The following is a 455,874-nucleotide window of genomic DNA, read 5'->3' on the forward strand; positions in this document are numbered from 1 at the left end:
GGCCACGGAGACCTGACGCCGGGCGAGCTCGTCGCCTTCATCACCCTGATGCTCTCGCTCGTGTGGCCCGTCTCGTCCCTCGGCGTCATCCTCGCCATGGCCCAGGAGGCCATGACCGCGGCCGCACGCGTCCTCGAGATCTTCGACACCGAGCCCGACATCGTCTCCGGCCCGCACGAGGTCCGCGCGCGCCGCGGTCACCTGCGCTTCGAGCACGTCGACTTCGCCTTCCCCGACGCACCCGACCAGCCGGTGCTGCGCGACGTCAACCTCGACGTCCCTCCCGGCGAGACCCTCGCGCTCGTCGGTGCCACCGGGTCGGGCAAGACCGCCCTCACCGCCCTCGTCCCGCGCCTCTTCGACGTCACCGGCGGACGCATCACCATCGACGGCGTCGACGTGCGCGACCTCGAGCTCGCCGCCCTGCGCAGCCTCGTCGCGACCGCCTTCGAGGAGCCGACCCTCTCCTCGATGAGCGCCCGCGAGAACGTCACCCTCGGCCGCGCCGACGCTCCCGACGACGACGTGCTCGCGGCTCTCGAGATCGCCCAGGCCGGCTTCGTCCACGACCTGCCGTGGGGCCTCGACACCCGCATCGGCGAGCAGGGGCTGTCCCTGTCCGGCGGCCAGCGCCAGCGCCTCGCCCTGGCCCGCGCCGTGCTCTCGCGGCCGGCGGTCCTCGTCCTCGACGACACCCTGTCCGCGCTCGACGTGCACACCGAGAAGCTCGTCGAGGAGGCGCTCTCGAGCGTGCTCTCCGAGACCACCGGCCTCGTCGTGGCCCACCGCGCCTCGACCGTCATGCTCGCCGACCGGGTCGCCCTGCTCGAGCACGGGACCATCACCCACGTCGGCACCCACCGCGAGCTGCTCGACGGCGTCCCGGCCTACCGCGAGCTGCTCGCCGCCGACGCCGCCGACGCCGTCGACGACGTGGGGGCCGGCTCCGGTGACTCCACGAGCGACACGATCGAGGAGGTGCGGGCATGACCGCCCCGACCCAGCAGTGGCGCGGCGTCGCCGCCGACGACATCCTGGGTGAGCTGACGGCCGAGACCTCGGCCCGGCTCGCCGGCCGCTCCCGGCGGCTGCTGCGCGACGTGCTCCGGCCGTGGCGCGGCGCCCTCTGGTGGCTCATGGTCGTCGTCGTCATCGAGAACGCCGCCCGCCTGTCGATCCCGTACCTCGTCAAGGAGGGCATCGACACCGGCATCCCGCCGATCCGCGAGTCCGGTGACCTCGGCCCGCTGCTGCTCGTCGTCGGACTCGTCCTCGTCGCGACCGTCACCCAGGCGATCTCCCGCAACCTCTTCCTCGTCCGGTCCGGCGTCATCGGCCAGGACATCCTCCTGTCGATCCGTCGGCGGGTCTTCCGGCACTTCCAGCACCTGAGCCCGGCGTTCCACGACCGCTACACGTCCGGACGCGTCATCTCCCGGCAGACCTCCGACGTCGACGCCATCTACGAGATGCTCGAGACCGGGTTCGACGGCCTCGTCACGGCCGCGCTGACCCTCGTGGGCACGTCGGTGCTGCTGCTCGTCCTCGACGTCAAGCTCGGCCTCGTGGCGCTGCTCTGCGGACCCGCCCTCGCGCTGCTGACCAACTGGTTCCGCAAGGAGTCGGCCAAGAGCTACCGCGCGACCCGCGAGAACGTCGCGCTCGTCATCGTCCACTTCGTCGAGTCGATGAACGGCATCCGGGCCGTCCAGGCCTTCCGCCGCGAGCCGCGCAACCAGGCGATCTTCGAGGACGTCAACGACCAGTACCGCCGGGCCAACCTCGTCGCGTTCCGGCTCGTCGCGTGGTTCATGCCGGGCATCCGGCTCATCGGCAACGTGACGATCGCCGTCGTCCTGCTCTACGGCGGCTACCTCGCCTACCACGGTGAGGTCACCGTCGGGGTCCTCGCGGCGTTCCTGCTCTACCTGCGCCAGTTCTTCGAGCCGATGATGGAGATCTCGCAGTTCTACAACACCTTCCAGTCGGCGTCGGCCGCTCTCGAGAAGCTCTCCGGGGTGCTCGAGGAGGTGCCCGACGTCCCCGTGCCCACCGACCCCCTGCCGCTCACTGCGGCCCGCGGCGAGGTCCGCTTCGACGACGTCCGCTTCGAGTACGTCCCCGGCACCGCGGTGCTCCCCGGCCTCGACCTCACCGTGCCGGCCGGCCAGACGCTCGCGCTCGTCGGCACGACCGGGGCGGGCAAGACCACCGTCGCCAAGCTGGCGACCCGCTTCTACGACCCGACCGCCGGGACGGTGACCCTCGACGGGATCGACCTGACGCGGCTCGCGGCCGACGACCTGCACCGCGCCGTCATCATGGTGACCCAGGAGAACTACCTCTTCAGCGGCACCGTCGCCGACAACATCCGCTTCGGCCGTCCCGACGCCACCGACGACGAGGTCGAGGCTGCGGCCCGCTCGATCGGCGCCCACGACTTCATCACGGCCCTGCCGGAGGGGTATGCCACGCCGGTCTCCAACCGGGGTGGGCTGCTCAGCGCCGGCCAGCGCCAGCTCGTCGCCTTCGCGCGGGCCTTCCTCGCCGACCCGGCGGTGCTCATCCTCGACGAGGCGACCTCGTCGCTCGACGTCCCCTCGGAGCGGCTCGTGCAGCAGGCGCTCGGCACGATCCTCGCCGGGCGCACCGCCATCGTCATCGCGCACCGGCTCTCGACGGTCGAGATCGCCGACCGGGTGCTCGTGCTCGAGCACGGCCGCATCGTCGAGGACGGCGCGCCGAGCGAGCTCTTCGCGGCCGGTGACGGCCGCTACTCGGACCTGCACCGCGCCTGGGTCGACTCCCTCGCCTGACCCGAGCCAAGACCCGAGTCGGGCGGCAGGAGTCGGTCCGCCCGAGCCCGACCCTCTCGCGCCGATCCACCGCGTCGAACGCGGCGTTCGGTCGCGAACCCACTGCTCTACCACCGCTTTCGCCACCGAACGCAGCGTTCGCTGGCGAAAGCGGTGGTCCGGGGACCTGAGTCGGCCGTGGTCGGCCGTGGTCGGCCGTGGCTGCGCGTCGGTCAGCGGCCGGCCGGGGTGAGGCCGAGCGAGCGGCCGGCGAGGCCGCGGGCGCGCGAACCGAGGTTGCGGGCGATGCCACGCAGCGCGACGGCCGCAGCGCTGTCGGGCTCGCCGAGGACGACCGGCGTGCCGTTGTCGCCGCCCTCGCGCAGGCGCGTGTCGAGGGGGATCTGGCCGAGCAGCTCGACGGGGGCGCCGATGCTCTTCGTCAGCGAGTCGGCGACCGCCTGACCGCCGCCGGAGCCGAAGATCTCCTGGCGGGTGCCGTCCGGCAGCTCGAGCCAGCTCATGTTCTCGATGACGCCGACGACACGCTGGTGGGTCTGCAGGGCGATCGAGCCGGCCCGCTCGGCCACCTCGGCGGCGGCCTGCTGCGGGGTCGTCACGACGAGGATCTCGGCCGTCGGGATGAGCTGGGCGACCGAGATCGCGATGTCACCGGTGCCGGGCGGCAGGTCGAGCAGGAGGACGTCGAGGTCGCCCCAGAAGACGTCGCCGAGGAACTGCTGGAGCGCCCGGTGCAGCATCGGGCCACGCCACACGACGGGCTGGTTGCCGGGCACGAACATGCCGATCGAGATGACCTTCACGTCGTGGCTGATGGGCGGCAGGATCATGTCGTCGACCTGCGTGGGCCGCTGCTCGACACCGAGCATGCGCGGCACCGAGAAGCCGTAGACGTCGGCGTCGACGACGCCCACGCGCAGGCCCTGCTCGGCCATCGCGGCGGCGAGGTTGACGGTCACGGACGACTTGCCGACGCCGCCCTTGCCGGAGGCGACGGCATACACCCGCGTCAGGCTGTTGGGCTTGGCGAAGGGGATCTCCTTCTCCGGGGCACCACCGCGCAGCTGCGAGCGCAGCTCGGCGCGCTGCTCGTCGCTCATGACGTCGAGCTCGACCTCGACCGAGGTCACGCCGTCGAGGGCGAGGAGGGCGTTGCTGGAGTCCTTGGTCAGGGTCTCCTTCATGGGGCAGCCCGACACGGTGAGGAAGATCGCGAGGTCGACCTTGCCGGCGTCGTCGATCTCGACCGACTTGACCATGCCGAGCTCGGTGATCGGCTTGCGGATCTCGGGGTCGTTGACCTTCGACAGCGCCGTGAGCATGGCGTCACGGCTGGGCAGTGCGGCGACAGACATGTGTTCCATCGTATGCCGCCGTGCGGGGCGCCCCGACCACGGCCGGGGTGCGCTCGCTCACGGTCAGTGCCGGTTGTCCCTGGGCTCGTCGTCGGCGCTGCGGACGATCCCGCGGTCCTCCATCTCCTCGAGCAGCGAACGCAGCTCGGAGCGCACGAAGTCACGGGTGGCCTGCTCCCGCAGGGCGAGGCGCAGCGAGGCCACCTCGCGCGTCAGGAACTCGGTGTCGGCGAGGTTGCGCTCGTCACGGGCCCGGTCCTGCTCCAGGGCCACGCGGTCGCGGTCGGCCTGGCGGTTCTGCGCGAGGAGGATGAGCGGGGCGGCATACGACGCCTGGAGGCTCAGCATGAGCGTCAGGAAGATGAACGGGAACTCGTCGAAGACGAGCGACGGTGGCGCGAGGACGTTCCAGGCGATCCACGCGGCGACGAAGACCGTCATGCCGATGAGGAACTGGGCCGTGCCCATGAAGCGCGCGAACTGCTCCGACAGGACGCCGAACGCCTCCTGGGTCAGGGTGATCCGCGGCAGCACCCGGGCGCGCTTCTCCTGGGGCTGGTCGAGCTTGTCGCCGCGGACCGCCCGCGCGCCCGTGCGACGCTCGGCGCGCTCGCTCACGGCTTCACCCCCAGCTCGTGCCGCTCCTCACGCCAGTCCTCCGGGAGGATGTGGTCGAGCACGTCGTCGACGGTGACCGCTCCGATGAGGCGTCCGTCGTCGTCGACGACGGGCAGCGAGACGAGGTTGTAGGTGGCGAGCGTCCGCGTCACCGTCTCGAGCGTGGCCGTCGCGACGACCGGCTCGATCTCCTTGTCGATGATCGACCCGACGGCGCCGTGCGGCGGCTCGCGCAGCAGGCGCTGGATGTGCACGAGGCCGAGGTAGCGGCCGGTCGGAGCCTCGAGGGGCGGGCGGCAGACGTAGACCATCGAGGCGAGCGCGGGGGCGAGCTCCTCACGGCGCACCGTCGCGAGGGCCTCGGCGATGGTCGCCTCGGGACCGAGGATGACCGGCTCGGTCGTCATCATGCCGCCGGCGGTCTTCTCGTCGTAGGCGAGGAGACGACGCAGGGGAGCGGCCTCGTCGGGCTCCATGAGCTGGAGCAGCTCCTCGGCCTGCTCGGGTGGCAGGTCGGCGAGCAGGTCGGCGGCGTCGTCGGGCTCCATCGCCTCGAGGACGTCGGCCGCGCGCTCGTTGGCGAGGCCGGCCAGGATCTCGACCTGGTCGTCCTCCGGCAGCTCCTCGAGGACGTCGGCGAGCCGCTCGTCGTCGAGGGCGGCGGCCACCTCGGCGCGGCGCTTGGGGTTGAGGTCGTGGATGACCTCGGCGAGGTCGGCGACCTTGAGGTCGTCGTAGGTCTCGAGGAGGCGCTCGGCGCTCTGGGCGCCCGCCTGCTCGTGCAGGCCCACGACGTCGCGGATGTCGACGAGCATCGTCTTGCCCGACCGGCGACGCGTCAGCCGGGACATCGCCTTCGACGCCGACGAGACCCCGGCCGGCGCCTGCCGGACGAAGACGCGCGTGCCGATCCAGTCACGGCGCGGACCCTGCTCGATGGCGAGGTCCTCGACGAGCGCGTCGGCGAAGCCGGCCTCGACGGCCTCGGGCGTCGTGACGCGGACGGTGCGGTCGAAGAGCTCGGCGGCGACGAGCACCTCGTTGGTGCGCTGCTCGAAGCGGCGCATGTTGACCAGGCCCGTCGTGATGACGGCGCCGGCGTCGATCGAGGTCACCCGGGTCATCGGCACGAACACGCGGCGGCGACCCGGCACCTCGACGACGAGTCCGATGACGCGCGGCTCGGGCCGGTTGACCGAGAACATCACGACGACGTCGCGGACGCGCCCGACCTGGTCACCGAGCGGGTCGAAGACGCTCAGTCCGGTCAGGCGCGCGACGAAGACGCGGGTGCTCGCACTCATGGGGCAAGGCTATGGGGTCAGCGACCGCGGCGACGGGTGCCACGTCGCTGGCGCTTCTTGCGCAGCTTCGCCCGCTCCTTCGCGGCGCGACGACCGGCCTTGGCCTCGTCCCGCGCGCGCTTGCGCTCGGCCTTCTCCTCACCGCGCCCGCCCCAGTGCCACGGGCGCCACGACGTCGTCGTCGCGGCGGTGCGGGCCGGGGGCTCGCGGTGGTCGTGGGCGGCATACGCGCCGGGCGACTCGAGCGGGCTGTCGAAGGGCACGAGCGCGGTGACGGTGCACTCCGCTGCCCAGCGGGTCAGCGAGTCGTCGACCGAGTTGAGCCGCGACGCGCGGAGCAGCTCGGCAGCGCGCTGCCACTCGGGGGTGCCGGGCTCGAGGACGTGGACGTGCGCGCGCACGGTGAGCAGGCGGCCCCCGGTGTCCTTGCTGCGCAGGATGACCCTGACCTCCTTGGGCAGCCAGGGGAGCGGCTGCTCGCCCGGTCCGCTCACGACGAGGGCGGCGCCGTCGTCCCACACGTGCCAGGCCGGCCACGTGCGGTCGTCGGCGACCTCGATCCAGAGCAGGCCGGACTTGGCCATCGCCTCGCCGAGCAGGGCCGTGGCAGAGGCAGCGGCCGTCGCGGACTGCGGGTCGGTCTGCCCGGTGGCCGCAGAGGTCACCTGCTCGGCCCCTCGGTCGGTCCCCGTCTCGCCCGCCTTCTCGGCCACGGGCTCGGTCGCACGCTCGGTCACACCGCCACCTTAGTGATCCCGCCCTCATCGGCGACGTGCGTGACTGTCGTCATAACGCGGGCCGTCCGGCCGTTGCTACGTTGGCGCCCATGCGCAGCGCCAAGGACTTCTTCCGGCCGCTCGCGGTGGGGGCGCCGACGCCCCTGACGCAGGTGCCGGCCCGCCCGTCACGGGTCATCCACTTCTTCGACCCGAGCAACCCGAAGATGGCGGCCAAGGTGCCCGACCTCGTCGGCACCGTCGACGTGCTCCTCGGCAACCTCGAGGACGCCGTCAAGGCCGACCGCAAGGAGGCGGCCCGCGCCGGGCTCGTCGACATCGCGAAGGCCACCGACTTCGGCGAGAACACCCAGCTCTGGACGCGCATCAACGCGCTCGACAGCCCGTGGGCCCTCGACGACCTGACGACGCTCGTCACCGAGATCGGCGGCAAGCTCGACGTCGTCATGGTCCCGAAGGTCCAGGGCGCCGAGGACATCCACTACGTCGACCGGCTCCTGGCCCAGCTCGAGGCCAAGGCCGGGCTGACCCGTCCGATCCTCGTCCACGCCATCCTCGAGACGGCGCGCGGCATGGTCAACGTCGAGGAGATCTGCGGGGCCTCGCCGCGCATGCAAGGGCTCTCGCTGGGGCCGGCCGACCTCGCTGCCGACCGCCGGATGAAGACGACACGCGTCGGTGGCGGCCACCCCGGCTACCTCGTGCGCACCGACCCCGTCGACGGGGACGTCACCGGCCCGCGAGCGACGGCGCAGCAGGATCTCTGGCACTACACGATCGCCCGCATGGTCGACGCGTGCGCGATGCACGGGATCTACCCCTACTACGGCCCCTTCGGCGACATCCAGGACGTCGTCGCCTGCGAGGACCAGTTCCGCAACGCCTTCCTCCTCGGCTGCGTCGGCACGTGGTCGCTGCACCCCGTGCAGATCGAGATCGCCAAGCGCGTCTTCAGCCCGTCGGCCGACGACGTCGCCCACGCGCGCCGCGTCGTCGCCGCGATGGGTGACGGCACGGGCGCCGTGATGCTCGACGGCAAGATGGAGGACGACGCCAGCCTCAAGCAGTGCCTCGTCATCGTCGAGCTCGCCGAGCGGCTCGCGCGCACCGACCCCGCGCTCGCCGAGCTGTATGCCGCCGAGCCCGCCTCGCAGGAAGACTGACTCCCGTGACCGCCTCGTCCACGGCATACCGTCCCCGCCGCTCGGTGCTCTACATGCCGAGCTCCAACGAGCGTGCGCTGGAGAAGGCGAAGACCCTTCCCGTCGACGCGCTCATCCTCGACCTCGAGGACGCCGTCGCCCCTGACGCGAAGGAGGCGGCGCGCGAGAAGGCTTGTGCCGCAGCCCAGTCCGGAGAGTACGGCCGTCGCGAGCTGACGATCAGGGTCAACGGCCTGGGGTCGCAGTGGCACGACGCCGACCTCGCGGCTGCCGCAGCGGCCGGCCCGGACGCGATCGTCGTGCCCAAGGTCGGCTCGGCCGACGAGGTGCGCGCCCTGGTCGCCGCGATGGAGGCCGCGGGCGCCCCGCAGCACACGCGGCTCTGGGCCATGGTCGAGACGCCGGTGGCCGTGCTGCACGCCGAGGAGATCACGCGCGCGTCCGACCGCCTCGCCTGTCTCGTGCTCGGCACCAACGACCTCTACAAGGAGCTCGGGGCGAGCTTCGCCCCCGGCCGCGCCGCGATCCAGACCTCGCTCCAGCTCGCGGTCCTCGCGGCCCGCGCCGCCGGGGTGGCCGTCCTCGACGGGGTCTACAACGACGTCTCGGACGCCGAGGGCTTCCTCGCCGAGGCGCACCAGGGCCGGGAGATGGGCTTCGACGGCAAGACCCTCATCCACCCGGGGCAGGTCGGGCCGTGCAACGACGTCTTCGCGCCGAGCGCCGCGCAGGTCGAGCAGGCGCGGGCGGTCATCGCCGCCTTCGAGACCGCGCAGGCCGAGGGCAAGGGCGTCGTCATCCTCGACGGGAGGCTCATCGAGAGTCTCCACGTCGACACGGCGCAGAAGGTGCTCGCGACCGCCGACGCCATCGCCGCGCTGACCTGATCTGACCGGCCGGGGGAGACGCCGACGTCGAAAACGGGGTGTGGTCTCGCTCGGTGACCGTGTTGGATCGGGGCATGGCGGTCGAGCTGGTCACACCGGGAGTCGAGGGCCTCGTCGAGGCGGTGCGCGTGCTGCGCGGGTGGCAGCAGGACGGGATGCCGGTCCAGCTGCACCCCGGCGACCTCGGCTGGAACTGGAGCCTCGGCGCCGCGACGACCGCCGCGGCGGTCCGCACGTGGAGCCGCGACGGGAGCCTCGTCGCACTCGGGTTCCTCGACGAGCCGCGCGTGCTGCGGATGGCGGTCGCGCCCGAGGCGGGTGACGACGACGAGCTCGCGCGGCAGCTGGTCGCCGACGTGGCGCGTCCCGAGCGTGGAGTGCTCCCGGCCGGTGAGGCGTCGGTCGAGGCGCGGTACGGCGACGCCTTCCGCGCGAGCCTGGCCGCCGACGGGTGGACCGACAGCGAGCCGTGGACGCCGCTTGTCCGTGACCTCACCGAGCCCGTGGAGGACTGCGGACTGCGGATCGAGGTCGTCGGACCGGACCCGGCGCCGGAGCGGCTCCGGGACCGTGTGGCCGTGCAGCGTGCGTCGTTCGAGACCTCGACGTTCACCGAGGAGCGCTGGCGGACCATGGCGTCCGGGCCTGCCTATCGCGACGCGCGGTGCCTCGTCGGTTACGACCAGTCCGGGGCGGCGGTCGCGACGGCCACGGTGTGGTCGGCCGGCCGGGGCCGTCCCGGTCTCATCGAGCCGCTGGGAGCGCACCGCGACCACCGCGGCCGCGGCCACGGACGGGCGATCACGCTCGCGTGCGCGGCGGCGCTCCGGGACCTCGGCTCGTCGAGCGCCCTCGTCTGCACGCCGAGCGCCAACGTCGGCGGTGTCGCGGCGTACCTCTCGGCCGGCTTCCACCGCCACCCGGACGCGCACGACCTGCACCGCGCCGATTGAGGCCCTCCGCGCGCACCCGCACCTCGACCCGGGGAGCTGTCGAGGGGAGGCGCTAGAGAGGGTCTCAGGTCCGGGCGGCAGCCCAGGTCATCTCGGCCCTGACGTTGCTGCTCCAGAAGTCGTCGTCGTGGCCACCTGGGATGAAGTGGCCCTCCGCGCCCGGAAGTCGCTGGGCCAGAACGCGGTTCGCGGCGATGAACGGGTCGGACGTGCCGCAGTCGAGCCGGACCGGGATGCCCCGCAGCCGGTCGAGACGGTTGAAGATCGAGTGCCGGTCGAAGTCGGCGCGCCCGTCGTAGGCCCGGGCGGGCGTCTCGCTGCCCCTCTGCCACAGCGCGGCACTCGCGGCGACGACGCCGCTGACGCGCGAACGCCCGAGCTCGCTCGCGATGAGGAGCGCACCGAAGCCACCCATCGACCAGCCGAGCAGGGCCACGGGTGAGGTCGCCGGCAGCCCGGAGGCCTCGAGCGCCATCGGCACGAGCTCGTCACGGACCATCGCCCCGGTGTCGCTGCCGTCGCGGCGCGGGTGCCAGTAGCCGTTGCCGCCGTCGACGGAGACGAGCGCCATCCCCGAGGGCTCCACGGCATCGCCGAAACCGAGGTCGAACGCGTCGTCGGCGCCCCCTCCGAAGCCGTGCAGCGCGACGACGAGACCCGTGGCACGGCCCGACCGCGGCACGGCCAGACGCCAGCGTGGCGCCTCGACACCGAAGCGGTCCGAGAGCACGCCGTCGCTGAGGGTCGGCCCGTCGGCGGCGGAGCACCCGGCCAGCCCGGTCGTCACGGTCGCGAGGCCGAGGGCGCCGAGCAGCACGGCGCGTCGTGACGGGCCGGTGTCGGAGGACATGCGGGGAGCGTAGGACCCCAACGGCCCGGTGGCGGGGCGACGCGCGCCGCGAGCACACGGCATACGCACGCCGCCCCGACCGGGTGTGGTCGGGGCGGCGGCGCGGTCCTGGGACGGTGGCGTGGGGCGGGGTGCTGCGTCAGCTCAGGTGGTGCGGCTTGACCTCGCTGCGCTTCTCGGAGTCGTCGCCGGCCTCGAGGTCGTCGCTCGCCGAGTGGGGTGGCGCCTGACCTGCCGGGACGAGGCGCACGATGACCGCCTTGGACACCGGGCAGTTGCTGCCGACGGCCGTGGACTCGAGGGCCACGAGCGGGTTGACCTCGGGGTAGTAGGCGGCGACGCAGCCACGCACCGTGGGGTAGGAGACGACCCGGAAGTCGCGGACGACCCGCTGGGTGCCGTCGGGCCAGGGCGCGATGACGTCGACGTGGTCACCGTCGGAGAACCCGAGGGTGGCGAGGTCGTCGGGGTGCACCATGACGATCTCGCGCCCGCCGGAGATGCCCCGGTAGCGGTCGTCGTGGCCGTAGATCGTCGTGTTGAACTGGTCGTGGCTGCGCAGCGACTGGAGCACGAGGTGGCCCTCGGGCGCCGACACCATCTGCAGCGGGCTGACCGTGAGCACGGCTCGCTGCGACGGCGTCTCGAACGTCCGCGAGTCCCGCGGCGGGTGCGGCAGCACGAAGCCGCCGGGGCGGTGCACCTTCTCGTCGTAGGCCTCGCACCCGGGCACGACGCGCTCGATGTGGCGCCGGATGACGGAGTAGTCGTCGGCCATGGCGGCCCAGTCGATCTCGCCGGCGGCCCCCTGCCCCGCCAGCGTGGCCGCAGCGATCCCGCTGATGATCGAGACCTCCGAGCGCAGCTCCGGGCCCGCCGGCTCGAGGCGGCCGTGCGAGAGGTGCACGCTCGACATGCTGTCCTCGACGGTGACGCCCTGCAGGCCGCTGCGCTGCTCGTCGCGCTCGGTGCGACCGAGCGTCGGCAGGATGAGCGAGGTGTGCCCGACGACGACGTGCGAGCGGTTGAGCTTCGTCGAGATGTTGACGACGAGGTCGACCGACCGGAGGGCGTCGTGCGTCACCTCGGTGTCGGGCGTCGCCGCGGCGAAGTTGCCGCCGAGCCCGACGAGGACCTTCGCCTCGCCGTCGCGCATGGCGCGGATCGAGTTCACGACGTCGAGGCCGCGCTCGCGCGGGACGTCGATGCCGAACTCGGCCTCCAGGGCGTCGCCGAAGTGGGGCGGGAGCTTCTCCCAGATGCCCATGGTGCGGTCGCCCTGGACGTTCGAGTGCCCGCGCACGGGGCACAGGCCGGCGCCGGGCTTGCCGATGTTGCCCTGGACGAGGGCGACGTTGGCCATCTCCTTGATCGTCGCGACGGCGTGCCGGTGCTGCGTGACGCCCATGGCCCAGCAGAGCACCGTCTTGCGCGAGGTGGCGAAGAGCTCGGCGACCCGCTCGATCTGCGCGCGGTCGAGCGAGGTGGCCTCGTCGACGAGGTCCCAGTCGAGCTCGCGCATGTGGGCTGCCCACTCCTCGAAGCCGGCGGTGTGGCGCTCGATGAAGTCGGTGTCGAAGACGTCCTCGCCGGCGTCGTGGCGGGCCACGAGGAGCGAGCCGATCGCCTGGAAGAGCGCGAGGTCGCCGCCGAGGCGGATCGGCAGGAACTCGTCGGCGAGCTCGGTCCCGAGACCGACGAGACCCTTGACCTTCTGCGGGTTGTCGAAGCCGCGCAGTCCGGTCTCGGGCAGCGGGTTGACGGCGATGATCGTGGCGCCGCCCCGCTTGGCGATCTCGAGCGCGGTGAGCATGCGCGGGTGGTTGGTGCCGGGGTTCTGTCCGGCGATGAGGATGAGCTCGGCCTCGTGGATGTCGTCGAGGCTCACCGAGCCCTTGCCGATGCCGATGACCTCGGCGAGGGCGACGGAGGTCGACTCGTGGCACATGTTGGAGCAGTCCGGCAGGTTGTTCGTGCCGAAGGCCCGGGCGAAGAGCTGGTAGGCGAACGCCGCCTCGTTCGACGCGCGCCCGCTCGTGTAGAAGACCGCCTCGTCGGGGGACGCGAGCCCGCGCAGCCGCTCGGCGACGAGGGCGTACGCGTCGTCCCACGAGATCGGCTCGTAGTGGGTGCCGCCGTCGCGCAGCACCATCGGGTGCGTGATGCGCCCCTGCTGCCCGAGGAGGTAGTCGGTCCAGCCGGACAGCTCGGCGACGGGGTGCTCGGCGAAGAACGAGGGGCCGACCCGGCGCAGCGTCGCCTCCTCGGCGACGGCCTTGGCGCCGTTCTCGCAGAACTCGGCGAAGCTGCGCTCCTCCGGGTGCGGGTCGGGCCACGCGCAGCCCATGCAGTCGAAGCCGTCGGCCTGGTTGATGCGCCGCAGCGTCGCGAAGGACCGGCGGGCGCCCATCTGCTCCATGCCGCGCTGCGCCGTCACCGCGATGGCGGTGAGGCCGGCAGCCTTCGACTTGATCTTGCCGCGGTCGACCTGGGTCGGGTCGACGTCGTGGGTGGGAGCCGCTGTCGGCCGCACGGGCACGATCGGGATCATGGCGCGGCGCCGGTGCTCGGACATTGGTCTAACCCCTCGTCGGATCGGTTGTCACAAGACTCGTTCCCCGTTCGTCCCCGCACGTCACCACGTGGGACTGGCAGTTTCCTGTGAGTCTGCCCCATCCGCTTCGTCCCCTGCGGGATACCTCCGGCCGCCTCGAGCGTTGGAGCAGGCATGAGCCAGGACACGCGGACGGGGGAGCCGTCGCCGCCCGTGCCCGACCCCGCCGACCCCGCCGCGCCGGACGCGTCGGCAGGGGCGCCGCGCGGCGGCCTGACCCGCCGTCGCCTGATCACGCTCGGCGCGGTGGGTGCCGTCGCCGCCGGAGGCGCGTATGCCGTGTCGCGCGGTCCCGGCCTCCCGTCCCTCCCGCAGCTGTCGCGTCTCGGGGAGCCGGCACCGCCGGAGCTGCGCATCGACCCGCAGCCGGTGGGCTTCTCCGACCTGCAGGCGAGGCGGCGCATCGGCAACGCCACCTACGTCTACGAGGTGAACGCGCGCCCCGCGACCTACTACGTCACCGAGCCGTTCGGCGACCGCCTCGACCGGTGGCTCGCGCTGCACCGGCGCCACGTCGGACAGGTGCCCGACGAGGTCCGCTCCTACGGCGCGTGGGTCCGCGGCTCGTCGACGTCGTGGCACAGCTCGGGCGAGGCCATCGACATCGCCCGGCTGCGCGCCGACGGCCGCGACCTGACGAGCCTGCGCTACGACCGGTGGCGCGACGCCCCGGCGCCCGAGCTGCGCCGTCGCCTCGCGCTCTACTGGCGCACGGCCGCCGGACTGCACCACGAGTTCGCCGACGTGCTGACCTACCTCTTCGACGCCGCGCACAGCAACCACATCCACGTCGACCTCGGCCGGTTCGGGCCGGAGCGGCCGCGGCTCATCCGCCGGTCCGACGCGCAGGTCCAGGCCGTCCAGGCGATGTGCCGACACGTCTGGGGCCGCACCGACGTGGAGGTCACCGGCGACTTCGACGACGTGACGCGGGAGGCGACCACGCGCATCCTCGAGCAGGCCGGCGGGCCGGGGGAGCTCGGCGACAGCCGCGAGGCCTGGCAGGCGTTCATGGTCGCGACGATGGAGCGCGCCTAGGTCAGACGACGTGACGGCGCCCCCGCGCCCGATCGTAGGATCGGGCCCATGGCCAAGACCGTGCTCACTCCTCAGTCACAGGACTTCCCCCGTTGGTACCAGGACGTCGTCGCGAAGGCGGAGCTCGCCGACAACGGACCAGTGAGGGGCACGATGGTCATCCGACCGTACGGCTACGCGATCTGGGAGCGGATGCAGGCCGACATGGACCGGCGCATCAAGGAGGCCGGCGCGCGCAACGCGTACTTCCCCCTCTTCATCCCGGAGTCCTACCTCAGCCGTGAGGCCGAGCACGTCGAGGGCTTCAGCCCCGAGCTCGCGGTCGTGACCCACGCCGGCGGCAAGGAGCTCGAGGAGAAGGTCGTCGTGCGCCCGACCTCCGAGACGGTCATCGGTGAGTACATGGCCAAGTGGACGCAGAGCTACCGCGACCTGCCGCTGCTGCTCAACCAGTGGGCCAACGTCGTGCGGTGGGAGCTGCGCCCGCGGATCTTCCTGCGCACGAGCGAGTTCCTCTGGCAGGAGGGCCACACGGCGCACGCCACCGAGGAGGACGCTCGCCTCTACGCCAAGCGCATCCACGAGGAGGTCTACGCGCCGTTCATGCGCGAGATGCTCGCGATGCCCGTCGTCCTCGGTCGCAAGACGAAGCGCGAGCGCTTTGCCGGTGCGACGAACACCCTTGCGCTGGAAGGGATGATGCGCGACGGCAAGGCCCTCCAGATGGGCACGAGCCACGAGCTCGGCCAGAACTTCGCGAAGGCGTTCGACATCACCTACCTGTCCGAGCAGGGTCGGCAGGAGACGTGCTGGACGACGTCGTGGGGCAGCTCCACCCGCATGCTCGGCGGCCTCATCATGGGACACGGCGACGACCACGGCCTGCGCGTGCCGCCGAGGCTCGCTCCCGTCCAGGCCCTCGTCATGGTCGTCAAGGAGGGCGAGGGTGTCGTCGAGGCGGCACGTCAGGTCGTCGCCGACCTCGTCGCGCGCGGCGTGCGGGCCGAGCTCGACGCGCGCGTCGACACGCCCTTCGGACGCCGCGCCGTCGATGCCGAGCTCAAGGGCATCCCGGTCCGGGTCGAGGTCGGCCCCCGTGACCTCGCCGACGGCTCGGTCACCGTGGCCCGGCGCATCGCCGGAGGCAAGTCGTCGGTGCCGCTCGGCGCCGTCGTCGACACGGTGACCGGCGCGCTCGACGAGGACCACGACACGCTGTATGCCGCCGCGCTCGCCCATCGCGACGCGAACACCGCCGCCGTGACCACCCTCGAGGAGGCCGCCGAGGCGGCCCGCACCGGGTGGGCCACCATCCCGTGGGCGACGCTCGGGGACGAGGGGGAGGCCGTGCTCGCGGAGTCGGCCGTCACCGTGCGGTGCCTGACGATGCCCGACGGCACCGTGCCGACGTCGGAGTCCGACGACGGGGTGCTCGCGGTCGTCGGCCGCGCCTACTGACCGGGACGTGGTCCCGCCCACACCCTCGGGCGGGAAGACCACGGACTGCGGCATGGTTGACGAGTGCGTGAGGACGGCGAGCGAGACGTGAGCGACGAGACCGTGGACAGCGGACGGCATACGCCCGCGGTGCCGGCGGCGCAGCCGGAGACGCTGACGCCCCTGCTGCGCGACCGCGAGAGCGTCATGGTCTACGACCGCTCGCACGTGCTCGGCGCCGAGGCCCTGCGCGCGATCCTCGAGGCCGCGAGGTGGTCACCGTCGGCCGGCAACTCGCAGCCGTGGGGCTTCATCGTCGGCCTGCGCGGCGACGACACGCACGCCGCCATGGTCGAGGTCCTGTCGTCGGCCAACCAGGTGTGGGCGCCGTCGGCCTCGGCCATCATCCTGACGCTGCACCAGGTCGCGACCGACGAGGACCACGAGCTCGCCTACAGCGACTACGCGATGTTCGACCTCGGGCAGGCCGTCGCGCACATCACCGTGCAGGCGCGTTCGATGGGCCTGCAGGTGCGCCAGTTCGGCGGCTTCGACCACCGGGCGGCGACCGAGCGGTTCGCCGTCCCGCCGCACTGGGCGGTGACGACGGGGATCGCGCTCGGGCTGCCCGCCGGCCCCGACAGCGACGGTGAGATGCCGGAGTGGGTGCGCGCCCGGGCGCGGCTCCCGCGGTCTCGCCTGCCGCTCGCGGCGTTCGTCCACTCGGGGAAGTTCGGCCACCCGGCGGACTTCCTCACCGACTGACCACGTCGAAAGGCCACGAACCGGGGGACCAGAGTGCCCGCGGGGTCGCGGAACGGCCCGGTTCGTGGCCTTTCGACGGTTGGAGGGACGATGGAGGCCACCCCACGAACGGGTGGCCTCCATCTGGTCCGTGGCCCCTCGGCGTGACGACGAGCGTCCTCACCAGCGCGACGTCGCCGCCGCGATGAGGTCACCGAAGAGCAGGCCCTCGTCGACCGCATACCCACGACGGGTGAACCAGTCACACATGTTGTGGGTGTCGCGCTCGAGGAACTCCGGGCCGTGCGGGTTGCCGATGACGTCGACGACCTGCGGCCAGTCGATGAGGACGAGCCGTGCGTCGTCCCCCTCGCCCTCGAGGAGCACGTTGTAGGGGGAGAGGTCGCCGTGCGCCCAGCCGAGCTCGGCGAGCCGGAGCATCGCCTCGCGCAGCTGCTCGAAGAGCACCGGCAGCAGGTCCGGGTCAGGACGCACCTGCGCCAGACGCGGCGCCGCCTGCCCGTCGGGGGTGCCGATGAACTCCATCAGCATCTCGTCGTCGGACATCTGCACCGGGTAGGGCACGGGCAGCCCCTCGTGCCAGAGGCGGACCAGCGTCTCGAACTCGGCGAAGGCCCAGAGGCCGCTGATCAGCTCCTTGCCGAACGAGGTGCGGGTCCGCATGGCCCGCGTCTCGCGCGACTTCCGCACGCGCCGCCCCTCGAGGTAGCCCGAGTCGCGGTGGAACATGCGGTGCTTGCTCGACCGGTAGCGCTTGCCGGCCATGAGCACGTCGCGGTCGGGGGAGCCGGGCACCCACCGGCGCACGAGGTGGACGTCGGCCTCCTTGCCGGTCTTGAGGACCCCGAGGTCGGCCTCGACCGCGCCGAGGTCGGTGATGACCCACTCCGGACGGGGCTTCGGGCCGTGGGTGGCTCCGTCCCAGCTCGACCACCGGTCGCCCTCGGGAGGGCCGTCGGGGTCGGTGTCGACCGCGTACTGCTCGTCCTCGAGGCCGAGGCCGCGTCGTGCGGTCAGTCGGTTGCCGACGACTGTGAGGTCGTCGTCGTGAAATGCGTTGAAAGACAAGAGAACTCCAAGGAAGAAGAGATGTGGGCAGGCATGCCCGGGGCCGTGATGGTCATGTCACCCTCCTTGGGTCCTGGCGTGCGGCCGTGTGCCGCTGCGCTCGCGAAGAGACTGGCGCATCCACCGGGTCCCGCGCAACGGAATTGATGTTGCGCCGTCGGTCGAGGCGTTTGCGGATCTGTATCACCGAGCCCTCCGTTCACCTCTACCGTGGCAAGGAGCAGGGGAGACGTCTCGGAGGGAGCCCAGGTATGCCGTCCGCGTCCTTCGGCGGGGGAGCGGTGCGCGTGCGCGCGCCCCGCGGCTACGACACGTCCGCCGCGACGGACCGCACCGACCGCGACCTGCCCTCGGGTGACCGACGTGTGGCCGAGCGAGCCGCCCTCGTCGAGGCCCTGCGCGCCGACGACTTCGTCGTCGTCGACCGGATCGACCTGACACCACGGCGTTCTCGCGACCTGGGCGGTCCGGCACCGGCGAACCGTCCCGGCACCGTGAAGCTCGACGTCGACGTGCCGGCCGGCAACGACGCCGTCGTCCTGCTCGAGCGCGACGGGGTCTACTCGTGGCACCTGCCGGTCGATGCAGCCGAGCGCACGCGCTCGATCGACCCCGGCCCGCGCACCGTCTCGTTCGCCCTGTCGGTGCAGCCCGAGAGGCCGCGGCGTCCGAGGCCGCGGTCGCGCGGCATCGACTCGCCGAGCGCAGGACCGGCCACGGCCGACCGTGGGCTGCTGGGCGACCTCGCCCACGGCGTCCTCCAGGCGATCGTGCTGCGCTTCGCCGCCCCCGTCATCGTCGACAAGGTCGTCGAGCGACTCGAGTCGGGCGTGCGCACCGGTCTCGTCCACGTCACCGGGGGAGCGCTCGAGGCATGGAAGCCCGTCGGCTCCCTCTCGGAGGTGGGCCTCCCCACCGACCGCGCGGCACGGGTCCTGCTTCTCGTCCACGGCACGTTCTCGTCGACGACCGGTGCCTTCGGGGCGCTCGCCGTCACTCCCGGTGCGGAGGGCTTCGTCGACACCCTCGTGTCCGCGTACGACGCCGTCATCGGCTTCGACCACCGCACCCTCAGCGTCGACCCGGAGCGCAACGCCCGCGACCTGCTCGCCCTGCTCGCTCCCCACGACGGCGAGCTCGTCCTCGACGTCATCACCCACAGTCGCGGAGGGCTCGTCACCCGGTCGTTCGTCGAGTCCGTGCTTCCGGGCGCGGGGCTGCGGATCGCCGTCGACTCGATCGTCTTCGTCGCCTCGACCAACGGCGGCACCCACCTCGCCGACCCGGAGCGCTGGCACGATCTCGTCGACCTCTACACGAACCTGGTCATGGTCACCGCGACCGGACTCTCGCTCGTGCCCGGCGGTGCCCCGTTCGCGGCGGTCGTCGGCGGGGTCGTCCGTGGAATGGGTGCGCTCGTGAAGTACCTCGTGTCGTATGCCGCCGGCGACGACGGCGTGCCCGGCCTGGCCGCGATGATGCCCGAGGGGCCGTTCGTGACGAGCCTCAACGAGGACCAGCCGGGCCAGCCCCGGCCGGGGACGAGCTGGTACGTCGTCTCGTCCGACTTCCACGTGTCGCTCTTCGACGACCACCACAACCCGCCGGAGTTCCCGCGCGAGCTCGCCGTCCGCCTCGCCGAGGGCTTCGTCGACGGGATCTTCGAGGGCCGCAACGACCTCGTCGTCGACACCGACTCGATGTCGGCGATCGGGCTGCCGGCGGGAGGCTTCGTCCGGGACACGTTCGCGCTCGGCACCAACGACGTCGTGCACCACGTCAACTACTTCTCGCAGCTCTCGGTCATCGGCGCGATCTCGCAGTGGCTGCCGCTCGGGCTCGGCGCGTCCGACGAGGAGGCGCACCTGCCCGAGTGGATGACGGCCGGGCCGGTCCTCGGCGCTGACGGAGGAGGCGACGAGCGGGGTCTCGAGATGGTCGAGCTGGAGGAGCCGGCCACGTCCGCCCGTCCCCCGACAGCCACCCGCCCGCCGACCGCGGCTCGTCCGCCCGGCACCCACGCCCGGCCGCCGGCGAGACCGTCGACGGGCCCCCGGGCCGAGGCGCCCGCGAAGAAGGCGACGGCGAAGAAGGCGACGGCGAAGAAGGCGACGGCGAAGAAGGCGACGGCGAAGAAGGCGGTCCGCCGTGATCGCCAGAAGCCTGCGGGTCACGGACCGACGAGCCCTCTCGAGGGCACGACGGAGGCCGAGCTGGCTGCGGAGATGCCGTCGACGGTGACACCGGGCGCCGACGCCACCGTGCGCGTCCGACTGGCCCGGCAGGCGCTCGCGCCGACGGAGGGCACCGTCCACGTGTCGAGGACCGTCCACGTCGACGCGGAGCGCCCGCTCAGCGTCCAGGTCTACGCGAAGGACAACGTCCAGGTCCTCGAGACCGAGGCCAAGGTCTTCGGGCTCCCGAGCGGCGACTGGGCCAGCGAGCTGACCTTCCGGGTGCGTGCCCTCGCGCCCGGGCCCGTCCGCGTGTCCATCGTCCTGCGACAGGGCTGGGTGCCCGTCGCGACCGTCACCCTCGAGTCGACGGCTGCCGCGGCCGGCATGGTCGCTCCGGCGCCGGTCACCGCCACCGTCCACACCGGCATCGACGCTCCAGAGCTCGACGGCCTGCCCTGCCTCGACATCGTCGAGTGCCGCCGGGTCACGGGCGAGCGCGTCTACAGCTACGCGCTCCGGCTCGTGCCGGGGGAGGCCGAGCGGGTGTTCGAGTCGGCGCCGATCGTCGGGCGTGACGAGTTCGTCCGCGACCGGATCGCCGAGGTCGAGCAGGTCATCAAGGACCCCGACCTCACGCCCCGCCAGCGGATGTCACAGCTGCAGAACACCGGCACGATGCTCTTCGACCAGTTCTTCCCCGAGGACATGCAGGCCTACCTCTGGGAGCGCCGCGACCTCGTGCACGACCTCATCGTCTACACCGACGAGCCGTTCGTGCCCTGGGAGCTCGTCCACCTCAAGCCCGCGCGAGGCAAGCGCGGCACCACGCCGCGCTTCCTCGCCTCCGGCGGGCTCGTGCGCTGGCAGCTCGGCAGCTTCCCGCCCCGGGCCGTACGCGTGCGCCGGGGGCACGCCCGGTCGATCTGCCCCGTCTACGCCAACCCGATGTTCAAGAACGACGTCGGCGTGGCCGAGGCCGGCTACCTCAAGGACCGGTTCGGGGCCAAGGCCGTGACCGCCACCCCGAGCGGCGTCGAGCGGCTCCTGCGCGGCGGGGGCTTCGACCTGCTGCACTTCTCGGGCCACGGCGCGGCGCGCTCCGACGACATCGCCGAGGCGAAGGTGCTGCTCAAGGGGCAGCGGCGTGGCACGACCGTGCGCGAGCAGTACCTCACGTCGACCGACGTCTCCGCGAACCTCGACTGGACCGGACCGGACAGCGTCGGGCCGCTCGTCGTCCTCAACGCCTGCCAGACCGGTCGGTCCGGCGAGCTCTTCACGACCGTCGGTGGCTTCGCCAAGGCCTTCCTCGACGCCGGGGCCTCGGCCTTCGTGTCGTGCCTGTGGTCGGTCCAGGAGGAGCCGGCGCGAGTCTTCGTCGAGACGCTCTACGAGGAGCTCCTCAAGGGCACCCCGATGTCTCGGGCGAGCGCGCTCGCCCGGGAGGCGGCACGGGACGCGGACGACCCGACCTGGCTCGCCTACGTCGTGTACGCGAGACCCGACGCGGTGCTCGAGACAGTCTGAAACGGCATACACCCCAGTCGAACCCGCTCACCCGAGTGGGTTCCGAGAAGGAAGGAACGGCCATGGCAAACAGGGCTCTGTGCGTGGGGATCAACGAGTTCGAGTCACTGCCGCAGACGAGCTGGCTGAACGGCTGCGTCAACGATGCCGACGACATCGCCAAGGCGCTGCGGCCGCTCGGCTTCACGGCACGCGCGACGACGGTGCTCACCGACGCCGACGCGACGAAGAAGGCCGTCATGGCGGCCCTGACGAAGCTCGTCGACTCCGCGAAGGCGGGTGACCACCTGGTCTTCACCTTCTCCAGCCACGGCACGCAGGTGCCCAACGAGCCCGGTGGCGACGTCGAGCCGGACGACCTCGACGAGGCCTTCGCCTGCCACGACATCCGGCAGAAGGGTGACCAGTGGGACCGCGACACCGTCATCGTCGACGACGAGCTGCGCGACCTGTTCGCCCGCGTACCCGCCGGCGTCCTGCTCGAGGTGCTGCTCGACACGTGCCACAGCGGCACCGGCCTCAAGGACCTCGACGAGATCCTCCAGGCCCAGCTCCTCGGTCGGAAGCCGCGCTACCTCCCGCCGCCGACGCGTCGGGGCATCGACCAGTCCCGGGCCATCCGTGCCGTCACCCCGGTCCGCACCGTCGACCGCAAGGCCCTCGTCGAGCTGACGAAGAGCCGGTCCACGGCGTCGAAGCCCGTCCTCTTCGCGGCCTGCAAGCCGAACCAGACGGCGTCCGACGCGACGTTCGACGGCCGCTCCAACGGGGCCTTCACCTACCTCTTCCTCAAGGCGATGAAGGCGAGCCCGACGGCGACCCGGACCGAGCTCCTCCGCACCGTGACGGCAGGCCTCAAGGACGGCGACTTCAGCCAGCGCTCGACGCTCGAGGGCCCGGTCAAGGCCAAGAAGGTCGCCTTCGGCCAGCTCTGGTAGGCCGCTGCCGACGCCGCTGCCGACGCCGCTGCCGACGCCGATCCGGTGACCGAGGACACAGGTGTCGACACTCACACGCGAGCGCGCTGACCGCGTGGCCGGCGCGACGGCATACTCGGTCGCAGTTGTCCGAGAGCCCAGACGCAAGGTGGCGATCCGAGCATGTCCCGACTGCAGCAGACCGACGGCCTCACCGAGGAGCAGACCGAGCTGATCAAGCTCGTCCGTGAGTTCGTCGACGAGCAGATCATCCCCGTCGCCATGGAGCTCGAGCACAAGGACGAGTACCCCCAGGCGATCGTCGACGGCATGAAGGAGATGGGGATCTTCGGGCTGATGATCCCCGAGGAGTACGGCGGTCTCGGCGAGTCCCTGCTGACCTACGCGCTCTGCGTCGAGGAGATCGCCCGCGGCTGGATGAGCGTCAGCGGCATCATCAACACCCACTTCATCGTCGCCTACATGGTGCTCCAGCACGGCACCGAGGAGCAGAAGCAGCACTACCTGCCGAAGATGGCGACGGGCGAGATCCGCGGTGCGTTCTCGATGAGCGAGCCGGGCTGCGGCTCGGACGTGGCGGCCATCAAGACCAAGGCGGTCAAGGGCGACGACGGTGAGTGGTCGATCACCGGACAGAAGATGTGGCTCACCAACGGTGGCTCGGCCAACCTCGTGGCCGTCCTCGTCAAGACCGACACCGGCGCCGACTCGGTCTACAAGAACATGACGACCTTCCTCATCGACAAGGAGTCTGGCTTCGGGGAGACCGCCCAGGGCGTCACCGTGCCCGGCAAGATCGACAAGATGGGCTACAAGGGCGTCGACACGACCGAGCTCATCTTCGACGGGCACCGCACCACCGACGCGCAGATCCTCGGCGGCGAGCCGGGCAAGGGCTTCTACCAGATGATGGACGGCGTCGAGGTCGGTCGCGTCAACGTCGCTGCGCGCGGATGTGGTGTCGCGAGAAGGGCTTTCGAGCTCGGCGTCTCCTACGCGCAGCAGCGCGAGACGTTCGGCAAGAAGATCGTGGACCACCAGGCTGTGCTCTTCCGGCTCGCCGACATGGCCGTCAAGGTCGAGGCCGCGCACGAGATGATGGTCAAGGCCGCCCGCAAGAAGGACTCAGGCCAGCGCAACGACCTCGAGGCCGGCATGGCGAAGTACCTTGCGTCCGAGTACTGCTCGCAGGTCGTCGAGGACAGCTTCCGCATCCACGGTGGCTACGGCTACTCCAAGGAGTACGAGATCGAGCGCCTCTACCGCGAGGCGCCGATGCTGCTCATCGGCGAGGGCACGGCCGACATCCAGCGGATGATCATCGGCCGTCGCCTCGTCGAGGACTACAAGCTCAAGGCCTGAGGGTCCCTCGCCACGCGGGCGGGGATGCGAGGATGGGCGCATGAGCCTGCAACCGAAGGGTCCGGGGGGACGCCAGGGATTCGCGACACTCTCCCTGGAGTACCCCATGTCGCTGGGTGTGTTCGAGCAGTACGTCGACGCGCAGAAGGCCGTCGACACGCTGTCCGACAACCAGTTCCCGGTCGAGAACTGCCTCATCGTCGGCACCGACCTCAAGCAGATGGAGCGGGTGACCGCCCGCCTCACGTGGGGTCGTGTCGCCCTCGGCGGTCTGCTGTCCGGAGTGTGGCTCGGGCTCTTCGTGGGCCTGATCCTCTCGCTCTTCTCCCGCCCCTCGAACCCGATGACGCTGCTGCTCTACACCGCCCTCTACGGCGCCGTGTTCGGCCTCATCTGGTCGCTCGTCGGCTACGCCTTCACGCGCGGTGCGCGCGACTTCTCGTCCGTGAGCCAGGTCGTGGCGACGCGCTACGAGGTCTTCTGCGAGCACAAGTTCGCCCAGCAGGGTCGCCAGATCCTCGCCGACGCAGGCCTCGACGTCGGCGCCAGGGCCGGCATCGGTCACGCCCCCGTCACGCCGACGCAGCCCCCGACCCAGCCCCCGACCCAGCCCCCGACCCAACCCCCGACGCAACCCCCGACGCAACCCCCGACCCAGCCGCCGAGCCCCGACCAGCCGGGCCCGCCGCCGGCCGCCGGCTGACTCTCTGCAACGAAAGCGGGCGCCCACGTGTCCTTCCCGGTGACGGATCCCCGACGAAGGAGCGCCTGATGCAGCCCAGCAGGTCGAGAAGGTATGCCGCCGGCCGTGCTCTCGTGGTCGCCGTGGCCGCCGCGCTCGCCCTCGCCGCGTGCGGGACCGCCACCGCGCCCGAGCCGGGCCAGACCTCGCTCGCGGCCGGCCCCGTCCGGCCCGTGACCGACCAGCCCGTCGAGGCTGACGGGGCCCTGCAGTGCCCCGCGTCGGTCGACTCCGCGGACCTGTCCGACCCGGCACCCGTGCCCCAGAAGCCCCAGGGCGTCGACGGCGCCGCTCGGCTGCTCCCCGACCGCGACCCGACCTCGCTCGTCGTGTGCAGCTACCCCGTCGCGGACGTCATGGCGACCAAGCCGCTCTCGGCCCCCTTCCGCCTGGCGAAGCGCAGCGTCGCGAGCGCGTCGCAGCGGGCGGCGCTCGTCGAGGCCATGACGTGGTCGCCGCGGGTCTCGGGCGGGCCGCGGGTGTGCACGATGATGGCCGGCAACGAGACGGCATACGTCGTCGGTGCCGCCTACGGCGACGCCATCGTGTGGGTGAGCTCGCTCGCCGACGCGAACGCGTGCTCGACCTCGACGAACGGCGACTTCCGGTCGGGTCCGGGGCCGGCGGTCCTGCTCGACCAGATGTTCGGCACACGCACGCCGCCTGCCGAGCTCCCCGCCCCCTGCTCGCGGCTGTCCTGGGGGCGGCTCGGCGACGACCGGACCCTGGCCCCCGAGGGCGACCCGACGGTGACGGTGTGCCGTGACGCCGTCGACGGCACGGTCAAGGCGACCCGGCTGGACGCAGCGCGCTCGGCGCAGGTCGCCGCAGCGCTCCGTGCCCTGCCGACGAAGCCGACGGACCAGACCTGTCAGGGCTCGGGCAAGACGAGCGACGCGCGGTTCGGGCTCGTGCTCGCGTATGCCGTCGGGCCGGCCGTGCGCGTCAACGTCGACCCCGCGTGCGCGCCCGCCGTCATGGGCTCGAACCTCCAGTCGGACGACGCGGGGTCGCTCGTCGACCTCGTCGAGCAGTGGAGCCCTCCGATCCCGGCCCCCGACCCGAACGGCTCGGTGTCGTCCGACGGATCAGTCGGGTCGCCTGCCACCGGTCCTGCCGCCCCGCCCGACGCGACGGCCCCGAGCGAGGTGCCCGGCTCGACCGGTGGTGGCGCGCCCGGCAGCACGGGCATCGAGCCGGCTCCGGCGCCCCCGCTGACCGAGCTCCCGATGACGAGGTGACCCCTCCCGACGCATCGTCCTGACACGCCGGACGCGGCGCCCGGTCTCGACAGCGGTGCGACGCCGCTGGGCTCGAGACCGGACGCCGCGTCCGGTCAGGTGGGGGGTCGGTCAGGCCTCGGCGCCCGCCCAGATGCGGGCGATCCACTCCTCGATCTCGGCGGAGCTGCGCGGCATCGCGGCCGAGAGGTTCTCGCAGCCGTCCTCGGTGATGAGGATGTCGTCCTCGATGCGCACGCCGTTGCCGCGGAACTCGTCCGGGACGAGCTCGTCGTCGGCCTTGAAGTAGAGCCCCGGCTCGACCGTGAGGACCATGCCCGGCTTCAGCTCGGCGTCGGAGTACTCCTCGCGGGTCGCGAGCGCGCAGTCGTGGACGTCGATGCCGAGGTGGTGGCTCGTGCCGTGCACCATCCAGCGCCGGTGGTACTGCCCGTGGTCGGCGTCGAGCGTGCCCTCGACGTCGACGCCCTCGGGCAGCAGGCCCCACGCGTGCAGGTGCTCGGCGATGACGCGGATGGCCGCGGCGTGGACGTCGCTGAACGTGTTGCCCGGCCTGCAGGCCGCGATCCCGGCCTCCTGGGCGGCGTACACGGCGTCGTAGATCTTGCGCTGCGCGTCGCTGAACGTGCCGCTCACCGGCAGGGTGCGGGTGATGTCGGCGGTGAAGAGCGAGTCGACCTCGACCCCGGCGTCGAGGAGCAGCAGGTCACCGTCCCTGATGTCGCCGGTGTTCTTGATCCAGTGCAGCGTGTTGGCGTGGTCGCCGCTGGCGCAGATCGAGTCGTAGCCGACGCCGTTGCCGTGGTGGCGGGCGTGGAGGCCGAAGACGCCCTCCACCCAGCGCTCGCCGCGGCCGCGGCGGACGGCCTCGGGCAGGTCGGCGATGACGGCGTCGAAGCCCTTGTGGGTGCCGTCGACGGCGTCGCGCATCTGCTCGACCTCCCACTCGTCCTTGACGAAGCGGAGCGTCGAGAGGAAGGCCGCGAGCTGCTCGTCGGCCTCGCGCTGGCGGTCGACGCGGGTCTCGGCCTGCGTGGTCTCCTGCGTCCCGGCCGCGGCGTCGCGGGCCTTGTCGATGCGGGTCGCGACCTCGGCGTCGGCGTCGCGCACGACCCGGATCGTCACCTCGCCGGCGTCCTTGCCGACGGCCTCACCGAACTCGTCGATGTGGCGGGCGGTGACGCCGAGCTCGGACTCGATGTCGGCGAGGGTGGGGCGGGCTCCGACCCAGAACTCGCCGTAGCGCGAGTCGCCGAAGAACTCCTCGGTGTCGCGGTCGGCGAGCGGACGGAAGTAGAGGACCGCCTCGTGCCCGCCGCTGCCCTCGCCCTCGGCGGACGGGCGCGGCTCGAGCACGAGCACGGCGTCGGGCTCGCGGTCGCTGCCCAGGCCCGTCAGGTGCGCGAAGGCGCTGTGCGGGCGGAAGACGTAGTCGCAGTCGTTGCTGCGCACCTTGAGGCCGCCGGCCGGGACGACGAGGCGCTCACCGGGGAAGGCGGCACTGACGGCGTCACGACGACGGGCTGCGTGGTCGGCGACCTCGGCCCGAGGGGTCACCTCGGTGCCGCGCGGTGCCCAACCGCTCGCGACGAAGGCCCGGAACTCGTCGGTCGTCGGGCGCTTGCGGCTCGGAGAGGTCTTCTGCTCTTCACTCATCACCCCGCCATGGTGCCACGCGGCACGAGGACCGCCGAACCCGGTTTCCGCGCCTGCCGGGCACCCCGGTGGGGTACCCCGGGGACCGGGGCGGTGGCATACGGTCTGGGAGTGGCCCGCACCGACCGACCCGCCCGGCCGACCACCGCCCACCGGAGCCTTCCCTCGCTGAGGGCGAGCACCCGGCGGGCCATGAGACCGAGCGGGCCGCCGACCGACGAGATCCCCATCTGGACGACGCCGGACGGGGTCGACTCGGTGACCGCCCAGGCCGTCATCGACCTCGCCATGCGCGCCGGCGTCGCGATGATCGCCACGGGTGCCGCAGCGGCGGACGTCACGGCCACCGTGCTCACCCTGACCAAGGCGTACGGCCTCAGCTCGGTCCACGTCGACGTCACGTACACGTCGGTCACCGTCTCCTACCACCGTGGCCCGAACGCCGACCCGATCACGGTGATGCGCATCGTGCGCTTCCGCGTCCAGGACTACACGCGTCTCGAGCGCCTCCGGGGGCTCATCGTCGACCTGTCGCAGGACCCCGTCCCGGTCGACGAGGCGCGGGTGCGCTTCGACTCGGTCATCACGGCGCCCCACCCGTACCGCCGCTGGCTCGTCACCGTCGCCGGTGGGGCGCTCGCGGCCGGCGCCGCCGGGCTCGTCGGCGGGGGGCCGTTCATCATCCTGCTCAGCTTCCTCACCGCGACGGTCGTCGGCCGCGTCCTCAGCTGGCTCACCGGCGCGGGCGTCGCGGCCTTCTTCGCGCAGTGCGTCGGCGCGGCCATCCCGACCGCGGTCGCGACCCTCGTCGTCGCGGCCCAGTCGGCCGGCATGACCTTCGTCGGCGACGTGTCGCCCTCGCTCGTCGTCGCGTCCGGCATCGTGCTGCTGCTCTCGGGGCTGTCGGTCGTCGGCGCCGCCGAGGACGCGCTCGAGGGCTACTACGTGACCGCCGGCGCGCGGGGGTTCGAGGTCATCGTGCTCTCGCTCGGCATCGCCGTCGGGATCTCCGTCGTGCTCTCCCTCGGCAAGCGGCTCGACTACCCGATCGCGATCAGCTCGCAGACCCTGCTCAGCGACGACGTCGTCGTCCAGGTCGTCTGCGCCGTCATCATCTCGGTCGCCTTCGCCGTGATGTCCTACGCGAGCGGCACGGCGGTCGTCGTCGCGGGCTTCGCCGGCGGCGTCGGGTGGGTCATGCTCGCGCTCGCCGAGCGGGCGCTCCAGCTCGGCGCCGTCACCGCGTCCGCGACCGCAGCGCTCGTCATCGGCTTCGCCGCCCGGCTCGTCGCCCGACGGCTCAGCATCTCGGCGCTCGCCGTGACGACGGCCGCGATCGTCCCGCTGCTCCCGGGGCGGATGGCCTACGAGGGCATCTCGCAGCTCGTGACGAACCCCGACGGCAACGGTTTCGCGGTCGGCGTCCCGACGCTGCTCCAGGCGTTCGGTCTCGGCCTCGGCCTCGCGGCCGGGGTGTCGCTCGGCACCTACTTCGCGAGCCTGCTCGTCGCCAAGAGCCAGGGCGTGCGGCCACGTCCCGCCGCCGGCGCGACCCTGCCCGCGGACCCCGACCCCGAGGCGACCGGCAGCACCGCGCCGGTCCTCTCAGAGACGAGCGACCTCGCTGCCACGAGCGACGCAGACGCGCAGGCGTGAGCAAGCACACGGCATACGAGCATGGGCGTATGCCGCCCGCTCCGGCAGGCTGGGAGCCGCTCGTCCCAGCGGGGCCGGGTGACCACCTTCGACGAGGAGCGGGCATGCAGTTCGGACGCAGCTACGAGGAGTTCGAGGTCGGTGCGGTCTACCGGCACTGGCCCGGCAAGACGGTCACGGAGTACGACGACCACCTCTTCTGCCTGCTGACGATGAACCACCACCCGCTCCACCTCGACACCCACTACGCCGCGGGGTCGACGCAGTTCGGGCAGAACGTCGTCGTCGGCAACTACGTCTACTCGCTGCTGCTCGGCATGTCGGTGCCGGACGTGTCGGGCAAGGCCATCGCCAACCTCGAGATCGAGTCGCTGCGCCACGTCGCTCCGACCTTCCACGGCGACACGATCTACGGCGAGACGACGGTGCTCGACAAGTGGGAGTCGACCTCGAAGGACGACCGCGGCGTCGTCCACGTCGAGACGATCGGCTACAAGCAGGACGGCACGGTCGTGTGCATCTTCCGCCGCAAGGTCATGGTGCCGAAGGAGAACTACCTCGAGGTCCGTGGCGGCGAGCAGCCCGGCAGACCGGTCCCCGTCCCCGACAGGAACTGGCCCGGCCGCGACGCCACGCCCGAGGCGCCCGCCCAGGCCTGACCCTCGTGGCCTCGTGGAGATCCTCCGGCACCTGGTGCCGGAGGATCTCCACAAGCCGGCGCCCGTTCAGCCCTTCCCCGCCCGGGCGAAGCCGACGGTGGTCGAGGTACCGCCACCCTTGATCGTCAGCTCACCTTTGACGTGCTGGGTCGAGGTGGGCGCGACGACGAAAGCCGTTCGGCCGTCGACCTGCTGGGTCGACACCACGACGTCGTCCGTGGGGTCCGACGACGTCACCCTGACCTCCTTCGTGCCGTCGGCCCACCCGAAGACGAGGTCGGGCGTCGGCTCGACGCCGGTCCGGGCCGGGACGGGCAGGATGCGCAGCGGGGCCGCCCCGCTCGGACCCTCGATCGCGCCCGGAACCCAGAGGAGGCCGCTCTGCTCGTCGTCCGTCCACAGGACCCGCATGGTGCCGTCCGGGGTCGTGAGGACCGCCCGGTGCAGGTCCGTCCGGGCATTGGTCGTCAGCGCTGCCCGGTATCCGACCTTGGTCGGGTCGGCGTCGTCCAACGCATCGGTCCACACGACCCCGACCAGCTGGGCAGCATCGAACCCCGCGACCTGCCTGACGAAGAGGTAGCGCGTCGGGGCAGGGCCGCCTCCGGCCGGGACGAGCCGGGTGGTGGCCCCCGAGCCGCCGGACATCGTGACGTCCGGCGCGAAGACGGGGCCGGCATTGATGGTGCGCGGCGTCCCGGTCTCGACCCACCCGGCGACGACGCCCGGCAGGCCGCTCTCGGCCGGGAGCAGCAGGCTGGACCCGCCCACCTGCGGGCGGGGCACCTCCCGCCGCACGGTCTTGACGCGCGCGGCGCCGTCGAGGACGAACCATGTCTCCCGCACCTTGCCACCCGCGGCGCTCGCGATCTCGACCCGGATGCCGGACGCTTTGGTCGACTGGGAGGAGCCGTCTGGGTAGAGCTGGGCGGACTCGTCCAGAGCCGCGGCGACGGCCGTCTGGCTCGAGCTCGGGTCGCCGGCGGGCAGGGCACGGGGCCGGCCGGCGCCGAGCTGGACGGCGACGACCGCGACGACGGCGGTGGCGGCCGCGACGGCGGCGGCCGCCGCGATCCGCCGACGACGCACGACGCGGTGACCCTCGGCGAGCACGGCGTCGGGGCTGAAGGTCAGCCCGGCGACATGGGTGGCGTCGTCGAGGGCCGCCCTGATGTCGGTGTCCGGTGCGGCGTTCATCGGGCGCTCCTTCCAGCGTCGGTGGGGGTCTGCGTCGGTGGGGTGGTCGGTCGGGTCGTCGGTGGGGTGCGGTCAGCGAGCGTCTCGGACCCCCCGGCAGCCCCATCGAGGGCCTCCGCGGTGGCGAGCGCCGACCGCAGCGCCGCGAGGCCGCGCGAGCCGGCGCTCTTGACGGCGCCGACGGAGATCCCGAGCACCTCGGCCGTCGCCTGCTCGGAGAGGTCGGTGTAGTAGCGAAGCACGACGACGGTGCGTTGCTGCTCGGGCAGGGTGCGGAGCAGGCGGACGACGAGGTCGCGGTCGTCGCTCGTCCGCACGGCGTCGCGCCGGGACGTGTCGGGCCTCGTGTCGGGCGTCGTGTCGGGCGGGATGTCGGTGACCAGCTCGCGGCGCGTCGCGCGCCACACGTCGGTGCGGTGGTTGACGAGGACCCGACGGGCGTACGCCAGCGCCTCACCCTCCCGCACGCGCGGCCAGGCGACGTACGTCTTGACGAGCGCGGCCTGCGTCAGCTCCTGCGCCCTGTGGTGGTCGCCCGTCAGCAGCCACGCCGTGCGCAGCAGTGCCGGGCCGGCCTGCTCCATGAAGGCCGTGAAGTCGGCATCGCGCGCAGCGCTGCGGCGGCTCACGTCGTTCCCCTGTCCCTGCTCGTCATGCCCTACCTACGGGCGGTGCCCCGCAAAGGTTGCCAGCAACGGTCACCTGCTGCTCACCCGCACGGACGGGCCGTGGCCGAAGGGGACCGCGGACGCCCCTACGCTTGGGGGCGTGACTCCGACCGGGACCGACAGTGCAGGGCACCCGCGCCCGGTCATCGACCTGCACACCCACTCGGCGGTCAGCGACGGCACGGAGACACCGGCCGAGCTCGTCGCCGCCGCGGCCACGGCGGGGGTCGACGTCCTCGCCATCACCGACCACGACACGGTCACCGGCTGGGCCGAGGCCGCCGAGGCCGCCCGCGTCCACGGCGTGACCCTCGTGCGCGGCATCGAGATCTCGTGCGCGTGGCGCCACTCCTCGATCCACCTGCTCGGCTACCTGCCCGACGCCGGTGACCGGCCCCTCATGGAGGAGCTGGCCCGCGCCCGCGACTCCCGGTCCACGCGGCTCGAGCGGATGGTCGCGCTCATGGCGGCGGACGGCATACCTCTGGGCTACGACGAGGTGCTCGCCCAGGTGGGCCCCGACGCCACGCCCGGTCGACCGCACATCGCGGACGCCCTCATCGCCAACGGCACGATCCGTCACCGCGACGAGGCGTTCCGGTCGTGGCTCGGCGACGACTCGCCCTACTACGTCGGCCACTACGCCCCGGACCCCGTGCGCGCCGTCGAGCTCGTCCGGGCGGCGGGCGGCGTACCGGTCATCGCGCACCCCTTCACGCGCACCCGGTCCGGCGACCTCGACGACGCGCTCGTCGAGCGGATGCGCGACGCCGGGCTCGCCGGGCTCGAGGCGTTCCACCGCGACCACGGTCCGGAGGAGGTCGCGCGCGCGACGGCGCTCGCCGACCGGCTCGGGCTGCTGCTCACGGGGTCGAGCGACTACCACGGCGAGGGCAAGCGCAACCGGCTCGCCGAGAACACGACGGCCCCGGAGGTGCTCGACGCGATCGAGGCGGCCTCGAGCGGGGCCACGGAGGTCCTGAGGCCGTGAGCGTCTTCGACACGACCGTCTTCCTCAGCACCTTCATCACCCTGGTCGTCATCCTCGACCCGCCGGGCGCGGTGCCGATCTTCCTCGCCCTGACCGGGTCGCTGACGAAGGTCCAGCGCCACGTCGCGGCCCGGCGTGCCTCGCTCGTCGCGGTCTTCGTCATCGGGATGTTCGCGCTCTTCGGCAAGAGCATCCTCGACTACCTCCACATCTCGATCGCCGCGCTCCAGGGCGCCGGCGGACTGCTCCTGCTCCTCGTCGCGCTCGAGCTGCTGACGGGCAAGGAGTCCGACTCGCTGGCCGACGCCGGCGTCAACGTCGCCCTCGTGCCGCTCGGCACGCCGCTGCTCGCCGGCCCGGGCGCGATCGTCGCGACGATGCTCGCCGTGCAGGGCTCCGACACGACGGGGGCGTACACCGCGGTCGGCGCCGCCCTCGTCGGCGCGATGCTCGTCGTCTACCTCGTGCTCCGCTTCGCCGGGCAGGTGCGCGGGCTGCTGCGCGAGAGCGGCACGATGCTGCTCACCCGCATCGCGGGTCTGCTGCTGTCGGCGATCGCCGTGCAGATGGTCGCCGACTCGGTGCGGGCCTTCGTCAACGGCGAGGGCTGAGGGCCGACGGGCGCATGTCCATCAGCCGTCGACGCGCTCGACGAGGACGGCCGTGCCGAGCCCGGCGGCTCCGCTGACGGCCGCGACGCCCCAGCGCCCGCCGCGACGCTCGAGCGCCTCGATGCACTGGCCGACGAGGATGGCGCCGGTCGCCCCGAAGGCGTGACCCATCGCCATGGTGCCGCCGTCGGGGTTCATCCGGTCCGGCCCGGCGTCGAGGTCGCGGCGGAAGCGCAGGCACAGCGCCGAGAAGGCCTCGGCGAACTCGAAGACGTCGACGTCCCTCGCAGACAAGCCGGCCCGCGCGAGCACCCGCTCGACGGCCGACTGTCCGGCGGTGAGCATGACGACGGGGTCGACAGCGGTCGACGCGGCGGCGACGATGCGCGCCCGCGGCACGAGGCCTGAGGCCCGGGCGGCCCGGGCCGACCCGACGAGCAGCAGCGCCGCCGCGTCCGCGACGGCCGGGGAGGTGCCCACGGTGTGCAGGTGGTCGATCCGGTCGAGAGGGCGTATGCCGTCCGCCGCCGCGAGCGCGACGGCGTCCTGGCCGTCCGCCCCCAGCTGCGCGAAGGCGGGCGTCAGGGCCGCGAGCGACTCGGCGGTCGTGCCGGGTCGGACGAGCTCGTCGTGGTCGAGGCCGGGACCGCGCATGTCGGCCGGCACCGGCACGAGGGACCGTGCGAAGGCACCTTCCGCCCGCGCCCGGGTCGCCTTGGTCTGCGTCTCGAGGCCGTAGGCGTCGAGCTGCTCGCGGGTGAAGCCCTCGAGGGTCGCGTTGAGGTCGGCGGCGATCCCCATGTGGACCGAGCCGAGGCGGCGCACGAGGGCAGGGTCGGCATACAGCGCCCCACGGTCGGCGAACATCGGCACGCGCGACACGCTCTCGACGCCCCCGGCGACGGCGAGCGCGAGGTCGCCCGCGCGCACCCGGGCCGCGGTCTGGCCGACGGCGTCGATGCCGGACGCGCAGAAGCGGTTGAGGGTGACGCCCGGCACGGAGAGGCCCCAGCCGGCGACGAGCGAGGCGGTGCGGGCGAGGTCGGCCCCCTGCTCGTCGACCTGGGTCGCGCAGCCCAGCGTCACGTCGTCGACGCGTCCCGGGTCGATCCCGGTGCGCTCGACGAGGGCCCGTTGGAGGTGCACGACGAGGTCGATGGCCGTGAAGCCGTGCAGCGAACCGCGTGCGGACGCACGCCCGCGGGGGGTGCGCACGACGTCGAGGACGTACGCGTCGTCACCGTCGCCCATACGTCCTCCCGATCGGTCCGGCCTGAGCCCGCGAGGGCCGCCGCGCCCGGTCTCGCGCCCGGCCCGGATCCACCTCGTCGCACCCGGCGAGTCACTCTGCTAGTTGTAGTACCGTGCCCGGAGAAGGGCAAGGCTGGGCACCGACGGCGGCGTCGGGAGCGGAGGCGGACATGACGGCCGGCAGCGCGAGCACCTCCCGCACGGGAGTCTGGGTGCTCGGTGGCTCGCAGACGGACTTCGCGCGCCACCTGACCCGTGAGGGCCGCGACGTCTCCGACCTCGTGGGCGAGATCGTCGACCGCACCCTCGAGGCGAGTCGTGCCGACGCGGCCGACGTCGACGTGATCCACGTCGGCAACGCCTTCGGCCAGCTCTTCACCGGCCAGGGCCATCTCGGCGCCATGCCGGCGACGGTCCGTCCCGACCTCTGGGGCCTGCCCGCGGCGCGGCACGAGGCCGCGTGCGCGTCGGGCGGCGTGGCGCTGCTCGCCGCCATGGCCGACCTGCGCGCGGGCCACTACGACTGCGCCCTCGTGCTCGGCGTCGAGCTCGAGAAGACCGTGCCCGGCGACGAGGCCGCCACGCACCTCGGCGCAGCCGCCTGGGTCGGGCACGACGGCGAGGGCGCCCGCTTCATGTGGCCCCACGTCTTTAGCGCCATCGCCGACGAGTACGACCGTCGGCACGGGCTCGACGACACCCACCTGCGCGCCATCGCCGCGCTCAACCTCGCGAACGCCCGGCGCAACCCCAACGCCCAGACCCGCGGCTGGGACGTCCCGGACCTCACCGGACCCGACGCGACCGACGACGTGCGCAACCCCGTCGTCGAAGGCCGGATCCGCCGCTACGACTGCAGCCAGGTCACCGACGGCGCCGCCGGCGTGGTCCTCGTCTCCGACGCCTGGCTGCGCGACCACCCGGGACGCCGACCCGTCGCGCGCATCGAGGGCTGGGGCCACCGCACCGTCGGCCTCGGTCTGCGGCAGAAGCTCGACCGTGACCGCGACGAGCTCTACGTCCTGCCCCACGTGCGCCGGGCCGTGACCGACGCGTTCGACCGGGCCGGCGTCACCCTCGAGGACCTCGACGGCTTCGAGGTGCACGACTGCTTCACCCCGACCGAGTACCTCGCCATCGACCACATCGGCCTCACCGGACCGGGGGAGTCGTGGAAGGCCGTCGAGGACGGCTCCATCGCTCCCGGCGGACGGCTGCCCATCAACCCGAGCGGCGGGCTCATCGGCGGCGGCCACCCGGTGGGGGCCAGCGGCATACGCATGCTCGTCGACGCGGCCAAGCAGGTCAGCGGCACCGCAGGCGACTACCAGGTGGAGGGTGCCCGTACCTTCGGCACCCTCAACTTCGGCGGCAGCACCGCCACCACCGTCAGCCTCGTCGTCGGCGCCGTCGCCGACTGACCGCTGACTCCCAGCCACTGACCGAACCACGCAAACCACTGCGAGCCAAGGAGACCCGGATGGATGTCGACATCGTCGGTCGGATGCTCTCGACCCTGCCCGCGGACGACGACCACCCCTACCGCACCGGCCCGTGGCAGCCGCAGACGACCGAGTGGAGGGCGGACGACCTCGACGTCGTCGAGGGTGAGGTGCCCACCGACCTCGACGGCGTCTACCTGCGCAACACGGAGAACCCCGTCCATCCGTCGCTCAAGCACTACCACCCGTTCGACGGCGACGGCATGGTCCACGTCGTCGGCTTCCGTGACGGAAAGGCCTTCTACCGCAACCGGTTCGTGCGCACCGACGGCTTCCTCGCCGAGCAGGAGGCCGGGCAGTCGCTGTGGGCCGGTCTCGCCGAGCCGCCCCACCTCTCCCTGCGCGAGGACGGCTGGGGCGCTCGCCGCCAGATGAAGGACGCGTCGTCGACCGACGTCATCGTCCACCGCGGCACGGCCCTCACGAGCTTCTACCAGTGCGGCGACCTCTACCGCGTCGACCCGATGTCGGCCGAGACCCTCGGCAAGGCGACGTGGAACGGCCGCTTCCCCTTCGACTGGGGCGTCTCGGCGCACCCGAAGGTCGACGACCGCACCGGCGAGCTGCTCTTCTTCAACTACAGCAAGGAGGCGCCGTACATGCACTACGGCGTCGTCGACGAGGCGGACGACCTCGTCCACTACGTCGACGTCCCGCTGCCGGGGCCGCGGCTGCCGCACGACATGGCCTTCACCGAGAACTACGTCGTCCTGGGCGACTTCCCCCTCTTCTGGGAGCCGGAGGCCCTCGCCAAGGGCGCGCACGTCGCGCGCTTCCACCGCGACATGCCGAGCCGATTCGCCGTCATCCCGCGGCGGGGGCAGACGAGCGACATCCGCTGGTTCGAGGCCGACCCGACGTACGTCCTCCACTTCGTCAACGCGTACGAGGAGGGCGACGAGATCGTCCTCGACGGCTTCTTCCAGGGCGACCCCGAGCCGAAGGACAACGGCATGGGCGACCGGTGGGAGCGGGCCTTCCGCTTCCTCGCGCTCGACCGCATGCAGGCGCGCCTGCACCGCTGGCGGCTCAACCTCCGCACCGGTCTCGTCACCGAGTCGCCGCTCTCCGACAGCATCACCGAGTTCGGCATGATGAACGGCTCGTATGCCGGTGGGGCCTACCGCTACGCGTACGCCGCGACGGGCAAGCCCGCGTGGTTCCTCTTCGACGGCCTCGTCAAGCACGACCTGCACTCGGGCACGGAGGAGCGGTTCTCCTTCGGGGACAACGTCTTCGGCAGCGAGACGGCGATGGCACCCAGGGTCGGGAGCACCGCCGAGGACGACGGCTACCTCGTGACGCTGACGACCGACATGAACGACGACGCCTCGTACTGCGTCGTCCTCGACGCCGCACGGGTCTCCGACGGGCCGGTGTGCAAGCTCCGGCTGCCCGAGCGGATCTCGAGCGGCACCCACTCGACATGGGCCCCGGGGGCAGAGCTGCGACGGTGGAGCACGGCGGACACGGCAGCGGATGCGATCGGTCTCTGAGTCGGTGGTCGACGACGTCGACCCCGGCACCGTGGCGACCCGGCTCGACACCGGGTCGACGAACGCCATCGGGCGGATGCTCGGGCTGCTCGGCGACGAGTGGACCCTCCTCATCCTCCAGCGGGCGCTGCGCGGCACGACGCGCTACGGCCAGTTCCTCGACGAGGTCGCCATCTCCAACGCCGTCCTCACCTCCCGGCTCGCGACGATGGAGCGCGAGGGCCTGCTCCACCGTGTCGTCTACCAGCAGCGGCCGGTCCGGGCCGAGTACGTCCTGACGCAGCGCGGCCGCGGGCTGTGGCCGGTCACGATCGCGATCTGGGACTGGGAGCGGCGCTGGGTGCCGCGGCACGCCGCCACCCTGCCGGCGATGCGCCACGCCCTGTGCGGCCAGAACTTCGCACCCGTCCTGACGTGCACGGGCTGCCGCGAGGTCGTGCGCTCCTCCGACGTCCACGCCGAGTGGGGGCCGAGCGGCTCGTGGGAGCGGTCCGTCCCGGAGTCGACGACACGGCGGCGGTCCGACCCCCGCACCGAACGGACCTCCGCCGGCCTCTTCCCCGAGACGATGGCGATCTTCGGCAACCGCTGGTCCTCCGCCCTCATCGGCGCCTCCCTGCGGGGGCTGACGCGCTTCGGCGACTTCGAGGAGGCCCTCGGGGCACCGCCGAGCCTCGTCGCCGAGCGGCTCCGCGCGTTCTGCGACATCGGCGTGCTCGAGCCCAGGGGGCGCCGCACGGGCGGCGGGGACGGCCGCGCCGAGTACCACCTCACCGAGAAGGGCCACGCCTTCTACCCCGTCGTCGCCGTGGCCATCGACTGGGCACACCACTGGTATGCCGCCGAGGAGGGTCCCGCGCTCGTCCAGCAGCACGTGCCGTGCGGGTCTCCGCTCGCCGTCGCGCTCGCCTGCGACCAGTGCTCGGCCGACCTCCACGGCAGCGACATCGAGGTCGTCCCGCGCGCGCACCGTCGGTCCGCCCGCTAGTCCCAGTCAGCCATTACCGAGCCGAAAGACCCACAGCAGCAACGCAGCTCACACCGAAGCACGTCCCGCACAGACCACCTCACGCCGAACCACGAAGGAGCGCCGAGCCATGGCGAACGCACGCGGACTGCACCCGCCGGAGAAGGTCGCCGACTACCGGGCCAGGGGCTGGTGGGGCGAGGACACGCTGGACGGGCTCTTCACCGACCGGGTGCAGGCCCGCGGCGACGCGCTCGCCGTCGTCGACCCGGCCAACCGCGAGGCGCTGCTCGGCTCGGCGCCGCGACGGCTGACGTGGCGCGAGCTCGACGACGAGGTCGCGTCCCTCGCCGCCCGCCTGCTGTCCCTCGGCCTCGGTCGAGGCGACGTGCTCGGGGTCCAGCTCGCCAACTCCGTCGAGCTCGTCGAGGTGTACCTCGCGGCCTGGCGCCTCGGGGTCGTCGTGTCGCCGTTGCCCGTGCAGCTGCGCGGGCGCGAGGTGGCCGCCATGTGCGCGAGTGCCGGCGTCACGGCATACCTCAGCAGTGCCCACTTCGGTGACCGCGCCCTGTCGGCGGACGCGGCCACGGCGCTCGGCGACGTCGAGTCGGTGCGTGCCGTCATCGCGTACGGCCCCGAGGAGGAGACGGCCGACGTGCCCATCGGCGTCCGCGTGTGGCACCCCGGTCCCGCCACGGACGCCGATCGAGAGGCCGTCGAGGCGTATGCCGCCGCCGACCCCAACGAGGCCAACGACGCCGTGACGATCTGCTGGACCTCGGGCACCGAGAGCGCACCCAAGGGGGTGCCGCGCTGCCACATGGACTGGCTCGCCGTCGGCGTCGCGACCACCGAGGCGCCGCAGGTCACGGTCGGCGACGTGCTGCTCAACCCCTTCCCGATGATCAACATGGCCGGCATCAGCGGGATGTTCCTGCCGTGGCTGCTCACCGGCTGCGTCCTCGTGCAGCACCACCCCTTCGACCTGCCGACGTTCCTCGGGCAGGTCGCCGTCGAGCGGGCCACCTACACGTGCGCGCCGCCGGCCCTGCTCTGGATGCTGCTCGGCAACGAGGAGCTCATGGCGACGGTCGACGTCAGCAGCCTGACCCGGATCGGCTCCGGCTCTGCGCCCCTGCAGCCGGCGATGGTGCGCGGCTGGCAGGAGCGGCACGGCATCAGCGTCATCAACTTCTTCGGCTCCAACGAGGGGATCGGGCTGCTGTCGAGCCCCGTCGACTTCCCCGACCCCGACGACCGTGCGCAGTACTTCCCACGGTTCGGGGCGCCGGGCGTCACGTGGTCGACCCGCGCCGGCGAGTGGACCGACACGCGCCTCGTCGACATCGTGACCGGCGAGGACGTCACCGAGCCCGGACACCCCGGCGAGCTGCACATCAGCGGACCGAGCGTCTTCGCCGGCTACCTCCACGGCGAGGACCTGCCGAGCCCGTTCGACGACCGTGGCTACCTCCGCACCGGCGACCTCTTCGAGATCGCGGGCGAGCAGGGCCAGTACCTGCGCTACCTCGACCGGGCCCGCGACCAGGTGATCCGCGGGGGCATGAACATCGCCCCGGCCGAGCTCGAGGGTCTCATCGCCGACCACCCGGCCGTCGCCGACGTCGCCGTCGTCGGCGACCCCGACGAGCGGCTGGGGGAGCGCGTCGCGGCCGTGGTCGTGCTGCGCCCCGGGGCGTCGCTGACCCTCGACGAGCTCGTCGGCTGGCTCCGGGAGCGCAGCATCGCCTCGTTCAAGCTGCCCGAGCGGCTCGAGGTGCGTGACGAGCTGCCTCGCAACCCCGTCGGCAAGGTGCTCAAGCGCCTGCTGCGGCAACCGGACGCGCCCGCGGTCCGCGAGGCGCCCGACGGCGGCGGAGCCGGGACGCCCGGGGCGAGCGGGTGACGCCGCAGGAGCTGCTCGCGGCGCTGCGGCTCCCCGTCGTGGCGGCGCCGATGTTCCTCGTGTCGGGCCCCGAGCTCGTCGTCGCCGCGGCGCGGGCCGGCATCCTCGGAGCGTTCCCGACGCAGAACTGTCGCACGCCCGAGCAGCTCGACGAGTGGCTCGGGGCGATCGCCTCGGGCTCCGGCGCTGCGCCGTGGGCGGTCAACCTCGTGACGCACCGGAGCAACACGCGTCTGGCCGACGACCTCGCGCTCGTCGCGGCGCACCGGCCGCCCGTCGTCATCACGGCCCTCGGCTCGCCCCGGCCCGTCATCGAGACCGTCAAGGGCTACGGCGGGCTCGTCGTGGCCGACGTCATCGACCTCGTCCTCGCCCGCAAGGCGATCGACGCGGGCGTCGACGGACTCGCGTGCATCAGCGCGGGCGCCGGCGGGCACACCGGTCATCTCTCTCCCTTCGCCTTCGTGTCGGCCGTGCGCGACCTCTTCGACGGTCTGGTCACCGTCGGGGGAGGCATCGCCGACGGCGCCGGGGTCGCCGGCGCCGTGGCTGTCGGCGCCGACCTCGTCTACATGGGCACCCGCTTCCTCGCGACGACGGAGAGCCGGGCCGTCGACGACTACAAGCAGATGGTCGTCGCGCACGGCCCCGACGACCTCGTCGTCAGCGACGGCATCACGGGGGCGGACGCGTCCTGGCTGCGACCGAGCCTGCGGGCGCACGGGCTCGACCCCGACCACCTCGTGCACGACGGGGTCCGGAGCTACGACACGGCCGAGCCGCCGGCCAGGAAGTGGTCGCAGCTGTGGGCGGCCGGGCAGGGGCTCCAGAGCATCCGCTCGGTGCTGCCGGTCGCCGACGTCGTCGACGCGCTCGAGCGTGAGTTCCGGGCCGCTGCAGCACGCCTCGAGCGCGTCGCCGCCGGCCCAGCTGACCAGGGCTGGGGAAGTCGCCGGTCAGGTGTCCCTCGTGGGTCGTAGGGTGTCGGCGTGACGACGGGACCCGCGCAGCAGACGACCTTCGCGGGCATGCCCACGCCGCTCTACTCCGGCTCGCCGTCGCGGCTGCTCGCGTGGCTCGACTGCCCGCGGCGCTACCGCATGCAGTACCTCGACCGCCCGCGCCCGCAGGCCCGCCCGCAGCGTGCCCACACGTCGGTCGGCATCGCGACCCACAACGCGCTGCGCGACTTCTGGGACCTCCCCGCCGACCGCCGCACGCCGGCAGGGGTCGCCGAGCTCGTCCGCTCGTCGTGGATCGACGTCGGCTTCCGCGACCCCGAGCAGTCCGCGGCCTGGCGGCTGCGCGTCCGCGACGCCGTCACCGAGTACCTCCGGGCCAGCGACCGGGACAACCAGCCCGTCGGCATCGAGCGCAGCGTCTCGCTCAAGACCGACGAGGTCGCCATCACCGGCCGCATCGACCGCCTCGATGACCGTGAGGGCGAGCTCGTCGTCGTCGACTACAAGACGGGCCGACAGGTGCCGACCGACGACGACGCGCGCACGTCGCTGCCGCTCGCGCTGTATGCCGTCGCGGCCTCCCGGATGTTCCGCCGCCCGTGCCACCGGGTCGAGCTCCACCATGTGCCCTCCGGCACGGTCGCCGCGCACGAGCACACCGACGAGTCGCTCGCACGCAAGATCGCCGAGGCCGAGTCGATCGCCTCCGACCTGCGTCGCGCCGACGCCGAGTTCAAGGAGGTCGGCGTCGAGTCGACCCGCTTCGCGCCCCGCACCTCGGCGATCTGCTCGTGGTGCGACTTCCGGGCGCACTGTCCCGAGGGCCAGCAGATGGGCCCCGAGAAGTCCGACTGGGCCGGCCTGGAGCCTGCCGGCTACGAGACCACCCCACCGGAGCGCGACGATGCCTGAGCCCAGCAGCCGACCCACCACCCAGCCCACACCCGAGCGCGACCTGCGGCCGGCGTTCCTCGCGGCTGCCGACCACGTCATCGCCATCGTCGCCCGCGAGGACGTCGCCGCCGCTTGGCACCGGCCGAGCGCGCTGCCCGAGTGGGGCGTCGGCGGGCTCGTCGCCCATCTCGCCAGCCAGCCCGTCACGGCCCTGACCCTGCTGCGCGCCGAGCCCGCGGTCGACGCCATCGCGCTCGACGAGCACTACGCCCGGTCGGCGTGGGTGTCCGGTGGCCTCGACGACGACGTCAACGTCTCCATCCGGTCCAGCAGCGACGAGCAGGCCGAGGCCGGCCGCGACGTCGTCCTCGCGCGGGTCGTCGCGGCGCGGGCCGAGCTGCCCGACGCGCTCGCCGACCAGCACGCCGACCGGGCCGTCCTCATCCCCTGGACCGGCTGGGCGCTGCGCCGCGACGACTTCCTCACGGGCCGGATGATGGAGGTCGTCGTCCACGGCGAGGACGTCGCCGCCAGCGTCGGCTTCACCGCGCCGAGGCTGCCCGACGACGTGCTCGCCCCCGTCGTGGCCCTGCTGACCCGACTCGCCGCGCGCCGGCACGGGCAGGGCGCCCTGGTGTCGGCTCTGTCACGCTCCGAGCGCGCCCCCCGGACGATCTCGGCCTTCTGACCGGCCGACCTGACACACTGGGCCGCATGGCGCCCCGCACCCGCACCTCCGGCCCGTCCACGGCGCGTCGGGGTGCCGGAGGCTCCTCCGCCGACAGCGGTCCCACGGTCATCGCCCTCGCGAACCAGAAGGGCGGCGTCGCCAAGACGACGTCGGTCGCGAGCATCGGTGCCGCGCTGGCCGAGCTCGGGCAGCGTGTCCTGCTCGTCGACCTCGACCCCCAGGCCTGCCTCACCTTCTCCCTCGGCGTCGACCCCGACACCGTCGAGCGGTCCGTCCACGACGTCCTGACGGGGTCCGCCGAGCTCGGCGACGTCGTCGTCTCGTGCGAGGAGGGCATCGACCTCGTGCCCTCGGCCATCGATCTCGCCGGTGCCGAGGCCATGCTCCTACCGCGACCCGGCCGCGAGTACGTCCTGCGCTCGGCCCTCGAAGGCGCCGACACGGCATACGACGTCGTGCTGCTCGACTGCTCGCCGAGCCTGGGGGTGCTGACGCTCAACGCGCTCACGGCCGCCGACGCCCTCATCATCCCCATGCCGTGCGAGATGCTGAGCCACCGCGGCGTCGGGCAGCTGCTCGACACCGTCGCCGACGTGCAGAAGATCCTCAACCGCGACCTCGAGGTCTGGGGCATCCTGCCGACCCTCTTCGACGGGCGCAGCAACCACGCCCGCGAGGTGCTCGCCGACGTGGGGGAGCGCTACGACCTGCCCGTCCTCGAGCCGCCGATCCCCAAGACGGTGCGCTTCGCCGAGGCACCGGCCGTGGGCCGCTCGATCCTCGCGACGGCCCGCACGTCCAAGGGCGCGCAGGCCTACCGCGACGTCGCCGCCTCCCTGCTGACGAGGCTGTGACGCAGGTCCCAGACGTTCGACCCGACCAGCAGACGGGGAATGAACCGTGGTGAGGGCGCGCTGCACCTGAGAGCGTCGCCACCCACCACGAAGGAGAATCCCCTTGATTTCCACCCCCGCACTGGTCGCACCGAGCGCCGGAGCCGCCTTCGAGGCCCGGACCGTCGAGCACCGCGACCTGCGAGACGACGACGTCCTCATCGACATCAAGTTCGCCGGCATCTGCCACAGCGACATCCACCAGGTCCGCGAGGAGTGGGGCAGCGCGATCTTCCCCATGGTCCCCGGACACGAGATCGCCGGTGTCGTGTCGGCCGTCGGTGACGGCGTCACGAAGTACAAGGTCGGCGACCGCGTCGGCGTCGGCTGCATGGTCGACTCGTGCGGTGAGTGCGAGTTCTGCAAGGACGGCGAGGAGCAGTTCTGCTCCAAGGGCGCCGTCATGACCTACAACGGCACGGGCTACGACGGCGAGCCGACCAAGGGCGGCTACGCCCAGCTGGTCGTCGTCTCCGAGCGCTTCGCCGTCGGCATCCCCGACGGCATCGAGCTCGACGTCGCCGCCCCGCTGCTCTGCGCCGGCATCACCGTGTGGTCCCCGCTCAAGCGCTGGGGCGCCGGTCCCGGCAAGAAGGTCGCCGTCATCGGCCTCGGCGGCCTCGGCCACATGGCCGTCAAGCTCGCCGCCGCCATGGGCGCCGAGGTCAGCGTGCTGAGCCGCACCGACGCCAAGAAGGGCGACGGCGAGGCCCTCGGCGCGACGCACTACTTCGCCACCGGCGACGAGGGCGTGCTGGGGAGCCTCAAGGGCAGCTTCGACATCATCATCAACACGGTGAGCGCCGACCTGCCCATGCAGACCTACATCGGCCTGCTGCGCCCGCTCGGTGTCATCGCCAACGTCGGGCTGCCCACGGGCAACTACGACTTCGCGCCCGGCGCCGTCGTCGGTGGCAGCCGCGTCGTGGCCGGCTCGAACATCGGCGGCATCCCCGCGACGGCCGAGATGCTGGCCTTCTGCGCCGAGCACGGCATCGGCGCGACGGTCGAGACGATCTCGGCCGACGAGGTCGACGCGGCCTACGACCGCGTCGTCGCCGGCGACGTGCGCTACCGCTTCGTCATCGACACCGCGACGATCAACGCCTGACGCCGAGCGGCTGTCCTCGCAACACACCGAGCAGGTCACGACACCCCGGGATCCGATCCCGGGGTGTCGTGACTGTCACGGGGTGTTGCCTCAGGAGGGGGTGGGGGTGGACGCCGGGTCGAGGGCGGGGAGGCCGTCGATGGAGGTCGCGTTCTTCGTGGCGCGGTAGGTCGCCAGGCCGTCGTCGCCCCGGTTGCCCGCCCACCGGGTCAGCAGGTCACGGTCACGGTCGTGGCTCATGAGGGGCACGGCGTACCCGCACGAGTCGGAGACGCGCTCGACGTCGACGACGACGACGCCCCTGGCTCCCGGGTGGTCGGCGAAGAGCCCGCGGTACGAGTCGAACTCGCTGTCACCGAGCGCGACGTAGCGACCGGTCCCGTGCAGCCGCACGATGTTGGGCGGGCCCTCGAACGCACAGAACATGACGGTCACGCGACCGTTCTCGCGCAGGTGCGCGACCGTCTCGGCGCCGCTGCCCGTGAGGTCGAGATAGGCGACGGCGTGCTCACCGAGCACGGCGAAGGTGCCGTCGAGACCCTTGGGGGAGAGGTTGACGTGGCCGTCTGCGGCGAGCGGGGCCGTCGCGACGAAGAAGAGGTGCTGCGCCTCGATGAAGGCGCGCAGCCGCGCGTCGATGCCGTCGTGGAGCTTCATGGGTGGGCCTCCTCGGTGCTGGCGTCTCCCACCAGCGTAGGAGCGCGCCGTCCGGCCGCCTCCACCTGACCGCAGCGTGGACCTCCGGTCGCGTGGCGTGCGCGCACGGGACAGCGAAGGCCCGGGCTGACACCGCGTGGTGTCGGCCCGGGCCTCTCACGTGCTGGGTGCGACGTCAGCCGTCGTGGCCCGACGTCGCGGCGTCACTCCGCGGCGGCCGTCGCCGGCGCGGACTCGCCCCGACCGGCACCGCCACGACCGGCACCGCCACGACGGCGACGGCGCGGCGGACGCGAGCCACCCTCGGCGGCGTCGGACCCACCCTCGGGGCCGTTGCCGGCGGGAGCCGACGACTCGGCGGCACCGGACTCGCCCGCGGCACCGGCGGCCGCAGCCCCCGCACCACGCGTACGACGGCGGTTGCGGCTGCGACGGGGGCGGCTCTCGCCACCCTCGGCGGCCGGCGTCTCGCCGGAGTCGGACGAGTCGGACGACCCGCTCGCTGCGGCGTCGCCGCGGCCACGGTCGGAGCGCGAGCGCCCACGGTCGCCGCCACGGTCACCACGGTCGCGGTCACCACGGTCGCGGTCACCACGGTCGCGGTCGCCGCGACCGGCGCCCGCACCGGACTTGCCGTGGCGCTTGCCGGTCTCGCCGAGGTCCTCGATCTCCTCGGCGCCGAGGCCCGCGAGCTTCTGCTGCGAGCGGCGCAGGCGGCCCTTGGCATCGGTGGGGATGTCGAGGTCGCTGTAGAGGTGGTCCGAGCTGGAGTAGGTCTCCTGCGGCTCGGGGATGCCGAGGTCGAGCGTCTTGTTGATGAGCGCCCAGCGGTGCAGGTCGTCCCAGTCGACGAAGGTCACCGCCACACCGGTGTTGCCGGCGCGGGCCGTGCGGCCGATGCGGTGCAGGTAGGTCTTCTCGTCCTCGGGGCACTGGTAGTTGATGACGTGCGTGACGTTCTCGACGTCGATGCCACGGGCCGCGACGTCGGTCGCGACGAGGATGTCGACCTTGCCGTTGCGGAACGCGCGCAGCGCCTGCTCACGGGCGCCCTGGCCGAGGTCGCCGTGGATCGCGGCAGCCGCGAAACCGCGCTCGACGAGCTCGTCGGAGACCTTGGCGGCGGTGCGCTTGGTGCGGCTGAAGATGATCGTCAGGCCGCGGCCGTTGGCCTGGAGCATGCGCGAGAGCATCTCGACCTTGTCCATGGCGTGGGCGCGGTAGACGAACTGCTCGACGGCCTTGACCGTGTGGGCGTTCTCGTTCTCGTCGCCCATGGCACGGATGTGCGTCGGCTGGGACATGTAGCGACGGGCGAGGGCCACGATGGCGCCCGGCATGGTCGCGGAGAAGAGCATCGTCTGGCGCGAGGCCGGCGTCAGCGACATGAGCGTCTCGACGTCCGGCAGGAAGCCGAGGTCGAGCATCTCGTCGGCCTCGTCGAGCACGACGGTGCGCGCCTGCGACAGGTCGAGGTGGCCCTGCTTGGCCAGGTCGATGAGGCGGCCGGGCGTGCCGACGACGACCTCGACGCCCTTCTTCAGGGCCTCGATCTGCGGCTCGTAGGCGCGGCCGCCGTAGACGGTGAGCACGCGGACGCCGCGCTTGCGGCCGGCCCGCTCGAGGTCGCTCGCGACCTGGACGGCGAGCTCGCGCGTCGGGGCGACCGCGAGGGCCTGCGGCTTGCCCGGGCGGGCCTGCTCGTCGAAGCCGGCGTCGCCGGGGGCGAGGACGCGGTTGAGGATCGGCACGCCGAACCCGAGGGTCTTGCCGGTGCCGGTCTTGGCCTGGCCGATGATGTCGTGGCCGCCGAGGGCGACGGGTAGCGTCATGGCCTGGATGGGGAACGGGTGGACGATCCCGTGCTCGGCGAGCGAGGCGACGATGTCGGGGTGGACGTCGAAGTCGGCGAAGGTCAGCTCGGGGGCGACCGGCTCCTCGGCCGCGGGGGTGAGCGGCTCCGCCGTCTCGGTGGGGGCCTCGGGAGCCGTGTCCGCGACCGACTCGGCGACGGTGGGCTCGGGCGCGTCCGTGGCGACCCCCGCGTCGGCGGGGGTCTCGTGGGGCTGGGTCATGGGCATCTCTCGATCGGCACGAGCACCCCGACGGTGCGGGAGCTCAGTGGCGCGTGACGGGCCGATCGGAGACTGTCAGGGACGGTGGGTGGCTCTCGCACGTGCGGGCTCCACCGGTGCGCGGGGAGTCCGCGAGCACCATCTGGGCAAACCTTCGGGCCGACCGGGCACCGAGTTGTCAAGCCCAGTCTACCGGCATGCGGGCAGAACGCCCGAACTCGTTCACTAGATTGGGCGCATGAGCGACGACGCGACGCCCGGACCCCGCCTCGACACGGACGGTGGGAGCCCCGAGCAGAGCCCCGAGGAAAGCAGCGAGCAGAGCCCCGTTGAGAGCACCGTTGAGAGCTCCGAGGAGAGCACCGTCGAGCCCGGCTACCTCGCCGCCGTCACCGACCTGCTCGGTGCGCTCGCGTACGGCGAGCTGCGGGCCTTCAGCCAGCTCGCCAAGGACGCCGAGCTCGCGCCCACGCTGCGTCACAAGTCGGCGCTCGCCGTCCTCGCCGCGCACGAGCTGAAGAACTACTCCGTGCTCACCGAGCGCCTCACGTCCCTCGGCGTCGAGCCGGAGTCGGCCATGGAGCCGTTCGTGCCGGCCGTCGACGCCTTCCACGAGCGCACGGCCGCCTCCGACTTCCTCGAGGGGCTCGTCAAGGCCTACGTCGGCGAGGGCATCGCCCAGGACTTCTACCGGGAGATCTCCCGCTACGTCGACGAGGACACGCGTTCGCTCGTCGTCAGCGTTCTCGAGGACACCGGGCAGGCCGACTTCGCCGTCACCGTCGTCCGCGAGGCGATCACCACCGACCCGCGCCTCGCGGGTCGGCTCGCGCTGTGGGGCCGTCGACTCGTCGGTGAGGCCATCACCCAGGCCCAGCGCGTCGGGGTCGAGCGCGACGCGCTCGCGAGCATCCTCGTCGGGGCGCCCGGGCGCGCCGGGGCCGACCTCGCCGAGCTCGGCCGCATGTTCGCCCGCCTCACCGACGAGCACTCCCGCCGGATGGAGCGTCTCGGCCTGTCGGCCTGAGGGCGTATGCCGCCCTGCCGCCCCGGGCGCGGAGGGGCGCGGAGGGCGTGGTCACGCGGGGCCACGACACGGCATACGCCATGGCGCGACGCGCGACGTCCGGGAGGGTGCCGGACATGCCGAGGGGCCCGACCGCGGACGGTCGGGCCCCTCGGTCAGTGCGTCGGTCAGACCGACTTGCTGGTCATGCGGCCGTAGAGAACGATGATGATCGCCGCCACGATGGCGCCGAGGATCAGCGGGATCCAGGCGATACCCGAGTTGTTCGAGTAGCCGAGCTGGCGCACGACGAACGTCACGATGACGTTGGCGACGATGCCGATGAGGATCGTCACGACGAGCGAGATGTTCTGCTTGCCGGGGAGGATGAGCCGGCCGAGGGCACCGATGATGGCACCGACGATGATGGCTCCGATGATGGTTGAGACCATGTGACGCTCCTTCTGGCCGTCACGTGGACGGCCGCTTGGTCCGCGAGGGGTGCGGACAACTCCTGCGACGAGATCAATGTCCCACCGCGTGGGGCTGGTGTGGTGGATGTGGCGCATGCCAATTCACCGGGATTCGCCCGTGAGGGGACGAAGGGGACGAGCGACCCGGGTCGGGGAGCCCGTCCGAAGCGTCAGCGCGTCTGGCGGTTGCCGGTGATCATGCCGTAGCCGACGATGAGCGCGGCCGCGACGACGACGCCGATGAGGCCGGAGATCCAGTCGATCCCCTTGGTGTCGCTGACACCCGTGGCCTTGTAGTAGATGAAGGCGCCGATCAGGGAGCCGAGGGCACCGAGGATCACGGTGAGCAGGACACTCATGTTCTGCTTGCCGGGCAGCACCAACCGGGCGAGCGGTCCCACGATCGCACCCGCAACGAGGGCGGCAAGGATGGTTCCGATCATGTCTACGCTTCCTCCTTCGAGCCCGCTGCGCGGGCGGCGACGACCCGGCGATCCCGGCTCGTTCCTCCACCTTGTACCCGCATGGTCGCTCCGGGCCACACCCCGGAGCAGGGCGAGTCATGAGGCCGGCCCCTCGGGCATGACGAAGGCCGCCGACCACGGGGGTCGGCGGCCTTCGTCATGCCCGGGCAGACCGTCCTGGGACGGTGGTCCTTCGGTGGGTCACTCGGCGCTCGCCGTGGCCGGCACCGGGACTGCCAGGGGGTCGTGCTCCTCGGACGCGTTCAATGAGCGCCGAAACCGACGCCTGACTTGCGCTCGGCACCCGTCGTCACGTAGCCGATCGAAGCGGACGGGACCATGATGCGACCGCCCTTGTCGTCGGTCAGCTCGAGGGCCTCGGAGCCGAGGGACGCCTTGACGGCGGCGAAGATCTCGTCGCTGCTCTGGGTCGTCTCGAAGGTGATCTCGCGTGCCACGTTCTGCACGCCGATGCGGACCTCCACGTCAAACCTGCTTTCTCAGTCTTGGTGGACGCGGTCGACCGCGTCCTGTCGTCACCTTAACGAGCCGGCGTGCCGACCGATTCCCTGGCCGCGCCGCCGGGCCTGTCGCCCTCGTCGCTGCGGCCCTCGCCCCGGCCGACGACCGGGAACGCGCCGAAGCCGCGCCGGATGAGCGCGGCGGTGAGGCGCACGGCCGTCTCCTTGGAGAGCGTCGCCTCGTGGGTCAGCCAGTGGCGGGCCGACGTCTGGGCCAGGCCGACGAAGGCCACGCCGACGAGGACGGCCTCCTCCTGGTCCATCGAGGTCTCGCTGCGGATGATCTCGGCCATCGCCTCGGCGCAGGTGAGGTCGATCTGGTCGAGGCGCTTGCGGACCTCGGGCTCGTTGGCGAGGTCGGACTCGAAGATGAGGCGGAAGGCGGCGCCCTCCTGGCCTACGAAGTCGAAGTAGGCGCGCGTCATCGTGTTGATGCGGGCCTTGTTGTCGGACAGCGCCAGGGCGTCGCGCACGAGCTGCTCGAGCTCGCCGGTGTGCTGGTCGATGAGCGCGAGGTAGAGCTCGAGCTTGCCGGGGAAGTGCTGGTAGAGCACGGGCTTGGAGACCCCGGCCCGCGCGGCGATGTCGTCCATCGCGGCGGCGTGGTAGCCGTTCTCGACAAAGACGCCGAGGGCGGCGTCGAGCAGCTGGGCGCGCCGCTCGGAGCGGGGCAGCCGCTGGCCGCGGCCCGGAGGGGTGGTCTCGTCTGCCATGCGGATCCTCTTCGCCGGTGGGCGCGTTGCTCGTCGGTGCTCGTCGGTGCTCGTCGTCCGCCCCCGCAGACGACGGTGTCGTGCTCACCATACCCAGCAGTACGGTGAGGGCATGTCGACGGATCCGCTGGTCAAGACGGGTCGGCCGCTCAGCAAGGCCGAGACGACGAGGTACGCGCGGCACGTGCTGCTGCCCGACGTCGGCCGTGACGGCCAGGAGCGGCTGGCCGCCTCCCGGGTGCTCGTCGTCGGGGCCGGCGGGCTCGGGTCGCCCGCGCTGCTCTACCTCGCGGCCGCCGGGGTCGGCACCATCGGGGTCGTCGACGCCGACGTCGTCGACCTCACCAACCTGCACCGCCAGGTCATCCACTCCGACGCCGACATCGGCCGACCCAAGACCGAGTCCGCCGAGGCCGCGGTCCACCGCGTCAACCCGCACGTCGAGGTGGTCCGGCACGAGGTCGCGCTCGACTCCGCCAACGCGCTGGCGATCATCGGCGACTACGACCTCGTCGTCGACGGCACCGACAACTTCCCGACCCGCTACCTCGTCAACGACGCGTGCGTCATGCTCGGCAAGCCGCACGTGTGGGGCTCGATCCTCCGCTTCGACGGCCAGGTCTCGGTGTGGTGGGCCGGCCGGGGGCCCTGCTACCGATGCGTGTTCCCCGACCCGCCGCCGCCAGGCTCGGTGCCGAGCTGTGCGGAGGGCGGCGTGCTCGGCGTGCTCTGCGCCGCCATCGGGTCGATCCAGTCGACCGAGGCGATCAAGCTCCTGCTCGGCATCGGCGAGCCGCTCGTCGGGCGGCTCATGGTCCACGACGCGCTGCGCCAGACGTGGGACACCCTGACCGTGCGGGCCGATCCCGGGTGCCCGGTCTGCGGCGACGAGCCGACCGTCACCGAGCTCATCGACTACGTCGAGTTCTGCGGAGTGCCCGGTGCCGCCGCGCACGACGAGGGCGACCTGCCGACCGTCACCGTCCACGAGATGGTGGGCGAGCTCGCGACCGACGAGCCGCCCCTGCTCGTCGACGTCCGCGGCGACGAGGAGCGAGCCATCGCCTCGATCCCCGGCGCCGTCGCCATCCACCTCGACCGCTTCCGCTCGGGTGAGGCGTTCGACGAGCTGCCTGAGGACAGAAGGGTGCTCATCCACTGCAAGGTGGGTGGGCGCTCGGCCGAGGCGACGCGACTGGCGCTGCGCGCGGGGCTCACGGACGTCGCGAACGTCGAGGGCGGCATACTCGCCTACCTCCGGGAGATCGACCCGAGCCAGCCCGAGTACTGAGAGGACGCCCGTGCCGCTGGAGGACCACGCCGAGCGCGTGCTCGACCTCGTCGCGACCATCCCCGAGGGGCGGGTGCTCGCCTACGGCGACATCGCCAAGCGGCTCGGCGGCATGGGGCCGCGCACGGTCGGCACGGTGATGAGCCGCTACGGCTCGGACGTGCCGTGGTGGCGGGTCATCCGCTCCGACGGTCGTCCGCCGCAGGGCCTCGAGGACGAGGCCCTCGAGCACTGGCGGGCCGAGGGGACGCCCATGGTGGGCGGGCTCGTCGACGGTGGCCGCGCCGACATGGGCCGGGCTCGCTGGGACTTCGGTGGGGCGCCGGCCGCGTCCGGTGCCGCCGGGGGAGCGGGACCGCGCGGTGGCCTGCACCACGTCGAGATCTGGGTCGACGACATCGCCGCGGCCAAGCGCGAGTGGGGGTGGCTGCTCGGACGCCTCGGCTACCACCTCGGTGACGACTGGGGGCACGGCCAGGCGTGGGAGCTCGGCTCGCTCTACGTCGTCGTCGAGGCCGGACCCGACGTCGTCGCCGGACGCCACGAGCGCACGCGCGCGGGCCTGAACCACCTTGCCTTCCATGGCGGTTCGCGCGCCGAGGTCGACTCGCTCGTCGACGCCTGCGGCGAGGGCGGGTGGACGCTGATGTTCGCCGACACGCACCCGTATGCCGGTGGTCCGCAGCACTACGCCGCCTACCTCGAGAGCGGCGAGGGCTTCGAGGTCGAGGTCGTCGCGGCCGACGCCTGACGCCAGCCTCCCTGACGCCTGCCTCCCGGCGCCCGCCGCCGCGCCACCCGGAAGGTCGGGACCCTGGCCGGGACCTTCGACCCTGCCGCTCCCGGGCGCGGTCGGTGATGGTGGAGAGCGGCCGTGGGTGCGGGTTGCCCACGAGGTCCACGTCCACCACGTCCACCACGTCCACCACGTCCACCACGTCAGCCAGGTCACCGAGGAGACGGTCCGATGGTCACGTCCACGTACGCCTCGGCGTCGGACAGCGCGGCTCCGGCGACGACCGTGCCGGACCCGTCGTGGGCCCGCCTCTACCGGATCGGCGGGGCCTGTGCCGGGGTGTTCGTCGTCATGGTCGTCGCCGGCATCGTCCTGACCGTGGCGGCACCGGCAGCACCGACCGAGGGCGGCACCGCGACGCTCGCCCACATCGCCGCGCACCGGTCGCTCTACGTCCTCCAGCAGCAGCTCTGGATCGTCCCCGGAGTCTTCGCCGCCGTCGTCTACCTGTCACTCTTCCCCGCGCTGCGGCATCTCGACCGGAGCCTGGCCGCTCTGGGCACGGCGATCGGCGGCGGCGCGTGGGCCCTCACCCTGACGATCCCCACCACGACGACGGGGGCGCCGGCCCTCGTCCACCTCAGCGACCAGTTCGCCGTGGCCGACCCCGCGCGCCGGATGACCCTCGCGACGGCGGCCGAGACGCTCATCGCGCAGAACCGCACGAGCTCCGTCGTCGGGCCCCTGACGACCGTGGGCCTGCTCCTCGTCTCGGTCGTCATGCTGCGTGGGGTGTTCCCGCGCTGGGTCGCCTGGCTGGGAGTGGTCACCGGGGTGCTCGGGATCGCGGCCGAGGCGCTGCGCATGGTCGTCGAGGGGTTCTACGTCGTCTACGGGATCCTGCTCCCGGTGTGGATGGCGGCGGTGGGCTGGCAGCTCTACCGGCTCGGCCGTCCGAGGGCGGACAAGACTTGATTTGTTCCAGACAAGCCGGGAGACTCGGGGCATGACCGGAGCCGACGTCGAGGTGCAGCTGCGCGAGTCCGGCCTGCGTGTGACGCGCCAGCGTGTCGCCGTCCTCTCGGTCCTGCACGACCACCCGCACACCGACACCGACACCGTCATCCGGCGCGTCCGCGAGGTCGCCGGCGACGTGTCCCACCAGGCCGTCTACGACGTCCTGCGGGCCCTCACCGACGCCGGACTCGTGCGCCGCATCCAGCCGACGGGCTCGGTCGCCCGCTACGAGGTGCGCGTCGGCGACAACCACCACCACGTCGTGTGCCGCTCGTGCGGCTCCATCGCCGACGTCGACTGCGCCGTCGGCCACGCCCCGTGCCTCACGGCATCCGACCCCCACGGATTCGTGATCGACGAGGCCGAGGTGACGTACTGGGGCATCTGCCCCGAGTGCGCCGCCGAGGCCGCCTCCTGAAGTTGCCCACCCCAGAAAGAGAAGGACGTCCTCGTGTCTGAGCTCCACCAGCCCAACGCCGAAGTCGGCGAGATGAACGAGCCGGAGGCCAGCAAGTGCCCCGTGGCCCACGACCGGTCGACCCGCCCCGCGGGCACGAGCAACGAGGACTGGTGGCCCAACCGCCTCAACCTCAAGATCCTCGCCAAGAACCCCGCGGTCGCCAACCCGCTCGGTGAGGACTTCGACTACGCCGCGGCCTTCAACAGCCTCGACCTCGCCGCCGTCAAGGCCGACATCGCGGCCGTGCTCACCGACTCGCAGGACTGGTGGCCCGCCGACTTCGGCCACTACGGCCCGTTCATGATCCGCATGGCCTGGCACAGCGCCGGCACCTACCGCGTGCAGGACGGTCGCGGCGGCGCGGGTGCCGGGCAGCAGCGCTTCGCCCCGCTCAACTCCTGGCCCGACAACGGCAACCTGGACAAGGCCCGCCGCCTGCTGTGGCCGGTCAAGAAGAAGTACGGCCAGAAGCTCTCGTGGGCCGACCTCATCGTCCTCACCGGCAACGTCGCCCTCGAGTCGATGGGCTTTACGACCTTCGGCTTCGGCGGCGGACGCGAGGACGTCTGGGAGCCGGACGCCGACGTCTACTGGGGCTCGGAGGCCGAGTGGCTCGGCGACGAGCGCTACACCGGCGACCGCGACCTCGAGAACCCGCTCGCCGCGGTCCAGATGGGCCTCATCTACGTCAACCCCGAGGGTCCCAACGGCAACCCGGACCCCCTGCAGTCCGCCCGCGACATCCGCGAGACGTTCGGCCGCATGGCGATGAACGACGAGGAGACCGTCGCCCTCATCGCCGGCGGTCACACCTTCGGCAAGACGCACGGCGCCGCCGACCCGCTGAAGTACGTCGGCACCGAGCCCGAGGGTGCCCCGCTCGAGGAGCAGGGCCTCGGCTGGAAGCAGTCCTACGGCACCGGCAAGCTCCAGGACGCCATCACGTCCGGCCTCGAGGTCACGTGGACTCCCACGCCGACGCAGTGGGACAACACCTTCTTCGACGTGCTCTTCGGTCACGAGTGGGAGCTGTCGCAGAGCCCCGCGGGCGCGGCCCAGTGGGTCGCCAAGGACGCCGAGGCGATCATCCCGGCTCCGAACGAGGGCGGCGCCAAGCGCCTGCCCACGATGCTGACGACCGACCTGGCCCTGCGCGTCGACCCGGCGTACGAGAAGATCTCGCGCCGCTTCCACGAGAACCCGGCCGAGTTCGCCGACGCCTTCGCGCGTGCCTGGTTCAAGCTGACCCACCGCGACATGGGCCCGGTCGAGCGCTACCTCGGCCCCGAGGTGCCGCAGGAGGAGCTGCTGTGGCAGGACCCGCTCCCCACCGCCGCCGGTGAGCCGATCGGTGCCGACGACATCGCGACGCTCAAGCGGGCCATCGCCGACTCCGACCTCACCGTCACCCAGCTCGTCAAGGCCGCGTGGGCGTCCGCGTCGACGTTCCGCAGCAGCGACAAGCGCGGTGGCGCCAACGGTGCGCGCGTGCGTCTCGAGCCGCAGAGCGGCTGGGACGTCAACGACCCCGCCGAGCTGGCGACCGTCCTGCGTGTCCTCGAGGGCATCCAGGCCGACTTCAACGGCCGTGGCGGTGCCACCGTCTCGCTCGCCGACCTCATCGTCCTCGGCGGCAACGTCGCGGTCGAGCAGGCCGCTGCCGCAGGCGGCGTCACCGTCGAGGTGCCCTTCCGCGCCGGTCGCGTCGACGCCACGCAGGAGCAGACCGACGTCGAGTCGTTCGGCTACCTCGAGCCGAAGCACGACGGCTTCCGCAACTACGTCGGCAAGCCGGGTCGCGTGCCCGCCGAGTACCTCCTCCTCGACCGCGCCAACCTGCTCGGCCTCTCGGCCCCGCAGATGACGGTCCTCGTCGGCGGCCTGCGCGTCCTCGGTGCCAACACCGGTGGCTCGACGACGGGTGTCCTCACCGACCGCGTCGGCACGCTGACGAACGACTTCTTCGTCAACCTGCTCGAGCTCGGCACGACGTGGACGGCTGCGAACGAGGGCGCCGACACGTTCACCGCGACGAACGCCGCGGGCGAGCAGACGTGGACCGGCAGCCGCGTCGACCTGCTCTTCGGCTCCAACTCCGAGCTGCGCGCCCTCGCCGAGGTCTACGCCAGCGACGACGCCGCCGAGAAGTTCGTCCACGACTTCGTCGCCGCGTGGTCGCAGGTCATGGAGGCCGACCGCTTCGACGTCAGGTGACGGCCTGACGCACCGCACGGGGCCCGGGATGGCGTATGCCGTCCCGGGCCCTTCGCGCGTCCGCCCGGCCCGGGGGTCCGCTCGCGCCACCGAGGGCCCGAGCCCCCGCCGGGGGGAGAGCGGGCGCGCCGGCGGGTGGGGGGCACACGGCATACGCCGTCGGGTCGTGCGCGGGTGTCGGTCGGGCGTGATGGAATCCTCCGGTGGTCATCCTCCGTCGAGCTCCCGCCCTCGCCCCGGCGCAGGTGCGGCTCGACGAGCGGCAGCAGGCCGCGCTCGGCTCCTCCGCCCGGGTGCTGCGGGTCCTCGGCGGGCCGGGCACCGGCAAGTCGACGCTCGCGGTCGAGCTCGTCGTCGACGCCGTGCGGCAGCAGGGGCTGCGGGCCGACGCGTGCCTCGTGCTCACCTCGAGCCGCAGCGCGGCGGGCGAGCTGCGCCAGCAGGTCACGGCGCGACTCGGCGGCACGTCCACCGAGTCGCTCGCGCGCACGTGGCAGGCCTTCGGCTTCGGGGTGCTCCGGGCCGAGGCGGCCCTGCGCGGCGACCCACCCCCGCGGCTGCTCAACGGTCCCGAGCAGGACGTCATCCTGCGCGACCTGCTCGCCGGGCACGCCTCGGGTGAGGTGCGCGGGCCGTCGTGGCCCGAGCAGCTGCGCGAGGCGCTGACGACCCGCGGCTTCCGCAACGAGCTGCGCGACCTGCTCATGCGCTCGGTCGAGCTGGGCCAGGGCCCCGACGACCTCGCCCGGCTCGCCGCCGAGCACGACCGACCCGAGTGGGCGGCGGCCGCGCACGTGCTGCGCGAGTACGACCAGGTCACCTCGTTCAGCCGGCACGGCTCCTACGACCCCGCGTGGGTGCTCACCGCGGTCGCCGAGCTGCTCGACGACGACCCGTCGGCCCTCGACCGGCTCCACGAGCGCATCCGCCTCGTCGTCGTCGACGAGGCCCAGGAGCTGACGTCGGCGGCGGCTCGGCTGCTGCGCGTCGTCGCCCGCCCCGGGGGTCCACGGGTGGTCCTCCTCGGTGACCCCGACGTCGCGGTCCAGACCTTCCGCGGCGCCGACCCGCGCTTCCTCGCCGACGGCTGGACCGACCTCGCGGGGGCCGGCCGCGACCCGCGCTTCGTCGGCGGCCTCTTCGACCTCATCGACGACGCCGGCGACGGCGTGAGCGAGACCGTCGTGCTCGACCGGACCCACCGGCTCGGCGCGGCCATGGTGGGTGTGGCCGACCGCGTCTCGCGGCGCATCGGTGCGCTCGGCGGCGGCGAGCAGCGGCGGATGGCGTCCGCGGCCGCAGACCCGTCGCGCGGCACCGTCGAGGTCGCCCTGCTGCGCTCCGCGGCCCAGGAGACGGCGCACGTCGCGGCGCTGCTGCGCCGGGCGCACCTCGTCGAGGGCGTGCCCTGGACCGACATGGCCGTCATCGTGCGCGGCTCGGGACGCGCCGACGCGATGCGTCGCCTCCTCGGGCAGGCCGGGGTGCCCGTCCAGGCGGGCAGCGCCGAGACGCCGGTGCGCGACGAGAGCGCGGTCCGCCCGCTGCTGCACCTGCTCGAGGAGAGCATCGCCATCGCCCGCGCCGAGCACCGCGGCGAGAGCCACGTCATCGACCCCGTGCGGGCCGCAGACCTCGTGCTGTCGCCGGTCGGGGGGAGCGACACCGTCGGCCTGCGCCGGCTGCGGCGACTGCTCCGGCAGGACGAGCTCGCCTCCGGGGGTGGGCGATCGAGCGACGAGCTGCTCGCCGAGCTGCTCCAGTCACAGCCCCGCGCCCGGATGCTCGGGTCGACCGCGCGCCCCGCCGAGCGCATCGCGACGGCGCTCGCGGCGGGTGCCGCGGCAGCGCGCGTCGCCGACGACGGCCGGTGGGCGCGGGGAGTCACGGCCGAGTCGGTGCTCTGGGCCATCTGGCAGGGCGCGGGCGTGGCCGACGGATGGCGACGACAGGCGCTCTCCGGAGGCACCTCGGGCGAGCGGGCCGACCGCGACCTCGATGCCGTGCTCGCGCTCTTCGACGCCGCGGGTGCGTTCGTCGACCGCCTGCCGACCGCCGGGCCCGACAAGTTCCTCGAGCACATCCAGGGCCAGGACGTCCCCGGCGACACCCTGCTCGTCGGCGGTCAGTCCGGCGGCCGTGTCGCCCTCCTGACGCCGCAGACGGCCGCCGGTCGCGAGTGGCGGATCGTCGTCGTCGCGGGCGTCCAGGAGGGCGTGTGGCCCGACCTGCGCCTCCGTGGCTCGGTGCTCGGGTCCGAGGACCTCGTCGACGTCGTGGCCCAGCGGCCGCTCGGCTTCCGCGCCGCGCAGGCCGCCGTGCGCTACGACGAGACGCGCCTCTTCCTCGTCGCCGTCACCCGCGCCACCGAGCGCCTCCTCGTCACCGCCGTCGGCAACGAGGACGAGCAGCCGTCGGTCTACCTCGACCTCGTCGACCCGCCCGCCACCACGAGGCTCGCCGACGAGGTGCGCCCGCACTCGGAGGTGGCGCGCACCATGACCCTCCCCGGGCTCGTCGGAGAGCTGCGGCGCGAGGCCGTCAGCCCCGACCCCGGTGTCGCCGAGCCCGCCCTCAACCTGCTCGCGGCTGCCGCGCGCGAGGGCGTGCGCGGGGCCGACCCGACGTCGTGGTGGGCGTTGCGCTCGGTGACGAGCGCGCGCCCCGTGCGCCGACCCGACGAGCCGGTCCCCGTGTCGCCGTCGAAGGTCACCTACTTCGCCGACTGCGGGCTGCGCTGGTTCCTCACCTCGGTCGGCGGGGAGGGCGTCTCCCTCGGCGCTGCCTCCGTCGGCACCTTCGTCCACGACATCGTCGCCGAGCTGCCCGACGCCCCGCTCGAGGAGCTGAAGCACGAGGTCGACGCGCGGTGGGGGCGCCTCGGGCTCAAGCCCGGGTGGGTCACCGACCGCACCCACCAGGAGGCCCACGACATGGTGGCCCGGTTCGTCGCCTACCGGACCGGCGCCGAGCGCGACTGGGAGCGCGTCGGGATCGAGGCCGACTTCCGGGTCGAGGTCGGGCGTGCCGTCGTCGCCGGGCGCGTCGACCGCATCGAGCGCGACGCCGAGAGCCGCCTGCGCATCGTCGACCTCAAGACCGGCAAGTCCAAGCCGACCAAGGCCGAGCTCGCCCAGCACGGCCAGCTCGGGGCCTACCAGGTGGCCGTCGAGGAGGGCGGGTTCCCCGCGCTCGGCGACCGCAGCGCCGGCGCGGCGCTCGCCTTCATCGGCAAGGGAGGGCTCTCCGGTCTCAAGCCGAGCGTGCTGCCGCAGCCACCGCTGACGAGCAGCGGCGACCCGACGTGGGCACGGATGCTCGTCGAGGAGACCGCCGAGGGGATGGGTGCTGCCGAGTTCCGGGCCGCGCAGGGCAAGGCCTGCGAGACGTGCCCGGTCCGGTCGTCGTGCCCCGTCCAGCCCGAGGGGGACGCCCTGTGACGACGACCGAGGCACGCCCCGCCCCGACGGCGTCGCACAGCGCCTTCGACATCGCGACGGCTCTCGAGATGCCGCCGCCCACGGCCGAGCAGGCCGCCGTCATCGAGGCGGGCGCCCGCCCGCTCCTCGTCGTCGCCGGCGCCGGCTCGGGCAAGACCGAGACGATGGCGGCACGCGTCGTGTGGCTCGTCGCCAACGGCCTCGTCGACCCCGACCAGGTGCTGGGCCTGACGTTCACCCGCAAGGCCGCCGCGGAGCTCTCCCAGCGCATCGCCAAGCGTCTGCGCGGCCTCGAACGGGCCGGCATCTGGACGCCGCCCGCCGACGACGGCACGGGCGCCGAGGTGCTCGGCGGCACCCCGACCGTCTCCACCTACCACGCGTATGCCGGCCGGCTCGTCCGCGAGCACGCCCTCCGGGTGGGCATCGAGCCGGAGTTCCGCATCCTCACCGAGGCCGGCGCGTGGCAGCTGGCCGCCGAGGCGGTGTCGCGCTGGGACGGTCCGATGGACGACGTCGTCAAGAGCGAGGCGACCGTGATCCAGGCCGTCATGGCGCTCGCCGGCGAGATGGCCGAGCACGTGCGCACGCCCGTCGAGGTCATGGACCACCTCGACGCCGTGCTCGCGCGCCTCGACGCACTGCCCGACGGCGAGGGACGCGGGTCGCTCACCGCCGCCCGCGACGCGGTCGCCGTCCTGCGCGAGCGCCGCACGGTCCTGCCGATCGTCGAGGCCTTCCTCGCCCTCAAGCGCGAGCGCGAGTCGCTCGACTTCGCCGACCAGATGGCCATCGCCGCCCGGCTGACCCGGTCGGTGCCGGCCGTCGGCGAGATCGAGCGCGAGCGGTTCCGCGCCGTGCTGCTCGACGAGTTCCAGGACACCTCCGAGGCCCAGCTCGAGCTGCTCCGGTCGCTCTTCCACCACCCCGGCGTCGCCCTGACCGCCGTCGGCGACCCCAACCAGTCGATCTACGGCTGGCGAGGGGCGAGCGCGACCACGCTCCTGCGGTTCCCGTCCGAGTTCGGTGGCGACGACGGCCCCGCCGACGTCCTGCCGCTGTCGACGAGCTGGCGCAACGACTCGCTCATCCTCGACGCAGCCAACGCCGTCGCCGCGCCGCTCGCGACCGAGCACGTGCAGCCGCTGCGACCACGGCCGGGTGCCGGGGTGGGGACGATCGAGGTGGCCCGGCTCGGGACCGCCGAGGAGGAGGCCGACCACCTGGCCGCCTGGATCGCCTCGCACTGGTTCAGCCCGAGCGGCCGACGCACCGGTCGCAGCGCGGCCGTGCTGTGCCGGCGACGCTCGACCTTCCCCATGGTGCTCGAGGCCTTGCGCCGCCGCCAGCTGCCCGTCGAGGTCGTCGGACTCGGGGGCCTGCTCGTCACTCCCGAGGTCAGCGACCTCGTGGCCGCCCTGTGGGTCGTGCAGGACCCCAGCCGCGGCGACCAGCTGATGCGCCTGCTCACCGGGCCCGTCGTGCGTCTCGGCGCGGCCGACCTGGCCGGGCTGTGGGCGTGGGCGCGTGAGCTGCACGCGCGGACCCCCCGGGTCGGGAGCGCCGTCGCGGAGGCGACGGCGCCAACCGGCCGGCCCGACCGGCCCGGGGCGGGCAGCGCCGGGGGCCCGGTCGCGCAGGACCCGGGGTCCGTGGCCGCGACCGACGCTCCTGCGGCCACGGGCGCTCCGGCGCCGTCCGCCGGCCCGGCGGCGGAGCCGGCGGGTGACCAGGCCGGCGACGCGACACCCGATGACCGCCGCGGCTCCGACCTCGCCGCCGACAGTGCCGACACCGCCACGCTCGTCGAGGCGCTCGACGACCTGCCCCGGGCCGGCTGGACCGCACGCGACGGCGCGCGCATCGGCGACGAGGCCCTGGCCCGGCTGCACGACCTCGGCGACGTCGTCCGCCGGCTCCGCCGACTCACGGCGCTGCCCCTCGTCGACCTCGTCGCCGAGGCCGAGGTCGCCATCGGGCTCGACATCGAGGTGCTCTCACGCCCCGAGCACACGGCGTCGACCGCCCGCGTGCACCTCGACGCCTTCGCCGATGTCGCGGCGCGCTACGCCACCACCGCCGACCGGCCCACGCTCTCCGGCTTCCTCAGCTGGCTCGACGCGGCCCGCGACCAGGAGCGCGGCCTCGACGCCGGGCACACCGAGTCCGACGCCGACGCCGTGCAGGTGCTCACCGTGCACGCGGCCAAGGGTCTCGAGTGGGACGTCGTCGCCGTCCCGACCCTCGTCGAGGGCGTCTTCCCGGCACACGGCGCGACCGCGGTGGCGCCCGTCGCCGACAGCGAGCCCACGGCGTACGCCTGCTCGGGCGACGTCAAGGACAAGGGCTGGCTCATCGGGCTCGACTCGCTGCCCTACGACCTGCGTGGCGACCGGGCCGGCCTGCCGCACCTCGACTGGCGCGGCGTGCCCGACCGCAAGGCGCTGAGCGCCGCCATCGACGCGTTCGTCCTCGACGGCGGGCGCCATGCCGTGGCCGAGGAGCGGCGTCTCGCCTACGTCGCCTTGACGCGTGCGCGGGCCTCGATGCTCCTGACGACCCACCTGTGGGGTGCGACGAAGAAGACCCTCTCCGTGCCCTCGCGCTTCCTCGCCGAGGTGGAGGAGACGCTGCCCGGCTCCGTCGTGCGCACCACCTGGGTGCCGGACCCCGAGCCCGTCGTCGACGACAAGGGCAAGGCGTCCGCGCCCACCAACCCTCACCTCGCCGTGCCGATCTCGCAGCTGTGGCCCCACGACCCGATGGGGGCGCGGCGCGTCGGCCTGCTCGACGCGCACCGCCGGATCGCTGCGCTCGTCGACGCGGGCCCCACTGTGCCCCAGGGGGATCCGCGCGTCGACGACCTGCGCATCCTGCTCGCCGAGCAGGAGGCACGACGGTCCCGCGGTGAGCCCGTCGTCGACGTCCCACGTCACCTCTCGGCGTCCGCCGTCGTCTCGCTGGCCCGCGACGCGGAGGCGTTCGCGATGTCGCTGAGGCGCCCGATGCCGAGCCCGCCGGCCGTCGCCGCCCGGCAGGGCACGGCCTTCCACGCGTGGATCGAGGAGCACTACTCACGCGCCGCCTTCGTCGACCTGCTCGACCTGCCCGGCAGCGCCGACGAGGGGGCGGCCGACGACGGCGACCTCGACGTGATGAAGGAGCGCTTCCTCGCCAGCGAGTGGGCCGACCGCATCCCGGAGGAGATCGAGATGTCGATCGAGACGGTCATCGACGGCATCGCCGTCCGCGGCCGGGTCGACGCCGTCTTCCCGCGCGACGACGGCGGGTGGACGGTCGTCGACTGGAAGACGGGTGCCCGGCCGACCGGGCGCGACGCCACCGTCCGCGCGCTCCAGCTCGGGGCGTATGCCGTCGCCTTCGCCCGGCTGCGCGGCGTCGACGCGTCGCTCGTCGAAGCGGCGTTCTACTACGCGGGGGAGGGCGTCACCGTGCGCCCCGACCTCCCGGGCGAAGACTCCCTCGTCGACCTGCTCCGCACCCTCCCCGACGCGTAGCCCCCCTCGAGCGAGCCCCCAGTCCCACTCGAGTGGCCCCGTCGTCACACCCGTCCGGTCCGTCCGCTCGTCGAGTGGCCTCGTCGTCACACCCGTCCGGTCCGTCCGCTCGTCGAGTGGCCTCGTCGTCACACCCGTCCGGTCCGTCCGCTCGTCGAGTGGCCCCGTCGTCACACCCGTCCGGTCCGTCCGCTCGTCGAGTGGCCTCGTCGTCACACCGGAGTGGACCCCTCGGACGTGGGCGGGCCGTGACGGGTGTGGTCACGCGGCCACTCGAGGTGACCGAAGTGTCCGCCCGGGTGGGGCGGGTGGGTCGGGGCGGGTGGGGCCGGGCGCTCACTCGAGTGGGGTTGAGCACTCACTCGAGGGGGAGTCAGGCTCGGGCGTCCCGGGGCGGGTGCTCGCGACGGTGCTCGACGGGGACGAAGTCGGAGGCGCCCTCGTGGAGGTCGAGCACCCCGTCGGCGTCCTCGGGAAGGGCCTCGACCTCGTCGATCTCGAACGTCGACGCGTCGGCGTCCGCGGCCATGACCGGCACGGGCTGCGACTCCTCGACCGTCTCGTCGTGCCACGGCGACCGGTCCGGCTCGGACGTGCCGTCGGTGGCCGGTGGGCCGTCGTCGTCGTGGTCGGCGTGGCCGGGGATCGCCTCGTCCGCCTCCTGCTGCGTCGTGGACGGCTCGGGCTCCTGCGCGTCCGTCGGGTGCGAGGGCCCGGACGGCAGGGAGGGCCCGGACGGCGGTGACGGCGCGGGGGGCTCGGACGTTCCGGCGGTCCAGGCGACGGGCGCCTGCGGGTCGTCGAGGAGGGAGGTCATCGAGATGGCCTGGGTCTCGCCGAGCATGGGGAAGGGCACGTGGGGCTGGGTCGCGTCCCACTCGGGCTCGGGGCGCTCGGGGTCGTCGGGGTCGAGCACCGCCGCAGCGCGCTCACGGGCCAGTCGCGTGCGCTCGCTGCGCTCGGCGTCCTCCTCCGCATGACGGCGGTCGTCGTCCTCGACCCGGCCGTCCAGGGCACGCAGCTCGTCGGCGGTGCGCTCGACGACGTCGAGCTGTCCCGAGGCGAGGGCGTGGAGCAGAGTTCGCAGCGGCGCCATCTCGGCTGCGAGCCGGGCACGGCGCACGAGGTGGACGTCGGGCCGCTCGATGCGCGACTCGGCGTAGGCCTCGAGCACGGCATCGAGCGTCTCGGCCGGCGCGAGGCTGGCGAGCTCGGCGAAGTCGTCCGCCGGGTCGCCGACGCGGCTCGCCTCCCATGCGAGGACGCCACGCACGTGACCGCTCGATGAGTCGTCGTCGTCGTCGAACGATGCGAGGACGTTCTCGCCCGTGAAGGTGCCGTGGACCGTGCTCGGCGCGAAGCGCCACAGCGAGACGTCCTCGAGCGCGTGCTCCCAGCGCGTGAGCAGACCTGTGGGGACGTGCCCCGTCGCGGCGGCCCGGTCGAGCTCGGAGAGCTGGCGCCGGCGGTGTGCCTCGGCGTCATAGCTGGGCCGGCCGGCCTCGTCGTAGAGGAGGTGCTCGACGTTGTGGATGTGGGCGAGCGTCCGCCCGACCTCGGCGGTCAGGGGGCCCGGCCGGAGCCCGGCGAAGTCGAGGGGTCGACCGGGGACGCGCAGGTAGACGGCCGCTCGGCCCTCCGGCACCTGGGCGAAGCCGCGGACCATGGGCATGGCGACGTCGAGCCGCCGACCGAGCAGGCCGGACAGTGTCGAGATGTCGTCGAGCATCGCGCCGGCCGCCGACGTGCACGGCGCCTTGACGACCCAGCGGCGGTCCTGGCTGTCCTGCACGTACGCGATCTCGAACAGGTCGCCGGGACGGCTCGGGACGCCCTCCACCGTGACCGGGTCGAGGCCCGGCACGGCCGAGCTCGCCAGGGCGGCGAGGAAGAGCGGGCTGCGCGTCACGTGTCCACCGTAGGTCGAGCAACGCGCCGAGCGTGGGAGGCGACACCCGCGCCGCCCTGTTCGGTGCAGGCTCGACACCGGTGCGACGGTGCCGGGCCGCCGTCCTAGGGTGGGTCGCGTGGCAGTGACCGACGAGACCCTGGCCGACCTCGCGCTCTCGCGCAGCTCACTGGACCGGGTGGCGCTCGAGCGCCGTCGGCCCGAGATCCTCACCGAGCTGCTCGACGACCCGCGCACCCGCGTCGCCGAGGTCCGCGGTGACCGGATGCGGGTCTCCCCGGTCGACGCCCACGGGGCTGTCTCCGGTGACGCCGCCGTCTCGGGCGACGCCGCCGTCTCGGGCGACGCCGACGCGCTGACGCTCGTCCTGCGCGCCCCCGAGCCCGAGGACCGTGCCCGGCTCGGACTGCACCTCGGCCGCGACGGCGACGGGACGGCATACGTGGGCGTCGTCTCGGGGGACGACAGCGCGGCTGCCGGCCCGGGGCCCGAGACGGACGGCTGGCTCACCCTGCGGCAGGCGGGCGAGGCGCTCGCGCCGCGTGACGCCGGCGTCTTCACGACCGCGCTGGCGCTCGCCAACTGGCACGCGACGCACCGCTTCTGCCCGCGCTGCGGCGCGCCGACCGAGCCCCGGCAGGGCGGCTGGGTGCGGCGGTGCGAGCGCGAGGGCAGCGAGCACTACCCACGCACCGACCCGGCGGTCATCATGTCGGTCGTCGACCCCGACGAGCGGCTGCTGCTCGGGCGCGGGGCGCACTGGCCCGAGGGGCGCTTCTCGGTGCTCGCCGGCTTCGTCGAGCCGGGGGAGTCCTTCGAGTCCGCGGTCGCCCGCGAGGTCGCAGAGGAGGTCGGCGTCACCGTCGAGGCGGTGCGCTACCTCGGCAACCAGCCGTGGCCGTTCCCCTCGTCGGTCATGATCGGCTTCGAGGCGACCACGCGCGAGACGGAGCTGACCATCGACCCCGTCGAGATGGCCGAGGCGCGCTGGGTGAGCCGCGAGGAGTACCGCGACCTGCTCCGCGGCGGGTCGATCCGCACGCCGAGCGGCATCTCGATCGCCAAGCGGATCATCGAGCACTGGCTGGGCCAGACGGTCGAGTCGGTCGTCGAGCCGGGCACCCGCACCGGCTTCTGAACGGCGACGCGCGGCGGCTCAGCCGGCGAGGCGCTCGCGGACCTCGGCGAGCGAGGGGTTCGTCGCCGCCGAGCCGTCGGGGAAGACGACCGTCGGGACCGTGCGGTTGCCGCCGTTGACGTGCTCGACGAAGTCGACGTGCTCGGGGTTGGCCTCGAGGTCGATCTCGGTGAACGGCACGCCCTCGCGGGTGAGCTGGCCCTTGAGGCGCGTGCAGTAGCCGCACCACGTGGTCGTGAACATCGTGATCGAGCCCTCGTCGGGCGTGACCTGCGTGGACTCGGGCATCGGTTCCTACTCGTCGTGGCTGCGTCGTGTGCGGAGGTGGGGACGGACCCCACGGGCGTCGTCCCTCGGTGCAAGGATGACCCCATGGCCAAGCGCGGCGCAAAACGATCCCCGAGGATGGACCTCGACGTCTACGAGACCGAGGTCCGTCGTCTGCAGGCCGAGCTCGTGGCGTTCCAGGAGTGGGTGCGCGCGACGGGCCAGCGGGTCGTCGTCGTCTTCGAGGGGCGTGACGCCGCAGGCAAGGGCTCGGCGATCAAGCGGATCACCGAGTACCTCAGCCCCCGCGTCGCCCGCATCGCGGCCCTCCCGGCTCCGACCGACCGCGAGAAGACGGAGTGGTACTTCCAGCGCTACATCGCCCACCTTCCCGCGGCCGGCGAGATGGTGCTGTTCGACCGGTCCTGGTACAACCGCGCCGGGGTAGAGCGGGTCATGGGCTTCTGCACCGACGAGCAGTACGCCCGCTTCCTCGAACAGGCGCCGCTCTTCGAGAAGATGCTCGTCGACGACGGCGTCATCCTGCGCAAGTACTGGTTCAGCGTGTCCGACGTCGAGCAGGAGCGCCGCTTCCGCAGCCGGGCCAAGGACCCCATGCGCCAGTGGAAGCTCTCGCCGATGGACCTCGAGTCGATCACCCGCTGGGAGGACTACTCCGAGGCTAAGGACATCATGATGGCCGCGACGAGCACCGACTGGGCGCCGTGGCACGTCGTCGAGTCCGAGGACAAGCGGCGGTCGCGGGTCAACGTCATGCACCACCTGCTCAGCTCGATCCCGCACGCCGCCGTGACGCCCGACGTGCCGCCCGTGCCCAAGCGCCCGGCCCCGCGCGGCTACGAGCGCCCGCCGCAGCACGAGCAGAACTACGTGCCCGACCACGCCGCGAGCGTCCTGGCCACCTCGAAGGGTGATCGCTCCTGAGCGCAGTACCGTCCGCCGACCAGATCCTCGAAGGGCTCGACCCGGAGCAGCGCGAGGTCGCCATGGCCCCGCCGGGGCCGCTGTGCATCCTCGCCGGCGCGGGCACGGGCAAGACGCGGGCCATCACCCACCGCATCGCGTATGCCGTCCACTCGGGTGCGCAGCAGCCGCAACGAGTGCTCGCGCTGACCTTCACGGCCCGCGCCGCCGGCGAGATGCGCACCCGCCTGCGCGGGCTCGGGGTGCAGGGGGTCCAGGCGCGCACCTTCCACGCCGCCGCGCTCCGGCAGCTGCACTTCTTCTGGCCCCAGGCCATCGGGGGCGCGGCCCCCGAGGTGATGAGCCACAAGGCGCCCGCCGTCGCCGAGGCGGCGAGCCGGCTGCGCATGCAGTTCGACCGCACCACCGTCCGCGACCTCGCCGCCGAGATCGAGTGGGCCAAGGTCAACCTGCTGACACCGCAGTCGTATGCCGCCCGCGCCCGTGAGCAGCGCCGGGAGCCCCCGGGTCTCGACCTCACGGCCATGGCACGCCTCTTCGAGGCGTACGAGGACGTCAAGCAGCGGCGTGGCGTCATCGACTTCGAGGACGTCCTGCTGCTGACCGTCGGGATCCTCGACGAGCGCGAGGACATCGCGCGTACGGTCCGCGGCCAGTACCGCCAGTTCGTCGTCGACGAGTACCAGGACGTCAACGACCTCCAGCAGCGGCTCCTCGACCAGTGGCTGGGGGAGCGCAAGGACATCTGCGTCGTCGGCGACCCGGCCCAGACGATCTACTCCTTCACCGGGGCGAGCCCGCGGCACCTCGTCGGCTTCCCCAAGCGCTTCCCGGGCGCACAGGTCGTGCGCCTCGTGCGCAACTACCGCTCCACCCCCCAGATCGTCGGGCTCGCCAACACCATCGTCGCGTCCGGCACGCAGGCGGCCCGCGACGGCGCCGTGCGCCTGCTGGCCCAGTCCGAGCCGGGCCCCGCGCCCGAGCTGACGAGCTACCCGGACGACCCGGCGGAGGCCGCCGCGGTCGCCGACCGCATCCGCACGCTCGTCGCCGGCGGGCACCAGGCTGCCGAGATCGCGATCCTCTTCCGCACCAACGCCCAGTCCGAGGCCTTCGAGGCGGCGCTCACGGACGCCGGGGTGGCCTACCTCGTGCGTGGCGGCGACCGCTTCTTCGCCCGCAAGGAGGTGCGCGACGCCGTCCTGCTGCTCCGCGGTGCCGCCCGCAGCGACGACGGCGAGAAGCCCCTCGGCGAGATCACGCGCGACGTCATCACGGGCGCGGGCTGGTCGCACGAGCCGCCGTCGGGCAGCGGGGCCACCCGCGAGCGGTGGGAGTCGCTGACCGCGCTCGCGACGCTCGCCGACGACATCGCCGCCGCGGCACCCGAGGCCCGGCTGCCCGAGCTGGTGGCCGAGCTCGAGCGGCGGGCGGCCGAGCAGCACGCCCCGGCGGTGCAGGGCGTGACGCTCGCGAGCCTGCACGCCGCCAAGGGCCTCGAGTGGGACACCGTCTTCCTCGTCGGAGCCTCAGACGGCCTCATGCCGATCTCCATGGCCGAGGGGCCCGACGCGGTCGAGGAGGAGCGGCGCCTGCTCTACGTCGGCCTCACCCGCGCGCGCAAGCAGCTCTTCCTGTCGTGGTCCGGTGCCCGCACGCCCGGAGCCCGGGCCACCCGCCGCGTCTCGAGGTTCCTCGCGCCGGCGGCCGACATCCTCGGCCAGGGCGCCCGCAGCGAGGCGAAGTCGGGCGCGTCCAAGCGGGCCGCGCCCAAGGTCGCGCGCCCGGCCCACTGCCGTGGCTGCGGGGCCGAGCTCGTCTCCGCGGCGCAGCGCAAGACCGGCCGTTGCGACGACTGCCCGCCCACCTACGACGAGGCGACGTTCGAGCGCCTGCGCACGTGGCGGCTCGCCGTCGCGCGCGACGCGAGCGTGCCGCCGTTCGTCGTCTTCACCGACGCCACGCTCATCGCGATCGCCGAGGACGCGCCCTCCGACGAGGGTGGTCTGTCGGTCATCAGCGGGGTCGGCGCGCGCAAGCTCGAGCAGTACGGCAGCGACGTCCTCGCCATCCTGGCGGGCGCCGACCCGGAAGATCTCATCGAAAGCCGTTCTGCGGCAACGGAATCCGCCGGTTGAGGGCGGCTGCCCAAAATAAGTTCGGAAAACTTCGTTAAATCAGTTGTTCGCCCGCGAGGCGCACGCGTACCCTTGACGAAGTCAAGCCCAGTGGTCTCGGTGGCCAGCTGGGGCCCGTGAGCAGAAGTGAGGAGGTCGGCCTGATGGACAACACCACGATGACGATGAACGCAGTCTCCTGCGTCCTTTCCGTGCGTCTGCGGCCGACCACCGGCGATGTCCGCCTGGCGGCCACCCGCGCTCCGGAGCAGGGGACCACTGTGTCCGTCGCCGCCGTCATGGGCGGCCGTGTCGCCGACTTCCGTGCCCCGATCCAGGGAGACGTCTCGGTCACCGGCCTCACGTTCGCCCCCGCCTACAAGACCCTCGATGTCGTTCGCTCCCGTTCTGGGAGGCCCCCGGTCTGACCAGACCCGAAGCCTCACCTCCAGGCCGCGAACCCGACATCACCGGGTCCGCGGCCTTCGTGTTTCCCGGGGGAGTTCCCCGGCCGAATGCCGCTCCCACACCGCACCACCGACACCGCCAGATGAGCACCCGACCGGGTGCCTGACAGATCAGGGACACAGATGACTCCCCGGATGCCGAGCAGCAGGACCGAGACCCGCACCACCGGTGCAGGCCTGCGGACCAAGCCAGACACGAGTGAGCAGGGGCACCCCACCACGGGCGCCCAGGAGACGGAGGTGAGAACGATGCAGCTGAGCGAACTGATCGACATGAGAACCGAGGCGGAGCAGGTCGGCGAGACCATTCCGTGCCGCGACTACGACGCGGAGCTCTGGTTCGCCGAGCGACCCGAGGACGTCGAGTTCGCCAAGACGCTCTGCGGGCTCTGCCCGGCGCGCGTCCAGTGCCTCGCCGGCGCCCTCGAGCGCCAGGAGCCGTGGGGAGTCTGGGGCGGGCAGCTGCTCGTCCAGGGCGCCATCGTGGCTCGCAAGCGGCCCCGCGGCCGTCCGCGCAAGCACCCCGTGGCTGCCTGAGCCTGCGTGACCACGCATGACCCAGACACCACCGGCCACCACCAGCAACCCATTCCACAGACCAGGAGATCGTCATGAACCAGCTCGAGATGCTGGCTCGCGAGCGGATCAACCAGCGCAGTCAGCGCCAGGAACGCAGCGGCATCCGTCGCAGCGCCCGGCTGATCGCCCAGGAGATCCGCGCCAGTCGACGCCACAGCCAGAAGTGAACGACCGCGCCATGGGGCGCGTTGCAGGACAACTGAATCGAGTGAGCGAGCCGCGGGTGACGCGCACGTCACCCGCGGTTCCTCACGTCCGGGGCCGTTCGCCCCGGCCCTGAGACCCGTGCGCAGCGCCCTCCTTGCCCGGCCCGAGATCCCGCGTGGCGCCACGCACGGCCCGCACGTCGGCGGATACTCGAGGAAGGAGAAGGGAGAACCCCGTGAACACCTCTACCGAACCGGCCGGCGCACCCGCCACCGACGCCGCAGCGCGTGACGAGACCCTCGTCTGCTCCGCGTGCGGCACGACCCCCCGGCCCGAGGACCAGGCCGCGGCACGGCTCACGTGGAGCCGAGGCACCGACGCCGGTCGCACGACCTGGACGTGCGAGCGCTGCAGCCGCGAGAACCTCCGCTCGATCGAGAGCAAGCTCGACCCCGTCTGGTGGTGACGAGCAGGCGGCGTGACCGCCGGCGCCGATGCGCGCCGTCCGTCCCCGAGGGCGTCCGTCAGTCCGCGTCGCCCACGGGTGGTAGGTCCGCACCCGGGAGCAGCTCGTCGACGATGGCGCGCCCGTGCACGGTGCCGCCGAGCTGGCTGAGCACGCCGATGCCCCCACCCCAGACGCGGTGGATGAGGAGGTACTCCGGCGGCAGGTTGAGCTTGTAGGCCACCGCGTAGTTGGGCTGACGCGGGTCGTTGATGTGCGCGAAGACGCCCCGGAGCCAGTCCCGGCTGAAGGTGAACGTGTCGGTGCGGAACGGCGCCATGAACGGCTCGAGGTAGTCGAGGAGCCGCTGCGGGTCGAGGTCGATGCTGTCCTTGACGAAGCCGATCCCGCGCAGGCCCTCGAGGACGTCCTCGGCGCTGCCCTCGAGCCCGGTGGTGAGCAACGGTCCGATCTCGGGCGGCATCCCGTCCGGGAGCCGGTTGACGGCCCCGAAGTCGATGACGCCGAGGCGGCCGTCGGGGGTCATGCGGAAGTTGCCGGGGTGCGGGTCGGCATGCAACAGCCCGGCCCGGGCGGGTCCGGCGAGCAGGAAGCGCAGGTAGAGCTGTGAGGCGGTGTCGCGCTGCTCCTGCGTGCCCTCGGCGATGATCCGTGACAGGGGGAGCCCGTCGAGCCACTCGGACACGATGACGTGCTCACGGCCGTCGACGACGTGGGGCACGGCGAAGTCGGGGTCGCCGTCGAAGGCGGCCGCGAAGGTCTCCTGGGACTCGGCCTCGAGGCGGTAGTCGAGCTCCTCGGCCATCCGGTCGCGCAGCTCGTCGAGGATCGGCCCGAGCTCGATGCCGGGCACCCAGCTCGCCGCGACCTTGGCGACCCGGCTGATCTGGCGGATGTCGCTCATCAGCGCGGCGCCGGCGCCGGGGTACTGGATCTTCACCGCGACGTCGCGGCCGTCCTTCCAGACGGCCCGGTGCACCTGCCCGATCGAGGCGGAGGCCACGGGGTGGTCGTCGAACGACTCGAACCGGCTGCGCCAGCGCGTGCCCATCTGGCTCCGCAGCACGCCGTGGACCGAGGTCGTCGGCATGGGCGGGGCGCTGTCCTGCAGCTTGGTCAGCGTCGTCCGGTAGTGCACGGCGAGGTCCTCGGGCAGGGCCGCCTCGAAGATCGAGAGAGCCTGCCCGAACTTCATGGCGCCGCCCTTGAGCTCGCCGAGAACCTGGAAGAGCTGCTGGGCAGTGCGTGCCTGCAGCTCGGCGGCCACGATCTCCGCGGGGCGACCGCCGAGGCGTTTGCCGAGGCCGAGAGCCGTCCGACCGGCGAAGCCGAGCGGCACCGAGGCGAGCTTGGCCGATCGCACGACAGCCTTGCGTGGCAGGTCGGTCATGGCGCACCTCCTCGGGCGGTTCGGCAGTCTCGTGCGGGCGCGAGTGGTCGGTCCGGCGCCGGCGACCACACTCGATCGCGCGGCGGCGGGTCGACGCCCCACCCTCGACTCTATGTGTACCCGCCCGGGCGGGTACGCCTGACCATCTGTCCAGCCTTGGCGGGACCGGTGACGGGTCACGCACCCCGGCGGAGCGGCCCGGTCCCGGCTACCGCCGGGGCGCTGACGGGACCGGCGGTGGCGCCGGCGGCAGGGTGTGCCGGACAGAGCGGGTGCGTCGGCCACCGACGGTGGTCCATCCGCGGCCAGGGGAGGCTGACCTCGACCGAGACCCCGGGTGGGGGAGGGTGGCCCTCGAGGACCCCCGTGACGAGCAGGGTCACGCTGCCGACGACGAGCTGCGACAGACCGGGAGCGAGGCCGTCGTGCCGACCCTCCGGTGGTCCGGCGAGCGCGAGTGACCGCGTCGGTGTCGCCTGGCTCATCAGCGTGGGCCATGCGGCGTCGCGGTCGGCGCGGTGACGGTCGAGACACCAGAGGCAGGGCCCCCCGGGCGAGCCGTCGACGAGCGGGCCGACGACCGTGCGCGGGCCGGCCGGCGCCACGGGCAGGTGCGGGACACCGTGGCGCAGCCAGAGGTCACCGCGGCGGGGGTCGACGACGGGCGACCCCACGAGGACGACGAGGTCCGGGCGTGGGTGGAGCGGTGCGGCGACCGCGCGGTCGACCGCGGCGCGGCCGTGCACGACGGTCGTGCCGGCCTGCGTCAGGGCTTCGGCGATGTCGGTGGCGACGGCCCCACAGCCGTCGACGACGACCCGTGTGGGTGCGGGATCCGGCGAGGGCCCCGAGGGGCAGCCGGGCGACGTCGCGGGCGGCTGCCGGTCGGTGAGCACGCCGAGCTCGGCGACGAGCTCGAGCAGCGCGCGCCACCGTGCGGGCCCGATGCCCGCCTCGGCCGCCACCCGGTCGGTCGACGCGAGGGGCAGGGCGCCGTCGAGGCGGCCGAGCAGCTCGGCCTCCGTGTCGCTGACGCCCGTGACGACCGGGCCACCGGGCAGCACGCCGAACTGGACCTCACCGCGTCGTCTCGTCAGCGGCCGGAGCCAGACGGGCACGCGGGGGTGGGGCGGGACGGCAGCAGCGGACATCGGACCTCCAGACCCGGTGGCGCCACCAGCGGGCGCCACCCTCGGTCGTCAGGCTCGCAGCCGCCCCGGCATCCCCGTGGGCGTCGTCCACAGCCCCGAGGTCCGCTCCGGGGACCGGAGGGAGGCGGGGACGCGCGAGGGGGCGGGACCGTGTGGTCCCGCCCCCTCGATCTGCGGCGTCAGCGACGCCGCCGCGACCTGGTCAGGCCTTGCCCAGAATGCGGTTCAGGTTCGTGCCACAGACGGGGCACTGTCCCTTGGCCATGCGGCGACCGTTGTCGGAAACGACAACCTTGCCCTCGGCCTCGCGCTTCTCCTTGCACTTCACGCAGTAGAACTCGCCCTTGTAGGTCTCGTCAGCCATTGATGTCTCCTTGTAGATGGCACCCATCCGACGGGTGCCTCGACTCGTTCAACCCTAGAGCACGCTGAGCACGAAATCATGCTCATCCCCGCTTGGCGCGCCCGTGCGGGATGAGGTATGACGCGCGAGCGCGGCCGTGTCGCGCCCGTGCTCCGGGGCGTTGTCCCCACGCTGGCCTACCCTGCCCACATGGCGACGGTGCGACGTGAGGTGGTGCACACGGTGGTCGACGGGGTGACCGTCGAGGTCCGTCGCAGCGCCAAGCGTCGCCGCACCGTGTCGGCCTACCGCCAGGAGGGGCGCCTCGTCGTCCTCGTCCCGGCACGGATGAGCCGCGCCGAGGAGGGGGAGTGGGTGCGCACCATGGTGGCCCGGGTCGCCGCGTCCGAGCAGCGCCGCCAGCGCAGCGACGGCGACCTCGAGCAGCGCGCCCTCGCCCTGTCGCGCGAGCACCTCGGCGGACGCGCCGTCCCGGCGAGCGTGCGGTGGGTCTCCAACCAGAACTCCCGCTGGGGTTCGTGCACACCGGCCGAGGGCTCGATTCGCTTGTCCGACAAGCTCCGTGGCATGCCGGGCTGGGTCGTCGACTACGTCCTGCTGCACGAGCTGGCCCACCTGCTGCAGCCCGGGCACGGCCCGGAGTTCTGGGCGCTGCTGCAGGGCTACCCCCGTCTCGAGCGGGCCCGCGGCTACCTCCAGGGCGTCTCGGCCGCCGCCGGCCTCGACCTCAGCGACGAGTGAGCCCGACCACGCGCCCCGCCTGACGGCATACGACCGCGTATGCCGTGACGCCGGCCCGCGTCACGGGCGTCGGGTCAGCGGTGGCGCAGCCTCAGGCCGGCGTCCACGAGGGGGCGCAGGTCCTCCCGCGTGCCCTCCGGGAGGGCGTCCACCGGCCACCACCGGACGTCGATCGACTCGGTGCTGACCGCCGCCTCGGCGGACCTCGTCGTGCGCGCCGCGAAGCGGATGTCGAGGTGCTCGCGGCACGTGCCGAAATCTCCCGAAAGAATGTGCCGATCGAGCTGGGCGATCTCCGGAAAAGCCGAGATGTCCACGATGCCCGACTCCTCACGCGCCTCACGAGTGGCCGCGTGCCACACCGACGCGTCGCCCGGCTCGAAGTGGCCGCCGAACTGGAACCAGGCCCGTGCCCGTCGGTGCAGGGTCAGCAGCGCGGAGCCGCCGTCGTCGTCGAGGACGATGACGCTGCCCGTCAGATGGGCCGGCGGGCCGGCCTTGCTCATGGCGTCGGGGTGGGCGTGGAGGTGGTCGAGGAAGTCGCGCCGGAGGCCCTCCTGCTGCTCGTCGGGCGCCTCCCACGACTCCAGCCGTGCGACGGCGTCGGCGTGCAGCAGGCGCCACGCGGCGGCGTCGGGCCCGTCCAGGGGTCCGCGCGGGTCGGGGGGCAGGGACGGAGCGGCGTGCGCCCCGGTCACCGCTGGGGGCCCGCGTCGCCGTCGGTGTCGGTGTCGTCCTTGGAGCGCGTGCCGGAGTCGGTGCCGGAGTCGGAGTCGGAGTCGGTGGCGGACGGGTCGCTCCCGGTGCCTGCCCCGCGCTCGCGGTCGGCCTCCTCGAGGATGCCCTGGAGCACGGAGTCGAGGTCGGCGCCGAGCCCGTCACCGAGCCCATCACCTCCCTCGGGCAGCGCGCCCGTGGAGGACGCGCCGGTCGCGCGCTCGACGTAGCCGATCGGGTCGTCGAGGTCGGCCGACGTGGGTGCGAGGTCCGGGTGGGCCCAGCGGCCGTCGCGGAGGGTCGCGCCGCCGGCGCTCTCGAGCGCGGCCCAGAGGTTCGCGGCGTCGCGCAGCCGGCGCGGGCGCAGCTCGAGGCCGACGAGGCCCGCGAACGTCTTCTGCGCCGCCCCGCCCACGCGGCGGCGGCGGATCGTCTCGGCCAGCGCCGCCGACAGCGGCAGGTGCCGTGCCGTCGTGCGGTCCGTGACGTGGTCGACCCAGCCCTCGGCGAGGGCGAGGAGGGTCTCGAGACGGTCGAGCGCGGCGCGCTGGGCCGGGGTGGGCTGCGGGCGGAAGAGGTTGCCCTGCAGGGCCGTTCGCAGCGCCTCGGGGTCCGACGGGTCGATCGTCGACAGGGCCGACTCGATGGCGTCGGTGTCGATCGTGATGTTGCGGGCGTAGTCGGAGACGGCCGAGAGCAGCTGCGGCCCGAGCCACGGCACCTCGGAGAAGAGTCGGACGCGGGCCGCCTCGCGGACCGCGAGATAGAGACGCACCTGGGCGATGTCGATCTCGAGCGACTCGGCGAGCTCGGCGACGTTGCCGGGCAGGAGGGCGACGACGCCCGGCTCGGTGAGCGGGAGGCCGACCTCGGTGCCGGTCACGACCTCGGTGGCGAGCGTCCCGACGGCCTGGCCGAGCTGGGCCGAGAACATCTGGCGGCTGAGGTTGCCGAGCATCGGCGCCCACTGCTCGACCATCTGCCGCGGGTCGAAGCCCTCCGGCAGCCCCTCGGGCAGCGCCTCGCCGAACGCCTCGGGGCCGAGCTCGCCGACCTGCTTGCGCATGGCGTCGGACGTCGCGGCCGTGACGCCGTCGGAGACCGGCTCGATGAGCTCGAACCAGCGCGGCATCGTGGCCTCGACCCACTCGGCGCGGCTCAGGCCGGTCGCACGCCAGGCCGGGGAGGCGAGGGTGGTCTGCTCGTCGAGCCACAGGGTCGCGACGGCGACGGCGTCGGCGACAGCCCGAGCGGCGGCCTCGTCGTGCACGTCGTTGCCCTGCGCGGCCATGACGTGCCGTCGGGCGACCTCGGTGGCCATGTCGCGCGACCCCGTGGGCGACTCCTGGGCAGCCATGAAGGTGCCGAGCTGGGCCCGCATCGCCGCCTGCGTCGCGGGGTCGGTGGGGTCGACCCCCATGCTCTTCATGACCTCGGCCAGCTCGGGGTTGTCGGCAGCCTCGCCGAGCACCTTCTCGAGCATGGCGCCGAGGTCGGACGGATCCATCCCGCCGAGGTCCGGCAGGCCGGGGAAGCCCTCACCGAAGCCGCCCCCGAAGCCGCCCCCGAAACCGCTGCCGAAGCCGGACGGGCCGGAACCGGCTCCGGGTGAGCCGCCACCGGGGCGGTTGAGCGGCAGGCCGAAGGGGGAGTCACCGGGCGCCCGACCCACGTCGGAAGGACCCACCTGGTCGTCGGCAGCGCCCTGCTCGCCGGTGTCGCCGGTCTGGTCGGCGGCGTCGCCGTGCTGGCCCGCGTCGCCCGGCTCCTCGCCGGACACGTCGTCCTTGTCGCTGTGGTTGTCGTCACCGCGTCCACGGTCGTCGGCCATGCCTGCTCATCCCCACTCGAACGGATCTCGTGCCGGCCGTCTGGCCGTACACCAAGACAACCACGGATCGACCTCGTTGGTTCCCCACCCTCGCGCAGGGGCGCGGGCGCGGGACGCGGGGGCCCGCGCGGCGGCATACGATTGCGGGCGTGACGGTCACCCTTGCCGAGATCCGTGAGACACCTCTGTCGGTCGACGAGGTGCTCACGAGCGTCTCCTCGCCCCGGGCCGGCGGCGTCTGCCTCTTCGTCGGCACGGTGCGCGACCACGACGGTCCGGCCGGCGCAGCCGTCGAGGACACGGACGACGGGTCGGACGACAAGACGGTCGCCGCTCTCGACTACTCCGCCCACCCACAGGCCGCGGAGGCGGCCCGGGCGCTCGCCGAGCGTCTGGCGGCCGACGGTCGCTCCGTCCGGCTGGCCGTCGTCCACCGGGTGGGCCACCTCGAGGTCGGTGACGTCGCGGTCGTCGTCGGCGTCAGCGCCGAGCACCGCGGCGAGGCGTTCGACGTCTGCCGCGAGCTCATCGACGAGTTCAAGGCGACGATCCCGATCTGGAAGCACCAGCGCTTCGCCGACGGCGCCGACGAGTGGGTCGGGCTGCCGTGAGGACGATCAAGCGCGTGCCGGAGCAGCCCGGTGCCACCGACCTCCCGACGCGCGCCGAGGTGCTCGAGAGCGAGGACACCGGCAGGCTGACCCGCGGCAACAAGGCGGTCCTGGCGGCGTTCTTCGTCTTCCTCGTCGTCATGGTCCTGGGGTCCGTCGTCCACCTGCCGTATGCCGTCATGAGCCCCGGGCCGACGCAGGACACCCTCGGCACCTCGGGCGCCCAGAACAAGCCGATCATCGCGATCTCGGGGCTGGCGACCTACCCGACCGACGGCGCGCTGCGCTTCACCACGGTGCGCGTCGAGGGTGGGCCGGGCTACCCGGTCGACGCGTGGGACATCCTGCAGGCCTGGGTCGACCCGGCCCGTGACGTCTTCCCCGTCGACGACGTCTTCGACCCGCAGGTCACCCAGGAGCAGGTGGCCGAGGAGAACGCCATCCAGATGGAGGGCTCGCAGGAGGAGGCCACGGCCGTCGCGCTGCGCGCGATCGGCGAGGAGGTGCCGACCCACGTCGCCATCGCCGGCATCACCGACTCCTCGAAGGCCAAGGGTCTGCTCAAGGTCGGCGACCGTCTCGACCGCATCGACGACGAGCCGGTGACGACGACGCAGATGCTGCGCGACGCGCTCCAGGAGAAGAAGCCCGGCGAGAGCGTGTCCCTCACGGTCACGCGCGCCGGCAAGGAGCAGACGGTCGACGTCCCGACCGTGGAGGGCCAGGGCGGCCGCACGGCCCTCGGCGTGCTCCTCGGGCTCGACCACGACTTCCCGGCCAAGGTCACCATCGACGCCGGCGCCATCGGCGGTCCGTCCGCGGGGCTCATGTTCTCGCTCGGTATCTACGACAAGCTGACGCCCGGCCCGCTCGCCGGCGGTCGCCAGATCGCGGGCACCGGCACGATCGACGACGAGGGCAAGGTCGGCCCGATCGGCGGCATCCGCCAGAAGCTCGCCGGTGCGCGCTCGGACGGCGCGGCGTACTTCCTGGCCCCGGCCGACAACTGCAACGAGGTCGTCGGACACGTGCCCGACGGGCTCGACGTCTTCAAGGTGGGGACGTTCGACCAGGCCCGCACGGCCGTCGAGGCGATCGCCAAGGGCCAGACCGGCTCGCTGCCCCGCTGCTGACTCCCGCCGACGGCGGCTGACGCCCCGGCGAGGGGTGACGCCCCGACGAGGGGAGGCGAGGGCGCCTCCGGCGCTCAGTCCTCGAAGGTGGCCTTGAGGGCCTCGACGAGCCCGGGTGCGATGTCCTTGCCGGTCGCGACGGCGTCGTCCGAGTCGTGGTCGCGCTGGCGCAGCAGGCAGATCGAGGTGCCGTCGCGCAGGACGGCCACGACGAGCCGCACGTCCTTGCGGTCGGGGTGGGCCGCGAGGTGGTCGACGGCGTCGTCGCCGCGCGAGGGCAGCTCACGCTCGGCCTCCGGTGGGACGACCATGCGCTCGATGGCGAAGGCGCAGCCGTCCACCTCCTCGGGCCAGGCGAGCCGACCGAGCAGCGTCTCGAGCGAGCTCGTCGTCGGCAGGCCCTCCTGCTCGATGGCGGTCAGAGCGCCCTCGGCGAGGTCGGAGGGACCCATCTGGTCGCGCAGCTGCGGCTCGCGCTCGAGCAGGTCGGCCGTGCGCACGAGCGCGAAGAGCCGGGCGGGCTGGTCCCAGCCGGAGGCCGCGACGTGGCGCTCGGTGTCGAGGGCGGCGATGGCGAGGGGGTCGATGACGGGCTGCGCGTTCACGCCCCCATGCTGCCGTATGCCGTGGGGTGGCCGGCGCGCACCCGGCGCGGACCCACAAAGGGCCTCGACGCGTACGCACCCTCGACGCTCGCGGTCTCGTGCCGGTCACGTTGCGGTCTCTCGCGGCAGGTGCTGCGGGAGCGCGGGTTATGGTTGCCGCAGGCGGCCTCAGGAGGCTGCCCACGGGTCCGCCCGACCACCTGCCCGCCCCAGCACCCAAGGCACTCCACGTGAGCGACAGCAACTTCGGCCCCCCGCCGGGCAACTTCAACGACGACGACTCGGGCGCGCCCCGACGACCCGACGCGGCCACGCTGCCGCCGACCCGACGCCCGCTCGTGACCTCGCTCGTCGTGGCGGCCGCGCTGCTCGTGGTCATCGCGATCGTGGCGCAGTTCTGGACCGAGGTGCTGTGGTACCAGTCGGTCGGCTTCGCAGGCGTCTTCAGCACCCAGATCGTCACCAAGCTCCTCCTGGGTCTCGTCGGTGGCCTGCTGACGGCGGCGATGGTGTGGTCGAGCATCCACTTCGCCTTCCGCAACCGCCCGATCTACGCGCCCTCGCCCGACACGCAGGCCATGGAGCACTACCGCCAGCTCGTCGAGCCGATGCGGCGCACGGCGACGATCGCCGCACCGCTCGCGGTCGGCCTCTTCGCCGGCCTGTCGGCGGCGACGCAGTGGGACACCTTCCTGCTGTGGCGCAACGGCAGCCCGTTCGGCACCACCGACCCCGAGTTCGGTCTGGACATCGGCTTCTTCGTCTTCGACCTGCCGTGGATCAACTTCGTCGTCGCGTTCCTGACGATGATCCTCGTCATCGGCTTCATCACGGCCGCCTTCACGCACTACCTCTACGGCGGCATCGTCGCCGGCAACAAGATGCGCTCGACGCAGGCCGCCCGCGTGCACCTGTCGGTCATCGCGGCCGTCCTCGTGCTCGTGCGGGCCGTCGCCTTCTGGATCGACCGCTACAACCTCGCGACTGCCCAGTCGTCGAAGATCACCGGCATCCAGTACACCGAGTCGCACGCGATCATCCCGACGAAGGGCATCCTCGCGCTCGCCGCCGTCATGTGCGCGATCATGTTCCTCACGACGATCTGGACGCGCTCGTGGCGCCTGCCGCTCGTCGGCGTCGCGGTCCTCGCGGTGATCGTCGTCGCGGTCGGCGGCATCTACCCGGCCCTCGTCCAGTCGCTCAAGGTGCGCCCGTCGGAGAAGTCCCTCGAGGTGCCCTACATCCAGCGCAACATCGACGCGACGCGTGCCGCCTACGGCTTCGACCAGATCACGGTCGACTCCTACGACACGAAGACCGTCGCGACCCAGAACGCCCTGCGTGACGACGCGGCCACGGTGCCCGGCATCCGCCTCATCGACCCGAACGTCGTCAGCCCCACCTTCAAGCAGCTCGAGGCGAGCAAGGGCTACTACCAGTTCGCCGACGTGCTCGACGTCGACCGCTACCAGCTCGACGGGAAGTCGCAGGACACCGTCATCGCCGCGCGCGAGCTCGACCTCAACGGCGTGCCCGACGGGCAGCGCAACTGGCTCAACGACCACACCGTCTACACCCACGGCTACGGCGTCGTCGCGGCCAAGGGCAACACGCGTGAGTCCGACGGTCGTCCGACCTTCATCGAGTCGCAGATCGGCACCGAGGGCGCGCTCGGGAAGTACGAGCCGCGCATCTACTTCGGCGAGAACTCGCCGGAGTACTCCGTCGTCGGCGGCAACAAGCAGGAGTTCGACTACCCGGACCCGCAGGGGACGGGGCAGATCAACTACACCTACGCCGGCATCGGCGGCGTGCAGCTCGACGCCGTCAAGCGGCTCGCGTATGCCGTGAAGTACCGCGAGATCAACTTCCTCCTCTCCGACGCGGTGACCAACGACTCGCGCGTCCTCGACCACCGCACCCCGCGCGAGCGCGTCCAGCGGGTCGCGCCGTGGCTGACGCTCGACGGCAACGCCTATCCCGCGGTCGTCGACGGTCGGGTCCAGTGGATCCTCGACGGCTACACGACCTCGGCGAACTACCCGTACTCGCAGACGACGACGCTCGACACGGTGACCGAGGACGCCGTGACGAGCACCCGCAACTCGGTGCGGGCCGTGCAGGCCGGCCAGGTCAACTACGTCCGCAACTCCGTCAAGGCGACGGTGGACGCCTACGACGGCACGGTCTCGCTCTACCAGTGGGACGAGAAGGACCCCGTGCTCAAGGCGTGGATGTCGATCTTCCCGGGCACGGTCAAGCCGCTCAGCGACATCAAGGGCTCGCTCATGGAGCACCTGCGCTACCCGGAGGACCTCTTCAAGGTCCAGCGCACGCTCCTGTCGAAGTACCACGACCAGGACGCGGCGTCCTTCTACGGCGGCCAGAACTTCTGGCGCGTGCCCGAGGACCCGACGCAGCCGGCCGAGAACCTGCCCCAGCCGCCCTACTACCTCTCGCTCGCCATGCCCGACCAGTCGACCCCGGCGTTCTCGTTGACGTCGACGTTCATGCCGACCGGTGACCGCAACGTCCTCTCGGGCTTCCTCGCGGTCGACGGCGACGCCGGGAGCGAGGACGGCAAGAAGTCGCCCAACTACGGCAAGCTGCGGCTGCTCGAGACGACGGGCGGCTCGGTCAACGGGCCGGGTCTCGTCTACAACGACATGCGGACCTCGTCCGTCACCTCGAACGACGCCTCCCTCGGTCGACAGCTGACCCTGGCGCAGTTCATCTCGACGACCTCGTCGACGGGCGCCAGCGTCATCTTCGGCAACCAGCTGACCCTCCCGGTCGGCGGAGGCCTGCTCTACGTCCAGCCGATCTACGTCCAGGCCCGTTCGACCGGTTCGGGCACCTACCCGCGCCTCTCGGCCGTCGCGGTCGCCTTCGGCGACAAGATCGCCTGGGCCGGGTCGCTCGACGCCGCCCTCAACGACCTCTTCGGCGGCTCGTCGGGTGCGCAGGCCGGCGACAACGGCACGACTCCCACGCCGACCCCGACGCCCACGCCGGGCAGCACCGCCACGCCCACCCCGACGCCGTCGTCGACCGGGACGCCGGGCAGCCCCGACGCGGCGGCGCTGTCCAAGGCGCTCAAGGACGCACAGGCGGCCTACGTCGAGGGAGAGGCCGCCCTCAAGCGCGGTGACTTCGCCGCGTACGGCCAGGCGCAGGCGAAGCTCAAGGAGGCGCTGACGCGCGCGGTGGAGGCCTCACCGCGGTCGACGCCGACGGCGACGCCCTGACGGACGGGCTCGAGCACGACCTGTGGCAGCACGCGAATCGCGTGCTGCCACAGGTCGTTCCGAGCCCGAGCCCGTCGGATCCGAGCACGACGAGGCCTCGATTTGGTCCTGCGGGAGGTTTCGCGTAACGTTGCTCTTGCCGACGCGGGGTGGAGCAGCTCGGTAGCTCGCCGGGCTCATAACCCGGAGGTCGCAGGTTCAAATCCTGCCCCCGCTACTGATCGCGTCAGCGAAGCACGAAGGGCCCCGGAGAGATCCGGGGCCCTTCGTCGTTCCCGGGCCCACACCACTGGCGCAATGACGGGTGGTCGCGGCAGGCTGGCCCCGAGGCGCCGCGACCGGTGGCGCACGGTGAGGGGGGCGACCGTGTCGGAGGAGACGGCGACGGAGCGGGCCACGCGGCTCATCGCGCGGGGCAACCCGGCGGGCCTGCTCTACGGCGCCATCATCACCGGCGCCGTCATGAGCGCGACCGCGAACCACGTACCCTCGACGGCTCGCGTCGTCCTCGCGGCGGTCTTCGTCCTCGCCGTCTACTGGCTCGCCGACGTCTACGTGCGGGCCTTCTCCGACCAGTTCACCCACGCCGGGTCGCCGTTGCCGCGACGGATGGCCGCGGCCGTGCGGCACGAGTCCCGGGTGCTCCTCGGGGGCGTGCCCGCTCTCGTCGTCGTGGTCGTCGCCGCCCTGCTCGGCGCCGACACCGCTCTCGCCGTCAACCTCGCCCTGTGGCTCACCGTCGCCGAGCTGGGCGCGGTGGGCTACCTCGGGGCGCGCTCCGCCGGCTCGAGCCGGCGCACCGCCTTCTGGGAATCGCTCGCGGCAGCACTCCTGGGTGTCGTCATGGTCGTGGCCAAGACCTTCCTGCACTGACCCCCCATCGCCGACCCCACGACCGACCCGGCCACGGACGCGATGCAGCCCCACGCCGCCTCAGCGGACGCGGACGAGCGACTCGAGCGACCTCAGGTAGCGGTCGGCGACGAGACGCTGGGCCCTGCGGCCGACCGCTCCGCCGACCCGTGCCAGCGTGCTGCCCGGCCGTGAGAACGCCCGCACGGTGAAGGTGACGTCCCCGTCCTCTCCGAGCGACACGACGAAGGACTCCTCGCCCGCCTCGGGGTGGCCGGGGAGCGTGCCGTAGGCGAAGCCGCGCCTACGCGGTCCGTCGACGACGTCGACGACGCGTACCGGGGCCCTGAGGGACAGCACCCCCGGGCCGACGCGCAGGTCGGCGACCACGGCGGGGAGCACGACCGGGCTGGACGGGACCACACGCGTCCCGGCGCCGCGCTGGACCGCCCACGCGAGCAGCGCATCCGTCGCCCGGTCGAGGTCGTCGGCGCCCCGGCCGACGACAGCGCGCCGACGCAGGTGCCCGTAGCCGGCCGGGAGCGGTCCCTTGCGCAGGGTCGCACCGACCTCGGTGTAGGTCAGGGGCGCGAGGGCGAGCTCGGCGAGGCGGTCGCCGGCGAGAAGGGGCCCGTTCATGCGCCCAGCATGCCCGATCGTCTCGACCGGGTCGCCGTGCTCGCCCCGAGTCGGAGCGGTCGAGCCCGTCTCTGACGCATTCACGTCACGGATCGGGCCCACGTCTGGGACATTCGCTCTCTCGGGGCCCGGCACGCAGGAGGTGCGTCATGACAACGAGCCCGCGACCGACAGCCACGCGTCGGCGGTCCCACGCCCGCCGCGGACGGAGCCGCCCCGGGGTGCGGGCCCGGCTCGTCGCCGCGGCTGCGATGCTCGTGCTCATGGTCGGATCGGTGGTGCTGTCGGCCCAGGCGTCGGCGGCCGCCACGACGCCGGGCCGGGCGATGTGGGTGTGGTCGTGGACCGACGCGGGCGCCGTGGTCCAGCTCGCGCAGTCCCGTGGCGTGGGCACGCTCTTCGTCGGGGTGCCACCCGACCTCGCGACGAGCGCCAGCCTGCCGACGGTGCGTGACCTCGTGACCCGAGCCAGGGCGGCCGGGCTGCGCGTCGACGCGCTCGGCGGCGACCCCGGCTGGGTCGACGACCCGACGTGGGCGGTCGACCACTGGGTCAGGCCCACCATCGCGACGGGCCTGTTCACCGGACTGCACGTCGACGTCGAGCCGTGGACCACGTCGGCCTGGACGACCCGCCAGTCGACGACGGTGTCGAAGTACCTCACCCTGCTCGACCGGCTCGTGACCGCCAGTGGTGGCCGCCCCGTCGAGGCCGACATCCCCTTCTGGTTCGGGCAGGTCAAGGCCGGGAAGAAGTCGACCCTCGACCGGGAGACGATGCGTCGCGTCTCGGCCGTGACGATCATGGCCTACCGCAACACGGCCGCCGGCCCGGACGGCACGCTCGCCATCGCGGCCGCCGAGCTCGCGTCCGCCGCGGCGCTCGGCAAGCCGGTCCGCATCGGCCAGGAGACGAACTACCTCGGGCCCGACCCCACGGAGGTCAAGCAGACCTTCTACGGCCAGACCCTGACGCGGATGAGCGACCAGCTCGCACAGGTGGACTCGGGCGCCTCGGCCTACGTGACGTACGCCGGCATCGCCGTCCACGACTCGACGGGGTACGCCGCCATGGCCCCGTGAGCGGCTGGGAGGTCGCGGTGACCACGGAGCGGACGCGACGGCATACGCCCGCGGTGCGCGCCGTTGTCCTGGTGACGCCGCCCACCGGGCGGCCCCGGCGGCAGGAGAGACCATGAAGGCCATCGTCATCGACCGTTTCGGCGGACCCGAGGAGCTGCACGAGGCGCAGCTGCCCGACCCGCGGCCGGGGCCCGGCGAGGTGCGGGTCCGGGTCGAGGCCGTCGGGGTCAACCCCGCCGACGGCAAGGTCCGCAGCGGCCTCATGGCCTCACCCGACACGGCGTTCCCGCTCGTGCCCGGTCTCGAGGCGGCTGGCGTCGTCGACGCGCTGGGGGAGGGCGTCACCGACGTCGCCGTCGGTGACCGGGTCGTCGGCTTCGCGGAGGGCGGTGCCTACGCCGAGCTCGCCGTGCTGAGCACGTATGCCGCCCTGCCCGACCCGCTCGACGCCACCGTCGCCGTGTCGCTGCCCGTCGCGGGCGAGACCGCCCGGCGCGTCCTGCGCCTGCTCGACGTGCGGGCCGGCGAGACGCTGCTCGTGCACGGGGCCAGCGGCGCGGTCGGCGAGGTCGCGACGCAGCTCGCCGTCGCCGGCGGTGCCACCGTCATCGGCACGGCGTCGGCCGCCAACCAGGACCGTGTCGCGACCCTCGGAGCCACGCCGACGACGTACGGCGACGGTTGGCTCGACCGCGTGCGCGCACTGGCGCCGGACGGGGTGGACGCCGTGCTCGACGCGAGCGGCGCCGGTGTCCTCGACGAGTCCGTCGAGCTGCTCGGTGGCCCCGACCGGCTCGTCACGATCGCCGACCCGGCCGCCTTCACCACGGGCATCACCTTCAGCGGTGCGTCCGAGCGCTCGGCGCCGGAGCTCGCCGAGCTCGTGGCCCAGCGGGCGTCCGGGGCCGTCACGACGACGATCTCGCGGGTCCTGCCGCTCGCCGAGGCGTCCGCGGCGCAGGAGCTGAGCGACACCGGGCGCGCCGGCGGCAAGATCGTGCTCGTCCCCTGACTTCCGTTGGCCGACCTCAGCGGGAGAGGCTGCGGACGGGCAGCTCGAACCACCTGAGGTGGTCGAAGTCGACGTTGACGTGCGCCTCGTCGCTCGGCTCCGGAGTGGCGGCGGCGAGGATCGCGCGTGCGTCGGCGAGATGCCCGGCCAGGGCGTCCTCCCCGGCCCGCTCCAGCTGCGCGGGATAGGTCAGGCGGCCCTGCTCGAAGGTCACCTGGTGCAGCCGCAGCGGGGGCTCGACGGGGCCGTCCTGGTGGCGCCACAGGCCCGTCGCGGGCTCGAAGTCGTAGTCGCCGAGGAGGCGCCATCCGTCGCGGGCCACGAGGCGGACGGCCTCGATGACGTAGTCGGCGACGACGTCGGAGATGAAGTAGTTGAAGTTGACCCGCACCCAGCCCGGCTTGATGCCCTCACAGCCGCGCCCGATCTCGCGCTCGAACTCGTGCGAGCGCTCGAGGTCGATGCCGAGCAGGTAGTGGCCGTAGGGCCCCGCGCACGAGCAGCCCCCACGGGCCTGGATGCCGAAGAGGTCGTTGAGCACGGCGACGACGAAGTTGTGGTGGAGGTAGCGCTCGCCCTGGGCGTGGACGACGAACGAGACGATCGACAGGCGTTCGGCGTCGAGGTTGCCGAGGATCTCGATCGCGGGCTCGTCGCGCCAGGCCGCGACCGCGCGCGCGAGGAAGCGGTCCTCGCGGGCGCGGATGGTCTCCACGCCGACCGCCTCCTTGAGCTTGAAGACGAGCCCGGCGCGGATGGCCTCGATGATGGCGGGCGTGCCGCCCTCCTCGCGGTGCGCCGGGTCGGTGACGTAGTCGTGGTCGTCGGGGTTGACGTAGGTGACGGTCCCGCCGCCCGGGACGTCGGGCACCCGGTTGGTCATGAGCTCGCGCCGCACGACGAGGACGCCGGGCGTGCTCGGGCCGCCGATGAACTTGTGCGGGCTGAGGAAGACGGCGTCCTTGTATGCCGTGGGGTCGGCCACGCCGCGCCCGCCCCGGCCGTACATCTCGATGTCGACGTAGGGCGCGGCTGCCGCGTAGTCCCAGAACGCGAGCGCACCGTGCTCGTGCAGGAGGGAGGAGATCGCGTCGGTGTCGGTGACGATGCCGGTGACGTTGCTCGCGGCCGAGAAGGAGCCGATGAGCAGCGGGCGGTCGGCGTGCTCGACGAGGCGCTCGCGCAGCACCTCGATGTCGACGTGCCCGTCGAGGTCCTGTGGGATGACGATGACGTCGGCGACGCACTCGCGCCACATCACCTCGTTGGAGTGGTGCTCGTAGGGCCCGATGAAGATGACGGGCCGCTGGTCGGCTGGGACGAGCTCGCTGGCGTGCCAACGGTCCTCGAAGTTCGAGGGGATGCGCAGGCCGAGGATGCCGACGAGCTTGTCGATGGCCCCGGTGCAGCCCGAGCCGGCGAAGACGACGACCGTCTCGTCGTCACCGCCGACGGCGTCGCGGATGGTGCGACGGGCGTCCTCACGCAGCCGGGTCGTCTGCAGGCCGGTGCCCGAGCTCTCGGTGTGGGTGTTGGCGTAGCGGGGGAGCACCTCGTCGCGGATGAAGTCCTCGATGAACGTGAGGCCTCGGCCCGAGGCGGTGTAGTCGGCGTAGGTCACGCGGCGCGGGCCGTAGGGCCCGTGCATCACCTGGTCGTCACCGATGACGCTCGCGCGGATCGTGGTCAGCAGGTCGTCCGGAGCTCCAGCCATGGCACAAGCATACCTCGTGGTGATGCTAGTCCGAAAGAGCATAACCATTTGTTACCTGACATCGAACGCGACGACAGGCAGCTACTTGATCGGCACCACGCACACGACCGTTCCGGTTCCGCCCTGCGATACGGCACTCGTGAACGCGCGCGTCGAGCCGTGGTCGGCGCAGGTACGGCGGACCGAGGAGTCGTCGGTGAAGGACTCTCGCTGCACGAACACGACCCTGCCGAGAGCGGACGGGTCCGAACAGTCGACGGTCCGCACGTCGCGGGTCGGGTCGGCCGTGACGCACTGGCCCGTGGTGATGTCCTCTGCGGCGTCGTCGGCGGTCACGGCACGGAAGACCAAGAACGCCAGGACTGCGAGGAGCAGGGGGCCGAAGCGCCGCAGGCTCGAGATCCCGGCGGGCTTCGGCATGGAGCCGTCCGGTGGCGGGTCGGTCACGGTGAGGACTCCAGTCGAGGCAGGGTGGTTGCGGGAGGCGCCCCCCGCATTCTGCCCGTACTCGGTGCCGTCGTGTGCCGTCGTGCGCCGTCGTGTGCCGTCGCGACCCCGCACCTCCCGCGCTCCGTCACATAGGGTCGATCCGTGACAGCGATCTCCTACCCGCTCGCGGAGCGCACGCTCGCCAACGGCCTGCGCGTCATCGTCAGCGAGGACCACACGGTGCCCAACGTCGCGGTGAACCTCTGGGTCGGCGTCGGCTCCCGGCACGAGACCCCCGGACGCACCGGCTTCGCCCACCTCTTCGAGCACCTGATGTTCCAGGGCAGCCGCAACGTCGCCTCGGGCGAGCACTTCTCGGCGCTCATGGACGAGGGCGCGCGCCTCAACGCGACGACGTGGTTCGACCGCACGAACTACTTCGAGACGGTGCCCACGGGTGCGCTCGAGCTCGCGCTGTGGCTCGAGGCCGACCGGCACGGCCACCTGCTCGACGCCGTGACCCAGGAGAACCTCGACAACCAGCGCGACGTCGTCAAGGAGGAGAAGCGCCAGCGCTACGACAACGTGCCCTACGGCTCGGCGCTCATCGACATCTACGCGACCGCCTTCCCCGAGGACCACCCCTACCACCACCCCACGATCGGGTCGATGGAGGACCTCGACGCCGCGACGCTCGAGGACGTCCATGACTTCTTCCGCGCGCACTACGGGCCGAACAACACGGTCCTCACCCTCGTCGGCGACGTGACCCCCGAGGAGGGGTTCGCCGCCGCCGAGACGTACTTCGGCGGTCTCCCGGCCATCGAGCTGCACACCCGCGAGCGGCACCCGCAGCTGCCCCCGCTCTCGGAGCCGGTCCGGCTCGACCGTGTCGGTGACGTCCCGAACGACCGGATCTACGTCTCCTTCCGGCTCCCGGTCGACACGACGCCCGACTACCTCGGCTGCCAGGTCGCGGTCGACGTCATCGGCGGCCTCGCGAGCTCCCGACTCGTGCGCCGTCTCGTGCGCACCGACGAGACCGCCGTGGCTGTGGGCGGCTGGACCATGGGACTCGTCGACGGCGTGGGGCTCGGCACCATCACCGTCGACGTGTCCGCCGGCGCCGACGTCGAGCAGGTCGAGGCCGCGGTGTGCGAGGAGATCCGCCGCTTCATCGAGGAGGGGCCGGATGCGGCGGAGCTGGAGTCGGTCATCGCCGACACCGAACGCTCGTGGCTGAGCGCGCTCGCGAGCATCGAGGAGCGCGCCGACCACATCAGCCACCACGCGCTGCTGACGGGCGACCCGGCCTACGTCAACACGTTCGTCGACCGCATCCGCGCGGTGACCGCGGAGCAGGCCCGCGCGGCTGCCGCGACGTGGCTCGACCCCGAGTCGCGCGCAGTCGTGCGCTACCTCGCCGACACGAGCAAGGACGTCGACCAGCCCGACGACACGGACGACGCCGACCGCACCGACAAGGACTCGGAGGAGGCCGCATGACCGCCGTCGCCCGCCCCGCCGTCGCGCCGCCCGAGCCGTGGGACTTCCCCGAGGGCAGCACGCACGACCTGCCCAACGGCCTGCGCCTGCTCACCTACGACGTGCCCGGCCAGTACGTCGTCTCGGTGCGCCTCGGCCTGCCCGTGTCCCTCCGTGACGAGCCGCGCGAGCGCGAGGGCGTGGCCTCGATCATGTCCCGCACCCTCGACGAGGGGACGGCACGGCACACGGCCGAGGAGTTCGCCCGGCTCCTCGAGCGCAAGGGGGTCAGCTTCGGCGCGGGGATGGCCGATGCCGGTCTCTCCCTCGACCTCGACGTCGTCAAGGGCAACCTCGAGCCCGCGCTCGACCTGCTCCGGCAGATCCTCACCGAGCCGGCCTTCCCGCAGACCGAGGTCGCCCGCCAGGTGCGCACGCGCCTGGCCGAGATCGAGCAGGAGCGGTCGGTCGCTGCGCACCGCGCGGGGCTCGAGTTCGTCCGCACGTTCTACGCACCCGACGACCGCTCGTCCCGGCCCACGGGCGGCACGCGCGAGACCGTCTCGTCGATCACGCGCGACGACGTCGCGGCCTTCCACGCCGAGCACGTCGTCGCGGCGGGCGGCACCGTCGTCGTCGCCGGAGACCTCGAGGGACTCGACGTGCCGAGTCTCGTCGAGGCCGCCCTCGGGGACTGGGTCCCCGGCCCCCGCGACCGCGAGCGCTACCTCCAGCACGCCGCCGCCCTCGCCCCCGACCGCGGCCGCATCGTGCTCGTGTCCCGCCCGGGTTCGGTGCAGACCGAGTTCGTCATCGGCGCGCCGGGCCCCGACCGATCCGTCGAGGGTGGGTGGGCGCCCTACCCGGTGCTCGGCTTCGTCCTCGGTGGGTCTCCGAACGCCCGCATCGACGCGGTGCTGCGCGAGGAGAAGGGCTACACCTACGGCATCCGGTCCAGCTTCCGCCCGCGCCGTCGCGGCGGCGTGTTCCTCACGTCCGGCTCGGTGCGTGCCGACTCGACCGCAGAGTCGCTGAGGCTTCTCGTCGAGATCCTCGAGAGCGGCCGGGACGGGTTCAGCGACAAGGAGATCCGCTCCGGCGTCGACTTCATCTCCAAGACCGCGCCAGGACGCTACGCCACCGCCGACTCGATCGCCGACGAGGCGGTGGGCATGGCGCTCGACGGGCGCACCACGGCCTTCACCACCGACAACCTCCGCGACCTCGCCACCGTCGACCGCAGCCGGGTCGAGGCGGCCTACGCGCGGTTCGTCGACGGCGCGGGCATCGGCTCGGGCGCCCCCGGTGCGGGGTGGACGATCGTCATGGTCGGTGACGCGGCCGCCCACCTCCCTGCCATCGAGGCCCTCGGGCTCGGCGACGTCACCGTCGTCACCGACGCCTGACCCTCCACCGCTGCGTCTCGCTCCCGCTTCCCCACCGAACGCGGCGTCCGGTCGCCAACTCACTGTCACAACAACGAGTTCGGCGCCGAACGCGGCGTTCGGGCAAGGGGGTGAGGCCGGCGAGTCGGCTGGCTAGAGCGGGCGCTCCATGACGTAGTCGTCCTCGTAGACCCCACCGACGAGGAAGCGCTTGGTGCCGACCCGCTCGAAGCCGCTCTTGCCGTAGAACCGCTGGGCACGCTCGTTCTGCTGGTTGACGCCCAGCCACACGCCGGCGGCGCCGGAGTCGCGCGCCCAGTCCAAGGCCCGGGTCATGAGCAGGGCCGCAGCGCCCGTGCCGTGGGCCTGCGGCAGGACGTAGATCTTGGACAGCTCGACGGTGGGGCGGAGCCGGATCGCGGCACGGACGTCCCCGTCCTGCGGGTCGCCGGCCACGAGCATGGCGTAGCCGTTCGCGGTCCCGTCGCGCTCGGCCAGGAGGACGTGCCGGCGCGGGTCCGCGACGTAGTCCGTGAAGCGCGCGGGGGAGAGGACCTCATCGACGAACGCGTCGACCCGCTCCCGGGTCATCGACGGCGGACACGCGAGCTCGAAGGTCGCCGCAGCGACCGCAGCCAGGGCAGGGACGTCCGCGCTGCCGGCGGGCCGCACCGTGGCGGCGTGGACGGCAGCGTCGGGGGCCGAGGTGCCGGCCGGGCCGGTGGGATCGGTGCTCATGCCGAAAGGCTATGCCGGACAGCGCAGCCCGCCCAGCAGCGTCTCAGGCCGGCGGCGTGCCGATGCGGGAGAGCACCTCGTCGTGCAGCAGGCCGTTCGTCGCGAGCGCGTTGCCGCTCCAGCAACCGTCCTTGCCGTCGAGGCCGGTGAACCGGCCACCCGCCTCCTGCACGATCGCGACGAGCGCGGCCATGTCGTGGACCGCCAGCTCGGGCTCGGCCGCGATGTCGGCCGCCCCTTCGGCGACGAGCATGTAGGACCAGAAGTCTCCGTAGGCGCGGGTGCGCCAGCAGTCGTCCATGAGGTCGAGGAAGTCGTCGCGTCGCCCACGGACCCGCCACCCCGAGAGGGACGAGTACGACAGCGACGCGTCCCCGAGCCGTCCGACCTGGGACACGGAGATGCGCCGCGCCGACGACAGGGAGCGGCCGCTCCACGCGCCGGAGCCGGTCGCAGCCCACCAGCGGCGCTGCAGGGCCGGTGCGGCGACGAGCCCGAGCACCGGCACGTTGTCGACGACGAGACCGATGAGCGTGGCCCAGACCGGCACGCCGCGGACGAAGTTCTTCGTGCCGTCGATGGGGTCGATGATCCATCGACGCGGACCGTGCCCGGTCGTGTCGAACTCCTCGCCCTCGACGGCGTCACGGGGTCGGGTGCGCTTCAGCTGGTGCCGGACGAGCTCCTCTGCGGCCCGGTCGGCGTCGGTGACGGGCGTGAGGTCCGGCTTGCTCTCGACGACGAGGTCGGCGGCGCGGAAGCGTGCCATCGTCACCCGCTCGACGGCATCCGCGAGGACATGGGCCAGACGAAGGTCGTCGTCGTAGGAGGTCACCGGCTCAACCTAGCGGCATCGGTCCGAGCAGGGGTGGCGAGACCGGCGACGGATGCCGCTGCGGCTCAGTGCTCCTCAGTGCTCCTCGGTGGTGCTCCGGCTGCTGAGCAGGCGACGCAGCGACTCGAGGCGTGACGCGCCGGCGGGCCCGGCGTGTCCGTCGGCAACCCAGGCGTCGAGGGCGCACTCCTCCTCGTCGTGCGTGCAGCCACGGGGGCAGTTGTCGGTGCCCTCGGCGAGGTCGGGGAAGTGGTCGATGATGTGGTCGACGTCGATGTGGGCGAGCCCGAACGACCGGATGCCGGGCGTGTCGATGACCCAGCCGTCGTCGGAGCCGTCGGTACCGTGCAGCCGCAGGGCCACGGCGTTCGTCGACGTGTGGCGCCCGCGGCCGGTCGTGTCGTTGACGACGCCGGTCGCGCGCAGGGCGCCGGGGACGAGCCCGTTGACGAGGGTGCTCTTGCCGACGCCGGAGTGCCCGACGAGGACCGAGACCTTGCCGGAGAGCCTGGCGCGCAGGTCGTCGAGGCCGGAGAAGTCGCCGTCCTTCCACGACGTGACGACGTGCTCGACCTCGAGCGGGGTGTAGTTGGCGAGGAAGTCGCTCGGGTCGACGAGGTCCGCCTTCGTCAGCGCGAGCAGCGGCTCGAGGTCCGCGTCGTAGGCGGCGACGAGGCAGCGGTCGACCATGCGCGGTCGGGGCTCCGGGTCGGCGAGCGCCGTGACGATGACGAGCTGGTCGGCGTTGGCGACGATGATCCGCTCGTAGGGGTCGGTGTCGTCGGCCGTGCGCCGCAGCACCGACCGACGCTCCTCGATGCGCACGATGCGGGCGAGCGCGTCGGGCCCGCCGGCGAGGTCGCCGACGAGGGCGACGTCGTCACCGACGACGACCCGGGTGCGACCGATCTCGCGGGCCTTCATGGCCGTGACGACGCGCTCGGGCTCCTTCTTGCCCAGCGAGCCCTTGGGGATGAGGCACGTGTAGCGGCCCCGGTCGACGCCGATGACCATGGCGACGACGGCGTCCGCGTGGGCCGGGCGCTCCTTGGTGCGAGGCCGGGATCCCTTGCGACTGGGGCGGACCCGGATGTCTCCCTCGTCGAGGTCCCGCCAGCTCATCGCGAGAGCACCACCGGGCGGGAGCCGTCGAGCATGCCCTGCCACAGCCCGACGAAGTCGGGGAGGGTCTTGCGCGTCGTGCCGATGTCCTCGACGTGCACGCCGGGCACGCGCAGCCCGATGATCGCGCCCGCGGTGGCCATGCGATGGTCGTGGTAGGTGCGGAACCGCCCACCGTGCAAGGGTGCCGGTGAGATGCGCAGGCCGTCCTCGGTCTCGGTGACGTGCGACCCGACCCGCCCGAGCTCTGCCGTGAGCGCCGCGAGACGGTCGGTCTCGTGGCCGCGGATGTGGGCCACGCCGCGGATCCACGTCGGGGTCGACGCGAGTGCCGCGAGAGCGGCGACGGTCGGGGTCAGCTCGGCCGCGTCGTGCAGGTCGATGTCGATGCCGACGAGCTCACCGCTGCCGACGACGGTGAGCCCCGAGCGGTCGAGGCGCACGTCGGCGCCCATCGTGTCGAGGATCTCGCGGAGGAGGTCGCCCGCCTGGGGGGTGTGCTGGGGCCACCCGGGCACCCGCACCGTGCCGCCGACGACCAGAGCCGCCGCGACGAAGGGCCCGGCGTTGGACAGGTCCGGCTCGACCGACACGTCGAGGGCGTTGATCTCGGACGGCTCCACGCGCCACGTGTTGGGCTCGCTGTCGTCGACGATCGCGCCCGCGTCGCGCAGGGTCTCGACCGTCATGAGGATGTGTGGCTCGCTGGGCACCGGCTTGCCGTCGTGGTGCACCGTGACGCCCTCGTCGTAGCGCGCCCCGGCGAGGAGCAGCGCCGAGATGAACTGCGACGAGGCCGAGGCGTCCATCGTCACGGACCCGCCCGGCACCCGTCCGCGCCCGCCGACGGTGACCGGCAGGTGCCCGTCGTGGTCGTCGACGTCGACCCCGAGCGCCCGCAGCGCGTCGGTGACCGGCCCCATGGGGCGCACGCGCGCCTGGGGGTCTCCGTCGAGCCGGACCGGCCCGTCGGCGAGCGCGGCCACGGCGGGCAGGAAGCGCATCACCGTGCCGGCCAGGCCACAGTCGACGGTCACGTCACCGCTCAGCGTCTCGGGTGGTGTCACCACCCAGTCGGGCACGGCGCCGACCCCGCCGACCCCGGACTCGCCCTCCGGCGCGACGTCGTCGATGCGCACGCCCAGGGCGCGCAGCGCGTCGGCCATGAGCAGCGTGTCACGCGATCGCAGGGGCGCCCGCAGCCGCGAACGGTCGCTCGCGAGCGCGGCGAGCACGAGGTAGCGGTTGGTCAGGGACTTGCTCCCCGGCAGGACGACCGTGGCATCGAGGGGGCCGTGCGCGAGCGGCGCGGCCCAGTCGGGCTCCGCGGTCAGGGGGCCACGGTCGGTGGCACCGTCCGTCACGGACGTCGGGTGGGGCGATGGGTCAGCGGGACTCAACTCAGCTCACGACGTCCTGGGCTCGATGGGCGAGCAGGCGCGCCTCACGCTTGGCGGCCCGCTGGGCGTGACGGGCCTCGCGGCGCGTCGTCTTCGTGGCGTGCTGGGCGCGCCAGGCCAGTCCCGGCCTGCCCTCGGTGTCGACGGCCGCGAGGAGCAGTCCGCCGAGCAGGCCCACGTTCTTGAGGAAGAGGCTGCGGCTCTGCGCCTTGCGCGTCGGGTCGGGCTCCTCCCAGAAGGCGTGCTCGATCGCCGTCGTCGGGACGATCGAGGCGGCGAGCACCGTCGAGGCGAGGCGCGGCATCCGACCGGTCGCGAGCAGGAGCCCTCCGCCGAGCAGGGCGGCGCCGTTGACCCGGACGAAGAGGTCGGGGTCCTTCGCGGCGACCTCGGCCCCCGGCACCTGGTCCGGCACCTTCTGGAGCAGGTGGGCGGCCTGGTCGGTGCGCGCAGCCGGGTGGCGCAGAGCCTCCACGCCTGCGGCGACGAAGACGGATGCGAGCAGCGGGCGGGCGAGACGACGGACGATCATGCGTTTTCCTCCTCTGGCCGCGACCCGTCGGAACGCGTCGTGGCCATCGTGGACCTGTGGACACCTACGGTATCGACATACCCGAGCCACGGGACGTGCCGCCCACGCCTGCCTTCGGGGTCGAGGTCGGGGTCGGGGTGGGCGCGACGTACGCGTGTGCCAGCACGGTCCCCGTCGTCGGCCACCCGGCATACGCTGTGGCGCATGTGCGGGAGGTATGCCGCGAGCGCGCGGCCCGACGAGCTCATCGAGGCCTTCGACGTCGACGAGGACCACACCGACGAGCCCGCGCGCAGCGTGCTCAAGAACCCCCAGAGCCCCCCGGCGGGCGAGCCCGACTGGAACATGGCCCCCTCCAAGCGGGCCCCCGTCGTGCTGACCCGCCGGCCACGCGGCGACGGCGACCCCGACGAGCCGGCCGTCCCCGCACGACAGCTCCGGATGCTCACGTGGGGTCTCGTGCCGACGTGGTCCAAGGACGTCTCGACGGGCCTGCGCATGACGAACGCCCGGGCCGAGTCGGTGCTCGGCAAGGGCGCCTTCGCCAAGGCTGCGCTCTCGCGCCGCTGCCTCGTGCCGGCCGACGGCTGGTACGAGTGGCAGGTCTCGCCGACCGCGGTCGACGCCAAGGGCAAGCCGCGCAAGCAGCCGTTCTTCATCCACCGTGCCGACGGCGCGCCCGTCGCCTTCGCCGGGCTCTACGAGTTCTGGCGCGACCGCGAGCTGCCCGAGGGCGACCCGGCGGCCTGGCTGACGACCTTCACGATCATCACGACCGCCGCCGACCCCGGCATGGACCGCATCCACGACCGCCAGCCCCTCGTGCTCGAGCCCGCGCAGTGGGAGCACTGGCTCGACCCCGACGAGAAGGACCCGGCCTACGTCCAGGGCATCCTCGAGTTCGCCGAGCCCGGGCGCTTCGAGGCGTACCCGGTGAGCCGGGCGGTGGGGGCGACGCGCAACAACGGCCCCGCCCTCGTCGAGCCCGTGCCCGAGTCCGAGCTCGAGGGCGTCGTCGACCCGATGACGGGTGAGGTGGTGGGCGCGTGAGCGCCCCGGCCCGTGAGACGGTCCGCGAGATCGAGACGCCAGGCGGCCCGGGACGGGCCCACGTCCAGCGGCCCACCCGACCGCGCGGGACCGTCGTCCTCGGGCACGGCGCCGGCGGAGGGCTCGGCGCGATCGACCTCGCGATCGCCCGCGAGGTCCTCGTCGGCGCGGGGTGGGCCGTCGTGCTCGTCGAGCAGCCCTGGCTCGTCGCCGGCCGCAAGGTGGCCGGCCGCCCGCCGACGCTCGACGCCGCGTGGGTCCCGATCGTCGAGGCGCTCGTGACGGGACGAGGCCGCCTGCCGCGGCCACTCGTCGTCGGCGGCCGAAGTGCGGGGGCGCGCGTGGCGTGCCGCACCGCGGGTCCGCTCGAGGCCGACGCGGGGCTCCTGCTGAGCTTCCCGCTCCACCTGCCTGGCCAGCCCGAGAAGCTGCGGGCGCACGAGCTCGCGCTCGCGCCCGACCCCTCGTGGGTCGTGCAGGGCACCCACGACACGTTCGGCACCCCGGACGAGGTGCGCCCGCACCTGCCGGCCGGCACGACGCTCATCGAGGTCCCCGGCGCGCACAGCTTCCCGAAGGGCTCGCGCAGCGCCCTCACCGAGGCTCTCGGCACGATCGCGGGAATGCTCCCCGGCTAGGTGTCGTTGCACGGTGCATGGTCACCTGTCCCACCCGTGAGCCCGAGAGCGTCGCGACCGTGCCGACCGAGCACGGTCTGCTGGCGCAGCCCACCGGTCTAGGCTGGGAGGCGATGGCAAAGGACAAGAAGACCGATCCGAGCGCCGCCCTGCGGCTGCCGGACCCGAGCACCGACACGAGCGCGACGACGGGGGCCACGGCGCCTGCGCCGGTGCTGCCCGCCGACCCGGACGACGTCGCCCGCGCCGACGCGACCGTCGACGTCGCGAGCGAGAGCGAGCACGACCGGCGCGCGCGCTTCGAGCGAGAGGCGATGCCGCTGCTCGACCAGCTCTACAGCGCCGCGCTGCGCACGACGCGCAACCCGAGCGACGCCGAGGACCTCGTGCAGGAGACGTTCGCCAAGGCGTACGCCGCGTTCCACCAGTACAAGCCGGGCACGAACCTCAAGGCGTGGATGTACCGCATCCTCACCAACACCTACATCAACAGCTACCGCAAGAAGCAGCGCCAGCCCCTCGAGTCCGACTCGGCCGAGATCGAGGACTACCAGCTGGCGCGGGCCGAGTCGCACACGTCGGTCGGGCTGCGCTCCGCCGAGGCGGAGGCGCTCGACCACCTCCCCGACAGCGACGTCAAGCGCGCCCTGCAGGCGATCCCCGAGGAGTTCCGCCTGGCGGTCTACTTCGCCGACGTCGAGGGATACGCCTACAAGGAGATCGCCGAGATCATGGACACCCCCATCGGCACCGTCATGAGCCGTCTGCACCGCGGTCGCCGCCAGCTGCGCGAGCTCCTCTCGGAGTATGCCGCCGACCGCGGTTTCGCAGCGGCCGGCACGTCCGAGGGCGCCGGTCTGGGTGCGGGGATGGCTGCGGGCACGGAAGGAAGCCGGTCATGAACGACCACACGACGGGTGGACAGGGTGCGTCGGACGCCGCGATGACGCGTACCGACTGCTCCGAGGCGCTGCTACGGGTCTACGAGTACCTCGACGGCGAGCTGGGACCCGACGAGTGCGCGAAGATCCAGGCGCACCTCGACGAGTGCGGGCCGTGCCTCAAGGAGTACGACCTCGACACGACCCTCAAGTCGCTCATCAAGCGTTCGTGCGAGTGCGAGCAGGCGCCCGAGGCGCTGCGCCTGACGATCATGTCGCGCATCTCGATGACCGTGATCCAGGTGGACCGCGGCTGAGGAGCCACCTGTCGCCGTCACGTCGGTCCTGCGGGAACTCCTGCGGGAACGACGAAGGCCCGCCCCGAGCTGCTCGGGTGCGGGCCTCTGACGTCTGCGGCTCAGGCGTTGGGCTTGCGGCCGTGGTTGGCGGCGTTGCCCTTGCGGGAGCGGCGCTTGCGGGCGCGCTTGCTCATCGTCGGCTCCTAATGGGTCGTACAGTGGTCTCGGGCCCCGGTGCGGGACACGAAGACACGATTCTTCCACATCGCGCGCGAGCCGCCCAATCTGGTCGCAGGGTTCCTCTGCAAACCTTAAAATCTTCGTATAGATCCGGCATGGATACGCCGGATCTGCTTCCGTGCGCCCGCGCGCGCACGGCATCCTGAGCATCGAGGGAAACCTCTGTTGTTCTGTGCTGCCGCAGCAACGCCCCTCCATGGCGCACGCATCCGGAACATCCATCTATGAAGGAGCCCCCACATGTTCGCTGCCCTCCTGTCGGCACTCGCGTCCAACGACTTCGCCACCCGCGCCATCCTGTCCCTGAGTGGCGTCTGGGGCTGGGGCGGCTGAGCCGCTCCAGAGCCGCTGGACGGCACCGGGGACCCGTGAAGGCCCCGGTGCCGTCGCGCTACCGTGACTGACGTGAGTCAGGCAGCCACTGCAACCGTCCGGTCCAGGTGGCTGCCGGCCTACCTCGCGCTCGTCGTCGCGACCTCGATCGCCACCGGTGTGGTGTCGTGGCTCGTACTGCCCCGACCCGAGCTCGGACCGCTCCTGCTGCTGTGCCTCATGGGCATCGTCAGCTTCCAGATCCGCGAACCCGACGTGGGCCTTCGGATCAGCTTCTCGTTCCTGTCGATCATCCTCGTCGCCTCGGCGGCCATCGTCGGCGTCTTCGGCGCCTGGGTGGTCGGCTCGGTCTCGATGCTCATCGACCGACGCCAGCCCCGGTGGTCGGCGACGATGTTCAACGCCGCCATGTGCGGTCTGCTCGGCGCGGCTGCCGCCCTGACGTACCGCCTGCTCGGCGGCGTCGAGGGAGCCGGCATGAGCCACATGAGCACCGCCGAGCTCGGACTGCGCGTCGGACTGCCCCTGCTCGCGGCGGACGTCGTCGGCTGCCTCGTCAACGCCAGCCTCATCTCCGGCGTCCTGCACCTGGACCAGGGCATCCCCTTCGGCGTCCAGCTGCGGCGCGTCCTCAGCGGATCCGGCGTGGCCTACGTCGGCTACGGGATCATCGGCCTGCTCTTCGTCATCCTCTGGTTCCCCGCCGGCCTCGACGCGTTCAGCGCCCTCCTCGTCCTCGCGCCGCTGCTCGCGGCCCGGTGGGCCTTCATCCAGTACGGCGAGGAGCTGCGTTCGCACGAGCGGACGATCGACACGCTCGTCACCGCCCTCGGCACCAAGGAGCCGGCTGCCGTGGACCGGAGTCGGCGCGCCGCCGTCCTCGCCGAGTGGATCGCCGAGGAGCTCGGCCTGCCACCCGGCCAGATCGGCACCGTGCGGTACGCCGCTACGCTCCACGAGATCGGACACCTGGGCGTGGCCACCCGGCTGCTGCGCCGGTCACCGTCCTCGCTCAGCCCCACCGAACGCCGGGTCATCGACGGCCACTGCGTCGTGGGCGCGAGGATGATCGAGGGCATCGACTTCCTCGAGGACGCCCGTTCCGGCATCCGGCACCAGCACGAGCGCTTCGACGGGACCGGCCGCCCCGACGGCCGGGCCGGCCAAGACATCCCCATCGCCGCACGCATCGTCGCCGTCACGGCCGCGATCGACGACGCCGTGCGCGATCCCGACGCCGCGCCCGTCGTGTCGGTCGCCGACGTGGCGCGCCGGCTGCGTGCCGACCCCGGTCGCTTCGACCCCGACGTCGTGACGGCCGCCGTCGTCGCCCTGGACAAGCACGGGTGGCCCGCGTCCTCACCGGCGGAGGTGGCCTCGTGAACGGTGCCCTACGTCGTGAACCGGTCGCCGGGGTCTTCGGCGTCCTGTGCCTGCTCGCCTCGGCCGTCGTCGCGGTCGAGAGCGGTGACTTCCCCTCGCTGCACGACTCGACCACGGTCTGGGTCGTCGTCGCCTTCGGCGTCACGATCGTGCTGGGTGAGTGGTTCCACATCTCGGCTCCCGGCTTCCGGGGGGCGGCGCCGATCGCGATGGCAGCCGCCTTCGGGCTGGCGCTCACGACGGAGCTCCCGGGCGGGGTGCACGTGCCCTACGGCGCACCGTTCGCGCTCACCGTGACGGCGGCGGCGATGGCGCTCGGGACGACCGTGCGCGTCGCGGCCCGCCGCGACACCAGCCTCGTCGACACGGCCGGCCGGTTCGTGGCCATCGTCGTGGCCACGCTCGTCTACCGCGTCGTGGTGCTGGGGCAGGAGCCCGGCCAGCCGGCCCGCGAGACGCTCGCCGCACCGTGGCAGCAGGCCGCCCTGCTCCTCGGGATCTGCCTGCTGGCCCTCGTCACCGACGCCCTCTTCACCTCCCTGCTGCGCGGGCTCTCGTCGGGTGCGAACGTGCGCCGGACGTTCGTCGAGGAGTTCCGCTCGTCGTTCGCGCTGTCGATCGCCGTCGCCGTCACGGGTGTCCTCATCGCGCTCGCCGCCCCGCCCCTCGGCATCGCGGCCCTGCCGCTCTTCCTCATCCCGCTCGTCCTGACGCTCTTCGCGTTCCGCCGCTACGTGAGCATCCGCGCCACCTACCTCCAGAGCATCCGGACGCTCTCGCGCCTCACCGACGCCGCCGGCTACACCCCGTCCGGGCACTCCGAGCGCGTGGCAGCGTTGTCGGTGCAGGTCGGTCGCGAGCTGGGGCTGTCGGAGCGCGAGCTGCTCGACCTCGAGTACGCCGCGTTGCTGCACGACATCGGACAGGTGGCCCTCGTCGAGCCGATCCCCGGTGGCGCCACGGTCCTCGCGGCGCCGGCCGACCAGCGCCGCATCGAGGCCGACACCGTGGCCATCGTCCGCGAGACCGGCGTCTTCGAGGGAGTCGCGCGGATCCTCGAGCACCAGACGACGCCCTACCGCCAGGTGCGCGAGCTCGGCGAGGAGATCCCCCTGACGAGCCGCATCGTCAAGGTCGTCAACGCCTACGAGGACCTGACGGCCGGAGCCCGCAGCGCTCGGGCGCGCGAGGCCGCCGTCGAGCGCATCTACCTCGGTCTCGGCTACGAGTACGACCCCCGGGTCGTCGACGCCCTCCTCAAGTCGCTGGGCTCCTCGGCCAACGCCTGAGAGAGCCGTCACACCCCGCCGCGGCCCCTTGGGCCGGTGTGTGCCGGCGTGCCATGATGGCGACTTCGGGCAACCCCCGTCGCGAGAACGAAACCTGCAGGCCAGACCCCGGCACTGTCCACCAGTGAGGGCGCCTGCCCTCTTCGTCTCCATGCGAACGAGGTGTTCCAGCATGAGTGCGTTGCCCACCAGCCAGCTCTTCGACCCCAGTGACCCGGTCTTCCGGGTCCACGTGGGCGGAAAGCTCGGGGTACACGCCACGTCGGAGCTGCGCGACGCTGCCGACCTCTCCCTCCTCTACACGCCGGGGGTCGCGCAGGTCTCCCGCGCGATCGCGGCCGACCCGACCCTGGCGGCGGTCTACACGAGCCGCCGCAACACCGTCGCCGTCGTCAGCGACGGCACGGCGGTCCTCGGGCTCGGCGACGTCGGGCCCCTCGCCGCCATGCCCGTCATGGAGGGCAAGGCGGTGCTCTTCAAGCACTTCGCCGACGTCGACGCCGTCCCGGTGTGCATGGAGACCGGGAGCGTCGACGAGATCGTCGACGCGGTGGCGAGGATCGCCCCGACGTACGGCGGCATCAACCTCGAGGACATCTCGGCGCCCCGGTGCTTCGAGATCGAGCGCCGGCTCCAGGACCGTCTCGACATCCCGGTCTTCCACGACGACCAGCACGGCACGGCGATCGTCGCCCTAGCCGCCCTGCTCAACGCGGTCAGGGTCGTCGACAAGGACCTCGCCGACCTCACGGTCGTCGTCTCGGGAGCCGGTGCGGCCGGGGTCGCCGTGAGCCGCATCCTCGTGTCGGCCGGGGTGGGCGACGTCGTCGTCGTCGACTCCCGGGGTGTGCTCGGGCCCGACCGCGACGACCTCGTCGCCCACAAGCGCGAGCTCCGGGAGGTGACGAACCGACGCGGGCTGACCGGCACCATCGGCGACGCGCTCTCCGGGGCCGACGTCCTCATCGGCGTCTCCGGGGGCACGGTCGCCGAGCGGGACCTCATGCGGATGGCGCCGCGGGCGATCATCTTCGCGCTCGCCAACCCCGACCCCGAGGTGCACCCGATCGTCGCAGCCCGCTTCGCCGAGGTGGTGGCGACCGGCCGCTCCGACTTCCCGAACCAGATCAACAACGTCCTCGCCTTCCCCGGCATCTTCCGCGGTGCCCTCGACTCCGGGGCGCGCCGGGTCACGGAGGAGATGAAGCTCGCGGCGGCCCACGCCATCGCCGGGCTCGTCGACGCACCCACGGCCGACCGGATCGTGCCGAGCGTCTTCGACGAGCGCGTGGCGCCCGCCGTGGCCGACGCCGTGTCGGCCCGGGTCCTCGGGGGAGTGCGCTAGCCGGCCCACCCGGACGACGCTCCCGGTCCCTCGGGGCCGGGAGCGTCGTCGACGGTGGGGTCGTCGTCGGAGGGGTCGGTGAGACCCCGGGCGGCGAGCGCCTCACCCGTCGAGCGCGCGAAGGCGACGACGTGCACGACGGTCGGCACCACGACGGCCCGCGGGTCACGGTCGAGACCACGGGCGCGGGCCGACTCGCGCACGCTCGAGAACGACCCGGCCACCCACGGAACCGAGCGCACGACGACGCCGAGGGTGAGCGCCACGACCTCGGGGTCGACGACGCGGCGCAGCGGGCGGGCCGCCCGCACCACCCCGTCGAGCAGGTCGGTGACCGGAGTCGTGGCCGTGAGGATGCCGGCCGCGACGAACGCGTTGACGATGCCGAGGACGACGCGGACGGCATACGCAAGGTCTCGGGACCACCACTGGAAGGCCAGCAGCACGACGAGGACGGGGAGGAGCCCGCGCATCGACCGCACGAGGCGGCGGGCCGGCAGACGGGCCGCGAGCACGACGCCGACGAGCGCCAGGGTCGTGAGGCCCAGCGGCCACAGGGACTGCGTGAGCCACGGCGTCATGCCGACGGCGAGGACGCCGACCAGCTTGAGCCACAAGGGCATCCGGTGCACGACCGACGTGCCGGGAACGTGCGCCGTGAACAGGCCCGGAGCGTTCACTGCGCGTCGGTCAGTGCGAGGTAGTGCTCCACCGCCCTCGCCGGTTCGCCGTCGAAGACGACGCGTCCGTCGTCGACGACGAGGGACCGGTCGGCGGCGAGGGCCAGGTCGAGGTCGTGCGTGGCGAGGACCACGGACTGGGGGAGCGAGTCGAGCAGCGAGCGCAGCCGCAGGGTGTTGCGTCGGTCGAGGAGCGTCGTCGGCTCGTCGAGGACGAGCAGGCCGGGCTCCGTCGCGAGGACGACCGCGAGGGCCATGAGCTGACGCTCGCCGCCGGACAGGTCGTAGACGCTCTGGTCGGCCAGACGGGTCAGCCCGAAGCGGTCGAGCACCTGGTCCGCGGCGGCCCGGCGGTCGGCGCGCGACCGGTGCAGCCGTCGCAGGGAGAGCTCGACGTCCTCGCGCCCGGTCGGCATGACGAGCTGGGAGATCGGGTCGGTGAAGGCGAACGCGACGCGGCGTCGCACCCGCGCGCCGTGGCGCACCGTGTCGAGCCCGTCGACGGTGACCGTGCCCGACGTCGGGGTGACGAGGCCGTTGAGCAGTCGGAGCAGCGTCGACTTGCCCGACCCGTTGGCGCCGATGACCGTCACCCGCGGCTGGGCCAGGACGAGGTCGACGGGGCCGAGGATGGTGCGCGTCCGCTGCCCGGGGGTGCCGTCGACGGGCACGACCACCGTCGCCCCGTCGACGCGGACCTCCGTCACGGTCGGGTCACGCGCGGGGGCGGCGCAGGCGGACGAGGACGTCGGGGAAGGCGCGGTGCACGGCGACGGCGGCGACGACCGCGACGACGTCCTTGACGAGGTCGCCCGGGAGGAAGGGCAGGTCGGCGCTGATCGCGGCCGACAACGGCAGCCGGAGGTTGACCATGAGCCCGACGACGCCGAGCACGTGGACGACCGCGACGGTCGTGGCGAAGGAGGCGACGAGCAGCAGCGGCACCCAGAGGGACCGGTTGGTGCGTCGCACGACGACCAGGGCGGCGAGACCGACGACGACGGCCGCGACGAGGAACGACACGAGGTAGCCGGCGGTCGGTCCGCTCAGCACCTGCAGGCCCGACTGCCCCCGGCTGAAGACCGGTAGCCCGACGAAGCCGAGCAGGAGGTAGAGGAGCACCGCGAGGCCCCCGCGCAGCGGTCCGAGCACGAGCCCGGTGAGCATGACGGCGAGGGTCTGGAGGGTGATCGGCACCCCGAACCCGCCGACGGGGATGCCGGGCACGACCGCGGCCGCGACGAGGAGGGCCGTGAAGACGGCGACGAGGGCGACCGACTGGGCGTCCACCCCGCGGGCTCGCGTGCCGCGGTCGGCTGCTGTCGCGCCGGTCGCGCCCATCGCGCCCATCGCGCCCGTCGCGCCCGTCGCGCTCGTCGCGACAGTCGCGGTGGCCTCCCTGCTGGCGGTGGTGGCGGTCGCCGTGGAGCCCTGTCGGGTCGCCGTGGTCGCGTCCGGGGACGCCTGGCACACGGGGGTGTTGTCGGTCACGGGCAGGACCCTACCGGGGCGCCGTTCGGCCTCCGGTCACTATGGTGCTGGAATGCTCGCTGCCTACGCCGCCGGTCAGTCCGCCTCCGACCCGCTCTCCGGTCTCGTCGTCGGGGACCGTCCCGACCCGGAGGCCCGCCCCGGCTGGACCGTGGTCGACCTGCGGGCCGCCGCGCTCAACCACCACGACGTGTGGTCCCTGCGCGGTGTGGGCCTCGCGCCGGACCGGCTGCCGATGGTCCTGGGCTGTGACGGCGCCGGCGTCGACGCCGACGGCAACGAGATCATCGTCCACGCCGTCGTCCCCTCGGAGGGCTGGCGCGGCGACGAGACCCTCGACCCCCGACGGACGCTCCTGTCCGAGCTGCACGACGGGACCCTCGCCGAGAAGGTCCTCGTGCCCGCGGGCAACGTCGTGCCCAAGCCGGCGTCGATGTCGTGGGAGACGGCCGCGTGCCTCTCGACCGCGTGGCTCACGGCATACCGCATGCTCTTCACCAACTCCGGTGTCCAGCCGGGCGGCACGGTGCTCGTCCAGGGCGCCGGCGGTGGCGTCGCCACCGCGCTGATCCAGCTCGGGTCGGCCGCCGGCTACCGGATGTGGGCCACCTCGCGCGACGAGGCCCGGGGGCGGCGGGCCCTCGAGATCGGCGCCGACCGCGTCTTCGCCTCGGGGGAGCGGCTGCCCGACCGCGTCGACGCCGTCATGGAGACCGTCGGCGCCGCCACGTGGTCGCACTCGGTCAACTCCCTGCGACCCGGGGGGACGATCGTCATCTCGGGAGCGACGTCGGGCGACGCGCCGGCCAAGGCCGAGCTGACGAAGATCTTCTTCAAGCAGCTGCGCGTCGTGGGCTCGACGATGGGCACGCGCGAGGAGCTCGCGCAGCTGGCCCGCCTCGTCGAGCAGGCACGCATCGAGCCCGTGGTCGACTCGGTCCTGCCGCTGGCGCAGGCTCGCGACGGGTTCGCGCGCATGGTCGACGGCGACGTCTTCGGCAAGGTCGTCTTCACCGTCGGCTGATCTCGGCCGAGCCCGCTGAGACCGCCGAGCTCGGCTGGGCACCACGGGGTTGGGCCGGGCTCGTCCCGCCCGACCCTGCCGGTCAGGACGCGTGCGCGCCCGAGACGTGCACGACCGCCGACAGGCCGTCGGCCGACGGCGGACCGGCCACACCGACCAGCCACTCGCACCACAGGGCGGCCTCCAGCCGGGCGACGAGCTGTCCGAGCTCGTAGGGGCTGTCGGCGCCGAGGGTGACCGAGAGCCGGCCGACGTCGGCCGTGCCGGACTCGACGCCGTGCAGCGCTGCGCGGACCGCCCGCGACACCGCGTCGAGCCGGGTGTCGCTGCCGGTGGGGGCGATGCCCACGGCGACGGCTTCAGCGCTGCCCGGCTCGATGCCCAGGGCGGCGCGCACGGCCTCGACGCGGCCGTAGCCGAACCAGTCGCCGGGCCCGGTGCGCACGAGGTCGCGACCGCGGGGGTGGGACTCGAGGGGCTCGTCGACGAGGATCCCCGGCACCCCGCGCAGCACCGCTGCCGGCACGGCCGACACCTTGCCCTTCGCGAGGTCGGCGGCGGCCGCGATCTCGTCGGCGACCGCGCGGCTCGTCACCTCGAGCGGCTTGCCGTCGGCGTCGGTCCCGCCGCGCAGGTCGTCGAGGACCCGCAGTCCGTGGGCTCCGAGCGCGAAGTCGACCTGCCCCACGCGCCAGGCACGCCCGGCGGTGTCGCTGAGGACGACGCCGACCCGGACGCCGTGCCGCGCGACGAGGGCGTCGTGCACCTGCTCGCAGATGCCGTCGGGGTCGTGGGGGAGGAGCAGCCAGCCGCCCCGCGCTCCCGTGTTGGAGCCGTCGACACCGGCCGCAGCCATGATCGGGCCGGCCTTGGCGCGGACGATCCGTGTGACGCGGTCGCCGACCGAGCGCTCGGCGACGACGTACTCGGTCTCGCCGTGCACGACGCGGTCCTTGTCGGGGTCGTGCGTCACGAGGCCGAGGGCCTTGCTCGCGATCTTGCTCGACACGACGACGACGTCGCCGTCGGCGAGCCGGACGCCCGCGTGGTCGAGACCGACCTGCAGCACGTCGGCGAGGTCATCCCCCTCGCGCACCTCGGGTATGCCGGTGAGCGGGGTGATCGTGATCGGTGCGGTCACGCCGGGGCCCGTTCGGTGCGCAGCCGCAGACCGAGGTCGAGGGCCGCGCCGGCCATCTCGGCGGCGGCCTCGACCGAGCTCATGAGCAACGGGCGGCGCAGCACCTCGAGGCCGCGGCGGGCGGGCATCGGGTCGTCCTCGTCGACGAGCCAGCCGTCGAGGAAGTCGGCGTAGAGGCCGGCGACTCCGGCGCTCGACTCCTCGATCCCGATCGTGCGCAGGCACACGTCGGCGTGACCTCGCACCGGTCGGCCCCCGACGAGCGGGGAGACCCCGACGACGGGGGCGCGGGTGCCGCGCAGCGCGTCACGCACGCCCGGGACGCCGAGGATGATGCCGATCGAGACGACGGGGTTGCTCGGCGGCAGGATGACGACGTCGGCCTCACGGATCGCGTCGAGCACGCCCGGGGCCGGTGTCGCCCGGTCGAGGCCGGCCACGACGAAACGTTCGGCGGCGAGCTCGGCGCGGTGGCGCACCCACCACTCCTGGAAGTGGATGGCGCGAGACTCGCCGTCCTGCTCGACGACGACGTGGGTCTCGACCGGGGTGTCGGTCATCGGGAGGAGCCGGACCCCGAGATCACCGAGCCCCCAGCGGGCGGAGAGGCGGTCGACGACCCCGCTCAGCGGCATACCCTGGCCGAGCAGCTGCGAGCGGTAGACGTGGGTCCCGAAGTCCTTGTCGCCCAAGGTGAACCACTGCGGCTCGGCGCCGAGCGCGGCGAGCTCCTCGGCGAGGTGGTGCGACTCGTCGGCGCGGCCCCAGCCCTGTCCTTCGTGGATGCCACCGCCCAGCGTGTAGAGCAGCGTGTCGATGTCGGGGCAGACCCGGAGGCCGAAGAGCGTGATGTCGTCGCCGGTGTTGCCGATGACGGTGAGCTCGAGCGGATCGGCGCGGTCGGGATCGGGGACCAGTGGGTAGGTCTGTCGGGCGTGGTGGAGCAGGCCCCGGAGGAACCGGGCGCCGCCGACTCCTCCGGCCAGGGCGGTGATGCGCATGCGCCGATCCTCTCAGCAGGCCGTTCCCGGCACGTCGTGCGGGGTGGGCCCGCACATTTCGAACCTGCGAATATCACCAACGGGCTTGACGTGGGGCGTATGACACGCATGTAATTTCATTGTTGTATTCGGTCGGGGTTGGATCGCTGGGACTCTTGGACGTATTTGTCCGGAACCTCCGGAGAACGGTGCCGCTCGGTGCGACAGTGCTGACACAAAGTGCAGTCAGGGTCGAGGAGGGGTCATGCACGAGTTGATGGTGGTTTGGTCGGACACGGGCGAGCAGGAGGGTGAGCTCTCCTGGCAGGAGCGTTCGCTCTGCGCCCAGACCGACCCGGAGGCGTTCTTCCCGGAGAAGGGCGGCTCCACGCGCGAGGCCAAGAAGGTCTGCGTGGGTTGCGAGGTGCGATCCGAGTGCCTCGAGTACGCCCTGTCCAATGACGAGAGATTCGGCATCTGGGGCGGACTGTCCGAGCGAGAGCGCCGCAAGCTGAAGAAGCGCGCGGTCTGATCGTGAGGTTCCAGCCCGGCACCTCGCTGGTGTCCGGGTGCAGGTAGCCGCTGTGCCCGACGAGCTCGCCGAAGACCTGAGCACCCCCGCTGGCGCGGGGAGTGCGTCGTCCGTGTCGTTGTCCGCCCCTCCCTCCACCGGGCAGCGACCGAACGGAACGGTCGACGCGATCGTCGTCGTGCACAACGGAGCTGCGTGGCTGGCGCAGTGTCTCGACGGCCTGGCCGCCCAGACACTGCCGCCAGCGCGGCTCGTCATCGTCGACGTCGCGAGCAGCGACACGTCGAACGCCATCGCGCGCGCCCACTCCGGCGTGCGCCGGGCGATCCCGTCCGTCGAGATCGTGCGTCTCGACGGCCGCGTGCCGATCGGGCGCGCCATCGAGTCCGGCATCGCCGCACTCCCCGTCGGCGCCGACGCCTCGTCGAGCTGGGTGTGGGTGCTGCACGACGACACCGTGCCGCGCGCCAACGCGCTGGCGCAGCTGCTCCAGGCAGGGCTCCGCTCGAAGTCCGTCGGGGTCGCCGGTCCCAAGATCGTCGCCTGGGACGACCCGCGACGGCTCGTCGAGATGGGCATCCAGATCACCCGCACGGGCCGCCGGCTCGCCTCGCCCGCCCGCGGGGAGGCCGACCAGGGCCAGTACGACCACCGCGCGGACGTCCTCGCGGTGAGCACGAGCGGCATGCTCGTGCGACGCTCCGCCTACGACGACATCGGGGGTTTCGACCCCGCGTTCGTCGAGCACGGGGCCGATCTCGACTTCGGCTGGCGGGCCCAGCTCGCCGGTCACCGCGTCATCGTCGTGCCGGGAGCGGTCGTGCGCGACGCGTCCGCCGGCATCGACGGGGAGCGGCCCGGCGTCCCCCGGCCGCGCGAGCTCGAGCGCCGCGGCCGCCGAGCCGCCAGACAGGTCACGCTGGCGCGGTGCTCACCGCTGGCCGCGCCGTTCCTGGCCGTCTGGATGGCCCTGTCCGCCTTCGTCTCGTCGCTGACGCTGCTCGTGGCCAAACGGCCGAGGCAGGCCTGGCGCGAGCTGACCGACGTCAGCGCGTTGCTGCACCCGTTCGCGACCCTCGGAGCCCGCTGGCGCGGACGCCGGACCAAGCGGCTGCGCCGCGACCACCTCGGCACGCTCTTCGTCGCGCCGGCGGTGGCTGCGCGCACCACGATCGACCACATCCAGGACGCCATCACCCCCGAGCGCACCCGCGCGCGGCGCGAGGCGGCCCTCACGACCGAGACCGGTCCCGTCGCCGACGACTCCGAGTCGCTCGACCACCTGCCCGCCTCCCTGCCCCGTCGCATCGTCACGCACCCCGGCTTCCTCGCCGTCTTCGCCGTGTTCGTCGCGACGACGGCCGCGTGGCGTGACGCCGTCCGGGCCGGGGCCCTCTCGCCCACGAACGCCGGCGTCGCCGGCGGCGAGCTGCGGCCCGTCACGACCGACGCCTCCGGCCTGTGGCACGCGTTCCGCGACGCCTGGCACGGCGCGGGACTCGGCACCGGAGCCGAGTCCGGCCCGCATCTCGCGGTGCTCTCCGCCCTGACGTGGCTCGCCGAGCGGGTCCCCGGCGTCGCCGAGAGCCGCTCGAGCGCCGGCGTGACCATCGCCTGGCTGCTCTTCCTCACCCCGTTGCTCGCGACGTGGTCGGCCTACCTCGCGGGTCGTGTCGTCACCTCCTCGCGCGTGGCCAGGGCGCTGGTCGCCCTCGCCTGGGGCACGGCAGGTGTCGCCGCGACCGGCATCTCGCAGGGCCGGGTCGGCGTGGCCGTCGTGCACGTGCTGCTGCCCTTCGTCCTCGCCGGCTTCTGCCTCGCGGCCCGCCGCGACGGCACCTTCACCGCGACCTTCGCGACGGCGCTCGCGAGCGCCGTGCTCGGGGCCTTCGCGCCGCCGCTCCTGGCGCTGTCGCTCGTGGCGGCCCTGCTGCTGCTCGTCCTCGGCCCCGGCCTGCGCCGGGCCCGCGCACTCGTGCTGCTCGTCGTGCCCACCGCGCTCCTCGGACCGTGGGTGGCGCGCTTCGTCGAGGACCCGCGTCTGCTCCTGTCGGGACCCGGCCTGGTCGCGACCTCCGACGACCGCGGCCCGTGGGGGGTGCTCGCGCACGTCCTCGGCGAGCCGGGTGCGACCAGCTGGGCCGTGTGGCTCGGTGCGCCGCTCGTCGTCCTCGGGATCCTCGGCCTCGCCACGCGCGGGCGCACCCGCGCCGAGTCCGTCGGGCTGCTCGTCGGCGGGGTGCTTGCGCTGCTCGGACTCTCCGTGGCCCTCGTCTCCGAGCGGGTCGTCCTCGGCTCTGCCGAGACGGGCGTCGGGCAGTCCGCCGCCGCCCACCTCTGGGCCGGCGTGGGCGTGCAGCTCTGGCTCGCCGGCCTCCTCGTCGGCGTGCTGGCGGGCAGCAGGCCCGTGCTCGCCTCGCTGGTCCGTCCCGGTCGTCGCTGGGGGTTTGCCGCTGCCGTCGCAGCCGCGACGCTGGCGGTCGTCCCGGTCCTGGCCGGCGCCGCTGCGTGGGGGATCCAGGGCATCGGCCGCACGCTCTCGGTCGGGCAGGCAACCCTGCCCGCCGTCGCCATCGAGCAGGGCAGTGGACCCCTGGGCAACCGCCTGCTGCTCCTGCGCCCGTCCGACGACGTCGTCGACTTCGTCCTGGCCGGCCAGGAGCCGGGCGAGCTGCTGCGCGACCTCGACCGCACGCCTGACGCCGACGACGCACCGCTCGTCGACGCCGTGGCCAACCTCGTCGGTGGCCGCGGTGCCGACTCCCTCGACTCCACCGCCCTCGCGCGCCTCGGCGTCGGGTTCGTGCAGGTGCGGGCGACGGCCGACTCCGCCCTCGCCCGCCGCCTCGACTCCTCCGAGGGGCTGAGCAGGCTCGGCACGAGCGAGCGCGGCATCCTCTGGAAGGTCCAGCCGCTGCCGGCCGCCGACGGCGGGGTCGCCGCGACCGCACCGTCACGGGCCCGGCTCGTCGACGCCGACGGCGCCCTGCTGCAGGTCGTGCCCACGTCCGGACCGCACGCCGCGGTCGACACGACGCTGCCCGCCGGCACCGCGGCCCGTCTCGTCGTCCTGGCCGAGCCCGCCGAGTGGTCCCAGCAGGCGCTCGTGACCTTCGACGGGCGAGAGCTCAGCCCCGTGGCCGGTGCCGCCCAGCCGACGTATGCCGTGCCGCCCACGGCGGGCGACCTCGAGATCGACCTCAACGCGGCCCAGCCGTGGTGGCGCCTCGCTCAGGGTCTGCTGCTCGGCTTCGTCGTCTTCATGGCCGTGCCCTTCGGCAACCGACGCTCGAGGAGGCGCACATGACGAACGTGTCCGGCATGGTCCGGGTGGGTGCCGTGGCGCTCGTCGCGGCGGGCCTCGCGGTCGGCGCGACCCGGGTGAGCGGCTCCGTCCAGCTCGCGACCCCGGGCGAGCAGGCCGGCCTGCCCGAGTCCTCCAACGTCCTGCTCGACGAGGCCTCCCTCGTGTGCCCGGGCCAGCAGCGACTCGGTGCCACCGGGCTGCGTGACGTCGAGGGCACCGTCACCGTCGCTGCGGCGACCCCCGACCAGGGCGTCGTCGCCGGTGCCCCGGCTGACGGCTCCGGCACCGTCGCGCTGCTCGGAGGCCCGTCGTCCACCGGCCTCGCCCAGAGCTCCGACCGCGGAGAGGCGGTCTCGGCCGGCACCACGGCGCCCGACGTCGTCATCGCGAGGGCGCGGGGCGCCTTCGCGCCCGGCCTCGTCGCCACCCAGGTGTGGCGTCACACCGGCGACGACGACCGTGGCCTCGCCGTGACCCCGTGCCAGCTGCCGTCGTCCGACGTCTGGCTCGTCGGCGGCGGCGCAGGCCCCTCGCGCACCGAGCGCGTCATCGTCAGCAACCCCGGCGCCAACGCCGTCTCCGTCTCCCTCGAGGTCCTCGGCCGTGGGGGACCCGTCGATGCCGCGGGCGACCGCAGCATCTCGATCCCCCCGCTCTCGCGGGAGGTGGTCTCGCTCGACGCCGTCGCGCCCGACGAGGCCGGCCCGGTCGTCCACGTCACCGCCACCGGTGGCGTCGTGTCGGCCGTGCTCGACGAGCAGTGGATCCTCGGGGCCACCGGGCGCGGCATCGACGACTCGACGCGCGCCGCCTCGCCGAGCACCGACCTCGTCGTGCCCGGGGTCGAGACGGGTGGCGGGATCTGGCTGCGCCTGGCCAACCCGGGCACCACCGAGGCCCTGGCGCAGGTGCGCCTGCTCACCGACAAGGGGGCGGTCCAGCCCGAGGCCCTCCGGGCCGTGCGCGTGCCCGCAGGCTCCACCCTCGACGTGGCCATCCCGTCCAACGCGGCTCCCATGGGTCTGGGCGTCCGGTCCGACCAGCCGCTCGTGGCGGCGGCCTGGACCGAGCGTCGCGCGACCACCGGTGACCAGATGGGCGACTTCGCCTGGACTCCCGCGACCCCGGCGCTGCGTGGCGTCGCCGGAGTCCTGCTTCCGGGACTCGACGGCACGACGAAACGCCTTCTCCTGACGGCAGGTTCGGCTCCCGCCACGGCGCAGGTGCGCCTCGGCTCCGGTGACGGTGCCCAGGTGTCCACGGTCGACGTGCCCGCCGACTCGACCGTCGCCGTCGATGCGAAGGACGCGAAGGGCGTGTGGGTGGTGCCGACGAAGGGGACGCTGCGAGGCGCTGTCTCCGTGGCCGGGGTCGACGGGGGAGTCCCGTTCTTCTCGGTGGCCTCGCTCGGCGACGCACCCGTGCGGGCCCTGTCGGTGCCGGTGCGTCAGGTGCGCAACTAGCGACCTGGGTCACCGGCGTCGGCGCCTCAGGCGCCGACGCTCACCGGCCCCGTTGGCAGCGGTCGGGAGTGGTCGGGAGCGGCCGGGAGCCGGTGGGCGGAGGGTCACTCCCCGAAGCCGGGGTCGAGCTCCTCGGGCGAGACCCCGAGCAGGCCGGCGACCTGCTCGGTGACGATGTCGGCCACGAGGGCAGCGACGTCCCGGCGGTCGGTGACGCGGGTCTCGACCGGGCGGCGGTAGACGACGATCCGCGCCGGACGGGCGCTCGTCGCCGGGTAGAGGCGCCCGAGCGGCACCTCACGGTGGTCCCACGGGGCGGGCCCACGAGGCACGTCCTCGACCGCGAACTCCACTGCGGGAAAAGCGCGCCCGCACGTCGCCTCGAGACGGGCTGCGGCGTCCAGCACGAAGTCGTCGAACTCGTCGCGGCGCGAGGTCATGGCGGGGACCGGTGGCCAGGCGAGGGGCCCCCGCCGGCCACGACCGTGCCGGTCGCGCCGACGACGACGCCCGGGCGTGCGGGGCGAGGCGGTGTCCACGTCCCCACTCTAGATCGACCCGCGCGGGGAGCGCGGACGCCACCCGGCGGCATACGTCCTCGGTCATCTCGTGCTCGGACGGCGTGGTGATTCGTCCTCTTCGGGAGGGCGGACTAGAGTCCCGGATCGTGGGTCTGACACGTGGTTGCTCGAAGACGGGATGCGCCCGTCCTGCCGTCGCGACCCTGACCTATGCCTACGCCGACCGTGCGGTCGTCGTGGGTCCGCTCGCGACGTACGCCGAGCCGCACACGTACGACCTGTGCCTCGAGCACGCCGAGCGCATGACCGCGCCTCGTGGCTGGGAGGTCGTGCGCGTGGGTGGCGACTTCCCCGAGCCGGCCCTGGCCGCCGACGACCTCCTCGCCCTGGCCGACGCCGTGCGCGAGGCCGGGCGTCCCCGCACGAGCCGCCCGGGCGAGGCCCGCACGACCTCGCGGGGCCAGGCCAACGCCGAGGCCGAGTCCGGGGCCGTCGAGTCCGGCCGCCGCGGACACCTGCGCATCCTCAAGGACTCCTGACCACTAGGGTGTTCGGCGTGCCCCACCTCGCAGACTTCGTCAAGGCCTACGACGTACGTGGAATCGTGCCCGACCAGCTCTCGCCCGACGTGGCCCACGCCATCGGCGCCGCGTTCGCCGAGGTCGTCGCCGTCCCCGACGGAGCGAGCGGGGTCGTCATCGGCCACGACATGCGCCCGAGCTCGCCCGAGCTCTCCGCGGCCTTCGCCGCCGGTGTGACCTCGCGCGGTGTCGACGTGACCGTCATCGGGCTCTGCTCGACCGACGGCCTCTACTACGCCAGCGGGGCCCTCGACCTCCCCGGCGCCATGTTCACCGCGAGCCACAACCCGGCCCAGTACAACGGCATCAAGCTGTGCCGTTCGGCGGCCCGCCCGGTCGGCCAGGACTCCGGCCTCGCCGAGATCCGCGACCTCGCCCAGTGGCTGCTCGACGGCGGCACGGGCCTCGCGCACCCGGCCGGCGGTCCCGGCTCGGTGACGACCCGCGACCTGCTCGGCGACTACGCCGCCTTCCTGCGCGGCCTCGTCGACCTGTCGGGCTCGCGCCCGCTCAAGGTCGTCGTCGACGCCGGCAACGGCATGGGCGGCCACACGGTCCCGGCCGTGCTCGGCACGGGCGGGGGCCTGCCCGAGCTGCCGCTCGAGATCGTCCCGCTCTACTTCGAGCTCGACGGCACCTTCCCGAACCACGAGGCCAACCCTCTCGACCCGGCCAACCTCGTCGATCTGCAGGCGGCCGTGCGCGAGCACGGCGCCGACATCGGCCTCGCCTTCGACGGCGACGCCGACCGCTGCTTCGTCGTCGACGCCGACGGCGAGCCCGTCTCGCCGAGCGCCGTCACCGGGCTCGTCGCGGTCCGCGAGATCCTCCGGGCCCGTGAGGGCGGCGACACCGAGGTGTCGATCGTGCACAACGTCATCTCCAGCGCCGCCGTGCGGGAGATCGTCGCCGAGCACGACGCGACCCCGGTGCGCACGCGCGTCGGACACTCCTTCATCAAGGCCGAGATGGCCCGCGCCGGAGCCGTCTTCGGCGGCGAGCACTCGGCCCACTACTACTTCCGCGACTTCTGGTACGCCGACACCGGCATGCTCGCGGCGATGCACGTGCTCGCGGCCCTCGGCGAGCAGGGCGGCCCGCTGTCCGACCTCTGCGACGAGTACGAGCGCTACGTCGCGTCCGGCGAGATCAACTCGACGGTGACCGACCAGGCCGCCGTCGTCGAGCAGGTGCGCGCCTGGGCGCAGGTGCGCGGAGCCGGCACGGACGAGCTCGACGGGCTCACCGTCACGAGCCCCGAGGGCGAGGCCCCGATGTGGTGGTTCAACGTGCGCGCCTCCAACACCGAGCCGCTCCTGCGGCTCAACGTCGAGGCCGCCGACCGTGAGACGATGCAGGACGTGCGCGACGAGCTGCTCGCCCTCATCCGGTCGGGCGCCGCCGCGAGCGACGAGACCGGGTCCACCACCGCCCAGGACGCAGGAGACGCTTCGTGAGCCACAGCCAGCAGACCATCGAGCCGTGGCTGCGCGGCATCCTCCGGTGCCCGCAGTGCAAGGGCGAGCTCGTCGACGCGGTGCACGCCGCGAGTGAGCACGCCGGGACCGAGACCGCCGAGACCGAGACCGCCGAGCTGCGCTGCGACACCTGCCACCTCGCCTACCCCGTCGAGGGCGGCGTCCCCGTCCTCCTCGTCGACCTCGCCCGCCGCACCGACGGCTGAGACCCGTGGGCGCCGTGTTCGACGAAGCCCGCCTCGACGACGAGGGCGCCCTGAGCTCCCTCGACTCCAGCGACACGCTGCGCGCCCTCGCCGGCGCCGGCGCCCAGGTCCGACGCACCGTCGCGGCCTCGGCCGAGGCCGGTCTCGACCGCCTGCGTGACGTCGAGCCCCGTGGGGTCGTCGTCGCGGCGGCCGGCGGGTCCGTCGCCGTGGCCGACCTCTTCGAGGCCGTGTCCCGCGGTGCCTCGGCGCTGCCGGTCCAGAGCTGCTCGTCGGGGTCGCTGCCCGGCTGGGTCGGGGCCCTCGACGTCGTCATCGCCGTGTCCCAGTCCGGTCGTGCAGCCGGCACGCTCGCCCTCGCCGCCGAGGCGGCGCGGCGTGGCGCCTTCCTCGTGACCGTCGGGGCGGCCGAGTCGCCGCTGTCCGAGGTGTGCGCGCGGGCCCACGGCGTGCACGTCCCGATCGCGGTCGACGGGGCGTCGTCGCGCACGTCCGTGTGGGCCCAGGCCACGCCGGCGCTGCTCGCCGCCGACGCCATGGGGATCGCGTCCGTCAGCCGCGAGACGCTCGCCGAGCTCGCCGACGTGCTCGACCGCGCGGCCACCGATGCGCGGCCGTCGTCCGAGTCGTTCGTCAACCCCGCCAAGGTGCTCGCGACCGAGCTCGCCGAGTCGACGCCCATCGTGCTCGGCGAGGGCCCCTTCGGCGACGTCACCGCGCGCCGGGCGGCCGCGATGTTCGGCCGCACGGGCCGGGTGCCAGTCGCCCACGGCGCGCTCCCCGACGCGGCGAGCCAGATCGTCGCGTGCTTCGACGGTCCCCTCGCCCCCGGCCAGTCCGGTGGCGGCGGGAGCGACGACATCTTCGCCGACCCGTTCCTCGACGGCCCGAGCCGGCCACCGCTGCGGCTCATCATGCTGCGCGACACCTCGCCGGGCGACCGGCACGGTCTCGCCGACACCGTCGTGTCCGTCGCCGAGGACGCCGGAGTCCGGGTCTCGCTCGTCGACGCCCCCGCCGCCGACCCCCTGCTGCGCCTCGCGCACCACGTGGCCCTCACCGACTTCGCCGCGACCTACCTCGCCCTCGGCTTCGGCTTCGACCCCGCGAACTCGCCCCACGTGCGCCTGCTGCGGGGCGCGCGGGGCGCCTGAGCCCCCCGCCACCACCGAGGGCGTATGCCGTGTGCCGGCCCGTCGGAGCGGACGCCGTCCCGGGTCGGTCGGGTCTCCCACGTAGGCTGCCACGGTGACGGAGCACTACGACCTGGCCATCATCGGCAGCGGCTCGGGCAACTCGCTCGTGACCCCCGACTTCGACGACAAGCGCGTCGCGATCATCGAGGGCGGGACGTTCGGCGGCACCTGCCTCAACGTCGGCTGCATCCCGACGAAGATGTTCGTCTACGCCGCGGACCTCGCGCGGGACGTGCGCGAGGCCGGCCGCTACGGCGTCGACGCCACGCTCGACGGCGTGCGCTGGGCCGACGTCCGCGACCGCGTCTTCGGGCGCATCGACCCCATCTCGGAGGGTGGGCGGCGCTACCGCGTCGAGGGCCCCAACACGACGGCCTACCTCGGGCACGCGCGCTTCACCGGTGAGCGGACGCTCACGGTCGACCTCGGCGACGGCCGCGAGGAGACCCTGACGGCCGACCAGGTGGTCGTGGCCGCGGGCGCCCACCCGGTCGTGCCCGACGTCGTCACCGAGTCGGGCGTGCCGTTCCACACCTCCGACACGATCATGCGCATCGACGCGCTGCCCGAGCGGCTCGCCATCATCGGGGGCGGCTTCATCGCGGCCGAGATGGCCCACGTCTTCGCCTCGTTCGGGGTGCACGTGACGGTCGTCGCACGGTCGTCGCTGCTGCTGCGTCACCTCGACACCGACATCGCGCGGCGCTTCACCGACGTGGCCCGCGAGCAGTGGGACGTGCGCACCGAGACGACGGTCACCGCCGTCGAGGTCGGCGCCGGGGGAGCGGGAGTGCGGCTGTGCCTCGACGACGACACCGCGGTCGACGCCGACCTGCTGCTCGTCGCCACCGGTCGCGTGCCCAACAGCGCCGGGCTCGGTGTCGATGCCGGCGGTCTGACCCTGCTCGACGACGGGCGCGTCGAGGTGGACGCCTACGGCCGCACGAGAGCCCCGGGCGTGTGGGCCCTCGGCGACATCAGCGCTCCCCACCAGCTCAAGCACCTGGCCAACGCCGAGGCGCGGACCATCGCGCACAACCTCGTGCACCTCGACGACCTGCGCCGACTGCCGCACGACAACGTGCCGTCCGGCGTCTTCAGCCACCCCCAGGTCGCCACCGTGGGGCTCACCGAGCAGGAGTGCGTCGAGCAGGGACGCGCGCACACGGCCTACGTCCAGGCCTACGGCGACACGGCATACGGCTGGGCCATGGAGGACACGACGGGCGTCTGCAAGCTCGTGGCCGACCCCACGACGGGCCTGCTCCTGGGAGCCCACCTCATGGGTCCTCAGGCGACCTCCCTCATCCAGCCGCTCGTGCAGGGGATGGCGTTCGGCACGAGGGTCCACGACCTCGCCCGCGGGCAGTACTGGATCCACCCGGCGCTCGCGGAGGTCGTCGAGAACGCGTTGCTCGGGCTGAAGCTCGACGACCCGGCCTGAGCACGTTCCCAGCCGACTCCCAGACCACCTTAGGATGACGCCATGGCAGGCGGACTCGTAGCGCTACTCGACGACATCGCGGCACTCGTGAAGCTCGCGGCGGCGTCCGTCGACGACGTGGGCGCGGCCGCCGCGAAGGCCAGCGTCAAGGCGACCGGTGTCGTCGTCGACGACACGGCCGTGACCCCGCGCTACGTGCAGGGCCTGGCGCCCGAGCGCGAGCTGCCGATCATCAAGCGGATCGCCCTCGGCTCGCTGCGCAACAAGCTGCTCATCATCCTCCCCGTGATCATGCTGCTCAGCCAGTTCGTGCCGTGGCTGCTGACGCCGATCCTCATGGTCGGTGGCGCCTACCTCGCCTACGAGGGCGCCGAGAAGGTCTGGGAGATCGTCTCGGGCCACAAGGAGGAGGAGCCCGAGCCCGGAGAGGTCGACGAGAAGGCCGTCGTCTCCGGCGCGATCCGGACCGACTTCATCCTCTCGGCCGAGATCATGGTCATCGCCCTCAACGAGGTCGACACCGAGCCGTTCGTCTCCCGCCTCATCATCCTCGTCATCGTCGCCCTGCTCATCACGGCGCTCGTCTACGGCGTCGTCGGCCTCATCGTCAAGATGGACGACGTCGGCCTGCACCTCGCCCAGCGCGAGTCGGGCGCCTCGCAGCGCATCGGCCGCGGCCTCGTCAAGGGCATGCCGAAGCTGCTCTCGGTCCTGTCGACGGTCGGCATCGCCGCGATGCTCTGGGTCGGTGGCCACATCCTGCTCGTCGGCGTCGACGAGCTGGGCTGGCACGCGCTCTACGACCTCGTCCACCACCTCGAGGAGGGCGTGGCCGGGGTGGCCGGCATCGGTGGCTTCCTCGCGTGGGTCGTCAACACCCTCGCGTCGGCCCTCATCGGTCTCGTCGTCGGCGCCGTCGTCGTCGCGGTCCTTCACGTCATCCCGCGCCGCAAGAAGCACGACGAGGCCGCGACCACGCACTGACGCGCCTGCGTGGAGCCGGCCGCTGGGCGTATCCCGTGTACTGGCCTCTCCCGGAGTCGCTGGGGAGGCCGCGGGGTCGGGTCTCCACCGCCACGCCCGTCACCTGTCCGCCGGGGCGGAGTAGGTGTGGCGGTTTCGGGTCTGGCGACTGCACCAGCTCCGCCGGGCCGGGGTAGGTGGCGCCGAGACGAGGTGTGCGCTCAGACCCCGGCGAGCTCTGGGGCGTGGCAGCGCAGGGCTCGACAGGTGATTCGAGGCCGGCACGGCGCGCGGCTAGACTGGGCGACTGCCGGCGTGGGTGATGACCCGCCAGATGAGCCCAGAGGGGCGCGCCGGGTCTGCAGACCGACGATCAAAGGAAACGATCACTCATGTCCTTCGACTACAAGGTTGCCGACCTGAGCCTCGCCGAGGCCGGCCGACACCAGCTCCGACTCGCCGAGCACGAGATGCCCGGCCTCATGGCGATCCGCGAGGAGTACGCCGAGGCCCAGCCCCTCAAGGGCGCGCGCATCGCCGGGTCGCTCCACATGACCGTCCAGACGGCCGTGCTCATCGAGACGCTCACCGCTCTCGGCGCCGAGGTCCGCTGGGCCTCCTGCAACATCTACTCGACGCAGGACGAGGCCGCTGCGGCCGTCGTCGTGGGCCCCAAGGGCAGCGCCGACGACCTCCAGGGCGTCCCCGTCTTCGCCTGGAAGGGCGAGACGCTCCCCGAGTACTGGTGGTGCACCGACCAGATCCTCACGTGGCCCGGCGGTGAGGGTCCGAACATGATCCTCGACGACGGCGGCGACGCGACGATGCTCGTGCACAAGGGCCGCGAGTGGGAGAAGGCCGGCCAGGTGCCGCCGACGACCGAGGATGACTCCGAGGAGTTCGGCGTCTTCAAGGAGCTCGTGCGCCAGACGCTGGCCACCGACCCCCAGAAGTGGACGACGGTCGCCGCCGGCATCAAGGGCGTCACCGAGGAGACCACCACCGGTGTCCACCGCCTCTACCAGCTGGCCGAGGCCGGCGAGCTGCTCTTCCCGGCCATCAACGTCAACGACGCGGTGACCAAGAGCAAGTTCGACAACACCTACGGCTGCCGCCACTCGCTCATCGACGGCCTCAACCGCGCCACCGACGTCCTCATCGGTGGCAAGGTCGCCGTCGTCGCCGGCTACGGCGACGTGGGCAAGGGCTGTGCCGAGTCCCTCCGTGGCCAGGGCGCCCGCGTCATCGTCACCGAGATCGACCCGATCTGTGCGCTGCAGGCCGCGATGGAGGGCTTCCAGGTCGCCCGCCTCGAGGACGTCGTCGAGACCGCCGACATCTTCATCACGACGACCGGCTGCTACGACGTCATCACGGCCGAGCACATGACGAAGATGAAGAACAAGGCGATCGTGGCCAACATCGGCCACTTCGACAACGAGATCGACATGGCCGGCCTCGCGCGTGTCCCCGGCATCCAGAAGACCGAGATCAAGCCGCAGGTCCACGAGTGGACGTTCACGTCGGGCAGCTCGATCATCGTGCTCTCCGAGGGGCGCCTCATGAACCTCGGCAACGCGACCGGCCACCCGAGCTTCGTCATGAGCAACTCGTTCTCCAACCAGACGATCGCCCAGATCGAGCTCTTCACGAAGACCGGCGACTACGCCAAGCAGGTCTACACCCTGCCGAAGCACCTCGACGAGAAGGTCGCCCGCCTGCACCTCGACGCCCTCGGCGTCCGGCTCACCGAGCTGACCAAGGGCCAGGCCGAGTACCTCGGCGTCGACGTCGCGGGCCCGTACAAGCCGGAGCACTACCGCTACTGAGCCCACCCGCGCCCGCCCCGCACCGGGGCGCCCGGCAACGGCGTACGGATGCCGCCCACCTCACGAGGTGGGCGGCATCCGTACGTCCGGGGGCGGGGAGGGTGCCGGGTCAGAGCGGTGCGCGGAGCAGGACGTACTCGGAGCCGCGCTGCACGACCGTCCACCGGGCCTGCTGCGTCAGCGCCTCGACGACCGGCTGGCCCTTGGTGAGCAGGGCGTAGGTGCAGCCCGTCCGGCGCACGTAGGCCTGCCAGCCGGGGGCGGCACGCTCGAAGGCGATGTGCTCCTTGACGTGTCCCGTCGCGTAGACCTCGACGCGTCCGTCGATGGTGGGTCGCACGTTCGGGTGCCGCCAGATGAGCCAGCCCCCGACGCCGTAGTCGTTGCACACGACGGTGCCCTGCGGCAGGGCCGACAGGGGCGCGTCGAGGTCGTTCGCCCCCCACGTCGGGACGGCCGCCCGGGTCGGCAGGACGAGGGCCGCGACGAGCAGTCCGAGCGCCGTGAGCCCGACGGTGAGACCGACCTCGCGCCGCGTCACGGGCTCGCGGTCCGGTGGGAGCAGGCCCTGGATGGTCGCCGCGGCGACCGGGGCGATGACGGCGGCGCCGACGGCGACGGTCCGGCTGTAGAGCAGGGCCAGCCCGATCGCCAGCCCGACGAGGAGGATGTCGGTCCAGCGGGCGCGGTGCCGCGAGCGGGCCCAGACGAGCACGACGGTGCCGGCCAGGGCGAGGAAGGCGAGGAAGCCGGGCTGCCGGAGCGACGGCGGCATCCACTCCTCGATGAACTGCGTCGTCTCGTTGACGGCGAAGGGCGACAGGAGCAGCTCGGGTCCGGTCGGTGTCACGGCGGCTGCGGCGAGGGAGGCCAGGGGCACGAGCGCGAGGCGCAGCCACTGCCGGCGGGTCACCGCACGGTCGAGCGCGATCCCGAGGAGCGCGACGACGCCGATGACGACGCCGAAGAACCACATCCCGTGGGTGCAGGCCCACACCCACGTGACGGGCACGAGCCACCACCGGGGGCGGGCGTCCGTCGCCGAGCGCAGCCACGCAGCCGTGAACGCGACGGCGAAGGCGAACGAGAGCAGGTGCGGGCGCAGCGACAGGCTCTGGCTCATCGCCACGAGCGCGACGGACGTGACGGCGGCCGAGGCGAGGAGCGAGGCCCGCGGACGGGTGGCGCGCCACAGGGTGAGGCCGATGACGGCTCCGCCGAGCGGGAGCAGCCACGCGACACCCGGCAGCCCGAGGAGCTGCTGGACGACGCTCATGAGCAGCTCGGGCAGCCACTCGTGCAGACGCCACGGCTGCGTCGACATCGTGCTCCACGGGTCGGGCCCGTTGAAGGTCCACGTCTCGCGGAGCCGGTCACCGGCAGCGAGGTGCCAGAACGTGTCGGGGTCGCTCACCGGGCGGGCGATCTGGACGACGGCGACGAGGACGACGAGGCCAGGCAGGGCCTGGCGCACGCCGAGGGGCAGCGGGCCGCGCCGTCCGCGCGGAGCAGCCTCCCGGCCTCCGTCGACAGCGCCGTCGACAGCGCCGTCGCCGCCGCCGTCGACCGAGCCGTTCCCGGGGTCGGTGTCCCGGTCGTCGTTCGGTGCCAGCTCGGCGGCCGGGGTGGTTCCCCTCGTGTCGCTCGTCACCGGGCGATCATCCCCGCTCGCCGGACGGAGCGGGGGCTTTTGGGCGGATTGGAGCGCGGCGTGGCGGGTCCCGGGAACACGTCCCGCCGTGCTCTCCCGGTGCTCGCCCGGCGCTCTCCCGGTGCTCCCCGGCGCTCCTCAAGCGCCCTCCCGTGGGAGGATCGGGGGACTCACCGACCACCCGTCTGGCAGGGACCCTCCATGAAGAAGCTCCTGACCGGTGCACTCGCACTGGCCCTCTCCGTCTCGCTCGCCGCCTGCTCGAAGTCCGTCGACCCGGCAGCCACCCCGTCCACCGCGGCCGGTTCGTCCTCGAGCGCGACCACGCCGTCCGACACGATGTCGTCCGGCACCACCGACGACACGGGCGCCACCGCCTCCGGCACGACGAGCGCGACCGCCGGGCCCGTCGACCAGTCGACGCCCGAGGCCGCGATGACCTCGTGGCTCGGCGCCATGGTCGCCGGCGACGGCAACACCGTGTGCGAGCTCATGGCCACCGGCGGCAAGGCCATCTCGAGCATCCCCGGTGCCGCCGCCGCGTGCGGCAAGACGATCACGCCGATGCTCGACCAGATCAAGGAGCTCGGGGCGGCCTTCCAGGGCCTCAAGATCAGCGGCGCCACCGTCAGCGGCAACAACGCCACGTTCGAGAGCGTCACGACCGAGCCGGCCCTCGCCGCCGACGTCGTCTCGAGCTTCAAGGCCGTCAAGATCGGCGGCAAGTGGTACGTCACGCAGAGCTGAGCGCCTGACGCCGCACCTGTCGACGAGGGGTCCCGACCACGGTCGGGGCCCCTCGTCGCGACCCGAGGGCGTATGCCGTGTGGCGCGCTCCCGGCACGCGGTCGCGGGGGCGCGCGGACGGCATACGACCCCCGGCGGGGACTCGGGAGCGTCAGCAGGTCGTCAGGCGTGTGTGATGATTTGGTCAGGACGTACGGGGCGCGTGGTCCGCGGTCCCGGGAAGGAGTGTGTCGTGAAGGGTCGGGTACTGGTCGTCGACGACGACCTCGCACTCGCCGAGATGCTCGGGATCGTGCTGCGCAACGAGGGGCTCGAGGTCACGCACGTGGCCGACGGCTCCGAGGCGGTCGGCGCCTTCCGTGAGTCGCGGCCCGACCTCGTGCTGCTCGACGTGATGCTCCCGGGGCTCGACGGCATGGAGGTCTGCCGCCGCATCCGTGCCGAGAGCGGGGTGCCCATCGTCATGCTCACCGCACGCACCGACACCGTCGACGTCGTCGTGGGGCTCGAGTCCGGCGCCGACGACTACGTCGTCAAGCCCTTCAAGCCGCAGGAGCTCATCGCCCGCGTCCGCGCCCGGCTGCGCCGCGGCGACGAGCCGGCGCCCGAGAAGCTGTCGATCGGCGACCTCGAGATCGACGTGGCCGGCCACTCCGTCAAGCGTGGCGGCGAGTCGCTGTCCCTGACTCCGCTCGAGTTCGACCTGCTCGTCGCGCTGGCGCGCAAGCCGTGGCAGGTCTTCACCCGCGAGGTGCTCCTCGAGCAGGTGTGGGGCTACCGCCACGCCGGTGACACGCGGCTCGTCAACGTCCACGTGCAGCGCCTGCGCTCCAAGATCGAGCACGACCCCGAGCGGCCCGAGATCGTCGTGACCGTGCGTGGTGTCGGTTACAAGGCCGGCCCGACCTGACATGAGTCAGCCCGCGGCCCGCACCGGACCCGCGAGCCTGGCCTCGCGGGTCGGTTCGGTGCTGCGCGGCGCGTGGCGCCGGCTGCTCCACCTGTGGCGGGCCTCCCTCGGCTTCCGCGTCGTCGTCGTGACGATGCTCCTCGGCATCCTCGTGCTCACCGCGGTCGGGACCTACCTCTACGGCTCGATCGCCCAGGGCCTCGTCGACGGGCGGCAGCGCATCGCCGCCGAGGACAGCCTGCGTGACGCGACCGACGCGCAGGGCCAGTTCGACTCGACCGACCAGACCGACACCCAGGCCAAGCTGACGCAGTTCGCGACGACGCTCATCAACACCTACCGGCGCGACGCCGGCAACGAGACGCGCTACGTCGTGCTCACGCGGTTCGACGACAACGGCTCGCCGTTCATCGTCGGACCGATCGAGAGCGGCAGCGTCGGGGTCCGGTTCATCCCGGACGAGCTGCGCCAGCAGGTCGCGGCCCAGCCCGAGCGCCAGCACCTCCAGGTCGCGACCGTCGAGCAGGGCAACGACAGCATCTCCGCCGTCATCGTCGGCCAGAAGGTCGTGCTCCCGGTGGCCGGCAACTACGGCCTCTACTTCATCTACCCGATGGACCGCGAGCGCGAGATCATCAGCTTCATCGGGCAGACGTTCCTCTTCGGCGGCGCCGCCCTCATCCTGCTCATCGGCGCCATCGCCTTCGTCGTGACGCGGCTCGTGGCCGACCCGGTGCGCCGCGCGGCCGCCGTCGCGGAGCGGTTCGCCGAGGGCAACCTCAACGAGCGGATGCAGGCCAAGGGGGAGGACGACCTCGCGCGGCTCGGCACGTCCTTCAACGGCATGGCCGCCTCCATCCAGCAGCAGATCGCCCAGCTCGAGAACCTCTCGCGCGTGCAGCAGCGCTTCGTCTCGGACGTGTCGCACGAGCTGCGCACGCCGCTCACGACCATCCGCATGGCCGGAGACCTCATCCACGACTCGCGTGGCGACTTCGAGCCCACCGTGGCCCGCTCGGCCGAGCTGCTCCGCGGAGAGCTCGACCGCTTCGAGTCCCTGCTCAGCGACCTGCTCGAGATCTCGCGGTTCGACGCCGGCGCTGCGGTGCTCGAGGTCGAGGCGAGCGACCTGCGCGCCTGCGTCGAGCGGGCCGTCGACGCGCACCGCACCCTGGCTGCCCGAAAGGGCACCCAGCTCGTGGTCAACGCACCGTCGAGCCCCGTCGTCGCCGACATGGACTCGCGGCGGATCGAGCGGATCCTGCGCAACCTCGTGTCCAACGCCGTCGAGCACGGTGAGGGCAAGCCCGTCGAGGTGACGATCGGGTCCAACGACTCCGCCGTGGCCGTGACGGTGCGCGACCACGGTGTCGGGCTCCGTCCGGGTGAGGCGGCGCTCGTCTTCACGCGCTTCTGGCGCGCCGACCCCGCGCGTGCCCGCACGACCGGAGGCACCGGACTCGGCCTCGCCATCGCTCTCGAGGACGCCCGCCTGCACGCCGGCCGCCTCGAGGCGTGGGGCGCCCGCGGCGAGGGGTCGTGCTTCCGCCTCACGCTGCCCCGCCAGGCCGACGCGACGATCACGAGCTCGCCGCTTCCGCTCAGCCCGCTCGCGGCCGAGGCCGCCCGGGCTCGCGCCGTCGGGGGAGGCGACCCGGCGGGTGGCGTGGGTGGCGCAGGTGGCGCGGGCAGCGACGGTGCGTCGGGACCGGGTCGGCCCGCCGACGACGACACGCTGCGCCTGCGCCGCATCGTCGTGGAGCGCGCGCCGTGAGAGCCCGCCGGCTGGCCGGCGTCCTGCTCGTCGCCTCGACCGCGCTCGCGGCCTGCGGCGGGCTGCCGAGCACCGGCCCGGTCGTCGAGGGGCGTGCCCTCGGCGAGGTGCTCAACGAACCGGTCCGAGTCGTCGCCGTCGGCCCGGTCGACGGTGCGAGCCAGGAGGCCGTCGTCCGCGGCTTTCTCCGGGCGGGCGAGGACACCGACGAGACCCACGCCACCGGGCGCTTGTTCCTCGCGCCCGCGTCGGTCGACCTCTGGCGGTGGTCGAGCGAGGACGTCGTCGTCTACGACGGCGACCTGACCGTGCGCCGACTGGCCGACGACACCGTCGAGGTCAGCGCGGACGCGCTCGCGCGACTGACGCCGGACGGGCGCTACGTCGAGCAGCCACCGGGCGTCCGGGAGAAGGTCACCTTCGGCCTGACGAAGGTCGGCGGTGAGTGGCGCGTCGAGCTGCCCAGCACCGGGTTCGGTCTGTGGCTCGACAACGACCAGTTCAACCGCGTCTACGTCAACCGGGTCGTGCACTACGTCACGCGTACCGGCCGGGACCTCGTGCCCGACTCGCGGTGGTTCCCGATCGGGACACGGCTCGCCACGACCCTGGCCCGCGCCCAGCTGAGCGCGGTCCCCGGCCACCTGGCGGGCGCCGTCACCACGGGTGTGCCGGCGGGCACCCGTCTGGCCGTCAACGCCGTCCCCGTCACCGGCGGGAAGGCCCAGGTCAACCTCAGCAGCGAGGCCCTCTCGGCCGACCCTGCCGCTCGCGCCGCGATGTGGGCCCAGCTGACCAAGACCCTGAGCCAGATCTCGTCCGTGAGCTCGGTGTCGCTCGCCGTCGACAGCACCCAGCTCGAGCTGCCCGGCGGCGTGACGTCGGTGTCCTCGGCCGCGGAGCTCGGCTACGACGTCGTCCCCAAGACCTTCCTCGACACCGCGCAGCTGCGCACGGGCGACGCCCTCCGGCGCTTCGACCCGCGCTACGTGCCCGACACGCAGGACGCGAAGCGACCCGACCTCAAGCCCAAGGACGGGGACATCTCGCGCATCCCCGACACGTGGCGCAGCCTCGCCCTGTCCGTCGACGGCAAGCAGGTCGCCGCCGTGTCGGCGAACCGGCGCGACCTGTCGATCTGGCGGTCCACCGAGCAGCCGAGGTCGGTCGCGCCCTTCGCGACCTCGCTCATCCGACCGGTCTACGACGCCGACGGCTACCTCTGGATCGCCGGCAGCGACGAGCAGGGTGACGACCGGATCTTCGTCCTCGACTCCGTCTCCAGCGACCCCGACTCCGCCCCGAAGCCGATCAGCACGCCGTGGCTCGGTGATCGTCGGGTCAAGGCCATCGCCGTCGCCGCGGACGCGGCGCGCGTGCTCGTCGTCACCACCGACCGGTCTGGGGGCGACGAGCAGCTCGGTCTCAGCGGCATCGTCAGGGCGACGAACGGCGAGCCGGAGGCGCTGTCGCAGCCCCTGCGCCAGGCGCAGTCCCTGACCCGTATCCAGGACGTCACGTGGCTCGACCCGATCGGCTACGCCGTGCTGGGCCAGGTGCGCAAGGGCGACGCGATGCGCGCGTGGCTCGCGACGATCGGTGCGGGCGTCGACGGCACGCGGTCGGGAGCGGCGCGTCTCAGCGCCGTGCCCGGGGCGGTGACGATCACGACGGTCGGCGGCCCTCGCGGCCTCATCATCGTCACGAGCGACAACCGGGTCCTCGCCCGGGCCGGCTCCAACTGGCCCCTCATCGAGCGCGGCAGCGACGTCCTCGTCCCCGGCGGCTGACGCCTGTTCGTCGGGCCGTCCACATCCCCCGGGACCGGCCGGTCGCCGTCCCCAGTCACGGTCGGACGCCTCGACCCGCGCGCCGTCGTGCGCTGGGCTGGACCCGTGCGAGGGCGTCGCGGGTCGGGGCAGGGGAGCCCGGCGCGCGAGGTCGGGGTCGCGGCGCTCGGGCGTTCGGTCGCGGCAGCCGTGTCGGGCGGCGTGGCCCGGGTGCGTGACAGCGACCTCGTCGACCTCGTCCTGCCGCGCGAGTGCGGCGGGTGTCTTCGTCCGGGCGCCGTCTGGTGCGCTCGCTGTCAGTCCGCCCTCGTCCGTCTGGCCTTCGGGGCGCCTGGGTCGCGGGACACGGACGGACGCTCCACCCACACGCCCGTGGCGCCGGGCGGCGCGCGCGTGCACGGCGGTGGGCCCTGGGTCGTGCCGCACCCGGTCCCGGACGGCATGCCGCCCGTGCACGCCTGGGGTGTCTACGCCGACCCGCTCCGCGCCGCCGTGTCGGCGTGGAAGGACGTGGGCCGACGCGACCTGGAGGCCGTCCTCGTGCCCCTGCTCGCCGCGTCCCTCGACGCGGCGCTGACCGGTGTCGGCTGGGACGACGGGGTCGTGGTCGTCGTCCCGGCGCCCTCCTCGCGACGCGCCGTGCGCGAGCGCGGCGACACGCCGATGACGGGACTGTGTGAGGCAGCGGTCACGCGGCTGGCCGGGCGACCCGGCCCGACGCTCCGGGTCGCGCCCGCGCTGCGCCACGTGCGCAGGGTCGAGGACCAGTCCGGGTTGGGCACGATCGAGCGCCGCGGGAACCTTGCTGGGGCACTCTCCGTGATTCCCTTGTGGCACAGCGTGATCCGGGGACGACGATGCCTGCTCGTGGACGACGTCGTGACCACGGGTGCCACCTTCGCCGAGGCGGCCAGGGCGCTGCGCACGGTCGGCGCCGGGTCCGTCGTGGGCGCCTCCCTGGCCGCCACCCAGCGCACGCGCGGGTGACCTGCGGGGTCCCGCGACGCGCTGACCTGTCCGTTGCATGTGATGTTGCAGGGGGATGCCCGGCACGCCTTCCAGTGGGCGCGTGGCCCAAGTAGTGTCGAGTCATGGACCCCCGTCCCACGGGGAACGGCCTGCCGGCCGCCTCCCCGGGACGTGATCGACAGGAAGGGGTGGTGCCGCGTCGACCGCGGGCCCGTCCTAGGTGACCAGAGGCCCGGAAACACTCTCACTGCCCGCACGAAGAAGACGTGCGCGATCAAGGAGGAACCGTGGAGATCGTCGTCACTGGACGCCACGTCCAGATCCCCGACCGATTCCGTGAGCAGCTCGACGAGCGACTGGCCAAGGTGCCGGCGCTCGCACCCAAGGTGCACCGCATCGACGTCGTCGTCACCCACGAGCGGGTCGCCCGTGGGTCCGAGAAGGTCGAGATCACGTGCCACGCCAAGGGTCCCGTGATCCGGGCGGAGGCTTGTCTCGACGACAAGTACGCCGCCCTCGACGCGGCCGTGGACAAGCTCATGGACCGCCTGAGGCGGGTGCACGACAAGCGCAAGGTCAGCCGCGGACGACGCATCCCCGAGTCGGTCGCGCAGGCGACCGCCCGCATCGACGCCTCTGCGAACGGTGCGGCCACCGACGACACCTCGGCCGGCGACTCCGGTGACGGCCGGGTCGACGACCTCGAGCGCTTCGGTGCGCTCGGCAACTCGCCCATCGAGGTCCGCGAGAAGATCCACACGGCGGCGCCCATGTCCCTCGAGGACGCCGTGAACCAGATGGAGCTCGTCGGACACGACTTCTTCCTCTTCCACGACGCAGACACCGACCGCCCGAGCGTGGTCTACCGGCGCCGCGGCTGGAGCTACGGGGTGCTGCACCTCGAGACCGACGCGGACGCCGCCGTCGCCGCCACGGGCTGAACCCCTGCTCCCCGGGCATCGACGGCGTCGGGGCGTCCCCTTCGAGGGGGCGCCCCGACGGGCGTCCGGGCCCCGCCGCGCCGACGCGGGCCGTCCAGAGGGCGGCGTGTCCGTGGTCTGGGCCAAGATGGAGCCGTGAACCCGCCCCCCGACGTCATCCGTGTCCTCATCGTCGACGACCACGCCCTCTACCGCCGGGGTCTGCAGACCGTCCTGTCGACGGAGGACGGCATCGAGGTCGTCGGTGAGGCCGCCGACGGGATCGAGGCGGTCGACCAGGCCGAGGAGATCCTGCCCGACGTCATCGTCATGGACGTCGGCATGCCCAAGCGCGGCGGCATCGACGCGTGCCGGGTCATCAAGCAGCGAGTCCCCTCGGCGCGGATCCTCATGCTGACGAGCTCCGACGACGAGGCCAACCTCTTCGAGGCCGTCCGTGCCGGTGCCAACGGCTACCTCCTCAAGGACGTGCCGCCGGAGGAGGTGGCAGCCGGCATCCGGGGCGTCTTCCAGGGGCAGTCGCTGCTCTCGCCCCTCATGGCCTCCAAGCTGCTCGAGGAGTTCAAGGCGATCAGCCAGAAGGACGTGCCGCCCGCGCCCACGCCGGGGCTGGAGCTGCCGCGGCTGACCCACCGCGAGCTCGAGATCCTTCGCAGCGTCGCCAAGGGCAAGCTCAACCGCGAGATCGGCGCCGAGCTGTTCATCTCCGAGAACACCGTGCGCAACCACATCCGCAACATCCTCGACAAGCTGCAGATGCACTCGCGCATGGAGGCGGCGATGTATGCCGTGCGCCAGCGGCTCATCGACCCCGACTGACCCGACCGACCCAACCGACCCCCGACCGAGCCCCGACCGAGCCCCGACCGAGCCCCGACCGAGCCCCGACCGACCCGGCCGAGACGCCAGGAGCGCCGACCATGACCGTTGCCACGCGCGGGATGACCCGGGCGCAGGCGCGCCGCACCGCCATCGCCGCCCAGGGTTTCCTCGACCCGCGTCCCGAGCCCTTCGCCGCGACCATGCGCCACGTGCAGCGGGTCGTCGACCGCGTCGGGGTCGTCCAGATCGACAGCGTCAACGTGCTCGCCCGCAGCCAGTACCTCCCGTTCTTCTCGCGGCTCGGGCCCTACGACCCGGCACTGCTCGACCGGGCCCGCGACCGGGCCCCGAGGCGGCTCGTCGAGTACTGGGCCCACGAGGCGAGCCTCGTCCCGCCGTCGACGTGGCCGCTGCTCGACTTCCGCATGCGCGCCGCCGCCGAGAAGGCGTGGGGCGGTATGCGGCGCATCCTCGAGGAGCGCCCCGACTACGTCGACCTCGTGCGGGCCGAGGTCGAGGCGCGCGGCCCGATGACCGCGCGCGAGGTGGAAGCGGCCCTCCAGCACGACCAGCCCCGGCGCACCGACCACTGGGGCTGGAACTGGTCCGACGTCAAGCAGGCCCTCGAGTACCTCTTCTGGGCCGGGCAGATCAGCTCCGCGGGGCGCACGTCGCAGTTCGAGCGACGCTATGCCGCGCTCGCCGCCACCGCGCCGCCGCCGCTGCGGGCCGCCTGGACCGACCGACCCGGACCCGAGGCCGATCCCGACCGCTTCCTCGAGCTCGTCCGCATCGCCGCCCGGGCCCACGGCGTCGGCACCGAGCTGTGCCTGGCCGACTACTTCCGGATCAAGCGCGAGGACGCCCGCCCCGCCATCGCCCGCCTCGTCGCGGACGGTGAGCTCATCCCGGTAACGGTGCCGGGCTGGAAGCCGGCCTGGCTCCACGCCGAGGCGCGGCTGCCCCGACGCGTCCACGCCGAGGCCCTGCTCAGCCCCTTCGACTCGCTCGTCTGGCAGCGTGAGCGCATCCACGCCCTCTGGGACTTCCACTACCGCATCGAGATCTACACGCCCGCCGAGAAGCGCGTGCACGGCTACTACGTCCTGCCCTTCCTCCACGGCGAGGCGCTCGTCGCGCGCTGCGACCTCAAGGCGGACCGCGTCGCCGGCGTGCTGCGCTGCCACCGCGTCACCTGGGAGCCCGGGGCACCCGCCGAGGCGCGCCCGGCCCTGCTCGCCAACCTCGAGTCGATGGCCGCCTGGCTCGGGCTCGGTCGCGTCGACCTCCCCGTCGACCGGGACGTCGACCCGGCCACCACCGCCCCGAGCCGCTGAGCGCGCCCGCGGCCACACGGCATACGCCCTCGGTGAGGGGCGGGGCCGGGCCGCTCACGCTCCCGGAACCGGGCCGGGGGCCGATGCGTTGGTCGTTGTGTCCGGAAGGCGGCTAGCCTAGGCGGGTCCCGTGACCCATCACGGGCGATGGAGCCCGCCCACCGGGCGAGTCCACACGTTCAGTCGGGAGTGAGATCACCAGATGGCCGTCATCGAGAAGCTGCTTCGCGCCGGCGAAGGCCGGACCCTGAAGAAGCTCCAGGGCATCGCCAAGCAGGTCAACGCCCTCGAGGCCGACTTCGAGAAGCTCACCGACGAGGAGCTGCGCGACGAGACCAAGGGTTTTCGCGAGCGCCTCGACCGGGGTGAGACCCTCGACATGCTGCTGCCGGAGGCCTTCGCGGCCGTCCGCGAGGCGAGCAAGCGCACCCTCGGCAAGCGTCACTTCGACGTGCAGCTCATGGGTGGCGCCGCCCTCCACCTCGGCAACGTCGCCGAGATGAAGACCGGTGAGGGCAAGACCCTCGTCGCGACCCTGCCGAGCTACCTCAACGCGCTGTCGGGCAAGGGCGTCCACGTCATCACCGTCAACGACTTCCTCGCCGAGTACCAGTCCGAGCTCATGGGCCGCGTCCACCGCGCCCTCGGCATGGAGACCGGCTGCATCCTGAGCCAGATGACGCCCGAGCAGCGGCGCGCCGAGTACGCCAAGGACATCACCTACGGCACGAACAACGAGTTCGGCTTCGACTACCTCCGCGACAACATGGCGTGGGACCCCGCCGAGCTCGTCCAGCGCGGCCACAACTTCTGCATCGTCGACGAGGTCGACTCGATCCTCATCGACGAGGCGCGCACGCCGCTCATCATCTCCGGACCGGCCGACCTCGCGACGAAGTGGTACGTCGAGTTCGCCCGCATCGCGGCCCGGCTCAACCGCGGCGAGGACGGTCGCGGCGACTACGAGGTCGACGAGAAGAAGCGCACCGTGGGCGTCCTCGAGTCCGGCATCGCGCGCGTCGAGGACCTCCTCGGCATCGACAACCTCTACGACACGGTCAACACGCCGCTCATCGGCTACCTCAACAACTCCATCAAGGCCAAGGAGCTGTTCAAGAAGGACAAGGACTACGTCGTCATGAACGGCGAGATCCTCATCGTCGACGAGCACACCGGCCGCATGCTCCCCGGCCGTCGCTACAACGAGGGCATGCACCAGGCCATCGAGGCGAAGGAGGGCGTCGAGATCAAGAACGAGAACCAGACGCTCGCCACGATCACGCTGCAGAACTACTTCCGCATGTACGACAAGCTCTCGGGCATGACGGGCACCGCCCAGACCGAGGCGGCCGAGCTCAACTCGATCTACAAGCTCGGCGTCATCCCGATCCCGACGAACCGCCCGATGATCCGCAAGGACCAGGCCGACCTCGTCTACCGCACCGAGGTGGCCAAGTACGACGCCGTCGTCGACGACATCGCCGAGAAGTACGCCGTCGGCCAGCCCGTCCTCGTCGGCACCGTGTCGGTCGAGAAGAGCGAGTACCTCTCCCAGCAGCTGAAGAAGCGCGGCATCAAGCACGAGGTCCTCAACGCCAAGCAGCACGAGCGCGAGGCAGCCATCGTCGCCGACGCCGGCCGCAAGGGTGCTGTCACCGTCGCGACGAACATGGCCGGTCGAGGCACCGACATCATGCTGGGCGGCAACTCCGAGTTCCGGGCCGTCGCCGAGCTCAAGCGTCGCGGGCTCGACCCGCACGAGACGCCGGAGGAGTACGAAGCCGCCTGGGACGAGGCCCTCGCCAAGGCCGAGCGCGACGTCGCGGCGGAGCACGAGGAGGTCACCGAGCTCGGCGGCCTCTACGTCCTCGGCACCGAGCGTCACGAGTCGCGCCGCATCGACAACCAGCTGCGTGGTCGTTCCGGCCGCCAGGGTGACCCGGGCGAGTCGCGCTTCTACCTCTCGCTCAACGACGACCTCATGCGCCTGTTCAACGCCGGCCTCGTCGACCGCTTCATGCAGACCGCCGGCATGGAGGACGACGTGCCGATCGAGTCCAAGATGGTCACGAACTCGATCCAGAAGGCCCAGGGGTCGGTCGAGGCGCAGAACTACGAGATCCGCAAGAACGTCCTCAAGTACGACGACGTCATGAACCGCCAGCGCCAGGTCATCTACGACGAGCGCCGCGCCGTGCTCATGGGCGAGGACCTCCACGAGCAGCTGCGGCTCTTCGTCAACGACGTCGTCGGCTCCTACGTGGACGCCGCCACGGCCGAGGGCTTCGCGGCCGACTGGGACCTCGAGAAGCTCTGGGAGGCGATGCGCCAGGTCTACCCCGTCTCGCTCAGCATCGAGGCGGTCGAGGACATGGCCGGCGGCCGGCAGGCCATCACGGCCGACCTGCTGCGTGAGCAGCTCATGTCGGACGCGCACCACGCGTACGACCAGCGTGAGGAGACGCTCGGCTCGGAGACGATGCGCGAGGTCGAGCGCCGGGTCGTCCTGTCGGTCCTGGACCGCAAGTGGCGCGAGCACCTCTACGAGATGGACTACCTCCAGGAGGGCATCGGCCTGCGGGCGATGGCCCAGCGCGACCCGCTCATCGAGTACCAGCGCGAGGGCTTCCAGCTCTTCGAGGCGATGATGGAGGCCATCAAGGAGGAGTCGGTCAGCCACCTCTTCTCCGTCGAGGTGCAGCTGCCCGAGGCCGCTGCCGCTCCCGTCGGCGCCGCGCCGATGTCGGTCGGGGACCTCGTCAGCGGTCTCGCCGCCGCGGGGCACGTGGCCGACGACGCGACCGGTGCCGCCGCCCGCAACGGCGAGAGCGACGAGGAGGCGGAGGCCGCCGCCGCAGGACGTCGCCCCTTCGGCTCCGGTGTCCGTGTCTCCGGCGTCGACCTCGACCCGGAGGCCCAGCGCCCGGCGACCCTGCACTACACCGCCCCCGGTGAGGACGGCCGTGCCGTCGAGACCGGCGGCCAGCAGACGGTCGAGCGCAAGGCCGACCGTCGCGGCAAGAAGGTCAAGCGCAAGCGCCGCTGACTCACCACGCGAGACGGCCCGGGCCCCCGAGGGTGCCCGGGCCGTCTGCATGCCGGAGCGGACGTATGCCGGGGGCGCGCCCGTCGCTGACGCGTGCCGTCAGCCGATGGTGAGCGCGGTGACGAGCCAGCGTCCGTCGAGGCCCTCGAGCCGCAGGGCCAGGGCGCGGACGCGTCCGTGGGACACGACGACGGCGCACGCCTCGACGATGCCGTCGGCGGGCTCGCACACCCGGACCCGACGTACGACGGCCGCGCGACGCGGGCCTGGTGCGCGACGTCGGCCGGCGACCATGGCCTGCCGCGCGATGACGGAGTAGATGGTCGGCGCCGTGTGCCGGATGAGCTGCGGCGCGGGTCGCTGACCCGACACGACCTCGACGATGGCCTGCGCGAGACGGGCCACGAGCGGGGCCGGCTGCGGGAGCAGGCTCGTGCGGGTCGGCTGCCGGCCGAAGTCCTCGTCGTCACGTGCGCCGAAGAAGTCGAGGGCGAGCGCGTCCTGCGCGTAGGGCGGCTCCCCGTGCCAGGCCTCGTCGGCGCTGATGATCCGGGGCGCCGTCTGGGGGATGCGCCGGACGGTGAAGCCGTCGCGGGCGGGGGTCGGCGTCTGGCCGGACGCGGTCGTCGCTCTGGTCATCACCGGGCTCCCTGCTCTGCCGGGGCGCCGCTGCCGGCACCGACGTGGGTGGTGGACGGGTGGGGCGTGGTGGCGCGGGACCCGCGCGTTGCCGGGTGCGACGTGCTCGAGGGTGGACGCAGCTGCTGGCCCGGCACGAGCAGGTCGGGGTCGTCGCCCACGACGTCGCGGTTGGCGGCATACCACCTCGGCCACTCCCGGCAGATCTGAGCGTCGGAGGTGCCCGGACCGAGGTGTCGGGCGGCGATCGTCCAGAGGGAGTCGCCGCGTCGGACGGTGACGAGGTCGTGCGCCGACGTCGCGAGGCGCGGGGCCGGAGCCAGGAGCCGCGACCGGTCGGCGTCGAGCACGGGGACCGGTGGCGTAGGGACGTAGCCGGGCCCGTCGAGCAGCCTCGGAGGTGCCGGTGCGACGAGGTCCTGCGGGGTGTGCCGTGGGGTGGGGGAGTAGCCGGGACCGACGACGGCGACCTCCGGGATGTCGGGGAGGTCAGCACCCGAGGCCTGGCCCGAGGGCCCCGAGGGGTCGGCGGACCCGGCGGTCGGCGCATAGCCCGGCGTCAGGTCGGTGGGCGCGTAGCCGGGCGCCAGGTCGGGTGCGGACGCCTGCTCGGCCGGGGATGCGTGGCCCTCGGCGCCGCGTGCGCTCGGACCGGAGCCGGCACTCGAGACGGGCGCCGCAGGCAGGGCCATCGAGCCGACCGTGGCGCCCAGCACGAGTGTCAGCACCTTGCGCACCGCGACCGGGGTGACCCGCTCGGCGACCTCGCCCGCCACCCGTCCAGCCGCGCCCGGCAGGAGCGAGGCCACGGCGAGGAGGCTCCCGAGCGCCAGCCAGGCCGCCAGCAGGACGCCGACCCAGACCATCAGGAGGAGGAGCACGTCGTCCGGGCGAGCAGCGGCCTCGGCCGTGCCGAGACCTCGCCGTGCGACCGTCAGGAGGTACAGCAGCGTCAGCACGGCGACCGCCAGGCCCGCTGCTCCGGCCGCGGCCTCGCGCCCGACCGAGCGGTCCCGACCTGCGGCGGGCCGGCGAGGTCGGTCGTCCCGGACCGTGTGGCCGGCGTCGCCGCCGCCGGCTCGGCCCGTGGCCTGGGCTCGGTGCATGCCGGTCGTCGCTGACGCTGTTCCCCTGTTCATGCCTTCATTCAATGCAGTTTGCATGCGTTTGGTCAAGTATGGTGTTGGTCAAGAATCGTCGGCTGGCCGAGGACGCCGGCGCAGGGGAGGGTGTGCGCATGCGCTGGGACCGGCTCTTCGACGACCTCGAGGCGCAGCTCGCGCTGGACGACGTCCGCGAGCTCGAGGCCGAGGTCGCCGACCGCACCCGGCGTGAGCGGGCCCTGCTCGACGTCCACACGCGGCTGCTCGCCAACATCGGCCCGACGCAGGTCGGCCTGCGGCTGCGCGGGCGCGTCGTCTCAGGGAGGCTCGTCGACGTCGGGCCCGACTGGGCGCTCGTCGAGACGGCCCCGGGGCGACCGGTCCTCGTCGCGCTCGCGGCGGTCCGTGCGGTGTCAGGACTGCTGCCAGGGGCTCGGACGCCCTCCGTCGTCGCGCGGCGCTTCGCCCTGGGTGCGGCGCTCCGGGCGGTCAGTCGGGACCGTGCCGTCGTCGAGGTGGTCGACGTGGACGGGCACCCGGCCACGGGGACGATCGACGTCGTCGGGGCCGACCACCTCGAGCTGGCCGAGCACGCGTCCGACGAGGCGCGTCGTGCAGCCAACGTCACCGGGCGGCTGCTCGTGCCCTTCTGGTCACTCGGCTCGGTGCGGCGGCTCTGACGACCCGGGTGCCGGCTGCCTCACTCCTCGGCGGAGCCGCCGAACGGGTGTGCCTGCACGAACGACTTCGTCTCGGCGTACATCCGCTGGATGTAGCCCTCGAGCTCGGTGGCCTCGACGCGCCACTGGCCCCGCCCGCCGATCTTGATGGCCGGCAGCTCCCCGGACCGCACGAGGGCGTACGCCTGGGCGGAGGAGATGTTGAGGATCTCCGACACCTCGGCGAGCTGCAGGAACCGCTGGGCCACGTTGTCTCCTCCTCAGGGCACCGTCTCGTCGACGGCCTCGAACACACCCGTACCCGCCTCGGTGCGTCCGACCACGGCCGGGGCCGCCCGACTCCGGCAGGGCCGCAGGTGGACGGCAGGGAACACCCCCATCCTAGGGATCGGTGCCGCGTGTATCGGCCGTCGTCCCCAGCTGTGCACGCTGACGGGCGGTTTGCCCCCGGTTGATGCAAGATGTTGCCGCGTCCGTCCGCTGCCGTGCGGCGGGCGCGCCCAGTCATCGACCGGCGGACCACAGGGGGCCCACATGACCGAGCTGGCCAGTCCCAGCGCCAAGCGCCTGCAGCGACCGTCCTGGCGCGACAGCCGCCTCGTCGTCGGCGTGCTGCTCGTGGTCGTCGCGGCGACGCTGGGTGCCAAGGCCGTCGCCAGCGCCGACGACCGGGTCCCGGTGTGGGTCGCGGCGAGCAACCTCGTCGCCGGCGACGAGGTCGAGGAGGCCTCGTTCGTGCGCGCGGACGTCCGTCTCGCCGACGGGATGAACGCCTACCTCGCCGCCGACGCCCCGGCCCCGACCGGCTCGTTCATGGTGCGCGACGTGCGCGCCGGTGAGCTCGTGCCTGCGTCCGCCGTCGGCGCCGCCGACGCCGTCGCCGTGCAGCGGGTCACCGTCCGTGCCGACGCGATGTCTACGACCGGGCTGGCCCGGGGCAGCCGGGTGGACGTCTTCGTCACCCCCAAGGCCTCGACGACGGGCGACGAGGCGACGACGCCGACGAAGAAGGTCCTCGAGTCCGCAGCGGTCGCCGCGGTGATGACGAGCAGCGGTGGCTTCGGGTCGGGCTCGATGACGTCGGTGCAGATCTACGTGCCGACCGACAAGGTCCAGCCGCTCGTCGAGGCGGTGGACGGCGAGGCCAAGCTGACCCTCGTCCCGTCCGTCGGGGCGGTCACCGGCGGCGGCGCATGACCGAGGTCCTGACCGCCCTGAGCCACCAGTGGGAGTCGGCGGTCGCCACGACCCTCGAGGGCCTGCGCGACGTGACGGTGACCCGCCGGTGCGCCGACGTGTCCGAGCTGCTGTCGGTGGCCGACGCCGGGCTCGGTGACACCGCCGTCGTCTCCTCCGACCTGCGCGGCCTCGACCTGACGGTCGTGAACCGTCTGCGCGCCAACCGGATCCGCGTGATCGGGGTGCATCCCACCGATGACGAGGGGGCCGAGCGCCGACTGCGACAGCTGACGATCACCGTCACGGTTCCGGTCGAGGCGGGCGCCGACCGGTGGGAGCAGTCGCTGGACGAGGCCGTGGGTGACGTCGACGGCCTCGAGGCATCCCTGCACGGAGACGCGGCCGACGATGCCGCCGGAACGGGACCCGGCGGCCTCCCCGGTGCGGCCCGTCGTCCGGGCGACCAGTGCGACCCGTCCGACCCGTCCGACCCTGCGGAGGCCGCCACCGCCGGTGACGCCGCCTGGCGTCCTGCGGGCGCCGCCACCACCGACGGCCGTGAGGCCTCCGGGTCGCGCGGCGCGGGGCGCTCGCCGGACGACGGCGTGGACGCCGGCCGTGCGACCGGTTCGCGGCTCGGCGGCCCGGAGCGTGCGCCCGTCATCGCGGTGTGGGGACCTACCGGTGCACCCGGGCGCACGACCGTCGCGACGACGCTCGCCGCCGAGGTCGCGAGCCGGGGCGTCGAGGTGCTGCTCGTCGACGCCGACACCTACGGGGGCTGCGTCGCGCAGACCCTCGGGCTCCTCGACGAGGCGCCGGGGGTCGCGGCGGCGTGCCGTGCGGCCGACCAGGGTCTGCTCGACCTTCCTGCGCTCTCGCGGATCGCCCCCGTGGTCGTCCCCGGGCTGCGCGTGCTGACCGGGCTGCCCAAGGCCGAGCGGTGGCCAGAGGTGCGGGCTGCCGCGCTCGAGCGGGTGCTCGAGCTCAGCCGCTCGCTCGTGCAGGTCGTCGTCGTCGACTGCGGCTTCTGCCTCGAGGACGACGAGGAGCTGAGCTATGACACCGTGGCCCCGCGACGCAACGAGGCCACGCTGACCTCCTTGGCGGCTTCCGACCTCGTCGTGGCCGTGGGTGGGGCCGACCCGGTCGCGCTCCAGCGCTTCGTCCGGGGACTCCAGGAGCTCGGCACGGTGCCCTCCGGTGACCCCGTGCCCGTCGTCAACCGCGTCCGCAGCGGCGCCGTCGGGTCCCGTCCCGAGTCCCGCATCGCCGACTCGCTCCTGCGGTTCGCGGGACTCGCGTCCGTGCGGTTCGTGCCCGACGACGCCGCCGGCGTCGACGCGGCGCTGCTCGCCGGGCGCTCGGTCGTCGAGCACGCACCGGACTCCCCGGTGCGTCACGCCGTGGCCGACCTCGCCACCGGCCTGCTGCCCTGGACGGCGCCGACGGCGGAGCGCAGGGAGCGCCGTGAGCGCAGGGAGCGAGGCCGCCGACGGGGGCGCCGGGGCCCGGGCCGCCGGGCGTCGAGTGCGGTCGGCGGCTGAGCTGAGGGCGTCCGGTCAGGGCGCGAAGAGGATCGTCAGACCGCCGAGCGTGTAGAAGACCATGACGACCATGAGCGGCACCTGGCCGATGACCGCCGCGCGACGGTCGAGGACCGTGATCGCCCGCTCGTGGGCGGCGAGGACACCGAGCAGGTGCCCGACGACGATGCTCACGGCCTGGATCGTCGCGACGAGCGTCGGCCGGATGAGCAGGTCGTTCGGGGTGAGGCCGGCGGTGCCGAGCAGGTCGGCGCCGGTGCCGAGGGGGTCGGTCAGCAGGCGCCACGCGTACTGCCCCTGGTAGACCCACAGCGACCAGTAGTGCGCGATGACGTAGCCACCGGCGATCGGGATCAGCGACGGCGCGATGTCGCTGACGAAGGAGAAGGAGCGGGCGAAGGGCTCGCCCGCGAGCCGCACCGACACGGCCGAGGCCAGCCAGATCGTCCCCGCCACGAGGCCGAAGAAGCCGAGCAGGGTCGCGGTCCGGAGCAGGCCCGACGGCACGCTCGAGGTCTGCACGAACGTCGCCCACGAGAGGTTGGCCGAGAAGCCGTCGTATGCCGTCCCGCCGAGCATGACGGCGACGGTGGGCACGAGCCCCCGCTGGCCGCGCAGGCCGTTGACGCCGTGGAGCGGGGTCCGCAGCACCCACCGGCCGTCGTGACGCCGCCCGAGCGGTGAGAGCACACCGAGCAGCCGCGACCACGCCTCGAAGGGGTCTGCGTGGTCGAACCACGTGCGGCCGAAGACGGCCGCGCCGAGCAGCGACACGGCGAAGAAGCCGGCCACGAGGACGCGGAGGAAGCCGAGCGAGGTGTTGTCCTCGGCGACGAGCTCGACCCACGTGAAGGTCCCGAGTCCCAGAGCGGCGGGCCACAGGCCCCAGCGGTAGCGCAGGACCGCGAGGTCGGGTGAGACGCGGGCGAGCCGGAGGAGGCCGGCGTGCAGCGCGCGGAGCGGGTTGATGACCCGCCACACCGGCCCGAGGAGCATCGAGGCGAAGGCGAGGCCCACCCACAGCCACACGTAGACGACGTGGGGCACCGGGTTGCGGGCCGAGTCGGGGCCGAACACGAGGGCCGCCAGGGTCCACACCGTGACGATCCCGGCGAGGACGCGGGCCACGACGCGCACCCAGCGCGAGTCGAGCACGGCGGCAACCGGTCCGGGCAGCAGCACCCCGTCGGTGTCGCGCAGACGCGGCTCGCGCCACAGCGTGCCGATGGCCACGAACGAGATGACGAGCGCCGCGACGGCCGCGATGACGAGGGCGCTGAACGGCAGGGGGAGGTCGCCACGGCTCCCGACGCCGTGGGCCGGGACGATGGCGGGCGCGAAGGCCGGGGCGAGGGCGGCCGGGAGCGGCGCCACGGTCAGCGGACGGCGACCGTGAGCAGGGTCAGGGCCGGCTCGTGCGTCTCGACCTCGTAGACGCCCGCCTCGGCCCCGGTGAGGCGCAGCGTGGTCGGGGTGCCGGCCTTGAGCGTCGCCTCGACGTCGAAGCCGTGCGCGTGCAGCTCGTCGTCGTGGTCGCTCGTGACGACGAGCTCGAGGGTCGAGCCGATCGGCAGGTCGATCTGCGCCGGCGCGGGCGTCACGGTCGTCCCCGTGACGGTCACCTCGAGGCGCTTGACACTGCCCGTCGAGACGACGCCGGTGCCACCGGACGGCCCGGGGTCGGGGGTGCCGGACGAGCAGGCGGCGGCGCCGGCGAGCGCGAGGACGCACACGGCATACGGGAGGGCGCGAAACGTACGCATGGCCACGATCCTAAGCAGGGGCGTCTGGCAGAGTGTGAGCATGTCTGACCGCCTGACCTCGCTCGACGCGTCGTTCCTCTACCTCGAGGAGTCCACCACGTCGATGCACGTCGGGTCGGTCATGGTCTTCCAGCCTCCTCGCGAGGGCTTCGACTACGACCAGCTCGTCCGCATCATCGAGAGCCGGATCGGCGCGATCCCACGCTTCCGGCAGAAGGTCCGCGACGTCCCGGGCCGCATCGGCAACCCCGTGTGGGTCGACGACGAGGCCTTCGACATGGGCTACCACGTGCGCCGCGCGGGCCTTCCTCGACCGGGAAGCGACCGGCAGCTGCAGGACTTCGTCGCCCGGGTCCAGCCGCGCAAGCTCGACCGCACCCGTCCCCTGTGGGAGGTCTACCTCGTCGAGGGGCTGCACGACGGCCGGTTCGCGATCGTCACGAAGACCCACCACGCGCTCATCGACGGGGTCAACGCCCTCGACATCGCCCACGTCATCGTCGACGCCGTCAAGGGCGAGGACCAGGACGACGTCGTCGTGCCGTGGGAGCCCAGCCGGTCGCCGTCATCGGTCGAGCTCGTCACCGGTGCCGTCATCGACGCGGTGCGGCGCCCGACGCAGGTCGTCGACCTCGTGCGCGGCGGCCTCAACGACGCCCTCAACGTCGGCCTGCGTGCGGTCGAGTCGGCCGGTCAGGTGCTCTCGACGGTCGCGCGCACCGCGGCGCGCCCTGCGCCGGACTCACCCCTCAACGCCGAGATCGGCTCGGCCCGTCGATGGGTCATGATCGCGACCGATCTCGAGGACTACCGCCTCGTGCGCAAGCGGCTGGCCCGCGGTGCCTACGCCGAGGACGTGACGATCAACGACGTCGTGCTGGCGACGATCGCCGGCGGCTTCCGGGCGTGGCTGCTCGGGCGCGGCGAGGCGGTGAGCCCCCACACGTCGGTGCGCGCCATGGTGCCGGTGAGCATCTACGGCGACGACCCGGCCGGGATGTACGCCAACCAGGTCATGGCCTGCGTCGTCAACCTGCCGGTCGGCGAGCCCGGGGCCTCGATGCGTCTGCACCAGATCGCCTTCGCCATGCGCCAGCAGATGGAGGGTGGCCAGGCCGTCGGCGCGACGTCGCTCGCCAACCTCGCGGGCTTCGCCCCTCCGACGCTCCACGCGCTCGGTGCGCGGCTCGGCTCGGCGATGTCGCGCCGGCTCTACAACGTCATGATCACCAACGTGCCGGGCCCCCAGACGCCGCTCTATGCCGGTGACGCCGAGATGCTCTCGACCTACCCGGTGACGCCGCTCGCCAAGGGCCAGGCCCTCTCGATCGGGATCACGTCGTACAACGGCGGCGTCTACTTCGGTCTCAACGCCGACCGCGACGCGATGCCCGACGTCGACGTGCTCGGCCAGTCCATCGTCGAGTCGCTCGCCGAGCTGACGAGCGGGAGGGAGTCCTGATGCCGGTCGTGCGCGTCTACGTGCCGCTGGGACGGGCCGGCCTCGAGGAGCTCGCCACCGCAGGCGCGCTCGCCGCCGGCCCGGGTGCCCCACGGACGGCGTATGCCGTCACGTCGGGTCTCGAGCAGGCCGCGCCGGGTCTCGACGTCGAGGACCTCGAGTACGCCGCCTTCAGCGACGCCGTCGAGGCGGCGGCCGGGCTCCGGTCGGCGCGCTCGGACCGGAGGGTCGTCGCGTCCGCCGACGCGGACGCGGCGTGGGTCTCACCGCGCGACGGCGCCCCCGTGTCGAAGGTCGTGCTCACGTCTCCGGTGCCGCTCTCGCGGGTCGCGTCCTTCCACGTCGACGACGAGGTCACCGGCGCGGTCGACGAGGAGGCCGACGAGCTGCTCTGGTACGACGTCACCGAGCTCGACGACGTGCGCTCCTTCTTCGGCTGACCCCGTCATGGCCGACGACGAGGTGGTCGCGCTCTACGACGAGGCCGGCCAGGTGTCCGGGTCGGCGCCGCGCTCGGTCATGCGGGGGCGCAACCTGCGCCACGCGGCGTCGTCGGTCGTCGTGCGCGACCCTCTCGGCCGGGTCTACCTGCACCGCCGCACGACGACGAAGGACGTCTACCCGGGTCTGCTCGACCTCGCCGCCGGTGGCGTCGTCCTGGCGGGGGAGGACCCGGCCCTCGGCGCGGTGCGCGAGGTCGAGGAGGAGCTCGGGGTCTCGGGCGTCCGGCTCGAGCCCCTCGGCGTCGCGGACTACGCCGACGCGCACACGCGCTACCGCGCCTTCCGCTTCGTCGTGACGTGGGACGGCCCGATCCGGTGGCAGCCGGAGGAGGTGTCGTGGGGAGAGTGGGTCACCGTCGAGGAGCTCGTGCGCCGCTTCGACGACGAGGCCGACAGCATCGTGCCCGACAGCGTGGCGGTGTGGTCGCAGATCGTGCGCGGGTGGCACGCCGACCGGGTCCCGCTGCGGCAGGGTTGGGACAGCGTGACGACGCTCGTGGAGCAGCGCTGGGTCGACCGCACGGCACGCCGGCCGGAGGTCGGGACGGCACTGCTCGCCGAGGCGGTCCTGCTCCCCGCGATCGCGGACGGGTTGCCGCTGGAGGTGCCCCGCCCGGTCGTGCTCGACCGTGAGCCGCTGCGGGTGCGGCACGTCGTCGTGCCCGGCGAGGCGGTCGACCCGGCACGCCTCACCTCCGCCGACGGAGAGGTCTTCGCCGCCTTCCTCGCGGCGCTCCACGCCACGCCCCTGCCCCTGGCAGCCGACGCGGGCTGCCCGTCGGCCGTCGACGACCACGCCGGACGGGCCGCTCAGGTCGAGCGCTTCCGGCACGTCGTGCTGCCGCTGCTGCCGCCCGAGCACCGGGCCACGGGGGAGGCGCTGCTCGAGCGGGTCGGCGCCGTGGGTGAGCAGGCACTGTGCCACGGCGACCTCGTGACCGAGCACGTCCTCGCCCACGAGGGTCGGCTGTCCGGTGTCATCGACTGGGGCGACGCCCGGGTCACCGACCCGGCCCTCGACCTCGCGTGGGCGCTCAACGCGACGTCACCCGCGTTTGCCGAGACCGTCGCGTCCACCGTGGACGACGACACGGGGGCCAGGGCCCGGGCCTGGTGGGCGCTCGCACCGTGGTTCGACGCCCACCGGGGCGCGACGTACCCCGAGGCGGTGGACGGGGGCGACCCGTCGGGTGTGCTCGCGCACGACCTGGAGGTCGTGGCGGCGCGGCTGCTCTCGTGGCGCGAGCGTGACGACGGTGCGTGACGTCGGTGCGTGACGTAGGCGTCGACCTCTTGTCACGACCGAACGATCGTGCTTTTATGGTCACATGAGCAAGGGTGACGACACGAGGACGGCCATCCTCGACGAGGCGACGGGGCTCGCGTCGCTCGTCGGGCTCGGAGGCCTGACCATCGGCACGCTCGCCGCGGCGACGAAGCTGAGCAAGAGCGGGCTCTATGCGCACTTCGCGTCCAAGGAGGCGCTGCAGGTCGAGGTGCTCCAGCACGCCCGCGACCGGTTCACCGACGTCGTCATGCGCCCGACCGTGGCCGCTCCCCGGGGTGAGCCGCGCGTGCGCGAGTTCTTCGACCGCTGGATCACGTGGCAGTCCACGGCCTTCGACGGCGGCTGCATCTTCGTCGATGCAGCAAGCGAGTTCGACGACCAGGAGGGCCCGGTCCGTGACGAGCTCGTGCGTGCCGAGCGCGACAAGCTCGAGTCGCTGACCCTCATCGTCGGCACCGCCGTCAGTGAGGGGCACTTCCGCGACGACGTCGACGCCGAGCAGTTCGCCTACGAGCTCGAGGGCATCGTGCTCGCGCACCACCACGCGCGCCGGCTGATGCGCGACGGTCGGGCCGAGGAGCGCGCGCGCCGCGCCTTCGACCGGCTCGTCGACGACTGCCGCCCCGCCGCCCGGTCGGCCTGACCACTCACACGCCTGGTCCGTCCGGACCGCCAGTCCCGCCCGCCAACCCGAGGAGGAGTCATGGTCATCCCATCTCCACAGAAAAGCACGAACGATCGGTTGTTTCTACGTCGCGCCTGTCAGGCGGTCTTCCGCGCGGCCGAGGCGCTCGCACCCCCTGTCGGAGCGCGAGTCGCCGAACGCCTCTGGTTCCGGCTGCCGACGGCCCGCCCCTCGGCTGACGCGGCCGCCGGGGCCACGCCGATCGGTGAGCTGCTCGGCTCGGCCTTCGAGGTCGGCCTGCGCGGGCACGCCGTGCGGGGCTGGGTGTGGGGCGAGGGACCGGTCGTCTACCTCGTGCACGGCTGGGGCGGGACGCTCGAGCAGCTGACGCCGCTCGTCACACCCCTGCTCGACCGGGGCCTGCAGGTCGTCGCCTTCGACGGCCTCAGCCACGGTCGCTCGGACCCCGGTGTCCACGGCGCCGACTCCTCCGACGCCGTCGAGCTCGGTCGCTCCCTCGACGCCGTCGCCGCACGTTTCGGGCCCGCCCGGGCCGTCGTCGCGCACTCGATGGGCGCGCTGTCCACGCTCCTGGCGATCCGTGACGGCTGGGTCGCCGCAGAGCGGCTCGTGCTCGTCGCCCCGCCGAGCGGCATACCCGATCTCCTCGTCCACCTCCGGAGCGAGCTGGGGCTGGGCGAACGGACGACGCAGCGGCTCGTCGAGCGTGTCCGACGCCGCACCGGCTACGCGCCCGACGAGCTCGACCTCGTGACGATCGCGACCGCCCTCGAGCTGCACGAGCGGCCCGAGCTGCTCGTCGTCCACGACCTGCTCGACCGGGAGGTGCCGCACGCGCCGTCGGTCCGCCTCGTGCAGGCGTGGCCGGGCGCGGAGCTGCTCTCCACCGCCGGGCTCGGGCACCGCCGGGTGCTCGCGGACGCCGCGGTCGGGGGAGCCGTCGCCCGCTTCGTCGACCGCCTGCCGGTGGAGGCCAGCCTGCACGGTGACGACCGACCCCAGCCATGGCCGGGCGAGGCCGCCGACGCCGGCTCGGCCGCCGCCGCCGAGGCCCGCGCCGGGGCGGCCTGACCGTCCCACGTGCTGGTCCGGGGGAGTCGCGGGCGCGTCATCCCTTGTTACGTTGCGCGGATGGACTTCACCGCTGACGAGTACGCCCGCCGCGATGCCGACCGCCTCCGCGAGATCCTCTCGGGACCACCCGTGACGTGGGTCTTCCTCGGCGACAGCATCACGCAGGGTGTCGTGCACACGCACGGCCACCGCGGCTACGTCGAGCACTTCGCCGAGCGCGTCCGCGGCGAGCTCGGTCGGCGTGGTGACGCCGTCATCAACTCCGGAGTGTCGGGCGCCACGACGGAGGACCTTCTGCCCGAGTTCCACTGGCGTGCAGGGCGTTTCGCGCCCGACGTGGTCTTCGTGATGTTCGGCACCAACGACATCCTGGCGGGCGACGACGGGGTGCGCGCCTTCCGCTACCGCCTCGACCAGATCGTCCAGCGCTCCCGAGACGTCGGCGCCACCGTCGTGCTCCAGACGCCGCCGCCGGTGCTCGAGGACGGTGGTCGCGGCCCTCGCCTCATCGCGCTCTACGCCGAGGCGGTGCGCGAGGTCGCACGCGACCTCGGGGTCCTCGTCGTCGACCACGCCGCCGCGTGGGAGTCGGCCGCGTCCGCCGCCGGTGAGGACGTGGCCCCCGCCGGCTGGCTCGACGACACCTTCCACCCCGGCGCGCGAGGGCACCACGAGCTCGCCCTGACCCTCCTGTCGACCATCGACATCGCCGACTCGACGAGCGAGGTCTGCTCCCTCGTCGTCGACGACACCGTGGGCGCCCACGCCTGACCCTCCGGCCGACGGTGCCGCCGCCCCCGCACGACCTTCGGCGCCGCCGTCACCCCCTGACCCCCCCCGTCAGGACCCCTGACCCCCACCCCGATGCCGGTCATCGCGGGTCAGGGGTGGGTCAGGGTCCGGTCAGGGCGCTCCCCAGCAGCGGAACGGGCCACGGTCACGACACCATGGGGTCATGACACAACCGATCCCCAACCCGTCCGGCCAGTCCCTGACCCCGACGAGCGACGAGCGCACGTGGGCCGTCCTCGGCCACCTCGCCGCCATCGTCGCCGCCGTCATCTCGGTCGGCTGGCTCAGTTTCGTCGGCCCGCTGCTCATCTGGGCCGTCTACAAGGACCGCAGCGCCTTCGTCCGCAAGGCCGCGGCCGACTCCTTCAACTTCAACCTCGCCGTCTGGGCCGCCATCATCGTCGGCTGGGTCATGCTCTTCACGGTGATCCTCATCCCGGTCGCCATCATCGTGTGGATCGTCGCCGTCGTGGCCGCGCTGTGGTTCCACATCCGGGCGGCGATGGCGGCGAGCCGCGGCGAGTCCTTCCGCTACCCGTGGAGCATCCCCGTCCTGCACTGAGCACGGCGGCGGCACTGACGGGCACCGCGGGAGGCATGGAACGATGGGGTGGCCCCGCCCACGAGGCGGGCCACCCCGCTCGCCTGCACCGGGCGAGACCCCGTGCCAACCGCAGGAGAACTTGATGGACGCCGTGACCCACGTGCCCGCACCGGCCAACGAGCCGGTGCTCGACTACGCGCCGGGCTCGCCCGAGCGAGCCGCGCTCGAGGTCGCCCTCGCCGAGCTCGGGTCGGCCCAGACCGAGCTGCCCCACACGATCAACGGCGAGCGCGTCACCGGCACCGGTCGCAAGATCGCCGTCCGCCAGCCGCACGCGCACCGCAAGGTCCTCGGTACCCTGCGCAACGCCACCGTCAAGGAGGGCCAGGCCGCCGTCGACGCCGCCAAGGCCGCTGCCCCGATGTGGCGCGAGCTCTCCTTCGACGACCGTGCCGCCATCCTCCTCAAGGCCGCCGAGCTGCTCTCCGGTCCGTGGCGCGCCCGGCTCAACGCGGCGACGATGCTCGGGCAGAGCAAGACCGCCTACCAGGCCGAGATCGACGCCGCGTGCGAGCTCATCGACTTCTGGCGCATCAACGTGCACTTCGCCCGCCAGATCCTCGAGCAGCAGCCGCCGCTCAACGCCAAAGGCATCTGGAACCGCTCCGACTACCGCTCGCTCGAGGGCTTCGTCTACGCCATCACGCCGTTCAACTTCACCGCGATCGCCGGCAACCTGCCGACCGCCCCAGCGCTCATGGGCAACACCGTCGTGTGGAAGCCGAGCCCCACCCAGCAGCTCGCCGCGCAGCTGACGATGGAGCTGCTCGAGGAGGCCGGCATGCCCCCGGGCGTCATCAACATGGTGACCGGCGACGGCATCAACGTCAGCAAGGCCGCGCTGCGCGACGAGGACCTCGCCGGCATCCACTTCACCGGCTCGACGCCGACGTTCAAGCACCTCTGGCAGGAGGTCGGCACCAACCTCGACCGCTACCGCACCTACCCGCGCCTCGTCGGCGAGACCGGCGGCAAGGACTTCATCCTGGCCCACCCGAGCGCCGACCCTGCCGTCCTGCGCACCGCGATGATCCGGGGCGCCTTCGAGTTCCAGGGCCAGAAGTGCTCGGCCGCCTCGCGCGCCTACGTCCCGGCCTCGGTGTGGAAGCAGATCAAGGGCGACCTCGTCGACATCACGAACGGCCTGACGCAGGGCGACGTCACCGACCTGTCCAACTTCATGGGTGCAGTCATCGACGACCGCGCGTTCGCGAAGCACAAGGACGCCATCGACCGGGCCCATGCGACCAAGGGCATCGACGTCGTGGCCGGCGGCACCTACGACGACTCGGTCGGCTACTTCGTGCGGCCGACGGTCCTCGAGATCAAGGACGCCACCGACGAGTCGTTCCGCACCGAGTACTTCGGCCCGATCCTGTCGGTCCACGTCTACCCCGACGCGCAGTACGACACGGTGCTCGACCAGATGGAGCGCTTCGCGCCGTTCGGCCTCACCGGCTCGATCATCGCCCAGGACCGTCGCGTCATCGCCGACGCCACGAAGCGCCTGCGCTTCGCCGCCGGCAACTTCTACGTCAACGACAAGCCGACCGGCGCCGTCGTCGGCCAGCAGCCGTTCGGTGGCGGCCGGGCGTCCGGCACGAACGACAAGGCGGGCGCCGCACAGAACCTGCTGCGCTGGACGAGCGTCCGCTCGATCAAGGAGACCTTCGTCCCGCCGACCGACCACACCTACCCGCACATGGGCTGACCGTCCCGAGCACGTATGCCGCTGGGCCCGTCTCCGTCAGGAGGCGGGCCCAGCGGCATGTCGTGTCCGGGTGCCCGGTGTCGGGATCAGGCGCGCTCTGAGAGCCACGCGTTGCCGGTGCGCTGCTCGCTGCGGATCGCGTCGATGACGGCCGGCGCGGCCGCCTTCTCGACCTTGCCGCCGAAGAGCGGGATCGACGCCTTGAGGTCGCCGTCGATGGTGATCTGCGTGCCGCCACCGGCCGGGGCGAGCCGGATCGTCGACCGCATCGCGACCGGGGCGCCCGCCACCTCGACCGTGAGGGTGCCGGTGCGCGTGCCGTCAGCGGCAGCGGCACCCCACTCGTAGGTCTCCGTCACCGAGAGGGTCGAGCCCACGATCGACTTCGCGAAGTCGGGGAGGTCGTCGGCCGGCAGGTCGCGCTTGGTGACGACGCGGGCGCCGTCACCCGCCGGGCTGACCGCGGCCTCGTGCCGGCGGGCGTGGGCCTCGACGCACTTGCGCTCCTGGAAGGCCACGTCGGTGACCATGGCGTAGACCGTCTCGGGCGGGGCGGCATACGTGATCGTCTCGGAGATCTTCATGGCCGACACGGTATTGCACCACCCACCGGACCCCGAGGACGCGTGCCGTCCGCGGGCCGTCCCACCGGTTCAGCCGTCCGGACACCGGGGTGCAGGTCAGGGACCCGACCGGGCGCGGTCGGACAGGGCCGCGAGTGTCGTGCCGGACGCCTCGAGCTCCCGGCGGAGGCGGGCCAGCTCGCGCGAGCGCACCGCGCTCACGCGGTTGAGCAGCTCCTGGAGCCGGTCGCGCTCGGCGAGGCGCTCGCCCGGTTCGACGCGGCTCGGTCCCGAGCGCTCGACGACGAGCCGGCCGTCGATGACGAGGTCGCAGCGCCTCAGGGCCGGCTCGAGGGCACGGACGCGCGCTGCCGACTCGACGGCGGTCGTGGTCCACGACTGGAGGAGGCCGCCGACGCGGTCGAGCTCGGTGGCGGCTCGGGTCACGAGGTCTCGCTCGTGCCCGGTGGGGTCGGGCGCCCCGGTGCGACCCGCCCGACGCGCGGCCGCGCCGAGGTCGACGACGAGGTCGGCGAGCTGGTGCGCCTGGGTGCGCAGTGCCCCGCCGAGCGCCGACGTCGACCCGGGGTCTCCGGGGGAGAGGCTCACCGGGCGTCACCCGCCTGCGTGGGCGGTCCGGCGGCTCCCGAGGTGCGGTCGTCGGCGCCCTCGTGCGGCCGCCCCGGGGCGCCGAGGTCGAGCAGCCGCTCCTCCAGCGCCTCCGAGAGGGCCCTGAGGGTGTCGGCGGCCTGCTCGACCCACGTGTCGAGCGCGCGCTGCGTCGGGAGGTCGCCGAGGTCGGGCAGGTGCGTCAGCAGGTCGTCGGAGAGCGCGCGCGTCGTCGACCTGCCGGCCGCGAGGGCCCGGAGCGTCGCAGGGTCCGCAGCGCCCGCCACCCGGCTCCCCTCGGTCATGGCACCACTCTAGGGACTGCCCGGACCGGCGCCCGGAGTTCTCCACCGGCTGTCCCGTCCGTCACTCGCGTCCCAGCGGCGAAGTGTCCGGCGGGGGTGGTTCAGGCTCGGACGCCGACGGGGATAGGCTCACATGGTGAGATGGGCGGCACAACGACGTGTCGCCGTACGGGCCACACGGTGAGGAATCCGACGACCGCATGTCAGCGTCACTCGAACAGACTCGAATCGACGTCATGAAGGCCGCTGCCGCGGCCGTGGCGCCTCCCCCTCGACGGGGTCGAGGCCGATCCGGCCAGGCGGCCTCCCGCGATCTCGAGGAGTTCCTCCTCGCCTACTACCGCCTCGTCGCGACCGAGGACCTCCTGGCCCGCCCGGCGCGCGAGCTCGCGACGATCGCCACCGAGCACCGCGCCTTCGCCGAGGAGCGCCAGGACGGCACGTTCAACGTGCGCGTCTTCAACCCGACGGCCGACGACGAGGGCTGGTCCACCGGGCACTCGGTCGTCCAGATCGTCGTCGACGACATGCCGTTCCTCGTCGACTCCGTCGTCGCTGCGCTCGGCGGCTTCGACCGTGGCGTGCACCTCATCGTGCACCCGCAGATGACGGTGTCGCGCACCATCACCGGCGAGCTCAAGTCGGTCATCACCGACGGCTCGACGACCGTCCGGTCGAGCTCGCTCGGTCTCGTCCGCGAGTCGTGGATGCACCTCGAGATCGACCGCCTGCCGGCCGACGCCCTGCCCGACGTCGAGGCCCGCCTGCGCCACGTCCTCGAGAACGTCCGCGACTCCGTCGAGGACTGGCCCAAGATGCGCGCGCACGCGCTGACCATCGCCAGCGAGCTCCGCTCGGCGACGCCGCCCGGCACCGACCCGCACCAGGCGCGTGAGGCCAGCCGCTTCCTCGAGTGGCTCGCGCACAACAACTTCACCTTCCTCGGCTACCGCGAGTACTCCCTCTCGAACGAGAACGGCAAGGACGTCTCGCGCCAGGTGCCCGGCACCGGTCTCGGCCTCCTGCGCTACGACCGGCCTTCTGCCGGAAAGGGACTCGTGCTCACGCCGGCAGCCAGCCGAGCCGCTCGCGACTCCACGATCCTCATCATCACCAAGGCCAACTCGCGCGCGACGGTCCACCGCGACGTCTACCTCGACTACATCTCGGTCAAGCGCTTCGACGCCCGCGGTGAGTGCGTCGGCGAGCAGCGCTTCCTCGGCCTCTACGCCTCGGCCGCCTACAACGACACGATCCACGACATCCCGCTGCTCGACGTGCGCGCCCAGGAGGTGCTGCGCCTCACCGGGCTCAGCGCCGACAGCCACTCGGGCAAGGACATCCTCCAGATCCTCGAGACCTACCCGCGGGACGAGCTCTTCCAGACGAGCTCCGCGCAGCTGGCCGAGATCGCGACGAGCGTGCTGCACCTGCAGGAGCGCCGCAAGACCAAGCTCTTCCTGCGCCGCGACGAGTTCGGCCGCTTCGTCTCGTGCCTCGTCTACCTCCCGCGCGACCGCTACAACACGACGGTCCGCCTGCGCATCGAGGCGATCCTGCTCGAGGCCTTCGGCGGCGAGAACATCGACAACACGACCCGCGTCAGCGAGTCGACGCTCGCGCGCCTCCACTTCGTGGTGCGCATGCCAACGGGCACCGACATCCCCGACATCGACGAGGCCGACCTCGAGAAGCGCGTCATCGACGCGACCCGCACGTGGGACGAGGACCTCTCCGAGGCGCTCGGCCAGGCGCGTGGCCTCGAAGGGGCGGCACGGACGATGGCGGCGTACGCCAAGGCCCTGCCCGAGGCGTACAAGGAGGACTTCGGCGTCGAGACGGCGGTCGAGGACCTCGACCGGATCGACGCGCTCGGCGACGGCGACCGCACGACCGGCCTGCACCTCTACGACGACCCGGCCTCCGACGACCCGCGCGAGCGGCGCTTCAAGCTCTACCGCCGCGCCGACCTGTCCCTGACGCAGGTGCTGCCGCTCTTCACCCACCTCGGTGTCGAGGTGACCGACGAGCGCCCCTACGAGGTGCCGGGTCCCGACGGCCGCACGCTGCACATCTTCGACTTCGGCCTGTGCGCCGACGCCCGCACGTGGGGGTCCGGCGACGCTGCCCTCTCGGCCGACGTCCGCGAGCGCTTCGAGGAGGCCTTCCGGGCCGTCTGGGACGGCCGGGCCGAGTCCGACGGCTTCAATGCGCTCGTGCTCGCCGCCGGCCTCACGTGGCGCCAGGTGGTCATCCTGCGCACCGTGGCGAAGTACCTCCGCCAGACCGGCTCGACGTTCTCGCAGGACTACGTCGAGTCGGCGCTCGCCGCCAACACCGGCATCGCCCGCAGCCTCGTCGAGCTCTTCGAGGCGCGCTTCGACCCCGACGCCTTCCCCGAGACCGAGGCCGGCCACGACAAGCGCGCGTCGCGCCAGAAGCAGGTCGTCACGCGCATCAAGGAGGCGCTCGACGACGTCGCGAGCCTCGACCACGACCGCATCGTTCGAGCCCTGCTCGGGGTCATCCAGGCGAGCCTGCGCACGAACTTCTACCAGCCCGACGACAACGGCCGCGACAAGTCGTACGTCTCGCTCAAGCTCAACCCCAAGAAGGTCCCCGACCTGCCGGCGCCGCGACCGATGTTCGAGATGTGGGTCTACAGCCCCCGGGTCGAGGGCGTCCACCTGCGCTTCGGCAAGGTCGCCCGCGGTGGCCTGCGCTGGTCCGACCGACGGGAGGACTTCCGCACCGAGGTCCTCGGTCTCGTCAAGGCGCAGATGGTCAAGAACGCCGTCATCGTGCCGACCGGCAGCAAGGGTGGCTTCTACGCCAAGCAGCTGCCCGACCCCTCTGTCGACCGCGCGGCCTGGATGGACGAGGGCATCGCGTCCTACAAGCTCTTCATCTCCGGGCTGCTCGACCTCACCGACAACCTCGTCTCGGGCGCGGCCGTGCCGCCCCACCGGGTCGTGCGCCACGACGAGGACGACACCTACCTCGTCGTCGCCGCCGACAAGGGCACCGCGAAGTTCTCCGACATCGCCAACGGCCTCTCGGCCGACTACGGCTTCTGGCTCGACGACGCCTTTGCGTCGGGCGGCTCGGCCGGCTACGACCACAAGGGCATGGGCATCACGGCGCGGGGCGCCTGGGAGTCGGTCAAGCGCCACTTCCGCGAGATCGGCGTCGACACCCAGACCCAGGAGTTCACCGTCGTCGGCGTCGGCGACATGAGCGGCGACGTCTTCGGCAACGGCATGCTCCTGTCCGAGCACATCCGCCTGCTCGCGGCCTTCGACCACCGGCACATCTTCGTCGACCCTTCCCCGGACGCCGCCACCTCGTATGCCGAGCGCCGGCGGATGTTCGACCTGCCGGGCTCGTCGTGGGCCGACTACGACGAGACGCTCATCAGCAAGGGCGGCGGCATCTTCCCGCGCTCGGCCAAGTCGGTGCCGGTGAGCCCCGAGATGGTCGCGGCCCTCGGGCTGCGCTCGGGCACGAAGTCGATGACGCCGGCCGAGCTCATGAAGGCGATCCTGCTCGCGCCGGTCGACCTGCTGTGGAACGGCGGCATCGGCACCTACGTCAAGGCCGCCGCCGAGACCAACTCGGAGATCGGCGACCGAGCCAACGACGCCATCCGCGTCAACGGCAGTGACCTGCGCTGCAAGGTCGTCGGCGAGGGAGGCAACCTCGGGGCGAGCCAGCTCGGTCGCATCGAGGCCGCGCTGGCGGGCGTCCGGATCAACACCGACGCCATCGACAACAGCGCCGGCGTCGACACCTCCGACCACGAGGTCAACATCAAGATCCTGCTCACCGAGCTGACCCGCTCCGGCGAGCTGACGACGAAGCGCCGCAACACGCTCCTCGCCTCGATGACCGACGAGGTCGCCGAGCAGGTGCTGCGCGACAACTACGAGCAGAACGTCCTCCTCGGCAACGCCCGCGCGCAGCAGCACGCGATGCTCGGCGTGCACGAGCGCCTCATCCAGTTCCTCGAGGCCAACGGCGACCTCGACCGCTCGCTCGAGTTCCTCCCGAGCGACGCCGAGATCGCGCGCCGCCAGAAGGACGGGCTGGGCCTCGTGTCCCCGGAGTTCTCGGTGCTCGTCGCCTACGCGAAGCTCTACCTCAAGAACCAGCTCATCACGACGGCCCTGCCCGACGACCCGTGGTTCGAGTCGACCCTCGCCGAGTACTTCCCGAAGCCGTTGCGGGGCAAGTACGCCGACGAGATCGCCGCCCACCCGCTGCGCCGCGAGATCATCACGAACTCGGTGGCCAACTCCATGGTCAACCGTGGCGGCATCACCTTCGCCTACCGGGCGGGGGAGGAGACCGGCGCCACCCCCGAGCAGGTCGCCCGCGCGTACGTCGTCTGCCGTGAGGTGTTCGACCTCGCCGGATTCGTGCGGGGCGTGGAGGCCACCGACAACGTCGTGAGCACCGGGGCGCAGACGGCGCTCTACCTCGAGTTCCGCCGCCTCATCGACCGCTCGGTGCGCTGGTTCCTCACCTCGCGTCCCGCGACGCTCGACATCGCGGCCGAGGTGGCGCGCTTCCGCCCCGGCATCGAGGCCTTCTCCGGCCGCATCGCCGAGCTGCTCCAGGGCAGCGAGCGCACCCGCCTGCAGCGGCGGGCCCGCGAGCTCGAGGGCAAGGGCGTGCCGGAAGAGCTCGCGCTGTCCGCGGCCTCGCTGCTCGACCTCTACTCGCTGCTCGACTGCATCGAGATCGCCGAGGACGCCGGTGAGAAGCTCGACGACGTCGTCGGGGTCTACTTCCTGACCTCCGAGACGTTCTCGATCGACGCGATGCTGACGCGGGTCACGATGCTGCCGCGCGACGACCGCTGGGACGCCATGGCCCGCGGTGCGCTGCGCGACGACCTCTACGCCGTCCTCGAGAGCCTGACCCGGTCGGTGCTCGAGGTGAGCAACCCGCGGCACGACGCCGTCGCCCGGCTCGCCGAGTGGTCCGAGCTCAACGCTGACGCGCTCGGTCGGGCGCGGGCCGCGCTGGGCGGGATCGAGCGGATGAGCCACGCCGGCATCGCGGCACTCTCGGTCGCCCTGCGCACCCTGCGCACCGTGACGAAGCCGGCCTCCTCGGGTGCTCCCGCTCCCGCCCCGACGGCCTCCTCGGACCAGCCCGCCCCGACGAAGCAGGCCGCCACCAGCAAGGCCGCGGCGAAGGCGACGACGAAGAACGCTGCGACGAAGAAGGCGACGACGAAGAAGGCGGCGACGAAGAAGGCGGCGACGAAGAAGGCGGCGACGAAGACCGCTACGAAGACCCCTACGAAGAATGCGGCGCCGAAGCTCGAGGCCAAGCAGCCCGCGACCAAGACGGCGGCCAGCAAGAAGGCGCCGGCGACGAAGCAGGCGGCGCGCGCCGGGGCAGCCCGAGTAGCCGCAGAGACCCGCAGCTGACCCACCACCTCGTCGAGTGAGCGCCTGACCCCACACGAGTGAGGCGCGTCGTCCCACCTGTCACGCGGCAGGTGGGACGGGGCGCTCACTGGTGCGGGGCGCTCACTCGACTGGGACGAGGGCACTCGACGGACGAGCAGGCAGGCTCACTAGGCTCGGGACGTGGCAACCCTGAGCGAGCTCCTGCGCGGCCGGACGAACCTGCCCGACCACGACGTCGAGTGGCTGCAGCTGCTCGTCGGTGACTGGCAGCTCGTCGCCGACCTCTCGTTCGCCGACCTCGTGCTCTGGGTCCGGTCGATCAGCGACCGCTGGGAGGCCGTCGCGCACGTGCGTCCGACGACGGGCCAGCTCGTCTTCGTCGAGGACCAGGTGGGCCGCATCGCCGATCCCGGCCGCACCCGGGACCTGCTCGACGAGGCCGCCGCCGAGCAGCGCATCCTGCGGGTCCGCCAGGTCGTCGTCCCCCACGAGCACGGAGCCGACCAGTCGGTGCGCGAGGAGTACATCCCCGTCGTCCGCGGCGGTCACGTCGTCGCCGTCCTGACCCGCCACACGAACCTCTGGACGACCCGCACGCCCAGCCGCCTCGAGCTGACCTACCTCGCCACGGCCGACGCCCTGTGCCGCATGGTCACCGGGGGCGAGTTCCCGCACAGCGGCGCCCCGACGGGCCTGCGGCGTGGTGCGCCGCGCGTCGGCGACGGCGTCATCCGGCTCGACGTCGACGGCATCGTCACCTATGCGAGCCCGAACGCCGTCTCCGCCCTGCACCGCCTCGGGCACCTCGGCGAGGTGGTCGGGGCGAGCCTGGCCCAGATCGTCACCGACAACGTCCGTGAGTCCTACCCCGTCGACGAGGGGCTGCCGCTCGTCGTCACCGGCCGACAGCCCTGGCGCACCGAGGTCGTGGCGGGCGGCACGACCGTCTCCATGCGCGCCATCCCGCTCACCGAGGCCGGGCAGCGGTTCGGCGCGATCGTGCTCATGCGCGACGTCGGTGAGCTGCGCCGGCGCGAGCGTGAGCTGATGACGAAGGACGCGACGATCCGCGAGATCCACCACCGGGTCAAGAACAACCTCCAGTCCGTCGCCGCCCTGCTGCGTCTCCAGTCGCGCCGGCTCCCCGACGGCGAGGCCAAGATCGCGCTCGCCGAGGCCGAGCGTCGGGTCGGGACCATCGCCATGGTGCACGACCAGCTGAGCCAGGGCTTCGACGAGACCGTCGAGTTCGACACGATCGCCCAGCGCGGCCTCAACGCCGTCGTCGAGGTCTCGGCGAACGGCGCGCCCGTCCACACCGTCACGCAGGGCTCGTTCGGGCGCCTGCGGGCCGAGGACGCGACGTCCCTCGCGATGATCATGAGCGAGCTCGTCCAGAACGCCATCGAGCACGGTCTCGGCGACGCCGGGGGAGAGGTCCGCATCTTCATCGAGCGGCAGTCGGACGAGCGCGGTCAGCAGATGGTCGTCGTCTCGGTCGAGGACGACGGCAAGGGGATCGACTCCGCGCGCCGGCCGGGCTCGGGCCTCGGGACCCAGATCGTCCAGTCGCTCGTCAGCGACCTCCAGGGCCGCATCTCCTGGGAGGCCGTCGTGCCGCACGGCACCCGGGCCCGGTTCACCGCGAGCCTGCGCCCGATCTCCTGAGCGTGGCCGCGGCCGTCAGGGGACGGCATACGCGGGCAGCCAAAAGCCCGGCGACCTGAGAGGGTCACCGGGCTCGACGACGATGGTCGTGCGGGGGCTCAGCCTGCGCGGCGGGCCCGCGCGTTGCGGCGCTTCAGGGCTCGGCGCTCGTCCTCGGAGAGGCCGCCCCACACGCCGGCATCCTGGCCGGTCTCGAGGGCCCACTTGAGGCAGGTGTCCATGACCGGACAGGTCCGGCACACAGCCTTCGCCTCCTCGATCTGCAGGATGGCCGGGCCGGTGTTCCCGATGGGGAAGAACAGCTCCGGATCGGCCTCCAGGCAGGCAGCGCGGTCGCGCCAATCCATGTGGATCGTGCTCCTTCATGTATCTCGGTTGGCACCGACGCCGGGTGTCGGGCGGTGCATGTGCTCGGGGCGCCAGCGTCGTTGTCGGAGCCAAGTCATGGTGTCGTCGTGCGGGGGGATGACCCCCTGACCAACGGAAACGCGCACGAAGTTGTTCCGTACGCGTTGAGGGCCATGATCCAGTGTGACCAGCAACCATGTCCGTGTTCAACGCCTTGGGCGCGGATCACACCAAGGATTGAGTCTATCGGCAGACGGCTCCCAGTTCCATACCTCCGGGCGGTCGGTGGGGCCCGCGACCCGCCCCGACGGCCCGGGACGGCCGGATCGCTAGGCTGACGAGGTGACCGAATCGACCTCCCCGAGCCGCCAGGTGCACGGATCCCACCGTGCCGCAGGGCTGCTCACGCTCCTCGAGGCCCTTGCAGTCCTCGGCTTCGCCGGCTTCTACGTCTACGAGATGGTGACGGGCGCCACAGACGACGTCACGCGGGCGGCGACCTCCGGCGCGCTGATCCTCGTCTTCGGGCTCGGCCTGCTCGCGCTCGCCCGGGGCTGGGCCCGCGCCGCCGACTGGCCGCGCACGCCCACCGTGCTCTGGAACGCGCTCCTGCTGCCCGTCGCGTGGTCGCTGCACGAGTCGGACCGCACGCCCGTGGCCCTGGCCGTCGGGCTCGTCGCGGTGGCGAGCATCGTCGCCGCCGTGTCGGCACCGGGGCGCCGGGCCGACGAGGGCCCCGAGGGTCCCGACGGCGAGCGCGACACCGACGTCGTCAGCTGAGCGAGAGCCAGTCGTTCCAGCCGTTGTGGAGCACGAGCCAGGCGATGAGGCCGTAGCCCGCCTGCCCGGGGTGCGCGCGGTCCGGGCTCGCGGCGAGGTCGGCCATCCACTGGTCGTGGGTGGCGAGCGGGCGGTAGCAGTCCACGTAGGTGATGCCGCGTCGTGAGCACACGTCGGCCTGGGCCTCGGCGAGCGCCTCGATCTTGCGGTTCATCTCGTCGTCGAGCGTCGGCGTCAGGCCGACGACGAAGACGCCGATCCCCGCGTTGGTCGCCTCGTCGAGGACGTTGGCGAGGTTGAGCCGCGAGCGGGCCATCGTCATGCCCGACAGGAGGTCGCCGGTGCCCACGCTGAGCACGAGACGGCGCTCGGCGCGGCCCTTCCAGCGCGGGTGGCACTCGGCGCTCCAGCGGGCCACGACGTCGCCGGAGGTGTTGCCGCGCACGCCGAGGTTGTAGGCCGTGAGGTCGAGGTCGGGGTGCTGCGTGCGGGCCACGACGCGCCCGACCCAACCCAGGCCCTTGGGGTCGCCGTAGCCGGCCGTCATCGAGGCGCCGACGAAGACCATGCCGACGTCACGGATCCCCTCCGCGACGGTGAACTCGGCGCTCGGGGCGTAGTACGGGTCGTCCGTGGGGGCGTCGGCAGGGGCGTCCTGGGAGGCCGCAGGCGCGGCGGCGGCAGGTGCGGTGGGCGCGGCGGGCTCGGGAGCGGGCGCGGCGGCATACCGCCCCGGGGCGTCGGTGGTGAACTGGGTGTGGGACGAGGGGTAGGCCGGGCCCACGCCGTAGGGCTCCCTCGGCGCGTCGGCGTGCGTCTCGGCCCTGTCGCTGCGGTCGCTCACTGCTCAGTCCTCGTCGTCGTCCAGCCGGGCGAGCCACGTCGCGAGTCGCTCGACCGGCACCTCGAACTCGGGGTTGAGGTCGACGAACGTGCGCAGCTGCTCGGCGAGCCACTCGATGGTGACCTCGTCCTCGCCGCGGCGCGCCGCGAGCTCCTCGATGCCCCTGTCGGTGAAGTACACGTGGGGAGGTTATCGCGTGCCGGGGTGGGGCTTGCGGAGGCGGGCCGAGGACCGGGCACATCGGCGCCTCCCGAGGCGACGACGACAGCGTGCGTATGCCGTCTCACCGGGGATGCGGCGAGGGACCCCGCCGCCGTGGCGGGGTCCCTCGGGTGCTCGGTCTGCGGTCGAGCGCGGGCAGGTGGGCTCAGCGCCCGAACGCGCGCTCCATGAGCTCGGCCTGCTCGGCCGCGTGCTTCTTCGAGGAGCCGGTGGCCGGGGAGGCCGCAGCCTTGCGGGCCACGACGCGCCACGGCCGGGTCTCGCCCAGGTCGCAGAGGTCCTCGTGGAGCCACTGGGCCATGAGCGGCCACGCGCCCTGGTTGCGCGGCTCGTCCTGGACCCACACGAGCTCGGCGCCGGGGTACTTCGCGGCGACGTCGACGATCTCCTGCTCGGGGATGGGGTAGAGCTGCTCGACCCTGATGACGGCCGTCGAGGTGTCGCCGCGCTTCTCGCGCTCGGCGTCGAGCTCGTGGACGATCTTGCCGCTGGCGAAGAGCACCCGCGTGACGTCCTTGGTGACGCCCTCGTGGTCGGCCAGGACCGGCTGGAAGCCACCCTGCGTGAAGGCCTCGACGGGGCTGGCCGCCGCCTTGCTGCGCAGCATCGACTTCGGCGTGAAGACGACGAGCGGGGTGCGAGGACGGGCGTAGGCCTGTCGACGCAGCAGGTGGAAGTAGCTCGCGGCCGTCGACGGGTAGGCGACCGTCATGTTGTTCTCGGCGCAGAGCTGCAGGTATCGCTCGATGCGCGCCGAGCTGTGGTCGGGACCCTGGCCCTCGTAGCCGTGCGGGAGCAGCAGCACGACTGAGCTGCGCTGGCCCCACTTCTGCTCGGAGCTCGAGATGAACTCGTCGACGATCGTCTGCGCGCCGTTGCCGAAGTCGCCGAACTGCGCCTCCCACAGCACGAGCGCGTCGGGACGCTCGACGGAGTAGCCGTACTCGAAGCCCATCGCGGCGTACTCGGACAGGAGCGAGTCGTAGACCCAGAAGCGGGCCTGCCCCTCGCCGAGGTAGAGCAGCGGCGTCCACTCCTCCGCGGTGTTCTTGTCGATGAGCACCGCGTGGCGCTGCACGAACGTGCCGCGGCGGCTGTCCTGCCCGGCGAGCCGGATCGGCGTGCCCTCCTTGAGGAGGGTGCCGAAGGCGAGCAGCTCGGCCATCGGCCAGTCGATGCCGCCCTCGTGGACCATCTGGGCCCGCTTGTCCATCAGCTGCTTGAGCTTCGGGTGGATCGTGAAGCCCTCGGGCGGGCTCGCAAAGGTCTCGCCGATGTGGACGATCTCGCTGGCCGGGACGCCCGTCTCGGTGGCCGAACGCACCGGTGCCTCGTCGTCCTGGACCTGCGCCGTCGGGCGCTCGAGGCCGGCGTTGTCGGGGGCGTCGGAGTCGCGGTCTCGGTCACGGGCCGGCGCCGGCGTGTCGGCCTGCGCCTTCTTGGCCTCACGGGTCTCGACGAAGACGCGCTCGAGCTGCTGCTGGTAGTCGCGCAGCGCGGCCTCCGCGTCCTCGACGCTGATGTCGCCGCGGCCGATGAGCGACTCGGTGTAGAGCTTGCGGACCGAGCGCTTGGCCTCGATGAGGTTGTACATGAGCGGCTGCGTCATCGACGGGTCGTCGCCCTCGTTGTGACCGCGTCGGCGGTAGCACACCAGGTCGATGACGACGTCCTTGTTGAACTCCTGGCGGAACTCGTAGGCCAGCTCGGCCACGCGCACGCAGGCCTCGGGGTCGTCACCGTTCACGTGGAAGATCGGCGCCTGGATCATCCGGGCGACGTCGGTCGAGTAGACCGACGAGCGCGAGCTGCTCGGCGAGGTCGTGAAGCCGACCTGGTTGTTGATGACGACGTGGATCGTGCCGCCCGTGCGGTAGCCGCGCAGCTGCGAGAGGTTGAGCGTCTCGGCGACGACGCCCTGGCCGGCGAAGGCCGCGTCGCCGTGCATGAGCACGGGCAGGACGGTGAAGGACTCGCCGGCGAGGTTGAGCCGGTCCTGCTTGGCGCGGACGATGCCCTCGAGCACCGGGTTGACGGCCTCGAGGTGGCTCGGGTTGGCGGCGAGGTAGACCTTGGTCTTGCTGCCGTCCTCGGAGACGAACTCGCCCTCGGTGCCGAGGTGGTACTTCACGTCGCCCGAGCCCTGGACCGACTTGGGGTCCTGGGTGCCCTCGAACTCGCGGAAGATCTGGCCGTAGGACTTGCCGGCGATGTTGGCCAGCACGTTGAGGCGGCCACGGTGCGGCATGCCGATGCAGACCTCGTCGAGGTTCTCGCTCGCGGCGCGGCACAGGATGCGGTCGAGCAGGGCGATGACGGACTCGCCGCCCTCGAGCGAGAAGCGCTTCTGCCCGACGAACTTCGTCTGGAGGAACGTCTCGAAGGCCTCGGCGGCGTTGAGGCGGCGCATGATCCGCATCTGCTCGTCGCGGTTGGCCTTCTCGTAGGGCCGCTCGACCTTGTTCTGGATCCACTTGCGCTGCTCGGGGTCCTGGATGTGCATGTACTCGATGCCGACGGTGCGGCAGTACGAGTCACGCAGGATGCCGAGGATCTTGCGGAGCTTGAGGAACGGGTAGCCGCCGAAGCCGCCGGTCGCGAAGGTGCGGTCGAGGTCCCAGAGGCTCAGGCCGTGCGTCGTGACGTCGAGGTCGTGGTGGCGACGCTGCTTGTACTCGAGCGGGTCGGTGTCGGCCATGAGGTGACCGCGCACGCGGTAGGCGTGGATGAGCTCCTGGACGCGGGCGACCTTGTTGATGTCGTCGTCGTGCGAGGAGTCGACGTCCTGGACCCAGCGGATCGGCTCGTAGGGGATGCGGAGCGACTCGAAGATCTCGTCGTAGAAGCGGTTGTCGCCGAGGAGCAGCTGGTGGATGACCCGCAGGAAGTCGCCGCTCTGGGCGCCCTGGATGATCCGGTGGTCGTACGTCGAGGTGAGCGTGAGGATCTTGCTCACGGCGTTCTTGTTGAGCGTCTCGTTGCTCGCGCCCTGCCACTCGGCGGGGTAGTCGAGGGCACCGACGCCGATGATGGCGCCCTGGCCCTTCATGAGGCGCGGGACCGAGTGCACGGTGCCGATGCCGCCCGGGTTGGTCAGCGAGATCGTCGTGCCCTGGAAGTCCTCGACGGTCAGCTTGTTGCCGCGGGCCTTGCGGACGACGTCCTCGTAGGCGGTCCAGAAGTGGACGAAGTCCATCTCCTCGGCCGACTTGATGGAGGGCACGACGAGCGTGCGGCTGCCGTCGTCCTTCTGCAGGTCGATGGCGAGGCCGAAGTTGACGTGGGCCGGCACGACGAGGGCGGGCTTGCCGTCCTTCTCGGTGAAGCCGTTGTTCATCTCGGGCATGAGCGCCAGGGCCTTGACCATGGCGTAGCCGATGAGGTGCGTGAAGCTCACCTTGCCCCCGCGCGAACGGGCGAGGTGGTTGTTGATGACGACGCGGTTGTCGATGAGCAGCTTGGCCGGGACGGCGCGCACGCTCGTCGCGGTCGGGACGGTCAGCGAGACCTCCATGTTGGCCACGACGCGCGAGGACGCGCCGCGCAGCGGGGTCACCTGGTCGTCGTTGACCGGCCCGGTGCCCTTGACGGCCGGGATGTCGCGCGGCTTCGGGGGCTCGGCCGCCGGCTCGTCCTTGGGTGCCGCCTTGGCCTCCGTCGTGGGCTCCGCCTTGGGCTCGGCCTTCGCAGCCGGTGCAGCAGGCGCGGCGGGGGTCTTCATGGGGGGCGCGGGCGCCACCTTCGGCGCGCTCTTCGCAGCCGGTGCGGGGCTCTGCGCCGGGGCCTGGGCGGAGGTGCCGTTGGGCGAGCCGTTGGACGAGGACCCGTTGGCCGGCGCGCTGGTCGTCTGCGGCTTGGTCGCGGTCGCCGTGCGGCCCGGGGCCGCGCTCGTGTCGGCCTCACCCGGCCGGTAGTCCTCGAAGAACCCCCACCAGGCCTTGTCGACCGAGGTCTTGTCGGTCAGGAACTGCTGGTAGAGCTCGTCGACGAGCCATTCGTTCGGCCCGAATGCTGCAATCGGGTCACCGGACGTGGACTGATCGGACACGGCGAATGCGCCTCTTTCGTTTGGCTCGGGTGCGTCGTTGCCTATACAGGGGTCAAGCCTAGACCTGAATGCTCTGATACCGGACGGCGGCTCGGATGTCGAGCCCGAGGTTCCGCGAGGCGTTCGTCACGTCTGCCGGGGCCACGCCGGGGGGAGCGTCAGCTGATGTCGGCGCGCAGCGTGCGCCACGTGCCGAGACCGGCCATCACGGCGGCATACGCCATGAGCACGAGCGCGCCCGCCCACCAGGAGAGCTGGTCGACGGGCTGACCGTCGAAGCCGCCGCTCGTCGACTCGAGCATGGCGCTCGTGGCCCGGCTCGGCAGGTACGGGGAGATGCTCTTGCCCCAGTCGGTCAGGGCGAGCACGAGCCCGAGCACGGGCTCGACGATCCACGCGACGGCGACGGAGATGAGCAGCGCGGCGACCTGGTTGGGGATGAGGATGCCGGCGCCGAGACCGATGAGGGCCCAGAGGCCGAGCACGAGCAGGGAGAGCGCGAGGGTGCGCCAGATGGCCGGGTCGGCGAAGGGGGCGATGCCCTTGGACGTGAGCACGAGGGTGCCCGCGCCGACGGCGCCCGCGAGCGAGAGAAGGCCGTAGAGCACGCCGATCGCGAGCAGCGAGATGACCTTGGCGGCCATGACGCGGCCGCGGCGCGGGATCGCCAGGAAGGTCGCCGTGATCGTCTGGTGGCGGTACTCCGAGCCGATCGTGAGCACGCCGATCGACAGCGTCAGGAGGTAGCCGACCTGCAGGCCGCCGGTGAAGACGGCCTTGGCGATGGCGACGTCGGTCGTGGGCGCCGCCGCGGCCTGGGGGCCCTGCAGGGCGTCGCTCGTGAAGACGAACGCGAAGAGCACGGCGAACGCCGCGCCGCTGAGGAACACGGCGATGGCCATGCCCCACCACAGGCGGGTCGTGAAGAGCTTGCGGAGCTCGGCCCGCACCGCCGCGGTCATCGCGGGTCTCCTTCGTGGTCGGCAGGGCTCGGCGGCGTGGGCTCGGCGAGCAGGGCGGGATCGACGGGGGGCCCGCTCGGCGGCGGGAGGTCGGCGGGCACGCCTCCTCCTGCCGGGGCGTCGAGCCCCAGGTTGCGGTTGCGGTGCGCCTCGCTCTCGGTGAGGTTGAAGAAGAGCTCCTCGAGGTGGGTCTGCTCGCTGCGCAGCTCGTGGATGGCGACGTCGCTGGCGTGGGCCACGTCCCCGACGACGGCGAGGTCCTCGGTCGTGACGCGCAGACCGCGCCCGCTGGGCGTGACCGTGAGCCCGCGACCGCGCAGCGCCTCGGAGAGGCGGTCCGGGTCGGACGTGCGGACGTATGCCGTGGGCTCGCCCCGCAGCTCGGCGACGGTGCCCTGGGCGACCCGCTGGCCGTTGGCGATGATGACGACGTCGTCGACCGTCTGCTCGACCTCGGAGAGCATGTGGCTCGAGATGAGCAGCGTGCGGCCCTCGTCGGCGAGGTGGCGCAGGAAGCCGCGCAGCCAGCGGATGCCCTCGGGGTCCAGGCCGTTGGCCGGCTCGTCGAGGATGATGACGCGGGGGTCGCCGAGCAGGGCGCCGGCGAGGCCGAGCCGCTGGCGCATGCCCATGGAGTAGCCGCCGGCCCGCTTGCGCGCAGCGGCGGGGATGCCCACGAGCTCGAGCAGCTCGTCGACGCGCGAGTCGGGCACGCCGGCGACGGCGGCCTGGACGCGCAGGTGGTTGCGCCCGGTGCGGCCGGGGTGGAAGTTCGTCGCCTCGAGCGCGGACCCGACGACCGTGAGCGGGTTGGGGATCTCGGCGTAGCGGTGGCCGTCGATCGTCGCCGTGCCGTCGGTGGCGCGCACGAGACCGAGCAGCATGCGCAGGGTCGTCGTCTTGCCGCTGCCGTTGGGGCCGAGGAATCCGGTCACGCGGCCGGGCTCGACGTCGAAGTCGAGGTGGTCGACGGCCGTGAAGGAGCCGAACCGCTTCGTCAGCCCGCGCACCTCGATGCGTCCGGTGAACTCCGGTCGTCCGTGCACCACCGTGCTCCCTCCGTCGGCCCGCGCGGGCGCCACGGCCCCCGCCGTGGTGGGCCCAACTCAACCACACCGCACACCCCCTCCACACGGAGGTCGGTGCAGGTGGCCCGGGCCGCCGTGGCCGCCGTGTCTCCCTATAGTTGGGCGCACCATGACCTCCCTCCGCGACCAGGGTCCGGCCACCCCCGCCACCAGCCAGGTCACCACTGCCGTCGCCACAGGCACGCCCGGACGGGCGGCCCGGCCGTGACCGAGTGGCTCCTCGTCCTGGGCGCCGTGCTGCTCACGGCGGGCACCGCGCTCTTCGTCGCGGCCGAGTTCTCCCTCGTGGCCCTCGACCGGCCCACGGTGCAGCGGGCCATCGACGAGGGTGACTCGCGGGCCCGCGTCGTGCTCCAGTCGCTCAAGCAGCTCTCGACGCAGCTGTCGGCGGCCCAGGTCGGCATCACCATCACGACTCTCGTCGTCGGCTACCTCGCGCAGCCCTCGATCGGGGTCCTCGTCGCCGGTCCGCTCGAGGCGCTCGGTCTGAGCGCGGGCATGGTCGAGGCGGTCTCGAGCGCGCTCGCCCTCCTGCTGGCGACGATCTTCTCGATGGTCTTCGGCGAGCTGCTGCCGCAGTTCCTCGGCATCTCCGCACCGCTCGCGACGGCCAAGGTCGTGGCGCTGCCCGTGCGCGTCTTCGCCGTCGTCGCCAAGCCGCTCATCATCGTGCTCAACGGCTCGGCCAACGCCTTCCTGCGCGCGCTCGGCATCGAGCCGCAGGAGGAGCTGTCGGGCGCCCGGACGCCGCAGGAGCTCGCGAGCCTCGTCCAGCGCTCGGCCGAGGCCGGCACCCTCGACGTCACGACCGCACGGATGCTGACGCGGTCGCTCGGCTTCGGTGAGCGCACGGCCGACGACGTCATGACGCCGCGCGTACGGTGCACCGGCATCCACCGCGAGGAGTCCGCCGACGACGTGCTGCGCCTGTCGCGGCGCACCGGCCACTCGCGCTTCCCGGTCCTCGGTGAGGACTGGGACGACATCGACGGGGTCGTCCACGTCAAGAAGGCGATGGCCGTGCCCCACGAGCGCCGCAAGGACGTCCCCGTGTCGGCGCTGATGTCCGACCGCCTCGTCGTCCCCGAGACGATCCGCCTCGACCCGCTCCTGCGCGAGCTGCGTGAAGGCGGCTTCCAGATGGCCGTCGTCGTCGACGAGTACGGCGGCACCTCGGGCATCGTCACGCTCGAGGACGTCGTCGAGGAGATCGTCGGCGAGGTCTCCGACGAGCACGACCGCAGCCGGCAGGGTGGGCGCGAGCTCATCGACGGGTCGTGGACCGTGCCGGGGCTGTGGCGCCCCGACGAGGTGCGCGACGCCTTCGACGCCGACGTCCCGGACGGGTCGACCTACGAGACGATGGGCGGCTTCGTCATGACGAGCCTCGGCCGGGTCCCCGTCGTCGGTGACGTCGTCCGGCTGCCCGGCTGGCGCATCAACGTCGTCGGCATGGAGGGGCGCCGGGTCGACCGGCTGCGCTTCGTGCCCGACCCGGAGTCGCTGCCGCCGGGCGGACCGGACGCGTCCGACAAGTCGTCGGACCGAACCGGTCGTATGCCGTCCGCCCCGGATGCGGGGGAGCGGTCGTGAGCGGCGCCTGGGTCTACCTCGTCTCGGTCCTCCTGCTGCTCGGCAACGCCTTCTTCGTCGGCGCCGAGTTCGCCGCCATGGCCGTGCGACGCTCGACGCTCGAGCCCCTGGCCGACGCGGGCAGCAAGCGCGCGCAGTCCTGCCTGCTCGCCCTGGAGCGGCTCGGGTCGATGCTCGCGACCGCCCAGCTCGGCATCACCGTGTGCTCGGTCGGCCTGGGTGCCCTCGCCGAGGCGGCGCTGCACCACCTGCTCGAGCCGATCTTCCACGGCTGGGGCCTCTCCGACGCGTGGGCGAGCGGCGTGGCCCTCGCGCTCGCGCTGCTCATCGTGTCCTACCTGCACGTCGTCGTCGGCGAGATGATCCCGAAGAACCTCGCGATCGCCGGCCCCGACCGCGCGGCAATCGTCCTCGTGCCGGCGCTGTTCGTCATCGCGAGCGCCCTGCGCCCGATCATCCACGCCATGGAGGTGATCGCCAAGGCCCTGGTGCGTCTCTTCGGGGTCGAGCCCAAGGACGAGATCACGTCGGCGTTCACCGTCGAGGAGGTGGCCCACATCGTCGGGGAGTCCCGTCGCGAGGGCCTCATCGAGGAGGAGCGGCACGGCCTCGTGGCCAAGACGCTCGAGTTCTCCGACAAGCGGGCCCGCGAGGTGGCGGTCGACGTGCGCTCGCTGACGACCGTCGAGCTGGGCGCGACGCCTGCCGACATCGAGCGCCTCGTCGCCAAGCAGGGCTTCTCGCGCTACCCGGTCCGCGACGCGGCGGGCGAGATCGCCGGCTACCTGCACCTCAAGGACATCCTCTACGCCGACGACGAGCGGCACGAGCAGCCGATCCCGCCCAAGCGGGTCCGTCGGCTCGCCACCGTGCGCGAGGACGACGACATCGAGGACGTGCTCGCCACGATGCAGCTGACGGGCGCCCACCTCGCGCGCGTCATCGACGACGACGCCGTGGTGACAGGGGTCGTCTTCCTCGAGGACGTCCTCGAGGAGCTCGTCGGCGAGGTCACCGACACGACCCAGCGCTGACGGGTCGTCACCGTCGTGGTGGTCGCCTCAGCCGGGCTGCCGGTCGAGCCACTCGAGGTATGCCGTCCCGCGCGGTGAGAGCTCGTAGCCGACGTCGTGGCTGATGGTCAGCCCGAGGGCCTTGAGCTTGCGGATGTCGACCTTCATCGGGAGCAGCTCGACACCGCGCAGGGCCGCCAGCTCCTTGGAGACGACGTGCGGGTTGTCGCGGATCCACTCGAGGACGTCGCGGGTCCACGCACCCGTCGGGCGGGCGTCGAGCCGACGGAGACGGGTCGCGATGTCACTCAGCGCCTCGTCGTCGGGCAGGCTCTCGCGCAACGCGACGCGGGGGTCCTCGCCGGCCCAGCTGAGGCGGATGCGATAGACCGTGTCCCCGCCGCGGCCCCCGCGGGGTGAGGGCTTGCGCTCCCTCGGGGCGAGGAAGCGCTGGAGGGTGGCGAGGTCCTTGACCCCGGCCCTGCGCGCGTCGCGATCGGTGAGCTTCTCGGGGTCGCGCACCCGGCTCACGCCGTCGAACCGGACGAGCCCGGCCGCCGTCAGCTGCAGCCCGCCGACCTTGACCCGCGGGGCGTCCCACCGGCGGAAGGCCTGCGTCACCGTGCCGGCGCGGATGGCCTCGGCGACCGGCTTGGAGATGAGCACGACCTCATCGTGGCACGCGCGCCGCCCCTCGGGCAGGACGAAGGAGCCGGGCGGGGGCTGGAGACGGACGGCCGTCACGCACGCCATCGGGACCGTGAGCTCGAGCGCCCCCTGCGCGGCCGCGACGGCGTCGAGCCGGTCCGCGACGAGCGCTAGGACGCGGTCTGCATCCGGCGCGGGGACGACGGAGCGCCGGCCCGGCACGAAGCCGAGCCGGACGGACCCGTGGCCGAGCAGTGCCGCCCGTCGGCCCCGGGCGGAGCACGCGTGCACACTCGTGGAGCCGGCCGGCGGGTCGTCGAAGGTGTTGATCCCGCTCCCCGAACCGGGGTGCATTCCGCGTCGGCGTCCGTCTGCTGCTAATCTCACCGGGCGCACGAAAGTGCGTGCCGCCCCCGTAGCTCAGGGGATAGAGCACCGCCCTCCGGAGGCGGGAGCGCAGGTTCGAATCCTGCCGGGGGCACCAACCGACACGAGGCCTTGAGACGCGCGAAGCGCCGTCTCGAGGCCTCGTGTCGTCCGTGCCCCCGTGCCCCCTGTCGGCCTCGGGGAGGCGTTCTCCGAGGAACGAAGATGCCGTGGGGAGGACGCCGGGGTCCCGCCGGGGGCGTCCCGGAAGTCGCCCGTCGGGCTCGTAGACTCGGCCGCATGACGCCGGACCAGCTGCGCGCCCTCCTCGAGGAGGTCGCCGCGCAGGCGGCCCGCACCGGGGAGCTTCCCGACGAGGCGCAGGCAGGGCCGCCGGCCGGGCCACTCTTCCGCCCCACCGACACCCGGGTCTCCGGCGTCGTCGCCGACTGGGTGACGCCGGTGGCCCAGCGCTGGGCCCCGCAGATCGACCTCGAGCCGCGCGACCTGGCACGCGTGCTCGCGCAGGGCCTGACCCTCCAGAAGCCGGTCGCGGCCGTGGAGGTGGCGCCCAGCGGCCTCATCGCCCTCACCCTCGAGGACTCGGCGCGGTCGGCGATCGTCCCGCTCGTCATCGAGGAGCAGGACCACTACGCGCTCGCTGCCGGCGAGCGTCGACCCGACCTCGTCGATGAGCCAGGCGCCCGCGCCGCCGACGACCTCGTCCGCTCCGCCCAGCTCGCGCACGCCCGGCTGTGCCGCATCATCCGCAACGCCGAGGCCGCGGGGGTCGAGCGGCGTCCGTCGACCCGGCTCGGCGAGCTGACCCACGTGGCCGAGCGCCACCTCCTCGTGGCGCTCGCCGACCTCCCGCAGCGCCTCGCGACCCACGCCGGCGACGAGGTCCAGCAGCGTCGAGCGGTGACCGACCTCGCGGCGCTCGCCGACGCCTGGGACCACCCCGTGCGGCCGACGGTCGTGGGGGTGCACCCGCAGTCGGTCCACGGGGCCCGGCTGCTCCTCGCCGACGCCGTTCGCATCGTCTTGCGCAATGGACTCTCGCGCCTCGGTGCGGCAGCCCCCGAGATGATGTAGGCATGCGCGCACACGAAGCAGGAGCGCTGCACGCGGAGGGCTATCGCGGCCCCGCGTGGCTCCAGACCCCCGTCGACGTCAACGCCCTCGTCCCGTCGCTGTGGGCGACCTCCGTCGGCCGGGGCGGTGACGGCGTCCTCACGGTCGGCGGCGTGAGCGTCACCGAGCTGGCGCGCGAGTTCGGCACACCGGCATACATCATCGACGAAGACGACTTCCGTTCGCGCGCAAGGGATTTCAAGCGGACGTATGCCGAGGTGTTCGACGGGCTGTCGGGCGGTGCCGACGTGTTCTACGCCGGCAAGGCCTTCCTCTGCACCGAGGTGGCCCGATGGGTCCACGACGAGGGCCTGCACCTCGACGTCTGCACGGGCGGCGAGCTCGCGGTGGCCAAGCGCGCCGGTGTCCCCGGTGACCGCATCGGCCTGCACGGCAACAACAAGAGCGTCGCCGAGATCCGCGACGCCCTCGACTACGGCGTGAGCCGCATCGTCATCGACTCCTTCGACGAGATCGAGCGCGTCGCCGCGGTCGCCGCAGAGCTCGGCGTCGTCGCGCCGGTCCTCATCCGCGTCACCGTCGGCGTCGAGGCGCACACGCACGAGTTCATCGCGACGGCGCACGAGGACCAGAAGTTCGGGCTGTCGCTCTCCGGCGGGCACGCGTTCGAGGCCGCGCGCCGCATCCTCGACCGGCCCGAGTCGCTGCGCCTGCTCGGCCTGCACAGCCACATCGGCTCGCAGATCTTCGACACCGCCGGCTTCGAGGTGTCGGCGCGCCGCATCCTCGGGCTGCACACGAGGATCGCGCGCGAGCTCGGCGTCGAGCTGCCCGAGCTCGACCTCGGGGGCGGCTTCGGCATCGCCTACACGACCGAGCACGACCCCCTGCCGCCGAAGAACCTCGCCGCCGGCATGGCCGAGATCATCGAGCGCGAGTGCCGCGCCGACGAGGTCGCCGTGCCGCGCATCTCGGTCGAGCCGGGCCGCGCCATCGCCGGGCCCACGACCTTCACGCTCTACGAGGTCGGCACGGTCAAGCCGGTCGACCTCGACGGCGGTGCGCAGCGCGTCTACGTCTCCGTCGACGGGGGCATGAGCGACAACGTCCGCACCGCGCTCTACGACGCCAACTACTCGTGCACGCTGGCCAACCGGGCCTCGACGGCGCCTCCGGTGCTCGCCCGGGTCGTCGGCAGGCACTGCGAGAGCGGCGACGTCGTCGTCAAGGACGAGTTCCTCCCGTCCGACGTCGGCGCGGGCGACCTCATCGCCGTCCCGGGCACCGGGGCCTACTGCCGCTCGCTGTCGAGCCAGTACAACCACACCCCGCGGCCGCCCGTCGTCGCGGTCCGCGACGGGGTCGCCCGGGTCATCGTGCGGCGCGAGACCATCGACGACCTGCTCGCCCTCGACGTCTGATGGATCTGCAGATCCTGCGCCACGGATGTCCGGATCGCGAAACAATGACCGTCCAGCACCCGGACAGACGGCAGGATTCGCACCGTGGACAGCGCCGTGAGTGACACCCAGCCGTTGCGCGTCGCCCTGCTCGGGGCCGGCGTCGTGGGCGGAGCCGTCGCGCGCCTGCTCACCGAGCACGCGGACGACATGGCAGCCCGCGTCGGCGCGCCGCTCGAGATCGTCGGCGTCGCGGTCCGTCGCGCCGGCCGCGACCGTGGCGCCCTCGGGGTCGACCCCGCCCTCTTCACGACCGACGCCGAGGAGCTCGTGACCCGGGCCGACGTCGTCGTCGAGGTCATCGGCGGCATCGAGCCGGCCCGGTCGCTCATCCTGCGCGCCATGGAGCACGGCGCCTCGGTCGTCACGGCCAACAAGGCACTCCTCGCCGAGGACGGCCCCGCCCTCTACGACGCCGCCGCCCGACACGGCGTGGACCTCTACTACGAGGCCGCCGTCGCCGGGGCGATCCCGCTGCTGCGCCCGCTGCGCGAGTCCCTCGCCGGCGACGAGGTGCGCAAGGTGCTCGGCATCGTCAACGGCACGACCAACTACGTCCTCGACAAGATGGACACGACCGGTGCCGGCTTCGCCGACGCCGTCGAGCAGGCCCAGGCCCTCGGCTACGCCGAGGCCGACCCGACCGCCGACGTCGAGGGCTTCGACGCCGCGGCCAAGGCCGCCATCCTCGCCTCGCTCGCGTTCCACACCCGGGTCTCGGGCACCGACGTCTACCGCGAGGGCATCACCGAGGTGTCGGCGGCCGACGTCGCGGCGGCGCGCGAGATGGACTCCGTCGTCAAGCTCCTCGCGATCTGCGAGCACACCGACAAGGGCGTCAGCGTCCGCGTGCACCCGGCGATGATCCCGCGGTCGCACCCGCTGGCCGGGGTCCGCGAGGCCTTCAACGCCGTCTTCGTCGAGGCCGACGCGGCCGGTGAGCTGATGTTCTACGGCAAGGGCGCCGGCGGCGACCCGACGGCCTCGGCGGTCCTCGGTGACCTCGTCGCCGTCGCCCGCCACCGGGTCGGGGGTGGCCTCGGGCCGGGGGAGTCGAGCTATGCCGACCTCCCCGTCCTGACGATGGGCGATGCCCAGACGAGGTACCACATCAGCCTCGACGTCGAGGACCGCTCGGGTGTCCTCGCGCAGGTCGCGGCCGCCTTCGCCGACCACGACGTGTCCATCGAGACGGTGCGCCAGCAGCTCGTCCCCGCCGGTGACGGCGAGGCGGCCCGGGCCAACCTCATCATCGTCACCCACACCGCGAGCGACGCGGCCCTCTCGTCCACGGTCGAGCGCCTGCGCACGCTCGACGTCGTCCGTGGTGTCAACTCCGTGATGCGCGTGGAAGGTTCGTGATGGCCCACCAGTGGCGCGGAGTGATCCGCGAGTACGCCGACCGCCTCCCCATGCTCGAGGGCGCGCCCGTCGTCACGCTCCACGAGGGTGGCACGCCGCTCATCCACGCCGAGAAGCTCTCCGAGCGCGTCGGCGCCGAGGTCCACCTCAAGTACGAAGGCCTCAACCCCACCGGCTCGTTCAAGGACCGCGGCATGACGACCGCGATCAGCGTCGCCGCGCGCAAGGGAGCCAGGGCCGTCATCTGCGCGAGCACGGGCAACACGAGCGCGTCGGCCGCCGCCTACGCCACCAAGGCCGGCATGACGTGCGGCGTCCTCGTGCCCGACGGCAAGATCGCCATGGGCAAGCTGAGCCAGGCGATCGCCCACGGGGCGACCCTGCTGCAGGTCGACGGCAACTTCGACGACTGCCTGACCCTCGCGCGCAAGCTCGCCGAGGCCTACCCCGTCGAGCTCGTCAACTCGGTCAACCCGGCGCGCATCGAGGGCCAGAAGACCGCGAGCTTCGAGGTCGTCGACGCGCTCGGCGACGCCCCCGACATCCACTGCCTCCCGGTCGGCAACGCCGGCAACATCACGGCGTACTGGAGGGGCTACCGCGAGTACCTCGCCCACCCCGTCACCGACGCGCCCGCAGGTCCTGCCACGCACCTGCCGATGATGTGGGGCTTCCAGGCCGCGGGAGCGGCCCCGATCGTCCTCGGTCACCCGGTCGACCACCCGGAGACCATCGCGACCGCGATCCGCATCGGCAACCCCGCGTCGTGGGAGCAGGCCGTCGCCGCGCGCGACGAGTCCGGTGGGCGCATCGAGGCCGTCACCGACGAGCAGATCCTCGACGCGCACCGCTACCTCTCGTCGCAGGAGGGTGTCTTCGTCGAGCCCGGTTCGGCCGCGTCCGTGGCGGGCCTGCTGGCGAGCCACGCCGCGGGTCTCGTGCCCTCGGGGGCGCGGATCGTGTGCACCGTGACCGGCCACGGGCTCAAGGACCCCCAGTGGGCGCTGCGCACCGCCGACGGGAGCGACGTCGTGCCGACCCGCGTCTCGGTCGACGCCTTCTCGGCGGCCCAGGCCCTCGGTCTCGAGGGCTGACCGCGTGAACCGGGTGCCCGCGGGCCGTTCCGTCAGCGTGCGGGTGCCGGCGAGCAGCGCCAACCTCGGCCCCGGCTTCGACTCCGTCGGACTGGCGCTCGGGCTCTGGGACGACTACGTCGTCACGACGTCCGAGCACGTCGGCCTCGTCATCGAGGTGACCGGGGAGGGCGCCGCCGACGTGCCCACGGACGAGCGACACCTCGTGCACGCGACGATGCAGCACACGTGGCGCGCGCTCGGCGTCGAGCCTCCGGCGGGCCTGCGGATCGAGGCCACCAACGGGGTCCCGCACAGTCGTGGGCTCGGCTCGTCGGCGACCGCGATCGTCGCGGGTGTCGTTGCCGCACAAGCACTTTCGTGGGGTCTGACTGAGAGCGCGTATGCCGCGTGGCCGTCTCCCGGTGCCACCGTGCCCGTCGACCTCGGGCTGGCGACGCACGTGTCGAGCGAGCTCGAAGGTCATCCCGACAACGCCTCGGCGAGCGTGCACGGCGGCCTCACGGTGAGCTGGATGCCGGACGGGACGGGGCTCGACCGCGGTGAGCGCACCGTCACGGCCCGCCTCGACCTGCATCCCGACGTCGAGGTCGTCGTCTTCGTCCCCGAGACCCAGCTCGCGACGCGCACGGCCCGTGCCGTGCTGCCCGAGACGGTGCCCCTCGCGGCGGCAGCGGCCGGGGCGGGGCGCGCGGCCCTGCTCGTGCACGCGCTGACGGCGGACCCGTCGCACCTGCACGCCGCCACCCGTGACTGGCTCCACCAGGAGGCGCGCCGACCCTCCTACCCGGCCACGATGGAGCTCGTCGACCTGCTCCGCTCCCAGGGGCACGCCGCCGTCGTCTCGGGGGCCGGCCCGAGCGTCCTCGTCCTCACGACGCGTCAGGTCGCGCAGGACGTGCGGGCGGGGCACCTGGCATCGCACTGGGAGCGGCTGACGCCGGTCGTGCCCGCGCACGGCGCGACGGCGCACGCGCGCTGAGCAGCGAGAACCGAGCCGTCCCTCACCCGTCCGAGGGCCTCTGGGTGGTATCCTGAGCCCGCACCACTCGCCGCGACACCGCAGGCCGGTGCATCACCCCCACACTGAGACGAAATCCTTTGTCTCTGGGCGCGTTCTGCGCCGAAGTGGATCTCAGACGGCCAGGTCACCTGGTCCAAGTCCGGCCCGCTGGAATGTCCCGGGCCGCAAACGAGGGGGAAGGATCCTTCGTGTCAGAAACAACCACCCGTCCGCTCTCTGGCCTGTCGGCCATGAAGCTGGACGAGCTCAAGGGCGTCGCGTCGTCGATGGGCATCACCGGCACGACGAAGATGCGCAAGAGCGACCTCGTCGAGGCCATCAAGGCGCGCCAGTCGGGCGGCTCGTCCGCTCCTGCCGCCCCGGCTGCAGCGACGGGCACCACGGGACCGTCGGGCTCGACGACCTCCGACGCCGCGACCGCCTCCGAGGCGGCTCCGGCCCGTGCCTCGCGCCGGGTCAGCCGCCCGGCGGGGTCCGCCATGACGTCCGAGGCGTCCACCGAGGCGTCCACCGAGTCGTCGACGGAGGCGCCGTCCGAGGACCGGGCGCCCCGTGCCGAGCGGGGTGCCCGCAGCTCCCGTGAGAGCCGGTCGGCTCGTGCCGACGCACAGGAGGCCACGGCGTCCGAGCGGACCGACGCGGGAGACCAGCAGGCCTCCGACGCCGACGACCGCGACGACCGCGACGACCGCGAGGGACGTCAGCGCGACCGGGGTCGCGGACAGCAGTCCGACCGTGGCCAGCAGGGTGACCGTCAGCAGGGCGCCCGGGGTGACCGTGCGGACCGTCAGCAGGGCGGCCAGCAGTCCGACCGCCAGCAGTCGCGCCAGCAGGACCGTCAGGAGCGCCAGGACCGCCAGCAGGGCGAGCGCCAGCACGACCGCGGCCAGCAGGGTGACCGTCAGCAGTCGCGCCAGCAGGACCGCCAGCAGGGCGAGCGCCAGCAGGACCGCCAGCAGGACCGTCAGGACCGCCAGCACGGCGAGCGCCAGCAGGACCGCCAGCAGGACCGTCAGGACCGCCAGCACGGCGACCGTCAGCAGGGCGACGCGAACGACCAGAACCGTGGTCAGCAGTCGCCCTACGACGACGAGGGTGGCAGCCGTCGCAGCCGCAACCGCCAGCGCAGCCGGGACCGCAAGCGCGGCCGCGGCCGTGAGGGCGGCCAGGACTGGAACGACGCCGACCTGCAGGTCGGCGACGACGACGTGCTCGTCCCCGTCGGCGGCATCCTCGACGTCCTCGACAACTACGCCTTCGTCCGGACGTCCGGCTACCTCGCCGGCTCGAACGACGTCTACGTGCCGCTCGGCATGGTCAAGAAGAACGGCCTGCGCAAGGGCGACGCGGTCACCGGTGCCGTCAAGGCGCTGCGCGACGGCGAGCAGCCCTCGGGCAACGTCGGCCGCCAGAAGTTCAACGCCCTCGTGCGCCTCGACACGGTCAACGGTCAGACGCCCGAGGAGGCCGCCAAGCGCGTCGAGTTCGGCAAGCTGACGCCGCTCTACCCGCAGCAGCGACTGCGGCTCGAGACCGAGCCCAACGTGCTCACGACGCGGATCATCGACCTCGTCGCGCCCATCGGCAAGGGCCAGCGTGGCCTCATCGTCGCCCCGGCCAAGGCCGGCAAGACGATGATCATGCAGACCCTCGCCAACGCGATCACGACGAACAACCCCGAGTGCCACCTCATGGTCGTCCTCGTCGACGAGCGCCCCGAGGAGGTCACCGACATGCAGCGCGCCGTCAAGGGCGAGGTCATCTCCTCGACCTTCGACCGGCCGGCCGAGGACCACACGACGGTCGCCGAGCTCGCCATCGAGCGGGCCAAGCGTCTCGTCGAGCTCGGCCACGACGTCGTCGTGCTGCTCGACTCCATCACCAAGCTCGGTCGCGCCTACAACCTCGCCGCACCGGCGAGCGGGCGCATCCTCTCCGGCGGTGTCGACTCGGCCGCGCTCTACCCGCCGAAGAAGTTCTTCGGTGCGGCGCGCAACATCGAGAACGGCGGCTCGCTCACCATCCTGGCGACGGCCCTCGTCGAGACCGGCTCGAAGATGGACGAGGTGATCTTCGAGGAGTTCAAGGGCACCGGCAACATGGAGCTCCGCCTCAACCGCGAGCTCGCCAACCGCCGGATCTTCCCGGCCGTCGACATCAACAGCTCCGGCACGCGCCGCGAGGAGATCCTCCTCGCGAGCGAGGAGCTGAAGATCATGTGGAAGCTGCGTCGGGTGCTCGCCGCCCTCGACCCGCAGCAGGCCATCGAGCTGCTCATCGACCGCCTCAAGAAGACGCGGACGAACTACGAGTTCCTCACCCAGGTCCAGCAGACGAGCGGCTCCAAGCTCGACGACGAGTCCTGACCGACCACCGACGGGGACGGCGCCACATCGGCGCCGTCCCCTTTCGGCGTTTCATGGGCTATTCGGGTCAAATGTTCCTAAAATGGACGCACCACCCCGAACCCACCATGGAGAACCATGTCTGCGCCTGCCGGCGACCCCGATGCCAGCCCCGTCCGTGTCCTCGTGGCCGACGACGACGCCGACATCCGAGACCTCGTCGAGTTCAAGCTGACCCAGGCGGGGTATGCCGTCGAGGCCGTTCCTGACGGCATCAGCGCCTGGGAGGCGTTCGCGGCCAACCCGCCGCAGCTGGCGGTGCTCGACGTCATGATGCCCGGCCTGTCCGGCATCGACGTCCTCCGCAAGATCCGCGAGAGCGAGTTCTCGTCGGTGCCGGTCCTGCTCCTCAGCGCCAAGTCGCGCGACTCGGACGTCGACACCGGCTTCGCGGTCGGCGCCGACGACTACGTCATCAAGCCGTTCAGCCCGCGCGAGCTGCTCCACCGCGTCAACGGCATGCTCGCCCGGGCCCGATGAAGGGCGGGGCGTCGTGATCGTCGGGGCGGCGCTGCTCGTCGGCGCCACGGTCGTCATCCTCGGCGCGTGCGTGCTGCTCATCCTCGCCGTCGTGGCGGTCCGCGCGCGACGGCACAGCCGCACCCAGCGCGACGAGATGCTGCTCTCCCCGCTCCGGCCGCCCCTCATCACCGTGGCCTCGGGTGAGGACGACGACGGCGCGGCCGCCGAGCAGCTGACCTGGGCGACCGGCGTCTCGCGCGCCGTGCTCGACCGCAACATCGTCGAGATGCTCACCAAGATCCGCGGCGTCCCCGCCGAGCAGCTCGTCCACGTGCTCGAGGTCCACGGCGCGGTCGACACGGCGGTGGCGGAGATGTCGAGCCGTTCCACCGTCAAGCGCGCCCGGGCCGCCCAGCTGCTCGGGCTCGCACGTGCCGGGCACACGGTCCCGCTCCTCATCGAGGCCCTGGGCGACGAGGCCGTCGAGGTGCGCAACAGCGCCGCCTACGCCCTCGGTCTCATCGGCGACCCCGTGGCCGCCGGCCCGGTGCTCGCCGCGATCGGCGCGCCGGAGCGTGGGCTGCCCGCGGCCACCGCGGCCGAGGCGCTGCAGTCGATGGGCGTCGGCATCTCGGAGGTGCTGCGCGACGGCATGGCCGACGCCAACGCCCGCACTCGCATGGTCGCCGCCCACCTCAGCGGCGAGCGCAGCTTCACCCGGGGGCTGCCCGAGCTGCGCCGACTGCTCGACGCCGACCCCGACCTCACGGTCCGCGAGACGAGCGCCACGGCCATCGGCCGCCTCGGCCGTGGTGAGGACGCCGGCATCCTCGTGCGTCACACGGCGGCGTCCGAGCCGCTGGCCCTGCGCCGGGCCTGCGTCATCGCCCTCGGCGACCTCGGCGAGGCGGAGGCCATCCCGGCGCTCGCCGCGCTGCTCGACGACTCGGACCCGCGTCTGGCCGAGCTCGCCGCGACGGCGCTGCTGTCGATGGGGCCCGACGGCCGGGACGCCCTCGCGGGGCACGAGGACGAGCCCGCCGTGCGCTCCGCGCGCCTGATGGCCAGCCTGCAGAAGGCGTCTGCATGAGCTGGGACGGTTTCGTCGAGGGGCTGCGGTCCTTCGTCCTGTGGAGCATGGACGTCACCGCGGTGCCGATCATCATCTACTTCATCCTCATCAACACCTCGCTGCTCGTGCTCATCGTGCTGGCCTACCTCGAGTTCCGGGCCCAGCAGCGTCGCCGGTCGACGGCCGTCGCGTGGCAGGGCGCTGGCCTCGCCCCCGGGGTGTCGCTGCTCGTCCCGGCCTACAACGAGGAGGCCGGCATCGTCATGGCGGTCAAGTCCTTCCTCACGCTGCGCTACCCGCGGCACGAGGTCGTCGTCGTCGACGACGGCAGCAGCGACCAGACCTTCGCCCGGCTCGAGGAGGCCTTCGACCTCGTCCAGGTCCCGCGTGAGCTGCCGCACGAGATCCCGATCCGGGCCACGGTGCTCGGCATCTTCGTCCCGCGCGACGGCCGCACCCGTCTCGTCGTCGTCCGCAAGGAGAACTCCGGGCGCTCGGAGGCGATCAACGTCGCCATCAACGCCGCGAGCGAGCCGCTCGTCGCCATGATCGACGGTGACTCCATCCTCGAGCCCGACGGGCTGCTCCACGTCACCCGTCCCTTCGCCGACGACCCCACCCGCATGGTCGCGACCGGCGGGGCCATCCGGCCGGTCAACGGCAGCCGCGTCGTGTCGGGCCGCATCGTCCGCGTCGAGATGCCGCAGACGTGGATCCCACGCATCCAGCTCGTCGAGTACCTCCGCGCCTTCCTGCTCGGTCGCACCGGGTGGTCGCGGCTCGGCGGGCTCATCCTCATCAGCGGCGCCTTCGGGCTCTTCCGGCGCGACGTCGTCGTCGAGGTCGGCGGCCTCGACCCGAACAGCATCGGCGAGGACTTCGAGCTCGTCATGCGCATCCACAAGAAGCTGCGCGACGAGGGCCGCGACTACTCCATCGAGTTCGTGCCCGAGCCGGTCTCGTGGACCGAGGTCCCCGTGACCGCCAAGGTCCTGCGCAACCAGCGCCGCCGGTGGCACCGAGGTCTCTGGGAGACGCTCTGGGCCTACCGCTCGATGCTCTTCCGCCCGAAGTACGGCCGCATCGGCTGGCTCGCGCTGCCCTACTACTGGCTCTTCGAGCTCTTCGCGCCGCTGCTCGAGCTGTTCGGCATCATCATCGTGCCGCTCGCGCTGGCGCTCGGGGTCGTCAACGTGCCCTTCGCGATCCTCTTCCTCGTGCTGGCCTACGGGTATGCCGTCCTCGTGACGCTCGCCGCGATGGTCGTCGACGAGTGGGCCTTCCACAAGCACGACCGCTGGCGTGCCATCTGGCAGACCATCGCGGCGTCCGTCCTCGAGAACATCGGCTACCGCCAGGCCACCGTGTGGTGGCGCCTCGAGGGGTGGTGGTCGAGCCTGCGCGGGAAGAAGCACGTCTGGGGAGTCATGACCCGCACGGGCTTCGACGAGGACCCGGCGTGACCGGCGGGCTGCCGGTCGTGTCGAGACGCTCGGTCGGCAGCCAGATCCGGCTGCTCATCGGCATCCTCGTCGTCCTCGTGCCGATCGGCGCCATCATCTCCGTGGCCACGATCCACTCCCAGGGAGCCTCGGTCCGGGCCCTCACGCTCGCGCTCGGTCCCGCCCGCGAGGCCAACAGCGCGGTGCTGCTCGACATGACCCGGGCCGAGGGAGCCTGGCGCCAGAGGGTCGTCGGTGCGCCGGCCCCGATCGACCCGCTCTCGCTGCGCAGCCGGGTCGAGAAGGAGCTGCGCGTCGTGGAGGCCGCCACGCAGAGCCAGGAGCTCTCGCCCGACGACCGCGCCGTCTTCGCCCCGCTCGTCGCGGCGCAGCGCACCGCCGTGGAGACCTGGTTCACGGCCGCGGCGGCCTCGCTCGAGAACGTCCCGACCGGCCCGTCGACGCAAGCGCCGCCGGGGAGCGCCGACGCGCCGACCACCCCCGAGACGCAGCAGCGGACCCGCGTCGAGACGGCATACGCCACCTTCCTGCGTGCCAACGGCACGCTCGAGGAGGCCATCCGCTCCCAGCGCGACGCCGCCCGGGTGGAGTCGCGCGAGGCGACCGGCATCACGTCGGGCGTCATCATCGCCGTGGCGGCCGTCGTCGTGCTCGTGCTCGTCGCGGCCGGCTTCGGGATGGACCGCGCCGTCGGCCGCCCGCTCGCGCGCCTGCGCGAGGTGGTGCGCCGGCAGGCCGAGGAGGACGTCATCGCGATGGCGAACCAGGAGGAGGGGGCGCTCGAGGTCCGGATGCTCGCGCGCGACTTCAACGACCTGACCCGGGCCAACGCGCGCCTCGTCGACCAGCAGGCCGCGGTGCTCGAGATGCAGGAGCTCGTGCTCGACGTCGGCCGGGGCGCCCGGTCGGCGCTCGACGTCCACGAGGCGCTGCAACGGGTCACGACCAAGCTCGGCGCGGGCCTGGGCGCCGACCGGGTGCTGCTCTACACCCTCGGCGACGACGGCCAGACGATCGAGGACCGCCTCCAGTGGCACACCGACGACCTGCCCGACCTGCCACCCCTCCCTCGCTCGCTCGCCCAGCAGGTGGGGGCCGTCAACGACGAGCTCCGCCGCGACGTGGGCTTCTTCGACCTCGGCGACCTCCTGGCCCACCAGGCGTACGACGACGAACGCGCCCGGGCCTTCCACCGGGCCACCGGTGCGAGGTCGCTCCTCATGCTCCCGGTCGGCACCGGCGGCCGGGGCCTCGGCATCCTGTCGGTGATGATGGTCGGTGCGCCGCGCCGCTGGCACCGCCACGAGATCCAGGCCGCGCAGCAGTGCGCGGCCATCGCAGCCCAGTCGATCGTGGCCCTGCGGCTGTCGCAGATGCAGGAGGAGCAGGTCCGGCGGCTCACCGAGCTCGACCGGCAGAAGACCGACTTCATGGCGACCGTCAGCCACGAGCTGCGCACCCCGCTGACCTCGATCAGCGGCTACCTCGAGCTGCTCGTCGACGGCGACTTCGGCGACGTCTCCGACGGCCAGCACGTGGCCCTCGACATCATCGGACGCAACGCGACCCGGCTGCGCGGGCTCATCGAGGACCTCCTCGTCCTCAACAAGATCGAGATCAGCGGTCTGCAGGCCGTGTCCGAGGAGGTCGCCGTCCGCGACCTGCTGCGCACGGTCACCGAGACGATGGAGCCGGTCGCCGCCGCCGGGGGAGTGCGGCTGCTCTGCACCGACGTGCCCGACGACCTCGTCGTCCGGGTCGACCGCGGCCAGGTCGAGCGGGCCCTGATCAACCTCGGCTCCAACGCCGTGAAGTTCACCCCCGAGGGCGGGCAGGTCCTCCTGTCGGCCGAGCGCGCGGGCGACTCCACGATCATCTCCGTGCACGACACCGGCATCGGCATCCCGGCGGGCGACCTCGCGCGCCTGTCCGAGCGCTTCTTCCGGGCCGGCAACGCCACGGCCGCAGCCATCCCCGGCACGGGTCTCGGCCTCGCGATCGTGCGCGCCATCGTCGAGGGCCACGGCGGGGAGCTCGTCATCGCCTCGGTCGAGGGGGAGGGGACCACGATGCAGGTGGTGCTCCCCGTCGCCCAGCCGGCGAACGTCCCAGCGCGCCGGTGACCTCCGGCGCGACGGCGTCGCGACCGTCAGAAGCAGCCACCCCGGGGCTGGTCCCGCAGTCGCTGCGTGACCGTCCAGCCGCTCACGGGGTCGCGCAGCACGTCGTCGGCCGGTGCCGACGACCGCGACCTCGTGCCGGTGCTCGTCACCCGGGGTGACCGGATCTCTCCGGTGCGGGCGTCGAGCGACCAGCGCTCGGTGACCCAGACGGCCTCGCCGGTGATCGCCGCCGCCGTCGTCCGCGGGTACCAGACCTCCACGGCCACGTCGCGGCCCTCGCGGCGCACGCTCACCCCCGCGGGGACGTCGGGTCGGGTCGGCAGCACCCGCCAGGTGACCGACCGGGTGGCGAGGTCGACCCCGAGCACGGAGCCGTCCGAGCCGGGGACGACGACGTGGGAGTCGTCGGTCGCCACGACGGTCTCCCTCGGCCAGGCTCCGACCGGCAGCGCGACCTCGAGCGACTCCCACGAGCGCGACGCCGGCGACCCTGTCGACGCCGGCGACGCCGGCGACCCCGCCGACCCCGCCGACCCCGCCGATCCCGGCGACCAGGCGACGAGCGCCTGCCGGCGCACGCCGACGACCCCGGCGGACGTGACGACCGCGGACGCCCGGTAGGCGCGGTCGGCCTTCGCGTCCACCGGCGACTCTCGCCACGACCAGCCGCCCCGGCCGCCGTCGAGCCGCTCGGCGACGAGGACCGCGTCGCCCTCGTCAGGCGACCCCACGGCATACCCCCGGACGACGCCGAGGACGTCGGCGAGGCCCGTGGGGGTCGAGACCGAGCCCGTCACCACGTCGACGACATGTGTGGCGTGGCAGCCGACGACGACGACGTGGCCGTTGCTGACGACCGGCGGCTCGGACAGCAGGTCGGCCACCGTCGTCGTCCAGCGGACGGTCCCCGACGGGTCGGTGCCGGTGATGCGTCCTGCCTCGGCGGCGGGCACGTCGGGGCAGTCGTCGAAGGAGCAGCCGGCGCCCGAGCACGCCGCGGTCGCGAGCAGCGCGGCGACCGCCCCGGCCACCGCCACGCGTCGCCCGTCCACCCGGTCCCCGATGCCCATGTGAGCCTCCCCGTCGTCCGCCTGAGCTGGGTCCGTCCCGTCGTGGAGGAAGACACCCCACTGAGCCCGAACGATGCATGTCAGGACCCACGTCGCGAGGCGTCGGTCGGGGGAATGCCGGGGCGCTCCCGCGCGTTTGGGAGGAGGTGCGCCTTTCTGGCACACTCTTCCTTTGGACCGGTTCACGGGAGAGCAGCTCCCCAGCGTGAGCAGCGATGACACCGACCCGGCCGACTACCTCTAGGAGACTACGTTGAAGAAGGACCTTCACCCCGAGTACGTCGAGACCACGGTGACCTGCACCTGTGGCAGCACGTTCGTCACGCGCAGCACCCAGACGTCCGGCAAGATCGCCGCCGACGTCTGCTCGCAGTGCCACCCGTTCTACACGGGCAAGCAGAAGATCCTCGACACCGGTGGCCGCGTGGCCCGGTTCGAGGCCCGTTACGGCAAGAAGGCCGCCAAGTAGGTCTCCCGCACGCCGGCTCCCACGACTTCGGTCGTCGGGAGCCGGCGTTCGCTTTACCCCGCCCCGTCCCCTGAGCCGAAGGGCCTGCCGTGCTCGATTCCGTCCAGTCGATCCTCGACGAGTACGCCGAGCTCGAGCTGCAGCTCGCCGACCCGGCCGTGCACGGTGACCAGGACCTCGTCCGCACGCTGAACAAGCGGTATGCCGCCCTGGCGCCGACCGTCGCGGCCGCCCGCGAGTGGACGGCGGCCGGTGACGACCTCGCCGCGGCGAGGGAGCTCGCGGCCGACGACGAGTCCTTCGCCGAGGAGGTGCCCTCGCTCGAGGCGCGTCTCGCCGTGGCGGAGGAGCACCTGCGACGGATGCTCGTCCCGCGTGACCCCGACGACGACCGCGACGTCATCCTCGAGGTCAAGGCGGGAGAGGGCGGCGACGAGTCGGCGCTCTTCGCGGGCGACCTGCTGCGGATGTACCTCCGCTACGCCGAGCAGCGCGGCTGGCGCACCGCCGTCGAGGACGCGACCGAGAGTGACCTCGGGGGCTACAAGGACGTCCGCGTGTCGGTGCGCTCCAAGGGCGCTCCCGGCCTGGGCGAGGGCCCGTGGGCCCGCCTCAAGTACGAAGGCGGCGTCCACCGCGTCCAGCGCGTGCCCGTCACCGAGAGCCAGGGGCGCATCCACACCTCTGCCGCCGGAGTGCTCGTCATGCCCGAGGCCGAGGAGGTCGAGGTGACGATCGACCCCAACGACCTGCGCATCGACGTCTACCGCAGCAGCGGGCCCGGCGGGCAGAGCGTCAACACGACCGACTCCGCGGTGCGCATCACGCACCTGCCGACCGGCCTCGTCGTGTCGTGCCAGAACGAGAAGTCGCAGCTGCAGAACAAGGAGGCCGCGATGCGCGTCCTCCGGGCGCGGCTGCACCAGCTCGCCAAGGACGAGGCCGACGCGGAGGCGAGCGCCGCCCGCCGCTCGCAGGTGCGCACCGTCGACCGCTCCGAGCGCATCCGCACCTACAACTTCCCCGAGAACCGCATCTCCGACCACCGCACGGGCTACAAGTCCTACAACCTCGACTCGGTGCTCGACGGCGACCTCGACCCCGTCGTGCAGTCCGCGCTCGACGCCGACGAGGCCGCCAAGCTCGCCGCGCTCGCCGACGACGGGTCGCGGGCGTGACGGACCTGCGCGACGACGTGCGGGCCGCCGCCGCTCGACTGCGCGACGCCGGGGTCGCCTCCGCCGACGTCGATGCCGTCGAGCTCGCGGCCCACGTGCTCGAGGTCGACGCCTCCGAGGTCCGTCGACTCATGGTGCTCGGCGGACGCACGCTCCCGGGGTCGTATGCCGTCCTCGTCGACGAGCGCGCCCGCCGGGTTCCCCTGCAGCACCTGACCGGCCGCGCCCACTTCCGCCGGCTGACGCTGTCGGTCGGGCCCGGGGTCTTCGTGCCGCGGCCCGAGACCGAGGTCCTCGTCGACCTCGCGCTGGGCGAGGTCGACCGGCTGGAGGCGGCCGGCGCCGTCGCCGTGCGGGTCGTCGACCTCTGCTCGGGCTCCGGAGCGATCGCCCTCTCCGTCAAGGCAGAGCGGCCGGACGCCGACGTGCGCGGACTCGAGCTGTCGCCCGACGCGTACGCCTGGGCCGTGGCCAACCGCGACCGCCTGGCCCTCGACGTCGGTCTCGAGCAGGGCGACGCGACGCGACCCTGCTTCGAGGACTGGTCGGGCGCCGTCGACGTCGTGACCGTCAACCCGCCCTACATCCCCGTCGGTGCCGTCCCCGTGGACCCCGAGGTCCGCGACCACGACCCCGACGTCGCGCTCTACGGGGGCAGCGAGGACGGGCTCGCGATCCCGCTGGCGGTGGCCCGGACGGCTGCCCGCCTGCTCCGGCCCGGCGGTCTCGTCCTCGTCGAGCACGCCGACTCGCAGGGCGAGAGCCTGCCCCGCCGGCTCGCGGCGACGGGGGAGTGGACCGGCGTCGCCGACCACGACGACCTGTCCGGACGCCCCCGGGTCACGACCGCGCGCCGCTCCCACTGACGCCGGCCCGGCCGACCGCGTCGGTCCGACGGGCCGGGACCGGCGCCCGGGGCCCGGGACCGGCGCCCGGCGCCGCCCGTGTCCCCATTAGGCTCTGCCCGTGAGTGAGCGCTACGACTGCACCGACCCCGAGGGGCGTGCCGAGGGCATCCCGGCCGCGGCCTCAGCCGTCCGACGCGGCGAGATCGTCGTCCTGCCGACCGACACGGTCTACGGCATCGGCTGCGACGCCTTCGACGCCACCGCCGTCGCCTCGGTCCTCGCGGCCAAGGGCCGCGGCCGCGACATGCCGCCGCCGGTCCTCATCCCGACCGCGCGCACGGCCCAGGGCCTCGCGACGCAGGTGCCCGACTACGCCCAGCGGCTCATGGAGAAGTTCTGGCCCGGACCGCTGACGCTCGTCCTCAAGGCGCAGACCTCGCTGCACTGGGACCTCGGCGAGACCAACGGGACCGTGGCGCTGCGCGTTCCGGCCCACGAGATCACCCTCGAGCTGCTCGGCGACATCGGTCCGATGGCGGTCACGAGCGCCAACACGACCGGCGACCCCGCGGCCCGCACGGTCGAGGAGGCCGTCGGGATGCTCGGTGAGTCCGTCGGGGTCTACCTCGACGGTGGCCCGGCCGGTGACGGCCTTGCCTCGACGATCGTCGACTGCACGGGCGAGACCCCCGTGACCCTGCGCCTCGGTGCCATCACCCAGGACGAGCTCGACGCGGCCCTCGTGCCCGAGCCCGTGCTCGAGGCGCCCGAGCCCGACGCCGAGCCCGCTGCAGAGGCCGACGCGACGCCCGCCGCCGACCCCGTGACCGAGCCGGACCCGGAGGCCGACGTCGAGCCGGGAGCCGAGGCGGCGGCCGGCGACGCCGTCCCCGAGGAGCAGCCTGCGCCCATCGAGGACGTGCCGGCCGAGGACGCGCCGGCCGAGGACGTGCCGGCCGAGGACGTGCCGGCCGAGGACGAGTCCGGCGAGACCGAGACCGAGTCCGGCGACGCCGACGAGACCGACGAGACCGACGAGACCGACGAGACCGACGAGACCGCCGAGACGCTCGGGGAGTGGCACGACGTGTCCACGACCGAGCGCCCGTCCGACGGTCCCGGCACGACGCAATAGAGTTGGCTCGCGCTCGCGCCCCACTCCCGACCCACCCGGAGAACTCCCATGGCTGACGACACGTTCTACGGCTCCGACTTCGGTGCCCTGCAGTCCTTCGACCCTGACATCGCGGGGGTGCTCCTGTCGGAGCTCGACCGCATCCGTGGTGGACTGCAGCTCATCGCGAGCGAGAACATCAGCTCGCCCGCCGTGCTGACGGCCCTCGGGTCGACGCTGTCGAACAAGTACGCCGAGGGCTACCCCGGGCGCCGCTACTACGGCGGCTGCTCCGAGGTCGACAAGGCCGAGACCATCGCGATCGAGCGCGCCAAGGCCCTCTTCGGCGCCGACCACGCCAACGTCCAGGCCCACTCCGGCGCGAGCGCCAACCAGGCCGTCTACGGCGCCTTCATGGCCCCGGGCGACACGATCCTCGCGATGGCGCTGCCGATGGGTGGCCACTTGACGCACGGCACCAAGGTCTCCTTCTCCGGCAAGTGGTTCAACGCCGTGCACTACGGCGTCGACAAGCAGAGCGAGGACATCGACTACGACCAGGTCGAGGCCCTGGCCCGTGAGCACCGGCCCAAGGTCATCTGCGCCGGCGGCTCCGCCATCCCGCGCCTCATCGACTTCGAGCGCTTCCGCGCCATCGCCGACGAGGTCGGCGCGATCCTCTGGGTCGACGCCGCCCACTTCATCGGCCTCGTCGCAGGCAAGGCCATCCCCTCGCCGGTGCCGTACGCCGACGTCGTGACCTTCACGACGCACAAGGTCCTGCGTGGCCCGCGCTCGGGTGCCCTCGTCTGCAAGGCGGAGCACGCCGCGGCCATGGACAAGGCGATCTTCCCGATGATGCAGGGCGGTCCGCAGATGCACACCATCGCGGCCAAGGCGGTCAACTTCAAGGAGGCCGCCACCCCCGAGTACGCCCAGTACGCCACCGACGTCATCGCCAACAGCCAGCAGCTCGCGGCGAGCCTGCTCGAGCTCGGCATCCGCCCGACGACGGGTGGCACCGACACCCACCTGTCGCTGCTCGACCTCCAGGGCGTCGGCGTCACGGGCAAGGAGGCCGAGGAACGGGCCGACGCGGCCGGCATCGTGCTCAACAAGAACGCCATCCCGTTCGACCCGCAGAAGGCCAACATCGCCTCGGGCATCCGCGTCGGGACGCCGTCGGTCACGACCCAGGGCATGGGCCTGGAGGAGATGAAGCAGATCGCCTCGCTCATCCACCGGGCCGTCACCCAGGGTGACGCCGACCCCGACCACGCGGTGAGCAAGGACGTGCGCGCGGAGGTCACCGACCTCGTGACCCGCTTCCCGGCATACCCTCGCTGAGTCAGTCCCCACGCCAGCGTCGGCGCCCGAGCGAAGGTCGGTAGGTGCACGAGTACGTCCTCGTCCTCATCGTGGCCGCTGCGGTCACGTATCTCGCCACACCCTTCGTGCGGAGCCTCGCCGTCGCGACGGGCGCCTTCACGGCCGTCCGCGAGCGTGACGTCCACAAGACGCCGATCCCGCGGCTCGGGGGAGTCGGGATCTACATCGGCTTCGTGGCGGCGGCGCTCGTGGCCCGGGCGCTGCCCTACCTGGGGACGCTCTTCTCGACGAAGCAGATCTTCGGCGTCGTCGCCGCGGCCGGCATCGTGTGCCTGCTCGGCGCCTTCGACGACATCCGTGAGCTCGACTGGCTGACGAAGCTGGCGGGACAGATGCTGGCCGCGGGCCTCATGGCCTACACCGGGGTGCAGCTGCTGTCGCTGCCGATCTTCGGCACGACCATCCTGCCGACGCCCGTCCTCGTGCTCTTCACCGTGCTCGTGGTCATCGCGTCGACGAACGCCGTCAACTTCATCGACGGTCTCGACGGGCTCGCCGCCGGGGTCGTCGGCATCGCGGCGTTCGCCTTCTTCGTCTACAGCTACATCGTGTCGCGCTCGTTCGTGCCGGCCAACGTGTTCTCGACCGCGACCTTCATCTCGGCCGCCCTCGTCGGGTGCTGTGTCGGCTTCCTGCCGCACAACTTCCACCCGGCCCGGCTCTTCATGGGCGACTCGGGAGCGCTGACGCTCGGTCTGCTGCTCTCGGCGGCGACGATCACCCTCACCGGCAACGTCGACCCCGGACAGGTCAGCGCCAACGACGTGTCGGCCGCGTTCCTGCCGATCCTCGTCCCGCTCGCGGTCCTGCTGCTGCCGCTGCTCGACATGCTGCTCGCGGTGGTCCGGCGCACGCGCGCCGGCCTGCGACCGTGGCACCCCGACGCGATGCACCTGCACCACCGCATGCTGCGCATCGGCCACGGCCACCGCCGGGCCGTGCTCATCCTCTACCTGTGGGCCGCCATCGTGGCCCTGGGCTCGGTGTCCTTCGTCATCTGGGACGGCCTCCGTCCGCTCGCGGTCGTGAGCGCGGCCGCCGCGATGGGTGTCGTGCTCACTGTCTGGCTCCCGCGGTGGAGGCCGTCCGAGCGCTTGTGATAGCATTCACAAGCACCTGAGGGGAGTCTGGGAAGACCACCACAGGAGCCCGGAAGTCCTTTTCGCAGAACCGATCCGAGCACCATCCGGATCAGCCCGAACCCCGCCCGCACTACGCCTCACGACGCACCCAGGCAGGTTTTCTTGAGCGCCACACCGGCACGCGACGCATCACAGTCAGATGCCTTCGCGCAGCTCCTCCGGGGCTCCCTGCTGCCGACGGCCGTGGCGGGCCTGGTCTGCGTCGTCGTCGGGCTCTTCTCGAGCCCCAAGGCCGCGTGGTCGGCCGCACTCGGCGCCGCCATCGTCCTCTTCTTCTTCAGCCTGACGCTGCTCGTCATGAAGCGCACGGCCGACCTGCCGCCCACGACGACGATGATGATCGTCATGGTCACCTACACCTTCAAGGTGCTGGTGCTCGGCGTCGTCATGTTCGCTCTGCGCGACGTCACGTGGGCCTCGGGCTTCGCGATCGGCCTGTCGATCACGGTGTGCGCCGTCGTCTGGCTCTTCTTCGAGATGCGCGCCTACAAGCGGCTGCGGATCTTCGCGTACGACCCCGACGGCGCGGCCTCGCTCGACGCGACGCCCGACGCGTCGGCGGACGTGACGCCCGAGGCGGCACCCCACCGGGAGCCGCGTGATGAGCCGTGACACCGGAGGTCGCCATGACCACGCCACCGACACCAGCGCCCGACGAGCCGACGGAGCCCACCGGTCCTACCGGTCCTACCGGGCCCACCGAGCTGTCGGCCGAGGACAAGGCCGAGGAGCTGCGCCGGTTCAACACCCGCGAGCAGGACTCCGCCTGGCGTGCCGTCGCGTACATGCTCACCGGCCCGCTGATCTACGGCGGACTCGGTGCGCTGGCCGACCACTGGCTGGGTACGACATGGCTCGTCGGGGTCGGGATCGTGGGTGGAATGGCCCTGTCGCTCTACCTGATCTGGTTCCGATACGGTACCCATTGAGCCCGACGGCCTCCGTGCCGCCCGTCAGCGCGTCGCCCGCCGGCCCGCCGACCTGGGGTCCGACCGGGAGCACGCTCCCGAGCACCGACCCTCCACCCCTGACGCAGGTCGTCAGCCGAAGTGCCCAGAACCTACAAAGGAGTAACCCGTGAGCATCGTGGCCGCCGCCCCGACGGACTACACCGCCCCCGGCGTCGAGGAGTTCTGGCAGCCCCTCTTCGGGACCGACGGCCCCTGGGCGGTCACGCGGCCCATCCTCCTCATGGTCGTCGCGACCGGCATCGTCGTCTGGTGGCTGCTCGCCACGACGAAGAAGAAGGCGCTCGTGCCGGGTCGTGGCCAGATGGGCACCGAGGCCGTCTACGGCCTGGTCCGCAACGGCATCGCCCGCGACCTCATCGGCAGCAAGGAGTTCATGCGGTTCGTGCCGCTGCTCTTCGCGCTCTTCACGACGATCCTCGTCAACAACTTCTTCGGCGTCATCCCGCCGTTCAGCTACCCGACCTTCAGCCGCATCGGCTTCCCGATCGCCCTGTCGCTCATCGTCTGGGTCGTCTTCCACGTCGTGGGCATGCGCAAGCACGGCTTCATCGGCTACTGGAAGTCGCTCGTGCCCGCGGGCCTGCCCAAGGCGATGATCCCCGCGATCTTCTTCCTCGAGCTCATCACCGACCTCTTCACGCGACCGGTCACGCTCGCCCTGCGACTCTTCGGCAACATGTTCGCCGGCCACATCCTCATCGTGCTGTTCATCACCGGTGGCTGGTACATGCTCAACTCGGGCGGCGTCCTCGTCGTCGCCGGTGGCGTCACGTGGATCTTCGCCTTCGTGATGACGCTCTTCGAGCTGCTGGTCGAGTTCCTCCAGGCCTACGTCTTCACCCTGCTGGCCGCCCTCTACATCGGCGGCGCGGTCGCCGACGAGCACTGAGGCCGCACCACCTCGCGCCTCCCCGCGCCTCCGGCGCACCACGAACTGCACCACCGCACGAGCACCACGAACCAGCTTCGCCCCCGCCCGTCTGGTAACCGCCAGCCGGACAAGACAAGAAGGAATGGAATAAACATGACTGGCAACATCGCCATCCTCGGTTACGGCCTCTCCGCCATCGGCCCCGGTATCGGTGTCGGTCTGATCTTCGCCGCCTACATCAACGGCGTCGCCCGTCAGCCCGAGGCTCGCGGCATGCTGCAGCCGATCGCCTTCCTGGGCATGGCCATCACCGAGGCGCTCGCCATCTTCGGTATCGCGCTCGCGTTCGTCTTCAAGGGCTGACGCCCCTCCCCGGGGCAGCCCGAAGCACCGATCGTCTTTCTCTCTAGGAGAACCTCATGCAAGCAGTGACCGTGACCGCCGAGGGCGGCGAGGGCGGCTTCTGGGCCACCGCGGCACCGATCATCCCGCACCCGCTCGAGTTCTTCTTCGGCCTGGCGTGCTTCGCGATCCTCTACGTCGTCGTGAAGCAGAAGGTCGTGCCGCGTCTCGAGCAGATCTACGCCGAGCGCACTGCTGCGATCGAGGGCGGGATGAACAAGGCCGAGGAGGCCCAGGCGCAGGCCCAGGCCGCGCTCGAGCAGTACCAGGCGCAGCTCGTCGAGGCTCGTTCCGAGGCCGCCCGCATCCGTGAGGACGCGAAGGCCCAGGGCGCGCAGATCATCGCCGAGATGCGCGAGCACGCGGCGTCCGAGGCCTCTCGGATCACCGAGACGGCGCACAAGCAGATCGAGGCCGAGCGCCAGCAGGCGGTCGTCTCGCTCCGCAGTGACGTCGGCCGCATCTCGACCGACCTCGCGAGCCGCATCGTCGGCGAGTCCCTCCACGAGGAGACCCGTCAGAAGGGCATCGTCGAGCGTTTCCTCGCCGAGCTCGAGTCGGGCGACGTCGTGCGTGAGAAGGTCGGCGGCGCCGCCGGCAGCCAGGGCGGGGACGCCTGATGCAGGGACCCTCACGCGCAGCAGCGGCGGCGAGCCGCGAGGCTCTCACCGGCGTCCTTGCTGCCGGTGCCGACCGTTCGCGGTTGGCCGAGGAGCTCTTCGCGGTCGTCGGGATCATCGACGGCAGCGCGACCCTGCGTCGCGCCGTGGCGGACCCGTCCCGCGAGGGCGTCGACAAGGCCCAGCTCGCCGAGCGGCTCTTCGGGGGCAAGGTCAGCGCCGGGACGCTCGTCGTGCTCAAGGGTGCCTTCGGGCAGCGCTGGAGCTCCGAGCGTGACCTGACCGACACGGTCGAGTCGTATGCGGTCGAGGCCGTCATCGCGCAGGCGGAGGCCGAAGGCCGCGCCGACCGCGTCGAGGACGAGCTGTTCCGCTTCGAGCGGATCGTGGCGGCCGACGCGCCGCTGCGTTCGGCGCTGGCCGACTCGCAGGCGCCTGCCGACAGGCGGGCCGACCTCGTGTCCTCGCTCCTGCTCGGCAAGGTCGCACCGGAGACCCTCGTGCTGGCCCGTCAGGCCGTGGTCGCCCCGCGCGGCCTGCGCTTCGACCGGGTCCTCGAGAAGTACCTCGAGACGGCCTCGAGCCGCCGCGAGCAGCAGACGGCCACCGTCACCTCGGCCGTCCCGCTCACCGACGACGACCGTGCCCGCCTCGCCGCGGGCCTGGCTGCCATCTACGGCGGCACGGTCCACGTCAACACCGTCGTGGACCCCCGGGTCATGGGCGGGGTCAAGGTCGAGATCGGTGACGAGCTCATCGACGGAACCGTCATCCGCAAGCTCGACGCGGCCCGCCGGGCCATGGGTGCCTGAGGCACCCACCACCAGCTGTGATCAACCACCGGCCCGTCACGCGGGTCGAAACCGAGGAGAAGATCTGACATGACGGAGCTTTCGATCCGTCCGGAGGAGATCCGGGACGCTCTGGACTCGTTCGTCCAGTCCTACGAGCCCGGCGCGGCCTCCCGCGAAGAGGTCGGCCGCGTCACCGACGCCGGTGACGGCATCGCTCACGTCGAGGGTCTGCCCTCGGCCATGACCAACGAGCTGCTCCAGTTCGAGGACGGCACGCTCGGCCTCGCGCTGAACCTCGACGTCCACGAGATCGGCGTCGTCGTCCTCGGTGACTTCGCCGGCATCGAGGAGGGCCAGACCGTCAAGCGCACGGGCGAGGTCCTCTCGGTCCCGGTCGGTGACGACTTCCTCGGCCGCGTCGTCGACCCGCTCGGCAACCCGATCGACGGTCTCGGCGACATCAAGTCCGAGGAGCGTCGCGCCCTCGAGCTGCAGGCACCCAACGTCGTCCAGCGCAAGTCGGTCCACGAGCCGCTCCAGACCGGCATCAAGTCGATCGACGCGATGACGCCGATCGGCCGCGGTCAGCGCCAGCTCATCATCGGCGACCGCCAGACCGGCAAGACCACGGTTGCGATCGACACGATCATCAACCAGAAGCGCAACTGGGAGTCGGGCGACCCCGACGCCCAGGTCCGCTGCATCTACGTCGCAATCGGCCAGAAGGGCTCGACCATCGCGTCGGTCCGCGGCACGCTCGAAGAGGCCGGCGCCCTGGAGTACACCACGATCGTCGCGGCCCCCGCGTCCGACTCGGCGGGCTTCAAGTACCTCGCGCCCTACACCGGCTCGGCCATCGGCCAGCACTGGATGTACCAGGGCAAGCACGTCCTCATCGTCTTCGACGACCTGAGCAAGCAGGCCGAGGCCTACCGCGCCGTGTCGCTGCTGCTGCGCCGCCCGCCGGGCCGCGAGGCCTACCCGGGTGACGTCTTCTACCTGCACTCGCGGCTCCTCGAGCGCTGCGCCAAGCTGTCCGACGACCTCGGCCACGGCTCGATGACGGGTCTGCCGATCATCGAGACCAAGGCCGGCGACGTCTCGGCGTACATCCCGACCAACGTCATCTCGATCACGGACGGCCAGATCTACCTGCAGGCCGACCTGTTCAACGCCAACGTGCGTCCGGCCATCGACGTGGGTGTCTCGGTCTCCCGAGTCGGTGGTGCCGCGCAGATCAAGGCGATGAAGTCGGTCGCTGGTCGACTCAAGCTCGACCTCGCGCAGTTCCGCGCCATGGAGGCGTTCGCGATGTTCGCCTCCGACCTCGACCCCGCGTCGCGAGCCCAGCTCGCCCGTGGTGCGCGTCTCGTCGAGCTGCTCAAGCAGCCGCAGAGCTCGCCGTACCCCGTCGAGGAGCAGGTCGTCTCGATCTGGACCGGCACGACCGGCAAGCTCGACGACGTCGCCGTCGAGGACGTGCGCACCTTCGAGACCGAGCTGCTCGAGACGCTGCGCCGTGACGGCAAGATCCTCCAGACGATCCGCGAGACCCTCAAGCTCGACGAGGACACCGAGACGGCCCTGTCCAAGGTCGTCGACGAGGTCAAGTTCACCTTCCGGGGCACCGGCAAGGACGGCCTCGAGGCCGGCAACGAGGAGTTCGACGAGATCGCCGACGACCAGATCACCCAGGCGAAGATCGTCAAGCAGAAGTGACCACCTTCCGTATGCCGCCCGGCCAGCCGGGCGGCATACGGAAGCGGGCGTGAGCCCACCCCGCAGGCAACCACAGACTTTAGAGACCAAGAGAGGCGGAGCACATGGGAGCGCAGATGCGGATCTACCGCCAGCGCATCAAGTCCGTCAACTCCATCAAGAAGATCACCAACGCGATGGAGCTGATCGCGGCCGCACGCGTCGTCAAGGCCCGCCAGCGGGCCACCGAGGCGATGCCGTACACGACCGCGCTGACGCGCGCCGTGTCCGCGGTGGCGACCAACACGAACGAGGACCACCCGTTGACGACGGCGAAGGAGACCGCGAAGCGGGCCGGCGTCGTCATCATCACGGCGGACCGCGGACTTGCCGGTGCCTACTCCGTCGCGGCGATCAAGGAGAGCGCGGAGCTCATCTCCAAGCTGACCGCGGAGGGCAAGGAGGTCGTGCCCTACCTCGTCGGTCGCAAGGCCGTGAGCTACTTCAAGTTCCGCAAGCGCGACTACGCCGCCGAGTGGACCGGCTTCTCCGACGCCCCGACGTTCGAGAACGCCAAGGAGATCGCCGACCGCATCACGGCCGACTTCCTCAAGCCCACGGAGGAGGGTGGCCACGACGAGATCCACGTCGTGTTCACCCGCTTCCGCTCGATGGTCCGCCAGGACCCGTTCGTGCTGCGCCTGCTGCCTCTCGAGGTCGTCGAGGCCGACGCGGCGGGCGACGACGAGAGCCTGGACCTCAGCGTGAACCGCTACGACGAGGGCCAGATCCCGCCGGAGTACTCCTTCGAGCCCAGCGCGTCCGAGGTCCTCGACCTGCTGCTGCCGAAGTACGTCCGCAACCGCATCTTCACCGCGCTGCTCAGCTCGGCGGCCTCCGAGCTCGCCGCCCGCCAGCGGGCGATGAAGTCGGCCACCGACAACGCGACGGAGCTGATCAAGACCTACCAGCGCCTCGCCAACCAGGCCCGTCAGGCCGGCATCACCCAAGAGATCAGCGAAATCGTGGGCGGCGCCAACGCCCTCGCCGACGCCAAGAAGTAACGCCCACAGGTAAGGAAGCAGACCACCATGACTGCAACTGTCAGCGACACCACGTGGACGGCCCCGCCCGCGGGCGGCGTCGGACGCATCTCCCGCATCATCGGCCCGGTCGTCGACGTGGAGTTCCCCGTCGACGCCATGCCCGAGCAGTACAACCTGCTCACGACCGAGGTCACCCTCGCCGGCGAGACGAAGAACCTCAACCTCGAGGTCGCCCAGCACATCGGCGACAACATGGTCCGTGCGATCTCGCTGCAGCCGACCGACGGTCTCGTGCGCGGCTCGGCCGTGCAGGACACCGGCGGCCCCATCACCGTCCCCGTCGGTGACGTGACCCTCGGCCACGTGTTCAACACGACCGGCGAGTGCATGAACCTCGCCGAGGGCGAGACGCTCGAGGTCAAGGAGCGGTGGGGCATCCACCGCAAGGCCCCGGCCTTCGACCAGCTCGAGTCCAAGACCACGATGTTCGAGACGGGCATCAAGGTCATCGACCTGATGACCCCGTACGTCCAGGGTGGCAAGATCGGCCTCTTCGGTGGTGCCGGTGTCGGCAAGACGGTGCTCATCCAGGAGATGATCGCCCGTGTCGCCCGTGACCACGGTGGTGTGTCGGTGTTCGCCGGTGTCGGTGAGCGCACCCGTGAGGGCAACGACCTCATGGTCGAGATGGAGGAGGCGGGCGTCCTCGGACAGACCGCCCTCGTCTTCGGCCAGATGGACGAGCCGCCGGGCACGCGACTGCGCGTCGCTCTGTCGGCGCTGACGATGGCGGAGTACTTCCGCGACGTCCAGAAGCAGGACGTGCTCCTCTTCATCGACAACATCTTCCGCTTCACGCAGGCCGGCTCCGAGGTCTCGACCCTCCTCGGCCGCATGCCGTCCGCCGTGGGCTACCAGCCCACCCTGGCCGACGAGATGGGCACCCTGCAGGAGCGCATCACGTCCACGCGCGGTCACTCGATCACCTCGATGCAGGCGATCTACGTGCCGGCCGACGACTACACCGACCCGGCGCCGGCCACGACCTTCGCGCACCTCGACGCGACGACCGAGCTCTCGCGTGACATCGCGTCGATGGGTATCTACCCGGCTGTCGACCCGCTGTCCTCGACCTCGCGGATCCTCGACCCGCGCTACGTGGCGGCCGATCACTACAACACGGCCGTGCGCATCAGGTCGATCCTCCAGCGCAACAAGGAGCTCCAGGACATCATCGCGATCCTCGGTATCGACGAGCTCTCCGAAGAGGACAAGATCCTCGTCAACCGCGCTCGTCGCATCCAGCGCTTCCTGTCGCAGAACACCTACGTCGCCAAGCAGTTCACCGGCATCGAGGGTTCGACCGTGCCGCTGTCCGACACGATCGAGGCGTTCACGAAGATCGCCGACGGCGAGTACGACCACGTCGCCGAGCAGGCCTTCTTCATGTGCGGTGGCCTCGACGACGTCGAGCGCCAGTGGGCGGAGATCCAGAAGAACCTCTGACCTGGATGGGTCGATTCACCCGAGGACGGGGAGGTGCCCTCTGGGCCCTCCCCGTCCGTCGTCCGTGGGTACCGGTCTTCGCGGCGGCCGTTGTGGCCGTGGCGGTCGTTCGCGCCCGCTACGGGGTCGACCTCAGCGACAGCTCCCACGCCGTGGAGCTGTCGCTGCGGCTCGCCCGGGGTGATGTCCCGTTCCGGGACGAGATGAACGTCCAGGTGCTCGGTGCCTGGCCCGCGGTCCCGTTCGTGTGGGCGTGGGAGCACCTCGTCGGGCTGGACGGGCTGGTGCTCGCGTCCCGGGTGTGGTTCGTCCTCGTGTGCGCCGGCGTCGGCGCCGTGTGCTGGCGGGCGATCGTGCCGGCGTTCGGCCGGGGGACGAGCGCGTGCGCGCTGGCCGTCGCTCTCGTGCCGGCGGCGTACAACCAGCAGGTCCTGTCGTACAACACGACGCCCGCCCTCATGTACCTCCTGGCGGTGTGCTGCGCGCTGGGCGCCACGGTCCGCTGCGTCCGCTGCGCGCGTCCGTATGCCGTGTCGGCGGGGGCGGCGACCGCGCTCGGGGCGGTGAGCCACCCGGTCACGGCACCGGCGGCGGCCGCGCTCCTCGTCGTGGTCGTCGTGCTGCTCTGGCGCCTCGACGTGGCGCCGTCGAGGTCAGGGCCGTCGAGGTCAGGGCCGTCGGGGTCGTTGCCGACCGGGCGTCGCGGCGGCCTCCTCGGGCTGGTGTCGGCGCGGCCCGGTGTGGTGGCGGTCGTCGCCGGGACGCTCGTCGTCGGGGTCGTCGTCGGGGTGCTGGTGGTCGCCGTCTGGGGCCTGGCCGACATCTCGGCCACGGTGGCGTTCACCGACGCCTACCAGGCCACGCGCCCGAGTCGCTGGGACCGGCTCGGCCGGTGGACCTCGCAGGTCGGGACCTCGCTCGCCGGTCCGTGGGTCCTGCTCGCCGTGCCGCTCGTCCTGCTCGCCGCGGCCCCGGCCGCACGGCGGCTGCGGCTGCCGCTCGTGCTCCTCGCGGTCGCCGCGGTCACGGTCCAGGCCCTCCAGAGCGGGGTGGTCTCGACGACCTACACGGTGCTGTCGTGGCTCACCCCGCTGCTCGGCACGGTCCTCGTCGTCGTCCTGCTGCCGGTGCTCGTCGTGGTCGCGGCGCGGGACCGGGGTCCCGTGGCACGCCTGGCCGTCCTCGGCCTGACGCCGACCCTCGTGGGCATGCCCTTCCTCGCCGCCTTCACGTCGTCCGGGCCGGTGTGGGGCGCGACGGGAGCGGTGCTGGCGCCGGGGCTGCTCGCCGTGACGGTCGCCGCGCTGGTGCACCTCGCCACGCGCCCGGCCAAGGTGGCGCTCGCCGGTCTGCTGCTCGCCTCCCTCGGCACGGTCCACGCCCTCAACAGCTTCCGCGACGGACCACCGTCGGCCCTCGTGGTGGACGCGCCGGACGGTGCGTTCGCCGGACTGCGGACCACGGAGCAGCACCGCGCCGAGCTCGAGGCCAACCAGCAGGCCGTGCAGGCGTGCGCGCGGCCCGGTGACGGTGCCCTCGACTACATCCACCCGGCGGCCTTCCTCTACGCCGACCTCCGTTTCGACACCCCGATCGTCTGGATGGACTTCTTCGGCCCGACGAGCCAGGGCGTGCTGGACTGGATGCACCGCTCGGGGCGGGTGCCGGAGTGCGTCGTGGCGGCTCGGGACTTCTGGCCGGGCTACGGCCACCACCGCTACGTCGACGACGCCGACCCGCTGCGCGACTGGGTCGTGGCCCACTACCGCGTCGTGTCGCAGACCTCGCAGCTCGTGGTTCTCAGGCGTGCGGGATGAGCGCCCCGACCCGCGGCGCGGCCACCGACGACCGTGAGCACCACGTCGAGCGCTGTGATCAGCACTGTGACGAGAACCGCAGCCTCGCGACGCCCGCGGCGTCGCCTGCGGGGCATGCGGGTACGACTCACGGTGTTGACTCAGATGCAGTCGTCAGCGCCGACGAGCCCAGCACCTCGCACCAAGACACAGCCCAAGGACACACGTCCAGGACAAGGAGAATCGTGAGCACGCCCACCCAGCAGGCCCCGCGCCACCGGGTCGTGGTCATCGGATCGGGTTTCGGCGGTCTGTTCAGCACACAGAAGCTGAAGCGCGCCGACGTCGACGTGACCCTCATCGCCCGCACGACGCACCACCTCTTCCAGCCGCTGCTCTACCAGGTGGCCACGGGCATCCTCTCCGAGGGCGAGATCGCCCCCTCGACGCGCGAGGTGCTGCACCGCCAGGACAACGCGAAGGTGCTGCTGGGCGAGGTCGAGACGATCGACCTCCAGGCGCGCACGGTGACCCACACCGCGGTCGGTCGTGAGACGGTCACGCCCTACGACTCCCTCATCGTCGCGGCCGGCGCCGGTCAGTCGTGGTTCGGCAACGACCAGTTCGCCCGGCACGCCCCGGGGATGAAGTCGATCGACGACGCCCTCGAGCTGCGGGGCCGGATCTTCGGCTCGTTCGAGCTCGCCGAGCTCGCCACGACGCAGGACGAGGTGGACCGCCTCATGACGTTCGTCGTCGTCGGTGCCGGCCCGACCGGTGTCGAGATGGCGGGTCAGATCTCCGAGCTCGCGCGGCGCACCCTCAAGCGCGACTTCCGCCGGATCGACCCGACGAAGGCGCGGGTCATCCTGCTCGACGCGGCTCCCGCCGTGCTCGGCTCCTTCGGCGAGAAGCTCGGCGACCGTGCCGTCAAGCGCCTGACCGAGATGGGCGTCGAGGTGCGCCTCGGCGCCAAGGTCGTCGACGTCGACTCGACGGGCATCGAGGTCGAGCACGGTGACGGCAGCCGCGAGCGCATCGAGTCGGTCTGCAAGGTCTGGGCCGCGGGCGTCAGCGCCTCGCCTCTCGGTCAGCAGCTCGCCGACCAGTCCGGAGCCCGGCTCGACCGTGCCGGCCGCATCGAGGTCCGCGACGACCTCACCCTCCCCGGGCACCCCGAGGTCTTCGTCGTCGGCGACATGATGGCGCTCAAGGGACTGCCCGGCGTCGCCCAGGTGGCCATCCAGGGCGGCCGGTACGCCGCCGAGCAGATCGTGCGGCGTCTCAAGGGCCAGGCGCCCAAGGGGCCGTTCGAGTACTTCGACAAGGGCTCGATGGCGACGATCTCGCGCTTCTCGGCGGTCGCGTCGGTCGGGAAGGCGCAGTTCAGCGGGTTCTTCGCCTGGATCCTGTGGCTGGCGGTCCACCTCGTCTACATCATCGGCTTCAAGCACCGGATCACGACGCTGCTCCACTGGGCCGTGACCTTCATCGGCCGCGGACGGTCCGAGCGGGTCGTGACCGAGCAGCAGGTCTTCGCCCGTCAGGCGATCGCCGACCTCGGTGAGGAGTTCAGCCCGGAGCTGCCGCGCGTCGCGACGGACCGCTCGCACGACGAGTCCTGACCGGCCCGGCCGCGACCCCCCCGGGCACACGACCGGGCCGGCTCCTGGGTGGGAGCCGGCCCGGCGGCATACGTGGACGTCATCGCGCTCGCGGTCCCGCGAGCGCGCGACGCGTCAGGGGACGAGGCGCTCCACGGCCGCTCCCAGGCGGGGGAGCGCGGCGACGACGTGGCCCTTGGCCTTGCCGCGCAGCGAGCCGTAGACCTTGGCGGCCGAGCCGTGCGAGGTGTTGGCGGCCTTCGCGTCGGTCACTGCGAGGAGGGCGTCGGCCGCGGCGTCGGGCTGGGCCGCGAGGTGCGCCCCGAACGACGAGTCGCCCTTGGTGGCCCAGAACGGGTCGAGGGCGCTCGCGAACTGGGGGAGGAGGCGGTCGGTGGCGCTCGTGACGAAGTTGCCGCCGAGCTTCTTGGCGGCGGCGTAGCCCGCCTTGACGGCGGCTCCGCCCAGTCCGGACTTGTCGGCCACCTCGGCGTCGATGACGTCGGTCAGGGTCTCGACGGCCACCGGGCGGCGGGTCGGCTCGAGGAGGGCGTCGGACACGGCTGTGCTCATGGATAGGACTCCTGTGGAGGGTGGGGAATCGGCGCGAGCGGCCTGCGCCACCTCGCGTACGGAGCATCCTCGCAGAGGCACTAAACTGCAGAGCACACCCCCACGATCCGGAGGAAACGTGAGTTCGCTCAAGGTTGAGATGGTTGCCGCCGACCGGAAGGTCTGGGAGGGCGAGGCAAAGTTCGTACGCGCCCGGTCCATCTCGGGCGAGCTGGGCATCCTGCCCGGCCACACCCCGTTGCTCGGTGTCCTCGTCGAGGGCGAGGTCTCCATCGAGTCCCTCGAGGGCGAGCGTCGCACCGTGACGGTCGACGGCGGGTTCCTCTCGGTCGACTCCGACGTGGTGACGATCGTCGCCGAGCACGTCGACGCCTCCTCGCTGCAGACGAGCTGAGGTCCCGCGTGCCGTCCGTTCTCGTCTCGACCGAGATCGTGATCGGCACGCTCCTGGTGGTCGCGGTGGTCGTCCTCGCGACGACCTACCTGCGCCGCCGCTACATCGCCAAGGGCCTGCCCCTGACCCTGTGCGGCATGCGTCGCTCCGAGTCCGACCGCTGGCGCCTGGGGCTCATCAGGTTCGGCGACAACGCCCTCGAGTGGTACGCCCTCGGGGGCGTCTCCGTGCGCCCCAAGCACCGCTGGCTGCGCCAGCGCCTGCTGCTCGACGCTCCTGAGCCGCTCAGGGGCAGCGACTCGATCCCGCTGCTGCCCGACGCGAGCCGGGTGCCGTGCACCGACGGCGACAGCGACTTCGAGCTGGCCCTGCAGGGTCCCGCCTACACCGCGCTGCGCTCGTGGCAGGAAGCCGCGCCCCCGGGCTACAACGTCAACGTCGCCTGACGGCCGGGCCAGGCCGCACGACGTCCCGCTCGTCCTGCGCGAGATCGCGCACCCGCTGCGCCCCGGCGACCTGAGCTGCGCGATCTCGCGCGCAACCGCGGTGCCGAGGGCGTGTGCCGTGTGGCGGGTCAGTGCTTCTTCGCGCGCTCGGGCTTCTCGACGCGGCCGCCACCGGGCTGCCACAGCACGTCCCCGCCGATCGGCTTGTTGGCGATGCGGGCGAGGATGAAGAGCAGGTCCGAGAGACGGTTGAGGTACTTCGCCGTCAGGACGTTGACGCCGCCGACGCCCCTCGCGTCCGTGCCCTCGGGGGCCGGCTCGGTGCCGTGCTGGTCGACCGCCGCCCACGCGGAGCGCTCGGCGCGGCGCACGATGGTCGTCGCGAGGTGCAGGTGCGCCGACCCGGCCGTGCCTCCGGGGAGGATGAACGACCGGAGCTTCTCGACCTGCTCGAGGTAGTGGTCGCAGTCCGCCTCGAGGTCGTCGACCCACGGCTGCTCGACGCGCAGGGGCGGGTAGTCGTAGGAGTGCCGGAGCGGCGTCGACAGGTCGGCGCCGACGTCGAAGAGCTCGTTCTGCACGCGCTGGAGGGTGGCCCTGACCTCGTCGGGCAGGTCGCCGCACGCGACGGCGATGCCGATGGCGGCGTTGGCCTCGTTGGAGTCGGCGTAGGCGTGCAGCCGGGCGTCGTTCTTGCTGACCCGCGAGAAGTCGCCGAGGCTCGTCGTGCCGTCGTCGCCGGTGCGCGTGTAGATTCGCGTCAGGTTGACCATGGGGCCACTCTCTCACCCGCCGTGGAGGCGCCGTCGCTCGGCCGGTGCCCCGATAGGGTTCCTCGGGTGAGAGAGCGATTCCGTGTCGTCGGTGGTGCCCACCTCGTGGGTGAGGTCGCCGTCGTGGGCGCCAAGAACAGCGCCCTGAAGCTGATGGCCGTGGCCCTGCTGGCCGTGGGCCGCACGACGCTGACGAACGTGCCGGCCATCGCCGACGTGACGATCATGGCCGAGCTGCTGCGCCGACTCGGGGTGGGTGTCGACTACGACCCGGCGGCCGGCGTCGTCGTCCTCGACGTGCCCGAGCGCATCGGTCACCGGGCCGACTACGAGCTCGTCCGGGCGTTGCGGGCCTCCATCTCAGTGCTCGGTCCGCTCGTGGCCCGCGTGGGGGAGGCCGACGTGGCCGTGCCGGGCGGCGACGCGATCGGCTCGCGCGGCCTCGACCTGCACGCGGCCGGCCTCGAGGCCCTCGGCGCCGAGGTGCACGTGACCCACGGCTACCTCGTGGCCACGGCACCGGGCGGCCTGCACGGTGCCGACATCCGGCTCGACTTCCCCAGCGTGGGGGCCACCGAGAACATCCTCACGGCGGCGGTCCTGGCCCGTGGCACGACGACGATCGACAACGTCGCCAAGGAGCCCGAAATCATCGACATCGCCGAGATGCTCGTCTCGATGGGCGCCCGGCTCGAGGGCGCCGGCACGTCCCGCATCACCGTCCACGGGGTCGAGGCCCTCACCCCCACCGAGCACGCCGTCGTCTCCGACCGCATCGCGGCCGGCACGTGGGCCTTCGCCGCCGCCACGACGCGCGGGGACATCGAGGTCGTCGGCGGGGTCGCCGAGCACCTGCGGGCCCCGCTCGGGGCCCTCGAGGAGGCGGGCTGCCACGTCGAGGTCACGGCGCGCGGCTTCCGGGTCTCCGCGGTCGACCGGCGCCCGCGTGCCTTCGACGTCGCGACGCTGCCCTACCCGGGCTTCCCGACCGACCTGCAGCCCTTCGCCCTGTCCTACAACGCCGTCGCGGACGGCTCGGCCATGGTGACCGAGAACCTCTTCGAGGCCCGCTTCCGCACGGTGCAGGAGCTCGCCCGGCTCGGCGCCGACGCCCAGATCGACGGACACCACGTCATGACCCACGGCGTCCCGATGCTCTCCGGCGCGCCCGTCGAGAGCAGCGACATCAGGTCCGGCGCGGCCCTCGTCATCGCCGGCCTCGTGGCCGAGGGCGACACCCTCGTCAGCGGCGTCCACCACATCGACCGGGGCTACCCGCGGTTCGAGCAGGCCCTGCGCGCCCTCGGCGCCGACGTGACACGCGAGCCGGACGACGAGCCCCCGTTCGAGTAGACGACCTCTCGCACCCTGGGGAGGACGGCCGGCCGCGGGGGCGGATCGTCCCCTTTGTCAGGAGCGCTCAGGGCCGGCGCGGAGCGTGGCCGACTTCTTCGCTCGATGTTCGTATTTTCTTGACCACTTCTTGACTCCTAGGGGCAACGTTTTGGCTGGCTGAGGCGTCATCATGGTGACGGCACAGCGTTGAGAGGGGTCTACATGACGCTGAACACCCACCGCAGGGGTCCGGTCAGAGTGCTCGACGCACCCGACGGCCACGATGTCATCATCGAGGGACGTCTCGACGTCCACACGGTGCCCGACATCCGCGACGCGATCCACGCGGTCATCATCCAGGGTCCCGGCGAGCTCCGCCTCCACCTCGGCGACGCCGAGATCGGCGACGCCACGGGCCTCGGGGTCATCGTCCACCTCCACCGCCGCGCCACGCGCGCCGAGCGACGGCTGCTGCTCGTCGACGCGAGCGACCGCACGACGCGCCTGCTGCGTGGCTGTCGCCTCGAGCGCATCCTCGCCCCGCGCCACCCGGCGCCGGTGAGCCTGACTGTGGCGCCTCTCACCGCCTGAGCGCCTCCCCACCGCTGCACCCCGCCGCTACCGTCGAGCCATGTCTTCGACGGAGAGCACGCCGCATCCGGCCGCCCGGGTGACGCCCGACCGACCCTGGGTCATGCGCACGTATGCCGGTCACTCGAGTGCCGCTGCGAGCAACGCGCTCTACCGCCGCAACCTCTCCAAGGGGCAGACGGGGCTCTCCGTCGCCTTCGACCTGCCGACCCAGACCGGCTACGACCCCGACCACGTCCTCGCCCGGGGCGAGGTGGGCAAGGTCGGCGTCCCGATCAGCCACATCGGCGACATGGCGGCCCTGTTCGACGCGATCCCGCTGCGCGAGATGAACACGTCGATGACGATCAACGCCACGGCGATGTGGATGCTCGCGCTCTACCAGGTGGCTGCCGAGCGCCAGGCCGAGGCGGCGGGCGAGGACCCTGCGGCGTGGGTCCACGACCTCGCCGGCACGACCCAGAACGACATCATCAAGGAGTACCTCTCGCGCGGGACCTACGTCTTCCCGCCCGCGCCGTCGCTCCGCCTCATCACCGACATGGTCACCTACACGGTGCGCGAGATCCCCAAGTGGAACCCCATCAACATCTGCAGCTACCACCTGCAGGAGGCCGGGGCGACCCCGGTGCAGGAGATCGCCTACGCCATGTCGACCGCGGTCGCCGTGCTCGACGCCGTCCGCGACTCCGGCCAGGTGCCGCCCGAGGAGCTCGCGAGCGTCGTGGCCCGGATCTCCTTCTTCGTCAACGCCGGCGTGCGGTTCGTCGAGGAGATGTGCAAGATGCGCGCCTTCGTGCAGCTGTGGGACGAGCTGACCCGGGAGCGTTACGGCGTCACCGACGCGAAGGCCCGGCGCTTCCGCTACGGCGTCCAGGTCAACAGCCTCGGCCTCACCGAGGCGCAGCCCGAGAACAACGTCCAGCGCATCGTCCTCGAGATGCTCGCCGTGACGCTCTCGAAGGACGCCCGCGCCCGCGCGATCCAGCTGCCGGCGTGGAACGAGGCGCTCGGCCTGCCGCGGCCGTGGGACCAGCAGTGGAGCCTGCGCATGCAGCAGGTGCTCGCCTACGAGTCCGACCTGCTGGAGCACGAGGACCTCTTCGAGGGTTCGGTCGTCGTCGAGGCCAAGGTCGCCGAGCTCGTCGCGGGGGCGAAGGCCGAGATGGCCCGGGTCGAGCAGATGGGCGGCGCCGTCGCGGCGGTCGAGTCCGGCTACATGAAGTCGGCGCTCGTCGCCTCGCACGCCGAGCGCCGCCGACGCATCGAGACGGGCGAGGCCGTCATCGTCGGGCTCAACCGCTTCGAGACGACCGAGCCCAACCCGCTCACGGCCGACCTCGACACGGCGATCCAGACCGTCGACGCCGACGTCGAGCGTCATGCCTCCGAGGCCGTGCGCGCGTGGCGCGAGACGCGTGACGCCGACCCCGAGCGCCGGGCGCGCGCCGCGGCCGCCATGGAGCGGCTGCGCGCCGATGCGGCGACGGACGTCAACCTCATGGCGGCCTCGCTCGAGTGCGCCCGCGCCGAGGTGACGACGGGGGAGTGGGCGGCTGCGCTGCGCGAGCAGTTCGGCGAGTACCGCGCTCCCACCGGGGTCACCGGCTCGGTCGGCGTCGGCTCGAGCGAGCCCGGCGACGCCTTGTCCCACGTGCGCGAGCTCGTCGCCCGCACGGGTGAGGAGCTCGGCGAGAAGCTGCGCATCCTCGTCGGCAAGCCCGGCCTCGACGGCCACAGCAACGGCGCCGAGCAGGTCGCCGTGCGCGCCCGAGACGCCGGGTTCGAGGTCGTCTACCAGGGCATCCGCCTGACCCCCGAGCAGATCGTCGCGGCCGCGGTGGCCGAGGACGTCCACCTCGTCGGGCTCTCGATCCTCAGCGGCTCGCACATGGAGCTCGTGCCCGAGGTGCTGCGGGGACTGCGCGAGGCGGGCGCCGGCGACGTGCCGGTCATCGTCGGCGGCATCATCCCCGAGTCCGACGCTGGCGCGCTCCGGGCCGCCGGCGTCGCCATGGTCTTCACCCCGAAGGACTTCGGACTCAACGACATCATGGCCGAGATGGTCGGTGTGATCCGCACCGCACGGGGTCTTGCGCCCCTTGAGTCCGCGCCGGCCTGAGCAGGCGTAGCGTCGCAGGTATGAGCGACCTGCAGTGCGCCGCACGCATCATCCTGGTCAACCCTCCGGGGCTCACGGACGTCCCGTGGCTCGCCTCCGCGATCCACCTCGAGAAGGTCCAGGCGGTGTATGCCGCCGACGACGTCCCCGACACCGGCCCGGTCGAGTCGCTCGCCGACGACCTCGGCGTCCCCTCGCACCTCGGCCACGGCGACCTCCGCGACGGGTCGTCCGGTCTCGAGGAGCTCGTCGACCGGCACCGCGGCGAGACCGTCGTCGTCGTGCGCGGCGGCGACGAGCCCGACCCCGTCCTGCTGCTCGTCGACGCGGACGGCGTCAGCACCCAGACGATCGAGGGCCTGTCCTGATGGCGGTGACGGCGACCGCCGACGTCGTCGTCGCCGAGCTCGAGGCCGAGGCCTCACCGGAGGCGCTCGCGTCGGTGCGCAAGCGCATCGCCCCCGACGAGGAGGCCTTCGGCGTGCGGATGGGCACGCTCTTCGCTGCCGCCAGGCGCCACACCTCGCTCCCGCTCGGCGAGGTGCAGCAGCTGCTCGCACACCCGGCCTACGAGCCACGCCTCGCGGCCCTCTGCATCCTCGACTTCAAGGCGCGGCGCAAGCGGATCGACGGGCACGGTCGGGGCACCCTGGCCCGGACCTACCTCGGCCACCACGACCGGATCACGACGTGGGACATGGTCGACCGGGCCGCGCCGCGCGTCATCGGGCTGTGGCTCGTGGGTCGTGACAAGCAGATCCTGCGCGACCTGGCCCTCTCGCCCCAGCCGCTGCGCCGGCGCACCGCGATGACGGCGCCGCTCGGCTTCCTCGACAGCGACGACGTCGAGGTCGGCTGGGAGCTCGCCGGCCGGCTCGCGGCCGACCGGGACCCGTTGGTGCACAAGCCCGTCGGGATCTTCGTCAAGCACGCCGGCGAGCGTGACCGCGACCGGCTGGTGGCCTTCCTCGAGGAGCACGTCGAAGGGATGCCGCGACCGGCTGTCCGGCTCGCCGTCGAGAAGCTGCCACCCGACCTGCGCTCGCGATGGGTGTGACCGCGCTGCGGCACGGCTCACCTGCCTCGCGTGGGCGACGACACGGCATACGCCCTCGGTGGGGTCAGAAGAGGCGGGACTCCGCGTCGTCGATGCCCTTGAGGGCGTCGTAGTCGAGCACGACGCACCGGATGCCGCGGTCCTCGGCGAGCGTGCGCGCCTGCGGCTTGATCTGCTGGGCGGCGAAGACGCCCGTCACGGGCGCGAGGTGCGGGTCACGGTTCATCAGCTCGAGGTAGCGGGTCAGCTGCTCGACGCCGTCGATCTCGCCGCGACGCTTGATCTCGACGGCGACGCTCGTGCCGGCCGAGTCCTTCGCGAGGATGTCGACGGGCCCGATGGCCGTCATGTACTCGCGGCGCACGAGCGACCAGCCGTGGCCGAGGGTGTGGATGTGCTCGGCGAGCAGCCGCTGCAGGTGCGCCTCGACGCCGTCCTTGACGAGGCCCGGGTCGACGCCGAGCTCGTGGTCGGAGTCGTGCAGGACCTCGTGGATGAGGACCGTGAGGCGGTCCTCGCTCTTGGCGTGCTGCACCCGCCAGACGGCGACGATCCCGTCGGCGGTCTGGACCTCGTCGGGCTCGACCTCGGCCATCGTGCACGGCGGCGACATCCAGTTGAGCGGCTTGTAGGAGCCGCCGTCGCTGTGCACGAGCACCGAGCCGTCGGCCTTGACGACGAGCAGCCGGGTCGCGAGCGGGAGGTGGGCGGTGAGCCGACCGTCGTAGTCGACGCTGCACCGGGCTATGACGAGACGCACCGGTCCACCCTAGAGGAGGGCGCGTGGGCAGCGTCACGCCCCGGGCGGGTGTGGCCGGCGCACACCCTCTGCGAGACTTTCGCCCATGGCTCGAGAGTTCACCAAGGTTGGCGTCATCGGACTCGGCACCATGGGTGCCGGCATCGTCGAGGTCTTCGCGCGCAACGGCATCGACGTCGTCGCGGTGGAGGTCACCGACGAGGCGGTCGAGAAGGGCAAGGGCGTCCTGCAGCACTCGACCGACCGGGCCGTCTCGCGCGGCAAGCTCGACGCCGAGGAGCAGGCCGCCCTCCACGCGCGCGTGCTCTTCACGAGCGACATGGCCGACCTCAAGGAGTGCCAGCTCGTCGTCGAAGCCGTGCCCGAGCACCTCGACCTCAAGAAGGACATCTTCGCCAAGCTCGACGCCATCGTCTCCGACGACGCGATCCTCGCGACGAACACCAGCTCGCTGCCGGTGACCGAGATCGCCGTCGCCACGATCAACCCCAAGCGCGTCGTCGGCATGCACTTCTTCAACCCGGCGCCCGTGCTCCAGTTCGTCGAGGTCATCAAGACCGTCATCACGAGCGACGAGATCTTCGAGGACGTCAAGGCGCTCGCCGAGCGGCTCGGCAAGAAGCCCGTCATCGTCGGGGACAAGGCCGGCTTCATCGCCAACGCCCTGCTCTTCGGCTACCTCAACCACGCCGTCGCGATGTACGAGAGCAAGTACGCCACGCGCGAGGACATCGACGCCGCCATGAAGCTCGGCTGCGGCTACCCCATGGGGCCGCTCGCGCTCATGGACCTCATCGGGCTCGACACCGCCTACGAGATCCTCGACACGATGTACAAGCAGGGCCGCGACCGCCTGCACGCCCCGAGCCCCATCATCAAGCAGATGGTCAGCGCCGGGCTCAAGGGCCGCAAGAGCGGCCGCGGCTTCTACACGTATGCCGCCCCGGGCAGCTCGGCGGTCGTCGACGACGCCCTGACGCCCACGGCCGCGCAGGACTCCACGACGGGCACGCGCCCGATCCGGACGGTCGGCGTCGTCGGCTCCGGCACGATGGCCACCGGCATGGTCGAGGTCTTCGCCAAGGCCGGCCTCGACGTGACGTTCGTGGCCCGCAGCGACGCCAAGGTCGAGGCGGTGCGCGCGGCGCTCGCCAAGAGCCTCGAGAAGGCCGTCCAGCGCGGCAAGGCCACCGAGGAGGACCGCGACGCGGCCCTGGCCCACGTGCGCGGCACGACCCGCCTCGAGGACCTCGCCCAGGTCGACCTCGTCGTCGAGGCCGTCGTCGAGGACCTCACCGTCAAGCGCGCGCTCTTCGAGAACCTCGACGAGATCTGCCGCCCGGGAGCCATCCTCGCGACGACGACGAGCTCGCTGCCCGTCGTCGAGTGCGCGGCCGCCACGAAGCGCCCGCAGGACGTCATCGGCATGCACTTCTTCAACCCGGCCCAGGTCATGAAGCTCGTCGAGGTCGTGCACACGGTGTCGACCGCCGACGACGTCATCGCGACCGTGCAGGCCCTCTGCGCGACGGTCGGCAAGCACGCCGTGACGTGCGGCGACCGCGCCGGCTTCATCGTCAACGCGCTGCTCTTCCCCTACCTCAACGACGCCGTGAAGATGCTCGAGGCCAACTACTCGACGGCCGACGACATCGACACCGCGATGAAGACCGGCTGTGGCCTGCCGATGGGGCCGTTCGAGCTGCTCGACGTCGTCGGCCTCGACGTGTCCCTCGCCATCGAGCGCGAGCTCTACCTCGAGTTCCGCGAGCGCGGCTACGCCCCCGCGCCGCTGCTCGAGCACCTCGTCACCGCCGGCTACCTCGGGCGCAAGACGGGGCGCGGCTTCCGCACCTACGCCTGACACCTACGCTGGAGACATGCCCTCGCGTCGTCGTCCCAGCAAGCACGCGCGTGAGCACGTGCCGCTCGACGTGACGCGGATCCAGGGCGGCTCCACGCGTGAGGAGTCGTATGCCGGCACGCGCTGGACCGTGCGCTCCGTCAGCGGCGCGTCCGCCACGCGTGACTACCTCTGCCCGGGGTGCCAACAGGACATCCCACCCGGGGTCCCGCACGTCGTCGTGTGGCCGGCCGAGGGCGTCGGCGGGCTCGGGGACCGTCGGCACTGGCACACCGGCTGCTGGCAGCGGCGCGACGCCCGGCCGAGCGGCAACTCCTACCGCTGACGCGCGTCAGGCGTCGAGGACGGGGGCGAGCTCGCGGCCCACGAGGTGCAGCGGAGCCGTGTCACGCTGCGCGCGGGCGAGCACGATGGCTCCCTCGAGGGCGCACAGCATGAGGGTCGAGAGTGCCTGCGCCCGCCGGGGCGTCCGGCCCATCGTGACGAGGGCCGCGGTGATCGGACGCCGCCACGTCTGCAGGGCGGAGGTGGCCGCCCGGCGCACGGCGTCGTTGGTGTCCGCACAGTCGACGACCGCGGCGGCGACGGGGCAGCCGCGGGCGAAGCCGCGCGACTCGAGGTCGGCCGCCCAGTCGTCGACGATCGCGGTGAAGAGGCGCGCGGGGGTCGGCCGCCTCATCCGGGCGAGGTGCTCGTCGACGCGTTCGGCGGCCCAGGTGCCGGCCCACTCGAGCGCCTCCCCGACGAGCTGGTCCTTGCCGCCGGGGAAGTAGTGCTGGAGGGAGCCGCGTGGTGCGTCCGCGGCGGCGACGACCTCCCGCAGTCCCGTGCCGGAGACCCCGGCGCGACGCAGGTGCTGGGCGGTCTCGTAGACGATGCGCTCGCGATGTCCACGGGTGCTGGCCGACATGTCGCCTCCGGTCCGGTCGGGTGACCTCGACCATGACACTCGTCATGATCCGAGCGCTACTATGACACTCGTCATACTAGTCACGGATGGAGGTCGCCATGGAGACGCGCGTCGGGTTCATCGGTCTCGGCATCATGGGACGGCCCATGGCGGCCAACCTGCAGCGTGCGGGCATCCCTCTCTCCGTGTGGAACCGCTCGCCGGGCGGAGCCGCGGCGCTGGCATCGCTGGGAGCCGTCGTGCACCCCTCGCCGACAGCCGTCTTCGAGGCCAGCGACGTCGTCCTGCTCATGCTGGCCCACGAGACTGCGGTCGACGAGGTGCTCCAGCGGGGGAGTGACGCGTTCTCGCGGATGGTGTCGGGGCGCACGGTCGTGCACCTCGGCACGACCTCGCCCGGCTTCTCCGCCGCCCTCGCTCGGGACGTCGAGGCGGCCGGCGGTGACTACGTCGAGGCGCCCGTCTCGGGCTCGCGCGTCCCGGCGGAGCGGGCGGAGCTCGTGGGCCTCGTCGCCGGCCGGCCCGAGGTCGTCGACCGCGTCGCACCGCTGCTCGCCCCGATGTGCCGCGAGGTCGTCCGGTGCGGCGAGGTGCCGGCGGGGACGGGCACCAAGCTCGCCGTCAACCTCTACCTCTGCACGATGGTCGCCGGGCTCGCCGAGGCCTTCCACCTCGCCGACCGCCTCGACCTCGACCTCGAGGTCTTCCGTCACGCCCTCGACTCCGGTCCGATGGCGAGCGCGGTCTCGACGGTCAAGCTCGCCAAGCTCGTCGCGCGCGACTTCGAGGCCCAGGCCGCGGTGCGCGACGTCCACACCAACACCCGGCTCATCGCCGACGCCGCGGGCGCCGTCGGGGCCCACAGCCCGGTGCTCGAGGCGACGCGCGAGCTCTTCAGGGAGACCGAGGCCGCCGGGCTCGGCGCGCTCGACATGGCGGCCGTCGTCACGGCCCTGGAGCAGCGGGATGCCCGCACCGACGGCACGTCACGGCGTCACGGCTCCCCGGGCACACGGCATACCCCCTCGCGGAGCGACCGCGGCTAGTGCCGGCGCTGGCGGGGGACGAGGACCTCCTCGTAGAGCAGCAGCGCCCCCGCCGCGAACGGGATCGCCAGCAGCGCGCCGAGGATGCCGAGCAGGGCCCCGCCGGCGAGCGCGGCGACGACCGTCACGGCGCCGGGAACGGCCACGGTCCGCTGCATGATGCGCGGCATGACGGCGTAGTTCTCGATCTGCTGGTAGACGATGAAGTAGATGATGACGATGAGCGCCTTCTTCGGCTCGTCGAAGAACGCGACGATCGCGACGACGGTCGCGCCGAGCGTCGCGCCGATCATCGGCACCAGCCCGAGGAAGCCCACGAGCACGGCCAGCACCGCGGCGAACTGCAGGTCGATGAGGCTCATCATGATCCAGGCGAAGAACGCGTTGATCGCGGCGACGGCGACCTGGCCGATGGCGTAGGACCCGACGCGGCGCATCACCTCCTCGGAGAGCGAGACGGTGCGCGGGCGCCGGGTGGCCGGCACGAGAGCGTAGGCCGCCTGCTTGACCGCCGGCAGGGACGCGAGGAAGTAGAGGGTGAGGACGAGCACCGTCAACCCGCTGAAGACGCCGGTCGCGATGACCTTGCCCGCGTCGAGGACGCCGCCGAAGACGCCGGCCCACAGGTTACCGTCGGCGACGCGCTTGTTGACCTCCTCCTGGATGCGCTGGACGAGCTGGTAGCGGTGGTCGACGTCCTGCACCCACGGGTTGGCCAGCAGGTTGTCGAAGAGCCTCGGCGCGTTCGTCGCGAGCTCACTGCCCTGCTCGGCCACCGGCGGGATGACGACCCAGCCGACCAGCGCGAAGACGGCGAGCACGCCGAGGAAGACGATGGTGACCGCCCAGCCGCGGCGCAGCCTGCGGCGGGTCAGCGCCTCGACGAGCGGGTTGAGCGCGAGCGTCAGGAAGAACGAGATGACGAGCAGGGTGATGACCGTGCCCAGGCGGCCGACCGCCTGCACGACGGCGTAGGCCGTGAGCACGCCGATCGCGCCGACGAAGCCGATGTAGAACGGTGACTGCCGGTTGAAGGGGGTGCCGCTCGGACCGAAGTCGCGCCGCCCGGCCTTGCCCCGCTTGCCACCACCGGCTCCCGGGGCAGCCGCGCCTGCGGCTTCTGAGCCGTCGGTCGCTGCGGTGGCGCCGGTGGGGCTGGTGGCGCCGCTGGGGCCGGAGGTCGTGGAGCCTGAGGGTGGCGCGTCGGTGGTGGCCGGCGCGTCGGTCGGCCCGGCCCCGAGCGGGAGGGTGCTGGCGAGGAGGTCGGGCCCACCCCGTCCGTCGGGCGAGTCCGCGGGATCCCCGTAGGCCGCTCGCGAGGCGCGCTCGTCGAAGCCGAGGTCGCGGGCCCGGAACTCGTCCATCCGGGCGCGCTGGGCGCGGCGGTACCGCGTCCACCGTCCCCAGATGCTCACGCCCGCGAGCCTACGTCAGGCACCCGCGACCGGCCCGAGTTGCCCGGGGCGTGTCAGGAGTGCCGGCACGAGGCCGCGCGCGGCCGCGGCCCGGGCGGGACGGCATACGGGTACGGGACGGGTGAACGAGAACGCGACGGCGCCCCCTGAGGGGCGTCGCCCGACACCAGACCAGCACGAGGAGCACCATGCCCAGCGTCACTCGCAGCTTCACCGTCCACCCCGCGCCGGCGGCCGTCATCGACTACCTCAAGGACTTCTCGAACGCCGAGGAGTGGGACCCGGGCACCGAGTCGTGCACCCGTGTCGGCGACGGACCCGTCGCCGTCGGTGCGAGGTGGCACAACGTCTCGAAGATCGCCGGCGTCACGACGGAGCTCGACTACGAGCTGACCGAGCTCACGGACACCCGGATCGTCCTCGTCGGGCGCAACGACAGCGCGACGTCCACCGACACGATCACCGTCCTGCCCTCGGGCGAGGGCAGCGAGATCACCTACCACGCCGACCTCGACATGCACGGGCTCGCCAACCTCGCCGCCCCCGCCATGAAGCTCGTCTTCGAGAAGCTCGCCGACGACACCGAGGAGCAGCTGACGCGGGTGCTCGAGTCCCGCTGACCCGCGCGACTGCGGCCGCTCGGGCCGCGCGCCCGGTCGCGACGAGGGCCGGTCCACCGTCATGGTGGGCCGGCCCTCTCGTGCGGTCGCGGTCGGGACTACTGGTCGGCGAAGCGGTTGATCGCCGACTCGAAGCCGGCCCGCTTCTCGGGGTCGGTGACGCCGAGGCCGGGCTCGGGGGAGAGCGTCAGCACGCCGACCTTGCCCTGGTGGGCGTTGCGGTGGACGTCGAGCGCCGCCTGCCCGACCTCGTCGAGCGTGTACGTCTTGCTCAGGGTCGGGTGGATGAGCCCGCGGTTGACGAGCTCGTTGGCTTCCCACGCCTCGCGGTAGTTGGCGAAGTGCGAGCTGACGATGCGCTTGAGGTTCATCCAGAGGTAGCGGTTGTCGTACTCGTGCATGTAGCCCGACGTCGAGGCGCACGTGACGATGGTGCCGCCCTTGCGCGCGACGTAGACGCTCGCGCCGAAGGTCTCGCGGCCAGGGTGCTCGAAGACGATGTCGACGTCGTAGCCACCGGTCAGCTCGCGGATCTTCTTGCCGAGCCGCTGCCACTCGCGCGGGTTCTGCTCGGTGCCCTCGTCGTTCCAGAAGCGGTAGTCCTCGGCGTTGCGGTCGATGATGAGCTCGGCGCCCATGGCCCGGCAGATCTCGGCCTTCTCGGGCGAGGAGACGACGCAGATCGGGGTCGCACCGCCGGCGAGGGCCATCTGCGTGGCGTAGGAGCCGAGACCGCCGGACGCGCCCCAGACGAGCACGCGGTCGCCGAGCTTCATGGCGGCGCCGTTCTTGGAGATGAGCTGGCGGTAGGCCGTGCTGTTGACGAGGCCGGGGGAGGCGGCCTCCTCCCACGTCAGGTGGCCGGGCTTGGGCATCAGCTGGTTGGCCTTGACGATCGCGAGCTCGGCCAGGCCGCCGAAGTTCGTCTCGAAGCCCCAGATCCGCTGCTGCGGGTCGAGCATCGTGTCGTTGTGGCCCTCGGCGTCCTCGAGCTCGACCGAGAGGCAGTGGGCGACGACCTCGGTGCCGGGCTTCCACTTCGTCACCCCCGGGCCGGTGCGCAGGATGACGCCGGCGAGGTCGGACCCGACGACGTGGTAGGGCAGGTCGTGGCGCTTGGAGAACTCCGACATGCGGCCGTAGCGCTCGAGGAAGCCGAAGGTCGAGACCGGCTCGAAGATCGAGGTCCACACGGTGTTGTAGTTGATCGCACTCGCCATGACGGCGACGAGCGCCTCGCCCGGTGCGAGCTCGGGGACGGGTACCTCGTCGATGTGCAGCGACTTGCGCGGGTCCTTGTCGCGCGTGGCGAGCCCCTCGAACATGCCGACCTCGTCCTTGTGGACGGTCGCCCCGCGGTACGTGGCGGGGATCTCGATGTTCGCGTAGGTCTCCTGGGTGCGGTCGCCGGAGAGGATGGCGTCGCGGATGGCCTGCATTGAAGGTCCTTACGTCGCAGCGTCATTGGTGGGTCGAGACAGTGTCGAACCCGTGCGGTGTGTCCCCGAACGTAGCGAGACGTGACCCACGGGTAGCCGCTTCTGAGACGGCCACCACAGGTGACCTGGGTCACGAGGGCGACGCGACGCGGGCGGCCGCTCCGACGCACCCCCGCGAGGTCGTATGCCGGGTCGCCGGCGAGCGTGGGCGGGCGCCTGGCGCGTACGTGGTGGCGGCCCGACGGTCCGGTCCACCTGCGCGCGGTGCCGGCGGGTGCCGGCGGGTGCGGGCGGTGGTCCGCCGGCCGCGGGGTACGGTCGGCGCGTGCGACGGACGGCGACGGGTCTCGGGTGCTGGCTCGTGCAGCCGGTCTACCTGCTCGTCGAGCTGCTCGTCGCGGCCGCCGCGTCGGCGTCCTACAGTCTGCGCGACGACACGATCAGCGCGCTCGGGATGCTGACGTGCGCACCCGGACACGCCGGGGCGGCCGTCGACGTGTGCTCGTCGGGGCACGTCGCGCTCAACGCCGCGTTCGTCGTCTTCGGCCTGCTGCGGGCGGCGGGTGCCGTGCTCCTGCGCCCGCGTCTCGGCGCGGGCGGCTGGGCGCTCGCGGCGGTCTGGCTGTGGGTCGTGTCCGCGTGCTTCGCCGCTGCCGTGGGGCTCGTGCCGGTCGACCAGCTCCCGGGCTGGCACGCGGTCGTGGCCGTGCCCGTCTTCGTGCTCCAGCCGCTCGCGGTCCTCGTCACGGCCGAGACGCTGCGGAGGTCACGCGCCGTGTCGCGGGGCGTCGCCCGTTCAGGAATCGTCCTCGGCGGGATCATGGTCGCCGCGGCCGCCGCGTTCGGGCTCCGGCTCGGGGACCCGACGTGGGTCGGCGCCCTCGAGCGCCTCGCGCTGTGGCCGACCTACCCGTGGCTCGCCGTCGTCGCCTGGGCGCTGCTCGTCGCCAGGAGGTCGGAGACCGTCGCGAAGGCGTAGCCGTCGTCGCGGAGCCTGCGGATGATCGCCACGAGCCGGTCGATGGTGATGAGCCGGTCGGCCGTGCCGGTGTCGTGGGCGAGGACGATCGAGCCCGGACGCACCTGCGACGCGATGTCGTCGACGATGCCGTCGGGACGGCTCGCCACGAGGTCCTCGCGGGCCTGGGCCGACCACAGCACCGTGGTGAGGCCCGCCTCGGCCGCCGCCAGCAGGGCGGCGCCGCCGACGTGTCCGTAGGGCGGCCGGAAGAGCGTAGGCGCCTCGCCGTACGTCTCCGTCATGAGCCTGGTCGTGCTCGTGATCTCCGTGCTGCACCGCGACCAGTCGAGGCGGCCGAGGTCGTGGTGCTCGAAGGTGTGGTTCGCGAGCTCGTGGCGGCCGACGCTGTCACGGTGCAGGTCGCCGTGGTCGCGGACGTTGCGGCCGAGGCAGAAGAACGTGGCCGGCACGTCCTCCGCCTCCAGAGCGGCCAGCACCCGTGGGGTCCAGTCGGGGTGGGGGCCGTCGTCGAAGGTCAGCGCCACGCGGCGCTGCTGGCCCGGACCTGCCCAGACGACCGAGGTGGCCGCAGCCGACGGCGCGGACCGGTCGGGCCGCACCGCGCTGACCGGGCTGCCGTAGAAGGGCAGCGGCGTGTTCTCGTCCAGTCGCTCAGCGAGCCGCACCGCGCCCACCGCGCCCGCTGCTCCGACGGCTGCGCCGGCCGCCGCGGTCAGGGCCTGTCGGCGTGTGACCTCCATGCCAGCCGATGCTACGGGCAGCCCTCCCCGATCCTCGGGCGAGCCGGCACCGCGCGTGCCACACTGGCGCCCGGTCGACGGGGACGTCCGGCCGTGGCCCGAGGGAGGTGGACGTGCGGCGTGCCGTGGTGGGCGCACTGGCGGCGGTCGTGATGGCCGGCGTCGGACTCGTCCCGCTCCTCGTCGAGGACGAGCCGCTCCCGGTCCTGCGCAACGGCGCGGGGTGGCGCACGACGTCCGTCCTGGCTCCGGTGGCGCTCGGCGACCGGCTCCTCGAGCCGCTCGCCGAGGGTCTGTGGCTCGCCGACGGCACGGTCCCGGCGGCCGGGGCCCGCACGCACGTCGCGGCGCAGGCGCTGCGGGACCTGCACGCCCTGACCCGACCGAACGGAGCCGTCGCAGCCGGGCCAGACGCCCCGTGGGCCTACGCGTGGCCGCGCGACTCCGCGTTCGTCGCGGTGGCCTACGCCGAGACCGGGCACGTGGCCGATGCCGGTCGCGTCCTGGGCTTCCTCGCGCACGTCCAGCGCGCCGACGGCGGTTTCGAGGCCCGCTACCGGCTGGACGGCTCCGGTCCTCCGGACGACCGTCCGCGCCAGAGCGACGGCGCCGGGTGGGTGCTCTGGTCCCTCGAGCGGGTGCGGCTGGCCAGCCCCGGCCGGGTCCTGGCGCCGGGGCTGCGCAGCCTGCGCGACCGGGCCTTCGCCTTCGTCGTGGCGCAGACGGCGACGGGCACCCGCCTGCCCGAGGTGTCTCCCGACTACTGGGAGGTGCCGGAGCGGCGGGTCACCCTCGGCACGGCGGCGCCGCTCGCGGCCGGGCTCGAGGCCGCAGCCGGGACGTTCGCGGCCGAGGGCGACGTCGGTCGGGCAGACGTGGCCAGGCGCGCGGCTCGCGGGCTACGGACCCTGATCCGTGCCGAGTTCGGGCCGGGCTACGAGCGGCACGGCCGGTCCGGCGGGCTCGATGCCGGCGTCACGATGCTCATGCCGCCCTTCGCCGCGGTGGGTGACGCAGCGGCCGAGCGTGCCTGGGAGCACTACCCGGTGCTCGCCCTGCGCGCGGCCGGTGGCCTCGCCCCGGGGGTCGAGTGGAAGAGCGACGGCGTCTCGTGGACGCCCGAGACCGCCATGGTCGCCTACACCGCGGCGGCCTCCGGACACCCCCTCGTCGCCGAGCGCTGGCTGACCTGGCTCGACGGCCACTGCACGTCGTGGGGGAGCCTGCCGGAGAAGGTCCTTCCCGACGGGAGCCCCGCGGGACCGGCGCCACTCGCCTGGACCGCCGCCCTCGTCGTCCTCACCGAGGACGAGCTGGCGACGCAGCGCTCGGGTGTCTCCGCGGCGTCAGTGGCCGGCGTGGGCTGACGGCTCGACGAGCTCGACAAGGACGCCACCGGCGTCCTTCGGGTGGATGAAGTTGACGCGGCTGTCGCTCGTGCCGCGCTTCGGGGTGTCGTAGAGCAGGCGCAGCCCGCGCTCGCGCAGCGTCGCGCACACGGCGTCGATGTCGGTGACGCGGTAGGCGAGCTGCTGGATGCCGGGACCGCTGCGGTCCAGGAACTTCGCGATCGTCGACTCGGGCGAGAGGGGCGCGAGCAGCTGGATGCACGAGCCGGACTCGCCGACGCCCATCATCGCCTCGCGCACGCCCTGCTCCTCGTTCGTCTCCTCGTGGAGCATCCGCATCCCGTACGTCCCCTCGTAGAACGCGATGGCCGCGTCGAGGTCGGGCACCGCGATGCCGACGTGGTCGATGTGGGTGAAGAGGGGGTCGGGAGTCGCGCTCATGGTCCCAACCTAGGGCGGCGTGACGGCATACGGCACGGGTATGCCGTGTGCGCTTGGTCATGCTCCGCGCGGGCCCCGGGAGGCCCCGTCTACAGTTGTCGGGACACCCCCAATGACGTCGGAAGAGGCTTCACCCATGACTGCTGACCGTCCCACCTCCGTGATCGTCGCCGGTGCCCGGACCCCCATGGGTCGGCTGCTCGGCTCGCTCAAGGACTTCTCCGGATCGGACCTCGGTGGCGTCGCCATCAAGGGCGCTCTCGAGAAGGCGGGCGTCGCCCCGGAGCAGGTCGAGTACGTCATCATGGGCCAGGTGCTGCAGGCCGGCGCCGGCCAGATCCCCGCCCGCCAGGCCGCCCACGCCGCCGGGATCCCGATGACCGTCCCGGCCCTGACGATCAACAAGGTGTGCCTCTCGGGCATCAACGCCATCGCCATGGCCGACCAGCTCATCCGTGCCGGCGAGGTCGACGTCGTCGTCGCCGGGGGCCAGGAGTCGATGACGAACGCTCCTCACCTCATGACGAAGTCACGCGAGGGCTACAAGTACGGCGACGTGACGATGCGCGACCACATGGCCTTCGACGGCCTCTGGGACGCCTTCACCGACCAGGCGATGGGTCTGCTCACCGAGCAGGCCAACACGGGCGAGCAGGCCTTCACGCGTGAGGAGCAGGACGAGTTCTCGGCGCGCAGCCACCAGCTCGCCGCCAAGGCGTGGAAGGACGGCCTCTTCGACGACGAGGTCGTCCCGGTGAGCATCCCGCAGCGCAAGGGCGACCCGGTCGTCTTCAAGAACGACGAGGGCATCCGCGCCGACACGACGACCGCCTCGCTCGGCGGCCTGCGCCCGGCCTTCAGCAAGGACGGCACGATCACGGCCGGGTCGGCCTCGCAGATCTCCGACGGCGCCGCCGCGGTCGTCGTCATGAGCAAGGCGAAGGCCGAGGAGCTCGGCCTCACGTGGCTCGCCGAGATCGGCGCGCACGGCATGGTCGCCGGGCCCGACTCGACGCTCCAGCAGCAGCCCGCTCGCGCCATCGCCCGCGCCTGCGAGAAGGAGGGCATCACGCCCGCCGACCTCGACCTCGTCGAGATCAACGAGGCCTTCGCCGCCGTCGGCCTCGCCTCGGCCAAGGAGCTCGGCATCGACGTCGACAAGGTCAACGTCAACGGTGGCGCCATCGCGCTCGGCCACCCGATCGGCATGTCCGGTGCCCGCATCGCGCTGCACCTCGCGCTCGAGCTGAAGCGTCGCGGTGGCGGTGTCGGCGCAGCCGCGCTGTGCGGCGGCGGCGGTCAGGGCGACGCCCTCATCGTCCGCGTCCCCGCGTCCGCCTGATCGTTCGGGCACCCGCCGCGTGGCACGCCGATCCGTCGACGTCCCCGCCCTGGTCGAGTCGGCCAGGGCGGGTTCGCCGCGCGCCGTCGCTCGTCTGATCTCCCTCGTCGAGGACGGCCACGAGTCGCTCCGCGACGTGATGGCGGCGCTCGCACCCCATGCCGGCAACGCCTGGGTCATCGGCCTCACGGGGTCGCCCGGCGTCGGCAAGTCGACGACGACCACCGCGCTCGTCGGTGCCTTCCGTGAGCGTGGTCTCCGGGTCGGCGTGCTCGCGGTCGACCCGAGCTCGCCCTTCTCGGGCGGGGCACTGCTCGGCGACCGCGTCCGCATGCAGGACCACGCGCTCGACCCAGAGGTCTACATCCGCTCGATGGCCTCACGAGGCCACCTCGGCGGACTGTCGTTCACAACGCCCCAGGCGATCCGCGTGCTCGACGCGGCCGGGTGCGACGTCGTGCTCGTCGAGACCGTCGGCGTGGGGCAGTCCGAGGTCGAGATCGCCGGTCTCGCCGACACGTCGGTCGTGCTGCTCGCACCGGGGATGGGCGACGGCATCCAGGCCGCCAAGGCCGGCATCCTCGAGATCGGCGACGTCTTCGTCGTCAACAAGGCCGACCGCGACGGTGCCGACGCCACGGTCCGCGACCTGCGCCACATGATCTCCCTCGGCGACCGCACCGAGCCGGGCCTCTGGCGTCCACCGGTCGTGAAAACCGTTGCGGCACAGAAGATCGGCATCGACGAGGTGATGGAGGCGCTCGACAAGCACCGGGCGTTCATCGAGGAGAACGGCGAGCTGGCGCGGCGTCGCGAGCGCCGTGTCGCCGACGAGATCGAGACGATCGCGCTGACGACCCTGCGCGCCCGTCTCGGGCACGTCGGTGGGCACGAGGGCGTCGCCGCACTCGCGCGTGACGTCATCGCCGGCCACACCGACCCGTATGCCGCCGCCGACCGTCTCGTGGAGCAGCTCGGATCCTGACCGGCGGTTGGGGCCGGTGGTCCAGGGCGACACATGAAGCCAGGTGTGGCGGCGGGGCTCGCGCTCAGCGCTGGAGAGCTGCGCGGACTTCCTGTGTCGCGCGGGCCTTCGCCTCGGCGCGGAGGAGCACCGAACGCACCCACGCCTGCCGCCGCATCACCTGCTCGTAGGTGAACCGGTAGACGTCCCAGCCGGCCAGGACCAGCTCGTCATAGCGCCAGCAGTCGACGACGAGCTGCTCTCTGCCGGTGTGGAACTCGTGGCTGTCCGCCTCGACGACGATCCCCAGCCACACGTCGACGAGGTCAGGGGTGACCCGCTCGCCGCCTGCCACGGCGATGCCGACCTGGGGACGGAGGTCGAGCCCCGGCACGTCGAGCGAGATCGCGCGGAGCACGGACTCGAAGGGGTTGGCCGCCTTGCTCGACGCGTGCGCGAGGACGCGAAGCACCCGCGGTCGTCCGGGGCCACGGACCTGCTGTGCCACGGTCGCGAGATCGCCGGCCGTCACCCGCCGGGACCGGAGCGCCGAGTCGGCGATGGCGAGAGCCTCGTCGAACGGGAGGTGGCGAGCGCAGTCGACCACGGTGCGAGCCGGTGACGTGATGCCCGCGGCCGCGTCCCGAGGGTCGATGAGGGAGGACCAGATCCGCGCCCGCGGCCGGGTCCCCGCCGCGATCTTGCGCCCACGGGGCACGGTGACCTCCGGCTTGGGCGGCACCGTCTTGACCTTCCACCCGTGCGCGAGGGCCGCCGAGCGGTGCGAGACGACGGCGCTCAGCTCGTGCGCCACACCCGTGGCGGCGTCGACGTCGCGAAGCAGGTACCGGCCGGGACGGGGGCGCAGGACGTGCCCCTCGACCACCGCTCGCCGGAGCCGCCGTTTCGAGACGAAGGGCTGCAGCTCGGCACGCGTCGCGACGCCGCCGAGTCGTCGCAGCGCGTCCACCACCGGATCCACGGCGCCAGCCTGCCGACCCGTCGAGGGGGCTCGAGCGCGCTGTCCACAGGACCCCGGAACACATGAAGTGGGCGTCGTCGGTCAGCGTCCTGCGTGGGGTCAGCCCGCGCCGGTGCTTGCTGTGTCGCGAGGGACCGGCTCGCGGACGCGCGTGGGCGCGGGGGGAGCGGGCGGCATACGCACGCGGGGTGGGAGCCATGCGCGGGGCGCGGGGGGAGCGGGCGGCATACGGACGCGGGGTGGGCGCGGGGTCGCGTACGCACGTGGGTGAGATGCGTAAATGGATGGCGCGACGGGCGGGCGTGGTGTCACCGTCGAGGGATGGACATCATCCCGCTCGACCATGACGACGACGTCATGCTCAAGGAGCTCTTCGGCGTGGCCACCCGCAGCGAGTCCGTCTCGCGCGTCCAGCCGATCCAGCGCACCGAGGACGAGTTCCTCAAGATGGTGCGCTTCTCGTTCCCCGGCGAGCGCGAGGTGGGCGCCGTGGCCGTCGTCGAGGGCTCTCCCGTCGGCTGGTCTCGCGTCTTCTTCCCCGAGCGCGACAACCTCGACAAGTGCTGGAACCACCTCGAGGTGGACCCGCAGCACCGTGGGGCGGGCATCGGCTCCGCCCTGCTTGAGTGGACCGAGGAACAGGCCCGGGCGGGCGACCGCTCGATGCTGCTGACCGAGGTCTTCGTCCCCGTCGGTGACCGCGAGTCGCATGCCGACCGCGAGTTCGCCCTCGGACGGGGGTATGCCGTGTCGAGCGTCGAGATCGTCCGCTCGCTGCCGCTCCCCGTCGATGCGGACGTCCTGGCCCGGCACGGTGACCACGCGGCCGAGGCCATGGGCGACGCGTACGACCTCACGGTCCACGTCGACGGCGTGCCGGACGAGCTGCGCCAGGGCGTGTGCGACGCCTCGAACCGGCTCATCCTCGACGCCCCCACGGGCGATGTCGAGTTCGAGCCGGAGTCGCAGACGGTCGAGGACTACGAGACGATGCTCCAGCACCTGCGTGACACGGGGCGCACGATCATCACGGCCGTGGCCGTACACCGCGAGTCCGGCGTCGTCGCGGCCTACACCGACCTCGCCATCCCCTCCGGCGACCCGCACGTCGTCTTCCAGTGGGGCACGCTCGTGCTGCCCGAGCACCGCGGCCACCGGCTCGGCATGGCCGTCAAGGCCGCGAACCTCAGGGAGCTGGCCCGCGTTGCACCAGAACGACGTTCGGTGCAGACCATGAACGACGAGCAGAACCCGTGGATGGTCCAGATCAACAAGGACCTGGGCTTCGCGATCATCGAGGAAGCACTGACGATGAAGAAGGCCTTCTAGGCCGACCGGCGCGCTGGGGGTGCTCGGGCGACGTCGACCGGGGCGGCATACGGTGAGGTCATGCTGATCGCCTTCTCCGTCGCCCCCACCGTCGCGGCCGACGACACCGGATCGGTGTCCGACGCCGTCGCCCGAGCCATCCGCGTCGTGCGCGACTCCGGTCTGCCGCACCGCACCGACGCGATGTTCACGACGATCGAAGGGGAGTGGGACGAGTGCATGGCTGTCGTGAAGCAGTGCTGCGACGTGCTGGCGGAGACCTCCCCGCGTGTCGGGCTCGTGCTCAAGGCCGACATCCGTCCCGGCTGGACCGGCGAGCTCGACGGCAAGCTCGAGCGGCTCGAGGATGCGCTCGACCGTCAGCGGGATGACTGAGCAGGACTGGCAGCTCAGGCCGCTCGCGCTCCAGGACTCTGACGAGCTCGGGCGCGTGCACATGGCGGTGTGGCGAGACGCGTACGCCGGGCTGATGCCCGCCGACTACCTCGCCGGCCTGAGCGACGAGCGCTGCGCGGACCGCTGGCGCGAGCTGGCGGGGCGCCCGACGGACGCGCCCGAGCGCACCCTCGTGGTCGTGGACCCGGACGGTCGGCTCGCCGGCTTCGGCAGCGCCGGACCCAGCCGTGACGAGGACGCCCCCACCGAGTGGGAGCTGTATGCCGTCAACCTCGCCCCGCACGCCCGTGGCACGGGCGTCGCGGACCGTCTCGTCGACGAGCTCCTCGGCGTCCGTGACGCGACCCTCTGGGTCGTCGAGGGCAACGCCCGGGCCAGGGCGTTCTACACGCGCCGGGGCTTCGTCGACGAGGGCGGACGGTCCGAGCACCCGGCGACGGGGACTCCGGAGATCCGGATGGTCCGACGCCTCGCCTGACCCGCGCAGGACAAAGTGCGCATAACGGTCATCAGGCACCAGCTGCCGAGCGTGACCGGTCTGACATCGGCTCCCGTCGCTGCACGAAGTGCGTCAGGAGTGTCCGGAAATGTCCTCGGCGAGCCGTTCCCGCGGATTGGGGATGCGGCGTGGTCCGTGCGTATCGTGGGTCGCGGCCGATCGTGCTCGGCCTGTCCCCCTGTGTCACCGAAAGGCTTTTCCATGCCCCGCACCGCGACTCGTCGACGTGCTCTTGCCGCCGCGCTCGCCTGCGCTGCCATGCTCTCCGCCTGCACCGGCAACTCCGACGACGGCACCGCCGGCACCGGCGTCTCCGCGAGCCCCGTGGTCGCGCCGGAGACGGCCGACACGACCGCGGCCTCGGCGGTCGGTGCGGCAGCCGCGTCCTCCCTCGACGCGTCGGCCGCCGGTGCGGCTGCCCGCGAGAAGGCCTTCGTCGGCGCCGCGCTCCAGTCGGCCAACGCCTACGCCAAGACGCTCCCGGGACGCACCGCCGCGGAGAAGGCCGACGCCGAGCTCGCCACGACCGGCGTCAAGGTGCTCGCGCTCTCCCGCGCCGGTGACACCCCGGCCCAGATCCTCGCGCAGACGACGCTGAAGAAGACCGGTGCCGCCGTGCTCGTGCTGCTCGTCGGTGGCCCGTCTGGTGCACCGTTCAAGGCGGCCGCGGTCACCCCGATGCTCCCCGACGCCAAGCTCGACGCCCTCGACCCGACGACCGACGGCTCCGCCGCCATCGCCGACGGCAAGGGCCTCTCCGCCAAGCCCGACGACGTCGTCTCGGCGTTCGCCGCCTCGGTGAAGTACCCCGACCCGACGGCGACCAAGGTGCTGGCCGACGACCCGCTCTCGGAGCAGCTGCGCCAGTCGGCCCGCGCCCAGTCGCAGGCCCTCAACAACCAGGGCGCCTTCACCCAGGAGCACGAGCCCAAGGGCATCCTCGGTGGGCTGCGCCTCAAGGACGGCAACGGCGCCATCGTCTTCGCCCACCTCGTGCGCAACGACGCCATCGCCATGCGCACACCCGTCAAGCTCACCCCGGCCAAGGACCTGACGCTCCTGACCGGTATCAAGCAGATCACGACCGAGGCCAACCTGACCTCCAACGAGATCGTCGCCATCGTCATCCCCGCGTCCGGACAGGCGCGCATCGTCGCCGCATCGGACCAGCTCGTCGCCGGCTCGGGTCGGTGAGGCAGGATTGATCTATGAGTCACCAGCCATTCACCGCAGCAGCACTTCGCGGTGCCGTCGACCTGTCATCGCTCAAGCGTCCGGCCCAGCCGGCTGGCCCCGCATCCGGCGCGGCCTCCACCTCCGCGGACGGTGCTGGCCTCGTCATCGAGGGCACTGACGCCTCGATCCGTGACGTCATCGCGGCGTCCGAGCGGCATCCCGTCGTCATGGTGCTCTGGTCACCGCGGCTGCAGGAGTCGGCTGACTTCGTCACGACGTTCGGCTCGGTGGCCCGCCGCTACGCGGGTCGCTTCCAGCTCGTCACCGTCGACGTCGACGCCAACCCCACGATCCTGCAGGCCTTCCAGGTCCAGGCCGTGCCCGTGAGCTTCGCCTTCGTGCAGAGCCAGCCGGTGCCGCTCTTCGAGGGCGCGCAGCCCGAGGCCCAGGTCACGGCCGTCATCGACCAGGTGCTGCAGCTCGCGGCGCAGCACGGTGTCACCGGTACCGTCGCGGTCGGAGAGGACGCTGCCGCACCGGCCGACGAGACCGAGCAGGAGCAGCCCCTGCCGCCGCTGCACCAGCAGGCCTTCGATGCCATCGAGGCGGGCGACCTCGAGGCAGCCGCCTCGGCCTACCGCGAGGCCCTCGCGCAGAGCCCGGCCGACACCGACGCCAAGATCGGTCTCGCCCAGGTGGGGCTCATGCAGCGCACCCAGGGTGCCGACCTCCAGGCTGCCCGGGCCGCGGCAGCCGCCGCGCCGACGGACGTCGACGCGCAGATCCTCGTCGCCGACCTCGACCTGCTCGGTGGTCACGTCGAGGACGCCTTCATGCGCCTCATCGACACCGTGCGCGTCACGGCCGACGCCGACCGCAACAAGGCGCGCGAGCACCTCGTCGAGCTCTTCGAGGTCATCGGCGTCACGGACGAGCGCGTCGCGAAGGCACGCAAGTCCCTCATGAGCGCCCTCTTCTAGGTCGAGCCGACCGACCGGAGCCACCCTGCAGGACAGCAGCCAGCGGTATGCCGGTGGCCGCTGTCCAGCCGGGTGGCTCGCGTGCGCCCGGGGTGCCGTCAGTCCCCGGTCGGCTCCCGCGGGTCCGCCGCCGACGTCATGACGAGGGCGTCGCCCAGCCGGGCGATGACGTCGTCGGCCGTCACGTCGGCCGGCTCCGCGCCGTCGACCCAGAGGCCCCAGCGCGGGGTGGCCGGGTCCGCGCCGTCGCGCACGACGACGACGTGGACCGGCTCGGGCTCGACGAGGTCGAGGAAGTCCTCGAGGCGGTCGCCGAGCGCGTCCTCCACGACGACCGCCTCGAAGCCCTCGAGCTGGTAGGTCTCGGCCACGGCCAGGGCCGCCGACCAGCGCAGCAGCCGCGCCCGCAGCTGCTCCGACGTCGGCGGCTCGTCCCAGCCCGCGGCGGCGCCCGTCGTGACGGCCTGCTCGAGCGCCGCCCCGTCGACGACGACGGCCCGGGCGAGCCGATCGGCGACTGCCGACGCGAGGGCGGCCCGGGTCGCTGCCCGGGCCGCCGTCACGAGGACCAGCCGGCCACGCGGACCCGACTCGTCGAGCTCGCTCATCCGCCGAGGGCCGCCGACACGACGTCCCTGGCCTCGGCCTGGACGCGGGCGAGGTGCTCTGGTCCCTGGAAGGACTCGGCGTAGATCTTGTAGACGTCCTCGGTGCCCGACGGCCGCGCGGCGAACCACGCGCTCTCGGTCGTCACCTTGAGCCCGCCGATCTTGGCGCCGTTGCCCGGCGCCTCGGTCAGCTTGCCCGTGATCGGCTCTCCCGCGAGGGTCTCGGCCGTCACGTCGTCGGGGGAGAGGGCGCCGAGCTTGGCCTTCTCCTCGCGCGACGCGGCGGCGTCGATGCGGGCGTATGCCGGGTCGCCGTGCCGGGCGGTCAGCTCGGCGTAGTGCTGGCTGGGTGTCCTGCCGGTCGCGGCGAGGATCTCGGACGCCAGCAGCGCGAGCAGGATGCCGTCCTTGTCGGTCGACCAGACGGTGCCGTCCTGGCGCAGGAAGCTGGCCCCGGCCGACTCCTCCCCGCCGAACCCCACGCTGCCGTCGAGCAGCCCGGGCACGAACCACTTGAAGCCCACGGGGACCTCGAGGAGGGTGCGACCGAGGTCGGAGGCGACGCGGTCGATCATCGAGGAGGACACGAGGGTCTTGCCGATGGCGGTCGTGGCGGGCCATCCCGGACGGGCACCGCCGTAGAGGTACTGGATGGCGACGGCGAGGTAGTGGTTGGGGTTCATCAGGCCGGCGTCGGGCGTGACGATGCCGTGCCGGTCGGCGTCGGCGTCGTTGCCGGTCGAGATGTCGTAGGCGTCCTTGGCGTGGATGAGCGAGGCCATCGCCGACGGCGAGCTGCAGTCCATCCGGATCTTGCCGTCCCAGTCGAGCGTCATGAAGGCCCACTGCGGGTCGACGCGCGGGTTGACGACGGTGAGGTCGAGCCCGTGCCGCTCACCGATCTCTCCCCAGTAGGCGACGGACGCTCCGCCGAGCGGGTCGGCGCCGATGCGCACGCCGGCCTCGCGGACGCGGGCGAGGTCGACGACGTTCGGGAGGTCGTCGACGTAGGTGCCCATGAAGTCGTACGAGCCGGCCTCGCCGCGGGCCTGCTCGAACGCGACGCGGCGGACCTCGCGCAGCCCGCCGCGGATGAGGTCGTTGGCGCGCTTCGCGATGACCGAGGTCGCGTCGGTGTCGGCCGGACCGCCGTGCGGGGGGTTGTACTTGAAACCGCCGTCGGCCGGTGGGTTGTGCGACGGCGTGACGACGATGCCGTCGGCGAGACCGCTCGCCCCCGAGCCCTTCCCACGGTTGGCGCGCAGGATGGCGTGCGACACGGCAGGCGTCGGCGTGAACCCGTCGCGGTCGTCGACGAGCACCTGCACGCCGTTGGCAACGAGCACCTCGAGCGCCGAGCGCCACGCGGGCTCGGACAGCGCATGCGTGTCGCGGCCGATGAAGAGCGGCCCGTCGAAACCCTGCGAGACGCGGTAGTCGACGATGGCCTGCGTCGTGGCGAGGATGTGGTCCTCGTTGAACGCCGTGCGCAGGCTCGACCCGCGGTGGCCCGACGTGCCGAACGCGACCTGCTCGTCGGGGTCGTCGACGTCCGGGTGCCGGTCGTAGTAGGCCCCGACGAGGGCGTCGACGTCGACGAGGTCCTCGGGCTGTGCGGGCTGACCGGCGCGCGGGTGGGTCATGAGGGGTCTCCGTTCGGGGTCGGGTCGGCGTCGCCGCTCGAGAGGGTCCCGGCGACGACGGCCGGGACGGTGGGCTCGTCCACGGGGACGAGCCAGACGGTCGACAGGCGCGGCACGGTGATGTCGGCGGCATACGGCTGCTGGTGCCAGGCCTCCTCGCGCGCCTCGACGACGATGCCGGTGCTGCTCGGTGCGTCGGGGTGGTAGCCGGCCGTGTCCAGGACGACCGTCCACCTCCCGCCGCGCGGGAGGCCGATGCGGTAGGACTGCTGGGTCTCGCCGCTGAAGTTCATGACGCAGGCGACGACGGGGGCGTCGGTCGCCCGGTCGCCCTTGCCGAAGCGCAGCCACGAGAACGTGTTGTGGGCTGCGTCGTCGGCCTCGAGCCACTCGAAGCCCGAGCGGTCGGCGTCGAGCTCCCACAGCGCCCGGTGGCCGCGGTAGATGCCGTTGAGGTCCTTGACGAGGTTGTGGACGCGGTAGTGCAGCGGCTGCTCGAGCAGCCACCAGTCGAGGCTGCGGCCCTCGGACCACTCGGACTCCTGGCCGAACTCGCAGCCCATGAAGAGCAGCTGCTTGCCGGGGTGGCACCAGAGGTAGGCGAGGAAGGCACGGAGCGTCGCGACCTGCTCCTCGCGCGGGCCGCGCGACTTGCGCAGCAGCGAGCCCTTGCCGTGGACGACCTCGTCGTGGCTGATCGGCAGCACGAAGTTCTCGTCGAAGGCGTACATGAGCGAGAAGGTCAGCTTGCCGTGGTGGTAGCTGCGGTAGATGGGCTCCTCGCCGAGGTACTTGAGCGAGTCGTTCATCCAGCCCATGTTCCACTTGAAGCCGAACCCGAGGCCGCCCTCGTTGGTCGGCTTCGTGACGCCGGGCCACGTCGTCGACTCCTCGGCGATCGTGACGATCCCGCCGACGCGCTTGTAGGCGGTGCCGTTGGTCTCCTTGAGCAGCTCGACGGCCTCGAGGTTCTCGCGCCCGCCGTCCTTGTTGGGCACCCAGGCCCCGGCGTCGCGGGCGTAGTCGAGGTAGAGCATCGAGGCCACGCCGTCGACGCGCAGGCCGTCGAGGTGGAACTCCTCGAGCCAGTAGATGGCGTTGGCGACGAGGAAGTTGCGCACCTCGGGCCGGCCGTAGTCGAAGATGTTGGAGCCCCACTCGGGGTGCCAGCCCTTGCGAGGGTCCGGGTGCTCGTAGAGCGGTAGACCGTCGAAGCGCGCGAGGGCCCACTCGTCGGTGGCGAAGTGCCCGGGCACCCAGTCGAGCAGCACCCCGATGCCGGCACGGTGCAGCTCGTCGACGAGGAAGCGGAAGTCGTCCGGGCGGCCCCAGCGGGAGCTCGGCGCGTAGTAGCCCGTCACGTGGTAGCCCCACGAGGGGACGTACGGGTGCTCCATGACGGGGAGGAACTCGACGTGGGTGAACCCGAGGTCGCGCACGTAGTTGACGAGGTGCTCGGCGAGGCCGCGGTAGCCGAGGTCCTGGCGCCACGAGCCGAGGTGGACCTCGTAGATGCTCATCGGTCCCTGGTGGGCGTCGCTCGTGCGGCGGCGCTCCATCCACTCGTCGTCGCGCCAGTCGTAGTGGGTCTCGGTGACGATGGCCGCCTGCTTCGGGGCGACCTCGGTCATGCGCGCCATCGGGTCGCTCTTGAGGCGGACGAGCTCGTCGGGCCCGCGGACGGCGAACTGGTAGTTCATCCCCTCCTGGGCGCCGGGGAGGAAGAGCTCCCAGATGCCGCTCTCGCCGAGCGCCCGCATCGGGTGCGAGCGGCGGTCCCAGTCGTTGAAGTCGCCGATGACGTGGACGGCCCGGGCCCGGGGCGCCCAGACCGCGAAGGAGACACCCCAGACGTCGCCGAGCGGGCCGGGGTAGTGGCGCACGTGTGCCCCGAGGACGGTCCACAGCTGCTCGTGGCGCCCCTCGTTGATGAGGTGGCGGTCGATCTCGCCGAGCGTCGGCGCGAAGCGGTACGGGTCGTCCTGCTCGTGCTCGACGCCGTCGCCGTACTCGACGAGGAGGCGGTAGTCGTGCGTCGTGCCGAAGTCGGGCGAGGTCATCGACCAGATGCCGTCGCGCACGTGCTGCAGCTCGACGCGCTCGCCCGAGTCGAGGCGGGCGCCGACGCGGGTCGCGAACGGGCGGTAGGCGGTGATCGTCAGCCCACCCGGGCCGACGTGGTGGCCGAGCAGGTCGTGCGGCTGGCCGTTGCGGCCCTGGAGGAAGGCCGTGATCGCGGCGTCGTCGAGGGAGGGACCGGGGGCGGTCTCGGGGGTCATGGCGTGCCTTCCTCGGTGGTGAGTCGCTCGACGGCGCCGAGCGGGATCGGCAGCCACGAGGGCCGGTTGCGGGCCTCGTAGACGACCTCGTAGAGCGCCTTGTCGAGCTCGAGCGCACGGGTCAGTGCCTGCGCGTCGGCGTCGGGCGCCCCTGCGACGGAGGCGTACCCGTCGAGGAAGGCGGCCCGGCAGGCCGCAGCCCAGCCGGTCGCGTCGACCGGTGACTCGGCCAGCGCCACGGAGCCCGCGGCGTAGTCGAAGGAACGGAGCATCCCGGCGACGTCACGCGCCGTGAGGTCGGGGAGCACGCGTTCGGCGAGCGGGCGCAGCGGCTCGCCCTCGAAGTCGAGGGCCACCCACCCGCGCTCGGGCACGTCGAGCACCTGGCCGAGGTGGTAGTCGCCGTGGATCCGCTGCAGCGGCGGCCAGTGCACGTCGCGCACGGACGCGACGACGCGGTCGACGGCGTCCGAGCGCGAGGCGAGGTCGGGCACGAGGGCCACGGCGGCGGCATACCGCTGGCGCATCGACGCGACGACCGCCTGGCGCGCCTCGGGCGTCACCTCGTGGGTGCCGAGCGCGTGCGCGAGGGCCGTGTGGATCTCGGCCGTGACGACACCGAGGTCGCGGGCGCGGGACGTGAAGTCCGTGCCCGACACGGCGGCGACGAGCGCGACCCGCCAGGCGTCCTCGACCCCGGGGATGAACTCCTGCGCGAAGGCGAGGTGGCCGTGCATCGTCGACCCGCCGGTCGGCGCGTCCCAGGCGCCCGAGAGGTGCCCGATGGCCATCGGGACGCGGTCCGAGCCCTGCTCCGTGAGGGCGGACTGCACCACGACGTCGGGGTTGTCGCCGTCCTGGAGCGTGCGGAAGACCTTGACGATGACCGGCTCGGCCGGGCCGCCGCCGGGGGCGTTCATGCGGCAGATGACCGAGGTGTTGGACTGCTCTCCGCTGAGCACGGTCGACGACGACACCGAGCCGTCGGCGTGGCCGGTCGACGAGCCCTCGGCGAGCGCGTTGCTGCCGACGGACGCCTGCGCCTCGTCGGACACGCCACGTCCGAGGATCGTCGCCATGAGCTGCGAGACGTAGACGGGGTCGTGCGGTGCGTCGTAGACCCAGCGCGTGCCGAGGACGCTGTGCTCCATCGTGCCGAGCAGCGCGTGCTCGGCGCCCTCGAGCGGGGCGGAGCGGTAGGTGAGGGGCACCTGGTAGACGACCGCGGGTGCCACGGCCTCGTCGGCGAGCAGCAGGGTCTCGCAGCCGACCTCGCCGTCGGGGTCCTCGAAGCGGAACCCACCGACGCGCCGCAGCTGCGGGACGTGGCCCTTGCCGTGGTACCACCGCTGGCGCGGCATCCACTCGGTGACCATCTCGGTCTTGGTCGGCACGATCGACGCGCCCTTGTGGACGATGGCCATCAGCCGCGGTCCTCCCCGCCGCGCAGGCGCAGCCAGAAGAAGTCGCGGGATCCGAGCGTCAGCGTGACCCGCCCGTCGCTCGCCACCCACGGGAAGCCGCTACCGCCGAAGAGGTCGATGAGCTCGCGGCCCGCGAGCTCCTCCGGCAGCTGGATCGTCGCGGCCTGGGGACGGCTCGAGAGGTTGTTGACGCAGAGGACGGCCTCACCGGGCTCGTTGCCGTCGGCCTCCATCGTGCGCGTGAACGCGAGGATCGACTCGTTGTCGGCCTCGACGACGGTGAAGTCGCCGAGCCCGAAGACCGGGTGGCGCCCGCGGATCTGGAGCATCCCGCGGATCCAGTGCAGGAGCGAGGCCGAGGAGGCCATCTGGGCCTCGACGTTGATGTTGTTGTAGTGGTAGACGAGGCTGCTGATGACGGGCAGGTAGAGCTTGCCCGGGTCGACGCTCGAGAACCCGGCGTTGCGGTCGGGCGTCCACTGCATCGGCGTGCGCACGGCGTCGCGGTCGGTGAGCCAGATGTTGTCGCCCATGCCGATCTCGTCGCCGTAGTAGAGGCACGGTGAGCCCGGCAGCGAGAGGATCAGCGCGTGGATGAGCTCGATCTCGGGCCGTGAGTTGTCGAGCAGGGGAGCGAGCCGTCGCCGGATGCCGACGTTGGCGCGCATGCGGGGGTCGGGGGCGTACCAGCCGTACATCGCGGCGCGCTCCTCCGGCGTCACCATCTCGAGCGTCAGCTCGTCGTGGTTGCGCAGGAACGTGCCCCACTGCGTGCCCGAGGGGATGGCCGGGGTGTCGGCCAGCACGTCGATGATCGGCGCGGCGGTCTCCTCGCGGAGCGAGTAGTAGAGCCGGGGCATGACCGGGAAGTGGAAGCACATCTGGCACTCCGGCGCCTCCTCGGTGCCGAAGTAGTCGACGACCTCGGCGGGCGGCTGGTTGGCCTCCGCGAGCAGGATCCGGCCGGGGTACTCGGCATCGACCATGGCGCGCAGCCTGGCGAGGAACTCGTGCGTCTTGGGGAGGTTCTCGCAGTTCGTGCCCTCCTCCTCGAAGAGGTAGGGGACCGCGTCGAGACGGAAGCCGTCGATGCCGAGGTCCATCCAGAAGCGCACGATGTCGAACATCGCCTCCTGCACGGCCTCGTTCTCGAAGTTGAGGTCGGGCTGGTGGCTGAAGAAGCGGTGCCAGAAGAACTGCCGGCGGACCGGGTCGAAGGTCCAGTTGGACACCTCGGTGTCGACGAAGATGATGCGCGCGTCGTCGTAGCCGTCGTCCGTGTCGGACCAGACGTAGAAGTCGCCGTAGGGTCCGTCGGGCTCCGCGCGGCTCGCCTGGAACCACGGGTGCTGGTCGCTCGTGTGGTTCATGACGAAGTCGGTGACGATGCGGATGCCGCGGGCGTGGGCCTGCGAGACGAGCTCGGTGAACTCCGGCAGCGTCCCGAACTCGGGCAGGACCGCCTTGTAGTCGGCGATGTCGTAGCCGCCGTCGCGCAGCGGCGACGCGTAGAAGGGCGGCAGCCAGAGGCAGTCGACGCCGAGCCACTGGAGGTAGTCGAGCCGGTTGATGAGACCGGTGAAGTCACCGGCGCCGGAACCCTTCGAGTCGGCGAAGGCGCGGACGAGCACCTCGTAGAAGACCGCCTTCTTGAACCACTGGGGGTCGTGCTTCAGGCCGGGCTGGGACAGGTTGAGGCCCTGCATGCGTCAGTGGCTCCTCACGTGGATGATGTGGACGGGTTCGGAGTCGGGACCGAGCCGCACGAAGTTGTCCTGGCGCCATTCCCACGTCTGGTTCGTGATGTGGTCGTGCGCGTCGAACGTCGACCACGTGGCCATACCCAGTGCCTCCATGTCGAGGTGCACCCACGTCTCACGCGTGGCGTGCGGGTCGAGGTTGGCGATGACGAGGACGGTGTCGCGCTCGCCCGTGGCCCGGTCGACGACACGGGACTTGCTGAAGACGATGACGTTCTCGTCGTCGGCCGCGTGGAAGCGCAGGTTGCGCAGCCAGTGCAGCGCGGGGTGCCAGCTGCGGATGTCGTTGAGCCGCTTGAGGTACCACGCGAGCGAGCGGCTCTCGAGGGGGCCGCCCGGCTCGTAGAGGTACCACTGACGGTCCTTGTACTCGTACTTCTCGTTGTCGAGCTGCTCCTCGGCGCCGGGGCGGGCGACGTGCTCCATGAGCTCGTAGCCGGCGTAGATGCCGTACGTCGGTGCCATCATCGCGGCGACCGCGGCGCGCAGCTTCCACGCGGTCGGACCGCCGTACTGCATGTACGGGGTGAGGATGTCGTGCGTCGTGGGCCAGAACGCCGGGCGCATGTAGGCCGACCCGGTGTCCTCGCCGGCCAGCTCGGTGCCGTACTCCTCGAGCTCCCACTTCGCGTTGCGCCACGCGTAGTAGGTGTAGCTCTGCTGGAAGCCGGCCTTGGCGAGCTGGTGCATCATCGCCGGCTTCGTGAAGGCCTCGGACAGCCAGACCGTGTCGGGGTGCTCCCGCGCGACATCGGCGATCAGCCACTGCCAGAAGGCAACCGGCTTGGTGTGGGGGTTGTCGACGCGGAAGATGCGCACCCCGTGGTCGAGCCACACCTGGATGACCCGGCGCACCTCGGCGTAGGACCCGGCCGGGTCGTTGTCGAAGTTGAGCGGGTAGATGTCCTGGTACTTCTTCGGCGGGTTCTCGGCGTAGGCGATGGTGCCGTCGGCCCGCGTCGTGAAGAGCTCGGGGTGGGTCTGCACCCACGGGTGGTCGGGGGAGGCCTGCAGCGCGATGTCGAGCGCGACCTCCATGCCCAGCCGCTGCGTCTCGGCGACGAAGTGGTCGAAGTCCTCGAACGTGCCGAGGTCGGGGTGGATCGCGTCGTGCCCGCCGTCGGGCGAGCCGATGGCGTACGGCGACCCGGGGTCGCCGGGCTGGGCGGTGAGGCTGTTGTTGCGCCCCTTGCGGGCCGTCGTGCCGATCGGGTGGATCGGCGTCAGGTAGACGACGTCGAAGCCCATGTCGGCGATGGCGGGCAGCCGCTGCGCCGCGGACCGGAACGTGCCGGAGACCCACTCGCCGGTCTCCTCGTCGCGGTGGGCGCCCTCGGACCGGGGGAAGATCTCGTACCAGGCGCCGTAGAGCGCGCGCTCGCGCTCGACGAGCAGGGAGTATGCCGGTGAGGCCGACACGAACTCGCGCAGCGGCACGAGCGCGGCGAGACCCGTGATCTCCGGTGACGTCGCCGCGCCGAAGCGGTGGGCGGCGGGGGCCCGGTTGTCGCCGAGGGCGACGACGCCCTTGTCGATCTCGGAGGCGTCGACGCCGAGACCGCGAACGGCGTCGGCGAAGCGCTCGAGCACCCGGACGCCCTCGGCGCACATGAGGTCCTCGTCGACCCCGGCGGCGATCTTGATGCCGGCGTCGTGCACCCACGTCGCGTAGGGGTCGGACCATCCCTCGACGCGGTAGGTCCACCAGCCCTCACGGTCGGCGACGACGGTGGCGGCCCACTCGGACAGGCCGGGGTTGACGCTGTGCATGGCGAAGTAGTGGTCGGTGCCGTCGGGGTCGGTGAGCACCGCGGTCGCGTTGACGGCGTCGTGGCCCTCGCGGAAGACCTTGGCCCGGACGGTGAACTCCTCGCCGACGACCGACTTCGCGGGGCGCGTGCCGCCGTCGACGAGCGGACGCACGTCGCTCACGGGGATGCGGCCCATCGGGAGCGCGCCGCCCGGCATGCCCTCGACGGTCGGCGGGGCGCTCACGGGGTGGTCGGGGGCGAGGTGGACGGCTCCGGCCTCGGTGTCGTCGACGAACGCGGTGTCTGCGGTCGGGGTGGCATCGTCGCGTCGTGGTGCTTGGGGGGCGGCGCTGCGCACGCGGTTCGGCTTGCTGGAACGGGGCTTCTTCGCTGAGCCAGTCACTGCTCGACCGTATCGAAGATGCGGCGTTTGGCCCATGACGCGCCGAGGCCCCGTCCGATGGGTGAAACCTCCCTGCAAGGGTTGCAAGAACCCGACATGGCGACCCCTATGCTGTCCCCTTGTGAAGGCCATCCGTCGCTTCAGCGTCCGTACCGTCCTGCCGAGCCGCATCGAGGGACTCGGCGTCCTCGCGAGCAACCTGCGCTGGTCCTGGCACCCGCCGACCCGCGACCTGTTCGAGAGCATCAGCGCCCGCAAGTGGGCCCAGGCCGGGGAGGACCCCGTCAAGCTCCTCTCCCGCCTGTCCTCCGACGAGCTGGCCGCGCTGGCTGCCGACGACGACTTCGTCAGCAGCGTCGTGGCCGCCAACGAGGACCTGCACAGCTACCTCTCCGACGAGCGCTGGTACCAGTCGTGGAGCCGCGAGCAGGAGGCCGCCGGCAAGGCCGCCCCCGCCGCGATCGCGTACTTCAGCCCGGAGTTCGGCATCACGTCCGTGCTGCCGCAGTACTCCGGTGGCCTCGGCATCCTCGCCGGTGACCACCTCAAGACCGCATCGGACCTCGGCGTGCCGATCGTCGGCGTCGGGCTCTTCTACAAGACCGGCTACTTCAAGCAGTCGCTCAACCGGGACGGCTGGCAGGTCGAGACCTACCCGGTCCTCGACCCCGACGGCCTCCCGCTGTCGCTGCTGCGCGAGGAGGACGGCACGCCCGCCGTCGTCACCGTCAGCCTGCCCGCCGGCCGTCAGCTGCACGCCCACGTCTGGAAGGCGCAGGTCGGCCGCGTGCCCCTGCTGCTGCTCGACTCGGACGTGCCCGGCAACGACGAGCAGACCCGCAAGGTCACCGAGTCGCTCTACGGCGGCGGTGGCGACACCCGCCTCGAGCAGGAGCTGCTCCTCGGCATCGGTGGCGTCCGCGCCCTGCGCCTCTGGTCGCGCCTGTCGGGCGACCCGACGCCGGAGGTCTACCACACGAACGAGGGCCACGCCGGCTTCCTCGGGGTCGAGCGCATCACCGAGCTCGTCCGCGACCACGGCCTGACCTTCGACGAGGCCCTCGAGGCCGTACGCGCCGCGACGGTCTTCACGACCCACACGCCCGTGCCCGCCGGCATCGACCGCTTCGACGCCGCGAAGATCAACCTCTTCTTCGGCGGCGCCAACGCCATTCCCGGTGTGCCGGTCGAGCGCCTGCTCGCCCTCGGCGCCGAGGACTACGAGGGTGGCCAGCCGGGCATCTTCAACATGGCCGTCATGGGCCTGCGTCTCGCGCAGCGCGCCAACGGCGTCTCCCAGCTCCACGGCGTCGTGAGCCGCGAGATGTTCGACGGCCTGTGGCCGGGCTTCGACGACGTCGAGGTCCCGATCTCCAGCATCACCAACGGTGTCCACGCCCCGACGTGGGTCGACCGCGCCGTCTACGACGTCGCCCGCAAGCACCTCGGCACGGCCGACATCGCCGGCGAGAACGCCTGGGAGCGCATCGACGAGGTGCCCGCCGACGCCGTGTGGTCGACGAAGCGCGAGATGCGCGAGAAGCTCGTCGCCGACGCCCGCCGTCGCGTCAAGGCCTCGTGGCAGAAGCGTGGCGCGAGCGACGCCGAGCTCGGCTGGGTCGAGGACATCCTCGACCCCGACGTGCTGACGATCGGCTTCGCCCGCCGCGTGCCGACCTACAAGCGCCTCACCCTGATGCTCCGCGACCCCGATCGGCTCAAGCGCCTGCTGCTGCACCCGGAGCGCCCGGTGCAGCTCGTCATCGCCGGCAAGTCGCACCCCGCCGACGAGACCGGCAAGCGCCTCATCCAGGAGATGGTCCGCTTCGCCGACGACCCCGAGGTGCGCCACCGCATCGTCTTCCTGCCCAACTACGACATCGCGATGGCCCAGCACCTCTACCCGGGCTGCGACGTCTGGCTCAACAACCCGCTGCGCCCGTTCGAGGCGTGCGGCACGTCCGGCATGAAGGCTGCACTCAACGGCGGTCTCAACCTCTCGATCCTCGACGGCTGGTGGGACGAGTGGTTCGACGGCCGCAACGGCTGGGCGATCCCGACCGCCGACGGCGTCGAGGACGCCGACCGGCGTGACGACATCGAGGCCTCCGCGCTCTACGACCTCATCGAGAACGACGTCGCCGCGAAGTTCTACGACCGCGACGCCGCGGGTCTGCCGCAGGGCTGGATCGACATGATGACCCACACCCTCAAGACGCTCGGCCCGAAGGTGCTCGCGAGCCGCATGGTGCAGGACTACACCGAGCAGCTCTACAGCCCCGCGGCCGGTGCGGGCCGCTCGGTCTCCGGGTCGGAGTTCGCCGGCGCCAAGGACCTGGCCGCGTACAAGTCGAGGATCCGCACGGCGTGGCCCAAGGTCAAGGTCGAGCACGTCGAGCCCTCGGGCCTGTCGGACTCGCCGCAGATCGGCGACGTCCTCGACCTGCGCGCCTACGTCGCTCTCGACGGGCTCACCCCCGACGACGTCGAGGTGCAGCTCGTCCACGGACACGTCAACGACGTCGACGAGCTGTGGGGCATGGAGGTCGCGCCGCTCGCCCTCGTCGAGTCCTACGAGGACGGTCGGCACCAGTTCGCCGGCTCGCAGCCGCTGCGCCGCACCGGGTCGTTCGGCTACAGCGTCCGCGTCGTCCCGAAGCACCCGGGACTCGCCGGCCCCGCCGAGCTGGGACTCGCGCGCAACGCCTGACACCTGCACGCGACGAGAGCCCGGACCCCGACGGGTCCGGGCTCTCGCCGTGCGAGGACGTGGCCGGTGGCGGGTCTGCGCCCCTCAGCCGGCGGTCGAGCGCCAGACGCGCATCGAGGCTGCGGCCATCGGGACCTCCGTGCCGGCGGCCACGGGCTCCGACGGGGGAGCGGGCCGCTCCTCGGCGCTGTCCCACAGCATCTCGTATGCCGTCGCGCCCGGTGCCGTCGGCAGCGTCACCTCGACCGCGTGGGCCGACCCGTTGACGACGACGAGCACCGACTGCTGCGAGAGCCGCGCGCCGTCGTAGAGGGCCTGGATGACGTGGGTCGCAGGGCCGTCCCAGCGATCGCCCATGGGGTGTCCGTCGGATGCGAACCATGCGAGGTCGGTCGAGCCGTCGGCGTGGATCTGCCTGCCGGAGAAGAAGGCCCGCTGCCGCAGCACAGGGTGCTCACGCCGCAGGCGGACGAGGTGCCGGGTCGTCTCGAGGAGGTCGTCCTGCCAGGGCTCGTGGTCCCACGACATCCAGCTGATCTCGTTGTCCTGGGAGTAGGGGTTGTTGTTGCCGCGCTGGCTGCGGCCCATCTCGTCGCCGGCGTTGAGCATCGGCACGCCGGTCGACAGCAGGAGCGTGCCGAGCAGGTTGCGGATCGAGCGCCGACGCGCCGCGGTGATGTCGGGGTCGTCGGTGCGGCCCTCCACGCCGTGGTTCCACGACCGGTTGTCGTTGGACCCGTCGGCGCCGCTGTGGCCGTTGGCCCCGTTGTGCTTCGTGTCGTAGGTCGTGAGGTCGGCGAGCGTGAAGCCGTCGTGGGCCGTGACGAAGTTGACGGAGGCGATGGTGCCCCGGTCGTGGCGGTCGAAGAGGTCCTGCGACCCCGCGAGGCGCGTCGCCAGCTCGCGGACGCCGTGGCCGACGCCGCCGGCCGCGGAGGCGGCGAGGTCGCGCAGCCAGAAGGTCCTGGTCGCGTCGCGGTAGCGGTCGTTCCACTCCGAGAAGGGCGGCGGGAACTGTCCGGTGCGCCAGCCGTGGATGCCGAGGTCCCAGGGCTCGGCGACGAGCTTCGCGCGGGACAGGACGGGGTCGGTGCGCAGGGCCACGAGGAAGGGGTGGTCGCGGTCGTAGCCGTCGTCCTTGCCGCGACCCAGGGCGACCGCGAGGTCGAAGCGGAAGCCGTCGACGTGGCACTCCTGCACCCAGTAGCGCAGCGAGTCGAGCACCATCCGGGCGACGACGGGGTGCGTGAGGTCGAGGGTGTTGCCGCACCCCGTGACGTCGATGTCGCGGCCGCGGCCGTCGACGCGGTAGTACGCCCGCTGGTCGAGCCCGCGCCACGAGAGCGTCATGCCCTCGCGGGCGTTCTCGGCCGTGTGGTTGTAGACGACGTCGAGGAGCACCTCGATGCCGGCCGCGTGGAGGTCCTTGACCATCGTCTTGAACTCGTCGAGGGCGCCCTGCGGGTCGGGGGTCGACGCGTACGCCGCGTGCGGTGCGAAGAACCCGAGCGTGTTGTAGCCCCAGTGGTTCGTCAGCCCCCGCAGGACGACGTCGGGCTCGTGCGTGAAGGTGTGGACCGGCAGGAGCTCGACCGCCGTGACTCCCAGCCCCAGCAGGTGGTCGACGAACGCGGGGTGGGCCAGGCCGGCATACGTCCCGCGGAGCTCGTCGGGGACGCCGGGGTGCAGTCGCGTGGCGTTCTTGACGTGGACCTCGTAGATGATCGACTCGGTGAGCGAGTGTCGCGGGAAGTCGTCTGCGCCCCAGTCGAACTCGTCCTCGACGATGACACAGCGCGGCATGTGCGGTGCCGAGTCCCGGTCGTCGCGCACCCAGAGGTCACCGCGCAGGTCGGGGCCCACGCGGTGGGCGTAGACGGCCGGGTCGAGGCGCACCCCGCCCTCGACGGCCCGGGCGTAGGGGTCGAGGAGCAGCTTGGCGGGGTTGTGCAGCAGGGACCGGTCCGGGTCCCAGTCCCCGTCGACGCGGAAGGCGTAGCGCTGCCCGACCCCGACTCCGGGCACGATGTCGAACCACGTGCCGTGCGCCCGGTGGCGCAGCGGCACCCGGCGCTCGGTCTCGCTGCCGTCGGCAGTCGTGTCGAAGAGGCAGACCTCGACGGCCCGGGCGTGGCCGGCGTAGACGGAGAACTGCGCTCCTTCGGCGGTGAGCCGGACCCCGTGCTCGGGAGGCAGGTCTGGCGTCGCGGGAGGGGGCCGGCACATGTGTCCGAGCGTAGGGGGTGGCCGATCGCAGCCCCGGGTCGGATCGACCTCGCCGCGCAGGCTCGTTACGGTTGGCGCATGACCGATCCGACTTCGCTGCCCAACTTCATGCCGAGCGCGCCCGACGCCGGCCCCAACGGCGCCCCTGTCAGTGACGCGCCCGTGCGCGACCGCATCCTCGACGTGCTGAAGGGCCTCGGCATCGAGGCGAGCATCGACGGGGACGGCGACCTCGAGTTCGCCATCGTCGACGACCAGGGCACGAGCACGACCCTCTTCGCCCGCGTCGCCGAGGGCGACCTCGCCCTCGTCCGCTTCTTCGGGCAGTGGCAGCTCGCCGAGCCCGTCTCGTCCGACCGCAACGAGCGCCTCGCCCGCTGCAACGACCTGACGATGCAGCTCAACATCGTCAAGCTCTCGCTCGTCCAGGAGAGCCTCGTCGTCTCGGCCGAGCACGTCGTCACCCCGAACGCCGACCTCGACATCCTCGTGCCGCTGTCGGTCAACCACATCCTCCAGAGCGTCGGCTTCTTCTTCCAGTCCTGGCTGCCGATGGACGACGCGCCCGCTCCCGGCGACGCCTGATGGGCGAGTTCGTCCGGCTCGAGGTCGAGGACGGCGTCGGCACGATCCGCCTCGACCGGCCGAAGATGAACGCCCTCAACGTCCAGGTCCAGGAGGAGATCCGCGAGGCCGCCGCCGAGGCGACCGCGCGCACCGACGTCAAGGCAGTCATCGTCTACGGCGGTGAGCGCGTCTTCGCCGCCGGCGCGGACATCAAGGAGATGCAGACGATGTCGTACACCGACATGGTCGAGCGCTCCGGCCCGCTCATGAGCTCGATCAGCGCCGTGGCGCGCATCCCCAAGCCGGTCATCGCCGCCATCACCGGGTACGCCCTCGGTGGCGGCTGCGAGCTCGCCCTCGCGTGCGACTTCCGGGTCGTCGCCGACGACGCGAAGCTCGGCCAGCCGGAGATCCTCCTCGGCATCATCCCGGGCGCCGGCGGCACGCAGCGGCTCTCGCGTCTCGTCGGTGCCTCGCGGGCCAAGGAGATCATCTTCAGCGGACGTTTCGTCGACGCCCAGGAGGCGCTCGCCATCGGCCTCGCCGACAAGGTCGTCCCGGCCGCCGACGTCTACTCCGCCTCGCGCGCGTGGGCGTCCACGTTCGTCGGGGCGGCGTCGTATGCCGTCCGCGCCGCCAAGGAGGCCATCGACCGCGGTCTCGAGGTGGACCTCGAGACGGGGCTCGAGATCGAGCGGCTGCTCTTCGCCTCGCTGTTCGCGACGAAGGACCGCGAGATCGGGATGTCCTCGTTCGTCGAGCACGGTCCGGGCAAGGCGCAGTTCGAGGGTCGATGACCCCCACCCGTACGCCGCTCGAGGCGGACCCGCCGCGCCACTGCCGGTGGGTCCGCCCCGGGCCCGGACGTCCCGGCGCGGTCCGGTCGTGACCGCCCGGTCGGGGCGCGGCCCTCTCGACGTCCTCGTCGTCTACGTCCCCGTCGGTGACACCGACGCCCTGCTCCGGGCGCTCTTCGCCGCCGGGGCCGGGACGGTCGGCGACTACCGCGAGTGCGCCTTCGTCACCCGCGGCACGGGGCAGTTCCGGCCCGTCGAGGGCGCGAACCCGACCATCGGCGTCGTCGGTGACCTCGAGAAGGTCGCCGAGAACCGCGTCGAGCTCGTCCTCGACCGGGCGCTGCGCGGCGCCGTCGTCGCCGCCCTCCGGGCCGCGCACCCCTACGAGGAGCCGGCCTTCCACGTCCTCGAGACCGCCGACCTCGACCCCGCCTGACATCGCGGGGCGACTCGGTATGCCGTCCGGGCCGGAGGTGCGCCGTGGCGCGGTTCTGGTCGCTGCCGGGGCCGGACCGGGGTCGGAACTGCCCCAGGGCGCGCTTCTCGTCAGGAGGTCTTGAAGCCGCCGTTGCTGAGGATCAGCTGGCCGTTGATCCAGCCGCCCTGCTCCGAGAGCAGGAAGCGCACGAGGTCGGCCGTGTCGCGCGGCGTGCCGAGCCGCCCGGCCGGGGTGTCGGCGGTGCCGAGCGCGCGGATCCGGTCGTCCATCCACCCCGTGTCGATCGGGCCGGGGTTGACGACATTGGCGCGCACCCCGCGGTCGGCCAGCTCGATCGCCGACGCGATGACGATGCGGTCGAGCGCGCCCTTGCTCGATCCGTAGGGCAGGTTGTGGGCCGTGTGGTCGCTCGTCAGGGCCACGACGTGCGCGGCCGCCGGCCCACCCGGCGCCTGCTCGGGCAGACGCTCGGCGAACGCCCGGATGAGCAGCCACGTGGCGCGGGCGTTGACGGCGTAGTGCCGCTCCCAGCTCTCGAGGGAGGTCGTGAGGATGCCGCTGTCGACCGACTCGCAGTGCGACATGACGAGCCCGGTCACCGGTCCGAGCCGGTCCGTCGCCGCGGCGACGAGGGCCTCGGGGACGGCCGGGTCGGACAGGTCGCCCGGCAGCAGCTCGACGCGGCTGCCCAGGGCGCGGCACTCGTCGGCCACCGCAGCGGGGTCGTCGGCGCCACGCTCGTAGCCGAGCCGCTCGTCGTAGGGCTGCCAGTGCCCGAGGGCGAGGTCCCAGCCGTCCGCGGCGAGTCCGAGAGCCAGCTCGGATCCGATGGAGCGGCGTCTGCCGACCCCGGTGACGAGGGCGACCCGGGAGCTCGTGGACGGGACGGTGGTGGTGAAGGACATGGCGCCATCCTCTGCAGCACGGACAACCCTCGACAACCGGTTTTGCCTCGTCCCAGCCCCGCCCGGGAGGGCCGCCCGTGCGGCGGACGGCAGCAGGCGGCATACGCCAGGGGTGCTGGTGGTGAGCGTCACGCCAGAGGCGTGCCGACTGAGCGGACGCTCGGTGAGAGGATGGACGGCAGTGCCGGAGCGACCTCCGGCAGTTCCATGAGCACCACCACCAGCAACGGAAGAGGACGTTCACCCATGAACATCGTCGTCTGTGTCAAGTACGTGCCGGACGCCCAGGCCGAGCGCACGTTCAACGCATCTGACAACACGACCGACCGCGAGAACGTCGACGGCCTGCTGTCGGAGCTCGACGAGTACGCGGTCGAGGAGGCCCTCAAGATCGTCGAGGCCGGCGAGGGTGAGGTCACCGTCCTGACGGTCGGCCCCGACGCCGCCGCCGACGCCATCAAGAAGGCCCTGCAGATGGGCGCCGACAAGGGTGTGCACGTCAACGACGCCGCCATCCACGGCTCCGACGCCATCGCGACCTCGCTCGTCCTCGCCGAGGCGATCAAGAAGATCGGCGACGTCGACCTCGTCGTCACCGGCATGGCCTCGACCGACGGCACGATGGGCGTCGTGCCCGCGATGCTCGCCGAGCGCCTCGGCCTGCCGGCCGTGACGTTCGCGTCCGAGCTGAGCGTCGAGGGCACCACCGCGACGATCCGCCGCGACGGCGACGCCTCGACCCAGACGATCACGGCCACGCTGCCGGCCCTCGTGTCGGTCACCGACCAGATCAACGAGCCGCGCTACCCGTCCTTCAAGGGCATCATGGCGGCGAAGAAGAAGCCGGTCGAGCAGTGGAGCCTCGCCGACCTCGGCGTGGACGCCGCGCAGGTCGGCCTCGACGCCGCGTGGACGAAGGTCGAGTCCTTCGCCGCCCGCCCGCCGCGCTCCCAGGGCGAGATCGTCGCCGACGAGGGCGACGGCGGCAGCAAGCTCGCCGCCTTCCTCACCGAGCGCAAGTTCGTCTGACCTGCCCCTGACCTTCCCAGCCAGCAAAGGAGATCCGCACCATGGCTGAAGTACTCGTGCTCGTCGACCACGTCGAGGGCAAGGTCCGCAAGACCACGTCCGAGCTGCTGACGATCGCCCGCCGCCTCGGCGAGCCCTCCGCCGTCTTCGTCGGCGCCGGCTTCGACGCCGCCAAGGAGACCCTCGCCCGCTTCGGCGCCGAGAAGATCTACCGCGTCGAGTCGCCCGAGGTGCTCGAGCACCTCGTCGTCCCCCAGGCCGAGCTGCTCGCCCAGCTCGTCTCCTCGACGTCCCCGGCCGCGGTCCTCGTGCCGTCCTCGCCGGAGGGCAAGGAGATCGCCGCCCGCCTCGCCGTCAAGACCGAGTCGGGCCTCATCACCGACGCCGTCGACGTCCAGGCGGCCGACGGTGGCGTCGCGACGACCCAGTCGGTCTTCGCCGGCTCCTACACGGTGTCGGCCACGGTCACGAAGGGCACGCCCATCGTCGCCGTCAAGCCCAACTCCGCCACCCCCGAGGAGGTCGCGGGTGCGGCCGCCGACGAGGTCGTCGACTTCACCCCGTCCGACGCCGCCAAGGGCGCGAAGATCACCGAGTCCAAGCCGAAGCAGGCCACCGGCCGCCCCGAGCTGACCGAGGCCGCCATCGTGGTCTCCGGTGGCCGTGGCACCGGCGGCGACTTCTCCAAGGTCGAGGACTTCGCCGACTCCCTCGGTGCCGCCGTGGGTGCCTCGCGCGCCGCGGTCGACGCCGGGTGGTACCCCCACACCTCGCAGGTCGGCCAGACCGGCAAGCAGGTGAGCCCGCAGCTCTACGTCGCGTGCGGCATCTCCGGTGCCATCCAGCACCGCGCCGGCATGCAGACGTCCAAGACGATCGTGGCCGTCAACAAGGACAACGAGGCCCCGATCTTCGAGCTCGTCGACTTCGGCGTCGTGGGGGACCTCTTCACCGTCCTCCCGCAGGCGACCGAGGCGATCGCGGCCGCCAAGGACTGACTCGCGCCCCAGTCACTCTCACCGTCGAAAGGCCACGAACCGGGTCCCGGTTCGTGGCCTTTCGACGGTCGGGGGCGGGAGTCAGGCTGCCTCGGAGTCGAGGTCGACCCGCGACGACAGCCGGGTCCAGCTCTCGAGCCGCTGCTGGTTGAAGGCGTATGCCGACCGCCCCGTCCCGAGGGTCCACCACGCCCCGCGCAGCGCCTCCGACGGCAGGCGCACCGGGCGGCCCTCGCCGTGACGCCACTCGAGCCGTCCGCTCGACGACACGCGCCGGACGTCGCGCCGGTCGATCGTCGTCGTCATGAGGGTGTTGTGCACGCGCAGGCGCTTCGTGCCGAGGTCGATGCGGGCCGACCACGCCCGCCAGCCGAGCGCGAGCGCGAGGGCCAGGCACACGGCATACGTCATCGTGGCGGGCAGCGACGGGACGAGCCGCACGAGCAGGCGGGCCACGAAGTAGCCGATGACCGGGCAGGCGAGCGCCGCGACGGCCCGGTGGGCGGCGGGCGCGCGCAGCCGGCTACCACCGGTGCCCTCGTGCCTGCCACCCATGGGGCCGATCATAGGCAGACCGGCCCCATCGGTGGGGTGGACGCGGGTGACGCGTGTGGTGCTGGTGGCGCCGGGTGCCGCCCGGCGTCAGGGACGGATCGCCGTGGCCGCCGCGACGACGTCGACGAGGCCGTGCCCCTTGTCGAACGAGGTGGTGCCGTTGCCGGCGGGGTCGATGACGTAGGCGGCTCCGTCGGTGTACTTCCAGGCCGTGGCCTTGATGGCGGCCTCGACCTGGGCGGGCGTGGCGGCCGGGTTGGCCTGGAAGAGCTGGGCGACGATGCCCGAGATGTGCGGCGTCGCCATCGAGGTGCCGCTGATCGTGTTGTAGTCCCCGTTGTCGCGCGGGTCGCCGCCCGTCGTGCAGATCGGCAGGTAGATGCGGCACGAGGAGGTGATGCCCTCACCCGGGGCCGAGATGTCGGGGTAGGTGGCGAGCTGTCCTGCGCGGCCGCGCGAGCTGAAGTCGCTGACCGTGCCGCTGCGGGTGCCGGTGTCCTGGTCGTTGTACGACGCGACGGAGATGATGCCGCCCGTCGGGTCCTGGCCGGGAGGGTTGGAGAGGTTGGCGGAGCCGTCTCCGCCGTCGTTGCCGTTGGCCCAGACCGAGACGACACCCTCGCTCACGAGGGCCCGCTGGAGCTTGACCGTCGCCGAGCTCGGGTCGAACTCGCCGCCGCCCGTCGGCCCGTACGAGTTGCTCGTGACCTTGATCGGCGGGCAGGTGCTGGCGGGGACGCCGGCACCGCAGGGGGCGGCGTGGTGCTCGAGGACCCAGTTGAGCGCCGAGTCGGCGCCGACGATGAGCAGCACGGCGCCGGTGCTCAGGCTGACGATGCTCGCGCCGGGGGCCGCTCCGTGCATCTTCGTGCCGTCGGACAGGGTGACGTCACGCCCGGCGACGATGCCGGAGACGTGCATGCCGTGGCCGCCCGCGGCCAGCAGGTCGGTGTCGAGGCTGCCGGCGTCGACGGGCTGGCAGGGGAGCAGCTCGAGCGGGTCGCACACCATCTTGAGGTTCTTCACGACGGCCGACGTGCCGTCGGCGTTCCGGAGGAACGGGTGCGTCGGGTCGACGCCGGAGTCGATGACCGCCACGCTGACGCCCGATCCGTCGAGGGCCTTGCCGTCGGCCCCGGTCAGCGTCGCGCGTGCCTCGGAGCCGCGGGTGGCGGTGTTGGAGGTCGACAGGAACATCTCGATGGGCTGGTTGCCCTCCACGTAGGTCACGCCGGGGACCGAGCGCACGGCGTCGATCTGCACGGGCAGGCCGGCGGCGACGACGACGCCGATCTTGTCGTAGGTGTCGCGGACCGTGAGCCCCGACGCGGTGGCGGCGCGGCGTGCGGTCCCGATGTCCGTTGCGTGGACGAGCACGGTCGTCGGTGTCACGGCCGACAGGCTCGACCAGTGCTGCGCGAGCCACGTCGACAGCGGGGCGCGAGCCTGGCCGGCACCCAGCAGGCCGGCAGCGGCTGCGGAAGGCGCCGACTGCGGGCCGGACGAGGCCGGCGCGGCGGCGGCCACGGTGGCCGAGGTCAGGGCGGTGGCTGCTGCCAGGGTCACCGCTCCGAGACGGAGGCGGCGTGAGGCGGTCAATCGCATGAGATCCCTCTCTGCTGGGCCACCCCACGTCAGCGGAGGGTGGCGACGTGACTGGCCAACGAGAGGGCGCGGTGTGAGGTTACGCACGGGTAGCCCGCGGGACGGCATACGCCATCGACCCCGCAGCGGGGGACGCCCGGCCCTGCGGCCGTCCGGCGGGTGCGTGGAGGCGTCCTAGAATCGGTGGGTGACTGCCTATCTCGACCACGCGGCGACCACGCCGATGCTCCCTGCCGCCCTCGCGGCGATGACGGAGCAGCTCGCGGTCGTGGGCAACGCCTCGTCCCTGCACCGCACGGGTCGCGCCGCCCGCCGCGCCGTCGAGGAGTCGCGCGAGAAGATCGCCCGCTGCCTCGGGGCCCGTCCCTCCGAGGTCGTCTTCACCTCCGGCGGCACGGAGTCGGACAACCTCGCCGTCAAGGGCACCTACTGGGCCCGCCGCGACCGCGACCCTGCGCGGGTGCGCCTCCTCGTCGGAGCCACCGAGCACCATGCCGTCCTCGACTGCGTCGACTTCCTCGTGGCCCACGAGGGCGCCAAGGTCACCTGGCTCGAGTGCACTCCCGAGGGGGTCGTCGAGCCCGCGACGGTGCGGACCGCCATCGAGTCCGACCCCGACTCCGTCGCCCTCGTCTCGGTGATGTGGGCCAACAACGAGGTCGGGGCCGTCCAGGACGTCCGGGCCATCGCCGACGTGGCGCACGAGTTCGGGGTGCCGTTCCACACCGACGCCGTGCAGGCCGCCGGACACCTGGCCGTCGACTTCGAGGCGAGCGGCGCCGACCTCATGTCGGTCACCGCCCACAAGCTCGGCGGCCCCATCGGCGTCGGTGCCCTCGTCGTGCGTCGGGACGCGAAGCTCGTCCCGCTGACCCACGGCGGCGGGCAGGAGCGCCAGGTGCGCTCCGGCACCCTCGACACCCCGGCCATCGTCGGCTTCGCCACCGCGCTCACCGAGGCCACGGCCTCGATCGAGGCCGAGTCGGCCCGGCTCGTCGCCCTGCGCGACGACCTCATCGAGCGCGCCATGGCGATCGCCCCCGACATCCGGCCGTCGGGGGTGTGGCGACGCGGCGACGGCAAAAGCAGGCTCCCCGGCAACGTGCACCTGCTCGTGCCCGGGTGCGACGGTGACTCCCTGCTCTACCTGCTCGACGCGGCCGGGGTGTCGTGCTCGACGGGGTCGGCCTGCCAGGCCGGAGTGCCACAGCCGAGCCACGTGCTGCTCGCCATGGGAGTCGCCGAGAGCGACGCCCGGGGCGCCCTGCGTCTGACGCTGGGGCACACCTCGACCCAGGCCGACGTCGACACCTTCGTCGACGCGCTGCCCGCCGCCATCGAGCGCGCCCGCCGTGCACGGGAGGCGACCGCGTCGTGAGGGTCGTGGCGGCGATGAGCGGTGGCGTCGACTCGGCGGTCGCCGCCGCCCGCATGCTCGACGCCGGGCACGAGGTCGTCGGCGTGCACCTCGCCCTGAGCCAGAGCGCCGCGACGCTGCGCGAGTCGGCGCGGGGCTGCTGCACCATCGAGGACGCCGGTGACGCCCGGCGGGTGGCCGACGTGCTCGGGATCCCCTTCTACGTGTGGGACATGGCGGCCCGCTTCAAGCGCGACGTCGTCGACGACTTCCGCGCCGAGTACGCCGCCGGCCGCACCCCCAACCCGTGCCTGCGCTGCAACGAGAAGATCAAGTTCGCCGCCCTGCTCGACAAGGCGCTCGCCCTCGGTTTCGACGCCGTGGCCACCGGCCACTACGCCCAGGTCGTCGAGGCCGACGACGGGCACGGGGGAGTGCGGCGCGAGCTGCACCGCGCCGTCGACGCGGCGAAGGACCAGAGCTACGTCCTCGGCGTCCTCGACGCCGAACAGCTGGCCCGGTCGTTCTTCCCGCTCGGGGACACGACGAAGCCGCACATCCGCGAGGAGGCGGCCGAGCGCGGCTTCTTCATCGCCAAGAAGCCCGACAGCCACGACATCTGCTTCATCGCCGACGGCGACACCCGAGGCTGGCTGACGCGCGAGCTCGGCGAGGCCCCCGGAGACATCGTCGACACGTCCGGTGAGGTCGTCGGGCACCACGCTGGAGCCTTCGCCTACACGGTCGGGCAGCGGCGTGGGCTCGGGCTCTCGCGTCCCGCCGCCGACGGCGAGCCGCGCTACGTCGTCGAGGTGCGTCCCGAGACCAACCAGGTGGTCGTCGGCGCCGCCGACCTGCTGGGCGTCAACGCGATCACCGGCGACCACGCCCGGTGGTGCGGCCCGGCGCCCGAGGGCGTCGTGCACGTCGGTGCGCAGGTGCGCGCGCACGGCGAGGAGTACGCGGCGACGGCCTGGGCCGACGGTGACCGCGTCGAGGTGCGGCTCGAGGGCCGGGTGCGGGGTGTGGCGCCGGGACAGTCGGTCGTGCTCTACGAGGGGACGCGCGTCGTCGGCTCGGCCACCATCGCCGCGTCCCGGCTCGAGCGTGCCTCCGTCGACTGACCCGAGCGAGTCCCCACGATGTCGATCGAGAGTGTCGCCGCGTCGACGGTGACCACCGATGTGCTCGTCGAGGCGTGGAACGCCGCGTATGCCGGATACCTCGTCGACGTGTCCCGTGACGCCACGGGACTGCGGGCGCACGTCGAGGCAGGGTCGATCGACCTCCTCCGGTCCGTCGTCCTGCTCGACGGCGGTCGACCGGTCGCCCTCTCGCTCTTGGGTGCTCGTCCTCCGGGCGCCGCCGAGGACGAGCCGGGGGAGCGTGGCTGGATCGGTGGCTTCGGTGTCGCCGCGACCCACCGCGGGCAGGGTGTCGCCGGCCGGCTCATCGACGAGCAGCTCGACGTCGCGCGGCGGTCCGGCGTGCGGTCCGTGGGCCTCGAGGTGCTGACGCAGAACTGGGCGAGGCGCGTCTACGAGCGCGCCGGCTTCACGGTGCGCCGCCGGCTGCTCGTGCTCTCGGGCCGGCTGGAGGCGACACCGACACCGACCCGGCCCGGCGATCCGGGTTGGGCTCGCACGTCTCGCGCCACGGACGACGAGGCGTGTGTCCGCGGGATGGCCGCGGTCACGGGCGGCTTGCGGGCACCGTGGGGCCGGGAACCGGCTCACCTGGTCCTCGATCCGGCGCTCGTCGTCCTGTCGACCGGGACGGGGAGCGGGACGGCGCCGCGGGCGCGCGACGAGGCGGACGGCATACTCCTGCTGCGACCGTCACCGGGGTGCGTCGCGGTGCTGGCCGCGGCCGCCCGCGACGACACGGCTGCACGTCGGCTGGCCGCGGCCCTGGCGCGGGAGTACGCCGGGGCGACGTGCCGGCTCGTCAACGAGCCCGAGGGCTCACCGCTCGTGGCCGCGCTCGAAGCGGTGGGCCTGGGAGAGGATCTCGCGCAGCACGAGATGCGGGTGGAGCTCAGTCCAGCGAACGGGTCCACGTGACGGTGCGGGCACGCGGGCGGAAGCCCATCGCACGGTACAGGCGCTTCGGACCCGGATAGCCGTCGTCACCGCGCGGGCTCACCTGTGCGACGACGCCGCCCACCTCGGCCAGCCGGTGCAGGGCGGCGAGCGTGACGGCGCGGGCGAGCCCGCGTCCGCGGTGCTCGGGCGCGCACCCGACCGGCTCGACGAGACCCGCACCCTGGGCCGGGTCGAGCCACACGAGCGCCGAGGCCACCATGGTGCCGTCGGCGTCGACGGCGACCCAGTCGAGGTCGTGGCGGTAGGGCCACGCGGCCATGACCTGCTCGTAGGCCCGCTCGTCGACCTTCGAGGGCCCGAAGTCGGACCACGAGGCAGCGTGGACCGCCGCGCGCGAGCGGGCCTCGTGCGGCTCGACGTGGCGGAAGCGGTAGCCCGGCACGGTCGGTGCCGGAGGGAGGTCGACGAGGTCGAGCAGGTGGTGCGTGAAGAAGGGCTCGTCCGGCTGCGGCTCGAATCCTGCTGCGGCGAGGGCCTGTTCGGCCACATCCCCCTCCATGACGAGTGCCGACTGCGTCTCGGCGTCGCTCACCTCCTCGAACCAGTCGATGACCTCCGCGGCGACGTCGGGCCGCGTGGGGTCGACCTGGAGCTCGAGCCAGTCCGGACCCTCGGCCCAGCCGAAGCCGACCACCTCGCCGCCGTCGGTCCAGAGGGCGATGGCCTCGCCGTCGTCCAGACCCATGGGGTCGACCGGCCGGTAGTAGCGGCTCCACGCCAGCTGACCGGGATGGAAGCGGCTCGACGGCGACCACAGCCGAGAGGCGAGGTGCTGCATCGCCCGCAGGTCAGCGGGTCCGGAGAAGTCGCGGCGCTGCACCCGCGCCACGGTACTGCCTCGACCGACGTTCCCGCCGGGGGCGCCTCGGCGCCGACCGACCTGTTGGGCCGGCAGAGCTGTGGTCGAGCCGTGGCCGAGCCGTGACCACATCGGTGTCGCGATGCGACCGCGGGCGGCGGGGTGGCCCGCACACTGTGTCGATGGGACGTGCACAGGGGAGGGTCGCGGCACTCGTCGCGTGTGTCGGCGTGGTGGTCGCCTCGTCCGGGTGCGGGAGTCCCGCCGACCCGGCGCTCGCGGCACCGACCGACGTCGCGGGCCAGGCCTCCTGCCTCCGGCTCGACGCCCACCTCACGCCGCGGTGGCAGGGTGGCTCCACGATGAGTGCCGAGGCGGCCGCCGTCGGTGAGGAGCTGCACGCCATCGCGGCGGCCCACCCTGACGAGGCGACCGGGACCGCGGTGTGCTCCGACGGGTCGGGCTCCGAGATCCACCTGTCCCCGGCCCGGGGCGACGCGCGCACGCAGGCCGAGGCCCTGGCGCTCCGACATCCCGGCCTCGTCCACGTCGCCGAGGTGCCGCACTCCCTCACCGAGCAGCTGGTCGCCATGGATGCGCTCGCCCACCTGCAGTCCACCGAGCCGCGCCTGCACGGTTGGGGTCCCCGTGAGTTCACCGGCGGCCTGCTGCTCATGGTCACGCCGACCCGGAGCACGGCCGAGGACATCTCGCTGCAGCGTGGCGACGACGTCGCCCAGGTGCGCGCGAAGGTCGCCGCCGCAGTGGGAGCCGACTACCCGTTGGTCTTCGAGCCTGCCGGGAGCAACGCGGTCGACCAGTAGGGCGAGGAGTGCGACCCGTCGCGCCGAGGGCCCCCGGCCCGTCGTGCCGAGGGCCCCGGCCCGCGCCGCCACCCGTCCGCCTAGGCTGGCGCGGTGACTCTCGCTACCGGCATCGGCTCCTGGCCCGGCACCTCGGTGCGCGACGCGGTGCGGCAGGTGCGCGAGATCCTCGACGGCCACGTGCCCTACCTGCCCGAGCTGCCGGCACGAGGCCCGGGCGCCGACATGGTCGGGCGCACGGCGGGCCTGCTCGTCGAGCTGCCCGTCGATCTCCAGCCCATCGGCTGGCGCCTCGTCGACCGCCCGGGACGTGACGCGTCGCGCACGGCGGCGATGCTCCGCGAGGACCTCGACGAGCTCGCCGAGGCCTTCGACGGGCACACCGGGCCGCTCAAGCTCCAGGTCGTCGGACCGTGGACCCTCGCCGCCAACGTGTGGCTCTCGCGCGGCGAGCGCGTCATCGTCGACGAGGGCGCCAGCCGTGACCTCGTCGAGTCGCTCGCGGAGGGCGTACGCCTCCACGTGGCCGCCGTGCGCAGCCTCGTCCCCGGTGCGCAGGTCGTTCTCCAGGTGGACGAGCCCAGCCTGCCCACCGTGCTCGCCGGCCGGCTGCCGACCTCGTCGGGATTCGGCCGTCTGCCGAGCCTCGACCCCCAGGTGGCCGCGGCCGGTCTGACGACGGTGCTCCGGGCACACGACGGCGAGACGGTCGTGCACTGCTGTGCGGCGAACCCGCCGCTGCCCCTGCTGCGCGCCACCCGTCCGAGCGCGCTGTCGCTCGACACCTCCCTGCTGCGCCCCCGCGAGTGGGAGGGGGTCGCGGTCGCGGTGGAGGACGGCATACGCCTCCATGCCGGCGTCGTGCCCACCGACGGGAGCCGGACGCGACCGCAGGACCTGGCTGCCGACGTCGTCGAGGCCTGGACACGGACCGGCCTGCCGCTCCGTGCGCTCGCGGACGTCGTCGTGACGCCGGCCTGCGGCCTGGCCACGGTCTCACCCGATGTCGCGAGGGCCGTGCAGCAGGCGGCCGTGGAGACCGCCCGCGAGCTCGAGGAGCGCAGCGCCGGCTGAGCGGCTCCCGAGCACGCCAGAGGCCGGCCACCCCGAAGGGTGACCGGCCTCGCGAGTCTCAGTGAGTCTTCGTGGATCAGGTCAGAGCGCGGAGCCCGACGTCCACTTGGCCCAGCTGAGGTTCCAGTCGGCGTAGCCGTTGCCCATCGTCATCGGACGGCTGGTGCCCGTCGTCTCGACGACGTCGCCGATCTGCATCTGGCTGTAGAGCCACTTGCCGTTGGCGTCGCTCATGCCGGTGCACCCGTGGCTGACGTTGCGGTGGCCCTGGTCGGCCACCGACCACGGAGCGGTGTGCAGGAACTCGCCGGAGTTCGTGACGCGCATGGCGTACTTGACCGGCGTGTCCTCGTAGTAGCCCGTGTCGCCCTTCTTGAGGCCGATGGTCTCGGCGCGCATCGTGATGTTGGTCTGCTTGTCCATGATGACCTTGACGCCCGAGCGGGTGATGAAGCCGGGCTGGCCACCGGTAACCGGGATGCGCCGGGCCCACTTGCCGTTGATGAAGACGTCCATCTGGTGGGTCTTGAGGTTGACCTTGGCGACGACGGCGCGGCCGACGGTGAAGTCGGAGGTCCGGCTCATCTGGCCGTAGCGGTTGCCGCCGGCGGGCACGCCGTTGAGGTCGGCCTCGACGTGCACCTTGGTGCCGGCCTTCCAGTACGTCTGGGGACGCCAGTGCGCCTCGCGCGAGCTCAGCCAGTACCAGGACCCGGCCTGGGCCGGGGTCGAGGTCACCTTCATGTGCTTCTCGAAGGCGGCCTTGTCGACGACTGGCAGGTCGAAGCGGACGACGACCGGCATGCCGATGCCGACGGTGCCGCCGTCACGCGGGGAGACGGCGACGTAGATCTGGTCGTCGAGCGTGAGGTTCGCGGTGCGGAAGGTCTGTGTCGACTCGGTCGTCTTGCCGTCGGCGTCCTCAGCCTCGAGGTCGAGGGTGTACTTGACGCCGGGCTCGAGCAGGTCGCCCGCGGTCCACGTGCCGCCCTCGAGGGTGCCGTCGACCGGGACGCGGTTGCCCTTCTTGCTCTTGTACGAGAGCGAGGCCTTCTTGAGGGTCCCCTTCTCGGCCGAGGCGGTCACCCGCGTGTCGACCGAGACGTCCTCGGAGTCGTCGTCCGGGTTCGTCTTGAAGACCACCGGGTCGGTGGTCGGCGTGGGAGCCGGCGACGACGTCTCGTCGGACGGGGCCGACGAGGAGCTCGCGGGCTTGCCGTTGTCGGCCGTGGCGGTTGCATTGCAGGCCGTGACGCCGAGCATGGCCAGGACGGCCATCCCCGAGACTGCGGCGGAACGGATGCTCAACTTCACGCGTGAATACCCTTCGCAGACGTGACGCCGGGCGGCCCAGGGCGGGACGGGGTGCGGCACGTCGATAGTGACCCTGCTCCAGTGTCACCGATTCGGGTCAATACTCCAAAACGTACGGCGAGTCCAAACCTCGCGTGTCGCAGCGGCGCACGGCGGCGTCAGGAGACGTTCTGGGGGCGCACCTCGCGACGCAGGATCTTGCCCGTCGGCCCCTTCGGCAGCTCGTCGAGCGACCAGATGCGGCGGGGGTACTTGTAGGCCGCCAGGCGCTCCTTGACGTAGGTCTGCACGTCCTCGAGGGTCGTCGTCGTGCCGGGACGCAGCACGACGGCGGCACCGACCTCCTCGCCCATGAGGTCGTCGGGCACGCCCACGACCGCGGCCTCGAGCACGTCCGGGTGGGTGTAGAGCACCTCCTCCACCTCGCGCGGGTAGACGTTCATGCCGCCGCGGATGATCATGTCCTTCTTGCGGTCGACGATCGTGTAGTAGCCCTCGTCGTCGACGGTGGCGAGGTCGCCGGAGCGGAACCACCCGTCGGGGATGGCCTCCTTCGTGGCCTCGGGCCGGTTCCAGTAGCCCTTCATGATGTTCTCGCCGCGGATCGCGATCTCGCCGATCTCGCCGGCGGGGGTGTCGTTGCCCTCGAGGTCGACGAGCTTCATCTCGCAGCCCGGGATGGCCCGGCCGATCGTGCCCGGCTTCGTCGGCTTGTCGGGCATGTTGAACGAGGCGACGGGCGAGGTCTCGGACAGGCCGTAGCCCTCGAGGATCTGACAGTGGAACTTCTCCTCGAAGGCCTTCATGACGGCCTCGGGCATCGCCGAGCCGCCCGAGGCGCACGTGCGCAGGCTGCTCGTGTCGGCCTGGTCGGCGTTCGGGTGGTTGAGGATCGCGGCATACATCGTCGGGACGCCCTGGAAGATCGTCACGTGGTCGCGCCCGAGGACCTCGATGGCCTTGGCCGGGTCGAAGCGGGGGATGAGCGTCAGGGTGCACCCGCGCTGGACCGAGGTGTTGAGGCCGCACGTGAGGCCGAAGACGTGGAAGAGGGGCAGGCAGCCCATGATCACGTCGTCCTCGGTGATCTGCATGATGTCGGTGGCGGAGCGCTCGGCGTTGCGGTGGAGGTTGAAGTGCGTCAGCTCGGCGCCCTTGGGCTTGCCGGTGGTCCCGCTCGTGTAGAGGATCACCGCGGTGTCGTCGTCGGCGCGCTCGACCGGCTCGAGCACCGGCGCGCCGGCCGTCTCGGACGCGTCGAACTGCCCCTCGGCCGGACCCATCGGGCCGCACACGACGAGGCGGGTCCCGGTCTCGGCGGCCGCCTTGCCGGCCTCGTCGGCGAAGTCGGGCCACACGAAGCTGAAGCGGGCGCCGCTGTCCTCGTAGAAGTACTGGATCTCGCCGGACTTGAGCAGCGGGTTCATCGGCACGACGACGCCGCCGGCGAGCAGCGTGCCGTAGAAGGCGACCGGGTATGCCGGCACGTTGGGGAGGATGAGCGACACCCGGTCGCCGGGCTCGAGTCCCGCCGCGCGCAGCTGCCCGGCGACGGCCGCGGCCGCACGGTGCAGCGCCGACCACGACAGCTCGATCTGGTCGAGCTTGATGCCCACCTTGTCGGGGACGCGGGCCGCGGTGGCGGTGAGGTTGGCGGCGAGGTTGGTCATCTCTGCTCCTTCGCAGGGGGCGGGCGCTCGGGCTCGCGCCCATTGTTACTGCTGGGTCGCCCCGTGAACAGTCCCGCTGCCACGTGAGGAGTGTCATCGGTCGGTGACCGTCGGAGCAGGCTGGCAGGATGAGCGCGTGAGCGAGAGCACCGGCCCCACGCCCGTCACCGACGACGTCCCGACCGAGGTCCACCAGGAGTGGGCCGAGCTCGCCGAGCAGGCCGCCGCGGCCCAGTTCGCCTACCACGTCAAGGACGCGCCGACCATCAGTGACGGCGAGTACGACGCCCTGATCCGGCGGCTCAACGCCATCGAGGACGAGCACCCGTCGCTGCGCACGCCCGAGAGCCCGACGCAGAACGTCGGCGGCGCGTCGTTCGCGACCGGCTTCGAGACGGTCGACCACGTCGAGCGGATGCTCAGCCTCGACAACGCCTTCTCCTTCGAGGAGCTGCAGACGTGGGCCGAGCGCGTCGAGCGCGAGGTCGGTGACGGCGCCCACTTCCTCACCGAGCTGAAGATCGACGGCCTGGCCATCAACCTGCTCTACGAGAAGGGGCGCCTCGTGCGTGCCCTGACCCGCGGTGACGGCCGCACCGGCGAGGACGTCACCAACAACGTGCGCACCATCGAGGGCATCCCCGAGCGTCTGGCGGGCGACGACGTGCCCGACCTCGTCGAGATCCGCGGCGAGGTGTTCTTCCCGACGGCGGCGTTCGCCGACCTCAACGCGGGCCTCGTCGAGGCGGGCAAGGCGCCGTTCGCCAACCCACGCAACGCCGCCGCGGGCTCCCTGCGCCAGAAGGACCCCAAGGTCACGGCCACCCGCCCGCTGCGCATGCTCGTGCACGGCATCGGCGCGCGCCGCGGCTTCGACATCGAGCGCCAGAGCGAGGGGTATGCCGCCCTCCGCGCCTGGGGGCTGCCGACGTCCGACGAGGTGCGCGTCCTGCCCGACATCGCCGCGGTTCAGGAGTTCGTGACCTACCACGGGGAGCACCGGCACGACCGCTCGCACGAGATCGACGGGATCGTCGTCAAGGTCGACGAGGTGCCCCTGCAGCGCCAGCTCGGGGCCACGTCGCGGGCGCCGCGCTGGGCCATCGCCTTCAAGTACCCGCCCGAGGAGGTCAACACCAGGCTCCTCGACATCCGCGTCAACGTCGGGCGCACCGGCCGGGTGACCCCGTACGGCGTCATGGAGCCCGTCGTCGTCGCCGGGTCCACGGTCGAGAACGCGACGCTCCACAACGCGTACGAGGTCGAGCGCAAGGGCGTGCTCATCGGCGACACCGTCGTGCTGCGCAAGGCGGGCGACGTCATCCCCGAGATCGTCGGTCCCGTCGTCGACCTGCGCGACGGCACCGAGCGCGCCTTCGTCATGCCGACCGAGTGCCCCGCCTGCGGCACGCCGCTCGCCCCCGAGAAGGAGGGCGACAAGGACATCCGCTGCCCCAACACCCGGTCGTGCCCGAGCCAGCTGCGCGAGCGGGTCTTCGCCCTCGCCGCCCGTGGCGGGCTCGACATCGAGGCGCTCGGCTGGGAGGGCTCCATCTCGCTGCTCGAGTCGGGGATCATCACCGACGAGGGCGACCTCTTCGCCCCGCCCGACGGCAGCCCCCACGCGGGGGAGTACGGCATCACCCGCGAGAGGCTCGCACGGGTCCCGCTGTACACGCGGGCCGCGAAGAAGAGCGACCCCGACGAGAGCGTCGTCGACGGGCGCGTGCTCTCAGCCGGTGGCGACAAGCTGCTCGCCGAGCTCGAGAAGGCCAAGAGCCAGCCGCTCTGGCGGGTCGTCGTGGCGCTCTCGATCCGGCACGTCGGACCCACCGCGGCGCGCGCGCTGGCCGCGCACTTCGGCTCGATGGACGCGATCCGCGCCGCGTCGACCGAGGAGCTCGCGCAGGCCGAGGGGGTCGGCGGCGTCATCGCCGAGGCCGTCACGGCCTGGTTCGAGGTCGACTGGCACCAGGAGATCGTGCGCAAGTGGGCCGACGCCGGGGTGCGGATGGCCGACGAGGTCGACGAGTCCGTCGAGCGGACGCTCGACGGCAAGACCGTCGTCGTCACCGGCTCGCTCGAGGGCTTCTCCCGCGACGAGACGAAGGAGGCCATCATCAGCCGCGGTGGCAAGGCCTCCGGCTCGGTCTCGAAGAAGACCGACTTCGTCGTCATCGGCGCCAACGCCGGGTCCAAGGCGGCCAAGGCCGAGGAGCTCGGCCTGACGATCCTCGACGAGGACGGATTCCGCCGGCTCCTCGAGACGGGCTCGCCCGAGTGACCGTGCCCGTCGAGGGCACGTGCGACGGGGCGATCCGGTAGTCCCGGCGCGGCGGTCGGTCTGGCACGACCGGACCACGCGCTCATGTGTCGCGAGCCCACAGAACCGTGTCAGGTGTGTGGGTCCCCACCGTCCTTTCGGCGAGCCGCCCTCCTAGGCTTTGGCGAAGTTTCCCAGACTTACTGGAGTCCACGCCCGCCGGTCACGCCCGACCGGCACGGTCGGACACCTCGCTCATACGAGCGCGACGCACGAGGAGGTGCAGGTCTTGACGGGTACCCCGTTGCTCGAGACCAGGGCCCTGACCAAGGAGTTCCGCGGTTTCCGGGCCGTCTCGGAGGTCGACCTGACCGTCACCCGCGGGACGGTCCACGCCCTCGTCGGACCCAACGGAGCGGGCAAGACCACGCTCTTCAACCTGCTCACCGGCCTCCTGTCCCCGACGTCCGGCACCGTGCTCTTCGACGGCCAGGACATCACCGGCCGGGCCCCCGAGCAGATCGCGCCGCTCGGCATCGCACGCTCCTTCCAGATCACGAGCCTCTTCGAGGCGATGACCCTGCGCGAGCACCTCGAGCTCGCGCTCGCCAGCCCGACCGGCATGGGCAAGCAGTGGTGGCGCTCGGTCACCCGCATGGCCACCTTCAAGGACCGCGCCATGGAGCTGCTCGACCAGGTCGGGCTCGCCGACCGCGCGGGAGCCCCGGCCTCGTCTCTGGCCTACGGCCAGAAGCGCGCGCTCGAGCTGGCGATCGCCATGGCCCTCGACCCCAAGCTGCTGCTCCTCGACGAGCCGACCGCCGGCATGGGCATCGAGGACGTCGACCGCACCATCGCCCTCGTCAAGCAGCTCGCCGAAGGCCGCACCGTCGTCTTCGTCGACCACAACATGCACGTCGTCGGATCGCTCGCCGACCGCGTCACCGTGCTCCAGTCGGGGCAGGTGCTCGCGGAGGGACCCTACGAGCAGGTGCGCGCCGACGAGCGGGTCATCACGGCATACCTCGGAGCAGCCCATGAGTGACGACACCACCGGCGCGACGACCACGGAGCACACGGCCCCCGACGGCGCGGTGACCCCGGTGACCCCGGTGACCCCGAGAACCCCGAGGACCCCGGGGTCCTCCGCGGCCGGACCCGCCGAGCGCGGCGCGGCACGCATGCTCGAGGTGGCCGGGCTCTCCGCCTGGTACGGCGAGGCCCGTGTCCTCACCGACGTCGGCATCGACGTGGCCCCCGGCGAGGTCGTGACCCTCGTGGGGCGCAACGGCGCCGGCAAGACCACCCTGCTGCGCTCGGTCATGGGTCTGCACCGGCAGATCGAGGGCACGATCACGCTCGACGGGGTCGACCTCGCCAAGCGGTCGGCCGACGCCCGCGCCCGGGCCGGGGTCGGCTGGGTGCCCGACGACCGCGGCATCTACGCGAGCCTCACCGTCGCCGAGAACCTCCTGCTGCCGCCGGTCGTCCACGCGGACGCGTGGCCCCTCGAGCGGGTCTACGAGTTCTTCCCCGTGCTCCACGAGCGCCGTGACTTCCCCGGCACCAAGCTGTCCGGCGGCGAGCAGCAGATGCTCGCCATGGCCCGCGTGCTGCGGATGGGCTCGCGGCTCCTGCTGCTCGACGAGCCGAGCGAGGGGCTGGCCCCGGTCATCGTCCAGCGCATCGGCGAGATCATCCGCGAGATCAAGGGCCAGGGCGTCGGCGTCCTCCTCGTCGAGCAGAACGTCACGTTCGCCTCGACGGTCGCGGACCGGCACTACCTGCTCGCACAGGGCAAGGTCGTCGAGCACCTCGGCAACGACGACTTCAGGGCCCGCGAGCGAGAGCTGCTCACCTACCTCGGGATGTAGCCCCAGCCACGGCCCGGCCACAGCACGCGCCGGGCGCACCACGCCACCATCACGACGCCCTCGCGTCATCCCGTCACACCGCCCCACCCCGTCACACACCCGTCACATCTCGTCACAACCCCAGGAGGGGACATGCGTAGCAGGACAGTCCAGGGCACCGTCGCCATCGCGGCGACCGCGTCGCTCGCTCTCGCCGCGTGCGGAGGGGCCGGCGGCCCCCAGTCCGGCGGCTCGAGCAAGCTCACCGACGACAAGGTCGTCATCGGCCTGCTCAACGACCAGTCGGGGGTCTACAAGGACCTGTCCGGTCCGAACAGCAAGGTCGCCATCGAGATGGCGATCGAGGACTACAAGGCCAAGTACGGCGAGAAGGCCGTCGCCAAGGACATCGAGGTCGTCACGGCCGACCACCAGAACAAGGCCGACATCGCCAACTCCAAGGCTCAGGAGATGTACGACCGCCAGAAGGCCGACATCATCCTCGACGTGCCGAACTCGGCTGCGGCGCTCGCCGTCGCCACGCAGGCCAAGAACAAGAAGAAGCTCTACATCAACATCGGCGCGGGCACGACGGCGCTGACCGGAGCGAGCTGCAACAAGTACACGTTCCACTGGGCGTACAACACCGGCGTCCTGGCGCGCGGCACGGCCGGCACGATCACCAAGGCCGGCGGCAAGAAGTGGAACATCGTCTACCCCGACTACGCCTTCGGCCAGGACATGAACAAGTCCTTCACCAAGGAGATCACCGCCGCGGGCGGCACCGTCGGCCAGTCGATCGCCTCGCCCTTCCCGAGCGACAACTTCGCCACCTTCATCACCAAGGCCGGCGAGGGCGACCCGGACGTCATCGGCTCGATGCACGCCGGCGGCGACCTCATCAACTTCGTCAAGCAGTTCAACCAGAGCTCGCTCAAGGGCAAGGTCCAGCTCGCGGTCGGCCTGATGTTCATCACCGACATCCACTCGCTCGGTGTCGACCAGTTCGCCGGCACGCAGTTCACGGACGCCTGGTACTGGAACTTCGACGCCGAGAACAAGAAGTGGGCCGACCGCTTCAAGGAGAAGACGAACACCCGTCCGTCCTTCGCCCACGCCGCGAACTACTCGGCCGCGATGAACTACCTCGAGGCCGTCCAGGAGGCCGGCACCGACGACGCCGACGCCATCGTCGGCAAGCTCGAGGGCAAGAAGATCGACGACGTCTTCCTGCGCAACGGCGAGGTCCGCAGGGCCGACCACGCCGTCATCCACGACGTCTACCTCGCCAAGGTCAAGTCCTCCGCCCCGGAGGAGTGGGACTACGAGGACATCGAGAAGACGATCCCGGCCGCCGAGGCGTACGGCGAGGCCAACGCCGCCTGCTCGATGAGCTGATCCACAGGGGAGTATGCCGTCCGGTGGCGTCCACGAGGACGCGCCGGACGGCATACGGCACAGCGCGACTGCCGAGGCAGCCGCACCCAGCCCGATCGACCGCGACCCGAGCGAGAGACATGAGCGAATTCATCCAGTACACCCTCCAGGGGCTCGCCGCCGGCGGCTTCTACGCCCTGTCCGCGCTGGGCCTCGCCGTCATCTTCGGCGTCCTCGGGGTCGTCAACTTCTCCCACGGCGCCTGCTACATGCTCGGCGCCGTCCTCTCAGCCGTGCTGCTCGCCGAGCTCAACGTCGGCTTCTGGGCGGCGCTCGTCATCGTGCCGATCCTCATGTTCGGCTTCGGCGTGCTCATGGAGCGACTGCTCGTGCGCTGGCTGCTCGAGCTCGACCCGCTCTACAACTTCCTGCTCACGTTCGGCCTGACCCTGGTGATCGTCGAGGCGGTCAAGCAGCGCTACGGCGTCTCGGGGCTTCCCTACCAGGTGCCGGCCGGACTCGGCGGCCAGGTCTCGGTCGGGTCGGTGAACCTCTCGGTCTATGCGATCTTCGCCTGTCTCTTCTCCGTCGTCGTGTGCGTCGCCGTCGGTCTGCTCCTGACGAAGACGCGGATCGGCATGATCGTGCGCGCCGCGACCGAGGCTCCCGACCGCACCCGGGCCCTCGGCATCAACGTCGGCCTCTGGGTCACGCCCGTCTTCGGCTTCGGGATCGCGCTCGCGGGTCTCGCCGGTGTGCTCGCCGCACCGACCCGCGCCATCACCGCCGAGATGGGGAGCAACTTCATCATCATCCTCTTCGCCGTCGTCGTCATCGGCGGACTCGGATCCATCCTCGGGGCGGTGGTCGCGGGCTTCCTCGTCGGACTCGTCGAGGCCTACGGCATCGCCTACGCCCCCACGTACGCCCAGATCGTCATCTTCGTGCTGATGGCGCTCGTCGTTCTCGTCCGGCCCTCGGGGCTCTTCGGACGGGAGGAGGTCGCATGAGCGAGCAGATGACCGCCAAGGTCGACGTCGACCTGGCCCAGCCCTCGATCCTGTCGCGGCGCAACCCGCTGCGCTACGTCATGCTCCTGGCCGGCCTCGCCGTGCTCGTGATGCTGCCGTACTGGATCTACCCGCCCGTCGCGATGGACATCCTGTGCTGGGGCCTCTTCGCGATCAGCGTCGACCTGCTCCTCGGCTTCACGGGCCTGCTCAGCTTCGGCCACGCCGCGTTCTGGGGCGGCTCGGCCTACTGCACGGGCCTCATCGCGACGCACTGGGGCGTGCCGTTCCCGGTCGCGGTCATCGGCGGTGCGGTCTTCGCGATGCTCATCGCGTGGCCGATCGGCTACCTCTCGGTCCGACGCACCGGCATCTACTTCGCGATGGTCACCCTGGCCTTCGCCCAGATGCTCTACTTCATCGCCAACCAGGCCCGTGACCTCACGGGCGGCGAGAACGGCCTGCAGGGCATCCCGAGGAACTTCTTCGGCATCGAGGCCGTCGAGACCGACCCGTTCTACTTCTACTACGTGGGCGCGGCGATGATCCTCGTCGGGATCCTGCTCGCCTGGCGGGTCGTCAACTCACCCTTCGGCCGGGTCCTGACGGCGGTGCGCGACAACCCCGCCCGCGCCCGTGCCCTCGGCTACGACGTCGAGCGCTACAAGATCACCGCGTTCATCATCTCGGCCGGGCTGGCCGGCCTCGCCGGCGGCGTCTTCGCGGTGAGCCACCAGTTCGCGTCGCTCCAGGAGCTGATGTGGACGACGTCGGGCAAGGTCGTGCTCATCACGGTCCTCGGTGGCATCGGCACGCTGTGGGGTGGCCTCGTCGGCGCCGGCGTCGTCGTGACGCTCGAGGACTACCTCGCGAGCTCGGGCTTCGAGGGCATCGGCCTCATCACGGGCACGATCTTCGTCGTCATCGTCCTGCTCTTCCGGCACGGCATCTGGGGGACCGCGCGCAACGTCCTGCGTCGCTACGTCCTCGAGCGGCGCGGCAGACGACGCGACTGAGCGTCAGTCCTCCAGCAGTCCCCGAAGGACGCGCCGGACCATGTCGCGGAAGACGTCGTCGGGCTCGCCGGCTGCCTCGGGCCGCAGGGCCGCGAGGTGTGGGAGGTGTCCCTCGCTGACGAGACGGGCGACGTATGCCGCCTGGCCCCGAGCGCGCGCCGGGTCCTGGTCGCCGTGGCGGGACCGGGCGTACGCCGTCGTGAGGGCGTTGAGCGTCGCGTAGGCGACGAGCTTGCGGCCGTCCGGGGACGGATGCTGGTCGAGCACGGTGAGCACATGCTCGGTCAGCGCGAGTCCGTGCGGGCCGACGACGGGTGTGGCTGTCACGTCGCCGAGCCAGTGGTGGCGCCGGTGGATGGCGAGGCCCTGCACGGCGATGTCGATGAGGTCGGTGAGCCAGTCTCCCGAGGGCGGGTCGAGGCGGTACTCGGCCGCGACGTGGTCGACCATGAGGTCGAGCAGCTCGTCGCGGCCCGTGACGTGACGGTAGAGCGCGCCCCCACCGGTGCCGAGCTCCGCGGCGACGGCGCGCATTGTCACCGCGGTCAGGCCGTGCGCGTCCCCGACCCGCACGGCGGCCGACGTCAGCGCCTCACGGGTCAGCCTGGCCGGTCGTCCCACGGGGGAGTGGTCGGGCCGCATCCAGATGACGTCGTCGCCGGCCGGGCGACTCTGGGGCGCCGTCGCGTCGATGGCGGCTTCCGACGGCGTCACGAGCCCATCCGCCGCAGCCAGTCCCTCAGTGGCGCGGGGCCGTCCTCGTGCGTGAGCGCGTTGCTGACCCTCGACGCGCCACCACGCAGACTCGCCGACGTTGCCGCCTCGGTCATGCGCGATGCCAGGGCGTCGGCAGTCACGCGCTTCATCGGGACCGGCTCGGTGCCCGCCGACAGGGCCACGAGGCGGCGCGCCCAGAAAGGCTGGTCGGTGTGCATGGGCAGCGTCACCGAGGGCACGCCGGCACGCAGGGCGGCCGCCGTGACACCCGCGCCGCCCTGGTGCACGACCGCGGCCGCCCGCGGGAACAGCCAGGCATGGGGCACGTCGCCGGTGTGGAGCACGTGGTCCGCTCCCACCTCGTCCGCCAGCCGCATGGCGACGGGCTCGAGGGCGTCGCCCTGGAGCAGGACGCGCAGGCCCGTCAGGCGCACGGCCCCGGCGACGGCCTCGGCGACGGCGCCTCCCGGAGGGAGGCTGCCGAGAGTGACGACGACGGGCGGTGGTCCCGATGCCAGCGCCCCGTCCAGCGCCTGATCCGGTGCCCAGTCGGCCGTGGTGGCGGGCGGCCACCAGAACCCGTCGAGGCTGAGCCGATCCGGCCAGTCGCTCGGGCGCGGCAGGACGACGCGGCTGATGCCGTGGTGCACCGGAAGCCCTGCCGTGCGCCGGCGCCGCTGGGCGTGAGCGCGGCTCTCCGGGGGCATGCCGAGCTCGGAGCGCACCCTGGCGCAGGCGGGGTCGTAGGGCGTCCGCACCCGCTCGGCGACCCGTCCTGCCCAGCGGTTCGCGGGGCCCAGGTCGCGCCAGCTGGCGATCATCGGCGGATAGGCCGCGCTCGGCTCGGCCGGTTGGAGGAGCGCGGCTGCGGAGGGCACCCCGAGGTGCTCGGCGATGTCGTGCCCGTACGGCGAGATGGCGTTCGTCAGCACCACGTCGGATCCGGGCGAGGCTGCCAGCGCGGCTGTGGCGGCGGCGTCCATGTAGGCCCGCAGCACCGTGAGGTAGGCGGTCACGCCTGACCCGCGGCGACTCTCGGCGCCGTCGGCTGACGGAGCGACGGGCGGCGACATCGGCGCGTCGAAGCCGACGTGGGCGCACCCTGCTTCCCGGACGAGCGGGGCGTACTCCGTGCCCGCGACGACGGTCACCTCATGGCCGTCGGCGATGAACGACCGGGCGAGTCCGGCCACCGGAGCGACGTCGCCGCGGGTGCCGGGGGCGAGCATGAGGACCTTCACGACGACTCCTTTGCGAACAGTGTTAGCAAACGGAGCGTAGCGCACCCCGGCCGCAGACCGGCGCGGTCGACGGTCGGGTCGGCGGCCGTCAGGGTGTGAGGATCCGGCGGGCGACGCGCCCCACGACGAGCCACGCCACGGCGCCGAGTCCCCAGTTGGTGATGGCGTTCTTCACCGTGGCGCCGTCGCCGGTGAACTGCTTGATGCCCGCGGTGCGGCTGAAGACGCCGAGGTCGGCCCAGTCGGCGGCGCGCAGGACGGCTGCCACGAGCGCGTTGCGCGTGTTGGCGTCCAGCACGACGAGGACGGCTCCGAGCAGGAGCGCCGTGGCCGCGAGGAGGCAGGCGAACCAGACGATCTCGCCGAGCAGGGTGCGCAGCCGCTTGATCCCGGCGCCGGTGAGCGTCACGGCCGTGCGGGCTCCGGCCCGCACGTCGGGGGAGCGACGTGCGGGGACGGGCGACTCCGCCTTGGCCGCCGCCCGGTCGGCGGGCGCCTCGGGGGTCGGGGCAGCGTCCGTGGGCTCGGGCCTCGTGGCGGGGCTCGTGGCGGGAGCCGGGGCGGCGTCGGTCGTCTCGGGCGTCGTGGTGGTCGGGCTGGCCGGGCTCGTCATCGAGGGCTCTCCTTGGGTGGTTCGTGGATCCGGTGTGGTCAACGAGCGACCCCGGCGGCAGGACACGCCCGCCACCCCACGACTTCGCGGTACGCAGCACGCGGTGACGGCCCGGGGCTCCGGGACGCGTGGTCCGGGCCCGAGGGGCTGCCCCATAGACTGGCCCGCATGTCATCCCTGTCCCGCGACGACGTAGCCCACCTGGCCGGCCTCGCCCGGATCGAGCTCTCGGACGCCGAGCTCGACCGCATGGTCGGTGAGCTCGGAGTCATCCTCGAGTCCGTGGCCAAGGTCCAGCAGGCACCGACCGACGGCGTCGAGCCGATGTCGCACCCGATGCCGCTGACCAACGTGACCCGACCCGACGTGGTGCGTCCGAGCCTCGGCGCCGAGGCCGTGCTCGCCGGCGCGCCCGAGGCAGAGCAGCAGCGCTTCTCGGTGCCGCGCATCCTCGACGAGGACTGAGCGACCCCGAAGCCCGCGTATGCCGCCCTGCCGGGCACCCGGCATACGCCCGCCCGTGACGGGCACCACGAAACCTCCTGTCGCAGCTACGAACCGAAGGCACTGACGTGACCGACCTGCCAACTGACCTGACGAGGGCCACCGCCGCCGGCCTGGCCGACGCGCTCGCGAGCGGGGCCATCAGCTCCGTCGAGGTGACCCAGGCGCACCTCGACCGGATCGCGGCCGTCGACGGCCAGGTGCACTCCTACCTCCACGTCGACACCGAGGGCGCCCTCGCGGCGGCCCGGGCCGTCGACGACCGACGTCGTGGCGGCGAGAGCCTCGGTGCACTCGCCGGCGTGCCGATCGCCGTCAAGGACGTCATGACGACCAAGGGCGTGCCGACGACGGCGGGCAGCAGGATCCTCGAGGGCTGGGTGCCGCCCTACGACGCGACGGTCGTCACGAAGCTGCGCGAGGCCGGCCTGCCGATCCTCGGCAAGACGAACATGGACGAGTTCGCGATGGGCTCCTCGACCGAGCACTCGGCCTACGGCCCGTCGCACAACCCCTGGGACCTCGAGCGGATCCCCGGCGGCTCGGGCGGCGGCTCGAGCTCGGTGCTCGCCTCGTTCCAGGCGCCGCTCGCGACCGGTACCGACACCGGCGGCTCGATCCGTCAGCCCGCGGCCGTGACGGCGACCGTCGGCACCAAGCCGACCTACGGCGGCGTCTCGCGCTACGGCCTCATCGCCCTCGCGAGCTCGCTCGACCAGGCCGGCCCCTGTGGTCGAACGGTGCTCGACACCGCCCTGCTCCACGCCGTCATGGGTGGTCACGACCCGATGGACTCGACCTCGATCGACGCGCCGGTCCCGCCGGTCGTCGAGGCGGCCCGCGCCGCCAGCGTCAAGGGCATGCGCATCGGCGTCGTCAAGGAGCTCGGCGGCGAGGGCTACCAGCCCGGCGTGCGCGCCCGCTTCGACGAGTCCGTCGCCCTGCTCGAGGAGCTCGGGGCCGAGGTCGTCGAGGTGAGCTGCCCGAACTTCGAGTACGCCCTCGCGGCCTACTACCTCATCCTCCCGAGCGAGGCGTCGAGCAACCTCGCCAAGTTCGACGCCATGCGCTACGGCATGCGGGTGCTGCCGGAGGGCGTCGACGCCCCGAGCGCCGAGCAGGTCATGGCCGCGACGCGTGACGCCGGCTTCGGGCCCGAGGTCAAGCGCCGCATCATCCTCGGCACGTACGCCCTCAGCTCCGGCTACTACGACGCGTACTACGGCTCGGCCCAGAAGGTCCGCGCGCTCATCGCGCAGGACTTCGACAACGCGTACGCCACGGTCGACGTGCTCGTCAGCCCGACGGCGCCGACGACGGCGTTCAAGCTCGGCGACAAGCTGGAGGACCCGATGGCCATGTACCTCAACGACATCGCCACCATCCCGGCCAACCTGGCGGGCGTCCCCGGCATGTCGATCCCGTCGGGTCTCGCCGACGAGGACGGCCTGCCCGCGGGCATCCAGATCCTCGCGCCGGCCACCAAGGACGAGCGCCTCTACTCCGTGGGCGCCGCCCTCGAGGCCGCGCTCGTCGACCGCTGGGGCGGTCCGATCCTCGACCGCGCGCCCGAGCTGGGCGGCGCCGCTGCTGCGAAGGGAGCCTGACATGACCACCGTCGCGACCGACGCCGTCATGGACTACGACGAGGCCATGACGAAGTTCGACCCGGTCATGGGCCTCGAGGTCCACGTCGAGCTGCACACGGCCACGAAGATGTTCTGCGGCTGCCCGACGGAGTTCGGCGCCGAGCCCAACTCGCAGGTCTGCCCGGTGTGCCTCGGTCTCCCGGGGGCGCTGCCCGTCGTCAACGAGAAGGCCGTCGAGTCGGCCATCCGCATCGGCCTCGCGCTCAACTGCGAGATCGCCGAGTGGTGCCGCTTCGCCCGGAAGAACTACTTCTACCCGGACATGCCGAAGAACTTCCAGACGTCGCAGTACGACGAGCCGATCGCCTTCGAGGGCCACCTCGACGTCGAGCTCGAGGACGGCAGCACCTACCGCGTCGAGATCGAGCGCGCGCACATGGAGGAGGACACCGGCAAGTCGCTGCACATCGGCGGCGCGACCGGTCGCATCCACGGCGCCGACCACTCGCTCGTCGACTACAACCGGGCCGGCATCCCGCTCATCGAGATCGTCACCAAGCCCATGGTCGGGGCGGGGGAGCGCGCTCCCGAGGTCGCCAAGGCATACGTCTCGGCGCTGCGCGACCTGCTGCGCGCCCTCGACGTCAGCGACGTCAAGATGGAGCAGGGCTCGATGCGCTGCGACGCCAACGTGTCGCTGCGCCCGCGCGTCGGTGACCCGCTCGACGAGGCGCAGCTCGCCGTGCCGCTCGGCACCCGCACCGAGACGAAGAACGTCAACTCGCTCCGCTCCGTCGAGCGGGCCGTGCGCTACGAGATCTCGCGCCACGCCGCGATCCTCGATGGCGGTGGCTCGATCCTCCAGGAGACCCGCCACTGGCACGAGGACACCGGCATCACGACGTCGGGTCGCGTCAAGTCTGACGCCGAGGACTACCGCTACTTCCCCGAGCCCGACCTCGTGCCCGTCGCTCCGACGCGCGAGACCGTCGCGGCGCTGCGCGGCACGCTGCCCGAGCCTCCCGGACTGCGCCGCAAGCGGCTCCAGTCCGACTGGGGCTACAGCGATCTCGAGATGCGCGACGTCGTCAACGCCGGCGCGGTCGAGCTCATCGAGGAGACCGTGGCCGCCGGCGCCAGCGCCGCCGCGGCGAAGAAGTGGTGGCTGGGTGAGCCGTCACGGCGCGCCAACGCCGAGGGCCAGGACATCGTCACGTATGCCGCCGGGCTGGGTCTGACGCCCGCGCACATCGCCGAGCTCGACGGGCTCGTCGCCGCGGGCCGCCTCAACGACTCGATGGCGCGCCAGGTGCTCGACGGCGTGCTCGCCGGCGAGGGCACGCCGACGGCCGTGGCCGACGCCCGTGGGCTCGAGCTCGTCCAGGACGACGGTGCGCTCGAGGCGGCCGTCGACAAGGTCATCGCGGCCAACCCCGACGTCGCGGCCAAGATCCGCGACGGCAAGGTCGCGGCTGCGGGCGCCCTCATCGGCCAGGTCATGAAGGAGATGAAGGGCCAGGCCGACGCCGGCAAGGCCCGCGAGCTCATCCTCGCCAAGCTCGTGTAACGCCCCGCTCCAACCGTCGAAAGGCCACATTCCGGTCGGTCCCAGAGGTCCGTGACCTCGGGAAGTCCCCGGAATGTGGCCTTTCGACGGTGCGCTGCGGCGAGGCAGCGGGAGTGCGGTCAGTGCGGTCAGCGCCTGCCGCCGCCGAGGAGACCGCCGAGCAGTCCGCCGAGGATGTCACCGGCGCCGCCGCTGCCTCCCGACGAGCCGGAGCCGCCGCCGAGCACCTGGCCGAGGATGTCCTGGAGCGGGTTCGAGCCGCCGGAGGCCGCGCCCGTCGACGTCGCGCTGCCCGGGGCCTGCACGGGCCCGCTGTCGGCACCGACCCCGCCGGGGAAGAGGGGGCCGCCGTCGGTCGACCCGGGGCCGGAGGTTCCGGTGGCGCCCGTGGAGTCCGAGCCGCCCCCGAGCATCCCGCCGAGACCGCCCTGGCCCATCTTGTTGGCGAGCCACGACATGACGATCGGGGCGAGGATCGGCAGGAGCTTCTGCACGAGACCGCCGGTCGAGCCTCCCAGGCCGCCGAGCTGGTTCACGACCTGGTCCGTGCTGCCGCCGAAGATGTTGCCGACGATGGCGCGCCCGTCCTGCTCGTCGACGTCGCCGAGGCCGTTGATCGTGCCCTGGTGGTCGGACAGCGCCGTCAGCAGGGAGTCGGCGCCGGCCGGGTCGGAGGCGTTGGCCTGGAGCCCGCCGAGGAGGGCGGGCAGCGCGTTCTCGGCGGCCTGGCGGACCTCGTCGCTCCCGACCCCGAGCTGGCCTGCCAGCTCGTCGATCGGTACCTGCTCGAGGATCTCGTCGTACGAACCCATGGGTGCCCCTCCTGCTCGTGGGTGGCGCCGGTGCCGACCCCTGCCCGTCAGGCTAGCCACGTCCGGCCGCCGGCGGCAGGCCCGCGCGCCACGAACGGGCGGCTCGGGACGTCAGGCGGCGCCCACGGCGGACAGGGGCAGCGAGATGAGCCGGTCGGCTCCGTCGTTGTTGCTCGTCGTGATCCACGCCCGGTTGCCGACGAAGCGGATGTCGCGGATGCGGCCGTAGGTGCCCTGGAGGTGTCGGGTCGGCGTGCCGGCCGTCCCGTCGGCGTTGACCGGCACGCGCCACACCGACTGCCCGCGCAGCGCCGCCATGTAGACGGCTCCGTCGGGACCGACGGCGATGCCGCTCGGTGACATCTCGGAGGTCGGCCACTCGGCGACCGGGTCGACGTAGTCGGGGTTGTCGGCACGACCCTCGACCTCTGGCCAACCGTAGTTCTTGCCGGGCTCGATGAGGTTGAGCTCGTCGAAGGTGTTCTGGCCGAACTCACTGGCCCACAGGCGTTTGCGGCTGTCCCAGGCCAGACCCTGGACGTTGCGGTGACCGTAGGACCAGATCGGCGAGCCGCCGAACGGGTTGCCGGGAGCCGGGTCGCCGTCCGGGGTGATGCGCAGGATCTTCCCGCCGAGCGAGCCGAGGTTCTGCGACAGCGACGTGTCACCGGCCTCGCCCGTGCCGACGTAGAGGTAGCCGTCGGGCCCGAAGGCGATGCGACCACCGTTGTGGTTCCGGCCCCGCGGGATGCCGGAGAAGATGACGACCGGCTCGCCGATCGTGCCGTCCCGCCACGGCACGGCGGCGATGCGGTTGTCGCTCTCGGTCGAGTAGTACGCGTAGAAGACGGGGTCGGCGTCGAAGTCGACGGGCACGGCGAGCCCGAGCAGTCCGCCCTCACCCTCGGTGCGGGTGATCGGGAGCTTCCCGGCGACGGTGACCTTCCGCCCGGAGCCGGGCTTGGGCACGTGGTAGATGCGACCGGTGTTGCGCTCGCTCACGAGGGCGCTGCCGTCGGGCAGCACGGCCACCGACCACGCGATGTCGACACCGCCGAGCAGCGTCACCGGGCCCACCGGCTGGGCCACGGGTGGGCGCGTGGTCGTCGTCGGGACGGCCGACGTCGAGGCGCTGCTCCCGGACGGGGTGCTCGTGCCCTGGGTCGTGGAGGTGGTCGTCTCCTCACCCGTCGTGGGGGCGGAGGGCTCGGCCGTCGAGCACGCGGCCGTGACCAGGGCGACGAGGACACCACCCACGAGGGCGCGGCCGATCGGTCGGGAGGTGTGCGGCATACCTCATTGTGTCCCACGTGGCGCCCGGGACGGCGGTGGCTCAGCCGCCGCGTCGCTCGAGGGTCTCGACGAGCCCGTCGCGGACCTCGGGGTGGACCACGTCGGCGTCGACGACCCGTCGCGCGGCGGCGAGGTCGCCGGTGAAGGCCCGGAAGAGCAGGAGCAGGTCGACGTCGTGGGCGGGTCGGTCCACGTCGATGGCCGCGCCGGTGTGCACGGTGCCGGGCGTCACGACGGAGAGGTAGGCGCCGGTGCGCCCGGCCTCGGTGAACCGCCGCACCCATCGGCGCTCACCCATGTGCGCGGCGAAGGTGCTGCACGGGATGCGCGGCACCTCGACCCGCAGCACGACGTCCCCGATGCGCCACAGCTCGCCGACGAGCGCGTGCGTCGTGTCGACGCCGAGGGTCGTGATGTTCTCGCCGAATCCCCCTGAGGGGATGGGGCGCCCGATCTGCTGCTCCCAGAACTCCTGGTCCTCGCGAGGGTAGGCGTAGACGGCCTGAAGCTCGCCGCCGTGGTGCTTCGGGTTGCCGATCTCGTCCCCGACGACGCCGCTGCCGAGCCCGCCGCGCTTGGGGCCGGGGTCGCGCACCTCGAACGACTCGACGGGCCGCTTGTCGATCGCGGTGGGTCGGCCGCCGCCCTCGGGGGCGGTGCGTCGGCCCGTGCCGAGGGTGAGGACGTGGGGGTGGTTCGTCACCCGCGCGAGCCTAGCGTCGGCGTGCCGGACGGGCGCCGGTCCCTCCGTCCGAGGTGGCTAGCGTGGACGTCATGGCTGACCTTCCTCTCGTCGTGTCCGTCCCCGACCCCGAGTTCGCCGAGGCGCTCGCCGACCTCGACGGCGTCGACGCGGTCGTCTGGGACATGGAGCGACCACACCCGCGCGGCCCCGAGATCCGCTACGCCGTCATGCCCTACATGACGAGCCTCGACCTCGCCGACGTCACCCGCGGGCTCGACGCCCTCGACGTCGTCCAGCTGCAGAGCGCCGGCTACGAGCAGTTCGTCGGTCGGCTCCCCGACGGCGTGACCCTCTGCAACGCCGCGGGGGTGCACGACGCCTCGACGGCAGAGCTGGCGCTGACCCTGACGCTGTCGTCGATCCGCGACATCCCTGAGTTCGTCGGGTCGCAGCAGCAGGGGCGCTGGGTGCCGCTGCGCCTGCGCTCGTCGCTCGCGGACCGGCGGGTGCTCGTCGTCGGCTACGGCCGGATCGGCCGGGCGATCGCGCGGCGCTTCGCCCCCTTCGAGGTGACGCTGACGGCGGTGGCGTCCCGAGCGCGCGCCGGCGACGAGCTCGTCCCGCGCGTGCACGGCATCGACGAGCTGCCCGACCTCCTGCCCGACCACGAGGTCGTCGTCGTCATCGTCCCGCTGACGGACGCCACGCGTGGCCTCTTCGACGCGTCGATGCTCGGTCGTATGCCGGACGGCGCGCTCCTCGTCAACGTGGCCCGGGGGCCCGTCGTCGACACCGACGCGCTCGTGGCCGAGTGCGCCTCCGGCCGGCTGCGGGCCGCGCTCGACGTGACGGACCCCGAGCCGCTGCCGCAGGACCACCCGTTGTGGACGGCCCCGGGGGTCCTCGTCACGCCGCACGTCGGGGGAGCGACCGACGCGATGCGTCCCCGGGCCGTCGCGCTCGTGCGTCGACAGGTCGAGGCGCTGCTCGCGGGCGAGCCGGTCGACAACGGCGTCGCCGGACCCTTGTCTGCCCCACAGTCATAGTGGACACTGTCAACATGACCGAGACCATCGTCGCCATCGGCACGCGCAAGGGGCTCTGGATCGCCCGCAGCACCGACCGGCAGGACTGGACCCTCGAGGGCCCGCACTTCCTCATGAGCGAGGTCGCCTCCGTCGCCGTCGACACCCGCGAGGGCCGGTCCACGGTGCTGGCGGGCGTCAAGTCGTGGCACTGGGGGCCCACCGTCCAGGCGTCCACGGACGGTGGTCGCACGTGGACCGAGAGCGCCGAGCGGGCCCTGGCCTTCCCGGCAGACACCGACACCGCCCTCGAGCGCGTCTGGCAGCTGACGCCCGACCCCAACGACACCGACGTCGTCTGGGCGGGGGTCGAGCCGCACGCCCTCTTCAAGAGCACCGACCGCGGCGAGCACTACGAGCTCGTCCGCGGCCTCTGGGACCACCCGCACCGTCCGGGCTGGGAGCCCGGCTTCGGCGGCGGGGCCGTGCACACGATCGTCCCCGAGCCCGGACACCCGGAGTCGGTCCTCGTCGCGATGAGCGCGGGCGGCGTCTACCGCTCGGGCGACGGCGGTGAGACATGGGCGCCGAGCAACCCCGGCATCCGGGCCGGCTTCATGCCCGACAACGAGTACCCGGAGTACGGCCAGTGCGTGCACAAGGTGGCCCGCGGACAGGGCGAGGGCGAGCTCTTCGCGCAGAACCACAACGGCGTCTACCGCTCGCACGACAACGGTGCGACGTGGGACTCCATCGCGGAGGGGCTGCCCACCGACTTCGGCTTCACGGTCCTCGCCCACCCGCGCCGTCCCGGCGTCGTCTGGGTCGTGCCGGTGGCCGATGCGGGCGAGCGCATCCCGCCGGACGCCCAGCTGCAGGTGCAGCGGTCCGACGACGCCGGCTCGACGTGGCGCCAGCAGGCGAGCGGCCTGCCCGACCACAGCTACACGTGCGTGCTGCGCGACGCCGCCGCACTCGACACGGCCGACCCTGTCGGCGTCTACCTCGGCACCCGCAACGGCGACGTCTTCGCATCTGCCGACGAGGGTGAGACCTTCCAGCGCATCGCGACCCAGCTGCCCGACGTGCTCGTCGTGCGCGCCGCCCAGATCGCCTGACACGCAAAGGGATTCCGTATGCCGTCCGCCCCCGTCCGCGTCATCCTCCCGGGCATGCTCCGCGACCTCGTGGGCGGTGTCGCCGAGATCGAGGTCGAGTCACCGGCCGAGTCGCAGACCGTGGCCGAGCTGCTCGACCGGGCGTTCTCGGGTCACCGCATCCTCGACGGGAAGGTGCGCGACGAGCGCGGCCAGATCCGCAGGCACGTCAAGGTGTTCGTCAACGGCGAGGACGCGACGCGCGGCGAGGGCATCGGTGCGCCGGTCCCGGCCGGCGCCCGGGTCCACATCATCAACGCCGTCTCCGGCGGCTGATCGCGCGGAGCCTCAGGCGTCGACGCCGAGGAGGATGGGCAGGACGGTGCGCTCGAGCTCGCCGACGGTGAGCGAGCGCGGTTCCACGAGCCGCTGGGTCATCGACCCCTGCGCGAGCGAGATGGCGGCGCGGACGAAGAGGTCGGTGGGGATCGGGAGCGTCAGCCCCTGGCGCGACACCGCCTCGTCGACGACGGAGACGAGCTCGTCGCGGACCCGGCGCTGCTGGGCGGCCCACGCGCGTCGCGCGGCGGCGTCGCGGATGGCGTGGAGGGTGAACTCCGTCGTCAGCACGAGCCAGCGCTCGCGGCTGTCGTCGGCCAGCGCCGCGAAGACGTCGCGGAGCACCTCGTCGGCGCTCGCGTGCTCGCGCTTGCTCGCGCGACGGATCCGGTCGACGAGCGCCTCCGAGTGGCGTCGGGAGAGCTCGACGACGAGGTCGTCCTTGGAGCTGAAGTTGGAGTAGAACGCGCCTCGGGTGAAGCCGGCGCGCTCGCAGATGTCCTCGACGGTGGCTCCGTGGAAGCCGCGTTCGGCGAAGACCTCGCTCGCGGCCTCCAGCACGCGGTCACGCGTGGCCTGACGGCGGGCCGTGATGCGAGGGGTGGTGGACGGGGCGGTGGCGGACGGCATACGCAAAGGATACAACCTCGAATTGAATACGACCTCGTATCGGAGCATACTCGTCGGGTGACCACTTCCAGCACCGGACGCCCGACGGCCTCCGACCGACGCGCCGTCGTCGTCGACGACGTCAGCGTCGCCGGCACGCACGAACCCTTCGTGGAGCACGTGAGCTTCACGGCCCCCGAGGCCGTCGTGACGCTCGTGCCGACCGACCCGGGCATCCCGCAGGTCGCCCTCGCCCTCGCCATCGGGGGGCGGGTCGCCCTGCTGCGCGGCCGGGTCAGCATCGGCGGGGTCTCGGAGCGAGCCGAGCTGCAGCTGCGCACGCGCCTCGTCGACGTCGCCGACGTCACGGCACCCGAGGACTCGCTGGCCGTGCGGGCCGTCGTGCAGGAGGAGCTCGCCCTCGCCGAGCGCCCCGCCTCCCGTTCGGCCGTCGCCGCCTTCCTGGCCCAGCACGACGTCGCCGACCGGGCCGGGGTGCCCTGGGAGCAGCTGCCCGCGGGGGTGCGCACGAGCCTGCTGCTCGAGCTCGGTGCGCTTCACCCGCAGGTGCGCGTCCTCGTCCTCGCTGGTGCCGAACGGCACGGCGGCGACCACGCGGTCTGGCTCGAGACCTGCCACCGGCTGGCCCGGGAGGGCTTCGCCGTCATCGTCCTGACGACGGCCGCCCTGGCGTCGACGCTGCCTCGCGTCGAGGCCTCGGCCGACCCAGAGCCCGCACCAGAGCCGGAGCAGGAGCCGGAGCCGGAGCTCGCGACGGAGTCGCAGCCCGACCCTGCACCTGAGCCCGACCCCGCACCCGGAACAGAGCCAGAGCCCGCGACCGAGTCCGAGCCGTCGACCGAACCCTCGACCGAACCCTCGACCGAACCCTCGAGCGAGCCGGAGCCCGGTCCGGAGCCGCAGGACACCACAGCCACCACCCCGAAGGAGCCCTCGGCATGAACCCCGTCCGCCTCGCGGTCGCCGAGCTGCGCCGTCTCACCAGCTCGCGCCTGGCCCGGCTCGCCCTGGCCGCCCTCGTCCTCATCCCCACCCTCTACGGCGGCCTCTACCTCTACGCCAACCACGACCCCTACGGCGGCTTCCCCCAGGTGCCGGCGGCTGTCGTGAGCGACGACGCCGGGACCACCCTGAGCACGGGCGAGAAGCTCCAGGTCGGGGGACAGGTGGCCGACCAGCTCGTCGACTCCGGGTCCTTCGACTGGCACCGGGTCTCGCACGACGAGGCGATGCGCGGCGTCGACGACGGGTCCTATGCCTTCGCCGTCATCCTGCCGCGGACCTTCTCGGCCGACCTCGCATCGACCGCCGAGTTCACACCGCGCCAGGCCACGATCGTGCTGGAGACGAACGACGCCAACAACTACATGACCTCGACCATCGGCAACCAGGTCATCAAGCAGGTGACGGCATCGGTCGCGAGCCAGGTGAGCCGGACCGCGGCCAGCAAGCTGCTCCTGGGCTTCAGCGAGGTCCACGACCAGCTCGTCAAGGCCGCCGACGGCTCCGAGCAGCTGCGTGCCGGGGCGGTCAAGGCCGACGACGGCGCGAAGAAGCTCGCGAGCGGCGCGCGAACCCTCGCGACCGGGCTGGACGACCTCGCCTCGGGGGCCAGGCGCCTCGACACCGGCATCGGCCAGGCGGCCTCGGGTGCCGACAGCCTCGAGGCGGGCGCCGGCCAGCTCGCCTCCGGGCTCGCCACCCTGCAGTCCCGCACCGCCAACCTGCCGGCGCAGACCGCTCGCCTCGCCGACGGCGCCGAGCAGGTGGCGGCGGGCAACCGGACCATCGCCTCGTACGGCACCAAGGCGGCGACCGCGTCGACCCAGCTCAAGAGCCGGATCGCCGCTGACCGGTCGAGCTTCCTGTCGGCCCTGCGCGCCCAGGGGCTCACCGACGCGCAGCTCGCCGTCGTCGAGTCCAGGCTCGACGTCGTCGACGGCTACGTCGACTCGGCCGACGCCACGATCCAGTCGGCGTCCGGCAGCCTCACCCGCCTGTCCAAGGGCGCCGACCAGGTCGCGACCGGCGCCCGCACGCTCGCCTCGGCCACGCCGGCCCTGACGAGCGGCATCGCGCAGGCGCACTCGGGAGCCGAGCAGGTCCGCGACGGAGCGAGCTCGCTCGCCACCGGGCTCGACCAGCTCAAGACGGGTTCGGCCGCGCTCGCGTCCGGCGCGACGAAGGCCGCCACCGGGGCCGACACGCTCTCGTCGGGCGCGACCTCCCTCGCCTCGGGGCTCGACTCCCTCGTCAAGGGCGCCACGGACCTGCACGCCGGCCTCGTCAAGGGCCGCGACGCCGTGCCGGACCCCTCCGACGCGCAGCGCAAGGCGATGGCCCAGACCATCGGCAACCCCGTCGGGGTCTCGTCCGACTCGCTCTCGTCGGCCGGCTCCTACGGGGCAGGGCTCGCGCCGTTCTTCATGAGCCTGGCCCTGTGGATCGGGGCCTACGTCCTCTTCCTCTTCGTCCGACCCCTGTCGACCCGCGCGCTCGCGACGAGCCAGCGCTCGCTCCGCACGGCCGTCGGCGGCTGGCTCGCGCCGGCGCTCGTCGGTGTCCTCCAGGCCGCGGCGCTCGTGCTCGTCGTCGGGCGGGGCGTCGACATCCGGATCGCGCACCCGGTGCTCGCCTTCCTCTTCCTCGTGTTCGTGTCCATGACGTTCGTCGCGATCCTGCACGCCCTCGCCGCACGTCTCGGCGCCGTCGGGAAGTTCCTCGGCCTCGTCCTCATGGTCGTCCAGCTCGTCAGCGCGGGTGGCACGTTCCCGTGGCAGACGCTGCCCGGACCGCTCCAGGCCATCCACCACGTCGTGCCGATGACGTACGCGATCGACGGGCTCCGCCGGCTCATGTACGGCGCCGACCTCGGTCCGGTGCCGGCCAGCGTGGCGGTGCTCGCGGCATACCTCGTCGGTGCCCTCGCGGTGTCGACGGTCGCGGCCCGACGCTCGCGGATGTGGACCCCGTCGCGGATCAAGCCCGAGCTGAGTCTCTGACCGGTCCGGGCTGACAACGCGGCCGGTCCGGAGCATGCTCGGAGTCATGAGCAGCGCCTCGAGAGAGAAGACCCTCATCCTCATGCGTCACGCCAAGGCCGAGGAGGGGCCGGGCAAGGTCGACCACGACCGCGAGCTCGCCGCACGTGGTCGACGGGACGCCAAGGCTGCGGGGAAGTGGCTCCATGCCGAGGGGCTCGTGCCCGACCTCGTCATCTGCTCGACCGCGCAGCGCACGCGGCAGACCTGGGAGGAGGCGTGCCGCGGTGGGGCGCACACGGAGTTCGTCGAGTTCCGACGCAGCGTCTACCTCGGCGGCTCGGAGCAGACGCTCGAGACGGTGCGCGAGGACGGTGGTGACACCGCGACCGTGCTCGTCGTCGGGCACAACCCCACCATGGCGCAGCTGACGAGCCTGCTCACCGACGGCGAGGGCTCGCGCGAGGCGCACGAGGCCCTCGGGGAGGGCTTCGTCACGAGCGGGCTCGCGGTCCTGCGCTACGCGGGCGACTGGGCCGACCTCGACCTCGGCACGTGCGAGCTGACGCGCTTCCACGTCAGCCGCGGGCACGACGACTGACCCCCGCGGGCACCCGGTCCGGGTCGGGCTCAGGCTGTGAGATGCGGTGTCCACCCAGCGGACACGGTTCTATGCTGCTCGCATGACGCAGACGCCTGACATCAAGCCCCGCAGCCGCGACGTCACCGACGGTCTCGAGAAGACCGCCGCGCGGGGGATGCTCCGGGCCGTAGGCCTCGGCGACGACGACTGGGTCAAGCCGCAGATCGGCGTCGCGAGCTCGTGGAACGAGATCACGCCGTGCAACCTGTCGCTCGACCGGCTCGCCAAGGCGGTCAAGGACGGCGTGCACGCCGGCGGCGGCTACCCGCTCGAGTTCGGCACGATCTCGGTCTCCGACGGCATCTCGATGGGTCACGAGGGGATGCACTTCAGCCTCGTCTCCCGCGAGATCATCGCCGACTCCGTCGAGACCGTCATGAACGCCGAGCGCCTCGACGGGTCGGTGCTGCTCGCGGGCTGCGACAAGTCGCTCCCGGGCATGCTCATGGCCGCGGCGCGCCTCGACCTCGCGTCCGTCTTCCTCTACGCCGGCACGATCCTGCCCGGCATCGCCAAGCTCTCCGACGGCACCGAGAAGGAGGTCACGATCATCGACGCCTTCGAGGCGGTCGGGGCGTGCGCCGCCGGGAAGATGTCGCTCGAGGACGTCGACGCCATCGAACGCGCCATCTGTCCGGGCGAGGGTGCCTGCGGCGGCTTCTACACCGCGAACACGATGGCCGCCGTCGCCGAGGCCATCGGCATGTCGATCCCCGGTTCGGCCGCACCGCCCGCGACCGACCGACGCCGCGACATGTACGCGCGCAAGTCGGGCGAGGCCGTCGTCGAGCTGCTCCGCAAGGGGATCACCGCCCGCGACATCATGACCAAGCCCGCCTTCGAGAACGCCATCGCCGTCGTCATGGCCTTCGGTGGCTCGACGAACGCCGTGCTCCACCTGCTCGCCATCGCCAACGAGGCCGAGGTCGACCTCACGATCGAGGACTTCCGCCGCATCGGCGCCAAGGTCCCGCACCTGGCCGACGTCAAGCCCTTCGGCAGCTTCGTCATGAAGGACATCGACCACATCGGTGGCATCCCCGTCGTCATGAAGACGCTCCTCGAGGCGGGCCTGCTCGACGGCGACTGCCTCACGGTGACGGGCAAGACGATGGCCGAGAACCTCGACGACATCAACCCGCCGCACATCGACGGCCGCGTCATCCGCGAGATGGCGACCCCGATCCACAAGACGGGTGGCCTGACGATCCTCACCGGCTCGCTCGCGCCGGAGGGGGCCGTCGTGAAGTCGGCCGGCTTCGACGAGTCCGTCTTCGAAGGCACCGCGCGGGTCTTCGACGGCGAGCGCGCTGCGATGGACGCCGTCGAGCAGGGCGCGCTGCAGAAGAACGACGTCGTCGTCATCCGCTACGAGGGACCCAAGGGTGGCCCCGGCATGCGCGAGATGCTCGCCGTCACCGGCGCCATCAAGGGCGCGGGCCTCGGCAAGGACGTCCTGCTCCTCACCGACGGTCGCTTCTCCGGCGGCACGACCGGCCTCTGCGTCGGCCACGTCGCCCCCGAGGCCGTCGACGACGGCCCGATCGCCTTCGTCCACGACGGCGACACCATCCGCCTCGACGTCGCGAACGGCACGCTCGACGTGCTCGTCGACGACGACGAGATGGAGCGTCGGCGTGCCGCCGGCGTCACGCACCCCGAGCCCAAGTACCAGCGCGGCGTCCTTGCGAAGTACCGCAAGCTCGTGGGCAGCGCGAGCCGCGGCGCCGTCTGCGGCTGACGCCCGCACAACACGCCGAGCAGGTCGCGACGCACCGGGATCCGATCCCGGTGCGTCCGCCCCTTCTCGGGGTGTCGTACGAAGGGCGCGTATGCCGTGTGGCCGGGTCAGCGCCCCGCGTCGCGGAAGGCGCGGGGCGTGATCCCCGTGTGCTCGCGGAAGCGGCGGATGAGGTGCCTCTCGTCGCTGAAGCCGGTCGCCGCGGCGATGTCCCGGACGCCGAGCCCGGTGTGGACGAGCAGGTCGGTCGCGGCCTCGAGCCGCCGTGCGGCCCGGTGGGCGTAGGGACTCGTGCCGGTCTCGGACCGGAACCGGCGCCGCCACGTCTCGTACGTCATGCCCACCTCCTCCGCGACGGACGGCAGGTCGAGCGGCTCGCCGAGGTCGCGGTCGAGCAGCTCGACGGAGAGGTCGAGCCAGTCGGGCCGCCCGGGTCTGCGCAGCGCCGCGCCCGCGGTCGCCGCCGCGCTCGACTCGAGCAGTGCCGCGAGCAGGTCGAGGGCCTCGGCGTCACGACCGTCGACGGTCGTCGGGCGGGTCCGCTCGCCGAAGGCCGCGAACCGGTGCTGCCACCGGGGGACCGGCAGGCCGTGCACGAGCGGCCGGTCGGCCGTGAGCGCGCCACGCCGGCGCGCCAGCTCGAACGCCACGCCGTCGAAGACGACGAAGACCTCGTCCCAGCCGCCGCGGTCGGCGCCGTACCAGTGCGGGTGGCCGGGGTGCACGACGACGAGCGAGCCCGCGCCCAGGGGCTCGTCGTGACCCGCGTCGCGGTAGCGACCCGTCCCCGCAGTGACGAAGGTGAGCCCCCACGTCGGGTGCCGTCGCGTCGTGCCCGCCGGCAGGCCGCTGCCGCCGGCGATGCGCCCGGCCACGAGCACCTCGCCGAGCCGCCCGGAGGGGACGCGGTGCACGCCGGCGCTCTGGGCCTCCCGTTCGTCCATGGGGCCATCGAACCAGATCGTTCCCCGGTGACCACGACGTTCCGGGTCGTCCCCGTGGCCGTCTGGTGGGCTGTTCCCTGCGACGACCACTCGGGTCGTTCACGATCCACGGAGGACGAGCCGCCACATGCCCACCGACCTGCTTCCCGCGCTCACCACGGCATACCCCATCCATGACGACGACAACGCGGCCTTCCGCTCGAACGGCCACGTACGCCTGGCCCAGGTGGCCACGCAGGAGGAGGCGGCGGCATACCGCGTGCCCGTGGCGGCGGCCGTCGAGCGCCTCAGCACCGAGACCCGGCCCCTCGCCGAGCGCGACAGCTACGGCATGGCGTTCCTGCAGGTGATGAACCTCTGGCGGCACGACGAGGGCGTCGCGCGTTTCGTCATGGCCTCCCGCTTCGCCGGCGTGGCCGCGCGCCTGCTCGGCGTCCCGCGGGTGCGGCTCTACCACGACCAGGCGCTCTTCAAGGAGCCCGGCGGCGGCTACACGCCGTGGCACCAGGACGCGATGTACTGGCCGCTCGACGGGTCGCGGTGCCTGACCATGTGGATGCCGCTCGTCGACATCACGCCTGCCCGCGGCGGGCTCGCCTTCGCCACCGGGAGCCACGTCGACGGCCCGTTGAGCGACATCGGCATCTCGGACGCGTCCGAGGAGCACTTCGACCGCGTGCTGTCAGAGCGTGGCGTCGTCGTCGACGAGCCGGTCGCGATGCGCGCCGGTGACGCGTCCTTCCACTCGGGCTGGACGGTGCACAAGGCACTCGGCAACTCCTCCGACCGGATGCGGGAGGTCATGACGGTGATCTGGTTCGCCGACGGTCTCACCGTGCTCGAGCCGGCCAACCCGGCGCAGGCCAACGACCTCGCCTCGTGGCTGCCGGGGCTCGCGCCGGGCGACGTCGCGGCGTCACCGGCCAACCCCCTGCTGACCCCCTGACTCGCGCAACACACCGAGCAGGTGACAACGCACGCGCATCCGACCCCGGTGCGTCGGGACGTTCTCGGTGTGTTGCGGGGGAGTGGCCGCCGGGCTCTCTTCAGACGCCCGACTCGGCCCGCTCCTTGAGGCCCGCGGCCTCCATCGCGAGGTAGCGGTCGGTCAGTGACCGGTAGCCGCGGCCGACGACCGAGCCGAGCCAGCCCGACTGGGTGATCGACAGCGTCGCCCGGCACGTGCCGGGGCCCGTCGCCTCGACCCCGTGACGACCCGTCGTCAGCGTGCCGGGACCGCTCGCCTCCCACGTGAAGTCGTGTCCCTCGGTGAGGCCCGTGACGGTCCAGACCGTGGTCGGGATCCGCGGCTGGTCGATGCGGGCGCGCGCCCCGACCCGCAGTCCGTCGTCGAGCAGCGTCACCGACCTCACCGACGCGGTCCACTCGGGCCAGTGCTCGACGTCGCGCATCACGGCCCACACCCGTGCGACCGGGGCGTCGATGTCGATGCTCGTGTGCTGCTCCACGGCGCCTCCTCAGGCGGGTGCGGCCCCCGGGTCCGGTGTCACGTCTGCCGCCCAGTGGCGCCACACCGACGTGACCTGCATGCCGACCTTCTCATAGAGACCGAGCGCTCCGGTGCGGGAGTCGGTCGACAGCTCGGACCGCTCGCCGCCGTGCGCCCGGGCGACCTCGAAGGCGTCGACGAGGAGAGCTCGGGCCAGGCCCTTGCCGCGCTCGTCGCGGCGCACCGCGAGCTTGTCGACGTAGGCGCAGCCGCTCGACACGACGACGAAGGCCATGCCGACCACCGTGTCGGACGCGTCGACCATGAGCCGCAGCTGCCAGGGCTCGTAGCCGGGGCGCCGCGAGACGTTGGCCGTCCACTCCTCGAAGGTCGTGCGCTCGCGCTCGGACCACTCGAGGAAGGCGTCCTCGTTGACGGTCCACGTCGCGCGGAGGTCGTCCTCGTCGCGAGGCTCGCGGACGGCATACCCCTCCGGGACGGGCTGCGGCTCGATCGCCTGCCCGGCAGGCAGCTCGAGGACCCACGACGTCCAGAGGGTGCGGTAGCCCAGGGCAGCGAGGAGGCGCTCGCCGGCGGAGTCGCCGGGCACGGGCTGGCCGACGACGGTGCCGCCGTCACGCGCGCCGACCGCTCGGGTCCAGTGCGAGAGCGCCGTGCCGATGCCCAGCCCGCGGTGCGTCGGCGCGACGGCCGCGTCGGCCCAGCGCCCCTTGTAGACCTCCGCGTATGCCACGAGGCGGTCGCCGTCGAGCACGCCGACCGACTGCGTGGCGAGGTCGAAGGCAGGGCGCTGCCAGTCGCCGACGATGTCGGCCTCCTCGATGAGGACCTCGCCGACGTCGTGCAGCTCGCAGGCCGCCATGAGGGCGGTGACGGCCGCCGCGTCGTCCCGCGTCAGCGGGCGGGTCGTCAGGGTGGCGGCGGTCTCGGGCAGGTGCAGCTGCACGGCCGGGTGCGGGCCGGTCCGTGGCGTCAGGTCACTCGACGTCTCGGTGCTCATGAGGTCTCCTCGTGGGATCGGTCGTGCGGTCGGTCGTGGGTTCGGTCGTCGGGTGGGTCGGGGGAGTCCTCGGCGTCGAGGCCGATCGAGCGGCGGAAGGCCAGCAGGCCCTCGACCGTGACGGGGTGGTTCCCACGCACCAGGTCCTCCGGCCGCAGCACGAGCTGCTGGTTGACGGCCAGCTCGCCCTCGCGGCGGCGCAGCCGCTTCTGGCCGCCGGGCCGGTAGCCGACCTTGCGGCTGACGGCGAGCGAGGCCGCATTGTCGGTGAAGGCGCCCGACGTGAGCTCCTCGGCATCGAGGTGGTCGAAGGCGAAGGCGCAGATCGCGCGGCGCATCATCGTGCCGATGCCCTTGCCCTGGTGGGCCAGGCCCAGCCAGGAGCCGGTCTCGCCGGTCCGGGTCACGAGGTAGTCGCGCGTCGAGATCCCCTGCGTCCCGACGAGCGTGCCCTCGTGCCAGACGCCGAGGTTCAGCTCCCAGCTCTCGGGGGAGAAGTCGGCGCGGCAGCGCCAGTGGAACTGGGCCATCCGGCGGCGGAGCGTCTCCGGGTCGGTGTCGGTCCAGGGGTGGTAGAAGGGCATCCGGTCGGCGGGGTGGATGCCCGCGGCCGCGAGGTCGGCGAGCGTGCCGAGGTCGTCGTCGCCCAGACCACGCAGCTCGACCGGTCCGGCGACGACCCGGAGGCCGAGGGCGGGCAGCAGGTCGGCCACGGTGCTCGTCATGACGGTCAGTGTCCCGAGCCGGTCGCGCCGGCGACAACCGACTTTCGCGCACGCGCCGTCCTGCGGGGTCCGAAACCTCGGAGTGACAGTGGGTGAGATCACGAGGTCACATGCTGAGACGCGTGAGATGGTCGATTGACACCGCTGGGGCTTGGTAGGACGGTTGTCACGTGGCCCGACTCCTCGTACTTCCCTAGCGCGCCGACCAGCTCGAACGGTCAGCGCGCTCCCTTCCGTCCCACCGCGGGACCGAAGGGTTTTTTTGTGGCTGGAGTCAGCCCGAACCGGCATCACCACGCAGTGCTCGAGACAAGGAAGAGATCGTGAGCGACACGACGAAGCAGGCGCCCTCGCCCGCCGACGTGGCCTCCCTGGCCCGTCCCCGACCCGCGGCGGAGGCCAAGGCCGTCGGGCCCGTCACGCCGGCCCGTGAGGTCACCGGGGCGCAGGCGCTCGTACTCTCCCTCGAGGCCATCGGCTGCGACACCGTCTTCGGCATCCCCGGCGGTGCGATCCTGCCCGCCTACGACCCCATGCTCGACTCGAAGAAGGTCCGCCACATCCTCGTGCGCCACGAGCAGGGCGCCGGCCACGCGGCCGAGGGGTATGCCTCGGCGACCGGCAAGGTCGGCGTCTGCATGGCGACCTCCGGCCCCGGCGCGACGAACCTCGTGACGCCGCTCGCCGACGCGCACATGGACTCCGTGCCCGTCGTGGCCATCACCGGTCAGGTCGCGAGCGCCGCCATCGGCACGGACGCCTTCCAGGAGGCCGACATCCGCGGCATCACGATGCCGATCACGAAGCACAACTACCTCGTCACCGACCCGGCGAAGATCCCGCAGGCCATCGCCGAGGCGTTCCACGTCGCGAGCACCGGTCGTCCGGGTCCCGTCCTCGTCGACATCAGCAAGGACGCGCTCCAGGCGACGACGACCTTCAGCTGGCCGCCGCAGATCGACCTGCCCGGCTACCGCCCCGTGCTGCGCCCGCACGGCAAGCAGATCCGCGAGGCGTCACGGCTCATGGCCGCCGCCAAGCGGCCCGTGCTCTACGTCGGCGGCGGCGTCGTGCGGGCCCGAGCGAGCGAGGCCCTGCGCCGACTCGTCGAGCTGACCGGGATCCCCGTCGTCACGACCCTCATGGCGCGGGGCACGGTGCCCGACAGCGAGCCGCTCAACCTCGGCATGCCGGGGATGCACGGCACGGTCGCCGCGGTGACGGGCCTGCAGAAGTCCGACCTGCTCATCGCGCTGGGCGCCCGCTTCGACGACCGCGTCACCGGCCAGCTCTCGACGTTCGCCCCGCACGCCAAGGTGATCCACGCCGACATCGACCCCGCCGAGATCTCCAAGAACCGCATCGCCGACGTGCCGATCGTCGGTGACGTGGGCGAGGTCATCAAGGACCTCATCGAGCAGGTCACCCTCGACCGGGCGGGCGCCGACGACGACACCGACGCCTGGGACTACACCGACTGGCGCGAGCGGGTCGCCGACTGGAAGCGGACCTTCCCGCTCGGCTGGACCGACAGCGACGACGGCACGCTCTCGCCGCAGTACGTCATCGAGCGGATCGGTGCGCTCACCGGACCCGAGGCGACGTACGTCGCGGGTGTCGGCCAGCACCAGATGTGGGCCGCGCAGTTCGTCAAGTACGAACGCCCGAACGCGTGGATCAACTCCGGCGGACTGGGCACCATGGGCTTCTCGGTCCCGGCGGCCATGGGTGCCAAGGTCGCCGAGCCGGAGCGCACGGTGTGGGCGATCGACGGCGACGGCTGCTTCCAGATGACCAACCAGGAGCTCGCGACCTGCGTCATCAACAACATCCCGATCAAGGTCGCGATCATCAACAACAGCTCGCTCGGCATGGTCCGGCAGTGGCAGACGCTCTTCTACAACGAGCGCTACTCCAACACCGACCTGCAGCCGATGAGCCAGCGCGTGCCCGACTTCGTCAAGCTCGCCGACGCGTACGGCTGCCTCGGCCTGCGCGCCGAGACGCCCGAGGAGGTCGACGCCGTCATCAAGCTGGCGCTCGAGACCAACGACCGACCCGTCGTCATCGACTTCATCGTGCACCGCGACGCCATGGTGTGGCCGATGGTGCCGGCGGGCGTCAGCAACGACATGATCCAGGCCGCCCGCCACGAGGCGCCGGTCTGGGAGCGGGAGGACTGAGCATGAGCAAGCACACCCTGTCGGTCCTCGTCGAGGACAAGCCCGGCGTCCTGACCCGCGTGGCGGCGCTCTTCTCCCGACGCGGCTTCAACATCAACTCCCTCGCGGTCGGCCCGACCGAGCTGCCCGACATCTCGCGCATCACCGTCGTCGTCGAGGTCGAGGGCGCGGCCCTCGAGCAGGTGACGAAGCAGCTGAACAAGCTCATCGAGGTGCTCAAGGTCGTCGAGCTCGACCCGCACGCCTCGGTGCAGCGCGAGATCCTGCTCGTCAAGGTGCGCGCGGACCCGGCGACCCGCAGCCAGGTCATCGACACGATCCAGCTGTTCAAGGCCAAGGTCGTCGACGTGACCACCGACGCGGTCGTCATCGAGGCCACCGGCACCTCCGACAAGCTCCGCGCCCTGCTCGACGTGCTCGAGCCGTTCGGCATCAAGGAGCTCGTCCAGTCCGGCATGGTCGCCGTCGGGCGCGGCTCGCGCTCGATCACCGACCGCAGCCTGCGCAGCGCCTGACCCGATCCCCACCGACCGCACCACCAGACCCACTGCACACCGCAACCGAAGGAGAAGGCCACCATGGCCGAGATGTTCTACGACGACGACGCCGACCTGTCGATCATCCAGGGCAAGAAGGTCGCCGTCATCGGCTACGGCAGCCAGGGCCACGCCCACGCGCTCAACCTGCGCGACTCCGGCGTCGACGTCCGCGTCGGCCTCGCCGAGGGCAGCAAGAGCAAGGCCAAGGCCGAGGCCGAGGGTCTGACCGTCACGTCGGTCGCCGACGCGGTCAAGGAGGCCGACCTCGTCGTCATCCTCACGCCCGACCAGGTGCAGCGCACGGTCTACGCCAACGACATCCAGCCCAACCTCAAGGACGGCGCGGCGCTGCTCTTCGGCCACGGCTTCAACATCCGCTTCGGCTACATCAAGCCCGAGGCCGACGCCGACGTGCTCATGGTCGCCCCGAAGGGTCCCGGCCACATCGTGCGCCGCGAGTTCGCTGACGGCCGTGGGGTGCCCGTGCTGCTCGCCGTCGAGCAGGACGCGTCCGGCACGGCGTGGGACCTCGCCAAGGCCTACGGCAAGGCCATCGGTGGCCTGCGTGCCGGCGGCATCAAGACGACGTTCACCGAGGAGACCGAGACCGACCTCTTCGGTGAGCAGGCCGTGCTCTGCGGTGGCGCGAGCCAGCTCGTCATGTACGGCTTCGAGACCCTCGTCGAGGCGGGCTACCAGCCCGAGGTCGCCTACTTCGAGTGCCTCCACGAGCTCAAGCTCATCGTCGATCTCATGATCGAGGGCGGCATCGCCAAGCAGCGCTGGTCGGTCTCCGACACCGCGGAGTACGGCGACTACGTGTCGGGGCCGCGCGTCATCGACCCGCACGTCAAGGAGAACATGAAGGCGGTGCTCGGCGACATCCAGAACGGCACCTTCGCCAAGCGCTTCATCGACGACCAGGACGCCGGTGCGCCGGAGTTCAAGCAGCTGCGCGAGCAGGGTGCCCAGCACCCCATCGAGGCCACGGGCCGCGAGCTGCGCAAGCTCATGGCGTGGGTCAAGCAGACCGACTCCGACTACGTCGAGGGCAGCGCCGCACGCTGACGCTCTCGTACGGCTTGACGGCCGGCGCCCCGTTCGTGGGGGCGTCGGCCGTCCCCGTGTCGCGACGGGTCAGCGGCCGCTGAGCCGCTGCGGCTGGAGAGCGAGCCAGTCGGCGAACGTCCGGCCGCCCGTCTGCGCGTCGCCGGGGAAGGGCACGGTCCGCCGCTCGGCGAACGCCTTCATGACCCCGCCGACCGCAGGCAGGCGCACGACCTTCGAGCGGGAGGCGCCCCGGTGCGCGCGCAGCAGGCCGGCGAGCTCGCCGACCGTGAGCACGTCGGGACCCGCGACGTCCGTCGCCCTGGCGTATGCCGTGGGGCGCGCTCCCAGCGCGAGGTCGACGAGGCGTCCGGCGACGAAGTCGGTGTCCACGGGTTGGAGGGCCATGTCGCCGATGGTCAGGGTGACCGGCCCGACGCTCAGCTTCCGGGCGAAGAACGCTGCCAGGGAATGGAACTGGGTGGCGCGCAGGACCGAGGCCGCGCCGCCTGCCGCCTCGATGCCCTGCTCCGCGCGCAGCTTGCGGCGGTAGTAGGCCAAGGGGTGCTCGTCGATGCCGACGATCGAGATGTGCACGAGGTGCACCCCGAGGTCGGCAGCCGCGTCGGCCAGTCGTCGCGTCCCGTAGACGGTGACGGTGTCGCCGCGCGAGGTGTCGTCGGCGCAGTGGACGACGGCGTCGGCGCCCGCCAGGACGGCTTCGAGCCCGTCGCCGGTCGCCAGGTCCACGCCGGTCCTCCGGCTCGCCGGCACCGCCTGGTGCCCGCGAGCCGTGACCTCCCGGACGACCCTCGACCCGAGGTCCCCGGCGCCTCCCGTCACGACGATGCGCATGACCCCACCCTGACGTGCTCGCCCCCGGCGGCGCAACGCTTCGCGTCGGATCATGCTGTGGTTCTGCGCACGTTGCCGCGGAAGGCTCCCCTCTCCCTCCAGCCAGCCCGAGGTGTCGGTCGCCGCGAGCACGACGCGCCGCAGGTCGATGGTCGGGTCACGTCCTGGTGCCACCCACCCGACGAAGCGTCCGGCATACGGAATCGGTGTTCCATCAGCTGATACGTGTGCCGCCCCTCCGGGCCGTGTTCACATGTTGGTTACATCTCGTGATTCCGCGCGAACGACGGCCTAGACTCGCCGACGGCACATCGCGGTGCCGCCGACGGCCCGCGCCCCCTGTCGTGCGTGAGGCCCCGCTCCGTCCGGAAGGGTTCCCCTGTGAGCAAGCCCGTTGTCCTCATCGCCGAAGAGCTGTCGCCCGCCACCATCGAGGCGCTGGGACCGGACTTCGAGGTCCGTTCGGTCGACGGGGCCAACCGCGACGCACTGCTCCCGGCGCTCGCCGACGTCGACGCGATCCTCATCCGATCGGCCACGAAGATGGACGCCGAGGCGATCGCCGCCGCGAGGCAGCTCAAGGTCATCGCCCGCGCGGGCGTCGGTCTCGACAACGTCGACGTCCAGTCGGCGACGCAGGCCGGGGTCATGGTCGTCAACGCACCGACCTCCAACATCACGTCTGCCGCCGAGCTCGCCGTGGCGCTGCTCCTCGCGACCGCCCGCAACATCGCCCCCGCCAACCAGGCCCTCAAGGCCGGCGCGTGGAAGCGCAGCAAGTACTCCGGCGTCGAGCTGCTCGACAAGACCGTCGGCGTGGTCGGCCTCGGTCGCATCGGCGCCCTCGTCGCCGAGCGCCTCAAGGGCTTCGGCATGAAGATCGTCGCCTACGACCCCTACGCCTCGCCCGCCAAGGCGGGACAGCTCGGCGCCCAGCTCGTCGGCCTCGACGAGCTGCTCGCCCAGTCCGACTTCATCACCATCCACCTGCCCAAGACGCCCGAGACGCTCGGCCTCATCGGTGAGGAGGCCCTCACGAAGGTCAAGCCGTCGGTGCGCATCGTCAACGCCGCCCGCGGCGGCATCGTCGACGAGGCCGCCCTCGCGCGCGCCATCGCCGAGGGCCGCGTCGCGGGCGCCGGCATCGACGTCTTCGCCACCGAGCCGACCACCGAGTCGCCGCTCTTCGAGCACGAGTCCGTCGTCGTCACCCCGCACCTCGGCGCCTCGACCGAGGAGGCCCAGGAGAAGGCCGGCATCGCCGTCGCGAGGTCGGTGCGTCTCGCGCTCGGAGGGGAGCTCGTCCCCGACGCCGTCAACGTCAGCAGCGGCTTCATCGCCGAGGAGGTCCGTCCGGGCATCCCGCTCGTCGAGAAGCTCGGCCGGATCTTCACCGCGGTGTCCGGCAGCGTGCCGGCGCAGCTCGACGTCGACGTCCGCGGCGAGATCACGGCCCACGACGTCAACGTGTGGAAGCTCGTCGCCCTCAAGGGCCTGTTCACCGACGTCGTCGAGGACACCGTGACCTATGTCAACGCCCCGGTCCTCGCCGAGCAGCGCGGCTGCGTCGTGCGGCTCGTCACCGACCCCGACGCCGGCGACTTCCGCAACGTCACGACCCTGCGCGGCACCCTCGCCGACGGCTCGGTCGTGTCGGTCTCCGGCACGCTGACCGGCCCGAAGATGGTCGAGAAGCTCGTCGGCGTCAACGGCTACGACCTCGAGGTCCCGCTCTCGGACCACATGCTCGTCTTCGAGTACTCCGACCGTCCGGGCGTCATCGGCGCGGTCGGCCGGATCCTCGGCGACGCCGGCATCAACATCGGCGGCATGCAGGTCTCACGCCAGGACGACCGGGCCATCGGCGTGCTCAACGTCGACAGCGCCGTCCCCGCCGCGATGGCGGCCGAGCTCTCCGAGGTCATCGAGGCCAAGACCTTCTCGGTCATCGGCCTGCAGGACTGACCCGGAGCCGGTCAGCTCCGGCGGGCAGTGTCGGTCCCGACGCGCTCGTCGGGCTCGCCACCCGCGTCGCCGCGCCCGTCGTCCGCGCGCTCACCCCCCTCGTCCACGTCCTCGTCCTCGTCGTCCTTGTCGTCGGCGGTCTCGAGGTCGGCGAGCTCGGGGACGAGCTCGTGCCGCTTGCTGAAGGTGTCGACGATGGCGAGGGCGACCGCCGCGATCGGGATGCCGATGAGGGCGCCGATCGGGCCGAAGAGTGCTGCGCCGGCGATGACCGACCCGAGCGCGACGGCCGGGTGGACGTCCATGGTGCGGCGGCTGATGCGCGGCGTGAAGACGTAGTTCTCGAGCTGCTGGTAGACGGTCGCGAAGGCGGCGATCCACACGGCGTTGATCGGCTTGTCGAGGATGGCGAAGAGGGCGGGCAGCGCGACGCCGATGTACGTGCCGATCGTGGGGATGAACTGGCCGACGATGCCGGCGAAGATGCCGAGGGGCAGCCAGAACGGCACGTCGATGAACCAGAAGAACGCGACGTGGAAGACGGCCGAGAGTGACGCGAGGACGAGCTTGGAGACGACGTAGCCGCCGGTCTTCTCGACCGAGATCGTCCACACCGTGATGAAGACGCGCTGGTAGCGCTGCGGCAGCCACGACCCGATGGTCTGGCGCAGCCGCGGGCTGTCGGCGGAGAAGTAGTACGCGAAGACGAGGATCGTCAGCGCGTCGAAGAGGAAGGTGATGACGGAGCCGAAGATCCCGATGATGCCGCCGCCGTACTTGCCGGCCAGCTCGCCGAGCTTGTCCGGGGTCAGGCTCAGGGCCGTCTGGATCTGCGCGATGTCGAACTGCGTGCCGAAGGCGGAGTTGACCCAGTCGATGGCCGACGTGATCGCCCCGGGCAGCTGCGACCCGAGCTGGGAGAGCTGCGAGACGAAGACCTGGCCGAAGAGCTCGGCGAGACCCGCGAAGAGCAGGAGCATCCCGAGCATCGTCAGGCCGGTGGCGAGACCGCGCTTCATCCAGCGCTTGCTCAGCCACAGCACCACCGGCTCCATCGCGATCGACAGCAGCCAGGCGAGCAGCAGCAGGAAGAGGAAGCTGCCCATCGCGTGGAAGGCCCACGTCGCCACGGAGAGCAGGACGACGGCGACGAACACCGTGACGATGATGCGTCTCGCGTTGCCGGGCGTGATGGCGATCCATCGCGCCTCGTTGTCGAAGGGCACCCCCGGGACGGCGTGGCTCGTGTGCCTCGCGCGCGGGGAGGTGGCCCGGTGGTCCGGGTGGTCGGCGTGGTGGCGAGCGGTGCCGGTGGAGGGGTCGGCAGGCGCGTCGGGGTGGTCGGCGCTCACGCGGCGAGCCTACGGCTCCCGGCGCGGGGAGCGGGGGATGCGCGACACGTGCCGCGGCCCGGGAGCGGACGAATGGCGGACATCGCGTCTCATCCAGTGGAAACCCCCTTTACCCATGGGTAGCCCGGCGTACCGTGAAATGCATGACGCGGCAGGTCGTACGTATTCCCAGCCGCGGCGAGTCCAGGTAGTCAGCACCTCGCCGCGGAGACCCCGCGCACCCCTCTGCTGACCGGTTCGCCCACCCGGGCTGGAGCCACCTGAGACCACCCACACCGCATGCACACCCGAAAGACGTGATCACCATGAGCGAAGACGCCAAGGCCGCCCGTCAGGCCCTGCAGGAGTCGATGGACCTGCGCGACCAGGGTCACACCGAGGACTGAGCGACACCCGACGACGACCCGAACCGCGGTCCCGTTGCGCGGTCGTGACGACGGCCCCTGCCCTCCCGGGCGGGGGCCGTCGTCGTCCGCTCACTAATTGAGACGCAGATTCCACATCACAAGACGGGTTCTAGGCTGACGACATGGCACAGACGCAGGTCAAGGACGCCTACTCCATCGCCGTGATCGGTGGTGACGGCATCGGCCCCGAGGTGGTCGCGGAGGGTCTCAAGGTCCTCGACGCGGTCACCGGAGACAGCGGTCCGAAGTTCGCGACGACCGAGTACGACCTCGGCGCCCGCCGCTGGCACGCCACCGGCGAGACGCTGCCCGACTCCGTCCTCGAGGAGCTGCGCGGCCACGACGCGATCCTCCTCGGCGCCATCGGCGACCCGAGCGTCCCGAGCGGCGTCCTCGAGCGAGGCGTGCTGCTGCCGCTGCGCTTCGCGCTGGACCACTACGTCAACCTGCGCCCGGCCAAGCTCTTCCCCGGAGTCGCGAGCCCGCTCGACGTCGCGCGCGTCGCCCCCGACGGCATCGACTTCGTCGTCGTCCGCGAGGGCACCGAGGGTCCCTACACCGGCAACGGCGGCGCCCTGCGCGTCGGCACCCCGGCCGAGATCGCGACCGAGGTCAGCGTCAACACCCGCTTCGGTGTCGAGCGCGTCGTCCGCGACGCCTTCGCCCGCGCCCAGGCCCGTCCGCGACGCCACCTGACGCTCGTGCACAAGCACAACGTCCTCACGTACGCCGGCCACCTCTGGCGCCGCACCGTCGAGGAGGTCGGTGCCGAGTTCCCCGACGTCGAGACCGCCTACCAGCACGTCGACGCGGCCACGATCTTCATGGCGACCGACCCCGGGCGCTTCGACGTCATCGTCACCGACAACCTCTTCGGCGACATCCTCACCGACATCGCCGCCGCCATCGCCGGCGGCATCGGGCTCGCGGCGTCGGGCAACATCAACCCGGCCCGCACGACGCCCAGCATGTTCGAGCCCGTCCACGGCTCCGCCCCCGACATCGCCGGCCAGTCCAAGGCCGACCCGACCGCGGCGATCCTCTCGGTCGGCATGCTCCTCGCCCACCTCGGCCTCGACGCCGAGGCCGCCCGCGTCGACGCCGCCGTCGCCGCCGACCTGGCCGAGCGCGGAGACGCCGTGCGCAGCACCACGGCCGTCGGTGACGCCGTCGTCGCGCGTCTCTGACCGGGGCGCCCACGCCGGCCGGACGGCATACGACCACCTCCCGTCGGGGAGGGGCTACTTCTGCGTCTCACGATGTGGGCGATAGCCTGACGTCGAATCACCGCTGATCGCTCTTGGAGGTTGCGCCATGTCCACGGATGCCGCGAAGGCTTCGACCCTGTCGTTCGAGGTGACGCGCCGCGACGACGCCACCACCCCGGAGCGCATCGCCGAGATCCTCGAGAACCCCGGCTTCGGCAAGACCTTCACCGACCACATGGTCGTCGCGACGTGGACCGCCGACGCCGGCTGGGGCGGCGCGCAGGTGAAGCCCTACGGTCCCTTCCAGCTCGACCCGGCGGCGGCGGTGCTCCACTACGCCCAGGAGATCTTCGAGGGCATGAAGGCCTACCGTCACGCCGACGGCTCGATCTGGACCTTCCGCCCCGAGGCCAACGCGGCTCGCTTCGCCCGCTCGGCCCGACGGCTCGCGCTGCCGGAGCTGCCCGAGGCCGACTTCATCGAGTCCCTGCGCCAGCTCGTCGGCGTCGACCAGGCGTGGGTCCCGGCCGGCGACGCGGGGGAGAAGAGCCTCTACCTGCGTCCCTTCATGTTCGCCTCCGAGGCCTTCCTCGGCGTGCGTCCGGCGCAGCAGGTCACCTACTCCGTCATCGCCTCCCCGGCCGGCGCCTACTTCTCCGGCGGTCTCAAGCCCGTCACCCTCTGGATCTCCACCGACTACGCGCGTGCGGGCGAGGGTGGCACGGGCGCGGCCAAGTGCGGCGGCAACTACGCCAGCTCCCTCGCCGGCCAGCTCGAGGGGATCGAGCACGGCTGCGACCAGGCCGTCTTCCTCGACTCCTCGACCCACACGTACATCGAGGAGCTCGGAGGCATGAACCTCTTCCTCGTCACCAAGGACGGGCGCATCATCACGCCCGAGCTGACCGGCACGATCCTCGAGGGCGTGACGCGCAGCTCGATCCTCGAGATCGCCAAGGAGCTCGATCTCGAGCCCGAGGAGCGGCGCATCCCGATCGAGGAGTGGAAGGAGGGCGCGGCCAGCGGCGACATCGTCGAGATCTTCGCCTGCGGCACGGCTGCCGTCGTCACGCCCGTCGGCGAGCTGCGCTGGGACGGCGGATCCGTGGACCACCGTCGTGAGGGCCACGAGGACCGCTACGCGGAGGCCATCCGCGCCAAGCTGCTCGACATCCAGTACGGCCGCGCCGAGGACTCGCACGGCTGGCTGACGCGCCTCGTCTGAGACGGGGAGTGGCGCCCATGGGCGACGCGCCGTTGGCACGGCCTCGTCTCGTCGCCACCGACCTCGACGGAACGCTGCTGCGCTCCGACGGGGTGATCTCGCCGCGGACCGGCGCCGCGCTGCGCGACGCCGAGTCCGCCGGCATCGGCGTCGTCTTCGTGACAGCCCGTCCACCCCGGTGGCTCGACCCGCTCGCCGACGCCGTCGGCGGTGACGGCACGGTCATCAGCGCCAACGGCGCCTTCGACTACGACGTGCGCACGCGGACCGTCACCGCGTCCTACCCGCTCGAACGCGCCCTGCTGCTCGAGATCGTCTCCGACCTGCGCGCCGCCGTGCCGGGGATCGGCTTCAGCGCCGAGCTGAGCGACGGCGTGCACACCGAGCCGAACTACCCCGAGCTGCACCCCCGGTGGGTGCCCGACGGCCTCGTCCCCGCACCCATCGACGACCTCCCGGCCGGGGCCGTCGTCGGCAAGCTGCTGGCCCGCACCGAGCACCTTCCCGAGGACGAGGTCATCCCGCGGGTCGCCGAGGTGCTCGGTGGCCGCGCCCTCGTGCAGCACTCGGGCACCGGGGGTCTCGCCGAGATATCGGCCCCCGGGGTCACGAAGGCGGCGGGACTCGTGCGCTGGTGCGCCCGGGCCGGCATCCGCGCCGAGGACGTGTGGGCCTTCGGGGACATGCCCAACGACGTCCCGATGCTCGAGTGGGCCGGGGTGGGGTGGGCGGTCGCCAACGCCCACCCGGACGCCCGTGCCGCCGCGACGCGCACGTGCGCGTCCAACGACGAGGACGGCGTCGCGCGCACCCTGGAGTGGGCGCTCGACCTCTGACCCCCGGTGTCGCCGGCGGCCCGCGAGGTGGTCCCGCTGTCCGAATGGTCTGTTGTGGCTCCTTTGGCCCGGTCACCGGGCAGCAACGCGCGGGAAACCTTCCTGTCCCAGCACGGAAGAGGTCTCTCGGAGGTCTGTTCGGCTGCGATGCGCGGCGCTAGCATCGGTCCAACTTCATACCGAAGATGGGAGTGCAGGGCATGGCTCAGGCAACTGATCTCTCCGACGACGAACGCCGACTGGCGGAACTCGGCTACAAGCAGGAGCTCGACCGGTCGTGGTCGGGTTTCTCGAACTTCGCGATCTCCTTCTCCATCATCTCGATCCTGGCCGGCTGCTTCACGACGTTCGGCCAGGGCTTCAACAACGGCGGCCCGATCGCGATCTCGTGGGGCTGGCCCATCGTGGCCGCCTTCATCCTCGTCATCGGTCTGACGATGTCCGAGCTCGTGTCGGCCTACCCCACCTCGGGGGGCATCTACTGGTGGGCCAACAAGATGGGCGGCGCGCGCGCCGGCTTCTTCACCGGCTGGCTCAACCTCATCGGGCTCGTCGCCGTCACGGCCTCGGTCGCCTACGGGTGCGCGACCTTCATCGACCTGGCCCTCAGCACGTGGTCCGAGGGATATGCCGCCGGCTACTCGTTGACCCGTGTCTTCTGGATCTTCCTCGTCGTGCTCGTCGCGGCCGCCGTGCTCAACATCTTCAGCGGCCACCTCATGGCGGTCATGAACAACGTCTCCGTGTGGTGGCACGTCGTCGGTGCCGCGGTCATCATCCTCATCCTCATCGTCGTGCCCGACAACCACCAGAGCTTCAGCTACGTCTTCACCGAGCGCTTCAACAACTCCGGCTACTCCGACGGCTCGACGAGCTCGCCGACGTACTGGCTGCTCGTCGTCCCGTTCGGCCTGCTGCTGACGCAGTACACCATCACCGGGTTCGACGCCTCCGCCCACCTGTCCGAGGAGACCTCGGCGGCGTCCAAGGCTGCCGCACAAGGGATCTGGCGCTCGATCTTCTACTCCGCCATCGGCGGCTGGATCCTCCTGCTCTGCTTCCTCTTCGCCGTGCCGGACGGCGCGGACGGCAAGCCCGACAACGTCGGCGTCGGCGGTGGGGGAGTGGCCTACATCTTCACGCACGCGATGGACTCGAAGTGGGCGGCCGCCATCCTGACCATCTCGTGCATCGGCCAGTTCTTCTGCACGACCTCGTGCATGACGAGCGCCTCGCGCATGACCTTCGCCTTCAGTCGCGACGGCGCCGTGCCCGGCTCGCGGCTGTGGTCGACGCTGACCGGGGCGAAGGTGCCGGCCAACGCCGTCATGCTCGTCGGTGTCGTCAGCGCGATCATCACGCTGCCCGCGCTCGTCGAGGTCAACATCGGCACTGAGGAGGCTCCGCTCATCGTGCCGACCGCCTTCTACGCCGTCGTCTCGGTGGCCGTCATCGGCCTCTACCTGGCCTTCCTCATCCCGATCTGGCTCCGGTGGAAGATGGGCGACGCGTTCGTGCCGGGCTCGTGGACCAACGGGCCGAAGTACAAGTGGATGAACCTCGTGGCCGTCATCGAGATCGCGATCATCTCGATCTACTTCATCCTGCCGTTCGTGCCCGGCGGGGTGCCCTTCACCGACGGCTTCGAGTGGAAGTTCGTCAACTACGCGCCCATCCTCACGCTGGGCTCCCTGCTCGTGCTCGGCGTGTGGTGGCGGGTCTCGGCGCGGCACTGGTTCAAGGGACCGAAGAGCAACATCGACCCCGAGGTCGTCGACGCGTTCAGCGAGTGACCACGGAACCGCGGGCCCGGCCGGACCCCGCTCCCGGTCCGGCCGACCAGCTCGCCACCGCCCTCGCTCGGCTGTCCCACGCCGGACAGCCGAGCGAGGTCACGGAGCTTCCCGGCGGGTTGACCAACCACAACTACCGCGTCCGCACGGGCGGCCTCGACGTCGTCGTGCGCGTCTCGTCGCCGACGAGTGCGCTCCTCGCCGTCGACCACGAGCACGAGTGGCTCAACTCGATCGCGGCGGCCGAGGCGGGCGTGGGTGCCCCGGTCCTCGACTACGTGCCCGGAGCGGGCATCCTCGTCGTCGAGTTCCTCCCCGGACGCACGTATGCCGCCGCCGACGTGGGTGCCAACCTCGGCCGTGTCGCGGCGTCCCTGCGCCGGCTGCACGAGGGCCCGGAGTTCGCCTCGCGCTTCGACATGTTCGACATCCAGAGGTCGTATGCCGCCATCGTCCGTGAGCGCGGCCTGCGGGTCCCCGAGGGCTACTGGCTGCTCGAGGAGGCATCGACCCGCGTCGAGCGCGCGCTGCGGGTCCACCCCGACCCGCTCGTGCCGTGCCACAACGACCTGCTCGCCGCGAACTTCCTCGACGACGGTGGGGACGTGCGGATCATCGACTACGAGTACTCCGGCACCAACGAGGCCGCGTTCGAGCTCGGCAACCTCGTGGGCGAGTCGCGGCTCGACCACGACCACCTCGTCGAGCTCGTCGAGGCCTACCACGGCCGCGTCAGCGACCGCCTGCTCGCGCGCGCCGAGCTCTGGGGGCTGGCCGGGCAGTACGCGTGGACGCTGTGGGGTGCGATCCAGCACGGCGTCTCCGACCTCGACGCCGACTTCTGGGCCTTCACGACCGAGCGCTTCGAGCCGGCTGCCGCCCTGCTGACCAGCCGGCGCCTCGGCCAGCTCGTCGACGCCGCCACCGGCGACGACCCCGGAGCGCCACGATGACCGAGATCCCCTCTCGCGCAGAGGTCGTCGTCATCGGCGGCGGGGTCATCGGCGCCAGCGTCGCCTACCACCTGGCTCATCTCGGGCGGACCGACGTGCTCCTCGTCGAGCAGGGCACCCTGTCCTGCGGCACGACGTGGCACGCCGCAGGACTCGTCGGGCAGCTGCGGGCGAGCGAGGCCGGCACCCGGCTCGTGCAGTACTCGACCGACCTCTACTCGCGCCTCGAGGCTGAGACGGGACTCGGCACCGGCTACCGGGTCTGCGGCGGCCTGACCGTGGCCCGCACCCCGGAACGCATGGTGGCGCTGCGGCGCACGGCAGCCAGCGCGGCGGCATACGACCTCGACTGCGAGCTGCTGACGCCGGAGCAGGCCCACGATCGCTACCCGCTCATTCGCATCGACGACGTCGTCGGCGCCATCTGGCTCCCCGGCGACGGCAAGGCCAACCCGACCGACCTCACGCAGGCCCTCGCCAAGGGCGCGCGGCAGCTCGGGGTGAGGGTCGCCGAGCGTGTCCGCGTCACCGACGTGCTGACGCGTGACGGGCGGGCCGCCGGGGTGCGCACCGACCACGGTGACGTCGAGGCCGACGTCGTCGTCAACTGCGCCGGGCAGTGGGCGCGAGCCGTCGGCGCGATGGCCGGGGTCAACGTCCCGCTCCACTCGGCCGAGCACTTCTACGTCGTCACCGAGGCGGTCGAGGGCGTGCACCGGGACCTCCCGGTGCTGCGCGACCCCGACGGCTGGACCTACGTCAAGGAGGAGGTGGGCGGCCTGCTCGTCGGTGGCTTCGAGCCCGAGGCCAAGCCGTGGGTGTCGCCCGACCGCATCCCGTACCCCTTCGAGTTCGCGCTCCTCGACGAGGACTGGAAGCACTTCGAGGTGCTCATGGAGAGCGCGATCCACCGTCTCCCGGTCCTGGCCGAGACGGGGATCCGCAAGTTCTACAACGGCCCCGAGAGCTTCACGCCCGACAACCAGTTCATCGTCGGCGAGGCGCCGGAGCTGCCGGGCTTCTTCGTCGGAGCAGGGTTCAACTCCGTGGGGATCGCGAGCGCGGGAGGGGCCGGCCGCGCCCTGGCCGAGTGGGTCGCCGAGGGGCGTCCGACGCTCGACCTCGTCAGCGCCGACATCCGTCGCTTCTCGCCGCTCGCCGGCAACAACGCCTGGCTGCGCGAGCGGGTCGTCGAGGTGCTGGGCCTGCACTACGCCGTGCCGTGGCCCAACCGCGAGCCCGGCACGGGACGGCTGCAGCGGCTCTCTCCGGTGCACGACCGGCTCGTCGCGCAGGGGGCGGTGCTCGGCACCCGCAACCACTGGGAGCGCGCCAACGTCTTCGCGCCGCAAGGGCAGTCGCCCCGACTCGACTACTCGTGGGAGCGGCCGACCTGGGTCGACTGGTGCGTCGAGGAGCAGCGGGCCACGCGCGAGGCGGTCGCCGTGTTCGACCAGACCTCGTTCTCGAAGTACCTCGTCGTCGGCGCGGACGCCGAGCGGGCGCTGCAGTGGATCTGCACGGCCGACGTCGCCGTACCCGTCGGGCGCACGGTCTACACCGGCATCCTCAACGACGGTGGCACCTACGAGTCCGACGTCACCGTGACCCGGACGGGCGAGCGCGAGTTCCTCGTCGTCAGCAGCGCGGCGACGACGGTGCGCGACCTCGACTGGCTGAGGCGGCACGTGCCCGTCGGCGCCGACGCGAGCGTCGTCGACGTCACGAGCGCGTACGCCGTCCTCGGCGTCATGGGGCCGCGCTCGGCCGACCTGCTGTCCGCCCTCTCGGACGACGCCTTCGACGACGCGTCGTTCCCGTTCGGCTCGAGCCGCGAGGTGCGTCTCGGCGCGGCCGTCGTGCGAGCCACGCGGATCACGTACGTCGGCGAGCTCGGCTGGGAGCTCTACGTGCCGACCGAGCTCGCGGCCGGGGTCCACGACGAGCTCTTCCGGGTCGGTGCCGGGCTCGGGGTCCGGCCGGCCGGCTACTACGCCATCGAGGCGATGCGGCTCGAGAAGGGCTACCGCGCGTTCGGACGCGAGCTGACGACCGAGACCGGACCCGTGGCGGCCGGCCTGACCTTCGCCTGCAAGCTCGGCACGGACGTCGACTTCCTCGGCCGGAGAGCGGTCGAGTCCGCGAGGGCCGTGACCCCGCCGCGACGGGTCGTGTCGTTCGTCGTGGGGGACCCGGCGGCATACCCGTGGGGCGGTGAGCTCGTCCTCCGGGACGGGCGGCCCGTCGGGCAGGTGACGAGCGCTGCATGGGGCGCGACCGTCGGGGCCGGCGTCGGGCTGGCGCTCGTGGGCGACCGCGAGACGGGCGAGGCCACGACGGAGTGGGTACGCACGGGGGAGTGGGAGATCGACGTCGCGGGTCACCGCCACCTCCTGGCGGTGGGGCTCCGTGCGCCGTTGGACCCGCAGGGGCTGCGACTCCGGAGAACCGGGTCCGACACGCCCTAATGGTTCCTTCTCAGACCATTGACGAGGTGGAGGTGACGGTATTGGATCGACACGTGAGCGCAGCCGTACGACAGCCGTCCCTCCCGGACGTCGTGCTGCGCCCCGCGACCGGCAACGTCTTCGAGGGCACCGTCGAGCAGCTGGCGACGGCGATCCGGCTGGGCGTCTTCACGCGCGGCGAGCAGCTGCCGCCCGAGCGGGAGCTCGCCGAGCGGCTCGGCGTCAGCCGCAACACGCTGCGCGAGGCGATCGCCGCCCTGCGCGACTCGGGCCTCGTGACGACCCGCCGCGGTCGCGGCGGCGGCACGTGGGTCACCGACGCCGCGGAGCTCCCCTCGAGCACGACCGGGGCGTTCGTGCGCAGCGGCGCGGCGATGCGTGACGCGCTGACCTTCCGCCGCGTCGTGGAGCCCGGCGCCGCCTGGCTCGCGGCGACCCAGCCCCTCGCTGGCGACCAGCGGGCCTGGCTCACCGACAGCCTCGCCGAGGTCGACGACGCGGTCGACGGGGCGGCGCACCGCGTCGCCGACTCGCGGCTGCACCTCGCCGTGGCCACGCTCTCCGGCTCGCCGATGCTCATCGACGCCGTGACTCGGTCGCAGGCGGCCCTGCACGACATGCTCATGGCGATCCCGGTGCTCCGGCGCAACATCGAGCACTCGAACGCCCAGCACCACCAGATCGTCGGGGCCATCCTCGGCGGGAACCCGGAACGAGCCAGGGCGGTCATGGAGGAGCACTGCGACGCGACCTCCGCACTGCTCCGTGGCCTCATCGGCTGAGACGACAGGAAGGCACGACATGGCGCCCACACCCACGCTCACGCTCGACCGGCTCCGCGAGGAGGTCGAGTCCGGCGACATCGACACCGTCGTCGTCGCCTTCACCGACATGCAGGGACGCCTGCAGGGCAAGCGCCTGCACGGCCACTACTTCCTCGACCACGTGCTCGAGGACGGCACGGAGGGCTGCAACTACCTCCTCGCCGTCGACGTCGACATGAACACGGTCGACGGCTACGCCATCTCCTCGTGGGAGCGCGGCTACGGCGACATGTTCTTCGACCTCGACCTCGACACGCTGCGGCGCACGCCGGGCAGCCGTCACTCGGCGACGGTCCAGTGCGACCTCACGTGGCTCGACGGCAGCGGGCCGGTCACGCAGTCGCCCCGCTCCGTGCTCAAGGCCCAGGTCGACCGGGCCGCCGCCCTCGGGATGGCGGCGCACTGCGGCACCGAGCTCGAGTTCATCGTCTTCCAGGAGTCCTACGAGCACGCCTGGGACGCGAACTACACGGGACTGACACCCGCGAACCGCTACAACGTCGACTACTCGATCCTCGGGGGCGACCGAGTCGAGCCGCTGCTGCGCGAGATCCGCAACGAGATGTATGCCGCCGGCGCCGTCGTCGAGAGCGCCAAGGGCGAGTGCAACTACGGCCAGCACGAGATCGGCTTCCTGTTCGACACGGCGGTGCGCACGTGCGACAACCACGTCGTCTACCGCAACGCCGCCAAGGAGATCGCGGCCCACCACGGGCAGTCGCTCACCTTCATGGCCAAGTTCGACCAGCGCGAGGGCAGCTCGTGCCACATCCACCTGTCGCTGCGCGGCCTCGACGGAGAGACCGTCTTCGTCGACGACGAGCGCGAGCACGGGCACAGCGCGATGTTCGAGCACTTCCTCGCCGGCATCCTCGCGACGCAGCGCGAGCTGACCTACTTCTACGCGCCGAACATCAACTCCTACAAGCGGTTCGCGTCGGCGAGCTTCGCCCCGACGACGGTGGCGTGGGGTCGTGACAACCGCACGTGCGCGCTGCGCGTCGTCGGCCACGGCGCCGGCCTGCGCGTCGAGAACCGCATCGGCGGCGGCGACCTCAACCCCTACCTCGCCGTCGCGGCCATGCTCGCCGGGGGGCTCCACGGCATCGAGCACGAGCTCGAGCTCGAGCCGGCCCTCGAGGGCAACGCCTACACGTCGGACAAGCCGCGCGTGCCCTCGACGCTGCAGGAGGCCCGCGACCTGCTCGCCGGGTCGACCATGGCCCGGGCGGCCTTCGGGGACGAGGTCGTCGACCACTACGTCAACGCCGCCGACGTCGAGATCACGGCCTTCAACGCCGCCGTCACCGACTGGGAGCGCAGGAGAGGATTCGAGCGACTGTGACCACCACGCACGACGTCATCAACCCGGCCACCGAGGAGGTGGTCCGCACCGTCGAGCTCGCCTCGCTCGAGCAGACCGACGCCGCGATCGCCAGGGCCTCGGCAGCGAGCCCCGCCTGGCGCGCCGTCGGCCCCGCCGACCGGGCGCTGCTCCTGCGTCGCTTCTCCGACCTCGTCGGCGAGCACCAGGAGGAGCTGGCCCTGCTCGAGGTCGAGAACGCCGGTCACACGATCGGCAACGCGCGGTGGGAGGCGGGCAACGTCCGCGACGTCCTCGCCTACTACGCCGGCGCGCCCGAACGGCACTTCGGCCGGCAGATCCCCGTCGCCGGAGGCATCGACGTCACGTTCCGCGAGCCGCTCGGCGTCGTCGGGATCATCGTCCCGTGGAACTTCCCCATGCCGATCGCCGGCTGGGGCTTCGCGCCGGCGCTCGCCGCCGGCAACACGGTCGTGCTCAAGCCGGCCGAGCTGACCCCGCTGACCGCAGTCCGGCTCGGTGAGCTGGCCCTCGAGGCCGGGATCCCTGACGGGGTCCTCACGGTCGTGCCCGGCAAGGGCGCGGTCGTGGGGGAGCGCTTCGTCACCCACCCCGACGTGCGCAAGGTGTGCTTCACCGGCTCGACCGCGGTCGGCCAGCGGATCATGCGCGGCGCCGCCGACCAGGTCAAGCGCGTCACGCTCGAGCTCGGCGGCAAGAGCGCCAACATCGTCTTCGCCGACTCCGACCTCGAGCTCGCCGCGGCGCGGGCGCCCTACGGCGTCTTCGACAACGCCGGCCAGGACTGCTGCGCCCGCAGCCGCATCCTCGTCGAGCGCAGCGCCTTCGACACCTTCATGGAGCACTTCGAGACCGCGGTGCGCGGCGTCGTCGTCACCGACCCCCGCGACGAGGCCGCCGAGATGGGGCCGCTCATCAGCGCCGGCCAGCGGGACACCGTGCGCTCCTACGTCGAGGACGCCACCGAGGACGTCGACGTGGCCTTCCGCGGGGACGCCCCTGAGGGCAGCGGCTACTGGTACCCCGCGACCGTCGTCCTGCCGCGCTCGACGACCGACCGGGTCTGGCAGGAGGAGGTCTTCGGGCCGGTCGTCGCGGTCATGCCGTTCGACGACGAGACCGACGCGGTCGCCAAGGCCAACGACACGGCATACGGCCTCTCGGGGTCGATCTGGACCCGCGACATCGGCCGTGGCCTGCGCGTCGCGCGCGGCGTCGAGGCCGGCAACCTGTCGGTCAACTCGCACAGCAGCGTCCGCTACTCGACGCCGTTCGGCGGCTTCAAGCAGAGCGGGATCGGGCGCGAGCTCGGCCCCGACGCGCTCGACGCCTTCTCCGAGGTCAAGAACGTCTTCATCTCGACCGACTGACGGTCGACACGACTCCATCACGCAGATCCACTGGGCTGGAAGGACATCCACATGGCAGGCAGGCTCGACGGCAAGGTCGCGGTCATCACGGGCGGGTGCTCGGGCATCGGGCTCGCGACCGTGCGGCGGTTCGCCGAGGAGGGCGCGAAGGTCGTCATCGGCGACCTCGACGAGGCGAACGGCACGCGCATCGCCGAGGAGGTCGGCGGCACCTTCGTGCGCGTCGACGTCGTGAGCAAGGAAGACGTCGACACGCTCTTCCGCACGGCCAAGGAGACGTATGGCTCGGTCGACATCGCGTTCAACAACGCCGGCATCAGCCCGCCCGAGGACGACTCCATCCTCGACACCGACCTCGACGCCTGGCGCAAGGTGCAGGAGGTCAACCTCACGTCGGTCTACCTCTGCTGCAAGGCCGCCCTGCCCTACATGCTCGAGCAGGGCAAGGGCTCGATCATCAACACGGCCTCGTTCGTGGCCGTCATGGGGGCGGCCACGTCGCAGATCTCCTACAGCGCCAGCAAGGGCGGTGTGCTCTCGATGTCCCGCGAGCTCGGCGTCCAGTTCGCCCGGGAGGGGGTCCGCGTCAACGCCCTGTGTCCCGGCCCGGTCAACACCCCGCTGCTCCAGGAGCTCTTCGCCAAGGACGAGGAGCGTGCCGCGCGGCGGCTCGTCCACGTGCCGATGGGTCGCTTCGGCGAGCCCGAGGAGATGGCCAACGCGGTGCTCTTCCTCGCCTCCGACGAGTCCAGCTTCATCACGGCGTCGACCTTCCTCGTCGACGGCGGCATCTCGGGCGCGTACGTGACGCCGCTCTGAGGCCGGTGGGAGGCTGGGACAGGAGGTCGTCATGGGTCGTCCGGTCATCGGGATCACCGCCTACGTCGAGCGGGCGTCGTGGGGTCGCTGGGTCGACGTGCCCGGCGCCCTCGTGCCGCACCGCTACGTGCGCCAGGTCGAGGACGCGGGCGGGATCGCGGTCGTCATCCCGCCGCGCCCCGATGCCGACGACGGCACCGCCCTCGCGATCGTCGAGCGCCTCGACGGCGTCATCCTCGCGGGTGGCGTCGACGTCGCGCCCGAGCTCTACGCGGACGAACGGCACGCCTCCGTCCAGGCCTCGCGTCCCGACCGGGACTCGACGGAGCTCGCCATCGCGCGGGCGACGGCGGGAGCCGACCTGCCGGTCCTCGGCATCTGCAGGGGGATGCAGGTCATGGCGGTCGCCGCCGGTGGCCTGCTCGAGCAGCACGTGCCCGACCGCGTCGGCCACGACGAGCACTCGCCGGCCCCCGCGACGTACGGCAACCACGCCGTGCGCACCGTCGCCGGGACCCGGCTCGCCGAGATCCTCGGCGAGGAGGCCGACGTGCCGAGCTACCACCACCAGTCCGTCCTGACCCATCCCGGCTACGAGGCCTCGGCGTGGGCCGACGACGGGACGCTGGAGGCGATGGAGGACCCGGGCGCCTTCTTCCGGCTCGCGGTCCAGTGGCACCCGGAGGTCGGCACCGACCCGCGCCTCTTCCGCGCCCTCGTGGAGGCCGCCGCCACGAGCCGATGACGTATGCCGTCCGGCCCGGTCGAGGTGGCGCCGCAGCCCACGTGGGTGGCGGGGTCACCCGGGCCGCGGAGTGGGACGGCGGTCCCACGATCCGGACGTGGTGTTTCGCGGACGTTTCGCGAGCCCTACCGTGAGCGTGTGATGAAGCGACCCGTGCCCACCGGCACCCTCATTATCGAATAGCGCGACGAGCACCCCTCGTCGCGCAGACCTCCCAACCCTGGGGGGTCTTTTTGTTTCCCGAACCACCCCGACGGAGACACCGCGAAGGCCACCACCCCGGCCGCCGCGACCACGAGAAGAGACCGGGCCGCCCGCCACACCCGCGTCGCCCGCCCCTGAACAGGCGGTCGGCCGAACCCCCGAGATCGAGGACAATGAAGGTCATGGAAGCGCTGCACGTCTACGACACCACCCTGCGCGACGGCGCCCAGCAGGAGGGGCTCAACCTCTCGGTGTCGGACAAGCTCGCCATCGCCGGGCTGCTCGACGATCTCGGGGTCGACTTCATCGAGGGCGGATGGCCCGGAGCCAACCCGAAGGACACCGAGTTCTTCGAGCGGGCCAGGACCGAGCTCGACCTGCGTCACGCGACCCTCGCCGCCTTCGGGGCCACCCGTCGCGCCGGCGGGGTCGCGGCGGAGGACCCCCTCGTGCGTGCCCTCGTCGACTCCGAGGCGTCGGTCGTGTGCCTCGTCGCGAAGTCCCACACCGGCCACGTCGAGAGGGCGCTGCGCACGACCCTCGGGGAGAACCTCGAGATGGTCCGTGACACCGTCAGCCACCTCGTCGGCCGGGGCCGCCGCGTCTTCCTCGACTGCGAGCACTTCTTCGACGGCTGGCACCTCGACCGCGACTACGCCCTGTCGGTCGTGCGCACCGCGCACGAGGCCGGCGCCGAGGTCGTCGTGCTCTGCGACACCAACGGGGGCATGCTCCCGCACCAGGTCGAGGAGGTCGTCGCCGACGTCATCGCCTCGACCGGGGCCCGAGTCGGCGCCCACTGCCACAACGACACCGGCTGCGCGGCCGCCAACTCCGTCGCGGCGGTCCGCGCCGGCGCGACCCACGTGCAGGGCACGGTCAACGGCTACGGCGAGCGCACCGGCAACGCCGACCTGCTCACCGTCGCCGCCAACCTCCAGTTCAAGCTCGGGCTCGACGTGATGGAGCCCGACGCGTTCCGGCGCGCCATGCACATCGCGCACGCCATCAGCGAGGTGACCAACGTCCCCGCCTACAGCCGCCAGCCCTACGTCGGTGCCAGCGCCTTCGCGCACAAGGCGGGCCTGCACGCGAGCGCGCTCAAGGTCGACCCCGACCTCTACCAGCACATGGACCCCTCGCTCGTCGGCAACGGCATGCGCACCCTCGTCTCCGACATGGCGGGGCGGGCGAGCATCGAGCTCAAGGCCCGCGAGGCCGGGCTCGACCTCTCCGACCGGCCTGACGTCGTCGCGGCGGTGCTCGCCGAGGTCAAGGACCTCGAGCTGCGGGGATGGACCTTCGACGCCGCCGACGCCACCGTCGAGCTGATGCTCCGCGAGGCGCTCGAGCCGGGCTGCACCGACTACTTCGAGGTCGAGTCGTGGCGCGTCATCACCGACTCCTCCGGGGAGGGTGACGCGACGTCCGAGGCGACGGTCAAGCTGCGCGCCGACGGTGCCCGCCTCATCGCGACCGGCGAGGGCAACGGCCCCGTCAACGCGCTCGACCACGCCCTGCGCGAGGCCCTCGCCCGCGCCTACCCCGAGATCGAGAAGATCGAGCTCATCGACTTCAAGGTGCGCATCCTGGACGCCTCGCACGGCACGGACGCCGTGACGCGCGTGCTCATCGAGACCTCCGACGGCGAGACGTCGTGGGACACCATCGGCGTCGCCGGCTCGATCCTCGCAGCGTCCTGGCGCGCCCTCACCGACGGCATCGTGCACGGCCTGCTGCGTCAGGGTGTGCCGAGGCGCTGAGCCAGGCGCTCGGCGAGCCCGGGCAGCCAGCCGGGGGCGGCGGCGGCGAAGGTCGACGCGTCGTGGTGCGGGGCCCCGAGGGGGATGGCACCGAGGAGCCCCTCGGGGAGGGCGGCGAGGTAGTCGCGGTTCGTCGTCTCGATGACGTCAGGGTCGTCGGGCCACGCGCCGATGACGATCCCGAGCGACCGGACTCCTCGGTGGGACAAGGCCTCTCGCGTCAGCATCGTGTGGTTGAGCGTGCCGAGCGCACTGCGCGCCACGACGACGACGCCGCTGTCGGGCAGTGCCGTCGCGAGGTCGGCCAGCGTCTCGCCGGCGTCGGTGAGCTCGACGAGCAGGCCGCCCGCACCCTCGACGACGACGAGGTCGTGGCGTACGCCCAGGTCCGCGACGCGGGCCACGTGGTCGGCCAGCGTGGGGAGGTCGGCGCCCTCGAGGGCGGCGGCCGGCCTCGGCGCCATGGGCGCCCTCAGGCGCACTCCCTCGACCGTCGCGACGCCGGTCAGTCGCTCCACCTCGGCCATGTCGCCGGGCTCGCCGGGTGCCACCCCCGTCTGCGTGGGCTTGTATGCCGTCACGTCCAGTCCCGCGGCCCGTGCCGTCGCGACGACCGCCGCCGTGACGACGGTCTTGCCGACGTCGGTGTCGGTGCCCGTGACGACGACGACCCGGGGCACGCGCGGCTCAGGCATCATCGCCGTGCGGTGGGATCGACCCGAGCGGGGAGGGTGGCGCCGGTGGCTGCACGCCCTCGACGGCCGCGACCGACGGGAGGCCACGGACGGGGGAGGGAGCGTCCCCTGCCCGTGGCCCCTCGACGGTACCGGGGCCGGGAGCCACACCGTGAATCGCGGCCGCGCGGGCCACGTGCCGGGCAGCCTCGTAGAGGTCGGCGCCGGTCAGGTCGGCGCGGGCCGTGACCCGGAGGCGCGACACGCCGTCGGGCACGCTCGGCGGCCGGAAGCAGCCGACGAGGACGCCCTGGGCGCGCAGGTCGAGGGCAGCGGCGACGGCGCTCTCGGGCGAGGGCATCGGCAGCGACTGGACCGCACCGGCCGCTCGCTCGATGCCACAGATCGCCGCGATGGTGGCGGCGTTGGCGCGGACCGCGGCCGCCAGGCTGGGGTCGTCGCCGACGAGGTCCGCGGCGGCACAGGCTGCCGCCGCCGACGCCGGCGCGAGCCCCGTGTCGAAGATGAAGCTGCGCGCGGTGTTGACGAGGTGGTGGCGCACGGTGGTCGAGCCGAGCACCGCTCCGCCCTGCGAGCCGAGCGCCTTCGACAGGGTCATCGTCACGACGACGTCCCGCGCCCCGACGAGGTCGAGCTCGTGGACGAGGCCGCGGCCGTGGCCGGCCACCCCGATGCCGTGCGCCTCGTCGACGACGAGCAGGGCGCCGTGACGGCGGCAGACGTCCACGAGCAACCTCAGGGGCGCGGCGTCGCCGAGGACCGAGTAGACGGACTCGACGGCGACGACGACCCTCCGGTCCGGTCTGTCGGCGAGCTCCCGGTCGAGGGCGTCGACGTCGTTGTGGGCGAACGTGGCGTAGGGCACCCGGGACATGCGGGCGGCGTCGTGGAGGGAGGCGTGCGCGTGGCCGTCGAGGAGGATCTCGGCCCCGCGCCCGCTGAGCGCCGTCAGCACCCCGAGGTTGGCGGCATACCCGGTCGAGAAGGCGAGCGCGCTCGGCTGGCCCGTCAGCCGGCACAGGGCGGCCTCGAGGTCGCGGTGGACGGGAAGGGTGCCGGTGACGAGCCGGCTCGCGGTCGCGGACGCCCCGTAGCGGTCGAGCGCCGCGTGCGCGGCGGCCACGACCCGGTCGTCGCGGGACAGGCCGAGGTAGTCGTTCGAGGCGAGGTCGAGCGGGTCACGAGACCCGGGCCGAGGGCCGCCCAGCCGCAGGACGGGGTCGAAGCGCTCGGTGCCGCGCTCGGCCCGGAGGTCGGAGCGCTCCGCCAGCCACGTGTCCCAGCCGCTCATCCGTGGACCTCCGCCACGGCGCCGACGACCGCCTCGGCGATGAGCCGGACGTCGTCGTCGGTGCAGACGTAGGGGGGCATCGTGTAGACGAGGTCGCGGAAGGGACGCACCCAGACGCCGCGGCGCAGCGCGGCGCGGGTGACGCGAGCGACGTCGACCGGAGACGTGAGCTGCACGACGCCGACGGCTCCGAGCGTGCGCACGTCGGCGACGTGGGGGAGTGCGGCAGCGGGAGAGAGACGCTCGGCGAGGAGACGCCCGACTCGGGGGACATGGTCCTTCCACGTGGTCTCGACGAGCTCGACGGACGCGTTGGCCACGGCACACGCGAGCGGGTTCGCCATGAAGGTCGGGCCGTGCAGGAGGGCTCGGAACTCCGATCTCGTGATCGCCTCGCCGACCTGACTGGTCATGAGCACCGCTGCGAGAGAGAGGTATCCACCGGTGAGCGCCTTGCCGACGCAGATGACGTCGGGGGCGACGTCGGCCCACTCCGAGGCGAAGAGCCGACCGGTGCGACCGAATCCGGTCGCGATCTCGTCGACGACGAGGAGCAGGCCGTGGTCGTCGGCGACCTCGCGCAGCACCCGCAGGCAGTCCGGGTGGTAGACGTGCATGCCACCGGCGCCCTGGAGGACCGGTTCGACGACGACCGCGGCGAGCTCGTCGGCGTGCGTCTGTGCGAGGACGCGCACCTCGGCGGCCCAGGCCTCGAGCGCAGCCCGGTCGGTCTCCCAGTGGTCCTCGCCGGTCGCCGTCGTGACGAGGCGTGCCGCAGGGGGTCTCGGGGCGAAGACCTGGCGGGCGAGGGCGCCCGGGAAGGCCGAGTGCATGCCGTCGACGGGGTCGCACACGCTCATCGCCGCGAAGGTGTCACCGTGGTAGCCGCCGCGTACGGTGAGGAACCGCTGGCGGTGGGGACGTCCTCGCGCGGCCTGGTACTGCAGGGCCAGCTTGAGGGCGACCTCGACCGAGACCGAGCCGGAGTCGGCGAAGAAGACGTGCGCCATCGGTCCGGGGGCCATCGCCGTGAGGCGCTCGGCGAGCCGGACCGCGGGCTCGTGGGTCAGCCCTCCGAACATGACGTGGCTGAAGCGGTCGACCTGCTCGTGGGCCGCGGCGTCGAGGACGGGGTTGCGGTAGCCGTGGACGGCGCACCACCACGACGCCATCGCGTCGACGGCCTGGAACTGCTCTCCGTCGGGTGACGTGAGGGTCAGGCGGACGCCCGAGGCGCCCTCGACGGCATACGGCTCGGGCCCGTCGAGGGGGGCGTAGGGGTGCCAGACGAGCCCGCGGTCACGGGCCGTGAGCGGGGCTCCCAGTGGCTCAGGCATTGGCGGGAAGGTCGGTGCCGGCCCCCCGACGCCGCTTGGCCGGGTCGTGCGTGGCCGCGGACGGGAGTGCCGGACCGGTGGTGGACTCGTCGGCACCGAGGACGACGAAACCGTGGTCACGGATCAGCTCGAGGTCGGCCTCCGCGGCCTGCCCCTCGGACGTCAGGTAGTCGCCGAGGAAGAGCGAGTTGGCGACGTGGAGTGCGAGGCCCTGGAGCGAGCGCAGGTGCATCTCGCGCCCCCCGGCGATGCGGATCTCCTTGTCGGGGCAGACGATCCGCGCCATGGCCAGGATGCGCAGGCAGCGTCCGGGCGTCAGCTCCCACGTGCCCTCGAGCGGGGTGCCGTCGAACGGCATGAGGAAGTTGACGGGGATCGAGTCGGACCCGAGGTCCCGGAGGGCGAAGAGCGCCTCGACGAGCTGTTCGTCGGTCTCGCCGAGGCCGGCGATGAGGCCGGAGCACGGCGAGAGGCCCGCCTCCTTCGCCTTCGTCACGGTGTCGACGCGGTCGGCGTACGTGTGGCTCGTGACGATGTCGTCGTGGTGCGACTCGGCGGTGTTGATGTTGTGGTTGTACGCGTCGACGCCGGCCTCGCGCAGCCGCTCCGCCTGGCCGTCCTTGAGGAGGCCGAGGCAGGCGCAGACCTCGACGTCGGGGTGCTCCTGCTTGAGGGCGCCGACCATCCCGGCCACGCGCTCGACGTCGCGGTCGGTCGGTCCGCGTCCGCTCGAGACCATGCAGATCCGGGTCGCGCCGCCGCGCAGTCCGGCGGCCGCCTGCTCGATCGCCTCGTCAGGCCTGAGCCAGGTGTATCTGAGGATGTCGGCCTGCGAGCCGAGGCGCTGCGAGCAGTAGTGGCAGTCCTCGGGGCAGAGACCGGACTTGAGGTTGACGAGGTAGTTGACCTTGACGGTGTTGCCGAAGTGCTTGCGGCGCAGGCGTGCTGCGGCCGCGACGACGGCGAGGAGCTCCTCGTCCGTGGCGCGCAGGACGTCGAGGGCGTCGTCGGGGGTCGCGGGGGTGCCGGCGAGGACGGCGTCGGCGAGGTCGTCGAATCGGCGGGTCATGCGGGCTCCTTGCGCGCTGCGTTGAACGGTGTTCAACTTGAACGGTGTTCAGTATGCCGAGTCGCTAGGCTCGGCTGTCAACGCGGGTCCGCCGGACCCGTCCGTCGAGGGCAGGGGAGCGCGTGGCACTCAGTCGGGACCAGGTCGTCGCGACCGCCGTCGACCTGCTGCGGCGCTACGGCCTCGGCGACCTGTCGATGCGCCGCCTCGCCCGCGAGCTCGGCGTCGCCCCGGGCGCCCTCTACTGGCACGTCGCGAACAAGCAGGAGCTGCTCGTCGAGGTGGCCGACGTCCTGCTCGCCGAGATCCCGGCCCCGTCGGGCGACCGCCCGCCGGCCGACGCGCTCGTCGGCCTGGCCGTCGCCGTGCGCGACGCGCTCGTGCAGGTTCCGGACGCCGCCGACGTCGTCGGGCTCGCGTATGCCGTCGAGCCGGGTGCCGCCCGCGCGCTCCGCGACATCGCCCGCCTCGTCCACGACGCCGGGGCGCCGGCCTCCGAGCGCGACGAGGTGGCGGCACTCGTCGTGCACCACATCTTGGGATCCGTTGCGGGGCAGCAGGATCGAGCACTTGCCGCGTCCGTCGACCCCGATCTCCCGGCGCCTGACGCGACGACCGAGGCCAAGGCCTTCGAGGTCGGGCTCTCCGTCATCGTGCGGGGGCTCGCGACCTCCCGCTGAGCGTCCCCGGACGTCGTCAGTGCTGGGCGGTCCAGGCCCCGCCCAGCACCACCCCCTGAAGGGTGGAGATCGTCGACGCGCGTGCCTGGACCTTCGCCGACACCCCTCAGAGCGAGTGGGGTCACGGCTGATACGTCGATCGGCACCTTTCTCCCCACCTCCGAGGCGTTCGCCCTTGGCATGCTGGGGTGATGCCGCTACGAACGACGAAGCACTGGTTCGGCGTCGTGCTCGACGCCCCTGACGCCTCCGTGCTCGCGCACTTCTACGAGCGACTGCTGGGCTGGACGCTCTACAAGGACACCCCCGACTGGGCGACGCTCGCGTCGTCGGAGACCGCGGGCTACAACCTGTCGTTCCAGACCGAGCCGAACTACGTGCGCCCGGTATGGCCCAGTGAGCCGGGCAAGCCGATCATGATGCTCCACCTCGACCTCGAGGTGGACGACCTCGAGGCCGCCGTGGCGTATGCCGTCGAGGTGGGTGCGGAGCTCGCCGACTTCCAGCCTCAGGAGGACGTCCGCGTGCTGCTCGACCCCGCGGGCCACCCGTTCTGTCTCTACGTCGACGACTCCGAGCCCGCCGAGCCCCCCGAGGCCGCAGAGCCCCCCGAGGCCGCCCGGGCACGCTGACGCCCGGGAGTCGGTGCCCTGCTCACGCGAGCCCGGATGTGGCATCCGTCCGGTTCGCCCCATTCCGCGTCCGGGCAGTGCGTCCGGTGACACGGTGGAGGGAGTCGAGCAGATCCAGGAGGGGTTTCCCATGACCACAGGTCGCACGAGGACGTCGAGAGAGGGACACGGTCCGTCGGGGTGGTGGCCGCCGGGTGCTGCCGAGCGCGGGCAGCGGGTGCACGAGGGTGGGCCCAGGACCGGCCAGGGCCGGCGACCCACGCCGGGCCACGGACACGGGCCGGGCCCGGCGACGGGCCACGGCCACGGCCACGGCCACGGTCACGGTCACGGCCACGGCGCCCCGACCGGGGAGATCCTCTTCTTCGCGTGGACCATCGACGGCACCGAGCCGACGTCGCAGGAGGACATCTTCGGGGTGGACGTGGCGACCGGTGCCGTGCGGCGCTTCACCGACCAGTCGTCCGGAAGCCCGTTCATCTCCGACCGTGACGCGTCCTGGTCGCCGGACCACAGCCGTCTGGTCTTCATGAGCAGCGACGCCGTCGTGCCGACGCACCTGCCCGTGCTGTCGTCCGCCGGCGCGCCGGTCGCGGACCTGCCCGTCGAGGGGACGACGCCGGTCTGGAAGAACGCGGGCACCGTCATCTGTGCGGTCTCGCGGTCGGAGTCCGACGACACGGGGTGGCGCGACGACCTCGTGGCCGTCGACGTGCCGGCCGGCACGGTGCATCCACTGACGGCGGTAGCCCCCGGCGACCACCTCGGTGAGCCGGCCTGGCATGCCACCGGTGGCCGCTGCCACGCTCTACCGGGAGGATCCGGGCACGGGAGACTGGTCGCTGAGCCAGCTCGTCGTCGCGCCCGCCTCTGCCGTCGAGGCGGTGTTGGCAGGCGGGCCGCCCCTGACTGCAGCCGCGTTCACCGACGTGGCCCCCGGGTGCGCGTGGCCCGCGAGCCCGGACTGGTCGCCCGACGGCACACGGATCGCCTTCAGCGCCACCCGTCCCTGCGCGTCGACGCACGAGGACGGGACCCCGTTGCTGCAGATGGACGTCGCCGTCGTCACGCTGCCGATCCCGGGGAGCGAGGGAGCCGGGACCGTCGCGTGGGTCACCGATGACACGGCTGCCGACTACGAGTCCGGGATCAACGACTCCTCCCCGGCCTTCTCTCCCGATGGTCGGTGGCTGGCCTGGGCCCGGGGGCACGAGGACGACTGGACGCACATCGTGCTCGAGGACGTGGGCGCTCCGGGCTCGCCCACCGTGCTGTTGGACGGCACGCACTGGTTCCGAGGCGGACTCGACTGGTGACCGGTGACCCCGGCACCATCCGGCTGGCCCCGCCGGGGCGGCGGATCACGCTCGTGGTGCCGCGGCGGCGGTAGGGATGCGGTCGATGGCGTCGACGAGGCGGGCGCGGAGCGCCTGACCGCGGGCCGAGAAGCCGCGCTGCGCGGCGGCATACTCCGCCTTGCCCTCGGCGGTCTCGATCCGCACCGGCTCGTAGCCGAGCTCGCGCAGGTCGTAGGGGGCCGCGCGCATGTCGAGGGCCCGGATGTCGCGGGCGAGCTCGAAGCAGTCCATGACGAGGTCGCTCGACACCGCGGGCACGAGCTTGTGCGCCCACTTGTAGAGGTCCATCCCGGCGTGGAGGCAGCCCGGCTGCTCCATCTCCGACTGGAGCTCGCGGGTCGGCGCCAGCGCGTTGAGCGGCGCCGCCTCGGGCGTGAAGAAGCGGTACGCGTCGAAGTGCGAGCAGGCCACCTGGTGGCTCTCGACCACGGCGTCGGTCCCGGCGGCACCGAGCCGCAGCGGCCACCCCGAGTGGCGCACGTCGGACGGGTCGAGTCGGTAGACCATGGCCCACTCGTGCAGCCCGAAGCAACCGAACCGCGCCGGCCGACCCGCCGTGCGCACGAGCAGCTCGCGGACGAAGCGCAACGTGTCGCCGCGCGCCGCGGTGAAGGCCTCGACGTCCACGCCGACGACGTCGCCCCGGACCGCGTAGAACCGCCACTCCGCGTGCGGCGCGTCAGCAGCCTCCGCGAGGCACGTCCCGGCCCCGGGGTGCCAACGACGCAGCTGCGCGGGCTTGAAGGAGTAGTACGTGAAGAGGAAGTCCTCGACCGGGTGCGTCCGGTGGTCACGACGACGGGCCAGGTGCGCCGACGTCGCGGCGTCGACCCGCGCCTCGTGCGCCGCCGTCCGCTCTCGCCACTCCGGCTCACCCAGGACCTGCACCCCACGAGGGTAGGCGACTCCCGGCGCCGAACCTCACCGCGCAGGGCCGCCGCGACGGCAGGATGGCCTCATGGCACCTGACGCCGAGCGGCCCACCCACCTGCTGCACCGCCTGACCTCCTACACCCCCGAGCGGGAGTGGACGGAGGTCCCCGACGACGACCGGCTCGTCCAGGACCTCGTCCCCAACGACGTGACGCGGCGACCGCAGTCCTACAAGCGCTACGACGACGACCTGCGGCGCGTCCTCCTGCCGCCGGACCTCCCCGCGTCGTCGGCTCCCGCCACCGCCGTGCTCGCGGGCACGGCGGACGTCGAGCCGAGCCGGCTCGACCTCCCCGGCCTGGCCCGTCTGCTCTACCTGTCGTCCGGGGTCACCCGGCGCACGACGCGGCCCGACGGCGGGGTCATGCTCTTCCGCGCCGCGGGCTCCGCGGGGGCCCGCTTCCCGCTCGAGCTCTACGTCGCCGTCCCGCGCGGGGCCGCGGTCGACGGGCTGGAGCCGGGACTGCACTGGTACGACCCGGAGGCCCATGCTCTCGTCGTGCTCGGCCCGCCGCCGTCGGGTGACGCCGTGACCGTCGTCGTCACGGGGGTGCCGTGGCGCACCGGCTGGCGCTACCGCGAGCGCGGCTTCCGCCACGTCTACTGGGACGCCGGCACCATGCTGGCCCAGACGCTCGCCCTCGCCGACTCGGCAGGCCTGACGGCGCGCCTCTTCACCGCCTTCCCCGACGCCGAGGTGGCAGCGCTCGTCGGCGCTGACCGCGTGCACGAGTTCCCGGTAGCCCTCGTGGCGCTCGGCCCCGGAGACCCGGCCGTGCACCTGACCGGCGACCCGATGTCGGGCCACCACGACGCCGACGGCCTCGAGTTCCCGCTCGTCACGGCCGCGCAGCGCGCGGGGGAGCAGCGCACGCTCGGCGCCGAGCTCGAGCGCGGGGCGCCGGTCGACCTCACCTCCGAGGGCGGCCCGACCACCGACGCCGTCGTCGTCAGCAAGGGGTCGATCCGCCGGCTCCACCCCGAGCGCTCCCTCCCGCGCCACGTGCTCGTCGACGCGATGAGCGCCTCGCTGCGCGGCATCGACGTGCCGCACTGGGTGGGGGTCAGCGGCGTCGACGACGTCCCGACCGGGATCCACCGCTGGCCCGACCTCGCGTCGCCCGTGCGCCCGCTCGACGAGCCGTCCGTCCGCGACGAGCTCTTCACGGCCGCCCTCGAGCAGGGACTCGCCCGCGACGCCTCCTTCGTCGCCATGAGCGGCATCCCCCTCGACGGGCTCGACGGGCTCGACGGGCTCGACGGGCTCGACGACCACGGCTACCGCGAGGCCCAGCTGCTCGCCGGGCTCGCCGAGGGCCGGCTCCACCTCATGGCGTACGCGTTGGGCGCGGCGGCGTCGGGCATGACCTTCCGCGACTCCGACCTCGTCCACCTCCTCGGGACGGACGTGGCGGGTCTGCTGTGGACGTGCGTCGGCGTGCCGGAGTACCGCACCCGACCCAGCGGGCAGCCCGGGTCGCCGGCCGACGTCACCATCGTCTGGCCGCGCTGACCGCCTCCGCGGCGAAGCCCCACCCGTCGTAGGGTGGGCGCGTGCGCATCGCGAGGTTCACGACCGGGGACGACCCGGCATACGGCATCGTCCAGGGCGACCCCGGCAGCGAGGTGATCACGCCGCTGGCCGGCGACCCGCTCTACATCGGTCTCCAGCCGAGCGGGCAGCCGCCCGTCATGCTCGACGACGTGCGCCTCCTCGCGCCGGTCATCCCGCGCTCCAAGATCGTCGCGATCGGCAAGAACTACGCCGACCACGCCAAGGAGATGGGCGGCGAGGCACCGGCCGAGCCGATGATGTTCTTCAAGCCCAACACCGCCGTCGTCGGTCCGTTCGACCCGGTCGTCCTGCCGGCCGGGAGCAGCGAGATCTCCTACGAGGGCGAGCTGGCGGTCGTCATCAAGACCATCACCAAGGGTGTCAAGGCCAAGGACGCGGCCGAGTGCATCTACGGCTACACCATCGCCAACGACGTCACGGCGCGCGACTGGCAGCGCAGCGACGGCCAGTGGGCCCGCGCCAAGGGCTTCGACACGAGCTGCCCGCTCGGCCCGTGGGTCGAGACCGAGCTCGACACGGCCGACCTCTCGATCGTCACGACGCTCGACGGCGACGTGAAGCAGGACGGCACGACCGCCGACATGATCCACGGCATCGCGACGATCATCGAGTACGCCTCGGCGGCCTTCACGCTGCTGCCCGGTGACGTCATCCTCACCGGCACCCCGGCGGGGGTCGGACTCGTCGAGGCCGGCCAGCAGGTCACCGTCGAGATCGCCGGTATCGGGTCGCTGACCAACACCTTCGTGCGTCGCTGACCCTTTCGGGCTCCCACTAGGCTGGGTCGCACCATGAGCGACAACACCACCAGCACAGGTATGCCGTCTTCCACCGCCAGCGATGCCGGCGAGCTCGTCGAGATCCGCACCGAGGAGGGCGCGCGCGTCTCGACCTCGGACGGCTCCGGCCCGGTGCGCACCCGCGTCGCGCCGTCGCCGACCGGTGACCCGCACGTCGGCACGGCGTACATGTCGCTCTTCAACCTCGCCTTCACCCGGCAGCAGGGCGGCCAGTTCGTCCTGCGGGTCGAGGACACCGACCGCGCGCGCTTCCGTGAGGACTCCGAGGCGCAGCTCTACGACACCCTCGCGTGGCTCGGGCTGCACTGGGACGAGGGCCCGGACATCGGTGGGCCCTTCGCGCCGTACCGCCAGTCCGAGCGTCTCGAGACCTACCGCCCCTACGTCGAGCGGCTCCTCGAGGACGGCCACGCGTACTACTGCTGGTGCTCCAAGGAGCGCCTCGACCAGATGCGCGAGATCCAGCAGAAGACGAAGCAGCCGACCGGCTACGACCGTCTCTGCGTCGGCAAGACCCGCGAGGAGCGCGCCGCGCTGCCCGGCTTCAGCGAGACCCCGGTCGTGCGCATGCTCGTCCCCGACGACGTGCCGCTCGTCTTCGACGACGTCATCCGCGGCAAGGTCTCGGCGCCGCGCCCCGACGACCAGGTGATCCTCAAGGCCGACGGGTTCCCCACGTACCACCTGGCCGTCGTCGTCGACGACCACCTCATGGGCATCACCCACGTCGTGCGCGGCGAGGAGTGGATCAGCTCGACGCCGAAGCACGTCCTGCTCTACCGCTGGCTCGGGCTCGAGCCGCCGACGTTCGCGCACATGCCGCTGCTGCGCAACACCGACAAGTCCAAGATCTCCAAGCGCAAGAACCCCGCCGCGCGCCTCACATGGTTCCGCGAGCAGGGCTACCTTCCCGAGGCCCTCGTCAACTTCCTTGCGCTGCTTGCCTATCCGCCGCAGCAGGACGCCGAGGGCACGGACGTCGAGGTCTTCACGTTCGACGACTTCAGCCGCACGTTCGACTGGGCCAAGGTCAACCCGATCGGTCCGATCTTCGACCTCAAGAAGCTCGACTGGCTCAACGGCGTCTACATCCGGTCGCTCGAGGTGGGCGAGTTCGCGAGCCGTCTGCTTCCCTACCTCGTCGCCGACGGTGTCCTCGGCGAGACGCAGTCGCTCGGTGAGCTCGCGCGCCTCAAGTCCGTCGCCGAGCTCATCCAGACCCGTATGGCCCTGCTCACCGAGGCGCCCGCGCTCGTCCGTCCCTTCTTCGTCGCCGACGACCAGCTCGTCATCGACGAGGACGCCCGCGCGCAGCTCAAGGAGGACGCCCCCGCCGTGCTCGATGCGGCCCTCGAGGTCCTCGGCGACATCGACGACCACGGCACCGGCGTCCTCGGCACGGGCAGCCCGTGGAACGCCGCCCGCATCGAGGAGGCGCTCCGCGCCGCCATCGTCGAGGGTCTCGGCATCAAGCCGCGCTTCGCCTTCGGCCCGCTGCGCACGGCCGTCTCGGGGGCGCGCATCTCGCCGCCGCTCTTCGAGTCGATGGAGATCCTCGGCAAGACCTCGACCCTGAGCCGCCTCCGGTCGCTGCGCGACTCGATCTGAGGACACGGGGTGGAGGGCGCCGAGGGCTGGTCCTGGCCGCTGCACGGCATCCGCCTGCGCACGGCCGACCTCGACCTGACGGTCATGACCGAGGCGGACCTGCCGACCCTGTGGGCCCTGCTGCCCGCCGACCTCGAGCTCAACCCGCACGCGACGACGTATGCCGGCCTCGACATCCCGGCGAACCGTCGGGCCGTCCTCGCGCAGGGGTACTGGCGCGCCCTCGGGATGTGGTCGCCCGACGACTGGGCGCTGCCCTTCGTCGTCCGGCTGGCGGGCCGCGTCGTGGGTGCCCAGTGGCTCGAGGGGCCCGACTGGCGCGCGGACCGCACCGTCGACTCCTCGTCGTGGCTCGTGGCCGAGGCGCGGGGGAGAGGGCTCGGCACGCAGATGCGGGCTGCGGTGCTCGCGCTCGCCTTCGGCCCGTTGCACGCCGAGGCGGCGATCAGCTCGGCCGTCGTCGGCAACGCGTCCTCCCTCGGCGTCTCGCGCTCCCTCGGCTACCACGACACCCACCGCTCGGTGCTCGAGCACTCGGGCGAGACGCTGCAGCACGTGCGCCTCGACCGGGCGACGTGGGACGCGTCCGGTCGGTCCCGGCACGTCGTCATCGAGGGCATGGACCCGGCACTGCCCCTCTTCGGCCTCGACCCGTGACAGGAGTCACCGCGTGAACGCACCCACCCTGGCCGCCGTCCTCGACGGCGTGCACGCCGTGCTGCTCGACGTCGACGACACCATCGTCGACACGCAGGAGGCGATGGTCGCCGCCGGCACCGAGGCGGCAGCCGCCCTCTGGCCGCACCGCTCGGACGACGACCACCGCGCCATGGCGCAGCGCTACTACGACGACCCGGAGCGCTGGTTCCCGCGCTACGCCTCCGGCGACGTCCCGTTCGACGCGATGCGGTCGGGCCGGCTCGCCGAGGTGGCGCTGGCCTTCGGCCTCGAGGTCCCCGACGGCGCCCACCGGTCGTTCGAGGACACGTACGCCCCGGCCTTCCGCAGCGCCCAGCGCCTCTTCCCCGACGTGCCGGGCCTGCTCGCCGCGGCCGAGCAGGAGGGGCTCCCGGTCGCCCTGCTGACCAACTCCGCCCACGCGCCGACCCGGGTCAAGCTCGAGGCCCTCGACCTCGCCGAGCGGTTCGACGTCGTCGTGACGACCGACACCCTCGGCTTCGGCAAGCCGGACCCGCGCGTCTACCTCGAGGCCTGCCGGCTCGTCGGTGCGCCGCCCCACCGGGTGGTCTGCATCGGCGACAGCATCGAGTGGGACGTCCTCGGGGCCCAGGCCGCCGGCCTGCGTGCCGTGTGGCTCGATCGTGGGGGTCTCGGGACGCGCCAACCGGTCGCCACCGTGCGTGGGCTGGACGAGGTCGCGGCGGTGCTCGACCGCCGATTTGGGCCACCGCTCACGGACCGGTAGTATTCCCATTCGGTTCACCCCGTACCGGCCGCGAGGCAGGCTCGGAGTGAAACCCCTTGGGGTATGGTGTAATTGGCAACACTACGGTTTCTGGTTCCGTCATTCTAGGTTCGAGTCCTGGTACCCCAGCTCTGGTTCACGGCAACGTGAGCCGATTCGGAGAAATCCAGCCTTCACGGTAAGGTTTCTTCTCGTGCCGAGTCCGCTCGGCACCGCTCACGGCCCCGTTGTGTAGCGGCCTAGCACGCCGCCCTCTCAAGGCGGTAGCGCGGGTTCGAATCCCGTCGGGGCTACGTGATGCTCGAGAGAGCACACGAAGACCCCGGTCCACACGGACCGGGGTCTTCGTGCATGTCAAGGGTCTCCCCGGCCGGCAAACCTTATGCTGACGCTCGTCATAGGCACGCCGAGCAAGGAGCCGCCGCATGACCGCAACGATCGCCGTCGCCCCTCCGGAGGTCGCCGCCCGTCGCCGCTCGTGGCGCCCGGCACTCGGCACTCCCCGCCGCGTCTTCGACCTGACGTTCTCCGGCGTCGGCCTCACCGTGGCGGCGTGGTTCTTCGCGCTGTCGCTGCTGCCCTCGCTCCTGCCTCGCGGCGCGATGGTGCAGGGCGTCGCCTCGGGCGTCACCGTGATGATCGGCTACGGCATCGGCGCCGGCGCCCAGGCGATCTGGCGCTACCTCGGGATCCCGAGCGTCACCGGTCGCGCGCGCCTTGCCCTCGTCGCGATCTTCGTGGGCCTCGGTCTCTGGGCGGCCGTCTTCACCGGGTGGCGCCAGGTCGGGTGGCAGAACGAGATCCGCACCCTCTACGGCATGGAGCCGGTGTCGCCGACCGACTGGCCGGTCATCATCGGGGTGACGGCGCTGCTCGCGGCCCTCATCCTCGTCGTCGCGCGCAGCCTGCGCCTGCTCTTCCGCACCGTCTTCCGCTGGCTCGGACGCCGGCTGCCCCGCCGCGTCGCCGTGGTCGTCGGCTCGGCGGTCCTGCTCGCGCTCATCTGGTCGCTGCTCACCGGCGTCCTCGTCAACGGCTTCTTCGCCGTGGCCAACAACATCTTCGCCCCGCGCGACACCCTCATCGCCGAGGACATGAACCGGCCCCAGGTGCCGGAGCGGTCCGGCAGCCCGCAGTCGCTGTCGAGCTGGGACCTACTCGGCCGCCAGGGCCGCTACTTCGTCGGCGGCGGCCCGACCGTCGCCGAGATCGACGCCGCGAGCGGCGGCGGCGCCAAGGAGCCGATCCGGGTCTACGCCGGTCTCCGGTCCGCCGACACCCTGCAGGGCCGGGCCGACCTCGTGCTCGCCGAGCTGAAGCGCACCGGAGCCTTCGACCGCAAGGTCCTCGTCGTCGCCACGACGACGGGCACCGGGTTCCTCGACCAGAACGGCACCGACCCCCTCGAGTTCCTCTGGAACGGTGACACGGCCATCGCCGGCGTGCAGTACTCCTACCTGCCGTCGTGGATCTCGCTGCTCGCCGACCAGGACGCCGTGCGCGAGACCTCACGCGTCGTCTTCGACACCATCCACCAGTACTGGTCGACCCTGCCGGAGGCGACCCGGCCCAAGCTCTACCTCTACGGCCTCTCGCTCGGCTCGTTCGGCGTCGAGAGCATCCTGTCGTCGATCAACGTCATCAACGAGCCGATCGACGGCGCGCTCATGTCGGGGCCGCCGTTCGTCAACGACCTGCACGCCCGGCTCACGGCGCAGCGCGAGCCGGGCAGCCCGGCATACCTCCCGATCTATGAGCAGGGACGCACGGTGCGCTTCACCGCCGAGCAGAACGGCCTCGACCGCGGGGGCTCGAGCTGGGGCCCGACGCGGCTCGTCTACCTCCAGCACGCGAGCGACCCCATCGTCTTCTTCTCGCCGTCGATGGCCTTCAGCCCGCCCGAGTGGCTCGCCAACGGCGACCGGGGACCCGACGTCTCGGCCAACATGGGCTGGTTCCCGCTCGTCACGATGTGGCAGGTCCTGCTCGACCTGCCGGGGGCGGGCAGCATCCCGATGGGCTACGGCCACCTCTACTCCGCGACGTCCAACCTCGAGTCCTGGGTCGCCGTCACGAACCCGCCCGGCTGGACCGCCGACCAGACGGCGACGCTGGCCTCCGTGCTCGAGAAGCGCCCCTACAAGGACACCTGAGCGTCGTCCCTGCGCGACTGGAGCCCGGCACGGGCCAGGTCGCGCAGGGAGGCCCCGGGAAGGTACGCCGACGTCAGGGCGAGGCCGATGCGCGGCAGGGCGGCCTCGTCGGAGAAGACGAGGTAGACCGGCTCGTGCCGGGGCCGGAACTTCTGCTTGAAGCTGTCGAGCGACCGGAAGCCGTAGAGGGGCTCCATCGCCTCACCGAGCTGGTCGAGGAGCCGCTCGAGCGCGGCCCGCTCGGCCGTGCCGTCGCCGGAGTGCGCGAGCGGCGCACCCGACAGCGAGACGAACGATGCGCCCTGCTCCCGGAAGGACAGGCAGGCGCTCGCGATGAGGAACTCGGTGACGGGCCGGAACCCGTCCGGCAGCCGGCGCATGACGTCGAGCGTCCACCCGCGGACCTCGCCCCCGGCGGAGTGGACGGGTAGCCACGACGTGACGCCGTGGACCGTCATGTCGGCGTCGACGGCCAGCCCGACCCGCGTGTCGGGGTCGAGGGCCTCGTCGACGCCCCCGAGGGTGAAGCCCATCTCGGGCAGCCCCTTGTCGGACACCCAGAGCTCGGAGATGGCGCGCACCTGGGTCAGCAGGCCGCGGGGCATCTCGGCGAGCCGCCCTTCGCGATAGGTGATCCCGTCCTTCGTCGCCCGGTTGAGGGCCGTGCGGACGCTCTGCCAGGACTTGCCCTTGAACTCGAGGTCGGGCAGGTCGATGATCGCCTCCTCGGCCACGAGCACGTCGCGCCGGCCGTGGGCCCGCCCCCAGTCGGCGACCTCCTGCGTGACGGAGAAGAAGCACACCATGAGCCCGTGCGTCTCCTGCTCGTCGACGAAGCCCTGCAGCACGGCGGCGCGCGTCGCCGCGTCCGCTGCGACGGGGTCGCCGAGGGCGATGGCCGTCCCGCGGTGCACCTGGAAGGCGACGTAGCCCAGGGGCGCACCCGACGGGTCGCGGTGGATGTACCAGTGGTTGTCGGGCCAGGTCCCCATCCAGGACATCGTCGACCCACCGTGCTCCTTGAGCAGGGCGACCGCGGTGTCACGCTCGCTCGCCCCGGTCGCGAGCTGCGCACGTCGCTTGCGGCTCGACCGGGCCTGGAAGGCCGACCTGCCGAGCACGAGGACGGCGAGCTGCAGCACCGTGATGACGACGCTGACGACGAGCTCCGGGACGGAGGTCGCGACCTGGCCGTCGGCGTTGAGCTGGTCGGGGGCGACGAGCTCGACGACGATGAGCAGGGACTGGGCCAGCAGGGAGAGGGTCGCGAGCGCGCCCGCGAGGAACCAGACCCGACGGGACCCGCGGCGGAGGCCGTCGGCGAGCAGGAGCGCGATGGCGGCGCTGACGAGGACGCTGAAGGCGTCCGTGTCGTCGGACGTCGCCCCGAGCGGGCCGTTCGAGGGCGTGAAGTAGAGCAGTATCTGGATCGCCGCGCTGACGAGGTAGAAGACCGACGACACGACGCGCCACTCGTGACGGCTGAAGCGGGGGAGCGCGAGCGACGGACGGCGGCCGAGCAGGACGGGGCCGAGGGCGAGCCCGACCGAGATGCCGATGGCGTGCTCGAGGTCCCACAGGCGTCCGACGTAGAGCAGCGCGACGACCGCGTAGAGGGAGAGGACGGCTCTCAGGCGTCCGCGCCACGGTGGGGTCAGGGTGGCGCTCGCCGCGGCGACGGCCCCGAGGGCGCCGGCGCTGAACCCCGCGTCCAGCTCGGTGACGAGCCGGGCGGCCCACTCCCAGCCGGTGCCTCCCACGACGAGGAGGAACAGCGAGGCCAGCAGGACGCCGGCGAGATGGGTCGAGGTCGCGGCGACGGCGACCGTGCGGGTGCCGAGGCGCCACTCCGACCACCCGACCATGAGCAGGGCGCCGCCGGCCACGGGGAGGTACTGCCCCGGCGTGAGGGCGAAGACGGCCCCGGTCACGGGTGTCCACCATCGGCCGTCCTGGAGGGCGGGAAGTCCGTAGGCGACGTGGTGGAGCAGGTCCCGGTCCTCGAGGGCGCTCCACAAGGTGCCCGTCGCCACCCCGACGACGAGCATGGTGCCCACGACCGCGAGCGTGAAGGGCAGCCGGCGGGCGAGGGCTACCGCCCGGACCGCCGGGCCGGGGTCCGGCCCGTCGTCAAGGTCGTTCGAAGGTGTCGTCACGCGCGCGGTCCCTTCCCGGGTTCCCGGTCCGCGGTGGACCTGTCTCCGATGCTAGTGCGCGGCTGTCGCCGACGGCCCGGGCTTCGGGCGAGTCACGGGCGGGGCGTGTCGCCGAGCCGCCGGGCGCTCACGGCCTCCTGGGCGACCCGGCGCAGGGCGAGCAGCACCGGGTCGGTCAGGACGGTGCCGACGATCGCGTAGCGCAGGGCCTCCTCGGGTGGGGCGGTGGCGAGAGCGGGGGCGACGTCGGTCTCGGCGACGGAGAGCATGGCCCGGTGCCACGTGGCCAAGGTGGCGTCGTCGATGCTCCACCCGCCGGCGGCAGCGGCGGTGAGCGCCTGGGCGAGCTGGAGCCCGGCCGGCGAGTGCTCGCACCCCGGCGGCCCGAGGGCGCGCACCCGGGCGAGCGACTCGGTCGTGGCGTCCGCCGAAGGGGCGGAGGGGGCCGAGGGGCGCAGGGCCTCGTGGGCGGCCCCGAGCAGCTCGTGGCGACTGGCGGGTGGGTCGTCGAGGGACCGCACGACCTCACGGACCCGGTCGATCGAGAGGCGTCCCACGTCGACGAGGGTGCGCACGAGGCGGACCCGGTCGACGTGGCTCTCGTCGTAGCTCGCGCGGGTGGCGCCCTGGGCCTCCCCGGCATGGAGCAGCCCCTCGCGCAGGTAGTACTTGAGCGTGGGGATGCTGACGTCGGTGCGGCCGGCCAGCTCCGAGATGCGCATGAGAGTCCTCCCTTGACTTTGGATAGTATGACTGTCCAAACTTGGATAGCACCACTATCCGAGAGGCGTGTCATGACCGGTTTCGTCCACAGCAGCCACACCCACGACGGCGAGCTCGCCGTCTTCCTCATCGGCATGCGGGTCAACCACCCCTGGCGCCCGGACCTCTGGGGCCCGGTGTTCGCCGCCATGCCGGGCATGGTCACCGAGCTGTATGCCGCCAAGGCCGCGGCCGCGCAGGGGGAGGGGCCCGACCTCGGCTTCCTCGAGGCCCGCACCCTCATCGGCGCCGGAGGGCCCACGCTCGTGCAGTACTGGCGTGACGTCGACTCGGTGTACGCCTACGCCAACGACCCCGAGCGTCGCCACCGTCCCGCGTGGACGGCGTTCTACCGCCGCAGCCGCAAGGCCACCGGAGCCGTCGGCATCTGGCACGAGACGTACGCCGTGCCGGCCGGCGCGCACGAGAGCCTCTACGTCGGGATGCCGCCCACCGGCCTCGGCAGGGCGTTCGGCCTCACCGAGGACCGCAGCCGTCGACGGCACGCCCGGATCGGCCGGCGTGAGGTCGCCACCGACAGCGCGACCCCCGAGGGCGTCGTCAGCTGAGCTCGCGCAGTCCGGGCAGCACGTCGGCCGAGAACTGCTCGAGGAACCGGCCCTGGTCGTGGCCGGGCGCGTGGAAGACGACGTGGTTGAAACCCCAGTCGACGTACTGGCGCACCGCGTCGACGGCCTCGGTCGGGTCGCTCGTGACGATCCAGCGCTTGGCGATCTCCTCGTCGGACAGCTCGTCGGCGAGGCGCTCCATCTCGACCGGGTCGTCGACGCCGTGCTTCTGCTCGGCGCTGAGCGACAGCGGCGCCCAGAAGCGCACGTTGTGCAGCGCCTGCTCGGGGTCGCGGTCGTAGGAGAGCTTGATCTCGATCATCCGGTCGATGTCGTCGCGGGTGCGCCCCGACTTGGCCAGGCCCTCGTCGACGGCGGGCAGCAGCTTGTCCTCGTAGAGCTCGCGGCCCTTCCCGGACGTGCAGATGAACCCGTCACCCGACCGGCCGGCATACCTCGCGACGAGCGGGCCGCCCGCCGCGACGTAGACGGGGATGGGCTGCTCGGGGCGGTCGTAGACCGTCGCCGCGTGCGTGCGGTAGTAGTCGCCCTCGAAGTCGACGCGCTCCTCGGTCCACAGCCTCCGCATCAGCGTCACGGCCTCGCGCAGCCGCGCGAAGCGCTCCTTGAACTCCGGCCACGGCGAGCCGGCGGCGCCGACGGCCACCTCGTTGAGGGCCTCGCCGGTGCCGATGCCGAGGACGATGCGTCCCGGGTTGAGGGCCCCGAGCGTGCCGAACGCCTGCGCCACGACGGCCGGGTTGTAGCGGAACGTCGGGGTCATGACCGACGTGCCGAGCTGGATCCGCTCGGTGCGCTCGCCGGCCGCGGCCAGCCAGCTCATCGCGAACGGTGCGTGCCCCTGCTGGTGGCGCCACGGCTGGAAGTGGTCGGAGATGAAGGCCGAGTCGAGGCCGACCTGCTCGGCCTGCGTGGCCAACGTGACGAGGTCGCGCGGACCGAACTGCTCCGCGGACGCCTTCCAACCAACCTTGAGCACACCGACTCCTTCGGGCCGTGGGGGAGTGACCCCGTCAGCCTACGTCCGGGTGCCTGGGCGCCGTCGGGCCGTCACCAGTGCACGACGACCTTGTCGCCGATCCGCACCTCGTTGTAGAGCTGGATGAGCAGCGGCTTGTTGCGGACGTTGACGCAACCGTGCGAGGCGCCCGAGTAGCCGAGGCGGGCGAAGTTCGAGGAGTAGTGCACGGCCTGGCCGCCGGAGAAGAACATCGAGTACGGCATGGGCGTGTGGTAGAGGTTCGAGATGACGTCGACCTTCTTGAGGTAGACGGAGAAGACGCCCTCGCGGGTCGGCAGCTCGTCGCTGCCGAAGCGCACGTCGAAGCCGTACTGCGGTATGCCGTCGACGACCCACGTGAGGCGCTTGGTCGACTTGCTGACGCACATGACGCGTCCGGTCATGCAGCGCTCGTCGACGTCCCACGACATCGACCCCGGCGCGGGCTCGGCCGGCTTGGGCTTGACGTTGGCGAGCTCGTCGGCCGTCGGGCGATGGGTCATCGAGACGAGCTTGTCCCACGTGCGCTCGTCGAGGGTGCCGGTCGCGTCGAAGCCGCGCTTGGCCTGGAAGCCACGGACCGCGGCGGTCGTCCTCGTGCCGTAGCGGTCGCTGACGTCGCCGTCGAACCAGTTCAGCTGGCGCAGCCGCGCCTGCAGGGAGCGCACCTTCGGACCGGTGTCGCCGGCGCGGAGGACGATGACGGGCACCGGCGTCGGCTCGGCCGTCGCGGTGGGCGCGGGCCGCGGCTTCGCCGGTGTGGTCGTCGGCGGGGCGACCGTGGTGGGGGTGGCCGACGGGGTGGTCGACGGGGTCTCGCTCAGGGTCTCGCTCGGGGTCTCGCTCGGGGTGCCGGCGGGGGTCTCGCCCGTGGGTGCCGGCGTGCCGGACGAGCTGGACCCAGCGGTCTGGCCGACGTGCGTCGCAGCCACCCCGGCCCCCTGGTCGGGGCTGCAGGCCGTCGTCGCGGCGACGAGGGCGACGGCGCCGGCGAGCACGAGGGCGCGGCGCAGGGCGCCCGTGGCCCGGAGCGGTGAGGTGGCTGTCTGCATCGTGACCCCTTGTCTGAACGCGACGTGCCGTGCGTCGTGCACTGCACTGAGGGTGACGCGACGACGTCGGGAATGGTTGTCCGAGTCGGGGTGTCGATGCGGATCGTGACCGATCCGTTGTGCACGACCGGCCGTCCCCGACGCCGTTGTCGGGAGGCGGCCGGGAGCCGGCGGGGTCAGGCGTTGTGCTGCTGCTGTTGCTGCTGCTGCATGGCGTGGTGGCGACGCAGCACCTCGGTCAGCTTGTTGGCCCCGGCGACGACCGTCGCCGCGTGGAGCCGACCGGGCTGGCGCGAGAGGCGCTCGATGGGTCCGGAGATGGAGACCGCGGCGACGACGCGACCCGACGGGCCGCGCACCGGCGCCGACACCGACGCGACGCCGGCCTCGCGCTCGGCGACGCTCTGGGCCCACCCGCGGCGGCGGACGCCGGACAGGGCGGTGGCCGTGAAGGCCGCACCCTGCAGACCGCGGTGGAGCCGGTCGGGCTCCTCCCACGCGAGCAGCACCTGGGCGGCGGAGCCCGCGAGCATCGAGAGCGTCGCGCCGACCGGGATCGAGTCGCGCAGGCCGACGGGCCGCTCGGCCGCGGCCACGCAGATGCGCTGGTCGCCCTGGCGGCGGAAGAGCTGCGCGCTCTCGTTCGTGTGGTCGCGCAGGGCGCCGAGCACCGGACCGGCCGCTGCGAGCAGCCGGTCCTCACCCGCGGCCGAGGCGAGCTCGCCGAGGCGCGGACCGAGCACGAAGCGTCCCTGCATGTCCCGGGAGACGAGGCGGTGGTGCTCGAGGGCGACGGCCAGACGGTGGGCCGTCGGACGCGCGAGTCCGGTGGCTCCGACGAGCTGGGCGAGGGTGGCCGGACCGGCCTCGAGGGCGCCGAGCACCGTGGCGGCCTTGTCGAGAACACCGACCCCTGAAGAGTTGTCCATGCACTGATACTGACGTCTCAGGCACTGAGACGTCAATCCACCTGGCCCACAAAAGGTTCACGCTTGCCGAAGAGCGATGTCGCGACCAGGTCCTCGATGGCGCACGCGCTCGAGCACCGGAACGCCGCCGCGGAGGGAAGTCAGAGGGAGTCATGGCAGGGACACTGGCCGAGAAGGTCTGGGACGCACACGTCGTACGTCGCGCCGAGGGGGAGCCCGACCTCCTCTACATCGACCTCCACCTCCTCCATGAGGTGACCAGTCCCCAGGCCTTCGACGGGCTCCGCCTCGCCGGCCGGCCCGTGCGCCGCCCCGACCTCACGCTCGCGACCGAGGACCACAACGTCCCCACGACGCCGGGCCCCATCACCGACCCCGTGTCGAAGATCCAGGTCGAGACCCTCCGCCGCAACTGCGACGAGTTCGGCGTCCGCCTCTACCCGATGGGTGACGCCGACCAGGGCATCGTCCACGTCGTCGGCCCGCAGCTCGGCCTGACGCAGCCGGGCATGACGGTGGTCTGCGGCGACAGCCACACCTCGACGCACGGCGCCTTCGGTGCGCTCGCGTTCGGCATCGGCACCTCCGAGGTCGAGCACGTGCTCGCCACGCAGACACTGCCCCTCAAGCCGTTCCGGACGCTCGCCGTCAACGTGCGCGGCGAGCTGCCCGACGGCGTCACGGCCAAGGACATCGTGCTGGCCGTCATCGCCAAGATCGGCACCGGCGGTGGCCAGGGCTACGTCATCGAGTACCGCGGCGAGGCCATCGAGGCCCTGTCGATGGAGGCCCGGATGACGGTCTGCAACATGTCGATCGAGGCCGGCGCGCGCGCCGGGATGATCGCGCCCGACCAGACGACGTTCGACTATCTCCGGGGTCGCCCGCACGCACCGACCGGCGCCGACTGGGACGCCGCGGTCGCCGAGTGGACCGCGCTGCGCACCGACGACGACGCCGTCTTCGACGCCGAGGTCGACCTCGACGCGGCCGAGCTGACCCCCTTCGTCACGTGGGGCACCAACCCCGGCCAGGGCCTCCCGCTCTCGGCCTCGGTGCCCGACCCCGAGGAGTTCGCCGACGAGAGCGACCGCCTCGCCGCCGCCAACGCCCTCGCCTACATGGGCCTCGAGCCCGGCACGCCGCTGCGCGACATCAAGGTCGACACGGTCTTCGTCGGCTCCTGCACGAACGGACGCATCGAGGACCTCCGGGCGGCGGCGGCCGTCGTCCAGGGCCACCGGGTCGCCGACGGCGTCCGCATGCTCGTCGTCCCCGGGTCGGCCAAGGTCCGCCTCCAGGCCGAGTCCGAGGGGCTCGACAAGGTCTTCACCGAGGCCGGCGCCGAGTGGCGCCTGCCCGGCTGCTCGATGTGCCTCGGCATGAACCCCGACACGCTCGCCCCGGGGGAGCGCAGCGCGTCGACGTCCAACCGCAACTTCGAGGGCCGGCAGGGCAAGGGTGGCCGCACCCACCTCGTCAGCCCGCTCGTGGCGGCCGCGACCGCCGTCCGGGGCACGCTGTCGAGCCCCTCCGACCTCGACAGTGCCAGCCGGACCCAAGGCCAGCTGGCGTCCGCGACGACCGGAGAGGCCTGAGCCATGGACGCGTTCACGACCCACACGGGCATCGGCGTGCCGCTGCGCCGCAGCAACGTCGACACCGACCAGATCATCCCCGCCGAGTACCTCAAGCGCGTCACGCGCACCGGCTTCGAGGACGGGCTCTTCGCTGCCTGGCGCAAGGACGAGTCGTTCGTCCTCAACAACCCGGTGTATGCCGACGGCTCGGTCCTCGTGGCCGGACCCGACTTCGGCACGGGGTCGAGCCGCGAGCACGCGGTGTGGGCCCTGATGAACTGGGGTTTCCGGGTCGTCATCAGCTCACGCTTCGCCGACATCTTCCGTGGGAACAGCGGCAAGCAGGGCCTGCTCACCGCGATCGTGGCGCAGGACGACGTCGAGCTGATCTGGAAGTACCTCGAGAACAACCCGGGCGCCGAGATCTCGGTCGACCTCGTGGGCCGCACCGTCCACGCCGGTGAGATCGTCGCCCCCTTCGAGATCGACGACTACACCCGCTGGCGGCTGCTCGAGGGCCTCGACGACATCGGACTGACCCTGCGACACGAGGATCTCGTCGCAGATTTCGAGTCGCACCGCGCGAGCCACAAGCCGGTCACCACCCCGGCCTGACGAGACGACCCTCGGGCGCCCTGGTGGTGCCTTAGACCGAACGGATCCCCTTGTGAGACAAGGGGATCCGTTTGCGTTTCCGGACGAATCGGACACGGCCGGGCTGCCCCTGCGGCGTCCCGGAATCCGCTCAGAACCCGTCAAACTCCTTGCGACACAACGAAAAACCCACCGACCGGTGATGGACGTGCCTGCCGCGGCGGCCTAACGTCAGGAGGTAGCCGGACCGGTTCCGGACGCACATCGTCGGGTCGCCTGACGCCGACAGTCCTCTGGAGGGGAAGACGTGAACAAGGCAGAACTGATCGACGCGCTCGAGGTCAAGCTCGGCAGCAAGAAGGTCGCATCCGACGCGCTGGAGGCGTTCCTGGACGTCGTCATCCGCGAGGTCGCCAAGGGTGGCAAGGTCGGCATCACCGGCTTCGGCACCTTCGAGCGGGCCGACCGGGCCGCGCGCACCGGCCGTAACCCCAAGACGGGGGCGACCGTGAGGATCAAGAAGACCCGCGTCCCCAAGTTCCGTTCGGGCACGAACTTCAAGGAGGTCGTGTCGGGCGCCAAGAAGCTCTCCAAGACCGAGTCGGCCGCCTCGCGCGCCTCCGCCGGCACCTCGGTGGCCGCAGCGCCGGCCAAGCGGACGGCGGCGAAGAAGACCGCGACCAAGGCCGCCCCGGCCAAGGCTGCTGCCAGGAAGACGACGACGAAGGCCGCTGCCACGAAGGCCGCCCCGGCCAAGCGCGCCACGGCCACCAAGGCCGCCCCGGCCAAGGCTGCCGCCAAGAAGACGACGGCGAAGGCCGCCCCGGCCAAGCGCGCCACCGCCACCAAGGCCGCCCCGGCCAAGGCTGCCGCCAGGAAGACGACCACGAAGGCCGCTGCGACCAAGGCCGCCCCGGCCAAGCGCGCCACCGCCACCAAGGCCGCCCCGGCCAAGGCTGCCGCCAGGAAGACGACGGCGAAGGCTGCCGCCACGAAGACCACGGCCGCCAAGAAGACGACGACGGCCCGCAAGACGACCGCGAAGAAGACCGCCTCGAGGTGAGGCCTCGCGGCGGCGCCCGGCAGGGGTGCCGCCGGACGTGACGTGGGCCCGACCGGCGACGGTCGGGCCCACGCGCGTGTCAGCGAATGGGCTGTCCCGGCCCGACGCCCACGATGTGCAGCGCGACGACGAGGTCGTCGACGACCTCGACCGTCAGGCGCTGCCCGAGGCGCAGCAGGCGCAGGCCGCTCGCCTCGAACGCCGGCGCCTCGAAGCGCAGCTCGACACCGTCGTCGCGCAGCACGCTCCCGGTGTGGGTCTCGGGGTCGAAGCGGTGCACGGTGGCCTGCATGCTCCTGATCCAACCAGATGCCCGGTGCTCGAGGACCGCGCGCGTCGCCGGCCCCAGCCCGAGACGGCGCGCCTGCGCCAGGCTCCGCGCGTCGTCGACGTCGGTGCGCAGGCGGGGAAGCGGCAGCTCGAGGCGCACCGCCCCGTCGGCCTCGTGACGCGCGGCGCTGTCGGTGCCGAAGCGCGGCGTGAAGCCGCGGCCACAGCGCAGGACCGTCCCCGTGCCGTCCGCGTCGGGCACGAACGACTCGTCGACGGACGCCGCGGCCGCGAGCGCCGAGCGCAGCGAGGCGGCGTCGAGCGACGGCACGTCGCCGAGCAGGGCTGCCACGCGGGCACCCGGCCCGGCGTGCCGCATACCCGCGGCGACGGCGTCGTTGAGCCCGGCGCCCGGGTCGGCCACGACGTGCACCCCACGCGTACGCCAGCGGCCCGCCAGGCCGGCGTCGCTCGTCACGAGCACGAGGCGGCCCGGACCGACCGCCTCGAGGGCGGCGGCCAGCGTGTCGGTGGCGATGGCAGCGCTGAGGTCGGCGCGGTCCGAGCCGACGGCGCGCGCCAGGCGGGACTTGCCGTGGCTCGTGTCCTTGACGGGGACGACGACGTGCCAGTCGGTGGTCGGCGCGTCCGGGGGGTGCGCGTGGGAGGAGGTCGTCATGCTGGCGATATCGTCCCACTCGCCGCCTCGCTGCTCGACACCGCGCCGTGAGGTGGACAAGATGAAGCCCTGCCACGTCGACCGGCGTGCGCACGACGAGGAGGACGTGACACCGTGACAGCCGGCGCACCCAAGAGGCGGCTGCCGTTGGCCTACCGGCTCGTGGCCCTCGTGCTCCGGCCGCTGCTGATGCGGGTGACCAAGCGCGACTGGCGCGGGCTCGAGAACATCCCGGCCGAGGGCGGCTTCGTCGTCTCGACGAACCACATCTCCTACGCCGACCCGCTCGTCTTCGCGCACTTCATGTTCGACAGCGGGCGCGAGGCCTACTTCCTCGGCAAGGACAGCCTCTTCGCGATCCCCGTCGTCGGCTGGCTCCTCAAGCAGTGCGGCCAGATCCCCGTCTACCGCAACTCGGCCGCGGCGGCCGACGCCTACCGGGCCGCCGTCGAGGGGGTCAGGGCCGGGAAGCCGCTCGGCATCTTCCCCGAGGGCACCATCACGCGTGACCCCGACCTGTGGCCGATGCGCGGCAAGACCGGCGCCGCCCGCGTCGCCCTCGAGACGCGCTGCCCGCTGATCCCGGTGGCACAGTGGGGCGCCCAGGAGATCCTCTCGCCCTACGGCCACCGGCCCTCGCTCTTCCCGCGCAAGACGATGCACATGTATGCCGGCCCGCCCGTCGACCTGTCCGACCTCTACGACCGGCCGATCGACACCAAGGTGCTGCGCGAGGCCACCGACCGCCTCATGGACCGCATCACCGGGCTGCTCGAGGAGATCCGCGGAGAGAAGCGGCCCGACGAGCGCTTCGACCCGCGCCAGCACGGCGTCCCCGAGATCGGTGACCCGCTGGGGCACCACGAGATCGGGCGCACCAAGCGCCACCGCGGCCGGGACGGGAGCCCGTCGTGACGACTCGCGTCGCCGTCATGGGCAGCGGCAACTGGGGGACGGCCTTCGGGATGATCCTCGCCGACGCCGGGTGCGACGTGACGATGTGGGCCCGACGCCCCGAGGTCGCCGAGGCCATCAACGCCGGTCGCAACGACGCCTACCTGCCCGAGCTCGAGCTGCCGTCGGCGGTCCGCGCCACCGTCGACCCGGCCGAGGCGCTGCACCGGGCCGACGTCGTCGTGCTCGCCGTGCCGTCGCAGACGCTGCGCGCCAACCTGACGCAATGGGGTGGCTCCATCCCCACCGATGCGCCGGTCGTGTCGCTCATGAAGGGTGTCGAGCTCGGCACGACGATGCGGATGAGCGAGGTCATCGCCGAGGCCGCCGGTGTCGGGCCGGACCGCGTCGTCGTCGTGTCCGGGCCCAACCTCGCCCCCGAGATCGCCCGCCGGCAGCCGGCGGCGGGCGTCGTCGCGTGCCGCGACATGGCGACCGCCGAGCGCGTCGCCAGCGCGTGCGCGACGCCGTGGTTCCGGCCCTACACCGACACCGACGTCATCGGCGCCGAGGTGTGCGGGGCGACGAAGAACGTCGTCGCGCTCGCCTCCGGCATGGCCGAGGGCATGGGCTTCGGCGACAACACCAAGGCCACGATCATCACGCGAGGTCTCGCCGAGACGACGCGCCTGGGCCTGGCCCTCGGCGCGCACCCGCAGACCTTCATGGGCCTCGCCGGCGTCGGCGACCTCATCGCGACGTGCATGTCGCCGCTGTCGCGCAACCACAGCTTCGGTGTGCGGCTCGGGCGCGGCCGGACCGTCGAGGAGGCCACCGCCGAGCTGCGCACGACGACCGAGGGCGTCAAGTCCTGCGAGTCGATCCTCACGCTTGCCGGTCAGCACGACGTCGACATGCCGATCTGCGAGCAGGTCGTCGCCGTCATCCGCGACGGACACTCGGCGAGCGAGGTCGGTCCGCGCCTCATGTCACGCGACCTCAAGGCCGAGAAGCACTGAGGGCGTATGCCGTCCGCGTCGTCGCGGGTCCCGTGACCTCTGCGTCCGCCTCGGCGCAGCCGACGGACGACCGTAGGTGCACGGCATACGCGTGTCGGCGGCGTGTCGGCGGCGTGTCGCGGCCTCGCGGCGACCAACGGTCGTCGGTCGGCGCCAGACCGCGACGCGACCCCGTGGGTCAGGTGTGGGTCAGGCGTGGGTCAGGCGCGGGGACGGGGGGTGGTCAGGCGTGGTCGAGGGCCTGGGACAGGTCGGCCCACAGGTCGTCGACGTGCTCGATGCCGACCGAGAGCCGCACGAGGTTGACCGGCACCTGCTCGGACTCCGAGGGGTGTCGGCGGCGGCGCTCGAGCTGTGACTCGACACCGCCGAGACTCGTCGCGTGCAGCCAGAGCCGCGTCGCGGCGCAGACCCGCTCGGCGGCCTCGTCGTCACCGGCCACGTCGACGGAGACCATCGCGCCGGAGCCGGGGTAGCGCACACGCTCCACGGCCGGATGGCCCTCGAGGCGCCGGGCCAGCTCGGCCGCGCTGGCACTCGCCCGCTCGAACCGCACCGACAGGGTCCGCAGCCCGCGCAGCGCGAGGAAGACCTCCATCGGCCCGGCGATCGCGCCGTGCAGGGTGCGGTGGCGACGCAGCCGCTCGCCGACCTCGCGCCCGCGCTGGGAGTCCGCGACGACGGTCGCGCCGAGCACGACGTCGCTGTGGCCCGAGAGGTACTTCGTCACCGAGTGCACGACGACGTCGGCACCGAGCGAGAGCGGCCGGCACAGGAGCGGCGTCGAGAGCGTGTTGTCGACGACGCTCGTGACGCCGAGGTCCCGTGACCGGGCCAGGACCACGTCGAGCTCGGTGACGTCCATGAGCGGGTTCGTCGGTGACTCGAGCCAGAGCAGGTCGGCCGACTCGAGGGCGGCGAGGAAACCGGCCGTGTCGGTGGCGTGGACGCGTACGACGGTGCCGCCGGCCTTCTCGTGGGCCACGAGCAGGTCGCCCGTGCCGTTGTACGTCGTGTCGGGCGCGACGACCGTGCCGCCGGCCGGGACGAGCGAGAGCGCCGCCGAGATGGCGCCCATGCCGGACGCGTGGACGAGCGCGTGGCCGCCCTCGAGTCCGCCGAGCGCCTCCTCGAAGGCGTTCCACGTCGGGTTGCCCGAGCGGGCGTAGTTGACGGGCCCGTCCGCGGCATACGTCGACGTCAGCTCGACGGCGACGTTCGCGGGCGAGCCGGGGGAGCGCTCGGGGCGCCCCGACGCCACGAGGAAGGTGTCGACGTGCAGGTGCTGCGAATCCGCTTCGGTGCCCACGCCCTCAGGGTACGAGCGGGTCCCACGGTCTTCGGTAGAGTCTCGCCTGATGACCACGGACCAGCCCCAGCCCGACCTGCCGAGCCGCCCCCGCGTCGCCATCGTCTTCGGAGGACGCTCCTCGGAGCACGCGGTCTCCTGCGCCACCGCCGCCGGGGTGCTGCGCGCCATCGACCGCAGCAAGTACGACATCATCCCGATCGGCATCTCCCGCGACGGGCAGTGGGTCCTCGCCGCCGACGAGCCGAGCCGTTTCGAGCTGACGGCCGGGCGCACGCCCGAGGTCGAGCCGAGCGCCGCCCACGTGGTCCTGCCGCTCTCGACGCGCGAGAGCTCGCTCACCTCCCTCGAGGCCGGCCGGCCGCCGCAGGAGCTCGGCCAGGTCGACGTCGTCTTCCCGCTGCTCCACGGGCCGTTCGGCGAGGACGGCACGCTGCAGGGCTTCCTCGAGCTCTCCGACGTCCGCTACGTCGGCTCCGGCGTCTTCGCCTCGGCCGCGGGCATGGACAAGCACTACATGAAGGTCGTCTTCGCCGGCCACGGTCTGCCCGTCGGCCCGTATGCCGTCATCACCGACCGCGCGTGGCGCACCGACCCCGCCGCCGCCATGGACGCCTGCGCCGGGCTGGCCTACCCGCTCTTCGTCAAGCCCGCCCGGGCCGGGTCGTCGATGGGGATCACCCGCGTCGACGACCCCGCCGAGCTCCGGGCCGCCATCGAGGTGGCGCGCGAGCACGACCCCAAGGTCCTCGTCGAGGCCGGGATCGCCGGCCGCGAGATCGAGTGCGCCGTGCTCGAGGGTCACGGCACGTCGGGCCCGCGGACGTCGGAGGTGGGCGAGGTCGCCGTCCACGACAACCACGGCTTCTACGACTTCGAGGCGAAGTACCTCGCCGAGGCCGACGTCGACCTCACCTGTCCCGCCGACGTGCCCGAGGAGATCTCCAAGGAGGTCCGGCGCCTCGCCGCGGAGGCCTTCGAGGCCCTCGGCTGCGAGGGGCTGGCTCGCGTCGACTGCTTCTACACCGACGACGGCCGGGTGCTCGTCAACGAGATCAACACGATGCCGGGCTTCACGCCGCACTCGATGTACCCGCGGATGTGGGCGGCCTCGGGCGTCGACTACCCCGACCTCATCGACGAGCTCATCGCGCTCGCGCTCGAGCGGCGCACCGGCCTGCGCTGACCCGCGCTGACCCGCGCTGACCCGCGCTGACCCGCGCTGACCCGCGCTGACCCGCGCTGACCCGCGCTGACCCGCGCTGACCCGCGCTGACCCGCGCTGACCCGCGCTGACCCGCGCTGACCCGCGCTGACCCGCGCTGACCCGCGCTGACCCGCGCTGACCCGCGCTGACCCGCGCTGACCCGCGCTGACCCGCGCTGACCCGCGCTGACCTGTGGTGACCCGGGCCCACCGCTCTCCTGCGGGCTCGTGCAGAGGCGGCCACACGGCATACGCCCTCAGGAACAGTGGCGGCCGTTGGCCGGCAGGGACTTCGCGACGTCGGTGAAGGCCGGCAGCAGCAGCGGCACGGCGCCGTAGACGACGGGCGCCAGCACCTCGATGGCCGGGTCGCGGCCGTAGGTCGTCGCGGCGGAGCCGTCGGTGAGCGGGCGCACGACCCAGTCGACGCCGTCGACGGTCACGCAGTCGTCGGTGGTCGGGCCGAGCGGGTCGAGGCCGCAGCGGGCGATGACCGCCGGGTCGCCCCACGCCGCCACCGACCCGTCGTCGGGCCGCGTCGTGACCCGCGCGTGGCCGCTGACGTCACCCGGCCACCGCGCCGACGCGCAGACCGGCGCCGACGCCTGGGGCGCGAGGGCCACCTCGGGCGCCCGGCTGCACGCGGACAGCACGACGGCGGCGCCGAAGAGCGCCGCCGTCGTGAGGTACGTGCGTCCGGTCAGGGGGCTGGCCTCAGACGTGGACGACCGTGCAGGTCAGGGTCCGGGTGATGCCCGGGACGTCCTGGAGCTTGGCGATGACGAGACGACCGAGGTCGTCGACGTTGGAGGCCTCCACGCGGGCGATGACGTCGTAGGGACCCGTGACGTCCTCGGCGAGGGTCACGCCCGAGATGCCCGCGATCGCCTCCGCCACGCTCGCGGCCTTGCCGACTTCGGTCTGGATCAGGATGTAGGCCTGGACCACGTGTCACCTCACTGTGTGTCGATCGTTGGACGGTCGGGCGCGGGCGCCGTGCGATGGCCCGACCGGTCGGAACGGCAGGTCCCAGTGTGACTGCGACCGTGCCCTGACGCTACCTTGCCATGGGGCCTCACGTCCCATGGAAACCGGGGGCCTGAGACGGCCGTCCACCGAAAGGGTGTGTGATCCGTGCCGAACGGGCAGCGGCTCCAGCGCGGGCCGATGATGACGGGCGGGACGCCGCTGCGCGACCTCGACGAGGACGAGCTGCTCGGACGCATCCTCCCGGCCTTCCCCGGCACCGACGAGCTGCTCGTGGCCCCGGGTGACGACGCCGCCGTGCTGCGCACGTCCGAGCGCACGATCGCGACCACCGACACCGTCGTCCTCGGCCGCGACTGGCTCGACGCGTGGTCCTCGGGCGCCGACATCGGGCACAAGGTCGTGGCGCAGAACCTCGCCGACGTCGCGGCCATGGGTGGCCGGCCCACGGGCGTCCTCGTCACCCTCGTCGCCGACCCCGACCTGTCGCTGGAGTGGGTGCTCGACCACGTGCGCGGCCTGGCCGAGGCGTGCGCCGCTGCGGGCGTCGCCGTGCTCGGCGGGGACCTCTCGTCCGCGCCGCCCGGGGTCGTCATGGTCTCGGTCACGGCGCTCGGTCGCCTCGACGGCGAGCCGGTGCTACGGTCGGGGGCGAGGCCCGGTGACATCCTCGCCGTCCGCGGCTCCCTCGGTCTCGCGGACGCCGGCCTGCGCCTGCTGCAGGCCGACGCCGTCGACCGGCACCCGGTCGCCGTCGCCCGTCAGCGACGTCCCGAGCCGCCGCTCGCCGCCGGCCCCGAGGCCGCGGTCGCCGGGGCGACCGCCATGCTCGACCTCAGCGACGGCCTGCTGCGCGACGGTGGGCGCATCGCCCGGGCGAGCCGCGTCGTCATCGACCTCGACCCGCGCGCGCTCGCCGCGGACGTCGACGCGCTCACCGAGGCGCTCGGGGCCGAGGCGGCGCTCGACTGCGTGCTGGCCGGCGGCGAGGAGCACTCGCTGCTCGCCACCTTCCCGGCGGGGGAGCTGCCGGGCGGCTGGCGGCCCATCGGGTCGGTGCGGGCTCCCGGGGACGGCGAGCCGGCGGGCATCCTCGTCGACGGCCACGTCGTCACCCACACCGGCTGGGACCACTTCCGCGGCGCCTGACCGGACGGCGGGCCTCTCGTCGGGCCAGGGGGGCGGGTACGACGAAGGCCGGCCCCCGAGGGGGCCGGCCTTCAGCGTTGGTGAGGGACGTTCAGCGAACGACCTTGCCCGCCTTGAGGCAGGAGGTGCAGACGTTGAGTCGCTTCGGCGTCACACCGTCCACCAGCGTCCGAACGCGCTGGATGTTGGGGTTCCAGCGGCGCTTGGTGCGGCGGTGCGAGTGCGAGATGTTGTGACCGAAGCTCGGTCCCTTGCCGCAGACGTCGCAGTTGGCAGCCACGGGTATCTCCTGAAATTCGATGTTGACGAAGTGCTGAGCTCCACCACTGGATCGGGGCAGACGCACGAGGGCGCGCGTCACCCCGCAGTCACGGGGGGAACCGGTAAAGCGTAGCCGACGAGATGCTCGGACGACAAAACGGCGTGAGCACGTCGGCGACCCCGCCTCACGCGAACGTCCGGGCCGTGTCGACGAGCTCGGCGGCATACGCAGGCCCGTGCGACGCCGCGTGCACGGCGAGGGGGTGGAGCTGGTGCAGCCCGACGAGCTCGCGCCACCCGCCGGCAAGGCCTGCGGCCTCCTCGTACGCGGCGCCGATGCGGCCCAGCCCCGGGCAGCCGAAGAGGGCGAGCATCGCGAGGTCGGTGAGACCGTGCCCGCCGTGCGCGGCGGGGTCGATGAGGACGGCGCCGTCCGCGGTGAAGACGACGTTGCCCGACCACAGGTCGCCGTGGATGCGCGCCGGGGGCCGGTCGTCGTCGAGGGCGCCGGACGCCAGCCGGTCGCAGACGCGGTCGACGGTGCGGGCCCCGGCGGCGTCGAGGTGCCCCCGGTCGACGGCCCGGCGCACGAAGGGCCGCACCCGCTGCTCGGCGTAGAAGAGGCCCCACGTCGATGTCGGCTCGTTGCTCTGCGTCTGGCGCCCGATCCAGGAGTCACCGGTCCAGCCGGCCGGGGGAGACCCGAAGGCCGGTGCACCCGCGGCGTGCGTCACGGCGAGCCCCCGCCCGAGGGCCTCGGCCGCCTCCTCGGTCGGACGAGCGGGGTGCAGCCGGGCGAGGTCGATGTGCCCGGCGCCGACGTCCCGGACCTCGACGACCCTGGCGCCGCCCCGCGGCTGCGCCTCCCCGAGCCAGCGCAGGCCGGCCGCCTCGACCTCGAAGAAACCGGAGGGGGCCGCGGGCCACGACTTCCGGTGGGCGGGGGAGGCGCTCGACACCGCGTCCACGGTAGTCGCCCGGGGTCTCGACGGTCCCGGTCGTCGGCGGTGCGCGTCCACGACGCCGGTCCGGAGCAAGGAGTGGTGCATGCGACCGTCCGGGCGAGGCGCTAGCCTGCCGAGCATCGGCGAGCCGATCCCCCCGGCCGATGGACACGCACGACGAGCAGGAGGTCCGATGCCCGGCGCAGCGCCGCCGCCCGACGGGCCGCTCAGCCTGCTCGATCTCGTCGCCGTCCGCCGGTGGGCCGTGCTGACCCGGTCGCTCTTCGCGGCCCGCCGCGCCGAGATCGACGCCCTCAACGTCTTCCCCGTCCCCGACGGCGACACGGGCACGAACCTCTACCTCACCTTCGACGGCGCGGTCGAGCGCACCCTCGCCACCGCCGACGTCACGAGCGCCGACGCCCTGCTCGCCGTCTTCGCGCGGCACCTGCTCTGGACCGCCCGTGGCAACTCCGGCGTCATCCTCAGCCAGCTGGCCCGGGGCCTCGCCGAGGGCTGCGCGGGTGCCGCCGAGATCGACGGCCGGGTCCTCGCCGAGGGCCTGCAGCACGCCGAGCAGCGCGCCCGCCAGGCCGTCACGGACCCCAAGGAGGGCACGATCCTCACCGTCGCCCGCGCCATGGCCGAGGCCGCCGCCCGGGCTGCCGGGTCCACCGCCCAGGGGTCGTATGCCGCCGCCGACGGCACCGGGGACCCCGGCCCGGGTGGCCCCGCGGCCGGCGATGGACCCGTCGGCGTCCACGCCGTCGCGCTCGCGGCCCTCGACGCCTCCCGGGTCGCGCTCGAGCACACCCCCGAGCAGCTCGAGGTGCTGGCCCGCGCCGGGGTCGTCGACGCCGGGGGTGCCGGGCTCGTCGTGCTCCTCGAGTGCCTCGAGCGCGTCTGCGCCGGTCAGCGCGCCCGGTCGGGGGCCGCCGCCTCGGACCGGCGCTCCCGGCGCCGACCCGACCCGCAGAGCGCCGCTCTCAGCGCCGCCCGCCCGGCTGACGGTGTCGAGGCACTCGGCATCCCGGAGTACGAGGTGATGTACCTCCTGCGCGACTCCGACGACGCCGCGGTGGACGCCCTGCGCGCCCGGCTCGTCGAGCTCGGTGACTCGGTGCTCGTCGTCGGCGGCGACGGCGAGTGGAACGTCCACGCCCACGTCGACGACGCGGGCGCCGCCGTCGAGGCCGGCATCGAGGCCGGGCGCCCGCACCGGGTGCGCATCACGCGCCTCACCGACGACCACGGTCACGGCACCCGGGCGCCCGGGCGTGACGGTCCCGGAGTCGCGGCGACCGGTGGTGCCGCGATCGTCGCGTGTGCGGCCGGCGTCGGCCTCGAGGCGCTCTTCGAGGACGCCGGTGCGGTGGTCGTCCGCTCCGGCCCCGGTCGCCGCGCCTCGACGGGCGGGCTCATCGACGCCATCCGCCAGCAGCACGTCCGCGGCGCCTCGGGCGTCGTCGTGCTGCCCAACGACGGCGACACCCTCCTCGCCGCGGCCGCGGCGGTGCGAGCGGTCGCCGACGACGGCATCGAGGCGCACCTCGTCCACGTCCGCACGGCCGTGCAGGGCATCGCCGCGCTCGCCGTCTTCGAGCCGACCGCCGCGGCGTCCGCCAACGTCCTCGCCATGCAGGCGGCGGCGTCGGCGACCCGGCACGGCGCGGTCACCGTCGCCAACCGCGCCGCGCTGACGAGCGGTGGCCCGTGCGAGGCGGGTGACGTGCTCGGCGTCGTCGACGGCGACGTCGTCATCGTCGGCTCCGACCAGCTCGACGTCTCCCGGCAGGTCGTCCAGCGGCTGCTCGCGAGCGGCGGGGAGCTCGTCACCGTCGTGGCCGGTGTCGACGCACCCGACGGCCTGCTCGACGCCGTCACCGCGGAGGCCCGCGGCGCGCACCATGGCATCGAGGTCTCGCTCATCGACGGCGGGCAGGCGGTCTACCCCGTGCTGCTGGGGGTGGAGTGAGGTGCCCCTGCTCACCGAGGACTCGCCGCTGAGCAAGCTCGTCAAGAAGAACGAGGCCGAGCAGCTGGCCCGCACCAAGGGGCTGCTCAGCGTCGCCGACCTCTTCGAGTTCGTGCCGCGTCGCTACGTCCGTCCGGGGCAGCTGACCGACCTCTCCTCGCTCCGCGTCGGGGACGACGTCCTCGTCGTCGCCGAGGTCAAGAAGGCCACGTCGCGGGCCATGCGCAACCGGCGCGGCAAGATGCTCACCGTCGTCATCGGCGACGATCTCGGCAACGAGCTCGACGTCACCTTCTTCAGCGCCTACGGCCACGAGGCCAAGCTCACGGTCGGCGTGCGCGGCTTCTTCGTCGGCCAGATCGGCGCCTACGGCCAGCGCCTCCAGCTGACCCATCCCGAGTACGAGCTCTTCGACGACGACGCCCAGGGCGAGGCAGCCGTCGAGTGGTACCGCACGCACCGCGTCCCGGTCTACTCCACGACCGGCAAGCTCAACTCCCTGCGCCTGCGCAAGCTCGTCCACACCGCGCTCGACAGCGTCGACCGCATCCGCGAGCCCGTCCCCGACGACGTACGCGCGAAGCGCGGTCTCGTCGACCGTGCCGTCGCGCTCGAGCTCGTCCACCGCCCCGCTGTCGACGACCAGCCCTCGCGTGGCCTCGACCGGCTCAAGTACGACGAGGCGTTCGTCCTCCAGACGATCCTCGCCCAGCGGCGCAAGGCCGCCGAGTCCGAGCTCGCGACGCCGCGGCCCCCGCGTCCCGGCGGCCTGCTGGCCGCCTTCGACGCGCGCCTGCCCTTCGAGCTCACGGCCGGTCAGCGCGAGATCGGCGAGGTGCTCACCACCGAGCTGGCGTCCGACCGGCCGATGCACCGGCTCCTGCAGGGCGAGGTCGGCTCGGGCAAGACGGTCGTCGCGCTGCGGGCCATGCTCGCCGCCATCGACGCGGGCGGTCAGGCCGCCCTGCTGGCCCCCACCGAGGTCCTGGCGGCGCAGCACCACCGCTCGATCACGGCGATGCTCGGAGACCTCGCACAGGGCGGGATGCTCGGCGGCTCCGAGTTCGGCACCACCGTGGCGCTGCTCACCGGTAGCCAGAACGCCGCGACCCGTCGTCGCTCCCTGCTCGACGCGGCGTCCGGCGAGGCCGGCATCGTCGTCGGCACCCACGCGCTCATCCAGAAGCACGTCCAGTTCGCCGACCTCGCCCTCGTCGTCGTCGACGAGCAGCACCGCTTCGGCGTCGAGCAGCGAGATGCTCTGCGCGAGAAGGGGATCCGCCCTCCCCACGTGCTCGTCATGACCGCGACCCCGATCCCGCGCACCGTCGCGATGACTGTCTTCGGCGACATGGAGACCTCGACGCTGCGCGAGCTGCCCCGCGGTCGCTCGCCCATCTCGACGCACGTCGTCGACGCCGACCGGCCCGGCTGGGTCGACCGCACGTGGCAGCGCGTGGCCGAGGAGGTCGCCAAGGGCCACCAGGCCTACGTCGTGTGCCCGCGCATCGGCGACGTCGACGACGAGGCCGCTCTCGCACCGGGCAGCAGCGCCCCGTCCCGCGACACCTCCGACGAGGACGCCGGCTGGGACGCCCACTGGGAGGGCGACGAGGGCGAGCTGGAGGCCGATGCTCCCGAACGGGAGCTGACCGGCGTCTACGCGATGCTCAGCACCCTGCGCTCCACCCCGGCTCTCGTCGGCACACGCATCGGCGTGCTCCACGGCCGGCTCGACCCCGACGCCAAGGACGCCACGATGCGTGCCTTCGGGGACGGCGAGATCGACGTCCTCGTCGCCACGACGGTCATCGAGGTCGGCGTCGACGTGCCGAACGCCTCGGTCATGGTCGTCGTCGACGCCGACCGGTTCGGCATCTCGCAGCTGCACCAGCTGCGCGGCCGCGTCGGTCGTGGCGCGGTCCCCGGCCTCTGCCTCCTCATGACCCAGGGCGCCGGAGAACGTGCGGCCGAGCGGCTCGACCAGGTCGCCGCGACGACCGACGGCTTCGAGCTGGCCCGCGCCGACCTGCTGCTGCGGCGCGAGGGAGACGTGCTCGGCGCGCGCCAGAGCGGCCGCGGCAACTCGGTGCGGCACCTGCGGCTCGGCCGGCTCGAGGACGAGCAGATCATCGCCGACGCGCGTGAGGACGCCTTCGCGATCGTCGACGCCGACCCCGGGCTGCGCGGGCACCCGGCGCTCGCGGCCGCCGTCGCGATGCGCCTCGACGAGGAGCAGGCCGTATGGCTCGAACGGGGCTGACATGACGCGCATCATCAGTGGCACGGCAGGCGGTCGCCGCCTCCAGACGCCACCCGGGTCCTCGACCCGGCCCACGTCCGACCGGGTCCGCGAGGCGCTCTTCAGTCGTCTGGAGCACCGCGGGCTGCTCGAGGGCGCCTGCGTCCTCGACCTCTACGCCGGCTCCGGCGCCCTCGGCCTCGAGGCCGCGAGCCGAGGCGCCGCGCAGGTCCTGCTCGTCGAGTCGCACAAGGCGGCTGCGAAGGTGATCCGCGCCAACGCCGGCGTCATCGGCCACCCGGCCGTCCGGGTGCTCGCCGACACGGTCGAGCGCGCCCTCGCTGCCGGGCCACCCGCCGGGGTCCGCATGGACCTCGTGCTCGTCGACCCGCCCTACGACGTGTCCGAGGAGGCGCTGGCGGCCGTCCTGGCCGCGCTCGTCGCGAACCAGTGGCTCGCGCCCGACGCGTTCGTCGTCGTCGAGCGCTCGAGCAGGTCACCGCAGCCGACGTGGCCCGAGGGGCTGGAGCTGTCCGGCGAGAAGCGCTACGGCGAGACGGCGATGTGGTTCGCCGAGCCGCCGCCGACGGAGGTCGTCGCTTGAGGGTCACGCATCCGCGACGGGCCGGACGGTAGGTTGGCCCGCGTGACGAGCGAAGCGCGCCGCTGTGTCTGTCCCGGCTCCTACGACCCGATCACCAACGGTCACGTCGACGTGGTGACCCGGGCCAGCAGGTTGTTCGACGAGGTCGTCGTGGCGATCCTGCACAACCCGAGCAAGCACGGCACGTTCAGCGTCGAGGAGCGCACCGCGCTCATCGAGCAGTCCGTCGGGCACCTGCCCAACGTCCGCATCGGGACCTGGGCCGGCACGCTCGTCGTCGACGTGTGCCGCGAGGTCGGCGCCGCGACGATGGTCAAGGGGCTGCGTGGCGGCACGGACTTCGCCTACGAGCTGCCCATGGCGCACATGAACCACCACCTCACGGGCGTCGAGACGCTCTTCATCGCCGCCGACCCCACGCTCCAGCACGTCTCGAGCTCGCTCATCAAGGAGGTCGCCCGCTACGGCGGCGACGTCAGCGGGCTCGTGCCGGACCCCGTCCTGACCGCGCTCACCCACCGGCTCACCGACCGGCTGACAGACCGGTCGGGGGAGCGCCCGGGCTGATTTGGGTGCACGGCGCGCCTCTAGTAGCCTTGGAGGTCGGTCCACGTCCGTCTTGGCGCGGGCCGAATCCTCAACTGTGCGCAGGAGTCATGGACCGTCCCGATCCCCGTTCTCCTCTGGTGCTCGACACCAGAGAGCTTGTTCGGCGACCGGGCACGATGCATGAGATCTCGCGCACGGTGACGTTGCCCGACGACCTCGGAACCGACGTCATCTCGATCCAGGCCGGTCAGCCGGTCCAGGTCGAGGTGCGCCTCGAGTCCGTCGTCGAAGGTGTCCTCGTCACGGGTTCGGCCAGTGGCACGGCGACCGGCGCCTGCGTGCGGTGCCTGGATCCTCTCGAGCTCGATGTCGAGGGGACCTTCCAGGAGCTGTTCGCCTACGCCGACCGGGCGGCGCACCACCACGAGGTGGGAGCCGACTCGGACGAGGACGAGGTGCACGAGCTGGTCGGTGACCTCATCGACCTCGAGCCCGTGCTCCGGGACGCTGTCGTGCCGACGCTGCCGTTCCAACCGGTGTGTCGGCCTGACTGCCCGGGGTTGTGTTCCGAGTGTGGGATGCACCTCGCGGAGGACCCCGACCATCATCATGAAGTGATCGACCCGAGGTGGTCGTCCCTCAGCGGACTGCTGGGGAACGACCCGCAAGAGAAGAGGAACTGACGTGGCTGTCCCGAAGCGGAAGATGTCGCGCTCCAACACCCGTTCGCGTCGCGCGAACTGGAAGGCAACGCCGACGACGCTCACCACGTGCCCCCAGTGCGGTGCGGCGACGCAGCCGCACATCGCGTGCCCCTCGTGCGGCACGTACAAGGGCCGTCACTACGCCGCTGCCGAGCGCACCGAGCACCAGGCCTGATCACCCCGTGAGCAGCCCCGTGAGCAGCCTTGGCGCTGGGGGTGTTCCGGCGGTGCCGCAGCGGCCCGTCGATGCTCTGATCGCCCACCTCCGTGAGGTGGTCGGCCAGGACATCGACGAGCCGCTGCTCCTGCGTGCCCTGACGCACCGGTCGTACGCCTACGAGAACGGTGGCCTGCCCAACAACGAGCGCCTCGAGTTCCTCGGCGACTCGGTGCTGGGTCTCGTGGTCACCGAGTCCCTCTACCGTGAGCACCCCGACCTCGCGGAGGGGCAGCTGGCCAAGCTGCGTGCCGCCGTCGTCAACATGCGGGCGCTCGCCGACGTCGCCCGGGTCTTCGACCTCGGGCAGTACGTCATGCTCGGCAAGGGCGAGGAGGCCACCGGTGGCCGTGACAAGGCCTCGATCCTGGCCGACACGCTCGAGGCCCTCATCGGCACCGTGTTCCTGTCGACCGACATCGACTTCGCCGCGCGCTTCGTGCACCACCACTTCGACCCCCTGATCGAGGAGGCGGCCACGCTCGGCGCCGGCCTCGACTGGAAGACGAGCCTGCAGGAGATGGCCGCCGGCTCGGCCCTCGGGTCGCCCGAGTACCGCGTCAGCGAGCAGGGGCCCGACCACGAGAAGGAGTTCCACGCCCGCGTCGTCGTCGGCGAGGAGGTCCTCGGCGAGGGTCGCGGCCGCTCGAAGAAGGAAGCCGAGCAGAAGGCCGCCAAGGAGGCGTGGCACACGCTCGACGGCCGACGCAGCGCTGTCGTGCCGACGGCGGTCCCGGGCTCGACGCAGGCCTGAGCCGCCCGTGCCGGAGCTGCCCGAGGTCGAGGTCGTGCGCCGCGGCCTCGAGGACCACGTGGTGGGTCGCCATGTCACGCGCGCCCGTATCACCGGCGTCCGCGTCGCGCGTCGTCACGACGCGGGTCCCGAGGACCTCGCCGCGCGCCTGCACGACGTCACCGTCACCGCCGCGTCACGCCGCGGCAAGTACCTCTGGCTCGCCCTCGACGGCGAGGACGCGCTCATCGTGCACCTCGGGATGAGCGGGCAGATGCTCGTCGAGCCGGCCGACGCGCCGCTCGAGAAGCACTGCCACGCCCGTTTCGACTTCTCCGACGGCGGGCCCCAGCTGCGGTTCGTCGACCAGCGGACCTTCGGTGGTCTCGCCCTCTCGCCGCTGCGCCCCGACGGCATCCCCGAGTCCGTCGCCCACATCGCGCCCGATCCCTTCGAGCCGGTCTACGACCAGGCGGCGGTCGTGCGGCGGATGAAGCAGCGCGACAGCGCGGTCAAGCGCGCCCTGCTCGACCAGTCCCTCGTGTCGGGGATCGGCAACATCTACGCCGACGAGGCGCTCTGGCGTGCCAGGCTCCACGGCGAGAGGCTGTGCTCGTCGCTGACCAAGCCCACGCTCTCCGGCCTCCTCGACCACGCGCGCGAGGTCATGGCCGAGGCGCTCGGCCAGGGCGGCACGAGCTTCGACTCCCTCTACGTCAACGTCAACGGGGCGAGCGGCTACTTCGACCGCTCGCTCCACGCATACGGCCGGGCGGGCACCCCGTGCGACCGGTGCGGCACGACCATGCGGCGCGAGCAGTTCATGAACCGCTCGTCCTTCTCGTGCCCCGTCTGCCAGCCCCGTCCGAGACGCCGCAGCCCGTCCTGACCGTCAGGGACGGCGGACGGGCTGCGCGTCGTCGTGGCGGTCGGTCTCTCGGCCGTGCCGCGGGTGGTGTCAGTGGTGTCAGGACCCGGTCGGGCGACGCTTCGGGGCCGGGCGCACCGGGTCGTCGTCGACGCGTTCGACGTGCTCGGGCACGACGATCGGCTTGATCCGCGCCCAGACGAAGAAGAAGGCGGCCATGACGAGCAGGACGATGCCCGCCCACAGGTTGGCGTTGACGCCGCCGGTCTTCTGCAGCGACTGGTCCCCGAAGATCCCCATGACGAGGAGGATCAGGCCGTAGAGGCCCAGCAGGGCACCGATGAAGTTGCGGATGTCGAAGGCGCCCGCGGTGTGCCTCGCGCCCCGCTTCTCGTCGGGGTCAGGGGCGTCGAGCCGGTGTTGGTCACTCATGTCGAGGCTCCTGTCAGAACAAGAAGTTGAGGATGATGACGAGACCGAGCGAGATGCCGGCGAGGGGCAGCGTGCGTCGGTACCACGGCAGCTTGCGCTCCTCGGGGTCGACGAGCTCCTCTCTCGGCGTCTCGGAGTAGACGAGTCCGCGCAGCTCGGAAGCCGGCTTGGGCTCGGTCACGAGCGACACGCCGACGCTGAGCACGATGTCGACGACGAACGCCGCGGACGCCGCGACGAACGCGGCGCCCTGGCCGCTCAGCGGGATGACCCCGAGGCTCGCCGACCCGAAGCCGTCCTCGCTGAGGAACGCGACGAGCACGGCCGAGAGCGTGCCGGCCGTCAGGCCGACCCACCCGGCGGTTGCCGTCATGCGCTTCCAGAACATGCCGAGGATGAACGTCGCGAAGAGCGGCGCGTTGAAGAAGCCGAACAGCGACTGGAGGTAGTCCATGACGTTGCTGAAGGAGCTGGCGATGGTGGCCGTGAAGATCGCGATGACCGTCGCTCCCACTGTGGCCAGACGGCCGATGCGCAGGTAGTAGTCGTCGCTGTGGTCCTTGCGGATGTAGCGCTGCCACAGGTCGTAGCTGAAGACGGTGTTGAACGCCGAGATGTTGGCGGCCATGCCGGCCATGAACGCGGCGAGCAGGCCGGCGATCGCGACGCCGAGCAGGCCGTTGGGCAGGATGTCGCGCATCAGCAGCAGGAGTGAGTCGTTGTACTTGACGCCCTCACCCGAGGCTCCGCCGGCCGGGGTGCCACCCGCCTTGAGCTCGGCGATCTCCTTGACGAGGACGGCAGCGACCATGCCCGGGATGATGACGATGAAGGGGACGAACATCTTGGCGAACGACCCGATGATCGGCGTCTTGCGCGCGGCCGACATCGAGTTGGAGGCCATGGCGCGCTGCACCTCGACGAAGTTCGTCGTCCAGTAGCCGAACGACAGGACGAACCCGAGACCGAAGACGATGCCGACGACCGACCAGAAGGGGGAGTCGAAGCCCGAGAGCGCCTGACCGGGCCACGACTGGAGCTGCTGCTCGGCCGACGGGACGCCAGCGGCTGCAGCGGCGGGCGTGGCCGCGAACTCGGTGATCCTGTCCTTGAGCCCCTGGTAGCCGCCGACCCGGTGCAGGCCGATGAGCGTCAGCGGCAGCAGCGCGGCGACGATGACGAAGAACTGCAGCACCTCGTTGTAGATCGCAGCCGACAGGCCACCGAGCGTGATGTACGACAGGACGATCGCGGCGGCGACGAGCAGCGCGACCCAGAGCGGCCAGCCGAGCAGCGCGTGCACGATCGAGCCGAGCAGGTAGAGGTTGACGCCGGCGATGAGCAGCTGGGCGACCGCGAAGCTGATCGAGTTGACGAGGTGGGCCCCGGTGCCGAACCGGCGGAACATGAACTCGGGGACCGAGCGCACCTTCGAGCCGTAGTAGAAGGGCATCATCACGACGCCGAGGAAGAGCATGGCGGGGATCGCACCGACCCAGAAGTAGTGCACGGTCGAGATGCCGAGCTCGGCACCGTTGGCCGACATGCCCATGATCTCGACGGCTCCGAGGTTCGCCGAGATGAAGGCGAGGCCGGTGACCCAGGCCGGCAGCGACCGGCCGGAGAGGAAGAAGTCGATCGAGTCGGACACCGCGCGCCTCGCCATGACCCCGATGCCGAGGACGAAGACGAAGTAGAGGGCGATGATGAGGTAGTCGACCGGTTCGGCGCTGATGAGGGCGTCCGCCGTGGGCAGACCCGCCAGTGCGTGCATGCGTTCAGTCCCTTCGTTGGGCGACGACTGACGCTAGCGCAGCCCCTGGGGCGGGGCGAGTCAGGATGCGCGAGTGCCGCGTGCCCTCGTGATGAGCCGTTTGAGCGGGACGGAGGTGTCCGCCGCCGAGTCGGCCTCGATCGTCATACCCTTCTCGAGCGCGCGTTTCACGGCGAGGTAGTCGGTCGGGACGCCGACCGACTCGACGGCGATGAGCAGGCCGTCGCGGTAGCTGAGCAGCGAGAAGCGTTCGGCTGCGACGTCGCCTCGCACGACGGTCCGGTCGGCCCCGTGCGGGAGTCCCGCCATCTGGAGCCGCAGGTCGCCCTGGTCGCTCCAGAACCACGGCACGCGGTCGTATGCCGTCGGGTGCCCGACGAGGGTCGCCGCGGCCGCCCGCGCCTGGTCGGTCGCGTGCGGCACGCTCTCCAGCCGCATCGCGCCCGGCTCGCCGCGGTCGAACGGGTTGGGGCCGACGGCGCAGTCGCCGGCCGCGACGGTGAGCCCGTCCGAGGTCAGGGCGTACTCGTCGACGACGATGCCTCGGGGTTCGACGAGCAGGCCGAGCTGCTCGGCGAGCGCCGTGGCGGGGACGGCCCCGATCCCGACGACCACGAGGTCGGCGGGCAGCACGGCGCCGTCACCGAGCTCGACACCCGTGGCACGTCCGCCCTCGCCGGTCACGCGGACCGCACTGGAGCGCAGCAGGATCCGCGTCCCGCGGCGCTCGTGGGCGTGCCGCACGGCGTCGGACAGGATCGGGGTGACGGCTCGGCCGAGGACGCGGTCGGTCGCCTCGACGACCGTGACACCGGCCCCGAGGGCGCGCGCACCGGCAGCGATCTCGAGCCCGATGAAGCCGCCTCCGACGACGACGACCTCGCGCGCGGCGCGGAGGCGGGGCGCCAGCCGGTCGGCGTCGGCGAGCGTGCGGACGTCGTGGACCCCGTCGAGGTCGGCGCCCTCGACCCCCAGGCCGCGGTTGACGGCGCCCGTGGTGAGGGCGAGGCGCTCGAAGGCGAGGGTCCGGCCGGCCTGCGTCGTGGCGGTCCCCCCGGAGGCGTCCCGGCCGATCGACACGACGGCGTCGCCGGTGACGAGCTCGACCCCGAGCTCGGCGAACCAGGCTGCGTCGTGGAAGACGAGGGAGGCGCGGTCGTGCTCGCCGCGCAGGTAGCTCTTCGACAGGGGCGGGCGCTCGTAGGGCGGCTCGGGCTCGGCGCCGACGAGCACGACGGTCCGCGTGTCACCGAGCTCGCGCAGGGCCGTGACGAGCGAGATGCCGGCCTGCCCGGCGCCGACGACGAGGGTGCTGACGGTCGCGGCGGTGGCCATGCGTCCACCCTAGGGTGGGCCCATGACGTGGTCTCCCGCGAACCCCGAGTCCGTCTTCACCTACGGCGCCCCGCAGCTGAAGTTCGGCACCGGCGCGGCCGACGAGATCGGGCACGACCTGCTGGGGCTCGGTGCCCGCCGGGTCCTCGTCGTCACGGACGCCGGCGTGCTCGCGACCGGCTGGCCCGACCGCGTCGCCGAGGGCATCCGCGGGTTCGGGGTCGAGGTGGTCGTCCACGACTCGGCGCACGTCGAGCCGACCGACGCGAGCCTCCTCGCCGCGGTCGAGCGGGCCCGGGCCGACGGACCCTTCGACGGCTACGTCGCCGTCGGCGGTGGCTCGGCCATCGACACCGCCAAGGCGGTCGACCTGCTCCTCAGCGACGGCGGCGAGCTCATGGACTACGTCAACGCCCCGGTCGGCGCCGGCCGCGCCCCGACCCGTGCGCTCGCACCGCTCGTGGCGGTGCCGACCACGACGGGGACCGGCGCCGAGAGCACGACGATCTGTGTCCTCGACGTGCTTGCGCTCAAGGTCAAGACGGGCATCAGCCACGTACGGCTCCGGCCGAGCCTCGCCGTCGTCGACCCCCGACTCACCGCCACCCAGCCCGCGGGAGTGACGGCGAGCGCGGGCATGGACATCCTGTGCCACGCGCTCGAGAGCTGGACGGCCCGACCGTTCACGAGCTACGAGCGCAAGCAGCCCGGCGAGCGCGTGCCCTACTGCGGCAGCAACCCGATCGCCGACATGTGGTCGGAGCGCTCGATGTCCTTGCTGGCCAAGGCTTTCCGGACGGCCGTTCGCGACGGGTCCGACGAGTCCGCCCGCGGCGAGATGGCGCTTGCGGCGACGTTCGCCGGCCTGGGGTTCGGCAATGCGGGCGTGCACGTGCCGCACGCCAACGCGTACCCCATCGCCGGTCGGGTGCGCGACTTCCACCCGGACGGCTACCCGAGCGACGAGCCGATGGTGCCGCACGGCATGGCGGTCGCGCTGACGGCACCCGAGGCGTTCCGCTGGACCTTCGAGTCGGACCCCGACCGGCACCTCGCCGCGGCCCGGCTCCTCGACCCGGCGCACGGCGCCCGCTGGGACTCCGAGCCCCGGGACGTGCTGCCCGGCGTCCTCGTGGACCTCATGCGCGACATCGGCATGCCGAACGGCCTGCGTGCCGTCGGCTACGACGAGGGCGACGTCGACGCCCTCGTCGAGGGTTCCCTCAAGCAGCAGCGACTGCTCGCGACGAGCCCGCGCGAGGTCGGCCCCGACGACCTCGCCGGCATCGTGACCCGCTCCCTGCAGCTCTGGGAATAGCGGTCGACGCGAGGGGAGGGTGGCGGCATACAGTGCCGTCTGTGACCACGGAGCCCACGCACCTGCCCCTGCCCCTCGAGAGCGACTGGCTCGACTGGGTCGGCGCCCGAGGCGAGCAGCAGCTCGCGCTGGCGCGGTCCCTCGTCGAGGGCCTGCGCAGCGACCCGCCCACGGAGCCGCTCGAGGTGCTCCGGGTCTGGAACGACGCGCAGACCGCCCTGTCCAACGCCGCGTCCGTCGGGTCGCTCTTCTCCGAGGTGCACCCCGACTCGGGCGTGCGCGAGCGGGCCGAGTCCGTGGCCCAGCAGGTGCAGAAGCTCGACACCGACCTCGGTCTCGACACACAGCTGTATGCCGTCCTCGCCGGGCTCGACGCGAGTGGCCTCGACCCCGACGCGACGCGAGTGCTCGAGCGGACGCTGCGGGACTTCCGTCGCTCGGGCGTCGACCGCGACGAGGAGACCCGCGACCGCCTCCGTGCGCTGAGCGAGCGGGCGATCCTGCTCAGCCAGGAGTTCAGCAAGAACATCCGCGAGAACGTCCGCAGCATCCGGGTCACGCCCGACCGGCTCGCGGGCCTGCCGCAGGACTGGGTCGAGGCGCACCCGGTCGAGGACGATGGTCTCGTCACCGTGACCACCGACTACCCCGACGTCGTGCCGTTCCGCACCTTCGCGCACGACGCGCAGGCGCGCCGAGACCTCGTCACCGAGTTCCTCACCATCGCGTGGCCGGCCAACGACCGCGTCCTGCAGGAGATCTTCGCCGTCCGGCGCGAGCACGCCTCGCTCCTCGGCTACGCCTCGTGGGCCGACTACGACGCCGAGGTCAAGATGATCGGCAGCGGAGACGCCATCGGCGAGTTCATCGACCGCATCACCGAGCTGTCGGCCGCGAGTGCCGAGCGCGACAAGGCGGTGCTGCTCGAGCGTCTGCGTCAGGACCGTCCCGACGCCACCGACATCGACGGCGCCGACGTCTCCTACTACGCCGAGCTCGTCCGCAAGGAGGACCTGGCCGTCGACGCGCAGCGCGTGCGCACCTACTTCCCCTTCGAGTCGGTCCGACAGGGACTGCTCGACGTCACCGGCCGGCTCTTCGGTCTCGAGTGGTCACCGGTGCCCCGGGAGGACGCCCGCACGTGGCACGAGGAGGTCGCGACCTACGACGTCTCCTTCGACGGCGAGCGCATCGGCCGCATCCACCTCGACCTGCACCCGCGCGACGGGAAGTACAAGCACGCGGCGCAGTTCGACCTCGCGCGTGGAGTCGCCGGCAGCCAGCTCGCCGAGGGCGTGCTCGTCTGCAACTTCAACCGTGGCCTGATGGAGCACGACGAGGTCGTGACGCTCTTCCACGAGTTCGGCCACCTCGTGCACCACGTGCTCGCCGGGCGCACCGAGTGGGTGCGCTTCTCGGGCGTCGCGACCGAGTGGGACTTCGTCGAGGCCCCGAGCCAGATGCTCGAGGAATGGGCCTGGGACGCCGACGTGCTCGCGACCTTCGCCCGCGACGCCGACGGCGAGACCATCCCCGCCGAGCTCGTCGAGGCGATGCGCCGGGCCGACGACTTCGGCAAGGGCTACGACGCCCGGACGCAGATGTTCTACGCCGCGCTCTCCTACGACTTCCACGTCAACGAGAGCGACGACCTCACGGCCCGCCTGCGCGACCTCATGGCGCGCTACTCCGTCTTCCCGTACCTCGAGAGCACGCACATGCAGTGCCACTTCGGTCACCTCGACGGCTACAGCTCGGCGTACTACACGTACATGTGGTCGCTCGTCATCGCCAAGGACATGTTCTCGGCCTTCGACAAGGGCGACCTCTTCGACCCGGAGGTCGCCGGTGCCTACCGCGACAAGGTCCTCGCGCAGGGTGGGCGGCGCGACGCCGCCGACCTCGTCGAGGACTTCCTCGGCCGTCCCTACACGTTCGACGCGTATGCCGCATGGCTGGCGGAGTGACCGCCTCGCGCCCTGAGGGCCTGCACGTCACGGCGCTGACGGCCTACCCGGTCAAGTCGCTCGCGGGCGTCCCGCTCGAGGAGGCCGTCGTCGAGCCGCAGGGCCTGCGTGGCGACCGACGGTGGGCGGTCGTCGACCCGCACGGCACGAAGGTCACGGCCCGCGAGGAGCACGCCCTCCTCGGGCTGTGCGCAGAGCCTCTCGACGGTGGGGGAGTGCGCCTCGGCGGGCCTGGGGCAGGGTCGCTCGACGTCGTCCCGCCGCGGGGCGCCGATCCCGTTCCCGTCCGCTTCTCCGGACAGGACCACGCGCTCCCCGCCGGAGCCGATGCCGACGCGTGGCTGACCGCGCGGGTCGGCCGCCCGCTCCGGCTCGTGTGGCAGGACGACGACCTGCACCGACCGATCCGACCGGACATGGGTGGCGCCGACGGAGACCGCAACTCGCTGTCGGACGCGGCACCGCTCCACGTCACGACGGAGTCGTCCCTCGCCCGGCTCAACGACTGGCTGCTCGAGACGGCGGCCGATCGCGGCGAGGAGCCGCGAGATCCTTTGGGGCACGACCGGTTCCGCCCCAACGTCGTCGTGTCCGGGTGCGAGCCGTTCGCCGAGGACGCGTGGTCGTCGGTCCGCATCGGGGAGGTGCCGTTCCGCACGACGATGGTGTGCGACCGCTGCGTCATGACGACGGTCGACCGGGTCGAGCTGCGCACCGGCAAGGAGCCGATCCGCACCCTCGCCCGGCACCGGAAGTGGGACGGCGCCACGTGGTTCGGGATCCGCCTCACCCCCGAGCTGCCGCTCGCCGAGGGAGCGGTGCTCCGCGTCGGCGACCCCGTCGTCGCCACCTGAGCCGACGAGCCGGGGACGGTCTCAGGTGAGGCGCGACAGGACGTCACGCAGGTCGGTGAGCGCGGCCGCCTCCTCGGGGCTCAGCGCAGCGAGCGGCGTCGACGCCAGCCGGCGGTAGACGGCCGCCATGCCCTCGAAGAGCTCGGGTGAGACGCCCGCCGAGTGCTGGGTGGCCGCGATGCTCTCCATCTCGTCGACGAAGCGGGCGCTCTTGGCCGTCGCGACGGCGATGCGGTGACCTGCCCCGGCGACCTGGTGCGGGAACTCCTCGGCGAGGTCGTCGAGCACGACGTCGAGCACGCCGAGCGCCTCGGCCGACTGGAGCGCCTGGGCCCAGATCGCCGTGGTGCCCTTGTAGACGGAGGCGGTGCACATCTTCACGGCCGACGCCTGACCAGGGCGGTCGCCGACGACGCGACGACGCAGACCGTCTGTTGGCAGTGCCGCGACCTCGGCTGCGCGCCGGCCAGAGAGGTAGAGCATCGTGTCGCCCCCGGGTGACGGGGGACCGCCGCTCACCGAACCGTCGACGAGGTCGAGACCGGCCGTCGCGGCTCGCGCGTCGAGCGACGCCACGAGGTCGGGGGCCACGGCGTTGCACTCGACGACCAGCGGCGTCGAGCCGGTGCGGGAGGCGGCGGCGACGATGTCGGCGAGCACCTGCTCGGCCGCGGCCGGCGGGCAGATGCTGACGACGAGGTCGCTGGCGGCGACGACGGCGTCGAGGCCATCGAGCAGCTCCAGGCCGGCAGCGAGACCAGCCGTGCGCTCGCTCCGCCCGACGACCGTCGCCACGACCCGCGTCCCGGCCGTCGCCCAGCTGCGCCCGAGGGCCGAGCCCATGGCTCCGGGCGAGACGATCCCGATCGTCCTCACAGCCCGTGCTCCGGGCCCCGAGGTCGCCGGTGGGAGCGGACCGTCCGTGCGTCCGGGGGTCACGGGATCGGGAGCTCCTTGAGCACGACCGGCTTGCCGGTGTTGCGCTGCGACAGGTCGGCCATCGCCTGGCGCACCGTCTTCGAGAAGAGGTGGGCACCCTTGATCGTCGGGTGGACCCGGTCGGACTGGACCTGCTCGGGGTGGGCCCGGATGGCGTCGGCCCAGTCGGCGACGATGACGTTGGGGCGCCCGCGGGCGATGAGGTCGAGCGTCGCGTTGTCGGTGTCGACGCGCGCGAACGGTCCCATGATGTTGACGAGGACGACCATGCGGTCGGGGCCCAGCACGTCGAGCACCTGCTTGACGCGGTCCTCGTCGACGCCGGCGTTGGTGCCGAAGGCGAGGATGATCGCGCGCCGGTTGCCGTCGCCACGCGCCGCGACCTCGGCGAGGCCGTCGGACCATCGCCGGTTGGACTTCGCGTCGATGCGGATGCCCGGGAAGTAGTAGCGCAGGGCCTGGAGGCTGCCGACCATGATCGAGTCGCCGTAGGCGTCGATCTCGGGCCCGGCGGGCATCGTGAAGGACGCCTTGCTACCCGTCGCGCCCGCGGACCCGGACGGGCCCGCGGTGGCCGTCGTGGCCGGTCTTCCCGCCGTCGAGCCCGCCGTAGAGCCCGGCGTAGAGCCCGGCGTCGCGCGCGAGGGGGACTGGCTCGACATGGCGTCGGCGGCCGCCTCGTTGGCGGCGAGCATGCGCGCGGTCTCGCTCTGGTCGGGGGCGGTCAGGACGATGACCGCCGTCACGACGGCCAGCGCGGCGACGCCGGCGCCGACGACCTGCTTGGTGCGTCGGGTCAGGCCGGAGACGCGGCCGCGCAGGCGCGAGGCCACGCCCCGGAAGCCGAGGGTGCGGAAGGGCGTCTCGACGAGACGGAAGGTGAGGTCGGCGAGGGCGAGCGTCACGAGCACGCACCACAGGCGGGTCAGCAGGTGCGACGTGGTGCCTTGGGCAGAGGGGTTGTCGAGCGCGACGAGCAGGATGACGGGCCAGTGCCAGAGGTAGATGGAGTAGGACCGCGCGCCGACCCATCCCGCGACCGGGTGGCGCATGACCCGCTGCACCGCGGTGACCCGGTCGGGACGCCGCTCGATGACGCCCATGACGAGGACCGCCGTCGCGAGCGACGCGAGCACGATGCCGCCGCGGAAGGTCAGGGTGGACTGCTCGTCGAGGAGGGCCATCTCGGCGAGCAGGACGACGAGGGCCAGCGGGACGGCATACGACCCGAGACGACCCCACCGCGAGGGCGCCACCCAGAGCGCGAGCTGCGGGCTCGCCCAGGCGAAGGCGAGGGCCGCGCCGGCCATGAGCCCCATGACATGGGTGTCGGTGCCGTAGTAGACGCGCGTCGCGTCGGTGCCCGGCGTGAAGAGCAGCGCCATGAGCAGGGACGAGCCCAGCCCGACGGCCGCCGCCAAGCCGACGCGCACCCGGCTCGACACGGCGAGCAGCGCGAGGGTCACGAGCGGCCAGAGCAGGTAGAACTGCTCCTCGACGGCGAGCGACCAGAAGTTCATGAACAGCTGCGGCGCGGTCTGGTCGAAGTAGCTCGTGCCGGCCGTGATCTCGGCCCAGTTCGTCGAGAACGTCAGTGCCCCGACGATCTGCCGGCCGATGTCGACGAGGAGGTCCTGGCTGACGGCCCGCGCGATGAGCACGCTCGTGACGACGCAGAGGACGAGGGCGGGCAGGAGCCGGCGCGCGCGTCGCACCCAGAACTGCGAGAGCGCGATGCGGCCGGTGCGGTGGTGCTCGCGGACGAGCAGGGTCGTGATGAGGAAGCCCGAGACGACGAAGAAGACGTCGACGCCGAGGAAGCCGCCCGGCAGCCACGAGGCGTTGAGGTGGTAGACGAGGACTCCGACGATTGCGAGGGCGCGGAGCCCGTCCAGCCCCTCGATGCGAGCCGGGCGTCCCGACGGCGCACGCCCCGATCGGGGGATGGCCCCCGTGGCCGTGTCGGCGGTCTGACCCGTGCCAGCCGCCCGTGAAATCGCCGACGTCGTCACGTCGCTCCTTCCGTGGGCCGCGGTGAGTGGAGTCACCGCCGTGCCTGTTGTGAGCATAGGTACGCGTGGGGCTCCCGTTGCGGCGCCACGCGGCATACCGTGTCCCGGTGGCTGTGGAGCAGGATGCCGAGGAGACCGGCGCGCCGGTACGCGTGACGATGTTCGTGCGCGGGGAGGTGCAGGGCGTCGGCTTCCGCTGGTGGACGCGGGCCCGCGCGCTCGAGCTCGGTCTGGCCGGGCACGCCCGCAACACCGCCGACGGCCGGGTCGAGGTCGTCGCCCAGGGCAGCGCAGAGGCGGTCGACGCGCTCGAGGCGCTGCTGCGGGAGACCCCGTCGACGACCCGTCGGCCGGGACACGTCGAGAGCGTCGTCGTGCAGCAGGGCGTTCCGAGGGACGGAATCTCCGGGTTCGTCGAGCGCTGACCCGCCTAGGCTGACCGGGTGAGCGACGTGCCCGAGGTCCCCGCCGAGCTCGCTCGGCTGCGCAGCAGCATCGACAACATCGACGCCGCGCTCGTCCACCTGCTCGCGGAGCGCTTCAAGTGCACCCAGCAGGTCGGCCGGCTCAAGGCGGAGGAGCACCTCCCCGCGGCCGACCCCCAGCGCGAGGAGCGCCAGATCGCACGGCTGAGGGCGCTCGCCGACAGCGCGGGCCTCGACCCGGTGTTCGCCGAGGCGTTCCTGGGCTTCATCATCGCCGAGGTCATCCACCACCACGAGCGCATCGCCAACGGCGACACGTAGGCGTCACGCCGGCGAGCCGGACCCCTCAGTAGAGGGTCGCGTCCTGCCGGGCGCCGAGGGCCGCGTCGTACGCCGCTGCCTCGGCGTCGGAGGCGAACCCGCCGGCCTCGCGCGTCATCGCGCCGGCCGTCGGGAGGGTCTTCGGGTCCACGCGGGACTCGCTGTCCCACAGGCGACTTCGCTTGATCGCACGAGCGCACTGGAAGTAGATGCGCTCGACGGTGACGACGAGCACGGACGCCGGCAGCACACCCCTGACCTCGTGGCGGGCCAGCTCGTCGGGGTCCGTCGAGACGACCGCGGTGCCGCGCACGCGCAGCTCCTCGCCGAGGCCCGGCACGAGGAAGACGAGACCCACCCGAGGGTCGGCGACGACGTTGCGCAGGGTGTCGAGGCGGTTGTTGCCACGGCGGTCGGGGATGACGAGCGTGCGCTCGTCCCGCACGACCACGAAGCCGGGTCGGTCCCCGCGCGGCGACTGGTCGAGGCCTCCGTCACCGACGGTGGCCACGACGACGAAGGGCGCCGCCTCGATGATCCGGGCCTGGCTCGGCGTGATGGTCGCGGACTCCTTGGCGAGGCTGTTGGCCGCCGGCGCCGTGGGGTAGACCTCGAGCAGGCGCTCGAGGGAGGTGACCGTGTGGTCGTCGTGACCGTCGTGACCGTCGTGCTCTGCGTGCTCGTCGGCATCCACCCGACCACGGTATGCCGTCCGCCCCCGCACGCGCAGGCGCTCACCTCCCCGGAGCACGGCCCCACGACTAGTACGCTGACCGGGATCGCTGGCTGGCTGGACAAAGGATTTCTCGGGTCGTGTACGTCAAGAGCCTCACTCTGAAGGGCTTCAAGTCCTTCGCCTCGGCGACCCACCTGCGTCTCGAGCCCGGCATCACCTGCATCGTCGGCCCCAACGGCTCCGGCAAGAGCAACGTCGTCGACGCGCTCGCCTGGGTCATGGGCGAGCAGGGCGCCAAGTCGCTGCGCGGCGGCAAGATGGAGGACGTCATCTTCGCCGGCACGTCCGGCCGCGCGCCGCTCGGCCGCGCCGAGGTGGCCCTCACCATCGACAACACCGACGGCGCGCTCCCGATCGACTACACCGAGGTGACGATCGCCCGCACGATGTTCCGCAACGGTGGCTCGGAGTACGCCATCAACGGCACCCCGTGCCGCCTGCTCGACGTGCAGGAGCTCCTCTCCGACAGCGGCATCGGCCGCGAGATGCACGTCATCGTCGGCCAGGGCCAGCTCGACACTGTCCTGCGCGCGACGCCCGAGGAGCGCCGCGGGTTCATCGAGGAGGCGGCCGGCGTCCTCAAGCACCGCAAGCGCAAGGAGCGCGCGCTCCGCAAGCTCGACACGATGGAGGCCAACCTCACCCGGGTCCAGGACCTGACGGGTGAGATCCGCCGCCAGCTCGGCCCCCTCGGTCGCCAGGCCGAGACGGCGCGCAAGGCGGCCGTCATCCAGACCGACGCCCGCGACGCGCGCCTGCGCCTCGTCGCCGACGACCTCGTCCAGCTGACGTCGACGCTCGAGCAGGAGGTCGCCGACGAGTCCGCCCTCATCGAGCGTCGCTCCGAGGTCGAGGCGTCCATCGGCGACCTCGGCCACCGGCTCTCCACGCTCGAGGAGGCCGCCGAGGCCGCCCGTCCGGCCCTGACCCGGGCCCAGGACGAGTACGTCGCGCTCGGCCGGCTCGTCGAGCGGATGGCGTCCACCCGGTCGCTCGCCGCCGAGCGCGTGCGCCTGCTCAGCGAGGACGACGAGCCCGAGGCCCCCGGACAGAGCCGTGACCCCGAGCAGCTGCGCGCCCAGGCCGCAGACGTCCGCGAGCAGGAGACGTTCCTCCTCGAGGAGATCGCCGAGGCCAAGGCCGCCCTCGAGAACGCCGTCCTGTCGCGCACCGAGGCCGAGCGGGGGCACGCCGAGGAGACCACCCGCCTGCAGCGCGAGGCCCGGGCCGCGGCCGACCGTCGCGAGGGCCTGGCCAAGCTCGGCGGCCAGGTCGGCGCCAAGGCCTCGCGCATCGAGGCCCGCGAGGCCGAGGTCGGACGTCTGCGCGGCACCATCGAGGCCGCCCAGGCCCGCGCCGCCGAGGCCGAGCACGAGTTCTCGCGGCTCGAGTCGAGCGTCGCCCAGGACGAGGAGGGCGAGGAGGGGCTCGACACCGCCTACGAGGAGGCCGCCGCGCGCCTCGACGCCGCCGAGGCCGAGCTCGCCCGCTGGAAGGAGGCCGAGGCGACCGCCGAGCGTGCCCGCACCACGGCCGCCGCTCGCGTCGAGGCCCTCGGCCTCAGCCTCAGTCGCAAGGACGGCGCCGCGGCGCTCCTCGCCGCCGCCGACGAAGGCCACCGCATCCTCGGCTCGGTCGCCTCCCTCGTCACCGTCGAGCCGGGCCTCGAGAACGCCGTCGCCGCCGCCCTCGGGACGGCCGCCGAGGCCTTGGCCGTCGGGTCGCTCGACGCCGCCGCCGCGGCCCTCGACGCGCTGCGCGACGGCGACAACGGCCGGGCCAGCCTCCTCGTCGCGGAGTCCGCGACCCGCGTCGACCCCGCGTCCTGGCCGGCGCTCACCGGCGACGCCCGCTGGGTCCGCGACGTCGTCGAGTGCCCCGACTCCGTGCGCCCGGCCGTGGAGCAGGTGCTCGAGCGCGTCGCGCTCGTGCCCGACGGCGCAGCCGCCCGCACCCTCGTCCGCAGCCACCCGGGCGTCACGGCCGTCACCCGCGGCGGCGACGTCTACGCACCCGGCACGGTCCGGGGTGGCAGCACGACCGCGCCCAGCCTGCTCGAGCTCCAGGCCGCCTTCGACGACGCCCAGGACGCCATGGCCCGCGCCACCCGCGAAGGGGAGGAGGCCCGCTTCCGCGTCGCGGGCGCCGACGCCACGCGTGCCGAGCTGGCCGACGCGGTCGAGGCCGCCCTCGAGCGCCTCAACGAGAGCGACGCCCGGATGGCCGCGATCGCCGAGAAGCTCGGCTCCCTCGGCCAGACCCTGCGTGCCGCCCGGTCCGAGGTGGAGCGCACCGAGAAGGCCATCGCCGATGCGACCTCGGCCCTCGAGGCCGACCAGACCGAGCACGCAGCCCTGCTCGAGCGGCTCGAGGCCGCGAGCGGGGAGGGCGACTTCGCCGACGAGCCGTCGACCGAGGAGCGCGACCGTCTCGAGGCCGTCGCCCGCGAGGCCCGCGCCGCCGAGACCGAGCTCCGTCTCGCGCTGCGCACCCGCGAGGAGCGTGCGCGTGCCCTCAAGGACCGCGCCGACGCGCTCGAGCGCGGCGCCCGCCACGAGGAGGAGGCGCGCCAGCGCCTGGCCGAGAAGCGGGCCCGCCGTCAGCGTGAGGCCGCCGTGGCCGGGGCCGTCCGCACCGCGGCGGCCTGGGCGCACGAGCTGCTCGCCGAGTCGGCCGAGCAGGCCGGTCGCGCCCGCGCCGCCGGGGAGGCCGAGCGCACCGAGCGGGACGCCGAGCTCGCCGTCGTGCGTCGTGACATCTCCACGCTCCAGGCCGAGCTGCGCGAGCTCACCGACACCGTCCACCGCGACGAGGTCGCCCGCACCCAGCAGCGCCTGCGCATCGAGCAGCTCGAGACGAAGGCCGTCGAGGAGCTCGGCATCTCGCCGTCCGACCTCGTCGAGGAGTACGGCCCGCACCAGCTCGTGCCGGCCGTGCCGGACCCCGACGCCGACCCCGACGCGGCGCAGCCCGAGCCGGTCCCGTTCGTGCGCGAGGCCCAGGAGAAGCGGCTGCGTCAGGCGGAGCGCAAGCTGAACGCCCTGGGTCGCATCAACCCGCTGGCGCTCGAGGAGTTCACGGCGCTCGAGGAGCGGCACAAGTTCCTCACCGAGCAGCTCGAGGACCTCAAGAACTCCAAGCGCGACCTGCTCGACATCGTCAAGGAGGTCGACGAGCGCGTCGAGCGCGTCTTCGCCGAGGCGTTCGAGGACACCGCGGTCCAGTTCGAGCGCGTCTTCCAGCGGCTCTTCCCGGGTGGCGAGGGACGGCTCGTCCTCACCGACCCGTCCAACATGCTGACGACGGGTCTCGAGGTCGAGGCGCGCCCGCCGGGGAAGAAGATCAAGCGGCTCTCGCTGCTCTCCGGTGGCGAGCGGTCGCTCGTCGCCGTGGCGCTGCTCGTCGCGATCTTCAAGGCGCGGCCCTCGCCCTTCTACATCATGGACGAGGTCGAGGCCGCCCTCGACGACGCCAACCTCGGCCGCCTCATCACCCTCTTCGAGGAGCTGCGCGACAGCTCGCAGCTCATCGTCATCACGCACCAGAAGAAGACGATGGAGATCGCCGACGCCCTCTACGGCGTCAGCATGCGCGGCGACGGCGTCACGACGGTCGTGTCCCAGCGACTGCGCGACGTCGCCGACCGACCCGCCTGACGACACGGCACACGCCCGACGTCCGCACGCCCCCGGGGCGGCGGCGCCGCGAGTGTGCGCCGAACGTCTTCGAGTTGCGAAATCGTCACTCCGTGCTATTTGCGTCACACGGGTCACATGCGTCACTCTTGTCACATGGTTTACCTGGTCATCTCGATGCTCGTCGTCACCGTGCTCGCTGTGGCGGTCGTCGGCGTCGTCGCGGTGCCTGCGCACCGTGGCGGCCGGGACCTGCTCACCGCCAAGGGGGAAGGGGTCGCACGCTCGGCACGTCGCCGGGCCGGCACCCTCGGTCGCCCGCGCGCCCGCACGCACTAGTCGCGCCCGACCGCCTGCCCACCCACCTCGGCCACCGGCCACCGCCGGTGGCCGAGCCGCGTCCGGCTGCACCAGCGGCCCTGCCCGAGTCGTGATCGCGGCGTCCGGGACGTCCCCGCCACCGTGGTTGGATGGCTGACGTGGACACTGTCTGGACATACGTCATCATCGGCGTCGCCATCCTCGTCGGCGCGGTCGCCTACGGCGTCAGCCTCGTGCGCGGCCGCGGCCGCACCGTCGAGCGCGAGGCCCCGCCGGCCCGCCCGGGGCTGCCCGCCGAGGACCTCGACCGCCGGCCACCCAGCGACACCACCGGCACGACCGACACGACCGACACGACCGCCCCACCTGCGGGCGAGGGTGCCACCACGACGCTCGAGCCCGAGGCTCCCACCGCGCCGGAGCCGACGCTCGAGCCGACCCTCGAGCGACCGGAGTCGGCGCGAGGGCGCCTGCAGCGCCTGCGCGCCCGCCTCGCCCGGTCCAACTCCTCCATCGGCCAGGGACTGCTCGCCCTCCTCTCGCGCGGCAAGCTCGACGAGGAGGCGTGGGAGGAGGTCGAGGACACCCTCATCTCCTCCGACCTCGGCGTCGAGGCCACGACCGAGCTCGTCGAGTCGCTGCGCACCCGCGTCAAGATCGACGGCGCCACCGACGAGGCCACGGTCCGCGGCTGGCTCCGCGACGACCTGCTCGCCCTCGTCCAGCCCGAGATGGACCGCCGCATCGCGAGCAGCCGCGTCGGCGACCGCCCTGCCGTCATCCTCGTCGTGGGTGTCAACGGCACCGGCAAGACGACGACCGTCGGCAAGCTCGCCCGCGTCCTCGTCGCCGAGGACCGCGAGGTCCTGCTCGGTGCTGCCGACACCTTCCGCGCCGCGGCCGCCGACCAGCTCGAGACGTGGGGCGCCCGCGTCGGCGTCGCGACCGTGCGCTCCGACAAGGACGGCGCCGACCCCGCCGCCGTCGCCTTCGACGCCGTCAAGGCCGGCATCGAGGAGGAGGTCGACGTCGTCATCATCGACACCGCCGGCCGCCTGCACAACAAGGTGGGCCTCATGGACGAGCTCGGCAAGGTCAAGCGCGTCATCGAGAAGCAGAGCCCCATCGACGAGGTGCTCCTCGTCCTCGACGCGACGACCGGGCAGAACGGCCTCCAGCAGGCCAAGGTCTTCTCCGAGGCGGTCGCGGTCACGGGCATCGTCCTGACCAAGCTCGACGGCACCGCCAAGGGCGGCATCGTCGTCGCGGTCCAGCGTCAGCTCGGCGTCCCGGTCAAGCTCGTCGGCCTCGGCGAGGGCCCTGACGACCTCGCCCCCTTCGACCCCGAGGCCTTCGTCGACGCTATCGTCATGTGACACCGGGGAAGTGCGTGCCCCCAGCCCCGACGCACGCCCCACGTATGCCGTCCGGCCCCGCCGGGCGGCATACGTGCGTCCTGGGCCGGCCGGGCGGGCACGGCTGGGCGGGTCGGCGTCCTCGACGGTCCACCGGCCGGGCGGCCGAGTCCACGATCCGGACGCCCACGGCGGGGGAAACCATCCGCTAACACCGTCCACCCGTTGTTGACACGGCTGTAACAAACGGCGCCGTCGGGCGAAACCGCGCGTCCACAGACTGCTGCGCATGACACCAGCACTGATGCCCTTCGCGGCAGAAACACCAGTGATCAACGAGGCCGCGACCGCATTCATGCTCATCGCGTCCTCGATGGTCCTCCTGATGACGCCCGGGCTCGCCCTCTTCTACGGCGGCATGACCCGGAGCAAGTCCGTCCTCAACATGATGATGATGTCGTTCGGCGCCATGGCCGTCGTCGGCATCGTCTACGTGCTGTGGGGCTACTCGATGTCGTTCGGCAACCTGCAGGACGGTGGCGACGACATCGCCGGCATCTTCGCCAACCCCTTCCACCTCTTCGGGCTCAGCCAGCTCGCCGGTGAGGACGGCGCCCGCCTCATCGACCCGTTCGGGGTCGGCGTCTTCATCCCGGAGTACATCTACGCCGGCTTCCAGCTGACCTTCGCGGTCATCACCGTCGCGCTCATCAGTGGTGCCATCGCCGACCGCGTCAAGTTCGGCACCTGGATCACCTTCGCCGTCATCTGGGTCACCATCGTCTACTTCCCGCTCGCCCACATGGTCTGGGGCGGCGGCCTCCTCTCGGGTGCCGAGGGCGGACTGTCGGCCAAGCTCTTCGGTGTCACGGAGGGTGTGGCCTCGGTCCTGCCCATCGACTTCGCCGGTGGCACGGTCGTGCACATCAACGCTGGTGCCGCGGGCCTCGCCCTCGCCATCGTCGTCGGCAAGCGCCTCGGCTTCGCGAAGGTCGCCATGCGTCCGCACAACCTGCCGCTCGTCATGATCGGCGCGGGCCTGCTGTGGTTCGGCTGGTTCGGCTTCAACGCCGGCTCCGAGCTCGCCGCCGACGGCGTCGCCTCGGCCGTGTGGCTCAACACGACGGTCGCCACGTGTGCGGCCGCGATCGGCTGGCTCGTCGTCGAGAAGATCCGTGACGGTCACGCCACCTCGCTCGGTGCCGCGTCCGGTGTCGTCGCCGGCCTCGTCGCCATCACCCCGGCCTGTGGCGCCCTGTCGCCCGTCGGCTCGATCATCCTCGGTGTCGTCGCCGGTGGCCTCTCGGCCCTCGCCGTCGGCCTCAAGTACAAGTTCGGCTACGACGACTCGCTCGACGTCGTCGGCGTGCACCTCGTCGCCGGCCTCTGGGGCACCATCGGCGCCGGCCTGCTCGCCACCTCCACCGGCCTGCTCTACGGCGGCGGCTGGCAGCAGACGGTCCTGCAGATCCTCATCGCGCTCATCTCGCTCGTGCTGTCCTTCGCCCTGACGTACGTCATCGCGGTGGCCCTCAAGGCCACCCTCGGCTGGAGGATCACCGAGGACGAGGAGTCCGAGGGCATCGACCAGGCCGTCCACGCCGAGTCCGGGTACGAGATCGGTGGCTTCCCCGCATCGGGCGGCCGCACCAGCACCCGTCCCGCCGTCACCTCATCGCAGGTCGAAGGAGCCAACGCATGAAGCTCATCACCGCCATCATCAAGCCCCACCAGCTCGACGAGGTGAAGGAGGCCCTGGAGGCCTTCGGGGTGGCCGGCATGACCATCAGCGAGGCCAGCGGCTACGGCCGCCAGCGCGGCCACAGCGAGGTCTACCGCGGCGCCGAGTACACCGTCGACTTCGTGCCGAAGGTGCGCCTGGAGGTCCTCGTCGACGACGTCGACTCCTCGGACGTCCTCGAGGTCATCCTCAAGGCGGCCCAGACCGGTCGCATCGGCGACGGCAAGATCTGGTCCGTCCCGGTCGAGGAGGTCGTGCGGGTCCGCACCGGCGAGCGGGGCGTCGAGGCTCTCTGAGCGTCGGCGGACCACTCGCAGCACGAAGCACGAAGCAGCACCACACACGCAACTCAAGGGGACGGCGAGACCTGACATGACGGATGTGACCTCACGACGTCTGGACCTCGCCGGCACCCGAACCTTCGCGACGCCCGGCGCGGGCCAGACCCGCCGCCGGGCGCTCGCGGAGTTCGGGTTCGGATGGCTCCAGGAGCTCTGGCGCGAGGCGTGCGCCGGGCGTCGGCACGAAGGTGTCGCCCTCGCAGCGGTCGGCTCGCTGGCCCGTGGCGACGGCGGACCGCTCAGCGACTACGACCTGGTGCTCGTCCACCACCCGCGAGGCCTGTCGGGCAAGGAGGTCGGCGCCTTCGCCGACAAGCTCTGGTACCCGATCTGGGACGCCGGCGTCCGGCTCGACCACAGCGTCCGCACCGTGGCCGACTGCCGGGCCGTCGCGTCCGACGACCTCTCCGCGGCCGTCGGCCTGCTCGACCTCACCCACGTGGCCGGTGACGCCGACGTCGTCAACGCGGCCCGGTCCACCGTGGCGCACGACTGGCGGGCCAACGCCCGCACCCGGCTCGGCGAGATGCACGAGTCGGTGCTCCAGCGCCACGCACGCCAGGGCGACCTGGCCCACCTCATCGAGCCGGACCTCAAGGAGGCCCACGGCGGCCTGCGCGACATGTCGGTCCTGCGGGCCCTCACGGCCGCCTGGCTGACCGACCGTCCGCACGGCGAGGTCGACGAGGCCTACGAGCGCATCCTCGACGTGCGCGACGCCATCCACGTCGTCACGGGCCGGGGGAGGGACCGGCTGACCCGCGACGACCAGGACGCGTGCGCCGCGCTGCTCGGCTACACCGACGCCGACGACCTCCTCACCGACCTCTCGACGTCGGCGCGGACCATCGCGTATGCCGTCGACGGCACCCTGCGCCGCGCCATGCAGTCCCAGCGCGCCCGCACCCTGCGCGTCGGCCCCCGCCGCCCGCAGCTGGCCCCGCTCGGCTACGGCCTCTACCGGCACGACGGCGAGGCCGTCCTCGGACCGTCCGCCGACCTGTCGTCCGACCCGATCATCCCGCTGCGCGCTGCCGTCGTGGCCGCGCGCGGCGGCATACCCCTCTCACCGACGACGCTGAAGAACCTCGCCGCCACCGCTCCGGTCCTGCCGGAGCCGTGGCCCGAGGTCGCCCGCAACCTCTTCGCCGACCTGCTCGCGTCGGGCCCCGGGCTCGTCACCGTGTGGGAGGGCCTCGACCTCGCGGGGGTCATCGAGCGGTGGATCCCCGAGTGGAAGGCCGTGCGGAGCCGCCCGCAGCGCAACGCCGTCCACCGGCACACGGTCGACCGCCACCTCATCGAGACCGTCGTGGCGGCGAGCGGAATGGTCCGCGACGTCGCCCGGCCCGACCTGCTCATGCTCGCCGCGGTGCTCCACGACATCGGCAAGGTGCCGGGGTCGCAGGACCACTCCGTGACCGGGGCCGAGCTCGCCGACACCGTGCTCCGGCGGATGGGTGTCACCGACGCCGACCGCCGCACCATCGTGCGCCTGGTGCGCGAGCACCTCACGCTCGTCGACCTCGCCACCCGCCGGGACCCCGAGGACCCGGCCACCATCGCCGCCCTCTCGGAGGCCGTCGACGGGTCGGCCATGACCCTCGACCTCCTGCGCGCCCTCACCGAGGCCGACGCCTCGGCTGCCGGCCCCAAGGCCTGGAGCGACTGGCGCGCCGGTCTCGTCCAGCGCCTCTACCAGGCCTGCCGGACCGCCCTGACCACCCAGACCCAAGGAGAGGGGCCTCTCGTCGTGGAACCGATCGAGACCCTGCCGCTCTCCGATGACGCGCTCGACCGCATCGCGTCCGGAGAGCCCTACGTCACCGTGTCATCCCTCGGTGGCGCCCACCGCATCGACATCATCGACCGCGACCGCGCGGGCCTCTTCGCCGACACCGCCGGCCTGCTCGCCGCGCACGGCTTCGTCGTGCGCTCGGCCATCGTCCGCACCATCGACGGCCTCGCCGTCAACGAGTGGTGGGTCGACTCGCCGGGCAGCGAGACCCCGCTGCCCGAGGTCATCTCGCGCGACCTCGTCCGCGTCGCGAAGGGCGACCGCTCGCCCCTCGGCAAGCTCCAGCGGCGCAAGTCGACGGGGGTGCGCAGCCCCGGCTCGGGCTCCGTCGACTCGACGCGGGCCATGGTCATCAGCAGCGCGTCGGACAGCGCGACCGTCGTCGAGGTCCGCGCGACGGACCGTCCCGGACTGCTCCAGGACATCGGCATCACGCTCGCCCGGGCGTCGCTGTCGGTGCGCTCGGCGCACATCGCGACGTATGCCGGCCAGACGCTCGACACGTTCTACGTGACCGAGTTCGGTGGCGGGCAGCTCGCGCCGGCCCGGGCCGCCCAGGCCGTCGCGATGATCATCGACACCTGCGACGCCGACTGACCCGACGGGTCACGCAACCGGAACGGTGGCGTCTCCGGCGACCGACCGAGCGTGGCCGCGCGCGAGTGTCCTGTTGGTCGACCTCGTCAGTCGAGCAGGCCCGCGTCGTGCAGGTGGGCGAGGACCAACCGGTCGACGGCGGACACCCGGTCGCCCTCCCGGGCCGTCAGCCAGGCGATCTCGTCGATCTCCCGCGACGGCACCAGCTCTCCGCTGTGCGTCGCCGTGTAGCAGGTGAGGCGCACGACGAGCCCGTCCGTGCGGGCGTCGGCCAGCGCCTCGAACGTCCCGACGTGGGCGGCGGTGGTCGGGTCGACGGACACGGTCAGCTCCTCGTCGAGCTCGCGGACCAGCGTCTCGAGGTCGCTCTCGCCCGGCTCGCGCTTGCCACCCGGCAGGTAGAAGCGGTCTCTGCCGGCGTTGCGGGCCGTGAGGAGGCGGCGCTGCTCGAGGTGGATCCACGCGATCTTGTCGATGAACGGGGGCCGGGCACTGGGGTCACTCACCCGCGCGACCCTACGCGGCGGCATACGCCGTCGGGCGCGTGGGAGGCGGTCGAGTCGGAAGTGGTCGGCGGAGCGGATAACCTTGCCGGGTGTTTGCATCCCTGTCTGACCGCCTGACCGCGACGTTCAAGAACCTCCGCGGCAAGGGCCGGCTCACGGAGTCCGACGTCAACGCGACGATCCGCGACATCCGCCTCGCCCTGCTCGACGCCGACGTCGCCCTACCCGTCGTCAAGCGGTTCACCGGGTCGGTGCGCGAGCGCGCCCTCGGGGCCGAGGTCAGCCAGGCGCTCAACCCGGCCCAGCAGGTCGTCAAGATCGTGCAGGAGGAACTCGTCGCCATCCTCGGCGGGCAGACACGCACGATCCGCTTCGCCAAGCAGCCGCCGACCGTCATCATGCTCGCGGGCCTGCAGGGCTCGGGCAAGACGACCTTCGCGGGCAAGCTCGGCAAGTGGCTCAAGGACCAGGGCCACACGCCCCTGCTCGTGGCCGCCGACCTGCAGCGCCCCAACGCCGTCACCCAGCTCGAGGTCGTCGGCGAGCGCGCCGGCGTCCCCGTCTTCGCACCGGAGCGCGGCAACATGGGCGGCCACGACGCCGTCCTCGACTCCGGCGAGGGCACCCGGTCGTTCGGCGACCCGGTCACCGTCTCGCGGATGGGCATCGAGCAGGCCCGCGCCAAGCAGTACGACGTCGTCATCGTCGACACCGCAGGCCGCCTCGCCGTCGACGCCGACCTCATGCAGCAGGCCTCCGACATCCGCGCGGCGATCTCGCCCGACGAGGTCCTCTTCGTCATCGACGCGATGATCGGCCAGGCGGCCGTCGAGACGGCCCAGGCCTTCCACGAGGGCGTCGCCTTCACCGGTGTCGTCCTGTCCAAGCTCGACGGCGACGCCCGTGGTGGCGCCGCCCTGTCGGTCGCCGAGATCACCGGCGAGCCGATCATGTTCGCCTCGACCGGCGAGAAGGTCAGCGACGTCGAGGTCTTTCACCCCGACCGCATGGCGAGCCGCATCCTCGACATGGGTGACGTGCTGACGCTCATCGAGCAGGCCGAGCGCGCGTTCGACAAGCGCGAGGCCGACGAGATGGCCCGCAAGTTCCTCGCGGAGGAGGACTTCACCTTCGAGGACTTCCTCTCGCAGATGAACGCCATCAAGAAGATGGGCTCGCTCAAGTCGATGCTCAAGATGATGCCGGGCATGCAGGGGATGCGTGACCAGCTCGACGCCTTCGACGACCGCGAGTTCGACCGCGTCGAGGCGATGGTCCGCTCGATGACGCCCTTCGAGCGCACCCACCCCAAGCAGATCAACGGTTCCCGTCGCGCCCGCATCGCCAAGGGCTCGGGTGTCACCGTCACCGAGGTCAACCAGCTGCTCGAGCGCTTCGGCCAGGCCCAGAAGATGATGAAGTCGATGGCGCGCGGCGGCGGGGGCGGCCTCCCGGGCATGCCCGGCATCCCGGGCACGGGCAAGCGCGGCAAGCAGCAGCAGCCGCAGCGCAAGAAGAGCAAGAGCGGCAACCCCGCCAAGCGCGCCGCCGAGGAGCGGGCCGCGGCGGAGAAGGCCGCCTCCGGGCGGGCCGCGTCGGCGGCCAGCGCCTTCGGGGCGCCGGGTGCAGGCGGTGCCAACGGCGCCGGCGCGTCCGACGAGGACCCGCTGGCCGGCTTCGACCCGTCGAACCTGCCCAAGGGCTTCGAAAAGTTCCTCGGCGGTCGCTGACCCCGTCACGACCGACCGGTAGGCGGGTCGCCGTCCACGGTGACCGCGACGGCGTGCTGGCCGACCCCGGAAGATTCTGCTCCGGCCGAGGGATCCGACCACGCCCGCGTGTCGTCGGAAGCGCGTCCTGACGAGACGTCACGACGACCCCGGAGCCCGAGGAGACGCGTACCCGCATGCCCATGACCCGCAAGTCCGCCGCCGTCACGGTCGGTGCCGTCGCGCTCGCGTCCCTCGGCATCTACGCCGCGGTCCAGGACGACGACCACGACTACGCCGGGGTCTGCGTCGACGAGGCGACCCGGACGCGCATCGCCGACGAGCAGTGCGACGACCACCACTCGTCGGGCTTCCACGGTGGTCACGGCTGGTACTTCGTGCCCCGCGGCGTCGCGGCTCCGGCCATCGGCGCGCGGGTGGCCGGCGGCTCGTACACCGCGCCGCCGTCGTCGAAGTCGTGGGGGACCGGCTTCAGGGCCGAGGGCGGCGTCGTGACGCGCGGCGGCTTCTCCGGCCACGGCTTCTCCGTCGGCGGCTGACCCGTGGACCGCGTCCCGAGCACGCCGCGTGACGGCTGGCTGCACACCGTCGAGCAGCAGGGGTTGTCGTATGCCGTCGACCGCGCCGCCGACGGCAGTGCCGTCCCGTACTGGGACGAGACGGCGTGCTACGAGCTGACCGAGTCCGACGTCGAGGTGCTCGAACGAGCCACGGGCGAGCTGCACCGGATGACCGTCGCGGCGGTGCACCGGATGGCCCACGACCCGGAGGTCGTCGCCCGTCACGGCCTGCCGGACGGCGCCGGGGCGTGGCTCGCGGCATCGCTGTCGGACCCCGACGCGACCTCGGTCTACGGCCGGTTCGACCTCGCGTGGGACGGCGACGGCCCGCCGAAGCTGCTCGAGTACAACGCCGACACCCCGGCCGGGCTCGTCGAGGCCGCCGTGACCCAGTGGTTCTGGCTCGAGGACCTGCACCCCGGCCACGACCAGTGGAACCTGCTCCACGAGCGCCTCGTCGAGGGCTGGCGCCGGATGCGGGCGCGCACCGGGGTCGAGGTCGTCCACTTCGCCGTCGGTCAGGACGAGCCGACCGAGGACTGGGCGACCGTCGCCTACCTGCGCGACACCGCCCAGGAGGCCGGGCTCGTCGCGCTCGGCATCACGATGGAGGACATCGGCTGGCACCACGGGCAGCGGCGTTTCGTCGACGTGCACGGCGAGCCGATCACGCACTGCTTCAAGATGTACCCCACCGAGTGGATGCTCGACTCGCCCTTCGGCGGCTACCTGCTCGGCGGTGCGTCGACGACGCAGTGGGTCGAGCCGCCGTGGAAGCTGCTCGCCGGCTCGAAGGCGCTGCTGCCGGTCCTGTGGGAGATGTTCCCCGGCCACCCCAACCTGCTGCCTGCCTACTTCGACCACGCCCACGGCATGGCCGCTCACGTGTCGAAGCCGCTCTTCGGCTGGGAGGGAGACGGTGTCGACGTGATCGGACCCGACGGTGTCGAGCGCTCGCCGCGGCTGCGCACCCAGGGCCAGCAGCGGGTCTACCAGCAGTACACCCCGCTGCCCGACATCGACGGCAACCGGCCGGTCTTCGGCACGTGGGTCGTCGACGGCAAGCCGGCGGGGCTCGGCATCCGCGAGTCGACGAACCTCGTGACCAACACCGGCGCCCGCTTCGTGCCGCACCGCATGCTGACGCCGCGCTCGACCCCGGAGCAGGTCGCCTCCTGGGTCGCCGAGCCCTGAGCGCCCACCTCGCCCCCGGACCTGACCCCGTCACCCGACACCCGAACACTGGAGCCTGCATGGACCTGCTCGTCCACACCGGATACGCCCTCGTCTACGCCGTCGTCGGCATCGCCGTCCTCGGCCTGGGCTACGCCGCGCTCGACCTCGTGACGCCGGGCCACCTCGGCTCGCACATCTGGACCGAGCGGTCCGTCAACGCCGCGATCGTCCTCGCGGCCGGCTTCCTCGGCCTCGGGCTCGTCGTCTTCGCCGCGATCTGGACCAACGGCACGGGCTCGCTCGGCGTGGCGCTCGGCTGGTCGGTCGTCTTCGGCCTGCTCGGCGTCGTGCTCCAGGCCCTCGCCTTCCGGCTGCTCGACCTCGTGACGCCGGGAGACATGGCCGAGCTCGTGACGCAGCGCGACTTCCACCCGGCCTCGATCGTGGCCGCGGCCGTGCAGCTCGCCGTGTCGCTCATCGTCGTGGCCTCGATCGCCTGAGCCGTCCGGCGCCCGGCCGGAGCGGGACGCGACGCCGGTGACGGTGCCCGCCGGGCGGCATACGCTCGATGCGTGGTCACCACCGACGGACGCTCGCGGGTGCGGCTGCCCGACGGGCGGCGCGTCGACGTGTGGCAGGGCGGCGACCCGCACGGCGCCCCACTGGTCTTCTTCCACGGCACGCCCGGCGGTCGCCTGCAGGCCGCGCTCGGCGACGGCGCGGCCTCCCGCGCGGGCGTCCGGCTGCTCGCGTTCTCGCGTCCGGGCTACGGCGGGTCGACGGACGCCCCGACGACCCTGACCTCCGTCGCGCTGGACACCGGCTCGGTCGCGGACGCGCTCGGGATCGACGCCTTCGCCGTGCTCGGCGTCTCCGGGGGAGGGCCGTATGCCGTCGCGGCGGCTGCCGTGCTGCCCGACCGCGTGCGCGTGGCCGGGGTCGTCGCCGGCGTCGGGCCGCTGCTCGAGCTCGACCCGGCGGCGGCCGACGACCCCGCTATCCGCGCAGCGCGCCACGGGGACCTCGACGCGGCCATCGCGCTCCAGGACCGTGCGACGACCGACGGCGCCCGGGGGCGCGGGACGGGCACGTCTGCGACGGTTCGCGTGGGCGGCTTCGTCTCGCCCGAGATCCTCGAGCCCTGGACCGGTCGCGGGCGCCCCGGCGTGCCGGCCTACCGCGGGGTGTCGCGCGACGCGCTCGCCTTCACGGCCGGCTGGGACGTCGAGCTCGCAGACGTCCGCGCACCCGTCCACCTCTGGTACGGCGACCGGGACCGCACGGTCGGGCTCGAGCACGGGCAGTGGCTGCACACCCACCTGCCGACGTCCCGGCTCGTCGTCCGGGAGGGTGCGGGCCACCTCGCGACCCTCATGGCGCACTGGGCCGACGTCCTCACGGATCTGGCGCACGACGGAGGTTAGGGTCGGTGCCATGAGTGCACCGGTGCTCCACGTCCGCGGTCGGGTGCTCGTCGGTCCCGACGACGTCGTCGACGAGCTGTGGGTCATCGGCGGGCGCGTGTCGTTCACGCCGCCGACCGACCGCAGCGACGTGCAGACGCTCGAGGGGTGGGTGCTGCCGGGTCTCGTCGACGCCCACTGCCACGTCGGCCTCGGGCCGCACGGGGGCGTGCCGCGCGAGGAGGCCGAGCAGCAGGCGATCACCGACCGCGACCGCGGCACGCTCCTCATCCGCGACGCGGGGCAGCCCGGCGACACGCACTGGGTCGACGAGCGCGACGACCTGCCCAAGATCATCCGCGCCGGCCGGCACATCGCCCGCACGCGGCGCTACATCCGCAACTACGCCCACGAGGTCGAGGAGGACGAGCTCGTCCGTCACGTGCGGCTCGAGGCGCACCGGGGCGACGGCTGGGTCAAGCTCGTCGGCGACTGGATCGACCGCGACGTCGGCGACCTCGCCCCGAGCTGGTCGCGACAGGTGGTCGCCGACGCGATCGCGGCCGCCCACGAGGAGGGGGTCCGCGTCACGGCGCACTGCTTCGGCGAGGAGTCCCTGCGCGACCTCGCCGCCGCCGGCATCGACTGCATCGAGCACGCGACCGGCCTGCGCGAGGACTCCATCGACACCTTCGCCGCCCAGGGCATCGCCATCGTGCCGACCCTCGTCAACATCGCGCAGTTCCCCGACCTCGCGGCCCCGGCGAAGGAGAAGTTCCCCGACTACCACCGCCACATGCTCGACCTGCACGAGCGGCGCTACGCCACGGTCGGGGCCGCGCACGAGGCCGGCGTGCCGATCTACGTCGGCACCGACGCCGGTGGCAGCCTCCCGCACGGCCTCGTCGCGCAGGAGATGGTCGAGCTGACCAAGGCCGGCCTGAGCAACGCCGAGGTGGTCGCCGCTGCGACGTGGGGCGCGCGCGAGTGGCTCGGCCGCCCCGGCATCGTCGAGGGCGAGGACGCCGACCTCGTCGTCTACGCCGCCGACCCGCTCGCCGACGTCACCGTCGTCGGTGACCCGCAGGGCGTCGTGCTGCGAGGTCGCGTTGTCGTCTGACCACCTGCACGAGCCCGCCTCCGACGAGCCGCCGCTCACGGCCGTGGGCGAGCGCGTCGAGGTCCGTCCCCCGTCGACCGCAGACATCGAGGCGTATGCCGCGGCCGTGACCCTCTCGGAACGGCGTCTCGCGGACTTCGCGATGCCCAACCCGCACAACCTGCCGGTCGTCCTCGACAACCAGTCGCCGACGTACCGCACCTTCATGGTGCACGCCCTCGACCCCGAGGGGTCGCACGGCCTCGTCGGCCGCATCAACGTCGCCAACGTCGTCGAGGGGGCCTTCCGCAGCGCGACCGTCGGCTACGACTCCTACGACCCGTATGCCGGCCGGGGCCTCTTCGTCGAAGGGCTGCGCCTCACGCTCGACCTCCTCTTCGCCGACCAGCCGCACGGCATGGGCCTGCACCGCGTCGAGGCGAACATCCAGCCCGCCAACCACCGCTCGGCCGGCCTCGTGCGCTCGCTCGGCTTCGTCCACGAGGGCTTCTCGCGCGACTTCCTCTACCTGCCCGGCATCGACGGGCGCCGGGACTGGCGCGACCACGACCGCTTCACGCTGCTCTCCACCGACTGGCCCGCCGTGCCCTACCGGCCCCACGGCCACCGGCGCCTCGCCTGCGTCGTGAGCGGTGCGGGGTCCACGGCCTTCGGCGCCTACGGCGGCACGAGCCTCGCCTCGGCCGTCGCGGCCGAGCTCGGCATCCCGCTCTACTCCGCGTCGACCGTCGAGAGCACGGCGACGCTCTTCGAGCTGCTCCGCGTCTCTCCCGTCGGCGGGGTCGTCGAGTGTCGGCTCACCGGGCCGGAGCTGCGGATGGGCCTGGCCCGCGCGGGTTTCGAGCCCGCCAGGGTGCCCGTCCTCGAGGGCGCCACCGACGTGTCCCGGCGCGAGGTCGTGCGCCACGCCCTCGCGGTCCGCGCCGCCCACGCCTGAGGGAGCGGACGGCATACGCGGTCGGTCTGCGGGGTGCGTGTCCGGAGCATCCCTTCGGGTCTGGCAGAATGGAGGGCTGTACCCGTCCGGCCCCTTCAGGCTGGACCGGACGCCTACACACCGAGCGTCGGCACCCCGGCTGAACCCAGTCGGTCTCGCCGCGCTCACTACTGGTTGAGGAGACCGCCACCATGGCAGTCAAGATCCGTCTGAAGCGCATGGGCAAGATCCGTGCACCGTACTACCGCGTCGTCGTCATGGACTCGCGCACCAAGCGCGACGGCCGTGCGATCGAGGAGATCGGCAAGTACCACCCCACCGAGCAGCCGTCGCTCATCGACATCGACATCGAGCGCGCGCACTACTGGCTCGGCCAGGGCGCGCAGCCGACCGAGGCCGTTGCGGCGCTCATCAAGATCGTCGACGAGGGCAAGCTCCAGACCAAGGAGCCGAAGACCCCGAAGAAGGACCTCTACGAGGCCGCGATCGCCGCTGCCGGTGGCAAGAACGACGCCGGCACCGACGGCCCGACGCCGCGCAAGAAGGCCGCCAAGAAGGCCGAGCCCAAGGCTGAGGCCAAGGCCGACGAGACCACCGAGCCCACCGAGCCCGCCGCGGCGACCGAGGCTCCGGCCGAGGCCGCCGGCGACGACGCCGCGAAGGCCGAGGCCTGAGCATGCTCGAGGAGGCGCTCGAGCACCTCGTCAAGGGCATCGTCGACCACGACGAGGACGTCGTCGTGGTCCGCAAGGAGCTGCGCCGTGGTGAGCTGCTCGAGGTCCGGGTCCACCCCGACGACCTCGGCCGCGTCATCGGCCGCTCCGGCCGCACGGCGAGCGCGCTGCGCACCGTCGTCGGCGCCCTCGCGGGCAACAACAACGTGCGCGTCGACATCGTCGACACCGACCGCGTGCGCTGAGCGCCGACGACTCCCACGCGAGTCACCGAGAGGGGCGTCCCGGAATGCCGGGGCGCCCCTCTCGCGTCCCCGCGCCCGACCTGCGTGCACCGGTCTCCGAGCGCCCCCAAACCTGAGAGGATTCGGCCCATGAACGTCGTCCTCGCCCGCATCGGCAAGCCCCACGGTCTGCGTGGAGAGGTGACCGTCCAGCTGCACACGGACGACCCCGAGACCCGCTTCGCCGTCGGCACCGTCATCGAGACCGAGGCCGAGCCGGGTTCTGGCGTGCCGACCGCGCTGACCGTCGCCTCGACCCGGGTGCACCGTGGCATCTGGCTCATTACGTTCGAGGAGATCCCCGACCGCGGCGGCGCCGAGAGCCTGCGCGGCACGCGCCTCGTGCTGCCGGAGTCCAACCCCCAGGTCGAGGACGAGGCCTTCTACGAGGAGGACCTCGTCGGGCTCGAGGCCCGCGACCCCAGTGGCGAGACGGTCGGCACCGTGAGCGGCCTCGAGATCGGTCCGGCCCAGGACCGTCTCGTCCTCACGCTCACCGACGGCGTGACGGCCTACGTCCCGTTCGTCAAGCGCATCGTGCCCGTCGTCGCCGAGGACCACGTCGTCGTCGACCCGCCGCCCGGCCTCTTCGACCTCTACCGCGAGGGCACCGAGTGACCGTGCCCGACCCGCGTCCCGAGGCTCGTCCCGACACGCGTCCGGCCCTGCGCGTCGACGTCGTCTCGATCTTCCCCGACTACCTCGCCCCGCTCGACCTGTCGCTCATCGGCAAGGCGCGCGAGGACGGCCTCCTCGACGTCCGCGTCCACGACCTTCGCGACTTCACGCACGACCGGCACCGCACCGTCGACGACACCCCGTACGGCGGGGGAGCGGGCATGGTCATGAAGGCGCAGCCGTGGTCCGAGGCGCTCGACCACGTTCTCGCTCAGGACAACCCGTCGCAGGCGAAGCCGCGGCTCGTCGTCCCCGGGCCCGGCGGGCAGCCGTTCACGCAGGCGCTCGCACGCGAGCTCGCCGACGAGCCGTGGCTCGCGTTCGCGTGCGGGCGCTACGAGGGCATCGACGAGCGCGTCTACGACCACGCCCGCGAGGACCTCGGCCTCGAGGTGTCCGTCGTCAGCCTCGGCGACTACGTCCTCAACGGCGGCGAGGTGGCCGTCCTCGCCATGGTCGAGGCCGTCGGTCGTCTCGTGCCGGGCGTCATCGGCAACGCCGAGTCGCTCGTCGAGGAGTCGCACGAGGACGGGCTGCTCGAGTACCCCATCTACACCAAGCCCGCCTCGTGGAACGGCCGCGACGTCCCGCCGGTCCTCCTCTCGGGCAACCACGGAGCCATCGCCGCCTGGCGCCACGAGCAGCGGCTCGCGCGCACGGCAGCGCGCCGGCCCGACCTGCTCCACGCCTCGCACGCCGCCCGCGACGCCGGCGACGTCGTCATCAGCGCCGCGACACCGGGCGACGTGCCCGAGCTCGCCGTGCTCATGCGCGCGTGCTGGGTGCAGGAGGCCCTCGCCAACGACACGCTCGACATCCCGGCCCTGCACGAGAGCCTCGACGACGTCCGGGCGAGCCTCGACACGACCCAGACCTGGGTCGCCCGCAGCGGCGGCCGGCTCGTCGGCGCCGTGCGGACCGCCCGCGGCGGCGCGGACGACGACTGGTTCGTCGGGCGCCTCTGCGTCGCCCCCGACCTCCAGGGTCGTGGACTCGGCCGACGCCTCCTCGAGCACGCCGAGTCGACGGCGCCGGACGGCATACGCACCTTCACGCTGCACACGGGCGCGCGCAGCACCGACAACCTGCGGATGTACAAGAAGGCCGGCTACCGCCTCGTCGACACGACGGCGCCGATCCCGGGTGCGGTCACGCTCGTCAAGCGTCGCCGCCGCTGACGGCCGGCCCGGTCACGACACGAGCGCGAGGCCGAGGTCGGCAGGCAGCAGCAGGCGCCGGCGGATGAGCGCCGCCTGCACCCCGGCCGTGATCGACTGCGTCGCCATGATCGCGAAGAGGACGAGCACCTGCGCCGTCGCGGCCTGCACGGCGCTGCCGCCACCGAGCATGACGCCGATGAAGGCGCCCGGCAGCGTGACGATCCCCGACGTGCGCACCTGGTCGAGGCTCGGGACGATGCCCTCGGGCACCCGTCGCGCGATGATCTCGTCGATGGCCTGGCTCGAGGTGAGTCCCAGCGACAGCGACGCCTCGTACTGCCCGTGCTCCTCGCGCAACGCGGCGAAGGTGCGCCGCCCGACGAGCGTGTGCACCGTCATCGTGTTGCCGATGACGATGCCGGCGATCGGGATCACGGCGATGCCCGTCAGGGGGACCGCGCCGGTGGCGAGCACGATGGCGACGACGGGCACGACGCCGCACGCCATCGCGGCCGCGGCCCACGGCCACGTGCGCGGGGCGCCGACCCGCTTCGACGTCGTCGCGACGGCCATCGCGAACATCGCACCCACGGCGAGGAACGAGAGCCACAGCGACCCGACGACGGCCGTGATGACGAGCGCCACGAGGGAGAGCTGCACGACCGCCCGGGCGCCGGCGACCGCCGACTGGCGTCCCAGGCCCACGCCGCTCAGCCGGTTGGCGAGCAGCGTCACGACGAGCAGGACGGCGAGACAGAGGTACACGGGCCAGCCGGGGGAGACGTCCACGGGGCCACGCTAGGGCACCGGCGGTCGTCGTCTGGCGTCGCCGATTTCTGGTATGCCGTGCGCTCTGGCAGACTTGCTCCTTGCGTCCGGCACACGACGGCCCCTGCCACAGGGGGAGTCGGGTCACCACAGCTCGACCGGATCCACCCGGTGACTCGACGCGGCCCGACGGACGCGACCCACACCTTTGTGACGAGGTGGCCTGTGGCACCCAGGAAAGCGAAGCATCATGCACACGTTTGACGACATCAACGCGGCATCGCTGCGCTCGGACGTCCCCGACTTCCGCGCCGGCGACACCCTCAAGGTCCACGTCAAGGTCATCGAGGGCACGCGCTCGCGTGTCCAGGTGTTCCAGGGCATCGTCATCCGTCGCCACGGCGGCGGCATCGGCGAGACCTTCACGGTCCGCAAGATCTCCTTCGGTGTCGGCGTCGAGCGCACCTTCCCGGTGCACACCCCGGTCATCGACAAGATCGAGGTCGTGACCCGCGGTGACGTCCGTCGCGCGAAGCTCTACTACCTCCGTGGTCTGCGCGGCAAGGCTGCCAAGATCCGCGAGAAGCGCGACAGCATCCCCACCAAGGCCGGCGCGAAGAGCTGACGACCTGCTGACGCAGCCGTCCGTCTAGACACGCGAGGCGCGGTGGACCCCGAGCGGGACGTCCCGGAGCGATCCGGTACGTCCCCCGACCCGGGGTCCGCCGCGCCTTCGTCGCGTGCGGGGGACTCCGCGCCGTCGGGGGACCCCGCGCCATCGGGCAGCGGTCGCGGACGGGCCACCCGTCCGGCATACGCCGCCGCGCGCCGTCACCGGTGGCTGCTCGGTCCCGCCCTGCTGCTGCTCGCGATCGTCGTGGTCCGGGCCTTCCTCGTGACGCCCTTCGGCATCCCGAGCGAGTCGATGCAGGACACGCTCCTCATCGGCGACCGCATCCTCGTCAGCCGCACCACGGCGCCCGCCGACCTCCAGCGCGGCGACATCATCGTCTTCGACGCCTCCGAGGCGTTCAACCTGCGCGTGCCCGAGCGCGGCATGGTGCAGACCCTCGTCGAGGCCGTCGAGAGCCTCGCCGGCAAGGGCCAGCCCACCGACTACGTCAAGCGCGTCATCGGCCTGCCGGGCGACCACGTCCGGTGCTGCGCGGCCGACGGACGGCTCGAGGTCAACGGCGTCGCCGTCACCGAGCCGTACGTCGCGCCGGGGCAGAAACCGAGCGGCCTGACCTTCGACGTGACGGTCCCCGCCGACCGGTTCTGGGTCATGGGCGACAACCGTGGCTCGTCCGCCGACTCCCGCGCACACCTCGGCGATCCGGGTGGCGGCATGGTGCCGGGGGACGACATCATCGGCAAGGTTTGGGTGCGATACTGGCCGCTCGATCGGCTCGGACCGGTCGACCAAGCACCAATTGCCTCCGTCCCACGAAATGGTGAGTGATGTCGCAGTACACCGGACGCCCCGAAGACCCGACGCGCGGGCGGAGTGCTGACGACACCGACGGTGACCTCGACGACGACAACCTCGACGACGACTACGACGACGAACCCCGCGGTTTCGGCGGGACGATCCTCGCCGGCCTCAAGGAGCTCGTCATCGTCGTGGTCCTCGCCATGGCGCTCTCCTTCGTCGTCAAGACGTGGCTGTTCCAGGCCTTCTACATCCCGTCGGGCTCGATGGAGAACACCCTCGTCAAGGACGACCGCGTCATCGTCAGCAAGCTGACGCCCGGCCCGCTCGACCTCAAGCGCGGCGACGTCGTCGTCTTCGAGGACCCGGGCGTGCCCAGCCCCTGGCTCGGCGACCTCGGTGAGCAGCGCAGCAACGTCGGTGGCCCGTTCCACGACGCCCTCGTCTTCGTCGGCCTGTTGCCCGAGGACTCCGAGAACCACCTCATCAAGCGCGTCATCGGCCTGCCGGGCGACCACGTCCAGGCCGACGGCGACACCGGCAAGCTCAAGGTCAACGGCGTCGAGATCACCGAGCCGTACGTCAAGCCGGGCGACTACCCCAGCGAGGGCAAGAAGTTCGACATCACGGTCCCCGCCGGACGCGTGTGGGTCATGGGCGACCACCGCAGCGACTCCTCCGACAGCCGCTGGCACGACGACGGCACCGGGGCCACTGGCTCCGTGCCGATGGACAAGATCGTCGGTCGCGCCCTCTTCGTCGTCTGGCCGATCGACCACGTGACCTGGCTCGGGGTGCCCGAGCGCACCTTCTCGCAGGTCCCGACGCCCACGACGCCGTCGACGGCACCGACGAAGAAGGCCACCGTCAACCCGAGCCAGAGCGGCAAGCCGAGCGCCACGACGACGAAGGCCGCGGCGGGCTGATCGGCTCGAGCAGCACCATGGCACGCCCAGCACCCTCCAAGAAGCCCTCGCTGCGGGTCGAACGCGCCCTGCAGCGCTCGGGCCACCGTCTCCTCGCCGGCATGGACGAGGTGGGCCGCGGCGCGCTCGCCGGCCCGGTCAGCGTCGGCGTCGTCGTCATCGACGAGACGGTGCGCTCGGCGCCCATCGGGGTCAAGGACTCCAAGCTCCTGACGGAGCGGGCCCGCACGGTGCTCGTGCCCCGCATCCAGCGGTGGGCCGTGGCGCACGCCGTCGGGCACGCGAGTCCCGACGAGATCGACGAGATCGGCATCATGGGCGCACTGCGCCTCGCCGGCCTGCGCGCGCTCGGCGGGCTCGGTGTCGTGCCCGACCTCGTCATCCTCGACGGCAACCACGACTGGCTGACGGCCCCCACCGAGGTGGGCCTCTTCGCCTTCGCCGACGACTCCGCGCCGACCACCCCGCCGGTGACGACGATGGTCAAGGCCGACATGAAGTGCTCGTCGGTCGCGGCTGCGAGCGTGCTGGCGAAGGTCGAGCGGGACGACATGATGGTGGCCCTCTCGGCCGACCACCCGGCATACGGCTGGTCCCTCAACAAGGGCTACTCCGCGCCCGAGCACATGGACGCGCTGGCGCGGATGGGGCCGTGCGAGCTGCACCGGCGCTCGTGGCGCCTGCCCGGCGTGTACGTGGGCGAGCCCGTCGAGGTGTTGAATGAGGGGACGGAGACGTTCGCTCCGGTGCCCATCACGGCAGAGCAGACAGGGACGGCGATCAGGTGAGTTCGGAAGATCTCGAGAAGTACGAGACCGAGATGGAGCTCCAGCTCTACAAGGAGTACCGCGACGTCGTCGGCCTCTTCACCCACGTCGTCGAGACCGAGCGCCGCTTCTACCTCGCCAACTCGGTCGACGTGAAGGTGCGCAGCGACGGCGGCGAGGTCTTCTTCGACGTCACGATGGCCGACGCGTGGGTCTGGGACATCTACCGGCCGGCGCGCTTCGTCAAGAACGTGCGGGTCGTGACGTTCAAGGACGTCAACGTCGAGGAGCTGCCCAAGCCCGACATCAAGCTGCCGGAGAACGGCGACTTCAGCTGAGCCGGCGGGGTTCGTCCACACCCCCTCGCCGATCGCGTATGCCGTCCACAGCCTCGCACTGACCGGTGTCCTCGCCGGGTCGGTGCCGGGAGGGTGGTCGCCATGGACCTCTCCACCCGTGCCCTCGGCGACTACGGCGAACGCCTCGCGTGCCGCTACCTGCTCGCCCAGGGCCTGACGATCATCGACCGCAACTGGCGCTGCGTGCGCGGCGAGATCGACGTCGTCGCCGTCGAGGGCCGCGAGCTCGTCGTCTGCGAGGTCAAGACCCGCACGAGTGAGGCCTTCGGCGCACCGTTCGAGGCCGTGACCTGGAGCAAGCAGCGACGGCTGCGGCGGCTGGCCGGGCTGTGGCGCGACGACCACGACGAGCTCGTGCGCGGTCTCGCCCTGCGCATCGACGTCATCTCGGTCCTGCGGCCGCGCTCGGGTCGGGCCAGCCTCCAGCACCTGCGCGGGGTGTGCTGATGGGCACCGGTCTCGGCCGCACCCGGTCGGTCGGGCTGCGTGGGGTGCACGGGTTCGTCGTCGACGTCGAGGCGCACGTGACGCCCGGGCTGCCCGGCTTCGCGATCAGCGGGCTCGGGGACTCCGCCGTCAAGCAGTCGTCCGACCGGATCAAGGCGGCCGCCGCCCTCATCGACGACATGCCCGTCAGCCAGCGGCGGGTCACCGTCAACCTCTCTCCGGCGGGGGAGCGCAAGGTCGGCACCGGCTTCGACCTCGCCATCTTCGTCGCGGTCGCGGCCGCGATGCGGCTCGTGCCGACCGAGGTGGTGCGCGACGTCGTCCACATCGGCGAGGTGGGCCTCGACGGGACGGTGCGACCCGTCCCCGGGGTCCTGCCCCTGGTCCGTGCGGCGGCCATGACCGGGGTGCGTCACGTCGTCGTGCCGGTCGCCAACGCCGGCGAGGCCCGTCTCGTCTCGGGCATCAGCGTCCACCCCGTGGCTGACGTCACCGAGCTCGTGCGGCGCTACGACGCGCTGGGCAAGGGGCGGGCCGTCGACGAGGTCCCGGTGCCGCTCGTCGTGCCGCCGGCACCCGAGCCGGTGCGCGACCTCAGCGAGGTCGTCGGGCAGGCCGACGCGAAGCTCGCCCTCGAGATCGCGGCCGCTGGTGGTCACCACCTGCTGCTGGCCGGTCCACCGGGTGCGGGCAAGACGATGCTCGCCGAACGGCTGCCGGGTCTGTTGCCGGCACTCGACGAGGCGGAGTCGATGGAGGTCACGGCGATCCACTCCGTGCTGGGTGCCCTCGGTGCCGGTGAGGACGTGCGCCTCATCTCGAGACCGCCGTTCGTCGCGCCCCACCACGGAGCCTCGCAGGCCGCCGTCATCGGTGGCGGCAGCGGACACATCCGGCCGGGCGCCATCACCCAGGCCCATCGGGGCGTCCTGTTCCTCGACGAGACCCCGGAGTTCGACAAGGGTGTCCTGCAGTCGCTGCGCACGCCGCTCGAGCGCGGCTCCGTCTCCATCGCCCGTGCCCAGGAGACGGTGACGTTCCCGTCGCGTTTCCTGCTCGTCCTCGCCGCCAACCCGTGTCCGTGCGGCAACGGCTGGGGCAAGGGCCTCGACTGCACGTGCACACCGCTCATGCGCCGGTCCTACTTCGGCAAGCTGAGCGGGCCGCTGCTCGACCGGGTCGACCTGCAGGTCCACGTCCAGCCTCCGGGACTCTCGATGGCGGGGGCACCCGCGGGCGAGTCCACGACGTCCGTGGCCGCGCGGGTCGCGGGCGCCCGCGCTGCGCAGGGCGAGCGCTGGCGAGAGGTGCTCGAGCACCGTCGCGGGGTCAACGCCGACGTCCCGGGCTCGGTCCTTCGGGGGCGGCCCTGGCGACTGCCGACGTCGGCGACGACGACCCTCGACCGCACCCTCGAGAGCGGCTCGCTCAGCCTGCGTGGCTACGACCGGACCCTGAGGTGTTCGTGGACCATCGCCGACGTCCTCGGGCTCCAGCGGCCCGGTCGCGAGGAGGTCGACCTCGCGCTGTCGCTGCGTCACCGGGCCGGGGTGGCGGCATGAGCGCGCGAGGCTGGTGCCGACGCCTCGCAGCTGGGCGTCGTGCGGCCTCAGGGCAGGAGCTGCGCCGTGGACGCTGACCGGTTCGCCCGGGCGGCGCTGTCGCGTCTCGCCGAGCCGTGCGACAAGGAGGTGCCCGGTCTCATCGAGGAGCTGGGGGCCGTCGAGACCTTCGCGCGCATCCGCGCGGGTCGTGGCACGCTGGCCCGGTTCCGGGCGAGGCTGGCCTCGCTCGACACCGAGCGCGATCTCGACATCGCGGCGAAGGTCGGCGCCCGGGTCGTCGTGCCCGGCGACGAGGAGTGGCCCGAACGGCTCGCCCAGATCCCCGTGCCGCCCTACTGCCTCTGGGTGCGAGGACCTCTCGACCTCGCCGAGACGGTGGAGCGCTCCGTCGCGATCGTCGGCTCGCGGACGGCCACCGGCTACGGCGAGCAGGTTGCCGCCGACCTCGCCGCCGGCGTCGCGCAGCGGGGGTGGACCGTGGTGTCCGGCGCCGCGTTCGGCATCGACGGCAGCGCCCACCGCGGCGCACTGGCCGTCGACGGCGCCACCGTCGCCGTCCTCGCCGGTGGGGTCGAGCGGCCCTACCCGTCGGCCCATGCCACCCTCATCTCGCGGATCGCCCGCGACGGGCTCGTCGTGTCCGAGGTGGCGCCCGGGTCGGCACCGATGAAGTCCCGGTTCCTTGCCCGCAACCGCCTCATCGCCGGGATGACGCGTGGCACGGTGGTCGTCGAGGCCGACCTGCGCTCCGGCTCGCGCAACACCGTCAAGCACGCGATCGAGGCAGGCCGCCACGTCGGGGCGGTGCCCGGTCCGACGACGTCGATGACCTCGGCCGGATGCCACCAGGAGATCCGCGACGGCCGGGCCGTGCTCGTCACGAGTGCCGACGAGGTCATCGACCTCATGGGCGACCTCGGCGACGACGCGTGCGAGCCGGCCCGCGGGCCGGTCCGACCGGACGACGACCTGCCGCCTCTCGATGCCTCGGTGCTCGAGGTCGTGCCCTTCCGCTCGGGCCAGACCCTTGACGCGATCGTCCGCCAGGTCGCCCACGCGCCCCTCATGGTCCGTGCGGCGCTCGGACGCCTCGAGCGCGGGGGCCTCGTGACCGAGTCCGCCGGGACGTGGCGCAAACGCCCCCAACCCCGCCCCGCCAAAGCCGAGTGAGCGCCAGCCCCACTCGAGTGGCCTCCCTGTCACACGGGCCCCACCCGGGGCCGTGACGGATGGGGTCACGCGGCCACTCGAGTGAGCGCCCGGTCCCACTCGAGTGGCCTCCCTGTCACACGGGCCCCACCCGGGGCCGTGATGGGCGGGACCACGCAGCCACTCGAGTGAGCGCCCGGTCCCAGTCGAGTGGCCTCCCTGTCACACGGGCCCCACCCGGGGGCCGTGACGGATGGGGTCACGCGGCCACTCGAGTGAGCGCCCGGTCCCAGTCGAGTGGCCCACCTGTCACCCGGCTCCCGGGTGAGGCGTGGCGGAGGGGCCGCGTTGCCGCACGACAGGTGCAGTCGAGCCGGGCCAGACCTCGGCGAGATGGGCTCCGACGCAGTCCGGTGCTTGCCATGCGACGACGGCTTTGCGATGGTGCGGGAGTGACGGATGTGGTGAAGGCGGTGCCGGACGTGCTCGAGCGGCACTCCGAGCTGCTGCATGCCTACTCCCGCCACCTCGGCGCAGAGCGCGGCCGCTCGGTGCACACCCGACGCGCCTACCTCGGGGATGTCCGGCACCTACTCACCTTCGCCGCGACCCGCGGGATCGACGAGATCGCCGACCTGCGCATCGGCGACCTCCGTGCGTGGCTTGGTGTTCAGGCCGATGCAGGCGCCGCACGGGCGACCATTGCGCGCCGAGCCGCATCCGCCCGAACCTTCCTCCGGTGGGCCGAGCACACCGGTCGCATCCCCAGCGATCCCTCCCTGCGTCTCGTCGCACCCAAGCGGCACGCCACCCTGCCCGGCGTGCTGCGTCAGGGCGAGGCGAGCGAGATGCTCGACCTGGCCGCCACGAGGGCCGACGACGCGGACCCGATCCACGTGCGGGACCGCGCGGTGCTCGAGCTGTTGTACGCCAGTGGCATCCGGGTGGGCGAGCTCGCAGCGCTCGACATCGACGACGTCGACCTGTCTCAGGGCGTCGTGCGCGTCATGGGCAAGGGCGCCAAGGAGCGGATCGTGCCCTTCGGTGCCCCGGCGGCCCGGGCCATCGAGGCGTGGCTGGCCGTCAGGTCCAGGCTTGTCGGTGAGCACTCCGGACCTGCGCTCTTCCTCGGACGCCGGGGACGCCGCGTCGATGCACGGCAGGTCCGTTCCGCTGTGCACGAGCTGCTCTCACACCTGCCCGACGCGCCGGACCTCGGTCCGCACGGGCTCCGACACAGCGCCGCCACCCACCTGCTCGAGGGTGGCGCGGACCTCCGCATGGTCCAGGAGATCCTCGGCCACGCGAGCCTCGCGACGACCCAGATCTACACGCACGTCTCCGTCGACCGGCTGCGGCGCAGCTACGAGCAGGCACACCCTCGAGCCTGACCGACAGGTCCGCGACCCTAGGGGATCGGGAGCAGGACGACCGGCGCTCGACCCACGAACGACAGGGGGTCGAGATAGGTCTCACCGCGCAGCACGCCCCAGTGCACGCAGGTGCGGGGCGCACAGTGACCCGGGGTCGTCGTTACGACGCCGACGCTGTCGCCGCGTCCCACCATGGTGCCCACGGAGGCAACCGCGGCAACCGGCTCGAAGGTGCTCCTCAGCCCGCCGCCGTGCGCCACGACGACGACGGCTCGTCCGGCGATGACGCCGGTCCACGAGATCCGACCCGCCGCCGGAGCCTGGACGGACTGCCCTGTGGTGGCGGCGAGGTCGACGCCGCGGTGACCGGGCAGCCACGGTTGGTCGGGACGGTCGAACCGCCGCACCACGTCGGGACGCGGGTCGAGGGGCCAGGCCCAGGCGGCCGAAGCAGTCTCCGTGGTGACACGCCCGGCAGGGGCGTCCAGAGCGCTGCTCACAGACGGAAGCGCGCTCGCACCGGTCACGGACGCGGCCGCGAGGACCGCGCTGAGAAGAGCTGACCCGATGGACATAGCCCCATGCTCGTCCGGCATTCCTCCGCGGTGCAGACGCAGTCGACGCCTGTGGACGAGCGAAGACCTACCCCAGCGGATGTGGACAACAGTGGCCGTGTGACGGGTGAGGCGGGGTGGCCACTCGACTGAGAGGTTGCGTCCCGTGGTCTGTCACTCGAGTGGGGTGGCGCTCACCCACGTGGGGCTTGGTGGCCACTCGACTGAGAGGTTGCGTCCCGTGGTCTGTCACTCGAGTGGGGTGGGGCGCTCACTCGTATGGGGTGCGGACGTGCCGGCGGCGGCGAGGCGGCGGCTGGCCTCGAGCAGCACCTCGTCCTTCTTGCAGAAGGCGAAGCGCACCAGGGTGCGCGCGGCGTCCTGGTCGTCGTGGAAAACCGACACCGGCACGCCGACGACACCGGCGAGCTCAGGCAGCCGTCGCGCGAACTCGAGTCCGTCGATGGCACCGAGCGGCGCCGCGTCCGCGATGACGAAGTACGTGCCCGACGGGCGGGCGACCCGGAGCCCGGACGCCTCGAGGGCCGAGCACAGCAGGTCGCGCTTGGCCTGGAGGGAGTCTCGCAGGCCGGCATACACCTCGTCGCCGAGCCCGAGCGCGAGGGCTACGGCCGGCTGGAACGGCCCGGACGCGACGTACGTGAGGAACTGCTTGACGGTGCGCGCCGCGGCGACCGCCTCGGCGGGACCCGAGAGCCAGCCGACCTTCCAGCCGGTGGCCGAGAACGTCTTGCCGCCCGAGCTGATCGTGATGGTGCGGTCGGCCATCCCCGGCAGGGTCGCCATCGGCACGTGCTCGGCGTCGTCGAAGACGAGGTGCTCGTAGACCTCGTCGGTGACGACCCACGCGTCGCGCTCACGGGCGAGCGCCGCGACGAGCTCGAGCTCGGCCCGCGTGAAGACCTTGCCGGTCGGGTTGTGCGGCGTGTTGAGCAGCACGAGACGGGTCCGCGGCGAGAAGGCCGCCCGCAGTGACTCCTCGTCGACGGCGAAGTCGGGGAAGCGGAGCACCGACGTGCGGCGGGTCGCTCCCGCGAGGGCGATCGTGGCGGCATACGAGTCGTAGTAGGGCTCGAAGGTGACGACCTCGTCGCCGGGCTCGCACAGCGCGAGCACGACCGACGCGATGGCCTCGGTCGCGCCGGCGGTGACGAGCACCTGCGACGACGGGTCGAGCGAGATCCCGTAGAAGCGCTCCTGGTGGGCGGCGACCGCCTCGAGCAGCTCCGGGACCCCCGGGCCCGGTGGGTACTGGTTGCGGCCCCCGTCGATCGCGGCCTTCGCCGCCTCGAGCATCTCGCGGGGCCCGTCCGTGTCGGGGAAGCCCTGGCCGAGGTTGATGGCGCCGGTCCGGGTCGCGAGCGCCGACATCTCGGCGAAGATCGTCGTCCCGAAGGGCTGCATGCGCGAGATCAGCGGCGAGCTCATGGCCCGAGCGTAGCCACGACCGACCCCGTGACAGGGGAGAGCCCCCGCCGGGCACGGGGCGCGGGGCGGGGGCTCTGGCACCTGCGGCGGCTGTGGAGGGTCCGTGCCGCGGACGTGGGTGGAGATCCCACCCGGTCAGGGGGTCCGTGCGGGATCTCCATCCCCACCATCGCGGGCGCGCCGCGAGCGTTACGTGCCGTCCACCGGACGGCGCGGGAGAGCCCGAGGGCGTATGCCGTCCGGCCGGCTCAGGAGGTCGCCGCGGCGCCCAGCCCGCACCCGGTGACGCGGTAGAGCGTGTAGTCGCCGTCGGTCCGCACGGGCTCGACGCCGTCGACGTTCGCGAGGTCCGTGAGTCCGGACGAGCGCTCCGGGCGGTCGAGCCAGTAGACGTGCGTCGAGTCGATGGCCCAGCGGATGTCGTGACGGGCCATGGCCGCGCAGACGTCCGGTCGGTTCGCCATGTCGTCGAACCCCGTGCCGATGACGATCTCGTCCCCGGTCGTGGGGATCGGGATCGAGCGGTAGAGGGTGTTGGTGCCGAAGAGCGGCCACATGAGGGGCGAGCCGTTCTCGGGGCGGCCGACGACGCCCTCACCGGCCGGGACGAGGGCGTTGAGCCGGCGGAGCGAGTCCTGGGCCTCGAACGACAGGATGACCTTCTTCGGGTCGTCGGGCTGGAAGAAGGCGGTGAGCATGCGGTGGCGCGTGGCGCCGTTGAGACCGAGCGTGAGGACGGGGATGGCCAGCACCGCGACGAGCCCGACGACGACGGGCCGCGACCCGAGGCCCGGCACCTTGCGCAGCAGCTCGCGCAGGGCGGGGGCGGCCGCGGCGACGAGCACGACGCCGGGGACGGCGGCCAGCGAGGCGAGCCGGACCTTGTCGTTGTACCAGTAGCCGGTCACGAGCGAGGTCCACGACATCGTCGACGAGGCCGCCATGACGTAGAGGACGACGACGGTGCCCCACATCGCCACGACCGGGAGGGCGGCCCGGGCCCGCAGCGCGATCCAGCCGATCCCGAGGGCGATGAGCAGGACGAGGCCCCAGAGCACGTCGGGGATCTGCAGCCGGCCACCGACGACCTCGACGAGCGCGGTCCAGACCGACACGCGGTCCTTCCACTCGTAGGACTGGGTCGAGGCCAGCCGGGCCGACACGACGGGGGCGGCCACGAGCCCGACGACGCCGACGACCGCGACGATCGTGAGGTCGCGTGCGACGACCCACCACGAGACGTGGTGCAGCAGCCCGGCCCGCACCCTCGCGGTGACGAACCAGACGAGCGCGAAGAGCACGAGCGCCACGAGGGCGTTGGGCTGGATCAGGGCGAGCCCCGGCAGGGCGGCGACGAACGCGAGCCACTGCCCGAGGCGCCCGGACCGTGCGGCCTGGAGCATGAGGGCGAGCGCGCCGGGCGTCAGGGCGGTCGCCATGAGGTTGGGCCACAGGACGCCCCAGCCGAGGAGGATCGTCGGGAAGGCGATGAAGGCAGCGGAAGCGAAGCCGGCGGCATACGTCACGAGGCGGGAGGTGCCGAGCGCGTGGCGCACGAGCGCGACGCAGCCGACCGGCCACACGAGGGCCGCGAGCACGATCGTGGCGACGTTGGTGCCGGGCAGCACGTCGGCGACGCCGGGCAGCAGGCTCGTCGCGATCCACGAGTGGAAGCCGTTGGGGTAGAGGGTCGGGTTGGCGATCGAGAAGTTGCCGGTCTCGAGGAAGGTCTTGATGCGCCCGAGGTGGTAGACGGCGTCGGGGGAGTCGACGAGCTCGTCGGGTCGCCCGACGGCCGGGAGGATCGTCACGAGCGCGAGGACGGCCCCGACGGCGATGGCGACGACCGCGTCGGGCCGCGGGCGGCCGAGCAGGCGGCGGGTCGCGCCGAGCTGCGGGTCGTGCCGGCGAAGGAGCCGCATCCCGCCCCAGGCGACGGCCACGGCGAGGGCCGTGACGGCGACGAGCGGCAGCAGCCCCCAGCGCACGCCGAGCCGCTGGGCGAGCGTCGCGCAGACGGCGATGATGCCGACGGACACGGCCGGGGAGACGGCCAGGGCCTCGAGCCCGCGCGCGCCCAGGGCCCGCACGACCAGCCAGCCGGGCAGGAAGAGCACCACCGAGAGGACGACGAAGGCCGGGACCGTCTCCACCCAGTGCGCCATGCGGGCCATTCTGTCGGGTCGCCACGATTTCTCCACAACCCGGGTCAGGACGTACGATGGTCGGCGGTCCCGTGTGCTCGTCGCACGGACCGTAATTCGCGCGTCTTCTACCGGTCCGCCGGACCGGGTCGCACCACGGCAGTCCCCACCGCTCGCGGCGGGGCGGGGTGCTTCAGGCGCCAGGAGTGAGGTCGTATGCCGCAGGCCGGCTCACGGGTTCCACGTGACCGCCAGGCGTCAGCGCCCACGCACAACTGACAACACACAACCTAGGGAGAACACGGCATGGCCGTCGTCACCATGCGCCAGCTCCTCGAGAGCGGCGTCCACTTCGGGCACCAGACCCGTCGCTGGAACCCCAAGATGAAGCGCTTCATCATGACCGAGCGCAATGGCATCTACATCATCGACCTGCAGCAGTCGCTGACGTACATCAACAACGCGTACGACTTCGTCAAGGAGACGGTGGCCCACGGTGGCACCATCCTCTTCGTCGGCACGAAGAAGCAGGCCCAGGAGCCCATCGCCGAGCAGGCGACGCGCGTCGGCATGCCGTACGTCAACCACCGCTGGCTCGGTGGCATGCTCACCAACTTCCAGACGATCTCCAAGCGCCTCACGCGCCTCAAGGAGCTCGAGGAGCTGAACTTCGACGACGTGGCCGGCTCGGGCTACACGAAGAAGGAGCTGCTCATCCTCAAGCGCGAGATGATCAAGCTCGAGCGCACCCTGGGCGGCATCCGCACCATGGCCAAGGTCCCCTCGGCCGTGTGGATCGTCGACACCAAGAAGGAGCACCTCGCCGTCGACGAGGCCCGCAAGCTCGGCCTCCCGGTCATCGCGATCCTCGACACGAACTGCGACCCCGACGAGGTCGACTACAAGATCCCCGGCAACGACGACGCGATCCGCTCCGTCACGCTGCTGACCCGGGTCATCGCCGACGCCGTCGCGGACGGTCTCGTCCAGCGCTCGTCCGGCAAGTCCGGTGGCGACGCGCAGGCCGAGGAGCCCCTGGCCGAGTGGGAGCGCGAGCTCTACGCCGACGCCGCCGCCGCGACGGAGACCACCGAGGCTCCCGCTGCCGAGGCTCCCGCTGCCGAGGCTCCCGCTGCCGAGGCTCCCGCTGCCGAGGCTCCCGCTGCCGAGGCCACCGAGGCCCCCGCTGCCGAGGCCCCCGCCGCTGAGGCCACCGAGGCCCCCGCCGAGGCGACGGCCGGTGCCGAGAAGGCCTGACGGCCCTCGCACCAGCCGCACCACACGAGTCAATCTCCACTGACGAAAAGAGCGATACAGAGCATGGCGAACTACACCGCCGCTGACATCAAGGCGCTGCGCGAGCAGACGGGCGCCGGCATGATGGACGTCAAGAAGGCGCTCGACGAGGCCGAGGGCGACCGCGCCAAGGCCATTGAGATCCTTCGCGTCAAGGGCCTCAAGGGCGTCACGAAGCGTGAGGGCCGCTCGGCCTCCAACGGCCTCGTGGCGGCCTCGGCCACCGACGGCGTCGGCACCCTGGTCGAGGTCAACTGCGAGACCGACTTCGTCGCGAAGGGCGAGAAGTTCATCGCCCTGGCCGACCAGGTCCTCACGCAGGCCGTCGCCGCCGGTGCCACCGACGCCGACTCGCTCCTCGCCAGCACGCTCGATGACGGCAAGACCGTCAAGGAGCTGCTCGACGAGGCCAACGCCACCATCGGCGAGAAGATCGAGGTCCGCCGCGTGGCGCGCCTCGAGGGCGACAAGGTCGTCTCCTACCTCCACAAGACGAGCCCCGACCTGCCCGCGCAGATCGGCGTCCTCGTCGCGCTCGAGGGTGGCGACGAGACGGTCGGCCGCGACGTCGCGATGCACATCGCCGCGTTCAGCCCCACGGTGCTGACGCGCGAGGAGGTCCCGGCCGAGACGGTCGAGAACGAGCGTCGCGTCGCCGAGGCCACGGCCAAGGAGGAGGGCAAGCCCGAGGCTGCCCTGCCCCGCATCATCGAGGGTCGCGTCAACGGCTTCTTCAAGGAGAACGTCCTGCTCGAGCAGGCCTTCGCCAAGGACGCCAAGAAGACCGTCGGCAAGGTGCTCGAGGAGGGCGGCGCCACGGCGACGTCCTTCGCGCGCTTCCGCGTCGGCCAGTGAGGTCCTGACCTCCTTCGTGCCTTCGCACCACTCGTAGCGCAGAACCCGCGCATCACGACGACGTATGCCGGTCGCCCCCGTCGGGGCGGCCGGCATCGTCGCGTCCGGGGGCCGTCACCGGCCGCTCCGGACCCAGCCCCAGGAGGATCCCCATGAGCACGAGCACCGCCACACCGGCCGGCGCCGAGGTCGACGGCCCGCTGACCGTCTCGATCACCCGTCGCGTGGCCCCCGAGGACGAGATGCTCATGCAGGCGTGGGTCCACGCCGGCACCTCGATGGCCGAGCGCTTCGAGGGCTTCCTCGGCGCCGGCTGGGTGCGGTCGGGCACCGAGGACTGGCACATGCTCTACCGCTTCGACTCGCGCGCCCACCTCGACACGTGGGAGCGGTCGCCCGAGCGGCTGCGGTGGCTGCGGTCGGCGGCCGACCTCGTCGAGCACCGTCGCACTGAGTACCGCACCGGCATCGAGGGCTGGTTCGACGAGCCGGCGTCGTCGTCGGTCCACGAGGCCGGCGAGGCCGGACCGACCGGACCGACCGCGCCGCCGCGCTGGAAGCAGGCGAGCGTCATCTGGGTCGCCTTCTTCCCGACCAGCCTGGCGCTGTCCTACCTCCTCTCGCCGTGGAGCGGGGACTGGCCGGTCGTCCTGCGCGTCCTCGTCACGACCCTGCTCGCGACGCCCTGGATGACCTACGTCCTCCTGCCGTTCGTGACCCGGCTCTCCGGTCGGTGGCTCAAGGCCGACTGACGTCGCCGGCGTTGACGGGAACGTCGATGAAATCCTTTGTGAGGCAAGCATTTGTCTCGCACCTCACAGTCCTTCTGTCTGGTGGATCACAGCGCTCCTGATACCCATGGGGGTACTTTCGGAGCATGACCACCACCATGAGATCGCTCGTGGTCCTGGGAGCGGGCACGGCCGGCACCATGGTCGTGAACAAGCTGAGGCACCGCCTCCCCACCAACGAGTGGCGCATCACCGTCGTCGACAAGGACGACGTCCATCACTACCAGCCGGGCTACCTCTTCCTGCCCTTCGGGCTCATCGAGCCGGAGCAGGTGAGGCGCAGCCGGCACGCCCTCATCACCGACGGCGTCGAGCTCGTGCTCGGTGACGTCGACCGCGTCGACCCGCAGACCCGCGAGGTCTCGCTCCTCGACGGACGCACACTCACCTACGACGAGCTCGTCATCGCCTCCGGCACGAGCCCGCGCCCCGACCAGACGCCGGGGATGCTCGGACCCGAGTGGCATCGCAGCGTCGGCGAGTTCTACACCTACGACGGCGCGATGGCCCTGCGCGAGTCGCTCGCCGGCTTCTCGGGCGGCAGGCTCGTCGTGCACATCACCGAGATGCCCATCAAGTGCCCGGTGGCGCCCCTCGAGTTCGCGTTCCTCGCCGACGACTTCCTCCGCCGCCGGGGTCTGCGCGACCGTACCGAGATCGTCTACGTCACGCCCCTCGACGGCGCCTTCACCAAGCCGGTCGCGAGCCGTGAGCTCGGCCACCTGCTCGCCGACAAGGGCATCACCCTCGAGACCGACTTCATGGTCGAGCACGTGGACCAGGAGCGCCGCGTCCTCGTGTCCTACGACGAGCGCGAGGTCGCCTACGACCAGCTCGTGACGATCCCGCTCAACATGGGCGCGGAGTTCGTCGCCCGGTCCGGTCTCGGCGACGAGCTGAACTACGTCCCGGTCGACAAGCACACGATGCGCTCCACCGAGCACCCCTCGATCTTCGTGCTCGGCGACGCGAGCAACATCCCGACGTCCAAGGCCGGCTCCGTCGCGCACTTCTCCGTCGAGGTCTTCGTCGACAACTTCGTCGAGCACGTGCACGGGCAGGGGATGACCCACTCGTTCGACGGCCACGCCAACTGCTTCGTCGAGTCCGGCGGTGGCAAGGCGATGCTCCTCGACTTCAACTACGACACCGAACCGCTGACCGGCACCTTCCCGCTGCCGCTCCTCGGTCCGATGACGCTGCTCAAGCAGTCGCGGGCCAACCACCTCGGCAAGCTCGCGTTCCGCCACATCTACTGGAACCTCCTGCTCCCCGGACGGCCTCTCGGACTGCCCGCGCAGATGTCGATGGCGGGGAAGGTCCCCGCCGCCTGAGCTCGACCAGACACAGACAAGGAGCGCCATCATGCCCACCACGACGATCGCCGGCCATGCCGTCGAGGTCAACGACGAGGGCTTCCTCACCCGTCCCGACCAGTGGTCGGACGACCTCGGCACCGAGCTCGCCCGCCTCATCGGGATCGAGCTGAGCGACGACCACTGGAAGCTCGTCCACTTCCTGCGCGACGACTTCGCGCACCAGGGCGAGACCGCCACCCTCCGCCGCGTCAGCACGCAGACCGGCACCCCGATCAAGTCCCTCTTCGACCTCTTCCCCGGCAAGCCGGCCAAGAAGATGGCCTACGTCGCGGGGCTGCCCAAGCCGAAGGGATGTGTGTGATGACCACGCACGCCGACCAGACCGCGCCGTTCGTGCCGATGTTCGACTCGCCCGGGTCGCAGGGCCGCAAGCTCGCGATCATCTGCAGCAAGGGCAACCTCGACATGGCCTACCCGGGCCTCATCCTCGCCAACGCGGCGCTCGGTGAGGGCGTCGAGACCCACCTGTTCTTCACCTTCTGGGGCTGCGACATGATCAACCGGAAGACCTCGGGAGACCTGAAGTTCACGATGCTCGGCAACACCGCGACGCACCTGCCTCAGGGCCTCGGGGGCATCCCGGGGATGACGCACCTCGCCACGTCGCAGATGAAGAAGGCCATCGCCGACCTCGACGTCCCCGAGGTCCCGGAGTTCCTCGACCAGATCGTCGGCTCGGGCGGGCACCTGTGGGCCTGCCGGATGTCGACGGACATGCAGCACTTGACCGAGGAGGACCTCCGCGACGACGTCGAGGGGATCATCTCGGCCTCGGACTTCATCGAGCTGACGGAGGGCGCACAGCTGCTCTTCATCTAGAGCCACCGTGGTGGGTGGGCGGCCGGTCGGGCCGGTGTGGGCCCGGCCGGCCTTCACACGATCTCCACACGTCGCACCCTCGCTGCCCGCGTGCCCGCTCCTAGGCTCAGGGACATGAACCAGGGGTATGCCGCATCGTCCTCGAGCGCCAGCGCTCCCGTGCTCCTCGTCGTCGAGGACGACCCGACGATCAACCAGGCCGTCACCGATCGTCTTGTGGCAGAAGGCTTCCGGGTCGTGCAGGCCTTCGACGGGCCGGGTGCGGTAGCGGCCCACGGCGAGCACGCGCCGGACCTCGTCGTCCTCGACCTCATGTTGCCCGGCTTCGACGGGCTCGAGGTCTGCCGGCGCATCCAGGGGGAGCGCCCGGTGCCGGTCCTCATGCTCACGGCACGCGCGGACGAGACGGATCTCCTGGTCGGGCTCGGCGTCGGTGCCGACGACTACGTGACCAAGCCGTTCCGCATGCGCGAGGTCGTCGCCCGCATCCGCGCCCTGCTGCGTCGCGTCGAGCGGGCACGCGAGCTGGCCGCCGAGCAGCCGCCCGTGCTGTCGGTCGGCGACCTGACCGTCGACCGCGGCTCGCGCCGCGTCTCCGCCCGGGGGAGCGAGGTGCACCTGACGCCCCTCGAGTTCGACCTGCTGCTGGCCCTCGCCGCCGAGCCGGGCGCGGTGCGCGAGCGAGACGAGCTGATGCGCGAGGTGTGGGGCTGGGCGGACGCCGGCGGCACCCGCACCCTCGACAGCCACGTGAAGTCGCTGCGCGCCAAGATCGGCGCCGACCGCGTCCGCACCGTCCACGGCGTCGGCTACTCGCTCGAGGTGGGTCCGGCGGCCGACGAACCCGCCGACGAACCCGCCGACGAACCCGGTGGGGGCCGACCGTGAACGCCGACCGCCCCCTCGACGGCATCCGCTCGATCAAGGCCAAGCTCGGCCTGCTCGTCGCCGTGAGCATCGTCGTCGCGTCCCTCGTGTCGGTCATCGGCGACCGCGCCGGGGTGCCCGGCTGGCTCACCCTCCCGGTGACGGTCGCCGCCGCGCTCGGGGTCACCCAGTGGCTGGCCCGCGGCATGACCTCACCGCTGCGCGAGATGACGACCGCGGCGTCGCGGATGGCGACCGGCGACTACTCGCAGCGCGTCACGGCGACGTCGGCCGACGAGGTCGGGGTGCTCGCCGACGCCTTCAACACCATGGCTGCCGACCTCGCCGGCGCCGACCAGCAGCGACGCCAGCTCGTCGCGACCGTCTCCCACGAGCTGCGCACGCCGCTCGCGGCCCAGCAGGCGCTGCTCGAGAACCTCGTCGACGGCGTCGTGCGCCCCGACGACGCCGTCCTGCGCACGGCGCTGGCCCAGGCCGAGCGACTCGGCACCCTCGTCGGCGACCTGCTCGACCTCAGCCGCGTCGACGGCGGACGGACCCCCCTCGCCCTGGCGGAGGTCGACGTCCGCGCCCTGGCCGAGGCGGCCGTGGCGGAGGCCGGCGTGTCCCGGCGCGGCACCGTGCACGTCGTCGAGATCCCCGCCGACCTGCGCGTCACCGCCGACGCGGCCCGTCTCGCCCAGGTGCTCGCCAACCTGCTCGACAACGCCGACCGGCACAGCCCGCCCGGAGGCCGCGTCACCGTGAGTGCGGGGCCCGACGGCCCGGACCGGTGGTGGCTCATGGTCGCCGACGAGGGGCCGGGCATCCCTCCCGAGCACGTCCACCGCATCTTCGACCGCTTCGGGTCGGGTGACGACGCCGGGGGAGGCACCGGCATCGGGCTCGCCATCGCGAGCTGGGTGTGCGAGCTGCACGGCGGGTCGATCTCCGCCGTGGCTCCCCGCGCGGGGGAGCACGGCGCCCGCCTCCGGGCCGTCCTGCCCCGGACCCCGGGACCCACGCCGTATGCCGCCGAGGGGGTCGCGGACGTCCCCTCCGGGCCGACGGGCCCGGTCGTCACGACCCACCCGACCGGCCCCGTGAGCCAGGCCGTCCCGTCCGTCCCGACCGTCCCGACCGTCCCGACCGACTCGACCGACCCGACCGCGCCCGACCTCGAGGAGCCCACCGTGCCCGCACCTGTCCCCGCCGCGGCGGGACCCACCCCAGCCGGAGCGCCCGGCGCCCCGGGCGCCGATGCCCGCCCCACGGCATACGCCGGCGTGCCCGTCGGGGCACCCAGGCCCGTCGTCGACTCGCTCTTCGGCGACCTCTGGCCGGAGGCGGGTCTCGCACCGCAGGTGCGCCTGCTGCTGGTCTGCCTCGGGGTCGGGGTCCTGTCGGCCGTGCTGCTGCCCTATCGCGACATCGGGGTCGCGCTCTTCGGCGTGCTCCTCCTCGGGGGTGTCGTGCTGTGGCGCACGACGCGCCACCGCACCACCCGCTGGACGGCACTCAGCAGCGTGCTCTGCGTCGGTCTCGCCTCCTTCTCGGTGCTGCGGGCCGCCGAGTGGCTCACCGTCATCTCCGTCATGCTCGGGGTCCTCGTGCTGACGACGGCGCTGACCGACGCCAAGGGCTTCCTCTCGCTCGTCGCCGGACTCGCGTCCTGGCCCCTCGCCGCGGTCCGGGGGCTGCCGCTGCTCGGGCGCACCGTCTCCGCGACGAGCCGGATCAGCGTCGTGTGGCCGGTCGTGCGCACCGCCGCCATCTCGGTCGTGGCGCTCGTCGTCTTCGGCGGACTCTTCGCCTCGGGCGACGCCGTCTTCGGCTCGTGGGCGCAGGCGCTCGTGCCGCACTTCGCGTGGGACGGGCTGACCTTCCGCTTCTTCGTCGGGTTCGTCATGGGCGGAGCCCTGCTCGCTGCCGGCTACGTCGCCCTCAACCCGCCGCGCGTCGACCGCGTCGCCCTGCCGGAAGGGCGCCCCGTCGCTCGCCTCTGGGAGTGGGTCGTGCCCGTCGGTCTCGTCGTCGCCCTCTTCGCGGCGTTCGTCGTGGCGCAGGCCGCGGCGCTCTTCGGCGGGCACGACTACGTCCAGCGCACGACCGGGCTGACGTACGCCGAGTACGTCCACCAGGGCTTCGGCCAGCTGACGGTCGCCACGGTACTCACCCTCGCGACCGTGGCGCTCGCCGTCCGCAAGGCGCCGCGCTCGACGGCCCGTGAGCGGCTCGTGCTGCGGGTCGCGCTCGGCGCGCTGTGCGCCCTGACGCTCGTCGTCGTCGCGTCGGCGCTGCACCGGATGGACCTCTACCAGCAGGCCTACGGCTTCACGCTCCTCCGGGTGCTCGTCGACGGTTTCGAGCTGTGGCTCGGCCTGCTCGTCGTGCTCGTCCTCGTCGCAGGGGTCCGGCTCTCGGGCTGGTGGCTGCCCCGGGCAGCGCTCGTCTCCGCCGTCGCCTTCGTGCTCGTCGGCGGCCTGGCCAACCCCGAGGCGTGGGTCGCGCAGCGCAACATCGACCGCTACCAGGCGACGGGCAAGCTCGACGCGGCCTACCTGCGGACGCTCGGAGCGGACGCCACCCCGGCGATCGTCGCGGGCCTGCCGCGCGACGTCTCGGCCTGCATCGTGCTCCCGTCGACGATCGCCGCACGTGCCGGGCGCGAGGACGCCCTGTCGTGGAACCTCGGCCGATCCCGGGAGGCGTCCGTCGACGTCGCGCCGATGACCCCCGCCGAGGCGGCCCGGTGCCCGGCCCTGATGTCGGGCGGTCCCAACCCCTGAGGCAGGATGGCCGGGTGCGTCGCGACATCGCCGAGCTGTTCGAGCTCGACCCGGCCCTGACCCACCTCAACCACGGTGCGTTCGGGGCCGTGCCCCGCTCGGTCCGGGAGGCGCAGGACCGCGCCCGCGCCCGCATCGAGGCCGCGCCCATGCGGGCCTTCCGCGACGAGCTCCCCTCGGCGCTCGCCGGCTCCCGCGAGGCCGCGGCGGTCTTCCTCGGCCTGTCGGCCGGGTCGACCGCGCTCGTGCGCAACGTCACCGAGGCGGTCGGGGTGGTGCTCCAAGGTCTCGGGATCGGCCCCGGTGACGACGTCGTCGTCGGCAACCACGGCTACCTCACGGCCGGCTGGTCCGTCGAGGCGCGCGGCGGGACGCTGCGCTCCGCGGACGTCCCGGTCGACGGCGACCCGGACGACGTCGTGGCTGCCTTCGCGGCCGCCGTGACCGACCGCACCCGCCTCGTCGTCATCGACCAGATCACCTCGCCGACGGCCCTCGTCCTGCCCGTCGCCGAGGTGGCGGCGGCCGTCGCACCCGTCCCGGTCCTCGTCGACGCCGCCCACGTGCCCGGCGCCCTGCCGGACCTCGACGTCGAGGCGCTCGGCGTCGCGTTCTGGGCGGGCAACCTGCACAAGTGGGCCTACACGCCGCGCGCGGCCGCCGCGCTCTGGGTGGCCCCCGGGCACCGCGAGGCGATGCGTCCTCTGGTCACCTCGTGGAGCCACGGGCTGCCCTTCCCCGAGCGCTTCGACCTGCAGGGCACCGTCGACCACTCGTCGTGGGTGGCCGTCCCCGACGGCCTCGCGGCCTGGGCAGCCCTCGGCGGGTGGGACCAGGTCCACCGCAACGCCGAGCTGCTCCTGCGCGGGGCCGAGCTCGTGCGGGACGCGCTCGGCACGGACAGCCCGCACGGCGGCATACCCTCCGCCCCGTGCCTGCGCCTCGTCGCGCTGCCCGACGGGGTGGCGACGACGACCGAGGACGCCGAGGTCCTGTGGCAGCGGTTGTACGCGGCCGGTTTCGTCGTGCCGCCCATCGCCTTCGAGGGGCGCGGCTACGTCCGGCTCGCGGCCGCGCCCTACAACGACGAGGACGACTACGCCCGCCTCGCGGCCGCGCTGCCGGGGCTGCTGACCGAGGTCCGCACCGCCTGAACCCGATGCGGCCGATGTCCTCGGGATGTGGAAAGATCGACCGACCGCCGGAACGCTGCCCACGAGGAGGCCCTGCGCCATGACCGACGCCCAGACAACCCCCTTCCACCGGGTCCTTCTCAAGCTCTCCGGTGAGGTGTTCGGGGGCGGGAGCATCGGGCTCGACCCGGCCGTCGTCTCCGGCATCGCCAAGCAGATCGCCGACGCCGTCCGCGGGGGCGTCGAGGTCGCCGTCGTCATCGGCGGCGGCAACTTCTTCCGCGGCGCCGAGCTGCAGCAGCGCGGCATGGACCGCACGCGCGCCGACTACATGGGCATGCTCGGCACCGTCATGAACTGCCTCGCCCTGCAGGACTTCCTCGAGAAGGAGGGCATCGAGACGCGCGTGCAGTCCGCGATCGCGATGCAGCAGGTCGCCGAGCCGTACATCCCGCGCCGGGCCATCCGTCACCTCGAGAAGCACCGGGTCGTCATCTTCGGAGCGGGCGCCGGCATGCCGTTCTTCTCCACCGACACGGTCAGCGCCCAGCGCGCCCTCGAGATCAAGTGCGACGCCGTGCTCATCGCCAAGAACGGCGTCGACGGCGTCTACGACTCCGACCCGCGCACCAACCCCGACGCCAAGAAGCTCGAGACGGTCACGTTCCAGGACGCCATCGTCGAGGGGCTCAAGGTCGTCGACGCCGCGGCCTTCAGCCTCTGCATGGAGAACAAGCTGCCGATGGTCGTCTTCGGCATGGAAGGCGCGGGTAACATCACGCGCGCCCTGCTCGGTGAGAAGATCGGCACGCTGGTCACCAACGCCTGAGCGCTGCGGCACCTGCCGCGCGCGAGCACGACCACCCGAACCACCTGTCACCCCTGCACCACCCCGCAGCACCCCTGCAGCACCCACGAACGAGGGACGAGGAAGCCAGAGCCATGATCGAAGAGACGATGTTCGAGGCCGAGGAGAAGATGGACAAGGCCGTCGAGGTCCTCAAGGAGGACTTCGCCGGCATCCGCACCGGACGCGCCAACCCGGGCCTGTTCAACAAGCTCACCGTCGAGTACTACGGCGCGCCGACGCCCCTGCAGCAGCTCGCCTCGTTCCAGAACCCCGAGCCGCGCACCATCCTCGTCATCCCGTTCGACAAGTCGGCGATGCACGAGATCGAGCGCGCCATCCGCGACTCCGACCTCGGCGTCAACCCGAGCAGCGACGGCAACCAGATCCGCTGCGTCATGCCCGAGCTGACCGAGGAGCGCCGCCGCGAGTACATCAAGCTCGCCAACCACAAGGCGGAGGAGGCGCGCGTCTCGGTGCGCAACATCCGTCGCAAGGCCAAGACCGACCTCGACAAGCTCGTCAAGGACGGCGAGGTCGGCGAGGACGACGGCTCGCGTGCCGAGAAGGAGCTCGACGGCCTGACCAAGAAGCACACCGACCTCGTCGACGGGCTCGTCAAGGCCAAGGAGGCCGAGCTGCTCGAGGTGTGACCTCGATGCTCGACCGATGATGACGACTGACTCCCCGTCGGACCCCGTGGATCCCGCACCCGCGGCGCACGCCGGCGACGGCGGGGCCGGGCCGCTCGAGCCCGTCCCCTACGACCCTGCCCTCGACGAGCTCGCCGGCCTCCCCGCCGAGCAGGTCATCGAGAAGAAGCAGAGCCGCGCGGGCCGCAACCTGCCGGCGGCCATCGCGGTGGGCGTCGGGCTCGGCATCCTCATCGTCGCGACCCTGCTGATCCGCAAGGAGTCGTTCATCGTCCTCGTCGCGCTCGCCGTGGCCGTGGGCATCTGGGAGCTGCGGGCGGCGTTGCGGCACGCCGCGGTCCGGGCGCCGCTCGTGCCTCCGGTCGTCGGCATGGTCGTCATGCTGTGGGCCGCCTTCGTCCACGGTCCCGCCGGCCTCGTCGTCGCCTGGTCGCTGACGTGCCTCGCCGTCGTGCTCTGGCGCGGCACCGGGCGCCTCGACGGGGCAGGGCGCGACGTCCTCGGTGGCATCTTCATCGCCACCTACCCGACCTTCCTCGTCGGCTTCGCGATCCTGCTGCTCGCGCCCGCGGACGGCGTGGGCCGCCTCTTCGTCTTCCTCATCACGACCGTCTGCAGCGACGTCGGGGGGTATGCCGCGGGCGTCCTCTTCGGCAAGCACCCCATGGCCCCCACGATCAGCCCCAAGAAGTCGTGGGAGGGCTTCGCGGGCTCGGTGCTGCTCTGCATCGTCGCTGGCTCGCTCACCGTCCACTTCCTGCTCGACCACTCGTGGGTCATCGGGATCGCGCTCGGTGTCGGGGTGGCCGTCGCCGCGACGGTCGGTGACCTCATGGAGTCCCTCATCAAGCGCGACCTCGGCATCAAGGACATGTCCAACGTCCTGCCCGGCCACGGCGGCATCATGGACCGGCTCGACTCGCTCGTCGTCGTCGCCCCCATCGTCTGGGCCGTGCTGACGCTGCTCGCCGCCAAGCCGGGCTGACCGGGTGGCTGCGCCCCTGGCGTCCGGTGCCGTGACCGCGCCCTTCGACCAGAGCGGCCGGGTCGCGCTCGTGACGGGTGCCGGCAGCGCGACCGGCATCGGCTTCGCCACGGCGCTGATGCTCGGCCGGATGGGTGCGACCGTCGTGCTCGGTGCCACGACCGACCGGGTGCACGAGCGCGCGGCCGAGCTCCGTGGCGCGGGCGTGAGGGCCAGCGGCCACGTCGGCGACCTGACCCGGGAGCTCGCGGCCGAGGAGCTCGTCGAGGCCTGCCTCGCCGAGCACGGGCGCCTCGACGTCGTCGTCAACAACGCCGGCATGACGAGCGCGGCCGACCCCGACACGCTCGGCGGCGACCTGCCGGCCACCGACCCGTCGCGCTGGCACGGCTCGCTCGCCCGCAACCTCGACACCGCCTACCTCGTCACCCGGGCCGCACTGCCGCACCTGCGGGCGTCCGGGTCGGGCCGGGTCGTGCTCGTCAGCAGCGTCACCGGGGGCGTCATGGCCATGCGCGGCGAGGTCGCCTACGCGACGGCCAAGGCGGCGCTGGTCGGGCTCGCACGGGCCCTCGCCGTCGACGAGGGAGTGCACGGCACCACGGTCAACGCCGTCGCCCCGGGCTGGGTCGCCACCGGCTCGCAGACCGACGACGAGGCACGCGAGGGACGGGCGACGCCGCTCGGCCGCTCCGGCAGCGCCGACGAGGTGGCCGCGGCCATCGCCTTCCTCACCAGCCGAGAGGCGTCCTACGTCACGGGGCAGGTGCTCGTCGTCGACGGCGGCAACGCGGTCAGCGAGCAGCGCGCACCCCGGGCGTGACCGAGGCGTGGGCACCGGCTGCGGGAGGGCGGCATACGCCCTCGGTCGTGGTCGCCGCGCGCCCGACCCGCGTTTTGACTCCACCTGAGAGACTGGAGGGGAGATGACCGACACCCCAGCCCCCGCCTCCGAGTCCGCCGCTGCCCCAGCCCCGGAGCATGCTTCCGCGCCTGCTTCCGCGCCTGCTGCCGCGCCTGCTTCCGAGACCGCCACCGGGGCGGCGCCCGTCGCGCTTCCCGAGCCGACGACCGCCCGCCCCGTGCCGGGGCAGCTGACCTTCCAGGCACCCCGCCGCGGCAAGCCGCCGCGGCACCTCGCCGACTTCACGCCGTCCGAGCGCAAGGAGGCCGTCGAGTCCCTGGGGCACAAGGGTTTCCGAGCCAAGCAGCTGTCGACGCACTACTTCGAGCGCCTCGAGGACGACCCCGAGCAGATGACCGACCTGCCGAAGGCCGTGCGGTCCGAGCTCGTCGCCGACCTGCTCCCGACCCTGCTGACGCCGATCGTGCAGCGCGTCGCCGACGACGGCCAGACGATGAAGTACGCCTGGCGACTGCACGACGGCGCGATCGTCGAGTCCGTCCTCATGCGCTACCCCAACCGCGTCACGATCTGCATCTCGAGCCAGGCCGGGTGCGGCATGAACTGTCCCTTCTGTGCCACGGGCCAGGCGGGCCTGACGCGCAACATGTCGGCCGGCGAGATCGTCGACCAGGTCGTGTGGGCGGCCCGGGCGCTGCGACGCGGTGAGCTCGCCGGCGGCGGGGACGACGACCGTGAGGCGCCGCTGCGGGTCAGCAACGTCGTCTTCATGGGCATGGGCGAGGCGCTGGCCAACTACAAGGCCTCGATCGGCGCGATCCGCCGCCTCACCGACCCGGCGCCCGACGGCCTCGGCATGTCGGCCCGCGGCATCACGATGTCGACGGTCGGGCTCGTCCCCGGCATGGACAAGCTGACCGCCGAGGGCATCCCGGTCACCCTCGCGCTCTCGCTGCACGCCCCCGACGACGAGCTGCGCAACGAGCTCGTGCCGATCAACACCCGGTGGTCCGTCGACGAGGCGCTCGACGCCGCGTACCGCTACTTCGAGGCGACCGGGCGTCGGGTGTCCATCGAGTACGCCCTGATCCGCGACATCAACGACCAGGGCTGGCGCGCCGACCTGCTCGGCGAGAAGCTCAACCGGCGCGGCCGCGGATGGGTGCACGTCAACCCGATCCCGCTCAACCCGACGCCCGGGTCGAAGTGGACCGCGAGCCGGCCGGGCGTCGAGCAGAACTTCGTCGAGCGCCTGCGCGCCCACGGCATCCCGACGACGATCCGCGACACGCGGGGTCAGGACATCGACGGGGCCTGCGGGCAGCTCGCCGCCTCGACGGCCTGACACGCGTACGCTGGCGGGGTCGTGCCCCGCTCGGGCACTGGTGACGAGTCGCCGGGCAGAGCGCGGGGCGGCCCACCAGGAGGTCCTCGCATGGTCCAGCTCAGCCTCGGCGTCATGGCCCGGTCCCTCAAGGAGAACGAGCACCGGCTGCCGCTGCACCCCAAGCACGTCGACCGCATCCCCGAGGAGCTGCGCGGGCGGATCTTCCTCGAGACCGGCTACGGCGAGCGCCACGGCGTGTCCGACGACCAGCTCGAGCGCTACGTCGGCGGCTTCCTCAGCCGCGAGGAGCTCGTCGCGCAGTGCGACGTCGTCCTCGCGCCGAAGCCCCTGCTCAGCGACATCTCGGCCCTGCGGGTCGGCCAGGTGCTCTGGGGCTGGCCGCACTGCGTGCAGGACGCCGAGCTGACCCAGGTCGCCATCGACCGGGAGCTGACCCTCATCGCCTTCGAGGCGATGAACCACTGGAACAAGGACGGCTCGTTCAGCCTCCACGTCTTCCACAAGAACAACGAGCTCGCCGGCTACTGCTCCGTGCTGCACGCCCTCCAGATCGCGGGGATCACCGGCGACTACGGCCCCCAGCGGCGCGCCGTCGTCATCGGCTTCGGCGCCACGGCACGAGGGGCCGTCACCGCGCTCAAGGCCCTCGGGATCGGCGACGTCGACGTGCTGACCCACCGCCAGAAGGCGGCCGTGGCCTCGCCCATCCACTCGGCCCGGATCGTGCACTTCGACACCGACGACACGACGGCGCGCGTCAGCCACGCGGTCACCGAGGACGGCCCGGTCGCCCTGGGGGAGTTCCTCGCCGAGCACGACATCGTCGTCAACTGCGTGCTCCAGGACACCGACGCCCCCATCACCTTCATGTCGGACGACGACCTCAAGCGGATGACGCCGGGCAGCATCGTCATCGACGTGTCGTGCGACGAGGGCATGGGGTTCAGCTGGGCCAGGCCGACGACCTTCACCGACCCGACCTTCCTCGTCGGTGACCACGTGCTCTACTACGCCGTCGACCACAGCCCGTCCTACCTCTGGGACGCCGCCACGTGGGAGATCAGCGAGGCGCTGCTGCCCTTCCTGCCGACGGTCATGGGCGGCCCCGAGGCCTGGGACGAGAACCCCACGGTCCGGCGTGCCATCGAGATCCGTGACGGCGAGGTCCAGAACCCCGCGATCCTGTCGTTCCAAGGCCGTTCGTCGAAGCACCCCCACCTGCCGCTCGCGACCTGACCGGAGCCGCAACGACCCGGGAAGGGAGGGGACGGCGTGCTCACTGCGCTGGCAGGGCAGCCGATCCTGCTCCTCGCGCTGCTCATGCTCGTCGGCACGATGCTCGGGCGGGTCCGGCTGGGGACCGTCGAGATCGGCCCGGCCGGAGTGCTCTTCGCCGCGATCGCGGTGTCGGCCACCGGCGTCGCGAACGGCGTGAAGCTCCAGATCCCCGAGAACGTCGGCACCCTCGGGCTCGTGCTCTTCACCTACACGGTCGGGGTCGTCTCGGGCCCGAGCTTCTTCGCCTCCCTGCGCCGAGGGTGGCCGGTGATGCTCTCGGTCGTGGCGACGATCGCCGTCGTCGCGGTCGCCGCCGTGCTGGTCGGCCGGGCCCTCGGGCTCACGTCGTCGGTCGTGGCCGGGGCCTTCACCGGCGCCCTCACCAACACCCCCGCGCTCGCCGCGGCGACCGAGCGGGCCGCGGACCCCGCCGGCCCGACGGTCGGCTACTCCATCGCCTACCTCTGGGGGGTCGTCGGGATGCTCCTCGCAGCGGCGTGGTCGCTGCGCCACCGCGGCAACGAGGCGCCGCCCAGCGAGCCTCTCGTGCACCAGACGATCCGGACGGAACGCGGCGAGGGCCTCTCCCTCGCCGAGGTCGAGAAGCGCTACGACCACAAGGTCACCTTCTCGAGGCTCAAGCACGGCCACCTCGCCAACCCCACGCTCGTCGCCGACGACGAGCTGCTGCTCGGCCCGAACGACCTCGTGACGGTCGTCGGACCACGCGACCTCGTCGACCGGGTCACCCTCGAGCTCGGCCACCGCTCCTCGCACGACATCGTCGAGGAGCACGAGGACCTGGACTACCGCCGGGTGACGATCTCCAACGAGCGGGTCGCCGGCCGGTCGGTGGGCGAGATCGACCTCGAGAGCCGCTTCGGCGCCCACATCAGCCGGGTCCGGCGCGCGGACGTCGACCTCGTGGCGTCGCCGGGGCTCGTGCTGCAGATGGGAGACCGGGTGCGCGTCACGTCGCCGGTGACACGGATGCCGGAGGTGTCGGCCTTCCTCGGGGACTCCGACCGGGGGATGTCCGACATCAACCCGGTCGGCTTCGCCCTCGGGCTCTCCATCGGCCTGCTCGTCGGCATGGTCCACATCCCCCTGCCGGGCGGCGGCTTCGCGCTGGGCGCCGCCGCCGGCACGCTGCTCACCGGACTCGTGTTCGGGCGGCTCGGCCGCATCGGTCCCGTCGTCACCTCGATGTCGAACGGCGCCGCCCAGTCCCTGTCCTACTTCGGCGTCATCACCTTCCTGGCGTATGCCGGCACCCGGGCCGGCGAGCGGATCGTCGGTGCGATCACGTCCGACGTGGGCTGGAAGGTCGCCGTGCTCGGTTTCGTCGTCACGACAGGAGCCGCCGTGCTGCTGCTCCTGGCCGGACGCCTCGTCCACCACATGGGCGGGACCCAGCACGCCGGCATGCTGGCCGGCGCGCAGACACAGCCGGCGATCCTGGCGTTCGCCAACGACCGCACCGGCTTCGACACCCGGGTGAGCCTGGGCTACGTGCTCGTCTACCCGGTGGCGATGATCGCCAAGATCGTCATCGTCCAGGTCCTCGCCGGGCTCGGCTGAGCCTGCGGAGCCCTCCGAGCCCTCCGAGCCCTCCGAGCCCTCCGAGCCCTCCGAGCCCGAGCAGCCCCTCGGCCGGTCAGGCCGGCTCGGCCCGGTAGGTGCGACGGTAGGCGAGCGGCGACAGGCCGACGGCGGCCGTGAGGTGCTGGCGCAGCGAGGCGCTCGTGCCGAAGCCCGCGGCGGCGGCGACCCGGTCGACCGGCAGGTCGGTCGTCTCGAGCAGGTGCCGGGCACGGTCGACGCGGGCCCGCGCGAGCCACGTCCCCGCCGTCTCGCCCGTCTCCTCGCGGAAGCGCCGGGTGAAGGTGCGCACGCTCGTCCCGGCGCGGCGGGCCAGGTCGGTCAGGTTGATCGGCTCGTCGAGGTGCTCGAGGGCCCACGTCCGCGTCGACCCGGTGCCGGCGTCCGAGGCGTCGGGGACGGGGCGCTCGATGAACTGGGCCTGACCGCCCGCCCGCCACGGGGCGACGACGGCGCCCCGGGCCACCCGGTTGGCGGCCTCGGTGCCGAGGTCGCTGCGGAGCACGTGCAGCAGCAGGTCGATGCCCGCGGCGTTGCCGGCCGAGGTGAGGACGTCGCCGTGGTCGACGTAGAGCACGTCCGGGGTGAGGTGGACGGCGGGGAAGTGGCGGCGGAAGAGGTCCTCGTAGACCCAGTGCGTCGTCGCCTCGCGTCCGTCGAGCTTGCCGAGGCCGGCGAGGACGAAGGCGCCGGTGCAGATCGAGAGCCAACGCGCATCGGGCCGGGCCGTGCCGGCGAGCGCGACGAGCTCTGCGGGCAGCTCGCCCTGCGTGACGATCGCGGTGTTCGTGATGCCCGGGACGATGACCGTGTCGGCCTGCGCGACAACGGAGTTCGGGTGGGTCGGCACGGCGGCGTAGCCGGCCGACGTCATGACGGGCCCGTCGTCCAGCGTGCACATCGACACCTCGTAGGGCGGGGGAGCGCCGGTGAGGCGGCCGGGCCAGCCGGGGTCGAGGGCGCTCGCGCTGAAGAAGCGGTGCGGCAGTCCGAGCTCGAACGCGACGACGCCGTCGAGGGCGAGGACGGCGACGCGGTGCGGTCGCGAGGGAGCGGCGGTCATGGCCAGATTCTTGCACATCGTGTCCTTCTGGCCACTCGTCGCCATCGGGGCCGCTCCTGCAGAGTGGGTCCGTGAGCCTGACCGACCGCCGCGCCGACGTCCCCGACGACGCCACACCCGCGCCCGCCACCACACCGATCCGATCCGGTCACCGGGTCCACCCGGCCTGGTGGGTCGCCGTCGTCACCTTCCTGACGATCATCGGCTCGGCCGGCTTCCGCTCCACGCCGGGTGTGCTCATGACGCCGCTCCACGACGAGTTCGGCTGGCCGATGGGCGTCATCGGCGGTGCGGTGTCGGTCAACCTCGTCCTCTTCGGGCTGGCCGCCCCCTTCTCGGCAGCCCTCATGGAGCGCCTCGGCATCCAGCGCGTCGTCGCCGTCGCCCTCGTGCTCGTCAGCGTCGGCTCGCTGCTGCCCATCTGGATGACGGCCTCGTGGCAGCTCGTCCTGTGCTGGGGCATCGTCGTCGGCCTCGGCACGGGCGCCATGGCGATGAGCCTCGTCGCCACCGTCACGGGGCGCTGGTTCGTCGAGCGGCGCGGCCTCGTCACCGGCGTGCTCACGGCCGCGGGGGCCACCGGCCAGCTCGTCTTCCTTCCGGTCCTCGCCTGGCTGGCCGAGAACCACGGCTGGCGCACCGCTGCGATCGTCACCTCGGCCGCGGCCCTGACGGTCGTCCCGCTCGTGCTGTGGAAGCTGCACGACCACCCGAGCGTCCTCGGCATCACGGCCTACGGCGCACCCGAAGGCACCCCGGTCGGGCGCCCGCCCCGCCCGACCGGTCACCCGGCTCACCTGGCCCTGGCGACCCTGCGCGACGCGGCCCGCACCAAGGTGTTCTGGCTGCTCGCCGGCAGCTTCGCCGTGTGCGGCGCCTCGACGAACGGCCTCGTCGGCACGCACTTCATCCCGGCCGCGCACGACCACGGCATGCCGACGACGACCGCCGCCGGCCTCCTCGCCCTCGTCGGCGTCTTCGACATCGTCGGCACCGTCTTCTCGGGCTGGCTCACCGACCGGGTCGACCCGCGCATCCTGCTCGCGGCCTACTACACGCTCCGCGGCGGCTCCCTCTTCCTGCTTCCGGCGCTCTTCAGCGACTCGATGCACGTCAACATGCTCGCCTTCGTCCTCTTCTACGGCCTCGACTGGGTCGCGACGGTGCCCCCGACGATCGCCCTGTGCCGCAGTGCCTACGGCGAGCGTGCGCCGATCGTCTTCGGCTGGGTCTTCGCCTCGCACCAGATCGGGGCGGCCGCCGCGGCCCTCGGCGCGGGCCTCGTCCGCGACCAGCTCGGCACCTACGACCTCGCCTGGTACGTCGCGGGCGCCCTGTGTCTCGTGGCCGCCGTGATGTGCGTCGCGATCACGACCGCTCGTCTGTCAGATGCGTCACCTCGGCGCACCGACTCTGGCGCGCAGGCGCCACCGGCGGCACAGTGAGGCCATGAGCGACGGCGCTTCGACGGCATACGAACGCATCCACGACGACAGCCTGCGCGACCCCGAAGGGTTCTGGCGCAGGGCCGCCGAGGGCATCGACTGGGTGACGCCGCCGACGCGCATCCTCGACGACTCGCGGCCGCCGTTCTACCGGTGGTATCCCGACGCCGAGCTCAACGTCTGCTTCAACGCCGTCGACCGTCACGTCGCCGCCGGCCGTGGTGAGCAGGCCGCCATCCACTACGACTCGCCGGTCACCGGCACGAAGACCACGCTGACGTATGCCGCCCTGCTCGAGCGGGTGCGCGCGGTGGCCGGCGGGCTGCGCGGGCTGGGTGTCGCCAAGGGCGACCGTGTCGTCATCTACATGCCGATGGTCCCCGAGGCCGTCATCGCGATGCTCGCGTGCGCCCGCATCGGCGCCATCCACTCCGTCGTCTTCGGCGGCTTCGCGCCGCAGGAGCTCGCTGCCCGCATCGACGATGCCGCGCCGAAGGTCGTGCTCTCGGCGTCGTGCGGGGTCGAGCCGAGCCGGGTCGTGCCCTACAAGCCCTTCCTCGACGAGGCGATCAGGCGCTCGGAGCACCAGCCCGAGCACTGCGTCGTCCTCCAGCGCGAGCAGCTCGTCGCAGAGCTGGGGGAGCGCGACCTCGACTGGGGCGACCTCGAGTCGAGCGACGCGGCCCGCGAGGGCAGCGAGTGCGTCACCGTGGCGGCGACCGACCCGCTCTACATCCTCTACACCTCAGGCACGACCGGGAAACCGAAGGGCATCTACCGCGACAGCGGTGGCTACGCCGTCGCCCTGCGCTGGTCGATGGCCAACATCTACGACGTCGCCCCGGGCGAGACGATGTTCACCGCGAGCGACGTCGGCTGGGTCGTCGGGCACTCCTACATCGTCTACGCGCCCCTGCTGACGGGCGCCACGACCGTGCTCTACGAGGGCAAGCCGGTGGGCACCCCGGACGCCGGGGCGTTCTGGCGCGTCATCGCGGAGTACGGCGCCGTCTGCATGTTCACCGCTCCGACCGCCTTCCGCGCCATCAAGAAGGACGACTCGGCGGCGTCGAAGGTCGCCGAGCACGACCTCTCGGGGTTCCGCGCGCTCTTCCTCGCGGGGGAGCGGCTCGACCCCGACACGTACGAGTGGGCCTCGGCAGCGCTCGGCAAGCCCGTCATCGACAACTGGTGGCAGACCGAGACGGGGTGGCCGATCGCCAGCAACCCCAAGGGGATCGGGCTGCTGCCGATCAAGCCCGGCTCGCCCACCGTCGCCGTCCCCGGCTACGACGTGCGGGTGCTCGACGCCACGGGCGAGCAAGTTCAGCCGGGCACCGAGGGGGCGATCTGCATCAAGCTGCCGATGCCGCCCGGCACGCTGCCGACGCTCTGGGGCGACGACGACCGCTACGTCAGCTCGTACCTGTCGGCCTACCCCGGCTACTACCTCACCGGCGACGGCGGCTACCTCGACGAGGACGGCTACCTCTACGTCATGGGCCGCACCGACGACGTGCTCAACGTCGCGGGTCACCGCCTCTCGACCGGCTCGCTCGAGGCTGCCCTCGCGGGCCACGAGGCCGTTGCCGAGTGTGCGGTCATCGGCGTCCACGACGACCTCAAGGGACAGGTGCCGCGTGCCCTCGTCGTGCTGAAGTCGGGCGTCGACGCAGAGGCCGACGGCGAGCGGATCAAGCGCGAGCTCGTCGCGCGGGTGCGTGCCGAGGTCGGGGCCGTGGCGGCGCTGCACCAGGTCGACATCGTGGCCGGCCTGCCGAAGACGCGGTCGGGCAAGATCCTGCGCAAGACGATGCGCGAGCTGGCCGACGGCAAGGCACCGGCCGTGCCCGCGACGATCGAGGACGCCTCGGTCCTCGAGACCCTGACGCCGGTCCTGCGCGGCCCATCGTCCTGAGGCCCCTCGTGCACCGAACGCAGCGTTCGGTCTCGAACTCACTGTTCCAACAGCGCGTTCGGCACCGAACGCTGCGTTCGGTCGGGGAGTCGGGGGGTCGGGCGTCAGGAGTCAGAGAGTCGGGGCTGCCAGGAGGGGGAGGACCTCGTCGATCGAGTCGACGAGGTGGACGGCCTCCTCCATCGGGCGACCGGCGGCGATGGCGCGCAGGGCCGGCCAGACCGGCAGGCGCTCGGTCCAGTGCTCGCGCCCGACGAGGACGAGCGGGGGCAGGGGCGCATCCTGCGGCGCGTAGTAGAGCGGCGTCACGGCCTGGAAGATCTCCTGCACGGTGCCGGCCGCGCCGTCGAGGACGACGATCCCGGCGTTCGACCGGGCGAGCAGGCCCTCCTCGCGGATCGCGTTGGAGAAGTACTTGGCGATGACGTCGCAGAAGACGTTGGGCGGCTCGTGACCGTAGAACCACGTCGGGATACCGAGCGACCGGGCCGACGGGCCGAGCGTCTCGGACGGGGCCTGGGGCTCGTCGCCGACGACGACCCGCCGTGCCGCGAGGGCCGTCGTGGCCCAGGCCGTCACGTCCGGCCGGAATCCCGGCACGTTCGCGATGCGGCCCACGGTCTCCTCGACGGCTGCCACGCTCCGGCACAGCGCGCCGAGGTTGGCCGCCTCCATCGCACCGGGACCACCGCCGGTCGCGACGAGGTGCCCCTCCTCGGCGAGCGCGTGGCCCAGTCGCGCCGCGCCTGCGTATGCAGCCGAGTCCCGTTGCAGCGCATGGCCGCCCATGATCCCGACGACCGACCGACCCTGGACGAACTCGTCGAGCTCGTCGGTGACGGAGTCGTCGTGGATCGCGCGGACGAGCGTGGCGTACGCGTCGGTGCGCAACCGGGCGTCGACGAACCACGCGTACGCCCTGGCATCCGGGGTCTCGGCGTAGCCGTGCTCGAGGCCCTCATAGAGGTCCGACGGGAAGTAGAGGCCGCGCCACGGGTCGACCGGGGCGTCGGCGATGCCCGGGAAGAGGATCGCGCCGCGGGTCAGCAGCACCTCTGCCACCGGGACCGGCACCGTGCCCCCGAGCACGACGAGCCCGGTCAGGTCGCCACGGGAGGCGAGCCGGTCGCCGTAGGTGGTGAGGTCGAGGTCCTGGAGCCGCAGTCCGCGCAGCGGCCCGTCGGAGGCGAGGTGGTCGTCCAGCTCGTCGAGCGTCTCGATCTCCATGTGCCCCATCCTGCCCCGGGCGGGTGGCCGAGGAGCGGACCCGGGCGACGTCGCGTCGTCCCCGGCTGGAAGGATCGCCGCCATGGTCGGCGTGCTCGAGGGATTCGCGACGATCGCGATCATCGTCGCGGTCGGCTGGCTGCTCGCCGACCGCCGGGTGCTCGACGACTCGGCGCAGGTCAACCTCTCGCGCCTCGCCTTCCACGTCGCCTCGCCCGCGCTGCTGCTCACCGTCATGCAGCGCACCTCGCTCGACGCCGTCCTCTCGGCCAACCTCGTGACCTCGCTCATCAGCTTCGCGATCATTGTCGGCCTCTACCTGCTCATCGCCCGGTTCCGTTGGGCGGGAGGCACGCTCGGGTCGCGACTCATCGGCAGCCTCTCGGCGGCCTACGTCAACGCAGGCAACCTCGGCATCCCGATCGCGCTCTACGTCCTCGGCGACGTCGCGTGGGTCGCGCCGACGCTGCTCATGCAGCTGCTCATCATCACGCCGGTCTACATGGCGCTCTTCGACAGCGACGCCCGCGGCGAGCGCCCGACTCTAGGCCGGAGCCTGCGCCGGATGTTCAGCAACCCGATCACCCTCGGCGCCGTGGCAGGCCTGCTCATCGCCGTCTTCGACATCGACCTGCCACGCGTCGTCGCCGCCCCCATCGACCTGCTCGGCGCGATGGCCGTCCCGTCGATGCTCGTCGCGTTCGGCATCTCGCTGCGACGGGGGCCGCGCCCGGCGACCGGGCGGGCTGCCGAGCACGTCTGGACGATCGTCGTCCTCAAGACCCTGCTCATGCCGGCCGTCGCGCTCGGCGTCGGCCTCGCGCTCGGACTGCGCGGCGAGGCGCTCTTCGCCGTCGTCGTGACCGCGGCCCTCCCGACGGCGCAGAACATCTTCACGTATGCCGTCCGGTACCGGCGCGAGGTCAACCTCGCCCGCGACGTCATCTTCGTCAGCACCTTCGCGTCGGTCCCGGTGATCCTCGGGATCGCCGCGCTCTTCCACTGGCTCGCCGGCGTCTGACCGCAGCCGGGCGCCCGAGCTCCCGTCGAGTGGCCCCGTCGTCACGCCCCGACGGCTCGCGTCCCCGTCGAGTGGCCCCGTCGTCACACCCTTCTGGCCCGTCCTGCGTACCACGCAGGGGTCAGGTGTGGCTCGTGTGACGACGGGGCCACTCGAGCGGTGTTGCGCGCTCACTCGAGTGGTGTTGCGCGCTCACTCGAGTGGGCGAGGTGGGGTCAGCCCCAGTTGGCGGCCTGCGTCAGGCAGAACGGGTGACCGCTCGGGTCGAGCAGTACGCGCCACGTCTCGCCCGGCTGCTCGTCGGGCAGCGTCGCGCCGGCAGCGACGCACTCCGCGGCCGCCGCGTCGAGGTCGTCGACGGCCAGGTCGAGGTGGAACTGCTTGGTGCCGTGCTCGTTCGGCCAGGCCGGTGGCTGGTGGTCGTCGACGAGGCCGAGGCCGAGGGCGAGGCCCCCGGGGCCGGTGAGCATGGCGTACTCGTCCTGGGCGTGCGCGACCTCCCAGCCGAGCACCGTCGACCAGAAGGTGGCGTCGCGGCGGGCGTCCGAGCTGTCGAGGGTGAGCATCTTGAGGTCGGCGATGGCCATCGGGGTCCCTTTCGTCGGTGACGGTGAGCGCCCAGCATCGCTCGTGCCGGCCGTCGCCGTCTTGGACGAACCCGACACCTGAGCAGACGGTCGGGCAGACGGACGCGGCGCCCGGTTCCGTGGCCCCGAACGAGTCGTGGACCACGGGAACCGAACGCCGCGCGACGATCCTGGCTACGGAGTGGCTCAGAAACCCCCGAAGTCGCCCCCGCCGCCGAAGTCGCCGAAGTCTCCTCCGCCGCCGAAGTCGCCGAAGTCCGAGCCACCGGCATCCCCACCGGCGTCACCGCCCGCATCGCCCCCGGTGTCTCCGGTGTCTCCGGTGTCGCCCGTGTCGCCGGCGTCGGCGCTCGCGTCGCCGGCCTCCTGCGCCTCGGGTGAGGACTCGTAGCCGCCGAGCATCATGTCGGCGAGGGCCGAGCCGACGACGACGCCCGCGATGGTGCCGAGCATCGAGCCGGCGATCATGCCGCCCATCCCCATGCCGCCGCCCATCCCGCCGCGGCCTCCGCCGCCGAAGGCGCCCTGGAGGTAGCCGGGCCGGCTCATCTCGGCGCGGGTCGCGCTGCGGGCGAGGTCGGCCGGCTGGTCGCTGCGCGGGCGCTCACCCTCGGGGAGGTCCTCGTTGAGGCGCTGGAGGACGATCTGGCGCTGCTCGGGCGAGAGCTTGGCGAAGGCCTCCGTGTGCACCTTCTCGATGTCCTCCGGCGGCGCGGTGCGCAGCAGGTACTTGTAGCGGGCGATGGCCCGCTCGTCCTCGGACGACGCGCCACCGCGCGGCGGCGGGACGGCATACGGCGCCCCTGTGGGCGGCTGCTGGGCCCGCTGCTGCTGCTGCTGCTGGAGGGGCTCACGGCCCAGGAGCTTGTCGAGGAATCCCATGTCTTCTCCTTCGTCGGCGGTGCGTCGGCGTCGCACTCGTCGGATACCTACCCCAACGAACGGCCCGTGCCAGCGTTCCGGGCCGTCCCGTGCGCCTGCGTGACCCGGACACGCACGAAGCCACCCGCGAACGGGTGGCTTCGTGGCCGGCGACACCCCCACGGCATACGCACGGAGTCGGGAAGGCTGGGGTCAGAGGTGGTTCTCGGCCTCCGTGAGCACCGAGCGCAGCCGCGACTCGATGTCGTCGAACTGCTCCGGGCCCATGATGAGCGGCGGCGCGAGCTGGATGACGGGGTCACCGCGGTCGTCGGCGCGGCAGTAGAGGCCCGCGTCGAAGAGCGCCTTGGAGAGGAAGCCGCGCAGCAGTCGCTCGGACTCGGCGTCGTTGAAGGTCTCGCGGGTGGCCTTGTCCTTGACGAGCTCGATGCCGTAGAAGTAGCCGGCGCCGCGGACGTCACCGACGAGCGGCAGGTCGAGCAGCTTGTCGAGCGTCGCCTTGAAGATCGGGGCGTTCTGCTTGACCCGGTCGTTGAGACCCTCGCGCTCGAAGATGTCGAGGTTGGCCATCGCCACCGCGGCCGACACCGGGTGGCCACCGAAGGTGTAGCCGTGCGGGAAGTACGTCGTGCCGTGCTTGAACGGCTCGAAGAGGCGGTCGCTCGCGATCATCGCGCCGATGGGGGAGTAGCCGCTCGTCATGCCCTTGGCGCACGTGATGATGTCCGGCACGTAGCCGAAGTCGTCGCACGCGAACATCGAGCCGATGCGGCCGAAGCTGCAGATGACCTCGTCGGACACGAGGAGCACGTCGTACTCGTCGCAGATCTCGCGGACCCGCTCGAAGTAGCCGGCGGGCGGCGGGAAGCAGCCACCGGAGTTCTGCACCGGCTCGAGGAAGACGGCCGCCACGGTGTCGGGACCCTCGAACTCGATGGCCTCGGCGATGCGGTCGGCGGCCCAGCGGCCGAAGGCCTTCTCGTCGTCGCGCAGGTGCTCGGGGGCGCGGTAGAGGTTGGTGTTCGGGACCTTGTGCGCACCGGGCACGAGCGGCTCGAACATCTCCTTGGCCGCCGGGATGCCGGTGATCGACAGGGCGCCCTGCGGCGTGCCGTGGTAGGCGACGGCCCGCGAGATGACCTTGTGCTTGGTCGGCTTGCCGGTCAGCTTGAAGTACTGCTTGGCGAGCTTCCACGCGGTCTCGACGGCCTCACCGCCACCCGTCGTGAAGAAGACCCGGTTGAGGTCGCCGGGGGCGTGGCTCGCGAGCCGCTCGGCGAGCTCGATGGCCTTGGGGTGCGCGTAGCTCCACAGCGGGAAGAAGGCGAGCTCCTTGGCCTGCTTGGCCGCGGCCTCGGCGAGCTCCTCACGGCCGTGGCCGGCCTGGACGACGAAGAGGCCGGCGAGTCCGTCGATGTACTCGTTGCCGCGGTCGTCCCAGATCTTCCAGCCCTGGCCCTTGGTGATGATCGGCACGGTGTGGCCGAGGCCGCCCTCGGTCCGGTCCTCGAACACCGAGTGGCGCGTGAAGTGCATCCACAGGTGGTCGCGCGCGGCCTCGGAGTGGAGGGTGCCCATGGGCGTGCGGTGGTCCGAGGTGGGTTCCCAGACCTCGTTCGGGTTGATGCTCATCGTGTACCCCAGTTGTAGAGCTGTTTGTTGAGTTTCAGGTAGACGAACGTCTCGGTGGCCGTGACGCCCGGGAGCGGGCGGATGCGGGTCGTGAGCAGCTCGAGCAGGTGGGTGTCGTTCTCGCAGACGACCTCGGCGAGGACGTCGAAGCTCCCGGCCGTCGTGACGACGTAGGAGACCTCCTCCATCTCGGTCAGCGCGTCGGCGACCGACGTCATGTCTCCCGACACCCGCAGCCCGACCATCGCCTGGCGCTGGAACCCGACCTGCAGCGGGTCCGTCACCGCGACGATCTGCATGACGTCGGCGTCGAGGAGTCGCTGCACGCGCTGGCGCACCGCGGCCTCGGAGAGCCCGACCTCCTGGGCGATGGACGCGTAGGACTTGCGCCCGTCGTGCTGGAGCAGCTCGATGATGGTCTTGCTCACGTCGTCGAGATTGACCGAGGGTCTCTTGGCCCCGTTCCCCCCGGTGTTGGCCACACCTCGGATCGTCGTCATGCGCCGATACTGACCTGTGGAACACGCTGTTGGCAAGTCCCCGCACAACTGATTCCGAAGATTTATCTCGACAAGTCTTCACGATTGCGAAGGTATGTGTTTAGCATTCCCGCATGACTTCGCAGCCGCGCCAGCTCCGCAACTTCATCGGTGGCCAGTACGTCGACCCCGACGGCGACGCGACGACCGACATCGTCGACCCGTCCACCGCGCAGGTCGTGGCCACGGCCCCCGTCAGCGCCCAGGCGGACGTCGACCGGGCGTATGCCGCCGCGGCCACCGCGTTCGAGACGTGGGGTGACACGACCCCGGGCGAGCGGCAGGCCGCCCTGCTGAAGTTCGCCGACGCCATCGAGGCCCGGGCCGACGACTTCATCCGCCTCGAGGGCGAGAACACCGGCAAGCCGCACGCGCTGACGCAGAGCGAGGAGATCCCTCCGATGCTCGACCAGCTGCGCTTCTTCGCCGGTGCCGCCCGGGTGCTCGAGGGCAAGTCGGCGGGGGAGTACATGAAGGGCCACACGTCCTTCGTGCGTCGCGAGCCGATCGGCGTCGTCGGCCAGGTGACGCCGTGGAACTACCCGATGATGATGGCGATGTGGAAGATCGCCCCGGCGCTCGCCGCAGGCAACACCATCGTCCTCAAGCCCTCGGACACGACGCCCGAGACGACCCTGCTCCTCGCCGAGCTCGCCTCGGAGTTCCTGCCCGAGGGCACCTTCAACGTCATCACCGGTGACCGCGAGACCGGCCGCATGCTCGTGGAGCACCCCACGCCGGCCCTCGTCGCCATCACCGGCTCGGTGCGCGCCGGCATGCAGGTCGCCGAGAGCGCGTCGCGCGACCTCAAGCGCGTCCACCTCGAGCTCGGTGGCAAGGCGCCGGTCATCGTCTTCGACGACGCCGACATCGAGGCCGCCGTCGAGGGCATCGCCATCGGCGGCTACTTCAACGCCGGCCAGGACTGCACCGCCGCGACCCGCGTCCTCGCGGGCCCGCGCATCCACGACGACTTCGTCGCCGCGCTCGCCGAGTACGCCAGGGGCTCGGCCAAGGTCGGCATGCCGGACGACCCCGACGCCCTCTTCGGCCCCGTCAACAACCCGAACCAGGTCGCCCACGTCGGAGGCATGATCGACCGCCTGCCCGACCACGCCCGCATCGAGGCCGGCGGCCGCCGCGCCGAGGGCCTCGGCGAGGGCTACTTCTTCGAGCCCACCGTGCTCGCCGGCCTCCGTCAGGACGACGAGCAGATCCAGAACGAGATCTTCGGTCCGGTCATCACGGTGCAGCAGTTCACCGACGAGGCCGAGGCGCTCGCCTGGGCCAACGGTGTGCAGTACGGCCTCGCGTCGTCGGTGTGGACGCGGGACTTCGGCAAGGCCATGCGCATGAGCAAGCGGCTCGACTTCGGGTGCGTCTGGATCAACACCCACATCCCGGTCGTCGCCGAGATGCCGCACGGGGGTTTCAAGCACAGCGGCTACGGCAAGGACCTGTCCATGTACGGCCTCGAGGACTACACCCGCATCAAGCACGTCATGGCCAACATCGACTCCTGAGCCTCGCGCCGTCCACTGCGGGCGGCGCGAGCTCGTCTGTCGGACACGGCATCCCAGAGCACCACCATCTCGGGTCAGCGCTGATCCCTCCAACCGACCCCCACGAAACCCCTGGAGACGAACCCATGAACGACAAGTCCTTCGACACGGACAACCCGGTCTTCCGCGCGGCGCTAGCGCGCGGTCTCGTCAGCCGTCGTTCGGCGATGATGGGCGCCGCCGGTGTGAGCGCTGCCGCCTTCCTCGCGGCCTGCGGCTCGGCCGGCAAGAACCCCGCGACCGGCGGCGGCGCGTCCGGGACCGTCGCACCCGCCAAGACGGCGGCGGCCGCGCAGGACATGTCCGACACCGAGAAGGTCGTCAACTGGTCGAACTGGACCGAGTACATCGACACGAGCGACGACGGCAAGTCGCGTCCGACACTCGACGCCTTCCAGAAGAAGACCGGCATCAAGGTCACCTACACCGAGGACTACCTCGACAACGACGAGTTCTACGCCAAGGTGCGCCCGCTCCTCGAGGGCGGCAAGGACACCGGCCGTGACGTCTGGTGCAGCACCGACTGGATGGTCGCCCGACTCATCCGCCAGGGCTACGTCCAGAAGCTCGACCTCGCCAACATCCCGAACGCCGGCAACCTGGACGACTCCCTGAAGAACGTCGAGTTCGACCCGGGCCGGCTCTACTCGCTCCCGTGGCAGAGCGGCTTCGCCGGGATCGGCTACAACCTCAAGGCGACCGGCGGCAAGAAGATCGAGTCGATCACCCAGCTGCTCACCGACCCTGCCCTCAAGGGCAAGGTCACCCTGCTCACCGAGATGCGCGACACCGTGGGCCTCGTGATGATGGAGCAGGGCAAGAAGATCGACTCGTTCACGGACGCCGACTTCCAGGCCGCGATCGACATGATCCAGCAGGCCAAGGACTCCGGGCAGATCCTCCGGTTCACCGGCAACGAGTACACCGAGGGTCTCGCCAAGGGCGACATCGCCGCCTGCGTGGCCTGGACCGGCGACGTCGTCCAGCTCCAGTTCGACGACCCGAACATCCAGTACGCCCTGCCGGAGAAGGGCTTCACGCTCTGGTCCGACAACTTCGTCATCCCGGCGCTCGCCAAGCACAAGAAGAACGCCGAGAAGCTCATCGACTACTACTACGACCCGGCCGTCATGGCGCAGGTCGCCGCCTTCGTCAACTACATCGCCCCGGTCAAGGGCACGGCGGAGGAGCTGGTGAAGATCGACCCCGAGCTCGGCAAGAACCCGCTCATCGTGCCGACGGCCGACGTGCTGTCGCGGGCGCAGGTCTTCCGCGGCCTCAGCACGGTCGAGGAGACGAAGTACAACAAGCTCTTCTCCGCGCTGACGACGGCATGAGCGAGCAGCAGGGGAAGGGTGACCTCAGCCTTGTCGCCCTCACGAAGTCCTTCGCCACCTTCACGGCCGTCCACCCGCTCGACCTGACCGTCCCGCAGGGCTCGTTCTTCGCCCTGCTGGGGCCGTCGGGCTGCGGCAAGACGACGACGCTGCGGATGATCGCGGGTCTCGAGGAGCCCACCGACGGGCGCATCCGCATCGGCGACGCCGACATCACCGACACCAAGGCCTACCAGCGCAACGTCAACACGGTCTTCCAGAGCTACGCGCTCTTCCCGCACATGAGCGTGCTCGACAACGTGATGTTCGGGCTGCGGCGGCGTGGTGACAAGGACGCCAAGGCCAAGGCCAACGAGGTGCTCGAGCTCGTGCAGCTGGGACAGGTGGCGAGCAAGAAGCCGACCCAGCTCTCGGGCGGCATGCAGCAGCGCGTGGCACTCGCCCGTGCGCTGGTCAACCGGCCGGACGTCCTGCTCCTCGACGAGCCGCTCGGCGCACTCGACCTCAAGCTGCGCCGGCAGATGCAGATCGAGCTCAAGCGCATCCAGCAGGAGGTCGGGCTGACCTTCATCCACGTCACCCACGACCAGGAGGAGGCCATGACCATGGCCGACTCCATCGCGGTGATGAACGCCGGCCGCCTCGAGCAGCTCGGGGACCCGGCGACGCTCTACGAACAGCCGCGGTCGACGTTCGTGGCCAACTTCCTCGGGCAGTCCAACCTGCTGCGGGCCACGGTCAACCCGGGAGGCACCGACCACGTCGTCACGGTCCGCGCCCACGACGCCGACCTCGAGGTCTCGCGTGAGCACCTGCCCGACGGCGTCCGCGACGTCTGGCTCGGCGTGCGACCCGAGAAGCTGCGCCTCGGCGAGGAGGGCGGTCCCAACCACCTGCGCGGCATCGTGCGCGACGTGTCGTTCAGCGGCGTCGCCACGCAGTACTCCGTGCAGATGCCCTGGGGGCAGGAGCTCATCGTCGTGCAGCAGAACGACGGCACGGCACGAGCGGCCCTCGGGGAGACCGTCACCGTCTCGTGGGCGGCCCAGCACGGCTTCGCCCTCGACGCGTCGCAGGACGCCGAGGCCGGGGCCGAGCTGGTGGACGACCATGGCTGAGGCGGCCGTCCTCTCGACAGGCTCCGCGGCGCCCCCGTCGAGGCGCCGGCGCAACTGGGTGCCCTACGCCCTGCTGCTGCCCGGTCTGCTGTGGCTCGTCGTCTTCTTCGTCCTGCCGATGGTGACCCTCGGGTCGCAGTCGCTCCAGGAGGGCAACGTCGACGACGGCTACACCTTCACCGGCAACGTCGGCATCTACGTCGACGCCCTGAAGCAGTACTGGCCGCAGTACGTGCGCTCGTTCCTCTACGCGGGCACGGCCACCGTGCTCGCCCTCCTGCTCGGCTACCCCCTGGCGTACTTCATCGCGCAGAAGGCCGGGCGCTACAAGAACCTCGTGCTCGTGCTCGTCATCGCGCCGTTCTTCACGAGCTTCCTCATCCGGACGCTGGCGTGGCGCACGATCCTCTCCGACGACTGGTTCGTCACGACGTGGGCGCAGAAGCTGCACATCACCGACCTGCTCCAGGCCGTGGGCCTCACGGCCAACGACTCGCTCCTCAACTCGAAGTTCGCCGTCATCATGGGCCTGACCTACAACTTCCTGCCCTTCATGATCCTGCCGCTCTACACCTCGCTCGAGCGCCTCGACCCACGGCTCATCGAGGCGGCGGGCGACCTCTACGCCTCACCGTGGCAGACCTTCCGCAAGGTCACGTGGCCGCTGTCGCTGCCGGGCGTCGTGGCCGGCACGCTGCTCACCTTCATCCCCGCGGCCGGCGACTTCATCAACGCCCGCCTGCTCGGCAACACCCAGACGACGATGATCGGCTCGGTCATCGACAGCCAGTTCCTCCGGGTGCTCGACTACCCGCTGGCCGCCGCGCTGTCGTTCATCCTGCTCATCCTCATCGTCGCCATGGTCTCGGTCTACGTGCGCCGAGCCGGAACCGAGGAGCTGCTCTGATGGCCTGGATCAAGCGACACCTCATCGCCTTCGCCGCGATCGCGGTGCTCATCTACATGCTCGTGCCCAACGTGATCGTGGCGGCCTTCTCGTTCAACGACCCCAAGGGCAAGTACAACTACAACTTCAACGAGTTCTCGACCGCCGCCTGGACCAACCCGTGCGGGGCGCAGGGGATCTGCGAGTCGCTCGGGCTCAGCCTGCAGATCGGCGTCATCGCGTCGCTGACGGCGACCGTGCTCGGGACGATGATCGCCTTCGCGCTCGGCCGCTACCGCTTCCGCGGGCGGTCGGCGACGAACCTGCTGATCTTCATGCCGATGGCCACCCCCGAGGTCGTCATGGGATCGAGCCTGCTCACGCTCTTCCTCATGCTCGGCGTGCCGTCGGGGCGCACGGCCATCCTCATCGCGCACATCATGTTCTGCGTGTCCTTCGTCGTCGTGGCCGTCAAGGCCAGGGTGGCCACGCTCGACCCCAAGCTCGAGGAGGCTGCGGCGGACCTGGGGGCCAACCCCGCCCAGACCTTCCTGCGCGTGACCCTGCCACTCGCGGCCCCCGGCATCGCGGCAGGCGCCCTGCTCGCCTTCTCGCTGAGCTTCGACGACTACATCATCACCAACTTCAACGCGAGCCCGAGCTCGATCACCTTCCCGATGTACGTCTGGGGGGCCTCGGCCCGTGGCGTGCCCGTGCAGGTCTACGTCATCGGGACGCTGATGTTCCTGCTCGCGCTCGTGGTCGTCCTCACGGGGCAGCTCATCTCCAGCCGACGCAACCGACAGGTGGCCTGATCCCCGATGCGTGTCCTCATGATCGGCTCCGGCGGGGTCGGTGACGCCGCCGCGCGCATCGCCGCCGAGCGTGGCTTCTTCGAGCGCTGGGTCGTCGCCGACTACGACGTGTCGCGTGCCGAGCGCACGGTCGCAGCCGTCGCCGGACGCCACCCGGGGGAGTCGCGCTTCGTCGCGGCCCGGGTCGACGCCTCGTCGGCCGAGGCCGTGACGGCGCTGGCCCGCGAGCACGCGGCGACGCACGTCTTCAACGCCGTCGACCCGAAGTTCAACATGCCGATCTTCAACGGCGCCAAGGCTGCCGGGGCCGACTACCTCGACATGGCGATGAGCCTGTCGCAGCGTCATCCCGAGCAGCCCTACGAGAAGGTCGGCGTCATGCTCGGCGACGAGCAGTTCGCCGTGGCGGGGGAGTGGGAGGCCGACGGTCGCCTCGCGCTCGTCGGGATCGGTGTCGAGCCGGGACTCTCCGACGTCTTCGCCCGCTACGCCGCCGACCACCTCTTCAGCGAGATCGACGAGCTCGGCACGCGCGACGGCGCCAACCTCGTCGTCCACGACGACGACGGCAACGAGGTCTTCGCCCCGAGCTTCTCGATGTGGACGACGATCGAGGAGTGCCTCAACCCGCCCGTCGTGTGGGAGAAGGACCGCGGGTGGTTCACGACCGCGCCCTTCAGCGAGCCAGAGGTCTTCGACTTCCCGGAGGGCATCGGGCCGGTCGAGTGCGTCAACGTCGAGCACGAGGAGGTGCTCCTCATGCCGCGCTGGGTCGACGCCAGGCGGGTCACCTTCAAGTACGGCCTCGGCGACGAGTTCATCACCATCCTCAAGGTGCTCAATACGCTCGGCCTCGACCGCACCGAGCCCATCTCGGTCAAGGGCGTCCAGGTCTCGCCCCGTGACGTCGTCGCTGCGGCCCTGCCGGACCCCGCGACGATCGGCCCCCGGATGACGGGCAAGACGTGCGCGGGTCTCTTCGTCACGGGCACCGGCACGGACGGTCGGCCGAGACGGACCTACCTCTACCACGTCGTCGACAACGCCGAGACGATGGCGGGCTACGACGCCCAGTGCGTCGTGTGGCAGACGGCGGTCAACCCCGTCGTCGCCCTCGAGCTGCTGGCCCGGGGCACGTGGAAGGGCGCCGGCGTGCTCGGCCCCGAGGCGTTCGACGCCGTGCCGTTCCTCGACCTGCTCGCGGCGCCGAAGCCCGAGGGCTACGGCTCTCCGTGGGGCATCGACGAGCGCTGAGCCCACTCGCACGGACAGGGGCCCGACACGGGCCACGACGACAGGAATAGGGTTTCAGGCATGGCAGCGGTGACGCAGAAGTCAGTGATCGACTCGGTGCCCAAGGGCCTGCTCATCGGCGGGCGGTGGCGCGACGGCAGCGACGGGCAGACCATCGCGGTCGACGACCCCTCGAGCGGCCGGGTGCTGACCCACGTCGCGGCGGCCTCGGTCGCCGACGGCCGGGCCGCCCTCGACGCCGCCGTGGCGGCGCAGGCCGACTGGGCCCGCACGGCGCCGCGCGACCGTGGCGAGCTGCTGCGGGCGGCATACGAGAAGATCACCGAGCGCGCGGAGGAGTTCGCGATGCTCATGACGCTCGAGATGGGCAAGACGCTCGCCGAGAGCCGCGGCGAGGTCGCCTACGGCGCCGAGTTCTTCCGGTGGTTCTCCGAGGAGGCCGTGCGCATCTCGGGTCGTTGGTCGACCGCCCCCAACGGGGCCACCCGGCTCATGACGATGAAGCAGCCCGTCGGCCCGACGCTCATGATCACGCCGTGGAACTTCCCACTCGCGATGGGCACCCGCAAGATCGGCCCGGCCATCGCGGCCGGCTGCACCATGGTCGTCAAGCCGGCCAGCCAGACGCCCCTGACGATGCTCGCCCTGGCCGACCTGCTCCGCGAGTGCGGGCTGCCCGACGGCGTGCTCAACGTCGTCATGACGACCCACGCGACGACGGGCGAGGTCATGGAGCCGCTCATCCGCGACCCGCGCCTGCGCAAGCTGACCTTCACCGGCTCGACCCCTGTGGGCCGCTCGCTCATGGAGCAGGCCTCGCAGGGCATCCTCCGCGTCTCGATGGAGCTCGGCGGCAACGCGCCCTTCCTCGTCTTCGAGGACGCCGACGTCGACAAGGCCGTCGACGGCGCGATGCTCGCCAAGATGCGCAACATGGGCGAGGCGTGCACGGCCGCCAACCGCTTCTACGTCCACGAGTCGCTGGCCGACGAGTTCAGCGCGAAGCTGGCCCGCCGGATGGGCGCGCTGACGCTCGGCAAGGGCACGAAGAAGGGCGTCGACGTCGGCCCGCTCGTCGACGAGAAGGCCCGTGACAAGGTGTCGGCCCTCGTCGACGACGCCGTTGCCAAGGGGGCGAAGGTCCTCGTCGGCGGCTCGGCACCGAAGGGCGCCGGCTGGTTCTACAGCCCGACCGTCCTCGCCGACGTGCCGACCGACGCCGACATGGCGCGCGAGGAGATCTTCGGTCCCGTCGCGCCCGTCACGACCTTCCGCACCGACGCCGAGGCGATCCGCCTCGCCAACGACACCGAGTACGGCCTCGTCGCCTACCTCTTCACCCGGGACCTCTCGCGGGCCATCACGATGAGCGAGGCGCTCGAGTACGGCATGGTGGGCGTCAACCAGGGCATCGTCTCCAATCCTGCGGCTCCCTTCGGCGGCGTCAAGGCGTCCGGCGTCGGGCGTGAGGGCGGCTTCGAGGGCATCGAGGAGTACCTCGAGACGAAGTACGTCGGCATCGCGCTCTGACGCCGTCGGGCGCGGCCCGCGCGCCCTGAGGACATTCGCCGAACCGGCCCGGCTCGTGGGCACCCTGTGGTGCAATCTGCGCATGGTGACACCAGCCGGCCCCCGCGACGCGGGATCCCTGCGACCGCTCGGCGCCCTGCTCAGCGAGACGGACGACGTGCTCCGACGAGGGTTCCCGGCCGGGGCCCGCGTCTGGTCGACGGGCTTCCCGGCACTCGACACCGTCCTGACCGGCGGCTTCCGCTCCGGTGAGCTCGTCCTGCTCGGCGGGCCGGCCGGCCACGGCAAGACGACGATCGGGCTCCAGCTGGCCCGCAACGTCGTCGCCGCCGGCGCCAGCGCCCTCGTCCTGTCCTACGAGCACGAGAGCCACACGCTGCTCGAGCGGCTCATCTCGATGGAGGCCGCCGAGGGCGACACGGGCGAGGTGGCCGGGGTCATCGACGTGCGCCGTGCGCTAGAGACGGCCGACCACGGCGGCTCGCTCGGCTCGGTCCTCGGCAGCCTCCCCGGCGGCGAGCGCGCCCTCGCGGCGCTCGGCAGCTACGGCGACCGGCTCCAGATCCACGAGTCGTCCGGCGCGACGACGACGCTCGCCACGATCGGCGAGACGGTCGACCGCGTCACCGAGGCCACGGGCCAGGCGCCCTTCGTGCTGCTCGACTACATCCAGAAGGTGCCCGCCGACCGTGCCGAGGAGGACGAGCGGATCACCGCGGTCGCCGAGGGGCTCAAGGACCTCGCGCTTGCCGCGCGCGTGCCCGTCGTCGCCATCTCGGCCGCCGACAAGGAGGCGCTCGCCGCCGGCCACCGGATGCGCACGCACGACCTGCGAGGCTCGTCGGCGCTCGCCTTCGAGGCCGACGTCGTGCTCATCGTCAACGACAAGGTCGACGTCGTCTCGCGCGAGCACCTCGTCTACAACCTCGGCAACATCCAGCGCTTCCGCGGCTGGTCGGTCGTCAGCGTCGAGAAGAACCGCCACGGCAAGGCCCACGTCGAGCTCGAGTTCGCCAAGGACTTCGAGCACGGCCGCTTCCACACGGAGGGCCAGGAGGTCACCGAGCGGCTCATCGACGACCGGGTCTTCGTCTCCTGAGCCGTCCCACCGATGGCGTATGCCGTCCCGTGGCGTCCGCGCGCCCGCGCCGTCTCGCGCGGGGTGGCGTGCCGGCACACGCCGGCCCTGCGGTCCGGCCGCTAGCGGGTGATGACGGTGACGTGGAGGTCGTCGCGCTCGTCGGCGACCTGCTCGAGGATCTCGACGACGGTGTCGTAGGCGCCGCGATCACGTTGGCGCAGGGCGGCGGCGTGGTCCCAGACGAGCTCGACGGGGACCCCTCGCGCGCCGTCGAGGTCGCGCAGCGCATCGAGCAGGGCGTCCCAGTTGTGCCCGAACCAGTCGGGCAGGTCGAGGCCTGACGCGAACGCGTCGAGCACTCCGGCCTTGTCGTCCCCGCCCGAGACGACGCGCACGTCGTGGCCGAGCCAGACGAGCTGCGCGATGTGGTCGTCGGCCTCGCTGTGCCGGCCCAGGAACGTCGTCACGTGCCCTCCCTGATGCGGCTGAACGACGCGTAGTGGTCGTCGGTCCAGTATCGCTCGCCGCTGTTGCCGGTGATGATGCGGCGTGCACCGCGGTCAGCGGATCCCGGTGTGACGACGGTGAACTCGCGGTAGTAGCCGCTCGTGTGGGGTGGCAGCAGGCGCTCGCGGTTGGCGAAGGTCCGGTTGTCGCTGCGGGGGTAGGGGAACGGGCCGCCGGCGCGGATCAGGGCCAGCGTCTCGGGGGCCTGCGTGGGCAGGGCCGACTCGGCGACCCACGGCAGCCCCGAGACGGGGTCGGTCCCGTCGGTCCCGCCGGTCGCGTCGGTGCCGCCGGCGGACGGCCCGCTCGCCGTGGTGTCGCGGGCCGAGGGCCCGGCGGGTGTGGCCGGCCCCTGTGCGGCGCGCACGACGACCCAGGCCAGCACGACGAGGACCACGGCGAGCACGCCGAGGAGGACCTGGCGCGAGCCGAGCGTCTTCACGTCGTCATCATGCCCGAGGAGGGAATGGCCGAATCCTCTGACGGCGGCGCGCCGCTGGGGGAGACTGCCGCTCGTGAGCCTTCTACGCGGCCTCTTCGGGGAGCGGGGCGGTCGGCGTGACGAGCCGCCACCCGCGGTCGTGGCGCGCGACGTGGGCCACCGGGTCTTCGTCGAGCGCCGACCCGAGCAGGTCTGGCCGCATCTCGTCGCCCCCGCGCCGGGGGCCGAGCTCGGCGTCGACTGCGTGCGGGTGCTCGCCCTGCCGGCCTCGGGCCCTGCCGGGCTGCCCGAGTTCGCCGGCGTCTGGCGGCGGTCCAACGGCCGGCTCTGGGTGGGGCTCAGCACCGTCGTCGCCGTCGAGCACGGGGTCCAGGTCGTGTCCCGGTCGGCGGACGGCGCGACGGCGCTCACCCTGACGACGACGGTGGAGCCGCTCGACGACGGCTGCGTCGTCGCCCAGCGGCTCGACGGCCTCGCGCCCACCGACCCCGTGGCGGAGTTCGCCCGGGCCTGGATGGCGCGGGCACTGCTCGGGCTCAAGGCCGACGTCGAGGGGACGCCCCGCAGCCGGACGACCGACCCGACGTCCGACGGGCCGGTCGAGGACGCGATGGTGAGCGGCTTCGTCGGACACGGCGTCGCCACCGCCGGCGGTCCCGGAGTCCTGCCCGTGCACGAGACCGCCTCGATCGAGGTCGCCGTCGCCCCCGACCGGCTCCGGGAGCTGCTCGAGCAGCCGACGTCCGAGCAGCTGCTCAAGCCCTCCCTCGAGCAGCTCGTGCGCCTCGAGCTCGCCGACGAGCCCGGACGCGAGCACGTGCTCGCCGTGCACCGCCACGACGACGGGCGACGGGCCGGCTCGGTCTCGCTCGTCGCCCCGGCGTCCGAGCCCGGACGGACCGTCGAGCGGGACCTGACCTCCTCCCACGAGGCCGACGTCGTCACGACGGTCGAGCCCTGCGAGGGCGGCGCCCGTCTCACCGAGACCTTCACCGGCTGGCTGCCCGCCGGGCCCGGACGCGTCGTCGACGGCTCCGGGATCGCGGCGCTGATGGCCACCCGCCTCGCCGTCGTCAAGAACCTCGCCGAGGCCGGCGTCGCCCCGCAGCGTGACCCGAGCACCGGCTTCCTGCCGCCGGGGCAGCTGCCGGACCTCCCGCCCCCGACCGGCGCGCCGACGCCCCACGCACCCGTGGCATCGCTCGGCCCGGCACCGGCCGCGCCGGCCGCGCCGGGCGCCGCCCCAGCCGCGGGCGCCCGCCCGTCCGTCCCGTCGAGCGTCCTGCTCCCGCCCCCGCACGTCGCGGCGCCCGCCGCCGGCTACGACGTCGGGCCGTGGCAGCTGTGGACCGACGACGGTTTCTACGCCGCGAGCGAGGCCACGTGGTGGTGAGGTCGCCGGCGAGGACAGCAAGGACGATCAGGTCCGGCGCCGGCGCTCGGCGCTAGCGTCGGAGGATGCTCGAGACACCTGACGAGACAGCCGCGCTCCAGGACCTGCTCGACGCCTCGCACGCCAGGGCGTCCGGCCACCTGCGCAGCATCATCGACGACGACCGCACCCTCACCGCCGAGCAGCTCGTCGCGCTGCTCACCGGCATGAAGGTGCTCTCCGTGGCCACCGTCACGGCGGCGGGCGAGCCGCGCATCAGCGCCCTCGACGGCCACTTCCTCCACGGCACGTGGACGTTCAGCACCGCAGGCACGTCGGCCAAGGCGAAGCACCTCGAGACGCGCCCGGCGGTCAGCGTCGCCCACGTCGACGGGGAGGACCTCGCCCTCTTCAGCCACGGGTACGCCGACCTCATGCCCCCGGGACCGGAGCGCGACGAGGTCGAGGCCCACTGGACCGCGCACTACGGCAGCAGCCCGTGGACCTGGGCCGACGACATCCGGATGTACCGCCTGCGCATGACCTGGGCCGTCGCCTACGCCTTCAAGCGCGACGAGCTGCTCCGGGCGAGGGGAGTGACCGCCTGACCCGCGGGACGGCGGCCTGCGCGAGAATGCCGGGGTGACTGACACCTCGGCGCGCCCCCGCCGCATCGTCCTGCTCGGCTCGACCGGCTCGATCGGCACGCAGGCCATCGACCTCGTCCAGCGCAACCGCGACCGCTTCGAGGTCGTCGGGCTCTCCGCCGGCGCCAACCTCGACCTCGTCGCAGAGCAGGCCGTCGCGCTCCGCGTCCCCGTCGTGGCCGTGGCGAGCGGGACGCAGGACGACCTCGCCGCGGCGCTCGCGCGCGCTCGCGACGCGGCCGGCGTGACGGCATACGACCCCGAGCTGCTCGTCGGCCCAGAGGCCAGCACGACGCTCGCCGCCCGCGAGGCCGACGTCGTCGTCAACGGCATCACGGGTGCCATCGGCCTCGAGCCGACGCTGGCCGCGCTGCGCGCCGGCACGACGCTCGCGCTCGCCAACAAGGAGTCGCTCATCATCGGCGGCCCACTCGTCAAGGCGCTCGCGGCCCCCGGCCAGATCGTGCCCGTCGACAGTGAGCACTCCGCGATCGCCCAGTGCCTGCGCGGGGGCACCGCCGACGAGGTGCGTCGGCTCGTCGTCACCGCCAGCGGTGGCCCGTTCCGCGGCCGGTCGCGCGCCGAGCTCGCGGACGTCACGCCCGAGCAGGCCCTCGCGCACCCCAACTTCTCGATGGGCCGCGTCATCACGACGAACTCCGCCACGCTCGTCAACAAGGGGCTCGAGGTCATCGAGGCCCACCTGCTCTTCGACATCCCCTTCGACCGCATCGACGTCGTCGTCCACCCGCAGCAGATGATCCACTCGATGGTCGAGTTCGTCGACGGCTCGACGATCGCCCAGGCCGGCCCGCCGCGGATGCTCGTGCCGATCGCCCTGGGGATGAGCTGGCCCGAGCGCATCGCCGACGCCGACGTCCCCGTCGACTGGACGCGTGCACAGTCGTGGGAGTTCGAGCCGCTCGACGACGACGCCTTCCCCGCGGTCGCCCTCGCACGCCGGGTGGGGGAGGTCGGGGGCACGTGGCCGGCCGTCTACAACGCCGCCAACGAGGTCGCGGTCGACGCCTTCCACGAGGGCCGCATCGGCTTCGTCGACATCGTCGACACCGTGGCGCACGTCGTGGACGCGTATGCCGCCGAGCCGGCCTCCCGGGTCACCGACCTCACGCTCGACGACGTCCTCGCCGCCGACGCCTGGGCCCGCGAGGCCGCCCGCCGCACCATCTCCGGGTAGGCCCCGGTCAGTTCGCCGTGAAGAGCTCGTCGGACATCGGCCCGTCGACCTCGTGGATCTCGACGTGGAAGCCGGACTCGGCCCCCGCGTCGCCGACCGGCGCGCACGAGACGACCACACCGGTCTGCCGATCGAGCCCGACGAGCCACTCCGGGTAGTCCTCCGGAGGCCGCAGGGGGGTGTCGGGGCTGCCCGTGGCGAGCACCGACTCGGCGCCCCAGAGCAGGGGGCAGCACGGGCACCTCGGTTCGTACCCCTCGACGCCGACCGCCACGGCCCACCACGTCTCGCGTCCGTGCCGCTCCGTCGCGGCGAGGTCGGTGAGGCGGGTGCCGCTCGCGAGCTCGACCGGGTCGAGCATCGCCACCCAGTCGTAGGAGCCCCAGAGCGGGTCGTCGTAGTCGACCCCGAACGACTCGGGGCGACGCTCGACCAGTCCGTCCGGTCGCCACCGCGGCTCGTGGTCCTGCGGCGGCGACACCCGCCACCCGGGCTGCGAGCCGTCGAGCGTCAGGGACGTCCTGGCGTACGGGACTCCGGTGCTGACATGCCGTCGCCCGTCCGCGTCGACGACGGCCAGCCGCCCCGGTCGGGACAGCCAGGCCTCCACCGCGCGCCCGCGCCCGCGGTGGTGCGTGAAGTGCAGCGTCCGGAAGAGCCACGGCGACGACCGCGCCAGTGCCCGGAACTCACGCTGCGTCGGCGCCTGCATGGCGTCAGTGTCCCTGATGACACGGTTCTCGTCACCGCACGCGGGAATCACAGGAAGTCGATGTGACAATGGAGGGGTGCTGTTCTTCCTAGGGGTCCTGGTCGTCGTCGTCGGTGTGGCGCTCAGCATCGCGCTGCACGAGATCGGCCACCTCGTGCCGGCCAAGAAGTTCGGGGTCAAGGTGACCCAGTACATGGTCGGCTTCGGCCCGACGGTCTGGTCGCGCAAGCGGGGCGAGACCGAGTACGGCATCAAGGCGATCCCGCTCGGCGGCTACGTCCGCATGATCGGCATGCTCCCGCCGCGCCCCGGTGACAAGCCGGGCGAGCTGCGCACCCTCTCGACCGGCCGCTTCAGCCAGATGGTCGACCAGGCGCGCGCGGACTCGATGGAGGAGGTCAAGCCCGGCGACGAGGACCGCGTCTTCTACAAGCTGAGCCCCGGCAAGAAGATCGTCATCATGCTCGGTGGGCCGGTCATGAACCTCATCATCGCGTTCGTCCTCATCACCGGCGTCATCACGCTCTACGGCCTGCCGCAGGTGGCCCCCAAGGTCGGGCTGCTCTCGGCGTGCGTGCCGACGACCGCCCCGACGGTGCAGGTGCCGCAGCCCGAGTGCAAGCCCGGCGACCCCGTCGCGCCGGCCAAGGCCGCGGGACTGCAGGAGCGCGACCGCATCCTCTCCGTCGACGGAAAGGCGGTCAGCACGTGGGACCAGGTGACCGCGGCCATCCGCGACAGCAAGGGTGCCACGATGTCGTGGGTCGTCGAGCGTGGCGGCCAGCAGGTCACCATCTCGATCACGCCGGCGGTCCTCGAGCGTGCCACCTACGACGACCAGGGCAACCCGGTCGCCAAGGACGGCAAGCCCGTCCTCGCCTCGATGGGCTTCGCGGGCATCACACCGGGCCAGGAGCTCGTCCGCACCCCGGTCGCCCAGGCGCCCGGCTTCGTCTGGGACCGCCTCGTCGACACCGCCTCGATCATCGTCAAGATCCCCGAGAAGATGACGGGCGTCGTCCAGGCCGCCTTCGGCACGCAGGAGCGCGACCCCAACGGGCCAATCTCGGTCGTCGGCGTGGGCCGCATCGGCGGCGAGGTCGCGGCCCTCGACATCCCGGCCGACGAGGGCGGCAACTGGGTCAAGCTCGCCCAGCTGATCCTGCTCATCGCCTCGCTCAACCTCGCGCTCTTCGTCTTCAACCTCATCCCGCTGCTGCCGCTCGACGGCGGTCACGTCGCCGGGGCCCTCTGGGAGGCCGTCAAGCGGGGCTGGGCGCGCCTGCGCCACCGCCCCGACCCCGGCTTCGTCGACGTCGCCAAGGGGCTGCCCATCGCCTACGGCATGAGCCTCGTGCTCATCACCATGTCGGTGCTGCTCATCTACGCCGACATCGTCAAGCCGATCAAGCTCTTCGGCTGAGCCGGGCACGCCCCGGCGCCGGGCGCCGGGGCCCGCCGGACGGCATACGCGCCCGGGTCGTGGCCCCTGGGGGCCGGGAGTGTCACCTCCCCGGCTCCCGGCCCGGTGGGGCGGGACATAATGGCGACATGAGCGTCTCCCTCGGTATGCCGCCCCTGCCCCCACCGGTCCTCGCCCCGCGGCGCCAGACCCGCCAGATCCAGGTCGGCAAGGTCGGTGTCGGGAGCGACTTCCCGGTGTCCGTGCAGTCGATGACGACGACGCCGACGACCGACATCAACGCGACGCTCCAGCAGATCGCCGAGCTGACGGCCTCCGGCTGCGACATCGTGCGCGTGGCCTGCCCGAGCCAGGACGACGCCGATGCGCTGCCCGCGATCGCCCGCAAGAGCCAGATCCCGGTCATCGCCGACATCCACTTCCAGCCGAAGTACGTCTACGCGGCCATCGACGCCGGCTGTGCGGCCGTGCGCGTCAATCCCGGCAACATCCGCCAGTTCGACGACCAGGTCAAGGAGATCGCGCGCGCGGCCAAGGATGCCGGCGTCTCCATCCGCATCGGCGTCAACGCCGGCAGCCTCGACAAGCGGATCATGGAGAAGTACGGCAAGGCGACGCCCGAGGCGCTCGTCGAGTCGGCCGTCTGGGAGGCGAGCCTCTTCGAGGAGCACGACTTCCACGACTTCAAGATCTCGGTCAAGCACAACGACCCCGTCATCATGGTGCGCGCCTACGAGCTGCTCGCCGAGCGCGGCGATTGGCCCCTGCACCTCGGTGTCACCGAGGCCGGCCCCGCCTTCCAGGGCACGATCAAGTCGGCCACGGCCTTCGGCGCGCTGCTCTCGCGCGGCATCGGCGACACGATCCGCGTCTCCCTCTCGGCCCCGCCGGTCGAGGAGGTCAAGGTCGGCATCCAGATCCTCCAGAGCCTCAACCTGCGCCCGCGCAAGCTCGAGATCGTCTCGTGCCCGTCGTGCGGCCGGGCCCAGGTCGACGTCTACACGCTCGCCGACCAGGTGACCGCCGGCCTCGAGGGCATGACCGTGCCGCTGCGCGTCGCCGTCATGGGCTGCGTCGTCAACGGCCCGGGGGAGGCCCGGGAGGCCGACCTCGGCGTCGCGTCCGGCAACGGCAAGGGCCAGATCTTCGTCAAGGGTGAGGTCATCAAGACCGTGCCCGAGGCGCAGATCGTCGAGACGCTCATCGAGGAGGCCATGCGTCTCGCCGAGGAGATGGGCGAGCCGGTCGACGAGGAGTCGGCCGGAGCCCCGAGCGTCACCGTCAGCTGAGGTGCGTCCGCCCGTTCCCTCGACCCCGAGTGGAGCCGGGGACGAGCCACGCCCGAGCTCGCGAGGGCCCGGCACGTCACTCCGGTATGCCGTCCTGCGCGACCTCGCCGACCGTGTCGTCGCGCTGCGGCCGGGTGAGCGCGTGGCCGTGGCCGTCGACGGGTTCGACGGCGCCGGCAAGACGGTCCTCGCCGACCAGCTCGCCGAGGTGATCGGGACGGTCGACGGCGCCAGGGACGTGGTCCGGGTCTCGATCGACGGCTTCCACCGGCCGAGGGCCCAGCGCATCGCGCGGGGTCGGGGGCCCGAGACGTTCTACGAGGACTCCTACGACTACGCCGCGTTCCGGCGCGCGGTGATCGAGCCGTTTCGTGCGGGCCGCCCCGTCACCCCCGCGGTCAACGACGTCGACGCCGACCGGCCGGTGCACCCGGACCCCGTGGCTGTCAGGCCCGACACGGTCCTGCTCGTCGACGGGATCTTCCTCCAGCGCCACGAGCTCGCCGACGTCTGGGACGCTGCGGTGTGGGTCGACGTGCCCTTCGCCGTGTCGGTGCCACGCGGCAACGCCCGCTTCGGAGAGGGCCACGACCCTGACCCGGAGGCGGAGGCGAACCGCCGCTACGTCGGCGGACAGCGGCTCTACCTCGCGGCGGCCGACCCGCGGGCCCGCGCGACCTGGGTGCTCGACAACACCGACCTCGAGCGGCCCGTCCTCGGCACCGGACGCTGAGAGCCGGCCCGGCACTGCCGTCACCGGGTCGTGACGGGTTCGTGAGGCGCGCCGGGGTGACACCCGGCCCGCGGGCGGGCACTCTTGGGAGGTGCTCCGCCAACGCCTCCCCGTGCGACCGCTGTCGGTGGCCGACCACGACGCCGCCCTCGAGGTGTGCGCGCGTGACCGGGTGGCCAACGCCTTCGTCGCCGCCCGCATCGCCGAGGGATCGCTGCGCACGTCCCCGGGCGCCCTCCTCGGGCACTGGGGCGACGGAGAGCTGCGCGGCCTCGCGTGGGTCAGTGCCAACGTCGTGCCCGTCGAGCTCGACGACGACGGCGTCGCGGCCGTCGCGTCGCGGATCAGCAGGATGCGCCGTCAGTGCGCCTCGATCTTCGGACCGAGCGGACAGGTCGTCGGCCTGTGGGACCGGCTCGGCCCGACGTGGGGGCCCGTTCGCGCCATCCGCACCCACCAGCCGCTGCTGACGACGCGCACGCGTCCGTCGGCTCTCGGCATGACCCTCGACCCCGGCGTCCGGCCGGCCCGACTCGACGAGGTCGACCTCGTCCTGCCGGCGGCGGCGCACATGTTCACCGAGGAGATCGGCTACCCGCCCTACTTCGGCTCCGACCGCGGCTACCGGGCCAGCATCGCGGCCCTCATCCGCAACGGCCACACCTTCGTGAAGGTCGAGGACGGCGAGGTCGTCTTCAAGGCCGACGTCGGCTCGCTCGCGCTCGGCTGCGCCCAGGTCCAGGGCGTGTGGCTCCACCCTCGGCTCCGGGGACAGGGGCTCTCGGTGCCCGCGATGGCGAGCGTCGTCGAGCAGGTGCTGTCGGGCCTGGCCGACGAGGTGTCGCTCTACGTCAACGACTTCAACGTCGCGGCCCGGGCGACGTACGAGCGCTGCGGCTTCCGCGAGGTCGGGTCGTTCACCACGGTGCTGCTCTAGCGTCCCCGGGCGCCCGGCCTAGGGTGGGCTCATGAAGACCGCGACGAACGCCCCGCTCGGCAAGGACGCCATCGCCCTGGCCGGCCTCTTCCTCACCTCGGGGACGATGCACTTCGTCAAGCCGGAGCCCTTCGAGGCGATGGTGCCGCAGCAGCTGCCGTCGCGTCGGGCGCTCGTGTATGCGTCCGGCGCCCTCGAGATCGCTTGCGCGGTAGGGCTCTTCATCCCTCGCACGCGCCGCGTGGCCGGTCTCGCGTCCGCAGCCCTCCTCGTCGCGGTCTTCCCGGCGAACGTCACGATGACGGGCCAGGCCAAGCGCCGGCTCGACCGCAAGCCGGACGACGCGAAGCGGCAGGGCTACCTCGCCGCGACGGTCGCGCGGCTGCCCCTCCAGTGGCCGATGATCCGCACGGCGCTGCGCGCCGGGGGAGTGGTGCGCTGAGGCGTCAGGCTCGCTCACCGAAGGCGATGCTGATGCTGTCACCGACGCGGCGGTAGCCCATCGCCCCGTAGATGGCGTTCGACGTGGGGTTGGCGAGGTCGGTGTAGAGCATGCAGGCCTCGCCCGCGTCGAGACGGGCGGCACTGAGGGCTGCCACGACGCCGCTCGCGTAGCCGCGCCCGCGCAGCTCCGGCGGGGTCCACACGCCCGAGATGCGGGTGACCCCGCCGCTGGCGGGGGAGGCGTACGCCATCGACACCGTGCGCCCGGCGTCCTCCCAGAGACCGACCCGCCCGTCCGCGACGTGTCGGTCGAGCGACGGGACGACCCGACCCTGGCCCTCGATCGCGTCGACGAACTGCTGGTGCCAGAGGTCGACGAGCTCGATGTCGGTGCCGTCCGCGAGCCGGAAGGACCCGCTCACCACGAACGGCACGTGTGGACGGGCGGGCAGGTCGTAGCGACCCACCTCCATGGCGACCCTCGACGTCGCTCCCGTGCGCGCGACCCACTCGGCGGCGAACGCCTCGGCCGGTCCTCGCTGGCCGCCGACGCCGGGCAGCGCGACGCCCTGGTCCGCGAGCAGCGCTGCGAGGTCACGCGCCTCGTCGACGGTGGCGAGCGCGATGTGCACCGGGTGGGGAGGCGTGTGCATGACGGCGCCGACGACCTCACCCGACGCGTCAGTGACCGCCCACCAGCGCGGCCCGGCATAGCGGCTCGGGTCGGCGACGAGACCCTCCGTCACGCTCGCGATGACGCTGAGCGCCTCGGGTTCGCGCGCCACGAGGTCCGCGAAGCGCGCCCGTGCCGCGGCGGCGTCGGTGACGAGCGTGAACGTGGAGGAGGAGCGCGGCATACGGCAACTCTCGCAAAGCACGCCCGGTGACCGCGACCGGATTCCGGAGTGGCCCGGGTAGTGGACGTGTCAGACGTGGGCGAGGACCTCGGCGTGGGTCATCGCGAACCACGCGTCGGGGTGCGTCGACCAGTCCTGCCAGGCGGCGCTGATCTCCGCGAGCTCGTCGGCCGTCGCGAGCCCGCGCTCGAGCGCCTGCGTCGCGAAGGTCGACTCGAGCGTGCGCCGCGCCCACGCTCGGCCCCACCAGGCGCACTGCTCGGGCGTCGTGTAGCTCCACAGCGAGGCCGACGGCGTGAGCCGGGAGAGACCGGCGGCGTGCGCCCAGGCGACGAGGTGGCGGCCGGCATCCGGCTCGGCGTGGTTGAGACGCGCGAGACGACGGTAGAGCTCGAGCCAGCGGGTCATCGCCTCGGAGGCGGGATGCCACACCATCGAGGCGTAGTCGACGTCGCGCACCGCGACGAGGCCGCCGGGGCGCGCGACCCGAGCCATCTCGCGCAGGGCACCCACGGGATCGGTGAGGTGCTGGAGCACCTGGTGCGCGTGGACGACGTCGAAGGACGCGGCGGCATACGGGAGTGCCATGACGTCGGCGCGCTCGAAGCGGGTGCGCTCGTCACCCCGTGCTGCGGCGTTGCCGCGAGCCTGCTCGAGGGGCCCGGCGACGTTCTCGATGCCGACGACCTCGCCCGAAGGGCCGACGGCGTCGGCGAGGTCGAGCGTGATGGTGCCGGGCCCGCAGCCGACGTCGAGGATGCGTAGGCCGTCGCGCAGGTGGGGGAGCAGGTAGGCCGCCGAGTCGGCGGCGGTACGCGCGCCGTGGGAGGCGAGCACGCTCGCGTGGTGACCGTGGAGGTAGACGTCCGCCATGGCGCGACGCTACGCCTCGCGCGTGGTGCACGGCTTCGGCGTCCACGCACGACGAAGGCCCGCCCCAGGACGGGGCGGGCCTTCACCGAGTGCGGTTGACCGGGCGGTCTCAGCTCACTTGGTGAGCGGGGCCAGCGTCGGGTCGTTCGCGTAGGCCTCGGCTGCGTTCTCCTTGGTCACGATGACCGGGGGAAGCAGGTTGGCCGGGACGACCTTGACACCGTTGTTGTAGGACTTGGTGTCGTTGACCGTCGGGGCCTGGCCCTTCTGGAGGGCGGTGACCATGGCGATGGTCTCCTTGACGAGGTTGCGGGTGTCCTTGTTGATCGTGGAGTACTGCTCACCCGCCATGATCGACTTGACCGACTCGACCTCGGAGTCCTGGCCGGTCACGATCGGCACGGGCTTGCCGGCCGCCTTGACCGACGTGATGATCGCGCGGGCCAGCGTGTCGTTGGGCGACAGGACGCCGTCGAGCGCCGCGCTCGTGTAGTTGGCCGCGAGGAGCGTGTCCATGCGCTTCTGGGCGTTCTCGGCCTTCCAGCCCTGGGTGACGACCTGGTTGAAATCCTTCTGGCCGGAGACGACCTTCAGGGTGCCGTCGTCGATCTTCGGCTGGAGCACCTTCATGGCGCCGTCGAAGAAGACCTGGGCGTTCGCGTCGTCGGGCGAGCCGGCGAAGAGCTCGATGTTGTACGGGCCGTTCGGCTTCTTCTTGGCCATGCCGTCGAGCAGGGCCTGACCCTGCAGCTCGCCGACCTTGAAGTTGTCGTAGGCGACGTAGTAGTCCACGGCCGCGGTGTTCTTCACGAGACGGTCGTAGGCGATGACCGTCGCGCCGGCGTCCTTGGCGGCCTTGAGCTGGGTGCCCAGCTGCGAGCCGTCGATGGCGCCGACGACGATGACCTTCGCGCCCTTGGTGACCATGGCCTGGATCTGGTTCTGCTGCTCCGACACGCCGCCGTTGGCGAACTGCACGTCGCCCTGGAAGCCGGCTGCCGACAGGCCGTCCTTGAACAGCTGCTCGGCGAGCACCCAGTTCTCCGACGTCTTCTGCGGCAGGGCGACGCCGATGACCGCGTTGGCGGGGAAGCCCGCCGCAGCGGATCCGCCGTTCGATGCGCCCGGCGTCGTGCCGGTGTCGCTGCTCCGACCGCAACCGGTCAGAACAAGGGCGGCCACAGCCGTGACGCCCAGCACCTTGGTGAAGGTACGCATGTGCTCTCTTTCCTCTCATCGCGTCCGGGCGGAGCGCGGATCCATCTCGGTCGCGGGCGGGCGCCCTGACCGGGTCTTTGGTGGGTCTTGGGTGGGTCTCAGGTGGGTCCTGGTCGGGCGAGCCGCAGGCTCAGCTGGACTGACGGATGGTCTCGGAGACGGGGGTCGTCTCGGTGGCCGCGGACGGCGGGGGCGGGGCGGCCGAGTCGTCGTCGGTGCCGCCGCGTCGGAAGTTGCGGGTCAGCATCCCGAGGAGCGAGACCCGGCCCTGCGACTTGTTGTAGACGTCGAAGGCGACGGCGACGAGGAGCACGAGGCCCTTGATCATCTGCGTCGCGTCGGCGCCGATTCCCTTGAGCTGCAGGCCGTTGTTGAGCACGGCCATGACGAGGCCTCCGACGATGGAGCCGACGACGGTGCCGACACCGCCGGTGACGGCGGCGCCACCGATGAAGACGGCCGCGATGGCGTCGAGCTCCCAGCCGACACCGTCGGACGGGCCGGAGGCGGTCGAGCGCGCCACGAAGATCATGCCGGCCAGTGCCGCCAGGATCGACATGTTCATCATGACGAGGAAGTTGACCTTCTTGCTCTTCACGCCGGACAGCTCGGCCGCGTGGCGGTTGCCACCGACGGCGTAGATGTGGCGGCCGATCACGGTGCGGTTGGAGATGAAGCCGTAGAGCAGGACGAGGACGGCCAGGATGATGCCGGAGATCGGGAAGGACGTGCCGGGGCGGCCGGAGCCGAAGAGCAGCGTCGCACCGATGATCGCGGCGCAGATGAGGGCGAGCCGCACCCACATGACCCAGGCGTCCTCGACCTCGGCACCGAGCTTGACGAGGGCGCGACGGCTGCGGAGGCTGCCGACGACGATCCCGACGGCGAGCAGCAGGCCGATGAGGACGGTGAGGTTGTTGTAGCCGGTGTCGGGCCCGACCTCGGGGAGGTAGCCGCCGCCGATGACCTGGAAGTCCTCGGAGACCGGCACCGAGTTGGACTTGCCGACGTACTGGTTCGCGCCGCGGAAGAGGAGCATGCCCGACAGCGTCACGATGAAGGCGGGGATGCCGACGTAGGCCGTCCACAGACCCTGCCAGGCACCCACGAGGGCGCCGATGGCGAGGCCGAAGATGATGCCCATCCACCAGCTGAGGCCCCAGTCGCGCATCGCGATGGCCACGCAGATGCCGACGAACGCCGCGACGGAGCCGACGGAGAGGTCGATGTGGCCGGCGATGATGACGAGCACCATGCCGATGGCGAGCACGAGGATGTAGGAGTTCTGCTGGAAGATGTTGATGACGTTGTCCGGCGTGAGCGTCAGCCCGCCGGTCCAGATCTGGAAGAAGATGATCAGCGCCACGAGGGCGAAGATCATGCCGAGCTGACGGGTGTCGCCACCGAAGATCTTCTTGACCTTGTCCATGGGTGCAGTCCTGGCTGTGTCGGGTGTGGATGGGGGAGGTGTCGGGTCCGGCGTCGCGGCGCCGGTCACGCGCTCTCGCGCGTGGTCGCCTGGGAGCCGCCGTGGGTGCGCCGGGTCATGAGTCGCATCAGCGACTCCTGGTCGGCCTCCTCACGGGACAGCACGCCGGTGACCGCGCCCTCGGCGATCGTGTAGATGCGGTCGGACAGGCCGATCAGCTCGGGGAGCTCCGACGAGACGAGGATGACGCCCTTGCCCTCGGAGGCCATCTTCTGGATGATCCCGTAGATCTCGAACTTGGCGCCGACGTCGATGCCGCGCGTCGGCTCGTCGAGGATGAGCAGGTCGGGCTCGGTGAAGAGCCACTTGGCCAGCACGACCTTCTGCTGGTTGCCTCCGGAGAGCTTCGAGACCCCCTCGTCCACGTTGGGGGCCTTGGTGCGCAAGGACTTCCGGTAGGACTCGGCGAAGTTGTACTCCTCACGCTCGTCGACGACGAAGCCGCGCGTGATCCGCGAGAGCCGTGCCGAGACGGTCGTGCGCTTGATGTCGTCGAGGAGGTTGAGGCCGAGCGTCTTGCGGTCCTCGGTGACGTAGGCGAGGCCGGCGTCGATGGCGTCCGAGACGGTCCGCAGCCGCAGCTCCTTGCCGTCCTTGACGATCGTGCCCTCGACGTAGGTGCCGTAGGAGCGACCGAAGAGGCTGCGCATGAGCTCGGTGCGGCCGGCACCCATGAGGCCGGCGAAGCCGACGATCTCGCCGCGGCGGACGAAGAAGTCGCTGTGCTTGGCCACGAGCCGGTCGGGGACGCTCGGGTGGCGCACCGTCCAGTTGCGCACCTCGAAGAAGACCTCGCCGATCTCGGGGGTGTGGTCCGGGAAACGGGACTCGAGATCGCGTCCGACCATGCCGCGGATGATGCGGTTCTCGTCGACGCCGTCCTCCTTGACGCGGAGGGTCTCGATCGACTTGCCGTCGCGGATGATGGTGATGGAGTCGGCGATCTGCTCGATCTCGTTGAGCTTGTGGCTGATCATGATGCAGGTGACGCCCTTGGAGCGCAGGCCCGCGATGAGGTCGAGCAGGTGCTGGGAGTCGCCCTCGTTGAGCGCGGCGGTCGGCTCGTCGAGGATGAGCAGCTTGACGTCCTTGGACAGCGCCTTGGCGATCTCGACGAGCTGCTGCTTGCCGACGCCGATGTCGCGGATCTTCGTGTCCGGCTCCTCCTCGAGGCCGACGCGGGCCAGCAGCTCGCGCGCCTTGACGCGGGTGGAGAGCCAGTTGATGACGCCGCTCTTGGCCGTCTCGTTGCCGAGGAAGATGTTCTCGGCGATCGACATCTCCGGGATGAGCGCGAGCTCCTGGTGGATGATGACGATGCCGGCGTGCTCGCTGTCGCGGATGTTGTTGAACTCGCACAGCTGGCCCTCGAAGTGGATCTCACCGTCGTAGGTGCCCGCGGGGTGGACGCCGGAGAGCACCTTCATGAGGGTCGACTTGCCGGCGCCGTTCTCTCCGCAGATCGCGTGGACCTCTCCGCGGCGGACGGCCATGGAGACGTTCGAGAGCGCCTTGACGCCGGGGAACTCCTTGGTGATGTCCCGCATCTCGAGGATGACGCTGCCGGCCGGGTTCGCGGGGGCGGCCGCGGCTCCGGTGCTGTCCGCACCCGAGGATCCAGGAGCCGGGATGGAGGGGTCGCTCATCTGGTCGTCAACACTCCTTTGTGGTGTTTCGTGAGGCGCGGACGCCCTCCCCGATTCTTCCTCACCGTTCAGGTGCGCGTGGCCGAACACCCCGTCGTGTTGTCACAAGGACGTCACGATGTCTGGACGAGTTCGAGCACGGCGCCGAGCCGGCAGGCTCACTGAACACGCGGGGCTACTCGTCGGTCAAGCCCGTGACCGGTTCCTGTCCGGTCAGGACGGGAAGTGGACAGGACACGGGCCAACGGGACATCACGGGCGGCCGATATCCTGCCGGGGTTCCGCACCCGCGCGCGCCCCTCGTGGCGCGGGGTGCACCCTGTTCCACTCGAGGAGTCCCGGTGGCCCTGCACATGTCGTCCCTGTTCCTGCGAACCCTTCGTGAGGACCCGGCGGACGCAGAGGTCCCGAGCCACCGCCTGCTCGTCCGCGCCGGCTACGTCCGCCGGGTCAGCCCCGGTGTCTACACGTGGCTGCCGCTCGGCCTGCGGGTGCTGCGCAACGTCGAGAAGATCGTCCGCGAGGAGATGGACGCCATCGGCGCCCAGGAGCTGCTCTTCCCGGCGCTGCTGCCCAAGGAGCCCTTCGAGGCCACGGGCCGCTGGACCGAGTACGGCGACAACATCTTCCGCCTCCAGGACCGCAAGGGCGCCGACCACCTCCTCGGCCCGACCCACGAGGAGATGTTCACCCTCACGGTCAAGGACCTCTACAGCTCCTACAAGGACCTGCCGCTCTCGATCTACCAGATCCAGACGAAGTACCGCGACGAGGCACGTCCGCGCGCCGGGGTGCTGCGCGGCCGCGAGTTCGTCATGAAGGACAGCTACTCCTTCGACGTCGACGCCGCGGGGCTCGACAAGAGCTACCAGCTGCACCGCGAGGCCTACGTCCGCATCTTCGACCGCCTCGGCTTCCACTACGTCATCGTCGAGGCGATGGCGGGCGCCATGGGTGGGAGCAAGAGCGAGGAGTTCCTCGCGACGGCCGAGGTCGGCGAGGACACCTACGTGCGGTGCACGAGCTGCGGCTACGCCGCCAACGTCGAGGCCGTGCGCGTGCCCACTCCCGACCCCGTCGGCTGGGACGGCGTGCCGGCCGCGCACGCCGAGGACACCCCCGACACCCCGACCATCGACACGCTCGTCGCCCAC

General features: G+C 72.3%; 411 protein-coding genes and 4 tRNA genes (2 of these 415 running past the window's edge). 281 read left to right on the forward strand and 134 right to left on the reverse strand.

What is annotated here, in order from left to right:
• Positions 1 to 990 carry the 3' portion of an ABC transporter ATP-binding protein gene (locus ACSQ2D_RS05850; protein ID WP_435985039.1) on the forward strand. 831 nt of this gene lie to the left of the window's left edge, so only the last 990 of its 1,821 coding nucleotides appear in the window; the start codon falls outside the window, past its left edge; it ends in the stop codon at positions 988 to 990.
• Positions 987 to 2,816, forward strand: a complete 1,830-nt coding sequence (locus ACSQ2D_RS05855; protein WP_435985040.1) for an ABC transporter ATP-binding protein — start codon at positions 987 to 989, stop codon at positions 2,814 to 2,816. The genes ACSQ2D_RS05850 and ACSQ2D_RS05855 overlap by 4 nt, the downstream gene beginning before the upstream one ends.
• 212 nt (positions 2,817 to 3,028) lie before the next feature.
• Here ACSQ2D_RS05855 and ACSQ2D_RS05860 read toward each other — a convergent pair whose 3' ends face one another.
• The 4 genes from ACSQ2D_RS05860 to ACSQ2D_RS05875 all read right to left on the reverse strand — a co-directional run bounded on the left by ACSQ2D_RS05860 (position 3,029) and on the right by ACSQ2D_RS05875 (position 6,830).
• On the reverse strand, positions 3,029 to 4,171 hold the full coding sequence (locus ACSQ2D_RS05860) for an Mrp/NBP35 family ATP-binding protein (RefSeq protein ID WP_435985041.1): 1,143 nt from the start codon (positions 4,169 to 4,171) through the stop codon (positions 3,029 to 3,031).
• Between the two features lie 63 nt (positions 4,172 to 4,234).
• On the reverse strand, positions 4,235 to 4,789 hold the full coding sequence (locus ACSQ2D_RS05865; RefSeq protein WP_435985042.1) for a DUF1003 domain-containing protein: 555 nt from the start codon (positions 4,787 to 4,789) through the stop codon (positions 4,235 to 4,237).
• Positions 4,786 to 6,093 (reverse strand): magnesium transporter MgtE N-terminal domain-containing protein, encoded by a 1,308-nt coding sequence (locus ACSQ2D_RS05870; RefSeq protein WP_435985043.1) that lies wholly within the window; start codon positions 6,091 to 6,093, stop codon positions 4,786 to 4,788. Before ACSQ2D_RS05870 ends, ACSQ2D_RS05865 begins: the two co-directional genes overlap by 4 nt.
• 17 nt (positions 6,094 to 6,110) lie before the next feature.
• A complete protein-coding gene (locus tag ACSQ2D_RS05875) occupies positions 6,111 to 6,830 on the reverse strand; it encodes a hypothetical protein (RefSeq protein ID WP_435985044.1) in 720 nt (239 codons plus the stop codon).
• A gap of 89 nt (positions 6,831 to 6,919) precedes the next feature.
• Between ACSQ2D_RS05875 and ACSQ2D_RS05880 the strand changes: the two genes are divergently transcribed.
• From ACSQ2D_RS05880 to ACSQ2D_RS05890, 3 genes are all read left to right on the forward strand, one after another.
• Positions 6,920 to 7,993, forward strand: a complete 1,074-nt coding sequence (locus ACSQ2D_RS05880) for an HpcH/HpaI aldolase/citrate lyase family protein (protein WP_435985045.1) — start codon at positions 6,920 to 6,922, stop codon at positions 7,991 to 7,993.
• A 5-nt stretch (positions 7,994 to 7,998) separates the two neighbouring features.
• Positions 7,999 to 8,880 carry an HpcH/HpaI aldolase/citrate lyase family protein gene (locus tag ACSQ2D_RS05885; RefSeq protein WP_435985046.1) on the forward strand — a complete coding sequence of 294 codons (882 nt, stop codon included), beginning with the start codon at positions 7,999 to 8,001 and terminating at the stop codon, positions 8,878 to 8,880.
• A gap of 74 nt (positions 8,881 to 8,954) precedes the next feature.
• Positions 8,955 to 9,833 carry a GNAT family N-acetyltransferase gene (locus ACSQ2D_RS05890; RefSeq protein ID WP_435985047.1) on the forward strand — a complete coding sequence of 293 codons (879 nt, stop codon included), beginning with the start codon at positions 8,955 to 8,957 and terminating at the stop codon, positions 9,831 to 9,833.
• A gap of 64 nt (positions 9,834 to 9,897) precedes the next feature.
• Here the strand turns inward: ACSQ2D_RS05890 and ACSQ2D_RS05895 are convergent, their stop codons facing one another.
• Positions 9,898 to 10,683 (reverse strand): alpha/beta hydrolase-fold protein, encoded by a 786-nt coding sequence (locus ACSQ2D_RS05895; protein WP_435985048.1) that lies wholly within the window; start codon positions 10,681 to 10,683, stop codon positions 9,898 to 9,900.
• Positions 10,684 to 10,822: 139 nt separating this feature from the next.
• Complete coding sequence (locus ACSQ2D_RS05900; RefSeq protein ID WP_435985049.1) at positions 10,823 to 13,258, reverse strand: FdhF/YdeP family oxidoreductase; 2,436 nt, start codon at positions 13,256 to 13,258, stop codon at positions 10,823 to 10,825.
• Positions 13,259 to 13,411: 153 nt separating this feature from the next.
• Here ACSQ2D_RS05900 and ACSQ2D_RS05905 point away from each other — a divergent pair, with 153 nt between their 5' ends.
• From ACSQ2D_RS05905 to ACSQ2D_RS05915, 3 genes are all read left to right on the forward strand, one after another.
• Positions 13,412 to 14,335: an extensin family protein gene (locus ACSQ2D_RS05905; RefSeq protein ID WP_435985050.1), complete on the forward strand. Its 924-nt coding sequence runs from the start codon at positions 13,412 to 13,414 to the stop codon at positions 14,333 to 14,335.
• A gap of 48 nt (positions 14,336 to 14,383) precedes the next feature.
• Positions 14,384 to 15,793, forward strand: coding sequence for a proline--tRNA ligase (proS, locus tag ACSQ2D_RS05910; RefSeq protein ID WP_435985051.1), 1,410 nt, complete (start codon positions 14,384 to 14,386; stop codon positions 15,791 to 15,793).
• An 87-nt stretch (positions 15,794 to 15,880) separates the two neighbouring features.
• Entirely contained in the window at positions 15,881 to 16,537 is a 657-nt protein-coding gene (locus ACSQ2D_RS05915; protein WP_435985052.1) for a nitroreductase family protein, read from the forward strand.
• Positions 16,538 to 16,696: 159 nt separating this feature from the next.
• Here the strand turns inward: ACSQ2D_RS05915 and ACSQ2D_RS05920 are convergent, their stop codons facing one another.
• Complete coding sequence (locus ACSQ2D_RS05920) at positions 16,697 to 17,605, reverse strand: serine protein kinase RIO (protein WP_435985053.1); 909 nt, start codon at positions 17,603 to 17,605, stop codon at positions 16,697 to 16,699.
• 251 nt (positions 17,606 to 17,856) lie between these two features.
• Here ACSQ2D_RS05920 and ACSQ2D_RS05925 point away from each other — a divergent pair, with 251 nt between their 5' ends.
• From ACSQ2D_RS05925 to ACSQ2D_RS05945, 5 genes are all read left to right on the forward strand, one after another.
• On the forward strand, positions 17,857 to 21,309 hold the full coding sequence (locus ACSQ2D_RS05925) for a CHAT domain-containing protein (RefSeq protein ID WP_435985054.1): 3,453 nt from the start codon (positions 17,857 to 17,859) through the stop codon (positions 21,307 to 21,309).
• Between the two features lie 62 nt (positions 21,310 to 21,371).
• Positions 21,372 to 22,247 (forward strand): caspase family protein, encoded by an 876-nt coding sequence (locus ACSQ2D_RS05930; RefSeq protein ID WP_435985055.1) that lies wholly within the window; start codon positions 21,372 to 21,374, stop codon positions 22,245 to 22,247.
• Between the two features lie 162 nt (positions 22,248 to 22,409).
• Positions 22,410 to 23,609 carry an acyl-CoA dehydrogenase family protein gene (locus ACSQ2D_RS05935; protein ID WP_435985056.1) on the forward strand — a complete coding sequence of 400 codons (1,200 nt, stop codon included), beginning with the start codon at positions 22,410 to 22,412 and terminating at the stop codon, positions 23,607 to 23,609.
• A gap of 40 nt (positions 23,610 to 23,649) precedes the next feature.
• Complete coding sequence (locus tag ACSQ2D_RS05940; RefSeq protein ID WP_435985057.1) at positions 23,650 to 24,312, forward strand: general stress protein; 663 nt, start codon at positions 23,650 to 23,652, stop codon at positions 24,310 to 24,312.
• Positions 24,313 to 24,380: 68 nt separating this feature from the next.
• On the forward strand, positions 24,381 to 25,592 hold the full coding sequence (locus tag ACSQ2D_RS05945) for a hypothetical protein (protein WP_435985058.1): 1,212 nt from the start codon (positions 24,381 to 24,383) through the stop codon (positions 25,590 to 25,592).
• A 111-nt stretch (positions 25,593 to 25,703) separates the two neighbouring features.
• Here ACSQ2D_RS05945 and ACSQ2D_RS05950 read toward each other — a convergent pair whose 3' ends face one another.
• A complete protein-coding gene (locus ACSQ2D_RS05950) occupies positions 25,704 to 27,248 on the reverse strand; it encodes an aminopeptidase P family protein (protein WP_435985059.1) in 1,545 nt (514 codons plus the stop codon).
• 192 nt (positions 27,249 to 27,440) lie between these two features.
• On the opposite strand from ACSQ2D_RS05950, the gene ACSQ2D_RS05955 reads away from it, so the two are divergent.
• Positions 27,441 to 28,904 (forward strand): threonine/serine ThrE exporter family protein, encoded by a 1,464-nt coding sequence (locus ACSQ2D_RS05955; RefSeq protein WP_435985060.1) that lies wholly within the window; start codon positions 27,441 to 27,443, stop codon positions 28,902 to 28,904.
• 29 nt (positions 28,905 to 28,933) lie between these two features.
• On the forward strand, positions 28,934 to 29,563 hold the full coding sequence (locus tag ACSQ2D_RS05960; protein WP_435987822.1) for a MaoC family dehydratase: 630 nt from the start codon (positions 28,934 to 28,936) through the stop codon (positions 29,561 to 29,563).
• A gap of 66 nt (positions 29,564 to 29,629) precedes the next feature.
• On the opposite strand, the gene ACSQ2D_RS05965 is transcribed toward ACSQ2D_RS05960, so the two are convergent.
• Entirely contained in the window at positions 29,630 to 30,760 is a 1,131-nt protein-coding gene (locus ACSQ2D_RS05965; RefSeq protein ID WP_435985061.1) for a hypothetical protein, read from the reverse strand.
• On the reverse strand, positions 30,757 to 31,389 hold the full coding sequence (locus ACSQ2D_RS05970) for a SigE family RNA polymerase sigma factor (RefSeq protein WP_435985062.1): 633 nt from the start codon (positions 31,387 to 31,389) through the stop codon (positions 30,757 to 30,759). Before ACSQ2D_RS05970 ends, ACSQ2D_RS05965 begins: the two co-directional genes overlap by 4 nt.
• A gap of 139 nt (positions 31,390 to 31,528) precedes the next feature.
• Between ACSQ2D_RS05970 and ACSQ2D_RS05975 the strand changes: the two genes are divergently transcribed.
• A complete protein-coding gene (locus ACSQ2D_RS05975; RefSeq protein WP_435985063.1) occupies positions 31,529 to 32,419 on the forward strand; it encodes a PHP domain-containing protein in 891 nt (296 codons plus the stop codon).
• Entirely contained in the window at positions 32,416 to 33,030 is a 615-nt protein-coding gene (locus tag ACSQ2D_RS05980; protein WP_435985064.1) for a MarC family protein, read from the forward strand. The genes ACSQ2D_RS05975 and ACSQ2D_RS05980 overlap by 4 nt, the downstream gene beginning before the upstream one ends.
• A 21-nt stretch (positions 33,031 to 33,051) precedes the next feature.
• Here the strand turns inward: ACSQ2D_RS05980 and ACSQ2D_RS05985 are convergent, their stop codons facing one another.
• On the reverse strand, positions 33,052 to 34,281 hold the full coding sequence (locus tag ACSQ2D_RS05985; protein WP_435985065.1) for an acetyl-CoA C-acyltransferase: 1,230 nt from the start codon (positions 34,279 to 34,281) through the stop codon (positions 33,052 to 33,054).
• A 170-nt stretch (positions 34,282 to 34,451) separates the two neighbouring features.
• Here ACSQ2D_RS05985 and ACSQ2D_RS05990 point away from each other — a divergent pair, with 170 nt between their 5' ends.
• From ACSQ2D_RS05990 to ACSQ2D_RS06030, 9 genes are all read left to right on the forward strand, one after another.
• Entirely contained in the window at positions 34,452 to 35,702 is a 1,251-nt protein-coding gene (locus tag ACSQ2D_RS05990) for an acetyl-CoA acetyltransferase (protein ID WP_435985066.1), read from the forward strand.
• Between the two features lie 59 nt (positions 35,703 to 35,761).
• The gene (locus tag ACSQ2D_RS05995) at positions 35,762 to 37,279 is read left to right on the forward strand and encodes a carotenoid oxygenase family protein (protein ID WP_435985067.1); all 1,518 of its coding nucleotides are present in this window, start codon (positions 35,762 to 35,764) and stop codon (positions 37,277 to 37,279) included.
• Positions 37,263 to 38,267, forward strand: a complete 1,005-nt coding sequence (locus ACSQ2D_RS06000; protein ID WP_435985068.1) for a winged helix-turn-helix transcriptional regulator — start codon at positions 37,263 to 37,265, stop codon at positions 38,265 to 38,267. The genes ACSQ2D_RS05995 and ACSQ2D_RS06000 overlap by 17 nt, the downstream gene beginning before the upstream one ends.
• Positions 38,268 to 38,376: 109 nt before the next feature.
• Entirely contained in the window at positions 38,377 to 40,152 is a 1,776-nt protein-coding gene (locus tag ACSQ2D_RS06005; protein WP_435985069.1) for a class I adenylate-forming enzyme family protein, read from the forward strand.
• Positions 40,149 to 41,132: an NAD(P)H-dependent flavin oxidoreductase gene (locus ACSQ2D_RS06010; protein WP_435985070.1), complete on the forward strand. Its 984-nt coding sequence runs from the start codon at positions 40,149 to 40,151 to the stop codon at positions 41,130 to 41,132. The genes ACSQ2D_RS06005 and ACSQ2D_RS06010 overlap by 4 nt, the downstream gene beginning before the upstream one ends.
• A 9-nt stretch (positions 41,133 to 41,141) precedes the next feature.
• Positions 41,142 to 42,026 carry a RecB family exonuclease gene (locus tag ACSQ2D_RS06015; protein WP_435985071.1) on the forward strand — a complete coding sequence of 295 codons (885 nt, stop codon included), beginning with the start codon at positions 41,142 to 41,144 and terminating at the stop codon, positions 42,024 to 42,026.
• Positions 42,019 to 42,696, forward strand: a complete 678-nt coding sequence (locus ACSQ2D_RS06020) for a maleylpyruvate isomerase N-terminal domain-containing protein (RefSeq protein WP_435985072.1) — start codon at positions 42,019 to 42,021, stop codon at positions 42,694 to 42,696. The genes ACSQ2D_RS06015 and ACSQ2D_RS06020 overlap by 8 nt, the downstream gene beginning before the upstream one ends.
• 26 nt (positions 42,697 to 42,722) lie before the next feature.
• Positions 42,723 to 43,553, forward strand: a complete 831-nt coding sequence (locus ACSQ2D_RS06025; protein WP_435985073.1) for a ParA family protein — start codon at positions 42,723 to 42,725, stop codon at positions 43,551 to 43,553.
• 103 nt (positions 43,554 to 43,656) lie between these two features.
• Positions 43,657 to 44,703, forward strand: coding sequence for an NAD(P)-dependent alcohol dehydrogenase (locus tag ACSQ2D_RS06030; RefSeq protein WP_435985074.1), 1,047 nt, complete (start codon positions 43,657 to 43,659; stop codon positions 44,701 to 44,703).
• Between the two features lie 90 nt (positions 44,704 to 44,793).
• On the opposite strand, the gene ACSQ2D_RS06035 is transcribed toward ACSQ2D_RS06030, so the two are convergent.
• Together ACSQ2D_RS06035 and ACSQ2D_RS06040 are read right to left on the reverse strand one after the other, a co-directional pair.
• On the reverse strand, positions 44,794 to 45,360 hold the full coding sequence (locus ACSQ2D_RS06035) for a pyridoxamine 5'-phosphate oxidase family protein (protein WP_435985075.1): 567 nt from the start codon (positions 45,358 to 45,360) through the stop codon (positions 44,794 to 44,796).
• A 203-nt stretch (positions 45,361 to 45,563) separates the two neighbouring features.
• Positions 45,564 to 47,435, reverse strand: coding sequence for a DEAD/DEAH box helicase (locus tag ACSQ2D_RS06040; protein ID WP_435985076.1), 1,872 nt, complete (start codon positions 47,433 to 47,435; stop codon positions 45,564 to 45,566).
• A gap of 238 nt (positions 47,436 to 47,673) precedes the next feature.
• Between ACSQ2D_RS06040 and ACSQ2D_RS06045 the strand changes: the two genes are divergently transcribed.
• Complete coding sequence (locus tag ACSQ2D_RS06045) at positions 47,674 to 48,462, forward strand: ferritin-like fold-containing protein (RefSeq protein WP_435985077.1); 789 nt, start codon at positions 47,674 to 47,676, stop codon at positions 48,460 to 48,462.
• 167 nt (positions 48,463 to 48,629) lie between these two features.
• Here ACSQ2D_RS06045 and ACSQ2D_RS06050 read toward each other — a convergent pair whose 3' ends face one another.
• The 4 genes from ACSQ2D_RS06050 to ACSQ2D_RS06065 all read right to left on the reverse strand — a co-directional run bounded on the left by ACSQ2D_RS06050 (position 48,630) and on the right by ACSQ2D_RS06065 (position 50,612).
• Positions 48,630 to 48,893, reverse strand: coding sequence for a GlsB/YeaQ/YmgE family stress response membrane protein (locus tag ACSQ2D_RS06050; RefSeq protein WP_435985078.1), 264 nt, complete (start codon positions 48,891 to 48,893; stop codon positions 48,630 to 48,632).
• A gap of 191 nt (positions 48,894 to 49,084) precedes the next feature.
• Positions 49,085 to 49,357, reverse strand: coding sequence for a GlsB/YeaQ/YmgE family stress response membrane protein (locus ACSQ2D_RS06055; RefSeq protein ID WP_435985079.1), 273 nt, complete (start codon positions 49,355 to 49,357; stop codon positions 49,085 to 49,087).
• Positions 49,358 to 49,641: 284 nt separating this feature from the next.
• Complete coding sequence (locus ACSQ2D_RS06060; protein WP_026864027.1) at positions 49,642 to 49,863, reverse strand: DUF3107 domain-containing protein; 222 nt, start codon at positions 49,861 to 49,863, stop codon at positions 49,642 to 49,644.
• Between the two features lie 56 nt (positions 49,864 to 49,919).
• Positions 49,920 to 50,612 (reverse strand): TetR/AcrR family transcriptional regulator, encoded by a 693-nt coding sequence (locus ACSQ2D_RS06065; RefSeq protein ID WP_435985080.1) that lies wholly within the window; start codon positions 50,610 to 50,612, stop codon positions 49,920 to 49,922.
• Between the two features lie 112 nt (positions 50,613 to 50,724).
• Here ACSQ2D_RS06065 and moeB point away from each other — a divergent pair, with 112 nt between their 5' ends.
• The 7 genes from moeB (at position 50,725) to ACSQ2D_RS06100 (ending at position 63,288) form a co-directional block, all read left to right on the forward strand.
• Positions 50,725 to 51,903, forward strand: coding sequence for a molybdopterin-synthase adenylyltransferase MoeB (moeB, locus tag ACSQ2D_RS06070; protein WP_435985081.1), 1,179 nt, complete (start codon positions 50,725 to 50,727; stop codon positions 51,901 to 51,903).
• A 10-nt stretch (positions 51,904 to 51,913) separates the two neighbouring features.
• Positions 51,914 to 52,654, forward strand: a complete 741-nt coding sequence (locus tag ACSQ2D_RS06075) for an MGMT family protein (RefSeq protein WP_435985082.1) — start codon at positions 51,914 to 51,916, stop codon at positions 52,652 to 52,654.
• 216 nt (positions 52,655 to 52,870) lie between these two features.
• On the forward strand, positions 52,871 to 53,614 hold the full coding sequence (locus ACSQ2D_RS06080; protein WP_435985083.1) for a DUF4386 domain-containing protein: 744 nt from the start codon (positions 52,871 to 52,873) through the stop codon (positions 53,612 to 53,614).
• Positions 53,615 to 53,645: 31 nt separating this feature from the next.
• Entirely contained in the window at positions 53,646 to 54,074 is a 429-nt protein-coding gene (locus ACSQ2D_RS06085; RefSeq protein WP_435985084.1) for a Fur family transcriptional regulator, read from the forward strand.
• A gap of 72 nt (positions 54,075 to 54,146) precedes the next feature.
• Positions 54,147 to 56,330, forward strand: coding sequence for a catalase/peroxidase HPI (katG, locus tag ACSQ2D_RS06090; RefSeq protein ID WP_435987823.1), 2,184 nt, complete (start codon positions 54,147 to 54,149; stop codon positions 56,328 to 56,330).
• Positions 56,331 to 56,533: 203 nt separating this feature from the next.
• A complete protein-coding gene (locus ACSQ2D_RS06095; protein ID WP_435985085.1) occupies positions 56,534 to 59,770 on the forward strand; it encodes an ATP-dependent helicase in 3,237 nt (1,078 codons plus the stop codon).
• Positions 59,767 to 63,288, forward strand: coding sequence for an ATP-dependent helicase (locus ACSQ2D_RS06100; protein ID WP_435985086.1), 3,522 nt, complete (start codon positions 59,767 to 59,769; stop codon positions 63,286 to 63,288). The genes ACSQ2D_RS06095 and ACSQ2D_RS06100 overlap by 4 nt, the downstream gene beginning before the upstream one ends.
• Positions 63,289 to 63,661: 373 nt before the next feature.
• Here ACSQ2D_RS06100 and ACSQ2D_RS06105 read toward each other — a convergent pair whose 3' ends face one another.
• On the reverse strand, positions 63,662 to 65,197 hold the full coding sequence (locus tag ACSQ2D_RS06105; RefSeq protein WP_435985087.1) for a phosphotransferase: 1,536 nt from the start codon (positions 65,195 to 65,197) through the stop codon (positions 63,662 to 63,664).
• A gap of 118 nt (positions 65,198 to 65,315) precedes the next feature.
• Here ACSQ2D_RS06105 and nudC point away from each other — a divergent pair, with 118 nt between their 5' ends.
• Positions 65,316 to 66,335 carry an NAD(+) diphosphatase gene (nudC, locus tag ACSQ2D_RS06110; RefSeq protein WP_435985088.1) on the forward strand — a complete coding sequence of 340 codons (1,020 nt, stop codon included), beginning with the start codon at positions 65,316 to 65,318 and terminating at the stop codon, positions 66,333 to 66,335.
• 18 nt (positions 66,336 to 66,353) lie between these two features.
• Here the strand turns inward: nudC and ACSQ2D_RS06115 are convergent, their stop codons facing one another.
• Positions 66,354 to 66,623, reverse strand: coding sequence for a mycoredoxin (locus ACSQ2D_RS06115; RefSeq protein WP_435985089.1), 270 nt, complete (start codon positions 66,621 to 66,623; stop codon positions 66,354 to 66,356).
• Between the two features lie 84 nt (positions 66,624 to 66,707).
• Here ACSQ2D_RS06115 and ppk2 point away from each other — a divergent pair, with 84 nt between their 5' ends.
• The 6 genes from ppk2 (at position 66,708) to ACSQ2D_RS06145 (ending at position 71,323) form a co-directional block, all read left to right on the forward strand.
• Positions 66,708 to 67,547, forward strand: a complete 840-nt coding sequence (gene ppk2, locus ACSQ2D_RS06120; protein ID WP_435985090.1) for a polyphosphate kinase 2 — start codon at positions 66,708 to 66,710, stop codon at positions 67,545 to 67,547.
• Between the two features lie 23 nt (positions 67,548 to 67,570).
• On the forward strand, positions 67,571 to 69,685 hold the full coding sequence (locus ACSQ2D_RS06125) for an ATP-dependent DNA helicase UvrD2 (protein ID WP_435987824.1): 2,115 nt from the start codon (positions 67,571 to 67,573) through the stop codon (positions 69,683 to 69,685).
• Between the two features lie 143 nt (positions 69,686 to 69,828).
• Positions 69,829 to 70,092, forward strand: coding sequence for a hypothetical protein (locus ACSQ2D_RS06130; protein WP_435985091.1), 264 nt, complete (start codon positions 69,829 to 69,831; stop codon positions 70,090 to 70,092).
• Between the two features lie 288 nt (positions 70,093 to 70,380).
• Complete coding sequence (locus tag ACSQ2D_RS06135) at positions 70,381 to 70,668, forward strand: WhiB family transcriptional regulator (protein WP_020143058.1); 288 nt, start codon at positions 70,381 to 70,383, stop codon at positions 70,666 to 70,668.
• 74 nt (positions 70,669 to 70,742) lie between these two features.
• Entirely contained in the window at positions 70,743 to 70,877 is a 135-nt protein-coding gene (locus tag ACSQ2D_RS06140) for a hypothetical protein (protein ID WP_020143057.1), read from the forward strand.
• A 215-nt stretch (positions 70,878 to 71,092) separates the two neighbouring features.
• A complete protein-coding gene (locus ACSQ2D_RS06145) occupies positions 71,093 to 71,323 on the forward strand; it encodes a hypothetical protein (protein ID WP_435985092.1) in 231 nt (76 codons plus the stop codon).
• Positions 71,324 to 71,381: 58 nt separating this feature from the next.
• Here the strand turns inward: ACSQ2D_RS06145 and ACSQ2D_RS06150 are convergent, their stop codons facing one another.
• From ACSQ2D_RS06150 to ACSQ2D_RS06160, 3 genes are all read right to left on the reverse strand, one after another.
• A complete protein-coding gene (locus tag ACSQ2D_RS06150) occupies positions 71,382 to 72,713 on the reverse strand; it encodes an ABC1 kinase family protein (protein ID WP_435985093.1) in 1,332 nt (443 codons plus the stop codon).
• A gap of 176 nt (positions 72,714 to 72,889) precedes the next feature.
• Entirely contained in the window at positions 72,890 to 73,864 is a 975-nt protein-coding gene (locus ACSQ2D_RS06155) for a hypothetical protein (RefSeq protein ID WP_435985094.1), read from the reverse strand.
• Positions 73,865 to 74,066: 202 nt separating this feature from the next.
• Positions 74,067 to 74,228, reverse strand: a complete 162-nt coding sequence (locus tag ACSQ2D_RS06160) for a DUF5679 domain-containing protein (RefSeq protein ID WP_020143053.1) — start codon at positions 74,226 to 74,228, stop codon at positions 74,067 to 74,069.
• Positions 74,229 to 74,417: 189 nt separating this feature from the next.
• On the opposite strand from ACSQ2D_RS06160, the gene ACSQ2D_RS06165 reads away from it, so the two are divergent.
• The gene (locus ACSQ2D_RS06165) at positions 74,418 to 74,969 is read left to right on the forward strand and encodes a YgjP-like metallopeptidase domain-containing protein (protein WP_435985095.1); all 552 of its coding nucleotides are present in this window, start codon (positions 74,418 to 74,420) and stop codon (positions 74,967 to 74,969) included.
• Positions 74,970 to 75,043: 74 nt separating this feature from the next.
• Here the strand turns inward: ACSQ2D_RS06165 and ACSQ2D_RS06170 are convergent, their stop codons facing one another.
• Together ACSQ2D_RS06170 and ACSQ2D_RS06175 are read right to left on the reverse strand one after the other, a co-directional pair.
• Positions 75,044 to 75,667: an NUDIX hydrolase gene (locus ACSQ2D_RS06170; protein WP_435985096.1), complete on the reverse strand. Its 624-nt coding sequence runs from the start codon at positions 75,665 to 75,667 to the stop codon at positions 75,044 to 75,046.
• Positions 75,664 to 77,517, reverse strand: a complete 1,854-nt coding sequence (locus ACSQ2D_RS06175) for a zinc-dependent metalloprotease (RefSeq protein WP_435985097.1) — start codon at positions 77,515 to 77,517, stop codon at positions 75,664 to 75,666. The genes ACSQ2D_RS06170 and ACSQ2D_RS06175 overlap by 4 nt, the downstream gene beginning before the upstream one ends.
• A gap of 149 nt (positions 77,518 to 77,666) precedes the next feature.
• Here ACSQ2D_RS06175 and ACSQ2D_RS06180 point away from each other — a divergent pair, with 149 nt between their 5' ends.
• Together ACSQ2D_RS06180 and ACSQ2D_RS06185 are read left to right on the forward strand one after the other, a co-directional pair.
• On the forward strand, positions 77,667 to 78,128 hold the full coding sequence (locus ACSQ2D_RS06180) for a molybdenum cofactor biosynthesis protein MoaE (protein ID WP_435985098.1): 462 nt from the start codon (positions 77,667 to 77,669) through the stop codon (positions 78,126 to 78,128).
• Positions 78,129 to 78,142: 14 nt separating this feature from the next.
• Positions 78,143 to 79,261 carry a YlbL family protein gene (locus tag ACSQ2D_RS06185; protein WP_435985099.1) on the forward strand — a complete coding sequence of 373 codons (1,119 nt, stop codon included), beginning with the start codon at positions 78,143 to 78,145 and terminating at the stop codon, positions 79,259 to 79,261.
• Positions 79,262 to 79,335: 74 nt separating this feature from the next.
• On the opposite strand, the gene ACSQ2D_RS06190 is transcribed toward ACSQ2D_RS06185, so the two are convergent.
• A complete protein-coding gene (locus ACSQ2D_RS06190; RefSeq protein ID WP_435985100.1) occupies positions 79,336 to 79,866 on the reverse strand; it encodes a PPA1309 family protein in 531 nt (176 codons plus the stop codon).
• 230 nt (positions 79,867 to 80,096) lie between these two features.
• Here ACSQ2D_RS06190 and ACSQ2D_RS06195 point away from each other — a divergent pair, with 230 nt between their 5' ends.
• From ACSQ2D_RS06195 to ACSQ2D_RS06205, 3 genes are all read left to right on the forward strand, one after another.
• Positions 80,097 to 83,114, forward strand: a complete 3,018-nt coding sequence (locus ACSQ2D_RS06195; protein WP_435985101.1) for a UPF0182 family membrane protein — start codon at positions 80,097 to 80,099, stop codon at positions 83,112 to 83,114.
• Positions 83,115 to 83,257: 143 nt separating this feature from the next.
• A tRNA-Met gene (locus ACSQ2D_RS06200) sits at positions 83,258 to 83,331 on the forward strand.
• Between the two features lie 149 nt (positions 83,332 to 83,480).
• Positions 83,481 to 83,987 (forward strand): hypothetical protein, encoded by a 507-nt coding sequence (locus tag ACSQ2D_RS06205; protein WP_435985102.1) that lies wholly within the window; start codon positions 83,481 to 83,483, stop codon positions 83,985 to 83,987.
• Positions 83,988 to 84,047: 60 nt separating this feature from the next.
• Here the strand turns inward: ACSQ2D_RS06205 and ACSQ2D_RS06210 are convergent, their stop codons facing one another.
• Positions 84,048 to 84,605: a DUF1990 family protein gene (locus tag ACSQ2D_RS06210; RefSeq protein ID WP_435985103.1), complete on the reverse strand. Its 558-nt coding sequence runs from the start codon at positions 84,603 to 84,605 to the stop codon at positions 84,048 to 84,050.
• Between the two features lie 149 nt (positions 84,606 to 84,754).
• Here ACSQ2D_RS06210 and ACSQ2D_RS06215 point away from each other — a divergent pair, with 149 nt between their 5' ends.
• Together ACSQ2D_RS06215 and ACSQ2D_RS06220 are read left to right on the forward strand one after the other, a co-directional pair.
• The gene (locus ACSQ2D_RS06215) at positions 84,755 to 85,687 is read left to right on the forward strand and encodes a hypothetical protein (RefSeq protein ID WP_435985104.1); all 933 of its coding nucleotides are present in this window, start codon (positions 84,755 to 84,757) and stop codon (positions 85,685 to 85,687) included.
• 112 nt (positions 85,688 to 85,799) lie between these two features.
• The gene (locus ACSQ2D_RS06220) at positions 85,800 to 86,699 is read left to right on the forward strand and encodes an NADP-dependent oxidoreductase (protein WP_435985105.1); all 900 of its coding nucleotides are present in this window, start codon (positions 85,800 to 85,802) and stop codon (positions 86,697 to 86,699) included.
• A gap of 16 nt (positions 86,700 to 86,715) precedes the next feature.
• On the opposite strand, the gene ACSQ2D_RS06225 is transcribed toward ACSQ2D_RS06220, so the two are convergent.
• Both ACSQ2D_RS06225 and ACSQ2D_RS06230 read right to left on the reverse strand, forming a co-directional pair.
• Positions 86,716 to 88,413 (reverse strand): aminotransferase class V-fold PLP-dependent enzyme, encoded by a 1,698-nt coding sequence (locus ACSQ2D_RS06225; protein ID WP_435985106.1) that lies wholly within the window; start codon positions 88,411 to 88,413, stop codon positions 86,716 to 86,718.
• A gap of 81 nt (positions 88,414 to 88,494) precedes the next feature.
• Positions 88,495 to 88,860, reverse strand: a complete 366-nt coding sequence (locus ACSQ2D_RS06230; RefSeq protein ID WP_435985107.1) for a hypothetical protein — start codon at positions 88,858 to 88,860, stop codon at positions 88,495 to 88,497.
• Positions 88,861 to 89,004: 144 nt separating this feature from the next.
• Between ACSQ2D_RS06230 and ACSQ2D_RS06235 the strand changes: the two genes are divergently transcribed.
• Together ACSQ2D_RS06235 and ACSQ2D_RS06240 are read left to right on the forward strand one after the other, a co-directional pair.
• Positions 89,005 to 90,348 carry a M16 family metallopeptidase gene (locus ACSQ2D_RS06235; protein ID WP_435985108.1) on the forward strand — a complete coding sequence of 448 codons (1,344 nt, stop codon included), beginning with the start codon at positions 89,005 to 89,007 and terminating at the stop codon, positions 90,346 to 90,348.
• A complete protein-coding gene (locus ACSQ2D_RS06240; RefSeq protein WP_435985109.1) occupies positions 90,345 to 91,733 on the forward strand; it encodes a M16 family metallopeptidase in 1,389 nt (462 codons plus the stop codon). The genes ACSQ2D_RS06235 and ACSQ2D_RS06240 overlap by 4 nt, the downstream gene beginning before the upstream one ends.
• A 132-nt stretch (positions 91,734 to 91,865) precedes the next feature.
• Here the strand turns inward: ACSQ2D_RS06240 and ACSQ2D_RS06245 are convergent, their stop codons facing one another.
• The 5 genes from ACSQ2D_RS06245 to ACSQ2D_RS06265 all read right to left on the reverse strand — a co-directional run bounded on the left by ACSQ2D_RS06245 (position 91,866) and on the right by ACSQ2D_RS06265 (position 96,339).
• Positions 91,866 to 92,450 carry an N-acetyltransferase family protein gene (locus ACSQ2D_RS06245; protein WP_435985110.1) on the reverse strand — a complete coding sequence of 195 codons (585 nt, stop codon included), beginning with the start codon at positions 92,448 to 92,450 and terminating at the stop codon, positions 91,866 to 91,868.
• A 43-nt stretch (positions 92,451 to 92,493) separates the two neighbouring features.
• Entirely contained in the window at positions 92,494 to 93,285 is a 792-nt protein-coding gene (gene hisN / locus ACSQ2D_RS06250) for a histidinol-phosphatase (RefSeq protein WP_435985111.1), read from the reverse strand.
• A gap of 75 nt (positions 93,286 to 93,360) precedes the next feature.
• A complete protein-coding gene (gene rsgA / locus ACSQ2D_RS06255) occupies positions 93,361 to 94,407 on the reverse strand; it encodes a ribosome small subunit-dependent GTPase A (protein WP_435985112.1) in 1,047 nt (348 codons plus the stop codon).
• Positions 94,404 to 95,771 (reverse strand): 3-phosphoshikimate 1-carboxyvinyltransferase, encoded by a 1,368-nt coding sequence (gene aroA / locus ACSQ2D_RS06260; RefSeq protein WP_435985113.1) that lies wholly within the window; start codon positions 95,769 to 95,771, stop codon positions 94,404 to 94,406. The genes rsgA and aroA overlap by 4 nt, the downstream gene beginning before the upstream one ends.
• Positions 95,772 to 95,808: 37 nt before the next feature.
• On the reverse strand, positions 95,809 to 96,339 hold the full coding sequence (locus ACSQ2D_RS06265; protein WP_435985114.1) for a DoxX family membrane protein: 531 nt from the start codon (positions 96,337 to 96,339) through the stop codon (positions 95,809 to 95,811).
• A gap of 204 nt (positions 96,340 to 96,543) precedes the next feature.
• On the opposite strand from ACSQ2D_RS06265, the gene ACSQ2D_RS06270 reads away from it, so the two are divergent.
• Genes ACSQ2D_RS06270 through rsrA form a run of 4 tightly spaced genes read left to right on the forward strand, consistent with a single transcriptional unit; the run spans position 96,544 to position 99,225 of the window.
• Complete coding sequence (locus ACSQ2D_RS06270) at positions 96,544 to 97,389, forward strand: SOS response-associated peptidase (RefSeq protein WP_435985115.1); 846 nt, start codon at positions 96,544 to 96,546, stop codon at positions 97,387 to 97,389.
• Positions 97,386 to 98,027 carry an alpha/beta hydrolase family protein gene (locus ACSQ2D_RS06275; protein WP_435985116.1) on the forward strand — a complete coding sequence of 214 codons (642 nt, stop codon included), beginning with the start codon at positions 97,386 to 97,388 and terminating at the stop codon, positions 98,025 to 98,027. Before ACSQ2D_RS06270 ends, ACSQ2D_RS06275 begins: the two co-directional genes overlap by 4 nt.
• A gap of 17 nt (positions 98,028 to 98,044) precedes the next feature.
• Positions 98,045 to 98,929: a sigma-70 family RNA polymerase sigma factor gene (locus ACSQ2D_RS06280; RefSeq protein ID WP_435985117.1), complete on the forward strand. Its 885-nt coding sequence runs from the start codon at positions 98,045 to 98,047 to the stop codon at positions 98,927 to 98,929.
• Positions 98,926 to 99,225, forward strand: a complete 300-nt coding sequence (gene rsrA / locus ACSQ2D_RS06285; RefSeq protein ID WP_435985118.1) for a mycothiol system anti-sigma-R factor — start codon at positions 98,926 to 98,928, stop codon at positions 99,223 to 99,225. The genes ACSQ2D_RS06280 and rsrA overlap by 4 nt, the downstream gene beginning before the upstream one ends.
• A gap of 101 nt (positions 99,226 to 99,326) precedes the next feature.
• On the opposite strand, the gene ACSQ2D_RS06290 is transcribed toward rsrA, so the two are convergent.
• Complete coding sequence (locus ACSQ2D_RS06290; RefSeq protein WP_369791897.1) at positions 99,327 to 99,401, reverse strand: 50S ribosomal protein bL37; 75 nt, start codon at positions 99,399 to 99,401, stop codon at positions 99,327 to 99,329.
• Between the two features lie 451 nt (positions 99,402 to 99,852).
• Here ACSQ2D_RS06290 and ACSQ2D_RS06295 point away from each other — a divergent pair, with 451 nt between their 5' ends.
• From ACSQ2D_RS06295 to ACSQ2D_RS06305, 3 genes are all read left to right on the forward strand, one after another.
• Positions 99,853 to 101,163, forward strand: coding sequence for an HD-GYP domain-containing protein (locus ACSQ2D_RS06295; RefSeq protein WP_435985119.1), 1,311 nt, complete (start codon positions 99,853 to 99,855; stop codon positions 101,161 to 101,163).
• Positions 101,160 to 102,452 carry an HD-GYP domain-containing protein gene (locus ACSQ2D_RS06300; protein ID WP_435985120.1) on the forward strand — a complete coding sequence of 431 codons (1,293 nt, stop codon included), beginning with the start codon at positions 101,160 to 101,162 and terminating at the stop codon, positions 102,450 to 102,452. Before ACSQ2D_RS06295 ends, ACSQ2D_RS06300 begins: the two co-directional genes overlap by 4 nt.
• A gap of 172 nt (positions 102,453 to 102,624) precedes the next feature.
• Entirely contained in the window at positions 102,625 to 103,797 is a 1,173-nt protein-coding gene (locus tag ACSQ2D_RS06305) for an NAD(P)-dependent malic enzyme (protein WP_435985121.1), read from the forward strand.
• On the opposite strand, the gene ACSQ2D_RS06310 is transcribed toward ACSQ2D_RS06305, so the two are convergent.
• From ACSQ2D_RS06310 to ACSQ2D_RS06320, 3 genes are read right to left on the reverse strand one after another with little or no spacing between them, the layout of a single operon-like run.
• Complete coding sequence (locus tag ACSQ2D_RS06310; RefSeq protein ID WP_435985122.1) at positions 103,794 to 104,477, reverse strand: energy-coupling factor transporter transmembrane component T family protein; 684 nt, start codon at positions 104,475 to 104,477, stop codon at positions 103,794 to 103,796. The two genes, ACSQ2D_RS06305 and ACSQ2D_RS06310, sit on opposite strands and share 4 nt — an antisense overlap.
• Positions 104,474 to 105,184, reverse strand: a complete 711-nt coding sequence (locus tag ACSQ2D_RS06315; protein ID WP_435985123.1) for an energy-coupling factor ABC transporter ATP-binding protein — start codon at positions 105,182 to 105,184, stop codon at positions 104,474 to 104,476. The genes ACSQ2D_RS06310 and ACSQ2D_RS06315 overlap by 4 nt, the downstream gene beginning before the upstream one ends.
• A 7-nt stretch (positions 105,185 to 105,191) precedes the next feature.
• Positions 105,192 to 105,968, reverse strand: a complete 777-nt coding sequence (locus ACSQ2D_RS06320) for a biotin transporter BioY (protein WP_435985124.1) — start codon at positions 105,966 to 105,968, stop codon at positions 105,192 to 105,194.
• A 52-nt stretch (positions 105,969 to 106,020) separates the two neighbouring features.
• Between ACSQ2D_RS06320 and ACSQ2D_RS06325 the strand changes: the two genes are divergently transcribed.
• Positions 106,021 to 106,992: a zinc-binding dehydrogenase gene (locus ACSQ2D_RS06325; protein ID WP_435985125.1), complete on the forward strand. Its 972-nt coding sequence runs from the start codon at positions 106,021 to 106,023 to the stop codon at positions 106,990 to 106,992.
• A gap of 82 nt (positions 106,993 to 107,074) precedes the next feature.
• Here ACSQ2D_RS06325 and ACSQ2D_RS06330 read toward each other — a convergent pair whose 3' ends face one another.
• A complete protein-coding gene (locus ACSQ2D_RS06330; RefSeq protein WP_435985126.1) occupies positions 107,075 to 108,133 on the reverse strand; it encodes a coenzyme F420-0:L-glutamate ligase in 1,059 nt (352 codons plus the stop codon).
• Entirely contained in the window at positions 108,130 to 109,134 is a 1,005-nt protein-coding gene (cofD, locus tag ACSQ2D_RS06335) for a 2-phospho-L-lactate transferase (RefSeq protein ID WP_435985127.1), read from the reverse strand. Before cofD ends, ACSQ2D_RS06330 begins: the two co-directional genes overlap by 4 nt.
• Positions 109,135 to 109,378: 244 nt before the next feature.
• Between cofD and ACSQ2D_RS06340 the strand changes: the two genes are divergently transcribed.
• The 3 genes from ACSQ2D_RS06340 (at position 109,379) to ACSQ2D_RS06350 (ending at position 114,415) form a co-directional block, all read left to right on the forward strand.
• Positions 109,379 to 109,645 carry a WhiB family transcriptional regulator gene (locus tag ACSQ2D_RS06340; protein ID WP_020143018.1) on the forward strand — a complete coding sequence of 89 codons (267 nt, stop codon included), beginning with the start codon at positions 109,379 to 109,381 and terminating at the stop codon, positions 109,643 to 109,645.
• Between the two features lie 178 nt (positions 109,646 to 109,823).
• The gene (locus ACSQ2D_RS06345; RefSeq protein WP_435985128.1) at positions 109,824 to 112,952 is read left to right on the forward strand and encodes a glycosyltransferase; all 3,129 of its coding nucleotides are present in this window, start codon (positions 109,824 to 109,826) and stop codon (positions 112,950 to 112,952) included.
• Positions 112,949 to 114,415 (forward strand): DUF5719 family protein, encoded by a 1,467-nt coding sequence (locus ACSQ2D_RS06350; RefSeq protein ID WP_435985129.1) that lies wholly within the window; start codon positions 112,949 to 112,951, stop codon positions 114,413 to 114,415. Before ACSQ2D_RS06345 ends, ACSQ2D_RS06350 begins: the two co-directional genes overlap by 4 nt.
• A gap of 104 nt (positions 114,416 to 114,519) precedes the next feature.
• Here the strand turns inward: ACSQ2D_RS06350 and ACSQ2D_RS06355 are convergent, their stop codons facing one another.
• Positions 114,520 to 114,954: a metallopeptidase family protein gene (locus ACSQ2D_RS06355; RefSeq protein ID WP_435985130.1), complete on the reverse strand. Its 435-nt coding sequence runs from the start codon at positions 114,952 to 114,954 to the stop codon at positions 114,520 to 114,522.
• 128 nt (positions 114,955 to 115,082) lie between these two features.
• Here ACSQ2D_RS06355 and ACSQ2D_RS06360 point away from each other — a divergent pair, with 128 nt between their 5' ends.
• From ACSQ2D_RS06360 to ahcY, 7 genes are all read left to right on the forward strand, one after another.
• Positions 115,083 to 115,475 carry a DUF3499 domain-containing protein gene (locus ACSQ2D_RS06360; RefSeq protein ID WP_435985131.1) on the forward strand — a complete coding sequence of 131 codons (393 nt, stop codon included), beginning with the start codon at positions 115,083 to 115,085 and terminating at the stop codon, positions 115,473 to 115,475.
• A gap of 8 nt (positions 115,476 to 115,483) precedes the next feature.
• A complete protein-coding gene (locus ACSQ2D_RS06365) occupies positions 115,484 to 116,974 on the forward strand; it encodes a phosphomannomutase/phosphoglucomutase (RefSeq protein ID WP_435985132.1) in 1,491 nt (496 codons plus the stop codon).
• On the forward strand, positions 116,971 to 117,201 hold the full coding sequence (locus tag ACSQ2D_RS06370) for a Trm112 family protein (RefSeq protein WP_435985133.1): 231 nt from the start codon (positions 116,971 to 116,973) through the stop codon (positions 117,199 to 117,201). Before ACSQ2D_RS06365 ends, ACSQ2D_RS06370 begins: the two co-directional genes overlap by 4 nt.
• Positions 117,202 to 117,206: 5 nt before the next feature.
• Positions 117,207 to 118,355: an SIS domain-containing protein gene (locus ACSQ2D_RS06375; RefSeq protein WP_435985134.1), complete on the forward strand. Its 1,149-nt coding sequence runs from the start codon at positions 117,207 to 117,209 to the stop codon at positions 118,353 to 118,355.
• Between the two features lie 94 nt (positions 118,356 to 118,449).
• The gene (locus ACSQ2D_RS06380; protein ID WP_435985135.1) at positions 118,450 to 119,841 is read left to right on the forward strand and encodes a mycothione reductase; all 1,392 of its coding nucleotides are present in this window, start codon (positions 118,450 to 118,452) and stop codon (positions 119,839 to 119,841) included.
• Positions 119,842 to 119,883: 42 nt separating this feature from the next.
• Positions 119,884 to 120,825 carry a DUF808 domain-containing protein gene (locus tag ACSQ2D_RS06385; RefSeq protein WP_435985136.1) on the forward strand — a complete coding sequence of 314 codons (942 nt, stop codon included), beginning with the start codon at positions 119,884 to 119,886 and terminating at the stop codon, positions 120,823 to 120,825.
• A 371-nt stretch (positions 120,826 to 121,196) separates the two neighbouring features.
• Complete coding sequence (gene ahcY, locus ACSQ2D_RS06390) at positions 121,197 to 122,633, forward strand: adenosylhomocysteinase (protein ID WP_435985137.1); 1,437 nt, start codon at positions 121,197 to 121,199, stop codon at positions 122,631 to 122,633.
• A gap of 109 nt (positions 122,634 to 122,742) precedes the next feature.
• Here the strand turns inward: ahcY and ACSQ2D_RS06395 are convergent, their stop codons facing one another.
• Positions 122,743 to 124,284: a hypothetical protein gene (locus ACSQ2D_RS06395; RefSeq protein ID WP_435985138.1), complete on the reverse strand. Its 1,542-nt coding sequence runs from the start codon at positions 124,282 to 124,284 to the stop codon at positions 122,743 to 122,745.
• A gap of 201 nt (positions 124,285 to 124,485) precedes the next feature.
• Between ACSQ2D_RS06395 and ACSQ2D_RS06400 the strand changes: the two genes are divergently transcribed.
• The 9 genes from ACSQ2D_RS06400 to secA all read left to right on the forward strand — a co-directional run bounded on the left by ACSQ2D_RS06400 (position 124,486) and on the right by secA (position 136,620).
• Positions 124,486 to 125,031 (forward strand): hypothetical protein, encoded by a 546-nt coding sequence (locus ACSQ2D_RS06400; RefSeq protein WP_435985139.1) that lies wholly within the window; start codon positions 124,486 to 124,488, stop codon positions 125,029 to 125,031.
• Between the two features lie 232 nt (positions 125,032 to 125,263).
• A complete protein-coding gene (gene mtrA, locus ACSQ2D_RS06405) occupies positions 125,264 to 125,941 on the forward strand; it encodes an MtrAB system response regulator MtrA (RefSeq protein WP_435985140.1) in 678 nt (225 codons plus the stop codon).
• 1 nt (position 125,942) lies between these two features.
• Positions 125,943 to 127,715 carry an MtrAB system histidine kinase MtrB gene (gene mtrB / locus ACSQ2D_RS06410; RefSeq protein WP_435985141.1) on the forward strand — a complete coding sequence of 591 codons (1,773 nt, stop codon included), beginning with the start codon at positions 125,943 to 125,945 and terminating at the stop codon, positions 127,713 to 127,715.
• Complete coding sequence (locus ACSQ2D_RS06415; RefSeq protein WP_435985142.1) at positions 127,712 to 129,505, forward strand: GerMN domain-containing protein; 1,794 nt, start codon at positions 127,712 to 127,714, stop codon at positions 129,503 to 129,505. Before mtrB ends, ACSQ2D_RS06415 begins: the two co-directional genes overlap by 4 nt.
• Positions 129,506 to 129,610: 105 nt before the next feature.
• On the forward strand, positions 129,611 to 130,492 hold the full coding sequence (locus tag ACSQ2D_RS06420; RefSeq protein ID WP_435985143.1) for a ComF family protein: 882 nt from the start codon (positions 129,611 to 129,613) through the stop codon (positions 130,490 to 130,492).
• Positions 130,493 to 130,761: 269 nt separating this feature from the next.
• A complete protein-coding gene (hpf, locus tag ACSQ2D_RS06425) occupies positions 130,762 to 131,415 on the forward strand; it encodes a ribosome hibernation-promoting factor, HPF/YfiA family (protein ID WP_435985144.1) in 654 nt (217 codons plus the stop codon).
• Between the two features lie 135 nt (positions 131,416 to 131,550).
• Positions 131,551 to 132,234 carry a response regulator gene (locus tag ACSQ2D_RS06430; protein WP_435985145.1) on the forward strand — a complete coding sequence of 228 codons (684 nt, stop codon included), beginning with the start codon at positions 131,551 to 131,553 and terminating at the stop codon, positions 132,232 to 132,234.
• Positions 132,235 to 132,335: 101 nt separating this feature from the next.
• The gene (locus ACSQ2D_RS06435) at positions 132,336 to 133,574 is read left to right on the forward strand and encodes a winged helix-turn-helix domain-containing protein (protein WP_435985146.1); all 1,239 of its coding nucleotides are present in this window, start codon (positions 132,336 to 132,338) and stop codon (positions 133,572 to 133,574) included.
• A gap of 202 nt (positions 133,575 to 133,776) precedes the next feature.
• Positions 133,777 to 136,620, forward strand: coding sequence for a preprotein translocase subunit SecA (gene secA, locus ACSQ2D_RS06440; protein ID WP_435985147.1), 2,844 nt, complete (start codon positions 133,777 to 133,779; stop codon positions 136,618 to 136,620).
• A 99-nt stretch (positions 136,621 to 136,719) separates the two neighbouring features.
• Here secA and ACSQ2D_RS06445 read toward each other — a convergent pair whose 3' ends face one another.
• Both ACSQ2D_RS06445 and ACSQ2D_RS06450 read right to left on the reverse strand, forming a co-directional pair.
• Entirely contained in the window at positions 136,720 to 137,259 is a 540-nt protein-coding gene (locus ACSQ2D_RS06445; protein ID WP_435985148.1) for an Rv3235 family protein, read from the reverse strand.
• Positions 137,259 to 138,398 carry a LysM peptidoglycan-binding domain-containing protein gene (locus tag ACSQ2D_RS06450; protein WP_435985149.1) on the reverse strand — a complete coding sequence of 380 codons (1,140 nt, stop codon included), beginning with the start codon at positions 138,396 to 138,398 and terminating at the stop codon, positions 137,259 to 137,261. Before ACSQ2D_RS06450 ends, ACSQ2D_RS06445 begins: the two co-directional genes overlap by 1 nt.
• Before the next feature lie 98 nt (positions 138,399 to 138,496).
• Between ACSQ2D_RS06450 and ACSQ2D_RS06455 the strand changes: the two genes are divergently transcribed.
• Positions 138,497 to 139,042, forward strand: a complete 546-nt coding sequence (locus tag ACSQ2D_RS06455; protein WP_435985150.1) for a hypothetical protein — start codon at positions 138,497 to 138,499, stop codon at positions 139,040 to 139,042.
• Positions 139,043 to 139,062: 20 nt separating this feature from the next.
• Here the strand turns inward: ACSQ2D_RS06455 and ACSQ2D_RS06460 are convergent, their stop codons facing one another.
• The gene (locus ACSQ2D_RS06460; RefSeq protein ID WP_020142994.1) at positions 139,063 to 139,290 is read right to left on the reverse strand and encodes a helix-turn-helix domain-containing protein; all 228 of its coding nucleotides are present in this window, start codon (positions 139,288 to 139,290) and stop codon (positions 139,063 to 139,065) included.
• A 286-nt stretch (positions 139,291 to 139,576) separates the two neighbouring features.
• On the opposite strand from ACSQ2D_RS06460, the gene ACSQ2D_RS06465 reads away from it, so the two are divergent.
• On the forward strand, positions 139,577 to 140,239 hold the full coding sequence (locus ACSQ2D_RS06465) for a hypothetical protein (RefSeq protein ID WP_435985151.1): 663 nt from the start codon (positions 139,577 to 139,579) through the stop codon (positions 140,237 to 140,239).
• Positions 140,236 to 141,768: an AAA family ATPase gene (locus tag ACSQ2D_RS06470; protein ID WP_435985152.1), complete on the forward strand. Its 1,533-nt coding sequence runs from the start codon at positions 140,236 to 140,238 to the stop codon at positions 141,766 to 141,768. Before ACSQ2D_RS06465 ends, ACSQ2D_RS06470 begins: the two co-directional genes overlap by 4 nt.
• Positions 141,769 to 141,783: 15 nt before the next feature.
• Here the strand turns inward: ACSQ2D_RS06470 and ACSQ2D_RS06475 are convergent, their stop codons facing one another.
• Together ACSQ2D_RS06475 and ACSQ2D_RS06480 are read right to left on the reverse strand one after the other, a co-directional pair.
• Positions 141,784 to 143,142 carry a hypothetical protein gene (locus ACSQ2D_RS06475; protein ID WP_435985153.1) on the reverse strand — a complete coding sequence of 453 codons (1,359 nt, stop codon included), beginning with the start codon at positions 143,140 to 143,142 and terminating at the stop codon, positions 141,784 to 141,786.
• A gap of 2 nt (positions 143,143 to 143,144) precedes the next feature.
• Positions 143,145 to 143,531, reverse strand: a complete 387-nt coding sequence (locus ACSQ2D_RS06480; RefSeq protein WP_435985154.1) for a hypothetical protein — start codon at positions 143,529 to 143,531, stop codon at positions 143,145 to 143,147.
• 40 nt (positions 143,532 to 143,571) lie between these two features.
• Here ACSQ2D_RS06480 and ACSQ2D_RS06485 point away from each other — a divergent pair, with 40 nt between their 5' ends.
• The 8 genes from ACSQ2D_RS06485 to pruA all read left to right on the forward strand — a co-directional run bounded on the left by ACSQ2D_RS06485 (position 143,572) and on the right by pruA (position 151,611).
• Positions 143,572 to 144,993, forward strand: a complete 1,422-nt coding sequence (locus tag ACSQ2D_RS06485) for a WS/DGAT/MGAT family O-acyltransferase (protein ID WP_435985155.1) — start codon at positions 143,572 to 143,574, stop codon at positions 144,991 to 144,993.
• Complete coding sequence (locus tag ACSQ2D_RS06490; RefSeq protein ID WP_435985156.1) at positions 144,993 to 145,433, forward strand: DUF6912 family protein; 441 nt, start codon at positions 144,993 to 144,995, stop codon at positions 145,431 to 145,433. The genes ACSQ2D_RS06485 and ACSQ2D_RS06490 overlap by 1 nt, the downstream gene beginning before the upstream one ends.
• Before the next feature lie 7 nt (positions 145,434 to 145,440).
• The gene (locus ACSQ2D_RS06495; RefSeq protein WP_435985157.1) at positions 145,441 to 146,760 is read left to right on the forward strand and encodes a phosphotransferase; all 1,320 of its coding nucleotides are present in this window, start codon (positions 145,441 to 145,443) and stop codon (positions 146,758 to 146,760) included.
• Positions 146,761 to 146,824: 64 nt separating this feature from the next.
• Positions 146,825 to 147,427 carry a TetR/AcrR family transcriptional regulator gene (locus tag ACSQ2D_RS06500; RefSeq protein ID WP_435985158.1) on the forward strand — a complete coding sequence of 201 codons (603 nt, stop codon included), beginning with the start codon at positions 146,825 to 146,827 and terminating at the stop codon, positions 147,425 to 147,427.
• Between the two features lie 99 nt (positions 147,428 to 147,526).
• Positions 147,527 to 148,501: an alpha/beta hydrolase gene (locus ACSQ2D_RS06505; protein ID WP_435985159.1), complete on the forward strand. Its 975-nt coding sequence runs from the start codon at positions 147,527 to 147,529 to the stop codon at positions 148,499 to 148,501.
• A gap of 60 nt (positions 148,502 to 148,561) precedes the next feature.
• Positions 148,562 to 149,275 carry an SGNH/GDSL hydrolase family protein gene (locus tag ACSQ2D_RS06510; protein WP_435985160.1) on the forward strand — a complete coding sequence of 238 codons (714 nt, stop codon included), beginning with the start codon at positions 148,562 to 148,564 and terminating at the stop codon, positions 149,273 to 149,275.
• Between the two features lie 184 nt (positions 149,276 to 149,459).
• Entirely contained in the window at positions 149,460 to 149,858 is a 399-nt protein-coding gene (locus ACSQ2D_RS06515; protein WP_435985161.1) for a DUF4870 domain-containing protein, read from the forward strand.
• Between the two features lie 124 nt (positions 149,859 to 149,982).
• Positions 149,983 to 151,611: an L-glutamate gamma-semialdehyde dehydrogenase gene (gene pruA / locus ACSQ2D_RS06520; protein ID WP_435985162.1), complete on the forward strand. Its 1,629-nt coding sequence runs from the start codon at positions 149,983 to 149,985 to the stop codon at positions 151,609 to 151,611.
• Between the two features lie 86 nt (positions 151,612 to 151,697).
• On the opposite strand, the gene ACSQ2D_RS06525 is transcribed toward pruA, so the two are convergent.
• From ACSQ2D_RS06525 to ACSQ2D_RS06535, 3 genes are all read right to left on the reverse strand, one after another.
• Positions 151,698 to 152,195, reverse strand: coding sequence for a DUF2505 domain-containing protein (locus ACSQ2D_RS06525; RefSeq protein ID WP_435985163.1), 498 nt, complete (start codon positions 152,193 to 152,195; stop codon positions 151,698 to 151,700).
• Between the two features lie 96 nt (positions 152,196 to 152,291).
• Positions 152,292 to 152,783 carry a hypothetical protein gene (locus tag ACSQ2D_RS06530; RefSeq protein WP_435985164.1) on the reverse strand — a complete coding sequence of 164 codons (492 nt, stop codon included), beginning with the start codon at positions 152,781 to 152,783 and terminating at the stop codon, positions 152,292 to 152,294.
• Complete coding sequence (locus ACSQ2D_RS06535; protein ID WP_435985165.1) at positions 152,780 to 153,088, reverse strand: hypothetical protein; 309 nt, start codon at positions 153,086 to 153,088, stop codon at positions 152,780 to 152,782. Before ACSQ2D_RS06535 ends, ACSQ2D_RS06530 begins: the two co-directional genes overlap by 4 nt.
• Positions 153,089 to 153,324: 236 nt before the next feature.
• On the opposite strand from ACSQ2D_RS06535, the gene ACSQ2D_RS06540 reads away from it, so the two are divergent.
• Together ACSQ2D_RS06540 and ACSQ2D_RS06545 are read left to right on the forward strand one after the other, a co-directional pair.
• Complete coding sequence (locus ACSQ2D_RS06540) at positions 153,325 to 158,529, forward strand: NAD-glutamate dehydrogenase (RefSeq protein ID WP_435985166.1); 5,205 nt, start codon at positions 153,325 to 153,327, stop codon at positions 158,527 to 158,529.
• A 162-nt stretch (positions 158,530 to 158,691) separates the two neighbouring features.
• Complete coding sequence (locus ACSQ2D_RS06545; protein ID WP_435985167.1) at positions 158,692 to 160,179, forward strand: sensor histidine kinase; 1,488 nt, start codon at positions 158,692 to 158,694, stop codon at positions 160,177 to 160,179.
• 98 nt (positions 160,180 to 160,277) lie between these two features.
• Here ACSQ2D_RS06545 and ACSQ2D_RS06550 read toward each other — a convergent pair whose 3' ends face one another.
• Positions 160,278 to 160,526, reverse strand: a complete 249-nt coding sequence (locus tag ACSQ2D_RS06550; protein WP_020142976.1) for a WhiB family transcriptional regulator — start codon at positions 160,524 to 160,526, stop codon at positions 160,278 to 160,280.
• 343 nt (positions 160,527 to 160,869) lie between these two features.
• Here ACSQ2D_RS06550 and ACSQ2D_RS06555 point away from each other — a divergent pair, with 343 nt between their 5' ends.
• Positions 160,870 to 161,307, forward strand: a complete 438-nt coding sequence (locus ACSQ2D_RS06555) for a hypothetical protein (protein ID WP_435985168.1) — start codon at positions 160,870 to 160,872, stop codon at positions 161,305 to 161,307.
• Here the strand turns inward: ACSQ2D_RS06555 and ACSQ2D_RS06560 are convergent.
• The 5 genes from ACSQ2D_RS06560 to ACSQ2D_RS06580 all read right to left on the reverse strand — a co-directional run bounded on the left by ACSQ2D_RS06560 (position 161,300) and on the right by ACSQ2D_RS06580 (position 168,429).
• Positions 161,300 to 162,151, reverse strand: a complete 852-nt coding sequence (locus ACSQ2D_RS06560) for a GDSL-type esterase/lipase family protein (protein WP_435985169.1) — start codon at positions 162,149 to 162,151, stop codon at positions 161,300 to 161,302. The genes ACSQ2D_RS06555 and ACSQ2D_RS06560 overlap by 8 nt on opposite strands.
• Before the next feature lie 3 nt (positions 162,152 to 162,154).
• Entirely contained in the window at positions 162,155 to 162,331 is a 177-nt protein-coding gene (locus ACSQ2D_RS06565) for a DUF6104 family protein (protein WP_020142973.1), read from the reverse strand.
• A 187-nt stretch (positions 162,332 to 162,518) separates the two neighbouring features.
• Positions 162,519 to 166,421, reverse strand: coding sequence for a multifunctional oxoglutarate decarboxylase/oxoglutarate dehydrogenase thiamine pyrophosphate-binding subunit/dihydrolipoyllysine-residue succinyltransferase subunit (locus ACSQ2D_RS06570; RefSeq protein ID WP_435985170.1), 3,903 nt, complete (start codon positions 166,419 to 166,421; stop codon positions 162,519 to 162,521).
• Between the two features lie 158 nt (positions 166,422 to 166,579).
• Positions 166,580 to 167,383: an ABC transporter permease gene (locus ACSQ2D_RS06575; protein ID WP_435985171.1), complete on the reverse strand. Its 804-nt coding sequence runs from the start codon at positions 167,381 to 167,383 to the stop codon at positions 166,580 to 166,582.
• Entirely contained in the window at positions 167,380 to 168,429 is a 1,050-nt protein-coding gene (locus ACSQ2D_RS06580; RefSeq protein ID WP_435985172.1) for an ABC transporter ATP-binding protein, read from the reverse strand. The genes ACSQ2D_RS06575 and ACSQ2D_RS06580 overlap by 4 nt, the downstream gene beginning before the upstream one ends.
• 246 nt (positions 168,430 to 168,675) lie before the next feature.
• Between ACSQ2D_RS06580 and ACSQ2D_RS06585 the strand changes: the two genes are divergently transcribed.
• Positions 168,676 to 170,064, forward strand: a complete 1,389-nt coding sequence (locus ACSQ2D_RS06585) for a hemolysin family protein (RefSeq protein ID WP_435985173.1) — start codon at positions 168,676 to 168,678, stop codon at positions 170,062 to 170,064.
• Positions 170,061 to 171,098, forward strand: a complete 1,038-nt coding sequence (locus ACSQ2D_RS06590; RefSeq protein WP_435985174.1) for a hemolysin family protein — start codon at positions 170,061 to 170,063, stop codon at positions 171,096 to 171,098. Before ACSQ2D_RS06585 ends, ACSQ2D_RS06590 begins: the two co-directional genes overlap by 4 nt.
• A 27-nt stretch (positions 171,099 to 171,125) precedes the next feature.
• Here ACSQ2D_RS06590 and ACSQ2D_RS06595 read toward each other — a convergent pair whose 3' ends face one another.
• Positions 171,126 to 172,079 carry a hypothetical protein gene (locus tag ACSQ2D_RS06595; RefSeq protein ID WP_435985175.1) on the reverse strand — a complete coding sequence of 318 codons (954 nt, stop codon included), beginning with the start codon at positions 172,077 to 172,079 and terminating at the stop codon, positions 171,126 to 171,128.
• A 55-nt stretch (positions 172,080 to 172,134) separates the two neighbouring features.
• Here ACSQ2D_RS06595 and ACSQ2D_RS06600 point away from each other — a divergent pair.
• The 11 genes from ACSQ2D_RS06600 to ACSQ2D_RS06650 all read left to right on the forward strand — a co-directional run bounded on the left by ACSQ2D_RS06600 (position 172,135) and on the right by ACSQ2D_RS06650 (position 185,651).
• Positions 172,135 to 172,209, forward strand: a tRNA-Arg gene (locus tag ACSQ2D_RS06600).
• Positions 172,210 to 172,391: 182 nt separating this feature from the next.
• On the forward strand, positions 172,392 to 173,186 hold the full coding sequence (locus tag ACSQ2D_RS06605; RefSeq protein ID WP_435985176.1) for a DALR anticodon-binding domain-containing protein: 795 nt from the start codon (positions 172,392 to 172,394) through the stop codon (positions 173,184 to 173,186).
• A 2-nt stretch (positions 173,187 to 173,188) separates the two neighbouring features.
• Entirely contained in the window at positions 173,189 to 174,607 is a 1,419-nt protein-coding gene (gene lysA, locus ACSQ2D_RS06610; protein WP_435985177.1) for a diaminopimelate decarboxylase, read from the forward strand.
• Positions 174,608 to 174,691: 84 nt separating this feature from the next.
• The gene (locus ACSQ2D_RS06615; RefSeq protein WP_435985178.1) at positions 174,692 to 176,008 is read left to right on the forward strand and encodes a homoserine dehydrogenase; all 1,317 of its coding nucleotides are present in this window, start codon (positions 174,692 to 174,694) and stop codon (positions 176,006 to 176,008) included.
• Complete coding sequence (thrC, locus tag ACSQ2D_RS06620) at positions 176,008 to 177,102, forward strand: threonine synthase (RefSeq protein ID WP_435985179.1); 1,095 nt, start codon at positions 176,008 to 176,010, stop codon at positions 177,100 to 177,102. Before ACSQ2D_RS06615 ends, thrC begins: the two co-directional genes overlap by 1 nt.
• A 4-nt stretch (positions 177,103 to 177,106) precedes the next feature.
• Complete coding sequence (locus ACSQ2D_RS06625; protein ID WP_435985180.1) at positions 177,107 to 178,084, forward strand: homoserine kinase; 978 nt, start codon at positions 177,107 to 177,109, stop codon at positions 178,082 to 178,084.
• Between the two features lie 272 nt (positions 178,085 to 178,356).
• A complete protein-coding gene (rho, locus tag ACSQ2D_RS06630) occupies positions 178,357 to 180,492 on the forward strand; it encodes a transcription termination factor Rho (RefSeq protein WP_435985181.1) in 2,136 nt (711 codons plus the stop codon).
• A gap of 117 nt (positions 180,493 to 180,609) precedes the next feature.
• Positions 180,610 to 181,011, forward strand: coding sequence for a response regulator (locus ACSQ2D_RS06635; RefSeq protein ID WP_051535183.1), 402 nt, complete (start codon positions 180,610 to 180,612; stop codon positions 181,009 to 181,011).
• A 13-nt stretch (positions 181,012 to 181,024) separates the two neighbouring features.
• Positions 181,025 to 182,083, forward strand: coding sequence for a HEAT repeat domain-containing protein (locus tag ACSQ2D_RS06640; RefSeq protein WP_435985182.1), 1,059 nt, complete (start codon positions 181,025 to 181,027; stop codon positions 182,081 to 182,083).
• The gene (locus ACSQ2D_RS06645) at positions 182,080 to 183,528 is read left to right on the forward strand and encodes a glycosyltransferase family 2 protein (protein ID WP_435985183.1); all 1,449 of its coding nucleotides are present in this window, start codon (positions 182,080 to 182,082) and stop codon (positions 183,526 to 183,528) included. Before ACSQ2D_RS06640 ends, ACSQ2D_RS06645 begins: the two co-directional genes overlap by 4 nt.
• Entirely contained in the window at positions 183,525 to 185,651 is a 2,127-nt protein-coding gene (locus ACSQ2D_RS06650; RefSeq protein WP_435985184.1) for a sensor histidine kinase, read from the forward strand. Before ACSQ2D_RS06645 ends, ACSQ2D_RS06650 begins: the two co-directional genes overlap by 4 nt.
• A gap of 26 nt (positions 185,652 to 185,677) precedes the next feature.
• On the opposite strand, the gene ACSQ2D_RS06655 is transcribed toward ACSQ2D_RS06650, so the two are convergent.
• Positions 185,678 to 186,721, reverse strand: coding sequence for a hypothetical protein (locus ACSQ2D_RS06655; RefSeq protein ID WP_435985185.1), 1,044 nt, complete (start codon positions 186,719 to 186,721; stop codon positions 185,678 to 185,680).
• A 253-nt stretch (positions 186,722 to 186,974) separates the two neighbouring features.
• Here ACSQ2D_RS06655 and rpmE point away from each other — a divergent pair, with 253 nt between their 5' ends.
• From rpmE to ACSQ2D_RS06740, 17 genes are all read left to right on the forward strand, one after another.
• A complete protein-coding gene (gene rpmE / locus ACSQ2D_RS06660) occupies positions 186,975 to 187,190 on the forward strand; it encodes a 50S ribosomal protein L31 (RefSeq protein WP_435985186.1) in 216 nt (71 codons plus the stop codon).
• Between the two features lie 89 nt (positions 187,191 to 187,279).
• Positions 187,280 to 188,368, forward strand: a complete 1,089-nt coding sequence (gene prfA, locus ACSQ2D_RS06665) for a peptide chain release factor 1 (protein ID WP_435985187.1) — start codon at positions 187,280 to 187,282, stop codon at positions 188,366 to 188,368.
• Positions 188,365 to 189,234: a peptide chain release factor N(5)-glutamine methyltransferase gene (gene prmC / locus ACSQ2D_RS06670; protein WP_435985188.1), complete on the forward strand. Its 870-nt coding sequence runs from the start codon at positions 188,365 to 188,367 to the stop codon at positions 189,232 to 189,234. Before prfA ends, prmC begins: the two co-directional genes overlap by 4 nt.
• 100 nt (positions 189,235 to 189,334) lie before the next feature.
• Positions 189,335 to 190,351 carry an L-threonylcarbamoyladenylate synthase gene (locus ACSQ2D_RS06675; protein ID WP_435985189.1) on the forward strand — a complete coding sequence of 339 codons (1,017 nt, stop codon included), beginning with the start codon at positions 189,335 to 189,337 and terminating at the stop codon, positions 190,349 to 190,351.
• A gap of 48 nt (positions 190,352 to 190,399) precedes the next feature.
• On the forward strand, positions 190,400 to 191,677 hold the full coding sequence (gene glyA, locus ACSQ2D_RS06680) for a serine hydroxymethyltransferase (RefSeq protein WP_435985190.1): 1,278 nt from the start codon (positions 190,400 to 190,402) through the stop codon (positions 191,675 to 191,677).
• Between the two features lie 44 nt (positions 191,678 to 191,721).
• Positions 191,722 to 192,819 carry a glycosyltransferase family 4 protein gene (locus ACSQ2D_RS06685; protein ID WP_435985191.1) on the forward strand — a complete coding sequence of 366 codons (1,098 nt, stop codon included), beginning with the start codon at positions 191,722 to 191,724 and terminating at the stop codon, positions 192,817 to 192,819.
• Positions 192,820 to 192,963: 144 nt separating this feature from the next.
• Entirely contained in the window at positions 192,964 to 193,473 is a 510-nt protein-coding gene (locus tag ACSQ2D_RS06690; RefSeq protein ID WP_435985192.1) for a hypothetical protein, read from the forward strand.
• 14 nt (positions 193,474 to 193,487) lie between these two features.
• Positions 193,488 to 193,790, forward strand: a complete 303-nt coding sequence (locus tag ACSQ2D_RS06695; protein ID WP_435985193.1) for a hypothetical protein — start codon at positions 193,488 to 193,490, stop codon at positions 193,788 to 193,790.
• A 148-nt stretch (positions 193,791 to 193,938) separates the two neighbouring features.
• On the forward strand, positions 193,939 to 194,721 hold the full coding sequence (gene atpB / locus ACSQ2D_RS06700) for a F0F1 ATP synthase subunit A (RefSeq protein WP_435985194.1): 783 nt from the start codon (positions 193,939 to 193,941) through the stop codon (positions 194,719 to 194,721).
• A 135-nt stretch (positions 194,722 to 194,856) separates the two neighbouring features.
• Positions 194,857 to 195,066, forward strand: a complete 210-nt coding sequence (gene atpE / locus ACSQ2D_RS06705) for an ATP synthase F0 subunit C (RefSeq protein WP_020142944.1) — start codon at positions 194,857 to 194,859, stop codon at positions 195,064 to 195,066.
• Positions 195,067 to 195,122: 56 nt separating this feature from the next.
• Positions 195,123 to 195,725: a F0F1 ATP synthase subunit B gene (locus tag ACSQ2D_RS06710; RefSeq protein ID WP_256792623.1), complete on the forward strand. Its 603-nt coding sequence runs from the start codon at positions 195,123 to 195,125 to the stop codon at positions 195,723 to 195,725.
• A complete protein-coding gene (locus ACSQ2D_RS06715; RefSeq protein ID WP_435985195.1) occupies positions 195,725 to 196,537 on the forward strand; it encodes a F0F1 ATP synthase subunit delta in 813 nt (270 codons plus the stop codon). The genes ACSQ2D_RS06710 and ACSQ2D_RS06715 overlap by 1 nt, the downstream gene beginning before the upstream one ends.
• Positions 196,538 to 196,606: 69 nt before the next feature.
• Positions 196,607 to 198,238, forward strand: coding sequence for a F0F1 ATP synthase subunit alpha (gene atpA, locus ACSQ2D_RS06720; RefSeq protein WP_435985196.1), 1,632 nt, complete (start codon positions 196,607 to 196,609; stop codon positions 198,236 to 198,238).
• A gap of 104 nt (positions 198,239 to 198,342) precedes the next feature.
• Positions 198,343 to 199,281 (forward strand): F0F1 ATP synthase subunit gamma, encoded by a 939-nt coding sequence (locus ACSQ2D_RS06725; protein ID WP_435985197.1) that lies wholly within the window; start codon positions 198,343 to 198,345, stop codon positions 199,279 to 199,281.
• 27 nt (positions 199,282 to 199,308) lie between these two features.
• Entirely contained in the window at positions 199,309 to 200,769 is a 1,461-nt protein-coding gene (atpD, locus tag ACSQ2D_RS06730; RefSeq protein WP_435985198.1) for a F0F1 ATP synthase subunit beta, read from the forward strand.
• Positions 200,770 to 200,867: 98 nt separating this feature from the next.
• On the forward strand, positions 200,868 to 202,586 hold the full coding sequence (locus ACSQ2D_RS06735; RefSeq protein ID WP_435985199.1) for a hypothetical protein: 1,719 nt from the start codon (positions 200,868 to 200,870) through the stop codon (positions 202,584 to 202,586).
• Positions 202,587 to 202,810: 224 nt separating this feature from the next.
• On the forward strand, positions 202,811 to 204,190 hold the full coding sequence (locus ACSQ2D_RS06740) for an NAD(P)/FAD-dependent oxidoreductase (protein WP_435985200.1): 1,380 nt from the start codon (positions 202,811 to 202,813) through the stop codon (positions 204,188 to 204,190).
• A 114-nt stretch (positions 204,191 to 204,304) separates the two neighbouring features.
• On the opposite strand, the gene ACSQ2D_RS06745 is transcribed toward ACSQ2D_RS06740, so the two are convergent.
• On the reverse strand, positions 204,305 to 204,742 hold the full coding sequence (locus tag ACSQ2D_RS06745; protein ID WP_435985201.1) for a DUF6918 family protein: 438 nt from the start codon (positions 204,740 to 204,742) through the stop codon (positions 204,305 to 204,307).
• A 118-nt stretch (positions 204,743 to 204,860) separates the two neighbouring features.
• Here ACSQ2D_RS06745 and ACSQ2D_RS06750 point away from each other — a divergent pair, with 118 nt between their 5' ends.
• Both ACSQ2D_RS06750 and ACSQ2D_RS06755 read left to right on the forward strand, forming a co-directional pair.
• Positions 204,861 to 205,136 (forward strand): F0F1 ATP synthase subunit epsilon, encoded by a 276-nt coding sequence (locus tag ACSQ2D_RS06750; RefSeq protein ID WP_028785412.1) that lies wholly within the window; start codon positions 204,861 to 204,863, stop codon positions 205,134 to 205,136.
• 8 nt (positions 205,137 to 205,144) lie between these two features.
• A complete protein-coding gene (locus ACSQ2D_RS06755; protein WP_435985202.1) occupies positions 205,145 to 205,582 on the forward strand; it encodes a DUF2550 domain-containing protein in 438 nt (145 codons plus the stop codon).
• 128 nt (positions 205,583 to 205,710) lie between these two features.
• Here the strand turns inward: ACSQ2D_RS06755 and ACSQ2D_RS06760 are convergent, their stop codons facing one another.
• Positions 205,711 to 206,355, reverse strand: a complete 645-nt coding sequence (locus ACSQ2D_RS06760) for a cob(I)yrinic acid a,c-diamide adenosyltransferase (protein ID WP_435985203.1) — start codon at positions 206,353 to 206,355, stop codon at positions 205,711 to 205,713.
• A 66-nt stretch (positions 206,356 to 206,421) separates the two neighbouring features.
• On the opposite strand from ACSQ2D_RS06760, the gene murA reads away from it, so the two are divergent.
• From murA to ACSQ2D_RS06785, 5 genes are all read left to right on the forward strand, one after another.
• Complete coding sequence (gene murA / locus ACSQ2D_RS06765; RefSeq protein ID WP_435985204.1) at positions 206,422 to 207,708, forward strand: UDP-N-acetylglucosamine 1-carboxyvinyltransferase; 1,287 nt, start codon at positions 206,422 to 206,424, stop codon at positions 207,706 to 207,708.
• A gap of 204 nt (positions 207,709 to 207,912) precedes the next feature.
• Positions 207,913 to 208,281, forward strand: a complete 369-nt coding sequence (locus ACSQ2D_RS06770; RefSeq protein ID WP_435985205.1) for an STAS domain-containing protein — start codon at positions 207,913 to 207,915, stop codon at positions 208,279 to 208,281.
• 103 nt (positions 208,282 to 208,384) lie between these two features.
• On the forward strand, positions 208,385 to 210,403 hold the full coding sequence (locus ACSQ2D_RS06775; RefSeq protein ID WP_435987825.1) for a protein meaA: 2,019 nt from the start codon (positions 208,385 to 208,387) through the stop codon (positions 210,401 to 210,403).
• A gap of 20 nt (positions 210,404 to 210,423) precedes the next feature.
• Positions 210,424 to 210,771, forward strand: a complete 348-nt coding sequence (locus ACSQ2D_RS06780) for a hypothetical protein (RefSeq protein WP_435985206.1) — start codon at positions 210,424 to 210,426, stop codon at positions 210,769 to 210,771.
• A 5-nt stretch (positions 210,772 to 210,776) separates the two neighbouring features.
• Entirely contained in the window at positions 210,777 to 211,460 is a 684-nt protein-coding gene (locus tag ACSQ2D_RS06785; RefSeq protein WP_435985207.1) for a DNA alkylation repair protein, read from the forward strand.
• 64 nt (positions 211,461 to 211,524) lie between these two features.
• Here ACSQ2D_RS06785 and nucS read toward each other — a convergent pair whose 3' ends face one another.
• Positions 211,525 to 212,220: an endonuclease NucS gene (gene nucS, locus ACSQ2D_RS06790; protein WP_435985208.1), complete on the reverse strand. Its 696-nt coding sequence runs from the start codon at positions 212,218 to 212,220 to the stop codon at positions 211,525 to 211,527.
• A gap of 85 nt (positions 212,221 to 212,305) precedes the next feature.
• Between nucS and ACSQ2D_RS06795 the strand changes: the two genes are divergently transcribed.
• Positions 212,306 to 214,084: a 3-hydroxyacyl-CoA dehydrogenase family protein gene (locus tag ACSQ2D_RS06795; RefSeq protein WP_435985209.1), complete on the forward strand. Its 1,779-nt coding sequence runs from the start codon at positions 212,306 to 212,308 to the stop codon at positions 214,082 to 214,084.
• 16 nt (positions 214,085 to 214,100) lie between these two features.
• Positions 214,101 to 214,409: a hypothetical protein gene (locus ACSQ2D_RS06800; protein WP_435985210.1), complete on the forward strand. Its 309-nt coding sequence runs from the start codon at positions 214,101 to 214,103 to the stop codon at positions 214,407 to 214,409.
• Positions 214,410 to 214,415: 6 nt separating this feature from the next.
• Here ACSQ2D_RS06800 and ACSQ2D_RS06805 read toward each other — a convergent pair whose 3' ends face one another.
• On the reverse strand, positions 214,416 to 214,994 hold the full coding sequence (locus ACSQ2D_RS06805; RefSeq protein ID WP_435985211.1) for a TetR/AcrR family transcriptional regulator: 579 nt from the start codon (positions 214,992 to 214,994) through the stop codon (positions 214,416 to 214,418).
• 98 nt (positions 214,995 to 215,092) lie between these two features.
• On the opposite strand from ACSQ2D_RS06805, the gene ACSQ2D_RS06810 reads away from it, so the two are divergent.
• Positions 215,093 to 216,040 (forward strand): NAD(P)-dependent oxidoreductase, encoded by a 948-nt coding sequence (locus ACSQ2D_RS06810; RefSeq protein ID WP_435985212.1) that lies wholly within the window; start codon positions 215,093 to 215,095, stop codon positions 216,038 to 216,040.
• On the opposite strand, the gene ACSQ2D_RS06815 is transcribed toward ACSQ2D_RS06810, so the two are convergent.
• Positions 216,037 to 217,455: an AI-2E family transporter gene (locus ACSQ2D_RS06815; RefSeq protein WP_435985213.1), complete on the reverse strand. Its 1,419-nt coding sequence runs from the start codon at positions 217,453 to 217,455 to the stop codon at positions 216,037 to 216,039. The two genes, ACSQ2D_RS06810 and ACSQ2D_RS06815, sit on opposite strands and share 4 nt — an antisense overlap.
• A 188-nt stretch (positions 217,456 to 217,643) precedes the next feature.
• Here ACSQ2D_RS06815 and ACSQ2D_RS06820 point away from each other — a divergent pair, with 188 nt between their 5' ends.
• Entirely contained in the window at positions 217,644 to 218,075 is a 432-nt protein-coding gene (locus ACSQ2D_RS06820; RefSeq protein WP_435985214.1) for an SRPBCC family protein, read from the forward strand.
• A gap of 98 nt (positions 218,076 to 218,173) precedes the next feature.
• Here ACSQ2D_RS06820 and ccrA read toward each other — a convergent pair whose 3' ends face one another.
• Positions 218,174 to 219,514: a crotonyl-CoA carboxylase/reductase gene (ccrA, locus tag ACSQ2D_RS06825; protein ID WP_435985215.1), complete on the reverse strand. Its 1,341-nt coding sequence runs from the start codon at positions 219,512 to 219,514 to the stop codon at positions 218,174 to 218,176.
• A 325-nt stretch (positions 219,515 to 219,839) separates the two neighbouring features.
• Between ccrA and ACSQ2D_RS06830 the strand changes: the two genes are divergently transcribed.
• On the forward strand, positions 219,840 to 220,493 hold the full coding sequence (locus tag ACSQ2D_RS06830; protein WP_435985216.1) for a DUF998 domain-containing protein: 654 nt from the start codon (positions 219,840 to 219,842) through the stop codon (positions 220,491 to 220,493).
• Here the strand turns inward: ACSQ2D_RS06830 and ACSQ2D_RS06835 are convergent.
• The gene (locus ACSQ2D_RS06835; RefSeq protein WP_435985217.1) at positions 220,421 to 221,236 is read right to left on the reverse strand and encodes a polysaccharide deacetylase family protein; all 816 of its coding nucleotides are present in this window, start codon (positions 221,234 to 221,236) and stop codon (positions 220,421 to 220,423) included. The two genes, ACSQ2D_RS06830 and ACSQ2D_RS06835, sit on opposite strands and share 73 nt — an antisense overlap.
• 113 nt (positions 221,237 to 221,349) lie before the next feature.
• Here ACSQ2D_RS06835 and ACSQ2D_RS06840 point away from each other — a divergent pair, with 113 nt between their 5' ends.
• Positions 221,350 to 222,603, forward strand: coding sequence for a glycoside hydrolase family 15 (locus ACSQ2D_RS06840; protein WP_435985218.1), 1,254 nt, complete (start codon positions 221,350 to 221,352; stop codon positions 222,601 to 222,603).
• On the opposite strand, the gene mce is transcribed toward ACSQ2D_RS06840, so the two are convergent.
• Positions 222,583 to 223,026, reverse strand: coding sequence for a methylmalonyl-CoA epimerase (mce, locus tag ACSQ2D_RS06845; RefSeq protein ID WP_435985219.1), 444 nt, complete (start codon positions 223,024 to 223,026; stop codon positions 222,583 to 222,585). The genes ACSQ2D_RS06840 and mce overlap by 21 nt on opposite strands.
• A 136-nt stretch (positions 223,027 to 223,162) precedes the next feature.
• Between mce and ACSQ2D_RS06850 the strand changes: the two genes are divergently transcribed.
• Together ACSQ2D_RS06850 and meaB are read left to right on the forward strand one after the other, a co-directional pair.
• Positions 223,163 to 224,368: an acetyl-CoA C-acetyltransferase gene (locus ACSQ2D_RS06850; protein WP_435985220.1), complete on the forward strand. Its 1,206-nt coding sequence runs from the start codon at positions 223,163 to 223,165 to the stop codon at positions 224,366 to 224,368.
• Positions 224,369 to 224,387: 19 nt separating this feature from the next.
• Positions 224,388 to 225,353 (forward strand): methylmalonyl Co-A mutase-associated GTPase MeaB, encoded by a 966-nt coding sequence (gene meaB, locus ACSQ2D_RS06855; RefSeq protein WP_435985221.1) that lies wholly within the window; start codon positions 224,388 to 224,390, stop codon positions 225,351 to 225,353.
• Between the two features lie 64 nt (positions 225,354 to 225,417).
• Here meaB and ACSQ2D_RS06860 read toward each other — a convergent pair whose 3' ends face one another.
• The gene (locus ACSQ2D_RS06860; RefSeq protein WP_435985222.1) at positions 225,418 to 226,314 is read right to left on the reverse strand and encodes a type IV toxin-antitoxin system AbiEi family antitoxin domain-containing protein; all 897 of its coding nucleotides are present in this window, start codon (positions 226,312 to 226,314) and stop codon (positions 225,418 to 225,420) included.
• Positions 226,315 to 226,635: 321 nt separating this feature from the next.
• Here ACSQ2D_RS06860 and ACSQ2D_RS06865 point away from each other — a divergent pair, with 321 nt between their 5' ends.
• From ACSQ2D_RS06865 to ACSQ2D_RS06885, 5 genes are all read left to right on the forward strand, one after another.
• Positions 226,636 to 227,643 (forward strand): GNAT family N-acetyltransferase, encoded by a 1,008-nt coding sequence (locus ACSQ2D_RS06865; RefSeq protein WP_435985223.1) that lies wholly within the window; start codon positions 226,636 to 226,638, stop codon positions 227,641 to 227,643.
• Positions 227,644 to 227,703: 60 nt separating this feature from the next.
• Positions 227,704 to 228,018, forward strand: a complete 315-nt coding sequence (locus ACSQ2D_RS06870; protein ID WP_435985224.1) for a thiamine-binding protein — start codon at positions 227,704 to 227,706, stop codon at positions 228,016 to 228,018.
• Positions 228,011 to 228,517, forward strand: a complete 507-nt coding sequence (locus ACSQ2D_RS06875; RefSeq protein ID WP_435985225.1) for an N-acetyltransferase family protein — start codon at positions 228,011 to 228,013, stop codon at positions 228,515 to 228,517. The genes ACSQ2D_RS06870 and ACSQ2D_RS06875 overlap by 8 nt, the downstream gene beginning before the upstream one ends.
• Before the next feature lie 222 nt (positions 228,518 to 228,739).
• Entirely contained in the window at positions 228,740 to 229,732 is a 993-nt protein-coding gene (locus tag ACSQ2D_RS06880; protein WP_435985226.1) for a hypothetical protein, read from the forward strand.
• A 14-nt stretch (positions 229,733 to 229,746) separates the two neighbouring features.
• Positions 229,747 to 230,694: a co-chaperone YbbN gene (locus tag ACSQ2D_RS06885; protein WP_435985227.1), complete on the forward strand. Its 948-nt coding sequence runs from the start codon at positions 229,747 to 229,749 to the stop codon at positions 230,692 to 230,694.
• Positions 230,695 to 230,792: 98 nt separating this feature from the next.
• On the opposite strand, the gene ACSQ2D_RS06890 is transcribed toward ACSQ2D_RS06885, so the two are convergent.
• From ACSQ2D_RS06890 to ACSQ2D_RS06915, 6 genes are read right to left on the reverse strand one after another with little or no spacing between them, the layout of a single operon-like run.
• Positions 230,793 to 231,302: a hypothetical protein gene (locus ACSQ2D_RS06890; protein ID WP_435985228.1), complete on the reverse strand. Its 510-nt coding sequence runs from the start codon at positions 231,300 to 231,302 to the stop codon at positions 230,793 to 230,795.
• Positions 231,299 to 232,945, reverse strand: a complete 1,647-nt coding sequence (gene pgm, locus ACSQ2D_RS06895; RefSeq protein ID WP_435985229.1) for a phosphoglucomutase (alpha-D-glucose-1,6-bisphosphate-dependent) — start codon at positions 232,943 to 232,945, stop codon at positions 231,299 to 231,301. The genes ACSQ2D_RS06890 and pgm overlap by 4 nt, the downstream gene beginning before the upstream one ends.
• A complete protein-coding gene (gene glgB, locus ACSQ2D_RS06900) occupies positions 232,942 to 235,224 on the reverse strand; it encodes a 1,4-alpha-glucan branching protein GlgB (RefSeq protein ID WP_435985230.1) in 2,283 nt (760 codons plus the stop codon). Before glgB ends, pgm begins: the two co-directional genes overlap by 4 nt.
• Positions 235,221 to 236,648 carry a maltokinase N-terminal cap-like domain-containing protein gene (locus ACSQ2D_RS06905; RefSeq protein WP_435985231.1) on the reverse strand — a complete coding sequence of 476 codons (1,428 nt, stop codon included), beginning with the start codon at positions 236,646 to 236,648 and terminating at the stop codon, positions 235,221 to 235,223. Before ACSQ2D_RS06905 ends, glgB begins: the two co-directional genes overlap by 4 nt.
• Positions 236,648 to 238,354, reverse strand: a complete 1,707-nt coding sequence (gene treS / locus ACSQ2D_RS06910) for a maltose alpha-D-glucosyltransferase (protein WP_435985232.1) — start codon at positions 238,352 to 238,354, stop codon at positions 236,648 to 236,650. The genes ACSQ2D_RS06905 and treS overlap by 1 nt, the downstream gene beginning before the upstream one ends.
• 3 nt (positions 238,355 to 238,357) lie before the next feature.
• A complete protein-coding gene (locus ACSQ2D_RS06915; protein ID WP_435987826.1) occupies positions 238,358 to 240,376 on the reverse strand; it encodes an alpha-1,4-glucan--maltose-1-phosphate maltosyltransferase in 2,019 nt (672 codons plus the stop codon).
• 307 nt (positions 240,377 to 240,683) lie between these two features.
• Here ACSQ2D_RS06915 and glgP point away from each other — a divergent pair, with 307 nt between their 5' ends.
• A complete protein-coding gene (gene glgP / locus ACSQ2D_RS06920; protein ID WP_435985233.1) occupies positions 240,684 to 243,272 on the forward strand; it encodes an alpha-glucan family phosphorylase in 2,589 nt (862 codons plus the stop codon).
• 84 nt (positions 243,273 to 243,356) lie between these two features.
• On the opposite strand, the gene glgX is transcribed toward glgP, so the two are convergent.
• A complete protein-coding gene (gene glgX, locus ACSQ2D_RS06925) occupies positions 243,357 to 245,498 on the reverse strand; it encodes a glycogen debranching protein GlgX (protein ID WP_435985234.1) in 2,142 nt (713 codons plus the stop codon).
• A 78-nt stretch (positions 245,499 to 245,576) separates the two neighbouring features.
• Here glgX and ACSQ2D_RS06930 point away from each other — a divergent pair, with 78 nt between their 5' ends.
• The 3 genes from ACSQ2D_RS06930 (at position 245,577) to ACSQ2D_RS06940 (ending at position 247,298) form a co-directional block, all read left to right on the forward strand.
• Positions 245,577 to 246,083, forward strand: coding sequence for a YbjN domain-containing protein (locus tag ACSQ2D_RS06930; RefSeq protein WP_435985235.1), 507 nt, complete (start codon positions 245,577 to 245,579; stop codon positions 246,081 to 246,083).
• A complete protein-coding gene (locus tag ACSQ2D_RS06935) occupies positions 246,083 to 246,862 on the forward strand; it encodes an enoyl-CoA hydratase/isomerase family protein (protein ID WP_435985236.1) in 780 nt (259 codons plus the stop codon). The genes ACSQ2D_RS06930 and ACSQ2D_RS06935 overlap by 1 nt, the downstream gene beginning before the upstream one ends.
• 88 nt (positions 246,863 to 246,950) lie before the next feature.
• Positions 246,951 to 247,298 (forward strand): hypothetical protein, encoded by a 348-nt coding sequence (locus tag ACSQ2D_RS06940; protein WP_435985237.1) that lies wholly within the window; start codon positions 246,951 to 246,953, stop codon positions 247,296 to 247,298.
• 110 nt (positions 247,299 to 247,408) lie between these two features.
• Here the strand turns inward: ACSQ2D_RS06940 and ACSQ2D_RS06945 are convergent, their stop codons facing one another.
• The gene (locus ACSQ2D_RS06945; protein ID WP_435985238.1) at positions 247,409 to 248,206 is read right to left on the reverse strand and encodes an SDR family oxidoreductase; all 798 of its coding nucleotides are present in this window, start codon (positions 248,204 to 248,206) and stop codon (positions 247,409 to 247,411) included.
• Between the two features lie 246 nt (positions 248,207 to 248,452).
• On the opposite strand from ACSQ2D_RS06945, the gene ACSQ2D_RS06950 reads away from it, so the two are divergent.
• Positions 248,453 to 249,235, forward strand: a complete 783-nt coding sequence (locus ACSQ2D_RS06950; protein WP_435985239.1) for an electron transfer flavoprotein subunit beta/FixA family protein — start codon at positions 248,453 to 248,455, stop codon at positions 249,233 to 249,235.
• A gap of 41 nt (positions 249,236 to 249,276) precedes the next feature.
• Positions 249,277 to 250,233: an electron transfer flavoprotein subunit alpha/FixB family protein gene (locus tag ACSQ2D_RS06955; protein ID WP_435985240.1), complete on the forward strand. Its 957-nt coding sequence runs from the start codon at positions 249,277 to 249,279 to the stop codon at positions 250,231 to 250,233.
• 81 nt (positions 250,234 to 250,314) lie between these two features.
• Here the strand turns inward: ACSQ2D_RS06955 and ACSQ2D_RS06960 are convergent, their stop codons facing one another.
• Both ACSQ2D_RS06960 and ACSQ2D_RS06965 read right to left on the reverse strand, forming a co-directional pair.
• Positions 250,315 to 250,788 carry a hypothetical protein gene (locus ACSQ2D_RS06960; protein ID WP_435985241.1) on the reverse strand — a complete coding sequence of 158 codons (474 nt, stop codon included), beginning with the start codon at positions 250,786 to 250,788 and terminating at the stop codon, positions 250,315 to 250,317.
• A gap of 87 nt (positions 250,789 to 250,875) precedes the next feature.
• Positions 250,876 to 252,393: a S8 family serine peptidase gene (locus ACSQ2D_RS06965; RefSeq protein ID WP_435985242.1), complete on the reverse strand. Its 1,518-nt coding sequence runs from the start codon at positions 252,391 to 252,393 to the stop codon at positions 250,876 to 250,878.
• A 187-nt stretch (positions 252,394 to 252,580) separates the two neighbouring features.
• On the opposite strand from ACSQ2D_RS06965, the gene ACSQ2D_RS06970 reads away from it, so the two are divergent.
• Genes ACSQ2D_RS06970 through ACSQ2D_RS06980 form a run of 3 tightly spaced genes read left to right on the forward strand, consistent with a single transcriptional unit; the run spans position 252,581 to position 255,813 of the window.
• The gene (locus ACSQ2D_RS06970; protein WP_435985243.1) at positions 252,581 to 253,771 is read left to right on the forward strand and encodes a cysteine desulfurase family protein; all 1,191 of its coding nucleotides are present in this window, start codon (positions 252,581 to 252,583) and stop codon (positions 253,769 to 253,771) included.
• Positions 253,768 to 254,874 (forward strand): tRNA 2-thiouridine(34) synthase MnmA, encoded by a 1,107-nt coding sequence (gene mnmA, locus ACSQ2D_RS06975; protein ID WP_435985244.1) that lies wholly within the window; start codon positions 253,768 to 253,770, stop codon positions 254,872 to 254,874. The genes ACSQ2D_RS06970 and mnmA overlap by 4 nt, the downstream gene beginning before the upstream one ends.
• 18 nt (positions 254,875 to 254,892) lie before the next feature.
• Positions 254,893 to 255,813, forward strand: coding sequence for a GNAT family N-acetyltransferase (locus ACSQ2D_RS06980; protein WP_435985245.1), 921 nt, complete (start codon positions 254,893 to 254,895; stop codon positions 255,811 to 255,813).
• Here the strand turns inward: ACSQ2D_RS06980 and ACSQ2D_RS06985 are convergent.
• Positions 255,788 to 256,675, reverse strand: a complete 888-nt coding sequence (locus ACSQ2D_RS06985) for a GNAT family N-acetyltransferase (RefSeq protein ID WP_435985246.1) — start codon at positions 256,673 to 256,675, stop codon at positions 255,788 to 255,790. The two genes, ACSQ2D_RS06980 and ACSQ2D_RS06985, sit on opposite strands and share 26 nt — an antisense overlap.
• Positions 256,676 to 256,836: 161 nt before the next feature.
• On the opposite strand from ACSQ2D_RS06985, the gene ACSQ2D_RS06990 reads away from it, so the two are divergent.
• Both ACSQ2D_RS06990 and ACSQ2D_RS06995 read left to right on the forward strand, forming a co-directional pair.
• Positions 256,837 to 257,478: a hypothetical protein gene (locus ACSQ2D_RS06990; RefSeq protein WP_435985247.1), complete on the forward strand. Its 642-nt coding sequence runs from the start codon at positions 256,837 to 256,839 to the stop codon at positions 257,476 to 257,478.
• A 93-nt stretch (positions 257,479 to 257,571) separates the two neighbouring features.
• The gene (locus tag ACSQ2D_RS06995) at positions 257,572 to 258,552 is read left to right on the forward strand and encodes a methionine synthase (RefSeq protein ID WP_435985248.1); all 981 of its coding nucleotides are present in this window, start codon (positions 257,572 to 257,574) and stop codon (positions 258,550 to 258,552) included.
• An 81-nt stretch (positions 258,553 to 258,633) separates the two neighbouring features.
• On the opposite strand, the gene ACSQ2D_RS07000 is transcribed toward ACSQ2D_RS06995, so the two are convergent.
• Positions 258,634 to 259,866, reverse strand: a complete 1,233-nt coding sequence (locus tag ACSQ2D_RS07000) for an Ig-like domain-containing protein (protein WP_435985249.1) — start codon at positions 259,864 to 259,866, stop codon at positions 258,634 to 258,636.
• A 158-nt stretch (positions 259,867 to 260,024) separates the two neighbouring features.
• A complete protein-coding gene (locus ACSQ2D_RS07005; protein ID WP_435985250.1) occupies positions 260,025 to 261,536 on the reverse strand; it encodes a long-chain-fatty-acid--CoA ligase in 1,512 nt (503 codons plus the stop codon).
• A 136-nt stretch (positions 261,537 to 261,672) separates the two neighbouring features.
• Here ACSQ2D_RS07005 and ligA point away from each other — a divergent pair, with 136 nt between their 5' ends.
• The 6 genes from ligA (at position 261,673) to ACSQ2D_RS07035 (ending at position 269,055) form a co-directional block, all read left to right on the forward strand.
• Positions 261,673 to 263,820: an NAD-dependent DNA ligase LigA gene (gene ligA / locus ACSQ2D_RS07010; protein ID WP_435985251.1), complete on the forward strand. Its 2,148-nt coding sequence runs from the start codon at positions 261,673 to 261,675 to the stop codon at positions 263,818 to 263,820.
• Between the two features lie 259 nt (positions 263,821 to 264,079).
• A complete protein-coding gene (locus ACSQ2D_RS07015) occupies positions 264,080 to 264,844 on the forward strand; it encodes an ABC transporter ATP-binding protein (RefSeq protein WP_435985252.1) in 765 nt (254 codons plus the stop codon).
• Positions 264,837 to 265,673, forward strand: coding sequence for an ABC transporter ATP-binding protein (locus tag ACSQ2D_RS07020; protein ID WP_435985253.1), 837 nt, complete (start codon positions 264,837 to 264,839; stop codon positions 265,671 to 265,673). Before ACSQ2D_RS07015 ends, ACSQ2D_RS07020 begins: the two co-directional genes overlap by 8 nt.
• Before the next feature lie 132 nt (positions 265,674 to 265,805).
• The gene (locus ACSQ2D_RS07025; RefSeq protein ID WP_435985254.1) at positions 265,806 to 267,050 is read left to right on the forward strand and encodes an ABC transporter substrate-binding protein; all 1,245 of its coding nucleotides are present in this window, start codon (positions 265,806 to 265,808) and stop codon (positions 267,048 to 267,050) included.
• 119 nt (positions 267,051 to 267,169) lie between these two features.
• Positions 267,170 to 268,039: a branched-chain amino acid ABC transporter permease gene (locus tag ACSQ2D_RS07030; protein ID WP_256792560.1), complete on the forward strand. Its 870-nt coding sequence runs from the start codon at positions 267,170 to 267,172 to the stop codon at positions 268,037 to 268,039.
• Positions 268,036 to 269,055: a branched-chain amino acid ABC transporter permease gene (locus ACSQ2D_RS07035; protein ID WP_435985255.1), complete on the forward strand. Its 1,020-nt coding sequence runs from the start codon at positions 268,036 to 268,038 to the stop codon at positions 269,053 to 269,055. Before ACSQ2D_RS07030 ends, ACSQ2D_RS07035 begins: the two co-directional genes overlap by 4 nt.
• Positions 269,056 to 269,058: 3 nt before the next feature.
• Here the strand turns inward: ACSQ2D_RS07035 and ACSQ2D_RS07040 are convergent, their stop codons facing one another.
• The 3 genes from ACSQ2D_RS07040 to ACSQ2D_RS07050 all read right to left on the reverse strand — a co-directional run bounded on the left by ACSQ2D_RS07040 (position 269,059) and on the right by ACSQ2D_RS07050 (position 271,626).
• Positions 269,059 to 269,769 (reverse strand): TetR/AcrR family transcriptional regulator, encoded by a 711-nt coding sequence (locus ACSQ2D_RS07040; RefSeq protein ID WP_435985256.1) that lies wholly within the window; start codon positions 269,767 to 269,769, stop codon positions 269,059 to 269,061.
• Positions 269,766 to 271,013 (reverse strand): glycosyltransferase, encoded by a 1,248-nt coding sequence (locus ACSQ2D_RS07045; protein WP_435985257.1) that lies wholly within the window; start codon positions 271,011 to 271,013, stop codon positions 269,766 to 269,768. The genes ACSQ2D_RS07040 and ACSQ2D_RS07045 overlap by 4 nt, the downstream gene beginning before the upstream one ends.
• An 88-nt stretch (positions 271,014 to 271,101) precedes the next feature.
• Positions 271,102 to 271,626 (reverse strand): hypothetical protein, encoded by a 525-nt coding sequence (locus ACSQ2D_RS07050; RefSeq protein ID WP_435985258.1) that lies wholly within the window; start codon positions 271,624 to 271,626, stop codon positions 271,102 to 271,104.
• A 168-nt stretch (positions 271,627 to 271,794) separates the two neighbouring features.
• Between ACSQ2D_RS07050 and gatC the strand changes: the two genes are divergently transcribed.
• The 3 genes from gatC to gatB all read left to right on the forward strand — a co-directional run bounded on the left by gatC (position 271,795) and on the right by gatB (position 275,286).
• Complete coding sequence (gatC, locus tag ACSQ2D_RS07055; protein ID WP_435985259.1) at positions 271,795 to 272,091, forward strand: Asp-tRNA(Asn)/Glu-tRNA(Gln) amidotransferase subunit GatC; 297 nt, start codon at positions 271,795 to 271,797, stop codon at positions 272,089 to 272,091.
• Positions 272,092 to 272,207: 116 nt separating this feature from the next.
• The gene (gene gatA / locus ACSQ2D_RS07060; RefSeq protein ID WP_435987827.1) at positions 272,208 to 273,737 is read left to right on the forward strand and encodes an Asp-tRNA(Asn)/Glu-tRNA(Gln) amidotransferase subunit GatA; all 1,530 of its coding nucleotides are present in this window, start codon (positions 272,208 to 272,210) and stop codon (positions 273,735 to 273,737) included.
• Between the two features lies 1 nt (position 273,738).
• Positions 273,739 to 275,286 (forward strand): Asp-tRNA(Asn)/Glu-tRNA(Gln) amidotransferase subunit GatB, encoded by a 1,548-nt coding sequence (gene gatB, locus ACSQ2D_RS07065; protein ID WP_435985260.1) that lies wholly within the window; start codon positions 273,739 to 273,741, stop codon positions 275,284 to 275,286.
• A gap of 128 nt (positions 275,287 to 275,414) precedes the next feature.
• Here gatB and ACSQ2D_RS07070 read toward each other — a convergent pair whose 3' ends face one another.
• The 3 genes from ACSQ2D_RS07070 to ACSQ2D_RS07080 all read right to left on the reverse strand — a co-directional run bounded on the left by ACSQ2D_RS07070 (position 275,415) and on the right by ACSQ2D_RS07080 (position 278,094).
• Positions 275,415 to 276,098: a DUF937 domain-containing protein gene (locus ACSQ2D_RS07070; RefSeq protein ID WP_435985261.1), complete on the reverse strand. Its 684-nt coding sequence runs from the start codon at positions 276,096 to 276,098 to the stop codon at positions 275,415 to 275,417.
• Positions 276,099 to 276,209: 111 nt separating this feature from the next.
• Positions 276,210 to 277,391, reverse strand: coding sequence for a PQQ-dependent sugar dehydrogenase (locus tag ACSQ2D_RS07075; protein ID WP_435985262.1), 1,182 nt, complete (start codon positions 277,389 to 277,391; stop codon positions 276,210 to 276,212).
• A gap of 40 nt (positions 277,392 to 277,431) precedes the next feature.
• Entirely contained in the window at positions 277,432 to 278,094 is a 663-nt protein-coding gene (locus ACSQ2D_RS07080; protein WP_435985263.1) for an MOSC domain-containing protein, read from the reverse strand.
• A gap of 71 nt (positions 278,095 to 278,165) precedes the next feature.
• Between ACSQ2D_RS07080 and ACSQ2D_RS07085 the strand changes: the two genes are divergently transcribed.
• The 3 genes from ACSQ2D_RS07085 to ACSQ2D_RS07095 are packed head-to-tail and all read left to right on the forward strand — an operon-like array spanning position 278,166 to position 280,534.
• Positions 278,166 to 279,122 (forward strand): 2-hydroxyacid dehydrogenase, encoded by a 957-nt coding sequence (locus ACSQ2D_RS07085; RefSeq protein ID WP_435985264.1) that lies wholly within the window; start codon positions 278,166 to 278,168, stop codon positions 279,120 to 279,122.
• Positions 279,123 to 279,136: 14 nt separating this feature from the next.
• On the forward strand, positions 279,137 to 280,219 hold the full coding sequence (locus ACSQ2D_RS07090) for a WD40/YVTN/BNR-like repeat-containing protein (RefSeq protein ID WP_435985265.1): 1,083 nt from the start codon (positions 279,137 to 279,139) through the stop codon (positions 280,217 to 280,219).
• Between the two features lie 18 nt (positions 280,220 to 280,237).
• The gene (locus ACSQ2D_RS07095; RefSeq protein WP_256792548.1) at positions 280,238 to 280,534 is read left to right on the forward strand and encodes a MoaD/ThiS family protein; all 297 of its coding nucleotides are present in this window, start codon (positions 280,238 to 280,240) and stop codon (positions 280,532 to 280,534) included.
• Between the two features lie 12 nt (positions 280,535 to 280,546).
• Here the strand turns inward: ACSQ2D_RS07095 and ACSQ2D_RS07100 are convergent, their stop codons facing one another.
• Positions 280,547 to 281,167 (reverse strand): TetR/AcrR family transcriptional regulator, encoded by a 621-nt coding sequence (locus ACSQ2D_RS07100; protein ID WP_435985266.1) that lies wholly within the window; start codon positions 281,165 to 281,167, stop codon positions 280,547 to 280,549.
• A 57-nt stretch (positions 281,168 to 281,224) separates the two neighbouring features.
• Between ACSQ2D_RS07100 and ACSQ2D_RS07105 the strand changes: the two genes are divergently transcribed.
• The 4 genes from ACSQ2D_RS07105 (at position 281,225) to ilvD (ending at position 286,532) form a co-directional block, all read left to right on the forward strand.
• Positions 281,225 to 282,109 (forward strand): hypothetical protein, encoded by an 885-nt coding sequence (locus tag ACSQ2D_RS07105; protein ID WP_435985267.1) that lies wholly within the window; start codon positions 281,225 to 281,227, stop codon positions 282,107 to 282,109.
• A complete protein-coding gene (locus tag ACSQ2D_RS07110; protein WP_435985268.1) occupies positions 282,106 to 284,169 on the forward strand; it encodes a YhgE/Pip family protein in 2,064 nt (687 codons plus the stop codon). The genes ACSQ2D_RS07105 and ACSQ2D_RS07110 overlap by 4 nt, the downstream gene beginning before the upstream one ends.
• A gap of 46 nt (positions 284,170 to 284,215) precedes the next feature.
• Positions 284,216 to 284,749, forward strand: a complete 534-nt coding sequence (locus tag ACSQ2D_RS07115; RefSeq protein ID WP_435985269.1) for a SixA phosphatase family protein — start codon at positions 284,216 to 284,218, stop codon at positions 284,747 to 284,749.
• Between the two features lie 82 nt (positions 284,750 to 284,831).
• Positions 284,832 to 286,532, forward strand: a complete 1,701-nt coding sequence (gene ilvD, locus ACSQ2D_RS07120) for a dihydroxy-acid dehydratase (protein WP_435985270.1) — start codon at positions 284,832 to 284,834, stop codon at positions 286,530 to 286,532.
• Positions 286,533 to 286,639: 107 nt separating this feature from the next.
• Here the strand turns inward: ilvD and ACSQ2D_RS07125 are convergent, their stop codons facing one another.
• Positions 286,640 to 287,476 (reverse strand): AraC family transcriptional regulator, encoded by an 837-nt coding sequence (locus ACSQ2D_RS07125; RefSeq protein ID WP_435985271.1) that lies wholly within the window; start codon positions 287,474 to 287,476, stop codon positions 286,640 to 286,642.
• A 127-nt stretch (positions 287,477 to 287,603) separates the two neighbouring features.
• Here ACSQ2D_RS07125 and ACSQ2D_RS07130 point away from each other — a divergent pair, with 127 nt between their 5' ends.
• Positions 287,604 to 288,422, forward strand: coding sequence for a phytanoyl-CoA dioxygenase family protein (locus ACSQ2D_RS07130; RefSeq protein WP_435985272.1), 819 nt, complete (start codon positions 287,604 to 287,606; stop codon positions 288,420 to 288,422).
• A gap of 100 nt (positions 288,423 to 288,522) precedes the next feature.
• Here ACSQ2D_RS07130 and ACSQ2D_RS07135 read toward each other — a convergent pair whose 3' ends face one another.
• From ACSQ2D_RS07135 to ACSQ2D_RS07145, 3 genes are read right to left on the reverse strand one after another with little or no spacing between them, the layout of a single operon-like run.
• A complete protein-coding gene (locus ACSQ2D_RS07135) occupies positions 288,523 to 288,945 on the reverse strand; it encodes an SRPBCC family protein (protein WP_435985273.1) in 423 nt (140 codons plus the stop codon).
• Positions 288,946 to 288,954: 9 nt separating this feature from the next.
• On the reverse strand, positions 288,955 to 289,947 hold the full coding sequence (locus tag ACSQ2D_RS07140; RefSeq protein WP_435985274.1) for a GNAT family N-acetyltransferase: 993 nt from the start codon (positions 289,945 to 289,947) through the stop codon (positions 288,955 to 288,957).
• Positions 289,944 to 290,672, reverse strand: a complete 729-nt coding sequence (locus ACSQ2D_RS07145; RefSeq protein ID WP_435985275.1) for a GNAT family N-acetyltransferase — start codon at positions 290,670 to 290,672, stop codon at positions 289,944 to 289,946. Before ACSQ2D_RS07145 ends, ACSQ2D_RS07140 begins: the two co-directional genes overlap by 4 nt.
• A 323-nt stretch (positions 290,673 to 290,995) precedes the next feature.
• On the opposite strand from ACSQ2D_RS07145, the gene ACSQ2D_RS07150 reads away from it, so the two are divergent.
• The 3 genes from ACSQ2D_RS07150 (at position 290,996) to ilvC (ending at position 294,462) form a co-directional block, all read left to right on the forward strand.
• Complete coding sequence (locus tag ACSQ2D_RS07150) at positions 290,996 to 292,855, forward strand: acetolactate synthase large subunit (protein ID WP_435985276.1); 1,860 nt, start codon at positions 290,996 to 290,998, stop codon at positions 292,853 to 292,855.
• A gap of 2 nt (positions 292,856 to 292,857) precedes the next feature.
• Complete coding sequence (gene ilvN, locus ACSQ2D_RS07155) at positions 292,858 to 293,370, forward strand: acetolactate synthase small subunit (protein ID WP_435985277.1); 513 nt, start codon at positions 292,858 to 292,860, stop codon at positions 293,368 to 293,370.
• 63 nt (positions 293,371 to 293,433) lie between these two features.
• Entirely contained in the window at positions 293,434 to 294,462 is a 1,029-nt protein-coding gene (ilvC, locus tag ACSQ2D_RS07160) for a ketol-acid reductoisomerase (protein WP_435985278.1), read from the forward strand.
• Between the two features lie 69 nt (positions 294,463 to 294,531).
• Here the strand turns inward: ilvC and ACSQ2D_RS07165 are convergent, their stop codons facing one another.
• Complete coding sequence (locus tag ACSQ2D_RS07165; RefSeq protein WP_435985279.1) at positions 294,532 to 295,296, reverse strand: SDR family oxidoreductase; 765 nt, start codon at positions 295,294 to 295,296, stop codon at positions 294,532 to 294,534.
• A 381-nt stretch (positions 295,297 to 295,677) separates the two neighbouring features.
• On the opposite strand from ACSQ2D_RS07165, the gene serA reads away from it, so the two are divergent.
• The gene (serA, locus tag ACSQ2D_RS07170) at positions 295,678 to 297,261 is read left to right on the forward strand and encodes a phosphoglycerate dehydrogenase (RefSeq protein ID WP_435985280.1); all 1,584 of its coding nucleotides are present in this window, start codon (positions 295,678 to 295,680) and stop codon (positions 297,259 to 297,261) included.
• 11 nt (positions 297,262 to 297,272) lie between these two features.
• Here serA and ACSQ2D_RS07175 read toward each other — a convergent pair whose 3' ends face one another.
• A complete protein-coding gene (locus tag ACSQ2D_RS07175) occupies positions 297,273 to 298,613 on the reverse strand; it encodes an AI-2E family transporter (RefSeq protein WP_435985281.1) in 1,341 nt (446 codons plus the stop codon).
• A gap of 305 nt (positions 298,614 to 298,918) precedes the next feature.
• Here ACSQ2D_RS07175 and ACSQ2D_RS07180 point away from each other — a divergent pair, with 305 nt between their 5' ends.
• The 13 genes from ACSQ2D_RS07180 (at position 298,919) to cimA (ending at position 314,573) form a co-directional block, all read left to right on the forward strand.
• Positions 298,919 to 298,999 carry a 3-isopropylmalate dehydrogenase gene (locus ACSQ2D_RS07180; protein ID WP_081633825.1) on the forward strand — a complete coding sequence of 27 codons (81 nt, stop codon included), beginning with the start codon at positions 298,919 to 298,921 and terminating at the stop codon, positions 298,997 to 298,999.
• A 143-nt stretch (positions 299,000 to 299,142) separates the two neighbouring features.
• Positions 299,143 to 300,207, forward strand: coding sequence for a 3-isopropylmalate dehydrogenase (locus tag ACSQ2D_RS07185; RefSeq protein ID WP_435985282.1), 1,065 nt, complete (start codon positions 299,143 to 299,145; stop codon positions 300,205 to 300,207).
• Positions 300,208 to 300,334: 127 nt separating this feature from the next.
• Positions 300,335 to 301,453, forward strand: a complete 1,119-nt coding sequence (locus ACSQ2D_RS07190; RefSeq protein WP_435985283.1) for a branched-chain amino acid aminotransferase — start codon at positions 300,335 to 300,337, stop codon at positions 301,451 to 301,453.
• 17 nt (positions 301,454 to 301,470) lie between these two features.
• Positions 301,471 to 302,289, forward strand: coding sequence for an HAD hydrolase family protein (locus ACSQ2D_RS07195; RefSeq protein WP_435985284.1), 819 nt, complete (start codon positions 301,471 to 301,473; stop codon positions 302,287 to 302,289).
• 200 nt (positions 302,290 to 302,489) lie between these two features.
• On the forward strand, positions 302,490 to 304,082 hold the full coding sequence (locus tag ACSQ2D_RS07200; protein ID WP_435985285.1) for an amino acid permease: 1,593 nt from the start codon (positions 302,490 to 302,492) through the stop codon (positions 304,080 to 304,082).
• A complete protein-coding gene (locus tag ACSQ2D_RS07205; protein WP_435985286.1) occupies positions 304,079 to 305,035 on the forward strand; it encodes a phosphotransferase in 957 nt (318 codons plus the stop codon). Before ACSQ2D_RS07200 ends, ACSQ2D_RS07205 begins: the two co-directional genes overlap by 4 nt.
• Positions 305,032 to 307,503: a GcvT family protein gene (locus ACSQ2D_RS07210; protein ID WP_435985287.1), complete on the forward strand. Its 2,472-nt coding sequence runs from the start codon at positions 305,032 to 305,034 to the stop codon at positions 307,501 to 307,503. The genes ACSQ2D_RS07205 and ACSQ2D_RS07210 overlap by 4 nt, the downstream gene beginning before the upstream one ends.
• A gap of 53 nt (positions 307,504 to 307,556) precedes the next feature.
• Complete coding sequence (locus tag ACSQ2D_RS07215; RefSeq protein WP_435985288.1) at positions 307,557 to 308,285, forward strand: FadR/GntR family transcriptional regulator; 729 nt, start codon at positions 307,557 to 307,559, stop codon at positions 308,283 to 308,285.
• A 19-nt stretch (positions 308,286 to 308,304) separates the two neighbouring features.
• Positions 308,305 to 309,672 carry a glutamine synthetase family protein gene (locus ACSQ2D_RS07220; protein WP_435985289.1) on the forward strand — a complete coding sequence of 456 codons (1,368 nt, stop codon included), beginning with the start codon at positions 308,305 to 308,307 and terminating at the stop codon, positions 309,670 to 309,672.
• A complete protein-coding gene (locus ACSQ2D_RS07225; RefSeq protein WP_435985290.1) occupies positions 309,669 to 311,042 on the forward strand; it encodes an aldehyde dehydrogenase family protein in 1,374 nt (457 codons plus the stop codon). The genes ACSQ2D_RS07220 and ACSQ2D_RS07225 overlap by 4 nt, the downstream gene beginning before the upstream one ends.
• A 51-nt stretch (positions 311,043 to 311,093) precedes the next feature.
• Complete coding sequence (locus tag ACSQ2D_RS07230) at positions 311,094 to 311,861, forward strand: 3-oxoacyl-ACP reductase (RefSeq protein ID WP_435985291.1); 768 nt, start codon at positions 311,094 to 311,096, stop codon at positions 311,859 to 311,861.
• 31 nt (positions 311,862 to 311,892) lie between these two features.
• Complete coding sequence (locus ACSQ2D_RS07235; RefSeq protein ID WP_435985292.1) at positions 311,893 to 312,606, forward strand: gamma-glutamyl-gamma-aminobutyrate hydrolase family protein; 714 nt, start codon at positions 311,893 to 311,895, stop codon at positions 312,604 to 312,606.
• A gap of 386 nt (positions 312,607 to 312,992) precedes the next feature.
• Positions 312,993 to 314,573 (forward strand): citramalate synthase, encoded by a 1,581-nt coding sequence (cimA, locus tag ACSQ2D_RS07240; RefSeq protein ID WP_435985293.1) that lies wholly within the window; start codon positions 312,993 to 312,995, stop codon positions 314,571 to 314,573.
• Here cimA and bioD read toward each other — a convergent pair.
• The 4 genes from bioD to bioB are packed head-to-tail and all read right to left on the reverse strand — an operon-like array spanning position 314,552 to position 318,965.
• Positions 314,552 to 315,271: a dethiobiotin synthase gene (gene bioD / locus ACSQ2D_RS07245; RefSeq protein WP_435985294.1), complete on the reverse strand. Its 720-nt coding sequence runs from the start codon at positions 315,269 to 315,271 to the stop codon at positions 314,552 to 314,554. The genes cimA and bioD overlap by 22 nt on opposite strands.
• Complete coding sequence (locus ACSQ2D_RS07250) at positions 315,261 to 316,559, reverse strand: 8-amino-7-oxononanoate synthase (protein WP_435985295.1); 1,299 nt, start codon at positions 316,557 to 316,559, stop codon at positions 315,261 to 315,263. The genes bioD and ACSQ2D_RS07250 overlap by 11 nt, the downstream gene beginning before the upstream one ends.
• Entirely contained in the window at positions 316,556 to 317,896 is a 1,341-nt protein-coding gene (bioA, locus tag ACSQ2D_RS07255; protein WP_435985296.1) for an adenosylmethionine--8-amino-7-oxononanoate transaminase, read from the reverse strand. Before bioA ends, ACSQ2D_RS07250 begins: the two co-directional genes overlap by 4 nt.
• Entirely contained in the window at positions 317,889 to 318,965 is a 1,077-nt protein-coding gene (bioB, locus tag ACSQ2D_RS07260; protein WP_435985297.1) for a biotin synthase BioB, read from the reverse strand. Before bioB ends, bioA begins: the two co-directional genes overlap by 8 nt.
• A gap of 122 nt (positions 318,966 to 319,087) precedes the next feature.
• On the opposite strand from bioB, the gene ACSQ2D_RS07265 reads away from it, so the two are divergent.
• Both ACSQ2D_RS07265 and ACSQ2D_RS07270 read left to right on the forward strand, forming a co-directional pair.
• The gene (locus tag ACSQ2D_RS07265) at positions 319,088 to 319,645 is read left to right on the forward strand and encodes a TetR family transcriptional regulator (RefSeq protein ID WP_435985298.1); all 558 of its coding nucleotides are present in this window, start codon (positions 319,088 to 319,090) and stop codon (positions 319,643 to 319,645) included.
• Positions 319,646 to 319,836: 191 nt separating this feature from the next.
• Positions 319,837 to 320,277 carry a VOC family protein gene (locus ACSQ2D_RS07270; RefSeq protein ID WP_435985299.1) on the forward strand — a complete coding sequence of 147 codons (441 nt, stop codon included), beginning with the start codon at positions 319,837 to 319,839 and terminating at the stop codon, positions 320,275 to 320,277.
• Positions 320,278 to 320,604: 327 nt separating this feature from the next.
• Here ACSQ2D_RS07270 and ACSQ2D_RS07275 read toward each other — a convergent pair whose 3' ends face one another.
• Positions 320,605 to 321,003 (reverse strand): hypothetical protein, encoded by a 399-nt coding sequence (locus tag ACSQ2D_RS07275; protein ID WP_435985300.1) that lies wholly within the window; start codon positions 321,001 to 321,003, stop codon positions 320,605 to 320,607.
• 65 nt (positions 321,004 to 321,068) lie between these two features.
• On the opposite strand from ACSQ2D_RS07275, the gene ACSQ2D_RS07280 reads away from it, so the two are divergent.
• Positions 321,069 to 321,593, forward strand: a complete 525-nt coding sequence (locus ACSQ2D_RS07280; RefSeq protein WP_435985301.1) for a TolB family protein — start codon at positions 321,069 to 321,071, stop codon at positions 321,591 to 321,593.
• A gap of 45 nt (positions 321,594 to 321,638) precedes the next feature.
• On the opposite strand, the gene ACSQ2D_RS07285 is transcribed toward ACSQ2D_RS07280, so the two are convergent.
• A complete protein-coding gene (locus ACSQ2D_RS07285) occupies positions 321,639 to 322,523 on the reverse strand; it encodes a 3-methyladenine DNA glycosylase (protein WP_435985302.1) in 885 nt (294 codons plus the stop codon).
• 70 nt (positions 322,524 to 322,593) lie between these two features.
• On the opposite strand from ACSQ2D_RS07285, the gene ACSQ2D_RS07290 reads away from it, so the two are divergent.
• The 8 genes from ACSQ2D_RS07290 (at position 322,594) to ACSQ2D_RS07325 (ending at position 330,131) form a co-directional block, all read left to right on the forward strand.
• Positions 322,594 to 324,081 carry a SagB/ThcOx family dehydrogenase gene (locus ACSQ2D_RS07290; protein ID WP_435985303.1) on the forward strand — a complete coding sequence of 496 codons (1,488 nt, stop codon included), beginning with the start codon at positions 322,594 to 322,596 and terminating at the stop codon, positions 324,079 to 324,081.
• Positions 324,082 to 324,122: 41 nt separating this feature from the next.
• On the forward strand, positions 324,123 to 324,902 hold the full coding sequence (locus ACSQ2D_RS07295; protein ID WP_020142824.1) for a fumarylacetoacetate hydrolase family protein: 780 nt from the start codon (positions 324,123 to 324,125) through the stop codon (positions 324,900 to 324,902).
• 33 nt (positions 324,903 to 324,935) lie between these two features.
• Positions 324,936 to 326,552: a glutamate--tRNA ligase gene (gene gltX / locus ACSQ2D_RS07300; RefSeq protein WP_435985304.1), complete on the forward strand. Its 1,617-nt coding sequence runs from the start codon at positions 324,936 to 324,938 to the stop codon at positions 326,550 to 326,552.
• A 9-nt stretch (positions 326,553 to 326,561) separates the two neighbouring features.
• Positions 326,562 to 327,209 (forward strand): GNAT family N-acetyltransferase, encoded by a 648-nt coding sequence (locus ACSQ2D_RS07305; RefSeq protein ID WP_435985305.1) that lies wholly within the window; start codon positions 326,562 to 326,564, stop codon positions 327,207 to 327,209.
• Between the two features lie 13 nt (positions 327,210 to 327,222).
• Positions 327,223 to 327,978: an HAD family hydrolase gene (locus tag ACSQ2D_RS07310; protein ID WP_435985306.1), complete on the forward strand. Its 756-nt coding sequence runs from the start codon at positions 327,223 to 327,225 to the stop codon at positions 327,976 to 327,978.
• Positions 327,979 to 328,035: 57 nt separating this feature from the next.
• Positions 328,036 to 328,107, forward strand: a tRNA-Gln gene (locus tag ACSQ2D_RS07315).
• Positions 328,108 to 328,198: 91 nt separating this feature from the next.
• Positions 328,199 to 328,271 (forward strand) — tRNA-Glu (locus ACSQ2D_RS07320).
• Positions 328,272 to 328,403: 132 nt separating this feature from the next.
• A complete protein-coding gene (locus ACSQ2D_RS07325) occupies positions 328,404 to 330,131 on the forward strand; it encodes an alpha/beta hydrolase (RefSeq protein ID WP_435985307.1) in 1,728 nt (575 codons plus the stop codon).
• Here ACSQ2D_RS07325 and ACSQ2D_RS07330 read toward each other — a convergent pair.
• Positions 330,116 to 332,287 carry a bifunctional lysylphosphatidylglycerol flippase/synthetase MprF gene (locus tag ACSQ2D_RS07330; protein ID WP_435985308.1) on the reverse strand — a complete coding sequence of 724 codons (2,172 nt, stop codon included), beginning with the start codon at positions 332,285 to 332,287 and terminating at the stop codon, positions 330,116 to 330,118. The genes ACSQ2D_RS07325 and ACSQ2D_RS07330 overlap by 16 nt on opposite strands.
• Positions 332,288 to 332,379: 92 nt before the next feature.
• Positions 332,380 to 333,009 carry a MerR family transcriptional regulator gene (locus tag ACSQ2D_RS07335; protein WP_435985309.1) on the reverse strand — a complete coding sequence of 210 codons (630 nt, stop codon included), beginning with the start codon at positions 333,007 to 333,009 and terminating at the stop codon, positions 332,380 to 332,382.
• Positions 333,010 to 333,081: 72 nt separating this feature from the next.
• Here ACSQ2D_RS07335 and ACSQ2D_RS07340 point away from each other — a divergent pair, with 72 nt between their 5' ends.
• Entirely contained in the window at positions 333,082 to 333,618 is a 537-nt protein-coding gene (locus tag ACSQ2D_RS07340) for a DUF4188 domain-containing protein (protein WP_435985310.1), read from the forward strand.
• On the opposite strand, the gene fgd is transcribed toward ACSQ2D_RS07340, so the two are convergent.
• The 3 genes from fgd to ACSQ2D_RS07355 form a co-directional block, all read right to left on the reverse strand.
• Positions 333,611 to 334,618: a glucose-6-phosphate dehydrogenase (coenzyme-F420) gene (gene fgd / locus ACSQ2D_RS07345; RefSeq protein WP_435985311.1), complete on the reverse strand. Its 1,008-nt coding sequence runs from the start codon at positions 334,616 to 334,618 to the stop codon at positions 333,611 to 333,613. The genes ACSQ2D_RS07340 and fgd overlap by 8 nt on opposite strands.
• A 71-nt stretch (positions 334,619 to 334,689) precedes the next feature.
• A complete protein-coding gene (locus tag ACSQ2D_RS07350; protein ID WP_435985312.1) occupies positions 334,690 to 335,691 on the reverse strand; it encodes a L,D-transpeptidase family protein in 1,002 nt (333 codons plus the stop codon).
• 176 nt (positions 335,692 to 335,867) lie between these two features.
• Positions 335,868 to 336,620 (reverse strand): IclR family transcriptional regulator, encoded by a 753-nt coding sequence (locus tag ACSQ2D_RS07355; protein ID WP_020142814.1) that lies wholly within the window; start codon positions 336,618 to 336,620, stop codon positions 335,868 to 335,870.
• A gap of 152 nt (positions 336,621 to 336,772) precedes the next feature.
• Between ACSQ2D_RS07355 and leuC the strand changes: the two genes are divergently transcribed.
• From leuC to ACSQ2D_RS07370, 3 genes are all read left to right on the forward strand, one after another.
• A complete protein-coding gene (gene leuC, locus ACSQ2D_RS07360; protein ID WP_435985313.1) occupies positions 336,773 to 338,218 on the forward strand; it encodes a 3-isopropylmalate dehydratase large subunit in 1,446 nt (481 codons plus the stop codon).
• A 3-nt stretch (positions 338,219 to 338,221) separates the two neighbouring features.
• Positions 338,222 to 338,815, forward strand: coding sequence for a 3-isopropylmalate dehydratase small subunit (gene leuD / locus ACSQ2D_RS07365; protein ID WP_435985314.1), 594 nt, complete (start codon positions 338,222 to 338,224; stop codon positions 338,813 to 338,815).
• A 286-nt stretch (positions 338,816 to 339,101) separates the two neighbouring features.
• Complete coding sequence (locus tag ACSQ2D_RS07370; RefSeq protein ID WP_435985315.1) at positions 339,102 to 339,857, forward strand: HU family DNA-binding protein; 756 nt, start codon at positions 339,102 to 339,104, stop codon at positions 339,855 to 339,857.
• 79 nt (positions 339,858 to 339,936) lie between these two features.
• On the opposite strand, the gene cofC is transcribed toward ACSQ2D_RS07370, so the two are convergent.
• Positions 339,937 to 340,806 (reverse strand): 2-phospho-L-lactate guanylyltransferase, encoded by an 870-nt coding sequence (gene cofC, locus ACSQ2D_RS07375; protein WP_435985316.1) that lies wholly within the window; start codon positions 340,804 to 340,806, stop codon positions 339,937 to 339,939.
• A gap of 114 nt (positions 340,807 to 340,920) precedes the next feature.
• Between cofC and ACSQ2D_RS07380 the strand changes: the two genes are divergently transcribed.
• Positions 340,921 to 341,721 (forward strand): lysophospholipid acyltransferase family protein, encoded by an 801-nt coding sequence (locus tag ACSQ2D_RS07380; protein WP_435985317.1) that lies wholly within the window; start codon positions 340,921 to 340,923, stop codon positions 341,719 to 341,721.
• Positions 341,718 to 342,719, forward strand: coding sequence for an NAD(P)H-dependent glycerol-3-phosphate dehydrogenase (locus ACSQ2D_RS07385; RefSeq protein ID WP_435985318.1), 1,002 nt, complete (start codon positions 341,718 to 341,720; stop codon positions 342,717 to 342,719). The genes ACSQ2D_RS07380 and ACSQ2D_RS07385 overlap by 4 nt, the downstream gene beginning before the upstream one ends.
• Positions 342,720 to 342,942: 223 nt before the next feature.
• Here ACSQ2D_RS07385 and ACSQ2D_RS07390 read toward each other — a convergent pair whose 3' ends face one another.
• Positions 342,943 to 344,028 (reverse strand): trans-sulfuration enzyme family protein, encoded by a 1,086-nt coding sequence (locus ACSQ2D_RS07390; protein WP_435985319.1) that lies wholly within the window; start codon positions 344,026 to 344,028, stop codon positions 342,943 to 342,945.
• A gap of 49 nt (positions 344,029 to 344,077) precedes the next feature.
• Here ACSQ2D_RS07390 and ACSQ2D_RS07395 point away from each other — a divergent pair, with 49 nt between their 5' ends.
• Positions 344,078 to 345,214, forward strand: a complete 1,137-nt coding sequence (locus ACSQ2D_RS07395; RefSeq protein ID WP_435985320.1) for a D-alanine--D-alanine ligase family protein — start codon at positions 344,078 to 344,080, stop codon at positions 345,212 to 345,214.
• Positions 345,215 to 345,491: 277 nt separating this feature from the next.
• On the opposite strand, the gene ACSQ2D_RS07400 is transcribed toward ACSQ2D_RS07395, so the two are convergent.
• Complete coding sequence (locus ACSQ2D_RS07400; RefSeq protein WP_435985321.1) at positions 345,492 to 345,857, reverse strand: hypothetical protein; 366 nt, start codon at positions 345,855 to 345,857, stop codon at positions 345,492 to 345,494.
• A 91-nt stretch (positions 345,858 to 345,948) separates the two neighbouring features.
• On the reverse strand, positions 345,949 to 346,182 hold the full coding sequence (locus ACSQ2D_RS07405; RefSeq protein WP_020142803.1) for an Lrp/AsnC family transcriptional regulator: 234 nt from the start codon (positions 346,180 to 346,182) through the stop codon (positions 345,949 to 345,951).
• A 219-nt stretch (positions 346,183 to 346,401) separates the two neighbouring features.
• Here ACSQ2D_RS07405 and thiL point away from each other — a divergent pair, with 219 nt between their 5' ends.
• Positions 346,402 to 347,370, forward strand: coding sequence for a thiamine-phosphate kinase (thiL, locus tag ACSQ2D_RS07410; protein ID WP_435987828.1), 969 nt, complete (start codon positions 346,402 to 346,404; stop codon positions 347,368 to 347,370).
• 91 nt (positions 347,371 to 347,461) lie between these two features.
• Here thiL and rpmB read toward each other — a convergent pair whose 3' ends face one another.
• On the reverse strand, positions 347,462 to 347,650 hold the full coding sequence (gene rpmB, locus ACSQ2D_RS07415) for a 50S ribosomal protein L28 (protein WP_020142801.1): 189 nt from the start codon (positions 347,648 to 347,650) through the stop codon (positions 347,462 to 347,464).
• Between the two features lie 166 nt (positions 347,651 to 347,816).
• Positions 347,817 to 348,599 carry a fructosamine kinase family protein gene (locus ACSQ2D_RS07420; protein ID WP_435985322.1) on the reverse strand — a complete coding sequence of 261 codons (783 nt, stop codon included), beginning with the start codon at positions 348,597 to 348,599 and terminating at the stop codon, positions 347,817 to 347,819.
• 169 nt (positions 348,600 to 348,768) lie between these two features.
• Here ACSQ2D_RS07420 and ACSQ2D_RS07425 point away from each other — a divergent pair, with 169 nt between their 5' ends.
• The 8 genes from ACSQ2D_RS07425 (at position 348,769) to mutM (ending at position 356,488) form a co-directional block, all read left to right on the forward strand.
• Positions 348,769 to 350,550: a DAK2 domain-containing protein gene (locus tag ACSQ2D_RS07425; protein WP_435985323.1), complete on the forward strand. Its 1,782-nt coding sequence runs from the start codon at positions 348,769 to 348,771 to the stop codon at positions 350,548 to 350,550.
• 1 nt (position 350,551) lies between these two features.
• Positions 350,552 to 352,813, forward strand: a complete 2,262-nt coding sequence (locus ACSQ2D_RS07430) for an ATP-dependent DNA helicase RecG (RefSeq protein ID WP_435985324.1) — start codon at positions 350,552 to 350,554, stop codon at positions 352,811 to 352,813.
• 1 nt (position 352,814) lies between these two features.
• On the forward strand, positions 352,815 to 353,396 hold the full coding sequence (rsmD, locus tag ACSQ2D_RS07435) for a 16S rRNA (guanine(966)-N(2))-methyltransferase RsmD (RefSeq protein WP_435985325.1): 582 nt from the start codon (positions 352,815 to 352,817) through the stop codon (positions 353,394 to 353,396).
• 42 nt (positions 353,397 to 353,438) lie between these two features.
• Positions 353,439 to 353,963, forward strand: coding sequence for a pantetheine-phosphate adenylyltransferase (coaD, locus tag ACSQ2D_RS07440; protein ID WP_435985326.1), 525 nt, complete (start codon positions 353,439 to 353,441; stop codon positions 353,961 to 353,963).
• Between the two features lie 89 nt (positions 353,964 to 354,052).
• A complete protein-coding gene (locus tag ACSQ2D_RS07445; protein WP_435985327.1) occupies positions 354,053 to 354,628 on the forward strand; it encodes a YceD family protein in 576 nt (191 codons plus the stop codon).
• Between the two features lies 1 nt (position 354,629).
• Complete coding sequence (rpmF, locus tag ACSQ2D_RS07450; protein WP_020142793.1) at positions 354,630 to 354,824, forward strand: 50S ribosomal protein L32; 195 nt, start codon at positions 354,630 to 354,632, stop codon at positions 354,822 to 354,824.
• A gap of 52 nt (positions 354,825 to 354,876) precedes the next feature.
• Positions 354,877 to 355,620, forward strand: a complete 744-nt coding sequence (gene rnc / locus ACSQ2D_RS07455; RefSeq protein WP_435985328.1) for a ribonuclease III — start codon at positions 354,877 to 354,879, stop codon at positions 355,618 to 355,620.
• A gap of 7 nt (positions 355,621 to 355,627) precedes the next feature.
• Entirely contained in the window at positions 355,628 to 356,488 is an 861-nt protein-coding gene (mutM, locus tag ACSQ2D_RS07460; protein WP_435985329.1) for a bifunctional DNA-formamidopyrimidine glycosylase/DNA-(apurinic or apyrimidinic site) lyase, read from the forward strand.
• A gap of 78 nt (positions 356,489 to 356,566) precedes the next feature.
• On the opposite strand, the gene ACSQ2D_RS07465 is transcribed toward mutM, so the two are convergent.
• The 3 genes from ACSQ2D_RS07465 to ACSQ2D_RS07475 are packed head-to-tail and all read right to left on the reverse strand — an operon-like array spanning position 356,567 to position 360,008.
• Complete coding sequence (locus ACSQ2D_RS07465) at positions 356,567 to 356,899, reverse strand: hypothetical protein (RefSeq protein ID WP_435985330.1); 333 nt, start codon at positions 356,897 to 356,899, stop codon at positions 356,567 to 356,569.
• Between the two features lie 13 nt (positions 356,900 to 356,912).
• On the reverse strand, positions 356,913 to 358,673 hold the full coding sequence (locus ACSQ2D_RS07470; RefSeq protein ID WP_435985331.1) for a sodium:solute symporter family protein: 1,761 nt from the start codon (positions 358,671 to 358,673) through the stop codon (positions 356,913 to 356,915).
• Positions 358,674 to 358,733: 60 nt separating this feature from the next.
• Positions 358,734 to 360,008: an NAD(P)/FAD-dependent oxidoreductase gene (locus ACSQ2D_RS07475; protein WP_435985332.1), complete on the reverse strand. Its 1,275-nt coding sequence runs from the start codon at positions 360,006 to 360,008 to the stop codon at positions 358,734 to 358,736.
• 22 nt (positions 360,009 to 360,030) lie between these two features.
• Between ACSQ2D_RS07475 and ACSQ2D_RS07480 the strand changes: the two genes are divergently transcribed.
• Genes ACSQ2D_RS07480 through ACSQ2D_RS07490 form a run of 3 tightly spaced genes read left to right on the forward strand, consistent with a single transcriptional unit; the run spans position 360,031 to position 364,147 of the window.
• A complete protein-coding gene (locus ACSQ2D_RS07480) occupies positions 360,031 to 361,326 on the forward strand; it encodes a hydroxyacid-oxoacid transhydrogenase (RefSeq protein WP_435985333.1) in 1,296 nt (431 codons plus the stop codon).
• Positions 361,327 to 361,367: 41 nt separating this feature from the next.
• A complete protein-coding gene (locus ACSQ2D_RS07485) occupies positions 361,368 to 363,293 on the forward strand; it encodes a M3 family metallopeptidase (protein ID WP_435985334.1) in 1,926 nt (641 codons plus the stop codon).
• Positions 363,278 to 364,147 (forward strand): MOSC domain-containing protein, encoded by an 870-nt coding sequence (locus tag ACSQ2D_RS07490; RefSeq protein ID WP_435985335.1) that lies wholly within the window; start codon positions 363,278 to 363,280, stop codon positions 364,145 to 364,147. The genes ACSQ2D_RS07485 and ACSQ2D_RS07490 overlap by 16 nt, the downstream gene beginning before the upstream one ends.
• Before the next feature lie 21 nt (positions 364,148 to 364,168).
• On the opposite strand, the gene ACSQ2D_RS07495 is transcribed toward ACSQ2D_RS07490, so the two are convergent.
• Positions 364,169 to 365,023 (reverse strand): DUF1932 domain-containing protein, encoded by an 855-nt coding sequence (locus tag ACSQ2D_RS07495; RefSeq protein WP_435985336.1) that lies wholly within the window; start codon positions 365,021 to 365,023, stop codon positions 364,169 to 364,171.
• A gap of 59 nt (positions 365,024 to 365,082) precedes the next feature.
• Positions 365,083 to 367,098 (reverse strand): acyltransferase family protein, encoded by a 2,016-nt coding sequence (locus ACSQ2D_RS07500; RefSeq protein ID WP_435985337.1) that lies wholly within the window; start codon positions 367,096 to 367,098, stop codon positions 365,083 to 365,085.
• Positions 367,099 to 367,205: 107 nt separating this feature from the next.
• Between ACSQ2D_RS07500 and ACSQ2D_RS07505 the strand changes: the two genes are divergently transcribed.
• Both ACSQ2D_RS07505 and ACSQ2D_RS07510 read left to right on the forward strand, forming a co-directional pair.
• Positions 367,206 to 367,523: an acylphosphatase gene (locus ACSQ2D_RS07505; RefSeq protein ID WP_435985338.1), complete on the forward strand. Its 318-nt coding sequence runs from the start codon at positions 367,206 to 367,208 to the stop codon at positions 367,521 to 367,523.
• Between the two features lie 18 nt (positions 367,524 to 367,541).
• Entirely contained in the window at positions 367,542 to 367,844 is a 303-nt protein-coding gene (locus ACSQ2D_RS07510) for a chorismate mutase (RefSeq protein WP_435985339.1), read from the forward strand.
• Between the two features lie 25 nt (positions 367,845 to 367,869).
• On the opposite strand, the gene ACSQ2D_RS07515 is transcribed toward ACSQ2D_RS07510, so the two are convergent.
• Positions 367,870 to 368,538, reverse strand: coding sequence for an MSMEG_1061 family FMN-dependent PPOX-type flavoprotein (locus tag ACSQ2D_RS07515; RefSeq protein ID WP_435985340.1), 669 nt, complete (start codon positions 368,536 to 368,538; stop codon positions 367,870 to 367,872).
• A 119-nt stretch (positions 368,539 to 368,657) separates the two neighbouring features.
• Here ACSQ2D_RS07515 and smc point away from each other — a divergent pair, with 119 nt between their 5' ends.
• From smc to ACSQ2D_RS07545, 6 genes are all read left to right on the forward strand, one after another.
• Complete coding sequence (smc, locus tag ACSQ2D_RS07520; RefSeq protein WP_435985341.1) at positions 368,658 to 372,236, forward strand: chromosome segregation protein SMC; 3,579 nt, start codon at positions 368,658 to 368,660, stop codon at positions 372,234 to 372,236.
• 135 nt (positions 372,237 to 372,371) lie between these two features.
• Positions 372,372 to 372,554 (forward strand): hypothetical protein, encoded by a 183-nt coding sequence (locus ACSQ2D_RS07525; protein ID WP_020142778.1) that lies wholly within the window; start codon positions 372,372 to 372,374, stop codon positions 372,552 to 372,554.
• 131 nt (positions 372,555 to 372,685) lie between these two features.
• Complete coding sequence (ftsY, locus tag ACSQ2D_RS07530) at positions 372,686 to 373,912, forward strand: signal recognition particle-docking protein FtsY (protein ID WP_435985342.1); 1,227 nt, start codon at positions 372,686 to 372,688, stop codon at positions 373,910 to 373,912.
• A gap of 268 nt (positions 373,913 to 374,180) precedes the next feature.
• A complete protein-coding gene (locus tag ACSQ2D_RS07535) occupies positions 374,181 to 375,593 on the forward strand; it encodes an ammonium transporter (protein WP_435985343.1) in 1,413 nt (470 codons plus the stop codon).
• Positions 375,590 to 375,928 (forward strand): P-II family nitrogen regulator, encoded by a 339-nt coding sequence (locus ACSQ2D_RS07540; RefSeq protein ID WP_435985344.1) that lies wholly within the window; start codon positions 375,590 to 375,592, stop codon positions 375,926 to 375,928. The genes ACSQ2D_RS07535 and ACSQ2D_RS07540 overlap by 4 nt, the downstream gene beginning before the upstream one ends.
• A 76-nt stretch (positions 375,929 to 376,004) precedes the next feature.
• Complete coding sequence (locus tag ACSQ2D_RS07545; protein ID WP_435985345.1) at positions 376,005 to 378,368, forward strand: [protein-PII] uridylyltransferase; 2,364 nt, start codon at positions 376,005 to 376,007, stop codon at positions 378,366 to 378,368.
• 86 nt (positions 378,369 to 378,454) lie between these two features.
• On the opposite strand, the gene ACSQ2D_RS07550 is transcribed toward ACSQ2D_RS07545, so the two are convergent.
• A complete protein-coding gene (locus ACSQ2D_RS07550) occupies positions 378,455 to 378,874 on the reverse strand; it encodes an NUDIX hydrolase (RefSeq protein WP_435985346.1) in 420 nt (139 codons plus the stop codon).
• Positions 378,875 to 378,963: 89 nt separating this feature from the next.
• On the opposite strand from ACSQ2D_RS07550, the gene ffh reads away from it, so the two are divergent.
• From ffh to trmD, 11 genes are all read left to right on the forward strand, one after another.
• Positions 378,964 to 380,604 carry a signal recognition particle protein gene (ffh, locus tag ACSQ2D_RS07555; RefSeq protein ID WP_435985347.1) on the forward strand — a complete coding sequence of 547 codons (1,641 nt, stop codon included), beginning with the start codon at positions 378,964 to 378,966 and terminating at the stop codon, positions 380,602 to 380,604.
• A gap of 182 nt (positions 380,605 to 380,786) precedes the next feature.
• Positions 380,787 to 381,143: a hypothetical protein gene (locus ACSQ2D_RS07560; RefSeq protein ID WP_435985348.1), complete on the forward strand. Its 357-nt coding sequence runs from the start codon at positions 380,787 to 380,789 to the stop codon at positions 381,141 to 381,143.
• A 3-nt stretch (positions 381,144 to 381,146) separates the two neighbouring features.
• Positions 381,147 to 382,358: a glutathionylspermidine synthase family protein gene (locus ACSQ2D_RS07565; protein WP_435985349.1), complete on the forward strand. Its 1,212-nt coding sequence runs from the start codon at positions 381,147 to 381,149 to the stop codon at positions 382,356 to 382,358.
• Positions 382,359 to 382,417: 59 nt separating this feature from the next.
• Positions 382,418 to 382,840 carry a DUF350 domain-containing protein gene (locus ACSQ2D_RS07570; RefSeq protein WP_435985350.1) on the forward strand — a complete coding sequence of 141 codons (423 nt, stop codon included), beginning with the start codon at positions 382,418 to 382,420 and terminating at the stop codon, positions 382,838 to 382,840.
• A 72-nt stretch (positions 382,841 to 382,912) separates the two neighbouring features.
• The gene (locus ACSQ2D_RS07575) at positions 382,913 to 383,764 is read left to right on the forward strand and encodes an alpha/beta fold hydrolase (protein WP_435985351.1); all 852 of its coding nucleotides are present in this window, start codon (positions 382,913 to 382,915) and stop codon (positions 383,762 to 383,764) included.
• Between the two features lie 10 nt (positions 383,765 to 383,774).
• Positions 383,775 to 384,863: an amidohydrolase family protein gene (locus ACSQ2D_RS07580; RefSeq protein ID WP_435985352.1), complete on the forward strand. Its 1,089-nt coding sequence runs from the start codon at positions 383,775 to 383,777 to the stop codon at positions 384,861 to 384,863.
• Positions 384,853 to 385,800, forward strand: coding sequence for a GNAT family N-acetyltransferase (locus ACSQ2D_RS07585; protein WP_435985353.1), 948 nt, complete (start codon positions 384,853 to 384,855; stop codon positions 385,798 to 385,800). The genes ACSQ2D_RS07580 and ACSQ2D_RS07585 overlap by 11 nt, the downstream gene beginning before the upstream one ends.
• Before the next feature lie 191 nt (positions 385,801 to 385,991).
• On the forward strand, positions 385,992 to 386,474 hold the full coding sequence (gene rpsP / locus ACSQ2D_RS07590) for a 30S ribosomal protein S16 (RefSeq protein WP_435985354.1): 483 nt from the start codon (positions 385,992 to 385,994) through the stop codon (positions 386,472 to 386,474).
• 2 nt (positions 386,475 to 386,476) lie between these two features.
• Positions 386,477 to 386,719, forward strand: a complete 243-nt coding sequence (locus ACSQ2D_RS07595; RefSeq protein WP_020142764.1) for an RNA-binding protein — start codon at positions 386,477 to 386,479, stop codon at positions 386,717 to 386,719.
• Between the two features lie 129 nt (positions 386,720 to 386,848).
• The gene (gene rimM, locus ACSQ2D_RS07600; RefSeq protein ID WP_435985355.1) at positions 386,849 to 387,376 is read left to right on the forward strand and encodes a ribosome maturation factor RimM; all 528 of its coding nucleotides are present in this window, start codon (positions 386,849 to 386,851) and stop codon (positions 387,374 to 387,376) included.
• Complete coding sequence (gene trmD, locus ACSQ2D_RS07605; RefSeq protein WP_435985356.1) at positions 387,373 to 388,614, forward strand: tRNA (guanosine(37)-N1)-methyltransferase TrmD; 1,242 nt, start codon at positions 387,373 to 387,375, stop codon at positions 388,612 to 388,614. Before rimM ends, trmD begins: the two co-directional genes overlap by 4 nt.
• 12 nt (positions 388,615 to 388,626) lie before the next feature.
• Here trmD and ACSQ2D_RS07610 read toward each other — a convergent pair whose 3' ends face one another.
• Positions 388,627 to 389,385, reverse strand: a complete 759-nt coding sequence (locus ACSQ2D_RS07610) for an ABC transporter permease (RefSeq protein ID WP_435985357.1) — start codon at positions 389,383 to 389,385, stop codon at positions 388,627 to 388,629.
• Positions 389,386 to 389,614: 229 nt separating this feature from the next.
• On the opposite strand from ACSQ2D_RS07610, the gene rplS reads away from it, so the two are divergent.
• The 9 genes from rplS to ACSQ2D_RS07655 all read left to right on the forward strand — a co-directional run bounded on the left by rplS (position 389,615) and on the right by ACSQ2D_RS07655 (position 397,400).
• Positions 389,615 to 389,989 (forward strand): 50S ribosomal protein L19, encoded by a 375-nt coding sequence (gene rplS, locus ACSQ2D_RS07615; protein WP_435985358.1) that lies wholly within the window; start codon positions 389,615 to 389,617, stop codon positions 389,987 to 389,989.
• Positions 389,990 to 390,031: 42 nt separating this feature from the next.
• The gene (lepB, locus tag ACSQ2D_RS07620; RefSeq protein WP_435985359.1) at positions 390,032 to 390,826 is read left to right on the forward strand and encodes a signal peptidase I; all 795 of its coding nucleotides are present in this window, start codon (positions 390,032 to 390,034) and stop codon (positions 390,824 to 390,826) included.
• Entirely contained in the window at positions 390,826 to 391,722 is an 897-nt protein-coding gene (lepB, locus tag ACSQ2D_RS07625; RefSeq protein WP_435985360.1) for a signal peptidase I, read from the forward strand. The genes lepB (ACSQ2D_RS07620) and lepB (ACSQ2D_RS07625) overlap by 1 nt, the downstream gene beginning before the upstream one ends.
• Before the next feature lie 17 nt (positions 391,723 to 391,739).
• Positions 391,740 to 392,510 carry a ribonuclease HII gene (locus tag ACSQ2D_RS07630; RefSeq protein WP_435985361.1) on the forward strand — a complete coding sequence of 257 codons (771 nt, stop codon included), beginning with the start codon at positions 391,740 to 391,742 and terminating at the stop codon, positions 392,508 to 392,510.
• Positions 392,507 to 392,827, forward strand: coding sequence for a DUF2469 domain-containing protein (locus ACSQ2D_RS07635; protein WP_028785386.1), 321 nt, complete (start codon positions 392,507 to 392,509; stop codon positions 392,825 to 392,827). The genes ACSQ2D_RS07630 and ACSQ2D_RS07635 overlap by 4 nt, the downstream gene beginning before the upstream one ends.
• Before the next feature lie 102 nt (positions 392,828 to 392,929).
• On the forward strand, positions 392,930 to 393,295 hold the full coding sequence (locus ACSQ2D_RS07640) for a YraN family protein (protein WP_435985362.1): 366 nt from the start codon (positions 392,930 to 392,932) through the stop codon (positions 393,293 to 393,295).
• Positions 393,295 to 394,857: a YifB family Mg chelatase-like AAA ATPase gene (locus tag ACSQ2D_RS07645; RefSeq protein ID WP_435985363.1), complete on the forward strand. Its 1,563-nt coding sequence runs from the start codon at positions 393,295 to 393,297 to the stop codon at positions 394,855 to 394,857. Before ACSQ2D_RS07640 ends, ACSQ2D_RS07645 begins: the two co-directional genes overlap by 1 nt.
• Positions 394,858 to 394,923: 66 nt before the next feature.
• On the forward strand, positions 394,924 to 396,030 hold the full coding sequence (gene dprA, locus ACSQ2D_RS07650) for a DNA-processing protein DprA (protein WP_435985364.1): 1,107 nt from the start codon (positions 394,924 to 394,926) through the stop codon (positions 396,028 to 396,030).
• Positions 396,031 to 396,470: 440 nt separating this feature from the next.
• A complete protein-coding gene (locus ACSQ2D_RS07655; RefSeq protein ID WP_435987829.1) occupies positions 396,471 to 397,400 on the forward strand; it encodes a tyrosine recombinase XerC in 930 nt (309 codons plus the stop codon).
• Between the two features lie 17 nt (positions 397,401 to 397,417).
• On the opposite strand, the gene ACSQ2D_RS07660 is transcribed toward ACSQ2D_RS07655, so the two are convergent.
• From ACSQ2D_RS07660 to ACSQ2D_RS07670, 3 genes are all read right to left on the reverse strand, one after another.
• A complete protein-coding gene (locus tag ACSQ2D_RS07660; RefSeq protein WP_435985365.1) occupies positions 397,418 to 397,882 on the reverse strand; it encodes a murein hydrolase activator EnvC family protein in 465 nt (154 codons plus the stop codon).
• Positions 397,883 to 398,185: 303 nt separating this feature from the next.
• Positions 398,186 to 399,385 (reverse strand): pyridoxal phosphate-dependent aminotransferase, encoded by a 1,200-nt coding sequence (locus ACSQ2D_RS07665; protein ID WP_435985366.1) that lies wholly within the window; start codon positions 399,383 to 399,385, stop codon positions 398,186 to 398,188.
• A 248-nt stretch (positions 399,386 to 399,633) separates the two neighbouring features.
• Entirely contained in the window at positions 399,634 to 401,550 is a 1,917-nt protein-coding gene (locus ACSQ2D_RS07670; RefSeq protein WP_435985367.1) for a DUF6541 family protein, read from the reverse strand.
• A gap of 285 nt (positions 401,551 to 401,835) precedes the next feature.
• On the opposite strand from ACSQ2D_RS07670, the gene rpsB reads away from it, so the two are divergent.
• The 16 genes from rpsB to ACSQ2D_RS07750 all read left to right on the forward strand — a co-directional run bounded on the left by rpsB (position 401,836) and on the right by ACSQ2D_RS07750 (position 419,015).
• The gene (gene rpsB, locus ACSQ2D_RS07675) at positions 401,836 to 402,786 is read left to right on the forward strand and encodes a 30S ribosomal protein S2 (protein WP_435985368.1); all 951 of its coding nucleotides are present in this window, start codon (positions 401,836 to 401,838) and stop codon (positions 402,784 to 402,786) included.
• A gap of 63 nt (positions 402,787 to 402,849) precedes the next feature.
• The gene (tsf, locus tag ACSQ2D_RS07680; RefSeq protein WP_435985369.1) at positions 402,850 to 403,680 is read left to right on the forward strand and encodes a translation elongation factor Ts; all 831 of its coding nucleotides are present in this window, start codon (positions 402,850 to 402,852) and stop codon (positions 403,678 to 403,680) included.
• 152 nt (positions 403,681 to 403,832) lie between these two features.
• Entirely contained in the window at positions 403,833 to 404,432 is a 600-nt protein-coding gene (locus tag ACSQ2D_RS07685) for an antibiotic biosynthesis monooxygenase (RefSeq protein WP_435985370.1), read from the forward strand.
• Between the two features lie 125 nt (positions 404,433 to 404,557).
• Positions 404,558 to 405,805: a type III sulfide quinone reductase, selenoprotein subtype gene (gene sqr / locus ACSQ2D_RS07690; RefSeq protein ID WP_435985371.1), complete on the forward strand. Its 1,248-nt coding sequence runs from the start codon at positions 404,558 to 404,560 to the stop codon at positions 405,803 to 405,805.
• Between the two features lie 31 nt (positions 405,806 to 405,836).
• The gene (locus ACSQ2D_RS07695) at positions 405,837 to 406,151 is read left to right on the forward strand and encodes a TusE/DsrC/DsvC family sulfur relay protein (RefSeq protein ID WP_435985372.1); all 315 of its coding nucleotides are present in this window, start codon (positions 405,837 to 405,839) and stop codon (positions 406,149 to 406,151) included.
• Positions 406,151 to 406,669 (forward strand): DsrE/DsrF/DrsH-like family protein, encoded by a 519-nt coding sequence (locus ACSQ2D_RS07700; RefSeq protein ID WP_435985373.1) that lies wholly within the window; start codon positions 406,151 to 406,153, stop codon positions 406,667 to 406,669. The genes ACSQ2D_RS07695 and ACSQ2D_RS07700 overlap by 1 nt, the downstream gene beginning before the upstream one ends.
• Positions 406,670 to 406,783: 114 nt before the next feature.
• On the forward strand, positions 406,784 to 407,557 hold the full coding sequence (locus tag ACSQ2D_RS07705; protein WP_435985374.1) for a response regulator: 774 nt from the start codon (positions 406,784 to 406,786) through the stop codon (positions 407,555 to 407,557).
• Positions 407,554 to 410,325, forward strand: coding sequence for a DUF4153 domain-containing protein (locus ACSQ2D_RS07710; protein WP_435985375.1), 2,772 nt, complete (start codon positions 407,554 to 407,556; stop codon positions 410,323 to 410,325). The genes ACSQ2D_RS07705 and ACSQ2D_RS07710 overlap by 4 nt, the downstream gene beginning before the upstream one ends.
• 14 nt (positions 410,326 to 410,339) lie before the next feature.
• Positions 410,340 to 411,479 (forward strand): aminotransferase class V-fold PLP-dependent enzyme, encoded by a 1,140-nt coding sequence (locus ACSQ2D_RS07715; protein ID WP_435985376.1) that lies wholly within the window; start codon positions 410,340 to 410,342, stop codon positions 411,477 to 411,479.
• 79 nt (positions 411,480 to 411,558) lie between these two features.
• Positions 411,559 to 412,287: a UMP kinase gene (pyrH, locus tag ACSQ2D_RS07720; RefSeq protein WP_020142739.1), complete on the forward strand. Its 729-nt coding sequence runs from the start codon at positions 411,559 to 411,561 to the stop codon at positions 412,285 to 412,287.
• Between the two features lie 113 nt (positions 412,288 to 412,400).
• Positions 412,401 to 412,958: a ribosome recycling factor gene (frr, locus tag ACSQ2D_RS07725; protein WP_435985377.1), complete on the forward strand. Its 558-nt coding sequence runs from the start codon at positions 412,401 to 412,403 to the stop codon at positions 412,956 to 412,958.
• Between the two features lie 16 nt (positions 412,959 to 412,974).
• On the forward strand, positions 412,975 to 413,943 hold the full coding sequence (locus ACSQ2D_RS07730) for a phosphatidate cytidylyltransferase (RefSeq protein ID WP_435985378.1): 969 nt from the start codon (positions 412,975 to 412,977) through the stop codon (positions 413,941 to 413,943).
• A 4-nt stretch (positions 413,944 to 413,947) separates the two neighbouring features.
• Complete coding sequence (locus ACSQ2D_RS07735) at positions 413,948 to 414,766, forward strand: SDR family NAD(P)-dependent oxidoreductase (protein WP_435985379.1); 819 nt, start codon at positions 413,948 to 413,950, stop codon at positions 414,764 to 414,766.
• 103 nt (positions 414,767 to 414,869) lie between these two features.
• Positions 414,870 to 416,153, forward strand: a complete 1,284-nt coding sequence (gene rlmN / locus ACSQ2D_RS07740; protein WP_435985380.1) for a 23S rRNA (adenine(2503)-C(2))-methyltransferase RlmN — start codon at positions 414,870 to 414,872, stop codon at positions 416,151 to 416,153.
• A gap of 90 nt (positions 416,154 to 416,243) precedes the next feature.
• Positions 416,244 to 417,392: a N(5)-(carboxyethyl)ornithine synthase gene (locus tag ACSQ2D_RS07745; RefSeq protein WP_435985381.1), complete on the forward strand. Its 1,149-nt coding sequence runs from the start codon at positions 416,244 to 416,246 to the stop codon at positions 417,390 to 417,392.
• Between the two features lie 36 nt (positions 417,393 to 417,428).
• On the forward strand, positions 417,429 to 419,015 hold the full coding sequence (locus ACSQ2D_RS07750) for an aspartate:alanine exchanger family transporter (protein ID WP_435985382.1): 1,587 nt from the start codon (positions 417,429 to 417,431) through the stop codon (positions 419,013 to 419,015).
• 76 nt (positions 419,016 to 419,091) lie between these two features.
• Here the strand turns inward: ACSQ2D_RS07750 and ACSQ2D_RS07755 are convergent, their stop codons facing one another.
• Entirely contained in the window at positions 419,092 to 420,099 is a 1,008-nt protein-coding gene (locus ACSQ2D_RS07755) for a GlxA family transcriptional regulator (protein WP_435985383.1), read from the reverse strand.
• A gap of 71 nt (positions 420,100 to 420,170) precedes the next feature.
• Here ACSQ2D_RS07755 and ACSQ2D_RS07760 point away from each other — a divergent pair, with 71 nt between their 5' ends.
• Positions 420,171 to 421,544: an MFS transporter gene (locus ACSQ2D_RS07760; RefSeq protein ID WP_435985384.1), complete on the forward strand. Its 1,374-nt coding sequence runs from the start codon at positions 420,171 to 420,173 to the stop codon at positions 421,542 to 421,544.
• A gap of 4 nt (positions 421,545 to 421,548) precedes the next feature.
• A complete protein-coding gene (locus tag ACSQ2D_RS07765; RefSeq protein WP_435985385.1) occupies positions 421,549 to 423,462 on the forward strand; it encodes a propionyl-CoA synthetase in 1,914 nt (637 codons plus the stop codon).
• 111 nt (positions 423,463 to 423,573) lie between these two features.
• On the opposite strand, the gene ACSQ2D_RS07770 is transcribed toward ACSQ2D_RS07765, so the two are convergent.
• Positions 423,574 to 424,689 (reverse strand): LOG family protein, encoded by a 1,116-nt coding sequence (locus ACSQ2D_RS07770; protein WP_435985386.1) that lies wholly within the window; start codon positions 424,687 to 424,689, stop codon positions 423,574 to 423,576.
• An 82-nt stretch (positions 424,690 to 424,771) separates the two neighbouring features.
• Here ACSQ2D_RS07770 and ACSQ2D_RS07775 point away from each other — a divergent pair, with 82 nt between their 5' ends.
• The gene (locus ACSQ2D_RS07775; RefSeq protein WP_435985387.1) at positions 424,772 to 425,710 is read left to right on the forward strand and encodes an AEC family transporter; all 939 of its coding nucleotides are present in this window, start codon (positions 424,772 to 424,774) and stop codon (positions 425,708 to 425,710) included.
• A 215-nt stretch (positions 425,711 to 425,925) separates the two neighbouring features.
• Here the strand turns inward: ACSQ2D_RS07775 and ACSQ2D_RS07780 are convergent, their stop codons facing one another.
• The 4 genes from ACSQ2D_RS07780 to ACSQ2D_RS07795 all read right to left on the reverse strand — a co-directional run bounded on the left by ACSQ2D_RS07780 (position 425,926) and on the right by ACSQ2D_RS07795 (position 429,311).
• Entirely contained in the window at positions 425,926 to 426,297 is a 372-nt protein-coding gene (locus ACSQ2D_RS07780) for a VOC family protein (protein ID WP_435985388.1), read from the reverse strand.
• A 186-nt stretch (positions 426,298 to 426,483) separates the two neighbouring features.
• Positions 426,484 to 427,179: a hypothetical protein gene (locus tag ACSQ2D_RS07785; protein WP_435985389.1), complete on the reverse strand. Its 696-nt coding sequence runs from the start codon at positions 427,177 to 427,179 to the stop codon at positions 426,484 to 426,486.
• 192 nt (positions 427,180 to 427,371) lie between these two features.
• A complete protein-coding gene (locus tag ACSQ2D_RS07790) occupies positions 427,372 to 428,811 on the reverse strand; it encodes an aspartate aminotransferase family protein (protein ID WP_020142726.1) in 1,440 nt (479 codons plus the stop codon).
• Entirely contained in the window at positions 428,808 to 429,311 is a 504-nt protein-coding gene (locus tag ACSQ2D_RS07795) for an Lrp/AsnC family transcriptional regulator (protein ID WP_435985390.1), read from the reverse strand. Before ACSQ2D_RS07795 ends, ACSQ2D_RS07790 begins: the two co-directional genes overlap by 4 nt.
• Before the next feature lie 113 nt (positions 429,312 to 429,424).
• Between ACSQ2D_RS07795 and ACSQ2D_RS07800 the strand changes: the two genes are divergently transcribed.
• The 8 genes from ACSQ2D_RS07800 (at position 429,425) to ACSQ2D_RS07835 (ending at position 438,951) form a co-directional block, all read left to right on the forward strand.
• The gene (locus ACSQ2D_RS07800; RefSeq protein ID WP_435985391.1) at positions 429,425 to 430,873 is read left to right on the forward strand and encodes a gamma-aminobutyraldehyde dehydrogenase; all 1,449 of its coding nucleotides are present in this window, start codon (positions 429,425 to 429,427) and stop codon (positions 430,871 to 430,873) included.
• A 125-nt stretch (positions 430,874 to 430,998) separates the two neighbouring features.
• The gene (locus ACSQ2D_RS07805) at positions 430,999 to 432,249 is read left to right on the forward strand and encodes a polyamine ABC transporter substrate-binding protein (protein ID WP_435985392.1); all 1,251 of its coding nucleotides are present in this window, start codon (positions 430,999 to 431,001) and stop codon (positions 432,247 to 432,249) included.
• Positions 432,246 to 433,367, forward strand: a complete 1,122-nt coding sequence (locus tag ACSQ2D_RS07810; RefSeq protein WP_435985393.1) for an ABC transporter ATP-binding protein — start codon at positions 432,246 to 432,248, stop codon at positions 433,365 to 433,367. Before ACSQ2D_RS07805 ends, ACSQ2D_RS07810 begins: the two co-directional genes overlap by 4 nt.
• Positions 433,360 to 434,274, forward strand: coding sequence for an ABC transporter permease (locus tag ACSQ2D_RS07815; protein ID WP_435985394.1), 915 nt, complete (start codon positions 433,360 to 433,362; stop codon positions 434,272 to 434,274). Before ACSQ2D_RS07810 ends, ACSQ2D_RS07815 begins: the two co-directional genes overlap by 8 nt.
• Entirely contained in the window at positions 434,274 to 435,068 is a 795-nt protein-coding gene (locus ACSQ2D_RS07820; protein WP_435985395.1) for an ABC transporter permease, read from the forward strand. The genes ACSQ2D_RS07815 and ACSQ2D_RS07820 overlap by 1 nt, the downstream gene beginning before the upstream one ends.
• Before the next feature lie 6 nt (positions 435,069 to 435,074).
• Positions 435,075 to 436,322 carry a saccharopine dehydrogenase family protein gene (locus ACSQ2D_RS07825; RefSeq protein WP_435985396.1) on the forward strand — a complete coding sequence of 416 codons (1,248 nt, stop codon included), beginning with the start codon at positions 435,075 to 435,077 and terminating at the stop codon, positions 436,320 to 436,322.
• A 60-nt stretch (positions 436,323 to 436,382) separates the two neighbouring features.
• Positions 436,383 to 437,852, forward strand: coding sequence for an NAD-dependent succinate-semialdehyde dehydrogenase (locus ACSQ2D_RS07830; protein WP_435985397.1), 1,470 nt, complete (start codon positions 436,383 to 436,385; stop codon positions 437,850 to 437,852).
• 82 nt (positions 437,853 to 437,934) lie between these two features.
• A complete protein-coding gene (locus ACSQ2D_RS07835; RefSeq protein WP_435985398.1) occupies positions 437,935 to 438,951 on the forward strand; it encodes a DnaB-like helicase C-terminal domain-containing protein in 1,017 nt (338 codons plus the stop codon).
• A gap of 101 nt (positions 438,952 to 439,052) precedes the next feature.
• On the opposite strand, the gene ACSQ2D_RS07840 is transcribed toward ACSQ2D_RS07835, so the two are convergent.
• Positions 439,053 to 439,400: a barstar family protein gene (locus ACSQ2D_RS07840; protein WP_435985399.1), complete on the reverse strand. Its 348-nt coding sequence runs from the start codon at positions 439,398 to 439,400 to the stop codon at positions 439,053 to 439,055.
• Positions 439,397 to 439,882 (reverse strand): ribonuclease domain-containing protein, encoded by a 486-nt coding sequence (locus ACSQ2D_RS07845; protein ID WP_435985400.1) that lies wholly within the window; start codon positions 439,880 to 439,882, stop codon positions 439,397 to 439,399. Before ACSQ2D_RS07845 ends, ACSQ2D_RS07840 begins: the two co-directional genes overlap by 4 nt.
• A 73-nt stretch (positions 439,883 to 439,955) precedes the next feature.
• On the opposite strand from ACSQ2D_RS07845, the gene ACSQ2D_RS07850 reads away from it, so the two are divergent.
• The 3 genes from ACSQ2D_RS07850 (at position 439,956) to dxr (ending at position 443,099) form a co-directional block, all read left to right on the forward strand.
• Positions 439,956 to 441,275 (forward strand): hypothetical protein, encoded by a 1,320-nt coding sequence (locus ACSQ2D_RS07850; protein WP_435985401.1) that lies wholly within the window; start codon positions 439,956 to 439,958, stop codon positions 441,273 to 441,275.
• 65 nt (positions 441,276 to 441,340) lie between these two features.
• A complete protein-coding gene (locus ACSQ2D_RS07855; protein ID WP_435985402.1) occupies positions 441,341 to 441,862 on the forward strand; it encodes a pyridoxamine 5'-phosphate oxidase family protein in 522 nt (173 codons plus the stop codon).
• A gap of 34 nt (positions 441,863 to 441,896) precedes the next feature.
• Complete coding sequence (dxr, locus tag ACSQ2D_RS07860; RefSeq protein WP_435985403.1) at positions 441,897 to 443,099, forward strand: 1-deoxy-D-xylulose-5-phosphate reductoisomerase; 1,203 nt, start codon at positions 441,897 to 441,899, stop codon at positions 443,097 to 443,099.
• 7 nt (positions 443,100 to 443,106) lie between these two features.
• On the opposite strand, the gene ACSQ2D_RS07865 is transcribed toward dxr, so the two are convergent.
• Entirely contained in the window at positions 443,107 to 443,811 is a 705-nt protein-coding gene (locus ACSQ2D_RS07865) for a hypothetical protein (protein WP_435985404.1), read from the reverse strand.
• Positions 443,812 to 443,887: 76 nt separating this feature from the next.
• On the opposite strand from ACSQ2D_RS07865, the gene ACSQ2D_RS07870 reads away from it, so the two are divergent.
• The 5 genes from ACSQ2D_RS07870 to ACSQ2D_RS07890 all read left to right on the forward strand — a co-directional run bounded on the left by ACSQ2D_RS07870 (position 443,888) and on the right by ACSQ2D_RS07890 (position 448,635).
• On the forward strand, positions 443,888 to 445,234 hold the full coding sequence (locus ACSQ2D_RS07870; protein ID WP_435985405.1) for a M50 family metallopeptidase: 1,347 nt from the start codon (positions 443,888 to 443,890) through the stop codon (positions 445,232 to 445,234).
• Positions 445,235 to 445,362: 128 nt separating this feature from the next.
• Positions 445,363 to 446,523 (forward strand): flavodoxin-dependent (E)-4-hydroxy-3-methylbut-2-enyl-diphosphate synthase, encoded by a 1,161-nt coding sequence (gene ispG, locus ACSQ2D_RS07875; RefSeq protein ID WP_026863740.1) that lies wholly within the window; start codon positions 445,363 to 445,365, stop codon positions 446,521 to 446,523.
• Between the two features lies 1 nt (position 446,524).
• Positions 446,525 to 447,256: a uridine kinase gene (locus ACSQ2D_RS07880; RefSeq protein WP_435985406.1), complete on the forward strand. Its 732-nt coding sequence runs from the start codon at positions 446,525 to 446,527 to the stop codon at positions 447,254 to 447,256.
• Positions 447,257 to 447,347: 91 nt separating this feature from the next.
• Entirely contained in the window at positions 447,348 to 448,193 is an 846-nt protein-coding gene (locus ACSQ2D_RS07885; protein ID WP_435985407.1) for a GNAT family N-acetyltransferase, read from the forward strand.
• A 31-nt stretch (positions 448,194 to 448,224) separates the two neighbouring features.
• The gene (locus ACSQ2D_RS07890) at positions 448,225 to 448,635 is read left to right on the forward strand and encodes a DoxX family protein (protein WP_435985408.1); all 411 of its coding nucleotides are present in this window, start codon (positions 448,225 to 448,227) and stop codon (positions 448,633 to 448,635) included.
• A 4-nt stretch (positions 448,636 to 448,639) separates the two neighbouring features.
• Here ACSQ2D_RS07890 and ACSQ2D_RS07895 read toward each other — a convergent pair whose 3' ends face one another.
• The 5 genes from ACSQ2D_RS07895 to mmsA all read right to left on the reverse strand — a co-directional run bounded on the left by ACSQ2D_RS07895 (position 448,640) and on the right by mmsA (position 454,621).
• Positions 448,640 to 449,494, reverse strand: coding sequence for a GNAT family N-acetyltransferase (locus ACSQ2D_RS07895; RefSeq protein WP_435985409.1), 855 nt, complete (start codon positions 449,492 to 449,494; stop codon positions 448,640 to 448,642).
• 69 nt (positions 449,495 to 449,563) lie between these two features.
• Positions 449,564 to 450,367: a methyltransferase domain-containing protein gene (locus tag ACSQ2D_RS07900; protein ID WP_435985410.1), complete on the reverse strand. Its 804-nt coding sequence runs from the start codon at positions 450,365 to 450,367 to the stop codon at positions 449,564 to 449,566.
• 114 nt (positions 450,368 to 450,481) lie between these two features.
• Positions 450,482 to 451,585 carry a substrate-binding domain-containing protein gene (locus ACSQ2D_RS07905; RefSeq protein WP_435985411.1) on the reverse strand — a complete coding sequence of 368 codons (1,104 nt, stop codon included), beginning with the start codon at positions 451,583 to 451,585 and terminating at the stop codon, positions 450,482 to 450,484.
• A 130-nt stretch (positions 451,586 to 451,715) separates the two neighbouring features.
• Complete coding sequence (mmsB, locus tag ACSQ2D_RS07910) at positions 451,716 to 453,014, reverse strand: multiple monosaccharide ABC transporter permease (RefSeq protein ID WP_435985412.1); 1,299 nt, start codon at positions 453,012 to 453,014, stop codon at positions 451,716 to 451,718.
• A 65-nt stretch (positions 453,015 to 453,079) separates the two neighbouring features.
• Positions 453,080 to 454,621, reverse strand: a complete 1,542-nt coding sequence (gene mmsA / locus ACSQ2D_RS07915) for a multiple monosaccharide ABC transporter ATP-binding protein (protein WP_435987830.1) — start codon at positions 454,619 to 454,621, stop codon at positions 453,080 to 453,082.
• Positions 454,622 to 455,061: 440 nt separating this feature from the next.
• Between mmsA and ACSQ2D_RS07920 the strand changes: the two genes are divergently transcribed.
• Positions 455,062 to 455,874, forward strand: partial view of a proline--tRNA ligase gene (locus tag ACSQ2D_RS07920; protein WP_435985413.1) — the beginning only. It continues 966 nt past the right edge of the window; only the first 813 of its 1,779 coding nucleotides appear in the window; it begins with the start codon at positions 455,062 to 455,064; its stop codon lies off the right edge, out of view.

Source organism: Terrabacter sp. LjRoot27 (assembly GCF_964254175.1).
Lineage (GTDB): Bacteria > Actinomycetota > Actinomycetes > Actinomycetales > Dermatophilaceae > Terrabacter.

Coding starts and splice junctions, on each gene's coding strand:
- ACSQ2D_RS06245 (WP_435985110.1), bottom strand. CDS start 92,450: ATGAGCACCGATCCCACCGGCCCGGCCGGCACCTCGGCCCCCGACGCT.
- ACSQ2D_RS07545 (WP_435985345.1), top strand. CDS start 376,005: ATGACGGATGTGACCTCACGACGTCTGGACCTCGCCGGCACCCGAACC.
- ACSQ2D_RS06240 (WP_435985109.1), top strand. CDS start 90,345: ATGACCGCCGTCGCCCGCCCCGCCGTCGCGCCGCCCGAGCCGTGGGAC.
- ACSQ2D_RS06220 (WP_435985105.1), top strand. CDS start 85,800: ATGAAGGCCATCGTCATCGACCGTTTCGGCGGACCCGAGGAGCTGCAC.
- ACSQ2D_RS06465 (WP_435985151.1), top strand. CDS start 139,577: ATGACCGAGCTGGCCAGTCCCAGCGCCAAGCGCCTGCAGCGACCGTCC.
- ACSQ2D_RS07095 (WP_256792548.1), top strand. CDS start 280,238: ATGCCGTCCGCCCCCGTCCGCGTCATCCTCCCGGGCATGCTCCGCGAC.
- ACSQ2D_RS06990 (WP_435985247.1), top strand. CDS start 256,837: ATGGGACGTGCACAGGGGAGGGTCGCGGCACTCGTCGCGTGTGTCGGC.
- ACSQ2D_RS06550 (WP_020142976.1), bottom strand. CDS start 160,526: ATGGATTGGCGCGACCGCGCTGCCTGCCTGGAGGCCGATCCGGAGCTG.
- ACSQ2D_RS05895 (WP_435985048.1), bottom strand. CDS start 10,683: ATGTCCTCCGACACCGGCCCGTCACGACGCGCCGTGCTGCTCGGCGCC.
- cofC (WP_435985316.1), bottom strand. CDS start 340,806: ATGACGACCTCCTCCCACGCGCACCCCCCGGACGCGCCGACCACCGAC.
- ACSQ2D_RS06500 (WP_435985158.1), top strand. CDS start 146,825: ATGAGCAAGGGTGACGACACGAGGACGGCCATCCTCGACGAGGCGACG.
- gltX (WP_435985304.1), top strand. CDS start 324,936: ATGAGCGACAACACCACCAGCACAGGTATGCCGTCTTCCACCGCCAGC.
- ACSQ2D_RS06210 (WP_435985103.1), bottom strand. CDS start 84,605: ATGAACGGGCCCCTTCTCGCCGGCGACCGCCTCGCCGAGCTCGCCCTC.
- ACSQ2D_RS05950 (WP_435985059.1), bottom strand. CDS start 27,248: ATGAGTGAAGAGCAGAAGACCTCTCCGAGCCGCAAGCGCCCGACGACC.
- ACSQ2D_RS06480 (WP_435985154.1), bottom strand. CDS start 143,531: ATGCGTACGTTTCGCGCCCTCCCGTATGCCGTGTGCGTCCTCGCGCTC.
- ACSQ2D_RS06635 (WP_051535183.1), top strand. CDS start 180,610: ATGTCTGCGCCTGCCGGCGACCCCGATGCCAGCCCCGTCCGTGTCCTC.
- ACSQ2D_RS05965 (WP_435985061.1), bottom strand. CDS start 30,760: ATGAACGCCGCACCGGACACCGACATCAGGGCGGCCCTCGACGACGCC.
- ACSQ2D_RS07425 (WP_435985323.1), top strand. CDS start 348,769: ATGCCCGGCGCAGCGCCGCCGCCCGACGGGCCGCTCAGCCTGCTCGAT.
- ACSQ2D_RS06385 (WP_435985136.1), top strand. CDS start 119,884: ATGGCAGGCGGACTCGTAGCGCTACTCGACGACATCGCGGCACTCGTG.
- ACSQ2D_RS07765 (WP_435985385.1), top strand. CDS start 421,549: ATGAGCGACGGCGCTTCGACGGCATACGAACGCATCCACGACGACAGC.
- ACSQ2D_RS06655 (WP_435985185.1), bottom strand. CDS start 186,721: ATGGGCATCGGGGACCGGGTGGACGGGCGACGCGTGGCGGTGGCCGGG.
- ACSQ2D_RS06905 (WP_435985231.1), bottom strand. CDS start 236,648: ATGGCCATCGTCCACAAGGGCGCGTCGATCGTGCCGACCAAGACCGAG.
- ACSQ2D_RS07090 (WP_435985265.1), top strand. CDS start 279,137: ATGACCGAGACCATCGTCGCCATCGGCACGCGCAAGGGGCTCTGGATC.
- ACSQ2D_RS05860 (WP_435985041.1), bottom strand. CDS start 4,171: ATGTCTGTCGCCGCACTGCCCAGCCGTGACGCCATGCTCACGGCGCTG.
- ACSQ2D_RS07570 (WP_435985350.1), top strand. CDS start 382,418: ATGGACCTGCTCGTCCACACCGGATACGCCCTCGTCTACGCCGTCGTC.
- ACSQ2D_RS07475 (WP_435985332.1), bottom strand. CDS start 360,008: ATGGCCACCGCCGCGACCGTCAGCACCCTCGTCGTCGGCGCCGGGCAG.
- ACSQ2D_RS06850 (WP_435985220.1), top strand. CDS start 223,163: ATGACTGCTGACCGTCCCACCTCCGTGATCGTCGCCGGTGCCCGGACC.
- ACSQ2D_RS07130 (WP_435985272.1), top strand. CDS start 287,604: ATGCCCACCGACCTGCTTCCCGCGCTCACCACGGCATACCCCATCCAT.
- ACSQ2D_RS06005 (WP_435985069.1), top strand. CDS start 38,377: ATGGCGAACGCACGCGGACTGCACCCGCCGGAGAAGGTCGCCGACTAC.
- ACSQ2D_RS07645 (WP_435985363.1), top strand. CDS start 393,295: ATGGGCACCGGTCTCGGCCGCACCCGGTCGGTCGGGCTGCGTGGGGTG.
- ACSQ2D_RS07695 (WP_435985372.1), top strand. CDS start 405,837: ATGCCCACCACGACGATCGCCGGCCATGCCGTCGAGGTCAACGACGAG.
- ACSQ2D_RS06890 (WP_435985228.1), bottom strand. CDS start 231,302: ATGAGCGAGCTCGACGAGTCGGGTCCGCGTGGCCGGCTGGTCCTCGTG.
- ACSQ2D_RS07220 (WP_435985289.1), top strand. CDS start 308,305: ATGGCGCCCACACCCACGCTCACGCTCGACCGGCTCCGCGAGGAGGTC.
- proS (WP_435985051.1), top strand. CDS start 14,384: ATGGCCAAGACCGTGCTCACTCCTCAGTCACAGGACTTCCCCCGTTGG.
- ACSQ2D_RS05955 (WP_435985060.1), top strand. CDS start 27,441: ATGAGACCGAGCGGGCCGCCGACCGACGAGATCCCCATCTGGACGACG.
- ACSQ2D_RS06445 (WP_435985148.1), bottom strand. CDS start 137,259: ATGACCAGAGCGACGACCGCGTCCGGCCAGACGCCGACCCCCGCCCGC.
- ACSQ2D_RS06035 (WP_435985075.1), bottom strand. CDS start 45,360: ATGAAGCTCCACGACGGCATCGACGCGCGGCTGCGCGCCTTCATCGAG.
- ACSQ2D_RS07230 (WP_435985291.1), top strand. CDS start 311,094: ATGGCAGGCAGGCTCGACGGCAAGGTCGCGGTCATCACGGGCGGGTGC.
- ACSQ2D_RS05990 (WP_435985066.1), top strand. CDS start 34,452: ATGACGGCCGGCAGCGCGAGCACCTCCCGCACGGGAGTCTGGGTGCTC.
- ACSQ2D_RS05900 (WP_435985049.1), bottom strand. CDS start 13,258: ATGTCCGAGCACCGGCGCCGCGCCATGATCCCGATCGTGCCCGTGCGG.
- ilvC (WP_435985278.1), top strand. CDS start 293,434: ATGGCCGAGATGTTCTACGACGACGACGCCGACCTGTCGATCATCCAG.
- ACSQ2D_RS07355 (WP_020142814.1), bottom strand. CDS start 336,620: ATGGACAACTCTTCAGGGGTCGGTGTTCTCGACAAGGCCGCCACGGTG.
- ACSQ2D_RS07785 (WP_435985389.1), bottom strand. CDS start 427,179: ATGGGATTCCTCGACAAGCTCCTGGGCCGTGAGCCCCTCCAGCAGCAG.
- ACSQ2D_RS06490 (WP_435985156.1), top strand. CDS start 144,993: ATGCCGGTCGTGCGCGTCTACGTGCCGCTGGGACGGGCCGGCCTCGAG.
- ACSQ2D_RS07780 (WP_435985388.1), bottom strand. CDS start 426,297: ATGGCCATCGCCGACCTCAAGATGCTCACCCTCGACAGCTCGGACGCC.
- ACSQ2D_RS06085 (WP_435985084.1), top strand. CDS start 53,646: ATGACCGGAGCCGACGTCGAGGTGCAGCTGCGCGAGTCCGGCCTGCGT.
- ACSQ2D_RS06715 (WP_435985195.1), top strand. CDS start 195,725: ATGCAGGGACCCTCACGCGCAGCAGCGGCGGCGAGCCGCGAGGCTCTC.
- ACSQ2D_RS06175 (WP_435985097.1), bottom strand. CDS start 77,517: ATGGCCGACGACCGTGGACGCGGTGACGACAACCACAGCGACAAGGAC.
- ACSQ2D_RS06835 (WP_435985217.1), bottom strand. CDS start 221,236: ATGGAGGTCACACGCCGACAGGCCCTGACCGCGGCGGCCGGCGCAGCC.
- ACSQ2D_RS07730 (WP_435985378.1), top strand. CDS start 412,975: ATGATGACGACTGACTCCCCGTCGGACCCCGTGGATCCCGCACCCGCG.
- ahcY (WP_435985137.1), top strand. CDS start 121,197: ATGTCCTTCGACTACAAGGTTGCCGACCTGAGCCTCGCCGAGGCCGGC.
- ACSQ2D_RS06080 (WP_435985083.1), top strand. CDS start 52,871: ATGGTCACGTCCACGTACGCCTCGGCGTCGGACAGCGCGGCTCCGGCG.
- ACSQ2D_RS06025 (WP_435985073.1), top strand. CDS start 42,723: ATGGCGCCCCGCACCCGCACCTCCGGCCCGTCCACGGCGCGTCGGGGT.
- ACSQ2D_RS07775 (WP_435985387.1), top strand. CDS start 424,772: ATGGTCGGCGTGCTCGAGGGATTCGCGACGATCGCGATCATCGTCGCG.
- atpA (WP_435985196.1), top strand. CDS start 196,607: ATGACGGAGCTTTCGATCCGTCCGGAGGAGATCCGGGACGCTCTGGAC.
- ACSQ2D_RS07110 (WP_435985268.1), top strand. CDS start 282,106: ATGAACCCCGTCCGCCTCGCGGTCGCCGAGCTGCGCCGTCTCACCAGC.
- katG (WP_435987823.1), top strand. CDS start 54,147: ATGAACGAGCCGGAGGCCAGCAAGTGCCCCGTGGCCCACGACCGGTCG.
- ACSQ2D_RS06595 (WP_435985175.1), bottom strand. CDS start 172,079: ATGCACCCCGGTTCGGGGAGCGGGATCAACACCTTCGACGACCCGCCG.
- ACSQ2D_RS07895 (WP_435985409.1), bottom strand. CDS start 449,494: ATGCCGCGCTCCTCCTCCACGTTCACGCTCGTCACCGACGCCGCCGCG.
- ACSQ2D_RS07905 (WP_435985411.1), bottom strand. CDS start 451,585: ATGCGTACCTTCACCAAGGTGCTGGGCGTCACGGCTGTGGCCGCCCTT.
- ACSQ2D_RS07685 (WP_435985370.1), top strand. CDS start 403,833: ATGAGCACGAGCACCGCCACACCGGCCGGCGCCGAGGTCGACGGCCCG.
- ACSQ2D_RS06135 (WP_020143058.1), top strand. CDS start 70,381: ATGCAGCTGAGCGAACTGATCGACATGAGAACCGAGGCGGAGCAGGTC.
- ACSQ2D_RS07480 (WP_435985333.1), top strand. CDS start 360,031: ATGACGTGGTCTCCCGCGAACCCCGAGTCCGTCTTCACCTACGGCGCC.
- ACSQ2D_RS05985 (WP_435985065.1), bottom strand. CDS start 34,281: ATGGGCGACGGTGACGACGCGTACGTCCTCGACGTCGTGCGCACCCCC.
- ACSQ2D_RS06605 (WP_435985176.1), top strand. CDS start 172,392: ATGACGCCGGACCAGCTGCGCGCCCTCCTCGAGGAGGTCGCCGCGCAG.
- bioB (WP_435985297.1), bottom strand. CDS start 318,965: ATGACCCGCCGATTCGACGACCTCGCCGACGCCGTCCTCGCCGGCACC.
- ACSQ2D_RS06795 (WP_435985209.1), top strand. CDS start 212,306: ATGGCTCGAGAGTTCACCAAGGTTGGCGTCATCGGACTCGGCACCATG.
- ACSQ2D_RS06930 (WP_435985235.1), top strand. CDS start 245,577: ATGACCGATCCGACTTCGCTGCCCAACTTCATGCCGAGCGCGCCCGAC.
- ACSQ2D_RS07640 (WP_435985362.1), top strand. CDS start 392,930: ATGGACCTCTCCACCCGTGCCCTCGGCGACTACGGCGAACGCCTCGCG.
- ACSQ2D_RS06535 (WP_435985165.1), bottom strand. CDS start 153,088: ATGACCGAGGGGAGCCGGGTGGCGGGCGCTGCGGACCCTGCGACGCTC.
- ACSQ2D_RS07235 (WP_435985292.1), top strand. CDS start 311,893: ATGGGTCGTCCGGTCATCGGGATCACCGCCTACGTCGAGCGGGCGTCG.
- ACSQ2D_RS06935 (WP_435985236.1), top strand. CDS start 246,083: ATGGGCGAGTTCGTCCGGCTCGAGGTCGAGGACGGCGTCGGCACGATC.
- ACSQ2D_RS06745 (WP_435985201.1), bottom strand. CDS start 204,742: ATGAGCACAGCCGTGTCCGACGCCCTCCTCGAGCCGACCCGCCGCCCG.
- ACSQ2D_RS07540 (WP_435985344.1), top strand. CDS start 375,590: ATGAAGCTCATCACCGCCATCATCAAGCCCCACCAGCTCGACGAGGTG.
- ACSQ2D_RS07395 (WP_435985320.1), top strand. CDS start 344,078: ATGACCACGGACCAGCCCCAGCCCGACCTGCCGAGCCGCCCCCGCGTC.
- gatB (WP_435985260.1), top strand. CDS start 273,739: ATGACCACCGTCGCGACCGACGCCGTCATGGACTACGACGAGGCCATG.
- ACSQ2D_RS06915 (WP_435987826.1), bottom strand. CDS start 240,376: ATGCCGGGCGGCGCGCTCCCGATGGGCCGCATCCCCGTGAGCGACGTG.
- ACSQ2D_RS07165 (WP_435985279.1), bottom strand. CDS start 295,296: ATGCGCATCGTCGTGACGGGAGGCGCCGGGGACCTCGGGTCGAGGGTC.
- ppk2 (WP_435985090.1), top strand. CDS start 66,708: ATGGCCAAGCGCGGCGCAAAACGATCCCCGAGGATGGACCTCGACGTC.
- ACSQ2D_RS07200 (WP_435985285.1), top strand. CDS start 302,490: ATGGCTCAGGCAACTGATCTCTCCGACGACGAACGCCGACTGGCGGAA.
- ACSQ2D_RS06870 (WP_435985224.1), top strand. CDS start 227,704: ATGCTGATCGCCTTCTCCGTCGCCCCCACCGTCGCGGCCGACGACACC.
- ACSQ2D_RS06435 (WP_435985146.1), top strand. CDS start 132,336: ATGACCGTTGCCACGCGCGGGATGACCCGGGCGCAGGCGCGCCGCACC.
- rsgA (WP_435985112.1), bottom strand. CDS start 94,407: ATGAGCTGGCGGGACCTCGACGAGGGAGACATCCGGGTCCGCCCCAGT.
- ACSQ2D_RS06495 (WP_435985157.1), top strand. CDS start 145,441: ATGGCCGACGACGAGGTGGTCGCGCTCTACGACGAGGCCGGCCAGGTG.
- ACSQ2D_RS07180 (WP_081633825.1), top strand. CDS start 298,919: ATGAGCGAAGACGCCAAGGCCGCCCGTCAGGCCCTGCAGGAGTCGATG.
- ACSQ2D_RS06325 (WP_435985125.1), top strand. CDS start 106,021: ATGCTCGCTGCCTACGCCGCCGGTCAGTCCGCCTCCGACCCGCTCTCC.
- ftsY (WP_435985342.1), top strand. CDS start 372,686: ATGGCTGACGTGGACACTGTCTGGACATACGTCATCATCGGCGTCGCC.
- ACSQ2D_RS06945 (WP_435985238.1), bottom strand. CDS start 248,206: ATGTCCTTCACCACCACCGTCCCGTCCACGAGCTCCCGGGTCGCCCTC.
- ACSQ2D_RS06020 (WP_435985072.1), top strand. CDS start 42,019: ATGCCTGAGCCCAGCAGCCGACCCACCACCCAGCCCACACCCGAGCGC.
- pgm (WP_435985229.1), bottom strand. CDS start 232,945: ATGACCCACCCGCGCGCCGGTCAGCCCGCACAGCCCGAGGACCTCGTC.
- ACSQ2D_RS06800 (WP_435985210.1), top strand. CDS start 214,101: ATGCCCTCGCGTCGTCGTCCCAGCAAGCACGCGCGTGAGCACGTGCCG.
- ACSQ2D_RS07800 (WP_435985391.1), top strand. CDS start 429,425: ATGACTTCGCAGCCGCGCCAGCTCCGCAACTTCATCGGTGGCCAGTAC.
- ilvD (WP_435985270.1), top strand. CDS start 284,832: ATGACGCAGACGCCTGACATCAAGCCCCGCAGCCGCGACGTCACCGAC.
- ACSQ2D_RS07490 (WP_435985335.1), top strand. CDS start 363,278: ATGGCTGGCGGAGTGACCGCCTCGCGCCCTGAGGGCCTGCACGTCACG.
- ACSQ2D_RS06055 (WP_435985079.1), bottom strand. CDS start 49,357: ATGATCGGAACCATCCTTGCCGCCCTCGTTGCGGGTGCGATCGTGGGA.
- ACSQ2D_RS07270 (WP_435985299.1), top strand. CDS start 319,837: ATGCCGCTACGAACGACGAAGCACTGGTTCGGCGTCGTGCTCGACGCC.
- ACSQ2D_RS07630 (WP_435985361.1), top strand. CDS start 391,740: ATGGCACGCCCAGCACCCTCCAAGAAGCCCTCGCTGCGGGTCGAACGC.
- ACSQ2D_RS05960 (WP_435987822.1), top strand. CDS start 28,934: ATGCCGCCCGCTCCGGCAGGCTGGGAGCCGCTCGTCCCAGCGGGGCCG.
- pyrH (WP_020142739.1), top strand. CDS start 411,559: ATGACCGACGCCCAGACAACCCCCTTCCACCGGGTCCTTCTCAAGCTC.
- ACSQ2D_RS07670 (WP_435985367.1), bottom strand. CDS start 401,550: ATGGCGCACTGGGTGGAGACGGTCCCGGCCTTCGTCGTCCTCTCGGTG.
- ACSQ2D_RS06695 (WP_435985193.1), top strand. CDS start 193,488: ATGACCACGCCACCGACACCAGCGCCCGACGAGCCGACGGAGCCCACC.
- ACSQ2D_RS06340 (WP_020143018.1), top strand. CDS start 109,379: ATGCACGAGTTGATGGTGGTTTGGTCGGACACGGGCGAGCAGGAGGGT.
- ACSQ2D_RS06820 (WP_435985214.1), top strand. CDS start 217,644: ATGCCCAGCGTCACTCGCAGCTTCACCGTCCACCCCGCGCCGGCGGCC.
- cimA (WP_435985293.1), top strand. CDS start 312,993: ATGGAAGCGCTGCACGTCTACGACACCACCCTGCGCGACGGCGCCCAG.
- ACSQ2D_RS06510 (WP_435985160.1), top strand. CDS start 148,562: ATGGACTTCACCGCTGACGAGTACGCCCGCCGCGATGCCGACCGCCTC.
- ACSQ2D_RS05905 (WP_435985050.1), top strand. CDS start 13,412: ATGAGCCAGGACACGCGGACGGGGGAGCCGTCGCCGCCCGTGCCCGAC.
- ACSQ2D_RS07290 (WP_435985303.1), top strand. CDS start 322,594: ATGGCACCTGACGCCGAGCGGCCCACCCACCTGCTGCACCGCCTGACC.
- ACSQ2D_RS06955 (WP_435985240.1), top strand. CDS start 249,277: ATGGCTGAAGTACTCGTGCTCGTCGACCACGTCGAGGGCAAGGTCCGC.
- ACSQ2D_RS05855 (WP_435985040.1), top strand. CDS start 987: ATGACCGCCCCGACCCAGCAGTGGCGCGGCGTCGCCGCCGACGACATC.
- secA (WP_435985147.1), top strand. CDS start 133,777: ATGGCCGTCATCGAGAAGCTGCTTCGCGCCGGCGAAGGCCGGACCCTG.
- tsf (WP_435985369.1), top strand. CDS start 402,850: ATGGCGAACTACACCGCCGCTGACATCAAGGCGCTGCGCGAGCAGACG.
- rplS (WP_435985358.1), top strand. CDS start 389,615: ATGCACACGTTTGACGACATCAACGCGGCATCGCTGCGCTCGGACGTC.
- ACSQ2D_RS06225 (WP_435985106.1), bottom strand. CDS start 88,413: ATGGCTGGAGCTCCGGACGACCTGCTGACCACGATCCGCGCGAGCGTC.
- ACSQ2D_RS07115 (WP_435985269.1), top strand. CDS start 284,216: ATGAGCAGCGCCTCGAGAGAGAAGACCCTCATCCTCATGCGTCACGCC.
- thrC (WP_435985179.1), top strand. CDS start 176,008: ATGGCCCACCAGTGGCGCGGAGTGATCCGCGAGTACGCCGACCGCCTC.
- ACSQ2D_RS06160 (WP_020143053.1), bottom strand. CDS start 74,228: ATGGCTGACGAGACCTACAAGGGCGAGTTCTACTGCGTGAAGTGCAAG.
- ACSQ2D_RS06810 (WP_435985212.1), top strand. CDS start 215,093: ATGGAGACGCGCGTCGGGTTCATCGGTCTCGGCATCATGGGACGGCCC.
- ACSQ2D_RS07705 (WP_435985374.1), top strand. CDS start 406,784: ATGAACCAGGGGTATGCCGCATCGTCCTCGAGCGCCAGCGCTCCCGTG.
- atpD (WP_435985198.1), top strand. CDS start 199,309: ATGACTGCAACTGTCAGCGACACCACGTGGACGGCCCCGCCCGCGGGC.
- ACSQ2D_RS06130 (WP_435985091.1), top strand. CDS start 69,829: ATGGACAACACCACGATGACGATGAACGCAGTCTCCTGCGTCCTTTCC.
- ACSQ2D_RS06775 (WP_435987825.1), top strand. CDS start 208,385: ATGCGCACGTATGCCGGTCACTCGAGTGCCGCTGCGAGCAACGCGCTC.
- leuC (WP_435985313.1), top strand. CDS start 336,773: ATGGCAGGGACACTGGCCGAGAAGGTCTGGGACGCACACGTCGTACGT.
- rho (WP_435985181.1), top strand. CDS start 178,357: ATGAAGCTGGACGAGCTCAAGGGCGTCGCGTCGTCGATGGGCATCACC.
- ACSQ2D_RS05935 (WP_435985056.1), top strand. CDS start 22,410: ATGTCCCGACTGCAGCAGACCGACGGCCTCACCGAGGAGCAGACCGAG.
- ACSQ2D_RS06960 (WP_435985241.1), bottom strand. CDS start 250,788: ATGGGTGGCAGGCACGAGGGCACCGGTGGTAGCCGGCTGCGCGCGCCC.
- ACSQ2D_RS07030 (WP_256792560.1), top strand. CDS start 267,170: ATGAGCGAATTCATCCAGTACACCCTCCAGGGGCTCGCCGCCGGCGGC.
- ACSQ2D_RS07035 (WP_435985255.1), top strand. CDS start 268,036: ATGAGCGAGCAGATGACCGCCAAGGTCGACGTCGACCTGGCCCAGCCC.
- pruA (WP_435985162.1), top strand. CDS start 149,983: ATGGACGCCGTGACCCACGTGCCCGCACCGGCCAACGAGCCGGTGCTC.
- ACSQ2D_RS06885 (WP_435985227.1), top strand. CDS start 229,747: ATGAGTCACCAGCCATTCACCGCAGCAGCACTTCGCGGTGCCGTCGAC.
- ACSQ2D_RS06645 (WP_435985183.1), top strand. CDS start 182,080: ATGAGCTGGGACGGTTTCGTCGAGGGGCTGCGGTCCTTCGTCCTGTGG.
- ACSQ2D_RS06065 (WP_435985080.1), bottom strand. CDS start 50,612: ATGGCAGACGAGACCACCCCTCCGGGCCGCGGCCAGCGGCTGCCCCGC.
- ACSQ2D_RS07100 (WP_435985266.1), bottom strand. CDS start 281,167: ATGCCGTCCGCCACCGCCCCGTCCACCACCCCTCGCATCACGGCCCGC.
- rlmN (WP_435985380.1), top strand. CDS start 414,870: ATGACCGACACCCCAGCCCCCGCCTCCGAGTCCGCCGCTGCCCCAGCC.
- ACSQ2D_RS07700 (WP_435985373.1), top strand. CDS start 406,151: ATGACCACGCACGCCGACCAGACCGCGCCGTTCGTGCCGATGTTCGAC.
- ACSQ2D_RS06115 (WP_435985089.1), bottom strand. CDS start 66,623: ATGCCCGAGTCCACGCAGGTCACGCCCGACGAGGGCTCGATCACGATG.
- ACSQ2D_RS07665 (WP_435985366.1), bottom strand. CDS start 399,385: ATGAGCTCGCCGCTGATCTCGCGCATGCAGCCCTTCGGGACGACGATC.
- ACSQ2D_RS07350 (WP_435985312.1), bottom strand. CDS start 335,691: ATGCAGACAGCCACCTCACCGCTCCGGGCCACGGGCGCCCTGCGCCGC.
- ACSQ2D_RS07190 (WP_435985283.1), top strand. CDS start 300,335: ATGTCCACGGATGCCGCGAAGGCTTCGACCCTGTCGTTCGAGGTGACG.
- ACSQ2D_RS06880 (WP_435985226.1), top strand. CDS start 228,740: ATGCCCCGCACCGCGACTCGTCGACGTGCTCTTGCCGCCGCGCTCGCC.
- ACSQ2D_RS06485 (WP_435985155.1), top strand. CDS start 143,572: ATGTCTGACCGCCTGACCTCGCTCGACGCGTCGTTCCTCTACCTCGAG.
- moeB (WP_435985081.1), top strand. CDS start 50,725: ATGTCGACGGATCCGCTGGTCAAGACGGGTCGGCCGCTCAGCAAGGCC.
- ACSQ2D_RS07580 (WP_435985352.1), top strand. CDS start 383,775: ATGAGTGCACCGGTGCTCCACGTCCGCGGTCGGGTGCTCGTCGGTCCC.
- ACSQ2D_RS06165 (WP_435985095.1), top strand. CDS start 74,418: ATGGCGACGGTGCGACGTGAGGTGGTGCACACGGTGGTCGACGGGGTG.
- ACSQ2D_RS07745 (WP_435985381.1), top strand. CDS start 416,244: ATGGTCCAGCTCAGCCTCGGCGTCATGGCCCGGTCCCTCAAGGAGAAC.
- ACSQ2D_RS07340 (WP_435985310.1), top strand. CDS start 333,082: ATGACCGGTTTCGTCCACAGCAGCCACACCCACGACGGCGAGCTCGCC.
- ACSQ2D_RS07185 (WP_435985282.1), top strand. CDS start 299,143: ATGGCACAGACGCAGGTCAAGGACGCCTACTCCATCGCCGTGATCGGT.
- ACSQ2D_RS06805 (WP_435985211.1), bottom strand. CDS start 214,994: ATGTCGGCCAGCACCCGTGGACATCGCGAGCGCATCGTCTACGAGACC.
- glgX (WP_435985234.1), bottom strand. CDS start 245,498: ATGTGCCGGCCCCCTCCCGCGACGCCAGACCTGCCTCCCGAGCACGGG.
- ACSQ2D_RS06045 (WP_435985077.1), top strand. CDS start 47,674: ATGAGCGACGACGCGACGCCCGGACCCCGCCTCGACACGGACGGTGGG.
- ACSQ2D_RS07790 (WP_020142726.1), bottom strand. CDS start 428,811: ATGAGCATCAACCCGAACGAGGTCTGGGAACCCACCTCGGACCACCGC.
- ACSQ2D_RS05995 (WP_435985067.1), top strand. CDS start 35,762: ATGGATGTCGACATCGTCGGTCGGATGCTCTCGACCCTGCCCGCGGAC.
- ACSQ2D_RS07325 (WP_435985307.1), top strand. CDS start 328,404: ATGACCGCAACGATCGCCGTCGCCCCTCCGGAGGTCGCCGCCCGTCGC.
- ACSQ2D_RS06770 (WP_435985205.1), top strand. CDS start 207,913: ATGACGCTGAACACCCACCGCAGGGGTCCGGTCAGAGTGCTCGACGCA.
- ACSQ2D_RS07795 (WP_435985390.1), bottom strand. CDS start 429,311: ATGACGACGATCCGAGGTGTGGCCAACACCGGGGGGAACGGGGCCAAG.
- ACSQ2D_RS06280 (WP_435985117.1), top strand. CDS start 98,045: ATGGTCACCTGTCCCACCCGTGAGCCCGAGAGCGTCGCGACCGTGCCG.
- ACSQ2D_RS06450 (WP_435985149.1), bottom strand. CDS start 138,398: ATGAACAGGGGAACAGCGTCAGCGACGACCGGCATGCACCGAGCCCAG.
- gatC (WP_435985259.1), top strand. CDS start 271,795: ATGTCATCCCTGTCCCGCGACGACGTAGCCCACCTGGCCGGCCTCGCC.
- ACSQ2D_RS06525 (WP_435985163.1), bottom strand. CDS start 152,195: ATGAAGATCTCCGAGACGATCACGTATGCCGCCCCGCCCGAGACGGTC.
- ACSQ2D_RS06710 (WP_256792623.1), top strand. CDS start 195,123: ATGCAAGCAGTGACCGTGACCGCCGAGGGCGGCGAGGGCGGCTTCTGG.
- ACSQ2D_RS07560 (WP_435985348.1), top strand. CDS start 380,787: ATGACCCGCAAGTCCGCCGCCGTCACGGTCGGTGCCGTCGCGCTCGCG.
- ACSQ2D_RS06400 (WP_435985139.1), top strand. CDS start 124,486: ATGAAGAAGCTCCTGACCGGTGCACTCGCACTGGCCCTCTCCGTCTCG.
- ACSQ2D_RS06725 (WP_435985197.1), top strand. CDS start 198,343: ATGGGAGCGCAGATGCGGATCTACCGCCAGCGCATCAAGTCCGTCAAC.
- mtrB (WP_435985141.1), top strand. CDS start 125,943: ATGAGTCAGCCCGCGGCCCGCACCGGACCCGCGAGCCTGGCCTCGCGG.
- ACSQ2D_RS07810 (WP_435985393.1), top strand. CDS start 432,246: ATGAGCGAGCAGCAGGGGAAGGGTGACCTCAGCCTTGTCGCCCTCACG.
- ACSQ2D_RS07805 (WP_435985392.1), top strand. CDS start 430,999: ATGAACGACAAGTCCTTCGACACGGACAACCCGGTCTTCCGCGCGGCG.
- ACSQ2D_RS07595 (WP_020142764.1), top strand. CDS start 386,477: ATGCTCGAGGAGGCGCTCGAGCACCTCGTCAAGGGCATCGTCGACCAC.
- mce (WP_435985219.1), bottom strand. CDS start 223,026: ATGAGCGCGACTCCCGACCCCCTCTTCACCCACATCGACCACGTCGGC.
- mmsA (WP_435987830.1), bottom strand. CDS start 454,621: ATGCGGGACATCACCAAGGAGTTCCCCGGCGTCAAGGCGCTCTCGAAC.
- ACSQ2D_RS07470 (WP_435985331.1), bottom strand. CDS start 358,673: ATGCACGCACTGGCGGGTCTGCCCACGGCGGACGCCCTCATCAGCGCC.
- ACSQ2D_RS07025 (WP_435985254.1), top strand. CDS start 265,806: ATGCGTAGCAGGACAGTCCAGGGCACCGTCGCCATCGCGGCGACCGCG.
- ACSQ2D_RS06265 (WP_435985114.1), bottom strand. CDS start 96,339: ATGATCGTCCGTCGTCTCGCCCGCCCGCTGCTCGCATCCGTCTTCGTC.
- ACSQ2D_RS05925 (WP_435985054.1), top strand. CDS start 17,857: ATGCCGTCCGCGTCCTTCGGCGGGGGAGCGGTGCGCGTGCGCGCGCCC.
- glyA (WP_435985190.1), top strand. CDS start 190,400: ATGGCTGACGACACGTTCTACGGCTCCGACTTCGGTGCCCTGCAGTCC.
- ACSQ2D_RS06350 (WP_435985129.1), top strand. CDS start 112,949: ATGACGAACGTGTCCGGCATGGTCCGGGTGGGTGCCGTGGCGCTCGTC.
- ACSQ2D_RS07900 (WP_435985410.1), bottom strand. CDS start 450,367: ATGGCGGACGTCTACCTCCACGGTCACCACGCGAGCGTGCTCGCCTCC.
- lepB (WP_435985360.1), top strand. CDS start 390,826: ATGTCGCAGTACACCGGACGCCCCGAAGACCCGACGCGCGGGCGGAGT.
- atpE (WP_020142944.1), top strand. CDS start 194,857: ATGACTGGCAACATCGCCATCCTCGGTTACGGCCTCTCCGCCATCGGC.
- mmsB (WP_435985412.1), bottom strand. CDS start 453,014: ATGGACAAGGTCAAGAAGATCTTCGGTGGCGACACCCGTCAGCTCGGC.
- rsrA (WP_435985118.1), top strand. CDS start 98,926: ATGAACGACCACACGACGGGTGGACAGGGTGCGTCGGACGCCGCGATG.
- ACSQ2D_RS07830 (WP_435985397.1), top strand. CDS start 436,383: ATGGCAGCGGTGACGCAGAAGTCAGTGATCGACTCGGTGCCCAAGGGC.
- rimM (WP_435985355.1), top strand. CDS start 386,849: ATGAACGTCGTCCTCGCCCGCATCGGCAAGCCCCACGGTCTGCGTGGA.
- ACSQ2D_RS07050 (WP_435985258.1), bottom strand. CDS start 271,626: ATGACGAGCCCGGCCAGCCCGACCACCACGACGCCCGAGACGACCGAC.
- ACSQ2D_RS06980 (WP_435985245.1), top strand. CDS start 254,893: ATGTCGATCGAGAGTGTCGCCGCGTCGACGGTGACCACCGATGTGCTC.
- ccrA (WP_435985215.1), bottom strand. CDS start 219,514: ATGCAGGCCATCCGCGACGCCATCCTCTCCGGCGACCGCACCCAGGAG.
- glgB (WP_435985230.1), bottom strand. CDS start 235,224: ATGACCCCCGAGACCGCCCCCGGTCCCTCCCTCGACGACGCCGCGATC.
- ACSQ2D_RS07085 (WP_435985264.1), top strand. CDS start 278,166: ATGGCTGACCTTCCTCTCGTCGTGTCCGTCCCCGACCCCGAGTTCGCC.
- ACSQ2D_RS06040 (WP_435985076.1), bottom strand. CDS start 47,435: ATGACCCAGCCCCACGAGACCCCCGCCGACGCGGGGGTCGCCACGGAC.
- ACSQ2D_RS05880 (WP_435985045.1), top strand. CDS start 6,920: ATGCGCAGCGCCAAGGACTTCTTCCGGCCGCTCGCGGTGGGGGCGCCG.
- ACSQ2D_RS07070 (WP_435985261.1), bottom strand. CDS start 276,098: ATGGGTTCGTACGACGAGATCCTCGAGCAGGTACCGATCGACGAGCTG.
- ACSQ2D_RS06875 (WP_435985225.1), top strand. CDS start 228,011: ATGACTGAGCAGGACTGGCAGCTCAGGCCGCTCGCGCTCCAGGACTCT.
- lysA (WP_435985177.1), top strand. CDS start 173,189: ATGCGCGCACACGAAGCAGGAGCGCTGCACGCGGAGGGCTATCGCGGC.
- ACSQ2D_RS07445 (WP_435985327.1), top strand. CDS start 354,053: ATGGACCGTCCCGATCCCCGTTCTCCTCTGGTGCTCGACACCAGAGAG.
- ACSQ2D_RS07815 (WP_435985394.1), top strand. CDS start 433,360: ATGGCTGAGGCGGCCGTCCTCTCGACAGGCTCCGCGGCGCCCCCGTCG.
- rpsB (WP_435985368.1), top strand. CDS start 401,836: ATGGCCGTCGTCACCATGCGCCAGCTCCTCGAGAGCGGCGTCCACTTC.
- ACSQ2D_RS07195 (WP_435985284.1), top strand. CDS start 301,471: ATGGGCGACGCGCCGTTGGCACGGCCTCGTCTCGTCGCCACCGACCTC.
- ACSQ2D_RS07855 (WP_435985402.1), top strand. CDS start 441,341: ATGCTCGAGACACCTGACGAGACAGCCGCGCTCCAGGACCTGCTCGAC.
- ACSQ2D_RS06455 (WP_435985150.1), top strand. CDS start 138,497: ATGCGCTGGGACCGGCTCTTCGACGACCTCGAGGCGCAGCTCGCGCTG.
- ACSQ2D_RS07075 (WP_435985262.1), bottom strand. CDS start 277,391: ATGCCGCACACCTCCCGACCGATCGGCCGCGCCCTCGTGGGTGGTGTC.
- ACSQ2D_RS07890 (WP_435985408.1), top strand. CDS start 448,225: ATGAAGACCGCGACGAACGCCCCGCTCGGCAAGGACGCCATCGCCCTG.
- ACSQ2D_RS07020 (WP_435985253.1), top strand. CDS start 264,837: ATGAGTGACGACACCACCGGCGCGACGACCACGGAGCACACGGCCCCC.
- ACSQ2D_RS07005 (WP_435985250.1), bottom strand. CDS start 261,536: ATGACCAACCTCGCCGCCAACCTCACCGCCACCGCGGCCCGCGTCCCC.
- ACSQ2D_RS06050 (WP_435985078.1), bottom strand. CDS start 48,893: ATGGTCTCAACCATCATCGGAGCCATCATCGTCGGTGCCATCATCGGT.
- cofD (WP_435985127.1), bottom strand. CDS start 109,134: ATGCGCATCACCGCCCTGGCCGGAGGAGTCGGCGGCGCCCGGTTCCTC.
- ACSQ2D_RS07755 (WP_435985383.1), bottom strand. CDS start 420,099: ATGACCGCCGCTCCCTCGCGACCGCACCGCGTCGCCGTCCTCGCCCTC.
- ACSQ2D_RS05945 (WP_435985058.1), top strand. CDS start 24,381: ATGCAGCCCAGCAGGTCGAGAAGGTATGCCGCCGGCCGTGCTCTCGTG.
- ACSQ2D_RS07525 (WP_020142778.1), top strand. CDS start 372,372: ATGGTTTACCTGGTCATCTCGATGCTCGTCGTCACCGTGCTCGCTGTG.
- ACSQ2D_RS06305 (WP_435985121.1), top strand. CDS start 102,625: ATGAGTGCGTTGCCCACCAGCCAGCTCTTCGACCCCAGTGACCCGGTC.
- ACSQ2D_RS06150 (WP_435985093.1), bottom strand. CDS start 72,713: ATGACCGACCTGCCACGCAAGGCTGTCGTGCGATCGGCCAAGCTCGCC.
- ACSQ2D_RS06515 (WP_435985161.1), top strand. CDS start 149,460: ATGACACAACCGATCCCCAACCCGTCCGGCCAGTCCCTGACCCCGACG.
- ACSQ2D_RS07770 (WP_435985386.1), bottom strand. CDS start 424,689: ATGGAGATCGAGACGCTCGACGAGCTGGACGACCACCTCGCCTCCGAC.
- ACSQ2D_RS07865 (WP_435985404.1), bottom strand. CDS start 443,811: ATGCAGGCGCCGACGCAGCGTGAGTTCCGGGCACTGGCGCGGTCGTCG.
- ACSQ2D_RS05940 (WP_435985057.1), top strand. CDS start 23,650: ATGAGCCTGCAACCGAAGGGTCCGGGGGGACGCCAGGGATTCGCGACA.
- ACSQ2D_RS07465 (WP_435985330.1), bottom strand. CDS start 356,899: ATGAGTGACCAACACCGGCTCGACGCCCCTGACCCCGACGAGAAGCGG.
- treS (WP_435985232.1), bottom strand. CDS start 238,354: ATGCAGGGCCTCAACCTGTCCCAGCCCGGCCTGAAGCACGACCCCCAG.
- ACSQ2D_RS05890 (WP_435985047.1), top strand. CDS start 8,955: ATGGCGGTCGAGCTGGTCACACCGGGAGTCGAGGGCCTCGTCGAGGCG.
- bioA (WP_435985296.1), bottom strand. CDS start 317,896: ATGCCTGAGCCACTGGGAGCCCCGCTCACGGCCCGTGACCGCGGGCTC.
- ACSQ2D_RS06215 (WP_435985104.1), top strand. CDS start 84,755: ATGACAACGAGCCCGCGACCGACAGCCACGCGTCGGCGGTCCCACGCC.
- leuD (WP_435985314.1), top strand. CDS start 338,222: ATGGACGCGTTCACGACCCACACGGGCATCGGCGTGCCGCTGCGCCGC.
- ACSQ2D_RS06000 (WP_435985068.1), top strand. CDS start 37,263: ATGCGATCGGTCTCTGAGTCGGTGGTCGACGACGTCGACCCCGGCACC.
- ACSQ2D_RS07250 (WP_435985295.1), bottom strand. CDS start 316,559: ATGAGCGGCTGGGACACGTGGCTGGCGGAGCGCTCCGACCTCCGGGCC.
- ACSQ2D_RS06575 (WP_435985171.1), bottom strand. CDS start 167,383: ATGACCGCGGCGGTGCGGGCCGAGCTCCGCAAGCTCTTCACGACCCGC.
- bioD (WP_435985294.1), bottom strand. CDS start 315,271: ATGATGCCTGAGCCGCGCGTGCCCCGGGTCGTCGTCGTCACGGGCACC.
- ACSQ2D_RS07335 (WP_435985309.1), bottom strand. CDS start 333,009: ATGCGCATCTCGGAGCTGGCCGGCCGCACCGACGTCAGCATCCCCACG.
- ACSQ2D_RS07820 (WP_435985395.1), top strand. CDS start 434,274: ATGGCCTGGATCAAGCGACACCTCATCGCCTTCGCCGCGATCGCGGTG.
- ACSQ2D_RS07535 (WP_435985343.1), top strand. CDS start 374,181: ATGACACCAGCACTGATGCCCTTCGCGGCAGAAACACCAGTGATCAAC.
- ACSQ2D_RS06965 (WP_435985242.1), bottom strand. CDS start 252,393: ATGCGATTGACCGCCTCACGCCGCCTCCGTCTCGGAGCGGTGACCCTG.
- ACSQ2D_RS07210 (WP_435985287.1), top strand. CDS start 305,032: ATGACCGAGATCCCCTCTCGCGCAGAGGTCGTCGTCATCGGCGGCGGG.
- ACSQ2D_RS07145 (WP_435985275.1), bottom strand. CDS start 290,672: ATGACGAGCACCGTGGCCGACCTGCTGCCCGCCCTCGGCCTCCGGGTC.
- rpsP (WP_435985354.1), top strand. CDS start 385,992: ATGGCAGTCAAGATCCGTCTGAAGCGCATGGGCAAGATCCGTGCACCG.
- ACSQ2D_RS07835 (WP_435985398.1), top strand. CDS start 437,935: ATGGTGACACCAGCCGGCCCCCGCGACGCGGGATCCCTGCGACCGCTC.
- ACSQ2D_RS06780 (WP_435985206.1), top strand. CDS start 210,424: ATGAGCGACCTGCAGTGCGCCGCACGCATCATCCTGGTCAACCCTCCG.
- rsmD (WP_435985325.1), top strand. CDS start 352,815: ATGACGCGCATCATCAGTGGCACGGCAGGCGGTCGCCGCCTCCAGACG.
- ACSQ2D_RS05870 (WP_435985043.1), bottom strand. CDS start 6,093: ATGAGTGCGAGCACCCGCGTCTTCGTCGCGCGCCTGACCGGACTGAGC.
- ilvN (WP_435985277.1), top strand. CDS start 292,858: ATGAGCAAGCACACCCTGTCGGTCCTCGTCGAGGACAAGCCCGGCGTC.
- sqr (WP_435985371.1), top strand. CDS start 404,558: ATGACCACCACCATGAGATCGCTCGTGGTCCTGGGAGCGGGCACGGCC.
- thiL (WP_435987828.1), top strand. CDS start 346,402: ATGATGACGGGCGGGACGCCGCTGCGCGACCTCGACGAGGACGAGCTG.
- ACSQ2D_RS06760 (WP_435985203.1), bottom strand. CDS start 206,355: ATGGTCAACCTGACGCGAATCTACACGCGCACCGGCGACGACGGCACG.
- ACSQ2D_RS06140 (WP_020143057.1), top strand. CDS start 70,743: ATGAACCAGCTCGAGATGCTGGCTCGCGAGCGGATCAACCAGCGCAGT.
- ACSQ2D_RS07825 (WP_435985396.1), top strand. CDS start 435,075: ATGCGTGTCCTCATGATCGGCTCCGGCGGGGTCGGTGACGCCGCCGCG.
- ACSQ2D_RS05930 (WP_435985055.1), top strand. CDS start 21,372: ATGGCAAACAGGGCTCTGTGCGTGGGGATCAACGAGTTCGAGTCACTG.
- ACSQ2D_RS07140 (WP_435985274.1), bottom strand. CDS start 289,947: ATGAGCACCGAGACGTCGAGTGACCTGACGCCACGGACCGGCCCGCAC.
- ispG (WP_026863740.1), top strand. CDS start 445,363: ATGAGCGTCTCCCTCGGTATGCCGCCCCTGCCCCCACCGGTCCTCGCC.
- ACSQ2D_RS06865 (WP_435985223.1), top strand. CDS start 226,636: ATGGACATCATCCCGCTCGACCATGACGACGACGTCATGCTCAAGGAG.
- frr (WP_435985377.1), top strand. CDS start 412,401: ATGATCGAAGAGACGATGTTCGAGGCCGAGGAGAAGATGGACAAGGCC.
- ACSQ2D_RS07125 (WP_435985271.1), bottom strand. CDS start 287,476: ATGGACGAACGGGAGGCCCAGAGCGCCGGCGTGCACCGCGTCCCCTCC.
- ACSQ2D_RS06270 (WP_435985115.1), top strand. CDS start 96,544: ATGTGCGGGAGGTATGCCGCGAGCGCGCGGCCCGACGAGCTCATCGAG.
- ACSQ2D_RS06950 (WP_435985239.1), top strand. CDS start 248,453: ATGAACATCGTCGTCTGTGTCAAGTACGTGCCGGACGCCCAGGCCGAG.
- ACSQ2D_RS06155 (WP_435985094.1), bottom strand. CDS start 73,864: ATGTCCGCTGCTGCCGTCCCGCCCCACCCCCGCGTGCCCGTCTGGCTC.
- ACSQ2D_RS06540 (WP_435985166.1), top strand. CDS start 153,325: ATGAAGGCCGCTGCCGCGGCCGTGGCGCCTCCCCCTCGACGGGGTCGA.
- ACSQ2D_RS06470 (WP_435985152.1), top strand. CDS start 140,236: ATGACCGAGGTCCTGACCGCCCTGAGCCACCAGTGGGAGTCGGCGGTC.